The following is a 451,094-nucleotide window of genomic DNA, read 5'->3' on the forward strand; positions in this document are numbered from 1 at the left end:
CGGCGGTACCTCCGGCATCAGCCGGGCAAACAGCGGCCCGAGGACCTTGGCCAGCCATTCGACGATACCGGCCTTCTCGGCAATCTTGAGAAAACCCAGCCACAGGGTCAGGGTACCGAACAGCAGGACCATCACCTCTACCGAGAGCTTGGCCATGGCGAAGATGCTCTCGACCATCGCGGCGAAGATACCGGCATTGCCGCCCACCAGCCATTGGCCCAGGGCGCTGATGGCCGCAATCAGGAAAAAGCCGAGCCAGAGGCCGTTGAGCATCCGTGTGTTCCCCCGTGAAAAAATGCCCGAATGATAGCGCAATCAACCGGCGCGCTGTTGGGGGCGCTTCGCACCCCATCGCCGGCAAGACGGCTCCCAAAGGGATTTGCGAGACCCGTGTGGGAGCCGGCTTGCCGGTGATGGGGCCAGTGTGGGTAACACGACCGCGGTCAGCTTTCAGACAGCAAAAAGCCCCGACAAGTCGGGGCTCTTCGTTTAGCTCAGCGGCTTACTGGTTGACGGTCTTGCCCGCCACCACGGCCTCTTTCTTGCCTTTTTCCAGCACCAGCGACTTGTAGTACGCCTCGCCTTTCTCGGCGTCGTACATGCCCTGCCACTTGGCGATGACCACTGCGGCCAAGGCGTTGCCCACCACGTTCAGCGCGGTACGAGCCATGTCCATGATGCGGTCGACACCGGCGATGAAGGCCAGGCCTTCCAGCGGGATGCCCACGCTGCCCAGGGTGGCCAGCAGTACCACGAACGATACACCCGGCACGCCGGCGATACCCTTGGAGGTGACCATCAGGGTCAGCACCAGCAGCAACTGCTGGCTCCAGGACAGGTCGATGCCATACAGCTGGGCGATGAAGATCGCCGCGATGCTCTGGTACAGGGTCGAGCCGTCAAGGTTGAACGAGTAGCCGGTCGGAACCACGAATGAGCAGATCGACTTCGGCGCACCGTACTTCTCCATTTTCTCGATCACGCGCGGCAGCACGGTCTCGGAGCTGGAGGTGGAGTAGGCGAGGATCAGCTCATCTTTCATGATGCGCATGATCTTGATCACCGAGAAGCCGAACAGGCGAGCCACCAGGCCCAGCACCATGAAGGCGAAGAAGGCGATGGCGAAGTACACCAGCAGCACCAGCTTGGCCAGCGGCAGCAGCGAGCTGAAGCCGAAGTTGGCGACAGTCACGGCGATCAGGGCGAACACACCGATCGGCGCGTAGTTCATGATCATGTGGGTGACCTTGAACATGGTCTCCGACACGCCCTGGAAGGTACGCACCAGCGGCTCGCGCAGATCGGCGTTGAGGCTCGACAAGCCCATGCCGAACATCACCGAGAAGAAGATGATCGGCAGCATCTCGCCACGCATCAGCGCCGCGAAGATATTCGACGGGATCAGGTTGAGCAGGGTCTCGATGAACGCATGCTCATGCTGCACCTCGGCCGCGGTGGCCTGGTACTTGGAGATGTCGACGGTGCCCAGGGTGCTCATGTCGATGCCGGCGCCCGGGTGGAACACGTTGGCCAAGACCAGGCCGACGACGATGGCGATGGTGGTCACCACCTCGAAGTAGATGATGGTCTTCAGGCCGATACTGCCCAGTTTCTTCGCGTCGCCTACCCCGGCGATGCCCACGATCAGCGACGAAATCACGATCGGGACGACGATCATCTTGATCAGGCGAATGAAGATATCGCCGGCTGGCTGGAGGACGTTGCTGATCCACCATGCCTTTTCTGCACTGAAATGATTCAGTAGCGCGCCGACTGCAACGCCCAGCAACAGACCGATGACGATCTGCCAGGCGAGGCTCAGTTTTGCCTTCTTCATGTCATTACCCTTTGTTGTAGTGGTCACGGGCACCTGACGGAAAGTCGCGTTCCAGAGCGCTTCAAAGCTGCTGGGCGGCTGCGTGTTCCGTTCCGGCCCCCTCTGTAAGGACACCGCGAGCGAGCATTTCTGGCGCTCGGGCCAAGGAAAAAGGCGGCAACTATTGCGACGTGGGCAGAGGCAGTCTAATGCCGGAAACGAATACCGTATGCCGAATCGGCATGAGACCAGAAGCCAAAATCGAGCATCGCCAAAGCCTTGATTTTCAACGTTCGGATTTCCGAACAAGGCCAATGCGCCATTTTTCGGCAGATTTGCAGGTATGAAAGAAGGGAGTTTGATGGCGTGTTCGACAATCCGAATGGCTGAAATGCCACACGGGCTGACCTGTCGGACAACTAAAAAAATTTCGATATACGGTAGCGACAAAATGTGTCTGAAGTGAAAAGTCGCTCGTATGGATAGATAAATCCCTACAGGCGCTTCGGAAGCCAGATCGATCACGTCCTCAACTCGACCCGATCGACCTGCAACTTCCGATGCCACCCTCTCCTGACCCGGCCCATGATGGAGGCACTCCCTGTACCCCTAGGCCACTCCGACCCTGCAACAGTCAGAACGGCCCGGCCCCCTGGTCATGCGCCGCCCCTCCTCGGGGCGGCGCATCATAGAAGCTTGAAAGATAAAAAGGTTCAGCTTCTATAGCGTTACAGTGCGCGACCGCTGGTCAGTACCAATTCGGGTCACGCTTGAGCTGCTCCTGCAGCAAAGCTTTCATGCCTTCGTCCGGCTTGCCCAACCAGCGGTAGTCCGCATGGCGGGTCGGCGACTTGTCCGCAGGCAGGCCCTCAGGCACTTCCACGAGCATGCCGTAGGCTTCGTCCTTGTCCCAGCTGAAGGCCACGACCAGGCGCTTGTAGGTGCAGTTGCCCTCGGATTCGCAGAGCGGACCAACCAGATACTGGTCGCCGTCCTCGGTCACCGCCGACATCTGCTGTGCCGAGCTGCCGCTGAGGTTGATCACCCATTCGGGCAAGCGCTCTTCTTTCTTTATCGTCTTCTGCCAGGTCTTCTGGTATTCGGGGTCCGAGCCAAGCAACTGGTTGACCCGGACCTGGCCGTCATTGGCGGCCAGCGCCGACGCACCACTGCCCAGCAGCAGTGCGACGGCCAAGGCTTTCGGGAGCATCCTGCTCATGGTCGTCAACCCCTACCGCGGCCGAAGAAGAAGGAGGCAACGAACAGCACCAGGAAGACGATGAACAGGATCTTCGCGATACCGGTCGCAGCGCCGGCGATACCACCAAAGCCCAGGACTGCGGCGATAATGGCGATGATCAGGAAAGTGATAGCCCAACTCAGCATGATGTTTCTCCTTTTCTTGTACGAAATCGGTTAACAGTGTCAGAACACCCAACGTTGCTGGGGCTCGACACGTTCAAGAACAGCAGGAGCGTTTTCAGCACTAGCCAGTGGCTCTGCAGCCTTGACCAAGGTGCTGGCGTGAGGCGTTGCCCGCAGTTGCGTCAACAGCGCGGTCTGCGCGGCCACTTGATCGGCCAGCCGAGCGGTCTGCCAGCTGTGGTGGAACAAGCCCACCGCCAAGGTCAGGAGCAGAGCCATGCCGAGGAACAGCAGTTGCTGCATAGGTACTACAGCGCTCTGCGTGCGATTGACATTGTGGCGATTCATGCCGGCTCCTCCTGCGAACTTGTTATTCGTGCTTGGAAACATCAGTGCAGCCTGCATGCCAGTCGTAAGCCTACAAAAAAATCCTTTTAAATCAATAACATATGAAATTTAGAAACCTTTACCTGGTGCGTATACTGCACGATACCCGTTATAGGGTCGTGCGATTTGCACGATTAGCCCTCCACCTTGGTAGCGATCTTGAGCAGGTCGGCGTCGACGCCACGTACCCCGACAATTTGCCTCGCGACTTCCACGGCAATCGTTTTCTGCTCACTACTGACCACCTCACCCGACAACCTGACCAGCCCCTCATCACTGGCTACCTTGATGTTCAATCCGTCAAGGTTGCGGCTGAATCGGTAGCTGGCCTGAATCTTGTCGACGATCCAGCTATCGCTGGGCTGCGGTCCTGCTGGCGCATCAAGGGGTTTTTCCCGGGCCTTGGCAAGGGCAGTGCTGTCCAGGCTGACCAGGTTGTTGACCAGATGCACTCCATCGGTTGTGCGCGCCAGCACCCCTGCTAGCTCCTTGGCTTCGGGGCTGTCTACTTTGCCCCGCAGAGTCACCACACCTTCGCGGCTTTCCACCTCAATGAACGCTTTCTCGGTGATTCGGCTCCACAGCAAGCGTGCGCGCACCACCGCGCCGAGGGTGGCGTCTTCCAGGCGCTGGGCGTAGGCGCGCAACTCCAGGGGCCTGTCCACCAGACGGGGATCGATCCGCAGTTGATTGTCGACCCGCTCGATACCTTTGGTGGCCAGAGCCACCTGCTCGGCCAGCGCCTGCTCCACCGGATTCTCAACATCCCCGGAGAGTCTCGCCTGCTGGCCATCCACTTCCACCTTTATAGAAAACGGGTTGAGCATGGGATTGAGGGACAAGGCTGTCTGCAACGCCCCTTCCAGACGAGCATCCTGCACGGGGTCGGCCTGGGCCGGCGCGATCATCGACAGGGCACAGGCAGCAAGTACAACCATTCGAGGGTAGGTGGACATAAGAGAATCTCCTTGCGCATAGCTCAACCAATCAAACTGGCAACCGTCGTGCCAGCCATTTGATGACAATGAACTTCATATTTTTCAGTCACTTAGACATCATTAAGGCATGCGGCTAGCATGCATGGCGCAGAATCAATCAGAATTGACCATGCAACTTGCCCGATTTTTCCGACACTAATTGAGATCAATCCCAAAGGAGCGCAGGAAATGGAATCAGCCCAGGACAACCAAGGCCGCATTCTGCTGGTGGACGATGAGTCCGCCATCCTGCGTACTTTCCGCTACTGCCTTGAGGACGAAGGCTATAGCGTGGCAACCGCCAACAGCGCCGCACAGGCTGAGACTCTGCTGCAACGCCAGGTGTTCGACCTATGCTTCCTCGACCTGCGCCTTGGCGAGGACAATGGCCTGGACGTACTGGCACAGATGCGCATTCAGGCGCCGTGGATGCGGGTGGTCATCGTCACCGCCCATTCCGCCATCGATACCGCGGTTGACGCTATCCAGGCTGGCGCCGCCGATTACCTGGTCAAACCCTGCAGCCCTGACCAACTGCGCCTGGCCACGGCCAAGCAGCTGGAAGTGCGCCAGTTGTCGGCGCGACTGGAGGCACTGGAAGGTGAAGTACGCAAGCCCAAGGACGGGCTGGACTCCCACAGCCCGGCAATGATGGCCGTGCTGGAAACCGCCCGCCAGGTGGCAACCACCGATGCCAACATTCTAATCCTCGGCGAATCCGGTACCGGCAAAGGCGAATTGGCCCGCGCCATCCATGGCTGGAGCAAGCGCGCACGCAAGGCCTGCGTGACCATCAACTGCCCGTCGCTGAATGCTGAGCTGATGGAAAGTGAATTGTTCGGCCACACCCGCGGCGCTTTTACGGGTGCTAGCGAGAGCACCCTGGGACGGGTCAGCCAAGCCGATGGCGGAACGCTGTTCCTCGATGAGATCGGCGATTTTCCTCTCACACTGCAACCGAAGCTGCTGCGTTTCATCCAGGACAAGGAATATGAGCGGGTCGGTGACCCGGTCACGCGCAGGGCGGATGTGCGAATCCTGGCAGCCACCAACCTGAACCTGGACGAAATGGTGCGTGAGAACCGTTTCCGTGAAGACCTGCTGTACAGGCTGAACGTCATCACCTTGCACCTGCCCCCTCTGCGCGAACGCAGCGAAGATATCCTGACCCTGGCCGACCGTTTCCTGGCGCGCTTCGTCAAGGAGTACTCGCGCCCGGCGCGTGGCTTCAGCGAAGAAGCCCGCGCCGCGCTGCTCAACTACCGCTGGCCGGGCAACATCCGTGAACTGCGCAATGTGATCGAGCGCGCCAGCATCATCTGCCCGCAGGAGCGTGTGGAGATCAGCCACCTGGGCATGGCCGAGCAACCCACCGGCAACGCACCCCGTGTCGGCGCGGCGCTGAGCCTGGACGAGTTGGAACGTGCCCATATCGGCGCGGTACTGGCCACCAGCGATACCCTCGACCAAGCCGCCAAGACGCTGGGCATCGACGCCTCCACCCTGTATCGCAAGCGCAAGCAGTACAACCTATGAAATGGCCGATGAAGCTGCGTACGCGACTGTTCCTGAGTATCTCGGCGCTGGTAACCGTGGCCTTGCTGGGGTTGCTGCTCGGGCTGTTCAGCGTGCTGCAGATGGCGGCCCTGCAGCAGCGAGTGGTACAGGACACTACCCAGACCCTGGAACTGGCCCTCAAGCTGCGCCAGAACCTGGGCGAGCAGCTCAACCTCATCCTCGACGAGGACACAGCTCCAAGCAACCTCGTCACACTGCAGGATCAGTTCCAGACACTGCTCAAACAGGGGCTGGAACAAGGTGGCGAGCGTACCGGTTTCAGCAAGGCTGCCAGCAACTACCAGGCATTTGTCCAGGCCTATCGGCAGAGCCCGATGCCCGCTCGCAGCATGGGCGTGGACCAACCCCTCGGCGCTGCTTTCAACCAGGTACGCACCGACCTGCTCGACTCGCACCGCCAGGCTCTGGAACACATTACCCGCAGCGAGGAGACATCGCGCGCGCACGCCTTGCTCATCAGCGGCTTGCTCGGCCTGATGGGCCTTATCGTGCTGGGGCTCGGTTTCATCACCGCGCACAACATCGCGCGCCGCTTTGGCCAGCCGATCGAGGCACTGGCCAAGGCTGCCGATCAGGTCAGCCAAGGCAACTTCGACGTCACCCTGCCGGTGACCCAGGCCACCGAGCTCAATCTGTTGACCCGTCGCTTCGGCCTGATGGCTGACGCTCTGCGCAAGCACCAGGCCACCAATGTCGATGAGCTGCAGGCTGGCCAGCAGCGCCTTCAGGCGGTACTGGACAGCATCGACGATGGCCTGCTGATCATCGACCGTCAAGGGCGCCTGGAGCACCTCAATCCGGTGGCCCAGCGCCAGCTGGGCTGGGACCCAAGCCGCCTGGGCGTGAGCCTGGCCGAAGCCTTGCACCGCCCCGAACTGGAACAACAGCTGCGTCAAGTGCTGCGCGGAGGCAGCCTGGACCGACTGCCTGAAGACCTGAGCCTGGAGGTGGATGAAGAGACCAGGCTGCTGACCTATAGCCTGACCCCGGTCAGCCACCCCGAAGGCCCCATTCTCGGTGCAGTGATGGTGCTGCACGATGTCACCGAACAACGCGCGTTCGAACGGGTACGCAGCGAATTCGTACTGCGTGCTTCCCATGAGCTGCGTACACCCGTCACGGGGATGCACATGGCATTTGGGCTGTTGCGCGAACGTATCAGCTTTCCCCCAGATGCACGGGAGAACGACCTGCTCGAAACCATTGCCGAAGAAATGCAGCGCCTCACTCAATTGATCAACGATCTGCTCAACTTTTCCCGCTATCAAAGCGGTTTGCAGAAACTGGAACTGGCCCCCTGCTCATTGGAGGAACTGTTCGAGCGCGCCCAGGCGCGTTTCATCGAACAAGCCTCGGGCAAGCAGATCGAGATCATCCGCGAGCTGGAGCCACCACTGCCACGCATCCAGGCCGATGTCGCCCAACTCGAGCGCGTGCTGGACAACCTGCTGCACAACGCCATTCGCCACACCGGCTCCGGCGGGCGTATCCGCCTGCATGCAAGGCGGCATGCCGAGCGGGTGATCATCAGCGTCGAGGATAACGGCGAAGGTATCGCTTATGGTCAGCAGGGGCGGATCTTCGAGCCGTTCGTGCAAGTCGGGCGCAAGAAGGGCGGGGCCGGGCTGGGATTGGCGCTGTGCAAAGAGATCGTGCAACTGCATGGCGGGCGGATGGGCGTGTTCTCACGGCCGGGTCAGGGGACACAGTTCTACATGGCACTGCCGGTTTGACCTGTTCACCCTCAACGCGCCCAGCCTCAAGGCTCATCATCGATCCGCCGCCCTGCCACACGCCGCCCACGAGTGATCAACTCGACAAACTGGCGGGCATTCAGCGGATGGGCGAACAGCCAGCCCTGTCCATAGTTAACCCCCTCGCTGTTGAGCAGCTGCGCCTGGTCCTCGCACTCGATCCCCTCGGCGATTACCCGCAGGTGCAGGTCGTGGGCCATGCGAATGATGTGCGGCGCCACGCCGCTGCTGGCGGCGTCATGGCCCAAGGCATCGATGAACGACTTGTCAATTTTCAGGCAGTCCACCGGCAGGGTCTGCAAGTAAGCCAAGCTGCAATAGCCCGTGCCGAAATCATCAATCAGCACTTGGTGTCCGACGGCACGCAGTGCTTGCAGATTGTCTCGCGCCACGACTACATCAATCAGGCCACGCTCGGTCACCTCGAAGGCGATCTGGCTGGGTGCAACACGATGGTGCGCCAGTAAGCGCGCCGCCACCCTTCCGATCCGCGGTGCCATGACATCGCAGGCCGCCAGGTTGACCGAGATATAGAGCTGGCGGTTGGCCCGCAGCAACTGGCCCAGTTGCTCCAGGACCCGTTGCAGAACAAAGTCGGTGATCTGTCGAATCTGGCCGGTATTTTCAGCCAGCGGAATGAACAGCTCCGGGCTGGTCAGGCTGCCGTCCGGGCGGCGCCAGCGCACCAGTGCCTCGGCACCGACGCAGCGACGGCTGTCCAGTTCGAAGATCGGCTGGTACAGCACTTGCAGCTCGCCACGGCGCAGCGCATGCTGCAGCTCAGAGCTCATCGAGCGACGTTGCAGGATCAGTTGCAATACCAGCCAGCCGATGCAGCCGGCCAACACCAGGCTTCCAGGGAACAGCAACCAGAGCAGGCCATTGAGCTTCAATGGCAGGCTCGCCCTCGGCGCGATCAGCACCAACTGGTAGTCCGGGGATTTGGTGGACATGCGATAGACCAGGCGATCAGGCAGCTCGATCAACGATTTGCCCTGGGCGGGCGGCCATTCGGTGGTCGGAGGCCAGGGTTGCGTCGGGCCAAGCACGGGGATGGCACGGGTACCGCGATCGAGCACCACCAGCAAGCTGCCACCGGGCGGCAGGTCGACGACGTCTGTGAGGTGGCCACGGGAGGTGGAGACCACGAAGCGGCCACGGCCCAGCATCAGGGCCGCGAGGTTCTCATTGGGCTCGGTGGTGGTATTGAGCCAGTAGCTGTAGGTCGGCCCTTGGATATCAGGGCTGCGCAAGGGCTCGATGATCCGCTCGTCGCCGCGGTTGGAACAGGCCCGCGTACCTTCCACATAGGACGCTTCGTAGATGAACCGCGACTTCAGCGCCACCTGTTGCAGTTGTGTCAGCATCAATGGATCGCAGCCGCGCAGGGGCTGCGCCTGAAGCTGGTCAACGGCCTCGCGCAACTGGCCGAACACCTGCTCCAGGCGCTCGAGAAAACGCTCGCCCTGGGCATTCATCTGCGCGCTTTCACTTTGTTTCATCTGTTGCAGGGCAACGTTGACGCTGATTGCAAGCAACAGCCCCGCGCTGGCAAGCGCCGCAAGCGCGGCCAACAGCCAGGGACGGTGGAAAAATTGACGCACCGTAGCGAAGAGGGCGGGCATGCGTGGCATCCAGTTGAATACCAAAGGTATAGCAACGGATTTAAAGCTTGGCGCAGCCGCTGGGCGTGTGAATTGGCCCGCTTGCGCGCCAAGCGTCCGAAAAGGTCGGGTCAGCGCTTGCGGTTAAGCACCTGCAACATCGCGGCGGTCTGCGCATCCGGCGTGCCATCGAATAGCCGCGGGCGGAAACGCATCTGGAAGGCCGCGATCACATGCCGGGTAGCTACGTCCAGATCACCGGTCTGGTCGATGGCATAGCCAAACCGCGCCAGCTGCTGCTGGTACCAGCTGATGGTCGGCGGATTGACCTCGAAATAGGCCTGCTGCCGCGCTACAGAAGGCGCATCCGGCCAGACACCCAGGCCGGCCTCGGCCAGACGCTTCCAGGGGAACAACGGGCCCGGGTCGAGCTTGCGCAGCGGGGCGATGTCGCTATGACCGATGATGTGGCGCGGGTCGATGTTGTTGCGCTTGACGATGTCCTTGAGCAAGGCGATCAGCGCTTGCACCTGGGCTTCGCTGTAGGGGTGCCAGACGCGCCCAGTCGGCGTGTCCGTGTAGCCCTCGTTGACGATCTCGATGCCAATGGAGCTTGAATTGAGCCAGGTGCGGCCCTGCCACTGGCTATCCCCGGCGTGCCAGGCGCGGCGGTTTTCGTCCACTAGCTGGTAGACCTTGGCCGGGCCATCTCCGATGAGGTAATGGCTGCTGACCTCGCCATGGGTCAGCAGGGCGAGGGAGCGCTCCAACGACGCGTTGGTGTAGTGCACCACGACGAACTGAATGCGACTGTCCTGATTGGCCGAGGGGTGGCTGCGGTCGATGCGCAGGCCACTGGAACAGCCTGCCAAGGCCAACAGGAGCAGAGCGGTAAAAAGTCTTTTCATTGCGGGGAGCACGTCATTGAGTAGGCGAGACAAGCGCTACAGTATAACGTGCTCTTGCGGCATCGTTGCGTTCAGCGTACGCACAGCACCAGAAATTCCAGCGAGTTGTCAGCGCTGGCGCTTTTCATGTCCACCAACTGGGTCATCACGCTCAGATGCTCGACCAATGGTTTACCGATCACTTTGGCCTGGCCGTGCATCTGCCGGTCGTAGCTGCTGACGTCGATCGACGACACCGAGCAGAAACCTGGAGCCTGATGCACGATACGTGGATTGAGCTTCAGCTTGTACTGGGTGAAGTAGTTGGCCTGCACCTCGCGCTCCACGTGGCTGATCCATTCCGGCCACTGGCGCAGTACCTTGCCGTCTGCTCCCACATGCGCGGTGAAAATCATGTCCTTGCCCGCGGCACTGGCCTGGAAGGCCAGGCCGAGCACGGCCAACATCAACCATCTAGTTACATTCATCCTCAACTCCTTTCACAATCGATCTATCGACGATGCGCTGAAGAGTCAGCGCTGCGAAAAGTGTCGATTGGTCGGGGGGCTGGGGGGGCGTTAACTATCTATGCCTGCTCGACACGATTGCGCCCATCGGCCTTGGCTCGATACAGCGCTTCGTCGGCCCGCTTGAGTACCTGGTCGCTACGCTCGCCGGAGCGGAAAGCGCTGATACCGATGGACGTGGTAATCACCACGCGCTCACCCTTGAAATGGAAGGGGCACGCCTCGATCGCCGCACGCAGCGTCTGCGCTACCTGGACAGCCGCCGGCGGCGAGGTCTGCGGCAGCAGCATGACGAATTCCTCACCACCGAAACGGGCGATGAAGTCGCGCCCGCGCAGGCGCTTACGCAGTTGATCGGCAACGATCTTCAGCACCTTGTCGCCTGCCAGGTGACCATAGCCATCGTTGATGCGCTTGAAATGGTCCAGGTCGAGGATGGCCATGGCCAGGTGGCCACCGTTTTCCTGCCAGTCGAGCACCTCGCGCTCGACCTGTTCACTCCAGGCCGCTCGGTTGGGCAGGCCGGTGAGCGGATCGATCATCGCTTTTTGCCGCTGCTCCTCGAGATGCTCGCGATAGCCCAGGGCCTCCTGCTCCATGCTCGCCACACGCTCGGCCAAGCCTTGCAGGCGGCTGGCCATATCATGCTCGCGGCGATCGCGCTCGTGCTGGTGATCATCCATCGTCACAAGCAGGCCTTCGAGGCGGCTCTCCAAGATATGCTTGAGGCTGTCAACATCAACAGCCCCCTGCACACTGCTCTGCAAGCCATCAACCTGCTCGCGCAGCTGGCTGTCGAGCTCCCGGGCGGCGAAGCTGTTATCGGCGTGGCCGGCGCTGGCTTCGTGAAGGTGGCTCTGGAAGGTTTCCAGGCGCTCGTTGAGTTGCTGCAGGTAGGCCTCGAACTCGTGCTGGCCGCTGTCGGTAATCGCCAACATGAGCACGGCCAGGTCATCCAGTACAGGGATCAGTTCGTACCAGTTCAGCCCCCGGGAAACCCGCTCACGCATTTCCAGAGCCTGTGCCTTATGGCGCTCAGGCAAGCTCAGGTCGTCGAGCAGGCCGATCAGGGTCTGCTCGATATGGGCGGCAACCTGGCTGTAGGGCGGCTCCACCGCATCGGGCAGGGCATAGGGGCCATCATCGCCGGCGTCCAGTTCTGCCACTGTATCCGGCTCAGCCGTTGCGGCTTGCTCCGTCTCGATGACGGTCGATGGCTCGGGTACAGGCTCGGCAACCGGCGGTTCGAGTTCGGGGCGGGGATCGGCAACGACTGACGGCGTGGTTTCAACCAGCGCCGGGCCAGCCAGTTCCACTTGCGCGCCAGCGGGCTCGACGGGCACCGTTTCATTCACGGCCTGTGCCGCCTCGGGCAAGGCTTGAGGCGCAGGTTCCAGGGCGTGCAGCTCGTCGACATCCCCAGGGTGTGGCTCAGCTGCGATGCCTGGGCCTGCAGCGGCCGGCTGCGGCGCAGGCGATGCCGCCTCGACCGCAACGGGTGCGGGCGTCAATTCGCCCATGGGCTCGTCACGGCCCCCGAACAGGCGCTGCAGGAACCCAGGACGGGTTTCATCATCGGGCTTTTGCACGGCGTTGAGGGCGCGCCCCTGCAAACCACTGAGCTCGCCCAGCAAGGGCGGCAACTCCCGGGACTGGCTGACGCCACCGTCGAGCTTTTTCGCCAGTTTTTTCAACGGACGGGCCACATCGCCCGGCAGCGGCAAGGTCTGCAACTGGGTAACCAGCGCGGTCAGCGCCTCGCTGACCTGATTCATGCGGGTTTCGCGGCGCTGCTCGGAGTCGAGCACGGCTTTTTCCAGGCGCGGAATCAACCCAGCGAGGCCGGCGTCCATGTTGTCGCTGCGGATGACCTCGCGCATCTCCTTCATGCACTGGTCAACGGTCTTGTCGCTCCCTTCGGCCGCCAGGGTGCTGCGCACCAGGCCACGACGCAGCAAGTCGAGACGGGCTTCCCAGCGCCGCTCGAGCTTTTCCTGCTGCTCGATGCTCTTGAGGTATTTTTCTTTCCAGCGCTCGGCTTCTTCGGTCATGCCTGGATCCGCAACGGGTAGTGGCATCTAGTCCTGCAATCACTGGATTTCGGCGGAAAAGCCCAACACTTGAGTGCAGGATTCGCCCAGGCAGGACTAACTCAGGACCGGCAGGGTATCCACAGTCAGGGCGTCAGGCAATCGGATCTCGACGGCGACGGGCAGGTGATCGGAAATTGGCTGTGCCAGCACCTCGACGCGCTCCAGTGTAAGACTCGGGCTGAGCAGGATGTGGTCAAGACAGCGTTGGGGGCGCCAGCTGGGAAAAGTGGCCTCGACCTGGGGCGCGATGAGACCTAGATCACGCAAGGGCGAATGATCGAGCAGGTCGTTGGCGTGGGTGTTCATGTCACCCATGAGGATCTGGTGACGATAGCCGCCGATCAGCTCGCGGATGTAGGCCAGCTGCCGGGCGCGCGTCTTGGAGCCGAGCGCCAGGTGCATCATCACCACGATCAGGGCGTCGGCACCTTCGCCGAAACGCACGAGGATCGCCCCTCGCCCAGACGGGCCAGGCAGGGGATGGTCTTCCAGGTGCTGGGGCTTCAGACGGCTGAGCACGCCGTTGCTGTGCTGGGCGAAACGCCCCAGATTGCGGTTGAGCTGCTGGTACCAATAGGGGAAGGCCCCCAGTTGGGCGAGATGCTCCACCTGGTTGACGAAGCCGGAGCGCAGGCTGCCGCCGTCGGCTTCCTGCAAGGCCACCAGGTCGAAGTCGTTGAGCAGGTCACCGATCTTCTGCAGGTTACCGGCGCGCCCGTTGTGCGGCAGCAGGTGTTGCCAACTGCGGGTCACGTAGTGGCGGTAGCGCTCGGTACTGATACCGACCTGGATATTGAAACTGAGCAGCCGCAGGCGACCATCGGCCGGCAGGCCGCTGGCCTGCAGGTGATGTTCGTTGACCTGCGGCTGGTGCAGGCCGACGCTTCGGGTTGAGCGAAAGCGGCCCATGGCATTCGCCGCTTACTTAGCGGCGCGCTCCTTGGCGATCAGCTGGTCGGCGACGTTCAGCACGCCTTCCGGACCACCGGCAGTGCCCAGGTCGAAGCGATACTTGCCGTTGACGACCATGCTCGGAACGCCGGTGATTTCGTACTTCTTGGCCAGTTCCTTGGCCTGGTTGACCTGGCCCTTGATGGCGAAGGAGTTGAAGGTGGCCAGGAACTTGTCCTTGTCCACGCCCTGAGTGGCCAGGAAGTCGGCCATGTCGTTCGGGTCAGTCAGGCGCTTGCGCTGATTCTGGATGGCGTCGAATACCGCGGCGTGAACCTTGTGCTCCACGCCCATGGCTTCGAGGGTCAGGAACATCTGGCCATGGGCATCCCATGGGCCGCCGAACATGGCCGGGATGCGTTTGAAGTTGACGTCCTTCGGCAGTTTTTCAGCCCAGGGGTTTATGACCGGTTCGAAGTGGTAGCAGTGCGGGCAGCCGTACCAGAACAGCTCGACGACTTCGATCTTGCCAGGCACCGACACCTGAACGGGGTTGCTCAGCTCGATATATTCCTTACCAGCGGTTGCAGGCTCCGCAGCCTGTACGGCGGCCATACCGAACACGCTGGCGGCGACCAGCGCGGCGCTGAGAATCAGTTTACGCATGCTTTACTCCTGAGCAGTCTTTGGTCGCCTCGACGCGACCTGTGTAGGACAGGTCGGGAAGGGCTCGAGTTCTGTAGTGTAACGGCTACGGACAGAAAAAAGGGCAGCGTGGGCTGCCCTTTTCATCTTTAGCGCTGAAGCATTAACCGAGTGTTAACGCGTAATTCAGTGCAGGCCCTGGATGTAGCTGGACAGCGCTTCGATGTCCTTGTTGCTGAGCTTGCCGGCGATGGTGCGCATGGTCATGGCGTCGCCGTCGTTGGTGCGGTTGCCTTCGCGGAAGTCGGTCAGCTGCTTGCTGACGTACTGCGCGTGCTGGCCGCTGAGGTGCGGGAACTTCGCCAGGGCGATGCCTGCACCATTGGGGGAGTGACAACCGGTGCAGGCCGGCATGCCTTTCTCCAGGTTGCCGCCGTTGAACAAGGCACGACCATGCTCGACGAGCTTCGGATCGGCGGCACCTACGCTGCCTTTCTGGCTGGCGAAGTAAGCGGCGATGTCGGCCAGGTCCTGGTCGTTGAAATTGGCCAGCATGCCGGTCATCTCAAGCACGGTACGCTTGCCGTCCTTGATGTCGTGCAGCTGCTTGTTCAGGTAGGGCTCACCTTGGCCGGCGAGTTTCGGGAAGTTCGGTGCCAGGCTGTTGCCGTCCGGGTTGTGACAGGCCCCACAGACAGCTGTCTTGGCCTGGCCGGCGGCGGCATCGCCTTTGATGGGTCCTGCAGCAGTTGCCGCACCTGCGACCCCCATGGTCAACAGCAGACTCACGACTAGTTTGTTCATCAGCTAATCCAACACGGCTAAGGGTGAAATGTTATGTATCGGGACTGCCGCTCATCCAAAGGATGACCAAACGGTAGTCCTCGGCACTGCAGTCCATGCACAATCCACGCGGCGGCATAGCCTTGAAACCCTGTGTAACATGCACCACCAGTTGCGCCATGCCTTGCGCCAGTCTTGGCTCCCAGGCCGCCCGGTCACCGCTTCTGGGTGCCTGGGGCAGTTGTCCGGCGTGACAGGCCGCGCACGTGCGGTTGTACAACGCCTCGGGATCCTGTGTAGCCTGTGCGCTGAAAAACGGCAGGAACATACCGACAGCAAGCAGCCATTTCGCCATGCGGAACGACCTGACAGGGTTGGGGGCCGCGCTGCGTTCTGTTGCGCGAGCTATTGTTCGACACCCCATGCTCAATTGCCTTCGCTGGGCGAATGAGCACACAAAAACTGGGGCATTATATACTTCCGCCAGCCAAACGGAAACGACACCGCTTGCCAGGCCTGGTCCTACGCCTCCAGCGCTGGGCAACACCCACATCGGAAATCCCATGCAAGTCAAGAACCCCATCCTCGGCCTCTGCCAGAAAGCCAAATTCGCCCTCAGCGCCGCCAAGGTCGAACAATGCCCCGAAGACCAGGGTTACGAGGTGGCTTTCGCCGGCCGTTCCAACGCCGGTAAATCCAGCGCCCTCAACACCCTGACCCACGCCAGCCTGGCGCGTACCTCGAAGACCCCCGGCCGCACCCAGCTGCTGAATTTCTTCAGTCTGGACGATGAACGGCGTTTGGTCGACCTGCCGGGCTACGGTTATGCAAAAGTGCCGATTCCGCTCAAGCAGCACTGGCAGAAACACCTGGAGGCCTACCTGGGCAGCCGCGAGTGCCTGCGCGGGATCATCCTGATGATGGACACCCGCCATCCGATGACCGACTTCGACAAGATGATGCTCGACTGGGCCAAGGCCAGCGGCATGCCGATGCACATCCTGCTGACCAAGGCCGACAAGCTGACCCACGGCGCGGGCAAGAACACCTTGCTCAAGGTGCAGTCGGAGATTCGCAAGGGCTGGGGCGACACCGCGACCATCCAGCTGTTCTCGGCGCCCAAGCGCCTGGGCCTGGAAGAGGCCTATCGCGTGCTGGCGGACTGGATGGAGCTGGAAGACAAGCCGGCTGTCTGAGGTCGAGTGAGGCTTTCGTGGTAGCGGGCTTGCCCCGCGATGGCCCTGTCGCAGGGCCAACCCGCGCCCACCAGCCCAGGCAGGCATGACGCCGAATTCCGGGCAAAAAAAACCCCGGACTTCGTATGGGGAGGGGGAAGTTCGGGGTCCAAGTCCGGACCGCTAGGGCGGGGTCCAGATATCTGCCAACACTTAACACAACATAGGAGCATCGAAAGGCTTCACCAGCCATTCAGTACCTCTGAGTGGCGGTTCACCGGTTTAGTTCCGAGCCCCTGGAAACTATTTGCGATAGTTTCATGAAACTCTCGATCTAAAGCCCGAGGCCTGCACCGGATCCGCGACACTACGCCGCAGATCCTACACAGCTTTCACACGGCGTTTAGTGAGCTTCGTCCCAATTCGAGCCAACGCCCGCTTCCACCAGCAACGGCACGTCCAGTTGCGCCGCGCCGCTCATGTGGACCCGAATCTCGGCTTTCACCTGTTCGACCAGGTCTTCGCGCACCTCGAGCACCAGTTCGTCGTGCACCTGCAGGATCACCCGCGCATCCAGCCCGCTCTCGGCCAGCCAGTTGTCCACCGCCACCATGGCGCGCTTGATGATGTCCGCCGCAGTGCCCTGCATCGGCGCGTTGATCGCGGTGCGCTCGGCGCCTTTGCGCAAGGCCGGGTTCTTGGCGTTGATGTCCGGCAGGTACAGACGACGCCCGAACAGGGTCTCGACGAAGCCCTTTTCAGCGGCCTGGGCGCGGGTGCGCTCCATATAGGCCAGCACGCCTGGGTAACGGGCGAAATAACGGTCGATGTAGTCCTGCGATTGCTTGCGATCGACGCCGATCTGCTTGGCCAGACCGAAAGCGCTCATGCCATAGATCAGCCCAAAGTTGATCGCCTTGGCGCTGCGGCGCTGGTCGGTGGTGACGTCCTCGAGAGCGACGCCGAATACCTCTGCAGCGGTGGCGCGGTGCACGTCCAGGTCGTTGCGGAAGGCGTGCAGCAGCCCTTCGTCCTTGGCCAGGTGGGCCATGATGCGCAGCTCGATCTGCGAATAGTCCGCCGCCAGCAATTTGTAGCCGGGGCTGGCAACGAAAGCCTGGCGAATGCGCCGGCCCTCGGCGGTGCGGATCGGGATGTTTTGCAGGTTCGGGTCGCTGGACGACAGGCGACCGGTGGCAGCCACCGCTTGCTGGTACGAGGTATGGATGCGGCCGGTACGCGGGTTGATCTGCCCCGGCAGCTTGTCGGTGTAGGTGCTCTTTAGCTTGCTCAGGCTGCGGTACTGCATCAGCACCTTGGGCAGCGGGTAGCCCTGTTCGGCCAGGTCATCCAGGACCGCCTCGGCGGTGGACGGCTGGCCCTTGGCGGTCTTGCTCAGCACCGGCATGCCCAGCTTGTCGTAGAGGATCGCGCCGAGCTGCTTGGGCGAGCCCAGGTTGAATTCCTCGCCAGCCAGCGCATACGCCTCACGCTCCAGCTCGACCAGCTTCGCCCCCAGCTCGCCACTCTGCACGCCGAGCAGACTGGCGTCGACCAGTGCGCCCTGGCGCTCGATCTTCGCCAGCACCGGCACCAGCGGCATCTCGATATCCATCAGCACCGGCAGCACGCTGGGCGTCTGGGCCAGGCGCGCCTGCAGCGCATGGTGCAGACGCAGGGTGATATCGGCATCCTCGGCGGCGTAGGGGCCAGCCTTGTCCAGTGGGATCTGATTGAAGGTCAGCTGCTTGGCGCCCTTGCCGGCGATATCCTCGAAGCCGATGGTGGTGTGGTCCAGGTACTTCTGCGCCAAGCTATCCATGTCGTGACGGGTGGCCGTGGAGTCGAGCACGTAGGACTCGAGCATGGTGTCGTAGGCCACGCCGCGCATGTGGATGGCCGGGCTGCCATTGGCCAGGATGTTGATGTCGTACTTGGCGTTCTGGCCGATCTTGCCCTTGGCCGGATCCTCCAGCAGCGGTTTGAGCGCCAGCAGCACGCGCTCGCGGTCCAGCTGGGCCGGAGCGCCTTCGTAGTCGTGAGTCAGGGGCACATAGGCGGCTTCATGGGGCTCGACGGCGAACGACAGGCCGACGATCTGTGCCTGCTGGGCATCCAGGCCAGTGGTTTCCGTATCGAAGGCGAACAGCGGCGCCTGACGCAGCTTTTCCAGCCAGGCGTCGAAGCGAGCCTGGTCGAGGATGGTTTCGTACTTTGGCTCGACCTTCTCGCCCACAGGAGCCTCGGCGGCAGCGACGCCATCACCGGCCTGGGGAGCGCTGCGCTGGACTTCGGCAACCCAGCTCTTGAACTCCATCTCGGCGTACAGCGCCAGCAGTGCTTCACGGTCCGGCTCGCCGCAGACCAGGGCGTCCACCTCGATATCCAGCTCGACATCGCACTTGATGGTGGCCAGCTCGTAGGAGAGGAAGGCCGCGTCGCGGTGCTCTTCAAGCTTGGCGGCGAGGGTCTTGGCGCCACGAATGGCCAAGCCCGGCACCTTGTCCAGGTTCTGGTACACATCGCTCAGGCCACCACCGATACCGGTCAACAAGCCGACTGCGGTCTTCTCGCCAACGCCCGGCACGCCGGGAATGTTGTCGACCTTGTCGCCCATCAGGGCGAGAAAATCGATGATGTGTTCGGGACCTACGCCAAACTTCTCGTGCACGCCAGCGACGTCGAGCACGCTCCCGGTCATGGTATTGACGAGGGTAACGTGGCCGTCCACCAGCTGGGCCATGTCCTTGTCGCCGGTCGAGATGATCACCGGGCGGCCGGCGGCGGCGCTGCTGCGCGCCAGGGTGCCGATCACGTCGTCGGCCTCCACGCCTTCGACGCACAGCAGCGGGTAGCCCAGGGCGCGGACGCTGGCGTGCAGCGGTTCCACCTGCACCCGCAGGTCGTCGGGCATGCTCGGGCGGTTGGCCTTGTACTCGGCGAACATGGCATCGCGGAAGGTCCCGCCCTTGGCATCGAAGACCACTGCGAACAGGCTGTCCGGATACTGCTTGCGCAGGCTCTTGAGCATGTTCAGCACGCCCTTGACCGCGCCGGTGGGCATGCCTTTGGAGGTGGTCAGCGGCGGCAGCGCGTGAAAGGCGCGGTAGAGGTAGGACGAACCGTCCACCAGGACGAGGGGCGCTTGGCTCATGAGGAGAATCAACCTTTTCGACGGGTCCGGCGCTAGAATAACCGGATCAATGACGACAAAAGGACTAGGTTATCATGCGCACACTCAATCGCCTGTTACTGCTCGGTCTGCTGGCCACCATGCCAGTCGTCACCCAGGCGGCGGACGAAGCCCCATCGGCCGATCCCGATGTAACCATTCGCACGGAAGGCGATAAGACCATCCAGGAGTACCGTCAAAACGGCTTCCTGTATGCGATCAAGATCACGCCGAAGAACGGCAAACCTTATTTCCTGGTACGCGCCGATGGCTCCGAAGGCAATTTCATTCGTTCCGACCAGCCGGATATGCTGATTCCGTCCTGGAAGATCTTCGAGTGGTGAGCTAGTAACGCGTATCGTTCTTATCAACCAGGCACTTCCGGCGGAAGTGCCCGCATGGGCAATTCTTCAACATGTCAGTCTTCACCCCTGTGTCCCGGCCTGAGCTGGAAACCTTTCTGGCGCCATACGAGCTGGGCCGCCTGCTCGACTTCCAGGGCATCGCCGCCGGTACCGAGAACAGCAATTTCTTCGTCAGCCTGGAAAAAGGGGAGTTCGTCCTCACACTGATCGAGCGTGGGCCGGCTGAAGACATGCCGTTCTTCATCGAACTGCTCGACGTGCTGCACGATGCCGACATGCCCGTGCCCTATGCCCTGCGCGACCGCGAAGGGCATGGCCTGCGCGAACTGTGCGGCAAGCCTGCGCTGCTGCAACCGCGACTGTCGGGCAAGCACATCAAGCTGCCGAACAACCAGCACTGTGCCCAGGTCGGCGAGCTGCTGGCGCACATTCACTTGGCCACCCGCGAGCGCATCATCGAGCGCCGCACCGACCGGGGCCTGGACTGGATGCTGGAATCGGGCGCCGAACTGCTGCCGAGCCTGAACCAGGAGCAAACCGCGCTGCTGCAACCGGCGCTGGCGGAAATCACCGCGCACAAGCCGCAGATCCTCGCCCTGCCCAAGGCCAACCTGCACGCCGACCTGTTCCGTGACAACGTGATGTTCGAAGGCACTCACCTGACCGGGCTGATCGACTTCTACAACGCCTGCTCCGGGCCAATGCTGTATGACATCGCCATCACCGTGAACGACTGGTGCCTGGACGAACAGGGGGGTATCGACCTGCCGCGGGCCCAGGCCTTGCTGGGCGCCTACGCGGCACTGCGACCGTTCACCGCCGCTGAAGCGGAGCTGTGGCCGGTGATGCTGCGGGTGGCTTGCGTGCGCTTCTGGCTGTCGCGCCTGATCGCGGCGCAGGCGTTCGCCGGGATGGACGTGATGATCCATGACCCCAGCGAGTTCGAAGTGCGTTTGGCGCAACGCCAGCAGGTGGCGCTGAAGCTGCCGTTCGCGCTCTGATAGACAATCGCGGCATTTGTGGGAGCGGCGATGCCGCGACCCGACTTGCCCCGCGATAGGCAAGTCGGGTCGCGGCATCGCCGCTCCCACCTGGCCCGCCTACAGCCTCAGAGCTGTTCCAGGCACCCGGCCAAATCACCACCGAGCTTCTCCAGCAAGCGCTCATAGCCCTTGTCATCCACCTTGTCGCCGCCACCCAGCGCATCCAACTCGGCCAACCGCACCGGCAACCCGGCCGTCAGCGTCTCGGCCAGGCGCGGCCTCAGCGGCGGCTCGCTGAACACGCAGGTCTTGCCCACCGCCTGCAAGCGCTTGCGCATGGCGGCGACGTGCTGCGCGCCCGGCTGCACCTCGGAGGCCACGCTGAACACGCCGGTGTGCTTCAGGCCATAGGCGGCCTCGAAGTAGTCGAACGCCTCGTGAAACACGAAGTAAGGCTTGCCGGCGATCCCCGCCACACGCTGCTTGATACGCGCATCAAGGGCATCCAGGCGCTCGACGAACTGCTTGAGGTTGGCCTGGTAGCGCGGGGCATTGGCCGGGTCGGCCGCTGCCAGGTCGCCGGCCATCTTCGTCGCGATCACCCGGGCATTCAGCGACGACAGCCACAGGTGTGCATCGAGACTGCCCGGGCGGTGGTCGTGGTCATGGTCGTCGTGGTCTTCCTCATCATGGGAGTGGCTGTCCTCGCCGAAATGACGCAACTGCATGCCCGGCAGCGACTGCACGGCCACGGTCGGCTTGGCGCGGCTCTTCAGCACGCGGGGCAGGAAACCTTCCATGTCCGGGCCGATCCAGTACAGCAGGTCGGCATCGGCGACCTTGCGCACGTCGGAGGGGCGCAGTGCGTAGTTGTGCGGGGAGGCGCCCGGTGGCAGCAGCACATCGGGGCTGCCGACACCGTCCTGAACGGCGGCGGCGATCTGCTGCAGGGGCTTGATGCTGGTCAGCACACGCACGTCGGCGTGCGCCGAAAAAGCGATGAAAGCGACAAAGAGGGCAAGGATTCGGGACACGGTGGATACTCGGGTCGTCAGAAACAGGTAACATAATAACGTCTCCATCCTGAACCGTCGCTGCCCATGTCCATCACGCCGCTGGCCCACCGTCCCCACGATCACTCCCATTGCGTCCACAGTGCGCTGGCCGAGGCCGACGCGCTGTGCAACCGTCAGGGCCTGCGCCTGACCGCCTTGCGCCGCCGCGTGCTGGAGCTGGTGTGGCAGAGCCACAAGCCGCTGGGCGCGTACGATATCCTCGCCGTGCTCAGCGAACAGGACGGCCGCCGCGCTGCGCCACCGACCGTCTATCGCGCCCTGGACTTCCTTCTGGAAAACGGCCTGGTGCACCGCATCGCCTCGCTCAATGCCTTTATCGGCTGCAGCCATCCCGAGCACGCGCACCAGGGACAGTTCCTCATCTGCCGCGAATGTCACGTGGCCATCGAGCTGGAGCAGAACAGCATCAGCGACGCCATCGTCAGCAGCGCCAATGCCGTGGGTTTCGCGGTCGAGACGCAAACCGTCGAAGTGGTCGGCCTGTGCGGCAACTGCCGGGGCAAGGCATGAGCGATGCCCTGATCCGCCTCGAGCAGGTCGGCGTCAGCTTCGCTGGCGAAGCGGTGCTCGACAGCATCGACCTGGCGGTGGCGCCGGGCCAGATCGTTACCCTGATCGGTCCCAACGGCGCCGGCAAGACCACCCTGGTGCGCGCCGTGCTGGGTCTGCTCAAGCCGCATCGCGGCAAGGTGTGGCGCAAGCCCAGGCTGCGCATCGGCTATATGCCGCAGAAGATCCAGGTAGACGCCACATTGCCCTTGTCGGTGCTGCGCTTCCTGCGCCTGGTGCCCGGTGTAGACCGTGCGGCAGCCTTGGCGGCGTTGCAGGAAGTCGGCGCCGAGCAAGTGATCGACAGCCCGATCCAGACCATCTCCGGTGGCGAGATGCAGCGCGTGCTGCTGGCCCGCGCGCTGCTGCGCGAGCCCGAGCTGCTGGTACTCGATGAACCGGTGCAGGGTGTCGATGTGGTTGGCCAGACCGAGCTGTATAACCTGATCACACGCTTGCGCGACCGCCACGGCTGCGGCGTGCTGATGGTCAGCCACGACTTGCACCTGGTCATGAGTGCCACCGACCAGGTGGTCTGCCTCAACCGCCACGTGTGCTGCTCGGGCCACCCGGAGCAGGTCAGCAACGATCCGGCCTTCGTCGAGCTATTCGGCCAGAACGCCCCGAGCCTGGCCATCTACCACCACCATCACGATCACAGCCACGACCTGCACGGTTCGGTGATCGCCCCCGGCGCCCATGTTCACGGAGAGCACTGCAAGCATGGCTGATTTTCTTCTCTACGCCCTGCTTGCCGGTGTATCGCTGGCGCTGGTCGCCGGCCCCCTGGGCTCGTTCGTGGTGTGGCGGCGCATGGCCTATTTCGGCGACACCCTTTCCCATGCCGCGCTGCTCGGCGTGGCCCTGGGCTTCGCCCTGGATGTCAGCCCGGCGCTGGCAGTGACCGTTGGCTGCCTGCTGCTGGCGATCCTGCTGGTGACCCTGCAGCAGCGCCAGCCCCTGGCCTCGGACACCCTGCTCGGCATCCTCGCCCCCAGCACGCTGTCGCTGGGGCTGGTGGTGCTGAGCTTCATGCACGATGTGCGCATCGACCTGATGGCCTACCTGTTCGGCGACCTGTTGGCGATCAGCCCAACCGACCTGGCCTGGATCCTCGGTGGCAGCGCCTTGGTGCTGATGCTGCTGGCGATGTTCTGGCGCCCCTTGTTGGCGGTGACCGTGCACGAGGAACTGGCGATGGTCGAAGGCTTGCCGGTGACCGGCCTGCGCCTGGCGCTGATGCTGCTGATCGCCGTGGTGATTGCGGTGGCTATGAAGATCGTCGGTGTGCTGCTGATCACCTCGCTGCTGATCATCCCGGCCGCCGCGGCACAGCGTCACGCCCGCTCACCGGAGCAAATGGCCCTGGGCGCCAGTCTGCTGGGGGTTGCCGCGGTCTGCGGGGGCCTGGCGCTGTCCTGGTTCAAGGACACCCCGGCCGGGCCTTCGATCGTGGTCTGTGCGGCAGTGCTATTCTTGCTGAGCCTGGCGTTGCCGAAACGCTGAATTTTCAGGGTGCGCGCAGGCGCATCCTGCAACCTTTTCGCAGCTTTCGAGTCTGAGAAGACCTGTTTTCGAGCGTACGCACCTGGGTGTAGACTTGCTCGCTTTTTGCGCAAATAGAGAGTCGCAGGAATGAAGCCGTTCGCCTCACGTTATCTGCTTGTTGCCGCGTTTTCCCTGTTCCTGGCTGCCTGCTCCAGCAAGCCGGCCGAACAGCCGGTGGCGCCTGCCCAGCCCGATGCCTGGCAGCAGCTCGAGCAAAGCATCGCCAGCAACGAGCTGGCCACCGCCGAGGATCAACTGGTCGCCTTGCAGGGCCAGGCGCCGGATGATGCCCGCCTCGAACCGCATCAGCGTCAGCTGGCCGAGGCCTACCTGCGCCGTAGCCAGATCGTCCTGCAGAAGGGCGATGTGAATGCCGCTGCCACGGCATTGGCCCGCGCCCGCGCGCTGATGCCGCAAGCCCCGGCCCTGACCGGCGGCGATGCCGTGGCCCAGGCCCGCAAGGCCGAACTGGAAAAGGCCGAAGCGGCGCTCAAGGCTGCCGAGTCCAAGCCCAAGGCCCGGGTGATCGACCCCACCGCGCCGACCACCGTCGTGGCACTTAAAACCACCGATAGCCGCGCCATGCGTCGCCAACTGGACGATATCGCGGCGGACGTGGTGAGTTATCAGTGCGATGTAGTGTTCCAGGTGCCGCGCACCGAGGATGCGCCTTGGCTCAAGACCCTTCTGCAGAAGCGGGTGCGCAAGCTCGACAGTGGATTCGAGCTGAAGCAGAAGCATGAGATCCAGCGTTCATTGCCGGCGCAGGTGGTGTTGATTCCCCATCAGCAATAAACCTGTCCGGGCCTCATCGCCGACAAGCCGGCTCCCACAGGGAACGCCTACAATCTGTGGGAGCCGGCTTGTCGTGGACGAACCGCGGCGATAGGCTGCAGAGCAGCCCCCGATTAAGCAGGAATAGCTTCGGCAGCCGCCTCCCGCGCCCACACCCGGTGCCCCTCGACTGCCTTGAAGAAGGCCTCGAACGCCTTCTGGTCATCGCCCAGTAGCAGCCCCGCATCCTCCTTGAGCCCCAGCTTGTTCAGCAGCAGCTTGCCTTCACTGGCTACGCCCATGGGCTTGAGATGCTTGTAAGCCTCGAGCAGGAAGTGCTTGGCCACGCCGCTGTTTTCCAGCGCCTCCAGCGAAGCCTTGCCCGCCGGCACCCACACGCCGTCGAACATCACCGACGGCATGCCCTCCATCGACGCATCCACCGGCAGCTGCTTGCCACCGGCAGTCTTGACCGGTGCCGAGGTCGGCCCCAGCAGCATCGGACGCGCACGCTGTGCTTCCAGCGCCTTGACCACCTTGTCGACGCTCGTATCGTCCACGCCGTCAGCCATCAGGATGGCAATCTTGCGTCCACTGATACCGATGTCACCGGGGTGATTCATCTGGCTCAGTGCCTCGGATTGCGCCGGCTTGCTGGCCTTGACCGTAACCGTCCCGGCCTTCGGCGCGGGCAAGCCGAGGTTGGCCGCCACGGCAGCTGCCAGCTTGAGGTCGATATTGGCCAGGATCTCGTTCACCTCCCGCGCCCGGATCGTCTCGCGCTCCACCTTGCCCAGCTCGAAGCTGTAGGCCTTGATGATGTGCTGCTGCTCGGTGGGGCTCATGCTCTGGAAGAAAAGCCGCGCCTGGGAGAAATGATCGCCGAACGACTCGCTGCGCTGGCGGATCTTATGAGCGTCGATGCGCTCTTGATAACTTTCGAAACCGCCATCCTGCGCGGCGGGGGGCGTTTCCTTCGGCCAGCCGCCATCGATCGAGTTGGGCTCGTAGGACGCCCGACCCTTGTCGATGGTCATTCGATGCATCGCATCGCGCTGGCCGCTGTGGTTGGGCGCAACAGGACGGTTGATCGGGATCTCATGGAAGTTCGGCCCACCCAGACGGCTGATCTGGGTATCGGTGTAAGAAAACAGCCGGCCCTGCAATAACGGATCGTTGCTGAAATCGATGCCCGGCACGATATGCCCGGGGCAGAAGGCGATCTGCTCCACCTCGGCAAAGAAGTTGTCTGGGTTGCGGTCGAGGACCATCTTGCCCAGCGGGGTTACCGGCACCAGCTCCTCTGGAATGATCTTGGTCGGGTCGAGCAAGTCGAAGTCGAACTTGTGCTCGTCGGCCTCCGGCACAATCTGCACGCCCAGCTCCCATTCCGGGTAATGACCGGTCTCGATCGCTTCCCACAGGTCGCGGCGGTGGTAGTCGGTGTCCTTGCCGGCAAGCTTCTGGGCTTCGTCCCACAGCACAGAGTGCACGCCCTGGCGCGGCTTCCAGTGGAACTTGACGAAGCTGGCCACGCCTTGGGCATTGATCAACCGGAAGGTATGCACGCCAAAGCCTTCCATCATGCGCAGGCTGCGCGGAATGGCCCGGTCGGACATCGCCCACATGACCATGTGCGCGGATTCCGGCACCAGCGAAACGAAGTCCCAGAAGGTGTCGTGGGCAGAGCCACCGGTGGGCATCTCGTTGTGCGGTTCGGGTTTGACCGCGTGGACGAAGTCGGGGAACTTGATCGCGTCCTGGATGAAGAACACCGGCATGTTGTTGCCGACCAGATCGAAGTTGCCTTCATCGGTGTAGAACTTCACCGCAAAGCCGCGCACGTCGCGCACCGTGTCGCCCGACCCGCGTGGACCCTGCACGGTGGAAAAGCGCACGAACACCGGGGTGATTTTCTCGGGATCTTGCAGGAAACCGGCCTTGGTCAGTTCGGCATGGCAGCCGTAGCTCTGGAAGTAGCCATGGGCGCCGGTCCCGCGGGCATGGACGATGCGCTCGGGTATGCGCTCATGGTCGAAGTGGGTGATCTTCTCGCGCATGATGAAGTCTTCGAGCAGCGAAGGCCCGCGAGCTCCAGCCTTAAGGCTGTTCTGGTTGTCGGCGATCTTCACCCCCTGGTTGGTACGCAACGCCTGGCCGCTGGCGTCACTGCGAAACGCTTCCAAGCTCTGCAGTTTGGCGTTGGTGTTGGCCTTGTCCGGGGTGTCGGTGCCGGCGACCGTGCTCGGCTGCGGCGCCAGGGGCTTCTTGCTGGGCATCTTCGGCTCTCCTCATCAGTCTTCAGGCTGCCCATTCGGGCTAGTTGAAGTAGTGACTGGGCCGCCCTTGAATGCGTTCAATCGGATTGCCGACCATCGCGTTATGCCGATTGGATTGGAGCGTGACGAAATAAATGCTAAGAACACGCAGGGGAAAAGGCTAAAATGCGCGCCCCGGCTAACCGCTGACCCAAATTCCATGCGCCCCACAAGGTTCGCTCAGTGATCGAGTTTCAAAATGTCCACAAGACCTACCGCGTCGCCGGTAGGGATATCCCGGCCCTGAACCCGACCAGCCTGACCATCGAAGATGGCCAGGTGTTCGGCCTGATCGGCCACTCCGGTGCCGGCAAGAGCACCATGCTGCGCCTTATCAACCGCCTCGAGGAGCCGTCCGGCGGCAAGATCGTGGTCGACGGTGAAGACGTCACCGCCTTCGACTCGAACCAGCTGCGGCGCTTCCGCCAGCAGGTCGGCATGATCTTCCAGCACTTCAACCTGCTGGCCTCCAAGACCGTCGCCGACAATGTCGCCCTGCCGCTGGTGCTGGCGGGCGAGCTGTCGCGTGGCGAGATCGACAAGCGCGTCACCGAGCTGCTGGCCCGTGTCGGCCTTTCCGAGCATGCCCGCAAGTACCCGGCGCAACTGTCGGGTGGGCAGAAGCAGCGCGTCGGCATCGCCCGCGCCCTGTCCACCAACCCCAAGATCCTGCTGTGCGACGAGGCCACCAGCGCCCTGGACCCGCAGACCACGGCCTCGGTCCTGCAATTGCTGGCCGAGATCAACCGCGAGCTGAAGCTGACCATCGTGCTGATCACCCACGAGATGGACGTGATTCGCAGGGTCTGCGACCGCGTGGCGGTGATGGATGCCGGGCAGATCGTCGAGCTGGGCCCGGTGGCCGACGTGTTCCTGCACCCGCAGCACGCCACCACCAAGCGTTTCGTCCAGGAAGACGAGCAGGTCGACGAGAACGAACAACGCGACGATTTCGCCCATGTGCCGGGGCGCATCGTGCGCCTGACCTTCCAGGGCTGCGCCACCTACGCGCCGCTGCTGGGCACCGTGGCCCGCGAAACCGGCGTGGACTACAGCATCCTTGCCGGGCGCATCGACCGCATCAAGGACATTCCCTATGGCCAGCTGACCCTTGCCCTGATCGGTGGAGACATGGAGGCGGCATTCGCCCGCTTCACTGCAGCTGACGTACATATGGAGGTACTGCGTTGATGGACATCCTCAGCTATTTCGCCAACGTCGACTGGGTCGAGATCTGGCAGGCGACCAACGACACCATGGTCATGCTGTTCATCTCTCTGGCCTTCATCATCCTGCTGGGCCTGCCACTGGGTGTCGTGCTGTTCCTGTTCAGCCCACGGCAGATGTTCGAGCACAAGAAGGTCTACGCCGTGCTGGCGACCATCGTCAACATCGTGCGTTCGGTGCCGTTCATCATCCTGCTGATCGTGATGATCCCGATCACGGTGCTGATCACCGGCACCTCGCTGGGCGTTGCCGGTGCCATCCCGCCGCTGGTGGTGGGGACCACGCCGTTCTTCGCGCGGCTGGTGGAAACCGCCCTGCGTGAGGTGGACCGCGGCATCATCGAGGCGACCCAGTCGATGGGCGCCACCACCCGCCAGATCATCTTCAAGGCCGTGCTGCCTGAAGCGATGCCGGGCATCATCGCCGCCATCACCGTGACCGCCATCACCTTGGTGTCCTACACCGCCATGGCCGGCGTGGTCGGGGCCGGTGGCCTGGGTGACTTGTCGATCCGTTTCGGCTATCAACGCTTCCAGACCGACGTGATGATCGTCACCGTGGTGCTGCTGGTCATTCTGGTCCAGGTACTGCAAATGATCGGCGACAAGCTAGTCGTGCATTTTTCCCGTAAGTAACCCCAATGGGGTCGGCCCAGCCGACCCGTTCGGGGGCCATCGCGGCCCTCACAAGGAGTGATCAATGAAGAAGCTGCTTGCTGTTGTCGCCGCGGTAGCGGCCTTCTCGGCCCACGCCGAGACCCTGACGGTCGCCGCCACCCCGGTGCCGCACGCCGAAATCCTCAACTTCGTCAAGCCGCAGCTGGCGAAGGAAGGCGTGGAACTGAAGGTCAAGGAGTTCACCGACTACATCCAGCCGAACGTGCAGGTGTCGGAAAAGCGCCTGGACGCCAACTTCTTCCAGCACCAGCCGTACCTGGATGAGTTCAACAAGGCCAAGGGCACTCACTTGGTAAGCGTCGCCGGCGTGCACATCGAGCCGCTGGGTGTGTACTCGACCAAGGTCAAGGAGCTCGACAAACTGCCTTCCGGCGCCGCCGTGGTCATTCCCAACGACGCCACCAACGGCGGCCGCGCCCTGCTGCTGCTGGACAAGGCCGGAGTGATCAAGCTCAAGGACAACACGAACATCCTGTCGACCATCAAGGACATCGCCGAGAACCCGAAGAACCTGAAGTTCCGGGAGCTGGAAGCCGCGACCATCCCGCGTGTGCTGACCCAGGTCGATGCCGCCCTGATCAACACCAACTACGCGCTGGAAGCCAAGCTCAACCCGGAAAAAGACGCCCTGGCCATCGAAGGCAAGGACTCTCCGTACGTGAACATCCTGGTGACCCGCGAGGACAACAAGGACGCGGACGCGGTGAAGAAGCTGGTACAGGCCCTGCACTCGCCTGAGGTGAAGCAGTTCATTACCGAGAAGTACAAGGGCGCTGTGGTTCCTGCGTTCTAAGCTGAAATTCCCAGGGCCGCTTTGCGGCCCATCGCGATACAGGGCCGCTCCCACAGTTGCAGTGCCAGCTCAACCCTAGCACTGCAACTGTGGGAGTGGGCTTGCCCGCGATGCATCTACAAAGGCTGGACTGCGTTTTGTCACCTTATAACTCAGCCTAGTTGTCTGTTCCACCGCGCAACACCGCCAAAGCGTCCAGATAATTGTTGTACGTCAAACCCTGGGCCGGATCTGCGAAAGAACCAGTAACACCGCCCAAAGCCACTGAAGTTCTCCTGAGTTCAACCATAACTGCCTGCGCACGGGCTGGATTCACTTCAATGGGTATTGCCGTTGCCGTCGTGAGCCTCTGCTCCACTGCCGCCTTCATGGACGCTTTGATTGATTCCCTATTGGGACGTGGTGCCGAACTACTTGGTCCGGTTACTGTGTTTGGAGAGCTTGCTCCATGTACTGCGTGTTGTGGCTGTAGAGCGGTATTGGTGTCAGGGAGTGGTAGCTGATCAAAGTGGGCCATCATTCCCTCCAGCACCTGGGAAGGTGACATCCCGCTTTCAGAAATTCGTCTAGCAGTGTTACCCGCTCCTGAATGACGGCCGGGCGAAGAGGATCTGAGCATATGGCCAGTCGGGTCGCTGAAATTCACAGGATCGCCATTGCAGTAGACATAACAATTGATGCCGCCCTCCAAGAAAGGGCTCAGCGAATCTGGTGAATGGAAGCGCATGAATGTCGTGCTGTACAAGCGGTACCCATTTCCGAGCAAGTAGCTTTGTAGCTCGGTGGACCTCAACTGGCCCGTGAAGCCCAGGCGCGATTGCAATACAGTTTCCAGCCCGTAGGGCGTGTAGGCTCCAACACGTCTACCGTTCATATCAGTTTCGCAAAGCGGCGAAGCTTGCTGATTGGTACTAAGCAGCATTGTCAGCGCCTGGAGGCGACGTGTACTGCCCTGCGCCAAAGATCTGGTGTTGCAAACTCGGCTTTTGTCCGTAGATGGCATTTCGGGCACTCCGAACTAATGGTTCGGGCGCTAGCCTGTAAGGGATGAGACATTCGTTCAACTGGTAGAATTACCAGGTCTGATAGCCTGCGTGCTACTTCGGAACTGCTGCGGATGCTCTGCGGCTCTTTCGCAGCTGGCCCAAGGATTGAATGCCAATCGCGGGGCAAGCCCGCTCCCACGCAAGTTATGTCCGGCGTGGGAGCGGGCTTGCCCCGCGACTCATTTCAACGGTCAGTCGCGCTTCACAAGCCCCGGCAACTGCGCCACCAGCTTCTGGTTGTTGAACGGCGCACGGATGAACCCGCGCTGACGCCCGTCAGGCCCGACCACCGCCAGGTTGCCGCTGTGATCCACGGTATACCCCGGCTTGCTGGTATCGGCCGGGATGAACGGGATGCTCAAGGCGTTGGCCAGCTTCTGGGTGTCCTCGATCGACCCCGCCACCCCGACGAAATCCTTGTCGAAATAGCCCAGGTACTGCTTGAGCTGGTTCGGCGTGTCGCGGTTCGGGTCGACGCTCACCAGCACCACCTGCAGACGCTCCAGCGCCTCCTTGGGCAGCTCGCTCTTCACCTGGCGCAACTGGGCCAGGGTGGTCGGGCAGATGTCCGGGCAGTAGGTGTAGCCGAAGAACAGCAATGACCACTTGCCCTTGAGCTGGTCCAGCACCAGCGGCTGGCCGTCCTGGTCGGTCATGGTCACGTCCGGCACGGTACGGCTCTGCGGCAGCAGGATGATGCCGGCATCGATCAGTTCGGTGGGGTTCAACTGACCACGGTCGTTGAGCACCTTGTTGACGGTCAGGCCCATGATCAGCGCGACCAGGGCAACGAGGATGAAGACGGTTTTCTGGGTTCGGGTCATAGGTTCAGCAAAAGGTAGTGGTCTACGAGCAACGCGATGAACAGGGCGAACAGGTAGCCGATAGAGTACTTGAACGTCTTGATCGCCGCGTGCGGCCGGGTGCCACGGTACAACACCCAGGCCCAGTGCAGGAAGCGCAGGCCCAGCACCAGGGCACAGGCCAGGTACAGCGGGCCGCTCATGTGAATGGCGTAGGGCAACAGGCTCACGGCCAGCAATATCAAGGTGTAGAGCAGGATATGCAGGGCCGTGTAACGCTCGCCATGGGTAACGGGTAGCATGGGAATATCAGCTTTTGCGTACTCCTCCTTGCGATGAATCGCAAGGGCCCAGAAGTGCGGCGGTGTCCAGGCGAAGATGATCAGCACCAGCAGCAGGGGCTCGGCGCCCAGGTGCCCGCTGACCGCCACCCAGCCCAGCAATGGCGGTGCTGCCCCGGCCAGGCCGCCGATCACGATGTTCTGCGGCGTGGCTCGCTTGAGAAAGCCGGTGTAGAGCACCGCGTATCCCAGCAGCGAGGCCAGGGTCAGCCAGGCGGTGAGGGGGTTGGTGAACGTTAACAGCAAAACCATCCCTGCCACGGCCAGCAGCAGGGCGAACAGCAGTGCCGGCAAGGGCGCGACCCGGCCCTGGGCCAGCGGGCGCTTGTGGGTGCGGGCCATCAGCGCATCGACGCGGCGATCAACCACGTGGTTGACCGCCGCCGCGGCACCCGCGCACAAGCCAATTCCCAGGTTGCCGAACAGCAGGACGTTCCAGGCCACCCCCGCGCGGGTAGCGAGAAACATCCCCACCAGCGAGGTGATCAGCATCAGCACCACCACCTTCGGCTTGGTCAGTTCCAGATAGTCACGCCACCCGGCGCGCTGGCGTTCCGTGCTCAGAACCGTCGCCACGAATCGTTCCTCATGTGATGAGTGAGTTGCCCCCCGACCACCGGTGTCAGGCGCCAGCCATGGCCCACGCGAACCTTGTCGACCACGCGGATGCGGTAGTTCACCAGCACCATGGTCAGCAGCAGCAGCACACCGCCGGCGTTGTGGGCAACAGCCACGCCCAGCGGCAGGTGGAACAATACATTGCTGATGCCCAGGCTTAACTGCAGCGCCAGCGCCAGCAATACCAGGCGCGCCAGGCCGCTCAGGCCATGGCGGTGCAGCTTCCAGCCGAGCATCGATAGAACCGCCAGCACCAGCATTGCGCCGAGCCGGTGGCTGACATGGATCGCCGTGCGCGCATCGCTGTCCAGTTGCCCGCCCAGGTAATTGGGGCCGACATGCTGGGTCAGGTGGAAGCCGTTGCTGAAGTCCGCCGCCGGCCACCACTGGCCATGGCAGGTGGGCAGGTCGATGCAGGCCACCGCCGCGTAGTTGGCGCTGACCCAACCGCCCAGGGCGATCTGGCCGGTCACCACCAGCAGCGCCAACGCAGCGATCCGTCGCAGGCTCAGCGGCAGTTTCGGCAAGGGCGCAAAGGCCCGGGATAGACGCAGGGATAGCAGGAAAAGCAGGCTCACCGTGGTGAACCCGCCAAGCAGGTGGGCGGTCACCACCTGGGGCCACAGTTTCAGTGTCACGGTCCACATGCCGAACGCCGCCTGGGCCAGCACCACCCCCAGCAGCAACACCGGCAGGCGGTAGGGCTGGCCGTCATGGGCATGCCGGCGTACAGCCTGGAAGGCAAGCAGTGCGATCACCAGCGCCAGGGTGCCAGCGAAATAGCGATGGACCATCTCCGCCCAGCCCTTGGCTTCTTCCACCGGGTGCTCAGGGAAGTGCAGCTCGGCATGGGCCAGTTGGGCATCGGTCTTGGGCACGCTGATGAAGCCGTAGCACCCCGGCCAGTCGGGGCAGCCAAGACCAGCGTGAGTCAGGCGAGTGTAGGCGCCGAGCAGCACGACCAGCAGCGCCAGTAGCGTGGCGAACACAGCAAGGCGGAATCCGGGTCTGGCCATGGCAGCCTCCTAGCCGATGTTGGACAGCTTGAGCAGGTGGCGCAGGTCGTCCAGCACATGCTTGCCCTTGACCTTGGCGTCGTAGCGCAGCACCAGGTTGCCGTGAGGATCGACGATCCACAGTTGCGGGGCAGTGTCGCCGACCTTCTGGATATAGCGCTGGGCATCCAGCGGGTAGCGTTGCAACTGCGGGTACTCGCGGCCCAGCAGCGCCTGGTAGTCGGCGGCCAGCGGCTGGGCCGCCGCCAGGGCATGGCTGGCGCGGCTGGCATCGCGGCCCAGGCCGACCTGGATCTGCCGGGCCAGGTACACCAGTTGCTGGCACTCCTCGACACAGGCGCCCGGAGCGCTGACCAACAGCTGCCAACGCTCGTCCTGGGCATCGATGCCGATATCGGCCCGGCCCTCGCCATTGCCGATCATCACACCGTGATAGCTGCGACCTTCCGGTACCCAGAACTTGAGCTTGTACATGCTGGTGGCAAGTATCATCGGCCCGAGCACGACGAACAGGATCAACAGCAGTTGCAGGCGCCCGCGGGGCTTGCGGCGGTCAGGCACGTCCAGTGGACTCGTGGCGGCGGCCATGGCGGTTCTCCTTGTCGTTGTGATGCCAGCCGAAATACAGGTAGAGCAGGACCAGCGCGCTGGCCAGGGCGAACCACTGCACGGCGTAGCCCTGGTGCTTTTCCGGGCCCATGGCGACCACCGGCCAGTCCAGGCGGTAGGCGGCAGGGCCTGGCTGCAGGCGTAGCTCCTGGGCAAAGCCCTCCCGGCCCAGCTGCTGCCAGAGCCCGGCCGGATCGATCGCAGTCAGCAGTTGCGGCCACTGGCCGTCGGGGTTGTCCGGGTGCAGTTGGAAGGTCTTGCCCGGCGGCACGTAGACTGTGGCGTCCAGCGCCAGCGCCTGGCTCGGCGTGTCGAAGCGGACCGGCACGCGACGGTCGGGCCACGGCAGCCAGCCTCGATTGACCAGCAACCACAGGTCGCTGACCTGGTCGTGGAAGGGCTGCAACAGCTCTACGCCGACCTTGCCGTCGCGCATCTGGTTATCCAGCAGCAGGCTGTGATCGGCGTCGAACCGGCCATACAGGTGCACGGGGTAGAACGCCGGGTCTGGTAGCTGGCGCAACCGGACAGCAGTGACCGGCGCCTCGATCTGGCGCTCGGTGTAGGTGGCCAGCAGGTCACGCTTTTCGTCGGCGCGCCGCAGTTGCCAGCAGCCGAGCGCGATCAACCCCGGTAGCAGCGCAAGCACCACCAGGGTCGGTATCAGGCCTGGGCGAAACGGCTTCACCAGGGCCTCGTGAGGTCGAGCGCTATACTTGTATCCATCACCGCATCCCCCGGAGTTTCGCCATGCTCAAGGCCGCAATTGTCCTGATGCTGCTGGCCACCATCGCCAGCCTGTTCAGTGGCCTGGTGTTCTTGGTCAAGGACGACGACCAGTCGACCCGCCTGCTCAAGGCCCTTACCGTGCGCGTCGCCCTCGCCACCCTGACCATCGCCCTGGTGGCCTGGGGCCTGATCAGTGGGCAACTGGTGTCGCACGCACCTTTCTAAGTGTTCCCTCCGTGGTCAAAGCACATACACGAAGATGAACAGCCCCACCCACACCACATCGACGAAGTGCCAGTACCAGCTCGCCGCCTCGAAGCCGAAGTGCTTGTCCGGCTCGAAGTGCCCGCGCAACACCCGGCAGAACATCACGAACAGGATCAGCGTGCCCAAGGTCACGTGCGCGCCATGGAACCCGGTCAGCATGAAGAACGTCGCGCCGTAGATGCCCGAGCCCAGGGTCAGCCCGAGTTTGTTGTAGGCCTCGTGGTACTCGTAGGCCTGCAGGGCGAGGAACGCCAGCCCCAGCAGGATCGTCAGCCCCAGCCACAGCTTCAGCGTGCCGCGGTGCCCCTTGCGCAGGGCGTGGTGGGCGATGGTCACGGTCACACTGGAGCTCACCAGCAAGATGGTATTGATCAGCGGCAGGTGCCACGGATCTATAACCTCCTTGGGCGGTGGGAACAGTTTCGGGTCCGGTGTGTGCAGCAGCGGCCAGACGAACTCGAAGTTGGGCCAGAGCATGTGCGTCACACCCTTGGCCCCGTCGCCCCCCAGCCACGGCCCGGCCAGCACCCGCACGTAGAACAGCGCGCCGAAGAAGGCCAGGAAGAACATCACCTCGGAGAAGATGAACCAGCTCATGCCCCAGCGGAACGAGCGGTCCATCTGCGCGCTGTAGAGCCCGGCGTGGCTTTCCTTGACCACCGCGCCGAACCAGCCGAACAGCATGTAGGCCAGGAACAGCGCGCCGACGAAGAAGATCAGCGGCCCATGGGACTCCGGGTGGCCGGCCTTGAGGTCGTTGAACCAGGTGCCGAGCCCGAACACGGTGATGAACATGCCGATCGTGGCAATGATCGGCCACTTGCTCTGCGCCGGTACGTAGTAATGCTCGTGGCTTGCCATGATGTATCTCCTTCCCTCAACGGGCGCCCTCGGTCGCGGCGTGGGCGACCGGGGGGTGGCGAGCGGTGATGTCGAACAGGGTGTAGGCCAGGGTCAGGTGTTTCACCGACTCCGGCAGGTCGCGGTCGACGATGAAGCGCACCGGCATCTCGATGCGCTCGCCCGGCTGCAGGACCTGCTGGGTGAAACAGAAGCACTCGGTCTTGTGAAAGTACGCCGCGGCCTCGGCAGGGGTGATGCTGGGGATGGCCTGGGCGCTCATGGGCTGGTTGGTCGGGTTGCGGGCCACGAAGATCATCTGGTTCACCGCCCCCGGGTTGACCTCGATCTGGTCGGCGGTGGAGTGGAACTCCCAGCTCATGTCGCCGGCATTGGTCGACATGAACTGCACCCGCACCGAACGGGTCGGGTCGCTCACCTGGGTGCCCGCGTACTGCCCGCCGGTCTTGCCATTGATACCGAAGGCCTTGCACATCACGTCGTAGATCGGCACCAGGGCAAAGCCGAAGGCGAACATCACCACGGTCAGCATCAGCAGGCGGCTGACCAGGCGTTTGAGCGACAAGCCGTCCATGGGCGGGCTCCTACTTCACTTCCGGCGGCGTCTGGAAGGTGTGGTAAGGCGCAGGTGAAGGGATCGACCACTCCAGCCCCTCGGCGCCGTCCCAAGGTTTGGCCGGTGCCGGCGCGCCACCGCGGATGCACTTGATGACGATGAACAGGAAGAAGATCTGCGTGGCGCCGAACATGAAGGCGCCAATCGACGAGACCATGTTGAAGTCGGCGAACTGCAGGTTGTAGTCGGGGATGCGCCGGGGCATGCCGGCCAGACCGACGAAGTGCATGGGGAAGAAGGCCAGGTTCATGCCGACGAACGACAGCCAGAAGTGCAGCTTGCCCAAGGTCTCGTCGTACATGTGCCCGGTCCATTTCGGCAGCCAGTAGTAGGCCGAGGCAAAGATGCCGAAGATCGCCCCGGGCACCAGCACGTAGTGGAAGTGGGCGACCACGAAGTAGGTGTCGTGGTACTGGAAGTCCGCAGGCGCGATGGCCAGCATCAGCCCGGAGAAGCCGCCGATGGTGAACAGGATGACGAAGGCGATGGCGAACAGCATCGGCGTCTCGAAGGTCAGCGAGCCTTCCCACATGGTGCTGACCCAGTTGAACACCTTCACCCCGGTGGGCACGGCGATCAGCATGGTGGCGTACATGAAGAACAGCTCGCCCACCACCGGGATGCCGACCACGAACATGTGGTGCGCCCAGACGATGAACGACAGGAAGGCGATCGCCCCGGTGGCATAGACCATCGAGGTGTAGCCGAACAGCGGCTTGCGCGAGAACGCCGGGATGATCGAGCTGACCGCGCCGAAGGCTGGCAGGATCATGATGTACACCTCGGGGTGACCGAAGAACCAGAACACATGCTGGAACAACACCGGGTCACCGCCGCCGGCGGCGCTGAAGAAGCTGGTGCCGAAATGGATGTCCATCAGCATCATGGTCACCACACCGGCCAGCACCGGCATCACCGCGATCAGCAGGAACGCGGTGATCAGCCAGGTCCAGACGAACAGCGGCATTTTCATCAAGGTCATGCCGGGGGCGCGCAGGTTGAGGATGGTGGCGATCACGTTGATCGCGCCCATGATCGAGCTGATGCCCATCAGGTGGATGGCGAAAATGAAGAAGGTCACGCTGGCCGGGGCGTAAGTGGTCGACAGCGGGGCATAGAAGGTCCAACCGAAGTTCGGCCCGCCACCGGGGCTGAACAGGGTCGAGACCAGCAGCAGGAACGCCGCTGGCAGCAGCCAGAAGCTGAAGTTGTTCATCCGCGGCAGGGCCATGTCGGGCGCGCCGATCATCAGCGGGATCATCCAGTTGGCCAGGCCGACGAAAGCCGGCATCACCGCACCGAACACCATGATCAGCCCGTGCATGGTGGTCATCTGGTTGAAGAATGCCGGCTCGACGATCTGCAGGCCGGGCTGGAACAGCTCGGCGCGGATCACCATGGCGAACGAGCCGCCAAGCAGGAACATGGTGAAGGCGAACCACAGGTACATCGTGCCGATGTCCTTGTGGTTGGTGGTCAGCACCCAGCGCATCAGGCCCTTGGCCGGGCCGTGGGCATGTTCATGACCGTGGGCGTGGTCGTCGATCACTGCACTCATGTCCTGTCTCCTGCAATCCACTGACTGCCGCGGGTAGCCCGGCTCATTGCGCTTCGGCCTGCTTGAGCGCCAGCACGTCCTTCGGCGTGACCATGTCGCCCTTGTTGTTGCCCCAGGCGTTGCGCTCGTAGGTGACCACCGCGGCGATATCGACTTCCGAAAGCTGCTTGCCGAATGCCGCCATGGCGGTGCCCGGCTTGCCGTGGAAGACGATGCCCAGGTGCGCTTCCTTGGGCCCGGTGGCGATCTTCGAGCCCTTGAGGGCAGGGAACATCGGCGGCAACCCCTGGCCTTCGGCCTGGTGACAGGCCACGCAGGTGGTGTGGTAGACCTTGTCGCCACGCGCCACCAGCTCTTCGAGGGTCCATTCCTTGCTGGTCAGCTCCTTGAGCTTGGCCGCCTCGGCCTTGCGCTCGCCGAGCCAGGTGTCGTAGTCGGCCTTGGATTTCACTTCGACCACCACCGGCATGAAGCCATGGTCCTTGCCGCACAGTTCGGTGCACTGGCCACGGTAGATCCCGGGCTTCTCGACCCGGGTCCAGGCTTCGTTGACGAAGCCGGGGATGGCATCACGCTTGACCGCGAAGGCCGGCACCCACCAGGAATGGATGACGTCGGCAGCGGTCACCAGGAAGCGCACCTTGGCGCCCACCGGCAGCACCAGCGGCTGGTCGACTTCGAGCAGGTAGTGCTCGTCCTTCGGTGAATTGTTGTGGATCTGCTCGGCGGGGGTGGCCAGGTTGCTGAAGAACTCGACGTCCTGGCCCAGGTACTTGTAGTGCCACTTCCACTGGTAGCCGGTGACCTGGATATCGATGTCCGAGTCGCTGGCGTCGTAGATGTCGATCAGGGTCTTGGTGGCCGGGATGGCCATGGCCACGAGGATCAGGAAGGGCACGACGGTCCAGAGGATCTCGACCCAGGTATGCTCGTGGAAGTGCGCGGCCTGCTGCCCGGTGGAACGGCGGTGGACGACCATCGACCAGAACATCGCGCCGAACACCACGATGCCGATGATCACGCAGATCCAGAAGATGGTCATGTGCAGGTCGAACACCGCGTGGGAGACTTCCGTCGCCCCGGGCGCCATGTTCACCGTCCATGCGGCCTGTGCCTGACCAAACAATGACCACAGCAACAGGCCCATCCAGACATGTGGATGTCGCATCATTGCGGGTTCCCCTTATCGTTCTTGTAGTCCCGGAGGCGTGGACGACCTGCTACGACAAAGGGGGGAACGGTGGCCAAGACTGCCTGGCTTCGACGACCGAGCCCCCTGCTTAAGGCAGTCGGGCCTCATCAACGAATCACGTTTCAAGCGGAGTATAGACACCGACGAATGGGGCGCAACGCAGGGACTGAAATGATCTTCACGCAACCAAACGTTTGCGCTGAAAGGCCCATGGATACTGGGCCGGGACACAATAATGGCACATTGATATAGCCAATTTCCTACACGTGCCTCAGAGATATAACAAATGCGTCTTAGCGATTCTCGTAAGCAAGCTAACTTAGTGTCTTCCGTTTGTAACGCCTTGTCCCTGGAGTTGTCATGAACATCGCTGCTGTACGCGAGCAGATCGAAAACGCCCATCAACATGAGAGCCGCACAGGCCAACTGAAAAACCGTCTCGAGAAGCAACTGCCACACCTGCACCCTTCGATTCACCTACCCCAGCAGGACGCCCAGGGTACTTTGGCCCGCTTCGTCGGCGCCTATATCAACGAGGTTCCAGAACTGCTCGAAGCCGCGCACACCGTGGCCCTCGAGGCCGGCATCGAATCGCAGATCAAGCCAGTGCTGAAGATTGCCGAGGCCTATTTCCTGCAGCCACCGAGCGTGATGGCGGGGCAGGTCGGGCTGGACTGCCTGTTGGACGAGGCCTACCTGGCGCATCGCTTGGTCGAGGAAGTCAACGACCTGTATATCCGCCATTTCCAGCAGCCGCTGATTCCGGTGGATACCACGGTCGCCAACCTGATCGCCCACCAGCTGATCGGCGAGACCTTCGCCAACCAGCTGGATGAGGTGGTGCATCACTCGGTGGACGAGATGCTCGATGACGAGAGCTTTGCCGTGGAGTCAGTCGAGCACTATCGCGACAAGCTGTCGAACCCGGAAACCGGAGAGGCCTGGAAACGCTGGCCATGCCTGTCGCGCCAGCTGGGCGTGGAGTTGAGCCAGTCGGCCTGAGTTGACCTGATCCGACCCTATCACGGGGCAAGCCCGCTCTCACGAACTCGATCATGGGAGTGGGCTTGCCCCACGATAGGCCGCTACAGACTTACCCTAAGCGCCAACCCCCGCCGTAGTCCGCAACCTTCCCTCGACCCGCCGCTTCAGACGCCGCTGCTCCAGCACCAGCCGCGAGCCCTTGGCCGCGCCGCTGCGGCCCCAGTCCTCCAGCAGTTCCAGGCAGGAATGGTCGATATAGCTCAGGTTGCCGAGCGGCACGTGCAGCGTGGTTCCCTCCGGCACGGAATCCAGCACCTGGGTCAGCGCCGGCACCTTGAGGAAGGTGGCCGCGCCGCCAAGGCGAAGCTCCATGTGCCCCGGCTCGTCCAGCGCCACCAGGTTGATCTTCAACCGCGCCGCCTTCAGCGCCAGTTTCAGCAGGGTCAGGGCAAAGCCCAGCAGCACGCCGGTCAGCAAGTCGGTAAAGATGATTGCCAGGGCCGTCGCCGCATAGGTGAACATCGGCATCCGCCCGTAGCGGCCCAGGCCGCGGAACGCCTTGAAGTCCACCAGTTTCACGCCGGTGTAGACCAACACCCCGGCCAGGCTGGCCACCGGGATCTGTTGCAGCACACTGCTCAGCGCCACGACGAACGCCAACAACCACAGGCCATGCAGGATCGCCGAGGCGCGAGTCTGCGCACCGGCCTGGACATTGGCCGAACTGCGTACGATCACACCGGTCATCGGCAATGCGCCGAGCACGCCGCAGAGCATGTTGCCGATACCCTGCGCCGACAGCTCTCGGTCGAAATCCGAGCGCTGGCCACTGTGCATGCGATCGACTGCCGCCGCGGACAACAAGGTCTCGGCGCTGGCGATGAAGGCCAGGGCGAAGGCCGCCACCAATAGGGTCGGGTCGGCCAGCTTGAGCAGGTCGTCGGGGCGCAGCCAGTCAATGGCCTCGGACAGGTCCGCAGGTACCTGCACGCGGTTGACCGGCAGAGCCAGCCACAAGCTGACAGCGGTCATTGCCGCCACACCGAGCAAGGCACCGGGAATGAAGCGCAGGCGTTGCGGGCGCCAGCGCTCCCAGCCCCACATGATGGCGATGGTGCCCAGGCCCAACGCGCCGGCCTGCCAACCGGCGCCTGCGCTTTCCAGCGGCAGGGCCGAGGCCAGCGTCGCCGGGAAGCCCAGCAGGTTGTCCACGCCCGATGGCTGGGGCGCCGTGTCGAACATCACGTGCACTTGGGACAGCACGATCAGCACGCCGATCCCGGCAAGCATGCCGTATACCACCGCTGGTGCGGTGACCCGGAACCAGCAGCCCAGGCGCAAGCGCCCGGCCAGCAGTTGCAGCAGGCCGGCCAACAGCAGGATCGGCCCGAGCATGGCCACGCCATGCTGGCGCACCAGCTCGAACACCAGCACCGCCAGGCCCGCCGCCGGGCCGCTCACCTGCAACGGAGAACCGGCGAGGAAGCCCACGACGATGCCACCGATGATCCCGGTGATCAGCCCTTTTGCGGGCGGCATGCCCGAGGCGATGGCGATACCCATGCACAAGGGCAGGGCTACCAGGAAGACCACCACCGAAGCCAGCAACTCACGCGGCATGGCCGCCTTTATCTGTGTCATGTTCACCATGTAGCTCCTTTCTAGATTCACGGCCATTCCGCTGACCGCTAGCACGGGGAAGCCTGAACGACGCGCAGGCGTGGGCCGCCAGCGGGACTGCCGGCACGGCATTCAGGAAGATTCAAGGCAGGCGAAGGCCGCGCCGCACCCATCGGGTGCAGCCGGCAATCAAGGCTTGTTCAGCGTGTTGGGGTCGCTTAGTAGCGGCCTCTCGGTGTGGCAGAAGGGATCGACTCGCCTGCGGTCAGCGGCAGGAAGCGGTCGCTGGCGGCATCGTAGGCTTCGATCTGGCTGGTTTCGATGTCGTAGATCCAGCCATGGATGTGCAACTGGCCGGCCGCCAGGCGCGAGGCGACCGAAGGATGGGTACGCAGGTGGTGCAGCTGGGCGATGACGTTTTCCTTGGTCAGCAGCTGCATGCTTTCGTGCTCGCTGCCGCAGGAGCAGTTGTCTTCGATCACGGTCCGAGCCACTTCGGCATGGCGCAGCCAGGCGGAAACGGTCGGCATCTTGGCCAGCGATTGCGGGTTGAGCACCGCGCGCATGGCACCGCAGTCGGAGTGACCGCAGACGATGATGTGGTGCACGCCCAAGGCCAGCACCGCGTACTCGATGGCGCTCGACACACCGCCGTTCATCTGCCCGTACGGCGGTACGACGTTGCCGACGTTACGGGTGACGAACAGGTCGCCCGGCGAACTTTGGGTGATCAGCTCAGGAACGATACGCGAATCGGCGCAGGTGATGAACATCGCCCGCGGCTTCTGCGCGGTGGCCAGTTTCTTGAACAGCTCTTGCTGCTCGGGGAAGACTTCGGTGTGGAACCGCAGGAAGCCGTCGACGATATGCTTGAGGGCGGCATCGGCGCTTTCGGCGGGTGCGGCCGGGACAACCTTGGATGGGTCCTTGACGGGCATGATTCATCCTCTGGACGGTTTGAAAGTGAATTCCATGTTACCGGGGAAAGATCAGGGTGACGCGGGGATTTAGATGACGCGCACGGGTAAATAATCACAGTCACCGCTGACTCATGACTCACGCTAGCGTAGGAAACTTAACTGAAACTTAATTGCGCAGGCTCTAGAACGGGCGTTCTGGATAGGAGAGGGGAGAACTGGATAATAGCAAAAAAGCATCAGATGCCAAGCTGCATGAGTGAAATTGTTGGGTTGCTTTAGTTGTACTTATAGAGCTCGACTTCCCGATTGAACGAGCCGCTGGCTAGAACAGCGCCATCTGAGCACCGGGAGGACAGAATGCGCTGCAGTCCAGCGCCAACTCCTCACGCCCTTCGAACCCCAGCCGCCTGGCCGCCTTGCGAAAGCGCTGCGCCAGCAAGTCAGCGAACACCCCTTCACCGCGCATCCGCGCACCGAAGCGGCTGTCGTACAGTTCACCGCCCCGGCTCTGACGAATCAGGCTCAGCACATGCGCGGCCCGCTGCGGGTAGTGATCGTGCAGCCACTGCTCGAACAACGGCGCCACCTCCAGCGGCAAGCGCAGCATCATGTACGCCGCGCTCTGCGCGCCGGCCTCCTTCGCCGCCTGCAGCAGGTGCTCCAGTTCGCTGTCATTGATCATCGGGATCATCGGCGAGCACAGCACGCCCACCGGCACACCGGCCTCACGCAGCACGCGAATAGCGCGCAGGCGCGCCTTTGGAGCGGCCGCACGTGGTTCGAGGGTGCGCTTGAGCTCATCGTCCAGGGTGGTGAGGCTGATCATCACCCGCGCCAGGCGCTGGCTGGCCAGCTCGCTCAACAGGTCCAGGTCGCGCAGCACCAGCGAGCCCTTGGTGACAATGGTCACTGGGTGGCGGTAGCGCAGCAGAACTTCGAGCAGGCGCCGGGTCAGCTGTTGTTCGCGCTCGATGGGCTGATAAGGGTCAGTGTTGGACCCCAGGTTGATCGGCGCACAGACGTAGCCAGGCTTGCTCAACTGCTGCTCGAGCACCTCGGCGGCGTTGGTCTTGGCGATCAGCTTGGTTTCGAAGTCCAGGCCGGGGGAGAGGTCCCAGTAGGCGTGGCTGGGACGGGCGTAACAGTAGATGCAGCCATGCTCGCAACCGCGATACGGATTTATGGAGCGGTCGAAGGGCAGGTCAGGGGAGGTATTGCGGGCGATGATGGTCTTCGCCACCTCGATCCGTACCTCGGTGCCCTGGGTTATCGGCACCTCCTGGTACCACCCGTCATCCTCGGCCACCGCACGACTCGGGGCGAAACGGTTGTGCGGGTTGCTGGCGGTGCCGCGGCCGCGGATGGGAGAAGTAGACATGACGACAATCCATTTACTGTATTTTTGTACAGTATAATGAGTCGTCATCGATAGCCAGTACCGTCAGGCAGGCTGATGCCAGTCACGGTAGGCCGCCAGGGAAAGCCCCCGGCCGACGAACGCGTTGAATGAAGCGGAAAGCCCGCGCAAAGCAATCTTGGTCATGAGTTCCCGCCGCATTATCCGCGCGACCTCCCGCTGATCGACACCTTGTTCCTCGAAGCGGGTGAACGCATCGATGGCATGCGCCTGGGCCCATTTGTAGCTGTAGTACCCGGCCTCATAACCTGTCACCAGATAATCGAAAGACTCGACGAAACGCTCCTGCGCGAACGCCGCAGGGAGCCCGACCAGATGGCTGGCCTGGCGCGCCAGGTCTTGCAGGTCGAGACGTGCATCCCTATCGCGATGCGCGATGAAATCGAACCAGGCACGACGCAGCTTCTCGGCCTCGGCCACGCCTCGCAGCCGCCGTCGGCTCGCCAGCCAGCGCCGCAAGGCTTCCAGGGGAACCGGGGCAGTATCCGCCATGAGGGCAGTGACGCCTTGCAGAGCCGGTGCGGACCAGCACCATTGCTCGAACAGGATGCCAACGAACTCACAGCTGTCCGGGCCGAGCATCGCCGGCAAGGTGCGATTGAGGCGACGGTGACGATGGGTCACGAGAATCTGGTGCAGCGCATGGCCGAACTCATGGTGGAGCTTGCACAAATCGCTGTGGCCAAGGTGCGACGTAAACCCATCGGGCCCGTGTGCGAAGGAGCACGACAGCAGTGTGGTTGGCAATGTCATCGCACCGTCGGCATCGACATGGCGCTGACGCATGGGGTAGCAGTACGGCCAGGACACTTTGCCAGGACGCGCGTGAAGGTCGAGGTAGATGTACCCCAGGACGCTACCCTGTTCGCGTACCTCCAGCACTTGCACATCTGCGTGCCAGACCGCGACGGCACGCGGCACCATGCGGATATCGAACAATCGTTCGTGCAGCTCGCGCAAAGCGGTCAGGGCTGTATCGAGTGGGAAGCGATCACGCAGTTGCAGCCCGGCGACAGCATCGTCCCTGAGTTGCCTGGTCAGATAAGCGATATCCGAAGGCTCAAGCGCCCCCATACCCAATTGGTCAGCCCGCTCCTGCAGTTCCTCGAGGTCGGCCTGCAGCCTGGGACGGTTCTCTTCGATCAGACCCTTGATGAATGCTTCGACCTCGCTTGTGGTACGAGCAGCTTTCAGCTCGAGCCCGAACTCGGCAGCGTTGGACAAGCCCAGCAGCTGGGCCCGCTCGTGTCGCAAACGCAACAGCGCTTGCATTACCTGGGCATTGTCGTGGTCAGGGTCCGTCTCCAGTGACCGGGAAGCACGGTAGACCCAGGCACGCAGCGAGCGATCATCAGCCGATTCGAGAATCGCCTCGACGGTCGTTTCCCCCAGGTCGATCAGCCAGCCATCCAGCTCCTCTTCCTGGGCTTTGTCACGCAGGCGCTGCCGTTGGGGTCCGTCAAGGCCACTCAATTGCGATTCATCGGACAACAAACGTGCACCGGCACTTCGGGCGCCGCTGAGATTGTCCATGAACTGCCGTTCGAGCCCGCTTATGGCGGCTTCGGTCGCGCGCAATTGGGCTCGTTCAGCGCCACCCAGTTGAAAGCCACCCAGGCGAAAGTCCCTGAGAATCCTCGACAGCACCACACGTTGCTCAGTGTCGAGTGTCGCCTCGTCGATGCGTTGATAGGCCTGCAACAGCCCCGGATATTCATGCTTAGACCGCTTCCAGCCGCCGAGCAAACCATGGCAGGCACCCACGGCATCGGCCCAATCCTCGCCCTCGTAAGCGAGGGGGACCAGTGAGTGAAAAGTGTCCTCCAGCCGCTGGTCGAGCCGCTCGATTGCCAGGACCAGGTCATTCCATCCAGGAAAATGCGCCTGATCGGCAACGATCCGCTCAAGCGCTACCAGGTTGGCATCATGAATCTGACGAACAGCCGGTTCGAGCTGCTCGGGCCGCAACGACGCGTAATCAAGCAGCCCGCCAGGAAGAAAAACAAATGGATGGGTCATCGTGCATCTCGGTGCGGGTCAAAGGACCTACACCTTAGTGACCCACCCAAGCGGGACAGGCAGCAATATCTACCCTGCCCCCAAAGAGCGTCCCGAGGGCGCCCGAAAGGTCGTTATTCCGAAGGCTTCTTCAGCTTCGGATTGGGGAAGAACTGCACGGTCTGCACCTTGGCCGGCGGCGCTTTCGGCGCCAGGTGATTGACCCGGGTGCCGAGCTCGCTGGGTACCGACAGGCCTTGTTCGTTCAGGGTGTCAGTGAACCCGCAGGCCACGCACTCACGGTGCGGCACGCCGTCCTCGTTCCACATCATCAGCTTGTCCATCTCGCTGCATGCCGGGCATACCGCCCCGGCGATGAAGCGTCGCTTGCTCTTGCTCAAGGCTACCTCACTCATGCCACAGCGTCCTCGGTGAGGCCGCTGTGGCGCAACAATGCATCGATGGAAGGCTCGCGGCCACGGAAGTCGACGAACAGCACCATCGGCTCTCGGGAACCGCCACGGGCCAGGATGGCTTCGCGGAAGGCGCGACCGGTCTCGGCGTTGAGCACACCTTCTTCCTCAAAGCGCGAGAAGGCGTCGGCCGACAGCACTTCGGCCCACTTGTAGCTGTAGTAACCCGCCGCATAACCGCCGGCGAAGATGTGCGCGAAGCTGTTGGGGAAGCGGTTGTAGGCCGGCGGACGCATCACCGAGACCTCGTCACGCACGCCCTCGAGCACCTGCAGCACGCTGCGGCCGTCGCCATGGGTGGCGTGCAGCTCGAAGTCGAACAGCGAGAACTCCAGCTGGCGCACCATCATCATGCCGGACTGGAAGTTCTTCGCCGCGAGCATCTTGTCCAGCAGGTCCTGGGGCAATGCCTCACCGGTCTCGTAGTGGCCGGAGATCAGCGCCAGGCCCTCGGGCTCCCAGCACCAGTTCTCCATGAACTGGCTCGGCAGCTCCACCGCATCCCAGGCCACGCCGTTGATGCCGGACACGCCGGCATGCTCGATACGGGTCAGCAGGTGGTGCAGGCCGTGACCGAACTCGTGGAACAGGGTGGTGACTTCGTCGTGGGTGAGCAGCGCGGGCTTGCCGGGCGTGGCCGGGGTGAAGTTGCACACCAGGTTGGCCACCGGGCTCTGCAGGCTGCCATTGGCGGTGCGGCGATGGTCGCGGGCGCCATCCATCCAGGCACCGCCACGCTTGTTGGCGCGGGCATAGAGGTCGAAGAAGAAACGGCCGACGTGCTGGCCGTTTTCCTTGATCTCGAACAGGCGCACGTCCGGGTGCCAGCTGTCGAAGCCCTTGAGCTCGTTGATCTCGATGCCGTACAGGCGTTGCACGATGACGAACAGGCCGGACAGCACCTTGTCGATCGGGAAGTAGGCGCGCAACGCTTCCTGGGACACGCTGTAGCGCTGCTCGCGCAGCTTCTCGCCGAAGTACCCGGCGTCCCAGCTGGCCAGCTCGGCGGTGCCCTGCTCGGCGGCATAGGCCTTGAGCTGCTCCAGGTCCTGGGCGGCGAATGGCTTGGAACGCTTGGCCAGGTCGCGCAGGAAACTCAGCACCTGGTCGCTGGACTCGGCCATCTTGGTGGCAAGGCTCAGCTCGGCGAAGTTCTTGTAACCCAGCAGCCCGGCCAGCTCCTGGCGCAGGTCGAGGATCTCTTCCATCACCGGGCCGTTGTCGAACTGGCCGGCGTTCGGGCCCTGGTCGGAGGCACGGGTGCAGTAGGCGGCATACACCTCTTCGCGCAGTGCGCGGTCGCTGGCGTAGGTCATCACTGCGTAGTAGCTGGGGAACTCCAGGGTGATCAGCCAGCCGTCCAGGCCCTTGGCCTGCGCTGCGGCGGCCATCTGCGCCTTGGCCGAGTCGGTCAGGCCGGCCAGCGCGGCTTCGTCGGTGACGTGCTTGGTCCAGGCCTGGGTGGCGTCGAGCAGTTGGTTGGAGAAGCGGCTGCCCAGTTCGCTGAGCTTGCTCTGCACCTCGGCGTAGCGCTGCTGCTTGTCGGCCGGCAAGTCGATGCCCGACAGGCGGAAATCGCGCAGGGCGTGGTCGATGATGGTTTTCTGCGCCACGTCGAAGCTGGCGGCTTCAGGGCTGGCGGCCAGGGCTTCATAAGCTTCGAACAGGGCACGGTTCTGGCCCAGTTCGGTGGAATAGGCGCTCAGGGCCGGCAGGCACGACTCGTAGGCCTCGCGCAGTTCCTGGCTGTTGCACACCGCGTTGAGGTGGCTGACCGGGCTCCAGGCGGCGCCCAGGCGGTCGTTGAGTTCGTCCATTGCCAGCACCAGGCCGGCCCAGGTCGGGTTCTTGCCCTGCTTCTCAAGGATCTCGGCGATGGCCTTGCGGTTGTCGGCGAGGATCTGCTCGATCGCCGGCAGCACATGCTCGGCGCGGATCGCCGAGAAGGGCGGCAGATCATGGGACTGCAGCAGCGGGTTGTTCGCACTCACGGTTCGGGTACCTTGGCAGGAGAAACACGGGACCATCTTAATTACAATCGACGCCGACCGCAGCAGGCAGCCTGCCTATCGGCATTGCAGAGGAACACTATCATGGCCATCCGCACGTTTCGGGAACACACGCCGAAAGTGGGACCACGGGCCTTCGTCGACCGTTCGGCGGTGGTCATCGGCGACGTCGAGATCGGCGAGGACAGCTCGATCTGGCCGTTGACCGTAGTACGCGGCGACATGCACCGGATCCGTATTGGCGCGCGTACCAGCGTGCAGGACGGCAGCGTGCTGCACATCACACACGCCGGGCCGTTCAACCCCGATGGCTACCCACTGATCATAGGCGACGAGGTGACCATCGGTCACAAAGTCATGCTGCATGGCTGTACCCTGGGCAATCGCATCCTGGTCGGCATGGGCAGCACCATCATGGACGGCGCCATCGTCGAGGACGAAGTGATCATCGGCGCCGGCAGCCTGGTGCCACCCGGCAAACGCCTGGTCAGCGGCTACCTGTACATGGGCAGCCCGGTGAAACAGGTGCGCCTGCTGAGCGAGCAGGAACACGCGTTCTTCCCCTACAGCGCCGGCAACTACGTCAAGCTCAAGGACCAGCACCTGGCCGAAGGCTACGACCTCCCGGAATGAATCCGACTGCAGAGAACACCATGCACCAGCAGAACATCCTCTTCGACCTCGACGGCACCCTGACCGACCCGCGCCTGGGCATCACCCGCTCGATCCAGTACGCCCTGGCCAAGCTGGGCATCGACGAGCCAGACCTTACCCGCCTTGAGCACTTCATCGGCCCGCCCTTGCTGCAGGCGTTCATGCAGTTCTATGCCTTCGACGAGGCCAAGGCCTGGGACGCGGTGAACTTCTACCGCGAGCGCTTCAAGGTAACCGGGCTGTACGAAAACCTGGTGTTCGACGGCGTGCCCGAGTTGCTGCAAGCGCTCAATGGCCAGGGCCGCACCCTGTACATCGCCACCTCCAAACCTTGGGAGTTCGCCCGTGAAATCGCCCGGCATTTCGCCTTCGACCATCACTTCAAGGTGATCTACGGCAGTGAGCTCGATGGCACGCGGACCAACAAGGTGGAACTGATTCGCCACCTGCTGGACGAGGAGGGGCTGGATCCGACGCAGACCTTGATGATCGGGGATCGCAAGCATGACCTGATCGGTGCGCGCAGCAACGGTTTGCAGGCCGTCGCGGTGGGCTATGGGTTCGGCAGCCGGGAAGAACTCGAGGCCGAGGCGCCGGCGTTCCACTTCGAGACGCTGGCCGAGTTGCACCAGGCATTCGTGCGCTGATCCCGCTTTATCGCGGATCAGGCCCGCACCCACGCGCTGTCGTGGCAGCGGGCTTGCCCCGTGATGAGGCCAGCGCTGCCAACGCCAATTTGCGCTGCTCGATCGGCAATTTTCCAAGCGCTTCCACCCGCTCATAAAACCGCAGCCAATCCCCACCAACCTCTTTGAACAACTGCGAAAAAGCCGGCACCCACTGATCATACAGGCCAAATGGCAACAACTTCGCATTGGTCATCGGCCCGTACATCCAGGCATCGAAACGCCGATCCCCAGCCCAATCCCGATCCCGCACCTCTCGGTATTCGCGCCGCAACCGTTCGAACTCCGCCTGCTTGGCCGCCCGCTTGCCCGCTGCATCCAGCGGCCCGGCATAGATCGCCTGCAGACGCTTGCGGCTGGCGAGCACCAGGCGTATGAAGGCGTCGCGTTGCCCGGCGCCATGCTCCTCGACCGCCGCCAACCCGCGCGCCGCGCGCCATTGCCGGGTGCCTTCCTGCTCGACAAACGACGCGAACGATTCGTTGAACTCGGTATCGTCCTGTACGTAGAAGCGTTGATGCGCCAACTCGTGGAAAATCACCGTGGCCAGGCGCTCCTCGCCCCAGCCGGTCATGGTCGAAAGAATCGGGTCGTCGAACCAGCCCAGGGTGGAGTAGGCCTCCACGCCCCCGACATAGACATCCAGCCCGTCCTGGCGCATCAGCGCCGCCGCTCCGCGGGCGGCACCCTGGCGGTAGTAACCGCGATAGGCCACGCAACCGGCGATGGGGAAACAATGGGTCACCGGCTGCAATGACAGCTCCGGGGTGGCGAACACGTTCCACACCACGTATGGCCGGCCGAGATCGGCATACACCCGATAACTGCCGTTGTCCGGCAACTTCAGTTGCGCGCTGGCGAAGGCCCGGGCTTTTTCGGCGAACAGCAGGCGCTGCCGCAAGGCCGGGTTGGTGGCAGGGTCTGCAATCACCCGATCCAGCGGCTGGCGTGCCCGCAACAGCTGCCATTGCCCCTCGGCCAGCTGACCGTAATAGCCCACGCTGGAGCAACCGCTCAGCAGGACAGCCAGCGTCACGGGAACAAACCGGGTGAAAACGCGGTCGAGAGCCCGACGGCTGCAGCGCATGAAAAGAAAAAGTCCAAACATCGAGGCTGTCTATCTCGCTCGTCGGCCGAATGCGACCAAGACTATCTCGCCAAGGGGAAGCTTTGCCATGCGTACACTGTTTGCGGTCGGCACGCTCGTGCTGTTGTCCGGGTGTTCCACCTTGCCCGACCCGGACCCGAATCAAGCCTGGGTAGACCTGGCACCGGGTGACAACGATTCGCTGCACGCCCTGCAAGTGGATGAACGCGACTGGGCTGACAGCCGCTATTTCGAGGTACAGCCCGGCAACCATGAACTGACCGTGCGCTACCAGTTCGCCGTGACGCCCAGCAACATCGGCCCGGTGGAGCAGCCGCTGTGGCGCGACTGCCAGCTCAACCTCACCTTCAAGGACTTCACCGCCGGCCAGCGCTACCAGATGCAAGCCGGCAGCATCGGCTTCCGGCCGTGGATCAAACTCTACGACCAGCGCCAGAAGCTGATCGGCCAGGGCGAACCGGCAGGCTGCCAGCGCACCTGAACACCGCGAACGGCGCTATGCTTGTAGCCTGTGAACCGCGAGCGGGAGTTTCACCATGCGCCAGCCCATGATGCTGATGGCCCTCAGTGCTTTGGGGGCTTGCGCCAGCCCCTTGCCCCCCGCCGACCCCGGCAAGGCCTGGATCGACATGTACACCATCACCCCCGGTCGCACCCTCATGGCCGACCGCCTGGACGGCAAGCGCCTCGACGACGGCCGCTATTTCCAGGTGACGCCGGGCCGGCATGAACTGGTGGTGCGCTTCGACTACGAGATCTACGCCGGTGGCTTCAGTACCGACCCGACCGAGCGGACCTGCTACCTGACCGTGCGCTACAACGATTTCAAGGCGGGCGAGCGTTACCGCCTGGAGGCCCGGGCTCCGGCGATGCAGCCGCAGGTGTTGCTGTACGACGCCAGCCGCAAGGTGGTGGTGAACGAACCGAGCAACGTCACCTGCATTCCTTGATCGATGGTGGGGCTGCTGTGCAGCCCCGACTGTCGAGCCTTACCGATCATTCTTCTGGTAGATGATCTTCTTCGTGCCGCCATCGCAGCTGCCAACGATCATGTTGGGGTCACTGACCTCGCCATTGGGCACGACCTCCAGCGTGTAGGAGGAAACCTTGTTCGCCTGGATCTTCGCTTCGATCTCGGCCTTCAGTTCCTCGCACGGCTTGGGCGCGGCCAGGGCGGCGGTGGCCAGCAGGGAAGCCAGCACACCAAATGCTACGCGGATCATGGAACGGCTCCTGAGGCAGGGCAGACGAGCTGCCAACGCTGGTTAGACTACAGGAAACCGCCGCCGTTGCGCCGCCTAGGAAAGCAGCGTGGCATCCAGGCTGATAGTTGCGTTCAGCACCTTGGATACCGGGCAGCCGGCCTTGGCCTTGTTGGCGATTTCCTGGAACTGCGCCTCGCTGGCCCCAGGCACGGTGGCCTTGAGGGTCAGGTGAACGGCGGTGATGGCAAAGCCATCAGCCTGCTTGTCCAGGCTCACCTCGGCGTGAGTGTCGATCCGTTCAGGCGTGAATCCCGCCTCGCCCAACATCATCGACAACGCCATGGAGAAGCAGCCGGCATGGGCAGCGCCGATCAGCTCTTCCGGGTTGGTCCCAGGCGTGCCTTCGAAACGGGTGTTGAAGCCGTAGGGCGCTTGCTTGAGCGCGCCGCTTTCAGTGGAGATCTGGCCCTTGCCATCCTTCAGGCCACCTTGCCAGACCGCCGATGCTGTCTTCTTCATGCTGCCTCCTGTCACAGGGTTGGGGTGTCTAAGGTTCTGAGGACCAGGCCCACGCCAAGTTCAGATCAATCTGCAAGAAGGCATTGAATCCAGCGAATATGCCCATACAGAGTCCAGAAGGCCCATGGCCAACCACCTGTAGCGGAGGCTCCAATGACGCACCTGCGAGACCTGAAGATTTCCACCCTCGACCTGGTGCCCGTACGCGCCGACGGCAGCCCGGCGCAATCGCTGCGCAATTCGCTGGACCTGGCGCAACACGTCGAGGGTTTCGGCTACAACCGCTTCTGGGTCGCCGAGCATCACAACATGGACGGTATCGCCAGCTCGGCCACCGCCGTGCTGATCGGTTACCTCGCCGGGGGTACCTCGACCATCCGCATCGGTTCTGGCGGGGTGATGCTGCCCAACCACGCACCGCTGGTAATCGCCGAACAATTCGGCACCCTCGCCAGCCTGTACCCAGGCCGCATCGACCTGGGCCTGGGCCGCGCCCCGGGCTCCGACCAGATGACCGCCCGCGCCTTGCGCCGCGAGCGCTCCGGCAGCGCCGACGACTTTCCGGACGATGTCGAGGAACTGTCACGCTACCTGGGCCCGCGCACCGACGACCAGAAGGTCATCGCCGTACCCGGCCACGACACCGAGGTACCCATGTGGCTGCTCGGCTCCAGCCTGTTCAGCGCCCAGCTCGCCGGCATGCGCGGCATGCCCTACGCCTTCGCTTCGCATTTCGCGCCGCGCTACATGCACGAGGCGATCCGCATCTATCGCGACCATTTCAAACCGTCGACGACGCTGGACAAGCCTTACGTGATGCTGGGCATTCCGATGGTGGTGGCTGAAACCGACGAAAAGGCCGAATACCTGGCCACCTCGGTGTACCAGCGCATCCTCGCGCTGATCCGTGGCCAGAGCCTGATGCAGCGTCCGCCCGTCGAGAGCATGAATGGCCTTTGGCTGCCCCATGAACGTGATGCGGTGAGCAGCTTCCTGGGCCTGGCGATGATCGGCAGCCCGCAGAAGGTGCGGGCGAAGGTCGAGGTGTTGCTGGAGCAGACGGGGGCGGACGAGCTGATCTTTACCAGTGACCTGTATGAGCACGCGGACCGGATCAAGTCCTATGAGCTGATGGCGCAGGCACTCAAGGCCGAGTGAACTCAATCGCGGGGCAAGCCGCTGCGACTTGCCGCGCGATAAGGATTCGATCAGCCGCGGCGGTAGACGATTTCCTTGGTCCCGCCCTCGCAGCTGCCGATTACCTTGCCGGCCGGCTCGCCCTTGTTGACGATCTCCAGCGAGTACCCCTTCACCCCTTTGGCATCGAGCTTCGCCGCAATCTCAGCCTTGAGTTCCTCGCACGGCTTGCCCGCCGCCATCGCACCGCCAGCCAACACCATCAGCCCCACGGCCAGAATCAATTTCTTCATCGATCGCTTTCCTTGTACAGATCAAAGACAAAAAGGGCGCGAAGCACGCGCCCTGCAACCTTGATACCCCAACACGCCGGGCGAGCCTAGCCCAGCTTGGTTTCAGCTGTTGGCGATGCGGAACCCAACCTTCAGCGTCACCTGGAAATGCGCGGCTTTGTTGTCACGGATATGCCCGCGGGTATCGATCACTTCGAACCATTCCAGGTGCTTGATGCTCTTGCCGGCCTCGGCCAGGGCATTGTTGATCGCTTCTTCGATGCTGGTGGGCGAAGACCCGACCAGCTCGATCTTCTTGTAGGTGTGATGATCCGACATGAGCGCTCTCCTTGAGTGGTAGTGGCTTGAGCCTAGCAGCACAGGCCCGGTTTACCTGCGAGCGATCGCCGCAGGGGAAAGTTCGATCGCACTTTCACCCAGCTGCGCAGTCGCAACCTGTACATCCCCCCTCAGCAAGGAGAGTCGACATGGCACGCAATGCGTTGCGCAAAACCTCACTGGAAAGCATGGAAGCCGAGATCGAAAGCCTCCTCAAGACTCTGGAAGGCCTCAAGCACGATGCGTCGGAAGAAACGCAGAAGACCATGAAGACGCTGCGCGGCAACGCCGAAAGCGCCCTCAAGCACTCACGCAGCCTGCTCAGCGATGCCTACGAGGAAGTGAAGACCCGCACCCGCGAAACCGGCGTAGCCACCCGCGACTATGCCCAGGAACACCCTTGGACCACCGCAGGTGTCGCGGTGGGCGCCCTGGGTCTGCTGGCCGCCTACCTGATGTGCCGCCGTAACTAACCCGTCTGTCGCTGCAGCTCCTGGCGCAGCCATTGCGCCAGTTGCTCGGCGCGCCCGTCCGCGCCGCGCCGGGGTACCCACAAGGCCAGTGCCGCATTGGTGGGGGAAAAGCCCCATGGCGCGGCCAACCGCCCGGCCTTCAGGTCGTCCGCCACCAGCGGTTGCGGGGCGATGGCCACACCCAGCCCGGCCACCGCTGCTTCCAACAAGTAGTAGAGATGCTCGAAGGCTTGCCCGTAACTCAGCGCCTCGGGCGCCAACCCATGCTGTCGCGCCCAGGTAGGCCAAGCCTGCGGCCGCGAGGTCGTATGGAGCACGGCAACATGCTGCAAAGCCACGGCTGGCGAGGCTTTCAAACGATCAAAGGCGTCAAAGCGCGGGCTCATCACCGGGCCGATGCGCTCCTCGGCGAGCACGTGTACCTGCATGTCCGCCGGCCACGGTGGCTCTGCGTAGACCAGCAGTGCGTCCAGCCCCGGGCGTCGCGGATCAAGGTCACCTTCGCCCGCTGACAGGTGCAGGCGCAGCTCCGGCAGGTCGGCTTTCAGGCGTCCAAGGCGGGGGATGAACCAACGCGCCAACAAGCTGCCGGAGCAACCGAGCACGAACGGCGCTTCGTCGGCATCGCGGGAAAGCTCGGCGCAGACCCCGCGCAGCCGGTCGAAGGCCTCGAAGCTGGCATCGCGCAGACGCACACCGGCATCTGTGAGTTTGACGCCACGCCCATCCTTGACGAACAAGGCTACCCCCAGATGCTCCTCAAGCACCTTGATCTGCCGGCTGACCGCGCCATGGGTGACATGAAGCGCTTCTGCTGCCTGGCTGACGCTGTTCAGCCGGGCTGTCGCCTCGAACGCCCGCAACGCATTGAGGGGAGGAAGGTCCTGAGCCATCTTACTTGTGAGTTTTCCTGACAGGTTTGCGCAATCTTATCGGTTTTCAGCCGGCCACGTCGTGGTTAGAGTAAAGCCCATCGAATCTCTACTTCGCCTACGGAGCGCCCCATGACCCAGACCCAATACCGCCCCGGCCCCGACGCCAACGGCCTGTTCGGCTCGTTCGGCGGCCGCTACGTGGCCGAAACCCTGATGCCGCTGGTACTTGACCTTGCCCGCGAATACGAAGCTGCCAAGGCCGACCCCAAGTTCCTCGAAGAGCTGGCCTACTTCCAGCGCGACTACATTGGCCGGCCCAACCCGCTGTACTTCGCCGAGCGCCTGACCGAGCACTGCGGCGGCGCCAAGATCTTCTTCAAGCGTGAAGAACTCAACCACACCGGCGCGCACAAGGTGAACAACTGCATCGGCCAGGTGCTGCTGGCCAAGCGCATGGGCAAGAAACGCCTGATCGCCGAGACCGGCGCCGGCATGCACGGCGTGGCCACCGCCACCGTCGCCGCGCGCTTCGGCCTGCCCTGCGTGATCTACATGGGCGCCACCGACATCGAGCGCCAGCAGGCCAACGTGTTCCGCATGAAGTTGCTGGGCGCCGAGATCGTCCCCGTCACCGCTGGCACCGGCACGCTCAAGGACGCCATGAACGAAGCCCTGCGCGACTGGGTGACCAACGTCGATGACACCTTCTACCTGATCGGCACCGTGGCAGGTCCCCACCCGTACCCGGCGATGGTCCGCGACTTCCAGTCGATCATCGGCAAAGAGACCCGCGCCCAGTTGCACGAGAAGGAAGGGCGACTGCCCGACAGCCTGATCGCCTGCGTCGGCGGCGGCTCCAACGCCATGGGCCTGTTCCACGAGTTCCTCGAAGAGCCTAGCGTCAAGATCATCGGCGTCGAGGCCGGCGGCCACGGCGTGCACACCGACAAGCACGCGGCCAGCCTGAACGGCGGCGTACCAGGCGTGCTGCACGGCAACCGCACCTACCTGCTGCAGGACGACGACGGCCAGATCACCGACGCCCACTCGATTTCCGCAGGCCTGGACTACCCCGGCATCGGCCCGGAGCACGCTTACCTGCACGAAGTGAAGCGCGTGGAATACGTCAGCATCACCGACGACGAAGCCCTCGACGCCTTCCACACCAGCTGCCGCCTGGAAGGCATCATCCCGGCGCTGGAAAGCTCCCACGCCCTGGCCGAGGCGATCAAGCGCGCCCCGACCCTGCCCAAGGACCACTTGATGGTGATCTGCCTGTCCGGTCGCGGCGACAAGGACATGCAAACCGTGATGAACCACATGGCCGCCCAGGAGAAACAGGCATGAGCCGTCTCGAACAACGCTTCGCCGATCTCAAGGCCGAAGGCCGCTCGGCACTGGTCACCTTCGTTACCGCTGGCGACCCCGGCTACGATGCCTCGCTAAAAATCCTCAAGGGCCTGCCGGCCGCTGGTGCCGACGTGATCGAGCTGGGCATGCCGTTCACCGACCCGATGGCCGATGGCGTGGCGATCCAGCTCGCCACCCTGCGCGCCCTGGAAGCCGGCCAGACCCTGGCCAAGACCTTGCAGATGGTGCGTGAATTCCGTGTGGATAACCAAAACACCCCGATCGTGCTGATGGGTTACTACAACCCGATCCATCGCTTCGGCGTGGAGCAGTTCGTCGCCGAAGCCAGGGAAGCTGGTGTCGATGGCCTGATCATCGTCGACCTGCCGCCCGAGCATGACGCCGAGCTGGCCACGCCGGCCCAGGCCGCGGGCATCGACTTCATCCGCCTGACCACCCCGACCACCGACGACGCGCGCCTGCCACGCGTGCTGGAGCGCAGTTCCGGATTCGTCTACTACGTCTCGGTGGCCGGTGTGACCGGTGCGGGCTCGGCGACCACCGAGCATGTGACCGAGGCCATTGCGCGCCTGCGTCGGCATACCGACCTGCCGATCAGCGTTGGTTTCGGTATTCGCACGCCGGAGCAGGCTGCGGCTATCGCCCGCCTGGCCGATGGCGTGGTGGTGGGCTCGGCGCTGGTCGACAAGATCGCCCAGGCCAAGGGTGCCGAGCAGGCCGTGACTGATGTGCTGAGCCTGTGCTCGGCGCTGGCCGAAGGTGTGCGCGCGGCACGCAACTAAGCGCGAGGGCTTCGCCCTCGATCGCCGGCAAGCCGGCTCCCACACGACTTGTGGGAGCTTGCCGGCCCAAGCAACTAGCCTTCGAAAATCGACAGGTCCAACGGCCTGATTGCCCCCATCCAGATCGCATGATCGCGGTGATCCGCCAGTTCATCCCCGGTTTCCGGGTGCAGGAACACCACCAGCCCCTTGCGATACAGCGCCAGCCACGGCAGTACCACCCCCACCACCTCCGGCCCGAACGCCAGCTGGCAGCTCCAGTCCGGGTGCGGCCCGACCGGCTTCTGGTGCATGCGACCCATGGTCACGGGAAACAGCCGCGTCGCCTCCTCGCAGAGTTCACGGGCCTGTTGCATGGTCGATGCGTCGTAGTACACGTGGGCGTGATAGCCCTTGATCCTTTGCACGGTGGCTCCTGATTGCAGTAATGCGAACATCTTGAAGTCTACGCCATCTCATTACAGGCGCTCCTGCTCCAGCCAATCCACAAACCGCTCGATCAACGCCCCACGCCGCTTGCGTGGCGGCAGCACCACGTAATACCCCCGCTTCGAGCGCAAACTGCCTTCCAGCGGCCGGCACAGCAGCCCCTGCTCGACCAGCCCATCCACCAGGTGCGCCCAGCCGATCGCCACGCCCTGGCCGGCAATCGCGGCCTGAATCAGCAGGGTGTAGTTGTCGAACCGCAGTTGACCGGACGGAGGAGGGCTGTCCACACCAAGACCACGGAAAACTCCGGCCCAATCGAACCAGCGACTGGCCTGCTCGCCCTTCAGATGCAGCAATGGCAATCTCTGCAAAGCCACGGCTGACAAGGGTTTGCCATGAATCAGCCGAGGGCTGCACACCGGAAAAACTTCCTCATCGAACAGCCAGCGGCTCTCGCCCTGATGGAATCGCCCATCACCGAACAGCACCGCCACATCGATGTCCGGACGCAGCATCGCCTGGCTGCGCTCGCCGGTCACCAGGCTCACGTCCACCTGTGGATAAGCCTCGTGGAAACGCTGCAGGCGTGGCATCAGCCAGAACGCCGCAAAGGCGAAGTCGGTAGCTACCTGCAGCACCTCGCGCTGGCCGCGCCCACTGGCTTGGGCAACGCCATCGTCCATCGCCTGCAAGCCCTGGTGCACCTGCTCGAACAACAGCAACCCCGCCTCGGTCAGCTCGATACCGCGGTAGATCCGGTCGAACAACCGCGTGCCCAGCTGCGCCTCCAGGCGCTTCATCTGCTGGCTGACCGCCGGCTGGGTCGTGCCCAGCTCCACGGCGGCAGCGGTGAAACTGCGCAGGCGGGCGGCGGCCTCGAACACGCGCAAGGTGTCGAGGGGCAGGTCGGCAAGGTGCTCAAACATAAGCTTGGCTAATCCCAGTCATTGCCCGGCATGGGCTTTACCACTGTTATCCGCAGCCGCATGCTGGATTGCAAGCGGTACCCATAACTCTCGACGATGGAAGGCTCCCATGAAGCGACCCAACATCCTGTTCATCATGGCCGATCAGATGGCCGCGCCCTTGCTGCCCATCTACAATCCATCGCCGATCAAGATGCCCCACCTGGCTCGCCTCGCCGAAAAGGCCGTGGTGTTCGACAGTGCCTACTGCAACAGCCCCCTGTGTGCGCCGTCGCGCTTCACCCTGGTCAGCGGTCAGTTACCCAGCCGTATCGGCGCCTACGACAACGCTGCCGATTTCCCCGCCGACGCGCCCACCTACGCCCACTACCTGCGCCGCCTCGGCTACCGCACAGCGCTATCGGGCAAGATGCACTTCTGCGGCCCGGACCAACTGCACGGCTACGAAGAACGCCTGACCAGCGATATCTACCCGGCAGACTACGGCTGGGCGGTGAACTGGGATGAACCGGAGGTGCGCCCGAGCTGGTACCACAACATGTCCTCGGTGTTGCAGGCCGGGCCCTGCGTGCGCACCAACCAGCTGGATTTCGATGAAGAGGTGGTGTTCAAGGCGCGCCAGTACCTCTATGACCATGTGCGCGAGGACGACGGCCGGCCGTTCTGCCTGACCGTCTCCATGACCCACCCCCACGACCCCTACACCATTCCCAAGCACTACTGGGACATGTACGAGGATGTGGATATCCCCCTGCCGCAGGACGAGATCGCTCAGGGCGAGCAGGACCCGCACTCGCAACGGCTGCTCAAGGTCTACGACCTGTGGAACAAGCCACTACCTGTGGACAAGATCCGCGACGCCCGCCGCGCCTATTTCGGTGCCTGCAGCTACATCGACGACAACATCGGCAAGCTCCTGCAGACCCTTGAGGAGTGCGGCCTGGCCGACGACACCCTGATCGTGTTCTCGGGCGATCACGGCGACATGCTTGGCGAGCGCGGACTCTGGTACAAGATGCACTGGTTCGAGATGTCGGCGCGGGTACCGTTGCTGATCCACGCGCCCAAGCGCTTCGGGCCAGCTCGCGTCAGCGCCAGCGTTTCCACCTGCGACCTGTTGCCGACCCTGGTCGAACTGGCCGGCGGCGCTGTGGATAACCACCTGCACCTGGACGGCCGCTCGCTGCTCGGCCACCTGCAAGGGCAGGGCGGGCATGACGAGGTAATAGGCGAGTACATGGCCGAAGGCACGGTCGGCCCGCTGATGATGATCCGCCGTGGCCCCTACAAGTTCGTGTACAGCGAAGACGACCCATGGCTACTCTACGACCTGAGCCGCGACCCGCACGAGCGGGAGAACCTCACCGGCAGCCCGGACCACCAGGCGCTGCTGCAGGCATTTGCCGATGAAGCCAGGCAGCGCTGGGATATCCCGGCCCTGCGCCAGCAGGTGCTGGCCAGCCAACGGCGCCGCCGCCTGGTGGCCGAGGCACTGGCCATCGGCAAGCTGAAAAGCTGGGACCACCAACCGTTGGTGGACGCCAGCCAACAGTACATGCGCAACCATATCGATCTCGACGACCTCGAGCGCAAGGCACGTTATCCACAGCCCGCACCCCTGGATTGAGAAGAGAGGCCGCCATGCAGAAGTTCTCCACCGCCGTGCTCACCCTGGCCCTGAGCCTGGGCGCGGCCCACGCCGCCGACAACGACGCGCAATGCAGCACCGTGAAGATGGCCGACCCCGGCTGGAGCGATATCGCCAGCACCAACGCCGTGGCCCGGCTGCTTCTGGAAAGCCTGGGGTACCAGGTGAAGATCGACAGCCTGGCCGTGCCGATTATCTATGGCGGCCTGAAAGATGGCCGGGTGGATGCTTTCCTCGGCAATTGGATGCCGGCGCAGCAGGGCTTCCATGACAAGTTCATCGCCAATGGCGATGTGCAGCAACTGGCGAAAAACCTGGAAGGCACCGAGTTCACCCTGGCGGTGCCCGATTACGTATGGAACGCGGGCGTGAAAGACTTCGCCGACCTGCACAAGCACGCTGCGCAGTTCGACAAGAAGCTCTACGGCATTGGTTCAGGCGCACCGGCCAACTTGTCGCTGAAAGAGATCATCGACAAGAATGAGTTCGACCTGGGCCAGTGGAAACTGGTCGAGTCCAGCGAGCAGGCGATGCTCGCTCAAGTGGACCGGGCAGTGAAGAAGCAGCAGTTCATCACCTTCCTGGGCTGGACTCCGCATCCGATGAACGTGAAGCTGAAGATGCATTACCTTACGGGCGGGGAGAAATGGTTCGGCAGCAAGGGCGATGTCTACACCCTGACCCGCAAAGGTTATCCACAAGCCTGCCCGAATGCGGCGAAGCTGCTGGGGAACTTGAAGTTCTCGCTGGAGATGGAGAACAGCATCATGGCCGAGGTTGTGGATAAGAAGGTGAGCTTCGATGAGGCGGCCAAGGCTTGGGTGAAAGCGCATCCGCAGTTGTTGGAAGGGTGGTTGGCTGGAGTGACCACCAAAGCCGGTGGTGACGCGCTAGAGGCTATAAAGGCCAAACTATGACTTAACAAGCGACACAACACCTGTAGGAGCGGCTTTAGCCGCGATTACCCGCGCAGTGGGTACCAGACACCGCGTTGCCTGCATCGCGGCTGAAGCCGCTCCTACAGCGATCATGCACCTCAAGGACACCCCATGCCCCGCCTGACCCACCTGCTGCCCTTCCTCACCTGGCTGCCCCGCCAATCGGGCCGCAGCCTGCGCCAGGACCTGCTGGTGGGCCTGAGCGGCGCCATCCTCGCCCTGCCGCAGTCAATTGCCTACGCCCTGATCGCCGGGCTGCCCGCCGAGTACGGCCTGTACGCCGCCATCGTCCCCGTGCTGATCGCCTGTCTGTGGGGCTCGTCCTGGCACCTGATCTGCGGGCCCACGGCCGCCATCTCCATCGTCCTCTACGCCAGCATCAGCCCCCTGGCCGTGGCCGGCAGCGCCGACTATGTAACTCTGGTACTGCTGCTGACCTTCCTTGGCGGCATCTTCCAGCTGCTGCTGGGGCTGTTGCGCTTCGGTGCGCTGGTCAATTTCGTTTCCCACTCGGTGGTGCTGGGCTTCACCCTCGGCGCCGCCATCGTCATCGCCCTTGGGCAGTTACCGAACCTCCTGGGGATGGACCTGCCGAGCCAGGCCACGGCGTTGAAGACTGTGCAGGACCTGGCTGGGCACATGGGCGAAGTTGATCTGTCATCGCTGGCCCTGGGCCTGGCCACGCTGGTGATCGGTATCGCCCTGAAACTGTGGCGCCCGCGCTGGCCAAGCCTGTTGATAAGCCTGCTGCTGGTCAGCCTGATGGCCTGGCTAATGCCCGGCGTGTTCGGCCATGTGCCCAGAGTGGCTGCGTTCACCGGACAGCTCCCGCCCTTCAGCCCGCTGCCTCTGCTGGATGTGGAACTGATGCTGCGCCTGCTGCCCAGCGCTGTAGCGGTGGGCATGCTGGGGCTGGTCACTAGCCTGTCGATTGCCCGCTCGTTGTCGGCACGTTCGGAGCAATTGATCGACCCTGACCAGGAAATCCGCGCACAGGGCCTGTCGAACATCGGCGGCGCGTTTTTCTCCGGCTACCTGTCCGCAGGTTCCTTCACTCGCTCGGGCCTGAGCTACGACGCCGGCGCCCGCTCGCCACTGGCTGGGGTGTTCTCGGCCTTGTGGGTGGCGCTGTTCGCGGTGACCGGCGCCGGGCTGATCGCCCACCTGCCGATCCCGGCGATGGCGGGGAGTATCCTGCTGATCTGCTGGGGGCTGGTGGACCATCGCGGCATTCGCGCGCTGTTCCGGGTCAGCCGCTCGGAGTTCCTGGTGATGGCACTGACGGCGGCGGCGACGTTGCTGCTGGAGTTGCAGACGGCGATTTATGCCGGGGTGCTGGCGTCGCTGTTCTTCTACCTCAAGCGCACCTCGAGGCCACGGGTGCAGCAAAGCCGGGAAGGGGAGGCGGACGTATTGCGGGTGGGTGGGTCGATCTTCTTCGGCGCGGCGCACTACCTGCAGGTGCGTCTTCAGCGCTGCCAGGGGCCACACGTGGTGATCGATGCGCGGCAGGTGAACTTCATCGATTACTCGGGTGTGGATATGTTGCACCGCGAGGCGCGGCGGTTGATGCGCAGTGGCGGGAGCCTGACGTTGCAGCGGGCAAGGCCGCAGGTGGTGGAGGAGTTGCAGAAGCTGGAGGGGGTTGAACTGTGCCCCATTCGCTTTGAGGAATGACTGGGGCTGCTTCGCAGCCCCAAAAATGCAGCCTCAGCCGCGGGCCAACTGCCGGCGCAGCTCATCCAGCACCGGCCCGGTCTCAGGCCGAACCCCGCGCCAGATAAAGAACGCCTCGGCCGCCTGCTCCGCCAGCATCCCCAACCCATCCAGCACCTTGGCCGCGCCCAGCTTGCTTGCCCACTGGCAGAACGGTGTCGGCTCCTTGCCATACATCATGTCGTAGCAAACGGTACGCCCCGCCTCGACCAGGCTGTCGGCAATCGGCGGCAGCTCGCCAGCCAGGCTCGCCGAGGTGGCATTGATGATCACGTCCACCGGCTCCTGCAACCAGGCAAAACCGCTGGCCACCACCGGCCCCAGCTCATCGAACTCACGGGCCAACTGCTCGGCCTTCTCCACCGTGCGGTTGGCGATCACCAGCGACTGCGGCTTGTGCGCCAGGATCGGCTCCAGCACGCCACGCACCGCACCGCCGGCACCAAGGATGAGGATGCGCTTGCCGGCCAGCTCGACCCCGGCGTTGATGGTGAGGTCGCGTACCAGTCCGGCGCCATCGGTGTTGTCGCCTTGCAACGTGCCGTCGGCCAGCTTGCTCAAAGTGTTTACCGCGCCGGCACGCTTGGCACGCGGGGTGAGGCTGTCGCACAGGCGGTAGGCCTCTTCCTTGAACGGCACGGTGACGTTGGCGCCGCAGCCTTGCTTGAAGAAGCCACGGGCGCAGTCGCTGAACTCGTCCAGCGGCGCCAGCAGGGTGGCGTACTCCAGGTCCTCGCCGGTCTGGTCGGCGAACAGACGGTGGATCAGCGGCGATTTGCTGTGGCCGATGGGGTTACCGAAAACGACGTACTGGTCCATGGGTGATCCTCAGGTTTCCACAGGCTTACTGGGCGAGCCAGTCGCGGTCTTGCAGGAAGTATTCGGTCAGGCGCGCTTCTTCGCTGCCTGGTTCGGCTTTCCAATCGTAGCCCCAGCGCACTTGCGGTGGCAGCGACATCAGGATCGATTCGGTGCGGCCACCGGACTGCAGGCCGAACAGGGTGCCACGGTCGTAGACCAGGTTGAACTCCACGTAACGGCCACGGCGGTATTCCTGGAATTCGCGCTGGGCGGGGGTATACGGAGTGTCCTTGCGGCGCTGGACGATCGGCAAGTAGGCCTCGACGTAGGCGTCACCGATGGCGCGGATGAAGGCGAAGCAGGTATCGAAGTCCCACTCGTTCAGGTCGTCGAAGAACAGGCCGCCGATGCCGCGTGGCTCGCCACGGTGCTTGAGGTGGAAGTAGCGGTCGCACCAGGCCTTGTAGCGCGGGTACACGTCGGCGCCGAACGGCGCGCAGGCCTGTTCGGCCACGCGGTGCCAGTGCACGCAGTCTTCTTCATTGCCGTAGTAGGGGGTCAGGTCGAAGCCACCGCCGAACCACCATACTGCTTCTTCACCCTCTTTTTCGGCGATGAAGAACCGCACGTTGGCGTGGGAAGTCGGCACATGCGGGTTGTGCGGATGTATCACCAGCGACACGCCCAGCGCCTCGAACCCACGGCCCGCCAGCTCCGGGCGGTGGGCACTGGCCGACGGCGGCAGGCCGCTGCCGAACACGTGGGAGAAGTTCACGCCGCCTTTCTCGATCACCTTGCCGTCGCCGATCACCCGCGTGCGACCGCCGCCGCCGGCATCGCGCACCCAGGCATCCTCGACGAAGCGGGCGCCGCCGTCTTCGTTCTCGAGGGCAGTGCAGATGCGGTCTTGCAGGTCGAGCAGGTAGGCTTTCACGGCCTCGGTGCGGCTGGTCATCGGGTCACCTGGAAGGAGCGGGGAAAATTCGCCGCGTAGCATACCACCGGCAAACCCCGCGCCGCAGTTGACGGCGATCAAGCAAAGGCGTCCGATAGAAGGCCTTTAAGGTTTGTACGAAAAGTCGCCGAGCGGCGATCAGGCAAGGCGAAAACAGGCGAGGAACGGTCGGAGTCGCGTTCGACTTTGCTGGTTGCAAATGAGCATTCCGAGCCTGTTTTCAACGCAGCATGATCGTCGCGCAGGCACTTTTCGTGCAAACCGAGCGACCCAAAGACAGGAGTGTGTGATGGCCAAGCATATTCAGTTCAGCCAGCATGGCGGCCCGGAAGTGTTGCAGTTGGTAGAGTTCGACCCGGCCCCGCCCGGCCCGCAGCAAGTGCGCGTGCGCAACCATGCGATCGGCCTGAACTTCATCGACACCTATTTCCGTGGCGGGCTGTATGCGCCGCCGTCGCTGCCTTCCGGGCTGGGTACCGAAGCGGCAGGGGTGGTCGAGGCGGTGGGCGAGGGCGTCAGCCGGATCAAGGTCGGCGACCGCGTGGCCTATGCCGGCGGGCCGCTGGGGGCCTACAGCGAGGTGCATACACTGCCGGAGGCTAACCTGGTCAAGCTGCCGGATGCGATCAGCTTCGAGCAGGCGGCGGCGGTGATGCTCAAGGGGCTGACCACGCAGTACCTGCTCAAGCAGACCTATGCCGTGCAGCCGAGGGATTTCGTGCTGTTTCATGCCGCTGCCGGTGGCGTGGGATCGCTGGCTTGCCAGTGGGCCAAGGCGCTGGGGGCGAAGCTGATTGGTACCGTCAGCTCTCCCGAGAAAGCCGAGCGGGCCAAGGCACTCGGGGCCTGGGCGACCATCGACTACAGCCATGAAGATGTGGCCAAGCGTGTGCTGGAGCTGACAGACGGTCAGAAGTGCGCGGTGGTGTATGACGGCGTGGGGGCCGATACCTGGCTGACTTCGCTGGATTGCCTGAGGCCGCGAGGGTTGATGGTGAGTTTCGGCAATGCCTCCGGCGCGGTAAGCGGGGTCAACTTGGGGATCCTGTCGCAGAAGGGGTCGTTGTATGTCACCCGGCCGACGCTGGGGAGCTACGCCAACAATGCCGAGAACACCCAGGCCATGGCCGATGACCTGTTCGCGATGATCGCCAGTGGCAAGCTGGTTGTGGATATCCAACAGCGGTATCCATTGAGTGAGGCGGCCAAGGCGCAGGCGGAGTTGTCGGCGCGGCGGACCGTTGGCTCGACGGTATTGCTGCCTTGAGGGTCAGCCCTGCGTGGTGTTCGCCGCAAGCGTTGCAGCGCCTATGAAATCGAGCGCCGCGCGGGCGGCGCTCGATCTCAAGAGCACTGCAAAACTATCGCCCTGCACTTGCCCGCCAACACGCGATCAACCGCCCTGCCGGGGCCTCCCAGGTGCTGGCGCCGACTCGATGCCATCGAGCATCGCCTCCACCAACCCCTCCGCCATTTCCAGCGAATGCAGACTCGACCAGTACATGCCACGCCCCTCGTCGCGTAGATGGTCAAGGGCCTTGATGCCGGTGTCATAGGCACAGCGCAGGTAGAGCGCGACGTGTACCAGGGCATCATGGGCTTCGATGTTGGGGTTTACGGTGAAGAGCGGTGGGTGACCGGCATCGCAGCGGCCGAAGGGGTGGGTGGTGGTGTTTGGGAGGGGGGGATCGGGGACAATCTTCTTGGTCATGGCAACCTCTACCAGAGTAGGGCTGACACCTCGTCCGTTACCACACGAATGGGTGGCAGCTGTACACGGGGTGGTAAACCGGGGAGGTACCAGACCCGGCAGGCTCGAAAGCCTCCCGCGCACAGCCGCCATAGACGACTCTGATACCTTCCTGTTACCGGGTTACCACACCCGATCGCCAAGTTATTCGGCGACGGTCTGGAGCCTAGAGGCAGGAGTTCCCACTGAGAAGGTAATGGCAGTCGACAATCTGCGTAGGATATTTCTCTGAATAGAAAACTCCAGCTATTTCAATATTTTTCAGAAAAGTCCTGCAAAACAGTCTCGAGAGAACAAACAAGCGAACGCTCTAAGCTACTAACCCCGCCCCCCTGTGTACGCCGATGCTTGAGGGACCAAGACATTAATGATTATTCAATATTTCGAGTTATCGAGTGATAGGCCTGATCAGCCTCACATGCTGGGATTCGAATCCTATTCAGGTATCCAAGAAACGCTAATAGCATTAGAGCCTAACCTCAGCGCAAGTAAATCACTCTACCCTGTATTTCTTACCAAACGCTTTGAGCTTCGGGCCAGTCATGTCTGGAGACTTCATGCAATCGAACGTATTTCCCCGGAGCTACCTTCGCCCGCTATCTTTAAAATCTATCTCTGGCCTCATGATGTAACGCGAGAAGAATTCTTATTCAAAACAATGAGAAAGAATCCCTGTGTAAAAATTCACAAGCTCATTCGACAAGGAACTCTCGTAGAGGTTGATTTTGGCTTTGTGCAGCAGGTAGCACGTGCAAGCTCCGAGGTTAGAAGCAACAAGCGATACATGGACACAGTTCTTTTCGGAGAGATGCATAAGCGACGCCTGGCAGTCGTGACCAAAGTAATATCTAAACATATTGTCCAAGTCGCACCTGTCACGTCTTCCGAGCTCCCCGAAAAAGACAAAAGCAGTTTCATGATAAATCGCAATTTGTTAAGCGAGATGCCAAGGTACAAGCACAGCGAAAAAAACTGCACTGTGCTTTGCAGTATGCTTCAAAGCGTTTCAACACAGCGCGTACTTCCACCAATGAGCATTCATCGCGGAAGTGTCGGCCGAAATCCAAATTACGCCATCGTCCTGAAGGGCTCCGATAAAAGCGCTTTGAAAGAAGCATTGGTGCATGCAGTGGGCTCGGCCAACTACATCCCCGCCCAAGATCTCATGGATCTGAAAAAAGCGTTTTCCGAAGCTGAAACATCAATACTGACTCAGTCGGCTGCACTGAATGCATACAAATCGAAAGTCCGTGATTTCGATACGCTCCAACGCCTAGCACAGCGCTGGGCCGAGAGCATGGGCTTGACTCTGAGCGAGGAGATTGCGTTTCAAGAGGCCTTGGATGCTGAAAATGGACTCTGACCCGCCCTGGAAACAGGAGCCGGTCAAAGCAATCTTTTACAGCGTTTTGCATGAGGCATGCCGTTTATTGACGAGGTGGCCATGCAGGCATAGCATGCAGCCTACATGGCCTGGCGAAGAGAGCAGAACTCTACCCAGGCGACAGGGCTGAAACCCTCTTCTGCATCAAAAAACCGCCAGCATGGCGGTTTTTTTTGGTCGGTCAAAATAGAGAGTCACCCCGGACGCACAACCTCACCGGTCGCCAAATCCCGAATCACACTCGGATTCTTCCTCCCACCCAACGCCCCACCCAGCACCATGTCCAGCTGCTTGTGGAAATACTGCTCCACCCGCAACCGGCTCTTTGCCGCCGGGCGCCCGGCCGGGTTGCAGGACGTGGAAATCAACGGGCCCACCAGCGCGCACAGCTCACGCACCTGTGGGTGATCGCTGACCCGCAATGCCACGCTGTCATGCTGCCCGGTCACCCACTCGGGCAGCAGGTCCTGGTGCGGCACCAGCCAAGTGTTCGGCCCCGGCCAGGTGGCGGCCATGCGGTCGATCCAGTCCTGGGGGAAGTCTTCGAACAGGAAGTCGAACTGGTGGATGCTGTCGGCGACCAGGATCAGGCCTTTATCCACAGGCCGCGACTTGAGCGCCAGCAGGCGATACACCGCGTCCTCGTTCCACGGGTCGCAGCCCAGGCCCCAGACCGCTTCCGTTGGATAGGCGATCACCGCACCCGCCTTCACCTCACGCGCGGCTTGTTGCACACGCCAACTGCTCACCATTTCCGTCTCTCCGCATAAACGCCGTGTGCGCAGTGTACTTAGCCGGAACGGGCAAACCAACGCCCGGCTTCATTGCTGACCCGGCCCTCGAGCTCCAGCTCGGTGAGGCTGGCCAATACCTGGGCCAAAGGCTGACCGCTGCTGTGCGCCAGGCCCTCGCTGGTGTGGGGTGCGGCGTGGAGCAAGGCGAGCAGGGGATGGTCGGCTTTGCCCATAGGCGCGCCCGGCAGGTTCTGCCAACCGCGCAGGCTGTCGAGGATCTGTTCCACGCTTTCCACCAACAGCGCACCGTCGCGAATCAGTTGGTGGCAGCCCTTGGCGCCGGGGTGGTGGATCGAACCCGGAATGGCATACACCTCGCGCCCTTGCTCCGCGGCAAGGCGCGCGGTGATCAATGAGCCGCTGGCGATGCTCGCCTCGACCACCAGCACGCCGAGCGACAGCCCGCTGATGATGCGGTTGCGCCTGGGGAAGTTACCGGCCAGCGGCCCGGCATCCAGCGGGTACTCGGAGACCAGCGCGCTGCCACTGTCGAGCATCGCCCGGGCAAGGTCACGGTGGCGCTGTGGATAAAGTTTTTGCAACCCCGTGCCGAGCACTCCAATGGTCTGCCCTCCGGCTTTCAGCGCGGCCCGATGAGCGGCACCGTCAACGCCCAGCGCCAGCCCGCTGGTGATGGTGAACCCGGCTTGCGCCAGGCAGCGCGAAAACGCAGCCGCAGTATCCAGCGCCGGTGGTGAAGCACGCCTGCTACCCACAATCGCCAGCTGCGGATGCTCCAGCAAAGCGGGGTCACCGGCGACGAACAGCAGGGGTGGCGGGTCGTCGATTTCACTCAGCAATGCGGGGTAGCCAGGCCCGTCCCACATCAGCAAATGCTGGCCAGGGCGCTCTATCCAGGCCATTTCAGCCAATGCGCCGTCGCGCACTTCAGGGCTGCGACGGGCATCGATACTGGCGGCTGGCAACCCCAGCGCACGCCAGGCACTGGCCGGCGCACTGAGTGCCGATGAGGCATTGCCAAAGGCTTCGATCAGGGTAAGAAAGCGGCGCAGGCCGATGTCGGGGAGGCGATGCAGACGCAGCCGCGCCTCCAGTTCGGCAGGCGAGCAAGGCGAAGAACGGAGTGTGCTCATGGGTGATCCTCCTCGATCGACAGGGGGCCATCGGCGTGGCACAGCCTGTGGATAACTTTGTGGGTAATACTTTGAAAAGCTGTCCATTAAATGGCAGCTATCAAGCCCATAAAGACCCTAGCCGAGCTTTCACAGGTGCCTTGTCCACCGTTTCCCTTTATTATGTGTGCTCAGTTTTCAACCGACCGCACAGTGACTGCCTGACCGCCATGGCCATTTTGAACATTCTCGAATTTCCCGATCCGCGCCTGCGTACCATTGCCAAACCGGTAACGGTGTTTGACGACGCGTTGCGCCAGCTGATCGACGACATGTTCGAAACCATGTACGAGGCCCCGGGCATCGGCCTGGCGGCCACCCAGGTCAACGTGCACCAGCAAGTCGTGGTGATGGACCTGAGCGAAGATCGCAGCGAGCCGCGCGTCTTCATCAACCCCAGCGTCGAAGAGCTGACCCACGACATGGGCCAGTACCAGGAAGGCTGCCTGTCGGTGCCGGGCTTCTACGAAAACGTCGACCGCCCACTGCGCGTCCGGGTCAAGGCTCAGGACCGCGACGGCAAGCCGTACGAGCTGGAATGCGAGGGCCTGCTGGCGGTGTGCGTGCAGCACGAGTTCGATCACCTCAACGGCAAGCTGTTCGTCGACTACCTGTCGCAGCTCAAACGTGACCGGATCAAGAAGAAGCTGGAAAAGCAGCACCGCCAGCAAGCCTGATCCCCACCTTCCAGAAGGCTTGCTCCGGCAAGCCTTTTTCTTTTTCAAGAAGCGAGAACTCCATGCGCATCGTCTTCGCAGGCACCCCAGAGTTTGCCGCCGAACACCTCAAGGCTTTGCTCGACAGCCCGTACGAGATCGTGGCCGTCTACACCCAGCCCGACCGCCCGGCCGGGCGTGGCCAGAAGCTCATGCCAAGCGCGGTCAAGGCGCTGGCCGTGGCCCATGACATCCCGGTGTACCAGCCGCAGACCCTGCGCAACGCCGACGCCCAGGCCGAACTCGCCGCACTGAAGCCGGACCTGATGGTGGTGGTCGCCTACGGCCTGATCCTGCCGCAAGCTGTGCTGGATATCCCACGCCTGGGCTGCATCAACAGCCACGCCTCGCTGCTGCCGCGCTGGCGTGGTGCGGCGCCGATCCAGCGCGCCGTTGAAGCCGGTGACGCCGAGAGCGGTGTGACCGTGATGCGCATGGAAGCAGGTCTGGACACCGGCCCGATGCTGCTCAAGGTGGTCACCCCGATCAGCGCCGAGGACACCGGCGGTACCCTGCACGACCGCCTCGCCGCCATGGGCCCGGGCGCCGTGGTGCAGGCCATCGCCGGCTTGGCCGATGGCAGCCTGCAAGGTGAAGTGCAGGACGATGCCCTGGCCACCTACGCCCACAAGCTGAACAAGGACGAAGCGCGCATCGACTGGAGCCGCCCGGCCGTGGAGCTTGAGCGCCTGATCCGCGCCTTCAACCCCTGGCCGGTGTGCCACAGCACCCTGGACGGCGAAAGCGTGAAGGTGCTGGCCGCCAACTTGTCCACAGCCCAGGGCGCCCCCGGCGAAATCCTGTCGGCCAGCAAAGATGGCCTGGTGGTCGCCTGCGGTGACCAGGCCCTGAGCCTGACCCGCCTGCAACTGCCGGGTGGCAAGGCCCTCAACTTCGCCGACCTGTTCAACAGCCGCCGCGAGAAATTCGCCAGTGGCAAGGTGCTCGGCCAATGAATCCACGCCTGGCTGCCGCCCGTGCCTTGGCCGCTGTACTCAGCGGCAAGGCTTCGCTGAACAGCTCGCTGCCAGCGCAACTGGACAAGGTCGATGAGCGCGACCGTGGCCTGACCCAGGACCTGGCCTTCGGCACCGCCCGCTGGCAGCCGCGCCTGGACCTGCTGGCCGCGCAACTGCTGCAGAAGCCGTTCAAGGCTGCCGACGCCGATGTGCAGGCGCTGCTGCTGGTCGGCCTGTATCAACTGTTCTACACCCGCATCCCAGCCCACGCCGCCATCGGCGAAACCGTCGGCTGTGCCGACAAGCTGAAGAAGCCGTGGGCCAAGGCCCTGCTCAATGCCGTGCTGCGCCGCGCCCAGCGCGAAGGCGAGGCACTGCTGGCCGGCATGGAGCGCGATCCGGTAGTGCGCACCGCCCATCCGCGCTGGCTGCAAAAGGCGCTCAAGGCCTTCTGGCCGGAGCAGTGGGAAGCCATCTGCGCCGCCAACAACGCCCACCCGCCGATGATCCTGCGCATCAACCGCCGCCACCACGGCCGCGACGCTTACCTCGCGCTGCTGGCCGAGGCCGGTATCGGCGCCAGCGCCTGCCAGTACAGCCGTGACGGCATCGTCCTGGCCGAGGCTTGCGACGTGCGCGGCCTGCCAGGCTTCGCCGACGGCTGGGTGAGCGTGCAGGACGAAGCCGCGCAGCTGTCCGCCGACCTGCTGGAACTGGCCCCCGGCCAGCGCGTGCTCGACGCCTGCTGCGCCCCGGGCGGCAAGACCTGCCACCTGCTTGAAGCCGAACCGGGCTTGGCGCACATGGTCGCCATCGACCTCGAGGCCAAGCGCCTGACGCGCGTGCGCGAGAACCTCGACCGCCTCAAGCTCGATGCCGAGCTGATCGCCTGCGACGCCCGCGACACCGCCAGCTGGTGGGACGGCAAGCCCTTCCAGCGCATCCTGCTCGACGCCCCCTGCTCGGCCACTGGGGTGATCCGCCGCCACCCGGACATCAAGCTGACCCGCCAGGCCGACGACATCCCGGCCCTGGCCGCGCTGCAAGGCGAGCTGCTCGACGCCCTGTGGCCGACCCTGGAAGTGGGCGGCATGCTGCTGTACGCCACCTGCTCGAGCCTGCCGACCGAGAACACCGAAGTGATCGACGCCTTCCTCGCCCGCACCCCCGGTGCCCGCGAGCTGGACCTGGCCACCGAGGCCGGTCTGCGCCAGCCCCACGGGCGCCAGCTACTGGCCCAGGAAGGCGGCCACGACGGCTTCTACTATGCCAAGCTGATCAAGATCGCCGCCTCGCGGTAAGCACAAGAACGTAGGGAGTAGTGGATGAAGATCATCATCCTCGGCGCAGGGCAGGTGGGCGGCACGCTGGCGGAACACCTGGCCAGCGAAGCCAATGACATCACCGTGGTCGATACCGATGGCGAGCGCCTGCGCGACCTCGGCGACCGCCTCGACATCCGCACCGTGCAAGGCCGCGCCTCGCTGCCGACGGTGTTGCGCCAGGCCGGCGCCGACGATGCCGACATGCTGGTGGCGGTGACCAACAGCGACGAGACCAACATGGTCGCCTGCCAGGTGGCGTACTCGCTGTTCCACACCCCGACCAAGATCGCCCGGGTGCGCGAGTCGGCCTATCTGACTCGCGAAGAACTGTTCGACAACGACCATATTCCGGTGGATGTGCTGATCAGCCCCGAGCAGGTGGTGACCAACTACATCAAGCGCCTGATCGAACACCCCGGCTCCCTGCAGGTGATCGACTTCGCCGAGGGCAAGGCCCAGCTGGTGGCGGTCCGCGCTTACTACGGCGGGCCGCTGGTCGGCCAGCAACTGCGCCAGATCCGCGCCCACATGCCCAACGTCGACACCCGCGTGGCGGCCATCTTCCGGCGCGACCGGCCGATCACCCCACAGGGTGACACGGTGATCGAAGCTGACGACGAGGTGTTCTTCATCGCAGCGAAAAAGGACATCCGCGCGGTGATGGGCGAACTGCGCCGTATCGACGAGAGCAACAAGCGCGTGGTCATCGCCGGTGGCGGGCAGATCGGCGAGCGCCTGGCCGAGGCCATCGAGAGCCGCTACCAGGTGAAGATCATCGAGATGAACCCGGCCCGTTGCCGCCAGCTCTCCGATACCCTGGAAAGCACCGTGGTGCTGCAGGGCAGCGCATCGGACAAGGACCTGATGCTCGAAGAGAACATCGCCGACGCCGACATCTTCCTGGCCCTGACCAACGACGACGAGGCCAACATCATGGCGTCGCTGCTGGCCAAGCGCCTGGGCGCGCGCAAGGTGATGACCATCATCAACAACCCGGCCTATGTCGACTTGGTGCAGGGTGGCGACATCGACATCGCCATCAGCCCGCAATTGGCCACCATCGGTACCCTGCTGGCCCACGTGCGCCGTGGCGATATCGTCAGCGTGCATTCGCTGCGCCGCGGCGCGGCCGAGGCCATCGAAGCCGTGGCCCATGGCGATTCGAAGTCGAGCAAGGTGGTCGGCAAGGCCATCGAGGACATCAACCTGCCGCCAGGCACCACCATCGGCGCAATCATCCGCGAGGACGAAGTGATGATTGCCCACGACGACACGGTGATCGAGTCGGGCGACCATGTGATCCTGTTCGTTGTGGATAAAAAGCATATTCGGGACGTGGAGAAGCTGTTCCACGTGGGCTTGAGTTTCTTCTAGGAGGGAAGGGCATGCGTGAATCGCTGGAGAAGATGCTGGCCAAGGGTGTGGATAACCCGCTGCTGCGCTTTGGCTTGGGCAAGGCCTGGCTGGACGAGGGCAATGGCGCTGAGGCGGCGGTGCACCTGGCCAGCTGCGTGAAGCAGGACCCCAAGTATTCGGCGGCATGGAAGCTGCTGGGCAAGGCGTATCAGCTCAGCGGAGATCTGGCTGGCGCGCGCAAGGCCTGGGAAGAGGGGATCGAGGCGGCGCAGGCCCATGGGGACAAGCAGGCCGAGAAAGAGATGACGGTGTTCCTGAAAAAGTTGAACAAGGTCTGAGAATGCCGGGGCTGCTTTGCAGCCCCCAAAAATCTCAGTACCAGCGCGCCTCACCCGCCGGGCGCTTCTTGAAGCGCTTCATGCTCCACATGTACTGGCTCGGGTACTCGCGCACGTAACGCTCGACCACCTTGCTCATGGCTGCCGCCGATTCATTCACATCGGTGCTGTACATGGCCTCTGGCGCCGCTTCCAGGAATACCTTGAAGCCTGAACCATCCGGCAGGCGCAGCGCATGCAGGAACACCCCGACAGCCTTGCCACCGGCGAGCATGTTCGGGACGAACTTGCTGGTCAGCGCCTGGGTACCCAGGAACGGCACGAACACCCCGGCCGACTCGGCCGGCTCCGGGTCGGCGGGAATCCCCACCTGGCCACCCCGGCGCACTTCCTTGATCACGCTGAGAATGCCTTCCTTGGTCGAAGGCGCCACGCGGTTGCCCATCTGCACCCGCTGCTCACGCAGCAGGTCATCCACCGCCTTCAACTTCGGCGGGCGATAGAAGATGATCGGTTTGCACTGGTTGCAATAGAAGTGGTTGAGCACCTCCCAGTTGCCCAGGTGGCTGGTGATGCCGACCACGCCCTTGCCCGAGGCCAGGGCCTGCTCCAGCACTTCCAGGCCGTGCACTTCCTTGACCAGGTCGAGCGAGCGCTGCGGCGGCCAGATCCAGGCGCAGGCGCTTTCGACGAACGACTTGCCGATGTCCTTGAGCGCGCGACCGACCAATTGCTCACGCTCGGCCGGGTCCATCTCCGGGAAGCATTTGGCCAGGTTGATGCGCACGACATTGCGCGAGCCGTTGGGGATTTTCCACATCAGCCAGCCGATACCGGCGCCGACGCGCTGCACGGCGCCCCAGGGCAGCTTGGCAAACAGGCGCAGCACCCCGACCATCAGGGCGCCCTTGAACTTTTCCACAGGCGAATTCCTTATTTCAGCAAGGCGCGCATTGTACCCCGTCAGCGCACCAGCGCGGCGTAGCGATCGCAGTCGGTGGTGTGGTCCATGACCATGCCGGTGGCCTGCATGAAGGCGTAGCAGATGGTCGGCCCGACGAAAGTGAAGCCAGCCTTCTGCAAGGCCTTGCTCATCGCCTTAGCCTCGTCGGTGACCGCCGGCACGTCGCCACGGCCCTGGAAATGGTTGATCTTCGGCGCGCCGCCGACGAACGACCATAGCCACTCGGCGGGGTTATCCACAGCCAGCCAGGCTTGGGCATTGCGGCGCACGGCCTTGAGCTTGAGGCGGTTGCGGATGATGCCAGCATCCAGCATAAGCTCCTCGATGCGTTCATCGCTGAGCTGCGACAGTTTCAGCGGATCGAAGCCGTCCAGCACCTCGCGATAGCGCTCGCGCTTCTTCAATACCGTGATCCACGACAACCCCGCCTGGAACCCTTCGAGCAAAAGCATCTCGAAGAGCAACGCCGGGTCGCGCTGCGGCGTTCCCCACTCGTGGTCGTGATAGGCCTGATACAACGGATCGTCGGAACACCAAAAGCAGCGTGGCATAAGGCTCCAATAACGTAGAGGGCGAGGCGAATCGGGTATACTCCCGCTCTTTACATCCGCATCCCCAGATACAGGTGAATTTCGTGAGCCAGCCTACGCCAGCCGTGCGTACCTTCCAAGACCTGATCCTCGCCCTGCAGAACTACTGGGCAGCTCAAGGTTGTGTGGTGCTTCAGCCCTACGATATGGAAGTAGGCGCCGGAACTTTCCACACCGCTACCTTCCTGCGTGCCGTGGGCCCGGAGACCTGGAACGCCGCCTATGTGCAGCCCAGCCGTCGCCCAGCCGACGGGCGGTATGGCGAAAACCCCAACCGCCTGCAGCACTACTATCAGTTCCAGGTGGTGCTCAAGCCAAACCCGGCGAACTTCCAGGAGCTGTACCTCGGCTCGCTGAAGGCCATCGGCATCGACCCGCTGGTTCACGACATTCGCTTCGTCGAAGACAACTGGGAATCGCCAACCCTCGGCGCCTGGGGCCTTGGCTGGGAAATCTGGCTGAACGGCATGGAGGTGACTCAGTTCACCTACTTCCAGCAAGTCGGCGGTATCGAGTGCTACCCGGTCACTGGTGAAATCACCTACGGCCTGGAGCGCCTGGCCATGTACATCCAGGGCGTGGACTCGGTCTACGACCTGGTATGGGCCGACGGCCCGTTCGGCAAGGTTACCTATGGCGACGTGTTCCACCAGAACGAGGTGGAGCAGTCGACCTACAACTTCGAGCACGCCAACGTCGAGAAGCTGTTCGAACTGTTCGACTTCTACGAAAGCGAAGCTAACCGTCTGATCAAGCTGGACCTGCCGCTGCCCACCTACGAAATGGTCCTGAAGGCCTCACACACCTTCAACCTGCTGGACGCCCGCCGCGCCATCTCGGTGACCGAGCGCCAGCGCTACATCCTGCGCGTACGTACCCTGGCCCGGGACGTAGCGCAAAGCTATCTGCAAGCTCGCGCACGCCTGGGCTTCCCGATGGCCACCCCTGAACTGCGTGACGAAGTGTTGGCTAAGCTGGAGGCTGCACAATGAGTGCTCAAGATTTCCTGGTTGAACTGGGCACCGAAGAGCTGCCACCCAAGGCCCTCGCCACGCTGGGCGACGCTTTCCTCGCCGGCATCGAGAAAGGCCTGCAGGCCGCCGGCCTGAACTACACCGGCAAGCAGGTCTACGCCGCGCCGCGCCGCCTGGCCGTGCTGATCCGCCAGCTGGATGTGCAGCAGCCAGACCGCAGCATCAACATCGACGGCCCGCCCGTGCAGGCTGCCTTCAAAGACGGCGAACCTACCCAGGCCGCCCTGGGCTTCGCCAAGAAGTGCGGCGTCGAGCTGTCGGACATCGACCAGAGCGGCCCGAAGCTGCGCTTCTCCCAGCACATTCCGGGCAAGGCCACTACCAGCCTGCTGCCAACCATCGTCGAGGATTCGCTCAACGACCTGCCGATCCCCAAGCGCATGCACTGGGGCGCCAGCCGTGAAGAGTTCGTGCGCCCGACCCAGTGGCTGGTGATGTTGCTCGGCGATCAGGTCGTCGACTGCACCATCCTGGCCCAGAAAGCCGGCCGTGAATCCCGTGGCCACCGCTTCCACCACCCGGAAAACGTACTCATCACCACCCCGGCAAACTACGTCGAGGACCTGCGCAAGGCCCACGTGCTGGCTGACTTTGCCGAGCGTCGCGAGCTGATCAGCAAGCGCACCGCAGAGCTGGCCATGCAGCAGGAAGGCACGGCCATCGTGCCGCCGGCGCTGCTGGACGAAGTAACCGCCCTGGTCGAGTGGCCGGTGCCGCTGGTGTGCTCGTTCGAGGAGCGTTTCCTCGAGGTGCCGCAGGAAGCGCTGATCACCACCATGCAGGACAACCAGAAGTACTTCTGCCTGCTGGACAGCGAAGGCAAGCTGCTGCCGCGCTTCATCACCGTGGCCAACGTCGAGAGCCGTGATCCCAAGCAGATCGTGCAGGGCAACGAGAAGGTCGTGCGCCCGCGCCTGACCGACGCCGAGTTCTTCTTCAAGCAGGACAAGAAGCAGCCCCTGGAAAGCTTCAACGAACGCCTGAAGAACGTGGTGTTCCAGGCTCAGCTGGGGACCGTGTTCGAAAAGGCCGAGCGCGTCTCCAAGCTGGCCGCCTTCATTGCCCCGTACATCGGTGGCAGCGCCGCCAATGCTGGTCGTGCCGGTCTGCTGTCGAAGTGCGACCTGGCCTCGGAAATGGTCGGCGAATTCCCTGAAATGCAGGGTATTGCCGGCTACTACTACGCCCTCAACGACGGCGAGCCGCAAGACGTCGCCCTGGCGCTGAACGAGCAGTACATGCCGCGCGGCGCTGGCGCCGAGCTGCCGCAGACCCTCACCGGTGCCGCCGTGGCCATTGCCGACAAGCTAGACACCCTGGTCGGCATCTTCGGCATCGGCATGCTGCCCACCGGCAGCAAGGACCCATACGCCCTGCGCCGTGCTGCCCTGGGCGTGCTGCGTATCCTGATCGAGAAGCAGCTGGATCTGGACCTGAATGTCGCGGTCGAGTTCGCGGTCAAGCAGTTCGGTGCCAACGTCAAGGCCGCCGGCCTGTCCGAGCAGGTGCTGGAGTTCGTCTTCGACCGCCTGCGCGCGCGCTACGAGGATGAAGGCATCGACGTCTCCACCTACCTGGCGGTGCGTGCCCTGAAGCCCGGCTCGGCGCTGGACTTCGACCAACGCGTACAGGCCGTGCAGGCCTTCCGCAAGCTGCCGGAAGCCGACGCGCTGGCTGCAGCGAACAAGCGCGTGTCGAACCTGCTGGGCAAGGCCGAAGGCGCCATCGCCGATCAGGTCGAACCCAAGTACTTCGACAACGCCAACGAGTTCTCCCTGTACTCGGCCATCCAGCAGGCCGACCAGGCTGTGCAACCGATGGCCGCGGCGCGTCAGTACAGCGAAGCCCTGGCCCGTCTGGCCGCCCTGCGTGACCCGGTCGACGCCTTCTTCGAGGCGGTGATGGTCAACGCCGAGGACGCCAAGGTACGCGCCAACCGTTATGCCCTGCTCAGCCGCCTGCGCGGTCTGTTCCTGGGCGTGGCCGATATCTCGCTGCTGGGGTAAGTCGTTGAAACTGCTGATTCTTGATCGAGACGGAGTGATCAACCACGACTCCGACGCCTACATCAAGTCGCTGGAGGAGTGGATCCCCATTCCCGGCTCGATCGAGGCCATCGCGCAGTTGAGCAAGGCGGGCTGGACGGTGGCCGTGGCCACCAACCAGTCCGGCATCGCCCGCGGCTACTACCCGCTGCAAACCCTCGAGGCCATGCATGCGCGCCTGCGCGCGCTGGTGGCCGAGCAGGGCGGCGAGGTCGGCCTGATCGTGCATTGCCCGCACGGCCCGGACGAGGGCTGCGAATGCCGCAAGCCCAAGCCCGGCATGCTGCGGACCATTGCCGAGCATTACCAGGTGTCCCTGGCCGGCGTGTGGTTCGTCGGTGACAGCAAAGGTGACCTGGAGGCGGCCCTGGCCGTCGATGCACAACCCGTGTTGGTAAAAACCGGCAAGGGCGAGAGGACCCTGGAAAAAGGCGTCCCGCAAACTACACTGATTTTCGACGATCTGGCGGCTATCGCCAGAGAACTTATTTAAATGAGTGCGCCAGAAACGGCGCACTTTTCATTAGGCGGGCACGCCCCGCAACGGTACATGCCACTATGTCGATCCTGCAGGCGATCAGAATCTTTCTTTTTTACCTGCTGTTGGGCACCAGTTCACTGCTGTGGTGCTCGCTGAGCTTCTTCGTCGCGCCCTTCCTGCCGTTCCCCAAGCGCTACAAGTTCATCAACGTGTACTGGTGCCGCTGTGCGTTGTTCCTGGCCCGCACGATCCTGCGCATCGACTACAAGATCACCGGTGCCGAGAACGTACCGAAAGTACCTTGCGTGATCCTGTCGAACCACCAGAGCACCTGGGAAACCTTCCTGCTCTCCGCGTATTTCTCGCCGCTTAGCCAGGTGCTCAAGCGCGAACTGCTGTACGTGCCGTTCTTCGGCTGGGCCATGGCCATGCTGCGGCCGATCGCCATCGATCGCAAGAATCCCAAGGAAGCGCTGCGCCAGGTCGCTAGCCAGGGCGACGAGCTGCTCAAGCAAGGCACCTGGGTGCTGATCTTCCCCGAAGGCACCCGCGTGCCTCATGGCCAGATCGGCAAGTTCTCCCGTGGCGGTACCGCCCTGGCGGTCAACGCCGGCCTGCCGGTACTGCCGATTGCCCACAACGCCGGCAAGTTTTGGCCGCGAGAAGGCTGGGGCAAACGCCCGGGCACCATCGAGGTGGTGATCGGTGAACCAATGTATGCCGTGGGCACTGGCCCACGCGCCATCGCCGAGCTGAACGACCGCGCCCAGGCCTGGAACGAAGCGACCCAGCGAGCCATGGGTTCGCTGCCGCCGCTGGCGGAAAACCCGGAGCAGCAGCCAGCCTGACGATCTGTGGATAACTTGTTAGCAAGTTTTGCATGGATGATCGATAAAGCATGCTAAGTGATTGAATTGGCTGTTTATTTCCATGTATGACGTTTTTGCGAAAATCGTGCATAAGTTTTTTCGCGCTATAAAAAAACCGGCTTTTACGCCGGTTTTTTTGCTCGTTTGATGGTGGCATAGCGAGTACGTGTGAGCGGGCTTGCCCCGCGATGGATGGCACAGGCTGCGCCGGTATCGCGGGACAAGCCCGCACGCAGTGTCATCTGTACTGCCTAGACCTTATCGATATCAACGTCCTTGGTCTCTTTCAGGCAGAAGATCCCTACCACCAGGCTCACCCCGGTGATCAGCACCGGATACCACAGCCCATAGAAGATATCCCCGGTATACACCACCAACGCGAACGATACCGTTGGCAGGAAGCCACCGAACCAGCCGTTACCGATATGGTAGGGCAGGGACATCGAGGTATAGCGGATCCGCGTCGGGAACAGCTCGACCATGACCGCCGCCAGTGGCCCGTAAGTCATGGTGGCGATCAGGATCATGGCAACGATCAGCACTACCACCATCACCTGGTTCACATGCGCCGGGTCGGCCTTGGCCGGATAGCCAGCCGCTTCGATGGCGCTGCGCATGGCCGCCTCGTCGAAACCGTTGATGGTCTTGTCACCGATGCTCACCTGCACTTCGCTGCCGGCAGCCTCGACCGAGCTGTAGGGCAGGCCCTGTTTGACCAGGAAGGTCTTTACCTTGTCGCAAGGGCTGTCGAAACGGGCCTTGCCCACCGGGTCGAACTGGAAGGTGCAGCCTTGCGGGTTGGCACTGACGACAATGGGCGCTTCCCGGCTGGCGGCGTCGATCTGCGGGTTGGCGTAATGGCTCAGCGCCTTGAATATCGGGAAGTAGCACACGGTGGCCAGCAACAGCCCAACCATGAGGATTGGCTTGCGCCCGATACGGTCCGACAGCCAACCGAAGAACACGAAGAACGGCGCGCCGATCACCACGCTGATGATCAACAGGGTATTGGCCTGGGCCGGGTCCATCTTGAGCATCTGGGTCATGAAGAACAGCACATAGAACTGTGCGGTGTAGAAGGTCACCGCTTGTCCGGCGTTGATGCTGAACAGCGCGGTCAGGACCACCTTGAGGTTTGGCCAGGAGGTGAACGATTCGCGGATCGGCGACTTGCTGGTCTTGCCCTGGGCTTTCATTTTCACGAATGCCGGCGACTCATGCATGCTCATGCGGATCCAGGTGGAGATCGCCAGCAGGACGATCGACAGCAGGAACGGCAGGCGCCAGCCCCAGGTCTCGAACTCATCGCCACTGATATAGCGACTGGCCAGGACCACGATCAACGACAACAGCAGGCCGAGCGTAGCGGTGGACTGGATGAAGCCGGTATGGAAACCGCGCTTGCCGGACGGAGCGTGTTCGGCCACATAAGTGGCCGCACCGCCGTATTCGCCGCCCAATGCCAGTCCCTGGAGCATGCGCAGTATGACGAGGATAATCGGCGCGGCGATACCGATGCTGGCATAGGTGGGCAGCAGACCGACGGCGAAGGTCGAGAGGCCCATCAGTACGATGGTCACCAGGAAGGTGTACTTGCGCCCGATCATGTCCCCCAGACGGCCGAACACCAAGGCGCCGAACGGGCGCACCAGGAAACCGGCGGCGAAGGCCATCAAGGCGAAGATGAACGCGGTGGTGTCGTTGACCCCTGCAAAGAACTGCTTGCTGATCACCGCCGCCAAGGCGCCATAGAGAAAGAAGTCATACCACTCGAACACTGTCCCGAGGGATGACGCGAAAATGATCTTGCGTTCCTCACGGCGGCTCGGGCTGCTCGCCACCGCACCCTGTTCCTGGATGTAATCCGACATCGTTGCTGTCCTCGGCCCTTGGGGCCACAGTGATTATTCTTGTTGTTCCACTGCCGGCAGCCGCTGACCGCGCTGCCGCTGTTGCACACACCCGGGTCAGGGCGTCGGTATCGCGTTGCTGTCGCTGAGGTTGGTCTGGGTGTTGGCCCCCTTGAGGATAAGTTGTGCCGCCTTTTCGGCAATCATCAACGTGGGTGAACAGGTATTGCCGGAGACTATCTGCGGCATGATCGAGGCATCCGCCACACGCAGGCCCGGAATGCCATGCACGCGCAGCTGGTTATCCACAACATCGAGCACACCACTGCCCATGCGGCAGGTACCCACCGGGTGGAAGATGGTGGTGCCGATCTGGCCGGCGGCCTGGTGCAGGTCTTCTTCGCTCTGCAGGGCAGGGCCTGGCAGGTACTCGCGGGGTTCGAAGGCGGCCAGGGCAGGGGCATGGACGATGCGCCGGGTAAGGCGGATGGCGTCGGCGGCCACGCGCAGGTCCTCGGGGGCGCTGAGGTAGTTGGGGTCTATCAGCGGCGCGGCGTTCATGTCCGCCGAGCGGATATCGATTCGACCTCGACTGGCCGGGCGCAGGTTACATACCGACGCGGTGAAGGCCGGGAACCGGTGCAGCGGCTCGCCGAAGCGCTCCAGCGACAAGGGCTGGACGTGATACTGAAGATTGGCGGTCTCTTGCTCTGGGCTCGAACGGGCGAAGGCGCCCAACTGACTCGGCGCCATGGCCAGTGGTCCACTACGGTCGTAGGCATAGCGCAGGCCCATGCCCAGCTTACCCCACAGGCTGTTGGCCATCTGGTTGAGGGTGCGCGTGTTCTGGATCTGGTAGATCAACCGCAGTTGCAGATGGTCCTGCAGGTTGCCGCCGACGCCAGGCATGTCGTGGCGCACGGCGATGCCCAACCCTTCGAGCAATTTGCGTGGGCCAATCCCCGAGCGCTGCAGGATGCCGGGCGAACCGACCGAACCTGCACAGAGAATAATCTCGCGGCGTGCCGCGAACTCATGCCATGCACCTTGCCAAAGCGCCCTTACAGCCCGGGCGCGGGTGTTGCCGAGCAACACCTGGTCGACCTGCACGCCGGTCAGCACGGTCAGGTTCGGGCGCTTGAGAACGGGCCTGAGAAATGCCTTGGCCGAGTTCCAGCGCACACCGCTGCGCTGGTTGACCTGAAAGTATCCACAGCCGGCGTTGTCGCCTGTATTGAAGTCGTCGGTCCTGGCGATGCCGCTCTGTTCGGCCGCATCGCGAAAGGCATCGAGGATTGGCCAGCTGTAGCGCTGCTGCTCGACTCGCCACTCACCGTCGACGCCATGGCTGTCGCTGGCACCGGCATAGTGGCTCTCGCTGGCCTTGAACAGCGGCAGCACATCCTTCCATGCCCAGCCCTCGTTGCCTTGCTCGGCCCAACGGTCGTAGTCGGCGGCCTGGCCGCGCATGTAGATCATGCCGTTGATGGATGAACAGCCACCCAGCACCTTGCCCCTCGGATAGCCTAGGGCACGCCCGTTCAGCCCGGGCTGGGCCTCGGTCTTCATGCACCAGTCGGTGCGTGGATTGCCGATGCAGTAGAGGTAACCGACGGGGATATGAATCCAGGGATAGTTGTCACGGCCACCCGCCTCGAGCAGCAACACGCGGCAGGATGGATCGGCGGACAAGCGATTGGCCAGCAGGCAACCGGCGGGACCGGCACCCACGACCACGTAGTCGTAGACAGAATCGGCTGATGGCATGTGCAACCTCGCGCCTGATTATTATTCTTGTCCCGATCCATCTTATTGATTAATTTCGCGGAGGAAACACGAGATTTCGCGCAGCCGTTGTGCGTTTTAGCACAGCGACTATCCGACTGTGAGAGCGGGTTCATCCCGCGGTGGCTTCAACAGCCAGCACATCCAAGGACGCCCATGTTCGACTGGAACGATCTGCGTTTTTTCCTCGAGTTGCAGCGCAGCGGCCGCTTGCTCAGCGCCGCCAAGCGCCTCAACACTACCCACAGCACCGTCGCCCGGCATATCGAGAGCATCGAGAAGCACCTGGGCACCGCGCTGTTCGTCCAGCACGCTCAGGGTTACGAGCTCACCCCCTCGGGCCAGGCGCTGCTCAAGCATGCCGAAGCCATGGAGAACGTCGCCTTGCTGGCGCAGGAAGAGATCACCCAGGCCATCACGCCGCTGGGCAAGATCCGCCTTGGCGTGACCGAAGGCATCGGCATCATGTTCTTCACCCCGCGCATGAAAGCGTTGTTCCAGCGCTATCCGGGGCTTGAAGTGGAACTGGTGGCGGTGCCGCGGTTCGTGAGTATCCTCAACCGCGAAGCCGAGATCAGCATCCACCTGGAACGACCCAACGCTGACCTGCTGATCACCCGCAAGCTCACCGACTACCGTCTGGCCCTGTACGCCAGCCAGGAATACCTGAATCAAGCGCCATCGCTCGACACTCGTGAAGATCTGGCCCGGCACAACTGGATCGGTTATGTCGACGACCTGCTGTTCAGCCAGGAACTGCTGTTCCTCAACAGCTTCTGCCGAGCGCCCAACGTGGTGTTCCGCAGCACCAGTGTGATCGCCCAGCAGCACGCCGCCCAGGCCGGGCTCGGTATCGCCGTGCTGCCCAACTACATGGCCCGGCACGATCCGAAGCTGGTACGCGTGCTGCCCGGCGAGACCATCCAGCGCAGCTACTGGATCTGCACTCGCCGCGAGCTGCACAAGTCGGTGCGCCTGCGCGTGGTGTGGGACTACTTGCTGGCGCTGTGCGCCGCCGAGCAGGATGAGTTGCTAGCCGAATAGCGCCTTGCCGGCGAGCAGCACGGCAGCGCCGCAGCCCACTGCGGCGAACAGCTGCTGAAGACGCGGACCGGCAAGCTTGCTAGCCAACGGCCGCGCCAGCAGCAAGCCCAGCACCGCCCCTGCGGCGAATGGTGCGCCGACCCACCAATGCATCACACCCGCCACGCTGGCGCTGACCACACTGCCAGTGGACACCAGGGCGATCACCGCCAGCGAGGTGGCGACGATACTTTGCATATTCAGGTTGGTGTAGCGGTTCAAAGCAGGAATGATCACGAAGCCGCCACCGACGCCCAGCAGGCCAGATAGCAACCCCGACAGCATCCCGGTGAACGCCAGTGCCCTGGCGCAGGGCAGGGTCCAGCGCAAGCGCCCCTGCAGCGGGTTGAGCACGCAGGGCATGATCTCCCGTTCGCCGCAGGGTGACTCGCCACGCAGCTCACGTGCTGCCTTGCGCCATATCCGCAAACAGGCGTACACCAGCACCCCGGCGAAGACCAAGGCCAACGGTGTATTCGGCACACGGTGAGCGAGCATCAAGCCGAACGGCGCACAGGCAATCCCGATCAGCGCGATGAACAGTGCCGCCCGATAACGCACCAGCCCCTGGCGCAGGCCGAGCACCGCACCGACTGCCGCCGCCAACCCCACGGCCAGCAGGCCGATCGGAGCCGCCTCGACCATGCTCAGACCCAAGCCGAACACCAGCAGCGGCACCGCGAGGATGCCGCCACCGGCGCCGGTCAGCGCCAACACCGCACCAATGATCGCACCAAGCCCGGCGCCCAGCAGTTGGTGCTCGATCACTGTTGCGCCTCGACCACCAGAGGTTGCGGCCGGGCCAGCCACTCGCGGCCCTTGAGCATGGCTTTCCAGTACAGCGGCGGCAGGATCTGCGCCTTGAGCAGCCAGGCCAGGCGGGTTGGCTTGCGGCCATCGAGCAGCCAACGCGGGAAGCTCGGTGCCAGCTTGCCGCCGTAGGTGAACTCGGCCAGGACGATCTTGCCCCGCTCCACTGTCAGCGGGCAGGAGCCATAGCCATCGTATTGCGCGAGGGTCGCGAGTCGACCAAGCGCCACCAGCACATTGTTGGCCACCACCGGTGCCTGCTTGCGGGCGGCGGCGGCGGTCTTGGCGTTGGTGGTGTTGGCCACGTCGCCCAAGGCATGGATATTGCCAAACTGGCGATGGCGCAAGGTTTGCGGGTCGACGTCCACCCAACCCGCCGCATCAGCTAGCGGGCTCTGGCGGATGAAATCAGGCGCCACCTGGGGCGGAACCACATGCAGCATATCGAAGGCCTCGACGCGGGTCTCGGTAGTGCCGTCGGGGAGGGTGCGCACAAACGTAGCGCGCTTGTTCGCGCCATCTACTGCCGTCAGGCGATGCTGATAGTTCAGGTCGACGCCGTACTTGTCGATGTAGCTCATCAGCGCCGGTACATAGTCCGGCACGCCGAACAGCACCGCGCCGGCATTGAAGAAGCTGGCCCTCACGTTGCCCAGTTGGCCGCTGCGCAGCCAGTGGTCACATGACAGGTACAGCGCCTTCTGCGGCGCCCCGGCGCACTTGATCGGCATCGGCGGCTGGGTGAAAAGGGCGCGCCCCTGCTTGAGGTTCTGTACCAGTTGCCAGGTATAGGGCGCCAGGTCATAGCGGTAGTTGGAGGTGACGCCGTTGCGCCCGAGGGTCTCACTCAAGCCTTCGATGGCATTCCAATCGAGCTTCAAACCCGGGCAGACCACCAGCTGTTCATAACTGACAGCGCGACCACCCTCGAGCAGCACCAGTTGGCCCTGGGGATCGAAGCCGTCCACCCGCGTCTTGATCCAGCGCACACCGCGCGGCAGGGTGGCGGCCATGGTGTGGGCGGTACTCGACGCCTTGAACACACCGGCACCGACCATGGTCCAGCCTGGCTGGTAGTAGTGCACATCGGCGGGGTCGATCAGGGCAATATCCAGCGAAGGATCACGGGCGATCAGGCTGGAGGCGGTAGCGATACCGGCGGCACCGGCGCCGACGATCACCACCTTGTGGTGGTCGGCACGGGATGAATCGGCAGGGGACAGGGCAGGCATGGCGGTGTTCCTTGGAAATCTCGTTATGGGTAAAGCGTGACTTACAGCTTGTTCAGCGGGATCTTCAGGTAGCTCACACCGTTTTCTTCAGGTTCGGGGAATTGCCCGCTGCGCATGTTGATCTGCACCGAGGGCAAGATCAGCACGGGCATGTCGAGGGTCTTGTCACGGGCTTCGCGCATCTGCACGAAGCTGTCTTCGCTGACCCCTTGATGAATATGGATGTTGTCGGCGCGTTGCTCGGCCACGGTGGTGACGAAGCACAGCTCACGGCCACCAGGCAGATAGTCGTGGCACATGAACAGCCGGGTCTGGTCCGGGAAGGCGAGCAGGCGACGGATCGACTTGTACAGGGTTCTTGCGCTGGCGCCCGGGAAGTCGCAACGAGCCGTGCCATAGTCGGGAGTGAACAAGGTGTCGCCGACGAACACGGCGGTCTCACCAGCATCCTCGATCATATAGCTCATGCACGCCGGGGTATGCCCAGGGGTGTGCAGGGCACGGGCATGCAGGTTGCCAATGCGGAATCCTTCTTCATCTTCGAACAGCACGTCGAACTGACTGCCGTCCCGAGCAAAGCCCGGTTCGGCGTTGAACAGGGAGCCGAAGACTTTCTGTACCTGGGTGATCTGCGCACCGATCGCGATGCTGCCGCCCAGCCGGGATTTGAGGTAGGCCGCCGCGGACAGATGGTCGGCGTGCACATGGGTATCCAGGATCCATTGCACCTTGGCATCCAGCTCCTCGACGCGAGCGATCAGCTTGTCCGCCGAATCGGTACAGGTACGCCCGGACTTGGGGTCGTAATCCAGCACGCTGTCGATCAACGCGCATTGTCGCGTCTCGCCATCCATGACCAGGTAGCTGATGGTCCAGGTCGCCTTGTCGAAAAACTCTTCGACGTGAAGGTTGTTGCCGATGATCATTGCACTCTCCAGTTGTCCCAAGCCTCCTTGAAGGCATAGGCAGTGGGAGGTGCTTTATCAAGATACATGCCAGCCTTTCAGATAGACGCCTTCCCCCTGCAGGAACGGTCTCGTGCCGCGAAGGACGCGCAGCAGCCGTCATTCCAGCAACCCAAAGGTGACAGTTCCTGGCAGTCGACTGTCAGTCGATGGCAGTGTTTGGCAGTCCTTGCTACGCTCGCAAGGTCCTTCCTCTGGTGCTGTCATGCTAGCCGCTTCCCATCCCGCGATCATCGCACTGGTGTCATACCTTGAACACGATGTGCTGCCCAGCATCGTGCTGGACACCGACTACAACATCCTCGCCGCCAACGCCGCCTACCGTCGCCAGTTCGGCAATGAGGAGCACGCGCCAATCGGCGATAAGTGCCATCGGGTTTCCCATCACTATGCCGTTCCCTGCGACCAGGCGGGTGAACACTGCCCGCTGCGCAAGTCGCTGGACAGCAAGGTGCCCGAGCGTGTGCTGCACATCCATCACACTCCACGCGGGCCTGAACATGTGGATGTAGAACTGCGTCCGATCCTCGACGACGAGGGCAGGGTGGTGGCGTTCGTCGAGCGGCTGACCAGTGTCACCCTGGCATCGGCACAACCTCAACAACAGGGTTTGGTTGGCCGGGCTCCGTCCTTCAAGAGCGCCGTTTCCAGTCTGCAGCGTGCCGCCCCCGCGCAGATCCCGGTCTTGCTCCAGGGTGAATCCGGGACGGGCAAGGAGCTGTTCGCCCGGGCGTTGCACCTGGGTAGCCCACGAGCCAATGGCCCCTTGGTGGTGGTGGACTGCACCGGGCTGACCGAGTCGCTATTCGAAAGTGAACTGTTCGGTTATGAGAAGGGCGCCTTCACCGGCGCGATCCAGCGCAAGATCGGCCTGGCAGAAGCGGCTCACGGTGGAACCTTGTTCCTCGACGAGATCGGTGAGGTGCCGCTGGCCATGCAGGTGAAGTTGCTACGCCTGATCGAGTCCGGAAGCTTCCGTCCGGTCGGCAGCACTCGCACGGTCCATTCAGACTTCCGTCTGATCTCGGCAACGCATAAGCCATTGAAAGAGATGGCCGTCGAAGGGACGTTCCGCGAAGACCTGTATTACCGCATCAGCGGATTCCCGATTCGCCTGCCGTCACTACGTGAGCGAGTCGAGGATTTACCGTTACTCTGTGAGAGCCTGCTGCAACGCATGGCCGGCAAGCATGCGCCCAAGGTTACCGCCGAAGCCCTTGAGCGCCTCAACCTGCATACCTTCCCAGGCAACATTCGCGAGCTCAGGAACATCCTGGAACGGGCCCGGCTGTTTGCCGATGATGGTTTCATTCGTCCGGAACATCTGCCCGAAGACATCCATCCACTATCAGATCAGAGTCATTTCGGCCGTCGCGGACGTAATGAAATGGCCGAGCTGGCGCATGCCTTGGAGACCTTCAAAGGATCACGTAATGAGCTGGCAGCACATCTGGGCATGAGTGAGCGGACTCTCTATCGCCGTCTCAAATCACTAGGGCTTTGAGCGTTCCACGTGGAACATTCAACGAGAACACTGCTGAATGGTATTGTTTTGATATCGCCGCTCAAGGAAGATTGCGAGCTTTGCCCTGGGTCACGGAGAGAGTGTTGAAAAAGATCATCGGTTTGACCTTAGTTGCAGCAGGCCTGCATGGCTGCAGCTTCTACGAAAAAACCAACATTCGAAATGAGGCCGAGACGGCCAAGTACGACCCCGCTACCACGGCTCGCATTCGCGCCTTTACGTCTCCTGAGATCACCGGGTCCTATCAGGCCAATGCAACCTGTGAACAGTATCGCCCTCTCCAAACCAAGGAAGGTACACCGCTCACTGTAACGTTCAAAGATCGAACCTCTACCAAGCAGTACATGCTTTGGAGAAGGGTTGATCTGTTAGGTATGGTTGAAGAAGATTACATCAACCGCACCATTGGTGTTCCTGCTTCGACAACGACAGAAGAGCTGAAGAACGACCGGGTAGGTTACAACGAGCATGTGATCCCGGCTGGTACAACCCATCGTCCTGAGCTTGGGTTTCCACGCTGTATCTGATCAGGGCAAGGCCTGGTGTTACCCAAAACCCGTCTACTTGGTACCACAAGCAGGGAAGGACTATGAGGTCAGATACATCACAGTAAAGGAAAGCTTCATGTCCTCTTCTTGCAAAGTCGCAGTCAGCGAGCTGACTGGCAATGGTCCGGTCAAGACGCCCCAGCCTGTGAAAACCGGAGTCTGTGTGCCGGACAAAGGCTACCTGTACAGAACCGTAGGGCCGTGACGTAACAGTCGATCACCATCAGACGGGCAAAAAAAAGCCAATACTTACGTATTGGCTTTTTCTATTGCGTATCGCCTGAGTAATCAGAAGTCCAGGTTGGACACCGACAAGGCGTTGCTTTCGATGAAGTCGCGACGTGGCTCGACCGCATCACCCATAAGGGTGTTGAACAGTTGGTCGGCGGCGATAGCGTCCTCGATGGTTACCTTGAGCATGCGGCGCACGGTCGGGTCCATGGTGGTTTCCCACAGCTGGTCCGGGTTCATCTCACCCAGCCCTTTATATCGCTGGATGGTGTGGCGCTTGGTGCTCTCGTTCATCAGCCAGTCGAGGGCTTCCTTGAACTCGGTGACCGCCTTGCGACGCTCACCGCGCTGAACGTAGGCACCTTCGCCCAACAACGTACCGAGGTTTTCGCCGAGGGCGACGACACTGCGGTAGTCATTGCTACCGAAGAAATCACGGTTGAAGGTGACGTAGCTGGCCAAGCCGTGAGAGGTGGTTTCCACCACCGGCAACCAGATATTACGTTCCTTGTCCTCGTGCAAGGCAGCCTTGTAGGTCAAACCAGAACGCTGGCTGTTGTCCAGGCGCTGCTGGAACGCTTTGAGCCAATCATCCATCTGCGCCTTGTCAGCCAATTGCTCGACAGTAACTTTAGGCAAGTAGATGAAGTTCTCGGTCAGCTCTTCCGGATACAGGCGTGACAGACGCTTCAGCGTTTTCATCACTCCGCGGAACTCGTTTACCAGTGCTTGTAGCTGGACACCAGATACTGCTGGCGCTGCCTCATCCAGGTGCAGGCTGGCATCTTCCAGGGCCGATTGGGTCATGTATTCTTCCATGGCCTCGTCGTCCTTGATGTACTGCTCCTGCTTGCCTTTCTTCACCTTGTACAGTGGTGGCTGGGCGATGTAGATGTAGCCGCGCTCGACCAGCTCCGGCAGCTGACGGAAGAAGAAGGTCAGCAGCAGGGTACGGATGTGCGAACCGTCGACGTCAGCATCGGTCATGATGATGATGTTGTGATAGCGCAACTTGTCGATGTTGTACTCTTCGCGGCCGATGCCACAGCCCAGTGCGGTGATCAACGTGCCGACCTCCTGCGAGGAGATCATCTTGTCGAAGCGTGCTTTCTCGACGTTGAGGATCTTGCCCTTCAGCGGCAAGATAGCCTGGGTGCGACGGTTGCGGCCTTGCTTGGCCGAGCCACCCGCGGAGTCACCCTCCACCAGGTACAGTTCGGAAAGGGCAGGGTCCTTCTCCTGGCAGTCGGCCAGTTTACCTGGCAGGCCAGCGATATCCAGGGCGCCTTTGCGACGAGTCATCTCGCGCGCTTTACGCGCCGCTTCACGGGCACGTGCGGCATCGATCATCTTGCCGACTACGGCCTTGGCTTCGTTGGGGTTCTCCAACAGGAAGTCGGCGAAGTATTTGTTCATCTCCTGTTCCACGGCGGTCTTCACCTCCGAGGAAACCAGCTTGTCCTTGGTCTGCGAGCTGAACTTCGGATCCGGCACCTTGACCGAAATGATCGCAGTCAAGCCTTCACGGGCGTCGTCACCGGTGGTGGCAACCTTGTTCTTTTTCGCCAGGCCTTCCTGCTCGATATAGCTGTTCAGGCTACGGGTAAGCGAGGAACGGAAGCCGACCAGGTGGGTACCACCATCGCGCTGGGGAATGTTGTTGGTGAAGCACAGCAGGTTTTCGTTGAAGCTGTCGTTCCACTGCAGGGCAATCTCAACGCCCACGCCATCTTCACGCTGGACATTGAAGTGGAATACCTGGGAGTTGACCGGAGTCTTGTTGGTATTCAGGTACTCAACAAATGCACGCAGGCCACCCTCGTACTTGAAGAACTCTTCCTTGCCGCTGCGCTCATCCTTCAACAGGATACCGACGCCGGAGTTCAGGAACGACAGCTCGCGGATACGCTTGGCGAGGATGTCCCAGCTGAAGTGGATGTTCTTGAAAGTTTCAGCCGAAGGCTTGAAGTGAATGTGGGTACCGGTGGTTTCGCTGTCACCCACGACCGCCATCGGCGCTTGGGGCACGCCATGGACGTAGGTCTGTTCCCAGATCTTGCCGCTACGACGAACGGTGAGCACTAGCTGTTCCGACAGGGCATTCACAACCGATACACCTACACCGTGCAGACCGCCGGACACCTTGTAGGAGTTATCGTCGAACTTACCGCCGGCGTGCAGCACGGTCATGATGACCTCGGCTGCAGAAACGCCTTCTTCTTTATGCACATCGACCGGAATACCACGGCCGTTGTCACGGACGCTGATAGATTCGTCCGGGTGAATGATGACGGTGATGTCATCGCAATGTCCGGCCAGGGCTTCGTCGATCGAGTTGTCGACCACCTCGAATACCATGTGGTGCAGGCCGCTGCCGTCATCGGTGTCGCCAATGTACATGCCGGGACGTTTGCGTACGGCATCCAGCCCTTTCAGCACTTTGATGCTGGAGGAGTCGTACGTTTGATTTTCGCTCATGCCTTCACTCCCGATGGTCGTGGGTCTGGGTGATACGGCCTTGTTCCACGTGGAACAAGGCAACTGGCGTTTCCGTTTGCCAGCCTTCCCTCAGAAATTCGTGGTCTACACAGGTGATGAACACCTGGCAGTTCAATTCTTCAAGCAAGCGGCACAGGGCGCGGCGATGCTGCTCGTCCAGCTCGGACGGCAAGTCATCCACCAGATAAATACACTGACCGCGACGAACCTGGCTAACCAGGTGCCCCTGTGCAATGCGCAGGGCGCAGACCACCAACTTCTGCTGCCCACGCGAAAGAATGTCGGCCGCATTGTTCGCGCCCAATCGAAGGCGCAGATCAGCACGCTGTGGCCCGGCCTGGGTGTGGCCCATCTGCTGATCACGAAGGAGGGAGGCGGCGAGAACTTCATTGAGTTCCCGGTCCTTGTCCCAGCCTCGGTAATAGCTCAGGGTCAGCCCGTCCAGTTCGACCAGTTCGCTCAGGGTCTGCTCGAAGACAGGCTTCAAGGCCTTGATATAGTTGCGACGGTATTCATCTATCTCCGCACTGGCGAGACATAACTCTCGATCCCAGGCGGCTTGCGAAACGGCGTCCAGTGTACCATGCCGCAGCCATGAGTTCCGCTGCCGCAGGGCCTTCTGCAGGCGCTGCCAGGTAGCCATGAAGCGGGGTTCCACGTGGAACACGCCCCAATCGAGGAACTGCCGACGCACTTTAGGCGCACCTTCGAGCAGCCGGAAACTGTCCGGATTGATCAACTGCAACGGCAGCATCTCTGCCAGTTGCGCGGCGCTGCGCGCGTTCTGTCCATCGATGCGAATGGTGAAATCCCCCTGGCGCTCCCGCGACACACCAAGGTTGCTCATACCGCCCTCAGCCAATTCGACCTGGCCGAACACCGTGCAGGTCGGCTGATCGTACTGGATCACCGGGTTTAACCGGGTGCTGCGGAACGAGCGCGCAAGACCGAGCAGGTGCACAGCTTCGAGCACGCTAGTCTTGCCGCTGCCGTTGGCGCCGTAAAGGATGTTGATGCGAGGGGAGGGTGAGAGGGTCACCGGGTGCAGGTTGCGCACCGCGGTGACCGAGAGACGTCGAAGGGACATGTCGCCTGCTACGGGTTACAGACGCATCGGCATGACAACGTAGGACGAGTCGTCATTGCCGGCTTCCTGCAACAGGGCGCTGCTGTTGGAGTCCGACAGAATCAGGCGCACCTGCTCTGTAGTCATGACACCCAGCACGTCCAGCAGGTAGCTGACGTTGAAACCGATCTCCAACGAGCTGCCGCTGTAGTCAACGCTGATCTCTTCTTCCGCCTCTTCCTGTTCCGGGTTGTTGGCCTGGATCTTCAGCTGACCAGCGGCCAGTTGCAGGCGGATGCCGCGGTATTTCTCGTTGGACAGGATCGCGGTGCGGCTGAACGCTTCGCGCAGTGCCTGACGATCACCGACCACCAGCTTGTCGCCACCTTTAGGCAGAACGCGCTCGTAGTCCGGGAACTTGCCGTCCACCAGCTTGGAGGTGAAAGTGAATTCACCGGTGGTGGCACGGATGTGGTGCTGGCCCAGAACGATGCTGACCATGCCTTCTGGGTCTGTCAGCAGGCGCGCCAGCTCCAGGATACCTTTGCGCGGCACGATGACCTGATGACGATCAGCTTGGTCGATCGGTGCCTGCATGGCACACAGCGCCAGGCGATGGCCATCGGTGGCCACGGCACGCAAGGTGCCGGGGGATACTTCCAGCAGCATGCCGTTGAGGTAGTAGCGCACGTCCTGTTGGGCCATGGCGAAGCTGGTGCGCTCGATCAGGCGGCGCAATTTGCTCTGCTCAAGCTGGCAGGTCAGCGAGCCCGGCCCTTCTTCCACAGTCGGGAAATCATTGGCAGGCAAGGTGGAAAGGGTGAAACGGCTGCGCCCGGCCTTGACCAGCAACTTCTGCTCGTCGACCTTGATGTCGATCAGCACATCGCTGGGTAGGCTTTTGCAGATGTCCATCAGCTTGCGCGCTGGGACGGTGATCTCGCCCGGTTCAGCCGGTTCTTCCAGCTGGACGCGGCCAACCAGTTCGACTTCCAGGTCGGTACCGGTCAACGACAGCTGCTGGCCTTGCACGACCAGCAGGACGTTGGACAGAACCGGCAAGGTCTGGCGGCGCTCGACGACGCCTGCGACCAGTTGCAGAGGTTTCAACAGGGCTTCGCGTTGAATGGTGAAATGCATGGTCTAGTCCCTTGCCTTCAAATAGCTGCGCAGACGACGGTCATCAAGTCGTCAGCGTACGCAGCAGGTTCTTGTAGTCCTCGCGGATATCCGCGTCGGATTCCTTCAATTCGTTGATCTTCCGGCAAGCGTGCAGGACGGTGGTGTGGTCACGGCCGCCAAACATATCGCCAATCTCCGGCAGACTGTGGTTGGTCAACTCTTTCGACAACGCCATCGCCACCTGCCGAGGCCGCGCCACCGAGCGCGAGCGACGCTTGGACAACAGATCCGAGATCTTGATCTTGTAGTACTCGGCCACCGTGCGCTGGATGTTATCCACACTGACCAGTTTGTCCTGTAGGGCCAACAAGTCCTTGAGCGACTCGCGAATCAGCTCGATGGTGATATCGCGGCCCATGAAGTGCGAGTGGGCAATCACTCGTTTCAGTGCACCTTCCAGTTCACGCACGTTGGAGCGAATGCGCTGGGCGATGAAGAAGGCAGCATCGTGTGGTAACTCGACCTTGGCCTGGTCGGCTTTCTTCATCAGGATCGCAACACGAGTTTCCAGCTCTGGCGGCTCGACGGCGACCGTCAGACCCCAACCAAAGCGCGACTTCAGTCGCTCCTCCAGGCCTTCGATTTCCTTCGGGTAGCGGTCACTGGTGAGGATCACCTGCTGGCCGCCTTCAAGCAGGGCATTGAAGGTGTGGAAAAACTCCTCCTGGGAGCGCTCCTTGCGGGCAAAGAACTGAATGTCATCGATCAGAAGCGCGTCGACCGAGCGGTAGAAACGCTTGAACTCATTGATGGCGTTCAACTGCAGCGCCTTGACCATATCGGCCACAAAGCGCTCGGAATGCAGGTAGACCACCTTGGCGTTCGGGTTCTTCTTCAGCAGGTGGTTACCCACAGCGTGCATCAAGTGAGTCTTACCCAGACCTACGCCGCCATAAAGGAAGAGCGGATTGTAGCCATGCTTTGGGTTGTCGGCGACCTGCCAAGCTGCGGCGCGGGCCAGTTGGTTGGATTTACCCTCGACGAAAGTCTCGAAGGTAAAGGTTCGATTCAGGTAACTGGTGTGCTTCAACGCACCTTCGACCTGAACCGTGCGCTGCTCGGTGCGCCCACCGGCCTTCGGCGGCGTGATGGTGTCGCTCATGCTGTCGAAGCTATCACGACTCGATGGCTCCTCGACCTCGGCAACCTCCGCCAGCTCGACCACAGGGGCATTCGTATGCTGGACCGCCGCCACCGGAGGCTGCACTTGGCTCTGTTGAGCAAGGGTCGCGGCAACTGCAGCGCTGACAGGTGCGTTGGGGGCAGCACGCGCCGCGGAGCTGCGACGGCTACCTATCAACAAGGAAAGCGCAGGGGCAATGCCGCTGCCCTGTTCACCCAGCAGTTCGAGCAGGCGGCCAAGGTACTTCTCGTTGACCCAATCAAGCACGAAGCGGTTGGGCGCATAGACGCGCAACTCGTCGCCTTCGGCTTCGACCTGTAGCGGACGGATCCAGGTGTTGAATTGCTGGGCAGGCAGTTCATCGCGCAGAAGCTCCACGCACTGCTGCCAAAGTTCCACTGACACGGATATCCCCTGAGTTGAAAGCCGGATGAGGCAAAACAAACCGCCATTGTACCGGGCAGGCGGTCAGTTATCCACACGTGGTGGCGACCGCGATCACGTTAAAACCGCCAAAAACTGACGCTTACATCACACAAGCGGTGTTGATAAGCTCTGTGGATAACGACACCTGTGGGCTATGCACAACCCCGGGCTGAGCTCTGTGGATAAAAGCCCTGTGGATAAACACCCATTCAGCCCACAGGTTGTCCTCATGGCCCGCACAGACAGAGCACCCTTTACCGACAAGGTTGCGAAGCTCTGTACAGCCTGTAAAACGTGGCCTTGAATGGCTTATCCACAGAAGGTTGTCCAGCTAAGATCTATAAGTTCTTCAAAAAAGCTTTTTATATGCCTCTTTGTTTTTTCTGTTTGCCTGCGTTTTGTCCACACGGGCAAACGGTCATCATTCGAGGGAGATTCGATCTACCCTGATTCGACCTTCCATAAGAATGGCTGGTTGGAAATTGACCTATTGCCTTGCTTTCTCTAGAATCGCCGATCTCTTAAAAAGGGGGCCCTTCCGGCCCGTTGTCGACCAACCCAGGTAACACGCCATGAAACGTACTTTCCAACCAAGCACCATCAAGCGCGCCCGCACCCACGGTTTCCGTGCCCGTATGGCTACCAAGAACGGCCGTGCCGTTCTGTCGCGTCGCCGTGCCAAAGGCCGTAAGCGTCTGGCAATTTGATTTTTCGGCACAGGTGGTGAGTCAGGACTTCAGTCGGGAAAAGCGACTGCTTACAGCCCGGCATTTCAAAGCGGTCTTCGACTCCCCAACCGGCAAGGTTCCAGGGAAAAACCTGCTTATCCTTGCCCGCGAGAACGGCCTCGATCATCCGCGCCTAGGCCTGGTGATCGGCAAGAAGAGCGTCAAGCTCGCCGTTCAACGCAATCGCCTGAAACGCCTGATGCGCGATTCGTTTCGCCTGAACCAGCAGCTGTTGGCTGGCCTGGACATCGTGATCGTCGCGCGCAAGGGGTTGGGCGAAGTGGAAAACCCAGAATTGCACCAACACTTTGGCAAGCTCTGGAAGCGACTGGTCCGCAGTCGGCCCTCTCCAGCGGTCGCCAATTCCGCAGGGGTAGACAGTCACAATGCGTAAACTGGCCCTCGTTCCGATCCAGTTTTACCGTTACGCCATCAGTCCACTGATGGCCAGTCACTGTCGTTTCTATCCCAGCTGTTCCTGTTACGCCTATGAAGCCATTGAAAACCATGGCCTCTTGCGTGGTGGGTGGCTGGCCGTTCGTCGCCTGGGGCGTTGTCATCCGTGGAACGACGGCGGTTTCGATCCCGTTCCACCTGCTCCTTCCTCCCGAACTTCTTCGATAGCCGAGTAATCATGGATATTAAACGCACGATCCTGATCGTCGCCCTGGCAATCGTGTCCTATGTCATGGTCCTCAAGTGGAACCAGGACTACGGCCAGGCTGCCCTGCCGACTCAGAATGCTGCTGCCAGCAATGCTGCCCCGGCCCTGCCGGACACCGTGCCGGCCGGCAACTCCGGTGCAAGTGCCGATGTGCCGAGCGCCAATGCTGAATCCAGCCCAGCCGAACTGGCGCCAGTGGCGCTCAGCAAGGACCTGATCCGGATCAAGACCGACGTCCTGGACCTGGCTATCGACCCGGTCGGTGGTGACATCGTCCAACTGACCCTGCCGAAGTACCCTCGTCGCCAGGATCATCCGGATATTCCGTTCCAGCTGTTCGATAACGGTGGCGAACGTGTGTATCTGGCCCAGAGCGGCCTGACCGGCGCCAACGGCCCGGACGCCCGTTCCACGGGTCGTCCGCTGTACTCCGCAGAGCAGAAGAGCTTCCAGCTGGCCGACGGCCAGGACCAACTGTCGGTCGACCTGAAGTTCAGCGAGAACGGCGTCAACTACATCAAGCGCTTCAGCTTCAAGCGCGGTGAGTATGACCTGACTGTCAGCTACCTGATCGACAACCAGAGCAGCCAGGCCTGGACCGGCAACATGTTTGCCCAGCTCAAGCGTGACGCCAGCTCCGACCCGTCGTCGAGCACCGCCACCGGTACCGCCACCTACCTGGGCGCGGCCCTGTGGACAGCTTCCGAGCCGTACAAGAAAGTGTCGATGAAAGACATCGACAAAGGTAGTTTGAAAGAAAATGTGACCGGCGGCTGGGTCGCCTGGCTGCAGCACTACTTCGTGACCGCCTGGATCCCGACCCACTCGGACAACAACGCCGTCCAGACCCGCAAGGACAGCCAGGGCAACTACATCATCGGCTATACCGGCCCGGCGCTTAACGTCCCTGCCGGCGGCAAGGTCGAAACCAGCGCCATGCTGTATGCCGGCCCGAAGATCCAGTCCAAGCTCAAAGAGTTGTCCCCAGGCCTGGAACTGACCGTCGACTACGGCTTCCTGTGGTTCATCGCCCAGCCGATCTTCTGGCTGCTGCAACATATCCACAGCCTGCTGGGCAACTGGGGCTGGTCGATCATCGTCCTGACCATGTTGATCAAGGGCCTGTTCTTCCCGCTGTCGGCCGCCAGCTACCGCTCGATGGCGCGCATGCGTGCCGTGGCGCCAAAACTGGCCCAGCTGAAGGAACGCTTCGGTGATGATCGCCAGAAGATGTCCCAGGCGATGATGGAGCTGTACAAGAAAGAGAAGATCAACCCGCTGGGCGGCTGCCTGCCGATCCTGGTGCAGATGCCGGTGTTCCTGGCCCTGTACTGGGTACTTCTGGAAAGCGTCGAGATGCGCCAGGCCCCGTGGATGCTGTGGATCACCGACCTGTCGATCAAGGATCCGTTCTTCATCCTGCCGATCATCATGGGCGCCACCATGTTCATCCAGCAGCGCCTGAACCCGACCCCGCCCGATCCGATGCAGGCGAAGGTAATGAAAATGATGCCGATCATCTTCACCTTCTTCTTCCTGTGGTTCCCGGCTGGTCTGGTGCTGTACTGGGTTGTGAACAACTGCCTGTCGATCGGACAGCAGTGGTACATCACTCGCCGTATCGAGGCTGCGACCAAGAACGCAGCCGCTTGACGGGCTGCTACGCTAGCCTGTTAACAAAAACGCCCCCCTGGGGCGTTTTTGCTATCTGTCGTATTCGTTGTAGAGGTTCGAGCATGAACACAGTGCGTGAAACCATTGCCGCCATCGCCACCGCCCAGGGCCGTGGCGGGGTAGGCATCGTCAGATTGTCCGGCCCGCTGGCCCGCCAGGCCGGGCAAGTCATCACCGGGCGCAATACGCTGACCCCGCGGCATGCCCATTACGGCCCGTTCCGCGATGACGATGGCCTGGTGCTGGATGAAGGGATCGCGCTGTTCTTCCCCGGGCCAAACTCGTTCACCGGCGAAGATGTGCTGGAGCTGCAGGGCCATGGCGGTCCGGTAGTCATGGACATGCTGCTGCAACGTTGCCTGCAGCTCGGTTGCCGGCTGGCACGTCCAGGCGAATTCAGCGAGCGAGCGTTCCTCAACGACAAGCTCGACCTGGCCCAGGCCGAGGCAATCGCCGACCTGATCGAAGCCAGCTCCACACAGGCTGCGCGCAATGCCCTGCGTTCCCTGCAAGGGGCATTCTCCAAGCGTGTGCATGGCCTCACCGAAGATCTGATCGCCCTGCGCATCTATGTCGAAGCCGCGATCGACTTCCCAGAGGAAGAGATCGATTTTCTTGCCGATGGCCATGTGCTGCGCATGCTCGATGAAGTACGTGACACGTTATCCACAGTTCAGCGCGAAGCAGGGCAAGGCGCATTGCTTCGCGACGGCATGACCGTGGTTATCGCAGGCCGGCCGAACGCCGGCAAGTCGAGCCTGCTCAACCAGTTGGCCGGGCGTGAAGCGGCAATCGTCACCGATATCGCCGGCACCACCCGGGATATCCTTCGCGAACATATCCACATCGACGGTATGCCCCTGCATGTGGTCGACACCGCAGGCTTGCGCGACACCGATGACCATGTGGAAAAGATCGGTGTGGAACGGGCGCTCAAGGCCATCGGCGAGGCCGACCGTGTGCTCCTGGTAGTCGATTCGACGGCACCGGAAGCCAGTGATCCGTTTGCCTTGTGGCCAGAGTTTCTCGATCAGCGCCCCGACGTGGCCAAGGTCACCCTAATTCGCAACAAGGCGGACCTCAGTGGTGAGGTCGTAGGCCTGGAGCAAAGCGACGATGGGCACGTCACCATCACCCTCAGCGCCCGGGACAACGACATGGGCCTGGATCTGCTGCGTGAGCATCTCAAGGCTTGCATGGGCTATGAACAAACCGCCGAAAGCAGCTTCAGCGCTCGTCGCCGGCACCTGGAGGCGCTACGCCAGGCCAGTGCCCACCTCGAGCATGGCCGTGCGCAGCTGACCCTCGCCGGTGCCGGTGAGCTGCTGGCAGAGGATCTGCGCCAGGCACAGCAAGTGCTGGGTGAAATTACCGGAGCGTTCAGTTCGGATGACCTGCTGGGGCGGATCTTCTCCAGCTTCTGCATTGGCAAGTGATCCCACAGGGTTCGATTCGCAACAAAGCCGCTCTCTGGAGCGGCTTTTTTTTGTCTGCGATTCGTGTGGGTACGGGTCATTGCAAGCAGGCCATCGACCACGGACGACAAGCGCTGCGCAAAATATTTCATCAACAGCGTTCCGAACGCCTGGCTAAGCTCTGTGGAAAACTCGGCCTCAGCTCCGTTGATAACCAGGCTTTTTTTCTGAGGACAAACCTGCCTGTGGGTAACAGCACCATTCATCCACAGGTTAAACAGCGGTATCCAGAGCCCCCAGGCCTACCTGGACACAGGGTTATGATTCTCTGTACACATTGTAATACATAGGCTGTAGAGACTTATGCACAGACAGGTGGGTACCTAAACATAAACATAAAAACAAAGCTTTTTTAAATTTTTCCTCTTTGTTTTCTTTTACCTGCCACTCATCCACAGCCTGGTCAAATTTTGCTCAGAAGGTTTCTTTGGAGGGTGGGAAGTCCCTATACTTGTCCGCTTACCTTCTCTATTCGCAAAAACAGGCACGAGGTGCGTGGTGGATTTCCCTTCCCGTTTTGAAGTGATCGTCATCGGCGGCGGCCATGCCGGTACCGAGGCTGCGCTTGCGTCCGCACGCATGGGTGTGAAAACCCTGCTGCTGACTCATAACGTGGAAACCCTCGGTCACATGAGCTGCAACCCGGCCATCGGTGGCATTGGCAAGAGCCACCTGGTCAAGGAAATCGATGCGCTCGGCGGCGCGATGGCGCTGGCCACCGACAAGAGCGGCATCCAGTTCCGCGTTCTGAACAACCGCAAAGGCCCGGCGGTACGCGCCACCCGTGCACAGGCGGACCGCGCCATCTACAAGGCCGTGGTACGTGAAATCCTGGAAAACCAGCCCAACCTGTGGATATTCCAGCAGTCGTGCGATGACCTGATCGTCGAGCAGGACCAGGTCAAGGGCGTGGTCACCCAAATGGGCCTGCGGTTCTTCGCCGACTCCGTGGTACTGACCAGCGGGACTTTCCTCGGTGGACTTATCCACATCGGTTTGCAGAACTATTCAGGTGGCCGCGCCGGCGATCCGCCCGCCAATGCCCTGGCCAACCGCATGCGTGAAATGCCGCTGCGTGTCGGCCGGTTGAAAACCGGTACCCCGCCGCGCATCGATGGCCGTTCGGTGGACTTCTCGGTGATGACCGAGCAACCGGGCGATACGCCGATCCCGGTAATGTCGTTCATGGGCAATGCCGACATGCATCCGCGCCAGGTGAGCTGCTGGATTACCCACACCAACGCCCGCACCCACGAGATCATTGCCTCGAACCTCGACCGTTCGCCGATGTATTCGGGGGTGATCGAAGGCATCGGCCCGCGTTATTGCCCGTCGATCGAGGACAAGATCCACCGCTTCGCCGACAAGGAAAGCCACCAGGTGTTCATCGAGCCGGAAGGCCTGACCACCCATGAGCTGTATCCCAACGGCATTTCCACATCGTTGCCGTTCGACGTGCAGCTTGAGATCGTCCGCTCGATCCGCGGCATGGAGAACGCGCACATCGTGCGCCCGGGCTATGCCATCGAGTACGACTACTTCGATCCGCGCGACCTGAAGTACAGCCTCGAGACCAAGGTCATCGGCGGCCTGTTCTTCGCAGGCCAGATCAACGGCACCACCGGCTACGAAGAAGCCGGTGCCCAAGGCCTGCTGGCCGGGACCAACGCGGCTCTGCGCGCCCAGGGCCGTGAAAGCTGGTGCCCGCGCCGCGACGAGGCGTACATCGGCGTGCTGGTCGACGACCTGATCACCCTCGGCACCCAAGAGCCGTACCGCATGTTCACTTCGCGAGCCGAGTACCGGCTGATCCTGCGCGAAGACAACGCCGACCTGCGCCTGACCGAGAAAGGCCGCGAACTCGGCTTGATCGACGATGAGCGCTGGGCGGCGTTCAGCGCCAAGCGCGAAGGCATCGAGCGTGAAGAGCAGCGCCTGAAGAGCACATGGGTGCGCCCGAACACGCCGCAAGGCCAGGCCATTGTGGATAAGTTCGGCACGCCATTGGCGCATGAGTACAGCCTGCTCAACCTGCTTGCCCGCCCTGAAATCGACTACGCTGGCCTGATCGAGGCAACCGGCGGCGAGAATATCGATCCACAGGTCGCCGAACAGGTCGAGATCAGGACCAAGTACGCCGGCTACATCGACCGCCAGCAGGAAGAAATTGCCCGCCTGCGCGCCAGTGAAGACACACGTCTGCCTGTGGATATCGACTACACGACCATTTCCGGGCTGTCCAAGGAGATCCAGGGCAAGCTCGGCGACACCCGGCCAGAGACCCTGGGCCAGGCTTCGCGTATTCCCGGCGTCACCCCGGCGGCGATTTCCCTGTTGCTGATTCACTTGAAAAAACGCGGCGCAGGCCGCGAATTGGAGCAAAGCGCTTGAGTTCCCCGGTCACCCCGCAACATGCCGAAGAGTTGTCCACAGGTGCGCGCCAGCTTGGTGTCGAGCTGACCGCGCAGCAGCACGAACTGCTGCTGGGCTACCTGGCCCTGTTGATCAAATGGAACAAGGCCTACAACCTGACCGCCGTGCGCGACCCCGACGAGATGGTCTCGCGTCACTTGCTCGACAGCCTCAGCGTCATGCCGTTTATCCACAACGACACCCAGCGTTGGCTGGATGTCGGCAGCGGCGGCGGCATGCCGGGCATTCCGCTGGCCATCCTGCACCCGCACAAGCAGGTGACGGTGCTCGACAGCAACGGCAAGAAGACGCGCTTCCTCACCCAGGTGAAGATGGAGCTGAAACTGGACAACCTCAGGGTTATCCACAGCCGGGTGGAAGAGGTCCAGCCCGAGCAGCCGTTCTGCGGGATCGTCTCCCGGGCCTTCAGCAGCATGGAGAATTTCACCAACTGGACCCGCCACCTGGGTGACAGCCGCACGCAATGGCTTGCAATGAAGGGGCTGCATCCTGCCGATGAACTGGTAGCATTGCCCGCAGACTTCACAGTGGAAAGCGAGCAGGCCCTGACCGTTCCAGGTTGCCAGGGCCAGCGCCATCTGCTGATACTGCGCCGCAAGGCATGACTGGGAACACGAGCAACAATGGCTAAGGTATTCGCAATCGCGAACCAGAAGGGTGGTGTGGGCAAGACCACCACCTGCATCAATCTCGCCGCATCGCTGGCCGCGACCAAGCGTCGCGTGCTGCTGATCGACCTCGATCCACAGGGCAACGCGACCATGGGCAGCGGTGTGGATAAGCACGAGCTCGAGCATTCGGTGTACGACCTGCTGATCGGGGAATGCGACCTGGCCCAGGCCATGCACTACTCCGAGCACGGTGGTTACCAGCTGTTGCCGGCCAACCGCGACCTGACCGCCGCCGAAGTGGTCCTGCTGGAAATGCAGATGAAGGAGAGCCGCCTGCGCAACGCGTTGGCGCCGATCCGCGAGAACTACGACTACATCCTCATCGACTGCCCGCCGTCGCTGTCGATGCTGACGCTCAATGCGCTGGTCGCCTCCGATGGCGTGATCATCCCCATGCAGTGCGAGTACTACGCGCTGGAAGGGTTGAGCGACCTTGTGGATAACATCAAGCGCATCGCCGCCCGGTTGAATCCGGAGCTGAAGATCGAAGGCCTGTTGCGGACCATGTACGACCCGCGCCTGAGCCTGAACAACGATGTTTCGGCGCAGCTCAAGGAACACTTTGGCGAGCAGCTGTACGATACGGTGATCCCGCGCAACATCCGCCTGGCGGAGGCGCCGAGCTTCGGCATGCCGGCACTGGCCTACGACAAGCAATCCCGTGGCGCGCTGGCCTACCTGGCGTTGGCCGGGGAACTGGTTCGTCGTCAACGCCGTCCATCACGCATTGCACAAACAACTTAAGGAATCCGCATGGCCATCAAGAAACGCGGTCTCGGACGTGGGTTGGATGCACTGCTCAGTGGTCCTTCCGTCAGCGCGCTCGAAGCGCAGGCTGTCAAGATCGACCAGAAGGAACTGCAACACCTGCCGGTCGAGCTGATCCAGCGCGGCAAGTACCAGCCGCGTCGCGACATGGATCCCGAGGCGCTGGAAGAACTGGCGCACTCGATCCGCACCCATGGCGTCATGCAGCCGATCGTGGTTCGCCCGATCGGTGACAACCGCTACGAGATCATCGCCGGTGAGCGCCGCTGGCGCGCCACCCAGCAGGCTGGCCTGGATACCGTTCCGGCCATGGTCCGCGAAGTACCCGACGAAGCCGCCATTGCCATGGCGCTGATCGAGAACATCCAGCGCGAGGACCTCAACCCGCTGGAAGAGGCGCTCGCCCTGCAGCGTCTGCAGCAGGAGTTCGAACTGACCCAGCAGCAGGTGGCTGATGCCGTCGGCAAGTCGCGGGTCACCGTGGCCAACCTGTTGCGCCTGATCTCGCTGCCCGAGGCGATCAAGACCATGCTCGCCCATGGCGACCTGGAGATGGGCCACGCCCGCGCCTTGCTCGGCCTCGAGGAAGATCGACAGGAAGAAGGGGCGCGTCATGTTGTCGCACGCGGCCTCACCGTGCGCCAGACCGAGGCACTGGTGCGTCAGTGGCTCAGTGGCAAACCTGAGCCGGTCGAGGCGAGCAAACCTGATCCGGATATCACGCGTCTTGAACAGCGTCTGGCAGAGCGCCTGGGCTCGGCGGTACAAATTCGCCATGGCAACAAGGGCAAAGGCCAGTTGGTTATTCGCTACAACTCCCTTGACGAGTTGCAAGGCGTGCTTGCTCACATCCGCTGAAACAATTCCTGTTGTAGCGCGCAGTCGGAAATCACTACCCAAGAGTTGAATAGGGGTTAATCCACCCCTATACTCTGCGCGCATTTTGTCGGCACAAATTATGCCAAGTCATTGTTGACGAGGCGGTCGACTTTCGAGGAGCAGTTGTGATGGAAATCCGCACGCCAAACCGCCTGCCTTTCCATCGCTGGGCGGTTTTTCCGGTACTGCTGGCTCAATTTGTCGTACTGCTGCTGGCAACGCTGGTGTTGTGGCAGTGGAAAGGGGTGGTCAGTGGATATTCAGGCCTTTGCGGAGGTTTGATTGCCTGGCTGCCCAATGTGTATTTCGCCTGGAAGGCTTTTCGCTTCAGCGGAGCCCGGGCGGCGCAGGCCATCGTCAAGTCGTTTTACGCGGGCGAGGCAGGCAAGATGATTTTGACGGCAGTGCTGTTTGCACTGACCTTCGCAGGAGTGAAGCCATTGGCGCCGTTGGCAGTATTCGGCGTCTTCGTGCTGACCCTTTTGGTCAGCTGGTTCGCGCCCCTGCTGATGAATAAAAGACTTTCGAGACCTTAGGGCGTTTGAGGCAACCATGGCAGCAGAAACCGCTTCGGGCTATATCCAGCACCACTTGCAGAACCTGACCTACGGTCAACTACCAGACGGCAGCTGGGGCTTGGCCCATTCGGCTGCAGAAGCCAAGGCAATGGGCTTCTGGGCGTTCCACCTGGACACCCTGGGCTGGTCCGTTGCGCTGGGTCTGATCTTCCTGTTCATCTTCCGCATGGCGGCTAAAAAGGCCACTTCCGGCCAGCCTGGCGCCTTGCAGAACTTCGTAGAAGTGCTGGTGGACTTCGTCCACGGCAGCGTGAAGGATTCCTTCCACGGCCGCAGCCCGGTGATCGCCCCGCTGGCGCTGACCATCTTCGTCTGGGTATTCCTGATGAACGCCATCGACCTGGTACCGGTCGACTGGATTCCTCAACTGGCCATCCTGATCTCCGGTGATCCGCACATTCCGTTCCGCGCGGTGTCGACCACCGACCCGAACGCCACCCTGGGCATGGCCCTGAGCGTGTTCGCGCTGATCATCTTCTACAGCATCAAGGTCAAGGGCATCGGCGGCTTCATCGGCGAGCTCACCCTGCACCCGTTCGGCAGCAAGAACATCTTCGTGCAGATCCTGCTGATCCCGGTGAACTTCCTGCTCGAGTTCGTCACCCTGATCGCCAAGCCGATCTCGCTGGCGCTGCGTCTGTTCGGCAACATGTACGCCGGCGAGCTGGTGTTCATCCTGATCGCGGTGATGTTCGGCGCCGGCATCCTCTGGCTCAGCGGCCTGGGTGTGGTGCTGCAGTGGGCGTGGGCTGTGTTCCACATCCTGATCATCACCCTGCAAGCTTTCATCTTCATGATGCTGACCATCGTCTACCTGTCGATGGCTCACGAAGATAACCATTAAGACCGCCTGGCGTGTCTGATAGCCTTCCCCGCCGGTTTGGGGGGAGGGCTTAAAAAGTCCGCAAGGGCATGCTGTACCAAACGATTTGTTTTACCGCTTCAAACTAAAAACCTAACCAATACGACGTAAAAGTCGGGAGGAAAGATGGAAACTGTAGTTGGTCTGACCGCTATCGCTGTTGCTCTGCTGATCGGCCTGGGTGCTCTGGGTACCGCCATTGGTTTCGGCCTGCTGGGCGGCAAGTTCCTGGAAGGCGCTGCTCGCCAGCCAGAAATGGTTCCGATGCTGCAGGTCAAAATGTTCATCGTTGCCGGTCTGCTCGACGCCGTAACCATGATCGGTGTTGGTATCGCTCTGTTCTTCACCTTCGCGAACCCCTTCGTTGGTCAGATCGCCGGCTAATCACTCGTTCCTACGAGTTGATTGGTGTGATGGACAAAGACCGAGCGAGGTGTTGGCGTGAACATTAATGCAACCCTGATTGGCCAATCCGTTGCTTTTCTGATTTTTGTACTCTTCTGCATGAAGTACGTATGGCCTCCGGTCATCACTGCCCTGCAAGAGCGCCAAAAGAAGATTGCCGACGGTTTGGACGCTGCCAACCGCGCAGCTCGCGACCTGGAGCTGGCCCAAGAGAAAGCGGGTCAGCAACTGCGTGAAGCGAAGGCACAGGCAGCCGAAATCATTGAGCAAAGCAAGAAACGCGCTGCTCAGCTTGTCGAGGAAGCCCGTGAACAGGCTCGCGTCGAAGCTGACCGTGTGAAGGCTCAGGCTCAAGCCGAGATCGAACAGGAACTGAACAGCGTCAAAGACGCCCTGCGTGCCCAAGTGGGTGCCCTGGCTGTTGGCGGTGCTGAAAAGATCCTTGGCGCCACAATCGATCAAAACGCGCATGCGGAGCTGGTTAACAAACTGGCCGCTGAAATTTAAGCGAGGGCGATCATGGCAGAACTGACCACGTTGGCCCGACCTTACGCTAAGGCTGCCTTCGAGCATGCCCAGGCCCATCAGCAACTGGCCAATTGGTCAGCCATGCTCGGCCTGGCTGCTGCGGTGTCGCAAGACGACACCATGCAGCGCCTGCTCAAGGCCCCGCAACTGACTAGCGCAGAAAAGGCCGCCGCATTCATTGAAGTGTGCGGTGACAAGTTTGACGCCAAGGCACAGAATTTCATTCATGTTGCCGCGGAAAACGAACGTCTCCTGCTTCTGCCGGAGATTTCGACTCTGTTCGACCTGTACAAGGCCGAGCAAGAGAAGTCCGTGGACGTGGAAGTCACCAGTGCTTTTGCGTTGAACCAAGAACAGCAAGACAAACTCGCCAAGGTTCTCAGTGCACGGTTAGGCCAGGAAGTGCGCCTGCACGCGTCGGAGGATGCCAGCCTGATCGGCGGCGTCGTCATCCGCGCTGGCGACCTGGTAATCGACGGTTCGGTTCGCGGGAAAATCGCGAAACTGGCCGAAGCCTTGAAATCTTGAGTTTGAAGGGGCAGCAGAGCAATGCAGCAACTCAATCCTTCCGAAATTAGTGAAATCATCAAGGGCCGCATCGACAACCTCGATGTCGGCTCCCAAGCCCGTAACGAAGGTACCGTCGTTTCGGTTTCCGACGGCATCGTGCGGATCCACGGTCTGGCCGACGTCATGTACGGCGAAATGATCGAGTTCCCTGGCAGCGTATTCGGCATGGCCCTGAACCTGGAGCAAGACTCCGTAGGTGCAGTGATCCTGGGGGCCTATGACACCCTCGCCGAAGGCATGAGCGCCAAGTGCACCGGCCGCATCCTGGAAGTTCCGGTTGGTAAGGAACTGCTGGGTCGCGTCGTCGACGCACTGGGTAACCCGATCGACGGCAAAGGTCCTCTGGGCAACACCCAGACCGACGCGGTCGAGAAAGTAGCTCCAGGCGTGATCTGGCGTAAGTCGGTAGACCAGCCTGTACAGACTGGCTACAAGTCCGTCGACGCCATGATCCCTGTCGGCCGTGGCCAGCGTGAGCTGATCATCGGTGACCGTCAGATCGGCAAGACCGCCATGGCCATCGACGCCATCATCAACCAGAAAGACTCCGGTATTTTCTGTGTTTATGTTGCAGTCGGCCAGAAGCGTTCCACCGTTGCCAACATCGTTCGCAAGCTGGAAGAAGCCGGCGCCCTGGCCAACACCATCGTGGTCGTTGCCAGTGCTTCGGAATCCGCCGCACTGCAGTTCCTGGCGCCTTACGCCGGCTGCACCATGGGCGAGTTCTTCCGTGACCGCGGTGAAGACGCCCTGATCGTTTACGATGACCTGTCCAAGCAGGCCGTTGCCTACCGTCAGATCTCCCTGCTGCTGCGCCGTCCACCAGGACGTGAAGCGTACCCAGGCGACGTGTTCTATCTCCACTCCCGTCTGCTGGAGCGTGCATCGCGCGTTTCCGAAGAGTACGTCGAGAAGTTCACCAACGGTGCCGTAACTGGCAAGACTGGCTCGCTGACCGCTCTGCCGATCATCGAAACCCAGGCTGGCGACGTTTCCGCGTTCGTTCCGACCAACGTGATCTCGATCACCGACGGTCAGATCTTCCTGGAATCGGCCATGTTCAACGCAGGCATCCGTCCTGCCGTTAACGCCGGTGTGTCGGTATCCCGTGTTGGTGGTGCCGCCCAGACCAAGATCATCAAGAAGCTGTCCGGTGGTATCCGTACCGCCCTGGCCCAGTACCGTGAACTGGCGGCCTTCGCCCAGTTCGCTTCGGATCTGGACGAGGCTACCCGCAAGCAGCTGGAGCATGGTCAGCGCGTTACCGAGCTGATGAAGCAGAAGCAGTACGCGCCAATGTCGATTGCCGACATGGCCCTGTCGCTGTACGCCGCTGAGCGTGGTTTCCTGACCGACGTAGAAGTCTCCAAGGTTGGCAGCTTCGAGCAAGCTCTGATTGCCTACTTCAACCGTGATCACGCCGAACTGATGGCCAAGATCAACGTGAAGGGTGACTTCAACGACGAAATCGACGCTGGCATGAAAGCCGGTATCGAGAAGTTCAAGGCCACCCAGACCTGGTAAGCCGCAGCGGGGGCTCCGGCCCCCGCTTGCTAACCTGATAGGTGATACATGGCAGGCGCAAAAGAGATTCGCAGTAAGATTGCGAGCATCAAAAGCACGCAAAAAATTACCAGCGCCATGGAGAAAGTGGCGGTCAGCAAGATGCGCAAGGCACAAATGCGCATGGCTGCTAGCCGTCCTTACGCGGAGCGTATCCGCCAGGTGATCGGTCATCTGGCCAACGCCAACCCGGAATACCGCCACCCGTTCATGATCGAGCGCCCTGTAAAGCGCGCTGGTTATATCGTGGTGAGCAGTGACCGTGGTCTGTGCGGTGGCTTGAACACCAACCTGTTCAAGGCCCTGGTCAAGGACATGGGCGAAAACCGCGAACAGGGCGTTGAAATCGACCTGTGCGTGATCGGCAGCAAGGGTGCGACTTTCTTCCGCATCTTTGGCGGCAACGTCGTAGCCGCGATCAGCCACCTGGGCGAAGAGCCATCGATCAACGATCTGATCGGCTCCGTCAAAGTGATGCTGGACGCCTACCTCGACGGCCGTATCGATCGCCTCTCGGTGGTTTCGAACAAGTTCATCAACACCATGACCCAAAAACCGACGGTCGAGCAATTGGTACCGTTGGTGGCAACCCCGGATCAGGAACTCAAGCACCACTGGGACTACCTGTACGAACCCGACGCAAAAGAGCTGCTGGACGGCTTGATGGTGCGTTACGTGGAGTCGCAGGTGTACCAGGCGGTGGTCGAGAACAACGCTGCTGAACAAGCGGCCCGGATGATCGCCATGAAGAACGCCACAGACAACGCCGGTGATTTGATCAAAGAGCTTCAGTTGATCTACAACAAGGCGCGTCAGGCTGCGATCACCCAGGAGATCTCGGAAATCGTCGGCGGCGCTGCCGCGGTTTAACGGTTCAAAAATTCAGAGGATCCAGCTATGAGTAGCGGACGTATCGTTCAAATCATCGGCGCCGTCATCGACGTGGAATTCCCACGTGACGCCGTGCCGAGTGTTTACAACGCGCTGAAAGTACAAGGCGCGGAAACCACCCTGGAAGTTCAGCAGCAGCTGGGCGACGGCGTGGTTCGTACCATTGCGATGGGCTCGACCGAAGGTCTGAAGCGCGGTCTGGATGTCGTCGACACCAAGGCTGCCATCTCGGTACCTGTTGGCAAGGCAACCCTGGGCCGTATCATGGACGTCCTGGGCAACCCGATCGACGAAGCCGGCCCGATCGGCGAAGAAGAGCGTCGCGGTATCCACCAGCCAGCGCCTTCGTTCGCTGACCAGGCAGGCGGCAACGACCTGCTGGAAACCGGCATCAAGGTTATCGACCTGGTCTGCCCGTTCGCCAAGGGTGGTAAGGTTGGTCTGTTCGGTGGTGCCGGCGTCGGCAAGACCGTCAACATGATGGAACTGATCCGTAACATCGCCATGGAACACAGCGGTTACTCCGTGTTCGCTGGTGTGGGTGAGCGTACTCGTGAGGGTAACGACTTCTACCACGAGATGAAGGACTCCAACGTTCTCGACAAGGTAGCGCTGGTCTACGGTCAGATGAACGAGCCACCAGGAAACCGTCTGCGCGTAGCGCTGACCGGCCTGACCATGGCTGAGAAGTTCCGTGACGAAGGTAACGACGTTCTGCTGTTCGTCGACAACATCTATCGTTACACCCTGGCCGGTACCGAAGTATCCGCACTGCTGGGCCGTATGCCTTCGGCAGTAGGTTACCAGCCGACCCTGGCCGAAGAGATGGGCGTTCTGCAAGAGCGTATCACTTCGACCAAGGAAGGTTCGATCACCTCCGTCCAGGCCGTATACGTACCTGCGGACGACCTGACCGACCCGTCGCCAGCGACCACCTTCGCCCACTTGGACGCCACCGTCGTTCTGTCCCGTGACATCGCTTCCCTGGGTATCTACCCAGCGGTCGATCCACTGGACTCGACTTCGCGCCAGCTGGACCCGAACGTGATCGGCACCGAGCACTACGACACCGCACGTGGCGTTCAGTATGTTCTGCAGCGCTACAAAGAGCTGAAGGACATCATCGCGATCCTGGGTATGGACGAACTGTCCGAAGCCGACAAGCAACTGGTTGCCCGCGCTCGTAAGATCCAGCGCTTCCTGTCGCAGCCGTTCTTCGTGGCCGAAGTCTTCACCGGCTCGCCAGGCAAGTACGTTTCGCTCAAGGACACCATCGCTGGCTTCAGCGGCATCCTCAAAGGTGACTACGACCACCTGCCAGAACAAGCGTTCTACATGGTCGGCAGCATCGACGAAGCGATCGAGAAAGCCAAGAAACTGTAATCCCGGCGCCCCGCAAGGGGCGCTAATCAGGTTGAGGCAAGCAGATGGCTATGACAGTCCATTGCGATATCGTCAGCGCGGAAGGAGAGATCTTCTCCGGCCTGGTCGAGATGGTAGTAGCGCACGGAAACCTGGGCGATCTGGGTATCGCTCCAGGCCACGCGCCGCTGATCACCAATCTCAAGCCTGGTCCGATCACGCTGACCAAGCAAGGTGGTGATCGTGAGGTGTTCTACATCTCCGGTGGCTTCCTCGAAGTGCAGCCGAACATGGTCAAGGTTCTTGCCGACACCGTGCAGCGCGCTGCCGACCTGGACGAAGCTCAGGCTCAGGAAGCCCTCAAGGCTGCTGAGAACGCGCTGAACGCGAAAAGCTCGGACTTCGACTACGGTGCTGCTGCCGCACGTCTGGCCGAAGCTGCAGCTCAGCTGCGTACCGTCCAGCAATTGCGCAAGGGCAAGTAACCTGGCCTTGGCCGGTCACTTCCAATGCGATTGAGTTAAAGGGTAGCCTCGGCTACCCTTTTTCTTTTCTGAATTTCCCCTTTGGTCACGTCCCTGACCGCCCAGTATTGGTAGCCAGTCAATGTCCCTCGATATCGTCATTCTCGCCGCAGGCCAAGGCACCCGCATGCGCTCCGCGCTGCCCAAGGTGCTGCATCCGGTTGCCGGCAACTCCATGCTCGGCCACGTTATCCACAGCGCCCGCCAGTTGCAGCCCCAGGGTATTCACGTGGTTATCGGCCACGGCGCGGAGCTGGTGCGCGAACGCCTGGCGGCCGACGATCTGAACTTCGTCATGCAGGACAAGCAACTGGGCACCGGCCATGCCGTGGCCCAGGCGTTGCCGGCGATTACCGCCGACACCGTGCTGGTGCTTTACGGCGATGTGCCGTTGATCGAGGTCGAGACCCTGCAGCGCTTGCTGGCCAAGGTCAGCGAACAACAGTTGGGACTGCTGACCGTAACCTTGCAAGATCCGACCGGCTACGGTCGCATTGTGCGTGACGCCGCGGGCAAGGTGACCGCGATCGTCGAGCACAAGGACGCCAGCGAAGCGCAAAAGGCGATCAAGGAAGGCAACACCGGTATCCTCGCCATGCCGGCCGCACGCTTGGCCGACTGGATGGGCCGTCTGTCCAACAACAATGCCCAGGGCGAGTACTACCTCACCGACGTGATCGCCATGGCCGTGGACGATGGCCTGGTGGTCGCCACCGAACAGCCCCACGACCCGATGGAAGTGCAGGGCGCCAACGATCGCCGCCAGCTGTCGGAACTCGAGCGTCACTACCAGCTGCTCGAAGGCCGTCGCCTGATGGCCCAGGGCGTCACCCTGCGCGATCCGGCGCGCTTCGATGTCCGTGGTGAAGTGACCGTCGGCCGCGATGTGCTGATCGACATCAACGTCATTCTCGAAGGCCGGGTAGTCATCGAGGACGACGTGCAGATCGGCCCGAACTGTGTGATCAAGGACAGCACCCTGCGCAAGGGCGTGGTCATCAAGGCCAACAGTCATATCGAAGGCGCGGTGATGGGTGAGGGCAGCGATGCCGGCCCGTTCGCCCGCTTGCGTCCAGGCAGCGTGCTGGAGGCCAAGGCGCATGTGGGTAACTTCGTCGAGCTGAAGAACGCCCACCTGGGCGAGGGCGCCAAGGCCGGCCACCTGACCTACCTGGGCGACGCCGAGATCGGCGCCCGCAGCAACATCGGCGCAGGCACCATCACCTGCAACTATGACGGTGCCAACAAGTTCCGCACGGTGATGGGTGAGGACGTGTTCATTGGCTCCAACAACTCCCTGGTTGCCCCTGTGGAAATCCAGGCCGGAGCCACTACCGCAGCGGGCTCGACCATTACCCAGATGGTTGAAGTGGGACAGTTGGGCGTTGCGCGTGCACGCCAGCGCAATATCGAAGGCTGGAAACGGCCGGAGAAGATCAAGAAGAGCTGAGTTATCCACAGCGCTTTTTGCACAGGGCCGGCTTATGTGAATAAGTCGGCCTTTTTGTTTGCCGGTTGATGCCCGACTTGACGAATCGATTGACTTAGGTTTTGATTGCAACACTTATCTTTCGAATCGAAACTTAAATCCACATGTCGAAACGAAATACCCCTCAACGGCGCCACAATATCCTGGCCTTGCTCAATGAGCAGGGCGAGGTCAGTGTCGACGCCTTGGCCAAGCGTTTCGAAACCTCCGAAGTGACCATCCGCAAGGATCTGCATGCCCTGGAGGCCAACGGCCTGCTGCTGCGCCGCTACGGCGGTGCGGTGACCATGCCCCAGGAGCTGCTGGGCGACACGGTCCAGCCGGTGTCCCTCTACAAGCAGGCCATTGCCCGTGCTGCGGTAGAACGCATCCGCGAACACGCGCGCATCATCATCGACAGCGGCAGCACCACGGCGGCGATGATCCCGCAGCTCGGGCGCCAGCCAGGCCTGGTGGTGATGACCAACTCGCTCAATGTGGCCCGGGCTATCAGCGAACAAGAGCATGAACCCGTGCTGCTGATGACCGGTGGTACCTGGGACCCGCACTCGGAGTCCTTCCAGGGCCAGGTGGCCGAGCAGGTACTACGCTCATACGACTTCGACCAGCTGTTCATCGGTGCCGACGGCATCGACCTGGAACGTGGCACAACGACCTTCAACGAACTGCTGGGATTGAGCCGGGTCATGGCCGAAGTGGCCCGCGAGGTGATCGTCATGGTCGAGTCGGACAAGGTCGGCCGCAAGATCCCCAACCTCGAGCTGCCCTGGGGCAGCGTGAATACCCTGATTACTGATGATCGCCTGCCCGCCGAGGCACGCGACCGGATTCAAGCCCGCGGCATCACCCTTATCTGCGCCGCTATCAGCTAGGAGCAACATCTTATGTGTGGAATCGTCGGTGCCGTTGCTGAGCGCAATATCACAGCCATTCTCATCGAAGGCCTCAAGCGTCTGGAGTACCGTGGTTATGACAGCGCCGGCTTGGCCGTCCTGACCCAGCAAGGCGCGCTCGAGCGTCGCCGCCGCATCGGCAAGGTCAGCGAACTGGAAGGCGCGGTTGCCGCCGACCCGCTGGCTGGCCAACTGGGTATCGCCCACACCCGTTGGGCCACCCATGGCGCGCCTACCGTGCACAATGCCCACCCGCACTTCTCTGGCCATGAAGTGGCGGTGGTGCACAACGGCATCATCGAGAATCACGAGGAACTGCGCGAAGAGCTCAAGGGCCTGGGCTACACCTTTGTCTCGCAGACCGACACCGAGGTGATCGTGCACCTCATCCACCATCTGCTCAAGACCATCCCCGACCTCACCGATGCGCTCAAGGCCGCGGTAAAGCGCCTGCATGGCGCCTATGGCTTGGCCGTGATCAGCGCCAGCCAGCCTGACCGGCTGGTGGCTGCCCGCAGTGGCAGCCCCCTGGTGATCGGCCTGGGCCTCGGTGAAAACTTCCTGGCCTCGGATCAACTGGCCCTGCGCCAGGTCACCGACCGTTTCATGTACCTGGAAGAGGGCGATATCGCCGAGATTCGTCGCACTCAGGTGCAGATCTGGGACCAGGCCGGTCAGCCGGTCCAGCGTGAGACGGTGCAGTATCACGAAGGTGCGGAAGCCGCCGAGAAGGGCAACTACCGCCACTTCATGCTCAAGGAGATCCACGAGCAACCCGGCGTGGTGCAGCGTACGCTGGAAGGTCGCCTGGGCAATGACCATGTGATGGTGCAGGCCTTCGGTCCCCAGGCCGCCGAGCTGTTCGGCAAAGTGCGCAATGTGCAGATCGTCGCTTGCGGTACCAGCTACCACGCCGGCATGGTCGCCCGTTACTGGCTCGAAAGCCTCGCCGGCATCCCTTGCCAGGTGGAAGTCGCCAGTGAGTTCCGCTATCGCAAGGTGGTGGTGCAGCCGGACACCCTGTTCGTCTCCATCTCGCAATCCGGCGAGACCGCCGACACCCTGGCGGCCCTGCGCTATGCCAAGGAATTGGGCTTCCTCGGCAGCCTGGCCATCTGCAACAAGGGCATCAGCTCGCTGGTGCGTGAATCCGACTTGACCCTGCTGACCCTGGCCGGGCCGGAGATCGGCGTCGCCTCGACCAAGGCCTTCACCACCCAGCTGGTCTCGCTGATGCTGCTGACCCTGGCCCTCGGCCAGGTGCGCGGTACCCTCGAGGCCGGTGTCGAAGCCGAGCTGGTGGACGAGCTGCGCCGCCTGCCGGCACGCCTGAGCGAAGCGCTGGCGATGGATGGCGTGGTCGAGAAGATCGCCGAGCTGTTCGCCGACAAGCACCACACCCTGTTCCTTGGCCGCGGTGCCCAGTACCCGGTGGCCATGGAAGGCGCGCTCAAGCTCAAGGAAATCTCCTATATCCACGCCGAAGCCTACCCGGCCGGTGAGCTCAAGCATGGTCCTCTGGCGTTGGTGGACAACGATATGCCCGTGGTGACCGTGGCTCCTAACAACGAGCTGCTGGAAAAGCTCAAGTCGAACCTGCAGGAAGTTCGCGCCCGTGGTGGTGAGCTGGTGGTCTTTGCCGACGAGCAGGCCGGCATGAGCAATGGCGAAGGCACCCATGTGATCAACGTCCCGCACATCAACGATGCGCTGGCACCGATCCTCTACACCATCCCGCTGCAACTGCTGTCGTACTACGTCGCCGTGCTCAAGGGCACCGACGTCGACCAGCCGCGCAACCTGGCCAAGTCGGTGACGGTGGAGTAACGCTACTGCTGTTGAAAAGGGAGGTGTTTTTGAATAATAAAGGTTGTCACAAAACAATAAAGGTTGTCACAACGTAATAAAGGTTGTCACAAGGCAGGCTCTGACCGCACATCGGGCCGGAGCCAGGCCTTGAAGATTCGGGTGACAATCCTCTACTCACCGCTGTGACTGTTGTCCTGGCTTAGCCCGCTCTCTGGGGTGTCCCCCTGTGCACGACACCTGTCCTCGTCCCGGTCGAGCGGGTCGCCCAATTTTGAGCGACTCGAACAATGGCATCCATGCCCATAGCTCCGGTCAAGGCTGCACATCGCAAGCTGATGACCCAGGCAAAAATAGATAAGAAAATTCAATCGGGTCGTGGATGTGGAGTCAGAGACTCCTATAAGCCATGGATCAAAGTGTGGGAGATCAAATCAAAGGGTGTCTCTCACATGATCGCGGGAGTTAAAATTCACCGCACACACCATCTGCTGTCCAATGCAGAGCGAGATTACTTAACTGTACTTGAGCACGATGCCTCGATCATCGATATCCGAGAGCAGTATCCTCTGCTGACACAGGCTGAGACCCAAGCAATTGCCTCAAGTATTAACTGTCGCCACCCTGTATATCCTGGTACGCAAATACCTGTCGTTATGACGACGGACTTTCTCGTTACCTTCTTGGATTCCTCTGGCGAAACTAGGCTAGCTGCTCGATCAGTGAAATATCGAAAAGAGTTTGAGCAGGCTGATCTTCATGCGCGTAATCGAATAGCAGAAAAGCTAGCCATCGAAGAAAAATACTGGGCAATGAGGGGGGTGGACTGGAAGCTGGTCCTGCATGAAAACCTCTCGAAGATAAAATTAGCGAACCTCAAGATTCTCAGGACATACGCCAGTATTCATCCCTCGTTACCGACGGAGAAGAACATCGGCAATTTGCTTGGATACATCGAGGGGGCAAAGACGGATCAAATACCGTTAAAAATTCTTTTGGATAAAGCGTCTCGTGACCTTTACATTGAATATATGGGTGTAAAGCGCCTCTTCCATCACCTGCTATGGAACGGTCGTTTAGAGTCAGATCTTACCTCGAAAGTAATAAGCCTGTCGCAGCCGTTGCACGTATGGCCGAACCAAAGGTCAGCGGCTTTGTCTCTGCCAAACGAGGTTTCCCATCATGCTTGATCTTAAAATCAACAGCATTGTCACTCCTGGCGAAGAACCTAGCCTACTAAAAAAAGCGGTTCGGATCTTAGGCATAGATAATGATTCTGTCATTGTGATTGAGCTGAGTACAAATCCCAGCAAGCCGTGGCAGATCGAGCGGTCCGTCTTGATTGACGATATTGACGCAGGGCGCGCAATCTTAAGTCGAGAAATGGTGCCCTTACATCTGCTCAGAAGCGACGATGAAATTAGTGAAAATGAAAAATCGAGCCGAAATCGAAACTGGAGCCTTATTAGAGGTTTAGTAGAAGATCGCTCCGCCTTGGAAATTCTTGGACCGGGTTTTGGGAAGCTGGTTGCAAGGCATGCCCTAGAGGCAGGAGTAGAGCGTAAACAGATATACCGGCTTCTATACCGCTACTGGAGCATGGGGCAGACACCTAACGCCTTTCTTTGGAACACTAGCGCTTGCGGTGGACGGGGAAAGAAAAAGGATCGATCCTCAGGCATTATCCCCGGTAGGCCACGTAAGTATCGTGGTGTCGTTGTCAATGATGGTGGTGCCATCACGCTGGAACAGCGCCATCTCTCTCATATCCGTTTGGCTTACGGGCGGGTTGCTAGCGGCAAATGCGGCACCCTTAAAGATGCACACAAGTGGATGTTAAACAAATTTTATAGAGAGACTCTGCCGGACGGATCGAAAGGGAATATTGTACGGGGGAGTTACCCGACTACTACCCAGCTTAGATATCACGGTAAATTGTTTTTCGATGATCTCTATAAACTGAAGGTGCGTGGCGGTTCTATCCGATACAACAAAGATCATCGTGCTATCGTTGGGTCAGCATCCCATGGCCTGATGGGGGCTACCCAGCGATATGAGATAGACTCTACTATCGCTGATGTCTATTTAGTGCATCGGGTTAACAGGCTATGGCTCATTGGGCGCCCTATACTTTATGTGGTCGTCGATACCTTTACTAGAATGATTGTAGGGATTCACGTGGGCCTTGAGGGTCCCAGTTGGAATGGGGCTCGACACGCGATATACAATGCTTGCACCCCAAAAGTCGATTTTTGCAAGCGATACAATGTTGAAATAGATGAGGCTGACTGGCCGTGCTCGCACTTGCCAGCAGAAATTGTTGCTGACCGGGCTGAGCTTCTAAGTGAGGCTGGGGCAACGCTGTCGCAAAGCTTGGGACTAGCGGTGCAAATTTTGCCTCCCTTCAGGCCTGATTGGAAAGGGATCATCGAAAGCCGCTTCCGTCTGATCAATGAACACTTGGACTTGAAATTTGTTCCAGGCGGAGTAGATGCTCGTAAAATGGAGCGTGGTGATAGGGACTACCAACTCGATGCGATTTTGGATATCGACGAGTTCACAGAAATGGTTATTGTAGGGGTCTTGGCGCACAATAAGAGCCTACGCATACCACACCTATTAAGCCGCGAGATGATTGCTGACGGTATAGAAGCGACGCCTATGGCGGTTTGGAATTGGTCGAAGGCTAATAGTCCTATCAATTCCAAAGTGGTATCTCCGGCTGAGTTGAAAATTGCTTTATTGCCCTCTCAAGAGTGTCGTATCAGTCGAGGCGGTATTGTTTTCCAAGGCGTACAATATACATGTCAAACAGCCTTGCGTGAGGAGTGGTTGGAGCGCTCGCACAACCTGCGGACGAAGTATGTTCGAGTATTCTACGATCCTAACTCTATTGAAAATTGTTGGATCAAGTCCGAAGCAGGTTTTGAGGCTTTAACTATTGTACCGCAGCAACGGCAGAAATATGGTGGACTACGCATGGAGGAGGTTCTAGATATGGTCCATGTCTTGAACCAAGTTTCGCCGGATGCCCGTTATGACAGTGACAATACTGCGGCGCTGGTAAGGGGGCGGCAAGAGGAAATCCTTGACCGGGCCAAAGCCAAACGTGCCGCACAGGGTGACCCGAAATCGAATGCAGATTTCAAGCGGGACAAACGTGCCAAGCGTGCTACCGAAGCTCAGACCGAGCGCGATTCCCATACCGCTGATCTGAATCAGCTACGCGTTGTGGATAACACGCCTCTTGCGGGAGAAAATTCTAGGCCAGTCACCGGCAGGCCCAGTTCCACAAGAAGCGCAGCGTTTCTGAAACTGGTAGTCAGCGAGGGTAGCGAGATAGAGACATGAACGATTTGACCTTCTCCCCCGCAGAATACATTCCTACAGGCATGCCTCAATATGATGGCAACCCGCTGATTGAATGCTTGCCTAGAATTCTTTCGGATGTTGATGTGGTCAGGCGCGTTGGGAATCTTCCGCCGAAGCCCGACGAGGCCGAACGAGCGTTGCCACCGAAGCTTCGCGGCCATGGGATCAACCGGCTGAAAGATGTTGTGGTTCCATTCGAAATCCATCTGCGCCTCGAAGACCTATTCAGCCAGCTGATCCGCTACGGATATTCGGGCCGCAATCCGCTGTTGGCCTCATCTGTTAGGCATCGGTTGCCTTCCTCGGCAGCGGCCAAGCGCCATGGATTCATGTCCACCGCTGAGACGATGACCCTCATTGGCCTGAGTGGTATGGGCAAGACCACAGCGCTCAATTCCATAGCAAGGCTTTATCCGCAGGTGATCAGTCACAGCAGATATAAAGACGCGATTCTCATCGAAACCCAGGTTGTGTGGCTAAAGATTGAGTGCCCTCACGACGGCTCGTTGCGCGGTTTTTGCGCAGCATTCTTCTCAGCGCTGGACGCTGCGTTAGGCGTCGAAAAATACTCTCGCAGGGGCGGTGCCGCCAACAGCATCAGCGTAATGCTTCAGCACATCAGTCAGCTGTGCAAAACCTTTTTCATCGGTGCTTTGATAATTGATGAAATGCAGCATCTTTGCTCGTCACGTGGGGGGCAGGATCGGGAAAAGTTGCTGAATTTCTTCGTAACTTTATCCAATGATGCTGGCGTTCCGCTTGTCTATGTTGGGACCAACGCAATGCTCCCGCTGTTTTCTGGTGTGTTGCGTAATGCCCGAAGAGCGGCGGGAATTGGGCCAATCGCCTTTGACCGTTTCAGTGAAGACGATCCGTTTTGGCATCACTTGGTGTCCCAACTCTGGGCCTATGACTGGACGGAATCTTGCGCTCCCCTGACGAGTGACCTCCTGTCCAAGATCTATGATCTCACCCAGGGCAATACAGATTTCCTAGCGAAACTGCTTATGCTTGCGCAGCGTCATGTTATTTGGGAAGGAATCGACGCCATTACGCCAGCCGTGCTTCAGCAGGTGTATGACAATCAAATGAGGCTTTTGCACAAGCCCATCGAGGCCCTTCGAAGCGGTGATCCTCTTCAGATTGCTGATTTCGAGGACATGATGCCTACAAAAGACCAAATCGCTCAGATGATGAGCTACGACTTGGCTCGCCGGGCGGACAGGGCTCATCTTTCGCTACTTACACAGCCCGCGATAACACCTTCAACTCTAGCAAAGGACAAATCGGTGCCGAAGGCTCCGAGTCGTACGGTCGTACCGGTTGCTGACGGCGCGTTAACTAACGTGCATTTTTCGAAGGACGAAGACCTTCAGGCTCAGCTCGAACAGCGCGGCTGGGTGGATAGGGATTCTTCCTGGTAATTTGACGCAGGGGAGCTCAGGGCAGTGGCTAACCTTCTGTTCTTTCCCCAGCCGTTTCCGGATGAGTCGCTCTATAGCTTGGCCGTGCGCTATCACAAGCTAGCGGCGAATCAGGGATATCGAGTGACCAGCCAAGAGCTCTTTGACAGCTACTCGCGTACCTGCGGTTCCATCCTGCCGTGCTGCTTAGGGGCTTTGTCTGAACGTCTCAGAGGCGCCTTCTCCATTGGAGAGCTGATCGAGCGCTTCACGCTTTTACCGCTTTTTCTGCCTTTTTTGGATGAAGAGAAGGGCCGCTATGCTGCCGTTCTAATGGGAGGTAATCGAGGTACAGGCCTCAAGATGGCATTGGGCATTACAGCATCGCGTTTCCTCCAACACGCCTCGTTTAGGTATTGCGAGAGCTGCGTCAGAGAGGACATTCTGGCGTGCGGCTCAGCTTATTGGCATCGTATTCACCAAGCTTCGGGCACTTGCATTTGTCCACGCCACAGCGAAGTACTACAGGCGATAAGATTCCCCGAAGGGTCAGATTGGCGTTGTATGTCGCTTCCGGGGGAATTTGCTGGAACGCCGGTTATGGACTGTGGTGACCACAGCGGAGCCGTTGCCATTGCCCGCATGCAGCTATGGGGGCTAGACCATCCCGATGAGATGAAAACGATTCTGGCTGGAAATTTGCTCAGGAACCGTTTGGATGAGATGGGTTTTATCAAGTCTGGACGAATTAGAGAGCAGATGCTGAGAGATTTTTTAACCAGGCGACTTCGGTGCAGTCCTAGCGCCGCCGAATTTGAAGAGATGGTTCGATCCGCTGCCTGGGTCTTTCAGATAATGCGGCGACAAGGTCGAACCGTGCAGCCCTTCAAGTTCTATTTCCTCTGCTGGCTCCTTGATCTGGAGCTGGAGCACCTGAAGACCTACCGTCTAGAGGCCGATAATCGCGCTGGTGTTGTTGTCCGGCCTGATGAACCGAATAACCTCATCCCTGACGATGACCTTCACGTCCGGCGGATAGCTTTTGCAAAAAGTACCAATCTCAAATGTCATGACAAGCCGGGTTATCAGTGGTTGTACCGCCACGACAGGGAATGGTTGGCCTGTTATGTTGCTGCGAACCGCTACCACAGAGACCGAAGAATTTTGATCGATTGGCAATCCAGGGACTCGGCCCTTGCGTTGGAGCTCGCTAAAGCGAAGACGATCATTCTTTCTGTAGAGGGAAAGCCTCAGCAGGTCACCCGCGCTGCTCTATGTAGGCGTGTCGTAAACGCTCATGCTTTCCTCAAGATGCCGGACCACTTTCCGATGAGCACTAGGTTGATGGCGGGTTTACTTGAGTCTACTCATGACCACCAGCTACGTAAAATCCGGTGGGCAATTCGAGAATACTCGCTGACTGAAAACTGTGCGATGAGTGTTCTATACCGTTATGCAGGAATAAGAATATCTCGCGTGTCCGAAGATGAAGTCTTTACGCAGATACGTGACGATATGGATTAGTTTTCATGGCTTCGTGCAAAAGTTTAGTGTATGCGACTCTTTTCTTTTCTCGCAGCAGCTCTTGCTCATTTTTATTATTTAGCAAGTTGAAATACTTTTCAGCGGTGTGGCATCCCAGAAACACATAGATAGGATATTTGTCGCTGGTAGAGATACTGGCATGGGTGAGTCTCGAAATTATTCCCATTTCTTCGTTGATCAGTTTGGAAATATTCAGCTGGGTTTTTTCGAACGCGCTCATTCGATTTATCATGAGGCTTGCATATGCGACAAAGTCTGCCATTCCATCCTTGATCATCGGGCCGCGATAGTCCAAAAGGTCTGCGACAAATTTGGCATACATATGACGGTTTGATCCGAATTCTCGCTTTTGACGTCTTGACCATGTGTTAAGCTTGCTGCACTTGGCTAGGTGATTAATTTCGTGCTTTCTCATTGGTATTGAGCAGGTCGGGCACGTCTCGATTAGAGCGCAGGCATGAGTACTGCACACCTGTACGGAACCCAATACGTGTCTGCGATGAATATACGGGCTTCCGCAATTATCCAAGTCTTCGCGAACACAATCTGGACAAACCTTTTCCCAAGTTTTCGGTGTGACGATTGCGGTCGCTCGATGTCGCCCGAGGGCAGCTATCATAGGATACAAAGTGTGATTGCTTAAGGCTAGGTCCGAAATCTTGTGCTCGTCTAGCAGCTTTGGGTAATAGAATTCTTGATGCGGCCGCCACTCTGTTTGCAATCTCCCCAAAGTCTTATTAATTCCGAACCCGATACGAGGTTTCGCTTTTATATAGAAATCTTCAGTTTTCAACGATTTAATGCCTAGGAGCTCATTGCCACGCTTAAGCGCAGATGCGATATATTCTCCAGGTAATGGTGTGAAAATTTTCATACAATGATGTTCTGGAAGACGAGTGGTATGGCATTTTAGTTAGAAGACACCGGCACTGCATACACATTAGTGATCGTTTTGGGCTAAGGTGTGAAGGTTAAAGGGCGTCGGGCGTGCTTGGGAATCAAAATCGATCTAGTCTGGCAGCCAACGCACAAGAGGAGGTCGATGCAATGAATCCTACAAGCACGCCCCCACCTGTTGAATCGCAGGCTTTTGCACCAACGTTCCACTTGATTCATACCGACCCTGATGAGTTGAGCCAGCTGGAACTCCTGCGTCTTGTCCAAACAGGATTTTTTTTCAGCGACGTGAAATGCATGGTCGAGTCCTCAAGCCTATTCAAGGCTCGTAACCTTGTCAGGCGAATCACAGGAAGATCGACCAGAAGCGTTCACCGTCTGAGCCATTCCGTTCAGGCCCATCGCCTGGATGCCCAGCAGAGCGCGGTGGCGTTTCAATATGCGAAAGGACTGGAGCTTGCGTCGAAGGTATTTGGCTCTCAGATGCTCGCGGAGCAGTGGCTTTGTCGGCCGTGCGGCCGTTTGATGGGGTTTGTACCCTTCGAGATGCTCGACACGTCGCTCGGATTCAGCGTGGTAGCGGACTATCTTGAGCGCCTTCGCCTGGGTGTCTATCAGTAGTGTGCCTGATGGGGAATTGGTATGCCGTGAAGACGCAACGCTACCTCCCTATGCAAGCCGGACTTACAACCTTGTAATCCCCGTATCACTCAATTGACAGCGACAAAATCCTAATCTTCAGTCACGTCTATTGGAGTGATTGAAATGAAAGTCATCAAAAGTATCGCGGCCATCCTGGCCATAGTGGCCTCCTCAACCGCGCTCGCCGAAGGAGGATCCGACCGTCTATACGGGAAGATGATTCAGGCCAATGAGCAAGCTATGCGAGCTTATGCAGCCGCCAATGATAAGAAGCCACCGGAGGTGATCCATTATCGCTACGGGATGCGGCTCGACGTGGCGAGAGTAATCAGCATGACATCGACCAAGGCGAGCTGTGACGTGATGCCAGCACAGATGAACTACGAGGATTCCAATGGAGACCTGAAAATCCTTGAGTACCGGACCGCTGGTATCGGTTGCCGGGGCCAGAACTGAGCACGGATCAAGCGGGCAGGATGCACGCTGATAAAGCCGGATTGAAGCGTCGATTCCGGCGATTGATCGCCTGGTTACCGGCTTTCATGACTGGTGGAGTACGATGAGGATTGGTAGCTCAGGCAGGAGAGCCCAATGACTGAATCAGCGAGCACCACGGTTAAGTGCCTTGATCCCGGCGACGGCTCCGGCGATGTGATTGTGGAATTACCCGACGACATTCTGCGCGAGCTCGGAGTCACGACGGGCGACAGGCTCTCCATCGAGCTCATCAACGGCGATATCGTGCTCAAGCCTGTGCGCGAGCGCCGTGAATCTGATTAGCTGCCCTTTGCAAGCACTCTGTCTCGTCATGTTGAGCTGATGAAGCCTTTCCAGCGGGGGTACAGAGGACGGCGTCAGCCTACCGCCGTCCTCATCGTCGGTGCGTTATTTGGCTGGATAGTTGGCGACTACTAGGTCCTCGCCGCTTTTGGTTAACCCAATGACTTGGTAGGCATGGCTTACGCCATCAACCTCCATGCCTGGAGATCCAGCTGGCATTCCTGGTACGGCGATCCCGACCAGATCGTTCCGCCCCCTGAGTTCTCGAACCTGTTCAGCTGGCACGTGGCCTTCAACAAACCTTCCGTCGATCACAGCTGTGTGGCAGGACGCTAACCGTGGCGCTACGCCCAGCTTCTGTTTCACTGCACTCATGTCCGTCTCAACATGGTCGGTCACTTTGAAACCATTGGCTTCCAGGTGCGCGATCCATTTCTTGCAGCAACCGCAGTTCGCGTCTCGGTGAACGTCGATGGACAAAGGCTCGGCAGCGTAGGACGCTGAGGTCACCAGCAGCCCAGCTATAGCGGCTAGACGAACGAGTATCCGGTTAGTTGGCATGAGTGTGCTCCTTACCGTCTTTGTGAACATGCGTCTTTGGCGACGATTTCGGATGGGCATCCGAATGGGCTTCGGCCGCATTGTGGTCACCATGATGATCTGCCGCTTGGGCGGCGCCTGCGGGTGCAGCTCCATGGTCGTGAGCTGCCTGGGCATGATCGTCGTCTGCCGCTTCGTCGTGATCACCATGCTCGGCTTGACCGCTCCCGCCGTGCTGGCCCTCATGGTTATGCATATCGCTTTCACCGCCGCCGTGCTGGTGGCCACCGCTCGTGGCCACCAAAGCTTTGTACTGTTCGGGATTCATTTGGGGAAGTTGATCCAGGAACGCGACGATTCCCCAGATGTACTCGTCACCCATGCTCTTGCCCCAAGCGGGCATGCCGGTGGCTTTGATGCCGTGCTTGATTGTCCAGAATGCGGCAGCCGGATCGTCTCCGACACCCACCTTGGTGAGGTCAGGTGGCGACGGGTATAGCGCTTGGCTAAGTTCTGTCTTCCCAACGCCAGGGGCGAGGTGGCATCCAATGCACATGGCGTTGTAGTTGCCTGCGCCTGCCTTGATCAACGCAGCGTCCTTCAGGTCAGGCACTTCAATGTCTCGCGCTCGAACCTCAATCGAACGGTCGCGAGCCATCGCGAGAAACGAATGGACAGCCGGGAAGTGAGGATCATCGGCGCCGACATTCACCAAGCCGAAATACGCCGTGCCCAGTACCGCAGCACTTCCGACAGCACCGGCCACAAGCAGCGTTGTAATTGTTCTTTTCATGTTGGAATTCTCAGAACCACATCCTGATACCGGCAACGAAGCGTGCCTCATTAACGTCTCCACCCTCGTCTCGGATGAAGTCAGCGGTGTTGCCGTAGGAGCGGCTCCAGGTAACGCCTATGTACGGGGCAAACTGGCGGACAATTTCATACCGTAGACGCAGCCCGACTTCGGTATTGGCCAGACCCGAGCCAACACCGCGCTCAGGATCGTTCTTGCCATAGAAGTTCGCCTCAGCCGTGGGCTGCAAAATCAAGCGATTGGTCAGCAGGATGTCGTATTCGCCTTCAAGACGCGCAGCAGTCTGGCCGTTTTCGCCGATGAACGCCGTAGCTTCGGCCTCGAAGTCATACAAGGCCATGCCCTGAATACCAAAGGCTGCCCAGGTCTGCGGTGATTCCGGTTTGAAATCCTGACGGACCCCGGCGACCACGTCCCACCAAGGACTGACCGAGCGCCCGTATAGCAGTTGCAGCTCAGCGTCTTCGGTTACCCCGTTGGTGCGCTCGCCTTCCGAGCGAACCCAGAGTCGATTGATGTCGCCACCTACCCAGCCAGATGCATCCCAAGCCAGGGTGCTGCCCTCATCGGCGTCCTGGTATTCGAGCTGGTCCAACAGGAAGAAGCTGTTGATTCCGCTGTCGTGCACCTGGTGGCCACCCAAAGGGGGGAAGGCTGCCTCGCGATCGGCATCAGTGAGCACTGGAATCGGCGTGCGGCTCGTTGTGGTCGGAGAAGTCGCTGAACCATGATTCATCTGGGAATGGTCCATCCCCTTCATCGAACCGTGATCCATGCCTTTCATGTTCCCATGGCCCATTTTGCTGTGGTCCATCTTGCTATGGTCCATCGGGCTGGATTTGCTCTGGCTTTGAGCATGCCCCATCTGGCTGTGATCAACAGGGGCAGGCTGTTTCTGCTGTTTGCTCATCCCCATCTTGCTGTGATCCATCGCCGGCATCGATTCGGACGGAGCAGCATCCATTTGCATGGAACCGTGCCCCATTTTCGAATGATCCATGCCCGATTGATCCATTTCTTCAGCGGCGAAGCTGGGCGTTACGCCCAGCATGCCGATTGAAACAGTCAGGGCCAGCAGCGAAGGCCGCCCAAAGCTATTGGCCATCTTTCCCTGCCTTAGCTTTGTCGCTGCCGTGCGATTCCATCATTTTGTCGTGGTCCATGCCTTCCATCGAGCCATGATCCATCCCCTTCATCGAGCCGTGGTCCATACCTTCCATGGAACCATGATCCATGCCTTCATGGTTCATCCCCTGGCCCTGCTTGTCCTGCGAGCCTTTGGCTTTACCGGCCTCGGTGGATTTCTGGGAATGCTGATCGTGGTTGTCGCTAGACCACGACGACGGGGCATAAACAGCCAACATGCCGACCATCGCAGCAGAGAGGAAAAAGGCGCTTCGTTTCATTGGTTTGCTCATCTCAAATCTCCAGTTCATTCGTCCACACGGACTTCTCGGAACATGCCCATTTCCATGTGGAACAGTAGGTGACAGTGATAGGCCCAACGTCCCAAGGCATCTGCGGTGACGCGATAGCTTCGTTTTGAGCCAGGTGGCATGTCGATGGTGTGCTTGCGAACCATGAAGTCGCCGTTCTCGTCCTCCAGATCACTCCACATACCGTGGAGATGGATGGGGTGAGTCATCATGGTGTCGTTGACCAAGGTGATGCGAAGACGCTCGCCATATTTCAACCGCAGCGGTCCAGCGTCGGAGAATTTGATACCGTCGAACGACCATGCGAACTTCTCCATGTGGCCGGTAAGGTGCAGTTCGATTGTGCGTCCAGGCTCTCGACCATCGGGATCGATGAAGGTGCTCCGCAAATCGGCGTAGGTCAGCACTCGGCGCCCGTTGTTGCGCAGGCCAATTCCCGGATCGTTCAGCTTCGGGGTCGGCGACATGGTCTGCATATCGACCAACGGGTTGTTGGTCTCGGAAGTCGGATGGCTCTGCATTGCACCGCTCATGCCGGCCATGCCTTCATGACCCATCCCAGCCATCTTGCTGTGATCCATGCCGGCCATGTTGCCGTGATCCATTCCAGCCATCTTGCCTTGGTCCATGCCGGCCATGCTGCTATGGTCCATTCCAGCCATCTTGCTGTGGTCCATGCCGGCCATGTTGCCGTGATCCATTCCAGCCTTCTTGCCTTGGTCCATGCCAGCCATGCTGCCGTGATCCATTCCGCCCATGCTGCCGTGGTCCATGCCCATATCGCTCATGGCGATGATCGGGCGCGGATCTACCTCCGGCACGGGCGCTTGCAAGCCTTCACGAACCGCCAGAGTGCCTCGGGAATACCCGGTACGGTCCATGGATTGCGCGAAGATCGTATAGGCCTGCTCGTTTTCAGGTTCGACGATGACATCGTAGGTTTCCGCAACGGCGATCCGGAACTCATCGACCGATACGGGTTTGACGTACTGGCCGTCGGCAGCCACAACCGTCATCTTGAGCCCAGGAATCCGGACATCGAAATAGGTCATGGCCGAGCCGTTGATAAAGCGCAGGCGGATCTTCTCGCCGGGCTTGAAGATACCCGTCCAGTTGCCGTTCGGAGCCTGGCCGTTCATGAGGTAGGTGTAGGTATACCCGCTCACGTCAGCGAGGTCGGTGGGGCTCATCTTCATTTCAGCCCACATCTTCCGATCCGCTACAGCGGCCGACCAGCCTTTCTCGCTCACATCGTCAACGAAGTCGCTAACTGTGCGCTTGTGGAAGTTGTAGTAGTCAGATTGCTTCTTGAGTTTGGAGAGCACTCGCGCCGGGTCTTCATCCGTCCAATCGCTGAGCATGACGACGTAATCACGGTCATACACAAACGGCTCCGGATCCTTGGCATCGATCACCAACGCCCCATAGACCCCGGACTGTTCCTGGAGGCCTGAGTGGCTGTGATACCAGTAAGTGCCGTTCTGGTGGACCTTGAATTTGTATTCGTACATGCCATCTGGAGCGATGCCGTGGAAGCTCAAGCCCGGCACACCGTCCATGTTGGCGGGCAGGATGATGCCGTGCCAGTGAATGGAGGTGTCCTGTTTCAGCCGGTTGCGTACGCGTAGCGTCACGGTGTCGCCTTCGCGCCATCGCAGGATCGGCCCTGGCACGGAGCCGTTGATGGCCATGGCCGTGCGAGCTGCACCCGTGATATTGACGGGGAGTTCGCCGATATACAGATCGAAGTCAGTGCCGCTGAGCACGTTCGGTTGGCCAGGGCTGGTCACGGCCCAGACCGGCGCGCGCCACATGCCGAGCCCACCCAGAAGTCCGGTAGCGGCCAGGCCTTTGACGAAAGATCGTCTCGTGGTTTTGCTTTGCATGCCGTTGCGTCCAGTCAGGTAGATCGCTGATATCCAGGCTGCTCGATGGCGCAGCCCTTGGGTTCATTGGAGCTCTCACCAGTCTCGTAGACTTTCGCCACTACGCGAGGCTGATGAGAGGCCGTAGTCTGAAACTGCCATAGTTCAGATTCCGGGATGATTACTTTTCTGTAAGCTAGGATCAGCAGCTTTCGTGGCCCGCGTGCTTGCTGGACTGGGCGGCGAATGGCGCCTGCTCTTTCTTCTCCTGCGCAACCTGGGAGGCCTGCATGGAGCTTTGGAGAGCCGCTTCCATCCGTGCAAAGGTCCGGTCCGCGCCGCCCTCTGCCAGGGCGATGCCTGCCATGCCGAAGGTAACGACCATCACAATTGCTTTGACCATGTTCATCTGGAGATCCTCAGTGGGTTCTGCGCCTCATGGCGTCAGGTACAGGGTCAAGTTAGCCTCGCGGTGCTGTCAGAAAACTGATCTCGACATTACTTTTCAGTCAGCTTCTGGTTGGGCGTCTTTTTTCCTGCACACTGGAGATGCACCCCGCGTGGATGAGAGCAGATGAAATTACTCGTAGCCGAAGATGAGCCGAAAACCGGTGTCTACCTCCAGCAAGGCCTAACAGAAGCTGGCTTCACCGTTGACAGGGTGATGACAGGCACTGACGCCCTGCAACAGGCGCAGAGCGAAGCGTATGACTTGCTGATCCTCGACGTGATGATGCCGGGGCTCGATGGCTGGGAGGTCCTGCGCAAGATCCGTGCAGCGGGTAAGGATGTACCGGTCCTTTTCTTGACGGCCCGTGATGGCGTAGACGATCGCGTGAAAGGTTTGGAGCTGGGCGCTGATGATTACCTGGTGAAGCCCTTTGCGTTCTCGGAGCTGCTGGCTCGGGTTCGCACGTTGCTGCGCAGAGGCAACGGTGGTTCTGCTCAAACCACCATGAAGATGGCAGACCTTGAGGTAGACCTGCTCAAGCGTCGAGCTACGCGAAACGGCAAGCGGATCGACCTTACTGCCAAGGAGTTTTCCCTGTTGGAGTTGCTCATGCGCCGACGCGGCGAGGTGCTCCCAAAGTCGCTGATCGCTTCTCAGGTTTGGGACATGAATTTCGACAGTGACACCAACGTGATCGAGGTCGCGATTCGCCGACTGCGGGCCAAGATTGATGACGACTTCGCGCCAAAGCTCATCCATACCGCCCGAGGCATGGGCTACATGATGGATGTGCCGGAGTGATGCGCCCGCAATCATCGCTCGTCAAGCGACTGACCCTGATGTTCATGTTCGCGGTGACTGCTGTCCTGGTGGTTGCCGGCGTCGCTTTCTACGGACTCAGCCAGCACCATTTCCGGATGCTGGATGAGCAGGCGCTTTCTGAAAAGCTGGCGTCAACGCGTCATATCCTTTCCATCTCAGCAGCGCGAGGCGGGCTCGACGATCAGGAGCAGCAGCTGCGGGCATTGCTCGGCGCACATCAGGATCTGTCAGCGAAAATCACCAAGGCTGACGGTACGGTCCTTTTTTCAGACCCCAAAGCCTCCCAAATTCCTCAGCGGTTCGAGCAGGCGCATCGGGGTGCGGTCTGGGAATGGCAGGATGAAGCGCAGAACTTCCGCGGCATTACCGCCCAGCTGACCATAGTAGGCGAGCCTGAACCGGTGACGGCCGTGCTGATGCTCGATGTCACCACTCACGCCCATTTCTTTGTCACCCTGCAATGGTGGTTCGGCATCGGCCTGCTTATCAGCGCGATTGTGAGCGCAGGTTTGGGTTGGGTCGTGGCCAAGAGTGGGCTTCGGCCTGTCGGGCAAATCACCAAAGTGGCCACCGGGATGTCGGCTAGATCGCTCCGCGAGCGCATTCCCCTGGAGCCCGTACCGCTTGAGCTTCAGGAGCTCATCCTGTCTTTCAACGGGATGCTGGGACGATTGGAAGATGCATTCGTTCGGTTGTCCAACTTCTCTGCCGATATCGCTCATGAGTTGAGAACGCCAGTCAGCAACCTTCTGACCCATACCGAAGTGGTGCTCACCAAGAAGCGTGACTTGGATGCCTATGAGGAAAACCTCTATTCGAACCTGGAAGACCTCAAGCGCATGTCGCGCATGATCGACGACATGCTGTTCCTCGCCAAGGCGGATAACGGTCTGATCGTCCCTGAGCAGATTGATGTGGAGCTCTCCGACCTCGTATCCAAGCTGTTCGAGTACTACCAGTTCCTGGCTGAGGATCAAGGCATCCAGCTGACCCTGCACGGGCAGGGTAAGGTTCGTGGCGATCGCCTGATGATTGACCGAGCGCTTTCCAACCTTCTATCCAACGCGTTGCGCTACACGCCGGAAGGCAACGAGATATCAGTGCAGATCGAGCAGACGCCTGAAAGCGTGACGCTTTCCGTGCGTAACAGCGGGGTAACCATCGATCCCCAGCACATTGGCAAGATCTTCGACCGATTCTATCGAGCCGATCCAGCCAGGCGCGAAGGCGGCCCAAGCAATGCAGGCCTGGGGCTGTCGATAACCCGCTCTATCATCGAGGCTCATAGCGGACGAATCTGGTGTACATCAGCGGAGGGTGTCACAACATTCTTCATCAGTCTCCCAGCCTCCAAGCGGTTGGTTAGTGCAGCCCCAACCCCTTAATGCTGAACTCATCCCGGTAACCTATACTCGCCCATCATGAATCGGTTCATTCGACTGCTCACCATCCTGATGCTTATCGTGGCGCTTCCGCTTAACGGGATGGCGGGCATCGATTCGGCGACTGAACCCTGCCCAATGCAGGCGATGGGCATGGAAATGATGGCGGGCATGGACCATGACTGCTGCCAGGACCAAGACCAGGGTAAGACTGGCGACCATGCCAAATCCTGCAAGGTCGGCCAGGAGTGCAGGACTGCCAGTACCGTACAGCTCAGCTTCCTGACGCCTGGGCTGACTTTCGCCAAGCCACGACCTGCCGATACCTACGCGGTAGGCATAGCGACAGGCTCTCCCCCCGATCCATGGCGGCCTCCCCGCGTCTGATTCCCTCTTAATTTCACACCGTCGTTCCGCCTAGCAGCGGGGCGATGGCACGCGCCTGGGCGCTGATCTTTCGAGGAATCATTTTCATGACTCCCCAACGTTTTCAGGGACGGATAACCACGGCCGTCCTTTCCATACTGCTGCCGGCTGTCTCGGTACAGGCTGCAACGCTGTCGCTGGATGAGGCGCTGCAACTGGCTGAACGCAACGCTCCCTCTCTACAGGCCCGCCAGGAGCAGGCATCAGCTGCGCGCAGCGCAGTCATTCCAGCGGGCGAACTACCCGATCCGCGCCTGAATCTCGGGGTACAGAACCTGCCGATTGAAGGCACCGACCGCTGGAGCATGAACAGAGACTTCATGACCATGCAGGTGGTTGGCCTGTCCCAAGAAGTACCGAACCGGGACAAACGCAAAGCTCGCATAGAGACAGCGCAGGCCACGGTCGAGCGAGCCGATGCCGAGGCGATTTTCGAACGCTTGAAGGTAAGGGCGGCAACCGCACAGGCTTGGGTTACTGCGTACACCGTGCAGCGAAAGCTTGAACAGTTCGACGCCTTCTACAAAGAAAACCAGCTGCTGGCTTCCACGGTGCGGGCCCGCCTGGCCGGAGGCGCAGGCTCCAGCGCCGATACGCTGGCTCCCAAGCAAGAAGCCGCGCAGTTGGACGAGCAGAAAGACGTTCTGTTGAGTCAGTCAGCTCAGGCGCGAGCCGCGCTGAAGCGCTGGATTGGGCAGGACGCCGAAGTGGGCGCGCCGACCTTCCCTGTCTGGCGTGTAGACGCAGCTGAATACTTGCACTCCGTCCATGCCCATCCGGAGCTCAATACCTACAACGCCATGACACGCGAGGCTCAAGCCGAGGTACATCAGGCTCAAGCGGAGAAGAAATCGGATTGGTCCTGGGGGGTGGATTATCAGCGCCGTGGTCCGGAATTCAGCAACATGGTCAGCCTGCAAGTCAGTTTCCAGTTGCCGTTGTTCACCAGCTCACGGCAAGACCCGATGATTGCGGCACGACGCGCACAAGTTCGACAACTGGAGGATGAGCAGGACGCTGCCCTGCGCGAGCATCAAGCCCAGCTTGAAACAGACCTTGCCGAGTACCACCGCTTGCAACGGGCAGTGCGGCGTAGTCGCGAAACACTTTTGCCCCTGGCCGAGGACCGGGTACGCCTCGCTCTGGCGGACTACCGCGCCGGTAAGTCGCCGTTGAGTGAAGTGCTGTCGGCACGCCGGCAGCGTGTGGAAGCACTGCTACAGGATGTGGACCTGCAAGGACAGTTGGCGGCAACAGCAGCGCGTCTGCATTTCGTTTATGGAGAGGTGCGGGCATGAGGAATAGGTCGATTGGTTTGCTCGTGGCTGCTGCCCTCGCTATTGGGATAGGCGCGGGCTTCTGGCTAGGTGGAAGAGGTGCGTATTCCCCATCGCAGCCAGTGGGTGAGCAAAAAGCGCTGTACTGGTATGACCCGATGTATCCCCAGCAGCACTTCCCGGCGCCCGGAAAATCGCCGTTCATGGACATGCCGCTCGTGCCCAAGTATTCGGATGACACGGCTGGCGAGGAGCAGCCTGCGGTTCAGGTCTCGGCTGGGCTCCAGCAAAACCTTGGGATTCGATTGGCAACGGTGACGGCTGGCCGGCTAGAACGGACCCTGAGTGTGAGCGGCGTTCTGACGTTCGACGAACGCGACTTCAGCGTATTGCAGGCCCGGACTGGCGGCTACGTCGAGCGCGTCTATGGTCGAGCGACGGGGGACATCGTTGCCAAAGGCGCTCCACTAGCCGATGTGCTGACCCCGGAGTGGGCGGGTTTGCAGGAGGAATACCTGGCGCTGCGGCATTCCGGCGACGCGCAGCTGACGGCGGCGGCACGACAGCGGCTCGTGCTCGCCGGCATGCCGGCCGACTTGATCAACCGGGTCGCGAGCACTGGGAAGGTGCAGCTCTCTGTCACCCTCTCCGCACCCACTGCCGGTGTAATCCAAGCTCTCGATTTGCGAGCCGGCATGACGCTGACGCCGGGGGCCACCTTGGCGAGGATCAATGGAGTGGCCAACGTCTGGCTGGAAGCGGCTGTGCCGGAAGCCCAGGCTCAAGGTCTTCGCGAAGGCCAGCCTGTGCAGGCGCAATTGCCAGCGTTCCCAGGCGATCCCGTACCGGGCAAGTTGACCGCGTTGCTCGCCGATGCCGATTTGCAGAGCCGCACGTTGCGCCTGCGTATCGAGTTGCCCAACCGAGATGGGCGGCTTCGTCCTGGGATGACCGCTCAAGTGGCTCTCCATCCCGGCGAGCCTACCGAGCAAAGCCTCTTGGTGCCTGCCGAGGCGGTCATTCGCACCGGCAAGCGAGATCTGGTGATGCTGGCTGAAGACGGTGGTCGCTTCCGGCCGGTGGAAGTCGTGTTGGGCCAGGAGAGCAGAGGGAAAGTTGCGGTGTTGCAGGGCCTTGAGGCAGGACAGCGCATCGTCGCGTCCGGGCAATTCCTGTTGGACTCCGACGCTAATTTAAAAGGCATCGAGGCGGCGACGGCGCAGGATAGTCAGCCTAAAGCGGGGCCAGCCCTGCATGAAGCGAATGGCCGTGTCGTGCAGATAGACGGAGCCCAGCTCACCGTTGCCCACGGTCCTTTCATCACCCTGGACATGCCCGGGATGACCATGACCTTTCCTGTGGCTGATCAGTCTCTCCTTGATGGCCTCAAGGTCGGTGCGCAGATTCGCTTTGGCATACGCGAACGCGACGAGGGCATGGTAGTTGAGCAGATCAACGTGGTGGAGGGCCAACCATGATTGCCAAACTGATCCGCTGGTCGGTAGGCAACCGTGTGCTGGTGCTCCTCGCCACGCTGTTTCTGGTGGCATGGGGCTTCGTCTCGATGCGTAGCCTGCCAATCGACGCCTTACCCGACCTGTCGGACGTGCAGGTGATCATCCGCACGCCCTACCCAGGCCAGGCTCCCCAGATCGTTGAGAACCAGGTGACCTATCCGCTGACCACCACCATGCTCTCGGTTCCGGGAGCCAAAACAGTACGTGGTTTCTCCGCCTTCGGTGACAGCTTCGTCTACGTGCTGTTCGAGGACGGCACCGATCTGTATTGGGCGCGCTCTCGGGTGCTTGAGTACCTGAGTCAGGCGCAATCGCGATTACCTGCGGCAGCCAAGCCGGTACTGGGCCCGGACGCCACCGGAGTGGGCTGGATTTATCAGTACGCGCTGGTCGATCGCAACGGCGGCCATGACCTGTCGCAACTGCGCAGCCTGCAGGACTGGTTCCTGCGCTATGAGCTCAAGACCCTGCCGGACGTCGCTGAGGTGGCCACCATTGGCGGTATGGTCAAGCAGTACCAAGTCGTCCTCGATCCGCTGCGTATGGCCAGCCTCGGTATCACCCAGGCTGAGGTGGTGGAGGCTATAGGCAAGGCCAACCAGGAGACCGGTGGCGGTGTACTGGAGCAAGGCGAAGCGGAATTCATGGTACGTGCGGCCGGCTACCTGCGATCGCTGGATGACTTCAGAGCGATACCCCTGCGACTGGCTACCAAGGGCGTGCCGGTGACATTAGGCGACGTCGCTACGGTGCAGATAGGTCCGGAAGCCCGCAGAGGCATAGGCGAACTGGACGGCCTCGGCGAAGCCGTAGGAGGTGTGGTGATCCTGCGCAGCGGGAAGAATGCTCGTGAGGCCATCGCGCACGTCAAGGCTAAGCTCGAAACCCTGAAGAAAGCCCTGCCAGCAGGGGTGGAACTTGTCACCGTCTACGACCGCAGCCAGTTGATCGACCGTGCCGTGGAGAACCTCAGTCACAAGCTGATCGAGGAGTTCGTGGTAGTGGCGTTGGTATGCGCAGCCTTTCTCTGGCACCTGCGCTCGTCATTGGTGGCTATCGTTTCGCTGCCCGTGGGAATCCTGATAGCGCTGATCGTCATGCGTCATCAGGGCATCAACGCCAACATCATGTCCCTTGGCGGAATCGCTATTGCCATCGGTGCAATGGTGGACGCTGCCGTGGTCATGATCGAGAACGCCCACAAACGTGTTGAGGCCTGGCATATCCGGCATCCTGGTCAACCTTTGCGGGGAGAAGCGCATTGGAAGGTAATGACGGAGGCGGCCGTCGAGGTAGGACCGGCACTGTTCTTCAGTCTGATGATCATCACGCTATCGTTCATCCCGGTGTTCACGCTGCAAGCTCAGGAGGGTCGCCTCTTTGCACCCCTGGCCTTTACCAAGACCTACGCGATGGCAGCGGCGGCTGCGCTATCGGTGACCCTGATACCGGTGCTGATGGGGTACTGGATTAGAGGGCCACTACCTGCGGAACAGCGCAACCCGCTCAACCGGGGCCTCATCCGGCTGTACCGTCCAGCATTGGAGGTCGTCCTGCGCCGGCCTCTGGTTACCCTCGCTGGAGCATTGCTCATCCTGCTCAGCAGTCTGTGGCCCTTGAATCATCTTGGGGGCGAGTTCCTTCCTCCGCTCGATGAAGGTGATCTGCTCTACATGCCTTCAGCCTTGCCTGGACTCTCGGCACAGAAAGCTTCAGAGCTGTTGCAGCGAACGGATCGTCTGATTCGAACCGTTCCCGAAGTGGCCAGTGTCTTTGGTAAAGCTGGCCGCGCCGAGTCAGCTACCGACCCGGCACCGCTGGAAATGTTCGAGACCACCGTTCGGCTCAAGCCCAAGAGTGAGTGGCGTCCTGGAATGACCACGGAGAGGCTCATCGAGGAGCTTGATCGCACTGTGCGTGTGCCTGGGCTGACCAACATCTGGATCCCGCCAATCCGCAACCGCATCGATATGCTGGCCACCGGCATCAAGAGCCCAATCGGCGTAAAGGTTGCCGGAAGCGACTTGGACCAGATAGACCGGGCTACGCTCGCTGTGGAGCGGGCAGCGAAGAAGGTGCCTGGAGTGACTTCGGCGCTGGCGGAGCGTTTGACTGGCGGTCGCTACATTGATCTGGATATCGACCGCCATGCCGCAGCCCGTTACGGTCTGAACATTACCGACGTACAGGCCATCGTGGCCGGCGCCATTGGTGGCGAAACCATTGGGGAAACGGTTGAAGGCTTGGCTCGTTATCCCATCAGCTTACGCTATCCACGCGAATGGCGTGATTCGGTGGAAGCGCTGCGTCAACTGCCGATCTACACCTCGCAGGGTGGCCAGCTGACGCTCGGCAGCGTGGCCCGCATACGTATTGCTGATGGCCCGCCAATGTTGAAGAGCGAGAATGCTCGCCCCTCGGGCTGGGTGTACATCGATGTGCGCGGCCGGGACCTTTCGTCTGTTGTCGCAGACCTACGTCAGGCGATCGACAGCGAGGTAAAGCTCGATCCAGGCATGAGCTTGAGCTACTCCGGGCAGTTCGAATACCTGGAGCGGGCGAACGCCCGTCTGGCCTGGGTGGTGCCGGCGACGCTGGCCATCATCTTCGTGCTGCTCTATCTGACTTTTGGCCGCCTCGGTGAGGCGCTGCTCATCATGGGCACGTTACCGTTCGCGCTAACCGGAGGCGTTTGGCTGCTGTACCTGCTGGGCTACAACCTGTCGGTGGCCACAGGCGTTGGCTTCATTGCCCTGGCAGGCGTAGCGGCGGAGTTCGGAGTGATCATGCTCATCTACCTGAATAACGCTTGGGCTGAGCGTCAGGCCAACGGCGAAACCACACGAGAAGCGCTGCTCGACGCAATCCGTGAGGGCGCGGTGCAACGCATCAGGCCCAAGGCAATGACTGTGGCGGTCATCGTTGCAGGCCTGCTGCCCATCCTCTGGAGCAGCGGTACCGGCAGCGAGGTCATGAGCCGCATCGCGGTGCCCATGGTGGGCGGCATGCTCACCGCCCCCTTGCTTTCCCTTTTTGTAATCCCTGCGGCGTACTGGCTGATCCGTCGCCGCGAACTTGCTGTAACTACCCCCAACCTCTCAGGAAAAATCCAATGAAAAAGCTAATTGTTATCGCAGGCCTGGTCACAGCTTTCGCCGCCAGCGTGCAAGCCCAGGACATGAACGGTATGGACATGAAGAAAATGCCAGCTTCCGCCGAGGGTGGCCAAGGCAGCCAGGCGGCACCCACTGCGCATGCTGAGGGGACAATAAAGGCGCTGGATCCTCAAAGCGGGAAAATCACCTTGGCGCACGGCCCGGTAGCAGAGCTCAAATGGCCGGCGATGACCATGGGATTCCAAGCTGAGCCTGCGCATTTGAAGGGCTTGAACGTAGGAGACAAGGTGAAATTTGGGTTCCGTATGGAAGGAAGCACCGCGAGAATCGTGAGCGTCCAGAAACAGTGATTATCCAGCCTTAAATGATCGGGCAGGCCTTCACACGAGATAATTCGGACAAGCTTACACAAATGTAATCAATCTTCAGGACCCCGTCAGGTCGAACGCTACATACCGTCATGAGACGGTACGTTGGCATCACATCCACCCGATACCGGAGATATGACCATGAACAGTCGCTTTGAAGAATGTATCTCGGAATGCCTGCGCTGTGCGCTGGCCTGTGAAGGCTGCGCGTCAGCCTGCCTGCAAGAACAGGACGTAAAAATGATGGTTGACTGCATCAAGCTGGACAGGGATTGCGCAGATATGTGCAAGCTTGCCGCTACCTTGATGGCACGAGAAAGCGTGCTCGCCAAAAAACTTTGTGCCCTATGCGCCAAAATTTGCCGAGCCTGCGGAGAGGAGTGCGGTAAGCATCAGGCAGACCACTGTCAGCAGTGCGCACAGGCCTGCATGACCTGCGCAGAATCCTGCGAAGCAATGGCTGCGTAAGCGAATCTCGCCTAACCTCCGCCTGCTTTCCACGCGCCTCATAAAGGATTTGGGTACGTCGATAACCGTCGTGCCTAGGGGCGACGGGTAGATCGCTGATGGGGAAGTGCCCTGGCAGAGCCTAGCTTGGGCTAGCCAACCAAAGGCGCTGGTTTACAGATCTGGTAGCAAAGAAGCCCGCCTGGGCGGCGGGCTATCAGATGTCTCCAAGGGGAGGCTGTAGGCCAACAAGTCTCGGAGCAAGCACTTGCAGGATACGCCTCTTGGCTCACGCCCACCAGCCAGCTTCGGCCGGAGCGAATGGTTCTACGTTGAGGGCATTGGAAGCGGCTTATGTAGGCCTGTCAATTGGCAGGGCAATCCGCAAAGACAAAGCAGGCCGATTATCCCCAGGCGGTATACCCCCAGGCAGAGTCAAAGGCAAAGCGAGGGGTGAAATCTAGCGGGTACCCCCATTTGAGGGCAGAATCACCAGCTTCGCCTACGTTGCACTGGGTTGAGGGGGCTGTTTGAAACTGCTACCTAGCGCGACAGCGACCATCGCCGCCATGAGCAAGTGCATCACAGGTGCGCCTTGAGTACTCAGCACAAAGGCCATAGCAAACGGCCCCGCGGCCTGCACCAGGAGCATTGGGCGAGCCAATGCTCCCATGCGTGCGCGATACCCTTGGGGCCAAACAGCACCAGAGGCAAGATGCCTCTTGCAATAGTGAGAATCCCGATGCCGGCGCGATACAGCGCTGCTGTAGGGAATGCCAGCGAAGGCACGCCAGGAATGAATAAGCAGATGCCGATGAAGCTCACCAACACGCCGGCACGGGCCGACCAGGTTGGGTGAAGATGCCGAGCAAGCGAGAACTCCAATACTCTGGCCACCACCTGGGCCGGCCCAATGACCATCCCCACGGCCAACACCGTGACCGTTGGAAGGCCAAGTTCCTTGAGCGAGGTGAGAAGATGCACAGAGAGGGTGGCCATGACGAAGGCAATGACCGTCAGCAGCCCCGCAACGAGCCAGAAAAGCCGGTGGCCGCCATCATCGTTGAGCGGCGACTGAGCTTCCTGCTTGGTGCTGTAGTCGGGAGGTTAACCTCATCGCCGGCACACGGTATCAGAGGTAAGCCTGGTGGCTGTTGAAGACAATGTCAGCTGAGCGTGCGTCAGCTCTGGCATAAGCTTGGCCTTCCGTTACCTGTTGATAATCTATGCTATACCTCATGTCCAGCACACCTCATACGTTTAGTGAGGAAACGCGCGCTAAGGGTCAAAAACAGTATGGCTCGACTTACATGCATGATCACTGGCTCTATTTTCATGACTAAGTAGCGGGCGATCAACGCTTCTCAAGCACATAGCCCACACCTCGAAGCGTATGGATCAGCTTCGTCTCGAAAGGGTCATCGATCTTGGCTCTAAGTCTTCGAATCGACACTTCTACAACGTTTGTATCGCAGTCGAAGTTCATGTCCCAGACCTGTGAGATGATCTGTGTGCGGCTGAGCACCACGCCGGTGTTGCGCATTAGGTAGTGCAGAAGTGCAAACTCTTTCGTCGTCAGATCAATACGCTGGCCGTCCCTGAAGGCCCTGTGACGGCTCTGGTCTAGCTCCAGGTCAGCGACACGAATAATCTCCACAGATGCAGGGTGTTCAGACCTGCGCATTAACGCGCGAACCCGGGCTAGCAGTTCTGGGAACTCAAATGGTTTGATCAGGTAGTCATCTGCACCGTTCTCCAGACCCCGGACCTTATCTGCCAAACGACTTCTCGCCGTGAGCATCATGATGCGTGAGGGGCAATTCTTACGCCTCAAAAGCTCAAGTACCTGCCACCCATCCATTTCTGGCAGATTGATATCAAGAATAATCAACTCGTATTCGTGTTGCTTGGCTAGGAATAGCCCATCTGACCCGGTATGCACGCAATCGACGACATAACCGCATTCTGTAAGGCCTTGACGCACATATTCCGCAGTTTTTACTTCGTCCTCAATTACCAGAATTCGCATGGGATTTTGTCTCGATATCACTGAGAAATTAACCGCGCACGCGCGCCGGAATTATTGAAAAGAATGGTAAATCAAAATGAGCGGGGCGGGGCCTAAATAACGGATTTGTAATTTCCAGGTAATATGATTGATAGTCTGGAGGTATATCTTTTCGCGGTTTGGGTTTGACAGGTGCAGGGCCTCTCTCCAATAGGTAATTTGACCTTATTAAGTATGGGGTTGTTTTCTTCTTTGTGTTGACTTTGTTCCGTTCAGATGACGGCGAAGTTACTCATGTCGAGGAAACTGGTCATTGGTGCAGCCATGAGTTTCACCGGCATGCAATGCGTACACTCGAACGGTTGATTGAATTTTAGGTAAAAAAAGGCGCCCAAAGGGCGCCAAATATCCACCTTTTACCAAAGGAGCACTTAAGCCACTCAAGGTGAATTCGTAATGCACATTTTTCTGAAGAGACCAGTTTACGAATAAACTGATCCCCTTAGAGAATCACAGAATCGAAAGCGGGTACTCAATGATCACACGAGTTTCATCCAGATCCGATTCGAATGCAGTGGCACGCGTGGTGGCCTGGCGCAACCGGAAGGACAGGTCTTTTGCTGGACCGGTTTGCACGACATATTTAACCTCTACGTCACGTTCCCAACGTTTCTGATTGGTGAGCGGATCACCGTTGGCGTCGGTGCGCATGTAGAACTGGTTGGCGTTCGAGTAGTCTGCGCCCGAGCCTCTGGCGTAGCGGGTCATGAACGTCAGACCAGGAATGCCGTAGCTGGTGAAGTTCAGGTCGTAGCGCAGCATCCAGGAACGCTCTTTCGGCGAGTTGAAGTCGCTGTACTGGATAGAGTTGTCGACGAAAATCGAGTCTGACTGACGTAGGTAGTCGAAATCATCGTCGCCGTTGTTGCGTTGGTGCGACAGGGCCAGGGTGTGAGCGCCGTAACGGACACCGACCTTGGCACTCCAGATATCGTTGTCAAACTCGCCTAGGCGCTGCTTCCCTTCATCCACGGCTTTGTAATAGTTGAAGCCGCCAATCAGCGCAAGGTCGTCGTTCAGTGGATAGGCGAAGCTGGTGCCAGCGTAGTACTGGTTCCAGACTTCTTTCAACTGACTGGCGTATACGCTCAGGGTCCAGTTATCGTTGATCGCGTAATCACCGCCACCGTAGCCTACCCAAGGCGAGTTAACCGGGCCACCGTAGAAAGTTGCGAAGTTATCATTCAGATTGCTGGAGACCGGCTGGCTCATCGCATGCAGTCGGCCACCCTGCAGGGTGAGGCCCTGGATGCTGGTGTTCTCAACGGTCACACCGCGGAAGCTTTCAGGCAACAGGCGCGAGTCGCCTGATGCAACAACTGGCGTCGACGGGAAAACATCACCAACTTTCACGACCGTATCAAACAAGCGAACTTTAGCCGCCCCGCCAACCTTGGTGTATTCGTCGCGAGCTTCGCCTTTGTTATCAACAGGCATCACGTCGAATGAACTACGACCGCCGTTGCGCCCGTCACCAGTATCGAGCTTAAGCCCGATCATGGCAAAGGCGTCAACACCAACGCCGACCGTCCCTTGGGTAAAACCAGAGTTGAATTTGGTGATGATCCCGTGCGCCCAGGCCTCGGAGTAGCCATTGGTGTTGCCCTTGCCGCTGTTGTAAGTGGGGGCCGAGCTGTCGCGGTTATCACGATTGAAATAGAAGTTGCGGTTGAGCACTGTAAGGCTGCTACCTTCGATGAAACCTTCGGGCTTATCTTCAGCTTGAGCAGTAACTGCATAGCTTCCAGACAGCGCCGAAACTGCCGCCAAATACAGTGGTACTTTGATTTTCATCCGATGCTCCTTTGATTTACGGCAGTTTTTATTATGTTTTCCGGCGCGGGTGTCGTTATAAGCTCTGAGCCGGCGGCGCGCCTCGCGTAGCGCCGAGCTCATATTTGCAGGCGGAAGATAACGGGATGGTGATAGGATAATTACAATTTCGTCATCTGGTCGTTATTTTGGTCATTGACGCCGCATGCTAGCCATCTCTCGCGTTCGCAATGAAATTCGATGGTTCGACTGTGTCATCAGCGTTTTCGGGCATTACAAGCTTTTCTTACGAAATTGTAATTTTCTAGCCACCCCTCTGATAGCTAGCGCTCTTTAGAGTGCCATCACCTAATCCAGTGGGGCTTGGCAGCTATTTCGGCGTTCTGGCCAAGCTAACGAAGTTTGTGCACGAGGACCAACAAAGTGCTCCGGTATAACCGCAATGTCTTATCCAAGACCTACATCTCACCGTGGAAAATTGCCGCTCTCTATGCGGTGATTTCCGGGTTGCTGGCACCCACTGCATTTGCCCAAAGCATCAGCTTGCCCCAAGCGCTGTCGACGGCAATGGATGCCAACCCAGACCTCGCGGCGGCACGTCAGGAAATTGGCATCGCGGACGGTGCGCGCAAGCAAGCCGGGCTGATTCCAAATCCCGAAATCTCGTATGAGATGGAGGACACACGGCGTAACACCAGCACAACTACCGTTACGCTAAGTCAGACCTTGGAGCTCGGTGGTAAGCGGGGAGCCCGCGTAGATGTCGCCACATACGGCCAGAGTGTTGCACAACTGGAACTGGACCGACGCGTGAATGGTCTGCGTGCAGACGTCGTGCAGGCGTTTTACGCTGCATTACGAGCCCAAACCGGACTCGACCTCGCTAAACAATCCCTTGAACTTACTGAGCGCGGCCTTCGCATTGTCGATGGTCGAGTTCGCGCAGGTAAATCTTCACCTGTGGAGGCTACCCGCGCCCAGGTTCAACTGGCTGAAGCCCGGTTGCAGGTCCGTCGCGCCGAAACGGAAAAAGCGAACGCTTACCAGCAACTCGCCCAAGTCACGGGGAGTTCTGTGACCATATTCGATCGCCTTGAATCACCAACCTTGTCTCCTGGCTTGCCGCCGCGCACTGAAGAGTTGCTGGCAAAGCTCGATCAGACTCCGGAAATGCGCCAGGCAGTGGTGCAGATTGATAAGAGCGATGCCTGGCTTGGCGCAGAAAAAGCTCAGCGTATTCCAAACCTCACGGTAAGCGTGGGTAGCCAGTACGACCGCTCGGTGCGCGAGCGAGTCAATGTCGTTGGTCTGTCCATGCCTTTGCCGCTGTTTGATCGTAACCAAGGCAACATTCTTTCCGCTTCTCGACGTGCCGATCAGGCCCGCGACCTGCGTAACGCTGTCGAGTTGAGACTGCGCGCCCAAACCCAAACCGCGCTGAACCAGTGGTCCACCGCCATGCAAGAAGTTGAGTCCTACGACAAGACCATTCTGCCCTCAGCCCAGCAGGCCGTGGATACCGCAACCCGCGGATTCGAGATGGGGAAATTCGGCTTTATCGAAGTACTGGACGCCCAGCGCACCTTGATCCTTGCTCGTGGCCAGTATCTCGACTCGCTGGCAGCGGCGACCAATGCGCGTGCGCAAGTAGAAAGGGTTTATGGCGAAGTCGGCTCGACCGCCGGCGCGCGCTGAACGGGCCATACATTTTTCTCGGCAGTCGGCGTTTAAACATGCCGGTGCCTACGATCAGCAGGAGTAGCAATGGAAAACAAACGCAAGATCGCCCTCGCGGTGGCCGCTGTGGCAATCCTTGGATTTGGCGGCCTCGCCTGGAACAGCAGTTCCGATCAACAAGCGGCGACTAACGCAGAACATGGTACTGACGATGGTCATGGCCATGAAAAGAAGGCCGGATCAGCTAAAAAAGAGAAAAGTGATGCGGAGCATGGTGAAGAGGGGCACGGTGAAGAAGGTCATGGCGAAGAGGGCCACAGTGAAGAGCGGGGTGAGGAAGAGGGCAAGCTGACCCTCAGTGCTGAACAGATCAAAGCAGCGGGCGTGACTCTGGAATCGGCTGCGCCTCGTGATCTGGGAACCGTCGTGAGCTTCCCGGGTGAGATTCGTTTTGACGAGGACCGCACTGCGCACGTTGTTCCTCGCGTTCCAGGCGTTGTCGAAACAGTCCAGGCGAATTTGGGTGAGTCCGTCAAGAAGGGCCAAGTCCTTGCAGTGATTGCCAGCCAACAGATCTCTGACCTACGCAGCGAGCAACAGGCTGCACAGCGTCGTGTCGAACTGGCGCGAGTGACCTTCGATCGAGAGAAGCAGCTCTGGCAGGACAAGATTTCTGCGGAGCAGGACTACCTCCAGGCTCGCCAGGCGCTGCAGGAAGCGGAGATCTCGTTAGCCAACGCCAAACAGAAGGTCGGCGCGATCGGCGCCTCGGTGAACTCTGTCGGTGGTAACCGCTACGAACTCAGGGCTCCCTTTGACGCCGTAGTGGTGGAGAAGCACTTGACCGTCGGTGAAGTCGTCAGCGAGGCGACTAACGCCTTCATTCTGTCCGACCTCAACCAAGTCTGGGCCACTTTCGCTGTACCGCCTACCGATTTGGCCAAGGTCACTACCGGCCGCGCCGTGAAGGTTTCCTCACCTGACATGAATGTGGAGGTCGAGGGCAAGGTGGGTTATGTCGGCAGCCTGTTGGGCGAGCAAAATCGAGCAGCGACCGTCCGCGTTACCTTGACCAATCCCAACGGGGCCTGGCGCCCTGGTCTTTTCGTCAACATCGCAGTCACTTCCCAGACTGCTCGCGTGGCGGTGGCTGTCCCGGAACACGCCGTGCAGACCGTTGATGACAAACCTTCGGTCTTCGTACGCACCGCCGAGGGCTTCGACACCCGCCCAGTAAAGCTGGGCCGCCGCGACAGTGGGTACGTGGAAATCACGGACGGTATCGAAGCGGGCGCTCACGTGGCTACCAATGGCAGCTTCACACTCAAGTCTGAGCTCGGCAAAGCCTCTGCCGAGCACAGCCACTGATGCGAACTGACAGGATGATTTCTCATGTTTGAACGTATCATCAGATTTGCCATTGAACAGCGGATCGTTGTGATGATCGCTGTCCTGATCATGGCCGGTATCGGCATCTACAGCTACCAGAAACTGCCGATCGATGCCGTTCCTGACATCACCAACGTCCAGGTGCAGATCAATACTGCAGCGCCTGGCTATTCCCCATTGGAAACTGAGCAGCGGATCACGTTTCCAGTTGAAACAGCCATGGCTGGTCTTCCAGGCCTTCAGCAGACCCGTTCCCTGTCTCGCTCTGGCCTGTCTCAGGTCACCGTGATCTTCAAGGATGGCACCGACATTTTCTTTGCCCGCCAGCTGATTAACGAGCGGCTGCAGGTTGCGAAGGAACAGCTGCCAGAGGGTGTAGAAGCTGTCATGGGGCCGGTATCCACCGGGCTCGGGGAGATCTTCCTGTGGACCGTAGAAGCCGAAGATGGCGCGGTCAAAGAAGACGGTACGCCCTACACGCCCACCGACCTGCGGGTGATCCAGGACTGGATCATCAAGCCTCAGCTGCGCAACGTACCCGGCGTTGCAGAGATCAACACCATCGGTGGCTTTGCCAAACAGTTCCTTGTTGCGCCGGATCCGAAGCGCCTGGCTACCTACAAGCTGACCCTGAATGATTTGGTCGCAGCGTTGGAAAGCAACAACGCCAACGTCGGCGCCGGTTACATCGAGCGTAATGGCGAGCAGCTGCTCATCCGTGCACCTGGCCAAGTCCGCGATATCGAAGACATCGCCAGCATCGTAATCACCAGTGTGGATGGTGCACCGATTCGCATCAGCAATGTTGCCGACGTCAGCATCGGTAAAGAGCTCCGTACGGGTGCTGCTACCGAGAATGGCCGCGAGGTCGTGCTCGGTACCGTGTTTATGCTTATCGGTGAGAACAGCCGTACTGTGTCCCAAGCTGTCGCCGCGAAGCTCGCGGATATCAACCGTACCCTGCCAAAGGGCGTGGTTGCCGTCACCGTTTACGACCGTACCAACTTGGTTGAAAAAGCCATTGCGACGGTGAAGAAGAACCTGGTGGAAGGCGCGATCCTGGTTATCGCCATCCTCTTCCTGTTCCTCGGCAACATCCGTGCTGCGCTGATTACCGCGATGGTCATCCCACTCTCCATGCTGTTCACCTTCACTGGCATGTTCAACAACAAGGTCAGTGCCAACCTGATGAGTCTGGGAGCACTCGACTTCGGCATCATCGTAGACGGGGCCGTGGTTATCGTGGAGAACGCGATCCGTCGATTGGCCCATGCGCAGCACAAACATGGCCGTATGCTCACCAAAACCGAACGCTTCCATGAGGTCTTTGCCGCTGCCCGCGAAGCGCGTCGGCCACTGATCTTCGGGCAGCTGATCATTATGGTGGTGTACCTGCCCATCTTCGCTCTCACCGGCGTGGAGGGCAAAATGTTCCACCCCATGGCATTCACCGTTGTGATGGCGCTATTGGGTGCAATGATCCTCTCCGTTACCTTCGTGCCTGCGGCGATCGCCATGTTCGTCACGGGCAAGGTCAAGGAGGAAGAGGGCGTTGTTATGCGCACTGCGCGGCTACGTTATGAGCCTGTGCTGCAGTGGGTGCTTGGGCATCGGAATATCGCTTTCTCCGCAGCAGTAGCACTGGTCGTTCTCAGCGGTGTACTTGCCAGTCGCATGGGAAGCGAGTTCATCCCAAGTCTCAGTGAGGGGGACTTCGCTCTTCAAGCCTTGCGCGTACCGGGAACTAGCCTCAGCCAGTCGGTGGATATGCAGGAGCGTTTGGAAAAAGCAGTCATCGAGCAGGTACCGGAAGTTGAGCGTATGTTCGGCCGAACCGGTACGGCTGAAATCGCCTCTGACCCAATGCCGCCAAATATCTCCGACGCCTACGTCATGCTCAAACCAAAGGACCAATGGGCCGATCCCGACAAGTCGCGAGAGGAACTCATTGCCGAGGTTCAGAAGGCGGCAGCCAGTGTCCCGGGCAGCAACTATGAACTCTCCCAGCCTATCCAGCTCCGTTTCAACGAACTGATCTCCGGGGTGCGCAGCGATGTTGCGGTGAAGGTTTATGGTGACGACATGGACGTGCTCAACAGCACGGCCAATAAGATCGCCGCAGCGCTCAAAGCGGTACCAGGCTCCTCGGAGGTCAAGGTTGAGCAGACCACAGGTCTGCCGGTGCTGACCATTAACATCGACCGGGAAAAAGCAGCACGCTATGGCCTGAGCATTGGGGACGTGCAGAATTCGATCGCGATTGCTGTGGGTGGTCGTAAAGCGGGAACGTTGTACGAGGGTGATCGCCGATTCGACATGGTGGTGCGCCTGCCTGAGGCCATACGTACCGACGTCGCGGGTATGTCTAGCTTGTTGATTCCTGTGCCTGCCAATGCGGCTCAGGGCGCCAATCAGATCGGTTTCATTCCACTTTCGCAGGTCGCTAAGCTGGACTTGCAGTTGGGCCCGAACCAGATCAGCCGCGAGAACGGTAAGCGCTTGGTTATTGTAAGCGCCAACGTTCGGGGCCGTGACCTTGGGTCGTTCGTTGATGAGGCGGCATCTACCCTGTCAACGAAGGTGGAAATCCCAGCAGGTTACTGGACCAGTTGGGGCGGCCAGTTCGAGCAGTTGCAGTCTGCAGCCAAGCGCCTGCAGATTGTGGTTCCAGTAGCCTTGCTGCTGGTAATGACCTTGCTGTTCTTGATGTTCAACAACCTGAAGGACGGCATGCTGGTCTTCACCGGTATTCCATTCGCTCTCACTGGCGGGGTCGTGGCCCTTTGGCTGCGTGATATCCCGCTCTCGATCTCGGCAGGGGTAGGCTTCATCGCTCTCTCCGGCGTCGCGGTACTGAACGGCCTGGTGATGATTGCCTTCATTCGCGGGTTGCGAGAAGAGGGACGAACGCTCAGGCAGGCCGTTGACGAAGGAGCTCTGACCCGACTGCGACCTGTGCTGATGACTGCGCTGGTGGCTTCCCTGGGCTTCATTCCGATGGCCTTGGCCACCGGTACAGGTGCCGAGGTTCAACGGCCGCTGGCAACGGTGGTGATTGGCGGGATTCTGTCCTCCACCGCGTTGACCTTGCTGGTACTGCCTGCTCTGTATCATTGGGCACACCGAAAAGATGAAGATGGCGATGAGGCCGAAGTGGTTAGCTGATAGCCACTGATAAAGAAGCCCACAACCCGTGCTGTGGGCTTTTTTATATGAAGCTGATGCACTTACCTTTCAAAATTGTAAGTTTCTCGTCATGCCGGTGATGCCTGTGCGTTGCTAAAGTTACGCCGAGATGATTTGAATTTGAGAGGTTCCTATGAAAAAGCTAATTTTTGCTGCTGCACTTGTTATGTTTTCGATGGCTTCGCAGGCTTATACTTACTCTGAAAGCAAGCAGCTGCAATACATCAAGGAGCATCAGACTGCTGTAGCGAACTATGCCGAGAGAAATGGCAAACCGATGCCGGAGATCCAGGACTACAATTACGGCATGAAGATCGATGTTGCGAAATTCGTGCGTCAGTCCCAAGACCCGCGTACCTGCCAAGTTTACCCGCGATTGATGACCTTCGAGGACTCTCAGGGTACGCTTAAGACGGTTCGCTACTCCATGTACTCGCAATGCATCAACAACAAGTAGTAATTGCTGTGAGTAGAACACTTAGAGAATTCATAAATGCCAGGCAGTGCCTGGCATTTTTTATTGAGCTCGATGAACGTCATTTAGGCTAGATGCCTTAATGACTGCCCCTGGGTTAGCTGTGAAATAAATCTCAGCTACACAACAGTAATGTCTTCCAACTGCACAGGGCAGTTTATAGTCTTGCCCCCCAGAAGGGACGAGTTATGAAAAGTTCGCTTGAACGCCCAGATGACCAAGCAGGGCATGAAGGGCTGAGCCATGAGTACGACGGCATCTTTGGCATGAACACCGAGCTGGTTTTCGCGCTGATCTGTGGTGCCCTGCTCGGAGCCGGAGCGCTCGCAGGAATACTAGGGCTGATCGACAGGCTGCCGCTGGTTCTGTACGTGTCTCGGCGTTGCTCCTGTCCGGTCGGATCAATGAGGTTGGCCGAAGGATCACCAGGGCGCCGCCGCGAGCGTTGATACTGCCAATCATCGGCGTCGACATCATCTATGCCGGGGTGTTGATGCAGAGGTCTCAGAACCAGCGAGATGTCGTTCAGGCCTGGTTGAATGTGCTCCATCGGCCCCTCTGATCTACCCTGGTCGCCGCTCGTATTCCTCGGAGTTCTACAGCAGCGGGAAGTCCGAAAACATCCAGTACCCAGCAAAGTGGCCTCGTGACAGCTCTTTCTACCTGTCCCGGCGCTTACACGACAGCAATGCTGAGCTGCCTGCCAACCTGGGCTGTGTCGAGATCACCGAAGCGAACGCCAGTCAGCTGTTGCTGTGCCGTTGGAAAGACGCCAAGCAAGGTACCGAAGGTCTGGTCGGAGAAAGTAATGCGGAAACGCCTCGTACAAACGAAGGTAAAATTCCAGACACAAAAAAACCAGGTTTTACCCTGGCTTTTTTGTCGATTGCTCTCGTCATTTGAAGTCCTATTTAACCGCCGTTTAGTTATCGGCTTGTTCCTTACCATCCTTGCTTTCTTTCTTTTGCTCTTGAGCGACTTGTTTTTTGTTCTGGTCCGAAGAGTCATCGTTCCATAGGCGAGCCTGTTCATTTCGGAAGTTTTCCTGGAACTGTTTCGCTCGCTCGTAACCACCTTCAGCGTAAGCGGTACCCATGAGACCAAGCAGCAGGCTGCCAATAGCGATAGATTTGACAAATTTCATTGTGTGCCTCGGTTCTTACTAGGCCTGCCTGACTGACGGCCTTTGTTGGTTTGTAGTTTAGGAACGCGAAGCTAACGACAAGGTGAGTCAATAATTACAATTCCGTAATTTGGGCGGCTGGCGGGATGCGCCAAATCTGCAAATCTGGAAGGATCATGTCTATCTCGCTTGTGCCGAGGGTGACTTCAAACTGCTTCTTAAATTACATATTTGACATCTAACAAAATAAATCAGTGCGGCGTTACCGGCCGCCCTAGGAGATAGCCATGAATGACATAGAGTCTTGGGCTGTTGCCATCGGTGACTTCCGTCGAAGCACTGAAAAACTCACAGTTCAGCTCGATGAGCTGGCCTCCCAGACCAGGGCCTGCAACGCCGTTCTGGAAAAGTCGAACGAGCTGGTGGAGGAGGTTGACCTTGTCAGTCGGCAGATTCAGGAGGAGGTACGAAAGGCTGAGAAAGCCTGGTCCAATGCCGAAGAGGTCGCCATACGCGCTGCGGCAGAGGCATATTCCGCTGCCGCTCGTGGAGTCGAGACCGCCATCCAACCGCTGATTTCGGAGCTCACTGCCGCGACAAAATCAGCGAATGCCTCGATCCTGGAGCTAAAGCAAGCACCGGTGCTGGCTAAGCGCTATGTCATGGTGGTGGCGACAGCATTCTTTATCCTGGCACTGCTCTGTGTGTACTCGACCATGCAATTCATTGAGGCCGCCGGCAGTGTGAGCGCCCAGGAAAAAGTGAATGCCCAATACTTCTCCCACCTGTGGAGAAACGCCAACCCAGAAGAGCAAAAGATCATAAAGTCGGTAATTCTGCGGTCACCTATGGACCCTGTGGTGCTTAGGCACTGAGGCATTGCATAGACAAAAGGCCCGTCGATTGACGGGCCTTTTCAAGTGGGCGCGCTTCAAGCAGCGGTCTTTGCCGGCTGCTTTAGCTGGGCTTCGGGAAAGTGAAGGTGGAACCAGGTGAAATTTTCCTCGGTCACTTCCACGCTCGCCGAGCCTTGATGCAGGCTCATGATCGACTGCACGATGGCAAGGCCAAGACCGGTCCCCCCTTCGCTTCGTGCTCGGCTCTTATCTACGCGGTAGAACCGTTCAAACAAATGCGCATGGTGTTCCTTGGCGATCCCGCGGCCCGGGTTGCCGACGCTCAAGGTCGTGCCGCTACCACCGCGTTGCACTTTCACGTAGACCGTGCGACCGCGAGGGCAGTAGCGAATCGCATTTGACACCAGATTCGAGACGGCTCGTTGAATCATCAGGCGGTTACCGCGCACCACGTCATCACTGCCAGAGATCTGCAGCTGGATCTCGCCATCCTCTGCCGAAATGCTGAAGAGATCACACACCCGCTGAACTTCATCGACCAGGGACACAGGTTCGAACTTCACCATGGATGCTGGATGACTGACCTGAGCGAGGAACAGCATGTCGGAAACCATGCGGCTCATGCGGTCCAGCTCTTCTGTGCACGACTCCAGCACTTCCCTGTACTCGGGAAGCGATCGCTCTCTGGTCAGTGCAACTTGGGCTTTACCTATCAGGTTGGATAGCGGCGCTCGCAGTTCGTGAGCAAGATCGTCAGAAAACTGCGAGAGCTGCTGAACCCCGTCATCCAGGCGAGCCAGCATGATGTTGATACCGTCGGCGAGCTCTTTGAGTTCTGCTGGCATTCCATTAGTCGGCAGACGATGGTCGAGGCTCTCGGTGGAGATCTTCGAGGCGACTTTCAGGAACTTGGTCAGAGGCAGCAGACCTCTGCGTACGGTCCACCAGCCGATTGCGAGGATCAGCGCGATGATGAGCGGGGAAATCATCAGGGCCCAGGTGAGCAATGCATCAAGCAGCGCTTCATTGGACGACTGGTCCATAGTCATGTACACGCTGACTTCGGTTCCGTCGCCCAAATTCATGGTGCGAGAAGCTGTCAGCAAGGGGCGGTCCTGGGTGTCGCGCCACTCATGTTCCTTCGGCTGTGCGGATGGTTGAAACTTGTGCACCTCCACGTTGACCTGCTTCGAGCCTATCGAGAGCAGGGGCATCTCACTCTGCGCCGACTCAAAAATGCTGACGTACAGGTTGTTGTGGCCCATCACCAGATCCACAAGCTGATGTGCGTCAGCGTTGACTCCTGAGATGTCGGAAATCATGGACAGGTTGTGAGCCATGCCTGCCATCTTCACTTCCAGGTCACTGCGGGCATTTCGCTCCAGCGCCTGGCCCACCATCAGATACCCGAAAGTGGCGAATAGAAGCAGCAACGCTGCGCTCATCAACCCCACTTTTAATCCCAGCTTTGCAGCCAGGCTGAATGGCCTCATGCGCGTTCCTCAAAAACGTACCCTACGCCACGAAGCGTGTGAATGAGCTTGGTTTCAAACGGGTCATCGATCTTCGAGCGAAGGCGCCGGATAGCGACATCGATGACGTTGGTATCGCAGTCAAAATTCATGTCCCAGACCAACGAAATGATCTGGGAACGAGTCAACGCTTCGCCCGTCCTGCTCATAAGCAGGTGCAGGAGCGAAAATTCCTTGGTGGTAAGGTCGATGCGTGTGCCAGCGCGGAAAACCCGATGGCGCACTGAGTCGAGTTCCAAGTCGGCAATTTTCAGCGAACTCTTCTCGACTAATTCATCACCACGCCGCTGCAGCGAACGGATTCGAGCGAGCAGCTCCGGGAATTCGAAGGGTTTGACAAGGTAATCGTCGGCTCCGCCATCCAAGCCTTTGAGCTTGTCGTTGATGCGACCACGAGCGGTCAGCATGATGATGCGGACCCGGCTGGTTTTCCTGATGGTTTCCAAAAGGTCCCAACCGTCGATGCCAGGAAGGTTTACGTCCAGCAGAACCAACGAATAGACGTTAGTATTGAACAAGTGCAGGGCGTCAACACCATTGTGCACGATATCTACGACATACCCGCTTTCGGATAGGCCCTGCTGAAGATATTCGGCAGTTTTAATTTCGTCTTCCACAACTAGCACGCGCATAACTTATCTCAAGGTGTGAGGAAGGAATTGGCCTAATCCGCCAAGACTGTGGTTGCAGGCAGTTTGAAGGTTCGGCTGAGTGCATGGCATCTGGTAGTCGCTACCTCTGTCCATACGCCGGGGTCACCTGAGGACGCTTGAATCTTAACGCGAAGACGCTGGCCGCGGCGAAATCCTACAAATTTGTAATGTAGCCGCAAGATTGCTGACAGTCATGACGGCTTTCCCTACTGAGCTTAGCGGATTCTGTGGCTTGCAGCGGTTTGCAGTCCTCACGCCTGACAGGCGGATTCGGCCGAGAGGAGTGGTGTTTCTGCCAAGCTGCTCAGCTTTTGTGGCGTTTACTCCTTCAAGCTCAAGCTACGAGTGGTAGCAAGCCACCGATCGTTCTCCCCATAAATAACGGGCTTAAACCGGCGAGCATGCTTGGCTTTTCATCTTACTCAGGCAAGGATAATTACTTTACAATCTATTACATGTCCAAATTGTAATTTCACAATCATCTTGTCGTTAGCCGCTTTTGCTAGTTTAAGTGCAGCACACAGGCAGCGCTGCTTTGGGTCAGTCTCATCTGAAGCAGCATGGCGGGAGTAACGAAACCCTGCTCACGCCAATGCATTCACCTTGGAACCATACGCTCCTTTGGTAAGGTGAATTTTAGCGCCCCGCCATGGGCGCTTTTTTATAAATGGACTTCTCATGAAAACAACTATATCGGCTATTGCTGCGTTCATGCTTTTCTCTGCACTGTCGACAAATGCCCATAGCAGCGTTCTGATCAACGACGATCTTGAGCAGTCTGCCAGGAAGGCTACGGAACGCTATGCACAGAGCGTGAAGAAACCCATGCCCGAGCTTGAAGACTACGCATACGGTATGGATTTGGACGTTGGCAAGTTGGTGTACGTCTCGCCTAGCGTGCGGTACTGCGGGAATGTGAGAAGCATGATGACTTACGAGGATTCCAAGGGCGAACTGCACATGGTTCGCTACCTCGTGAAAGGTGAGTGCATCAACAGCCGGTAAGCGGTGGCTGAGTGCTTTCCTCTACACCCGACTCAAAGCAACTCGATGCCCAATCGCCTTAGAAGTAGGGCAAAGCCTCCGAAGCTCGCCATGGTGATGAGGATGCTGGAGATAAGTGTTGACCAGAATCCCAACTTGGGCAGCAGTGCCGGAAACGCGATAAACATCGGCAGCGTTGGAATCACATACCAGAACGTGTACCAGGCATGATTGGAAATCTTCTCCATGCTCTGGTTTTCCAAGTAGAGCCAGATGAGCGTCAAGACGGTGACCAATGGCAGGGCGGCAACCAAGCCGCCCAGCTTGTCACTGCGCTTTGCCAGCTCAGACACGAGAATTACTATCGCGGCAGTGACCAGGTACTTCGTAATGATCCAAGTCATCGCTGAACCTACTTGAGCTAGTGGAATGGATCTTCCGGGATCATTCACCAGGCACTCATGAAGTGCTTCTGCTGTCGCCAATCCATCCTTGCCTAATCCTCGACAACACCACCCCCGACGTTGAAGGCGGTGTGTTGATCAGGTGTCTATCGGCCGATCAATGCGACGGCGAAGGGACGTTCTCGTGGAAAGCTGCGCGCTCGATCTGAATAGTGCAGTGATGGATTTCGAACGCGTCGCTGACTGCATCCACGACGGCCGCTAGCACAGCATCTCCATCTGCTGCGTCTCGGACGACCACGTGCGACGTCATCACGTTGCTTCCGCTGCTGACAGCCCAAACGTGTAAGTCATGTACATCCGTGACGCCTTCGACCTTGAGGATCGTGGCCTCGATTGCCGCCACGTTGAGTCCCCGGGGTACACCTTCCATAAGAATCCCCAAGCTCTCTCGAAGCAATTGCCACGTCCGCGGCAATACCCAAAGGCCGATCGCTACGGCAACAACCGTGTCGACCCAGATCCAGCCGGTAAAGCGGATAATGAGGGCGGCGATGATCACGCCCAACGATCCGAGCATGTCGCTCCAGACTTCGAGGTAGGCGCCTTTGACGTTGAGGCTCTCGTTGCTGGCAGATGCCAGCAGTCGCATTGAAATCAGGTTGATGATCAGGCCGGCAATTGCAATCCACATCATCGCCCCGGTGGCGATCTCCGCCGGCATGAAGAAGCGCTGGTAGGCCTCGTACAAGATGTACATCGCCACCAGGAAGAGCAGCACGGCGTTGAACGTGGAGGCTAGGATCTCCAACCGCGCATAGCCAAAGGTTCTTTTCTGATCCGCCGGCCGCTTGGCGATCTGAAGCGCAATCAACGAAATTGCCAAAGCGGCGGTGTCGGTGAACATGTGAGACGCATCCGACAGCAACGCCAGGCTGCCGGTAATCCATGCGCCGATCACTTCAGCGATCATGAAGCTACCGGTCAGGATCAATGCCATGACTAGTTTCTTCTGATGCCCCTCACGAACCGCGGCACTGCCATGATCATGATTCGATCCCACGTATTTCTCCTTGCACAGGGTAGTGGTCGCGTTGGATTTCCAGAGTGGTCAGGCGCTAAGGGGTTGCCTGGCCGCACTGGCTGCAGAATTTTGCTCCTGCTGTCAGGGACGAGCCGCAGGCCGTGCAACCACTCGATAGTGGTGTTCCGCAGTTTAGACAAAAGCGTGCGGACGGGGCGTTTGCGGTCCGGCAGTGCCTGCAAGTCTGCAGATCTTTGATTGGGGCTTGAGCTATTGCGCGACCATCCTCAATCACCCGGTCATTACCGTCGCAGGATTGCTGCTGCTCGAAGCGACCATGCCGGTCATGTCGATCACTCCCGTGCCCACTACCGTGATGCTTGCCACCGCCGTGGTTTCCACGGCCGTGGTGGCCACCCAATAAATTTTTGAGAAAACTCATGGTGTTCGTCCCTCATCGATAGGTGACATCAGCACGAGCAAAAGGTGAAAGAAGTGTTCTGCTCGCTAGAATGACTTTTAAGTTAAAGTAAAAGTTCAAAGTTAGCGTACGACAAAACGAAGCTGGTTTGTTTATGAAATTTAATTTAATTCACCGGGCGGCATTGACTGCTCAAAAAGTCGGACTTATCCGATTTTTTATCATAGCCTGAGCATTTACAATCGAAAAAGTCATTATCGCGATTCTGTCAGCATTGTAATCGCGAAGTCATCATGACGTTATCGTGTGGCGGAAATAATGCGCCTAGCGAGAACTAATTTCTCATTTAATCCTATGCCTCACACATCCTAAGCGTCCTCAGGCTAAGGGGATCAAGGTCTCTGGCGCTCTGTACGCCCTGATTCGCTCTGTGTCTGTCGATGGCTTGCCATTTAGCTCCCGACTATTCATAACCAGCGCCATGGATGAGCAGCTCTCTAGAGTTCGATAATGACACCTTCTAAATCCATTATTCACAACCTGTTAAGTAAATGGATCCATGCTATTCGCAATGTTAGACAGGAAGGCATTAGCACCAATTCTCTCGTCGCGCTAGTAACTTTATGGTTGTTGCTATTCGCGAACGCTGAGCTTTGGCGTGTGCTCTGGCGCCTGGCATTCAACACTAATGAAGTTAACTGGTTGCTCGCCGCCAGCCTGCCAGTCGTAGTGTTCGTTTGGGTGTTCACCGTACTTAGCTTGCTGTCATGGTCAAGACTCGCAAAACCTCTGCTGTGCCTGGTGCTGATCAGCGCGTCGTTCGCCAGCTACTTCATGAGTACTTACGGTATCGTCATTGATTACACGATGTTCACCAACGTCGTGGAGACCGACGTCGGTGAGGTGTCCGAGCTACTGAACTGGAAGCTTGGCCTCTGGGTGGCAATGGTAGGGGTATTGCCCGTCTACCTGATCTGTCTGGTGCCCCTGCGGCGCAAGCCCTGGACCAAAGCGTTGGGTAGCAGACTCATCGTCCTGTCGCTCACACTGGTAACCCTTGCTGGTGTCGTGCTGAGCCAGTACCAGTCTTATGCCTCCCTCCTACGCAACAATCGAGAGATCCGGCTCATTCTGGTTCCCACCAATTTGTTTGCTGCCGGTCATGGTTACCTGAAACGCAAGCTGGCCACACCGAAAGCACTGACCTCCATCGGTACCGACGCCCTGGTGACCAGGCAGGGAGCGGCTCGCAAACCCAAGCTGCTGGTACTGGCAGTGGGGGAGACCGCACGTTCCGCCAACTTCTCCCTTAATGGTTACTCCCGCAATACGAATCCAGAGCTGGAAAAGCGCAATGTCATCAGCTTCTCGAATGTGAGCTCGTGCGGCACCGCCACCGCGGTTTCGCTGCCATGCATGTTCTTGGACGTCGGTAGGGATAAGTACAAGGATGGCTTGGCCAAGAGTCGAGAAGGGCTGCTCGATGTGCTTCAGCGCGCAGGCATCAGTGTCATGTGGACTGATAACAATTCGGGCTGCAAAGGGGTCTGTGATCGGGTGCCAAACCACAAGGCTACCCAACACGCAGATGCTCAGCTGTGCAGCAGCGACGAGTGCAAGGACGGTGTATTGCTCTCGGAGATGGAGGACTTCATCAAGCGTCAGGAAGGCGATGCAGTCCTGGTGCTCCACTACAAAGGTAGTCACGGCCCGGCTTACTACAAGCGCTACCCTCCGCAGTTCAAGAAATTCGGGCCGGTCTGCGAGACCAATGAGCTCGACAAATGTAAGCAGCAGGAGGTGATCAATGCCTACGACAATTCGATCCTCTACACCGACTACGTCACGGCTGGCCTGATCGATATTCTGGCCGCGAACAACAAATTCGACACTGCGCTGATGTACGTTTCGGACCACGGGGAGTCACTGGGAGAGGCTGGTCTTTACCTGCATGGGCTGCCCTATGCGATGGCACCAGATGAGCAAACCAAGGTGCCATTGGTGCTCTGGATGTCTGACGCTTTCGCGAAAAGCGAACGCCTTAATGTGGGCTGCTTGAAAGTACAGGCAAGCTCGCCACTGAGCCACGACAACCTGTTCCACACCGTACTCGGGATGATGAGCGTCCAGACATCCTCGTATAGCTCAGCTCTGGATTTTACGGCCCCTTGCAAGACTTTGACCGGAAGCACCTACTCAGGCCTCTAATACGGACTGAACGCGTGAGGTCGACAGCGCTTCCACATCGAGCTGCTTTGACAGCAGCCAGAAGCTCGACTAACTACATAGCAGTACTCAACAACCCAAGCGGAAAAGGAAATTTGCATGAGCATCAAGCCAGGCCCTAAACGCACCAACGAAGATGGCACTCCGGACAAGAGGCAGCGGGTCACGCCTGAGAAGCAGAAGGATCACCCAGACCTGAAACCCCACAAGCATAAAAAGGGGGAGTAGGGCAGAAAAGCAGCTCTTCGGAGCTGCTTTTTTATCTGCATACCGATAACCCATCCGCGTAAACGATCAACCACAATCAATCTGCTGGTCAATGTTGATGACCGCGTTCTTCAGCCATAACGTTGTGAGTAACAACTAATTGGAAATGCCATGTCGGACAAGCACAGCGACGATCTTAGCCGGGATGCTGAAGATCTCCACGAGGCACTTGCCCAGCTCTTGCGCGTTTACCAATTCAGGGATCGCGACCGCATATGCTGCCACGACGTATCGGTAACTCAGTGCTACGCGGTTGAAGCTTTGGTGAAGCAGGGATCACTCCGTCTCCAGGTCCTGGCCGAGCAGATGTTCTTGGACAAGAGCACAGCCAGCCGTGTCGTCGATATCTTGGAGCGAAAGGGGTATGTCGCCCGAGTAGAAGATCCAGAAGATCGTCGGGCGGTCCAGGTGCAAGCTACCGAAGCCGGCGTCGACCTCTACGAACGCATTCGTGCCAGCCTGATCGCCGAAGAGAAGGCAATGATCAAGCTGCCTGCCGCCAGACGTACGTCAAGGGGCCCTGACGCTGCTACGCCAATTGACTCGTGCTGCCCAACTACGTTGTGGCTTGACGACCGAATGCTACCCAGCCCAGCGGCAAGAAAAGTGAAGCCTCTTTAACCAAGTCGTTCCATCTCCCCAAAGGAAGCCAGATGCACATTCGCCTCGCTGAAACCGGTGATGTTCAGGCCATTGCCGAGATCTACAACCAGGGGATCGAAGACCGCAGCTGTACGTTCGAGACCCAGCCGCGTACTGCCACTGATATAGAGCCCTGGGTTGCCGATATGTCTCGCTATCCAGTGCTGGTCGTCGAGCTCGACGGGGCGGTAGTGGCATGGGCAAACCTGAGCAGTTACCGCGCGCGTTCCTGCTACGTCGGCATCGCCGACTTCTCGATCTATCTTCACCGTGACGTCCGCAGACGGGGCATCGGCAAGGCGCTGCTCAAGGCATTGCTCAGCGAGGCTGAGGCACGTGGTTTCTGGAAGGTCCTTTCCCGCATTTTCACCTTCAACGAGGCGAGCCTCGCGCTCTGCCAGTCCTGCGGCTTCAGGACGATTGGCGTCTATGAGAAGCACGCTTGCCTTGAAGGCCGCTGGCTGGATTGCGCGATCGTTGAACGGGTGTTTCCGTCGAACCAACCCGTTCTAGATGACGGAGCAGTTGAGGCATGAGATAGCCCGCGTCAGTCCCTACACCCCTGAGGGTTGCCGAGGCGAAGTTCCTTTGCTTGGGCAGCCCGACGAAGTACAGGCCGGGCACCTGATCTGCCACGCCGTCTTGCTGCAGGACACGACCTTGCCGGTCGGCGACTGGAAGCTGTGGCAGAAACGCCAGGTTCGGCCGGAAACCGGTGGCGAAGATCAGCGCATCGGTCTGGTGGATGGTTCCATCCGGCCAGACGACGCCGTCAGGCAACACCTGCTGGAACATCGCTTTGCGCTGGAGCCGCCCGGTATCCAAGGCCTTCCGGTACTTGCCGGTATCCAGCACAGGCGTGCTCTGGTCACTCAACCAGCGCGTGTGCTCCAACCGGGTGAATTTCAACCAAGTGTGAAAATCGAGTCCCAGGATCCGCTGGGGGAATAAGCGGATCTTCTCGCGGGTCGCCAGCACCACCTGCGCAACGTTGGCAAGCTCGTAGGCAATTTGTACCGCCGAGTTCGCCGCGCCGACTACAACGACACGCTGGCCAGCAAAGGCCTCAGGCGTTCGATACGCCGAGCTGTGCAGACAGGTACCTGAAAAGCTTTTCAGGCCAGGAACGTCAGGCATGTACGGACGGCTGAATCCTCCTGATGCAGCTACCACCGCACGAGCTGCGAAGGTCGATCCATTGGCAGCGCGAACCTCGAATGTCTTGTCCTTTTGTACGACCGCCACCACTCCGGTACCGCCCTGGAAAGGCAGCTGAAACTCGGCGGCGTATTTCTCCAGATACTGCACCACTTCGTCTCGCAGCGGGTAGCCCTTGGGATTGCCAGGAAACGCCCGCCCCGGCAGCGCGGAGTACTCCGCTGGTGAGAACAACTGCAAGCTTTCGTAGTAGTTACGCCAGTTCCCGCCAGGGGATGTCTGCTCATCCAAGATGAGGTAATCCAAGCCGTGCTGCTGTAAATGCCAGGCAATCGCCAAACCTGCTTGCCCACCACCGATGACGACCACATCCAGAACGCGACCCAATTCATTCATATGTGCGCACTCATGCATATTTAAAGGCAAAAAAAGGCCGGACTACGGACAGCAGATCGATACCAGACCTTTGGTTCGCAGGAGCAGGCCCTCCAGTCGCTCGACGATCGCTCCACCATTCACTTCATAGAACACCTGCCTGCCCACCTTGGTGGCCTTCACGATCTGGGCGTCATGCAATACCTGCAGGTGCCTGGAGATCACCGAGCGCTCCTGTGGCAGCTCTTTGGCGATTTCGCCGACATCAGCCCGGCCGAGCAAAAGCACGCGCTTGAAAACCGCGACCCTGGAAGGCTCGCAAAGCGCTTTGAAGAAGGCCTCGTCCAGCGACTCGATGGCGGCGTCGATGGCTTGAGCACGGAGATTTTGGTTGATCGTCATGCGGTCAATATATGTGCATAAACGTGCACATGTAAAGCCACCCATCATCGAGGGCTTGCGATATATTCGAAAAAACGTATATTCGAAAAACCATATACTCGCAGGATACCAAGTGATGACTGGCAAGATCCGCGTCCTGTTTGTTTGCACCGCAAACGCAGCTCGCTCCCAGCTCGCCGAAGCTTTGCTCCGGCACTCAGACCCTGCTCACTTCGAAGCTTTCAGCGCAGGTACTAAGCCTGGCCAAGTCGATCCGCGCACCTATGACGCCCTCGAGTATCTCGATATCGATACCAAGGCTCTACGCAGCAAGTCCATCGATGAGTTCGCAGGGGAACGGTTCGACTACGTGATTACCCTGTGCGACAAGGCAGCCCATGAGTGCCTTACGTTGCCTGCCTTCGGCGAGGTACTGGCGTGGAACTTCGAAGACCCTGTCACCAGTGACCAACACGATGCCTTCCGACACACGCTTCACGAGATTCATGAGCGCATCAAGATGTTCGTCCTGGTGAAAACCAAACACTGAGAATTGCTATGACTGACTCGCTGACCCCCACCAAGGTTTTCAAATGCCTCGCCGACGAGAACCGCATTCGGATGATGCTGCTGATCGCTCGCGAGGAAGAACTCTGCGTCTGTGAACTGACCTGCGCGCTGGAAGAAAGCCAGCCCAAGGTTTCCCGCCACCTGGCGCAACTGCGCACCTGTGACCTGCTGGAAGACCGCCGTCAGGGCCAGTGGGTTTATTACCGGCTGCATCCATCGCTTCCTGCCTGGGTACGTGAGGTCCTGGCGACGACGCTGGAAGCCAACCGCGAATGGCTAAGTACTAGCACCAAACGACTGGACACCATGGGTGACCGCCCTCAACGCGTCGCCTCCTGCTGCTGATCATTGCCGAGAAAAACCGATGAAAGTTCTGTTCCTCTGCACCGCAAATAGCTGCCGCAGCATCCTCTCCGAGGCTGTTTTCAATCATCTGGCCCCGGCCGGCATGAAGGCCTACAGCGCCGGCAGCCAGCCAAAGGGGGAGGTGCACCCGCTGTCCATCACCGCGCTGCAGCGTGCCGGTATCTCCACCGAGGGCCTCAGCAGCAAGTCCAGTGACGCGCATGCGGAGCTGGCACCGGACTTTGTCATCACCGTCTGCGACAAGGCCGCTGGCGAAGCCTGCCCCGTGTTCTTCGGACCAGCAGTGAAAGCCCACTGGGGACTTTCTGACCCTTCGGATTTGCACGTTAGTGCCGCAGAGTTGGACGCGGCATTCGACAACACACTTGAGCAGATCAAGCGACGCCTCAAGGCATTCATCGCACTGCCTTTCGACCAAATGGATGCCGCCCAGCTCAAGGTCGAGCTGGCCCGCATCGGAACGCTCTGACGTTTAGGGAGATCCACTATGAGCAAAAGCCGACTTTCATTCCTAGACCGCTACCTGACGGTCTGGATCTTTCTGGCCATGGGCCTGGGCATTGGTCTGGGCAGCCTGTTCCAGGGATTGCCTGCGTGGCTGAATAGCCTGTCGGTAGGCTCGACAAACATCCCCATCGCCATTGGCCTCATCGTCATGATGTACCCACCTCTGGCGAAGGTGAAATACGAGGAGTTGCCGCAAGTCTTCAAGGACAAGCGCATCCTTGCTCTGTCGCTGATCCAGAACTGGGTGATCGGCCCGGTCCTGATGTTCGGGCTAGCCGTTGTCTTCCTTTCCGACAAGCCTGAGTACATGACCGGCCTGATCCTCATCGGCCTGGCACGCTGCATCGCCATGGTGCTGGTGTGGAACCAGATCGCCGGTGGCAACAACCAGTACGTGGCCGGTCTGGTCGCCTTCAACAGCATTTTCCAGATCTTGTTCTTCAGCGTGTACGCCTGGATCTTCCTGGGCCTGTTGCCGCCGCTGTTTGGCCTTGAAGGTAGCGTCATTGAGACCAGCTTCCTCGATATCGCCCAATCGGCGCTGATTTATCTGGGCATCCCGTTCCTGGCTGGTTTCCTGACCCGCAAGATCCTGATCAGCAGCAAGGGCGAGACCTGGTACCAGGAGCGCTTCATCCCGAAGATCAGCCCGCTGACCCTCGTGGCACTGCTGCTGACCATCGTCGCCATGTTCAGCCTGAAAGGCGACATGGTGCTGCAACTGCCGCTGGATGTGCTGCGCATCGCTATCCCGCTGACCATCTACTTTGTGGTGATGTTCTTCATCAGCTTCTGGATGGGCAAGCTGCTGGAAGCTGACTACCCACGTACCACTGCGCTGGCGTTCACCGCAGCGAGCAACAACTTTGAACTGGCCATTGCTGTGGCCATCGCCACCTTCGGTCTTGCCTCGCCGGTCGCGTTTGCCACCGTCATCGGGCCCTTGGTGGAAGTGCCGGTACTGATCTCCCTGGTGGGCGTGGCCTTGTGGCTCAAGCGCCGCTGGTTCGATCAGCCATCTGGCGCCTTGTCTCAGGAGTAAATCATGACCGAACACCACATCCCCAATATCGACAACGATCTGGTCGACCTGCCGACAGCAGACAAGTTGGCAGTCGAGCAAAAGTCCACCCACAAGCCTCGCATTCTGCTGCTGTACGGATCGACCCGCGAACGCTCGTTCAGCCGCCTGCTGACGGAAGAAGCGGCACGCCTGCTAGAGCACTTCGGTGCCGAGACGCGGATCTTCAATCCGACCGGGCTGCCACTGGCGGATGACGTGCCCGATGACCACCCCATGGTCAAGGAGCTGCGCGATCTGGTGCTGTGGTCCGAAGGCATGGTCTGGTGCTCGCCGGAACGCCACGGTGCAATGACCGGCGTGTTCAAGTCGCAGATCGACTGGATTCCACTGAGCATGGGCGCCGTGCGCCCCACGCAAGGCAAAACCCTCGCGGTGATGCAGGTCTGCGGCGGCTCGCAGTCGTTCAACGTGGTCAACCAGCTGCGCGTCCTCGGCCGCTGGATGCGCATGTTCACCATCCCTAACCAGTCGTCCGTGCCGAAGGCCTACCTGGAATTTGACGAGGCGGGTCGTATGAAACCCTCCTCGTACTACGACCGTGTCGTCGACGTAATGGAGGAGCTGGTGAAGTTCACCCTGCTGCTTCGTGATCGCTCCGACTACCTGGTCGATCGCTACTCCGAACGTAAAGAGTCTGCTGAAGAACTATCCAAGCGTGTCAATCAACGATCCATTTGAGGCTTTGTGAGCATGCAATTGCACCCGTATTCCGTGTTGGCTAATTCCGAACTGGTCGGCCAGCTGATTTTCACTCCGTGCCCAGGTACCAAGGAGACATCGGTATCTCAGGCTCTGGCAACGTTGCACGATGCCGGCGCGAGCGCGCTGGTAACCCTGATGCCGAGTGAAGAACTGCTGCAGAACGAGATCGATCTGCTTCCCGAGGAGTGCCAACTGCTGGGCCTCGAATGGTTCCACCTGCCGGTCGAGGACGACGAAGCGCCCGGTGAGCCGTTTGCGGCCGCCTGGGAGGCTCACCGGGAACGCCTGAAAGAGCTGGTGATGACCGGTAAGACGATCGCCATTCACTGCAAGGGCGGCTCTGGCCGCACCGGCCTGTTTGCCGCCCGCCTGATGATCGAGTGCGGCATCCCTGTGCAGGAAGCTGTTTCCCAGGTCCAGGCCCTGCGTCCACGTGCGATCCAGAACCCTGCGCACGTTGGGTATATCAACCAGTTCAGCGACACGCTCTGACCTTTCGCTAATCGCGATTCGAGAACAAGAACATGGCTATCAAAGTAGGTATCAATGGGTTTGGCCGTATTGGTCGCTTGGCGCTTCGCGCATCCTGGGACTGGCCGGAATTCGAGTTTGTGCAGATCAATGACCCGGCCGGTGACGCCGAGACCCATGCCCATCTGATCAACTTCGATTCGATCCACGGACGCTGGCACCGTGAAGCCCGCGCAGAGGGTGACGCGGTAGTGATCGAGGGCAAGCGCATCAAGGTCACCGCCAACAAGACCATCGCTGACACCGACTGGTCGGGCTGCGACCTGGTCATCGAGGCCAGCGGCAAGATGAAGTCGGTAGCCGTGCTCCAGGCCTACCTGGATCAGGGCGTCAAACGTGTGGTTGTCTGCGCTCCAGTGAAGGAGAAAGGCGCACTGAACGTGGTGATGGGCGTCAACCAGCACCTGTTCGACCCGGCGCAGCATCGTATCGTCACCGCCGCTTCCTGCACCACTAACTGCCTGGCTCCGGTGGTCAAGGTGATTCACGAGAATTTGGGCATCCGCCACGGCTCGATCACCACCATTCACGACCTCACCAATACCCAGAGCATCCTCGATACACCGCACAAGGACCTGCGTCGTGCCCGTGCCTCAGGCATGAGCCTGATCCCGACCACCACAGGCTCGGCCACCGCAATCGCCGAGATCTTCCCCGAGCTGCGCGGCAAGCTGAACGGTCATGCCGTGCGTGTACCGCTGGCCAACGCCTCGCTGACCGACTGCGTGTTCGAAGTAGAACGTGAGACGACGACTGAAGAGGTCAACGCGCTGCTGAAAGCCGCTGCCGAAGGGCCGCTGAAGGACATCCTGGGCTACGAAGCGCGCCCCTTGGTGTCCATCGACTACCGCACCGATCCGCGTTCCTCGATCATCGATGCGCTGTCCACCCTTGTAGTCAACGGTACCCAGGTGAAGATCTACGCCTGGTACGACAACGAGTGGGGCTACGCCAACCGTGCCTCGGAACTGGCACGCTTGGTCGGCGCAGCGGAGTAAACGGCGATCATGAAGGCGTTGTCAGCCCTGTCTGCGGAAGTGCGTCAGTACCTGCTGGTTACCGGCAATTACTGGGCCTTCACCCTCACCGACGGCGCATTGCGCATGTTGGTGGTACTGCACTTCCATTCGCTGGGCTACACGCCGCTGCAGATTGCGGCGCTGTTCCTGTTCTACGAAGTGTTCGGCGTGATCACCAACCTCGTGGGCGGCTACCTCGGCGCCCGCCTGGGGTTAAACCGCACGATGAACATCGGCCTTGGAATGCAGGTGGTTGCCCTGCTGATGCTCACGGTACCGGCAGCCTCGCTGACGGTGCCGTGGGTGATGGCCGCCCAGGCGCTCTCCGGCATCGCCAAGGACCTGAACAAGATGAGCGCCAAGAGCTCCATCAAGCTCCTGGTGCCGGACAGCCAGCAAGGCACCCTCTACAAATGGGTGGCCATCCTGACGGGCTCGAAAAACGCGCTCAAAGGCGTGGGCTTCTTCCTAGGGGGAGCACTGCTTGCGCTGCTCGGTTTTACCCAGGCGGTATTGGCCATGGCGGCGGTGCTGGCCCTGATCTGGATCGGCAGTCTGATCCTGCTGAAAAAGGACTTGGGCAAGGCCAAGGCCAAGCCGAAGTTCCGCGACATGCTGTCCAAGAGCCGGGCCATCAACATCCTCTCCGCCGCACGGCTGTTTTTGTTTGGTGCCCGGGACGTCTGGTTCGTCGTAGCTTTGCCGGTGTACCTGAGCTCTGCGTTTGGCTGGGATTTCTGGCTGGTCGGGGGCTTCTTGGCCACGTGGGTAATCGGCTATGGCATTGTCCAGTCGTTTGCCCCCCATATCACCGGCAAGAAGCGTGGTCATGTACCCGACGGCCGAGCAGCCTTCATCTGGGCAATCGGCCTGGCCGGGCTACCTGCGCTCATCGCCGTGGGCCTGTCGGCAGGCTGGTCGGCAAAGGTAGTCTTGCTAAGTGGGTTGATGCTGTTCGGTGTGCTGTTCGCCGTGAACTCATCGCTGCACAGCTACCTGATCGTCAGCTATGCCAAGGAAGATGGCGTCTCCCTGGATGTAGGCTTCTACTACATGTCCAACGCCCTCGGTCGTTTGGTCGGCACGCTGCTGTCAGGTTGGGTGTTTCAGGCCTATGGGTTGGAGGCTTGCTTGTGGGTTTCCAGCGTCTTCGTATTGGCTGCCGCACTCATCTCGATCGCATTGCCCAAGCACAGTGAAATGGCACAGCAAGCACACTGATCAGTGAGGAAAATGCGGGGGCCATCAGGCCTCCGCTTTCACCACAAACTGCTCAATTTCAGCTGCAGTACTGCGGGCTGTGCGGGTCACCCCGATCAAGGTTGCTGATGCAGAGCCTGTCCACTCGCCGTAGCCCACCAGCCAGAGTCTGGGCTCACTCACAGATCGGGTCCCTTCGACTTCTACACGTCCTTGCTCAGTAACAACACCAAGGTTCGCGAGGTGTCCCAAGGCGGGTTTGAACCCGGTGCACCAGATCACTGCATCCACTGCGATTTCCGAGCCGTCTGCCCAGACCACACCGTCAGGGGTGAAACGAACGAAGGGTCTCACCGCGTGCAGGACGTCTCGATCACGCGCCTCCACCACAGGCGGGACCATTACCACGTCGCCCAACCCGCCGACCGGCTGCTCAATGACACGCCCCTCCACCTGCGCTTTCCAGCGCTCTGTGGCCCGCTCGAACAGCACTCGGCCATCTACATCATCAGGTAGGAAAACTGGATCGGTAGGGGTTACCCAGGTCGCATCCGCTACTTTGGAAACCTCTGCGAGAATCTGAGCGCCGGAGTTGCCGCCGCCGACGACCAGCACGCGCTTGCCAGAGAAGGCCTGCGGTTCAACGTAGTGAGCCGAATGCAGCTGCTGGCCACGGAACAGCTCAGCGCCGGGGTAGGCAGGTATGTTCGGATTGCTCCAAGTGCCTGTGGCACTGACCACAGCTTTGGCATCCCAATGGCCAGACTCTGAATGGACACGTAACGCGCCGGCTACGCGCTCGACTGAGATGACACGTACCGGCCGTTCAATCGGAAACTGATAGCGCGCCTCATACTGGGTGAGGTAGTCGATGACATGTTCGCGAGACGGATAGCCATCCTGAGCAGGCGGCATCATCCAACCGGGAATGGAGCTCCAGGTAGCTGGCGAGAACAGCCGCAGGGAATCCCAGCCGTGTCGCCAAGCCCCGGCGGCGCCCTGCTCGGCATCGAGGATGATGAACGAGAGATCTGTCCGGCGCAGGAAGTACGCCGTTGCCAGGGCGGCTTGTCCTCCGCCAATGATGACTACATCCCACAAGCGCTCTGCATGGGCTTTCATTTCACTCCTTCCGGACCATGGTCAGGCCCCATTTTCTCAGGTGCTGCGGTAAGTGACTTAATGTAGGTCGTCTGAAGCCAGAGTCTGACAAAGAGCTGGACGTACTAGCAGGGGAGTATGTACTGCTTGTCGCCCGAGCAACATGTCATGCTGACCGAACGCCTGGCCACCGATACCTTTCTGCGAATAGCCGTGGATGGCTTTCTCCGGCCTATCTCCAATTGATATGCGTATGCTCTCCAGAAGCGAGGAACTCTATACTCAAACTAGTAGTCAAAATGCCATTACAGCGCGCTGTGGTGCGTCAGGTAACAGTCATCTCTTGAAGGGAGGCTGGTTGAGGCCTAGCGCGTCAACGTATGGTGCTCACTCAGTCATGGTCGTCATTGGCACCTCAGTGCTGCTTGCCACTGCTAGCCCAAGAGCCAAAAACATGAAATCGGAACACGAAATGCTCGGACTCCTCCTGATCGTCGAGGACGAGCCAATTCTGCGATCAATGATTGTTGAGGTACTGCAGGATTCGGGCTTTCTACTTCTCGCCGTAGCTACAGCAGACGAAGGTTTGGAGATACTCAAACTAACACCAGTGACCATGCTCATTACTGATGTAGAAACGCCCGGACAACTGAATGGCTGGGAACTTGCTCAGATCGCTAGCCAGCAGGATCCCAAAACCTCGATAGTCATTTCTAGCGGATGCGTCAGACATGAAACGGACCTCATACCCGAAGGCGCTCAGTTCCTCGCGAAGCCATGGTCAATTGACCTACTCCTGAGCCTAGTGACCGAACACCGGCAGCTCCTCTTGCAAAAATCAACCTCGGGAGAGGATGGGAACTCATAGCCGCATTCCCATAGGCCAACCACGCCAACCATGCCAACGTGTCGAGCGAAGGCAAAACGGCTAGAGAGACTCCTGGACATCATCTTGAAGTGCCCGTTGCCAAGGTACCGGTGAGGTGCATACACAATATCAAAGCCTTGACGGCTCCACCTCAAGCACGGTCATAAAAAAAGCCCCACATCATCCTGCGTCATCTCTTGTGATAGTGATACTTCGAGGCACTAAGCGTCATTGATTCGTCTCGATGAGTCATATTGATGCTTTTCAATCTTGGGACTAATACTAAGGTATCTGCCTGGAGAGACACGCGCCATGCAAAAGAGATTCGTTATCGTTCCGGCTGCGCCGATCGACAAAGAATGCTTCCAATCTGGTTCTCGATACTATGCCGCTACCGTATCAGGCGGATTCGACATTTACGACAATCAGGAAAAATTACGATTGAAGCCAAGCTACTCCACGAGGTCGCTCGCAGAAGCCACCTGTGAGGAGTTGAACGGGGAATGCGGCAATCCAGACGAACTTTTTCCATTCTTGCGGGTGGACTGCTCTCCCAATGAATAGTGATGTGGGCTGGCGACTGTGGGCGCTCACAACATAGTCTGACACAAGCAGACAGGAGTCCGATCTTGTTCATTACGGAGTACGATATTCGGTGAAGCCACCCTCGAGCCGACCTCTATGAGTCAGCCATTACGTATGACAGTGAAATGCTAGGACCCTGGGGACGGCTAAGGAGATTTCATCGTCGAGCTACCTCCGGAAGTACTGAGGGAGCTTGGTGTCACAGTTGGTGACCAGAGCATCGAACTCATCGCTGGCGTGATTGTCCTGAAGCCAGTCTATATAGCTACTCCTGAGTAGCTGCTGGCTCTTGCTGACTGATTTCACTGAGTGAGGTCTGGGCACGAACCTCTATCATTTCGATCAGCTCCAAATGCTTGGGGAACTCACGCTTCAGCCAATCGCTGGGCCGTGCTCTGTCCGTCACCGCAAGCACAGAGCATTACGTTCATCTCCGTCTCATCACCCGCCATTGCTGCAGGTACAAATATAGTACCGCTGTCACTGACGCCAAACGACCGGCGCCACTCGGGAAAGCGCTTGCCGTCTGGGTTGGAAACCGCGAACCAATTGATCTTGTTCATTTGTCATTCTCGAATGGAATCAGAGTGGAGTACGGAAGCTCTTCGTCTTCGACCGCAGCAAACACCTGATCCAGCACTGCAGTTGGGGCATCAAAAGCTCCAAGGATCACGTATAGCTCGCACATGAGGTTAGTCTTGGCCTGCCGGTCAAAACCAGCATCACCGCCTACCGTTTCAGCCGAGTCGAATGCCTGGCTTACTGACGTTTCTGCGATCAAGTAGCGAGCACCGCAGTCACACAGCAACGGGTGGTTTGAGCGAGGGGCAGTGCTCGCAGGAGCGGAGGAGAGAGGCCTCACCGGCTCCTGCGACAGTTTTAATTCTCTAAATCCAACGATGCAAGAGCGCCCACACGCCACACGGGTTACCCATCCCAAAAAGATACCATCATTAATTTTTTCGGGGGTTTTGCACGGTACATTCCTGCGATTTTTCTGTGGCTGAACCTTTGCTGTGACAACCTTTATTGTTGTGACAACCTTTATTAAACGAAAAACCCCGAGAATTTTTGAAAAGCTATGCTTTGTGACAACCTTTATTTTCTCTTCCCCAGGATCAATCTCCCCGCTAGGCCGCGAATTTCAAGAGGTTTTGGGACAAAGTTTATTAATCAGCAACAGGAGGGCGCCGCACGGGCGCCCTCCCTTTATGCTGTCTTCCTTCCTCTCAAAGCCTCCCCCGCAACCTGTCCGAGCAGGTAAAAACGCATATTGGATATGCAGCGCTGACGCATCGCGCAATCTAGAAACGTCATATCCTTCTGCTGCTCGATGAAGCCGTGCCTTGCGGCCTGGCGATGCAGCAACACACTGGTCGACCCAGGATGGGCGATCCGACAACAAGAACAAGAGAAGTCATCGACATGGATGTGAGATGTGATCAGCTCAAGACGCTGACGGGCACGCTGTGCCTGGCGTTTGCCACCGGCCTGCCGCTGTCGGCTGCGGCGGCCTATCAGGACACTGGCCGCCTGGGCGACCCTGCCAGCTGGCGCTCGGTCGAATACCAGCAGGACTGGGGCCTGGAGCGCATGCAGGCGAGCCAGGCCTATGCCGCCGGGTTCACCGGTGCCGGGGTCAGCATCGGCGCCCTGGACTCGGGATTCGATCCCGCCCATCCCGAAGCCAGCCCCGGGCGTTTCCACGCGGTCACCGCCACCGGCCAGTACCTCGACGGTACTCCGTTCAGTGTGTCCGGGGTGCTCAATGGCGCCAACGACAGCCATGGTACCCATGTCACCGGCACCATGGGCGCGGCCCGTGATGGCGTGGGCATGCACGGCGTGGCCTTCAATGCCCAGGTATACGTGGGCAACACCAACAAGAATGACAAGTTCCTGTTTGGCACCGATCCCGATCCGCGGTATTTCAAGGCGGTCTACGACGCCCTGGTGGATGCCGGGGCGAGGGCGATCAACAACAGTTGGGGCAGCCAGCCCAAGGATGTCAGCTACCAGACCCTCGGCGACCTGCGCACGGCCTACGCCCAGCATTTCCAGCAGGCCACCTGGCTCGATGCCGCTGGCGATGTGGCGCGTCGGGGTGTGATCAATGTGTTCAGCGCCGGCAACAGCGGCTATGCCAATGCCAGCGTGCGCTCGGCGCTGCCGTACTTCCAGCCGGAACTGGAAGGCCACTGGCTGGCGGTATCGGGCCTGGACAAGAACAACCAGCAGAAATACAACCAGTGCGGCATCGCCAAATACTGGTGCCTGGCGACCCCCGGGGCGGCAATCACCAGTACCGTGCCCGGTGGCGGCTATGCCACCTACAACGGCACCTCAATGGCCGCGCCCCATGCCACCGGGGCCCTGGCCCTGGTCATGGAGCGTTATCCCTATCTGAACAACCAGCAGGCCTTGCAAGTGCTGCTGACCACTTCGCGCCAGCTCGATGGCTCGCCGACCCAGGCGCCCAGCGAGCGGGTGGGCTGGGGCGTTCCGGACCTGGGCCGGGCCTTGCATGGCCCAGGGCAGTTGTTGGGGGAGTTCAACGTCAACCTGGAGCGTGGGCAGGGCGATAGCTGGAGCAACGGCATTTCCGACCAGGCACTGGTGCAGCGTCAGGCCGAGGACGTCGCGGAACGGCAGGCCTGGCAGCAGACCCTCAAGGATCGCGGCTGGGAGCATGGGCTGGCAGCGGGCGCCAGCCAGCAGGATCGCAGTGATTATGCCCTGGGCATGGCGCGTGACGCGGCAGCCGCGCAGCGGGTTTACCAGGGCAGCCTGGTCAAGTCCGGGGCCGGTTGGCTGGTGCTGTCGGGTGACAGCAGCTACCGCGGCCCGACCCGCGTCGATGGCGGGTTGCTGGCGGTCAACGGCAGCCTGCAATCAGCGGTGACGGTCAATGCTGGCGGTACAGTGGGCGGCAATGGCCGGGTCGGTGCCCTGATTGCCAACGCTGGGGGCGTGGTGGCCCCGGGTAACTCCATCGGTACCTTGAATGTCGCCGGTAACCTGGACTTGCAGCCGGGTTCGACCTATCAGGTGGAGCTGTCGCCCACGGCCAGTGATCGACTCGTGGTGGATGGTCAGGCCAGCGTCGCTGGCGCCAATCTCGATCTGGTGCCCCAGGCTCGGCCGAACCTGCTGGCCGGTGGCCCGGTCACCAGCCTGGTGGGGCGCCAGTTCGACATCCTGCAGGCGGCAGGCGGCGTCGATGGGCGCTTCGCCCAGGTTCAACCCGGCTACTTGTTCCTTGGGACCGTGCTCGACTATTCGGCCAACGGTGTGCAGTTGGACGTGACGCGCAGCGCCGCAACGTTCGACAGCGTCGCGGCCACGCCCAACCAGCTCGCCAGCGGCGCCGCCGTGGAGCGCCTGGGGCCGGGCAATCCGGTGTATGAAAGCCTGCTGCTCTCGACCTCGGCGGACCAGGTCCGGGACGGCCTGCGCCAGCTAGCCGGGGAGATCTATCCGGCGCTGGACTCGATGCTGCTCAGCCAGGGCTCGGTGTTGCGTGATGCCTTGGGCGATCGTGTGCAAGGCGCCGCACTGCCAGCCAATGCGCCTGGCACGACGGCGCCCGAGACCGGCTCGACCCAGCTCTGGCTCAAAGGCCTGGGCAGTTGGGGGCGCATCGAGGGCGTGCAGGGCAGTGAGTCCTATACCAGCTCCTTGGGCGGCATGCTGCTGGGCCTGGACCGGGACTTCGACGAGCAGACCCGCGCCGGTCTGGCTGCCGGCTACAGCGACAGCTCCCTGGGCATGGGCGGCAGCCACTCCCGGGCCACGGTCGACAGCTATCACTTGGGCGCCTATGTCCGTCACGACGTCGACCAGCTGCGCTTGAGCCTGGGCGGCAGCTACAGCTGGCACTGCGCCGAAGTTCGTCGCGACCTGGCCTATGCCGAGGTGTCCGGCCGCCAGCGCGCGCGGATCGATGCCCGCAGCCAGCAGCTGTTTGCCGAGGCGGCCTATCGCCTGGCGTTGCCGGCGGTGCAGTTGGAGCCGTTCGCCAACCTGACCTACCAGCACCTGGACCGTGATGGCTTCCATGAGAAGGGCGATGCCGCAGCGTTGCAGGCGGGCGACGAGCAGCGTGATGCCTGGTTAAGCACCTTGGGCCTGCGTGGGCGCCAGCAATGGCAAGTGGGCCCGCAGCAGGACCTGCAATTGGCGGCAAGCCTGGGCTGGCAGCACCGGCTGAGCGGAACCCAGGACCGCGAGCACCTGGCCTTTGCCGACAGTGACCTGCCGTTCCGGGTGGAGACGGCGCCAGCCCTGCGCGATGCCGCGCTGGTCGGGCTCCAGGCACGGGTGGGCCTGACCCGCGACCTGGACCTGAGCCTGGACTACCAGGGGCGTCTGGCCAGTCGTGAACAACAGCATGGCGCGGGGCTCAACCTGCAATGGCGTTTCTGAGGCGTCATGGCGCCAGTTGTTGCAATACGGAGTTCGACCAACGCGGTATTCAATCCATACAACTAAGGAAGGTCGTAGTGAAGCGAGTCAGACAGGATGACAGCGCACTTGGGCAGGGCTGGGCCCTGGCGCCGCTGGGGCGGGTATTGATGGGCTGGGCGGCGTTGATGGGCACGGCCCAGGCCGCGCCCTATGTGGAGAGTGGCCGCCTCGGCGACGCCAGCAGCTGGCGGAGCAGCGAATTCAAGGCCGATTGGGGGCTGGGGGCGATCCACGCCGACAGCGCCTATGCCGCCGGCTACAGCGGCAAGGGGGTGAAGCTGGGGATCTTCGACCAGCCGGTGTACGCCGCGCACCCTGAGTTCGCCGGCAAGGACAAGATCGTGACCCTGGTCACCAGTGGCATTCGCCAGTACACCGACCCCTATATTCCGGTGAAAGCCGGCGATGCCTTCCGCTACGACGGCAGCCCGTCGGTAGGTTCGGATGGCAAGCTCGGCTCCCATGGCACCCACGTCGGGGGGATCGCCGCCGGCAACCGTGACGGCGTGGAGATGCATGGCGTGGCCTTCAATGCGCAGATCATCAGCGCCGACAACGGCGACCCCGGCCCCGAGGATGGCATCGTCCTGGGCAACGATGGCGCGGTGTACAAGGCCGGCTGGGACAGCCTGGTGGCCAGCGGCGCGCGGATCATCAACAACAGCTGGGGCATCGGCATCACCGACCGCTTCGCCAAGGGCGGGCGCAATCCGGACTTCCCGCATTTCACCGTGAACGATGCCCGGGCGCAGTTCGCGCAAATCCAGCCGCTGCTGGGCACCTTGCCCGGTGGCGCCTATGACGGGGCCATCGCCGCCGCCCGCAGCGGGGTCCTGACGATCTTTGCCGCCGGCAACGACTACAACCTGAACAACCCCGATGCGATTGCCGGGCTGGGCTATTTCGTACCGGAGATCGCCCCCAACTGGATGACCGTGGCGGCGTTGCAGCAGAACCCCGACACCAGCAGCGCCAACCCGTACGTGATCAGCACGTTCTCTTCGCGCTGCGGCTATACCGCAAGCTTCTGCGTATCGGCCCCCGGCACCCGCATCTACAGCGCGGTGATTGGCGGTACCAGCCTGGAGGACCTGACCCAGGGTTACGCCAACAAGAACGGTACCTCCATGGCCGCGCCCCATGCCGCTGGCGCAGCGGCGGTGCTGATGGAGCGTTTCCCCTACATGAGCGGCGCGCAGATCGCCAGCGTGCTGCGCACCACTGCCACCGACATGGGCGCGCCCGGCATCGATTCCTTGTATGGCTGGGGCATGATCAACCTGGACAAGGGTATCCGCGGCCCCGGCATGCTGGTTACCGAGCAGGACATTCCCGAGGAGTTGCGGATCGCCGGCGGCTACGGCCCGAGCCAGTTCGTCGCTGATCTGCCGGGTGTCGGCGCCCTGGTGGATGCTGGCAGGCCCACGGAAAGGCGCTGCAACGATCTGAGCTGTGTGCTGGATCTGTGGAGCAACGATATTTCCGGGCATGGCGGCCTGACCAAGCAGGGCATCGGCACCCTGGTGCTCAGCGGGAACAACACTTACGCCGGTCCGACGCTGGTCAACCAGGGGCGGCTGGCGGTCAATGGTTCGCTGCAATCGACCGTGACGGTCAACGACGGCGGCGTGCTGGGCGGCAATGGCCGGATCGGCGCGCTGGTGGTCAACCGCGGCGGCGTGGTGGCGCCCGGCAACTCCATTGGCACCTTGCGCGTCAGTAATGACGTGACCTTCCAGCCTGGCTCGACCTATGCGGTGGAGGTAGACAGCACTGGCAGCGACCGTCTGGTCAGCGATGGCCAGATAGCCGTGGGCGGTGCGAACCTGGCCCTGGACCTGCAGAACCCTGGCGTTTCGCTGCAGTCCCAGCAAGCCACCAGCCTGGTGGGGCGGCAGTTCGACATCCTGGATGCCGCAGGTGGCGTGCAAGGCAGTTTTGCCCAAGTGCAGTCCAACGCGTTGTTCCTCGGTGGTGGCTTGGCGTATACCGGCAGTGGGGTACGGCTGGCGGTGCAGCGTAATGCCACCTCGTTCGCCAGTGTCGGCCTGACCGCCAACCAGCGTTCGGTGGCCGCGGCGGCCGATCGGCTCGGCGCGGGCAACCCGGTCTACGAGAGCCTGCTGTTGTCGGCCGATGCCGCCAGCGCCCAGCAGGCATTCGATCAGCTGTCCGGCGAAATCCACCCGGCGGTGGGTAACTTGCTGCTCAACGACAGCCGCCAGTTGCGCGACGCCGTAGGCGAGCGTACCCGGCTGCAGGGTGTGGAAGGCCAGGACAACGGCCTGTGGGTCAAGGCCCTCGGCGCCTGGGGCAAGGCCGACGGTGATTCCGGACATGCGCGCTATAGCAGTTCGATTGGCGGCATGCTGCTGGGGATCGATGGGCAGATGAGCGAGGACACCCGTGTCGGCGTCTTTACCGGCTATAGCGACAGTTCGCTGAGCATGGGCGATGGCCGTCACTCCTCGGCCAGCGTCGACAGCTACCACCTGGGCGCCTATGCCGGCAAGGAACTGGAGCAGCTGCGCCTGAGCGTGGGCGCCAGCCACAGTTGGCACCGTACCGAGACCAAGCGCGAACTGCAGTACAACGAGGTCAGCGATCGCCAGAAGAGCAAGCGCGATGCCCAGAGCACCCAGGTGTTCGGCGAGGCGGCCTGGAAGGTCGAACTGCCGAGCGTGGCGCTGGAGCCGTTCGCCAATCTGGCCTACGTGCATATAGCCAGCGACAGCTTCAGGGAGCATGGCGGCGCTGCCGCGCTCAAGGGGGGCCAGGATAACCGCGATGCCTGGCTCTCGACCTTGGGCATGCGCGCCGGCAAGCAGCTGCAGTTGTCCAGCGGCCAGGCGGTCGAGCTTGCCGCCACTCTGGGCTGGCAGCACAACCTGAGCTCCACCGGGGCCGACCAGCACCTGGCGTTCGCGGGCCAGGGCGATACCTACAAGGTTCAGGCGCTGTCACTGGACCGTGATGCGGCGGTGGTCGGTGCACGGGTGGGGATTGCCCTGAGCCGCGAGGCCCGGGTCAACCTGGACTACAACGGACTGCTGGGTAGCCGCGACAAGAGCCACGGGGTCGGCCTGACCCTGGATTGGGCATTCTGACACTAAGGTCTCAGTGCTTTGTAGTCAAAAGGCCCCTGCATTCGCGGGGGCTTTTAAGTTCTGCAGGTAAGCATTTTCGGAGCAATGTGAAATCCGTAGCAGTTCGTCGTTGTCGGACGTTTCTACAACCAGCGTCTGGCATGGATCAATGTTTTCTCTCCGGGTTTGCCCTAACGTCCCCCGACCCATCAGTCATCAAGGACGACAGGAAATGCAGACGCTGCAACGAAAGCACGATATCCAGCCATTGGAAGGCAATGAAATGACCCTCCTGGTCAATGGGTTGCCCGCAGTCGCCAGTGCCGGCGAGACTGTACTCAGCGTGCTCAACGCCGTTGGCCTGCGCCAGCTGGCGCGTAACGATCATGGCCAGCTCAGCGGTGCCTACTGCGGCATGGGCGTCTGCCATTGCTGCCTGGTGCAGATCGACGGTCGTCCCAAGCGTCGCGCCTGCCAGACCATCGTCAAACCGGGCATGCACATCGAGACCGAGGTCAACCGCGTGCACGAGGAGGCCCATCCATGAGCCTTCGTCCTGTGATCGTCGGTGGCGGCTCGGCCGGCATGGGCGCGGCCATCGAGCTGGCCGAACATGGCGTGGATTGCCTACTGTTCGACGAAGCCTCGCGCCCCGGTGGCGTGGTCTATCGTGGCCCGTTGCGCGCCGGCGTCGACCTGGGCTACCTGGGCCCGCGCTACACCAAGGCCCTGACCAAGCTGCACGAAGATTTCGCCGCCTGCGCCGAGCGCATCGACCTGCGTCTGAACCATCGCGTGGTGGGCGGTGACGACCAGCGGCTGATGGTCCTCGATGGCGACGAGCGCCTGCACGAGATCGACTATTCCCATCTGCTGCTGGCCGCCGGTTGCCATGAACGCAACGTGCCGTTCCCTGGTTGGACCTTGCCGGGCGTGATCCTGCTCGGTGGTTTGCAACTGCAGATCAAGAGCGGTGTGGTCAAGCCACTGGGCAGTACCCTGATTGCGGGTACCGGGCCTTTGCTGCCACTGGTCGCCTGCCAACTGCACGCCGCCGGTGCCAAGGTCGCGGGGGTGTACGAGGCCTGCTCGTTCAACCGCATCGCCAAGGAAAGCCTGGCGCTGATGAACAAGCCGCAGCTGTTCCTCGACGGCCTGAGCATGCTCGCCTACATGAAGCTCAACGGCATCCCCATGCATTACGGCTGGGGCGTGGTGGGCGCCACGGGGGAGGGCGAACTGCAGGAAGTCGAGGTCGCACCCTATACCCAGGACTGGCAACCGGACATGAGCCGTGTCCAGCGCGAGCAGGTGCGCACCCTGGCAGTGGGCTATGGCTTCATCCCGCGTACCCAGCTCAGCCAGCAACTGGGCCTGGCCCATGGTTTCAGCGAGGACGGCTACCTGCGCGCCGAATGCAACGTGTGGCAGCAAAGCAGCCAGCCGAACATTCACCTGGCGGGCGACATGGCCGGGATCCGCGGTGGCGAGGCGGCCATGCTGACCGGGCGCATTGCCGCGGTTTCGATGCTCCAGCAGATGGGCAAGCTCGATGCCGAGCAGGCGATCGAGCGCCGTGAGCGCTACCTGGGCAAGCTGGCTGCGATCAAGCGCTTCCGTTCCGGGGTTGAGCGCTACACCGCCCGTGGCGCCGCACAGGTCGCACTGCCACAGGCCGACACGGTGATCTGCCGTTGCGAACACGTGACTCGCGAGCAGATCGATCTGGCCCTGGAGCAGGGTGTGCAAGACATGGCCAGCCTGAAGATGCGCACCCGGGTGAGCATGGGCGACTGCCAGGGGCGCATGTGCGTCGGTTACTGCAGCGACCGTCTGCGCAGCGCCACCGGGCGCAAGGACGTGGGTTGGCTGCGCCCGCGCTTCCCGGTGGACCCGATCCCGTTTTCCGCATTCGAACAACTCGGCACGGAGGCCTGAACATGAAAAAGCACTACGACATCATCATCGCCGGTGGTGGAGTGATCGGCGCGTCCTGCGCCTACCAGCTGTCCAAGCGCAGCAACCTGAAGATCGCCTTGATCGACTGCAAGCGCCCGGGCAATGCCACCCGCGCCTCGGCCGGCGGCCTGTGGGCCATCGGCGAATCGGTGGGGCTGGGTTGCGGGGTGATCTTCTTTCGCATGATGTCCTCGCGCAGCAAGCGCGAGGCCAATGGCGCGGCGGTGGTGGTCGATTCGAGCACACCGCACATCCTGCCGGAATGCTTCTTCGACTTCGCCTTGCAGTCCAACGCGATTTATCCACAGCTGCACCAGGAACTGATCGAACGCCACGGCATGGACTTCAAGTTCGAGCGCACCGGGCTCAAGTACATCATCCAGGATGAAGAAGACCAGTTATACGCCGAGCACATCGTCAAGCAGATCCCGCACTTGGCCGACCAAGTTCGTTGGCTCGACCGCGACGCGCTGCGCGCTTCGGAACCGGCGGTAACGCTCAAGGCCAATGGCGCGCTGGAGTTTCTCTGCGATCACCAGGTCAGTCCGTTTCGCCTGGGCGATGCGTTCATGGAGGCGGCGCGGCAGAACGGCGTCGACCTGTACCCGAACGTCAACATCACCGGCGTGCTGCATGAAGGCTCACGGATCAAGGGCGTGCGCACCGCCGAAGCCGGTGAGTTCCATTGCGGCACATTGATCAATGCCGCTGGCGCCTGGGCGGCGGAACTGAGCGAGTGGGCCACCGGGGAGAGCATTCCGGTCAAGCCGGTGAAAGGCCAGATCGTGCTGACCGAGCGTCTGCCCAAGCTGCTCGATGGCTGCATCACCACCAGCGATTGCTACATGGCACAGAAAGACAACGGCGAGATCCTGATCGGCAGTACCACCGAGGAGAAGGGCTTTGATGTCAGCAATACCTTCCCGGAGATCAACGGCTTGGTACAGGGGGCGATCCGCTGCGTGCCACAGCTGGCGCAGGTGAACCTCAAGCGCACCTGGGCCGGCCTGCGGCCTGGGTCACCGGATGAGCTGCCGATTCTCGGGCCTGTGGATAATGTCCCGGGGTATTTCAACGCCTGTGGACATTTCCGTACCGGGATTCTGACCTCGGCGATTACCGGCGTGCTGCTGGACAAGGTTGTCCACAATGAGGCGCTGCCGCTGGATATCACGCCATTCCTGGCGTCGCGCTTCCACAGCGCTGGGGATAAACAGCGGGCCCATGGCTAAGTGGGCTTTGCCCTGCGATTGCGTTGGCAGGCATGACGCAATCGCGGGGCAAGTCCGCTCCCACGGGCGGTGCTGAAAGGTCCGGTCAGATCTGCATCGCCATCCCTTGCACATTCATCGCCGCCTGGCGCAGGGCCTCGGAGCGGGTCGGGTGCGGGTGGCAGGTGAGGGCGATGTCCTCGGCCGAGGCCGAGAACTCCATTGCCACGCAGAACTCGCCGATCATCTCGCTCACGCTTGGGCCGACCAGGTGCACGCCCAGCACCTCATCGGTCTCGGCATCGGCGATGACTTTGGCGAAGCCTTCGGTCTCATGGTTGATCTTGGCGCGGCTGTTGGCGGTGAAGGGGAACTTGCCGACCTTGTAGGCACGGCCTTCGGCCTTGAGCTGCTCTTCGGTCTTGCCGACGCTGGCCAGTTCCGGGCGGGTATAGATGACGCCCGGGATGAGGTTGTAGTTGACCTCGTGGGCCTTGCCGGCGATGCGCTCGATGCACGACACCGCTTCGTCTTCGGCCTTGTGCGCCAGCATCGGGCCGGAGGTGACGTCGCCGATCACCCAGATGCCTGGCACCGTGCTGCGGTGATGGTCGTTGGCGAGCATGCCGCGCTTGTCGGTTTGCAGCCCTGCGCTTTCCAGGTTCAGGCCTTGGGTATAAGGACGGCGGCCGATGGCTACCAGCACGTAGTCGGCCTGCAGGGTTTCGGCGGTACCACCGGCGGCGGGTTCCAGGGTCAGTGTGACGCCGTCGGCCGCGGCCGTGGCCTGGGTCACCTTGCTGCCCAGCTTGAAGGTCATGCCTTGCTTGGCCAGGGCTTTCTGCAGGGTCTTGGCGGTTTCTTCGTCGGTGCCAGGGCAGATGCGGTCCAGGTATTCGATCACCGTCACTTCGGCACCCAGGCGACGCCATACCGAACCCAGCTCCAGGCCGATCACCCCGGCGCCGATGACGATCAGATGCTTGGGCACCTGGGGCAGCGACAGGGCACCGGTGGAGTCGATGATGCGCTGGTTGTCGATGGTCACGCCGGGCAGCGGCGTGGGCTCCGAGCCGGTGGCAATGACGATGTCCTTGGCCTGCAGGGTGGTTTCACTGCCGTCCTCGGCCTTGACGATCACCTTGCCAACCCCGTCCAGGCGGCCCCAGCCCTTGACCCAGTCGACCTTGTTCTTGCGGAACAGGTATTCGATGCCCTTGGTCAGGCCAGTCACGCTTTCATCTTTCTGCTTCATCATCTGGCCCAGGTTGAGGGTCGGCTTGACCTCGATCCCCAGGTGGGCGAACTCATCGCCACTGGCTGCCTCATACAACTCGGAAGCGTGCAGCAATGCCTTGGAAGGCATGCAACCGACGTTCAGGCAGGTGCCGCCCAAGGTCGAGCGACCCTCGACACAGGCCACGCTCAGGCCCAGCTGGCCCGCACGGATCGCGGCGTTGTAGCCGCCGGGGCCGCCGCCAATGATCACCACGTCATAGGATTTCATGGGTTTCGTTACTCCGAGAGTGTGAGGAAGCGAAGAGGGCACAAGGTTAATCTGAGCGAGCAGGATTGTATACAATCTGCCATATAGGCTGCGCCAGATAGTTCTAGACCATGGTCGTGATTACCGGAAACTTCGTACGAATGAACTACCCTGATGCGGTGACGTCCGACACATTAAGGCGTGGCGTCCCGTATCAACGAAAGGGAGGGTCATGAATGCTTGCGCAACTTCCACCTGCGTTGCAGAGCTTGCACTTACCTTTGCGCGTCAAGCTGTGGGACGGCAACCAGTTCGATCTGGGGCCGAGCCCGCAAGTCACCATCGTGGTCAAGGAACCCCAGCTCATTACCCAGCTCACCCATCCCAACCTCAATGAGTTGGGATCGGCCTTCGTCGAGGGCAAGCTGGAGCTGGAAGGCGATATCGGCGAAGTCATCCGGGTTTGCGACGAACTCAGCGATGCCTTGCTGCAGGATGAAGATGAGGTATTGCCGGCACGCACTGCCCATGACAAGACCACCGATGCCGAAGCCATTTCCTATCACTACGACCTGTCCAACGAGTTCTACCAACTGTGGCTCGACCGGGACATGGTCTATTCCTGTGCTTATTTCAAGGAGCCGGACAACACCCTGGCCCAGGCTCAGCAGGACAAGTTCGATCACCTGTGCCGCAAACTACGCCTGCAGGCTGGCGATTACCTGCTGGATGTCGGTTGTGGCTGGGGCGGGCTGGCGCGCTTTGCCGCCCGTGAGTATGGCGCCAAGGTGTTTGGCATCACCCTGAGCAAGGAACAGCTGAAGCTGGGCCGCCAGCGGGTCAAGGAGGAGGGCCTGGCTGACAAGGTCGACCTGCAGATCCTCGACTACCGCGACCTGCCCCAGGATGGTCGCTTCGATAAGGTGGTCAGCGTCGGCATGTTCGAGCATGTCGGCCACGCCAACCTCGAGCTGTACTGCCAACGGCTGTTCGGTGCCGTGCGCGAGGGTGGCCTGGTGATGAACCATGGCATCACGGCCAAGCATGTCGATGGCCGCCCCGTCGGCCGCGGCGCGGGCGACTTCATCGATCGTTATGTATTCCCCCATGGCGAGCTGCCGCATATCTCGATGATCACTGCACGGATTTGCGAAGCGGGCCTGGAGGTGGTCGACATCGAGAGCCTGCGCCTGCACTACGCCAAGACCCTCAACCACTGGAGCGAGAACCTCGAGAACCAGCTGCAACGCGCCGCCGCGCTGGTGCCGGAGAAGACCTTGCGTATCTGGCGCCTGTACCTGGCCGGTTGCGCCTACGCCTTCACCAAGGGCTGGATCAACCTCCATCAGATTCTCGCAGTGAAGCCTTACGCCGACGGTCACCACGACCTGCCATGGACCCGTGAGGACCTGTATCGCTGACCTCTACAGCGGCGTGCTCGTCCGGCACGCCGCTGCGCGCTACAGGATCGGTGAAATCAGGCGCGCGATGCGCATACCCAGCTGTTGCAGACGATGGGTGTCGCGGCTGTCTTCAGCGGTGATCTCCCTGGCCTGCTCGAAATCATTCACCAGCATGAGCTCGACCTGATCGGCAAAGGCACGATCCACAGTGAGCAAGGTGATCTCGAAATTCAGCCGGAACGAACGATTGTCGAGGTTGGCGCTGCCGATGGCGCTGACCTCGTCATCCACCAGCACGACTTTCTGGTGCAGGAACCCCGGTTGATAGCGGAACATGCGCACCCCGGCGCGCACCGCTTCGAAGGCGAACAGGCTGGAGGCGGCGTAGACGATGCGGTGGTCGGGGCGCGAGGGAATCAGGATGCGTACATCGACGCCCCTCAGTACCGCCAGGCGCAGGGCGGCGAAGATGGCTTCGTCGGGAATGAAGTAGGGGCTGGTGATCCATACCCGGCTGCTCGCCGAGTGAATCGCTTCGAGAAAGAACAGCGCGCAGGTTTCCTGGGGATCGGCCGGGCCGCTGGCCAGCGCCTGGCACAACACGCCATCCTCGGGGTAGGCATCAGGCAGGATCAGCGGCGGGAGCTGGCGCGTGGCCCAGTACCAGTCCTCGGCGAAGGACTCCTGCAGGCAGGCCAGCACCGGGCCGCTTATCTGTACGTGGGTATCGCGCCAGGGCGAGAGCTTGGGGTGTGCACCGAGGTATTCGTCTCCCACGTTGTGGCCACCGAGAAAACCTTGCAGACCATCAACCACCACGATCTTGCGATGATTGCGGAAGTTGACCTGAAAGCGGTTGAACCAGCCGCGGCGCGTGGCGAAGGCCTCAATCTGCACTCCACCGTCACGCAGTACCTGGCTGTAGCTGGCCGGCAGCGCATGGCTGCCGACGCGGTCGTAAAGCACGAAAATTCGGACACCTTCGGCGGCCTTGCGCAGCAATAGCTGCTGCAGTTCCTTGCCCAGGGCATCGTCATGGATGATGAAGAACTGCACCAGGACGGTGTCCCGCGCCATGCGGATGGCCGAGAAGATCGCCTCGAATGTGGCAGCGCCGTCGACCAGCAGTTTCACTTCGTTGTTGGCCAGGCATGGCATGCGCCCGAGCTTGGGCATGGCGCGCAGGGCGGCATAGCTGTCCGACTCGCGGGCGGTCAGCGCTTCCTCCACCCATGGGCGCCAGTTCAGGTTGGCCATGGCCACATGCATTTCCTGGTTGGCCTGGCGCCGCGCCTGGATGTACGCATAGAAGGAGCGGGCGCCGAACACCAGGTAGGGGATGAGCGTGAGGTAGGGGATGAACAGCAGCGACATGGCCCAGGCGATCGCACCTTGGGCGGTGCGCACGGTGAACACCGCATGCAGCGCGGCGGCCAGGCCGAGCAGGTGAATCAGACCGAGCACGTAACCGAAAAAGTAGGGGCTGTGGTAATCCATACGCATCCTGCTTGCCGAGAGTACTGCTGCTAACAGACCACGTTCGAGGGGACCACTGCAACCCACAGGCGAATTCGACGTCTAAAGGCTCAGTCCGGCCGGAGCCGGTATTTCGAGGAGCTTTCATCCATGAAGATTCGTCTGCCATTGCTCGCCCTGGCACTGGGGTTGGGCAGCCCGCTGGTCCACGCGCAGATGTTGCAACCCGGCTTGTGGGAGCTGACCACCAGCAATATGCAGGTCGATGGCAAGCCGTTGCCAGACATGGAGTTCATGCTCGGCCAGTTGAAGAACCTGCCGCCTGAGCAACGGGCGATGATGGAAGGTGCCCTGGCCAAGCAGGGCATCACCGTGGGCGGCAAGGGTGTGCGCTCGTGCCTGACCGCCGAGCAGGTCAAGACCAACGACATCCCCCTGCAGGACCCGCAATCGGGCTGCACGCAGAAGATCACCGAGCGCAATGGCAATGTCTGGAAGTTCCAGTTCAACTGCCCGAAAGCCCAGGGTACCGGCCAGGCCACCTTCCTCAGCGACCGTGAGTTCCTGACCAAGGTCAACGGCACGTTCAATGCCTCCGGTGTCCAGCAACAGGGAAGCATGGATACCCGGGCGGTCTGGCTGGGCAACGACTGTGGAACAGTGAAGCCACGCAGTTGAAGTAGCGCTCACCACCGATGTTGAGTCACCGCAACCGCGTCGTGGGCATGCAGGCTCTCTGCATGCTCCACGCGTACGCTGAACCCCAACACCTCTTCAATCTGCATCAATGCCAGGTGCAGGCGCCGGGCAGCATCCTCGCAGAACATCAGGTTCTGTCCATTGGCCAGGGCAAAAGCCTGCTCGTCGGCGCGCTTCACTGCGGTCTGCACTGCGGTGCCCAGCGCGGCTTCCGCCGCGTCGATCAGCCCTGTCAGGTTCAGCGCTTCCCCTGCAAGGCGTACCTGAAGCCTGGCCATGCTCCGTTGGCTATGGGGCGTGGCGACGATCCCGTCACTACTGCCCAGCCATTGGCGAATGCCGCAGCGGTCCAATGGCCGGTGGGCGAAGTCCCTGTCGAACTGCTCCTGGATCAACTGCCTTGCTAGTGCTGCCGAGCATGGGCATGTCGACGAGTACGGCACATTCACTGATAGTTCCACGTGGAACATTTCATCTTCAAGCTTGGCATCCACGGTTACCGGGTAGCGCTTCCAGCCAGCCAACGGACTGATCAGTGCCGACCGTTTGAGCAGATGATCAAAGGTCAGGCGCAGATAAGCATTGTTGGACAGGCCGGTGTGGCTAAGCAGAAATGACCGCAGTATATGGCGTAGAAGCGGGGGTGACAGGGGTTGTTGCTCCAGCGCCTCCAATGCCAGGTACAGCCGGGACATGTGGATGCCGCGTGAGGCGCCATCGTCGAGGCTCACTCCGGCATCGGCAAATGCGGTGACGGTGCGCCCGTCGAGTTGCAGCGCAACGGCGATACCATTCATGCCCACCCAGTCCAGCGGCAGTGCCTGTTGGTTGCTTTGGGCGGCGACATCGGGAAGGGATAGGCTGGTCATGGAAGGGATCCTGAACGGTTAAAGTCACTGGCAACCGCCGATGAGGCTGCAATGCAGGTTGAAGCGTTGGCCGCTGGAGCTGGAAACACGATTCAGCGTGGTCCAGCCAATACGCCGGCTGTAGCCGACCCAAGCCTCGCCGTCGCTGGCCAGGCCGGTAAAGAACGTCAATGCGCCGTGGCGGCTGTTGGTTTGCGCCCAAAGCCGCTTGCTCGCAACTTCATACCCGCGCAAGTAAAAGGTGCTGCCCTCGGTTCGCACGCTGTAGTAGTTGCCCTTGCTGTCCTGGCAGGCCAGCAAGGTTGCGCTGCGGGTGCACCGTGCAAGGTCGGTAGTGGGCATGGCAAAGAGCTGCTCTGGATGAACGAGCAGCAGCAGGGCGATGACGCCAGGTAGTTTCATGACGCTCTCCAGACAACCGTTCGGCGATACGGCTTGGCGAAATTGTATTGTTATAATATAACATTGTGCAATGCATCGTTTCGAATGCGCCTGCCCGATGAGGTTCGTCATGCCCAACCGTCTTCCTGTCACCGTGCTGTCCGGCTTCCTGGGTGCCGGCAAGAGCACGTTGCTCAACCATGTCCTGCGTAACCGCGACAATTTGCGCGTGGCCGTGATCGTCAACGACATGAGTGAAATCAACATCGATGCCAGTGAGGTGCAACGCAATGTCAGCCTCAACCGCGCTGAGGAAAAGCTGGTTGAGATGAGCAACGGCTGCATCTGCTGCACACTGCGCGAGGACCTGCTGGAGGAGGTGGCCCGGTTGGCGGGCGAGGGTCGCTTCGATTACCTGCTGATCGAGTCCACGGGTATATCCGAGCCGCTTCCGGTCGCCGAGACGTTCACCTTTCGCGATGAGCAGGGCCGCAGTCTCTCCGACATGGCACGCCTCGACACCATGGTCACCGTTGTCGATGGGCTGAACTTCCTTCGCGATTATCAGGCAGCCGAAAGCCTGGCCAGTCGGGGTGAGACCTTGGGCGAAGGTGACGAACGTTCGATCAGTGACTTGCTGATCGAGCAGGTTGAGTTCGCCGATGTGTTGCTGCTGAGCAAGATCGACCTGATCAGCCAGCATGAGCGCGAAGAATTGACCGCCATCCTGCGCAGCCTCAATGCGCGGGCGCAGATCGTGCCGATGGTGATGGGCCAGGTGCCTTTGGCGCGCATCCTCGATACCGGCCTGTTCGATTTCGACCAGGCCGCGCAGGCGCCGGGCTGGCTGCAGGAGCTGCGTGGCGAACATGTGCCGGAAACCGAGGAGTATGGTATTGCCGCGACCACCTGGCAGGCGCGCCGGCCATTCCATCCGCAGCGTTTCTTCGACTTTATCCACAAGCCTTGGAGCAACGGCCGCTTGCTGCGCTCCAAAGGGTTCTTCTGGCTGGCTAGCAAGTTCCAGGAGGCCGGTAGCTGGTCGCAGGCCGGCGGCATGATGCGCCATGGCCTGGCTGGTCGTTGGTGGCGTTTCGTGCCGCGCGAACAATGGCCGCAGGATGAAGAGAACACCGCGGCGATCCTCAAGCAGTGGTCCGCGGAAGCGGGCGACTGCCGACAGGAACTGGTGTTCATCGGGCAGAACATCGACTTTGTTCGGTTATCCACAGAGCTGGAAGCCTGCCTGCTCGATGATGAGGAAATGGAGTTGGGGCCGATGGGCTGGCTGCGCCTGCCGGACCCCTTTGGTGAGTGGCATGAGGACGCTGCGGCATGACTGTGGATATCCGCCAGGTCTTCGGTGAGTCACCCCAGGTGATGACGGAGATTCTCCAGGATGGGGTCAACCTCGCGGTCTGGCAGCGCCGCCTGCCGGCCCAGGTCGAGGACTTCGCCAACCTGGTGCTGAGCCTGGGCCAGCCATTGGCCGATGAGCGCGTGATCGAGGTGGATGAACGCCAGCCGCCAGCGTTGCCCGGGCTGCTCAGAGAAACCGCCGATCTGCATGGCTACGATGGCTTCGTCGCCGATGTGGCCTGGCTGGTGGCGGCCTATACCTGCCTGCTGGGCGCTCGGCGCCTAGGGGTGCGGCTGCGGGTGCTTGAGGGGGCGATGTGCCCGCGCATGCATGTGGATCATGTGCCATTGCGCCTGCTCAGTACCTACGCCGGCGCAGGTAGCGAATGGCTGCCAGAGGGTGCCATCGACCGTACCCGGTTGCAGCTGGCGCCGCCGCCTGTGGATAACGTCCGGCGATTGGTGGCGGGAGAGGTAGCCCTGCTCAAGGGTGAGAAGTGGCTGGGGAACGAGGGTGCGGGCTTGGTCCACCGGTCCCCGCAGACACCCGCCGGGGAGCGTCGCTTGCTGTTGAGCCTGGACTGGTTGGCATGAATTGCCGGACGCCCCGGTATAGACTGCCATCAAGCCCTTGCGATACCGAGCCATGTTGCAGAACATCCCCACCCATGTGATCGCCGGCCCGCTAGGCGCCGGCAAGACCAGCCTGATCCGTCACTTGCTGGAGCAACGACCAACTGGTGAGCGTTGGGCCGTGCTGGTCAACGAATTTGGCCAGATCGGCCTGGATGCCGCCTTGCTCAGCCGTGATGAGGCCGGCATCGCCATCGCAGAGGTGGCGGGAGGCTGTCTGTGCTGCGTCAATGGCGCACCGTTCCAGGTGGGGCTCGGCCGCCTGCTGCGCAAGGCGCGCCCGGATCGCCTGTTCATCGAACCGTCCGGCCTCGGTCACCCACTCGAATTGCTGGAGCAACTGGGGCGGGCGCCTTGGACCGGTGTCCTGTCGGTCCAGCCACTGTTGATGGTGCTGGATGCCGCGGCCCTTTCCCGGGGCACTGGCTTGCCAGAGGCACAGAACATGGCATTGGCGAAGGCGGGGTTGCTGCTGTTCAACAAGGCGAGCTCCATGGATGCTGCCACCCGCCTGTTGATAACTGCATCATTGCCTGAAGTCCCGGCGTTGTGGACGGATCATGGCGCGCTAGCCCTCGCTGAGTTGCCTGTATCGCCCGCGGCGCCAGCAGCGGGCTCACTCGACCTTTCCAGTTTGCCTGTGGATAACGGCCCCGTCCCACGGCCCACCTTGTGGGTGGATCCGCGGCAACCGATCTGTCAGTCCCGGCTGGCGGACGAGGGCTGGAGCGTAGGTTGGCGCTGGCATCCGGGCCAGTTCTTCGATGAAATGGCGCTACGTGGCGTTCTTGAGCAATGGTCGTGGTGCCGGGCGAAAGGGGTTATCCACACCGCGGCGGGGTGGCAGTCGTTCAATGGCCTGGAACGTGGGGCGCTGGAATGGCGCCCCAGCGAATGGCGCAGGGACTCGCGCATCGAGCTGATCTTCGATCAGCCACAACCAGTGCAGGTGCTCCAGGCGGCCATCGCCAGCTGTTACGTTGCTGGCTGATCAATTGCGCCAGCGGTTATGTTCCTGGCGCCATTGCTGCATTTCGATGACGTTGTCGGTGCGTGGCGGGGTCTTGATCTCGAACGGGTAGGGTGCAAGTTCGATCTGCATGGTGTGGGCGCCGAACTGGGTGACAGTGCCGGGGTGACGTTGTTCGCCGGTAACGGTGAACTCGAAATTGTAGATGCGCGCCAGGCGCTTTCGGCCATTGGCGTCGCGCACGAAAGCGATGCGCTTGAGCGCCACGGCGTCGTCGAGCAGTTCCAGGTCGAGCTTGGCACAATGCTGCTTGACCCGAGCCAGGGCCTTCTCGCGAAGCCCGTGGTTGTGCCACAGCCAGGCGCCTGCGGTCGCCACCAGCATCAGGACGAAAAGGTTTTCCAGGGTCAGCATTTGCGTAAGCTCCAGACAGGTCGATCCAGCTTAACTGCGTCTCTGGCCTGTCGTACAGATGGCAATCAGGTTCATACTGCGGGCCGCACATTTCTTCACATAGTTTCGGAAGCGCCCTGCATGAAACGTACACCGCACCTGCTCGCCATTCAGTCCCACGTGGTCTTTGGACACGCCGGCAACAGCGCCGCGGTGTTTCCCATGCAGCGGGTCGGGGTCAACGTCTGGCCACTCAACACGGTGCAGTTCTCCAACCACACTCAGTATGGCCAGTGGGCGGGGGAAGTGCTTGCGCCAGCGCAAATTCCCGCGTTGGTGGAAGGCATTTCCAATATCGGCGAATTGGGCCACTGCGATGCGGTGCTGTCGGGTTACCTGGGCAGTGCCGAGCAGGGGTGGGCGATCCTGGCTGGCGTCGAGCGGATCAAGGCGGTCAATCCCAGGGCTTTGTACCTGTGCGACCCGGTCATGGGCCATGCCGAGAAAGGTTGCATCGTGCCGGCCGAGGTAAGTGAATTCCTGCTCGAGCAGGCCGTGGCCAAGGCCGATATCCTGTGCCCCAACCAGCTTGAGCTGGACAGTTTCTGTGGCCGCCGCGCGCAGTCGCTGGAGGATTGCGTGGGCATGGCGCGCGGGTTGTTGGAGCGTGGGCCGCAGGTAGTGCTGGTCAAGCACCTGAATTATCCACAGCGCGCGGACGATGCCTTCGAGATGCTCCTGGTGACCCGCGAAGCCAGCTGGCACCTGCGTCGGCCACTGCTGGCGTTCCCGCGTCAGCCGGTAGGGGTGGGCGACCTGACGTCAGGGTTGTTCCTCGCCCGGGTGCTGCTTGGCGATAACTGGCTGCAAGCCTTCGAGTTCACCGCCGCTGCCGTGCATGAGGTGCTGCTGGAAACCCAGGCCTGCGCCAGCTATGAACTGCAGCTGGTGCGGGCCCAGGATCGCATCGCCCACCCACGGGTGCGCTTCGAGGCGCAGCGCCTGAACGGCTAGATCGAATCGGTCTTCAGGTTCTGATAGCGCTGCTCTAGCTCCTGGCGGATCTGTCGGCGCTGCTGACCCTGCAGGAAGCGGCGCTTCTCTTCGCTGCTCTGCGGCTGGCGTGGTGGTACCTTCACCGGGCGCCGGTCATCGTCGACAGCCACCATGGTGAAGAAGCAGCTGTTGGAGTGGCGTACAGAGCGCTCGCGGATATTCTCCGTGACAACCTTGATGCCCACCTCCATCGAGGTGTTGCCGGTGTAGTTGACCGACGCCAGGAAGGTCACCAGTTCGCCGACGTGCACCGGCTCGCGGAAGATCACCTGGTCCACCGACAGGGTCACCACATAGGTACCGGCATAGCGGCTGGCGCAGGCATAGGCGACTTCGTCGAGGTACTTGAGCAGGGTGCCGCCGTGTACGTTGCCAGAGAAGTTGGCCATGTCCGGTGTCATCAGGACGGTCATGGTCAGCTGGGCGTTTCCAGGTTCCATAGAGAGCTCACGGTGAATTTGCACGGTATCGGGGCGGGTATCTGCAGACACTTCTGTTTCCCCTCTTTGAGGTTTCCCATCCTGGTACGGGACGTCGGCTGACGCTCCATCGTCACGCCAATATTGCCATCGGCGGTGTCGAATCTGCCGATCTGTTTCTGCATATTGCATTGGCAATTTGCGGCAAGGCGCGATGTTAACCTGACGACGCCCATGCAACGTGGGCTTTCGCGTCAATCACAACAGTATGTGCCTGCTCCGCGCCCAGGGTCTTCCCAGCAGAGGAGCGGTTCGCCCCCAGCATCGAAAACAAGGAGTAACACGCCATGCATGCCATCAGCTTCATCCAGGATCTGGCGGTGATCATGCTGGTTGCCGGGGTGGTCACCATTCTCTTTCATCGCCTCAAGCAGCCCGTGGTGCTGGGCTACATCGTCGCCGGCTTCATCATCGGGCCGCACACGCCGCCGTTCGGGCTGATCCACGACGAAGACACCATCAAGACCCTGGCTGAACTGGGAGTGATCTTCCTGATGTTCTGCCTGGGCCTGGAGTTCAGCCTGCGCAAGCTGTTCAAGGTCGGTGCCACGGCGTTCATCGCCGCCTTCCTGGAAATCGTCCTGATGATCTGGATCGGTTTCGAGATAGGTCGCTGGTTCGGCTGGAACACCATGGATTCGCTTTTCCTCGGGGCGATCCTGGCGATTTCTTCGACCACCATCATCGTCAAGGCGCTCAACGACCTGAAGATGAAGAACGAGCGCTTTGCCCAACTGATCTTCGGCGTGCTGATCGTCGAGGATATTCTCGGCATCGGTATCATCGCGCTGCTGTCGGGCATCGCCGTCAGCGGTACGGTGAGCTCCGGCGAGGTGTTCTCGACCGTGGGCAAGTTGTCGCTGTTCATGATCGTCGCGCTGGTCATCGGCATCTTGCTGGTGCCGCGGCTGCTGGCCTATGTGGCCAAGTTCGAAAGCAACGAAATGCTGCTGATTACCGTGCTGGGCCTGTGTTTCGGCTTCTGCCTGCTGGTGGTCAAGCTCGAGTACAGCATGGTGCTGGGTGCCTTCCTGATCGGCGCAATCATGGCCGAGTCGCGCGAGCTGCTGAAGATCGAGCGCCTGATCGAGCCGGTGCGCGACTTGTTCAGTGCCATCTTCTTCGTGGCCATCGGCCTGATGATCGACCCGTCGATCCTGCTCGAATACGCTTGGCCGATCGTGGTCATCACCCTGGCGGTGGTGTTGGGCAAGATGCTTTCCTGCGGCATGGGGGCGTTCATTGCCGGCAATGATGGACGCACTTCGCTGCGTGTGGGGATGGGGCTTTCGCAGATCGGCGAATTCTCCTTCATCATCGCTGCCCTGGGCATGACCCTGCAGGTCACCAGCGACTTCCTCTACCCGGTCGCGGTGGCGGTATCGGCCATCACCACCCTGCTCACGCCCTACCTGATCCGCGCTGCCGACCCGTTGTCGATCAAGCTGGGCAATGTGGTACCCAGCCGCCTGGCGCGGGTGCTTTCGCTGTACGGCGAGTGGTTGCGCAGCATCCAGCCCCAGGGCGAGGGGGCCATGCTGGCGGCGATGATCCGGCGCATCCTGTTGCAGGTCGGGGTCAACCTGGCGCTGGTGATCGCGATCTTCTTCAGTGGCGGCTATTTCGCCGGGCGTATCGGCGTCTGGCTCAGCGAATGGGTGACGGACGCCGGTCAGCAGAAGGCGCTGATCTGGGGCGCGGCGCTGCTGCTGTCGTTGCCGTTCCTGATTGCCGCGTACCGCAAGCTCAAGGCACTGTCGATGTTGCTGGCAGAGATGGGCGTCAAGCCGGAGATGGCGGGGCGACATACCCAGCGCGTAAGACGGGTGATCGCCGAGGTGATTCCGCTGCTGTCACTGCTGGTGATCTTCCTGCTACTGTCAGCCTTGTCGGCGAGCATTCTGCCCACCAGCGAACTGCTGCTGATCATCGCGGTAGTGGCGGCGGTAGTGGTGGCACTGCTGTGGCGCTGGCTGATCCGTGTGCATACGCGAATGCAGGTGGCGTTGCTGGAGACGCTGGAGAACAGCCGCGATCATTCGCACTGAGGGAGCGGTTAACGCTTTCTGCGCAAGATTTCACCGTCGTCCGAGGGGATGGAGCGGTAGCAGTGTCGCCAGGCGCAGAGAGCCTGGCGATTCTACGAGTGATTGGTAGCTATAAGCCATCACTTTGTGCGGGTATTTCTCATTCAGCTTTCCAGCCAGACATCCCGCGCCCAGTGCCAGACCGATTCCCAGCTTTCCTCGGTGACGATTTCCTCTTCACCGGACCACAGCACCACGGTGCCGTCCTCTTCGACGCAGTAGAAATCGTCTCCGTCCTGGCAGATCGGTATGAGGTCGCGGGGCACGCCGGCGTCCCAGGCATTGGCCGCCACCTCCGGCAGGTAGGTGTGGGATTGCGGGTCGGTCACGGTGACCGGCTCGAGGCTGCCGTACACCACGTCACTGACGGTCAGCAGGTATTCCTTGAACACGAAGGGGATGTTGATGAACAGCTCTTCCTCGATCTCGACCAGCTGATCCTCGTCCGGCAGTTCCAGCGGCACCGGTACCGGCTCGTTGGCTTCACGGAGTTGTTCGATCACTTCTTCCACGGTTCACATCCTCTGACCTTATGACAACGCTGCGCGTTATACCCTAGTAGGCCGCTCTGGCAAAAGCAAAAACCCCGGGACAGGCCCGGGGTTTTTTCTGCAACGTGCGACGGTTAACCGTTTTGGCGGATACCGGCCAGCAGCCAAGGCTGGTTTTCGCCCTGGGCGCGAACCATGTGCCAGCTTTCGCTGAACACTTCGCCCTGGTCGAAGCGCGAAGTCTTCGACACGCCACGGAAGGTAAGGGTGGCGTCGGTCTGGTCGGCGCGGTCGTCTACGCCGTCCAGTTGCACATCGAGGTCGTCGATGTAGGTGGACTGGAAGCCTTCACCTTGTTCCGCGCGCTCACGCTTGAGGAACTCGAGCATCTGCGGGGTGACGAACTCGGCGATCTTGTCCATCTCGTTGGCGTCCCAGTGCTGCTGCAGCGACTGGAAGTGCGAACGTGCGGCGGCCAGGAAGCTGGCTTCGTTGAACCAGGCCGGGGCGTTTATCGCAGGCGCGGCAACCGGTGCGGCGGAACCGCCGAAGATCGACTGCGGGGCGGCCTGCGGCTGGGCTTCGCGCTGGTACGGGGCATGGCCGGCTGCAGCGTGTTGCGGCTGCTGCTGGCGGCGGCGCGCGGCGATGAAGCGGAAGACCAGGAAGGCGATCAGGCCCATGATCAGGAAATCGAGGATCTGCATGCCATCGAAGCCATCGCCCATGAACATGGAGGCCAGCAGGCCACCGGCGGCGAGGCCGGCCAGCGGGCCCAGCCAGCGCGAGGCGCCGCTGGCGGCAGCGGGTGCGCGGCCTGGCGCGGTCGGGGCGGCGGCAGGGGTGGTCGGGGTAGCCTGGCGGGTTTGGTGGATAGGCGCGGAGCCCGAGCTCTTGCCGCCACCGAAGCGCTTGGCGTTGGCGTCGAGGCTCAGCGTCAGGCCGACGCAGAGCGCCAGAGCGATGCTAAGAAAACGTTGCATAAGTTGGGGGTTCCCGTTTGTGTGGATTGCACGCGCGTCATGGTGCACATGAACCAGCAGACATAGCCAGCGACAACATGTTTCGAGCTTTTGCCTGATAGTCGGGAATGCAGACGGGCGTTGTCTGAAAGGTCATCGCGGGGCAAGCCCCGCGATTGGGTTCAGATGGCTTCCAGCTTGGCGTAACCAAGCATCAGCCATTTGCTGCCTTCGGAGAAGTTCACCTGCACCCGCGCCTGGGCACCGGAGCCCTCGAAGTTGAGGATCACGCCTTCGCCGAACACCGCATGCTGCACCCGCTGGCCAAGGCTGAAGGCGGTCTGCGGGATGCTGGCGTTGGCGAACAGGCTGCTCGCGGGCGTCTTCGCGCCGCCGAACGGGCGGCTGACGGTGTTCGATAGGCGCACTTCCTGCACCAGCCCGGCCGGAATCTCGCGGACGAAACGCGACACCTTGTTGTAGGTTTCGCTGCCGTACAGGCGACGGGTCTCGGCGTAGGTCATGACCAGCTGGCGCATCGCCCGGGTGATGCCCACGTAGGCCAGGCGCCTTTCTTCTTCGAGGCGGCCGGGTTCTTCGAGGCTCATCTTGTGCGGGAACAGGCCTTCCTCCATGCCCACCAGGAACACGTAGGGGAACTCCAGGCCCTTGGCGCTGTGCAGGGTCATCAGCTGGATGCTGTCCTCGTGCTCGTCGGCCTGGGTGTCGCCGGCCTCCAGCGAGGCATGGCCGAGGAACGCCGACAGTGGCGACAGGTCGGCGTCGTCGTCGCTGGTCTCGAAGTTGCGGGCCGCGCTGACCAGTTCCTCAAGGTTTTCCACCCGGGCCTGGCCTTTCTCGCCCTTTTCTTCCTGGTGGTAGATGATCAGGCCGGACTGTTCGATGACGGTCTGGGTCATCAGGTGCAGCGGCATGTCCAGCACCTTGGCGGCGAGGTTCTCGAGCAGCTCGATGAAGGCGCCCAGCGCACTGGCGGCGCGGCCCTTGAGGGCCTTGGCGGCCAGCAGCTGGCACATGGCGTCCCACATCGACAGCTGGCTGTGACGGGCGTGTTCGCGGATGGCCTCGACGGTCTTCTCGCCGATGCCGCGTGGCGGCACGTTGATCACCCGCTCCAGCGCCGCGTCGTTGCCGCGGCCTTCGAGCAGGCGCAGGTAGGCCATGGCGTTCTTGATCTCGGCGCGTTCGAAGAAGCGCTGGCCGCCATAGATGCGGTAGGGGATGCGTTCGCGCAGCAGGGCCTCTTCCAGCACCCGCGACTGGGCGTTGGAACGGTAGAGGATGGCGATCTCGTCGCGAGCGTTGCCCTGCTTGATGAGACTTTCGATGGTCTCGACCACGTAGCGCGCTTCGTCGTGCTCGTTGTACGCGGCGTAGAGCGTGAGCGGTTCGCCCTCGCCCATGTCGGTCCACAGTTCCTTGCCCAGGCGTCCGCTGTTGTTGGCGATCAGCGCGTTGGCGGCCTTGAGGATGCCGCCGGTGGAACGGTAGTTCTGCTCCAGGCGAATCAACTCGGCGTCGGGGAAGTCGGCGGTGTACTGGTGGATGTTCTCTATCTTGGCGCCGCGCCAGCCGTAGATCGACTGGTCGTCGTCACCCACCGCCATCAGGCTGTCGCCACCGGAGGCGAGCAGGCGCAGCCAGGCGTACTGCACGGCGTTGGTGTCCTGGAACTCGTCCACCAGCAGGTGGCGGAAGCGGCGCTGGTAATGCTTGAGCAGGTCCGGGTGGTCGCGCCACAGGTCGAGGGCGCGCAGCAGCAGCTCGGAGAAGTCGATGACCCCGGCGCGGTCGCAAGCCTGTTCATAGGCGACATAGATGTCGCGCATGGTGGCCAGGAACAGGTCGCCGCTGGCCTGGATATGCCGTGGGCGCAGGCCCTCGTCCTTCTGGCCGTTGATGAACCACTGGACCTGGCGTGCCGGCCATTTCTGCTCGTCCAGGCCCATTTCGCGGATCACCCGCTTGACCAGGCGTTGCTGGTCGTCGCTGTCGAGGATCTGGAAGTTCTGCGCCAGCCCTGCCTCCTGCCAGTGCGCCCGCAACAGGCGGTGGGCCAGGCCGTGGAAAGTGCCGACCCACATGCCGGCCGGGTTGATGCCCAGCAGTTGCTCGATACGCTGGCGCATTTCCGCCGCGGCCTTGTTGGTGAAGGTCACCGACAGGATCGAGTGCGGCGAGGCCTGCTCGACCTGGATCAGCCAGGCGATACGGTGCACCAGCACGCGGGTCTTGCCCGAGCCGGCGCCGGCCAGCACCAGTTGGCGCCCGACGGAGGCCGCCACGGCCTGGCGCTGGGCGTCGTTGAGGGAGTTCAGCAGGAGGGAGAGGTCGTCATTATGCATGCGGGCATTCTATGGCCGCGCGCAGGCAGGGGCAAACGCCCGCGCTGCAAATCACCGCACAGGCCATCTACCGTTCATCGGCGCTGCTGGCAGCGCCGCGTGGTTGAGCGGTCAGACCTGGACGGACGAGACATTTTCCAAATCATGACGTAGAGCAGTTTGGTCTGACGCGACGCTTGTGTATTCTCCCTGCACATTTGTGGTCAGCCATAACAAGAACTCAAAAGAATCCAGCCATATGACCCAGGATTGCATGGCGATCGGAGCATCGCCGGAGACGACACGGAGCGTTCGCAGGCAATTCGCCACCCAGCTGTCGATCGAGCGGACTCGCCTGCTGTACCAGGGCTCTCTGCTGCCCACCCTGTTCATGCTGCTCAACGGCCTGCTCAGCGCCTGGCTGCTGTGGAGCCCTGGGCGCTATCTGCTGGTTGGTGTGTGGATGGCCTGGCTGCTGGCACTGGTGGTGCTGCGGGTGATCCAGGTGGCGGCCTTCGAATCGGCGACACCGGTTCGCCAGGCCAAGCCAGCCTGGCGGAGGATGTTCCTGCTCGGTTCGGCGTTCAGCGGCCTGACCTTGGCCAGTGCGGTGATCGCCCTGGCGCCGGCGGACAACTTCGTGCAGCAGGCCTGGGTATTCGGCCTGCTCGGGGCAGCGGCGTTGTCGGCCAGTGTCGCCTACGCGGTCAGCCTGCCGGCGTTTCTCAGCTTCGCGGTGCCGTGCCTGCTGCCGCCGATCGCGTTTCTCTTCGTCTATGACGCCGGGCACCAGCGTGGCTGGGGCTGGCTGGGGCTGATCCTGCTGGTAGCGCTGATGGTGGTGGCCTGGCAGGTCAATCGCCTGATCGAGCGTGGCTTGCTGCGCCGCTTCCAGAACCAGGCGCTGATCGAGCATCTGCAGTGCGCCCAGCGCCACAGCGAGGGCCTGAACCGCAAGCTCAGCGCCGAAATCGCCCAGCGCCGTCAGGCCGAGGACGACCTGCGCCAGGCCCATGCCGGCCTTGAACAGCGCGTGGCCGAACGTAGCCATGAGCTGGACCAGGCCAACCAGGCCCTGAGCAAGAGCGAGCAGCGCCTGGCCCTGGCCCTGCAGGCCAGCGAGCTGGGGCTGTGGGACTGGAACCTGGAGACCGACGAAGTCCATCACACACAACTGCATGCCCTGTTCGGCCTCGATGCCGACCAGGTGCGTTCGGTACGCGCCGACCTCAAGCCGCGGCTGCACCCCGATGATTTGCCGGTGCTGCGGCGCACGCTGGTCGAACATCTCAAGGGGCGCACCGAGGACTACCGGGTCGAGTACCGGGTGCGTCACGCCCAAGGCCACTGGTGCTGGATCGAGGACCGTGGGCGGGCGGTGGAATCCGATGCCCAGGGCAAGGTCCTGCGCATGCTGGGCACCCGCCGTGACATCACCGCACAGAAGGAGCAGGAGGAGCAGCAGCGGCTCGCCGCGACGGTGTTCGAGGCAGCCAGCGAGGGGATCGCCATTCTCGATGCCGACTTCCAGCTGCTGGCGGTCAACCAGGCTTTCTGCGATGTCACCGGCTACGGCCGGGCCGAGTTGATCGCCCGCAACGCCCTGGAGCTACCCTGCAGCCGCGACGCCCGGCGCCACAGCCAGGCCATCGACCAGGCGCTGGACCAGCAGGGGCGCTGGCAGGGTGAGTTGGTCGAGGCGCGCAAGAGCGGCGAGCTCTATCCCCAATGGTTGCAGCTCAACAGCGTGAGCGATGTGCGGGGGCGTATCGTCAATATCGTCGGCTTCTTCACCGACCTGTCGGCGCGCCGCGAATCCGAGGAGCGCCTGCGCTATCTGGCGCACTACGATGACCTCACCGGCCTTGCCAACCGTGCGCTGTTCCGCCTGCGTCTGCACGAGGCGGCGCAACGCATGCGTCTGAATGGCCGCAGCCTGGCGCTGCTGCATGTTGACCTGGACCGCTTCAAGCTGCTCAACGAGAGCCTGGGTCATGAGCTGGCCGACCAGTTGCTGAAGAAGATGGCCCAGCGCCTGGCCAACGCGGTGCCCGAAGCCGATACCGTGGCGCGCCTATCCGGCGACGAGTTCGCGGTGCTGTTCGACGGCTATACCAACTTATCCAGCCTGGTGCGCGTCACTACCCGGTTGCTGGACAAACTGCGAGTGCCCCAGCGTGTGGGCGGGCACGAGGTGGTGATCAGCGCCTCGGTGGGTATCAGCCTGCTGTCCGATGCCAGCCTGGACCTCAATGCCCTGGTAAGCCAGGCCGACATGGCCAAGCAGCATGCCAAGCATCTGGGCGGCGACAGCTTCCAGTTCTATACCGAGAGCCTGCGTGCCAGCACCCTTGAGCGCCTGCAGCTGGAGAATCAGTTGCGCAAGGCCATAGACGAAGGCCAGCTGCTGGTCTACTACCAGCCCAAGCTGTGCCTGCGCACCGGTCAGTTGCACGCGGCCGAGGCCTTGGTACGCTGGCAGCACCCGCAATGGGGCATGGTGCCACCCAGCGAGTTCATTGGCCTGGCGGAGGAAACCGGATTGATCGCGCCCATGGGCGAGTTCGTGCTGCGCCAGGCCTGTTGGCAAGCCTGCGAGTGGTTGCGCCAGGGCCTGGAGGTGCGTGTTTCGGTCAACCTGTCGGTGTACCAGTTGCGCCAGGGCAAGCTGGTCAGCCTGGTGCGCCAGGTCCTGCAGGAGTCCGGCCTGGCGCCGCACCTGCTGGAGCTGGAACTGACCGAAAGCCAGTTGCTGGACAGTGTCGAGCACATCATCGCCACCTTCGAGCAGCTACACGCGCTGGGGGTTAAGCTGGCCATCGACGATTTCGGCACTGGCTACTCGTCACTGAGCTACCTCAAGCGCTTCCCGGTCGACTACGTAAAGATCGACCAGGCGTTCATCCGCGGGCTGCTTGAAGGCACGCAAGATGCGGCCATTACCCGGGCGATCATCGCCATGGCGCAGAGCCTGCAATTGAAGGTGGTGGCCGAAGGGGTGGAAACCCGTGAACAGTTGCAGTTCCTGCGCGAGCACGGCTGTGACGAGGTGCAGGGCTACCTGATCAGCCGGCCGGTCGATGCCGCGTCGTTCAAAGCGCTGCTAGGGCTTTCGACCGCCGACCTGTTGGGCTAGGCGTGCCAGGCCTGGCCCTGGCGCGCCAACAGGCTGTTGGCCTGTTCCGGGCCATTGCTGCCGGCGGGGTAAGGGCGCGGCGCCTGGAAGTGCTCCTCCCAGCCCTGCAGGATCGGGTCGATCCAGGCCCACGCGGCCTCGACCTCGTCGCGGCGCATGAACAGCGTCGAATCGCCTTCGAGTACATCCAGCAACAGCCGTTCGTAGGCCTCCCAGCGGCGGGTCTGGGCGAAGGCCTGGGCCAGGTTGAGGTCCAGCTCGACCGGCGCCAGGCGCATGCCTTTGCCCGGGCTCTTGGTCATCATGCGCAAGCTGATGTGCTCATCCGGTTGTAGCTGGATCAGCAGCTGGTTGACCTGGCCGCCGCTGAACAGCTCGTGCGGCACGGGCTTGAACTGGATGACGATCTGCGACGAGCGCCGCGCCATGCGCTTGCCGGTACGCAGGTAGAACGGCACGCCGGCCCAGCGCCAGTTGTCGATGTGCGCCTGGACCGCGACGAAGGTTTCGGTGTCGCTGTCGTTGTCCACGTCCTTCTCGAAATAGTAGGCCGGCACTTCCTGGCCGCCGATCTTGCCGGCGCCGTATTGGCCGCGCACGGTCTTGTCCTGGACGTCCTGGCCGGTGATGGGCTTGAGGGCGCGGAGGATCTTCACCTTCTCGTCGCGTACCGCTTCGGCCTCGAACTGCGAGGGGGGCTCCATGGCCACCAGGCAGAGCAGTTGCAGCAGGTGGTTCTGCAGCATGTCGCGGGTAGCGCCGGCACGGTCGTAGTAGGCGCCGCGGTTTTCCACGCCGAGGGTTTCACAGACGCTGATCTGCACATGGTCGACCTGGCCGTTGCGCCATACCGGCTCGAGCAAGGCGTTGGCAAAGCGCAGGGCCATGAGGTTCTGCACGGTTTCCTTGCCCAGGTAGTGGTCGATGCGAAAGACCTGGGACTCGTCGAACACCGCGCCGATCGCTTCGTTGATCGCGGTGGCCGACTCAAGCGAGTGGCCGATGGGCTTTTCCAGCACGATGCGCGCTTCGCTGTCGGCCAGGCCGGCGATGCGCAGGTGAGTGGCGATCGGCACGAACAGCTTGGGCGCGGTGGCCAGGTAGAAGATCCGCGTCAGGCCGCCGGGCTCACCCAGGTAGCGGGCCAGGCGGCCGAAGTCAGCGCTCTGCGCCGCGTCCATGGGGAAGTAGTCGAGCCGCGCCGAAAAGCGCTGCCAGACGTCTTCGTCGAAGTCCTGGCGGGCGACCTGCGCCCGGCAATGGCGCTCGGCAAGCTTGACGTAGTCGTTGCGCGGCAGGTTGCGTCGGGCCAGGGCGATAATCCGCACGGCGGTGTGCAGGCGGGATTCGCGATACAGGTGGTAGAGCGCCGGGAGCAGTTTGTGCAGGGCCAGGTCGCCCGTGCCGCCGAAGACCAGGATGTCGCAAGGAATCGTCAAACCACCACTCTCCACGTTCGATTAGCTGGGCGGGTTGGCAAGCATGTAGTATAACTACAAGAAAGCTACATCCCGGCACGCCGATCATAACCGAGTCCAGCCCGTGAATCTGTTGCAACATATCGACCAATCGCGGCACCTGCTGCGCAAATCGGAACTCAAAGTGGCCGACCATGTGCTGCTCGATCCGGCTGCCGTCATGCACAGCTCCATGGCCGATCTGGCGCACAGCGTGGGTATCAGCGAACCGACCATCGTGCGCTTCTGCCGGGCGATCGGTTGCTCGGGCTTCCAGGATCTCAAGCTCAAGCTGGCGCAAAGCCTGGCTGCCGGTGCCAGCTTCGGTCAATTTGCCATCCATGAAGACGACTCGGTCGCCGACTACAGCCTGAAAATCTTCGACACCACCCTGCATACCTTGATGGAAGTACGCGAGCACCTCGACCCGCAAGCCTTGCAGCAGGCGGTGACGGCCATGGCCCAGGCCCAGCGCGTGGAGTTCTATGGTTTTGGCGCCTCGGGCGCGGTCGCGGCGGATGCGCAGCACAAGTTCTTCCGCCTGCTGCTCAGCGCGGCGGCCTATTCCGATCCGCACATGCAGGCAATGTCGGCTGTCACGCTCAAGCCGGGCGATGTGGCGGTGTGCATTTCCCAGTCGGGTCGCTCGAAGGACCTGCTGATCACCGCCAACCTGGTGCGCGAGAGCGGTGCCAACCTGATCACCCTGTGCCCGAGCCAGACACCGCTGGCCGAGCTGTCGACGGTCAACCTGGCCATCGACGTACATGAGGACACCGAAATCTACACGCCGCTGACCTCGCGCATCGCCCACTTAGTTGTGATCGACGTGCTGGCCATGGGCGTGGCAATGGCCCGCGGGCCGAGCCTGGTCAACCACCTCAAGAGCGTGAAGCGCAGCTTGCGCAGCCTGCGCCTGTCGCCCAAGTCGATCAAGGCGACCGACGACTGATTCAAGGCTGTGCTCGCATGGGGGCGGGCTGGCCCGCGCCCATGCAGGTTTCATCATTTCGTCACCAATCCACCGCCAAACCGTAAACCACTGAGGCCAGTCTGAAACTCCCCGCATCCTTTCTGGGAGACAGGCAATGGCACGTGATCACGACGGTGTGTACCAACCCAACGCCAAGGCTCGCAAGCAGCAGGAAAAGGATCAGCGCCGCATGGAGTACCGCCGCGCGATCGAATGCTACTGCGACCAACGCCAGTTGCTGCGCGAACTGGCCGACTACCCCGACCTGCAGGACCTCACGGTGTGGCAGGTATCGGCGGCAACTTCCCCGAGAAACGCTCAACAAGCCCGCTGATCATTGCACGTTCGCTGCGGATGAACGCTTGAAACGCCAGGGCCACCGGCGATTGCCGCTTGCTCCGGGACTGCACCAGGCACCAGCTGCGGTACAACGGCAGTTCTTCCACCGGCAACTCCCTGAGCATGCCGGTGGCCAGTTCCATGTTGACCGCATGACGGGTCAGCAGGGCGATGCCCAGCCCGGCCACCACGCATTCGCGCTGGGCATCGGTGGAGGCCACCTCGAGGGTCTGGGTGAAATGCACGCGCTTGTCCTTGAAAAACTCCTCGCAGGCCTTGCGGGTGCCAGAACCCTGTTCACGGACCAGCAAGGTGTGCGGTTCGAGATCCTGCAGGCGCAGGCTGTCCGGCTTGCACAACGGGTGTTGCGGCGGTGCCACGGCGATGATCGGGTTGTTCAGGAAGGGCAGGAACTCGAGGCCCATGTCCTGGGGCACCATGGACATGATGACCAGGTCGTCGCGGTTGTCCGACAGGCGCCTGATCGCCTGGGCACGGTTGACCACCGTCAAGGTGAGGTTGACCTCCGGGTGGCGCTGCTTGAAGGCGGCGAACAGGTGTGGCACGAAGTACTTGGCGCTGGATTCGATCGCCAGTTTCAGCTGCCCCTGCAGTGAGCCCTGCATGTCCGACAGCTGCATATCGAGGTTTTCCAGGCGCCCGAAGATATCCCGGCTGGCGCGTTGCAGCGCTTCGGCGGCCTCGGTCAGGTAGAGCTTCTTGCCGACATACTCGAACAGCGGCTGGCCAACCAGCTCCTCGAGCTGGCGGATCTGTAGACTAACGGCGGGTTGCGTCAGCGCCATCTCTTCGGCCGCCCGGCTGTAGGAGCGCAAATCACACACTTCGTTGAAGACCTGCAGCTGACGTAAAGTCATACGCATCAATGACTTGCGCATTTTTTGCGGTGCTCCGGCAAAACCTTGTTACCCAACTATAAGCTTTTGCTTATGCTGCCTCTAACAAATATTGATTTTTGTTTATCGACCTTCAGCGCTAGGGTGGATATGCGACTGGCCAGCGACGTTTGGTCACGCGCCGACCGGTAGAACCGGATCGTCTGTTCCTACGGCTTTGGGAAGACTCCAGTGATAACAAAAATCCTGATCGCCAACCGGGGTGAGATTGCAGTACGGATCGTGCGTGCCTGCGCCGAGATGGGCATTCGCTCCGTGGCGATCTACTCCGACGCCGACCGCCACGCCTTGCACGTCAAGCGCGCCGACGAGGCCTACAGCATCGGTGCCGAGCCCCTGGCCGGCTACCTGAACCCGCGCAAGCTGGTGAACCTTGCTGTCGAGACCGGCTGCGATGCCTTGCATCCCGGCTACGGTTTCCTGTCGGAAAACGCCGAACTGGCGGAGATCTGCGCTGAACGCGGGATCAAGTTCATCGGCCCGGCTGCCGACGTCATTCGCCGCATGGGTGACAAGACCGAAGCGCGCCGCACCATGATCGCGGCCGGCGTGCCGGTCACCCCCGGCACCGAAGGCAACGTCGCCGATATTCATGAAGCCCTGCAGGAAGGCGACCGCATCGGTTACCCGGTGATGCTCAAGGCCACCTCCGGTGGCGGCGGGCGCGGCATTCGCCGCTGCAACAGCCGCGAGGAACTGGAACAGAACTTCCCCCGGGTAATTTCCGAGGCCACCAAGGCCTTCGGCTCGGCGGAAGTGTTCCTGGAAAAGTGCATCGTCAACCCCAAGCATATCGAGGCGCAGATTCTCGGTGACAGCTTCGGCAACGTGGTGCACCTGTTCGAGCGCGACTGCTCGATCCAGCGCCGCAACCAGAAACTCATCGAGATCGCCCCGAGCCCGCAGTTGACCCCTGAGCAGCGTGCCTACATCGGCGACCTGGCCGTGCGCGCGGCCAAGGCGGTGGACTACGAGAATGCCGGTACCGTGGAGTTCCTGCTCGCCGATGGCGAGGTGTACTTCATGGAGATGAACACCCGGGTGCAGGTGGAACACACCATCACCGAGGAAATCACCGGCATCGACATCGTTCGCGAGCAGATCCGCATCGCCTCCGGCCTGCCGCTGTCGATCAAGCAGGAAGACATTCAGCACCGCGGCTTTGCCTTGCAGTTTCGCATCAACGCCGAAGACCCGAAGAACAACTTCCTGCCCAGCTTCGGCAAGATCACCCGCTACTACGCCCCGGGCGGCCCGGGTGTGCGTACCGACACGGCGATCTACACGGGCTACACCATTCCCCCGTTCTACGACTCCATGTGCCTGAAACTGGTGGTCTGGGCGTTGACCTGGGAAGAAGCCATGGACCGCGGCCTGCGGGCCCTGGACGACATGCGCCTGCAGGGGGTCAAGACCACTGCCGCGTACTACCAGGAAATCCTGCGCAACCCGGAATTCCGTAGCGGCCAGTTCAACACCAGCTTCGTCGAAAGCCACCCTGAACTGACCAACTACTCGATCAAGCGCAAACCCGAAGAGCTGGCCCTGGCCATCGCCGCCGCCATCGCCGCCCACGCAGGCCTGTGAGGAACCGAATAATGTCCAAGAAAATCTTTGTTACCGACACGATCCTGCGCGACGCTCACCAGTCCCTGCTGGCCACCCGCATGCGCACCGAAGACATGCTGCCGATCTGCGACAAGCTCGACAAGGTCGGCTACTGGTCGCTGGAAGTCTGGGGCGGCGCCACCTTCGACGCCTGCGTGCGCTTCCTCAAGGAAGACCCGTGGGAGCGCCTGCGCAAGCTGCGTGCCGCGCTGCCCAACACCCGCCTGCAGATGCTCCTGCGCGGGCAGAACCTGCTGGGCTACCGCCATTACAGCGACGATGTGGTCAAGGCCTTCGTGGCCAAGGCCGCGGTCAACGGCATCGACGTGTTCCGCATCTTCGACGCCATGAACGATGTGCGTAACCTGCGCGTGGCCATCGAGGCGGTGAAAGCCGCCGGCAAGCACGCCCAGGGCACCATCGCCTACACCACCAGCCCGGTGCATACCGTCGATGCCTTCGTTCAGCAGGCCAAGCAGATGGAATCCATGGGTTGCGACTCGGTGGCGATCAAGGACATGGCTGGCCTGTTGACCCCGTTCGCCACCGGCGAGTTGGTCAAGGCACTGAAAGCCGAGCAGTCATTGCCGGTGTTCATCCACTCCCACGACACTGCCGGCCTGGCCGCGATGTGTCAGCTCAAGGCCGTCGAGAACGGCGTCGACCATATCGACACCGCGATCTCCAGCTTCGCCTGGGGTACCAGCCACCCGGGCACCGAGTCGATGGTCGCCGCGCTAAAGGGCAGCGAGTTCGACACCGGCCTGGACCTCGAGCTGCTGCAGGAGATCGGCCTGTACTTCTACGCCGTGCGCAAGAAGTACCACCAGTTCGAAAGCGAGTTCACCGCCGTGGATACCCGCGTGCAGGTCAACCAGGTACCGGGCGGGATGATTTCCAACCTGGCCAACCAGCTCAAGGAGCAGGGCGCGCTCAACCGCATGAACGAAGTGCTGGCGGAGATCCCGCGGGTGCGCGAAGACTTGGGATTCCCGCCGCTGGTGACCCCGACCTCGCAGATCGTCGGCACCCAGGCGTTCTTCAACGTGCTGGCCGGCGAGCGCTACAAGACCATCACCAATGAAGTGAAACTGTACCTGCAAGGCGGCTACGGCAAAGCCCCCGGTGTGGTCAACGAGCAGCTGCGGCGCCAGGCGATCGGCAGCGAGGACGTGATCGACGTGCGCCCGGCCGACCTGCTCAAGCCGGAGATGGCCAAGCTGCGCGCCGACATCGGCAGCCTCGCGCACTCCGAGGAGGACGTGCTGACCTTCGCCATGTTCCCCGACATCGGCCGCAAGTTCCTCGAGGAGCGTGAAGCCGGCACCCTCAAGCCAGAAGCCTTGCTGCCGATTCCGGAAGCTGGCGCGGTGGGGGCGGTGGGCGGTGAAGGCGTGCCGACCGAGTTCGTCATCGATGTCCACGGTGAAACCTACCGCGTCGATATCACCGGTGTCGGCGTGAAGGCCGAAGGCAAGCGCCACTTCTACCTGTCCATCGACGGCATGCCGGAAGAAGTGGTGTTCGAGCCGCTCAACGAATTCGTCGGCGGTGGCGGCAGCAAGCGCAAGCAGGCCAGCGCGCCGGGCCACGTCAGCACCAGCATGCCGGGCAACATCGTCGATGTGCTGGTCAAGGAAGGCGACGTGGTCAAGGCCGGCCAGGCGGTGCTGATCACCGAGGCGATGAAGATGGAGACCGAAGTCCAGGCAGCGATCGCCGGCAAGGTCGTGGCCATTCACGTGGCCAAGGGCGACCGGGTGACCCCGGGCGAAATCCTGATCGAGATCGAAGGCTGACAGAAGCCTTCATCTACAAGCTGTTAACCTCTGGGGAGCGGATGCTCCCCTTTTTTTGTCTGGATAAATCAGCCCACGCGGCACGCTTCCAGCGTGCGGACTTGTCCCTCAGGCTGCTGGTTTTCCTCACTCAACCAACGCTCGAACCCCGCCGCCACGGTCGGCCATTCGGTATCGGTAATCGAATACCACGTTGTATCGCGATTACGGTCCTTGACCACCATGTGGTTGCGGAACACGCCCTCGAACACAAAACCGAACCGTTCGGCCGCGCGCTTGGAGCGGGCATTGGCGTCGTTGCACTTCCATTCCAGCCGGCGATTGCCCAGCTCGAAGCCCAGTTTGCTCAAAAGGTAAACCGCCTCGGTGCCCTTGGGTGTGCGTTGCATGGCGGCGCCGAAGGCGATGTGGCCAATCTCGAAGCGGCCGTGTTCGGGGACGATCGACATGTAGCTGAGGATGCCCTGAACCTGGCCGTTGGCGCGGTCGATCACACTGTAGAACAGCGGGTCGCGGCTGGCGGCGTTGCCTTCCAGCCAGCGGTCGAAGCTGGCGCGCCCAGCAAACGGGCCGTAGGGCAGATAGTCCCATAGCGCTGGGTCCGAGCCCGGACCTTGCAGTACTTCCCAAAGGTCGTTGCCATGGCGCGCCGGGTCAAGCTTCTCCAGGCTGATGAAACGGCCTTCGATGGGCTCGGCCTTGGGCGTACCGGCGGGTTTCCAGTTCAATGCGTCGTTCATGGGCGGCCTACAGTGCTTTGCGGAATTGGATGAAGCCCGGTCGCTCGGCGACCTGCTCGTACAAGCTGATGGCGGTGGCGTTGGTCTCGTGGGTCAGCCAGTGCACCTTGATGCAGCCGGCGGCCTTGGCCGTGGCGTAGACATGCTCGATGAACTGCCGACCGATGCCCAGGCCACGCACTTCACTGTCCACGTAGAGGTCCTGCAGGTAGCAGGAGTTCTCGATGCTCCAGTTGGAACGATGGTAGATGAAGTTGACCATCCCCACCGCCTTGCCATCGACCCAGGCCAACGCCGAGTGGGTGGGCTCGTTCGCATCGAGCAGGCGTTGCCAGGTGCTGGTGTTGACTGCGTCGGGCAGTTCGGCCTGGTAGAAGCGCAGGTAGGCCTGCCACAAGGGTAGCCAGGCGGCGTGGTCGTTGGCGCCCACCGGGCGCAGGGTGATGCTGGTCATGGGCTTTTCCTTCAGAGGTCGCGCATGTGCGCGGCGAGTTGGTTATCCACAGGGTCGGCGCTGGCGGCCAGGCCTGCGCGGACCCCGGCGATGTCTTGCGCCGAACGGTTCTGACTGAGCTTGCGTGCGCCCTGCAGGCGGGCGATCGGCAGGCGGATACCGATGATGGCGCGGAGCATGCCGTCAAGGTAGTCAGCCGGAGCATCGGCGACGCTCCACGGTGCTGCGCGGCCTTGCTCATGGCGGTCGGTCAGGCGGCTGACGATGTCCAGCAATTGCGTCGGTGCGTGGATCACCTCCACCGGGCCCCAGGCATGCACCGCCATGTAGTTCCAGGTGGGCACCACCTTGGGGTTGTCCGTCTTGCTCGGGTAGTAGCCAGGGCTGACATAGGCGTCGGCGCCGGGGAATACCAGCAAGGCTTCAGCGCCTTGTGCCAGGTCTTGCCACTGCTGGTTGGCCCTGGCGAGGTGGCCGTAGACCGTGCCGAATTCGCCCTCGCCGGTGGTGACCAGCACGGGCAGATGGGTGGCCAGCAGCCCGTGCTCACCGTGGCTGACCAGCGTTGCCAGGCGGGTGTGCAGCATGTGCTGGTGCAGGCGGGCAAGGTCATGTTCCTGATGCGGTTTGCTGTTGTACATGCCGGTGTTCCTTGTGCTGTGGCTTCATGCTAGGCAGGCTATTGGCTCTGTGTAAGAGCCATTCGTGACTGTTTTGATAGGTCCAATACCATGAGCGAACGTACCCACGCGTTGCCTTTCGATCCGGCAGGGATCGTCCTGGATCGCCATCGCGGGCTTAGCCAGCAGCTTTACCAGGCCTTGCGCGCGCGCGTGCTGGATGGGCGCCTGGAAGGCGGCACTCGGCTGCCGGCCACCCGTGACCTTGCGGCGGTGCTCGCGTTGTCGCGCAACAGCGTGGTGCGTGCCTATGACCAGTTGTATGCCGAGGGCTTTATAGAAAGCCGGGTAGGCGATGGCACCTATGTAAGCCGCCTGGGAAAACTATCCACACAACTGTCCACAGGGTTATCCCTGGTGTTATCAACAGACTTATCCACATTTGAGGCGTCTGATACTGAGGATTTATCCAGTTTTGCGCTGTGCAGCGAGCCGTTGTTGCGTCTGAAAAAGCACCATCTGCCGCCGCCAAAAGGCGATGCGCCGAGGGCTTTCAGGGTTGGCCTGCCAGCCTTCGACCTGTTTCCTTTCGAGGTCTGGGCCAAGCTGCAAGCGGGTTTCTGGCGAAATCCCGACCCGGCGCTGCTCGGCTATGGCGACCCGGCAGGGGAGCTGCCGTTGCGTGATTTGATTGCCACCTATCTGCGTCGATCGCGAGGGCTTTCCTGCAGTGCTGAACAAATTGTGATCACCAGTGGTGCGCAGCAGGCGATCAGCCTTTGTGCACAGTTGCTGTTGCAGCCTGGTGACGGGGTGGCTGTGGAAAACCCGGGCTACCGCGCTGCCGGGCACGCCTTCGCCCTGGCGGGGGCAAGGGTCAGCGGCGTGCCGGTAGACGAAGAGGGCATGGACTGTGCGCGCCTGGCCGAGCTGCCGGATTGCCGGCTGGCTTACGTGACCCCGGCTCACCAGTACCCCACCGGTGTGACCATGAGCCTGGCCCGGCGCCTGGCGTTGCTGGCCTGGGCCGAGCGCCAGGACGGTTGGGTCGTCGAGGACGATTACGATGGTGAGTACCGCTACAGCGGTGCGCCTTTGGCACCGCTGGCGGCACTGGATCGGCAGGGCCGGGTGCTGTACGTCGGAACGTTCGGCAAGATCGCATTTCCGGCTTTGCGGCTGGGTTACCTGGTGCTGCCCGGACGCCTGGTGCGGGCATTCAGCCAGGCCAAGGCGCTGGCGGTGCGTCACTCGGAAGTCGGCACGCAATGTGTCATGGCGCAGTTCATGGCCCAAGGGCATTTCCAGCGGCATATCCGCCGTATGCGCCGGGCGGCGCTGGCCCGCAGGAATGTGCTGAAGGCCGGTTGGCCCGTGGATGTACCGGGGCTGGGGGCAATGCCAGACGTCGCAGCAGGGCTGCATGTGAAGGTGGCTGTGGATAACTTGGCGCGGGAGCAGGAGTTGGTGGCGCGGGCGGAGGCGGTGGGGGTGGAGGTCACTCCGCTGAGCAGCTACTGGCTGGAGGACAGCGCGGAACCTGCGGATACGAGGGCAGGGCTGGTACTGGGATTCGCGGCAGTGCCAGAAGGGGAGATTGCGCAGGCTTTGATGCGCCTGCGCAAGGCCTGGCGAGATTGAATGGGGCCGCTCTGCAGCCCCAAAAACATCAGGTCCCCGACTTGATCTTGGTCCAGGCCCGCGTCCGCGCCCGCTCGGCATCCCGTGGCAACGGCTTGAGCGTGTACAACTTGGCCATTGCCTCCGCCGTCGGGTACAGGTTTGGATTGTTGCGGATCGCCGGGCTGACCTTGTCGGTCGCATCCTTGTTCGGATTCGGGTAGCCGACGAAGTCGCTGATCGGTGCGATCACTTCTGGTCGCAACAGGTAGTTGATGAATGTGTGGGCATCTTCCGGGTTGGCGGCGTTCTTGGGGATCGCCAGCATGTCGAACCAGATCGGCGCGCCTTCCTTCGGCAGACGCATGTCCACCACCACGCCGTTCTTCGCTTCACGAGCCCGATTCGCGGCCTGGGAGAAGCTGCCCGAGTAGCCCACCGCCACACAGATATCACCATTGGCGATATCGGCCATGTACTTGGACGAGTGGAAGTAGGTTACATGCGGGCGGATCTTCAGCAGCAGGTCCTGGGCTTTCTGATAGTCGGCCGGCTTGCCGCTGTTGGGGTCCAGGCCCAGGTACGACAGCGCCAGCGGCAGGATCTCCGACGGCGAATCAAGCAGCGCCACGCCACACTGCTTGAGCTTGGCGATGTTCTCTTCCTTGAAGATCAGGTCCCAGCTGGCCACCGGTGCGTCGTCGCCGAGCACCGCCTTGACCTTGGCCGGGTTGAAGCCGATCAGCACCGTGCCGTACATGTAAGGCACGGCAAACTTGTTGCCGGGGTCATTGGCCTCGATCAGCTTCATCAGTGCCGGGTCAAGGTGTTGCCAGTTGGGCAGCTTCGCCCGATCGAGGGGCTGGAACACGCCGGCTTCTATCTGCTTGGCGAGGAACACGTTGGACGGCACCACCACGTCATAGCCGGAGTTGCCGGTGAGCAGCTTGGCTTCCAGTGCTTCATTGGTGTCGAAGATGTCGTAGATCAGCTTGACCCCGCTGTCCTTCTGGAAGTCGACCAGGGTTTGCGGGGTGATGTAGTCGAACCAGTTGTATACCCGCAGGGTACGCTGTTCGGCGTGTGCCTGCAGTGCGCCAGCGAACAGGCCGGCGGCGACGAGCGGGGCGAGCAGACGTTTGAGTCGGGTCATGTTCACGCTCCTGGCTGGGCCTGCTGGAAGCCTTCCAGCACATTGACCGCGTTGATGCCGATTTCCTCCACAGCGTAGCCGCCCTCCATCACGAACAAGGTCGGCTTGCCCAGCTGGGCGATGCGCTTGCCCATCGCCAGGTAGTCGGGACTGTCGAGCTTGAACTGGGAGATGGGGTCGTCCTTGAAGGTATCCACGCCAAGGGAGATCACCAGCACATCGGCATCGAAGGTGGCGATGCGCTGGCAGGCGTCTTCGAGGGCTGCGCTCCAGGCTGCCCAGTCGCTGCCGGCAGGCAGCGGGTAGTTGATGTTGCAGCCTTCGCCGGCACCTTCGCCGATCTCGTCGGCGTAGCCGAGGAAGAACGGGAACTCGTCCTGCGGGTCGCCGTGGATCGAGGCGAAGAACACGTCGTTGCGGGTGTAGAAAATGTCCTGCGTACCGTTGCCGTGGTGATAGTCGACGTCGAGGATGGCTACCTTGCGCCGGCCGTGGTCGATGAAGGCCTGGGCGGCAATGGCTGCGTTGTTGAGGTAGCAGTAACCCCCCATCACTTCGCCTGCGGCGTGGTGCCCTGGTGGCCGGCACAGGGCGAATGCGGCATGGGCGCCTTGCTGGATCGCGGCCTGGGCGGTCAGGGCGACCTGGGCGGCGCTGTAGGCGGCCTGCCAGGTGCCGGCGGTGATCGGTGCGCCGGCGTCGAAGCTGTAATAACCGAGCTCGCCGTGCAGGCCGCTGGGTTTGACCTGGCGCAGGGTGCGCGCCGGCCAGGTGAACGGCAGCAGGTCACCTTCCTGGCCAAGCGCGGCCCAACGGGCCCAGGCGCCTTCGAAGAAATCCAGGTAGTCGGCGCTGTGGATGCGCTGCAGCGGCGCGCGGCCAAAGTCGGCGGGGCCTTGCACGGGCCCGAGGTTGCGCTGCTTGACGCGCTCCAGGACGTGGTCGGCGCGCGACGGCATTTCGAAACAGGGCATCAGCTTGCCGTCGATGAGCTCGCAGCGGCCATGGTGCAGGCGGTGGTCATCGGAATAGATCGTCAGCACGTTGTTGTTCTCCGTATTCACTGGCGTGGAGCCATTTTTACGGACTGCCCGGTACTGGAGAACGTCGCAAACGGCCAAAAGGGGATCGATGTGGCCAAGCCGTCCGTAACCGGTCAACCGCGAAAATGGCTTGGCGCCACGCCGCTCCAGCGCTGGAAGGCATGTCGGAAGCTCGCGGTCTCGCTGAACCCCAATGTTTCGGCAATGCGGTAGATCGGCATCTGGTCCTCGGCCAGCAACTGCTTGGCCCGCTCGAAGCGCAGCTCGTCGAGGAGCTGTTGATAACTGCTGCCCAGCGCCTGCAAATGCCGGCGCAGTGTGCGCGACGAGCAGTTCATCTGCCGTGCCAAGCCTTCCAGCCCAGGCGCGGCATCCAGTTGTCGCAGCAGCAGCTGGCGGATCCGCCCCAGCCAAGCTTGGCGGCCGGTGAACTCCAGGTTGAGGCGCCGGCAGCGTTCGCCCATGGCCTTGTGGGTGATCGGGTCGGCCAGGGGCAGGGGCATGTCCAGCCAGTGTCGTTCGAAAGCGAAGGCATTGTCGCTGGCGCCGAAGCCGAGTGGGCACTGGAATGCAGGGTCATAGAGCGCGTGGTAGCCCGGGCGCGGGTGTTCGAAACGCGCCGCCAGCAACGGTAGTTGGCGGCCGAGCAGGTCATCGCAGATCACTTTCAGCGACAGCAGGCAGAATTCGGCATTGAAGGCGGCCAGCCCAGGCGCGTCGTAATGGTCGCTGGCGCTGAGCCACACGCGCTGGCCATCGTCCACCAGGCGCAGCTGAAAGACTGTTCCCAGCAGTGCCGGAAAGGTCAGCGCCAGGCGCAGGGCGTCACCCAAAGTGGCACTTGAGAGCAGGGCGTAACCGAGCATGCCGTAGCACGACACGTGCATGCGCCGGCCGAGTTCCAGGCCGATGTCCTGGCGCCGGGCCACGGCGTTGGCGCAGACCTGCAGTTCCTGCTGGGTGGTGATGCGCGCATCGGCGTGGCCCAGGTCTGCGGGACCTATGCCGCTGCCGGCGAGCATGTGCTGCGCGTCCACGCCGTCTTCCTGGAACACCTGGAGGATCAGCGAAACGGCGTTGAGGGTGGTGAGGTGGCTGTGCAGCATGCTCGGCATCCCGTTGAGCTGGGGAGCATTACCGAGCAAGTTGTGTGCCGGGTACGCGGCGTGGCGTGGGAGCAGGCTTGCCCCGCGATGGCGTAGTTGAGGCCCGCATCAATATCGCGAGGCAAGCCCGCTCCCACGGCCGCTCCCCTATCAACAGCATTTCGCAGGCATAAAAAAAGGGCCCGTAGCATGCGCTCGGGCCCTTGAAAGGTTGAGAGGTGTCTAGTCCCTCGACCTGGTGAGACTGTTTGCAGCGGTCTGGGTTACGCCTTCAGCGGAACCAGACGGGGAGCGATCATGTTTTCCGGACGCAGGATGTCGTTGAGCATCTCTTCGTCCAGCAGCTTCTCTTCGCGCACCAGTTCCAGCACGCCGCGGCCGGTTTCCAGGGCGACGCGGGCGATACGGGTGGCGTTTTCGTAGCCGATGTATGGGTTCAGGGCGGTGACCAGGCCGATCGAGTGCTCGACCAGTTCACGGCAGCGCTGTTCGTTGGCGGTGATGCCGACGATGCAGTGCTCGCGCAGCATGTCCATGGCGCGTTGCAGCAGGCGGATCGAGTCGAAGATCTTGTAGGCGATCAGCGGTTCCATCACGTTCAGCTGCAGCTGGCCACCTTCGGCGGCGACGGTCAGGGCCAGGTCGTTGCCCATGATGGCGAACGCGACTTGGTTGACGGCTTCCGGGATAACCGGGTTGACCTTGCCTGGCATGATCGAGCTGCCTGGCTGGCGCGCCGGCAGGTTGATCTCGTTGATGCCGGTGCGTGGGCCGCTGGACAGCAGGCGCAGGTCGTTGCAGATCTTCGACAGCTTGACCGCGGTGCGCTTGAGCATGCCGGAGAACAGCACGAAGGCGCCCATGTCGGAGGTGGCTTCGATCAGGTCGGCAGCCGGCACCAGCGGCTGGCCGCTGATGATCGCCAGGCGCTGGACGGCCAGCATCTGGTAGCCCGGGTCGGCATTGATGCCGGTACCGATGGCGGTGCCGCCCAGGTTGATTTCGGTCAGCAGTTCCGGAGCCAGCGAGCGCAGGCGCTGCAGGTCTTCGGTCATGGTGGTGGCGAAGGCGCGGAATTCCTGGCCCAGGGTCATCGGCACGGCGTCTTGCAGCTGGGTACGGCCCATCTTCAGAACGTGGTCGAACTCTTTACCTTTGGCAGCGAAGGCCTGGATCAGGCTGTCGAGGCTAGCCAGCAGGGCGTCGTGGCCCAGCAGCAGACCCAGACGAATCGCGGTCGGGTAGGCGTCGTTGGTCGACTGCGCCATGTTCACATCGTTGTTCGGGTGCAGGTACTGGTACTCACCCTTCTGGTGACCCATGGCCTCCAGCGCGATGTTGGCGATGACTTCGTTGGCGTTCATGTTGGTGGAAGTACCAGCACCGCCTTGAATCATGTCCACCACGAACTGCTCGTGATAGTCGCCTTTGATCAGTCGTGCGCAGGCTGCGCTGATCGCGGCGTGCTTGGCATCGCTCAGGTGCCCCAGCTCACGGTTGGCGTCAGCAGCTGCCTGCTTGACCATCGCCAGGCCGACTACCAGTTTCGGGTAGTGCGACAGCGGAACACCGGAGAGGTGGAAGTTGTTGGCAGCGCGCAGAGTCTGGATGCCGTAGTAGGCATCGGCAGGGACTTCAAGGGTACCAAGCAGATCTTTTTCGACGCGGAACGATGCAGCGGAGGACATGATGGATATCATCTCGATTTTGACCCGGCACCTGCCGGAATGGCGCCAATGCTAGGGCTGCCCAGATTTTGCGGCCAATGCTGTTGCACGCTAACCTATGCGCAAACGGCATACGGTTTGATGTGACGCCGATTGACAATCGAGCGTGTTCCATTTTGGTGCACGCAGTGCGGAGTAGTCGATGAACCTCGAAAGCAAATGGCTGGAGGACTTCAGTGCCCTGGCCTCGACCCGCAGTTTCTCGCAAGCGGCCGAGCGCCGGTTCGTTACCCAGCCAGCGTTTAGCCGACGCATACGCAGCTTGGAAGCGGCGCTTGGGTTGACCTTGGTGAATCGTTCCCGCACACCCATCGAACTGACCGAGGCCGGGCAGCTGTTTCTCGTCACTGCACGCACCGTTGTCGACCAGTTGAGCGAAGTTCTCCGCCATTTACATCACCTCGAAGGCGGTCAGGGCGAAGTGATCCAGGTCTCGGCCGCGCACTCCTTGGCATCGGGCTTTTTCCCCCGCTGGGTGGCGCAATTGCGCAACGATGGCCTTAACATCGCCACGCGCCTGGTCGCCACCAACGTCGGTGATGCGGTGCATGCATTACGCGAAGGCGGCTGCGACCTGATGCTGGCCTTCTATGACCCGGACGCGGCGCTGCAGATGGACGCCGAGATCTTCCCGTCGCTGCACATGGGCAATACCGAAATGCTTCCGGTGTGTGCCGTGGGCCCCGACGGCAAGCCGCTGTTCGACCTGGAGGGGGAGGCCAGCGTGCCCTTGCTGGCCTACAGCGCCGGCGCCTTCCTCGGTCGGTCGGTCAACCTGCTGCTGCGCCAGCGCAACCTGCGCTATACCACTGTCTATGAGACGGCCATGGCCGACAGTCTCAAGAGCATGGCGCTCGAAGGCATGGGCATCGCCTGGGTCCCGAAGCTGTCGATGCGCGGCGAACTGGAGCGTGGCGAGCTGGCGATCTGCGGTGGCAGCCAGTGGCATGTGCCACTGGAAATCCGCCTGTATCGCTGCGCCTTGGTGCGCAAGGCCAACGTGCGCTTGCTGTGGCGCAAGCTGGAGGGCGGTTCAGTTGACCCAAAAGTCAGCCAAACCCCCGAAAAATAAGGCCGACAGTTGGTCGCCGGGGGTGCCGTGACCGCGCAACGTTACGCTATACTGCGCGGCCCCTCGACCGGATAGATTCCGGTCATGATCAGCAAACAAGCCACGCCGGTCGTCCCGCGTGGCTTGTTGTTTTTTGACGCGCCTGCGGGCGCACAAGCGAAGAGGCTCGACGATGAGTGCACTGGTTGGCGTGATCATGGGCTCCAAGTCCGATTGGTCCACCCTTAGCCACACCGCCGATATGCTGGAAAAACTCGGCATTCCCTACGAAGTGAAGGTGGTTTCCGCCCACCGCACCCCGGACCTGCTGTTCCAGTACGCCGATGAGGCCGAAGGCCGCGGCATCGAAGTGATCATCGCCGGCGCCGGCGGCGCCGCCCACCTGCCGGGCATGTGCGCCGCCAAGACCCATCTGCCGGTGCTCGGTGTGCCGGTGCAATCGTCGATGCTCTCGGGTGTTGATTCGCTGCTGTCGATCGTACAGATGCCTGCTGGCGTCCCGGTCGCCACCCTGGCCATCGGCAAGGCCGGCGCGATCAACGCAGCCTTGTTGTCGGCGAGCATCCTCGGGGCCAAGCACCCGCAGTTCCACGCGGCGCTCAAGCAGTTCCGCACCGAGCAGACCGACACCGTGCTGGATAATCCAGACCCGCGTCAGGCTTGAGGCTGAAACCCATGAAGATCGGTGTAATCGGTGGTGGCCAACTGGGCCGCATGCTGGCCTTGGCGGGCACCCCGCTGGGCATGAACTTCGCTTTCCTCGACCCGGCACCAGACGCCTGCGCCGCGCCGCTGGGCGAGCACCTGCGTGCCGACTACGGTGACCAGGACCATCTGCGCCAGCTGGCCGACGAAGTCGACCTGGTGACCTTCGAGTTCGAAAGTGTGCCGGCCGAGACCGTGGCCTTTCTCTCGCAGTTCGTCCCGGTCTATCCGAGCGCCGAGGCCCTGCGCATCGCCCGTGATCGCCTGTTCGAGAAGAGCATGTTCCGCGATCTGGGGATTCCCACCCCGGCCTTTGCCGACATCCTCTCGCAGGCGGACCTCGATGCCGCGGTGGCAAGCATTGGCCTGCCGGCCGTGCTCAAGACCCGCACCCTGGGTTACGACGGCAAGGGCCAGAAGGTCCTGCGCAAGCCCGAAGACGTGGTCGACACTTTTGCCGAACTGGGCAGCGTGCCGTGCCTGCTGGAAGGCTTCGTGCCGTTCACCGGGGAAGTGTCGCTGGTGGCCGTGCGCGCCCGCGACGGTGAAACCCGCTTCTACCCGCTGGTGCACAACACCCATGACAGCGGCATCCTGCGCCTGTCGGTGGCCAGCGAGGCGCACCCGTTGCAGGCCCTGGCCGAAGACTACGTTGGCCGCGTGCTGCAGAAACTCGACTACGTGGGCGTCATGGCCTTCGAGTTCTTCGAAGTGGACGGTGGCCTGAAGGCCAACGAAATCGCCCCGCGTGTGCACAACTCCGGGCACTGGACCATCGAAGGCAGTGAGTGCAGCCAGTTCGAGAACCACCTGCGCGCCGTGGCCGGCCTGCCGCTGGGCTCGACCGCCAAGGTCGGCGAAAGCGCCATGCTCAACTTCATCGGCGAAGTGCCAGCAGTGGAGAAAGTCGTCGCCATCGATGACTGCCACCTGCACCACTACGGCAAGGCATTCAAGGTCGGGCGCAAGGTTGGCCACGCCACCCTGCGCTGCCAGGACATGGCCACCTTGAAGGCCAAGATTGCCGAAGTAGAGGCGTTGATCGCCGGCTGATCGAACTTCTGCCGGGCATTGCCGCTCTGAGATGGCAACATGCCGAAGCGCTGACTAGGCTTTGGCATGTCTCATGTTCATCACAGAGGGATTGCCATGGGCATCATTGGAACCATCTTCATCGGCCTGATCGTCGGCCTGCTGGCGCGTTTCCTGAAACCGGGTGACGACAGCATGGGCTGGATCATGACCATTCTCCTCGGCATCGCCGGTTCCCTGGCCGCCACCTACGGCGGACAAGCCCTGGGCATCTACCAGGCCGGGCAGGCCGCGGGCTTCTTCGGGGCCCTGGTCGGCGCGATCATCCTGCTGGTGATCTACGGCTTCATCAAGAAACGCTGAATTCCCGCTAGAATGCCCGGCAATTCATCCTGAGTTGCCGAGCATTTCCATGCGTGCGTTATCCCTCATTCCCCTGTTGCTGGCCAGCGCCCTGGCCCATGCCGAACTGCCCGAGACCGACTGGCTGGAACTGATGCCCAAGTCGGACCAGAAGGCGCTCGAGCAGATGCCCGAGATCGATCACAACTCCCCGGAAGCCCTGGGCACCTTCACCGCCAAGGGTGGGCTGAAGCAGAGCAAGGGCCTGCCGGCAGTGATGTACTCGACCAAGACCGTGGCCGCCATGAACGGCAGGCAGATCCGCCTGGGTGGTTATCCGGTGCCGCTGGAGAGCGATGCCAAAGGCAACAGCACGCTGTTTTTCCTGGTGCCTTACCCAGGGGCGTGCATCCATGTACCGCCGCCGCCACCGAACCAGCTGGTGCTGGTGCGGTATCCGAAAGGGCTGAAGATCGACGACATCTACACGCCGCTGTGGGTGACCGGCACCTTGAAGGTGGAGGCGGTCAGCAATGACTTGGCGGATGCGGCCTATGCACTGGAGGCGGGGCAGGTGAGGGTGGTGGAGGATGCGGACCTCTGAGCCTGGCAGAGCGTATCGCGGGGCAAGTCGGGCCGCCCCGCGATAGCGATTTCAGAGCGCTTCGCTACCGATTGCCACGCTCATCGCATGAGTCGCCCCTGGCTTGAGCACCACCACGTCATCCATCACATTCGCCGTCTCGATGCACAGCATGCGCTGCCAGCCATCGTCGGCCATGTCCGGCAGGTCGCGGGCGCGGTCGGTCCAGGGGTTCCAGATCACCGCGGTGCTTGAGCCGCCAGCAGTAAGGGTGGTGCGTCGGTTCCAGTGCGGATCGACAATCGCCAGTCGATCGGGCGCGTTCAGGTAGATGCGATCAGTCTCGCCCGCGAAACCCAGGTTGCCCTGCTGTTTGCGCTGTTCCCAATTGGCCAGTGTTTCGATGTAGGCCAGCCCGTCCACGCCTTCCACTTGCACCTGGCGCACATCGCTCACGGCGAAGTAGCTGTGCAGCGCCTGGCTCAGGGTGACATCGGTATTGCCGAGGTTGTAGCTGGTGAGGGTGAGCTTCAGCTGGTCACCCAGCTCTACCAGGAGCTTGAGCTGGACCTCATGAGGCCAACCCGGCAGGTCACCCTGGGCTTCGGGCAATTCGAACTCGACCTGCAGGTGGTCGCCGTGTTCCTCGGCGCGCAACAACTGCCAGTCACGGCCACGCACCAGGCCGTGGGCGGGCGGCTGCTCGCCCTTGAACATGGCTTTGACCGTATCGGGATTGCGCTCGAAGATACCGAACCACGGCCAGCACACGGGAGCGCCGGCACGCACCGACTTGCCCTGGCGGAAGATGGCCTGGTCGCTCAGCCACAGCAGCGGAGGCTCGCCCAGGCGCTGATAGCTCAGAACCTGGGCGCCCTGCTGGGCAATCAGTAGTTCGGCATGATCGCTGGTGATGCGCCAGCAGTTGAGTTCGCCGTGCAGCTCGGTCTCGACCGTGAAGTTAGCCATTGCGTTCGTCTCATTGATTGTCTGTCAGGCCGTTGGACCCGGTGACGTGCAATGAGTTTACCGCTGGCCAGGCTCAGCGACGAGGTACGGAGCGGGTGCGACCACTGCCATCGATGGCGACGAACACGAACACCGCCTCGGTAACCTTGCGCCATTCGCTGGACAGCGGGTCGTCGCTCCATACCTCGACCATCATCTGGATCGAGCTGCGGCCGATTTCCAGGGTCTGGGTATAGAAGGACAACTGCGCGCCCACGGCCACCGGGACCAGGAACGCCATGCGATCGATGGCTACCGTGGCCACTCGGCCTCCGGCGACGCGGCTGGCCATGGCGGTGCCGGCCAGGTCCATCTGGGCGACCAGCCAGCCGCCGAAGATATCGCCGAAACCATTGGTTTCGCGCGGCAGCGCGGTGATCTGCAAGGCCAGGTCGCCTTGCGGGATAGGATCTTCTTGTTCGAGCTCAATCATGCCGTGGGGCCTCTGACCCGTGACGCTTCGTTGGTGGCGCAATAACGGACGCCGTAAAAACGATTCAGCAGCACGCATACTACGCTGATTTCGCTTCAGGGGGCGGCCTCAGGGAAACTCTGCGAAACAGTCTGACAACGATGACCGACGTTTTCGCACAACATCCCTCAGGATAAGCAACCTTTTCCTACGAGCGGGCAGTATATATACCTGCACAGCCAGCGACGACCGCGCATTCATGAATATCTGTATGGATTTTGTACCGCTATGAGCGCAGCTCGGCAATTTGCTATCTTCGCCGACTATTCAATCCAGAAGCCGCATGCCAAGCGGTCCGCAGACCTACAAGAGAAAGAACAGCGATGACCTCCGTGCAGAGCAGTATCGAGCAGCCGTCCCGGCCGTTGTCCCGCAGTGACTACAAGACCCTCTCGCTGTCCGCCCTGGGCGGTGCCCTGGAGTTCTACGACTTCATCATCTTCGTGTTCTTCGCCACTGTGGTGGGCAAGCTGTTCTTCCCGGCCGACATGCCCGAATGGCTGCGCCTGATGCAGACCTTCGGCATCTTCGCCGCCGGCTACCTCGCCCGGCCATTGGGTGGCATCGTCATGGCCCACTTCGGCGACCTGCTCGGACGCAAGAAGATGTTCACCCTGAGCATTTTCATGATGGCCGTGCCGACCCTGGTGATGGGGCTGCTGCCCACCTATGCGCAGATTGGCCTGTGGGCGCCGATCCTGCTGCTGTTGATGCGGGTTATCCAGGGCGCGGCCATCGGTGGCGAGGTGCCGGGGGCCTGGGTGTTCGTCTCCGAGCACGTGCCGGCGCGCAACACCGGCTATGCTTGCGGCACCCTGACCGCCGGCCTGACCTCGGGCATTCTGCTTGGCTCGCTGGTGGCGACGCTGATCAACACGATCTACAGCCCCGAGGAAGTGGCGGACTACGCCTGGCGTATTCCATTCCTGCTCGGTGGGGTGTTCGGCTTCTTCGCGGTCTACCTGCGCCGCTGGCTGCATGAGACCCCTGTGTTCGCCGAAATGCAGGCACGCAAGGCCCTGGCCGAGGAGCTGCCACTGCGCGCGGTGCTGCGTGATCATCGCGGCGCGATCATCCTCTCGATGCTGCTCACCTGGCTGCTGTCGGCCGGCATCGTGGTGATCATCCTCATGACCCCGGCATTGCTGCAGAGCCTCTACCACGTCAGCCCCACCGACTCGCTCAAGGCCAATAGCCTGGCTATCGTGCTGCTCAGCCTGGGCTGCGTCGGCGCTGGCAGCCTGGCCGACCGTTTCGGTGCCGGGCGAGTGTTCATCGTCGGCAGCCTGATGCTGCTGGCGTCGTCCTGGGCCTTCTACCACAGCCTGCCGACCCGCCCGGACCTGCTGTTCCCGCTCTATGCGCTGACTGGCTTGTGCGTGGGTATCGTCGGCGCCGTGCCTTACGTGATGGTCAAGGCGTTCCCGCCTGTCGTGCGCTTCAGCGGCCTGTCGTTCTCCTACAACCTCGCCTACGCGATCTTCGGTGGCCTGACGCCGATGGTGGTGACCGCGCTGCTCAAGTTCAGTCCGATGGCACCCGCCTATTACGTGGCGTGCCTGTGCGCCGTTGGTCTGCTGGTGGGCATCTATCTGCTCGCGCGCAAACGCTGAAACCCGCTCTAAGTCCCCTCCGCAACATCCTGTAAAGGCCATCCCGGTTACCGGTGATGGCCTTTCATCCAATTGTCACATTCGAGTCATAGAGTGTTCATGCGGCCTGCAGATACTTGGGCCCGTTCCATCTCACAACCCACGATATTCCTGCTAGGAGCAAGGCATGAAACTGAAGCGTTTGATGGCGGCCCTGACCTTTGCCGCCGCTGGCGTCGCTGCCGCCAATGCGGTCGCCGCTGTCGATCCTGCAATCCCGACCTACACCAAGACCACCGGTGTTTCGGGCAACCTCTCCAGCGTCGGTTCCGACACCCTCGCGAACCTGATGACCCTGTGGGCCGAGGCCTACAAGAAGGAATATCCGAACGTAAACATTCAGATCCAGGCCGCCGGTTCCTCGACCGCGCCACCCGCCCTGACCGAAGGCACCGCCAACCTGGGCCCGATGAGCCGCAAGATGAAGGACGTCGAGCTGCAGGCGTTCGAGCAGAAGTATGGCTACAAGCCGACTGCCATTCCGGTTGCCGTTGACGCCCTGGCCGTGTTCGTTCACAAGGACAACCCGATCAAAGGCCTGACCATGGCCCAGGTCGACGCCATCTTCTCCTCCACCCGTCTGTGCGGTGGCAAAGCCGACGTCAAGACCTGGGGTGACCTGGGCGTGACCGGCGACCTGGCCAACAAGCCAGTTCAGCTGTTCGGCCGTAACTCGGTATCCGGCACCTACGGCTACTTCAAGGAAGAAGCCCTGTGCAAAGGCGACTTCAAGCCTAACGTCAACGAACAACCTGGCTCGGCTTCGGTCGTGCAGTCGATCAGCTCGTCGCTGAACGGCATCGGCTACTCGGGCATCGGCTACAAGACCGCCAGCGTCAAGACCGTGGCCCTGGCCAAGAAAGAAGGCGGCGCGTTCGTCGAAGACAACGAAGCCAACGCCCTGAACGGTACCTACCCGCTGTCGCGCTTCCTCTACGTCTACGTCAACAAGGCCCCGAACAAGCCTCTGGCCCCGCTGGAAGCCGAGTTCGTCAAGCTGGTGCTGTCGCAGGCCGGCCAACAAGTTGTCGTGAAGGACGGCTACATCCCGCTGCCAGCCAAGGTGGTCGACAAGACCCTGGCCGACCTGGGTCTGTCCCACGCGGGTAACGTTGCAAAGAAGTAAATAACTGAGGATGAGGCCGGTGCCAAAGAATGCCGGCCTCCTCCACGAATTCCTTAGTCCGAAGCCAGGGCTCCTGAGCGGCGGGCTTTTTTGCGTCACTGCACTGTCATGTTTTTGTCATACGGGACCGCTAGGGTGTGCGCATGAATGATCTGGCCAACTCCACAATGACCCAAAATTCTCCTCCCGTGCGCATTGACTTCAATACGCCCGAGTTGCAACGCAAGCGCCGCCTGCGCGCCCTCAAGGATCGCCTGACCCGCTGGTACGTCCTGGTGGGCGGGCTCGCCGTGCTGGCGGCGATCACGCTGATCTTCTTCTACCTGGCCTATGTGGTGCTGCCGTTGTTCCAAGGCGCCACGCTTACCAGCAAGAAGGCGCTGGAGCCGACCTGGCTGCAGCAGGACGCCGGTAAACCGCTGCTGATCGCCCTCGAGGAACAGAACCTCGTGGGCATGCGTGTATCCGACAAGGGCCAGGCCCTGTTCTTCGACACCAAGACCGGCAACGAACTGAAGCGCGTCGACCTGCCGCTGCCGGCCGGCGCCCAGGTCAGCTCGATCAGCACCGACCAGCCGGGCAGCCCGCTGGTGGTGGTGGGCCTGTCCAACGGCCAGGCACTGGTGTTCCACCACACCTACAAGATCACCTATCCGGACAACAAGAAGACCATCGAGGCGGGCATCGACTTCCCCTATGGTCAGGACCTGTTCACCCTGGATGACCAAGGCCGCGCGCTGGAGCATGTGAGCGTCAACGTCAACGGCGACACCTTGTTGCTGGCCGGTTCCACCGGTGCGCACCTGCAGGTGATCGAACTGTCGCGCACCGAGAACATGATGACCGACGAGGTCACTGTCGAGCAGAACCGTATCGAACTGCCGCAGATGACCGAGGTGGTGAAGAACATCTTCATCGACCCGCGCCAGCAGTGGCTGTACGTGGTCAACGGTCGCGCCACCGCCGACGTGTTCAGCCTGCGCGACAAGAGCCTCAACGGCCGCTACAAGCTGCTCGAGGACGGCAACGCCGAGATCACCGCGACCGCCCAGCTGGTCGGTGGCATCTCGCTGATCTTCGGTGATTCCAAGGGTGGCCTGAGCCAGTGGTTCATGGCCCGCGACCCCGATGGCGAGTCGCGCTTCAAGTTGATCCGCAGCTTCCAGCTGGGCAAGGCCCCGGTGGTGCAGATCGACGCCGAGGAGCGCCGCAAGGGCTTCATCGCCCTGGACAGCGAAGGCAAGCTCGGCGTGTTCCACAGCACCGCGCACCGCACCCTGCTGGTCGAGCCGGTCGCCGAAGGCGCGGGCATCCTCGCCCTGTCGCCGCGCGCCAACCGCATCATCATCGAGCAAGGCAACAAGCTGCTGCCGCTGAGCCTGAAGAACCCGCACCCGGAAGTCTCGTTCAGCGCGCTGTGGGGCAAGGTCTGGTACGAGAACTACGACGAGCCCAAGTACGTCTGGCAGTCGACCGCCTCGAACACCGACTTCGAACCCAAGCTGAGCCTGTCGCCGCTGACCTTCGGTACGCTCAAGGCCGCGTTCTACGCGATGATCCTGGCTGCCCCGCTGGCCATCGCCGCCGCCATCTACACCGCCTACTTCATGGCTCCGGGCATGCGCCGCAAGGTCAAGCCGGTGATCGAGTTGATGGAAGCGATGCCGACGGTGATCCTCGGCTTCTTCGCCGGCCTGTTCCTCGCGCCGTACCTCGAAGGCCACCTGCCGGGCGTGTTCAGCCTGTTCCTGATCATGCCGATCGGTATCCTGCTTGCCGGCTACAGCTGGAGCCGCCTGCCGGAGTCGATCCGCCTGCGCATCCCCGATGGCTGGGAAGCGGCGATCCTGATCCCGGTGATCCTGGTCATTGGCTGGTTTGCCCTGTACATGAGTCCGTTCCTCGAGAGCTGGTTCTTCGCGGGCGACATGCGCCTGTGGATCACCAACGATCTGGGGATCACCTATGACCAGCGCAACGCCCTGGTAGTGGGTATCGCCATGGGCTTCGCGGTCATCCCGAACATCTACTCCATTGCCGAGGACGCCGTGTTCAGCGTGCCGCGCAGCCTGACCCTGGGCTCGCTGGCGCTGGGCGCGACGCCATGGCAGACCCTGACCCGCGTGGTCATCCTCACCGCCAGCCCGGGCATCTTCTCGGCGCTGATGATCGGCATGGGCCGTGCGGTGGGTGAGACCATGATCGTGCTGATGGCCACCGGCAACACCCCGGTGATGGAGCTGAACCTGTTCGAGGGCATGCGCACCCTGGCCGCCAACGTGGCCGTGGAAATGCCCGAATCGGAAGTCGGCGGCAGCCACTATCGTGTGCTGTTCCTCGCCGCCCTCGTGCTGCTGTTGTTCACCTTCGTGATGAACACCCTGGCCGAGCTGATTCGCCAGCGCCTGCGCAAGAAATACTCGTCGCTTTGATAGAAAGGTAGAGATCCGTGAAAAAGGATTCCCTCAAAGGCTGGTTCAAGAGCGGCGCCCCCGGCGTCTGGATCAGTGGCGGCGCGGTGGCCATGGCGGTCATCATGACCGTCGGCCTGCTGGCCGTGATCGCCGTGCGCGGCCTGGGCCACTTCTGGCCGGCCGACCTGGTCCAGGCCACCTACAAGGTGCCCGGCCAGGCTGACCACATCGTCATCGGTGAAGTGGTGCAGAAGGAAGAAGTGCCCCGCGAACGCCTCAAGGGTGCCGGCCTACCGGTGCCCGACCAGGGCCCGGAGTTCATGACCCGCGAGCTGATCAAGGTGGGTAACCGCGACCTCAACGGCAGCGACTTCACCTGGGTGGTCGGCGAGTGGCTGGTCGACCAGCAGAAACCTGCCGACCTGATTGCCCTGGAGCGCCGCGAATGGGGCAACTTCTACGGCTATCTGGTCAGCGTCAAGGAAGAAGGCCGCGTGGTCGCCCAAGGGCCGGAAGCCTGGAACGAGCTGCAGGCCCGCCTCAAGCGCGCCAGCCAACTCAACGACCAGCTTGTGAAGCTCGAGAAGAAGGACATCGGTGCCATCAACCATGGCCTGGAGCGCCTGCGCCTGCACAGCCGCAAGCTGGAACTGGACGGCAAGCTCGACGCCGCCGCCCAGGCCGACATGGACGCCGAGCGCGCCGAGCTGAACAACCGCTACAAGGCCATCGAAGAGCGCCTCAACGGCCTGCATCAGGAGTTCGCCCGCGACAGCCTGGTAGCCCGCGACGGCAACGGCCGCGAAGTGGAGATCAACCTGAGCAAGGTGGTCCACGCCATTCAGCCGAACGCCATGTCGGGCTTTACCAAGATGGGCGCCTACTTCGCCAAGGTGTGGGAGTTCCTCAGCGACGACCCGCGTGAGGCCAACACCGAAGGCGGTATCTTCCCGGCCATCTTCGGCACCGTGATGATGACCCTGATCATGGCGGTGATCGTCACCCCGTTCGGCGTACTGGCTGCCGTCTACTTGCGTGAATACGCCAGGCAGGGCCCGGTGACCCGGCTGATCCGCATCGCCGTGAACAACCTCGCCGGCGTCCCGGCGATCGTCTACGGCGTGTTTGGCCTGGGCTTCTTCGTCTACGTGCTGGGCGGCTCGATCGACCGGCTGTTCTTCCCCGAGTCGCTGCCGGCACCTACGCTGGGTACGCCGGGCCTGTTGTGGGCTTCGCTGACCCTGGCGCTGCTGGCCGTGCCGGTGGTGATCGTGGCCACCGAGGAAGGTCTGGCGCGTATTCCGCGCACTGTACGCGAAGGCTCGCTGGCGCTGGGCGCGACCAAGGCCGAGACGCTGTGGAAGATCGTCCTGCCGATGGCCAGCCCGGCCATGATGACCGGCATGATCCTCGCCGTGGCCCGCGCCGCCGGCGAAGTGGCCCCGCTGATGCTGGTGGGTGTGGTGAAGCTGGCGCCATCGCTGCCGGTTGACGGCAACTACCCGTACCTGCACCTGGACCAGAAGATCATGCACCTGGGCTTCCACATCTACGACGTCGGCTTCCAGAGCCCCAACGTCGAGGCCGCGCGGCCGCTGGTGTACGCCACCGCGCTGCTGCTGGTGCTGGTGATCGCCACCCTCAACCTCTCGGCGGTGTGGATCCGTAACCACCTGCGCGAGAAGTACAAGGCCCTGGACCACTGATCCCGATTGCAAGCGTGCCGCCCGGATGCCGGGCGGCCCTTTGAAACGAATTGATAGCGTATGGAGTTGACCATGCAGCATGAATCCCACGCCCACGGCATCGACATGTCGGCCCTGGGCCGCGACAAGCAGAGCCTGCGCCTGGCTGAAGAGACCGTGGCCATCGAAGTACCCGGCCTGTCCCTGTTCTACGGCGACAAGCAAGCACTGTTCGACGTCAGCATGAACATCCCCAAGCAGCGCGTGACCGCCTTCATCGGCCCGTCCGGCTGCGGCAAGTCCACGCTGCTGCGCACCTTCAACCGCATGAACGACCTGGTCGACGGCTGCCGTGTCGAAGGCGCCATCAACCTGTACGGCAACAACATCTACCGCAAGGGCGAGGACGTGGCCGAGCTGCGTCGCCGCGTGGGCATGGTGTTCCAGAAGCCCAACCCGTTCCCCAAGACCATCTACGAGAACGTGGTCTACGGCCTGCGTATCCAGGGCATCAACAAGAAGCGCGTGCTCGACGAGGCCGTCGAGTGGGCGCTGAAGGGCGCGGCCCTGTGGGATGAGGTCAAGGACCGCCTGCACGAGTCGGCGCTGGGCCTGTCCGGTGGCCAGCAGCAGCGTCTGGTGATCGCCCGTACCATTGCCGTTGAGCCGGAAGTGCTGTTGCTCGACGAGCCGTGCTCGGCACTGGACCCGATCTCGACGCTGAAGGTCGAAGAGCTGATCTACGAACTGAAATCCAAGTACACCATCGTCATCGTGACCCACAACATGCAGCAGGCGGCCCGTGTTTCGGACTACACCGCCTTCATGTACATGGGCAAACTGGTCGAATTCGGTGATACCGACACCCTGTTCACCAACCCGGCGAAGAAGCAGACCGAAGACTACATCACCGGTCGCTACGGCTAAGACCGGCAAGGTAGGAACGCCAGGGAACGACACGAACGACTTGAAGCCTGCAGCTGCTTCGCGGAGCCAAACGATGATCAACAAAGAAAGCCTTACCCACCACATCTCCCAGCAGTTCAACGCCGAGCTCGAGGAGGTGCGCAGCCACCTGCTGGCCATGGGCGGGCTGGTGGAGAAACAGGTGAACGACGCCGTCACCGCGCTGATCGAGGCCGACTCGGGCCTTGCCCAGCAAGTGCGCGAGGTCGACGAACAGATCAACCAGATGGAGCGCAACATCGACGAGGAGTGCGTGCGCATCCTCGCCCGTCGCCAACCGGCGGCCTCCGACCTGCGCCTGATCATCAGCATCTCCAAGTCGGTGATCGACCTGGAGCGCATCGGTGACGAATCGACCAAGATCGCCCGCCGTGCCATCCAGCTGTGCGAGGAAGGCGAGTCGCCGCGTGGTTATGTCGAGGTGCGCCATATCGGCGACCAGGTGCGCAACATGGTCCGCGACGCGCTGGACGCCTTCGCCCGCTTCGACGCCGACCTGGCGCTGTCGGTGGCCCAGTACGACAAGACCATCGACCGCGAGTACAAGACGGCGCTGCGCGAGCTGGTCACCTACATGATGGAAGATCCGCGCTCGATCTCCCGCGTGTTGAGCGTGATCTGGGCCCTGCGTTCGCTGGAGCGCATCGGCGATCACGCACGCAACATCTCCGAGCTGGTGATCTACCTGGTGCGTGGTACCGACGTGCGCCACATGGGCCTCAAGCGCATGAAGGCCGAGGTGCAGGGCGAAGCGTTCGATGAGGGCGAAATCGCTAATGTTCCGGCTGAACCGGACGATAAATAGGATTGCTCCCGAGCATGAACGCCCGGCAACCGCCGGGCGTTTTCGTTTGCGGTCGAGCACCAGCAGGCACCCGCGAACCGTGTGAGAAGTCCCGGCGTGACCAGTGGTTTGGCAAATGGCCATCAGTCGGCGGTATGCTAGCCGGGATCAAGAGGAGTATCGATGAGTAAAGTGAATGTGCTGGTCGTGGATGATGCCCCGTTCATCCGCGACCTGGTAAGGAAGTGCCTGCGCAATGCCTTCCCCGGCATGGTGATCGAGGACGCGGTCAACGGTCGCAAGGCCATGGCCATGCTGAGCAAGGAACGTTTCGACCTGGTCCTGTGCGACTGGGAAATGCCGGAGATGTCCGGCCTCGAACTGCTGACCTGGTGCCGTCAGCAGGAAGAGATGAAGACCATGCAGTTCATCATGGTGACCAGCCGTGGCGACAAGGAGAACGTGATCCAGGCCATCCAGGCCGGCGTTTCCGACTTCGTCGGCAAGCCGTTCACCAACGAGCAGCTGCTGACCAAGGTGAAGAAGTCGCTGACCAAGATCGGCAAGCTCGACAGCCTGATGTCCAGCGCGCCGGCGCGGGTCAACTCGGCGTTTGCCAACGATTCGCTCAGTGCCCTGACCGGTGGTCGTCCGGACGCGGCCAAGGTAACCGCGCCCGCCGCTGCGCCAGTGGCAGCGGCGGCCAAGCCTCTGATCAACGCCCCCACGCCGAAGACTGCCGCTGCGGCGGCCCAGACTGGTCGTGGCCAAGGCCAACTGCGCCTGTCCAGTGGCACCCAGCCGTGCATGATCAAGGCCTTGAGCCTTAAGGAAGCCCTGCTGGTGGTGCGCCGCGGCACTAACCTGCCACAGGTGCTCGAAGGCGCGGTGCTGGACCTGGAGCAAGGTGAGAACGCCGAAACGGCGCGTCTGAACGGCTACCTGCACGCCATTGCGGCGCTGGAGCCCAAGCCTGAGAGCGACTGGCTGCAGCTGACCTTCAAGTTCGTCGACCAGGATGCGCAGAAACTCGACTACCTGTCGCGACTGATCGCCCGCGGCACGGCGCAGAAGCACTTCACGCCTGGCGCCTGATGGCCACTTGAGCACCGCGTCGCAGCGGATGTAGTGGGAGCGGGCTTGCCCCCTCCCACGTTACACCTCCAGCATCCCGACCAACTGTCATATCCCTCTCAAATCCGGCTGCTAGGCTTCGACAGAACACCACTGTCAAAAAGCCACCATCATGCCGCCCTCCAGACTGCTGCTGTTCTGTGCCTTGCTCACGGCCTCGGCGTCGAGCCTGGGCATGACCATCTACAAGACCACTGATACCTATGGCGTGGTTTCCTATTCCGACCGACCCCGCGTTGGCGCCAAGGTTTTCGTGTTCCGCGAACCCATGGTCGAGCGCCTGGACGGCCAGGTGCGGCTGAAGACCGAGGATTTCGCCGGTGGCGTGCGTTTTGTCGCGCGCAACGAGCTGTTCGTGCCGATGGAAGTTGAACTGCGTGTGGAGCGCCTGGCCAATGCCCAGGGCGGTAACGCCCCGCGCATCGTCCGGCGCCTGGTGCCGCCACGCTCGAACCTGATCCTCAGCGTGGTACAGGCTCGCCAAGGGGCTCGCCTCAAGTACGACACCAAGTTCCGCTACGCCATGGGCGACCCGGGCCAGCGCCCGCAGGGCTACCGTTATCCGTTCCCCTGGAAGGGCGGGCCGTTCCGCCTGAGCCAGGGCCCCAACGGCCGTTTCAGCCACTTCGGGCCCAAGGGCCGCTACGCCATGGATATCGCCATGCCCGAAGGCACGCCGATCATCGCGGCACGCGGTGGGGTGGTGGTGAAGATCGAGAACAACCAGAGCGGGCGGGGCAACAATCCGGCGGGCAATTTCGTCAGGATCCTGCACCCGGACGGCACCATGGGCGTTTACCTGCACCTGATGCGCGGTTCGGTGGTGGTGGGCGAGGGGCAGCGGGTTGCACAGGGGCAGCCATTGGCCAAATCGGGCAACACCGGCAACAGCAGCGGGCCGCACCTGCATTTCGTGGTGCAGCGCAATGTGGGGCTGGCGCTTGAGTCGATCCCGTATCAGTTCGACCGGCCAATCGGTGGTTTGCCGGACTTTACCGCAGGGAATCCATGACGCATTGCGGAGCAAGCCCGCACCCACGGATGTAGGCGCGGGCTCTCGGGTCAATCGAGCTTGAGCACCTTGGCCAGCACGATCTTCGGCCCTTTCATCTTCTTGATGATGATGCGCAGGCCTTCGACCTCCAGCACTTCCTCTTCCTCAGGGACGCGCTTGAGGGTCTCGTAGATCAGCCCGGCGAGGGTTTCAGCCTCGATGTGGTCCAGGTCGATACCCAGCAAACGCTCGACCTTGAACAGCGGCGTATCGCCGCGCACCAGCAGTTTGCCCGGCTGGTAGGCGAGGATGCCGCGCTCGGTCTTGCGGTGCTCGTCCTGGATATCGCCCACCAGCACTTCCAGCACGTCTTCCATGGTCAGGTAGCCGATCACCTTGCCGTCGGCTTCCTCGACCAGCACGAAGTGCGCGCCGCCCTTGCGGAACTGCTCCAGCAACTGGGCCAGTGGCATGTGCCGGGACACCCGCTCCAGCGGGCGGGCGAGGTCTGCAAGGTCGATGGTTTGCGGCAAGTGGTCGAGCTCTGCGAGCTCCAGCAGCAGGTCCTTGATGTGCAGCAGGCCGGTGAATTCTTCGCGCTCGGCGTCATACACCGGGTAGCGGCTGAACTTGTGACGGCGCAGCAGGGCGAGGATTTCCTTCAGCGGCGCATGGGCATCGATGCTGACCATGTCCTCGCGGGAGTTGGCCCAGTCGACCACCTCCAGCTCGCCCATCTCCACGGCCGAGGCCAGCACGCGCATACCCTGGTCGCTTGGGTCCTGGCCACGGCTGGAGTGCAGGATCAGCTTGAGCTCCTCGCGGCTGTAGTGATGCTCGTGGTGCGGCCCGGGCTCGCCTTGACCGGCGATGCGCAGGATAGTGTTGGCGCTGGCGTTGAGCAGGTAGATCGCCGGATACATCGCCCAGTAGAACAGGTACAGCGGCACGGCGGTCCACAGCGACAGCAGCTCTGGCTTACGGATCGCCCAGGACTTGGGTGCCAGCTCGCCGACAACGATGTGCAGGTAGGAGATCACGAAGAAGGCGACGAAGAACGAGATCGCCTTGACCAGCTCCGGGCTGTCCACGCCGACATAGGCTAGCAACGGCTCGAGCAGGTGGGCGAACGCTGGCTCGCCGACCCAGCCCAGGCCCAGGGAGGCGAGGGTGATGCCCAGTTGGCACGCCGAGAGATAGGCGTCGAGCTGGTTGTGCACCTTGCGCAGGATGCTGCCACGCCAGCCATGCAGCTCGGCGATGGACTCGACGCGGGTGGAGCGCAGCTTGACCATGGCGAACTCGGCGGCCACGAAGAAGCCGTTGAGCAGCACCAGGAACAAGGCGAAAAGGATCATGCCGAAATCGGCGAACAACGAGGTGAGGCTGATACCAGGGGAAGGGTCCATGATGGGGTTTTTACGGGGTCCGTCTTTGAAAGGGAGAAAAAAAGTGCCAGCGATGGCTGGCACGGGGGATCCAATGTAGCGGCTGGCGCCGCAAAAGCAAAGGGGACGCTGACCGCATCGCGGGGCAAGCCCGCTCCCATGCCAGCAGAGGCAAGCGTGGGAGCGGGCTTGCCCCGCGCGGGGTCATCCTCGATTTGTGACCAACTGCGCCGGCGCAAAGTGGCAGGTAAAGGTACTGCCATGCCCCGGCACGCTGCTGATTTCCAGGCGTGCGCGATGGCGCATCAGCACGTGCTTGACGATCGCCAGGCCCAGCCCGGTGCCGCCGGTGTTGGAGGCGCGGCTGGAGTCGACGCGGTAGAAGCGTTCGGTCAGGCGTGGCAGGTGCTTGGCCTCGATACCGACCCCCGAGTCCTGCACGCTGAGGTGCGCGCCCTGGTCGTCGGCCCACCAGCGAATGCGAATGGTGCCCTCATCCTGGGTGTACTTGACCGCGTTGAACACCAGGTTAGAGAACGCGCTGCGCAGCTCCGACTCGCTGCCCTTGAGGCGTATGCCAGGCGTTGCTTCCAGGCTGATCCGCTGGTTGCGCGGGCCGGACAGGGCCTGGGCGTCGTTCTTGATGGCGGTGAGCAGGGTGTCGACCAGCACCGGCTGGTTGTCCGAGGGATAATCGGTGGCTTCGAGCTTGGCCAACAGCAACAGGTCGTTGAGCAGCGTCTGCATGCGTGAGCCTTGCGCGCTCATCTGCTGCAAGGCACGGCTCCAGCGCGGGTTCACGTCCTCGACGTTGTCCAGCAGCGTCTCCAGGTAGCCGGTGATCACCGTCAGCGGCGTGCGCAGTTCGTGGGAGACGTTGGCGACGAAGTCCTTGCGCATCTGTTCCAGCTGGTGGATGCGGGTCACGTCGCGCACCAGCATCAGATGTTCGTTGTTGCCGTAGCGGGTAAGGTGCAGTTGCACGCGCAGGCGGTCGTTGATCGGCGACGGGATCTCCAGCGGTTCGGCGTAGTTCTCCGACTCGAAGTACTCCTTGAAGCGCGGGTGGCGCACCAGGTTGGTCACCGGCTGGCCGCCGTCCTGCGGGGTCTTGAAGCCCAGCAGGGTCTCGGCGGCGCGGTTCCACCACTCCAGGTTGCCGTCGCTGTCGAGCATGATCACCGCATCGCGCAGCGCGGCGGTGGACTCCTGGACCCGGTCGATCACTGCCTGCAGGCGGCCACGCACGCGCTGGTCGCGGCGCTGCAGGTGATAGATGCTGTCGAACACTTCGCCCCACAGGCCGTAGCCATCGGGTGGCGCCTCATCGGGTTGATGATTGCGCAGCCAGTCGTGCAGGCGCAGCAACTGCTTCAGTGTCCAGCCCAGGTAGAAGGCCAGGCCGATGGCCAGGCTCCAGCCATAGTACCCGCTGACCAGCCCGCCGATCAGGCAGACGGTGATCAGCAGGAGCATGTGGCGAATCAGGGTCGCGTGCCAGTTCTGGTTCAATTGACAGTCCTTGTACAGCGGGCGCTTGGGCTTCGATCAGCTTTTGGTCGAGAAGCGATAGCCAGTGCCGCGGACGGTTTGTACCAGATTTTCGTAGGCTTCACCCAGTGCCTTGCGCAGGCGGCGGATGTGCACGTCGACGGTGCGCTCCTCGACATAGACGTTGCCGCCCCAGACCTGGTCGAGCAACTGGCCGCGGGTGTAGGCGCGCTCCTGGTGAGTCATGAAGAACTGCAGCAGGCGGTACTCGGTGGGGCCCATCTCGGCCGGCTTGCCGTCGATGGTCACGCGGTGGCTGATCGGGTCTAGCAGCAGGCCGCCGACTTCGATCGGCGCTTCGCTGTCGCTTGGGCCGGTGCGGCGCAGCACGGCCTTGAGGCGCGCCACCAGTTCACGGGGCGAGAACGGCTTGGTGATGTAGTCGTCGGCGCCGACTTCCAGGCCCTGGATCTTGTTGTCCTCTTCACCCTTGGCGGTGAGCATGATGATCGGGATGTCGCCGGTCAGCTCGTCGCGCTTGAGGCGGCGGGCCAGTTCGATGCCGGAGGTGCCCGGCAGCATCCAGTCGAGCAGGATCAGGTCCGGCTTGCGGTCGACGATGATGGCGTGGGCCTGTTGCGAGTTCTCGGCCTCGAGGCAGTCATAGCCGGCCATTTCCAATGCAACGGCGATCATCTCGCGGATAGGCGCTTCGTCGTCGACGATCAGAATGTTTCTGCCAACCATGCTCAATTACCTCTCCCAGGAACGATGTCTTGGCCCGCATTAGATAACGGAATTATTGCAGCTGTGTGACAGGGCGTGGGCGGTTCTGGCGACATTGCGTGACTGGACTAGGCTAAAAGTGGCCGCGAACATTCAATCCACCCCTGAACAATGGTGATTCCAATGACACGACATACGCTGAGCTGGATGGCCCTTTGCGCTGCGCTGGCAGTGCCGGGGGTGGCGTCGGCTCATCACGCCATGGAGAAGGATGGCATGTGGGTCGACCACGATGGCATGACGCTGTACACCTTTGACAAGGACGCTGGTGGCAAGTCCATGTGCAATGGCGAGTGCGCCAAGAACTGGCCGCCGTTGATGGTGAAGAAGGACGACGAGGCGCCGAAGGACAAGTGGACTCACGTCACCCGCGACGATGGCTCGATGCAGTGGGCCTATGACGGCAAGCCGCTGTACACCTTCGTCAAGGACAAGAAGGCCGGGGATACCACCGGTGATGGCATGAAGGATGTCTGGCACGTCGCCAAGCCTTGATGCACCTGGCGTGGGAGCGCCGCACCGCCGCTCCCACCATTGGCCTGCGCAATGTCAGCGCAGCGCGTAGTCCAGCACCACACCAATGAAGATCAACAACCCCGCCCAGTGGTTGTGCAGGAACGCCTTGAAGCACGACTCGCGGTCCAGCTTGCGCGTCGACCAGAACTCCCAGGCGAAGCATATCGCCGCCGCCAGCAGCCCCAGGTGGAACCAGCCGCCCAGCTCGAAGCGGTTGCCCGCCAGGAGCAGGCAGCCCAGCGACAGCAGCTGCAGGCTCAGGATGATCACCCGGTCGGCCTCGCCGAAGAGGATGGCGGTGGATTTCACGCCGATCTTCAGGTCGTCGTCACGGTCGACCATGGCGTAGTAGGTGTCATACCCCACCGTCCACAGCAGGTTGGCGATGTACAGCAGCCAGGCGCTGGCCGGCAGCTCGCCACCCGCGGCGGTGAAAGCCATCGGGATACCCCAGGAATACGCCGCGCCCAGCACCACCTGCGGGTAGTAGGTGTAGCGCTTCATGAACGGGTAGCAGAAGGCCAGGGCGACCGCGCCGAACGACAGCCAAACCGTGGTGGCGTTGGTGCACAGCACCAGCAGGAAGCTCACTCCCACCAGCAGGGCGAACAGCACCAGCGCTTCGCGGGGCTTCACCCGGCCGCTGGCCAGTGGCCGGTCGGCGGTGCGCTTGACGTGGCCGTCCACCTTGCGGTCGGCGAAATCGTTGATGCAGCAGCCGGCGGCACGCATCAGCACCACGCCGAGGCCGAAGATCAGAACGTTGGCCAGGGTCGGCGAGCCGTTGCCGGCAATCCACACCGCCGACAGCGTCGGCCACAGCAGCAGGTAGATGCCGATGGGGCGGTCCATGCGGCTCAGCTGGACAAAGTCCCAGGCGCGCGGGTGCAGGCGGTTGAGAGACTTGAGCAGTTGCATGTACATCAGCGGTTTTCCTCCGTGGCCGCGTGCCACAGGGCGGGCAGGAACACCTCGGCCACCAGCAGGTCGAGGCCGGCGCGTTCGAAGCGCGAGCGCCTTCCCCACAGCCCGGAGCTGGTGACCTCTACGGGCAGCCAGTCCTGTGGATAACTGCACACTTCGATAGGGTGGCGGACGAACGCCTGGTCGCAGAACAGTAGCTCGCCCAGCGAGCGGCTGCCCAGGGTCTCCAGGTCGAGCCCCCCGCGCTCCAGCGCTGTGCGGCTGGCGACGCTGCGGGCGAATACCCACGGCTGGCCATGGCCGCGCAGGTAGACCTCGCGCACCCAGCCCTGCGCGCCAGGCCGCAGGCCCAACGCGGCGCATTCATCGTCACGTAGTGGCTGCCAGCCCTCGAACAAAGGGGTGACGCTGAAGTGGTCATGGGAAAGACCGGTCAGGCGACGGGTCAGGGAGCCTTCGTCGAACAACCAGTCCAGGGTCGGCTGGTCGGGCAGGGGCGCCAGTTGCGGATACGCCAGCCACGCGACAGCGGCTGCTTGCGGGGTTTCGTACGGCACGTCGGTATGCTTGATACAGGCCAGAGAGGCGGCGAGCTTAGCATGATTGCCGTCCTGGCTTGCATACTGCCAGCAGGCCCAGTACAAAAGCCGACCAGAGATTGCACGGTGGTCACTTGCAGGCGCGGGCGTGCCCCACGACCCGGTCACCAGTTGCAACGCACCAATGAGCCTGACCGAGGAACAGCATCCGATGAAGAAGTGGCAATGTATTGTCTGTGGCTTGATCTACGACGAAGCCGATGGTTGGCCGGACGACGGCATCGCCCCCGGCACCCGCTGGGAAGACGTGCCGGAAGACTGGCTGTGCCCTGATTGTGGCGTAGGCAAGAGTGACTTCGAAATGATCGCCATTGGCTGATCGCAACCCTGGCTTGAACAAGGAACGCACGACATGACGTCCCCCGTGGTGATCATTGGTACCGGCCTTGCCGGTTACAACCTGGCGCGAGAGTTTCGCAAGCTGGACGGCGACACGCCGCTGCTGCTGATCACCGCCGACGACGGTCGCTCCTATTCCAAGCCGATGCTGTCCACCGGCTTTGCCAAGCAGAAGGACGCCGACGGCCTGTGCATGGCCGAACCGGGCGCCATGGCCGAGCAGCTCAAGGCCGAGATCCGCACCCATACCCGCATCAGCGGTATCGACCCCGGCCACAAGCGCCTGTGGATCGGCGAGGAAGCGGTGGAATACCGCGACCTGGTACTGGCCTGGGGTGCGCAGACTGTGCAGGTGCCCGTGGAAGGCGATGCGGGCGAGCTGGTCTTCCCGATCAACGACCTTGAGGACTACGCACGATTTCGTGTCGCCGCCGCAGGCAAGCAACGGGTGCTGATCCTCGGCGCCGGCCTGATCGGCTGCGAATTCGCCAACGACCTCACCTTGGGCGGCCTGCAGTGCGAGGTCGTGGCGCCGTGCGAACAGGTCATGCCGACCTTGCTGCACCCGGCGGCGGCCGCTGCCGTGCAGGCAGGCCTTGAAGGGTTGGGCGTGCGTTTCCATCTCGGCCCGGTGCTGACCCGCCTGCAACGTTTTGGGGAGGCTGTGGAGGCGCACTTGTCCGACGGCAGCGTCATCCCTTGCGACCTGGTGGTGTCTGCGATCGGCCTGCGGCCGCGCACCGACCTGGCGGCGGCAGCGGGCCTGCAGGTCAACCGCGGGGTGGTGGTGGATCGCCAGCTGCGCACCTCTCACGCCAACATCTTCGCCCTGGGCGACTGCGCCGAGGTCGATGGTATCAACCTGCTTTACGTCATGCCCTTGATGACCTGCGCCCGCGCCCTGGCCCAGACCTTGGCCGGCAACCCGACCGCAGTGGCCTATGGCCCGATGCCGGTCACCGTGAAGACGCCGGCCTGCCCGCTGGTGGTGTCCCCGGTGCCGGCAGGCTACGAGGGCACTTGGGTGGTGGAAGGCAGCGGTGGCGACCTGAAAGTGCTCTGCCATGGCTCCGATGGCCAACTGCTGGGCTACGCCCTGACCGGCGGCGCGGTCATGGAGAAACTGGCGTTGAATCGCCAGTTGCCACCCTTGATGGCGTAAATGGCGGGCGTTCTGTCGTAATTATCCTGTTCTTGCCACGACAATGGCCGCCCAGATACTGGCGCGGCCCCGGTCGGCGTGCCATCCTCACTGGCGTCTACCGCAGCCTAGAGCCTGCGGTGCCTTGAACGCTGCTTCCTTCGGCAGCACGGCATAACAACAAGAAATCCCGTCAAAGAGGCTTCACTATGCGTAAACCAGAACTCGCCGCCGTCATCGCCGAAAAGGCCGACCTGACCAAGGAAAAGGCCAATATTGTCCTGAACGCGATTCTCGACAGCATCACCGGCGCACTCGACAAGGACACCGTCACCCTGGTCGGCTTCGGCACCTTCGAAAAACGCCACCGCGGCGCTCGCACCGGCAAGAACCCGCAGACCGGCGAGCCGGTTAAGATCAAGGCCAGCAACACTGTCGCCTTCAAACCGGGCAAGGGCCTGCGTGACAGCGTCAACGCACCGGCCAAGCCTGCCAAGAAAAAGTGATCGACAAGCCATCGAGACGGGCGCCTTAAGGCGCCCGTTGTGTTTCTGGTAAGCAAATGCGGCGAACTTGCATAAACAGGGCGATAAACGGATAAACTGCGCGACTCAGTCATTTTTCACTCGAGGCGCGTTGATGAAGTTTCGTTTTCTTCTCTGGGCCATGGGCTTGCTGATGGCCAAGGCCAGCCGCAACAACCCGGCGTTCCAGCAGCAGCTGCAGGACAAGGACCTGGTCTTCCAGATGCAGACGCTCGACGGCAAGGTTGCCCGGCACTTCATCGTCAAGGACCTGCGCATCAGCAGCAAGGGCGGCCTGCACCCGCAGCCGGCGTTCGCCATTGCCTTCAAGGATGCCGCGTACGGCTTTGCCACGCTGCAAGCCGGTAACAAGCAGCTGGCTTTCATGCAGGGGATTCAGGAGAAGAACATCCAGATCAAGGGCAATCCGGCGCTGGTGATCTGGTTTCAGGGCTTGATGAAGTACCTGAAACCGAAGAAGAAAGCGTAGTAGCGGCTTTAGCCGCGATGCAGGCACCGCGGTTTCTGGCACCCGCTTCGCGGGTGATCGCGGCTGAAGCCGCTCCTACGGGGCGGCCTTAATGCGAATGCGGCGGGTGGAACTGCGACGCCAGCTCGCGTAGCAATGCCTCGGCCTCCAGCACCTTGTTCACCACCTCTTCCGCCTTGTCCCGGGTCAGCCCCAGGCGCTCGAGCAGGGCATCCGGGATCTCGTCCTTCGGCCCCGAGCCAATCCCCCGGGCGCGCAGCAGGCGCGTCGCCAGGCACACCAGGTTGGGGAACGCCGCATAATCGCCGTCGTACGCCGGATCGTGCTGGAAGCGCAGGGCTGTGGACAGTTCATCGGGCATGTCCCATAGCTTCATCAGCCAGGCACCGATCTGTTCACGGCTGATCCCCAGCAAGTGCTGCTCCACATAGCTGTGGCACAGGTGTGGGTTGACCTCCAGATGACGGCAGATCAGCGAGAAATGCGGGGGGAAGACGTGGGCCAGCAGCAGGTAGCCGAAGTTGTGCAGCAGCCCGGCCAGGTAGGTCAGGCCTGCTTCCGGGCGTTCGGCGCGCGGCATGGCACGGGTCAGGCCCTCGATCACGGCAGCGGTATAGATCGACTGCTGCCAGTACGGCGTGGCCTGTTGCGGGTGGTCCTTGGGCAGGCTCAGGGTCTTGCCCAGGGCCAGGCCCAAGGCCAGGTTGATCACCAGGTCGAAGCCCAGTACCCGCACGATGGCGTCTTCCACCGAGCGGATCTTGCCGGGTGACGCGTAGTAGGGCGATGCCGCCCAGCTGACGACTTGCGCAGCCAAGGCCGGGTCGGTTTCGACCACGCCGGTGATGTCATCGATGCTGGCATTGGGGTCGACACGCAGCTTGATGATCTTCTGCGCGGTGTCGGCCAGCGGCGGAATCTCGATGGTCTGCTCCAGGCGCTGCTGGATGCGCCGGGCGGTGAAGGCCTGGACTGCGCGAATGACTTCCTTGGGAGGACCGTCCAACTGATCGAAACTGAGGCGAATATCGCTGATCGGCTGGCCGAAGGTGCTGGCACTGGCCTTGACCAGCATCTTCTTGAAAGCCGTCCGGCCGATTTCCAGGAGCAGCCCGGCTTCACCGGACTGGATCAGCAGGGTTTCGTTGTCGAGCAGGCTCTTTTCGTACTGGCACGGCGAGCTGGTCAGCGCGGGAATGGCGGGCAGGGTCTTGAGGTGATGCTTGTCGAGCATCTGCTTCAAGCGCTCCAGCGGCACGGCCTTGAGCTTGCGTCCGGTCAGTTCCTCGAGGCGCTTGAGGTCCAGCAACTGGCTTTGCGGGAACAGCACCATCAAGGCACCGATCTCGTCATCGAGCAGCACGGCCTGTACGCGCGAGTTGGCCGGCAGCCCCGGGTGCTCGGGCACCTCGCGGAAGCTGACGCCGAGCTTGTCGAGCAACAGCCGGATGACAGACGGTGCGTGTAGGGTTGCGGTATCCAGGGCAACTTCAGTCATGGCCTGTATCCAATCATTTCTGTAAACGCGAAGTATAACCAGCCTGGCCGCCAAGCTGGATCCATAATGGGACGGGCGTCACACCTGGCCATATTGTTGGCCGTGGCGCAACCAGCGGTCGAGTAGCGGGCTGACGTGGCCCGGCCAGTGCGCCAACAGGGCCTGGGCAGCGTCACGTACGGCCGGCAACAAGTCGGCGTCGCGCATCAGGTCGGCGACCTTGAACTGTAGGAGGCCGGTCTGGCGAGTCCCGAGCATCTCGCCGGGGCCGCGCAACTCCAGGTCCTTCTCAGCGATGACGAATCCGTCGTTGGTTTCCCGCATGATGCCCAGCCGCTCTCGACCGATCTGCGACAGCGGTGGATGATAGAGCAGCACGCAGTGGCTCACCGCGCTGCCCCTACCGACTCGGCCGCGCAACTGGTGCAGTTGGGCCAGGCCCAGGCGCTCGGGGTTCTCGATGATCATCAGGCTGGCATTGGGCACGTCGACGCCGACCTCGATCACTGTGGTAGCGACCAGCAGTTGCAGCTCGCCGGCCTTGAACTCAGCCATCACCGCCGCTTTTTCCGCAGGCTTCATGCGTCCGTGGATCAGCCCAACGCGCAGCTCGCCCAGGGCGCTGCCCAGCTCTTCGAAGGTGCTTTCGGCGGCCTGGCAGGTCAGCTCCTCGGATTCTTCGATCAGGGTGCACACCCAGTAGGCCTGGCGGCCTTCGGCACAGGCGGCGCGAACCCGCTCGACCACCTCGAAACGACGGCTGTCGGCGACCAGCACGGTATTCACCGGTGTACGACCGGGCGGCAATTCGTCGAGGACCGAGGTGTCCAGGTCGGCGTAGGCGCTCATGGCCAGGGTGCGTGGGATCGGGGTGGCGGTCATGATCAACTGGTGCGGGCATAGCTGGCCCATGACGCCTTTCTTGCGCAGGGCCAGGCGCTGCTGCACGCCGAAGCGGTGTTGTTCGTCGATGATCGCCAGGGCCAGGTGCTTGAATTGCACCTCGTCCTGGAACAGCGCATGGGTACCGACCACCATCGGCGCGCCATTGGCGATCTGTTCCAAGGCGCTGGCGCGGGCCTTGCCCTTCAGCTTGCCGGCCAGCCAGGCGACTTCGATACCCAACGGCTCCAGCCAGCGTTTGAAGGTGATGAAATGCTGCTCGGCGAGAATCTCGGTGGGGGCCATCAGCGCCACCTGGTATCCGGCCTCCAGGGCCTGCAGCGCCGCTAGCGCGGCGACCACGGTCTTGCCGGCCCCCACGTCACCCTGTACCAGGCGCATCATTGGTTCGGGTTGGCTGAGGTCGTAGGCGATTTCGTTGCCGACGCGCTGCTGGGCACCGGTCGGGTTGAAGCCGAGGTTGGCCAGGTACTGGGCCGGCAGGCGGGTGGCCTTGGGCAGCACCGGCGCACGCAGGCTGCGCTGGCTTTCCCGCAGGCGCTGCTGGGAGAGCTGATGGGTCAGCAGTTCCTCGAAGGCCAGGCGGTGCTGCGCCCAGTGATGGCCCTCGGCAAGCTCGTCCAGATCGGCATCGGCCGGCGGGTTGTGCAGGTAGCGAATGGCATCGCTCAATGGCGCCAGCTTGTAGTCGCGGGCCAGTTGCTCAGGCAGCCAGTCGGGCAGGCTGCGCGGGCCGAGCATGCCAAGGCTCTGCTGGCACAACAGGCGCAGGCGTTGCTGGGTGAGGCCTTCGGTGGTCGGGTAAATCGGCGTCAGCGTCTGTTCGACCGGCGGTGGTGCCTCATCACCGTTCAGCGCCCGGTATTCCGGGTGGTAGATTTCCAGCCCCGAGGCGCCGGGACGCGCTTCACCATAGCAACGCAGATGTGTGCCACGCTTGAGGCCCTCCTTTTGCGCATTGCTGAAATGGTAGAAGCGCAGGCTCAGCGTGCCGCTGCCGTCACCTAGGCGCACCACCAGGCTGCGGCGCTTGCCCATGGTCACGTCAGCTCCGCTGACCACGCCTTCGATCACCGCGTCCTGGCCCGGCCGCAGTTGGCCGATAGGTACCACGCGGGTGCGGTCCTGGTAGCGCAACGGCAGGTGGAACAGCAGATCCTGCAGGTTCTCCAGACCGACCTTGGCGAGTTTCTCTGCCATGGCTTCACCAACACCCTTGAGCGTGGTGACCGGGACGTTCGACAGCTCGGTCATGGGCTCAGGCCGGTTGGTCCACGGTTGGCTTGGCCACCGAGCAGAGGCGGATCGAGTCGGCGAGGATCTCGATGGCCTTCGGCCGCGGGAAGCTGGCGCGCCAGGCGATGGCCACGGTGCGGAACGGCGCGGGCGCGGTCAGCGGGCGAACTTCGATGACGCCCGGCGCGTAATGATGGCTGTGCACTGCCGATAGCGGCAGGATCGACACGCCCAGGCCAGAAGCGACCATGTGGCGGATGGTTTCCAGCGAGCTGGATTCGACCGTGGTGTGCTTGGAGGCTTCGCTGCCCTTGTTCAGGGTCGGGCAGGCTTCAAGCACCTGATCGCGGAAACAGTGACCCTCGCCCAACAGCAGCAGGCTCTTGTCGTTGAGCATGGCGGTGTCGATGGTGTCCTTGGCGGTCCAGGGGTGGTCGGCCGGCATCAGCGCGCAGAACGGTTCGTCGTACAGCGGCAGGGTCAGCACGTCGGCCTCGTTGAACGGCAGGGCGATGATCACCGCGTCCAGTTCGCCATTGCGCAGCTTCTCGCGCAGTACATGGGTGAAGTTCTCTTCGATGTACAGCGGCATCTGCGGCGCCACGCGGTGCAGTTGCGGGATCAGATGCGGGAAGAGATAGGGGCCGACGGTATAGATGGCCCCGACCTTGAGCGGTGCTGTCAGCTGGTTCTTGCCGGCTTGGGCCAGTTCGCGGATGCCCTGGGCCTGTTCCAGCACCTTCTGCGCCTGGGCGACGATGCTCTCCCCGACCGGCGTGAGGCGCACCGCGCTCTTGCTGCGCTCGAAGATCAGCACGCCGAGTTCGTCCTCGAGCTTCTTCACGCCCACCGAAAGGGTCGGTTGGCTGACGTGGCAACGCTCGGCCGCGTGGCCAAAGTGCTGCTCTTGCGCGAGGGTGACGATGTAGCGAAGTTCGGTGAGGGTCATAACGTGCGTCCATGAAGTTGCGGCCCCAGCATAGCGGCTGCAATCGATAGACGCACGTTATCAGACTTGCCGTTTTGTGACAGAAACAAAAACGTCAGCGTCGGTCCAGTGAGTAGACGAACGGCGCAACCACTTCGATCGTGCCATTGTTCAGCAGCTCCGCCGGAGGCTTGGGTACCGTGCCGGCACGGCGGATCATCTCCAGCGTGGCCCGGTCCAGCGCCGCGCTACCCGAACCACCGGCCAGCGTGTACGACACTACCTTGCCTTCGGCGTCGACCACGAAGCGCAGGCGGTTGATGCCCTGCAACCCACGGCGGCGAGCGTCCTCGGGGTACTTCTTGTACTTGGCCAGGTGGCGCAACAGATCACTCTGCCAGCTCGGCAGGGCATTGCTGTTGGACGCGATGCTTGGCTGCGGCGCCGCCGACTTCTGCGGTGGCGTGTTGCTGGGCGGTGTATCCGCCACATCGTCCTTGGCCGGCGGTTCGTCCTTTGGCGGCTCCAGTTTTTTCTCAGGCTTGGGCGGCTGTGGCTTGGCCTTGGGCTTGGGCGGCTTGGGGATGGCGATCTTCGGCTTCGGCGCCTCTGCCAGCTTGGGCAGCGGTGGTTCCTCGATCGGCGTCGGCGGTTTCGGGGCGGCCTTGGGCGGAGGCGGTGGCGCGGGCTCTGGCAGTGGGGCCAGCTCGACCATCATCGCTGCCGGCGGCAACTCGAGGGCCTGGGGCACCGACCAGTTGAGCGTCAGCAGCACGGCGACCGCGTGCACACCCAGCACGATCGCCAGGCTGCCACCGTAGCGCGCCAGGTTTGAGCGCGTTTTCGTCATTTCTTGGCTGCCGTCTCGAGTCCGACCAGGCCGACCTTGAGGTAACCGGCGGCACGCATGGTGTTCATCACTTCCATCAGGTCGCCGTAGTCGACGCCCTTGTCAGCCTGGAAGAAGATGGTGGTTTCCTTGTCGCCCTTGGTCTTGGCGTCGAGCATGGCGCCAAGCTGGTCGCGCTGGGCCACCTCGTCGTCGCCGAGGTAGAGCTTCTTGTCGGCCTTGACGCTGACGAACACCGGCTTCTCGGGCCTCGGCGCCGGCTTGGCGGTCGAGGCGGGCAGGTCGACCTTGATGTCGACAGTGGCCAAGGGCGCCGCGACCATGAAGATGATCAGCAGCACCAGCATCACGTCGATGAACGGCGTGACGTTGATTTCGTGGTTCTCGGCGAGGTCGTCGCCACCTTCGTTGAGATGCAGGCCCATGGTTTACCCCACTTTCACCATGTGCGGGGCGACGCGTTCGCCACCCTGGTGGTCCAGATCACGGCTGACCAGCAGCAGTACCTGGGCGGAGGCATCGGACACCTGTGCCTTGTAGCCGGCGATAGAGCGGGCGAAGACGTTGTAGATGACCACGGCCGGAATTGCGGCAACCAGGCCCAGGGCGGTGGCCAGCAGGGCCTCGGCGATGCCAGGGGCGACCACGGCGAGGTTGGTGGTCTGGGTCTTGGCGATGCCGATGAAGCTGTTCATGATGCCCCACACGGTACCGAACAGACCGACGAACGGGGCGGTGGAGCCGATGGTGGCCAGCACGCCGGTGCCGCTGCTCATGGTGCGACCGCTGGCGGCCACCAGGCGCTCCAGGCGGAAGCTGACGCGTTCCTTGATGCCTTCCTTCTCGCGAGCGTTGGCCGACAGGCGCATCTCTTCGAGGGCGTCATGCACCAGGGTGTGGGCCAGGGTGCCTTCCTTGTTAGACACCTCGCTGGCCTCTTTCAGGCTCACCGAGCGTTTCAGGGCAGCGATCTCGCCACGCAGGCGGCGCTTGGCGCCCATCAGCTCGAAGCCTTTGGCGATCCAGATGGTCCAGGTGATGATCGAGGCGATGGCCAGGCCGATCATCACGGCCTTCACCACCACGTCGGCGTTCTTGTACATGCCCCATGGGGACAGGTCGTGGGCCATGCCCAGCGAGGTGTCTTCGACCATCGCCTGCACGTTCTCGTCTGCCGGTGCCTGGCCATCCACTGGGGCGCTGGTGTCGGCAGGCGCGTCGGTTGGCGCAGCTACCGGTGCCTGGCCTTCGGCGGCAGGCGCGGCCGTGGCGCTGGCGGCTGCCGGTGCGGCGGCAGTGGCGGCGGGCTCATCGGCCATGGCCACGGGGGCCAGTACCAGGCTGAACATCAGCGCGGCAATGGCGCGCCAGGCGCGCGACGGGGTTGGCGAAGCGGAAGATTGAGTACGTGTCATGCTGGCCGGACCTGATGAAGAGAAATGGGTTGAGTTCTTCAAGGCCTCGAAGCAGGCCGAGAACAGACAGGGCCGCCATTATTGCAAGTAATTCTTGTTAACAAAAGAATGGAGAGCGCTTTTTTTAACCTTTGTCTAGCCGCCGATCGCTAAATCCGGTTAGCGTGAACCTTTGGATTTGGAGTTTCATGATGTCGGACCTGAGAGCGTTGATCGTCGGCTGCGGCGATGTGGGAGGCCGTCTGGCCCGACAGTTGCTCGCCCATGGGTGGCAGGTCGATGGCCTGCGCCGGTCGGTGCGGGACCTGCCCGAAGGGGTGCGGCCCGTTGCCGCTGACCTGTCGAACCCGCGCCTGCCGGAAGCGTGGCCCGCACGCGCGCCGGACTACCTGGTGTACTGCGTGGCGGCCAGCCAGCATGACGAAGCGGGCTACCAGGCCGCCTATGTCGATGGTTTGCGCCATGTGCTCGATTGGTTGAAAACCAAGGGTCAGCGGCCGCGTCGCCTGCTGTTCGTTTCCAGCAGCAGTGTCTATGCACAACAGGATGGTGAGTGGATCGACGAGAGCGCAGCCACCGCACCCGAGGGGTATTCGGGCAAGGTGATGCTCGAAGCGGAGCGCCTGGCGTTGGGCAGTGGCATTCCCGCGAGCATCGTGCGCCTGACCGGGATCTATGGGCCTGGACGTGAGTGGCTGCTGAGCCAGGTACGTCGAGGCTACCGAGTGGCCGAGGAGCCGCCGTTGTACGGCAACCGCATTCACGCCGAGGATGCCGCTGGTTTGCTGGCGCACCTGCTGCAGGCCGATGCCCGGGGTGTGGCGTTGGACGATTGCTACATCGGTGTCGATGACGATCCGGCGCCGCTGGCCGAGGTGGTGGGCTGGCTGCGCGAGTACCTGGGGGTCACCGAGTGGTCGGACGAGCAGCGGGTGCGGCGTACCGGCAGCAAGCGCTGCAGCAATGCGCGGGCTCGGGCACTGGGCTGGGCGCCGCAGTATCCGAGCTATAAAGAAGGCTATGCGGCCATTCTGCAAGGGCGTGGTTGAGAGATCTGGCTCTATCGCGGGGCCAGTCGGGCCGCCGCGATGATGGCTAATCCTTTTCCAGCACCCACTGCCGGGCGCCGGCAGTCAGTTGCGGCATTTCGTCCGGCTGGGCGCGGTTCACCGCCTGGAAGATCTCCAGGGTGTCGCCGTCGCGCTTGAAGATCCACGGCGCGCCACGCTGGTTGCGCTCCAGCCACAGGCTGTCGTTGCCATCGCCCATGGTCGCGCAGTCACCCGCCAGGCACAGGGCAAAGCGGTCCGGGCCGGGCAGGCCGGTGACATTGCCGGTATCGCTGAAGCGTACTAACCCGCCCTTGCCCTGACCCTCGACGATCTTCCAGTCACCGCCCAGGTATTGCTGGTACAGCGCCTTCTCGAAACTGCCGCCCAGCGCAGCGCCTTCTGGCGCCTTGCTGCGCATGAACGTCTGCTGATGGCCGGAGGGGTCGATAGTCACCAGTTCGTCGCCATTGAGCTTGAGTTGTTCGGTCAGGTCGCCTTCGAAGTTGACCTGCCAGTCCTTCTCGTTGGCGCTCAGACGCCCGTCGGCGGCCTCGAAGCCATTGCTGAAGCTGGCCTGCTGGTTCTTGACGTCGATCTTCCACTCGAACACCGGACCCTTCGCGTCCAGGGCCTGGCGCAGGCTGGTGCCTTTGCTGGCGGCGTCGATGGCGGCCTGGTTGATCCAGGTGCCGTTGAAATCTTCAGGCTTGTGGCTGGCGCAGCCGCCCAGGAGCAGGGCTGCCAGCGTGAGAGGCAATGCGTGGCGCATGGTGAAAACCTTGAGGCAGGAGGGGGGGTGACGGGCCTTGACCCGTCACCGGGGTATTACTCGAGAACCAGGATGGCGTCCATCTCGACCTGGGCGCCCTTGGGCAGGGCAGCCACGCCGATGGCGGCGCGGGCCGGGTAGGGCTGCTCGAAGTAGCGGCCCATGATCTCGTTGACCTTGGCGAAGTGGCTCAGGTCGGTGAGGAAGATGTTCAGCTTGACGATGTCCTTGAACGAACCGCCAGCGGCTTCGGCCACCGACTTCAGGTTCTCGAACACCTGGACGGTCTGGGCTTCGAAGCCCTCGACCAGTTCCATGGTTTTCGGGTCGAGCGGGATCTGCCCCGACATGTACACGGTGTTGCCGGCCTTGATCGCTTGCGAGTAAGTGCCGATGGCGGCTGGTGCCTTGTCGCTGGTGATGACGGTCTTGCTCATGATGACTCCTTGCGGTTGGCGGACTACGCACGCATCCGGGTGATGCGGACCACGCCGGTCAAGGTGCGCAGCTTCTTGATCACACGGGCCAGGTGCACGCGGTCGTGCACGCTGACCACCAGTTGGACCACGCTGATACGGCCGTCGCGTTCGTCCATGCTGATTTTCTCGATGTTGCCGTCGGCGGCGTTGACGCTGCTGGCCAGCAGGGCGATCAGGCCGCGCTGGTGCTCCAGCTCGACGCGCAGCTCGACGTTGAACTCGCCGGTGATGTCCTTGGCCCAGGAGAGCTGCAGGCACTTCTCAGGGTTATGCCGGACTTCACTGATGTTGCGGCAGTCTTCCAGGTGCACGACCATGCCCTTGCCGGCCGACAGGTGGCCGACGATCGGGTCGCCCGGGATCGGCGTGCAGCACTTGGCGTAGCTGAGCACCAGGCCCTCGGTGCCGCGGATCGCCAGCGGGCCTTCCGGGGCCGGCAGCTGTTCGCCTTCGGCAGACAGCAGGCGGCGGGCGACCACGTAGGCCATGCGGTTGCCCAGGCCAATGTCTTCGAGCAGGTCTTCGACCAGCTCCAGGCGGTACTCGGTGAGGATCGCCTGGATGCGCTCCTGCGGGATCATCTCAAGGGTGCTGTCGAAGCCGGTCAGCACCTTGTTCAGCAGGCGCTCGCCAAGACTGATGGACTCGGAGCGGCGCTGCTGCTTGAGGGCGTGGCGGATATGCGTGCGCGCTTTGCCGGTGACCACGAAGTTGAGCCAGGCCGGGTTCGGCCGGGCCCCCGGTGCGCTGACAATCTCGACGGTGGAGCCGCTCTGCAGTGGCTCGGACAGCGGTGCCAGGCGGCGGTTGATGCGGCAGGCGATGCAGCTGTTGCCGACGTCGGTGTGTACCGCGTAGGCGAAGTCGACGGCGGTGGAGCCCTTGGGCAGCTCCATGATCCGGCCTTTCGGGGTGAAGACGTAGACCTCGTCCGGGAACAGGTCGATCTTCACGCTCTCGATGAATTCCAGCGAGTTGCCGGCGCGCTGCTGCAGCTCGAGAATGCCCTTGACCCACTGGCGGGCGCGGGCATGGCTGCCTTTTGGCTGCTCTTCCTCGTTGGACTTGTACAGCCAGTGCGCGGCGATACCGTTGTTGGCCATCTCTTCCATTTCGCGGGTGCGGATCTGGATTTCGATGGGTACGCCGTGCATGCCGAACAGCGTGGTGTGCAACGACTGGTAGCCGTTGGCCTTGGGGATCGCGATGTAGTCCTTGAAGCGGCCCGGCAGCGGCTTGTACAGGTTGTGCACGGCACCGAGCACGCGGTAGCAGGTGTCGACCTTGTCGACGATGATGCGGAAGGCGTACACGTCCATGATCTCGGTGAAGGCGCGGCGCTTGCCGCGCATCTTCTTGTAGATGCCATAGAGGTGTTTCTGTCGGCCGCTGACCTCGCCTTCGATGCCGTCGGCGGCCAGGCAGTTGGCCAGCGAGGTCTCGATCTTGGCGACGATCTCCTTGCGGTTGCCGCGCGCGGCCTTCACTGCCCGGTGGATCAGCGACGAACGCATCGGGTGCATGGCCTTGAAGCCGAGGTCCTCGAACTCCACGCGCACGGTGTGCATGCCCAGACGATTGGCGATGGGGGCGTAGATCTCGAGGGTTTCCTTGGCGATGCGCCGGCGTTTTTCGCCGGAGAGCACTTCCAGGGTGCGCATGTTGTGCAGGCGGTCGGCCAGCTTGACCAGGATCACGCGGATATCGCGGGCCATGGCCATGGCCATCTTCTGGAAGTTCTCGGCCTGCGCCTCGGCCTTGGTCTCGAAGTTCATCTGGGTCAGCTTGCTGACCCCGTCGACCAGCTCGGCGACGGTCTCGCCGAATTGCTGGCTCAAGGCTTCCTTGGCGATGCCGGTGTCTTCGATCACATCGTGCAGCATGGCGGCCATCAGGCTCTGATGGTCCATGTGCATGTCGGCAAGGATGCTGGCCACTGCCAGCGGATGGGTCACGTAGGGCTCGCCGCTGCGGCGGCGCTGGCCATCGTGGGCCTGCTCGGCGTAGAAGTAGGCCCGGCGAACCAGATTGACCTGTTCGGGGCCCAGATAGGTCGACAGCCGTTCGGCGAGGGCTTCTATACCCGGCATGGTTTCACCTCTTGCAGTAGAAGAGGGCCTTGCGCCGCACGGTGTCGACTGGGCATCAATTAGACGGCCTCGTTGTTCTCGTCCTCGAACGCGGCGAATACCGGATCCTCGGTGACGATCTCTTCGGCGGCGATGAACTCTGGCGTGACGATGCCTTCGGCGATTTCACGCAGGGCGACGACGGTCGGCTTGTCGTTTTCCCACGCAACGCGGGGCTCTTTGCCGCCGGTAGCCAGCTGGCGGGCGCGCTTGGTCGAGAGCATGACCAGCTCAAAGCGGTTATCCACGTGTTCCAGGCAGTCTTCAACAGTTACGCGGGCCATGGTCTTCCTCAGTAGCAAATGCGGTTAGGCGTGCAGCCCAGAATGGGCAGGCGGACTAGATAGTTTAAAAAATCACCAGCCAATAGGGAAGGGCTGTTTTGTCGGGTGTACCTGTGTCGCCTGTATCGCGGGGCAAGCCCGCTCCCATGCATGTGTTCCCGAGTCGGGCAACGTGGGAGCGGGCTTGCCCAGCGATAGGGCCGATCCAGACAACTGGAGCCAACCGCCGATGCCCGACAATAGCGTGCTGTCCCTTGCCGGCACAACCGCCCTTGACGCGTTAACGCAACATCGCGTCGCGCAGGCGCGGGGTCAGCTCCTCGAACAGCGTCTGCACCGAGCGCAGGGCACGGCAATCGGGCCGCGTCAGCAGCCATAACTGGGTGTCGCAGCCGGGCAGCGGGCCGCTCAGTGCCTCGACGCCGGGCAGGTCGTGGACCATGTAGTCGGGCAGTGCCGCCACGCCCAGGCCGGTGGTCACCAGTTGGGCGATGGTCGACATGCCGCTGCACTGGTAGCGCGGGATCAGGCCGGGATGATGCTGGTTACGCCAGACCACGGTGGCGTGGTCCTGCATGGAATCGTCGGGGGCGATCCAGGGCACGCTCAGGGGGGCCTCCTGCAGCCGCTCGCGCAGCGCCGGCTGGCCGCAGACCACATAGGAGGTCGACCCCAGGCAGCGCCCGACAAGGTGCTCCGGCGGCGTGTTGGTCAGGCGCAGGGCGATGTCGGCATCGCGGCGGCTGAGGTTGGCGAAGGTGTTGGAGGTACCCATCTCCAGCGACAACGCCGGATAGTTGGGCATGAACTCGGCCAGCGCCGGCAGCAGCAGGCTGTGCAGCACGGCCTCGGTGCAGGTCAGGCGCACGGTGCCGCTGACCACCTGTTCGCCGCTGGTCAGGGCGATGCGCGCCGCGTCCAGGGCCTGCTCGGCGCGCTCGGCCTGCTCGGCCAGGGCCTGGGCGGTGTCGGTGGGCAGGTAGCCTTTACGGCTCTTGACGAACAAGGCGGTGCCCAGCGCCGACTCCAGCCGGCGGATCGAGCGGAACACCGTCGAAACGTCGACCTTGAGCAGTTCGGCTGCCTTGGCCAGCGAGCGGCCGCGCTCCAGTGCCAGGACCAGGGAAAGGTCCGCATGGTTGATCTGATATTGCATCGGTGCACGCTCTGCTTGCCAAAATGCCAATGTCTGTTGCGTTTTGGCCATTTTATAGTGGAACGGCCCCCGGGAATCAATGCAGCCGGTCGGCAACCAGCCCCCAACGATGGGCCAGTGAAAAGAACAACAGCAGCACCATCGTCGCCCTCCAAGGCGTCATCCGCAGTTCCCACATCGCCGCTCCGAATCAAAGGATGTACAGCCATGACGTCGGTCTCCCCGTGCGCCAGTTCTTCCCGCGAGATGAATGAATTCCTGGATGCCCATCCGGATACCCAGTACGTCGACCTGCTGATCTCCGACATGAACGGCGTGGTGCGCGGCAAGCGCATCGAGCGCGCCAGCCTGCACAAGGTGTACGAGAAGGGCATCAACCTGCCGGCATCGCTGTTTGCCCTGGATATCAACGGCTCGACCGTCGAAAGCACCGGGCTGGGCCTGGATATCGGTGACGCCGACCGCATCTGTCTGCCGATTCCTGGCACGCTGTGCGACGAACCCTGGCAGAAACGCCCCACCGCCCAGCTGCTGATGACCATGCATGAGCTGGACGGCGCGCCGTTCTTTGCCGACCCGCGGGAAGTGCTGCGCCAGGTGGTGAGCAAGTTCGACGACTTGGGCCTGGATATCTGCGCCGCGTTCGAGCTGGAGTTCTACCTGATCGACCAGGACAACCTCAACGGTCGCCCGCAGCCGCCGCGCTCGCCGATTTCGGGCAAGCGCCCGCAGTCGACCCAGGTGTACCTGATCGACGATCTCGATGAGTACGCCGACTGCCTTCAGGACATGCTCGAAGCCGCCAAGGAGCAGGGCCTTCCGGCTGATGCCATCGTCAAGGAAAGCGCCCCGGCGCAATTCGAGGTGAACCTGCACCACGTCGCCGACCCGCTGAAGGCCTGTGACTACGCGATCCTGCTCAAGCGCCTGATCAAGAACGTCGCCTACGACCATGAGATGGATTCCACCTTCATGGCCAAGCCCTATCCGGGCCAGGCCGGCAACGGCCTGCACGTGCACATTTCGTTGCTGGACAAGAAAACCGGCAAGAACATCTTCGCCAATGAGGATCCGCTGCAAAGCGACACCCTGCGCCATGCCGTCGGCGGTGTGCTGGAAACCATGCCGGCATCGATGGCGTTCCTCTGCCCGAACATCAACTCGTACCGTCGCTTCGGTGCCCAGTTCTACGTGCCCAACGCGCCGAGCTGGGGCCTGGACAACCGCACCGTGGCCGTCCGCGTGCCGACCGACAGCAGCGAGAACGTGCGCATCGAACACCGCGTGGCTGGCGCCGACGCCAACCCGTATCTGATGCTTGCGGCGATCCTCGCCGGCATTCACCACGGCCTGACCAACAAGATCGAGCCGGACGCGCCGATCGAAGGCAACTCGTACGAGCAGTTGGAGCAGAGCCTGCCGAACAACCTGCGCGATGCCCTGCGCGCGCTGGATGACAGTGAAGTCCTCAACCAATACATCAGCCCGGACTACATCGACATTTTCGTGGCCTGCAAGGAGAGCGAGCTGGCCGAGTTCGAAGTGTCGATCTCCGACCTCGAGTACAACTGGTACCTGCACACGGTGTAAGCCCATGAGCGCAATTGCGGTCCCCTTGATCGGTGTCAGCGCCTGCCGCCAGCAGGTGGGGAAGAACTCGTCGCACACGGTGGGCGACAAGTATGTCGAGGCCGCGGGCTTTGCCGGGCTGCCGCTGATCCTGCCGGCCCGTGACGGCGGCAGCGACACGCAGGCGCTGCTGGCCAGGCTCGATGGCATTCTTTTTACCGGTTCGCCTTCAAATGTCGAGCCGCATCATTACAATGGCGCGCCCAGCGCGGAAGGCACCCGGCACGATCTTGCACGTGACCGCCTGACCTTGCCGCTGCTGCAGGCGGCCATCGCCGCGGGTGTGCCGGTGCTCTGCATCTGCCGTGGATTCCAGGAACTGAACGTGGCCCTCGGTGGCAGCCTGCACCAACGGGTGCAGGAATTGCCCGGCTACCTGGACCACCGCGAACCTGAGGACGCACCCCTGGAGGTGCAATACGGCCCTCGTCACCCCGTCGGCATACAGCCGGGTGGGATGTTCGAGCGCCTGGGCCTGGCTGCGCGGTTCGAGGTCAACTCGCTGCACAGCCAGGGTATCGACCGCCTGGCCCCGGGCCTGCGCGTCGAGGCACGGGCCCCGGATGGCCTTATTGAAGCGGTGTCGATGCCTGATGCGCCGGGCTTTGTACTCGGCGTGCAGTGGCACCCTGAATGGCGTTTCGCCGAAAACCCGGTTTCGCTGCGCCTGTTCGAGGCGTTCCGCGAGGCCTGCATTGCCCATGCTGCACGGGAGGGTGTGCGCCAGAAGACCCTCTGACGTCACCCGGTAGTCTCGGATGACCCACCCCGGCAGTGAGCTTTCAATGAGTGGAAGCGGGCCCTCTACGGGGGCCTGTGAAAACAATTCCAATAGTTACGGCAAATACTCATGAGCGATTACACAGAAGCCGGCCGCCCACCCGACGTGGCGGCCGACTCGGGCAACACCCAGCGCAGCAAGGGCCTGGCCAAGGGCCGCCTCGGCCTGCTGGCCAGCGTCGTGCTGGGCATTTCCACCATTGCACCGGTCTATACTCTGACTGGCGCGCTCGGCCCGACCGTGCGTGAAGTCGGCGCCCACTTGCCGGCGGTGTTCATCGTCGGCTTCCTGCCGATGCTGCTGGTCGCCCTGGGCTACCGCGAGCTGAACTCGGCGGAGCCCGACAGCGGCACGTCCTTCACTTGGTCGGCCCGGGCCTTCGGCCCGATGATCGGCTGGATTGGCGGCTGGGGGCTGGTGGTGGCCACCACCATCGTGCTGTCCAACCTGGCAGGCGTGGCGGTGGACTTCTTCTACTTGTTCCTGGCGCAGATCACCGGCAACCAGGAGCTGGCCGCGCTGGCGGACAACCTGTTGATCAACGTCACCACCTGTTGCGTGTTCATCGCCCTGGCAGTGTGGATCTGCTGTCGCGGCATGGCCACCACCATGACGGTGCAGTACGGCCTGGTGGCCTTGCAGTTGCTGGTCCTTATCGGCTTCGCCTTTGCCGCGTTCGGCGAGACCACCGCGCCGCCGCCGCTGGCGTTCGACCTGGCCTGGTTCAACCCGTTCGGTGTCGAGTCGTTCTCGGCCTTTGCCGCCGGTCTGTCGCTGTCGATCTTCATTTTCTGGGGCTGGGACGTGTGCCTGACCGTCAGCGAAGAGTCGATCGGCAGCGACGAAGTGCCGGGCAAGGCGGCGACCTGGACCGTGCTGCTGATCCTCGGCCTGTACCTGCTCACCGCCATCGCCACCCTCCAGTTTGCCGGGATCAGCGAGCATGGCTTGGGCCTGAACAATCCGCGCATCCAGGAGAACGTGTTCGCCCACCTGGCCGGGCCGGTCATGGGCCCGCTGGCGATTCTGATGTCCATCGCGGTGCTGGCCAGCACCGCCGCCTCGCTGCAATCGACCTTCGTCTCGCCAGCGCGCACCCTGCTCGCCATGGGTTACTACGGCGCTGTGCCGCAACGCTTCGCCACGGTGTGCCCGCGTTCGCAGACGCCGCGCTACGCGACGATCTGTGCCGGTATTGCCGCGGGCCTGTTCTACGTGACCATGCGTACCCTCAGCGAGAACGTGCTGGCCGATACCATCACCGCCCTGGGCATGATGATCTGCTTCTACTACTCGCTGACGGCCTTCGCCTGCGTGTGGTACTTCCGCCGCAGCCTGTTCGACAGCGTGCGCCACTTCTTCATGCGCGGCGTGTGCCCGCTGGTGGGTGGCCTGATCCTGTCGGTGATCTTCCTGCGCACGGCGATCGACAGCGCCTCGCCAGACTTCGGCAGCGGCTCGCATGTGGGTGGGCTGGGGCTGGTATTCGTGATCGCGGCGATCATCTCGGCGCTGGGTATCGTGCTGATGCTGCTGTCGCGGCTGCGTGCGCCAGCGTACTTCCTGGGGGCTACCCTGCGTCAGCAGGCGACGTTGCAGTTGCAGGAATAAACCAGTCGGAATCCTCGCGGGGCAATCCCGCCGCCACGCCAAACTCGTGGCGGCGGGATTGCCCCGCGATGCTTTTTCAGCCGACCAGTTGTTTCAGCAGTGCTCCATGGCGCTGTTGCTGTTTTTTCAGCAGCAGACGGTTCGATGCGAACACTGCCTTCATTTCTTCCAGTGCCACTGCGAAGTCATCGTTGATGATGACGTACTCATATTCGTCGTAGTGCACCATCTCGCTGACCGCTTCCTTCATGCGTCCGGCGATGATTTCCTCGCTGTCCTGGCCACGGCCGTCCAGGCGTTGGCGCAGGGCCTTCTGGCTTGGCGGCAGGATGAAGATCGAACGCGCCTCGGGCATCAGCTTGCGCACCTGCTGGGCACCTTGCCAGTCGATCTCCAGGATCAGGTCGTAGCCCTGGTCGAGGGTTTCCTGCAGGGCGCTGCGCGAAGTGCCGTAGAAGTTGCCGAACACTTCGGCGTGCTCGAGGAAATCGCCCTGGGCGATCAGTGCCTTGAACTCTTCGTGGACCACGAAGTGATAGTTGACCCCGTGTTCCTCGCCCGGGCGCATGGCACGGGTTGTGTGGGAGACCGAGACGCGGACGCGCTCGTCGTCCTTGATCAGGGCAGTGACCAGGCTGGTCTTGCCGGCGCCGGACGGGGCCGAGACGATGTAGAGGGTGCCGCTGCTGTGGTTCATGGTAGGGGTGGCCTTACTCGATGTTCTGTACTTGTTCACGCATCTGTTCGATCAGCACCTTCAGGTTGACTGCCGCCTGCGTGCTGCGTGGGTCGAATGCCTTGGAGCCAAGGGTGTTGGCTTCGCGGTTGAGCTCCTGCATCAGGAAGTCCAGGCGCCGGCCAGCGGCGCCGCCCGACTTGAGCACACGGCGCACTTCGGTGACGTGGGTGCTGAGGCGGTCCAGCTCTTCGGCGACGTCGCTCTTCTGCGCCAGCAGGACCATTTCCTGCTCCAGGCGCTGCGGGTCGAGCTCGGCCTTCATATCGCCGAAGCGATCGAGGACCTTCTGCCGTTGCGCGGCCAGCATCTGCGGCACCAGGGTGCGCAGGGTGGCGACTTCGCCGGCCATGCTGTCCAGGCGCTCGTTAATCAGCCGGGCCAGTTCGGCGCCTTCGCGTTGGCGGCCGGCCTTGAGTTCGGTCAGGGCTTCGTCGAACAGTGCGATGGCTTCGGCATTGAGCGCTTGCGGATCGGTGGCGTCGGCCACCAGCACGCCCGGCCAGGCCAGTACTTCCAGCGGGTTGAGCGGTGCCGGTTGCTTGATCAGGCTGGCGACGGTTTCGGCGGCGGCCACCAGTTGCGCGGCACGTTCGCGATCGACCTGCAGTGGCTTGCCGGTGCTGTCCTCGCTAAGGCGCAGGGTGCACTCGACCTTGCCGCGCGAGAGGCCTTGGCGCAGGCCTTCGCGTACGGCGCCCTCGAGGTCGCGCAGGGCCTCGGGCAGGCGCAGGTGGGGTTCGAGATAGCGGTGGTTGACCGAGCGCAGCTCCCAGACCAGGGTGCCTTGGCTGCCGGCGCGCTCGACACGAGCAAAAGCGGTCATGCTATGCACCATGGGGAGTACCTCGCGTATTCAGGTGGACGGGGAGCCTGTCGGCTGCAAGGCGCAGGATTGTAGCGCAGTGCGGCGCGGGCGCCCAATCCAGCCATGCTAACGGTCGCCCCTAAACCTGTCGGAAAACACGACAGGCTGCGCGAGCGCGACGACAGGCGTGCCTTCGTCGGGTGTCGGGCTCTATAATGCTCGGCAGATTCAAAGTCCCCGTACAGGTATTCCAGATGAAACGTCCAAGTGGTCGCGCCGCCGATCAGCTCCGCTCGATCCGCATTACTCGCAACTACACCAAGCACGCCGAAGGATCGGTTCTGGTCGAGTTCGGTGACACCAAGGTCATCTGCACGGTCAGCGTCGAGAACGGTGTTCCCCGCTTCCTCAAAGGCCAGGGCCAAGGTTGGCTGACCGCCGAGTACGGCATGCTGCCGCGCTCCACCGGCGAGCGTAACCAACGCGAGGCCAGCCGTGGCAAGCAAGGCGGCCGCACCCTCGAGATCCAGCGCCTGATTGGCCGCTCCCTGCGCGCCGCGCTGGACATGAGCAAGCTCGGCGACATCACCCTGTACGTCGACTGCGACGTGATCCAGGCCGACGGCGGCACCCGCACTGCCTCGATCACCGGCGCCATGGTCGCTCTGTGCGACGCCCTGGCGGTGATCAAGAAACGTGGCGGTCTCAAGGGTGGCAACCCGCTCAAGCACATGATCGCTGCGGTATCGGTGGGCATGTACCAGGGCGAGGCCGTGCTCGACCTCGACTACCTCGAGGACTCCGCCGCCGAGACCGACCTGAACGTGGTCATGACCAGCGCCGGTGGTTTCATCGAGGTGCAGGGCACCGCCGAGGGCGCGCCGTTCCAGCCTGACGACTTCAACGCCATGCTGGCGCTGGCGCAGAAAGGCATGGACGAAATCTTCGAACTGCAGAAGGCGGCGCTGGCCGACTGAGCAGACACCAGGGAGGTGCGGGATATGAACGACTCGGATCTGCCGATCACCCCGCCCAGCGCCGATGTCCGGCAATGGGCGATGTTCTGCCATCTCTCGGCATTATTGGGGCTGGTGCTGCCCCTTGGGCATTTGCTGGGCCCGTTGGTGCTGTGGCACCTCAAGCGCGAGCAGGACCCGTTCATCGATGCCCAGGGCAAGGAGGCGCTGAACTTCCAGATCAGCGTGACCATCGCCGGTTTCGTCTGCTTCCTGCTGATGTTCGTGTTCATCGGCATCCTGCTGTTCGCCGTGCTGATGGTGGCGGTGCTGATCCTGATCATCCTGGCAGCGGTCAAGACCAATGAAGGGCAGCCATATCGCTATCCCTTCATCTGGCGGCCGATCAGATAGACACAAAAAAGCCGACCTGATGGTCGGCTTTTTTGTGCGTGCCATCCTCAGATGGTCAGCGTCCAGTCATAGTCCACGATCAGCGGCGCGTGCTGGGAGAAGCGCGGCTGGCGCGGCAGGCGAGCGTTGCGCACGAAGCGGCGCAGGCCTGGGGTAAGGATCTGGTAGTCGAACCGGTAACCCAGGTTGAGCATCTCGGCCTGCTCGTTGTCCGGCCACCAGCTGTACTGGTCGCCTTCACGGCTGACTTCGCGCAGGGCATCGACATAGCCCATGTCGCCGACGATGGCGTCCATCCAGGCGCGCTCGGGCGGCAGGAAGCCCGGCGACTGCTGGCTGTCACGCCAGTTCTTGATGTCTAGCTTCTGCTGCGCCACGTAGAACGAACCGCAGTAAATGTACTCGCGACGCTTGCGGCGCTGCTTGTCCAGGTACTTGGCGAAGTCGTCCATCAACTTGAATTTCTGGTTCAAGTCCTCGTCGCCGTTCATGCCCGAAGGCAGCAACAGGCTGGCAATACTGACTTTGTCGAAATCTGCTTGCAGATAACGCCCGTAGCGGTCGGCTGTCTCGAAGCCCAGGCCGGTGATGACTGCCTTGGGCTGCATGCGCGAGTAAAGTGCCACGCCACCTTGGGTGGGCACCTCCGCGTCGCAGGCGTAAAGGAAATAGCCATCGAGCTGGAAAGCTGGGTCGTCGAGTTCAAAGGCCGAGGCGCGGGTATCCTGAAGGCAGATGACGTCGGCATTCTGGGCTTGCAACCAGCTGAGCAATCCACGCTCGGCCGCAGCCTGAATGCCATTTACGTTCACACTGATGATCCGCATAAATGGCCCCAAAAATCTCGTGCGTGTATGATACCCGAGCTCAACACATTTAGCTAAATCCGTGGTGTCCGGGACCTTTCATGCAGCCGTATCAGCGCGACTTCATCCGTTTTGCCATCGATCGCGGCGTTCTGCGCTTCGGTGAGTTCACCCTGAAATCGGGGCGTACCAGCCCGTACTTCTTCAATGCCGGTCTGTTCAACACCGGGTCCGCCCTGGCGCAGCTGGGGCGTTGCTACGCGGCGGCCATCGTCGACAGCAAGATCTCCTTCGACGTGCTGTTCGGCCCGGCGTACAAGGGCATTCCGCTGGCAGCCACCACGGCGGTGGCGTTGGCTGACCAGCACCAGCTCGACGTGCCATGGTGCTTCAACCGCAAGGAAGCCAAGGACCACGGCGAGGGCGGCAACCTGGTCGGCGCCCCGCTGGCCGGCGACGTGCTGATCATCGACGACGTGATCACCGCCGGCACTGCCATCCGCGAAGTGATGCAGATCATCAACGCCCAGCAGGCCAAGGCTGCTGGCGTGCTGATCGCGCTGAACCGCGAAGAGCGCGGCAATGGCGAGCTGTCGGCGATCCAGGAGGTCGAGCGCGACTTCGGTATCCCGGTCGTGAGCATCGTCTCGCTGACCCAGGTACTGGAATTCCTGGCTGACGATCCGCAGCTCAAGCAACACCTGCCGGCGGTCGAAGCCTACCGCGCCCAGTACGGTATCTGACGCGCACACGGCAACGGAAAAGGCGACCCTGAGGTCGCCTTTTTCATGCCGGTGTTTCAACGGCCGTTGGGGTAGGGGTCCTGCACGGCGTCGCCGACACCAGTCAGGATCTTCCAGGCCCGCTTCGGGTGGGAGATGGTGTCGAAATCGGGGCAAGGCGGTAGTGACTTCTTACCCTGATTGGAGTACTCGTAGCCGCAGTCGGCACACTCGTAGCTACCTGCGGAAACATCGCTGCCGTAGGGAACCTCGTCTTTTTTCATCGCTGGATCTCCTGTGTGTGGGAAGTCTCCATGCTAATCAGCCGATGAAAGCAGATGTTGTAGTACCCGTCCGACACTGCTGTGGGGCTGTTCTGGGCAGTGCTCGTTTTATCGCGCTACAAGCCCGTACCCTCCATCTGCGTGGGGGGCGGGCTTGCATAGCAGTGGGCTGGTTGAATCAGCGTGGCTTGCGGTTGCTGATCAGCGTGCCCACGCCGCTGTCGGTGAAAATCTCCAGCAGCACGGCATTCGGCACGCGGCCGTCGATGATGTGCGAGCTGTTCACGCCGCCCTGGACGGCATCCAGCGCGCACTTGATCTTCGGCAGCATGCCACCGTAGATGGTGCCGTCGGCGATCAACTCGTTGACCTGCTCGGTGCTCAGCCCGGTGAGGACCTCGCCCTGCTTGTCCATCAGGCCGGCGATGTTGGTCAGCAGCATCAGCTTCTCGGCCTTCAGCGCCTCGGCCACCTTGCCGGCTACCAGGTCGGCGTTGATGTTGTACGACTCGCCGTTGGCACCCACGCCGATCGGCGCGATCACCGGAATGAAGTCACCCTTGACCAGCATGTTCAGCAGGTCGGTGTTGACGCTGACGACCTCGCCGACATGGCCGATGTCGATGATTTCCGGGGTGGTCATTTCCGGGGTCTGGCGGGTGACGGTGAGCTTCTTGGCGCGGATCAGCTCAGCATCCTTGCCGGTCAGGCCGATGGCGCTGCCGCCGTGGCGGTTGATCAGGTTGACGATGTCCTTGTTCACCTGGCCGCCCAGGACCATCTCCACCACGTCCATGGTCGCCGCGTCGGTGACGCGCATGCCATCGATGAAGTGGCTGTCGATCGACAGGCGCTTGAGCAGGTCGCCGATCTGCGGGCCGCCACCGTGAACCACCACCGGGTTGATGCCTACAGCCTTCATCAGCACGATGTCACGGGCGAAGCCGGTCTTGAGCTCCTCACTCTCCATCGCGTTGCCGCCGTACTTGATCACCAGGGTCTTGCCGACGAAGCGGCGGATGTAAGGCAGTGCTTCGGACAAAACCTCGGCTACATGGGAAGCGGCATCGCGATCGAGGGTCATGCAGGGCTCCAGGTAAGGAACGGATAGTCGTCAGAACGGCAGTTGCAGGCCTGGTTGGACCCGCAGCAACTGCGTGCGGAATACAGCCTTGATTCGGTCGAGTTCTGCGGCGCTGTCGGCCTCGAAGCGCAGCACCAGCACCGGTGTGGTGTTGGAGGCGCGAACCAGGCCCCAGCCGTGGGGATAGTCGACCCGCACACCGTCGATGGTGGTCAGGCTGGCTTCGCCCCAGTCGGCGTCGCGTTGCAGTGCATCAATGATGCTGAATTTACCCTCGTCGGTCACATCAATGTTGATTTCCGGCGTGGAAATATCATTTGGGAACGCGGCGAACAGGCGTTCGGCGTTCTGCCCGGCCTTGCTGAGGATCTCCAGCAGGCGCGCGGCGCTGTAGATGCCGTCGTCAAAACCGTACCAGCGTTCCTTGATGAAGATGTGCCCGCTCATCTCGCCAGCCAGCAGCGAGCCGGTCTGTTTCATCTTCTTCTTGATCAGCGAGTGGCCGGTCTTCCACATCAAGGCACGGCCACCGTGCTGTTCGATCAGCGGTGTCAGGCGGCGCGTGCATTTGACGTCGAAGATGATCTCGGCGCCCGGGTTACGCGATAGAACGTCCTGGGCGAACAGCATCAGCAGGCGGTCGGGGTAGACGATGCTGCCAGTGTTGGTCACCACACCCACGCGGTCACCGTCGCCGTCGAAGGCCAGGCCGATATCGGCGCCGGTCTCTTTCACCTTGGCGATCAGGTCTTCCAGGTTCTCGGGCTTGCCCGGATCCGGGTGGTGGTTGGGGAAGTTGCCGTCGACTTCGCAGAACAGCGGGATGACGTCGCAGCCCAGCGCTTCGATCAGTTGCGGAGCGACCACGCCGGCGGCGCCGTTGCCGCAGTCGACCACCACCTTCAGGCGCTTGGCCAGTTTCACGTCGGCGACGATCTGCTGGAAGTAGCGATCAAGGATCTCGACCTTTTCCACGCGGCCTTCGCCGCGGGACAGGTCGTTGCTCTTCAAACGCGTCAGCAAGGCCTGGATTTGCTCGTTGGCGAGAGTGTCGCCGGCGATGACGATCTTGAAACCGTTGTAGTCCGACGGGTTGTGGCTGCCGGTGAGCATCACCCCCGACTTGCCAGCCAGCACGTTGGCGGCGTAGTACAGCGCTGGGGTCGGCACCAGGCCGACATCGCTGACCTGGCAACCGGCGTCGGCCAGGCCTTTGATCAGTTGCTCGACCAGCATCGGGCCGGACAGGCGGCCGTCACGGCCGACCGAGATCTGTGGCTCGCCCTGGGCGAGGGTCTGGGCGCCGATGGCGCGACCGATCCAGTAGGCGGTCTCGGCATGCAGGGTCTTGCCGACCACGCCGCGGATGTCATAGGCGCGGAAGATGCTGTCGGGCAGTGCGGGGACCAGCTGGGCCATGTCGTTCATCTCTGGGGACTCCAAGTATTCAAAGGCTTCTGGGCAGGCACAAACTGAACGCTTGGACGGTGGTTTCGCCGCAGAGTTCGCCATCCATGGCCCAACGGTCTGTCGTTGGCTCAGCGGGTGCCCGAATGGCCGAAGCCGCCGGCGCCACGCTGGGTTTCGTCGAACTGCTCGACGATATCGAAGTGCGCCTGCATCACCGGCACCAGGATCAGTTGCGCAATGCGCTCGCCGACGGTGATGGTGAACGGCGTGTTACCACGGTTCCAGCAGGACACCATCAGCTCGCCCTGGTAGTCGGAGTCGATCAGGCCAACCAGGTTGCCCAGCACGATGCCGTGCTTATGGCCCAGGCCCGAGCGCGGCAGGATCATGGCCGCCAGGCCCGGGTCGCCGATGTACACCGACAGGCCGGTGGGGATCAGCAGGGTCTGGCCCGGTTCGAGGACGGTGTCCTCCTTGAGCAGGGCACGCAGGTCCAGCCCGGCGGAACCGGGGGTGGCGTACTGCGGCAGGGGGAATTCGGTGCCTAGGCGTGGGTCGAGGATCTTGGCTTGAAGAGCGTGCATGTAACTTATTGAACCTGGTTGAGCCGTTCGGCGATGAAGGCGACCAACTGGCGGGCAATCTTGCCTTTGCTGGTCTGCGCGAAAAGGGTTTGATGCTGCTGCCGGTCTATCACGGTCAGGGCATTTTCCTCGCTGTTGAAGCCGATGCTGGGGTTGGCCACATCATTGGCGACGATCAGGTCGAGGTTCTTGTCCTTGAGCTTGCGCGTGGCGTAGTCGAGCAGGTGCTCGGTCTCGGCGGCGAAGCCGACGCTGAACGGGCGGTCGGCGCGACCGGCAATGGTCGCAAGGATATCGGGATTGCGCACCATCTGCAGCAGCATGCCGTCGCCGGTGGTGGGATCCTTCTTAAGCTTCTGAGGGGCGACGACCTCCGGGCGGTAGTCCGCGACCGCAGCCGAGGCGATAAACAGGTCGCACGGCATGGCTGCTTCGCAGGCCGCGAGCATGTCCCGCGCGCTGACCACGTCGATGCGACTGACCCGGTCGGGGGTCTGCAGGTGCACAGGACCGGTGACGAGGGTAACCCGAGCTCCGGCTTCGGCGGCGGCCTCGGCCAGGGCGAAGCCCATCTTCCCTGAACTATGGTTGGTGATGTAGCGCACCGGGTCGATGTTCTCTTGGGTGGGGCCGGCGGTGATCAGCACGTGCTTGCCGGTCAGGGCCTGGCGCTTGAAGCTTTCGGCGGCGCACCACGCCAGGTCGGTGGCTTCGAGCATGCGACCCAGGCCCACGTCGCCACAGGCCTGGCTGCCGGAAGCCGGGCCGAATACCTGGATGCCGCGGCTCTTGAGCAGCTCGAGGTTGGCCTGGGTCGCCGGGTCGCGCCACATGGCCTGGTTCATCGCCGGGGCGACGGCAACGGTGGCGTCGGTGGCCAGCACCAGGGTGGTCAGCAGGTCGTCGGCCATGCCCTGGGCCATGCGCGCCATCAGGTCGGCGGTGGCCGGGGCGATCAGCACCAGGTCGGCCCATTTGGCCAGCTCGATATGGCCCATGGCCGCTTCGGCCGCGGGGTCGAGCAGGTCCATGTGCACCGGGTGGCCGGACAGCGCCTGCAGCGTGAGCGGGGTGATGAACTCGGCGCCACCACGGGTCATGACCACGCGCACCTGCGCGCCGTGTTCCAGGAGTCGGCGAATCAGCTCGGCGCTCTTGTAGGCGGCGATGCCGCCACCCACGCCGAGAACGATGCGCTTGCGATACAACCGCTGCATAGGCCTTGCCTTATTCCAGTGAAAGCGGGTGGCGACGACAGCTGCCTGCGGCAGATCGTCGCATTTTCGAAGCGAACTAGATTAACACAGCGCCCAAAGGGGCCGTAGTGGCAGGCGAGGAGGGGAAATGAACATCAGGGAGTGGCCGGCTGAAGAACGGCCGAGGGAGAAGTTGTTGCAGCGTGGCGCGGGGATCCTGTCGGATGCGGAATTGCTGGCGGTTCTGCTGGGGTCTGGGGTTGCCGGGCGCAATGTGCTCGACCTGGCGCGTGGGTTGCTGGCAAAGTTCGGCGGGCTGCGCCAGTTCCTCGAGGCGGATCGGGCCATGGTGCTGCGCGAGCCTGGCCTGGGGCCGGTGCGGTATGCGCAGTTGCAGGCATTGCTGGAAATAGGCAGGCGCTACCTGGACGAGCACATCGAGCGTGCGTCGGTTCTGGAGAGCCCGGCCTCGGTGAGGCGCTATCTCAAGTCCATGCTGCGGCACGAGTCCAGCGAGGTGTTCGGCTGCCTGTTCCTGGACACCAAACATCGGCCGCTGGCGTTCGAGATACTGTTCCGTGGCACCATAGACCGCGCGAGTATCTACCCCCGCGAGGTCGTTCGGCGCTCATTGCTGCACAACGCGGCGGCCCTGATCCTTTGCCATAACCATCCGTCGGGCATATGCGAGCCGAGTCAGGATGACGTGCACTTGACGCTGATGCTCAAGCGCTCGCTGGCGCTGATCGATGTGCGGGTGATGGACCATGTCATCGTGGGTGATGGCGAGCCTTTGTCGATGGTCGAGCATGGATGGCTGGCCGGTTAGGCAGCGCGGGGCAAGCCCGCTGTCACAATGACTGTGGGCTTGCCTCGTGATTGGGCGTCAGCGGTTGACTGAGACCTTGCTGAAATCCTGCCGCCCGAACGGGCTCACCTGGTAACCCTGTACGTCCTGGCGCAGCAACGCTGCCGCAGTCGGATGCGCCAGCGGCAGCCACAGCGCCTGCTGCTGGATCAGCGTCTGAGCCTGCTGGTACAGGCGGCTGCGCACGCTCTGGTCGTTGGTGGTGCGGCCGGCGTTGATCAGCTGGTCCAGGCGGTTGTCGCAGAAACGCGCGAAGTTGGTCCCGGACTTGACCGCGGCGCAGGCAAACTGCGGGCTGAGGAAGTTGTCCGGGTCGCCGTTGTCTCCGGCCCAGCCCATGAACAGCAGGTCGTGCTCGCCGGCCTTGGCGCGGCGGATCAGCTCGCCCCACTCGATGGTGCGGATCTCGGCCTTGATGCCGATTTTCGCAAGGTCGGCCTGCAGCATCTGTGCGCCCAGGCTGGGGTTGGGGTTGAGCAGGCTGCCCGACGGGCGGGTCCAGATGGTGGTCTCGAAACCCTTGCCCAGGCCGGCCTTGGCCAGCAATGCCTTGGCTTTCTTGTGATCGAGTGTGTAGCCGGGCAGGTCCTTGGCATAGCTCCAGGTATTCGGCGGATAAGGACCGTTGGCGGCAGTGGCGGTATCTTCGAACACGGCCTTGAGGTAGGCCGGCTTGTCGAAGGCCAGGTTGATGGCCTGGCGCACTTCAGGCTTGTCCAGTGGCGGGTGCTGGCTGTTGATGGCGACGAAGGCGGTCATGAATGCCGGGGTGGTGGCGACCTTGAGGTTGCCGTCCTTGCCGGCCTCGGCGATGTCCAGCGGCTTGGGCGACAGGGCCACCTGGCATTCGCCGCGCCTGATCTTTTGCAGGCGGACGTTGGCGTCCGGGGTGATGGCGTAGATCAGCGGGTCGACCGACGGCTTGCCGGCGAAATAGTCAGGGTTGGCGCGGTAGCGCACCACGGCGTCTTTCTGGAAACGCTGGAAGACGAACGGGCCGGTGCCCACTGGCTGGTTGTTGAGTTTCTCGGGGGTGCCGGCCTTGAGCAGCTTGTCGGCATATTCGGCGGAGTAGATCGAGGCAAAACCCATGCTCAGGGTGGCCAGGAAAGTGGCGTCGGCGTGGGTCAGGGTGAAGCGCACGGTGTGCGGCTCGGGTGCGTCGATGGCCTTGATCAAGCTGCCCAGTTGCAGAGATTGGGCATGCGGGTAGCCGCCCGGGGCGGTCTTGTGCCAGGGGTGGGCCGGATAAAGCATGCGTTGGAAGCTGAACAGGACGTCGTCGGCGTTCAGTTCGCGGGTCGGCTTGAAGTAAGCGGTGGTGTGAAACTTCACGTCCGGGCGCAGCTTGAAGTCGTAGACCAGGCCGTCAGGCGACACCGTCCAGCTTTGCGCCAGGCTTGGCACCACCTTGCCCTCGGCGGCATCGAACTCGACCAGGCGGTTCATCAGCACGTCGGCCGAGGCGTTGGTAGTGGTCAGCGAGTTGTACTGCACCACGTCGAAGCCTTCGGGGCTGGCTTCGGTGCACACCGACAGCGCTGCGGCCTGGGCAAGGCCCGTGGCGCACAGGGTGGTGAACAGGAGGGAAAGGGCGGCGGCACGCATGGTGACTCCTTGGCTGGTCGGTGGCCCATCTGCCGGTGCAGTCTGGAAATTGAGGAAATGTCCTACCCTAGTGCGGGCATGGGCAAATGACCACACCCTTTCGCATTAATTCGGCGACGGGCGGTCGACAGCTTGCCGCCCCAGTCGTTATGCTGCCCAGGCGCGCTCGGCCCGACCGGAACTCTCATATTCTGTTGTTGTGGCGGAGTCTTTCTGGTATAAAGCAGCGCTCTTTTCTAGGGGCTCGGTCTGTCGCGTAAGCGCACCCGGCCGATAAGACCCCCGGGAACACGGCGCCTTGGCGCCATTGACTGAGAGATTAAGCGGCCAACCCATGCCGGGTTGGGCATGTGGTTTTAGAGGGCTGAGGCATGTCGAGAGTCTGTCAAGTTACCGGTAAGGGTCCGGTAACTGGGAACAATATTTCCCACGCAAACAACAAAACCCGTCGTCGTTTCCTGCCGAACCTGCAGCACCACCGTTTCTGGGTTGAGTCCGAGAAGCGCTTCGTGCGTCTGCGCGTTTCCGCCAAAGGCATGCGTATCATCGACAAGCGCGGCATCGATGCCGTTCTGGTCGACATCCGTCGCGCTGGCGCCAAGGTTTAAAGGAGAACATCATGCGTGAATTGATCCGTCTGGTTTCGAGTGCCGGTACCGGCCACTTCTACACCACCGACAAGAACAAGCGCACCACTCCGGACAAGATCGAGATCAAGAAGTACGATCCGGTCGTCCGCAAGCACGTGGTGTACAAGGAAGCCAAGATCAAGTAATTGATCGGCAACCTGAAAAACCCGCAACCGCAAGGTGGCGGGTTTTTTTATGTCTCCAGCAAAGTCATCGCGGGGCCTGCATGAAGCCGGGCCCCGCGATTGGGTTCATTTCTGCTCGAACATCACATAGATCTTGCGGCACGGCTCCAGCACTTCCCAGGTGCCCTTGAAGCCTGCGGGGATCACAAAGCGATCGCCGGCACGCAAGGTCTTGGCGCCGCCGTCCTGGTCGCGCAGCACCGACACACCCTGGACGATCTCGCAGTACTCGTGCTCGGTGTAGTTCACCGTCCACTGGCCCACCTCGCCTTCCCAGACGCCCGCAGCGAACTGCCCGCACGGGCTGGTGTAGTGGTTGTAGACAGCCTGGTCAGGCTCGCCCTTGAGGATTTTCTCCGCTGCCGGACGGTAGCGTTCGGCTTCGGTCAGAACTTGGGCAAAGTCGACGATGCTGGTGATACTCATGGTGGTTACCCTGTCGTTGTTTAATAAAATGAACATCAGTAGGCATTTGAGCCGTTGGTGTCAAATATATTGATAGTTTCCCCGCCCTGGTTTAGGGTGGCAGGTGCCCGTGTGCGTCGTCACCCGGCCAGAATTTCTGACAGCGCCCGTGAGTCCTCAGTGCGGCGTTGCACCTTAACAAGAGAGGAGTTTCCTATGACCACCCTGACTCGTGCGGACTGGGAACAGCGTGCCCAGCAACTGAAGATCGAAGGCCGCGCCTTCATCAACGGCGAATACACCGATGCCGCATCCGGTGAAACCTTCGACTGCCTGAGCCCGGTGGACGGACGCTTCCTGGCCAAGGTCGCCAGCTGCGACCTGGCCGACGCCAACCGCGCTGTCGACAACGCCCGCGCCGTGTTCGAATCCGGCGCTTGGTCGCGCCTGGCCCCGGCCAAGCGCAAGGCCAAGCTGATCCGCTTCGCCGACTTGCTGCGCAAGAACGTCGAGGAACTGGCCCTGCTCGAAACCCTCGACATGGGCAAGCCGATCGGTGACTCCTCCACCATCGACATTCCGGGCGCGGCGCAGGCCATCCACTGGACTGCCGAAGCCATCGACAAAGTCTACGACGAAGTCGCCCCGACCCCGCACGACCAACTGGGCCTGGTGACCCGCGAGCCCGTGGGTGTGGTCGGTGCCATCGTGCCGTGGAACTTCCCGCTGCTGATGGCGTGCTGGAAGCTGGGCCCAGCCCTGGCCACCGGCAACTCCATCGTGCTCAAACCGTCCGAAAAATCGCCGCTGACCGCAATCCGCATCGCCCAGCTGGCCATCGAGGCCGGTATTCCGGCTGGCGTGCTGAACGTGCTGCCAGGCTACGGACACACCGTGGGCAAGGCCCTGGCCCTGCACATGGACGTCGACACCCTGGTGTTCACCGGTTCGACCAAGATCGCCAAGCAGCTGATGGTCTATGCCGGTGAGTCGAACATGAAGCGCGTGTGGCTGGAAGCCGGTGGCAAGAGCCCGAACATCGTCTTCGCCGACGCCCCTGACCTGCAGGCCGCCGCTGAGGCCGCCGCCAGCGCCATCGCTTTCAACCAGGGCGAAGTCTGCACCGCAGGTTCGCGCCTGTTGGTCGAGCGCTCGATCAAGGACAAGTTCCTGCCCATGGTGGTCGAGGCCCTCAAGGCCTGGAAACCGGGCAACCCGCTGGACCCGGCAACCACCGTCGGTGCCCTGGTCGACACCCAGCAGATGAACACCGTGCTGTCCTACATCGAGGCCGGTCACCAGGATGGCGCCAAGCTGCTGGCTGGTGGCAAGCGCATCCTCGAAGAGACCGGTGGCACCTACGTCGAGCCGACTATCTTCGACGGCGTGACCAATGCGATGAAGATCGCCAAGGAAGAGATCTTCGGCCCGGTACTGTCGGTGATCACCTTCGACACCGCCGAAGAGGCCGTGGCCATCGCCAACGACACGCCATACGGCCTGGCGGCGGGCATCTGGACCTCGGACATTTCCAAGGCGCACAAGACCGCCCGCGCCGTGCGCGCCGGCAGTGTCTGGGTCAACCAGTACGACGGTGGCGACATGACCGCGCCGTTCGGTGGCTTCAAGCAGTCGGGCAACGGCCGTGACAAGTCGCTGCACGCGCTGGATAAGTACACCGAGCTGAAGGCGACCTGGATCAAGCTGTAATCGGGTAGCGCCTTTTTTCGCGGGGCAAGCCCGCTCCCACATGAGTAGTGGGAGCGGGCTTGCCCCGCGATGCTTTTTGCCAGAATTCTTACCCGGAGGCCGCTATGCGTTGGGGAACCTACTTTGCCGTCCTGGCGTCGGTGCTCAGTGTCGGGCTTGCGCTCGGCGTGAGTATGCCGCTGGTGTCCCTGCGCCTGGAGGGTTGGGGCTACGGTGGATTCGCCATCGGCGTGATGGCGGCGATGCCGGCCCTAGGTGTGCTGGTCGGTGCCAGCCTGGCCAGCCGCCTTGCCGGTTGGGTCGGCGTACCCATGGCCATGCGTCTGTGCCTGTGGGGTGGGGCGCTGTCGATCAGCCTGGTGGCGCTGCTGCCCAGTTATGCCCTGTGGCTGGTACTGCGCTTGATGATCGGTATGTCGCTGACGGTGGTGTTCATCCTTGGTGAGAGCTGGATCAACCAGTTGGTGGTCGAACAGTGGCGTGGCCGGTTGGTAGCGCTGTATGGCAGCAGCTATGCACTTAGCCAGTTGGCCGGCCCGTTGGTTCTAGGTTTTCTGGGCTCTGACGATGATTTCGGCTTCTGGGCGGCGAGCGGCTTGTTGCTGGTTGCACCGCTGATTCTGCTGGGGCGCGGCGGTGCACCGACCACTGAGGCGTGCAGCGTGACCTTCGCCGATCTGTTCGGCTTTTGTCGGCGTCTGCCGGTGATCGCCTGGGCGATCGCGCTGTTTGCGGCATTCGAGGCGATGATCCTGACGCTACTGCCGGTCTACTGCCTGCAGCAAGGGTTCACCACGGAGGTGGCGTTGTTCATGGTCAGCACTGTGGTGGTGGGTGATGCGGTGCTGCAATTACCGATTGGCGCCTTGGCCGATCGCATGTCACGGCGAACGCTGTTCAGCGGCTGTGCACTGACCTTGCTGGTCTCAAGCCTGGTGATTCCAGTGCTGCTGCATAACCCGGCGATCTGGCCGCTGTGGGTCCTGTTCGGTGCCAGCGCGGGCGGCTTGTTCACATTGTCACTGGTGCTGATCGGCGAGCGCTATCGGGATGACGAACTGGTGCGGGCCAATGCTCACGTGGCGCAGCTGTGGGGTATCGGTTGCCTGCTCGGGCCGTTGCTGGCCGGGGCGGGGAGCCAGTGGATCAGCGGGCACGCGTTGCCGTTGCTGATGGCAGCGGGAGCGGCGGGGTTGGTGCTGCTGACACGGCGCAAAGATGCATTTGAACCTGCGGCGGCGTGATTACTGACTGGGGCTGCTACACAGCCCCTCGCCGTCAAGCTTACACACATCTGTAGCGCACCATCTCGATCCGATGCAGCGGGCCCACAACGGGCCCTAGCCGGCTTCATCAGACATCATCCGAGGCGAACAACCGCTCCAGCTCCACCCGCGCCTCCTTGGCCGTCTGCATCACCTTGGCCCGGTCGTCGCGTACCTGCCCCTGGGCCTCCAGGACCTGCTCATCATGCTCGGTGAACCGGGCGATGCGGTCTGTCGCCTGCGCTTCGGTGAGCCCCAGCCCGATCAACGCGCGCCGGCTCATCTCCAGGCTGGAATAGAACGTCTCGCGAATCGGGTCGGCACCCACGTCAATCAGCTTGTGCACGTGCTGGCGGTTGCGTGCCCGGGCGATCACTTTCAGGTGCGGATACAGGCGCTTGGCCCGCTCCGCGGTGTGAATGGCCACCTCGGGATCATCAATGGTGATGATGAAATACTCCGCCTCGCCAACCTTGGCCGCGTGCAGCACTTCGGGGCGCAGCGGGTCGCCATAGAACACTGGCACCTGTTCGAACATGCGAGTCATTTCGATGGCGTCGACCGAGGTCTCCAAGGCAATGAACGGGATCTTCTGCGCCCGCAGGATGCGCGCGACGATCTGGCCCATGCGGCCCATGCCGGCGATCACCACGCGCGGGGTGCCCGCGTCGATGGCCTTGTACTGCTCGGGCACCTCGCGGGCCGCCTGCGGGCGCTTCAGGGCGCGGGCGCAGCCGAGCATCAGCAGTGGCGTTAGCGCCATCGACAGGGTGATGGTCATCAACAGCAGGTCGTAGGTCTGGGTGTCGAGCAGGCCCTGGTCCTTGCCCAGCTTGAACACCACGAAGGCGAACTCGCCGCCGGCGGCCAGTACCATGCCCAGGCGCAGGGCGCTGGCGCTGTTCAGGCCACCGGCCAGGCGGCCGACGCCTATCAGCAACGCCAGCTTCACGCCGATCAACAACAGGGTCAGGCCCAGCAACACCAGCGGCATTTCCAGCAGCAGGCGCAGGTTGGCGCCCATGCCGACGCTGATGAAGAACAGGCCCAGCAGCAGGCCTTTGAACGGCTCGATCTGCGACTCCAGCTCATGGCGGTATTCGGAGTCGGCCAGCAGCAGGCCGGCGAGGAAGGCGCCCAGAGCCATGGACACGCCGGCTTCCTCCATCAGCCAAGCGGTGCCGATTACCACCAGAAGCGCGGTGGCTGTGGAGACTTCCGGCAAACCGGTGCGGGCGACGATACGGAACAACGGACGCAGCAGATAGCGGCCGCCGACGATGACGATGGCGATGCTGGCGAACACCTTCAGGCCATGTTCGATGCTGTCGCCGTGGCTGGTGTCGGGGCCGCTGGCGGCCAGCAGCGGCACCAGGGCGATCAACGGGATTGCGGCAATGTCCTGGAACAGCAGGATGGCGAAGGCCAGCCGACCGTGGGGCGCATTGAGCTGCTTGCTCTCGGCCAGGCTCTGCAGGCCCAGTGCGGTGGATGACAGCGCCAAACCCAGGCCGAGCACGATGGCCGCCGGCAGGCTCTGGCTGAAGCCGAACAGGGCGATGGCGCCAAGTACCGCGCCGGTCAGCACGACCTGAGCGGTGCCGACGCCGAACACCGATTTGCGCATCAGCCACAAGCGTCGTGGTGAAAGCTCCAGGCCGATGATGAACAGCAGCAACACCACACCCAGCTCGGAGATGTGCGCGACGCTCTCGGTGTCACGGATCAGTCCCAGGGCCTGCGGGCCGATGGCCACGCCGGCCAACAGGTAGCCGAGCACGGCGCCCAGTTGCAGGCGCTTGGCCAGTGGCACGGCGACCACGGCGGCGAGGAGGAAAATGACGGCGGTTTGTAGAAGGCTGCCTTCGTGTGGCATCGCTCGGACTCCTTGAACTGCATGCGGCAGCGCTTGATGCAACAGCTTATGCCATCGATGAAAGAGGCGGGCATTTTCGGCGGACAAGGGATACAGGACAATCCTGGGGTTACAGGAAGCAGCGTTCTGAATGTCGGACCTTTGCTGAATCAGTCGCGGGACAAGCGCGCCCACAGGTGTGATGTCTGCGTGGGAGCGGGCTTGCCCCGCGGAGGCGATCGACCCGTTATTGCAGATGGGTTTTCAAGGCCTGTGCCGCCTGGTCCATGGCACTGCGCACACTAGGCACGCTGCTCAGTACATTGAGCAGGCCATAGTCATGGATCATGCCGTTGTATCGCACGGCGGTCACCGGCACTCCGGCGGCGTCCAGTTTCCGGGCATAGGCTTCGCCTTCGTCGCGCAGCACGTCCATTTCGGCGGTTTGCACCAGGGCCGGCGGCAGGCCCTTCAATTGCTCCACGCTGGCGCGCAGCGGCGAGGCGTGGATGTCGTCGCGCTGGCGCGGGTCGGTGATATAGCTGTTCCAGAACCACTGCATCATGTTGCGGGTCAGGAAGTGTCCTTCGGCGAACTGGTTGTAGGACGCATTGTTGAAGTTGGCGTCGGTCACCGGCCACAGCAGTGCCTGGAAGCGCAGCTTCGGCGTGCCGGCCTCCTTGGCCTTCAGTGCCACCACCGCGGCCATGTTGCCGCCGACGCTGTTGCCGGCAACCGCCAGGCGGCTACCGTCCACGCCGATCTCCTTGCCATGCTCGGCAACCCAGCGGGTGGCCGCGTAAGCCTGGTTGATCGCGGTGGGGAACTTCGCTTCGGGGGACGGCGTATAGTCGACATACACTGCCGCAGCACCGGAGCCCACCACAAGGTCACGGATCAGGCGTTCGTGGGTAGGGTAGTCACCCAGCACCCAACCGCCACCGTGGAAGAACATGAATACCGGCAATTCGCCCTTGGCCCCTGCGGGCCGAACCACACGGATCTCCAGTGGCTGGCCACCGGCCTGGATGGTCCGGCGTTCGACGCGTATCTCCGACACATTGACCTTTACGCCGGCTTGGGCTCCGCTGAGCACCGCACGGGCATCCTTGGGCGCCAGGGTCTCCAGCGGCTTGCCGCCACCGGCGGCCAGGGCGTCGAGGAAACCCTGGGTGGTGTGTTCGACACCGGGGCTGCCGGCGGCGAAGGCGCTGTTCACGGCAAGGGCCAGCAGGCCGGCGGTCAGGGTGTGGGACAGTTTCATGTTCTAGCTCCTTTGGTGGGCGAGCCGCGGCTCAGTTCTGATTGGCAAGGACGGTGGGTTGCACGTAACTCACGGCGCGCAGCTGGCCGCTGCTGTCGCGGTAGGTCAAGGTGGCGGTGCTGGTCTGACCTTGGGTGCTGGTGGGGGCATCGACGCTGACGACCTTGGCGATGTCCAGGTCCATGCCATAGTGGTACGAGGTGGCTTCGCTGGCGAAGCTGCTGACGCTGGTGCCGAGGGCCAGGGTGGTGACGGTGACGGCGAAGGCTTTGCGAAGGGTCATGATCGTTCTCCGGGTTCTGCTGAGTGGGGTTGGCGACTGCTTACTGCTTGAGGTGATATTGCGCGCAAATATTTAGTGCGCAAAATATATTTCCGCTATGAGATCGATTGACTGGGTCTGTCGAAGGAGCTCAGCCATGATGCAGCGGGTGATTGCGCGGAAGCCGCCGTAATAGATCAGGCGCTGGGCCGGTACTGCAGCGCCTCCGCCAGGTGCGACCTGGCAATGGATTGCGCGCACTCCAGGTCCGCCAGGGTGCGGGCCACCTTCAACAGCCGGTGTGCTGCCCGTAACGACAGCGTCAGCCGTTCGCAGGCCTGCTCCAGCCAGGCCTGGTCGACCGGCTCCAGCGGGCAATGCCGGCGCAGCCCCTTGAGATCGAGGAAGGCATTGGCGCAGCCCTGCCGGCGCTGTTGCAGCTCCCGTGCCTCGGCCACCCGCTGGCCAACACTGGCGCTGGTCTCCCCGCTGGGCTGGTGGGTCAGCACGGTACTTTCCCGGGCCACTGTCAGGTGCAGGTCGATGCGGTCGAGCAGGGGGCCGGACAACTTGTTGCGGTAGCGCTGGATCTGCTCGCTGCTGCACCGGCAACGGCCGGTCGGGTCACCCAGATAGCCGCAAGGACACGGGTTCATGGCTGCCACCAGTTGAAAGCGCGCCGGGAAGCGTACCCGGTCCTTGGCCCGAGCTACCACGATCTCGCCAGACTCCAGCGGCTCGCGCAGCACCTCCAGCACACGTCGTTCAAATTCGGGCAGCTCATCGAGGAACAGCACGCCATGGTGCGCCAGGGTGATCTCGCCGGGTTGCGGTCGGCTGCCACCACCCACCAGCGCCGGGCCGGAGGCCGAGTGGTGGGGATGGCGAAACGGCCGCTGTGGCCAGCAATCGAGCGGTGCTTGGCCACTGACCGAGCGGATCGCCGCCACCTCCAGCGCCTCGCGCTCGTCCAGCGGCGGCAGCAGCCCGGGCAGGCGGCTGGCGAGCAGGGTCTTGCCGGTGCCCGGCGGGCCGGAGAGCAGCAGGTTGTGGGCACCAGCTGCGGCGACCAACAGCGCCCGCTTGGCAGCGATCTGGCCTTGAACTTCGCTGAGGTCCGGGTAGGGGCGTTGCTCCAGTAACAGGCCTTTCGCCACGTAGGGTGACATTGCCGGTTGAGCATTCAGGTGGGCTGCCAGTTCTCGCAGACTCCCCACCGCGTACACCACCAGGCCGTTGGCCAGGCTGGCTTCCTCGGCATTCTCCCTGGGTACTACCAGCGCCCGACCCGCGTCTCGCGCCGCCAATGCCGCAGGCAGTACACCCTGCACCGGGCGCAGCGTACCCGACAGCGCCAGTTCCCCCAGGCATTCAATGCCGTCGAGGGCGGCAACCGGTACCTGGCCATTGGCGGCCAGGATACCCAGCGCGATGGCCAAGTCGTAGCGGCCACCGTCCTTGGGCAGGTCGGCTGGGGCGAGGCTCTGGGTGATGCGCCGTGCCGGATAGTCCAGGCCAGAGTTGACGATGGCGCTGCGGACTCGATCCTTGCTCTCCTTGACCGCGGTTTCTGGCAGACCGACCAGCGTGAGCGTGGGCAGGCCGTTGGCCAGGTGGGTTTCGACGCTGACAGCCGGAGCCTGCACCCCGACCTGGGCGCGGCTGTGGACGAGGGCGAGGGACATTGACACTCCGTGTTTGCAGGTGATGGCCGCGTCCTGCGGCCTGGCAAAGCTTAGTGGTGCTCTTGTGCAAGTGGACGAGAAGAGTGCGTCGAATTTTGTCCGGCCTGCCCCCCAAGTCTGTGGGCGCCCGTCGTGCGTGGCTGCCTGGCGCAGATCACCGGAATCCCCGAACCCCGCGCCCGCGCCAGCAACTCCTCGGTATCATCACCGCCCGGCAGCGCCAGCACCAGGTCGGGCCGACTGTCGCGCAACATAAAGAGGTTGCGCAGGCGCTCGGCCAACTTGCCGTGGAGTTGCCAATTGGGCGGGTAGCGCACTATGTCGGCGCCCTGTTCGCGGGCCCAGCCTTCGATTTCGCCGCCCAGATGCTGGCTGCCGCCGTGGATCAGCACCTGGATTGGTTGCTGGCGCTGGAGGGCGTCCAGCGCCTGGCGGCAGCGTTGGTTGTCGGCGTAGTTGCGCCCCGCGCAGATCAGTACGCGCATGCCCACCCCCTCAGAACCACTGGCCGAAGCGGCGGATGTACAGGGTCTTCATGCCCTGGGCCACCAGGCAGTAGCCGAGCAGGGTAGCGGCCAGCCATGGGAAGTATTCCCACGGCAGCGGCACCAGCCCGACCATCGCCCCCAGTGGCGAGAACGGGATGTAGATGCCCAGGCACATCACCAGGCCGGTGGCCAGGATCACCGGCAGCGCCGCGGTACTCTGGAAGAACGGCACCTTGCGCGTGCGCAGCATGTGCACCACCAAGGTCTGCGACAGCAACCCCTCGATGAACCAGCCGGACTGGAACAACGCCTGCATTTCCACGCTGTTGGCGGCGAACACGTACCACATCAGGGCAAAGGTGGTGATGTCGAAAATCGACGAGGTTGGGCCGATCCACAGCATGAAGCGACCGATGTTGCGCGCATCCCACTTGCGTGGCTCGGCCAGGAATTCCTTGTCCATGCGATCCCACGGCAGCGACAGTTGGGAAAAGTCGTACATCAGGTTCTGCAGCAGCAGGTGGATCGCCAGCATTGGCATGAACGGGATGAACGCGCTGGCCACCAGCACCGAGAACACGTTGCCGAAGTTCGAACTGGCGGTCATGCACAGGTACTTCATGATGTTGCCGAAGGTTTCGCGGCCCTTGAGCACGCCTTCCTCCAGCACCAGCAGGCTCTTTTCCAGGAGGATGATGTCGGCCGATTCCCTGGCGATGTCGGTGCCGCTGTCCACTGAGATGCCCACGTCGGCATCGCGCAACGCCGGGGCGTCGTTGATGCCGTCACCGAGGAAGCCCACGGTGTGGCCATTGGCTTGCAGTGCCTTGAGTACCCGCGACTTCTGCAGCGGAGTGAGCTTGGCGAACACCGTGCGCTCTTCGACCAGGGCCTTGAGCTGGGTGTCGTCCAGGCGTTCGATGTCCTGACCGAGCAGTGGTTGGCCGGGCTCCAGGCCCACTTCGCGGCAGACCTTGCAGGTGACCACAGGGTTGTCGCCGGTCAGCACCTTCACCTTCACGCCCATTTCACGCAGGGCGGCGATGGCCGGGCCGGCGGTTTCCTTGGGCGGGTCGAGGAAGGTCAGAAAACCACGGATCACCAGCTCGCGTTCGTCATCGGTGTGGTACTGAGGCTTGCCGTCGGCAGCTGGGATGTCCCGGGTGCCGACCAGCAGCACGCGGAAACCCTCCTGGTTGTAGCTGCTGGCGGTGGCCAGCAGTTGCTGGCGTCGCCCGGCATCCAGAGTGACCCGCTGGCCGCCTTCTTCCACATGGGTGGCGATAGCCAGCATTTCCTCGACGGCGCCCTTGCTCACCAGCAGGTGATCGCCCAGGGCATCCTTGACGATCACCGACAGGCGACGGCGGATGAAGTCGAAGGGCAGTTCGTCGACCTTGGCGTAGGCATAGGGCGGTTGGAAGCCCTGGTTTTCGCCGGCAAAGCGCAGCACGGCCTGGTCCATCAGGTTTTTCACGCCGCTCTGGTGGTGGCTGTTGAGCCAGGCCAGCTCCAACAGCCGCGCGTCCTTGTGGCCGCTGGGGTCGACGTGGTGTTCGAGGATGATGCGGTCCTGGGTCAAGGTACCGGTCTTGTCGGTGCACAGGACATCCATCGACCCGAAGTTCTGGATGGCGTTCAGGCGCTTGACTACCACCTTGCGCCGGGCCATGGCCACGGCGCCTTTGGCCAGGTTGGCGCTGACGATCATCGGCAGCATCTCCGGGGTCAGGCCCACCGCAACGGCCAGGGCGAACAGGAAGGCATCGCTCCAGTCACCCTTGACCACGCCGTTGAGCATGAACACCACCGGCACCATCACCAGCATGAAGCGGATCAACAGGCGACTGACGCTGTTCACGCCACGGTCGAAGGCGGTCTGGCTGCGCGAGCCGACGATGGCCTTGGCCAGCGAACCGAAGTAGGTGCGCTTGCCGGTGGCCACCACCACCGCGCGGGCGCGGCCGCTCACCACGTTGGTGCCCATGAAGCCGATGTTGGGCAGGTCGAGCAGGCCGCTTTCATCGCTGGCGCTGCCTCCGGCGGACTTCTGCGCGACGTTGCCGAGGGTGTCGTACTTCTCCACCGGCAGCGCCTCGCCGGTCAGTACCGCCTGGCTGATGAACAGGTCGCGGGACTCGATCAGGCGGATATCGGCGGGGATCATGTCGCCGGCCGCCAATTGCACGATATCGCCGGCCACCAGCTCGTTCATCGGCACTTCGCGCAGGTGCGCCGGCTGGTCGTGGCGCTCGCGGCGCAGCACGGTGGCGGTGGTGCGGACCATGGCCTTGAGGGCGTCAGCGGCCTTGCCCGAACGGTACTCCTGCCAGAAGCGCAGCAGGCTGCTGAGGCTGACCATGGCCATGATGATGATGACCTTGGTCAGGTCCGCTTCTTCCATGTCGCCTGCGCGTACCGGCAGCCAGTAGTCGGTGACGAAGCTGATGCCGGCGAGGGTGAGCAGCACGTAGATGAAGGGGTTGTGCAAGGCCTTGAGCAATTGCACCAGGGCCGGTTGCGGCTTGTCATGGGCGACTTGGTTGGCGCCGTCGCGCTGCAGGCGCTTGGCGGCTTCGTGCTCGGTCAGGCCCAGTTCGCTGGCATCGAGGTTGGCCAGGGTCACGGCCAGGCCGTTGCGTGCCTCGCGGGCGGCGCGCATGGACAGGCGGGTGTCTTCGCCGGCTTTGCTGCGGGTGTTGCGGTCTTTTACGGTCATTTGGCTGTGCTCCTGCCGCAGGAGGCGGCACGACACACAGTTGACTCACGGTGGGGAAGGTGAGTGAACGTGTCCCGTGTCGCAATGATTCAAACAATGAAAAACGTGGTTTTTCCGACGTTTACGTGTTCGCTGGCGAATGCCGGAAATAAGATCGGCAGCGAACTTTCTACTGGCTGATTCCATGGTCGGTTAATTCCATTTGTTAAGTGGCGGGCAATAGAAATCCAATGAACTTTAATTACTTAAAGTTCGGAAGTTTCTGACGATTTAAATGGCGTCAGTTCAGCGAACGGACAGCATCGCGCGCGTCACTGCAGGCGGTAACGGGCGCGCTATCGACTGGGCGGTTTCAGGGGTGAGGACAAGCCCCAGCCGCGAACAGTACGGTACGGGGCCTTGTGCGCAAAGGCGCGCAGGCGAGGGGTAGCTATATCGAGGTTCATGAGCTTGCCTCCGACCGGGCGGGCACCCGGGGCGGCAAGCTACGGCGGAGCATCAGGCTCTGGCGCGGCTTGCCCGACCTAGGGGCGGGCCCGGAGTTCCGGTTCAAGTGCCTGGCGGCCAACGGCTGCCAGACAGCGACTAGATACTGTGTCCATTGAATTCTTCGTGAGTTGAAATAAAGGCCCGCTTTTCGGGGCGGGTGAACTTTATGCAAAGCATAGCGGGGAAGTCAACCGGGAAGACGTAACTTAAACAAGTTTCATCTGCTGAGAGGGGAATTAATCCAGTGTGCCGCGCGATTAGCATCGCGAGGTAATCCCGCTTCTACCTGGGCAAGGTAGAAGGGGCATTCGATCAGGGCTTGGCGCCCAGGATGATGTGCGAGGCCTTGATCAGCGCGGTGGCCTTCACACCCGGCTTCAGGCCAAGTTCCTGCACCGCTTCACGGGTGACGATGGCATACACCTCGGTGCCGCCGGACAGCTTCAGCACCACCTCGGCATTCACCGCGCCGTCGCCGACCCGCAGCACTTCGCCTTCGAGGCTGTTGCGCGCCGACAGCCTGTAGCCAGCGGCATCGGTCATCAGCACCACCCACGGTGCCTTGACCAGCGCCACGGCCTGCTTGCCGACGTTGATGTTGAGGTTGTGCAGGCTGGCCATGGTGACCACCGCCACCAGTTTCTCGCCGCCGCCGAGGGTCAGCTCGACCTCGGCATTCACCGCGCCAGGCTGGACGGCGCTGACGGTACCTTCGAATACATTGCGGGCACTGACTTTCATGGCAAACACTCCGTGTATCGATCGTTATTCCTTGGGGGACGGCGCCATCCTGGCTTCCAGCTCGGCGAATTGCTGCTCGAGGGCTTCGAGGCGCGCGCGGGTGCGGGCCAGTACCACCATCTGGCTGTCGAACTCCTCGCGGCTGACCAGGTCGAGCTTGCTGAAGGCACCCTGCATCAGCACCTTGAACTGGCTTTCCAGTTCGGCGCGGGGCGCGGCGGTGTCGCCGCTGAACAGGCGCGAGGCCTGGTCGCTCAGGGCATCGAGGAAGGCTTTGGGCGCGAGCATGTCTGGTATCCGCTGATCACTGAAAGGGCAGCAGTGTAGCACGGGGCTTTTGCCCGCTTGCCCTGCACGCTTTTCGCGCAGGGCGGCCAAAAGTCGCGCACCGATTTTGTGCACTTTGTCGCTGCTGGCAACTGGCCAATCCCTACCGATTCGCGCAACTCCCTGTTTTCCCGATCGTTGTTCGAACTGGCAAGGTTTCTGCAAAGACCCGAGGGAGCCATGCACTGATGCAGTCCCTTGTGACCAGGCAGTGCGCAGGCGGAGCCGCAAGGTCCTTCGTCACAGGCGGATCGTGTGTCGGCGGGGAGAATGGAGCCGACGACGCGTTACAAAGCCAGGCGCTGCGCTTAGACTTGAGACGGGTTTGTTTTCCTGGGGCAAGTCCATCAAATCGGGAGAGAGTTTCATGAAGCTAGTCACTGCCATCATCAAGCCGTTCAAGCTGGACGACGTGCGCGAGTCGCTGTCGGAAATCGGCGTGCAGGGCATCACCGTGACCGAGGTCAAAGGTTTCGGCCGGCAGAAGGGTCACACCGAGCTGTATCGCGGTGCTGAATACGTGGTCGATTTCCTGCCCAAGGTGAAGATCGATGTCGCCATCGACGACAAGGACCTCGATCGGGTAATTGAAGCCATCACCAAGGCAGCTAACACCGGCAAGATCGGCGACGGCAAGATCTTCGTGGTCAATCTGGAGCAGGCGATCCGCATCCGTACCGGCGAAACCGATACCGACGCGATCTAAGCGCCAAGCAAAGCCTCACCAAACCCAACGCCCCAGGAGAAAACAACATGACTCTGCGTAAGATCGCAGGGCTAGGAGCCCTATTGTCCCTCGTAATGCCAGGGCTGGCCCTGGCAGAGGAAACTGCCGCCCCCGTGCTGAACTCCGGCGACACCGCCTGGATGCTCACCTCGACGGCACTGGTCCTGTTCATGACTATTCCGGGCCTGGCGCTGTTCTACGGCGGCATGGTGCGTTCGAAGAACGTGCTGTCGGTGATGATGCAGTGCTTCGCCATCACCGGCCTGATCAGCATCCTCTGGGTCATCTATGGCTACAGCCTGGCTTTCGATACCACCGGTATGGAAAAGGGCGTGCTCAACTTCAATTCCTTCATCGGCGGCTTCTCCAAGGCCTTCCTCAGCGGCGTCACGCCGTCGGGCCTGACCTCGGCCACCGCGTTGTTCCCTGAGGCCGTGTTCATCACCTTCCAGATGACTTTCGCCATCATCACACCGGCACTGATCGTCGGAGCATTCGCAGAACGCATGAAGTTCTCGGCGATGCTGATCTTCATGGGCGTCTGGTTCACCTTGGTCTATGCGCCGATCGCGCACATGGTCTGGAGCGGTGACGGTGCGCTGATGTGGGACTGGGGCGTGCTGGACTTCGCCGGCGGCACCGTGGTGCACATCAACGCCGGTATCGCCGGCCTGGTCTGCTGCCTGGTGCTGGGCAAGCGCAAGGGCTACCCGACCACGCCGATGGCCCCGCACAACCTGGGCTACACCCTGATGGGCGCGGCCATGCTGTGGATCGGCTGGTTCGGCTTCAACGCCGGTTCCGCCGCCGCGGCCAACGGCACTGCCGGGATGGCCATGCTGGTGACCCAGATCGCCACCGCCGCCGCCGCCCTGGGCTGGATGTTCGCCGAGTGGATCTTCCACGGCAAGCCAAGCGCACTGGGCATCGCCTCGGGCGTGGTCGCCGGCCTGGTCGCCATCACCCCGGCCGCGGGTACCGTCGGCCCGATGGGCGCCCTGGTGATCGGCCTGGTGTCTGGCGTGGTCTGCTACTTCTGCGCCACCAGCCTCAAGCGCAAGCTGGGCTATGACGACTCCCTCGACGCCTTCGGCGTGCACGGTATCGGCGGGATCATCGGCGCCCTGCTCACCGGTGTGTTCGCGGCGCCTGCCCTGGGCGGCTTCGGTGCGGTAACCGACATCGCCGCGCAGTTCTGGATCCAGGCCAAGGGTGTGATCTTCACCGTGGTCTACACCGCCATCGTCACCTACGTGATCCTCAAGGTCCTGGACCTGGTCATGGGGCTGCGGGTCAGCGAAGAAGAAGAGTCGGTCGGCCTCGACCTGGCTCAGCACAACGAGCGCGGCTACAACCTGTAACCGCCACGCTGGAAAACTTGCCCGGTTCGCCGGGCATTTTTTTGCCTGTAGTTTGCCGATTCGCGCCGGGCAAACGGTTTCTCTGTCCTGATCGCGACGTAGGTAGAAAACTTACAAGTCATTGGGCGTTTCTGGTGCTTTGCTTTTTCTGCGAGCGCGCTAGAATGCGCGCCGAAGGGGCCGGACGAGTAGTCCACACACTTCGCTACCCTTTGCTAGGCTTGCCAATAGCCTGTGGCCAGCAAGGGTTCAAAAAATTTTGTCGGGCCTTGCCAGGAGCAAGGCCTGCAGGGTGCCAGGCCCCCCATGAGGGGGTGGACACCCAGGGCAGTGGCCAATCCACGGCCAGTTGAATTTTCACTGGTGGCTGCCGGTCTACGGCTGCACCGGTCTATAACTAACCTGCTTTTCGCAAGTCATGAGGTAGAACATGAGCGACGACGATCTGGAAAATGATGACCTCGAAGTAGGCGACGAAGACGAGGCTGATGATGGCCTGGAAGCTGCGGCCGACGATGGCGCGGAAGATGCCGGCGATGACGACAGCAGCCCGGCACCCGCTGCCAAGGGCAAGTCCAAGGCGGCTGTCTCGGTAGACGAGATGCCGAGCATGGAAGCCAAGCAGAAAGAGCGCGACGCGCTGGCCAAGGCGATGGAAGAGTTCCTTTCGCGCGGCGGCAAGGTGCAGGAAGTGGAGGCCAACGTGGTCGCCGATCCGCCCAAGAAGCCGGACAACAAGTACGGCAGCCGCCCTATCTGAGTGGCTGAACGCAAAGAAGCCCGCCGTCGCTGCGGGCTTTTTTGTGGGCGCCGTCTGTAAGTCAGCGCCAGCGCGACAGCACGTCGGGCAACTGCGACAGCCGCTGAATCTCCGCATCCGGCGCCTGTTCGCCGCTCCAGGGCTTGTGCTGCGGGTTGAACCACACCGCCCGCAGCCCGGCGCGCTGGGCGCCGGCGATGTCATCGCCCGGATGGTCGCCGACGTGCACCGCCGCCCCTGCGTCCACCTCGCCGCGCTTCAGCGCTTCGAGGAACGGTGCCGGGTCCGGCTTGCCGATACCCAGGTCCTCGGCGCACAGGGCGAAGCGGAAGTAGTCCGCCAGGCCGAGCCTGCGCACGTCGGCATTGCCGTTGGTGACCACGCCGAGGGTGTAGTGATGGCGCAGGATCTCCAGCACCGGCTGCACCTCTGGGAACACCTCCACTTGGTGCCGCGCATGCAGGAACACCTCGAAACCTTCGTTGGCCAGTTCCTGGGCGTGTTTCTCGCTGTAGCCGACCTCTTCCAGGGCATGGAACAGCACCCGCCGGCGCAGGGCGCTTATGCGGTGCTTGAGGCCCGGCTCGGCCTGTACCAGGCGCTCGCGGATGGCGAACAGGTGCTCGACCGGCACGCTACCGAGAATCGGCGCGTTGGCTTCGAGCCAGTCGCGCAGGACGACTTCGGCGCTGGCGATGACCGGTGCGGTATCCCAGAGGGTGTCGTCCAGGTCGAAGGTGATCAGCTTGATGCTCATGAGTCCGTGTCCTTGCTGCGTTTGGCCCGAGGGTGGGCGCTGTCGTACACCGCGGCCAGGTGCTGGAAGTCCAGGTGGGTGTAGATCTGCGTGGTGCTGATGTCGGCGTGGCCGAGCATCTCCTGCACCGCACGCAGGTCCTGGGACGATTCCAGCAGGTGGCTGGCGAAGGAATGCCGAAGCATGTGCGGGTGCAGGTGCTGGCCGAGCTCGCGCTCGCCTGCGGCCTTGACTCGCAGCTGGATGGCCCGGGGGCCGAGGCGCTTGCCCTGGCGGCTGATGAACACCGCAGAGTCTCGCGGGCCGGCGATGCCGCGCAGCTTGAGCCACGCCTGCATCGCCTCGCCGGCCTTGCGCCCGACCGGCAACACGCGGCTCTTGCCGCCCTTGCCTTGCACCTGGACCAGCCCTGCGGCCAGGTCCAGGTGTTCGAGGTCGAGCCCGGTCAGCTCCGACAGGCGCAGGCCGGACGAGTAGAACAGTTCAAGGATCGCCTGGTCACGGCGGGCAATGAATTCGTCGTCGACGCCGCCATCGAGCAACTGCAGGGCGCGGTCGGTGTCCAGCACCTTGGGCAGTCGCCGCTCACCCTTGGGTGGCGCCAGGCCATTGGCCGGGTCGTGCTGGCAATGGCCTTCGCGGTTGAGGTAGCGGTACAGCCCGCGCACCGCCGAGAGCAGGCGCGCCAGGCTGCGCGAGGACTGGCCGTGATGGTGCTGGCGGGCAACGAGCTGACGCAGTTGCTGGACCTGCAGGGCCGCCCAGCCGGTGATGCCCTGGGCGTTACAGAATTCGATGACCTTCTCGAGGTCACGGCGGTAGGCCAGCAGGGTGTGCTCGGATACCTGGCGCTCATTGCGCAGGTGTGCGCAATAAGCCTCCAGCTGGCGTTCCATCAGCGCACCGAGCGCAGTGTCTGGGTGAAGCGCGGCACCACACGGCCGAGCACTTCGGCGATGTAGCTGAGGAACAGGGTGCCGACGCTGCTTTTGTAGTGCTGCGGGTCGCGGCTGCCGATTGCCAGCACGCCATGCAGGCCCTGGTACTCCAGGGTGGCCACGGCGCTGGAGCCGACTTCCTTGTGCTGATCGTTGCCGAACAGGAACGCCAGCTCGTGCTCGCGCAGGCTGCCGCTGATGGTCTTGCCGCCGCCGATCAGGCCGCCGATGGCCTGTTGCGCCTCGGCCCCGGAAACCCAGCGTCCCACGGGCGCCGCGTTCTCGCCGAACAGGATCAGGCTGACGAAGGGTACCTGGAACTCCTGGCGCAGGCTGTCCTCGACCGCCATCACCACCTCTTCCAGGGTGCTGGCGTCGAGCAGGTCGAGGATCAGCCGGCGGGTCTTGTCAAACAGCCGGTCGTTGTCGCGCGCCACGTCCATCAGCTGGGAAAGGCGATGGCGCATCTCGATGTTGCGGTCGCGCAGCAGCTTGAGCTGGCGCTCCACCAGCGACACGCTGTCGCCGCGCTGGTGAGGAATGCGCTGTTCGACCAGCAGCTCGTCATGCTCGGCGAAGAAGGTCGGGTGGGCGCGCAGATAGGCGACCACCGCTCCGGCATCGAGCTCACTGGCTGGCGAGGGTGCAACTTTGGGCTGGTCGGTCATGGCGGATACTCGCTTAGAGACGAACTTGTCCTTCGAACACACGAACGGCGGGGCCGGTCATCAGCACCGGTTTGCCGGGGCCGGCCCACTCGATGCTCAGGCGCCCGCCCGGCAGGTCGATGGTTACCGGTGAGTCCATCCAGCCTTGGCTGATCGCCGCCACGGCGGCGGCGCAGGCGCCTGTGCCGCATGCCTGGGTCTCGCCCGCGCCACGCTCCCATACGCGCAGGTTGGCGCGGTGGCGGTCGACTACCTGGATGAAGCCGGCATTGACCCGCTGCGGGAAGCGCGGGTGATGCTCGATCTTCGGGCCCAGCTCATGGACCGGCGCGCTGCGCACATCGTCCACGCGCAGCACCGAATGCGGGTTGCCCATGGACACCGCGGCGATCTGGTGCACCTGTCCGTCGATTTCGAGTGCATAGCTGGTCGCCTGCTCATCGGCGATGAACGGGACCTCGGCCGGCGTGAAGCGCGGTGGGCCCATGTCGACGCAGATCTGCCCGTCGTTGCGCACATCGAGGACGATGATGCCGCCCTTGGTCTCGACGCGAATGCGCTTCTTCGCGGTCAGGCGCTTGTCCAGGACGAAACGGGCGAAGCAGCGCGCGCCGTTGCCGCACTGTTCGACCTCGGAGCCGTCGGCGTTGAAGATACGGTAGCGGAAGTCGACATCCGGGTTGTTCGGCGCCTCGACGATCAGCAGCTGGTCGAAGCCGATGCCGGTGTTGCGGTCACCCCATTGCTTGGCGTGCTTGGGTTGGATGTGTGCGTGCTGGCTGACCAGGTCGAGGACCATGAAGTCGTTGCCCAGCCCGTGCATCTTGGTAAAACGCAGCAGCATGGGTTCACTCCGGCAGCAGGCTTTCGCCGGCGAACAGTTCGGTGACGGTCTCGCGGCGACGCACTTCGAAGGCCTGGTCGCCATCGACCAGCACTTCGGCGCAGCGGCCACGGGTGTTGTAGTTGGAGCTCATGACGAAACCATAGGCGCCCGCGGAGCGCACGGCCAGCAGGTCGCCCTCGGTCAGGTCCAGCACGCGGTCCTTGCCCAGGAAGTCGCCGGTCTCGCAGATAGGGCCGACCAGATCGTAGGCCCGGCCTTGACCTTCGCGGGGCTTGACCGCGCTGACGTCCATCCAGGCCTGGTAAAGGGCCGGGCGGATCAGGTCGTTCATGGCCGCGTCGATGATGGCGAAGTCTTTGTGCTCGGTGTGCTTGAGGTATTCCACGCGGGTCAGCAGCACGCCGCCATTGGCGACGATGTAGCGGCCCGGCTCGAACACCAGGGCCAGGTCGCGGCTGCCGACGCGCTCGCGGATGGCCTTGATGTAGTCGGCCAGCTCCGGGGGCTGCTCGTCGCGATAGCGCACGCCGACACCGCCACCCAGGTCGAGGTGACGCAGGTGGATGCCGCACTCGGCCAGGCGGTCGACCAACACCAGCAGGCGGTCGAGGGCATCGAGGAACGGCTCGACGGTGGTCAGCTGCGAGCCGATATGGCAGTCGACGCCGACCACGTCGAGGTTCGGCAACTGCGCGGCGCGCACGTAGATGGCCTCGGCGTCGGCTATGGCGATGCCGAACTTGTTTTCCTTGAGGCCCGTGGAGATGTACGGGTGGGTGCCGGCGTCGACGTCCGGGTTCACGCGTAGCGACACCGGCGCGACCTTGCCCATCTCGGCGGCCACCATTTGCAGGCGCTCGAGCTCGTCGGTGGACTCGACGTTGAAGCAGTACACCCCCACTTCCAGGGCGCGGCGCATGTCTTCACGGGTCTTGCCGACCCCGGAGAACACCACGCGATCGGCGCGGCCGCCGGCGGCCAGCACGCGTTCCAGTTCACCGCCGGAGACGATGTCGAAGCCCGCGCCCAGGCGCGCCAGCAGGTTCAGCACGCCCAGGTTGGAGTTGGCCTTGACCGCGAAGCAGACCAGGTGATCCACCCCGTGCAAGGCATCGGTGTAGCTGCGGTACTGCGCCTCGATATGGGCACGCGAGTACACGTAGGTGGGCGTTCCGAAGCGTTCGGCGATCGCCGACAGGGCCACCCCTTCCGCGAACAGCTCGCCGCCGCGGTAGTTGAATGCATCCATGGGATTTCCTTACTGCGCGGGCGACTCTTCAGGCTGCTCTTGCTGCTGCTCCAGCACTGGCTGAGGCTGGACAGGCTTGGCATGCTGGTGCGACTTGCGCGGGCCTTTGCCGTCCTTGCCGTCTTCCGGCAGGTACAGGGGGCCTTTCTGACCGCAGGCCGAAACCAGGCAAGCAACCGCGACCACTGCCGCGAGGGAGGAAATCAGGCGTTTCATGGGTGAAATCCTTGGAAATATGCAGTATTGCGGCCGAGTATACCGAGCGACCACCTGATTGCCTATGCAAGGGGTGCCCCCGCTCGGCGGGCGTAGGCGACCGAAGGACATGCGGCTTTTTCTTGCAGCTATTAGCTTGTAGCTTGAAGCTTTCGCCCTTATCGTGCCCGGCTTGCGTGTGTACAGCCATTTTTCGAGGTCCCTGCAATGAGTTTGAGCGAAGCGCGTTTCCACGACCTGGTCGACGCGACCCAACAGGCCCTGGAAGACCTGTTCGATGAAAGCGGCATGGACCTGGACATGGAAAATTCCGCCGGCGTCCTGACCATCAAGTTCGACAATGGCAGCCAGCTGATCTTCAGCCGCCAGGAGCCGCTGCGCCAACTGTGGCTGGCGGACAAGTCCGGTGGTTTCCACTTCGACTATGACCAAGAGAGCGGCAAGTGGGTGTGTGAGAAGAGCGAAGAGCTGCTCGGCGAGATGCTCGAGCGCATCGTCTGGGAGCGGGCCGGCGAGAAGCTGGACTTCGACGAGATTTGAAATGAGCGAACAGCCCAGGCCCCCCAAGCCGCTCTACAGCAATGTAAGTCCGGCGGTGCCGTCACCTTGTATCAGCATATGTCGGCTGGATGAGCGCAAGGTGTGCACCGGTTGCCACCGCCACGTCGAGCATATCCGCGAGTGGCGTGCGGCCGATGACGAGCGGCGCCGGCAGATCTGCCGCGAGGCGCTGGCCCTGAAAGCGGGGGGCCAGGCATAGCCACAACGGCGGTGTGGGCTTGAGTATTTGCCCCGCTGTGGTAGTGTCAGGGTCTGCGTCGGTGACGCCAAGCATTTCACAAACCCCGCCCTTGGGCGGGGTTTTGCTTTATCTGCCTTTAGTAAATTGCCTGTTCAAAGGAGTCTGACTGGATCATGAGCACCAAGCCTTCCCTCATCCTCACCCGACTGGACGTGCAGCGTCTCGAGCGCCTGCTCGACAGCCTCGATGAAAGCACCCCGGGTATGCTCGCCCTGCAGGACGAGCTGGACCGCGCCGAGAAAGTGGTGGGTCACGAGGAAGTCCCGGCCGGCGTGGTGACCATGAACTCTCGCGTGCACTGCCGCGAGATCGCCAGTGGCAAGGATTACCACCTGACCCTGGTGTATCCGAAGGACGCGGGTCCTGAAGGCAACGTCTCGATCCTTGCGCCGATCGGCTGCGCATTGCTGGGCCTGTCGGTGGGTGACCAGATCGACTGGCCGGCGCCGGGCGGCAAGACGCTCAAGCTCGAGCTGCTGGCAGTCGAGTACCAGCCGGAAGCGGCAGGGGACTTCGATCTCTGAGTTGATCAGGGCTCCAGCCGCGCCTGCAGCTGTTGCAGCCCATCGTTGAGTGCCTGTTCCAGTTCGCGTTTGTAGCGTAGGCAGAGGCTGGTGGACCCTTGCTCGTCCTCCAGCAGTTCGGACAGGTCGAGGTCGGTGATGTAGCAGCGGTAACTGCCGCTGCCGCGACGCTGGCGCAGGATCTGTCGCGCGACCACGGCATACAGCTGGTCGCCATGCTCCAGTTCGGAAAACTCCTGCTGGTCGCAGTAAAGGGTGACGTGCACCTCATCGCCCGTGCCGGCCTGGAGGATCGCCTGGACCTCGAAACAGGCCTGGTTCTGGCTGTCCGCGGGTGCCGGCCTGGGTTCCAGGCTGCGCGCCTTGCCTGGACCGGATGGCAGCAACTGGTAGTAGAGGATGTCCAGCGATGCTTGTTGCAGGCTGTCCAAGGGCAGCAGGGCATCGCGGCGCATTACCATCGCTTGCAGGAAGCGCTGCAATGGCAGCAGCAGGTGCGGCTCGTCCTGTTGCGGCAGCCGCTGCTGCCAGAGCGCGTTGTGCTCGTCGAGCACGTACAGGTCGGCCCAGCCTTCGAGCAGACGGTAGAACACCTGGATGCAGCCGGGTTGGCCCTGGGCCAGGACCAGTGGCAGGTCGTGGTCCTGCAGGGCGTGGGTGTCCAGGTGCAATGGGCTGTAGCTGCTGCGCTCCTCGCCGAGCGCCGCCAGCACGGCGTCGTGGTCGGCTAGGCTGGCCAAGGTGACCTGCCCGGGCTGCAAGTCGAGGATGTGGGTGTGCTGGGCCACCTGTAGCAAATAACGGTGATTCAGGCCTTGGTCGAGCAGCAGTTGCACGGTGTCGAAAATCTCCTCGACCCGCTGGCTGATGGCTTGGGCGCGGTTGTGGCAATAGCAGCGCACCCGCACCCGCGGGCGATGGCTGCGCTGGCCCAGGCTGTTAAGGAAGTCGCGCAGGCAGCGCACCAGCGCATGCTCGCCGTCGTAGCGCTGGACCAGCACCTCGTTCCAGCTGTTGAGGGTGATCTGGTCGAGGGTCAGTACCAGGTTCTCGCGCACCCCGGCGTAGCTGAGCGAGTCGGTGCGCTCGGTGGTCATCAGGATGTTCAGGTCGCGGTGATGGCGCAGCGGGTCGACGCCGACATTCACCAGCAGCAGGATCTCGTCGGCCACGCTCGGCTGCAGCAGGCGCACCTCGCTGACTGTCTCCAGAGGCAGGGGGATGCTCTGCTGCAGGCTGCCGATAAGGTTGAACAGCTCGAACTCGCTCAGGTCGCTGGCGCCCGGGTGCAAGGCCAGGCGCGTACTGCTGTCGATCACGCCATTGCGGTGGGCCCAGGTGAGCAGTTCGAGCAGTTCGCGGCAGCGCTTGATCGGGCTGAAGTGCTCCCACTCGTGTACGCCCAGATTGCCGTTGTACAGCCCCCAGTGGTGTGTGCCCGGTTCCTTGCGGTTGGGTGATTGCACCAAGGTGAGGGTGTCCTCGGCCAGGTCCGGAGCGATGCCCGGGTTGATCACCTCGATCTTGCCGGCACGGCGCTCGAAGGCGGCGTAGAGGCGGCGGCCAAGCACATTGAGGTCACGCTGGTCGGCCCGGCTGTTGGCGTTCTGCTGGCGGGCAAACTGGGTCAGGAAGCGATAGCTGTGGTTCAGCTCGGCCACCAGTTCGCGGCGCTCGACGGCCACCTGGCGTACTTTCCACTGGCTGCGGCTGTCGAGCAGCGCCAGTTGGCGTTCGTCCCAGCCCCATTCCTCGGTCAGGCGCCCCAACAATTGGCGCTGCCAGCCCCCGCTGCGGCTGCGACCCAGGTCGCCGAGTTTCTTGTTCACCTTCAGATACAGGCTGCGCCGTACCAGCTCCAGGCGTGCCGGCTCGCCACGCAGGAGCAGGTAACGCTCGATACGGCGGTAGACCATCACATAGGGGTCGAGCTCATCCAGGTCCAGCTGGTTGGCGAACACGGCCTGCTTGTAGTCCAGGCTCAGGCAGCGCACCTGCGGGTGTTCGCTGGCGTAGGCCTCGGTGAGCAGCAGCTTGAGCAGCGACTTGTAGGGTGAGTCGATGCCCTTGAACAGCTGCCACAGCCCGGCGCCGACGAACTCGCCCGACGGGATATGCGCCAGGTGGCCGAGGTCGAGGTCGTCCTGGGCACGGATGAAGCGCTTGGACAGCAGGGTCTGGGTGTAGTCGCGGTAGTTGTGCTCCTGGTAGACCGGCACCAGCCACCACAGTGGCGTGCGCCCGGCCAGCCAGATGGCGGTGCGGTAGAACTCGTCGAGCAGCAGGTAATGCTGGGTGGTGCCGCAGTCGTCGGAGCTGAGCTGGCTGTCACGCTCGCCCTGGACGAAGCCCCGGGGTTCGATCAGGAAGAAGTGTGCTTCGGCGCCCTGGCTGGCCGCCCAGGTTTCGAGCAACTGGCACTTGCGTCGCAGGTCGGCCACGGCCTGCTCGTCCAGGTCCGGTGCATGGCACACCCACAGGTCCATGTCGCTCTGCTCGGCCTGGGCCAGCGTGCCGAGGCTGCCCATCAGGAACAGGCCGTGGATCGGCTGCGGCGGCTTGCCGTGGCGTGGCTTGTAGGTGAACGAGCGGGTCAGGCGCTGGGCTTCGGCGAGCAGCTCGTCGTCGGGCTCGAAACCGGAGACCCCTGCGGGGGTGGTGCCGGAAACATAGCCTGGCAGCAGCGGATGATTGACGTGGAAGAACAGCGGCAGCAGCGTGAGGACCTGCTGCTGGCGTGTGGATAACCCTTCCATCGCCCGTGCCAGGCGGCCCTGGTTGATCTTCAGGAAGCGCGCGCGCAGCTTGGCCAGCTCCTTGCGGTCGATGCCTTGTTCCAGGTCGGGGCGGATTTCGTGGGGGTGGTTCATTGCGCGCTCAGGCAGGCCGGGGGAAGCACTGGCGAGTTTAGCCTGAGTGGCGCGGTCGGATAAGGGGTTGCTGGCTTTTTGACGTCAGATTTGCAACGCCTGTGCAAGCCATCGATGGTTAAGCCCGCTCCTGCAGGTCTGCCGAGTTGCAGGAGCGGGAGCAGGGGTTCAGGCCGGCTGGGCGGATTTTGATTTGAGGATGGTCAGCAAAAGCCGGACGCTTTCAGCGGCATCGATACCGAGGCTGGTCAGGTAACCACCATCGGGTTGGTCGGTGAGCCCTTTGTCATGCAGGCGCTTGGCGGCGGCGACCAGGGCGGGGGAGGCGTCGCTGCTGACCTTGATGCCTTCCTGGTGGTTGTCCAGGTTGAACTGGGAAAGGACTTCCAGTTCGGCGATCAGTTCTGGGGTAAAAGGCATGGGCAACTCCTGACTTCGAGACAAGGATGGAAGTCAGGAGTGTAGTCAGGCTTATTCGATGCCGCCTTGATCCGCCTCAGGTGGCAGCTCCGGCAGGGCGCGCAGGGCGGTTTCGTACCACTCGGTATCGAACGGGCGATCTTCGTCGAGCATGGCGTCGATCTCGATGGCCAGCACGTGGGCCATGAGGTTGAGGATGTCTTCACGCTCGTAGCCGACCAGGGTCAGCTTGTTGAAGGTGGCCTTGGCGGCTGGCGGCTCGCCGCTTTCGATCTGGTTCTCGATCGCCTGGGTCAGGGTGGCCTCGGCGAAGTCTTCTTCATCATTGTTGTCGATGTCTTGGGGTTCGCTCATGGCGGTGCTCCTGTGGTGAGGCACACAGTGTGCCACGCTTGCGCTGGCAATGCCCGGCCATCAGCGCCGGGCATGGCACTGGCCAAGGGTGGGCAAGGGAGCTATAACAGCCGGGCCAACCCCATACGGCCTTGGAGGCTGTCTCAATGCTCAAGCTTCATGGATTCGCGGTCAGCAACTACTACAACATGGTCAAGCTGGCCTTGCTGGAGAAAGGCGTGCCCTTCGAAGAGGTGCCGTTCTTCGGCGGCCAGTTGCCTCAAGCCCTGGCCATCAGCCCCCGTGGCAAGGTGCCAGTGCTGCAGACCGAGCACGGTTTCATCAGCGAGACCGGGGTCATCCTCGACTACATCGAGCAGACCCAGCCGGGCAAGGCGCTGCTGCCGGCCGATGCCTTCGGGCAGGCCAAGGTGCGCGAGCTGCTGCGGGAAATCGAGCTGTATATCGAGTTGCCGGCGCGTACCTGCTATGCCGAGGCGTTTTTCGGCGCGGCGGTGGAGCCGCTGATCAAGGAGCGGGCGCGGGCCGACCTGCTGGCGGGTTTTGCCACTCTCAAGCGCAATGGCAAGTTTGCGCCTTATGCGGCCGGTGAGCAGCTGACCATCGCCGACCTGATGTTCTGTTTCTCGGTCGACCTGGCCTGTGCGGTGGGCAAGAAGGTGCTGAGCATCGACTTCCTGGCGGATTTCCCGGAAGCGAAGGCGCTGTTGCAGTTGTTGGGTGAGAACCCGCACATGGCGCGGATCGTGGCGGACAAGGATGCGGCGATGCCGGCGTTCCTCGAAATGGTCAAAAGCGGCAAGCGCTAAGGCCGGAAACGATCACGGGGCAAGGCCGCTCCCACGTCTCCTTGCACAGGCGGCGTGGGAGCGGCCTTGCCCCGCGATTGATCTGGCAGAAGCGCTTAGCGCGAAGCCAGCAAGGCCTTGCCGCGCACCACGGCCGCGCGCACCTGCGCCGGCGCGGTGCCGCCGATATGGTTGCGGGCGTTGACCGAACCTTCCAGGGTCAGCACGGCAAACACGTCCTGCTCGATCTGGTCGCTGAACTGGCGCAGCTCTTCCAGGCTCATCTCGGCCAGGTCCTTGCCAGTGTCGACGCCATGTTTCACCGCGTGGCCGACGATTTCGTGGCAGTCACGGAACGGCAGGCCGCGGCGCACCAGGTAGTCGGCGAGGTCCGTGGCGGTGGAGAAGCCGCGCAGGGCCGCCTCGCGCATGATCGCGTGCTTGGGCTTGATCGCCGGGATCATGTCGGCGAAGGCGCGCAGCGAGTCGCGCAGGGTGTCGGCGGCGTCGAACAGCGGCTCTTTATCCTCCTGGTTGTCCTTGTTGTAGGCCAGCGGCTGGCCTTTCATCAGGGTCAGCAGGCCGGTAAGGGCGCCGAACACGCGGCCGCTCTTGCCACGCACCAGCTCCGGTACGTCGGGGTTCTTCTTCTGCGGCATGATCGAGCTGCCGGTGCAGAAGCGATCAGGCAAGTCGATGAACTGGAATTGCGCGCTGGTCCACAGCACCAGCTCTTCGGAGAAGCGCGACAGGTGCATCATGGCGATGCTGGCGGCGGCACAGAATTCGATGGCGAAGTCGCGGTCCGAGACGCCGTCCAGCGAGTTACCGGCCACGGCCTCGAAGCCCAGCAGCTTGCAGGTCAGCTCGCGGTCGATCGGGTAGGTGGTGCCGGCCAGCGCGGCGCTGCCCAGGGGCATGCGGTTGGCGCGCTTGCGGCAGTCGACCAGGCGCTCGTAGTCGCGGCTGAGCATTTCGAACCAGGCCAGCAGGTGGTGGCCGAAGGTCACCGGCTGTGCGGTCTGCAGGTGGGTGAAGCCGGGCATGATGGTCTCGGCTTCACGCTCGGCCTGTTCCAGCAGGCCCTTTTGCAGGCGGGTGATCTCGGCCAGGATCAGGTCGATCTCGTCACGCAGCCACAGGCGGATGTCGGTGGCCACCTGGTCGTTGCGGCTGCGACCGGTGTGGAGCTTCTTGCCGGTGATGCCGATGCGATCGGTCAGGCGCGCCTCGATGTTCATGTGCACGTCTTCCAGGTCGACGCGCCAATCGAAGGTGCCGGCCTCGATCTCACCCTGGATGGTCTTCAGGCCATCGATGATGGTGTCGCGCTCGGCGTCGCTGAGTACGCCGACCTGCGCCAGCATGGTGGCGTGGGCGATCGAACCCATGATGTCGTGACGGTAAAGGCGCTTGTCGAAATCGACCGAGGCGGTGAAGCGGGCGACGAAGGCGTCGACGGGCTCACTGAAGCGGCCGCCCCAGGACTGATTGGTCTTGTCGGTGCTCATGGATTCACTCGTTGAAGGCGTGAACGGAAAAGTGGCGCCGATCATAGCAGGGTTGCGTCCGCCGCCGCAGGGCGCTGGTCGTGAGAATCACCCGGTAACCTGGGGGTGCGGCATATTCAACGATTGAACGGCAGCGTTCCACGGAGCGTCTACAGTTGGACAAAGGGCTGGCGGCAAATCTGCCAGGCCAGTGAATCTTTGGCCTTCGCACCGGTCTGTAGCGTGACCGCGTTTCGGTCGCCCACATTTGTCTACGCTATACCCGTGCGAGACTCACTCAGGAATCCAGCGCAATTATGAATGTCCTGATCGTTGATGATGAACCCCAGGCGCGCGAGCGCTTGAGCCGGCTGCTTGGCGAGCTGGAGGGTTACACCGTGATGGAGCCCAGCGCCACCAACGGCGAGGAGGCCCTGACCCTGATCGAAAGCCTCAAGCCAGACGTGGTGGTGCTGGACATCGGCATGCCTGGCCTTGATGGCCTGCAGGTCGCGGCCCGCCTGTGCGAGCGCGAATCGCCGCCTGCGGTGGTGTTTTGCACCGGCGACGACGAATACGGCAGCGAAGCGTTCAAGGACAGCACCTTGAGCCATGTCGAGAAGCCCATCCAACTCCCGGCGTTGCGTGACGCGCTGCGCCGGGCCGAAAAGCCCAACCGCGCGCAACTGGCCGCGCTGACTCGCCCAGCGGGTGACGCCGGCGGCGGGCCGCGCAGCCACATCAGTGCCCGTACCCGCAAGGGCATCGAGCTGATCCCGATTCCGCAGGTCATTTATTTCATCGCAGATCACAAATACGTGACCTTGCGCCACGAGGCAGGCGAAGTGCTGCTCGACGAGCCGCTCAAGGCCTTGGAAGACGAGTTCGGCGAGCGTTTCGTGCGTATTCACCGCAACGCGCTGGTTGCCCGTGAGCGCATCGAACGGCTGCAGCGCACGCCGCTGGGGCATTTCCAGCTCTATCTGAAGGGGCTCGAGGGCGATGCCCTGACCGTCAGCCGGCGGCATGTGGCCGGGGTGCGCAAGATGATGCAGTCCTTGCACTGAAACCCTTTGATTGCGTGGGAGCGGCGATGCGGCGACCCGACTTGCCCCGCGATGAGGTGTAATGCCCGCCATCGCGATCGCGGATCAAGCCCGCTCCCGCGTGGCGCTTTGCTGATCTGAATCTGCGGGCACGCCCGGAGGAGCTGTTATCATCGGCGGCATTTCTCTGGTTCGGGGCGTTTCATGTCCACTCGCGAAATCCGCATTGCCACCCGTAAAAGTGCCTTGGCCCTGTGGCAGGCCGAATATGTCAAAGCCTGCCTGGAACAGGCGCACCCAGGCCTCGTCGTGACCCTGGTGCCCATGGTCAGCCGTGGCGACAAGCTGCTCGACGCGCCGCTGGCGAAGATCGGCGGCAAGGGCCTGTTCGTCAAGGAGCTGGAAACCGCGCTGCTCGACAACGAAGCCGACATCGCCGTGCATTCGATGAAAGACGTGCCCATGGACTTCCCTGAAGGCCTGGGCCTGTACTGCATCTGTGAACGTGAAGACCCGCGCGATGCCTTTGTTTCCAACACCTTCGCAAATCTCGAAGCCCTGCCGGCCGGCAGTGTCGTCGGCACTTCGAGCCTGCGTCGCCAGGCGCAATTGCTGGCGCGTCGGCCCGACCTTCAGATCCGCTTCCTGCGCGGCAACGTCAATACCCGCCTGGCCAAGCTCGATGCCGGCGAATACGACGCCATCATCCTTGCCGCTGCCGGCCTGATCCGCCTCGGCTTCGAGGACCGCATTTCCGCCTCCATCAGTGTCGATGACAGCCTGCCGGCTGGTGGCCAGGGTGCGGTGGGGATCGAATGCCGTAGCGCCGATACCGAGATTCATGCCCTGCTGGCGCCGCTGCACCATGCCGACACCGCTGACCGGGTGGTGGCCGAGCGTTCCCTGAACAAGCGCCTCAATGGTGGCTGCCAGGTGCCGATCGCCTGCTATGCGGTGCTTGAAGGCGAACAGCTGTGGCTGCGTGGCCTGGTTGGCCAGCCCTCCGGTGGCACCTTGCTGGTGGCCGAAGCCCGCGCTGCGCGCGTGGATGCCGAGGCCCTGGGCGTACAGGTCGCCGAAGACCTGTTGGGGCAGGGCGCCGAGGCGATCCTCAAGGAAGTCTACGGCGAGGCCGGCCACCCGTGAGCCCCTGGCGCCTGCTGCTGACCCGCCCTGAAGAGGACTGTGCGGCACTGGCGCAGACGCTGGCCGACGCGGGTATTGCCAGTGCCAGCCTGCCGTTGCTGGTTATCGAGGCACTCGCGCCGGAGCCGTTGCAGATGCAGCACCTGCGGACGATCGCCGAGGTTCAGGCCATCATCGTGGTCAGCAAGCCGGCGGCCCGCCTGCTGCTGGACCAGCTCGCCCAGGCGGGAGTGACGCCGCCTTGCGCAGGTTGGTTCACAGTAGGTGAGGCGACGGCGCGAATTCTTCAGGAGCATGGGCTGCAAGTGGTCTTTCCAGAGGCCGGTGACGACAGCGAGGCCTTGCTCGGGCTGCCCGCCTTGCGCGAGGCTATTGCCGCGTCAGCGAGGCCTCGCGTACTGATCGTGCGCGGCCTCGGAGGTCGTGAACTGTTGGCAGAGCGTCTTGCCGAGCAAGGTGCTAGTGTCGATTATCTGGAATTGTATCGCCGCTGCCTGCCCGACTACCCTACCGGAACCCTCGCTCGAAGCATCGATGGGGAACGCCTCAATGGCCTGGTGGTCAGCAGTGGGCAGGGTCTTGAACACTTGCATCGACTGGCGGGTGCGGACTGGCCGCGGTTTTCTCGATTGCCGTTGTTCGTGCCCAGCCCACGGGTAGCCGAACAAGCCCGTGCACTCGGGGCGCTGGATATTGTGGATTGTCGTGGCGCGAGCGCCACGGCCTTGCTGGCAGCCGTGCAGCGTACCGCTGCGCCTGCCCCTTAAGGCGCTAAGCTAGAAAGCGATGCGCCACCATGCAAAGGATGGATACGTGAGCGAAACTGTCTTGTCCAACACCGAACAACCCTCGGCGCTCGAAGCGCCGGAACCTACCACCGCCAAGCCCGCCCGACGCTCCGGCAACGGCTTGGCGCTGCTGGCGCTGCTGCTGGGCGCCGCTGGCGTCGCGGTCGGCGGCTGGGGCGTCTGGCAGGTTCGCCAACTGCAAGGCAGCGAGCAGGGGCAGGGCGAACACCTGCAAGCCCTGAATCAGCGTGCCGATGCACTGCAGCAGCGGGAGCAGCAGCTCAGCGCCCAACTGGCCAGCCTGCCAGCAGCCAGTGAACTGGAGGACCGTCGTCGCCTTGTGGCGCAACTGCAGGGCGACCAGCAACGCCTGAGCCAGCGCCTGGAGACGGTACTGGGCGAAAGCCGCAAGGAGTGGCGTCTGGCCGAGGCTGAGCACTTGCTGCGGCTGGCGACCTTGCGCCTCTCTGCATTGCAGGACATTACCAGCGCCAAGGCGTTGGTCGAGGGCGCCGATGAGATTCTTCGTGAGCAGAGCGACCCAGGCGCTTTCGCTGCCCGCGAGCAGTTGGCACGCAGCCTGGCGACGCTGTCCAGTACCCAGCAGCCGGACCGTACCGGTCTGTTCCTCAAGCTTGCCGCGCAGCGCGAGCTGGTCCAGCAGCTCAGCGCCCAGTCGCCGGAGTTCGACAGCCAGGCCGATGCCATGGGCGCTCTGACGGCCGATGGCGACGGCGCCAGCCGCTGGTCGCAATGGTGGGCGGAGATCTCCAAGTATTTCCAGATCGAGTTCAATGCCGACGATAACGTCCGGCCATTGCTGTCCGGCCAGTCGCTCAACCAGCTGCGGCTGGCCTTGAGCCTGACCATCGAGCAGGCCCAATGGGCAGCTCTCAATGGCGAAGCCAAGGTCTACACCCAGGCTTTGGACGATGCGCGCAGCGTGTTGCTGGCCAACTTCAACCCGGACAACCCGCAGAGCAAGGCGATGCTCGACAGTCTCAATCAACTGGCCGAACAGCCGGTGTCGGTGGTCACCCCTGACCTGAGCGAAAGCCTGGCAGCGGTGCAGGCCTACATCCAGCGCCGCCACCTGCCAGTCGACGAGGGGGCCAAGCCATGAAGCGCGTCTACCTGCTGGCAGTGCTGGCGATCGTCATCGCCGCGGCGCTGGGTATCGCGATTGCCAAGCACAGCGGCTACGTGCTGATTGCCTACGGTAGCTTCCGCTACCAGTCGGGGCTGTGGGCGGCGATTGGCGCGCTGGTCGGGATTGTTCTCTCGCTGCTGCTGGTGCGTTACCTCGTCGGGCTTGTGCTGACGTCCTCCGGGGTGGTCAACCCTTGGTCACGGCGCAACCGTAACCGTCGCAAACGCATCGCTGTCGAGCAGGGGCAACTGGACCTGGCCGAGGGACGCTGGGCGAGTGCTCAGCGCCATCTGCAGCGTGCCGCAGAATCCGATCGCCAGCCATTGCTCTACTACCTCGGCGCCGCTCGCGCGGCCAATGAGTTGGGCAAGGTGGAGGAGCGTGATCAATTGCTCGAACGGGCCCTGGAACGCCAGCCCCAGGCTGAGCTAGCCGTTGCACTGACACATGCCCAGTTGCAAATGGACCGTGGCGAGAATGAAGGCGCGCTGGAGGCCCTGCAGGCTATGCAGGAGCGCCACCCGCACAATGCGCAGGTGCTGCGCCTGCTGCATCGCCTGCACCTGGAGCGTGGGGACTGGTCGGCGCTGATTCGGCTGTTGCCGGATTTGCGCAAGCACAAGGTGCTGCCGGCCAACGAGCTCGCCGGTCTGGAGCAGCGTGCGTGGGGCCAGAACCTGGGCTTGGCGAGCACTCGGGGCGAGGATCCGCAGACTGCTCGCCAAGCGCTCGAGCGTGCCTGGCAGCAGTTGACCAACGCCCAACGTCAGGAGCCGCAACTGGTTTCGGCCTATGCCGAGCAGTTGCGCCAGGTTGGTGCACAGGGTGAGGCCGAGCAGGTATTGCGCAGCGCGCTCAAGCGCGGCTATGAAAGCCATCTGGCACGTTTGTATGGGCTGGTGCGCGGTGATGATCCCGCCCGCCAGCTGCAAACGGCCGAAGGTTGGCTGAAGGAGCATCCTCAGGACCCGAGTCTGTTGCTTACCTTGGGCCGGCTGAGCCTGCAGAATCGTCTGTGGGGCAAGGCCCGGGATTACCTGGAGAGCAGTCTGCGCATGGAGCGTAATCCAGAGGCTTGCGCTGAGCTGGCGCGGCTGTTGGCCGGGCTGGGCGAGACCGAGCGCAGCAACCAGTTGTTCCAGGAGGGCTTGGGGCTGCTGGATGAACGTTTGCTGGCATTGCCGTTGCCGGAAGGGGTTCGGGCCTGAAGGCAGGCCTGGATTCGTTCCGTGCAGAATACCTTGGCCTTGTGGGTTGTGCCTGGCAGCGGCGCTCGCTGACAGGCTCGCTCCCGGCGTGAGATGTGCAACTGGAAGGCGCTGATTTTTCCTTCGTTCGCGTCAGAACATTCCCACTTTCTGTGAAAATGATTCCCTATCCATTCAGCGACTTGTCTGTGCTGTAGCGACTTGATACAAAGCGCTCCTTTCCTCTACCGTTTCAAACCACATCTCCTCTTTTCGGATCACCTTCGCCCATGTCGCTGGCCTGCCTGCGCAGCTTTTTCTTTCCCGCCTTCCTGGCCGCCGTCTCTGTGCTGGTGGCGTCGTTTCGCCTCGAGAACTTGGTCGGCCTCGACCCTTGCGCGCTGTGCTTCAGCCAGCGGCTGATGCTGGGGCTCTATGCACTGGTCTGCCTGGCTGCAGTCGTCCACGCCAGGCATCAGCGCGTGCATGCGTGGCTGGCCTTGGGGTTCTCGGTTGCTGGCGCTTTGCTGGCCAGCCGACATGTCTGGTTACAGGCCGAACCGTTGCCGGTCAGTGGTTGCCATCTGCCGCTGGCGCATCTGATGGAACGCCCTTGGGCCGAGATATTGCGAACGTTCCTGATGGGTACCCCGGAATGTGTGTCAGTCAACTGGAGCTTTCTCGACCTGACCTTACCTGAATGGAGCCTGCTGGCGTTTCTGTTACTTGCCGCGCAACCGCTGTCGTGGCTAGTGGTGTATCGATTGCGCCGCGGCACGTTGGCTTGATCCAGCGCAACGAGCCGGGGATTGCGCGACCAGCGGTGGCTGGCGGAGGGATTAAACGCTTGTATGAACTTTGTCTGCTGCGTACCTTGATGGGCAGGTCGCGCGGGAATAATCTCCCAGCACGCATACCGAAAATACAACTGCTCGATGCCGTTTGCTGATGTCACCTTTGTGCCACGGTGTTGTGTCGCGAGGTGCAGCGGCATCTACCCAGAAGGGAAGAGATCGCCATGCTCGATAGTTGCCAGAACGCCCAGGAACGCTGGGGCGGTGTTCACAAGCTGATCGATCGGTGGCTGGAGGAGCGCCAGGAGTTGGTGCAAGCCTTCCGCGCCCTGCGCGATGCCAAGCCGGCGTTTGCCGACAAAGACAAGAACCGCGATTTCTGCGCGGTGCTGGTTGACTATGTCTCGGCCTGGCACTTCGAAGTCAGCGAGCAATTGGTCAGTGAAGCCAAGGCATTTGGTGATACCGGTGCCTTGGAGCTGGCAAAGCAGATCAACCCACGCATTGATGACAGCACCCAGATCGCCCTGGCTTTCAATGATCATTGCGAGAAAGGTGAGTGCAGGGATACCGAGCGCTTTGCCGAGAAACTGGCCAAACTCGGCGGCCTGTTGCACGAGCGTTTCGAGCTGGAGGATTGCCTGATCGAGGTGTTGCACAACGCCCACAAGCAAGAAGACGCGGTGCAGGCCTGATTCAGTCAGCCACGTCCAGCAGTTCGATCTCGAATACCAGTGGGGTATAGGGTGCGATCAGGTCACCCGCACCGTCGGCGCCGTAGGCTTGCGCCGACGGGATCACCAGGCGCCATTTTGCTCCCGCTTTCATCCGTGGCAGCGCCACCTGCCAGCCCTCGATCACCGAGTCCAGCTTGAACCACTGCGGTTGAAGGTTCTGGTCGAACACCGTGCCATCCGGAAGCTTGCCCACATACCGTACTTGAACGCGGCCATTGGCCTTGGGCTGCGCACCGCTGCCGCTGGCCAGTTCGCTGTAGAGAATACCCTCGGGCAACTCACGTACTCCGGTCTTGGCCCGCTCACCCGCGATAAAGCGTTTTTCGGCCTCCACCAGCTTGTCCACCTGGGCTTGCTCGGCGGCGGCGTTGGCTTGGGTTTCGTGCTGTTCAAGGATGGCCTGCATGCGTGACTTGGCAATCCGTGGCGGCTCGCCCTGGTAGGCCTGGCGCAGCCCTTCGACCAGGGCGTCGAGCTGCAGGCCGGGTACTTCCTGACGCAGCCGTTCACCGAGGCTGGCGCCCAGGCTGTAGGCCAGGTCGCTGTCGTTGGCGGGGGCGGCCTCGGCATTGGCCAGGGAGAGCGGCGATACCAGGCACAGGCCGAGAATCAGATAACGAGGCATGGAGGTCTCCTGCGGCAATGAGCGCGAAGTATGCCAGCGTTGTTGGCCAGGGATGTGTAAATATCGGCACTGCACTAATGGGCAACTACACTTGTTTCCAGCTGCAAGACAACAACTTTGCCCAGGCATGCAACGCGGCGCTACCGAGACGGTCAACATGCCCTAGCGGCGGTAGCAGCAGAAGCATAGTATGAGCCGCACTCTCGTCAGCCAGGAGGTAAACCATGTCGGCCAAAAAGAAGCCAGTAAGTACGCCGTTGCACCTGCTCCAGCAACTTTCGGGCAGCCTGCTCGAACATTTGGAAGATGCCTGCTCCCAAGCGCTGGCGGATGCCGAGAAACTGTTGGCCAAGTTGGAAAAACAACGTGGCAAGGCCCAGGAAAAACTCCACAATGCTCGTCTGAAGTTGCAGGATGCCGCCAAGGCCGGTAAAGCCAAGGCACAAGGCAAGGCTCAAAAAGCTGCTGGCGAACTTGAAGACTTGCTCGATTCTCTCAAGGATCGCCAGACTCAGACCCGCACTTATATCCAGCAACTCAAGCGTGATGCCCAGGAAAGCCTGAAGCTGGCACAGGGCGTCGGCAAGGTGCGCGAGGCGGCCGCCAAGGCTCTGGACTCGCGTACGACGGCACCGAAAGCCGCGGCCAAGCCTGCTGCTACCAAAGCGCCGGCGAAGGCTGCCGCCGCGAGACCTGCCGCCAAGCCTGCGGCCAAACCTGCTACTGCCAAGGCACCTGCGAAGGCTGCCGCCGCGAGACCTGCCGCCAAGCCCGCAGCCAAACCGGTTGCCGCCAAGGCACCTGCGAAGACCACCACTTCGAAACCTGCCGCCAAGCCCGCAGCCAAACCGGTTGCCGCCAAGGCACCTGCGAAGGCCGCCACTTCGAAACCTGCCGTCAAGCCCGCAGCCAAACCGGCCGCCGCCAAGGCACCTGCGAAGACTGCCGCCGCGAATCCTGCCGCCAAGCCCACGGCCAAATCGGCTGCCGCCAAGGCACCTGCGAAGACTGCCGCCGCAAAACCTGCCACCAAGCCTGCGGCCAAACCGGCTGCTGCCAAGGCACCTGCGAAGACCGCCGCCACCAAGGCCCCGGCCAAGCCAGCAGCAACCAGGTCTGCGGTGAAACCGGCAGCCAAGCCAGCCGCGAAACCGGCGCCTGTCAAAGCGCCAGCCAAACCGGCCGAAAGCAAGCCAGCCACTCCGGCCGCCAACGCCACCCCGGCGCCTGCGGCCAGCGCGACTACGCCTGCGACCACCGGCACTGCGCCTCAGTCGCCGACTTCGGCGTCCTGAAGCTCACGGGCCGCGGCGCGCAGCTGATTTAGCGCGTCGTGGTTCCTGGCCAGGCCTGGCACCAGCCAGGCCAGCCAATCCGGCGTCGCGCTCGCTTGCGCCGGCCACCCACGCGCCAACGCTTCCAGGCGTTCCAGCAAGGTGCGTTCAGCCTGCAGTTCCAGCGCTTTCACCTGCTCACGCATCACGCTCAGTTGTGGGTCGGCGAGCGCGTGTTCGCGCCATTGCCGGCGCAGGGAGCGTAGCGGCGCCACGACGTCGCGCTGCCAGGGCCGGGCCAGCGCCTGCAGGGTGGCAATCCGTTGTTCGTCAGGGGCTATGCCGCGGGCCTGCAGCCAAGTCCCGCAGAGCAGCAGGCAGACATCGCCGCCCAGTTCCTGGAGGGCCAGACAGGCCGCCTCGACACCCGGCCGGGCATAGAGGGCCAGGGCATGATTCCACAGGTCGGTGTGCATGGTTTCACTCGCGCCAGTGATCGGGGAAGCTGGTAGACTCCGCGACCATCATGATCAGACTATCGAACCTCACTTTACAGCGTGGTCCCCAGCGCCTGCTAGAAGGCGCCGAGATGACCCTGCACACCGGCCACAAGGCCGGCCTGATCGGTGCCAACGGTGCCGGCAAATCCAGCCTGTTCGCCTTGCTGCGCGGCGAGCTGTCGCCCGATGCCGGTGACTGCCAGCTGCCCGGCGACTGGCGCATCGCTCATATGCGCCAAGAGGTCGATACCCTCGACCGTATCGCCGTGGACTATGTCCTCGATGGCGACGTGCGCCTGCGCAAGGTCCAGGCTGAACTGGCCGCCGCCGAACTGGCCCACGATGGCACTGCCCTGGCGCGCCTACACAGTGAACTAGACAGCGCCGACGGCTACACCGCCGACGCCCGCGCGCGCAAGTTGCTGGCCGGCCTCGGCTTCAGCAACGAGCAGATGGACCGCCGCGTCGGCGATTTCTCAGGTGGCTGGCGGATGCGCCTGAACCTGGCCCAGGCCCTGATGTGCCCGTCCGACCTGCTGCTGCTCGACGAGCCCACCAACCACCTGGATCTCGACGCCATCCTCTGGCTGGAGGACTGGCTCAAGGGCTACCCGGGCACGCTGCTGTTGATCTCCCACGACCGCGACTTCCTCGATGCCGTGGTCGACCATGTGCTGCACGTCGAACAGCGCAAGCTCAATCTCTACAAGGGCGGCTACAGCGCCTTCGAGCGCACCCGCGCCGAACGCCTGGCGCAACAGCAGCAGGCCTACGAGAAGCAGCAGGCGCAGCGCGCGCACATGGAAAAGTACATCGCCCGCTTCAAGGCCCAGGCCACCAAGGCCCGTCAGGCGCAGAGCCGGATCAAGGCCCTGGAACGCATGGAGGAGTTGTCGGCGGCCCACGTCGACTCGCCTTTCGACTTCGTCTTCCGTGAGTCGGAGAAGATCTCCAGCCCCCTGCTCGATCTGTCCGAAGGCCGCCTGGGCTATGGCGACAAGGCCATCCTCGAGAAGGTCAAGCTGCAGCTGGCGCCGGGTGCGCGCATCGGCCTGCTCGGCCCCAACGGTGCGGGCAAGTCGACCCTGATCAAGAACCTCGCCGGTGAGCTGCAGCCATTGTCCGGGCGCCTGGTGCGTGGCGAAAACCTCGCCGTCGGCTACTTCGCCCAGCATCAGCTCGACTCGCTGGACGACAAGGCCAGCCCGTTGCTGCACCTGCAACGTATCGCACCGGGCGAGCGTGAGCAGACCCTGCGCGACTTCCTTGGTGGCTTCGACTTCCACGGCAATCGTGTCGACGAGCCGGTGGTCAACTTCTCTGGTGGCGAGAAGGCCCGCCTGGCCCTGGCGCTGATCGCCTGGGAGCGGCCGAACCTGCTGCTGCTCGACGAACCGACCAACCACCTGGACCTCGAGATGCGCCTGGCGCTGACCATGGCGCTGCAGGAGTTCGCGGGTGCCGTGGTGGTGGTCTCCCACGACCGTCACTTGCTCAAGAGCACCACCAACGACTTCCTGCTGGTGGCCGACGGCAAGGTCGACACCTTCGATGGCGACCTGGACGACTACAGCCGCTGGCTGGTCGAGTTCCGCCAGCGCAACACGCCGGTGAGCAGCACGCCGGCCAACCCGGACAAGACCGACAAGAAAGCCCAGCGCCAGGCGGCCGCGGCCCTGCGCCAGCAGTTGGCGCCGCACAAGAAGGCGGCCGACAAGCTGGAGGCCGAGCTCAACCAGGTGCACAAGGACCTGGCCGAGGTCGAGACCGCCCTGGGCGACGGTGGCGTGTACGAGGCCGCGCGCAAGGATGAACTGCGCGACCTGCTGGCCCGCCAGACCAAGCTCAAGCAACGCGAAGGCGAGCTTGAAGAGGCCTGGATGGAGGCCCTTGAGACCCTCGAAAGCATGCAGGCCGAACTCGAGGCGCTGTCCTGATGGAGGAGCTGCGCTCGCTGTTGCCGGGGCAGTGGATGGACTCGATGTGGCTGGGGTTGCAGATTCTGCTGATCCTGATCGCCGCGTTCATCCTGCAGCGCATGGTCGCTCGCGGGTTGAGAAGCCTGGGCGAACGCTACCCGTTGCCGCACGAGCTGATGGTGCCGGTGCGCGGCGCCTTGCGCTGGCTGATCATGGGCAGCGCGCTGCTGTTCGTGCTCGAGCGCCTGGGCGTATCGGCCACGGTGCTGTGGACCGCGCTGTCGGGCTTCGTCGCGGTGGCGGCGGTGGCGTTCTTCGCTATCTGGAGCGTGCTGTCCAACCTGCTGTGCGCGGTGCTGATCTTCACCGTCGGGCCGTTTCGCATCGGCGATGTGGTCGAGCTGGTCGACACCCTCGACAAACCGGGAGTGAAGGGCCGGGTGATCGCCATCAACCTGCTGTACACCACGCTGATGGAAACGCCGGAAGCGGGTGGCGCGCTGGTGCAGGTGCCCAACAGCCAGTTCTTCCAGAAAGCCGTGCGCCGTTGGCGTGGTGCCGAGGCCACCACTGCGGTCAAGCCGGAATCGATCGAAACCGACTGAAGCCGCAGAATTTACTGGTTATTTTTTCGCCAGAACCGTAGCTTAACGCTTTGTAACAAATGTTCGAGCGAGGTGTGCGATGTCGATGGAAACGTGGTTGGCCTTCTTTGCCGCGTGCTGGGTGATCAGCCTGTCGCCGGGTGCCGGGGCGATCGCCTCGATGTCCAGCGGGCTGCAGTACGGTTTCTGGCGTGGTTACTGGAACGCCCTGGGGCTGCAACTGGGCCTGATCGTGCAGATCGCCGTCATCGCCGCCGGTGTCGGCGCCATCCTCGCCGCTTCTGCGACGGCCTTCCAGGTCATCAAATGGTTCGGTGTAGCCTACCTGGTCTACCTCGCCTACAAGCAATGGCAAGCCTTGCCGATGGACATGAGCGACGAGTCTGGCGTGCGGCCTATCGGCAAGCCGCTGAGCCTGATGTTCCGAGGCTTCCTGGTCAACGTCAGCAACCCCAAGGCGCTGGTATTCATGCTCGCGGTGCTGCCGCAGTTCCTCAACCCGCACGAGGCGTTGCTGCCCCAGTATGTGGCGATCACCGTGACCATGATCAGCGTCGACCTGCTGGTGATGGCGGGTTACACCGGCCTGGCTTCGCGGGTGCTGCGTCTGTTGCGCACGCCGAAGCAGCAGAAGCGCCTGAACCGTACCTTTGCCGGACTGTTCATTGGCGCGGCGACATTCCTCGCCACCCTGCGTCGCGCGCCCATCTGAGTTCGTCATCGCGGCGCCAGCCCGCTCCTACGGTTCAGTGGGAGCAGCCTGGCCCCGCGAATGGGTTCAGCGCTGACGATCCACCAGCCCCTTGAGCAAGTCCACCGGCAGTGGAAACACGATGGTTGAGCTCTTGTCCCCGGCAATCGATCCCAGTGTCTGCATGTAGCGCAGTTGCATCGCCCCCGGCTCCTTGCCCAGCATCTGCGCCGCCTGCATGAGTTTCTCCGACGCCTGCAGCTCGCCTTCGGCATGGATCACCTTGGCCCGGCGTTCTCGTTCGGCTTCGGCCTGACGGGCGATGGCACGGACCATCGATTCGTTCAGGTCGACGTGCTTGATCTCGACGTTGGCCACCTTGATGCCCCAGGCATCGGTCTGCGCGTCCAGCACTTCGCGGATATCCGAATTCAACTGTTCGCGCTCGGCCAGCAGTTCGTCCAGCTCGTGCTTGCCGAGCACCGCCCGCAGTGTCGTCTGGGCCAACTGGCTGGTGGCGGCGAGGAAGTCCTCGACCTGGATGATCGCCTTCTGTGGGTCGAGCACGCGAAAGTACAGCACGGCGTTGACCTTGACCGAGACGTTGTCGCGGGTGATCACGTCCTGGGGTGGCACATCGAGCACCACGGTGCGCAGGTCGACGCGCACCATCTGCTGGATCCCCGGAATCAGGATGATCAGGCCCGGGCCCTTGACCTGCCAGAAGCGCCCGAGCTGGAACACCACACCGCGTTCGTACTCGCGCAGGATGCGCAGCGCCGACAGCAGCAGTATGGCCAGCAGCACCAGCACGGCGCTGAAACCGAATTGCATCAACATCGTCTACTCTCCTTGCGCCGTGGGCGCAGTGGCGCTGACCTCCAGGGTCACGCCATGACGGGCCGTCACCCGCACGTGCTGGCCAGGTTGCAGCGGTGTCGCACACTGCACCTGCCACTGTTCGCCCTGGGCCTGTACCGAGCCGCAGAACGGGTTGTCGGTGCGCACCTGCGTCACCGTGACCAGGCTGCCCACCAGTCCGGCATCGCCGCTGACGAGGGCGCGCCGGCGCGCTTTCAGCGCCATGCCCAGCACGCCGCCGAGCAACAGCGCCGAGAGCACAGCCAGGCTGATGATCAGCGCCAGCGGAATGCCGAAGCCGGGGGCATCGGTGTCCATCAGGATCACCGCACCGACGACGAAGGCGACGATACCGCCGAAGCCGACCACGCCGAAGCTAGGCAGGAACGCCTCGGCGACCATGAACGCCACCCCGAGCAGGATCAACGCCACCCCGGCATGGCTCACCGGCAGCAGTTGCAGGGCATACAGCGCCAGCAGCAGGCAGATGCCGCCGACCACGCCGCCGACCCCGGAGCCAGGATTCATGAATTCGAACAGCAGGCCGTACACGCCGATCATGATCAGGATCAGCGCCACGCTGGGGTTGGTGATCACTGCGAGCAGGCGGGTGCGCCAGTCCGGCAGGTGTTCGGTCACACTGGCCTCATGGGTGCGCAGTTGCACGGTCTGGCCTGCGACGAGCAGTGACTTGCCATCGAGCTGTCGCAGCAGGTCGGGGAGGTCGTTGGCGATCAGGTCGATTACCTGCAAGCGCTGCGCTTCGCTGGCCGACAGGCTGACGGCCTCGCGCACGGCCTTCTCCGCCCAGTCGGCGTTGCGCCCGCGCAGTTGGGCCAGGCCACGGATGTAGGCCGCAGCATCATTGACCTGTTTGCGTGCCAATGCGCCTTCTTCGCTGTTCGTGGCGGGTTGTTCAGCTTTGCCGGGGACGCCGATCTGCACTGGCGTCGCGGCGCCGAGGTTGGTCCCCGGGGCCATGGCCGCGATATGGCTGGCGTAGAGGATGTAAGTGCCGGCGCTGGCTGCCCTGGCGCCACCCGGGGCGACGTAGGTGGCCACCGGCACGGGGCTGGCGAGAATGGCCTTGATGATTTGGCGCATGGCGCTGTCCAGCCCGCCGGGAGTATCGAGGCGGATCACCACCAGTTGCGCGCCTTGTGCCTGCCCCTGGTCCAGCCCACGCAGCAGATAGTCGGCGCTGGCCGGGCCGATGGCATCATCGACGCTCAACAGCCATACATTTGCGCCAGGCGCGCTTTGGCCACTCGGCACGAAGCCGAGGACCAACAGCAACAGCAGCATGCGCCAGCGCTGGGCGATCACCTGTCGTCACCTCATGCGGACCCGTCCTTGAAGTTTAGCCTTGGCTGTCGAGCCACGACCTAAACTTGTGGATGGGGGCAAAACCGGAGGTGCATCATGCGTATGGCCAAGACCCTTCAGCAGCGCCTGGACCAGGCCAACTGCGACTACGACATCATTCCCCATCCCCATTCGGCCACCAGCCTGGAGTCGGCGCGCACGGCCGGCGTACCCGCCGAGCGGGTCGCCAAGTCAGTGATGCTCGATGACCGCCATGGCAACTTCATCATGGCCGTGCTGCCGGCCAACCGGCATCTGGACATGACCGAGGTGCGCATGACCGGCGCCTGGCAGCTGACGCGCGAGAGCAACTTGCCGAGCCTGTTCGGCGATTGCGAGCGCGGCGCCATCCCGGCCCTGGGCGACGCCTACAACATTCCCATGCTGCTCGACCGGAGTCTTACCCGCCAGGGCGATGTCTACCTCGAGGCAGGTGACCACGATCATCTGATCCACATGAGCATGGAGCAATACTTGAAGCTGGTGCCGCACGCCGAAGTGCGCGAATTGAGCTGATGCTCGCAACCAACGCCGGGTTGGCGTCGTGGACGACCCGCCCGGCCCGAGGAGGAATCATGGAAGCACCGAACCATCCATTCGCCGACCTGTTCAAGCAACTGGGGCTGGCGGACGATGCCACCAGCATCGACCAGTTCATCACCACTCATTCGCCGTTGAAGAACGAGATCAAGCTGGTGGACGCACCGTTCTGGACCGAGGCGCAAAGAACCTTTTTGAAGGAAAGCATCATAGAGGACGCCGATTGGGCGGTACCCTTCGACCAACTCAACGAAGCACTGCGTCGCCCCCGCAAATAAAGCGCCGAGCGGCACCTGATGGGTGATCGGGCCGTTGCTATGCTCAGGTAAAACAAGAGGGGATGGCGCAATGAAAGATCCCTACGCACCAGGATTCTGGTGCACCGTGACGATCCTGGGCACCCTGACCGCCGGCTACTTCTACGGTATCCGGCACACCCACCAGATGAACCAGGCCGTGCAGTTTCTCTATGCCGCCGCCGCCGTTACCGCGGCGGTGGCGCTCTGCGGCCTGGCCTGGATCGCCTGGCAGCATTTGCACCTGAACAAGCGTGAGGTGGCCCAGGGGCGAACGTTGCTGACCATCTGGAACACCAAGGTTGCCCTGCGCCGGGTCGAGACGGTGTTCGACCGCTACTTCTGGGGCAGCTACTGGCACTCCGGGCGCACCTTCGAGGAGGTAATGGGCGAGCTCAAGGGCACACCGTTGGAGCAAAGCCTCGACGCCCTCAAGCGCCAGTGCCGGGAGCTAGACCGCGAGGTGCACGACCACCACCATCACTGGCTGGCCAATGCCCGCGACCTGTCCAGCGTGGCCACGGCGATGGCCCGCGAGCGCTACCAGTTGGACCTGTGCGATGCTCCGGTGCGCGATGGCGGCAATACCGCCGTGCTCAATCGCGATCTGGAAGTGCTGGTGTACACCTGGTCGGCGCGCCTGCGCAGCTTCGACCATCAACTGGACGAGTTGGAGCGCGCTTACCACTAGGCGGGATCATTCGCCGCGGATGTATTGCTCGAGCTGCAGGATCAGGTTGGCCTGCTCGGCGATGGTTTCCTTCACCAGGTCGCCAATCGACAACAGCCCCAGCAGCTTGCCGTTATCCACTACGGGCAGGTGGCGCAGATGGCGGTTGGTCATCAGGTTCATGCAGTACTCGAGGTTCTGCTTGGGCTCAACGGTGACTACCGGCGAACTCATGATTTCCCGTACCGGCGTGGCAGCCGATGAGCGCCCCTTGAGCACCAGTTTGCGGGCATAGTCGCGTTCGCTGACGATGCCTACGACCTGGTCGTTTTCCATCACCGGTAATGCACCGACGTTCTTCTCCGCCAGCAGCTTCAAGGCATCCAGCACCGAGTCATCAGGGCTGATGGTGTAGACGGTCTGATGCTGGGACTTGGCTTTGAGGATTTGTTCGACGTTCTTCATACGGGCCTCGGTGGGTGAAAAAGCGCGGTGTCGGAGTAAATAAAGCATCCGGCACGGCGCTCTGCACGGCAATGCAGGAAACGGCATCGAGGTGATTGAAAAACGTCATCGTGGCAAGAGGCCGCAATGCGGCCCCGGGTGAATCATCAAAGCTTCGGCATCTGCCCGATCCGCGCCACCATCTCGCTGACGATCTGCAGGTCGAGCATGAATTGCTCCACGGTCTTGAACTCGTTGTCGTTGTGCCCGGTGTACTTCACATCCGGCATGGCCAGGCCGAACTGCACGCCATTGGGCAGGTCGTGCACCGAGGTGGCGCCGGCGGAGGTGCCGTACTCGTGCTTCATGCCCAGGTTCTCGCTGGCCACGGCCAGCAGGGCCTTGACCCACTCGCCCTCGGGGTTGCGGTACATCGGCTCGTCCATGCTGTAGTCGAAGGCCACCTTGGTCTGGCTCTTGGCAACCCAGCTGTCGAGCTTGCCGGAGATCTCACCTTTGAGGGTGTCGAGCGACTTGCCTTTGGGAATGCGCAGGTTCACCGCCAGCTTCAGCGCCTTGTCATCCAGGCCGACGAAGGTCAACGAGGTGGTCAGCGGGCCCATGAAGTCGTCCTTGAAGCCCACGCCAAGCTTGTTGCCCAGGTAGCCCAGGCCCCAGTTGTCGGCGGCGTAGCGGGCGGCGTCGGTGATGTGGTTGTGCTTGAGCGGCACGTCCTTGCCCAGGCCATTGAGGAAGTCGAGCATGCGCGCCACCGGGTTGACCCCGGACTCGGGCTCGGAGGAGTGCGCCGATACGCCGGTCACGGTCAGCAGCACCTGCTTGCCGTCGACCTTGGCGTCGATGCTGAAGTCGCCACCATGGCGCTTGACGTAGGCCGCGCCGGCTTTTTCCAGGGCCTTGGCCAGTTCGGCCGGCTTGTCGCCGGTCAATGTCGCCACCGAGCTACCGGGGATCTGGTTGGTGGCCAGGCCGCCGGTGAGGTTGATCACCTCGGCGCCTTTGCCATCACCGGCACGCTTGGCGAAGGTAGCCATGACGGTGCCATAGCCTTTCTCGGCGATCACTACCGGGTAGCCGCCGTCCAGCGCCAGGTTGTAGTCAGGGGTGGCGTTGCGTTCGAAGTAGTAGGGGATGGCATCACCGGTGGTTTCCTCGGTGGTGTCCACCAGCAGCTTGAACTGGCGCGCCAGCGGCAGCTTTTCGTCCTTGGCTACTTTCAGCGCGTAGAGCGCGACGACGATGCCGTTCTTGTCGTCCTCGGTGCCGCGGCCATACATGCGATCGCCCACCAGGGTGACCTTGAACGGGTCGAGCTTGGTGCCGTCCTTGAGCTTCCAGTTTTCCGGGGTGACCGGCACCACGTCGGCATGGGCGTGGATACCGATGACTTCCTTGCCTTCGCCCAACGTGATCTCGTAGACGCGGTTGTCGATATTGCGGAACTGCAGGCCGAAGCCCTCGGCCAGGGCCTTGATCTTGTCGGCGATCTTGAGGAACTCCGGGTTCTCGTGCTGCGGCACACCTTCTTTGCGCACGGTCGGGATCTCTACCAGCTCGCGCAGGGTCTCCTTTGCGGCCTTGCCGTACTTGATGCGGGTGTACAGGCCCAGCAGGCGGTTGATCTCGTCCTGCTGCTCGGCAGCCAGGGGCTTGCCGGCCAGGTACAGCTTGAGGGTGTCGTCCAGCTTGTCGGCCTTGGCCAGGTCGCTGCCGGCCAGCTTGCCGAGGAACTGCTTGAAGTCGGCCGGGTCGCTGCCGTCGTAGGCCTTGATGATGGCGGCGGACTGCTGCTGGGAGAGGTTGGCCTGGGCCGGGATCGAGAACATGGCCACGCTGGCCAGCAGGAGCGATGCGGCGGATAGCTTGGTAAATGGCATGGGTGTGCGCATTCCTTTGCAAGGGGTGGAGGGCGACCGTTTACGCAAACGGAAGATGCCCACGCTATCACCAATGACTACCGGCGCGGGAGAGGTGGCAATGTGCATTTCTGCACAAACGTGCAAGCTTTCATCTACGGCGCGGCCTGCAGCTTTATGACAAAAATGCGTATCATTAGCGTTTTTTGTAATAACCCGTTTTACGAGAGAAGGATCCTCATGTTCACGTCTTACCTTGCACCCCTGGCCGGGGTGCTGGCCTTCACCCTTGCCTGCATCACGCCCGCCCAGGCACGGGACGATGGCACTGACCACTCTGTCACCCTGGAAAAGGTCGTGCAGACCTTCACCGTGCAGACCGACGGCAGCTTCCAGGTAGCGGTCGAGTCGGTCTCGCGCATCAACGAAGAGCGGGCCATCCAGGCCAAGGCGCAGGAGCCGCTGAGCTATAACCGCTCGTACGAAACCCTGGAGGTCGACGAAGCCTTCACCCAGAAGCCTGATGGGCGCAAGGTGATGGTCGATGCCTCGCAGATCAAGGAGCAGCAGGAGCAGGCGTCCACCTACGCGCCGATGTTCCAGGACTCTCGGGTCAAGGTGGTGATCTTCCCGGAAGTGGCCGTCGGCGATCGCCTGGTGCTGCGCTACAAGCGCCATCGCAGCACTGCGCTGTTCCCCGGCCACTTCGAGGACCTCACCGGCCCGGACTTCCACCCCGTGGGGCAATTCTCGCTGATCTACGACCTGCCGGCGGATCTGCCGCTGTACGCTGATGCTCGTGGCTTCAAGGCGTCCACGCCCAAGGCCGGCAAGGGCCGCAAGGTCTACCGCTGGGACTTCGTACCCGCCGACAGGGGCAGGATCGAGGCGAGCGCCGTGTCCTACCTGGACTACGGCCAGTACCTCGCGGTGTCGACCTTCAAGGATTACGCAGGGCTTGCCGCCAGCTACCAGGCGCGCGCCGGCGTGGAAGTGACACCAGCCATCGCCGCACTATCCGAGCAGTTGACGGCTAACCTGCCCGATGCCCGGGCCAAGGCGCTCAAGCTCAGCGACTGGGTGCGTGAGAACATCCGCTACGTGGCGGTCTATGTCGGTGCCGGCGGGGTGGTCCCGCATTCGGCGCAGAGCGTGCTGGACAACCGCTATGGCGACTGCAAGGACCATGTCGCCCTGCTCGAGGCATTGCTCAAGGCCGCAGCCATCGAAAGCTCGCCTGCCCTGGTCAACCTCGGCAACGCCTACCACCTGCCCAAGGTGCCGACCTTGGGCGTGCTCAACCATGTGCTGACCTACGTACCGAGCCTGGACCTGTACCTGGACTCGACCGACCCGTCGGTGGCCGCCGGCTACCTGCCGCTGATGGACCTGGACAAGACGACGTTGCTGACCGTCTCGGGCGCGTTTGGCAAGACCCCGGCCTACCAGTTCGGCAAGCAGGTCGGTGAGATGCTGTTCAAGGTCAAGGGCACGGGCGCCGCGGACTTCACCGGCGCTTCGACGATCGAGGGTTGGTCCAGCGAGGTCAACCGCTATGGCGCCAACTCGATGAGGCCGGCCGACCTCGACCGCATGGTCGAGCAGGTGCTCAATGCCTACGGGCAGCGGGGCAGCGGCAAGATCCTGATCCAGCCATCGGTGGCGCCGGAGCACTTCCACAGCCAGGTCGAAGGTCATACCGAGAACCTGGTGAACCTGCCAGGGCCAGTGGGGCTTCCGGCACTGAGCAGCCTGGTCGGCGGTATCTCGCAAATGGTCTATGGCTTTGCCGCCGAAAACGAACGCACCCAAGGCTTCGTCTGCATTTCCAACGAAGCGGTGGAGAAGGCACGCTTCGAGTTCCCTGCCGAAGTTACTGTCCTGGCGACGCCCAAGGCCGTTGCCGTGAAGGAAGGTAGCTTCGACTACAGTGCCCGTTACACTCGCGATGGCAACGCCGTGGTGGTCGAGCGGCGCATGCAGTTCAAGCATCCGAAGGCGGTGTGCACGCCTGAAGAGTTCAAGACGATGAAGCCGGTAATTGAAACCATGGTCAGGGACCTGCAAGGCCAGATCATCGTGCAGGGCTGAGGCCCGGAAACGCAAAAGCCCCGCCAGAGTGATCTGAGCGGGGCTTTGCTTTTACCGTCACCGTGCAAACACCTGGGTGGCGGTTGATGTCATGGCGCACTCGGCGGGATTCGAACCCACGACCCCTGCCTTCGGAGGGCAGTACTCTATCCAGCTGAGCTACGAGTGCAACGGGGCGCATGATACCCATCTGATTCGGTGGCGTCCATGGCCTTGATCTATGGAGTGTTTTCCCAAGGGACAGCGGGCGCCCGTCATAGCGCGATCAGCTCCGGTCGCAGCCCCTCCACTCGTTGGCCTGTCGGCTTGAGATACCCATCATCCCCGGTGATCTGCTGCAGGACCTTTTCCCGCAACCCATGTAACCCCACGCCGGTGCGCTGGCGCGGGTGCGTTAGATCAATCGGCACTACGGCCTTGATCCGCCCGGGACGAGGTTCCAGCACCACCACGCGGTCGGCCAGGTAGGTCGCCTCCTCGGCATCGTGGGTGACCAGCAGGATGGTAATCCCCGAGCGTTCGCGAATCGCCAGCAGTTCATTCTGCAGCTGTTGGCGGTTCAAAGCGTCGAGGGCGCCGAAGGGTTCGTCCAGCAGCAGAATGCGCGGGCTGGCCACCAGCCCCCGGGCGATGGCCACGCGCTGGGCCATGCCGCCGGATAGTTGGTGCGGATAGGCCGATTCGAAACCGACTAGCCCCACCAGTTGCACGTACTCGTGAATCCGCCGGGCACGCTCGCCTTGAGTGAGTGTCTCGTTGACCAGGCCCAGGCCGATGTTCTGCGCCACTGTCAGCCAGGGAAACAGGCGGTGCTCCTGGAACACGATGCCGCGTTCAGCGCCGATGCCGTTGACTGGCTGGCCATCGACGCGGATCTGGCCGCTGTAGTCGTTGTCCAGGCCCACCAGCAGGCGCAGCAGGGTGGATTTGCCGCAGCCCGACGAACCGACGATGGCGATGAATTCGCCCTGTTCGATCGACAGGTCAAAGTCGCGAATGGCTTCGAACGGCTGGCCGTCGACGCTGAAGGTCTTGCCGACTTTCTCGAAGCTGACCAGCGGCGGTGTGGCATCAGCTTGGTTGGCCGCGTGCAGGGCCGGGGTGATGAAGGAATTCATGCGGATCTCCAGCGCGTGGCGCGCGATTCGAGGCGTTGGCCGAGGTGGCCGAGCAGGGCGCCGACCAGGCCGATCAGGACCATGGCGGCCATCACCTGGTCCATGCGGAACAATTGCTGGGCGCCGATCATCAGGCTGGCGATGCCGCCGTCCGAAGGCATGAAGTACTCGGCGCCGATGGTGCCGAGCCAGGCGTAGATCAGCGCCAGGCGCAGCCCGGCGAAGATCGCCGGCGAGGCGCCGGGCAACACCAGCAGACGCAGCCGGTGCGGCAGGTCCAGGCGCAGGGCCTGCGCCGCCTCGCCCAGCTGTGGCGGGAGGCTGGCGATGCCGCGTTGGGTGGCGATCAGCAGCGGGAAGAACGCCGCCAGCGCGACGAACACCAGCTTGGCGCCTTCACCCAGGCCGAACCAGGCAGTCAGCAGCGGCACCCAGGCGAACAGCGCCACCTGGCGCAACGCCGACAGGCTTGGGCCGAGCAGGCGCTCGGCGTTGGCTGACAGGCCCAGCAGCAGGCCCAGGGCGAACCCCGCGCCACCGCCGATCAACAGACCGGCCAGGGTGCGTTGCAGGCTCAGGCGCAGTGCCTCGGGTAACGAACCGTCGAGCAGGCCTGCGTACAGGCTGCGCAGCACATCCAGCGGAGAGGAGAGGATGTTGGCATCGACCCAGCCAAGGCTGTTGGCGGCCTGCCACAGCAGCAACAGCCCCGCAGGCAGCAGCAGGCTTTGCCAGCCGCGTGGCACCTGGCCGCGCAACTGCTCGCCAGTGGCCGGCTGCGGCCAGTGCAACAGGCTGCGTTCCAGGCGCGAGAAGCCGCGATCCATCAGTGCGCCGACCAGGCCGATCAGCAGAATGCAGAGGAACACCAGGTCGAGCATGAACAACTGCCGCCCCCAGACCATCAGGTAGCCGATGCCTTCGCTGGAGGCCAGCAGTTCCACAGCCAGCAGCGAGGTCCAGCCAGTGGCCAGGGCCAGTCGCACACCGGCGAGAAATGCCGGCAGCGCGGCGGGCAGCAACAGGCGCAGGAACAGCAGGTGAGGAGGCAGGCGCAGGACGGCGGCGGCCTCGCGCAGCTTGGGTTGGGCGTCGCGCACGCCGACCAGGGTGTGCAGCGTGACCGGCACCACCACCGCCTTGACCAGCACCACCAGCTTGAGTAGCTCGCCGATGCCGAAGAACAGCATGAACAGCGGGATCCAGGCCAAGGTCGGGATTTGCGCCAGGGCGACGAAGGTGGGCAGCACCAGAGTCTGCGCCCGTCGCGATCCGCCCAGCCAGGTGCCCAACAGCAAGCCGCTGGCGATCCCTGCCAGCAGCCCCCAGATCAGGCGTTGCAGACTTATCCACAGGTGGCCCCAGAGTTCGCCGGAGCCGAACTCCAGCGCACTCTGCCAGACCAGCGCGGGGGCGGGCAGGATCTGTTCGCTCATCCAGTGCTCACGGCTGGCGACGACCCACAAGGCCGCCACCGCCAATGGCACGATCCACGGCAGGTAGAAGCGGCCTTGCGTCGCGAAAGGGCTGCGTAGCGGCACCCACAGGCGCCGCAGACTTGCGCTCAAGACTTCGCTCATCGGGGCATCTCCCAAACCGTTCCTTGTTTATTCGTTTATGGAATTAAAAATTCACATAAATTGCATTCAAGAGATAAGAGCATGCGGCCGGTGCATGCGAAAGCCCCGTCCCGTTGCGTTTTCCTCATATTTTCCATGCGTTTCCTGCAAGCCCGTCGCAGGCCCGCATGGCGCCTGGGTTATGTCTTATGGTTACTAAAAAATGAAGTTTTGATCTTTGTAGGTTCTAACCGGACCTGCCTAGCTTCTGGCCCATAGCGCCGGCCATCGCCGGTGGCAGCCTGCCAAGGAGCCTTGCCATGAGAACCACCTTCCGCCACCTGCTCAGCCCGTTGCTCGCCGCCTTGTTGAGTGCCGTGCCCGTGGCAGCGCATGCCGCCCAGCCGGATGTGATCCGTATCGCCGTGCCCGACCTCAGCGCCGGCAGCAAGCCCAGCGCCGGCGGCGTGGTGGACGTGCTGCGCGACCAGCAATTGCTGGAGAAAGAGTTTGCCAAGGACGGCATCCGCATCGACTGGCGCTTCTTCAAGGGCGCAGGCCCCGTGGTCAACGAAGCCCTGGCCAACGGCCAGGCGGACTTCGCCTACCTGGGCGACCTGGCCGCGATCATCGGCAAGGCCAGCGGCCTCGACACCCGCGTGTTGTCGGCTGGGGTGCGTGGCGTGAAGAGCTACCTCGGCGTGGTGCCGGGCTCGGGCATCCATAGCCTGCAGGATCTCAAGGGCAAGCGCGTGGCAGTGTTCCGCGGCACCGCCAACCAGCTGTCGTTCGCCAGTGCCCTGGCCAGCCAGGGGCTGTCCGAGCGTGAACTGAAAGTGATCAACCTCGACTTCAACGCCGCCAATGCCGCCCTGGCCGCCAAGCAGATCGACGCCACCTGGGGCCTGTCCAACCTGCTGTCGCTGCGCGAGCGGGGCTTGGTCGAGTTGCCGGTCAACTCACGCAACCTGCAAGGGGCCGGCAGTACTCAAGCGGTGTTGCTCGGCACCGGCGCGTTCATTCGCCAGCACCCTGACCTGGTGCAGCGCCTGGTCAATGCCCAGGAGCAGGCGGCGAAGTGGCTGCGCGACGAGCGTAACCGCGAGGCCTATGTGGACCTCGTGGCCAATACCGCCAACTGGCCGAAGTCGATCCTGCGCGACGACCTGGCCGAGGAAAACCTTGCCGAATACTTCGACCCACGCCTGGACGCTGGCTTCGTCGGCCTGCTGCAACAGGGCGTCGACCTGGCTGCCAAGGAGCGCCTGATCCGCCGTGGCTTCCAGGTATCCGACTGGGTCGAACCACGCTTCATCGATCACGCCCTGCAACAGGACCAGGCCGTCCAGGCCGCCCGCTGACCCGACAACAACCCTGAGGAGCACGACCATGAGCAACGCCGCACTGGCCACCGCGCCGCAAACCCTCGAACTCGATATCCACCCCGTTGCCGGGCGCATTGGCGCCGAGATTCGCGGCATCAAGCTGTCCGCCGACCTTGATCCGGCCACTATCGACGCCATCCAAGCGGCGCTGGTGCAGCACAAGGTGATTTTCTTCCGCAGCCAGGACCACCTCGATGACATCGGCCAGGAGGCCTTCGCCCAACTGCTGGGTGAGCCAATCGCCCACCCCACGGTGCCTGTGGTCGACGGCACCAGCTACCTGCTCCAGTTCGATGGCGCCGAGGGGCAGCGGGCCAACTCCTGGCACACCGACGTGACCTTCGTCGATGCCTACCCCAAGGCCTCGATCCTGCGCAGCGTGGTGGCCCCGGCCTCCGGTGGCGACACGGTGTGGGCCAACACCGCTGCGGCCTACCAGGAACTGCCCGAACCGCTGCGTGCCCTGGCCGACCAGCTGTGGGCGGTGCACAGCAACGAGTACGACTACGCCAGCGTGAAACCGGATGTCGATCCTGCCAAGCTGGAGCGCTACCGCAAGGTGTTCACTTCGACGGTGTACGAGACCGAGCACCCGGTGGTGCGCGTGCATCCGGTCAGTGGCGAGCGCGTGCTGCAACTGGGGCATTTCGTCAAACGCATCAAGGGCTATTCGCTGGCCGACTCACAGCATCTGCTCGCGGTACTGCAGGGGCATGTGACACGCCTGGAAAACACCGTGCGCTGGCGCTGGCAGGCCGGGGACGTGGCGATCTGGGACAACCGCGCAACGCAGCACTATGCGGTGGATGACTACGGTACGCAGCCGCGCATCGTGCGCCGCGTTACCCTGGCTGGCGAGGTGCCGGTGGGGGTGGATGGGCAACTGAGCCGGACCACACGCAAGGGCTGAGATCGCTGGGGCCGCAAAGCGGCCCCTGTTCGCTACAACTCGGCGTCACAGGCCACTAACTGCCTCACCAATCCCTGCGCCAGCGCCGACAAGCCATACCCCACCCGGCTCACCACCCCATAGCGGGTGTAGAACGCCTCCTCCTGTTCCGGCACCAGGTCTGCCAGCTTGAGCGCCACCAGCCCTTCATACGGCCGCAGGTTTGCGCTGCAGGCAATGCCGATGGTGTCCGAGTGCAGCACCACATTGAGCAGCGCATAGCCATGCTCGCATTCCACGCTGGGCAGGAAGTCCTGCCGCCCACTGAGGTCGCTGAGGATCTTGCGGATGTTCGGCGGGCGGAAGGTGGTCGCCAGCGGATAGTCGAACAGGTCCTGCGCCCGCACTTCGCCACGCTCGGTCAGCGGATGCCCGGCGCGGCAGCAGAAATGCCAGCGTTGTGGGGTGAGCTTGTGCACCTGGTAATCCGGGTCGGCTTCGAACTGGCGGGTGTCGGCGACGAAGAACTCGATCTCCTCGGCGATCAGCCGGCGGTTCAAGGCCTGCCAATTGTCCACCTGGAAGCAGGTGCGCGCTGCCGGGTACTCGGCGACGAAGCGTGCAACCGCCCGCGGCACCAGCCCGCCGGCGGGCGCCGGCCCCGAGCCAAAGCGCACCACGCCGGTGGTGGCGCCGTTGAACTGGTTGATCTCGTTGACCAGGTTGTGCGCCCCATGCACCAGGCGCCGCGAATGCTCCAGCACCAGCAGGCCCTGGCGGGTCGGCGCCAGTTCCTTGCTGGCGCGGTCGACCAGGCGGCAGCCGACGTTGTGCTCCAGCGTCTGGATGCTGCGGCTGAAAGCCGATTGCGAAAGGTTCACCGCAGCCGCCGCGGCGACGAAGCTGCGGTGCTCGACAAGGGCGATGAAGTGGCGGAGCTGGCGCAGGTCGATATGCATTTTCTACATGGAAACTTTCGGTGGAATGCAATTGCTGGGAAGGGTTGGGAACCTTATAAAGGGAGTCTCTTATTCCACAAAATATGAATTACAAATATTTATATCTCTTAAAAGAATATAAGCCAGCCTGACCGCGATTCGGTTCCGCCAACGGAAATGCTCGCCTGGGCCCTTGCCTCAAGGAGCATCTGCATGTCCCGACTTTCCCGTTGGCCCGCGCGCGCCTCGTTGTTCGCCCTGCAACCCCTGGCGGCTGGAGTGCTGCTGGCCGCTTCCGGCAGCAGCTTCGCCGATGAGCGCAACGCCGCCCCAGCCGTGACGCAGGAAGCCCAGCTCGGCACCGTCACCGTCAATGCCCGGCGACGCGAAGAAACCGCGCAGAGCGTGCCCACGCCGATCAGCGTGCTGGGCAGCGAAACCCTCGAGACCCAGCGCATCTACCGCGTGCAGGATTTGCAGCAACTGGTGCCGAGCACCAACGTCGCCTATGTGCACGCCCGCCAATCGAGCATCTCCATTCGCGGCCTGGGCAACAACCCGGCCAGCGATGGCCTGGAAGGCAGCGTCGGGATCTACCTCGACAACGTCTACCTCGGCCGCCCGGGCATGGCGGTGTTCGACCTGCTCGATGTCGAGCAGCTGGAAGTGCTGCGCGGCCCGCAGGGGACGTTGTTCGGCAAGAACACCACTGCCGGGGTGCTCAACATCACCACGCGCAAGCCGACCTTCCACCAGGAGGGCAGCGTGCAGTCATCGCTGGGCGAGGATGGCTACTGGCAGACCCAGGGCAGTTTCTCCGGCCCTTTGACCGACACCCTCGCCGGGCGCATCAGCGCTTATCACACCGAGGACGACGGCTATGTGAAGAACGTCTACAACGGCCACGATCTCAACGGCGGCAAGCGCCAGGGCTTTCGCACCCAGTTGCTGTTCAAGCCCAGCGAAACCTTCAATCTGCGCTGGATCGGCGAATACAACGAAGAAAACTCCGACAACGGCATCCTCAGCCTGTACAGCACCGGGCCGACCATCAATGGCGTGAACCGTTACGAGAGCCTGGCCGCCCAGGCCGGCGCGACCCTGGTGTCGGGCAAGGATCGCAAGGTCAACTTCGACGCCGACCAGATGGTCAAGGTGTTCCAGGGCGGTACTTCGGTGGAAGCCAACTGGACCCTGCCCAACGACTTCACCCTCACCTCGATCACCGCCTACCGCTGGTGGGACTTCACGCCGCGCAACGACGACGGCCTCAACGTGCCGGTGTTCCACAGCGCCGGTGTTTCGGTCCGTGACAAGCAGTACTCCCAGGAAATCCGCCTGGCTTCGCCCACCGGCGGCTTCTTCGACTATGTACTCGGGGCCTACTACTTCAAGCAGGACCTGGACAACAAATCGTTCACCTACAACGGACCGCAAGCCGACATCTGGAACCTGACCCCGGCTGGCGCCCTGGCCAACGTCACCACAATCGGCAACGGCCACATCGATACCGACAGCTACGCGTTGTTCGCCCAGGGCACCTGGCACCTGACCGAGCGCCTGGATTTCACCGCTGGCGTGCGGGGTACCTACGAAGAGAAAAGCGCCTGGGTGACCCGCGACGCGCCGTCCGGCGGCGCTGCCGTTACCGGTGCGGCGGCCGCGGCTCGCCAGGGCCGGGTGGGGGCCTATGATTCGGGTGACCTCAACCAGTACAGCTTCGCCCCTTCCGGGCTGCTCAGCCTGAGCTACCGCTTCAGCGACGCGGTGCTGGGCTATGCCAGCCTGTCCCACGGCGAGAAGTCCGGTGGCGTCAACCTCACCGTCGGCGCCGCACCAAGGCTGGGCACAGACTCGCTGCTGGTGGGTACCGAACGCGCCAACAACGCCGAACTCGGCATCAAGAGCACGCTGCTGGACAACCGCCTGCAGCTCAACACCAACCTGTTCTGGACCGAAGTGCACGGCTACCAGGCCAACGTCTATGACGAGGCCAACCGCGTGCAGTACCTGGCCAACGCCGGCAGCGTGCGCTCGCGGGGCCTGGAGTTCGAAGCCACGGCCCTGCCGGTCCGCGGGCTGACCGTGAATTTCAATGGCTCGTGGAACGACGTGCGCTACACCGAGTACGACGACGCACCGTGCCCGCCGGAGGTGAGCCTGGCCAATGCCGCCGCCACTTGCGACCTGTCCGGCCACCAGGTGGTCGGCGCCTCCAAGTACATCGCCAACCTCAACGGCCAGTACAAGTGGCAGCTGACCGAGCGAATCGAGCCCTACGTGACCGCCAGCTACGCCTTCCGCTCCAGGGCCGTCGGCACCATCGACGACTCCGACTACGGCCAGATCCCCAGCTACGCCATCGTCAACCTGTCCACCGGCGTGCGCCTGGACCAGGGCGACGGCGTGCTCGACCTGTCGCTGTGGGTGAAGAACGCCGGCGACAAGACCTACTTCACCAGCCTGTGGAACTCCGCCAACGGCGGCTATGCCGGCGTGCTGGGCACGCCGCGCACCGTGGGCGCCACCGCCCGTTACGACTTCTGAGCACAAGGAGCTTTGCCATGAACGCCAAGACCCAACCCCACGACCTGCCTGAAGGCGCCTGCCTCACCGCCAAGGTGCCCGACCGCGACGAAGCCCTGCTCGGCGACGTGGTGGTCAATCCATACCGTCTGGCGCCGTTGACCGCGATCATCCGTGATGGCGGGCGCACCCTGAGCGCCGCCCATGTGCGGGTGCTGGGACGCGGCGAGCGCGGTATCGATATTGTCTACGACGTGTCCGACCGCTCGCTGTGGACCTACGGCGGCATTCCGGTGTTCGGCCTGTACCCCGATCACGTCAACCAGATCGAGGTGAGCTACAAGCTCGATGGCGAACGCATCCGCGAGCGTTACGAAATCTACGCCCCGGCAGTGCGCCTGCCGGTGGTGGCGAAGCAGACGGCGGCGCTGCCCGAGGTCGAACCGGTCAAGGTCGCGCCTGGCTTCGAGCAGCGGCTGTACCTGTTCAATCATCTGCTGGCCGAGATCCCAGGCGGGCGTGCCTTCAAGTGGAACGGCCTGGGCGGCGCTGCCGAGTGGGACTCGGTGGGCAACAACTGGATCGCCGACAGCAACGGCGATGTGCGCTGGTACCTCGATATCGAGCAGATCCACGATTCCAACCATCGCGACGGCCTGGGCGGGACCATGGGCTTCCACCAGACCCGCGACGGCAAGCTGATCTGGGGCCAGGGCCAGACCTATTCCAAATACGACCTGCTTGGCCGGCGTATCTGGCAGCGCAACCTGCCGGACAAGTTCGCCGACTTCTCCCACGAGATCCGCGAGACGCCCAACGGCACCTACCTGTTGCGGGTCGGCACCAGCGACTACCGCCGCCCTGACGGCAAGCGCGTGCGTTCGATCCGCGACCATATCATCGAGGTCAACGAGGCCGGTGACGTGCTGGACTTCTGGGACCTGAACCAGATCCTCGACCCGTATCGCGGCGAGCTGCTGGGAACCCTGGGCAAGGCGGCGATCCAACTGCCGGACGGCGTGCAGAAACAGGACGAGCGCCTGGCCAACGAGCTGGCCGAGGGCGACCTGCCGTTCGGCGATACGCCGGGGGTAGGTACCGGACGCAACTGGGCCCACGTCAACGCCATCGACTACGACGCCGATGACGACAGCATCATCGTTTCAGCACGACACCAGGGCGTGGTAAAGATCGGTCGCGACAAGCAGGTGAAGTGGATTCTTGCCGCGGCCCAGGGCTGGCCGGCGCGCCTGCAGGACAAGGTGCTCAAACCCGTGGGCGAGGGCTTCGAGTGGTCCTGGACCCAGCACACCGCCTGGCTGACCGGGCGCGCCACGCTGACCGTGTTCGACAACGGCTGGGGCCGGGACTTCGGCCCGACCAAGCTGGCGGGCAACTACAGCCGGGCGGTGGAGTACAAGATCGACGAGGCCAAGGGCACGGTCGAGCAGATCTGGCAGTACGGCAAGGAGCGTGGTGACGAGTGGTACAGCCCGATCACCTCGGTGGTGGCGTATCGGCCCGATACCGACACCCAGTTCATCTATTCGGCGTCGGTGAACTTCCTCACGCCCCAGAAGCTGACGACCAGCGTGCTCAATGAAGTGCGTCGCGGCACCCAGGAGGTGACCGTGGAGCTGAAAGTGCACAGTCGCCAGCCGGGCAGCGTGGGCTACCGGGCGCTGGTGATCGACCTCGACAAGGCGTTCTGATGAACTAACCTCCCAAGGCCCTATCGCGGGGCAAGTCGCATCGGCGCACCGATACGACTTGCCCCGCGATGCATTTCCACTGATCTGAATTCCGACCACTCGTTCTTTTTTTCGAACAGCCTATTGTCCAACCCCCCAGCGCCCGCTTAGCATTCCGTTTGAGATTTCAAACGCTCGGCACCCAGGCGTCGAACACCCTGGTGCACGAATTCCTGACGGCCGCCCTCGCATCGAGGGCGCCTTTTCAACAATCAAAATTCGCAGTAAAGGGAAGCCGACATGCAGCTCAAAGACGCTCAGTTGTTCCGCCAGCAGGCCTTCATCAACGGTGAATGGCTGGATGCGGACAGCGGTCAGACCATCAAGGTGACCAACCCGGCCACCGGTGAAGTCATCGGCAGCGTGCCGAAGATGGGCGCCGCCGAGACCCGCCGCGCCATCGAGGCCGCCGACAAGGCGCTGCCGGCCTGGCGCGCACTGACCGCCAAGGAGCGTGCCGGCAAGCTGCGCCGCTGGTTCGAGCTGATGATCGAGCACCAGGACGACCTGGCTCGTCTGATGACCACCGAGCAGGGCAAGCCGCTGGCCGAAGCCAAGGGCGAGATCGCCTATGCCGCCTCGTTCATCGAGTGGTTCGCCGAAGAAGCCAAGCGCGTCTACGGTGATGTCATCCCTGGCCACCAGCCGGACAAGCGCCTGATCGTCATCAAGCAGCCGATCGGTGTCACCGCCGCCATCACCCCGTGGAACTTCCCGGCCGCGATGATCACCCGTAAAGCCGGCCCGGCCCTGGCCGCCGGTTGCACCATGGTGCTCAAGCCCGCTTCGCAGACCCCATACTCCGCCCTGGCCCTGGTCGAGCTGGCCACCCGTGCCGGCATCCCGGCTGGCGTGCTGAGCGTCATTACCGGCAGCGCCGGCGAAGTCGGCTCCGAGCTGACCGGCAACTCCCTGGTGCGCAAGCTATCGTTCACCGGCTCGACCGAAATCGGTCGCCAGCTGATGGAAGAGTGCGCCAAGGACATCAAGAAAGTTTCCCTGGAGCTGGGCGGCAACGCGCCGTTCATCGTGTTCGACGACGCCGACCTGGACAAGGCGGTCGAGGGCGCGATCATCTCCAAGTACCGCAACAACGGCCAGACCTGCGTCTGCGCCAACCGTATCTACGTGCAGGACGGTGTCTACGACGCCTTCGCCGAGAAGCTCAAAGCCGCCGTGGCCAAGCTGAAGATCGGTAACGGCCTGGAAGAAGGCACCACCACTGGCCCGCTGATCGACGGCAAGGCTGTCGCCAAGGTCCAGGAACACATCGAGGACGCCGTATCCAAAGGCGCCAAGGTGCTGTCCGGTGGCAAGCTCATCGAAGGCAACTTCTTCGAACCGACCATCCTGGTCGATGTGCCGAAAACCGCCGCCGTCGCCAAGGAAGAAACCTTCGGCCCGCTGGCGCCGCTGTTCCGCTTCAAGGACGAGGCCGAAGTCATCGCCATGTCCAACGACACCGAGTTCGGCCTGGCCTCGTACTTCTACGCCCGTGACATGAGCCGCGTGTTCCGCGTTGCCGAGGCCCTGGAATACGGCATGGTCGGCATCAACACCGGCCTGATCTCCAACGAAGTCGCGCCGTTCGGTGGCATCAAGGCCTCGGGCCTGGGCCGCGAAGGTTCCAAATACGGTATCGAGGACTACCTCGAGATCAAATACCTGTGCATCAGCGTCTGATCACTAGGTAAGCGGTTTTACCTCTGCCAGCGGGGCGCGAGAGCGACGTCTCGCTGGCCTTTTTGACATAGCGGTACCCGGTGGCCAGGGCATGCGTGACAGTCGATCAACGAATACTGTGCACGCCTGCGTCCAGCCACCCCCGAATAAAAGCGCCGCAGAACCGGCGCAATTGAGGGCACTATGAGCAAGACCAACGAATCCCTGATGCAACGTCGTGTCGCCGCCGTCCCACGTGGCGTTGGCCAGATCCACCCGATCTTCGTCGATACTGCGAAGAACTCGACGGTGATCGACGTTGAAGGCCGCGAACTGATCGACTTCGCCGGCGGCATCGCCGTACTGAACACCGGCCACCTGCACCCGAAAGTGGTCGCGGCCGTGCAAGAGCAGCTGACCAAGGTCAGCCACACCTGCTTCCAGGTGCTGGCCTACGAGCCTTACGTCGAGCTGTGCGAGAAGATCAACAAGCTGGTACCAGGCAACTTCGACAAGAAGACCCTGCTGGTCACCACCGGCTCCGAAGCCGTTGAAAACGCCGTGAAGATCGCCCGTGCCGCCACCGGCCGTGCCGGCGTGATCGCCTTCACCGGCGGCTACCACGGTCGTACCATGATGACCCTGGGCCTGACCGGCAAGGTCGTGCCGTACTCCGCCGGCATGGGCCTGATGCCAGGCGGCATCTTCCGCGCCCTGTTCCCGAGCGAGCTGCACGGTGTCAGCGTTGACGACGCCATCGCTTCGGTCGAGCGCATCTTCAAGAACGACGCCGAGCCGCGTGATATCGCCGCGATCATCCTCGAGCCGGTACAAGGCGAAGGCGGCTTCCTGCCTGCGCCGAAAGAACTGATGCAGCGCCTGCGCGCTCTGTGCGACCAGCACGGCATACTGCTGATCGCTGACGAAGTGCAGACCGGCGCTGGCCGTACCGGCACCTTCTTCGCCATGGAGCAGATGGGCGTCGCGCCTGACCTGACCACCTTCGCCAAGTCCATCGCCGGCGGCTTCCCGCTGGCCGGTGTGTGCGGCAAGGCCGAGTACATGGACGCCATCGCCCCTGGCGGCCTGGGCGGCACCTACGCCGGTTCGCCGATCGCTTGCGCCGCAGCCCTGGCGGTGATCGAAGTGTTCGAGGAAGAGAAGCTGCTGGATCGCAGCAAGGCCGTTGGCGAGCGCCTGACCGCCGGCCTGCGTGAAATCCAGAAGAAACACTCGATCATTGGCGATGTCCGTGGTCTGGGCTCGATGATTGCCGTGGAAGTCTTCGAGAAAGGCACCCACACCCCGAACGCTGCCGCCGTTGCCCAGGTGGTCGCCAAGGCGCGTGACAAAGGCCTGATCCTGCTGTCCTGCGGCACCTACGGTAACGTCCTGCGTATCCTGGTACCGCTGACCGCCGAAGATGCCCTGCTGGACAAAGGCCTGGCCATCATCGAAGAGTGCTTCGCCGAACTGGCCTGAAGTATGTGACGCGTTTCAGAAAAAAAAACCCGCCTCGGCGGGTTTTTTTGTGCCGTTCGTAGGCATCAGGCGCTAAGGTTGTACGAGGAATCCGTGGAAGCTGCGATGGATCGCGCGTCATTTTCTGGAGACTCGCTCATGAGCGCTGCCGACCCCCTGCCCCCTTGCGTGCTGATTGCCGAGGGTGACCCCTGGGTACGCGACATGCTTAGCGAAATGCTGCTCAGCGTGCGCTGCGATGCGCGCTTGCAGGTTTGCGCAGATGGCTCGCAGGCGCTGAGCGCGCTGGCGAGCAAGCCTGACCTGATCATTGCCGCCCGCGAACTCGCCGGCCTCGATGGCCTCGACCTGCTGCGCAAGGTGCGCGCCAAGGGCGACAGGCCTGGATTGCCATTTATCCTCATGAGCGATCGCACTGATAGCGCCAGCGTGCGCGAGGCCGTGCCACTGCAGCCCACGGCATACCTCAGCAAACCGCTCGACCTGGACAACCTGCGCAAGCGCCTGGAAAACCTGCTGCTGGAGGTGGGCGAGCAGATTGCCTGCCCGGTGCCGCCGCTGCAGCCCGGCGTGCAATTGCCGGCCTACCTCGAGCAACGCCGCGCCAGCGCCGATGGCGGCCCGCTGTTCGCCGATGTGCAGGTGGCGATCAAGCGTGCCCTCAACCCCCATGGCCTCAACCTCAAGGTGCTCGAGGAAGAGGTACGCAACGACCCGCAGATCACCGGCGTGCTGATCGCTGCCGCCAACAGCGCCGCCCTGCACCGCGAAGCGCCGGTGCAGACCTTGCTGCAGGCGCTGAACAAGCTTGGCAGCACCCAGAGCATGAACCTGATCCTCGGGCTCACGCTCAAGCGCAGCGCGAGGTTGAGTGACCCCTTGTTGGCGCGGCATGCCGCGCACTACTGGAACCTTTCGCTGCATGCCGCCGACTACGCACGCACCCTGGCGCGTATGCTCGAAGTGGACGAAGGACGCTGTTACTGCGCGGGTTTGTTGCATTGCCTGGGCGACCTGGCGGTACTGCGCACCTTGCAGGAGTGGCGACTGGCCGGTGGCGAGCTGGACGAGGACCAGGTGGAGCTGTCGCTCAACGAGTTCGGCGCACCGTTCGGTTCGGCCCTGCGCACCCGCTGGCGCTTGCCGCTCGACCTGCGCGAGCTGATCGCCGCGGTGTATCAGCTGGGTGGCGGTGTCTATTCCCGGGAGATCCTGGCGATGAACCTGGCCGGGCAACTGTCGCGACTCAGGCCCAGCGAGGGGCTGGAGAAGATCGCCAGCAGCAAGACGGCGCGGTTGCTCAAGCTGGGGTTGCCGGAGTTGTCGCGGCTGCGCAAGGTGGATCAGGAAGCGCTGGCGCGGGAGGAGGCTGAGCGTCTGGTGGCGGAAACTGCCGAAAGCGGACCGGAGGTCGCTCCCATTGCCCCGGCTAGCGGAGGCGATGGCGAGGAAAAGCCGCTCTGAGAGGGCAGGAAACCCAGCATCTTCCAGGTTTCACAGGCAGGGATCATCCGCGAACGATCTGATTCTTGCCCTGGCGCTTGGCTCGGTACATCGCCGCATCGGCGCGGGCGAACAGGCTGTCCAGAGTCTCGTCTTCGTCTGTCAATCCGGTCAGCCCTTGGCTGATGGTCACGCCATAGGTCTGGTCGTCATGGCTGAAACTCAATCGCTGGATTTCCCGCTGCAGCCGCTCGGCAATCTGTTCGGCCACCTGAGCGGTGCAGCCGGGGAACACGGCGGCGAATTCCTCTCCCCCTATGCGCCCGAACTGATCGCCCCGGCGTAGCACGGCCTTGCCGCTGTCGGCGATGCGCTGTAGCACGTGGTCGCCTTCCTGATGACCATAGCTGTCGTTGATGTGCTTGAAATCATCGATGTCCAGCAGCAGGAAGGCCATCGGCGTGCCGTCCGCGCGGGCGCTGTCGAAGGCCTGCTGGGCGCACTCGAAGAAATGCCTGCGGTTGCTGCTCTGGGTGAGCACGTCGGTGGTGGCCAGCCGCTGCAACTCACCTTCGAGCTGCTTCTTCTCGGTGATGTCCTCGGCTATGCCGACGATGATCACCCGCTGGTCGCCCTCGCGCTGCTGGTTGATATAGCACTTGTCGCTAAGCCAGCGCACCTCGCCGGCGGCGTTGAGGATGCGGTACTCGCGGTCCTCGACGGTGCCCTTGACCAGCACCTGGGCCAGGCTGCGCTCGGCGTACTCCAGGTCATCCGGGTAGATGGCGTCGCGCCATTCGTTGTAGTCGGCCAGCACCAGGCTGGCCGGGCGACCGAAGATGCGTTCGTAGGCGGGGCTGACGTAGAGCACCTGGCGGGTTTCCCAGTCGAAGGCCCAGAGGACGGCGTTGACACTGTCGAGCAGCGAGCTGTACAGCTGCTCGCGCTCGCTTAGACGGGCCACTTCGCCTTGAGCGTGCAACAGGGCGAGCAGGGTTTGAGCAGCTTCGGGGCGCGGGGTGCCGGTAGAGGTGGGTGGGAGATCTTTGGCCATGAGCACGGAACGGTTCTCGACGATGGGCGTGCGGCCACGGTCCGGCCCGCCACGCGGGCGATATGCCGGATTTGAGTCGATTGCAGGGGGGTAAGTTCCGGTCGGCACGCCCCATTGCGGGGCATGCCGATCAACGGTGCTCAGGCGCCGTTGGGGCGCAGCGAGTAGGTCTTGAGCTGGGCGGCGAAGTCACGCAGCGACTGGATGCCACTGGCCTCGGCCTCGTGTACCCAATCCTTCATGGCGGCGAGCATGTCGTGGCCGTTGGCGCTGGTGCGCGCCCAGATCTGCTGCAGCGCCAGGCGCTTTTCGTAGATGGTCTTGAGTGCCTGGCTGTGGGCCAGCAGCGACTCGATGCGTACGTGGTGGCGATCCTGCAGCAGGCTGGTTTCCCGCGAGAGCAGGCGCTTGGCACGGCGGAAGCGGCGGCGTACCGAAGTATCGACCTTGTCCAGCTCCTGCTTGACCAGTGGCCCGATCACCAGCTTGCGGTACTGGGCCATGATCTGGAAGCGGTTGTTGAGGATGGCCATGGCAGTGTCCATGTCCAGCGATGCCTTGCCCTCCACTCGGTGGGCAATGGGCGCCACGCGTTGCACCTTGGCCAGGCGCAGCATGCTCAGCAGGCGGATCCACATCCAGCCCATGTCGAATTCCCAGCGGCGGACCGAGAGCTTCGCCGAGTTGGGATAGGTGTGGTGGTTATTGTGCAGCTCCTCGCCGCCAATGATGATGCCCCACGGCACCAGGTTGGTGGCGGCGTCGCGGCATTCGAAGTTGCGATAGCCCACGGCATGGCCCAGGCCGTTGACCACGCCGGCGGCCCAGAACGGGATCCACATCATCTGGATCGCCCAGATGGTGATGCCGATGGTGCCGAACAGCAGCAGGTCGATGACTGCCATCAGCGCGATGCCGCCGAGCTTGTAGCGGGTGTAGAGGTTGCGCTCGATCCAGTCGTCCGGGCAGTTCTTGCCATATATGCGCAGCGTCTCCTCGTTGCGCGCTTCTTCCCGGTACAGCTCGGCGCCCTTGCGCAGCACGGTGCCCAGGCCCTTGTGTACAGGGCTGTGCGGGTCGTCGGGGGTTTCGCACTTGGCGTGGTGCTTGCGGTGGATGGCGGTCCACTCGCGGGTGTTCTGCGCCGTGGTGAGCCACAGCCAGAAACGGAAGAAATGCTTGAGGCCCGCGTTCAGCTCCAGGGCGCGGTGGGCCGAGTAGCGGTGCAGGTAGATGGTGACGCTGACGATGGTCACATGGGTCATCAGCAAGGTGACGGCGACCAGTTGCCAGGCCGACAGGTCGAGCAGACCGTAATACCACATAACGGGAAATACCCTCGGAAAACAGGCGGAACAACGCAGGCATTATCCTTTGATGGGGAAATAAAACCAGTCGCGCTTTTGGATAGGAAGTCACAGGGTGTTTCAGCCCCTATAATGCCCCTTCTTTTACCATGGGCTCATCCACCCGACATGTCTGTTTCCGTTCGCGACGCCTTGCGCATGGCCGGGCTTTACGTGTTGCTTTCGATTCTCTGGCTGGCGCTGTCCGAGCTGGTCCTGCACGGCATGACCGAGGACCCGCTGGCCCTGGCCGTGGGGCGGCAGATCAATGTCGTGCTCTGGGTCTTGCTCAGTGCCGCGCTGATCTTCGTTTCCCGCGCGCGCCTGCTCGATTTCATCGGCATCGGCGCCCGCCTGCGCAGCGAGGACCGCGAACGCCTGCGCATGGCCGCGGCGGTGTTCGACAGCACCCTGGAAGGGGTGCTGGTGACCGATCGCAACGGCCTGATCGTGCACGTCAACCGGGCGTTCATGCGTATCACCGGCTACCAGCAGGAAGAAGTCATCGGTCAGCGTCCGAGCAAGTTCAAGTCCGGGCGGCATGGCGCGCCGTTCTACCAGCAGATCTATGCCGCGCTGGCGGAGCAGGGCGAATGGAGCGGAGAAATCTGGAACCGCCGTAAAAGCGGGGAGATCTACCCGCAATGGCAGACGATCTGTGCCATTCGTGACGACAGTGGTGAACTCAGCCATTACGTCGCGGTGTTCAGCGACATCAGCGTGATCAAGCACACCGAGCAAGAGCTGGCCTACCTTGTCCATCACGACCCGCTGACCGGCCTGCCCAACCGCCTGCTGTTCAATGATCGCGCCATGCAGGCGATGGCCGCGGCGCAGGCCAACAAGCGTGGCTGCGCCTTGCTGCTGCTCGACCTCGACCACTTCCAGAGCATCAACGATGGCCTCGGCCACACCATTGGCGACCAACTGCTCAAGCTGGTTGGCGAACGCCTGCGCGAGGTGCTGGGCAACGGCGTGACCCTGGCGCGCCTGGGGGGCGACGAGTTCGGCGTGCTGGCCGAGAGCTGCCAGCAGGTCGGCCAGGCCGGCAAGTTGGCGCAATCGATCATCGAACGCTTGAAAGAACCGTTCTGCTTCGAGGGTAACCGCCTGTTCATCAGTGCCAGCATCGGCATCAGCCTGTTCCCCAACGATGCCCTGAGCGCCGAGCAACTGCTGCGCAACGCCGATTCGGCGCTGTTCAAGGCCAAGAGCAATGGCCGCGCCTGCTACGCGCTTTACACCGAGGAGCTTACCGCCCATGCCCAGCAGCGGGTCGAGACCGCCGGTGAATTGCGCCGGGCGCTCGAGCAGCAGGAACTGCGGGTGTTCTTCCAGCCGGTGCACGACCTGTTCACCGCGCGGATGATCGGCGTCGAGGCGCTGGTGCGCTGGCAACACCCTGTGCGTGGCCTGGTTCCTCCCGGGGAGTTCATTCCCATCGCCGAGCGTACCGGGATGATTGCCGAAATCGACGCCTGGGTGTTGTGCCAGGCGTGCCGGCAGATGATGCGGTGGCAGGCCGAAGGGCGGCAGCTGGCGTTCGTGGCGGTGAATATCTCCAGTCGCCTGTTCAGCCAGCGTGACCTGTACCGACAGGTGGCCAATGCGCTGCACGATACCGGGCTGGATCCGTCGCTGCTCGAGCTCGAAGTGACAGAGAGCGCGGTGATGGAAGACCCCGAGGTCGCCCTGGAACAGCTGCATCGACTGCGCGAGCTGGGCGTGACCTTGGCCATCGACGATTTCGGCACGGGTTACTCGTCATTGCTGCGACTCAAGCGCATGCCCGTGCAGAAGCTGAAGATCGACCAAGGTTTCGTCGCGGGTTTGCCCCATGACGAAGATGACATCGCCATCGTGCGGGTGATCATCGCACTGGCGCGGAGCATGGGCATGCAGGTGCACGCCGAAGGCGTCGAGCAGGCTGAGCAGGCGCGGTTCCTGCTGGAGCAGCAATGCCAGCTGGGGCAGGGGTACTGGTTCGGGCGGCCGGTGCCGGCGGCGGAGCTGCACTGGGGCTGACAGCATCGCGGGGCAAGCCCCGCGATAGGCTCAACGCTTGTTCAAACCTTTGGCCAAACGGTCCCCGCCCAGCTGGATCACCGCCACCAGCGCCACCAGCATCACGATCACGGTCAGCATGATCTGGCTGTCGAAGCGCTGGTAGCCGTAGCGATAGGCGATATCCCCCAGGCCTCCGGCACCGATCGCCCCGGCCATGGCCGAAGAGTTGATCAGCGTCACCAGGGTGATGGTGAAGCCGCCGACGATCCCCGGCAGCGCCTCGGGCAGCAGCACGTGCCAGACGATGTGCCAGCGTCGGCAGCCCATGGCCTGTGCCGCTTCGATCAGGCCGTGGTCCACCTCGCGCAGGCTGACCTCGGCGATGCGCGCGAAGAACGGCGTGGCGGCGATGGTCAGCGGCACCACGGCGGCCCACACGCCATAGGTGGTGCCGACCACCAGGCGGGTGAAGGGGATCAGCGCGACCATCAGGATCAGGAACGGGATCGAGCGGAACAGGTTGACGATGGCGCCCAGCACCCGGTTCAGCGCGGCGGCCTCGAAGATTCCGCCCTTGTCGCTGGTGACCAGCAGCACTGCCATCGGTACCCCGACGACCAGCGCGACCAGCGAGGACACGCCGACCATCAGCAGGGTGTCGAGCAAGCCTTGCAGCAGGCGATCAATCCACATGGCCAAGTACCTCCACATCCACGGCCCAGCGGCGGGCGCGTTCGAGCAACTGGTGGGTGTCCAGCGGCGAGCCGCGCACGGCCAGGATCAGTTGCCCCAAGGCATGCTCGCCGATGGTCTCGACGCCGCCCTGGAGCAGCCGCACGCGTCCGCCCAGATCGCTGAACAGGGCGCTCAGTTCCGGCTCGCCCACCAGGTCGAGCTTGAGCACCACGGCCGCGTCGCGGCTGACCGGCTGGGCACGCAGGCTGGCTTGCAAGGCGGCCGGCAGCTTGGTCTGCAGCGGTGCGAGCAGGGTGCGGGTGACGTCGTGGCGCGGTGTGCCGAACACTTGCCAGACCTCGCCCTGTTCGACGATTTCGCCCCGTTCGAGCACCACCACGCGCTGGCAGATATCGCGGATCACCGCCATCTCGTGGGTGATCAGCACCACGGTCAGGCCCAGGCGTTGGTTGATGTCGCGCAGCAGCTCGAGGATCGAGGCAGTGGTTTCCGGGTCCAGCGCGGAGGTGGCTTCGTCGCACAGCAGGATCTCGGGGTCATGCACCAGCGCCCGGGCGATGCCGATGCGCTGCTTCTGCCCGCCCGACAGTTGCGCGGGGTAGACATGGTGCTTTTCCGCCAGGCCGACGAGTTCCAGCAGCTCGCGGACCTTGCGCTGGCGTTCGGCCTTGGCCACGCCGGCCACCTTCAACGGCAGCTCGACGTTCTCCCACACGGTCTTGGCCGACATCAGGTTGAAGTGCTGGAAGATCATGCCGATGCGCCGGCGCAAGGCGACCAGATGGTCCTCGTCGAACGGCGCGATATCCACCTGGTCGATCAGCACCCGGCCCTGGCTGGGCTGTTCCAGGCGGTTGATGGTGCGCAGCAGCGAAGACTTGCCGGCACCGCTGCGGCCGATGATGCCGAATATTTCGCCGCGGCGGATGTTCAGGTCGATGCCCTGCAACGCCGGCTGGACCTGGCCCGGATAGGTCTTGCCCAGGCCGATGAAGCGGATGTGCGCCTGGTTCACTTCAGGGCGCAGGGCCGTTTCCTCGGCCTTGAACGGTTCGGCGGGCGGGATGGGCGCCCTCAGGGCGCTGGCCTGGGCCATGTCAGCCTTCCCAGCCGGCCTGGTAGAGCTTGCCGTGGGCCTTGTCGAGGGCGGCGCGTACGACCGGCGAGTGTTGGTAGATATCGACGAACTTGGCCAGGCGCGGGTCGTTTTTCTCCTGTGGGCGGATAACGAACTGGATCACGTACTCCTTGTTCTCCAGGCCGTCGAACAGCAGCGCCGAGGTGGCGTCAAAGGTGTTGGCCAGGCGGATGTACGCCGGGTAGCCCTGCACCAGGTCGGCGTCGTCATAGGCGCGCACCAGCTGCACCGCTTCTACCTGGAGAATTTTGATCTTCTTCGGGTTGGCGATGATGTCGTCCTCGGTGGCCTTGTAACCCACGCCCTGCTTGAGGGTGATCAGGCCGGCCTTGGCCAGCAGTTGCAGGCCACGGCCGCTGTTGATCGGGTCGTTGGCGATGGCCACGCTGGCGCCTACGGGCAGCTCGGCAAAGATTTTGTACTTTTTCGAATACAGCCCAACGTTGTTGATGATCCCCGGTGCATAGGGGACCAGGTTGAAACCGGCGGCGGCCTTGGCGTTTTCCAGGAAGGGGATGTGCTGGAAGTAGTTCACGTCGATGTCGCCGCTGTTGAGGCTGACATTCGGCGCGATCCAGTCGCTGAATTCGATCAGCTTCACTTCCAGACCTTGTTTTTGGGCTTCTGCCACCGCGGCTTCCAACGGGATGGCGAAGGCGGCGGTGGTGCCAATCTTCAGTGGCTCCGCGGCGAAGGCGGCGGCGGACAGGCCGAGACCCAGGGCAATGGCCGCGACGGGCCGGAACAGTTTTTCAAGCATGGTGCAGGGCTCCAGTCGGGGCAGGGGTGGGGGTGTTGCGGTAGGAGGATCCGGGATGGTCGGCGGGCAAGTGCGGATGGTCGCTGGCGAACAGCTTCTCGCGCAGGGTGCCTTCGGCGTAGCCAGTCTTGTAGCGGCCACGGCGTTGCAGTTCGGGTACTACCAGGTCGATGAAGGCCTCGAAGCTTTCCGGGGTGACGGTGCGGGTCAGGTTGAAGCCGTCCAGGCCGGTGTCGTCGAGCCAGCCGATCAGTTGCTCGGCCACCTGCCCGGGGTCGCCGACCAGGGTCACGTAGCGGCCGCCCAAGGCGTGCTGCTCCAGCAGGCGGCGGCGGGTCCAGGCGCTGTCCTGCAATTGGCGGGTGGCGGACTGGATGGCATTGCCCTTGGCGAAACCGATGGGTTCGTCCAGTTCGTAGCGTGAGAAATCGATACCGGTGGAGCTGGCGAAATGCGCAACACCTGCCTCGGCGCTGGCGTAATGCAGGTACTCGGCGTGCAGGGCGTGGGCTTGGTCTTCAGTTGCGGCAACGATCACGGTGATGCCCATGAATACCTTGACCGCCTGCGGGTCGCGACCAGCGGCTTGCGCAGCTGCGCGCACCTTGTCGACCTGGGCGCGGGTGGCTGCCTTTTCCTGGCCGCTGATGAACACGCACTCGGCATGGTTGCCGGCAAAGGCCAAACCGCGCGCCGAACTGCCGGCCTGGAACAGTACCGGTGTGCGCTGCGGCGAAGGCTCGCACAGGTGATAGCCTTCGACCTTGTAGAACTCGCCATGGTGCTCGACCTTGCGCACCCTGTCCGGTCGCGCATACACGCGCTGCGCGCGGTCGGCGACCACGGCATCGTCGGCCCAACTGCCTTCGAGCAGCTTGTACAGCACCTGCAGGTACTCGTCGGCCTGGTCGTAGCGGCGATCGTGCTCGGGTTGCTGTTCCAGCCCCATGGCCCGGGCTGCACTGTCGAGGTAGCCGGTGACGATGTTCCAGCCGACCCGGCCGTTGCTCAGGTGATCGAGAGTGGAGAGGCGCCGGGCGAACAGGTAAGGCGCTTCATAGGTCAGGTTGGCGGTGAGGCCAAAGCCCAGATGCCTGGTAACAGCGGCCATGGCCGAGACCAGCAGCAGCGGGTCGTTGACCGGCAGCTGGATCGACTCCTTCAGCGTCACGTCCAGCGACTGGCCATAGACATCGTAGGTGCCGATGATATCGGCGATGAACAGCCCGTCGAACAGCCCCCGCTCCAGCAGGCGGGCGAGGTCGGTCCAGTAGTCGAGGGTCTTGTACTGGGTCGAAGTGTCCCGCGGGTGGGTCCACAAACCGTGGTTGATGTGCCCGATGCAGTTCATGTTGAAGGCATTGAGCAGGATCTGCTTGGCCATCAGATGGTCCCTCGGCGCGGCGGTTTCTCGTCGTTGAGGTAGTAATTGCCGATGGCGTGGTACTTCCAGCGCACCGGGTCGTGCAGGGTGTGCACCCGGGCGTTGCGCCAGTGGCGGTCGAGGTTGTGCTCGGCCAGGGTGGCCTGGCTGCCGGCCAGCTCGAACAGGGTGGTGCCGGCGGCCAGGGAGATCTCGGTGCTGATTGCCCGGGCCTCGGCGACGGCAATCGAGGCGGCGGCCAGGGTCTCGGCGTTGCTGTCGGCCTGGGCGATGTCGAGGATTTCACCCGCGCGTTCGAGCAGGGCCTCGGTGGCATGCAGGCGGATTGCCAGATTACCGAAGCTCTTCAAGGTGAGCGGGTCGTCGCTGGCCTTGTCGAGGCCGGAGTCGATCCAGGGTCGGCTGCGGGTACGCACGAAGTGCAGGGCGTCCTCGTAGGCGGCGCGGGCGATACCGGTGTCGATCGCAGCATGGAGGATCTGCGCCAGCGGGCCGACCGTGGTCGGGCGCTCGAAGGCGCTCTGGAACGGCACCACGTCTTCGGCGCGGACCGGCACATGGTTGAACACTACCGAGCCGCTGCCGGTGGTGCGCTGGCCAAAGCCACTCCAGTCATCAATCACCTCGATGCCCTGGCTGTCGGCGGGCACGAAGGCCAGGTGCGATACGCCCTGCTCGTCGATCACCAGGGTCGGGATGCGCTGGGCGTAGATCGCGCCGGTGCAGTAGAACTTGCGGCCATCGATGCGGTAATGGTCGCCGTCGCGGCTCAGGCGGGTGGTGCGCTCGTGGGCGTTCTTCGTGCCGAGCTCGGCCAGCGCGTTGCCGAAGCGCCGGCCAGCGAGGACTTCGGCGTAGAGGCGTTGCTGTTGTTCGGGGCCGCCGTTCACCCGCAGCACTTCCAGGGCGTAGAAGTGGTTCTGCGGGATCTGCCCGAGCGAGGCGTCGGCCTGGGCGATGCGGGCGATGACCTTGGCCAGGGTGGCGCTGGACACGCCGGCGCCGCCAAAGGCCTTGGGCACGCTGATGCCCCACAGGCCGGACTGCACGAAACGTTCGAGTTCGGCATGGGGCAGACGGCGCTCGCGGTCGCGCAGGGCGCTGTCTTCGCGCAGGTAGTGGGCGAGTTCGTCGGCGACGGCCAGGGCCTGGGCGTCGGTGGTTATGATGGATGCAGTCATTGTGCTCTCCAGGTCCCATCGCGGAGCACGCCCGCCCTCACGCGAACGCATGGGAGCGGGCTTGCCCCGGGACGGGCCGATATCAGATCCAGGAATGGCGGGCAGGCAGGGTGCCGTTGAGGTGGTAGGCGCCGACGGCGTGGTACTTCCAGCGCACCGGGTCGTGCAGGGTGTGGACCCGGGCGTTGCGCCAGTGCCGGTCGAGGTTGAACTCGGCCAGGCTGGCGCGGCTGCCGGCCAGCTCGAACAGTTTCTCGCTGGCCTGCAGCGAGATCTCGGTGGTGAGCACCTTGGCTTCGGCCACGGCAATCGAGGCACGGGCCGCGGCGGCGGCATCGATCACGCCGGCGTTCACTTCGTCGAGCACCCTGGCGGCCTTGCGCAGCAGGGCCTCGGCGGCGTGCAGTTCGAGCTTCAGGCGGCCGATATCGGCGATCACATAGGGATCGTCGCTGTTGCGTTCGACCTTGGCCTCGATCCAGGGCCGGGACTTCTCCCGCACGAACTGGATCGTGTCCTCGATGGCCGCTTCGGCGATGCCGGCGTCGATGGCCGCCTGGATCAGCTGCGAGGCGGCGCCCTGGATGCTGGGCTCTTCACGCAGGCGCCAGTTGTCCAGCACCAGGTCGGCGTCCACCGGCACCTGGTCGAGCAGCACGGTGCCGCTGGCGGTGGTGCGCTGGCCGAAGCCGGACCAGTCATCGACGATGCGCAGCCCCGGGCTGCCGCGACGGACAAAGGCCAGGCGTTGCCGGCCGTCATCGTCCAGGGCTTTTACCGCTACCCAGTGGGCGTACAGGGCACCGGTGGAATAGAACTTCTCGCCACTGATGCGATAGCCGTCGCCCTCGCGGGTAATGCGCGCCTTGAGTGTCAGGGTGTCCTTGGTCCCGCGCTCGGGGCCGGCATTGCCGAAGCGCCAGCCGTCGAGCACGGCGCGGAAGATCGCTTCCTGCTGCGCCTGGGTGGCGGTAAGGCGCACCAGTTGCAGGATGCCGAACTGGTTCTGCGGAATCTGCCCCAGCGCCGGGTCGGCGGCACTGATCAGGCGGAACACTTCGGCGATGGTTTGGAACGACACCTCGGGACCGCCGAAGGCCTTGGGCACGCTGATGCTGCCCAGGCCGCTGCGGGTGAACTGTTCGATCTCGGCCCATGGCAGCTTGCGCTGCTGGTCACGTTTGGCGGCCTGCTGGCGGGCCACCTCGGCCAGTTCGCGGGCGGCCTGCAGGGCCTCTTCGTCGTTGCGCAGCACCTTGGCCGGCAGCAGCAGCGGCGAGCTGTCGTGATCGCTGTGGAATCGGGTAGTTGGTTGGCTGGACATCAGTACCGCTCCTTGGCTGCACTCAATGCCCTGGCGTTATGCACTGGGGTGATTGTGATCCTGACCATTCCTAACCTCACAAAGTTGAAAGCGTCGCCTCAGCTGATGGCGACAGACGTTTGCTGGTCCGGTGGTCCGGTCGATATACCCTATTCGTTTAGAAAAAGTTTATGAACTACCATTTAGGAATATGAATAGAAGAACTGTGGGGTCGGCCCTATCACCGTAAGCCAGTGACAGGGCAGAAAGGTCAGCGCTGAACCGTTACCACCAGCTTGCCCGCTGCCTGGCGTTGCGCCAGACGTTCGATCGCGGTGCCGCCCTCGGCCAGCGCGTAGGTCTGCGATACCAGCGGTTTCAGCTTGCCCTCGGCATGCCAGGCGAACAGTTGGCGGAAGTTGGCGGCGTTGTCCTCCGGCTGGCGCTGGGCAAAGGCGCCCCAGAACACCCCGACCACCGCCGCGCCCTTGAGCAGCGCCAGGTTCACCGGCAACTGCGGGATCGTCCCACTGGCGAACCCCACCACCAGCAACCGGCCGTTCCACGCCAGCCCCCGTACAGCCTGGTCGAACAACTCGCCACCGACCGGATCGTAGATCACATCCACGCCCTGGCCGCCGGTCAGGCGCTTGATCTCGTCCTTGAGGCTGGCCTGGCTGTAGTCGACCAGCTCGTCGGCCCCGGCCGCCTTGGCGATCGCCAGCTTCTCGGCACTGCTGGCCGCCGCAATCACCCGTGCCCCGAGGGCCTTGCCGATTTCCACCGCTGCCAGGCCGACGCCACCTGAGGCACCGAGCACCAGCAGGGTTTCACCGGCCTTGAGTTGGCCGCGTTGGGTGAGGGCGTGCATCGAGGTGCCGTAGGTCATGCCGAACGCGGCGGCAGTGGTGAAGTCCATGCCCGCCGGGATCGGCAGCACGTTGTAGAACGGCACCGCCACTTGCTCGGCGAAAGCGCCCCAGCCGGTCAGGGCCATGACCCGGTCGCCGACCTTGAACGCACCGGCCTTCTCGCCGACCGCGGCCACCACGCCGGCAGCTTCCGCCCCCGGCGAGAACGGCAACGGTGGCTTGAACTGGTACTTGCCCTCGATGATCAGGGTGTCGGGGAAGTTGACCCCTGCGGCGTGCACGTCGAGGAGTATCTCGTTCTTCTTTGGCACGGGGCTGGCGACCTCTTCCAGGACCAGGTCCCGCGCCGGGCCCAGGGCTTTGCACAACAAGGCTTTCATCAGGGCTATTCCTTTGCGTGTGGTGGCCGATAAGTGTAGGAGGGCCACCCCTAGGGTCAACGAGCATGGTCGGCCCTGATGAGCTGGCATAAGCCCGGGCTTGGGTTTGGCCGGCGCGCTGGGTAAGCTGGCGGCAACTGTATTGAGGAGCGAATTCGTGAAAGCGTGGATCTTGATGGTGCTGGCCCTGATGCTGCCGGTGGTGGCCATGGCCGAGGAAAAGGAAGGCGAGCCCAAGGTCGCCTATATCAACCTCAGCCCGCCCTTCGTTGGCAACTACGCCCTCGACGGCGGCCCCAAGCTGCGCGTGTACAAGGCCGACGTCGCCCTGCGCGTGACCGGGGATGCCGCCGCCACGGCGGTCAAGCACCACGAACCGCTGATCCGCAACCAGCTGGTGGCGCTGTTCACCCAGCAGGGCGTGGACAACATGAGCAACGTCGAAGCCAAGGAAAAGCTGCGCCAGGAAGCCTTGAAACAGGTGCAGCAGGTGATGGAGTCCGAAGAGGGCAAGCCGATCGTCGAGGACCTGCTGTTCAACAACCTGATCGTGCAGTGATCAGGCGGCGAGGCTGCGGCGAAAGCGCGCCAGGGCCACGCCGAAGAACACCAGGCCGATCGCGGCCAGCGCCGCGACGTCCGGCCACACCACGCTCAGCCCGGCGTCGCGGAACAGGATCGCCGCGCCGAGGCTGACGAAGTGGGTCGAGGGCGAGCCCTGCATGACCCACTGCAGCCACTGCGGCATGCTGTCCAGCGGTGTGCTGCCCCCCGACAGCAGCAGCATCGGGATGATCACCGGGATCGCCAGCAGGCCGAACTGCGGTGTCGAGCGCGCCAGGGTGGCGAGGAAGATGCCCAGTGCCGTGCTGGCGAACAGGTACAGCGCAGTCACCCCCAGGAACAACCCCATCGAGCCCGCCAGCGGCACGCCCAGGGCGCCCTTGACCACCACTTCCAGCGATATCCAGGTACAGGCCACCACCACCAGGGCGTTGCTGGCGATTTTCGCCAGCATGATTTCCAGTGCCGTCAGCGGCAGCACCAGCAGGTGGTCGAGGGTGCCGTGCTCGCGTTCGCGCAGCAATGCGGTACCGGTTAGGATGATGGCCAGGATGGTGATGTTGTTGACGATCTGGATCACCGCCAGGAACCAGCCGCCTTCGAGGTTGGGGTTGAACAGCGCCTTGGGATTGAGCAGTGCCGGGCTGCTGGTGCTGCGGCCTGCGTATTCGAGCAGCTCGCGTTCGAAGATCCGCCCGATGTAGCCCGCGCCCATGAAGGCCTGGCTCATGGCCGTGGCATCGACGTTGACCTGCAGCTCCGGTGAGCGCCCGGCCAGCAGGTCGGCCTGGAAATTTACCGGTACGTTGATCACGAAGGTGTACTGGCCGCTGTCCATGGCCTGGTCCAGGCGATCGGCCGGCAGTGCCACGGCGGGCTGGAATTCGGGCGGTTGCAGCGACTCGGCGAGCTTGCGCGAGATGGCGCCGTGGTCTTCGTCGACCACTGCGACACTGGCGTTGTGCACGCCTATTACCGAACCTGCGGCAGGCATGTAGATCGCCACGCTGAACGCGTACAGCAGGAACAGCAGCAACACGCTGTCATGGCGCAGGCTGGTGAGTTCCTTCAGGCCCAGGCGCAAGGTGTGGGAGAGCCGGCTCATTTCAGGCCTCCTGCTTTTTCAGCATGATCAGGCTCAGCCCGGTGAAGGCGGCGAAGAAGCCCAGCAGCGCCAGGCACTGCGGCCACAGCTCGTGCAGGCCCAGGGCCTTGGTGAAGGTGCCGACGGCGATGTCGAGGAAGTAGCCGGCAGGGAACAGCTGGCCCATCAGCGCCGCCGCGCCCTCCAGCGACGAGCGCGGCACGATCAGCCCGGAGAACTGGATGGTCGGCAGGCTGGTGATGATCAGGGTGCCGAGGATCGCGGCGATCTGCGTGCGGGTGAAGGCCGAGATCAACAGGCCCAGGCTGGTGGTCGCCAGCAGGTAGGCCAGGCCGCCGCAGGCCAGGGCCAGCGGGCTGCCCTTGAGCGGCACGCCGAACAGCCAGCGGTTCATCGCCACCAGCAGCGCCAGGTTGACCAGGCTCACCGCGAGGTACGGCGCCTGCTTGCCGAGCAGGAACTCCAGGCGGGTCAGGGGCGTTGCGTAGAAGTTGGTGATCGAGCCCAGCTCCTTTTCCCGCACGATGCCCAGCGCGGTGAGCATGGCCGGGATGAAGGCCAGGATCAGTGCCATGACGCCGGGGCCGATGGCGTTCACGCTGACCACGTCCTGGTTGTAGCGAAAGCGCGTTTCCAGGCGCACCGGCTGCTGGCGCGAGACTGGGTTCGGGCCGAGGGCCGCGAGCTGTTCAAGGTTGGCCTGGTGCACGGCCTCGACATAGTTGCGGCTGGTCTCGGCGCGAAACGGCATGCCACCGTCAAGCCAGGCCGCAACCACCGGCTGGCGCCCTGCATGCAGGTCGCGGCCAAAGCCCGGCGGGATCTCCAGGGCCAGCTTGATCTCCGAGCGCTGCAAGCGCTGGTGCAGCTGGCGGGCATCGCGGATCGGCGGCCGCTCGGCGAAATAGCGCGAGCCACGGAAGGCCTCCAGGTAGGCGCGGCTCTGCGGGCTCTGGTCCTGGTCATAGACGGCGAAGGCGAGGTCTTCCACATCCAGCGAGATGCCATAGCCGAAGATCACCATCATGAACAATGCCCCTGCCAGGGCGAAGGCCAGGCGCACCTTGTCGCGCAGCAGCTCTTTGCCTTCGCGGCTGGCTACGGCCAGCAGGCGGCGCAGACTGAAGGCCTGGCGCAGAGCGGGCGCTGGGGCAGCGGCCTGCTCCAGCGTGGCGTCGGCTTGGGCCTGGTTGGGCGCGTCCTGGGCCTGTTCGAGGCAACGCACGAAGGCGTCTTCCAGGGTGTCGCCGCCGAACTGGATTTGCAGGGCATGCGGTGTGTCGCAGGCCAGCACCCGGCCGGCGTGCATCAGCGAGATACGGTCGCAGCGCAGGGCTTCGTTCATGAAGTGGGTGGACAGGAAGATGGTCACGCCCTGCTCGCGGGACAACTCCACCAGCAGCCGCCAGAAGTCGTCGCGGGCCGCCGGATCGACGCCCGAGGTTGGTTCGTCGAGGATCAGCACTTCCGGGCGGTGCAGCACCGCCACGGCCAGCGACAGGCGTTGGCGCAGGCCCAGGGGCAGGGCGCCGGAAGGCTGGTCGGCGATGGCGCCAAGGTCGAAGCGCTCGATGAGTTCGGCGATGCGCGGTGCGCTGTCGGCCTTGGCCAGGTCGAACAGGCGAGCATGCAGCTCGAGGTTCTGCCGGGCGCTCAGCTCGCCGTACAGGGAATAACTCTGGGACATGAAGCCGACCCGCTTGCGCGTGGCCAGGTCGCCGGCATCCACCGGGCGGCCAAGCAGGCTGGCGCTGCCTTCGCTGGCCGGCATCAGCCCGGTGAGCACCTTCATGGTGGTGGTCTTGCCGCAGCCGTTGGAACCGAGGAAGCCGAAAATTTCGCCGCGACCGATGGCGAAGCTGACCTTGTTCACCGCGGTGAAGTCGCCGAAGCGCAAGGTCAGGTCGTGGGCCTCGATGGCGATCGGCCCATCATCGACCTGGCGTGGCGGAATCCGCAGCGGCTCGGGTTGCTCGCGGCCGGCCCCTTGAAAGTGGGTGAAGGCATCGTCGAGCTTGCCACTGGGCGTGGTCGCAGCCAGCTCACGGCTCAGGCCTGCAGCCAGCAGGCGACCGGCATCAAGCATCAGGCAGTGCTCGAACTGCTCGGCTTCCTCCATGTAGGCGGTGGCCACCAGCAGGGTCAGTTGCGGGCGCTGGGCGCGCACCTGCTCGACCAGTTCCCAGAAGCGCCGCCGTGACAGCGGGTCGACGCCGGTGGTCGGCTCGTCGAGGATCAGCAGGTCCGGCTCGTGGATCAGCGCGCAGCACAACCCCAGCTTCTGCTTCATGCCGCCCGAAAGCTTGCCGGCCGGGCGCTCGCCGAAACGTTCGAGGTCGGTGGCGCGCAGCAGGCTGGCCATGCGTTGCTCGCATTCGGCGCGGCCGAGGCCGAACAGGGTGGCAAAGAAGCGGATGTTCTCGCGGATCGACAGCTCCGGGTACAGGTTGTTGCCCAGGCCCTGGGGCATGAACGCGACCTTGGGGTACAGCGCGGTGCGGTGGCGGCGTTGGCGGATCGAGCCGCCGAGCACCTGCAACTCACCCTGTTGCAGGCGCTTGACTCCGGCAATCAGCCCGAGCAGGGTCGACTTGCCGGCGCCATCCGGGCCGATCAGGCCGCAGCGGGTGCCGGCCGGCAGGCTGAACGCGAGAGGGTGCAGGGCCTGCAGATCGCCATAGCAGTGGCTGACGTCGTCGGCCTGCAGCGCTGTCGCCGCGTTCATTGCAGGTTGGCCGGCCAGCCCACGTCGGCGGTGCGCACGTACCCGGCGCCGGGCATGCCCGGCTTGGCCTGGGGCACGGCGCTCGGCTCGGTCAGGCGCAGCTTGACCCGGAACACCAGCTTTTGCCGTTCGTCACGGGTCTCGACCTGTTTCGGGGTGAACTGCGCCTTGGCCGCGACAAACGCGATCTTCGCCGGCAGGGCCTGCTCGGGCAGGGCGTCGAGCACGATCCGCGCCTGGTCGCCCACGGTCAGCCGGCCGGTGGTGGCGGCGGGCAGGTAGAGATTCATGTACTGGTCGCTGGGGTCGATCAGCATCAGCACCCGGCCACCGGCACCGAGCACCTCGCCAGGCTCGGCCAGGCGCAGCTGGATGATGCCGTCGATGGGGGCACGCAGGCTGCTGTCGTCGATTTCGCTGGTGAGCTGGGCGACCTGGGCTTCGGCCGCGCCGATGGCGGCCTTGATCGCCGCCAGCTGGGCGCGGGCGGCGACCACGGCAGAGGTGGCGGTGTCATAGCGGGCCTGCTGCTGGTCGAGCAGTTGCTGGCTGGCGAACTTGCGCTGGTAGATTTCGCGCACCCGCTTGAGCTCCTGGCTGGCCAGCAGCAGTTCGCTCTGGCGCAGTTGCACGCTGGCCTGGGCGGCGGCGTAGTTCTCGCGGGCGCGCAGCACTTCGGCCTCGGCCTGGCTGCGCTGGGCCTCCATCGTGCGGGTATCGATGCGCGCGAGCAGTTGGCCGCGGGTGACCTTGTCGCCTTCATCGACCAGCACCTCGGCCAGGCGCCCGGGGACCTTGCTGGCGATCTGCACTTCGGTGGATTCGAGGCGCCCGTTACCCATGCTCAGGCCTTCGGGCAGGCGGTCGTGAAGGGACTTCCAGTAACCCAGCCCGCCGGCCGCCAATAGCAGCAACACCAAGGCGGAGGCGAAGATTCTGGGGGCTTTTCGATTCATCGGTCTGCATCCTGCGGCTTGCACGCCTTATCCTGGCGCGACGCGCATCCTGGCGCGTTGATATTGGTCAAACCCCTGACAATAGACGCACAATCAGCTCAGCGCGAGGATCGCCGCCCATTGTTCTGCGGTCACCGGCATCACCGACAGGCGGCTGCCCTTTTGCACCAGTGGCAGTTCCTCCAGTGCCGCCTGCTGCTTGAGCAGGCCCAGGCCGAGTACCTGGCGGAAGGTCTGCACATGCTCGACATCCACCGCGCTCCACGGGTTCTTCTCGGCGCTGGCCTTGGCATCGTGGTAGTGGCTTTGCGGGTCGAGGGCGGTCGGGTCCGGGTAGGCCGCGGCGCTGATCCGGGCAATGCCGGCGATCCCTGGTTGCGGGCAGCTGGAGTGGTAGAAGAAGAACTCGTCGCCTATGCTCATGGCCCGCAGGAAATTGCGCGCCTGGTAGTTGCGTACCCCGTCCCAACGGGCACTGCCCAGGCGTGCCAAGGCTTCGATGGAGAGCTCGTCGGGCTCGGATTTCATCAGCCAGTAGGCCATGGATGCTGCTCCTGAAAGAGTTTGAAATAACTCGTTGCATGAAACCGACAGTCGGTTGGCGTCAACGTTTGCCTAGCGACTCATGTTGTCGGAAAATGCGCCGATTTTAAGCTATACGCTCCGGCAGCCATCAAGAAAGCCGCCGAGCCTGGACAGTTGTTCTTGGGGGGCAATCAATGAAACAACGTAAACCGGACCTGCTCTGGATCCTGGCCTTCATCTTCGGCCTGGGCGTGGTCACCACCGGTTACGCGCAAGGTTTGTGGGAGCGCAAGCTCGATGCCGCCTATCAGCAGGCGCCCGTCGATCCGGCGCAGCAACAGCACCGCTGATCGCGGGTTCACTTCGCTGCCAAGTACCAACCACGGTCTGACACCGTGCCTTGCAACGGTACATCCCAGCTTGCCTGGTTGAGCCGCTCCACCTTCTGGCATTCATGCGCCAGCCCCAGCAGCAATGGTTTTTTCCAGGCCTTGCGCCGGCTCTGATAGGCCAGGCTGCGGTCATAGAAGCCCCCGCCCATGCCCAGGCGCCCCCCCATCTCATCGAAACCGACCAGCGGCAGCAGGATCAGGTCCAGCGCCCAGATCGGCCTTTGGCGTTTGCGCTCGACTACAGGTTCGGCGATGCCGAAGCGGTTGGGTCGCAGCTTTTCCCCTGGCTCGAAACGCTGGAACACCATGCGTGTGGCGGGCCAGGCGTGCAACACAGGCAGGTAGACGTGCTTGCCGCGCCTGTGCGCCTCGCGCAGCAGCAGGCGCGGGTCGATCTCGCCATCATTGGGCAGGTACAGGGCGATATGCCGGGCGCGGCGGAACAGTGGATGCTGCGCCAACTGGCGATAGAGGCCTTCGGCGGCCTGGCGTTGCTGGGCGGGTGTGAGGGCGCGGCGGGCATTGCGCAGGAGGCGGCGAAGCTGGGGGCGGGTAAGCGGCGCGGTGTCGGTCATGGCACGGGCGATCCCTGAAGAAACGAAAAGCCCGCCGTGGAAGGCGGGCAGTTCTGAAAGCAGGCTCCCCGACAAGACCGCTATCGGTGTAGCCCTTGAACCCGAAAGTTCAAGGTGGAGATTGCAGGGGGCGTTAAGGCTTTCCGTCGGGCGGACATGCACACCTGCCCCAGCGTGCAACCCCCGTGGTTGTGCGTATCGGCTCAGGGACATAACCGACTGGCGCATCCCCCAGGGAGTGGCGCCAGTATACCAATCTCAGTCGCTTTTGCTAACCGGATCGTCGGAGAGGGCCTGGTCGACCCGTTCCAGCAGGTCACGCACCTGTTCGCGGGTGGTGCCGCCGCTGGCCACTTCGGGGCGTTCCTGGCGGTGCAGCAGCTCGTGGGTGATGTTCAGCGCGGCCATCACCGCGATACGGTCGGCGCCGATCACCTTGCCGCTGCTGCGGATCTCGCGCATCTTGCCATCCAGGTAGCGGGCGGCACCGACCAGGTTGTTGCGCTCCTCGGGCGGGCAGATGATCGAGTATTCCTTGTCGAGGATCTGGACGGTGACGCTATTGCTTGAACTCATGAGTCTTGCTCCAGGGCCTTGAGGCGCAGGATCATCGATTCGATCTTGCGTTTGGCGATCTCGTTCTTTTCGATCAGGTGGGCGCGCTCCTCGCGCCAGGATCGTTCCTGAGCTACTAAGAGTGCGTTTTGCCGCTTTAGTTGCTCGACCCGTTGGATCAGCAACTCGAACCGGCTCATCAGCGCTTGCAGGTCGTTCTCTTGCATGGATTGCACTCGATTCCTTGACTCGCCTGGCGATCATGCCTGCCCCAAGGGCGCGACGGCCAGTGCCGATGGTCTTGGCGCGCCTGCCGGTGCTAGGATACAAGGTCTCCATTCTAGTCATTGCGCCGTCTGGCGCCTAGCTGCCCATGCCCAATACCCAATCGCCCTACATTGCCTTCGCCATGTTGCTTTCGAGCAATGGCCACCCAGTCACCCCCGCCGAGCTGCACGGTCTGCTGATCGGCCGCAGCTGCGCCGGCGCCGGTTTCGATGCCGATGCCTGGCTGGCCGACGCCGCCCAACTGCTCGAGACCGAGCCCGGTGACACTGTCCGCAACGCCCTGGTCGGCCTGCAAGAGATGGTCAAGGCCGAGCTGACCGGCGACGACGTCGCCATCGTCCTGCTGCTGCCTTCCGATGATGCCGCACTCAGCGACCGCGCCACCGCGCTGGGCCAGTGGTGCCAGGGCTTCATCACCGGTTTCGGCCTGAACGCCGGTGGCAAGGACTTGTCCACCGATGCCAAGGAAGTGCTCCAGGACCTGGTGGCCATTTCGCAGGTCCAGGAAGCGCTGGAAGAATCCGAGGACGGCGAAAGCGACTACATGGAAGTCATGGAGTACCTGCGCGTCGCCCCGCTGCTGCTGTACACCGAGCTGGCCAAGCCCGAAGCGCCCGCGCCAAAGCCATCGCTGCACTGATCTGATCGGGGTCGTTTGCCCATGAGCCACATACCCAAGGCGGAGTACGCCCGTCGGCGCAAGGCGCTGATGGCGCAGATGGTCCCCAACAGCATCGCCATCCTGCCCGCCGCCGCAGTTGCCATCCGCAATCGCGACGTCGAGCATGTCTATCGTCAGGACAGCGATTTCCAGTACCTGAGCGGTTTCCCCGAGCCGGAGGCTGTGATCGCGCTGATCCCGGGCCGCGAGCATGGCGAGTACGTGCTGTTCTGCCGCGAGCGCAATCCCGAGCGCGAGCAGTGGGATGGCCTGCGGGCCGGCCAGGAAGGCGCGGTGCGTGATTTCGGCGCCGACGACGCCTTCCCCATCAGTGATATCGACGAGATCCTGCCGGGCCTGATCGAGGGCCGCGAGCGGGTCTACAGCAACATGGGCGGCAATGCCGAATTCGACCGCCGGCTGATGGAGTGGATCAATGTGATTCGCTCCAAGGCCCGCCTGGGCGCTCAGCCGCCGAACGAGTTCGTTGCCCTGGATCATCTGCTGCACGACATGCGCCTGTATAAATCGGCGGCGGAAGTGAAGGTCATGCGCGAGGCCGCGGCGATCTCCGCCCGTGCCCATGTGCGCGCCATGCAGGCCTGCCGCGCTGGGCTGTACGAGTACAGCCTGGAAGCCGAGCTGGACTACGAGTTCCGCAAGGGCGGGGCGAAGATGCCGGCCTACGGCTCGATCGTCGCCGCCGGGCGCAATGGCTGCATCCTGCACTACCAGCAGAATGATGCGCCGCTCAAGGACGGTGACCTGGTGCTGATCGACGCCGGTTGCGAGATCGACTGCTACGCCAGCGACATCACCCGCACCTTCCCGGTCAGTGGGCGCTTCTCGCCCGAGCAGAAAGCCATCTACGAGCTGGTGCTCGCGGCCCAAGCCGCGGCGTTCGCCGAGATCGCCCCGGGCAAGCACTGGAACCATGCCCACGAGGCGACCGTGCGGGTGATCACCGAAGGGCTGGTGGCGCTGGGCCTGCTCAAGGGCGAGGTACAGGCGCTGATCGACAGCGAGGCCTACCGTGCCTTCTACATGCACCGCGCCGGGCACTGGCTGGGCATGGACGTGCACGATGTGGGCGAATACAAGGTCGGTGGCCAGTGGCGCGTGCTCGAGCCGGGCATGGCGTTGACGGTCGAACCGGGCATCTATATCGCGCCCGACAACCAGGCCGTGGCGAAGAAATGGCGCGGCATCGGCGTAAGGATCGAGGACGACGTGGTGGTAACCAGACAAGGCTGTGAAATCCTCACTTCGGGTGTGCCACGCACGGTCGCCGAGATCGAGGCGCTGATGCACGAAGCGCGTAAGGACGCCGCATGAACCGGGTCAACCTGGCGATCATCGGTGGCGGCCTGGTGGGCGCCAGCCTGGCCCTCACGCTGCAGGCCGCAGCTAAGGCGCGTGGCTGGACGATCCTGCTGATCGAGCCGTTTGCACCGGGCGACAGCTTCCAGCCCAGCTACGACGCGCGTTCTTCGGCGCTGTCCTACGGCACCCGGCAGATCTATGAGCGGCTGGGGCTGTGGCAGGCCATCAGCCGCCGCGCCGAGCCGATCCGGCAGATCCAGGTGTCCGACCGTGGCCGCTTCGGCGCCGCGCGCCTGGATGCGCTGGAGGAAGGCGTGCCGGCGCTCGGCTATGTGGTGGAGAACGCCTGGCTCGGCCAGTGCCTGTGGCAGGCCATCGACAACGAGGTGGTCAGCTGGCGCTGCCCAGCGCAAGTGCAGGCGATGCAGGCCATCGCCGGTGGCTATCGGTTGCAGCTGGACGACGACACCGTGTTGGAGTGCGACCTGGCGGTGCTGGCCGATGGTGGCCGTTCGGGCCTGCGCGAGCAGTTGGGCATCCATGTGCGCCACACGCCGTATGACCAGAGCGCGCTGATCGCCAACATCACCCCAGGCGAGGCCCATGCCGGGCAGGCGTTCGAGCGCTTCACCGAGCAAGGGCCGATGGCCCTGCTGCCGCTGGCAGACAACCGCTGCGCGCTGGTCTGGACCCGCCAGGGCATGGATGCCAAGCGCCTGGCCGAGCTCGACGAGCGCAGCTTCCTGCGCGAACTGCAGGAAGCATTCGGCTACCGCCTCGGCGCCCTGCGCCAGGTCGGTGCCCGTCATCTCTATCCACTGTCGCTGGTGGAGGCCGAGGAGCAGGTGCGCCCGCACCTGGTGGTGCTGGGCAATGCTGCCCACAGCCTGCACCCGATCGCAGGCCAAGGCTTCAACCTGTCGCTGCGCGATGTGCAGTCGCTGGCGGACGCCTTGCTGGCCGGCCCGGCGCTGCCGGGCGATCTGCCCACGCTACAGGGCTATCACCAGCGCCAGCGCCTCGACCAGGCCTTGACCATCGGCTTCTCCGATCAGGTCACCCGTGTGTTCGGCAGCAGCCAGCCGCTGCTGGCGGCCGGGCGCAACCTCGGCCTGCTCGGGTTGGACTTGCTGCCGCCGGCGAAAAGCTGGTTCGCCCGCCAGGCCATGGGCCTCGGTACTCGCCCCGATCCGCGGGGCCGCCCATGAGCGCTGCGCGCCGGCTCGCACGGCGAGCGCGGATGCTGCGCTGGTTGCTGAACTTCTACCCGCCCTACCTGGGCGCCGGCATCCACATCCAGGAAATCAGCCCGGACATGCGCAGCGTCAAGGTGCGCATGAAGCTGACGCGGTGGAATCGCAACTACGTCGGCACCCAGTTCGGTGGCAGCCTGTACGCGATGGTCGACCCGTTCTACATGCTGCTGCTGATCGAGCAGCTGGGGCGCGAGTACATCGTCTGGGACAAGGCCGCTTCCATCGATTTCATCTCGCCGGGCAAGGGCCCGGTGTATGCCGAATTCCACGTCGACGACGCGCTGCTGGACGAGATCCGCCAGCAGACCGCCAGCGGCAAGAAGTACCTGCCGCGGTTGCAGGTGGAGATCCGCGATGGCGCCGGCGAGCTGGTGGCGCGGGTCGACAAAACTTTATACGTGCGGCTCAAGCCGCAAGCGAGGCAGGCGTAAGGCATGGAAATGCGCGCAGATCTGTTGATTGTCGGTGCCGGCATGGTCGGCAGCGCCCTGGCCCTGGCCTTGCGCCACAGTGGCCTGGAGGTGCTTCTGCTCGACGGTGGGCCGTTGTCGGTCAAGCCGTTTGACGGCGAGGCGCCTTTCGAACCAAGGGTCAGTGCCCTGTCGGCGGCCAGCCAGCGCATTCTCGAGCGCCTGGGGGCCTGGGAGGGCATCGCCCGGCGCCGTGTCTCGCCGTACTCGGACATGCACGTGTGGGATGGCAGCGGCACCGGCGAGATTCATTTTTCCGCGGCCAGCGTGCATGCCGAGGTGCTGGGGCATATCGTCGAGAACCGTGTGGTCCAGGACGGCCTGCTGGAGCGCCTGCACGACAGCGATGTCGGGCTGCTGGCCAATGCCCGCCTGGAACAGTTGCGCCGCTCCGGTGACGAATGGTTGGTGACCTTGGCCGATGGTCGCAAGCTGCGCGCGCCGCTGGTGGTCGCCGCTGACGGCGCCAATTCGGCTGTACGTCGCCTGGCCGGTTGCCAGACCCGTGAATGGGATTACCTGCATCACGCCATCGTCACCAGTGTGCGTTGCAGTGAGGCGCACCGCGCCACGGCCTGGCAACGCTTCACCGACGAAGGCCCGCTGGCCTTCCTGCCGCTGTCGCGTGATGGCCGCCAGGACTGGTGCTCGATCGTCTGGTCGACCACGCCGGAGCAGGCCGAGCAGGCCATGGCGCTGGACGATACGGCGTTCCGCAAGGCGCTTGAGCGTGCCTTCGAAGGCCGTCTGGGTGACGTGCTCGAGGCTGATCCGCGGGTCTGCGTGCCGCTGCGCCAGCGCCACGCCAAGCGTTATGTCGATGAAGGGTTGGCGCTGATCGGCGATGCCGCCCACACCATCCATCCGCTGGCGGGGCAGGGGGTCAACCTGGGCTTCCTCGATGCCGCCGTGCTGGCCGAAGAGCTGGTACGTGCCAGCGAGCGCGGCGAGCGCCTGGCCGATGTGAAGGTGCTGAGCCGCTTCGAACGGCGGCGCATGCCGCACAACCTGGCGCTGATGGCGGCGATGGAGGGCTTCGAGCGGTTGTTCCAGGCCAACCCGTTGCCGCTGCGCTGGTTGCGCAATAGTGGGTTGAAGTTGGTGGAGCAGATGCCGGAGGCCAAGGCGCTGTTCGTGCGCCAGGCATTGGGGTTGTCCGGGGACCTGCCGGATTTGGCCAAGGCCTGAAGGTTGCTGGGGCTGCGCAGCAGCCCCTTGCAACATCCGGTAACGGCTAAGCAGATGAGTAGGAAAATGGGATTCACTACCATTTGCACCTCTCAACCCAGCGAGGAGTACCCCCCGATGTTGCCCCGCAAGCCCCTACTGGCCGCCCTGGCCCTCACTTTGTTCGGCGGCACCGCCCAGGCGGCGGAAGAAGTGGTGGTGTACTCCTCGCGCATCGACGAGCTGATCAAGCCGGTGTTCGACGCCTATACCGCCAAGACTGGCGTCAAGATCAAGTTCATCACCGACAAGGAAGCGCCCTTGATGCAGCGCATCAAGGCCGAGGGCGAGAACGGCGTGGCCGACCTGCTGCTCACCGTCGATGCCGGCAACCTCTGGCAAGCCGAGCAGATGGGCATCCTGCAACCGATCAAGGCGGCCACCATCGACCAGAACATTCCGCCGCAGTACCGCGCCTCGTCCCACGACTGGACTGGCCTGAGCCTGCGCGCACGGACCATCGCCTACTCCACCGACCGGGTCAAACCCACCGAGCTGACCACCTACGAGGCCCTGGCCGACAAGCACTGGGAAGGCCGCCTGTGCCTGCGCACGGCGAAGAAGGTCTACAACCAGTCGCTGACCGCCACCCTGATCGAGAAACACGGCGAGGCCGAGACCGAGAAACTGATCAAGGGCTGGGTCAACAACCTCTCCACCGACGTGTTCTCCGACGACACCGCAGTGCTTCAGGCCATTGCCGCCGGCCAGTGCGACGTGGGCATCGTCAACACCTATTACTACGGGCGCCTGCACAAGGAAAAGCCTGATCTGCCGGTGAGGCTGTTCTGGCCCAACCAGGGTGACCGCGGTGTGCACGTCAACCTGTCGGGCATCGGCCTGACCAAGCATGCGCCGCATCCCGAAGCGGCAAAGAAACTGGTGGAGTGGATGACCGGCGAAGAGGCGCAGAAGCTGTTTGCCGACATCAACCAGGAGTTCCCGGCCAACCCGAAGGTGAAGCCATCGGCGGAAGTGGCGGCCTGGGGTAGCTTCAAGGCCGACAGCATTCCGGTGGAAGTCGCAGGCAAGCGCCAGGCCGAAGCCATTCGCTTGATGGATCGGGCTGGCTGGAACTGAGTACCGCCTTATCCTTGAGAACCGATCGCGGGGCAAGCCCGCTCCCACGAACCATGCGGACGTGGGAGCTGGCTTGCCCCGCGATGCTATCGCACAGCCATCGAGATTTTCGATTTGCCCCATTATCCCCAACGCCGCTGGTACCTGCCGGTCTTCCTGGTCGCCGCCCTGGTCTTGCTGCCGCTCAGTGTCTTGCTGTTGTCATGGCAGTCGGTCGACACCCAGATCTGGTCGCACCTGCTCGACACCCAGATGAGCCGCCTGCTGGGCAATACCCTGACCCTGGTGCTGGGCGTGGGTATCGGCGTGAGCGTGCTGGGGGTTAGCCTGGCGTGGCTCACCAGCCTCTGCGAATTCCCTGGCCGGCGTTGGCTGGATTGGGCGCTGATGCTGCCGTTCGCCATCCCGGCCTATGTGCTGGCTTTCGTCTTCGTCGGCCTGCTCGATTTTGCAGGCCCCGTGCAGACCGCGCTGCGCGAGGTGTTCGGGCCCATGCGCCTGCCCAGGGTGCGCTCCACCGGTGGTGTGATCACGGTATTGGTGCTGGTGTTCTACCCCTACGTCTACCTGCTGGCGCGCACGGCCTTCCTGGCCCAGGGCAAGGGCTTGATGGAGGCGTCGCGGGTGTTGGGGCTGTCACCGCTGCAGGCCTTCTGGCGGGTGGCCTTGCCCATGGCGCGGCCGGCCATCGGCGCCGGCATCGCCCTGGCACTGATGGAGACCCTGGCCGATTTCGGCGCGGTGGCAGTATTCAATTTCGACACCTTTACCACAGCCATCTACAAGACCTGGTACGGCTTCTTCAGCCTCTCCAGCGCGGCGCAACTCGCCAGCCTGCTGCTGCTGGCGGTGATGCTGGTGCTGTATGGCGAGCGCCGGGCCCGAGGCGCCAGCCGCAGTGGCAACGAACGCCCGAGGGCGCAGGCGCTTTATCACTTGCGGGGGATCAAGGCGTTGGCTGCCAGTGGCTGGTGCCTGCTGGTGTTCGCCTGTGCCTTCGTCATTCCGATGCTGCAGTTGCTGGCGTGGTTCTGGCAGCGCGGGCGGCACGACCTCGACGAGCGCTATCTAGGCCTGGTCATGCACACCCTGTACCTGGGGGCCATGGCGGCGCTGATCACGGTCAGCGTGGCCATGCTTCTGGCGTTCGCCAGGCGGCAGGCCCCGACTGCCGGTATCCGCGCCGGGGTTGGATTGGCCAACTTGGGTTACGCCTTGCCCGGCTCGGTGCTGGCCGTGTCGATCATGCTGGCGTTCAGCTACCTGGACAACCAGCTGGTAGTGCCGCTGTCCCAGTGGTTGGGCGGGGTGGGCAAGCCGTTGTTGCTGGGAAGCTTATCGGCATTGTTGCTCGCCTATCTGGTGCGGTTCATCGCCGTGGCCTATGGTCCGCTGGAGAGCAGCCTGGAGCGGATCCGCCCATCGCTTCCGGAAGCGTCGCGCAGCCTCGGGGTCGCTGGCCCAGGATTGTTTTTCAAGGTGTATCTGCCGTTGCTGGTGCCCGGCGCCCTCAGTGCCGCCCTGCTGGTGTTCGTCGATGTACTCAAGGAGATGCCGGCGACTTTGCTGATGCGCCCGTTCGGCTGGGATACCCTGGCCGTGCGCGTGTTCGAGATGACCAGCGAGGGCGAATGGGCGCGTGCTTCGCTGCCAGCGTTGACCCTGGTACTGGTCGGCCTGCTGCCGGTGATCGGGCTGATCCGCCGCTCGGCCCATCGTCCGGGGCATCCGCGCTGAGGGTGTCACGCAGCGCCCTTGCGGCTACAATGCGCGGCATTCGCAGCGACGGGTCTACAAGAACAGGTGATGACAGAACATCGCCGACCGCCGCTGCCTCGCCACGCCCGGAAGGAGAAACCCATGGGACAGCGTACGCCTCTGTATGACCTGCACCTGGCGCTCGGCGCCAAGACGGTCGATTTCGGCGGATGGGACATGCCCCTGCACTACGGCTCGCAAGTCGAGGAGCACCACCAGGTGCGCAGTGACTGCGGGGTGTTCGATGTTTCCCACATGACGGTCATCGATATCGATGGCTGCGCCGCCACGCCCTGGCTGCAACACCTGCTGGCCAACGACGTGACGCGCCTGGAAAGCCCCGGCAAGGCCCTCTACAGCCCGCTGCTCAATGCCGAGGGCGGGGTAATTGACGATCTCATTGCCTACCGCACCGAAGACGGTTATCGCCTGGTGGCCAATGCCGCCACCCGCGACAAGGTGCTGGCCTGGCTGCAGGCCCGCAGCGAAGGCTTCAAGGTGAATTTCAAGGCACGGCCTGAACTGGCCATTCTCGCCATCCAGGGGCCGCATGCCCGAGAAAAGGTCGCTGCCCTGCTCAGCGCCTCGCGGGCCGCGCTGATCCGCGAGCTGCGCCCCTTCGAAGGCCTCGCCGACGGTGACTGGTTCATCGCCCGCACCGGCTATACCGGGGAAGACGGGCTGGAAATCATTCTTCCGGGCGAACAGGCCCCGGCGTTCTACAACGACCTGGTCGGCGCCGGTATCGCCCCGAGCGGCCTGGGCGCCCGCGATACGCTGCGCCTGGAAGCCGGCATGAACCTGTATGGCCAGGATATCGATGAAGCCCATACTCCTTTGACCTCCAACCTGGGCTGGAGCGTCGCTTGGGAGCCGGTCGGGCGCGAATTTATCGGCCGCAGTGGCTTGCTCGCTGAAATCGAACAGGGCGTGAAGGAAAAACTGGTCGGTCTGGTGCTCGAGGAGCGTGGCGTATTGCGCGCGCATCAGGTGGTCCGTGTATCCGGGATTGGCGAAGGGGAGATCACCAGTGGTAGTTTCTCGCCTACGCTGAGCAAATCCATTGCCCTGGCCCGCGTGCCCATGGCCACCGGTGACCGGGCCGAGGTGGAAATCCGCGGCAAGTGGTACCCGGTGCGAGTGGTAAAGCCGACCTTCGTGCGCCATGGCAAGATCCTGATCTGAACATTAACGGCGGGCCGTCCGCTGACCCATTACGAGGAATACAAGACAATGAGCCAAATCCCCGCCGACCTGCGTTTTGCCGAAAGCCACGAGTGGGCTCGCCTGGAAGCCGATGGCACGGTGACCGTGGGTATCAGTGATCATGCCCAGGAAGCGCTGGGTGACGTGGTGTTCGTCGAGCTGGCCGAAGTCGGCAAGGTGTTCGCCGCAGGCGACGCCGCTGGCGTGGTCGAGTCGGTCAAGGCCGCCTCGGATATCTATGCGCCGGTGGGTGGTGAAGTCATCGCGGTCAACGAAGAACTGGCCGACAGCCCGGAGCTGCTCAACGAAGAACCTTACGAATCGTGGATCTTCAAGCTGAAGCCGAGCGACAAGTCCGAGCTGGACAAGCTGCTGGATGCAGCAGGCTATACAGCGCTGATCGGCGAGTAACAGGGCCGCCCTTATCGCGGGGCAAGCCCGCTCCCACGGAGTATTCCTTGTGGGAGTGGGCTTGCCCCGCGATAAGGGCCGCACGGCAAACGCAATAATCCCCGCACATTCGGCAATCCTTCCTAGACTTGTAAGTCTCCATGAGAGCTGGTCCAGGAAGAGATCGTCGCCATGTCCCAGTCGCCATCGCTGAGCCAACTGCAAGAGTCCAACCCTTTCCTGCGTCGCCACCTGGGGCCCGATGCCCAGGAGCAGCAGGCCATGCTCGACGCCCTCGGCGTCGCCAGCCGCAGTGAACTGATCGAGCAGACGGTGCCGCCGGGCATCCGCTTCAATCGCCCACTCGACCTGCCGCCGGCCCTCGATGAGCAGGCCGCACTGGCCAAACTCGCGGGCTACGCTGCGCAGAACCAGCTGTGGACCAGCCTGATCGGCATGGGCTACCACGCCACCATCACCCCCACGGTCATCCTGCGCAACGTGCTGGAGAACCCTGGCTGGTACACCGCCTACACGCCCTACCAACCGGAGATCGCCCAAGGCCGGCTGGAGGCGCTGCTGAACTTCCAGCAAATGGTCATCGACCTTGCCGGCCTGCCCCTGGCCAATGCCTCGCTGCTAGACGAGGCCACCGCCGCGGCCGAGGCGATGGCCCTGGCCAAGCGCGTGGCGCGCAGCAAGAGCAACGCCTTCTTCGCCGACGAGCACTGCCACCCGCAAACCCTGTCGGTGCTCAAGACCCGCGCCGAGGGGTTCGGCTTCGAGCTGATCGTCGATTCGGTGGATAACCTGGGCCGGCACCAAGTGTTCGGCGCGCTGTTGCAATACCCCGATACCCACGGCGAGGTGCGCGACCTGCGCCCGCTGATCGACCAGCTGCATGGCCAGCAGGCCCTGGCCTGCGTCGCCGCCGACATCCTCAGCCTGGTGGTGCTGACGCCGCCCGGCGAACTGGGTGCCGACGTGGTGCTCGGCTCGACCCAGCGCTTTGGCGTGCCCATGGGCTATGGCGGGCCGCACGCGGCCTACTTCGCCTGCCGCGACGACTACAAGCGCGCCATGCCCGGGCGCATCATCGGCGTATCACGTGATGCCCGTGGCAACACCGCGCTGCGCATGGCCCTGCAGACCCGCGAGCAGCACATTCGTCGCGAGAAGGCCAACTCCAACATCTGCACGGCCCAGGTGCTGCTGGCCAACATCGCCGGCTTCTACGCCGTCTATCATGGCCCCGAGGGCTTGCAGCGCATCGCCCAGCGCGTGCATCGGCTGACGTTCATCCTCGCCGCCGGCCTCGAAGCCAAAGGCATCAAGCGCCTCAACCAGCATTTCTTCGACACCCTGACGCTGGACGTCGGCGGCACCCAGGCGGCGATCATCGAAAGCGCCGAGGACGCCCGCGTCAACCTGCGCATTCTCGGTCGCGGGCACCTGGGGCTGAGCCTGGACGAGACCTGCGACGAAGCCACGGTGCTGAAGCTGTTCGATATCTTTCTTGGCGTCGACCACGGCCTGGACATTGCCGCCCTCGACCAGCAGGCCCTGCCCGAAGGCATCCCCGGCGCGCTGGTGCGGCGCACACCGATCCTGCAGCACCCGGTGTTCAACCTGCACCACAGCGAGACCGAGATGCTGCGCTATCTCAAGCAGCTGGAGAACAAGGACCTGGCACTCAACCAGTCGATGATCCCGCTGGGCTCGTGCACCATGAAGCTCAATGCCACCAGCGAGATGATCCCCATCACCTGGCCTGAATTCGCCCAGCCGCATCCGTTCGCCCCGGCGGCGCAGGTGCAAGGATACAAGGCGATGATCGATGAGCTCGAAGCCTGGTTGTGTGCCATCACCGGCTTCGATGCGATCTGCATGCAGCCCAACTCGGGCGCCCAGGGCGAGTACGCCGGGCTGATGGCGATCACTCGTTATCACCAGAGCCGCCACCAGGCCGGGCGCACGATCTGCCTGATCCCGTCCTCGGCCCATGGCACCAACCCGGCGTCGGCGCAGATGGCCGGCATGGAAGTGGTGATCGTCGAGTGCGACGAGGATGGCAACGTTGACCTCGATGATCTCAAGGCCAAGGCGCGCCATGCCGGCGAGCGGCTGTCATGCCTGATGGTGACCTACCCGTCTACCCATGGGGTGTACGAAGAGGGCATCCGCGAGATCTGCGAGGTGGTGCACCAGCTTGGCGGGCAGGTTTACATGGACGGCGCCAACCTCAATGCCCAGGTGGGGCTGACGCGGCCGGCGGACATCGGTGCCGATGTCTCGCACATGAACCTGCACAAGACCTTCTGCATCCCCCATGGCGGCGGTGGCCCGGGCATGGGGCCCATTGGCATCCGGGCACACCTCAAGCCGTTCGTGGCCAGCCACCCGGTGGTGCCGGTGCCGGGGCTGGACCCGAACAACAGCGCGGTGAGCGCGGCGCCGTGGGGCAGCGCCAGCATCCTGCCGATCAGCTGGATGTACATCGCCATGATGGGGCCGCAGCTGGCCGATGCCAGCGAGGTGGCGATCCTGTCCGCCAACTACCTGGCCAGCCAGCTGCGCGATGCCTTCCCGGTGTTGTATCGCGGGCGCAACCAGCGCGTGGCCCATGAATGCATCTTCGATCTGCGCCCGCTCAAGGCGTTGACCGGCATTACCGAGGAGGACGTGGCCAAGCGCCTGATGGACTATGGCTTCCATGCCCCGACCATGTCGTTCCCGGTACCGGGCACGTTGATGGTCGAGCCCACCGAGAGCGAGTCGAAGGCCGAGCTGGACCGTTTCGTCGAAGCGATGCTGGCGATCAGGGCGGAGATTGCCGAAGTCGAGGAAGGCAACTGGCCGGCCGAGGACAACCCGCTCAGGCACGCGCCGCATACCCTGGCCGATGTACTGGCGCCGTGGAGCCGGCCATACAGTCTCGAGCAGGGCATCGCCCCCAGCGCTCACGCCCGCCAGCACAAGTACTGGCCGGCGGTGAACCGGGTCGACAATGTGTATGGGGACAGGAATCTGTTCTGCGCGTGCGTGCCGGTGGAGGCGTATCGTTGAGCTAGCGATCCACCTCCACTGCAGGAATGGACTTACTCGGCCACGGCGTTCTTGGCCAGGATCGCGTTGGCCAGTTCCATGTCACTGGCCTGCACGCCCGGATTGTCCGCGCGCACCTGGCGGATCGCTGCTTCCAGGAACGGCCCGCGAATGGCGCCCTCACTGGCAACGAAGCTGCCGGCGTCGTCCTGGGCGGCGACGATCAGCTTGTGGTCCTTGAAGGTCAGGTAGGTCGAGGCGGTGGTCGCACCGGAGGAGATGATATTGCGCCAGAACGTGTCGGCCATGGCGGAGCCAAGGGGCAGCGAGAACAGGACGGTGGCTGCGATGGCTGTTTTGAGACGCATGATGAATCACCTCGGTGTATGAGGGCGGTTGAGATGCCGATTTGATCGTTGCCCATGGCCCCAAGTTCCCGGCTACAAAGGAGATTTCTTGGTTATCCACAGACCCGCAGGACCTCTTCGGTACAGGTTCTGCCCTGGGCGACCCGCTCCCCACCGTGCCGTCGAAGGTCACGCAGCCCGTCTACCTTGGCCTGTTGCCGCAGGGCTGCGAGGTCGCTGGCGGGGGTGATCCGTTCGCGCAACGCGGTGCTGACCTGGAGCAGTTCGAACAGCCCGGTACGCCCATGGAAACCCGTGCCCCTGCATTGCCGGCAGGCCTGGCGATCCTGCGGGCGAAGCTCCAGACATGCGCGACATAGCGTGCGCACCAGGCGCTGGGCCATGACCCCGAGCAGAGTCGCCCTGATCAAGTAGTCGGCGACACCCAGCTCCAGCAGGCGGGTGATCGCGCCGCAGGCGTCCTGGGTATGCAGGGTCGACAACACCAGATGCCCGGTGAGGGCCGCCTGCACGGCCACCTGGGCGGTTTCCCGGTCGCGGATTTCGCCGATCATGATGATGTCCGGGTCCTGGCGTAGCAGGGCGCGGGCACCGCTGGCGAAGTCCAGCTCCAGGCTGGGTTGGACCTGCAACTGGTTGATCATCGGTTCAAGGCGCTCGATCGGGTCCTCGATGCTGCACAGGTTGACCTGGGGGCTGGCCAGGTGCCGGAGGCTGGCGTACAGGGTGCTGGTCTTGCCCGAGCCGGTCGGCCCCGTCACCAGCAGGATGCCCTGACGTTGTTGCAGCAAGGCCAGCCACTGCTCCAGCAACGCGCCCTCCAGGCCCAGGGTTTCGAGGCTGTCGTGCAATTGTTGAGGGTCGGACAGGCGCAGCACCAGCTTCTCGCCGAACGGGGTGGGCAGGGTGGACAGGCGCAGCTCCACCTCGGCGCCGCTGGGCAGGCGGGTTTTCAGGCGGCCGTCCTGTGGCCGGCGCTTCTCGGCGACGTTCATGCGGCCCAGGTGCTTCAGCCGGCTGACCATTGCCAGGGTGACGCTGGCCGGGAAGGCATACACCGCGTGCAGCAGGCCATCGATGCGCAGGCGCAGATGGCCTTGTTCACGGCGGGGCTCCAGGTGGATATCGCTGGCGCGCTGCTCAATGGCGTACTGCAGCATCCAGTCGACGATGTGCACGATATGGGCATCGTCCGCGCTGGCCTGGGTTTGCCTGGCACCTAGTTCGAGCAGTTGCTCCAGCTCGCCGAGGCGGGGCAACTGGCCAAGGCCTGCGCCGCGCACGGAGTGGGCCAGGCCCAGGAAGGTCGGGCGCAGCTGGCGCAGCTGTCGCGGACTGGCCAGCACCCGGCGCACTGCCTTGCCCAGGCTGCGGCTCAGGTCTGCCTCCCATTCGCGTTGATAAGGCTGGGCGCTGGCCACCGTGACACTGTGTTCATCCACGGCCACGGCGAGGATGCCATGGCGCTGGGCGAAGGCGGCGGACATCAGCCCGGCCACGCGCACCAGGTCGACCTGCAAGGGGTCGATTGCCAGAAATGGCTGGCCAACCCGGTCTGCCAACCAACGGCACAGGGCATCCAGCCCCAGCGGGTGGCCGATGGCGGCGATCAGCTCCAGGGGATGTTCGCCAGGGTGGGCCTTGGCGCGCTCGAGAGCCGCGAGCGCGGCTTCGGGGGCGATCCGCTGCTCCGCCAGCAAGGCGTCCAGCAGGCGATTGAGGTCGAGATCAAGGTGGTCGTTGGCGAGCATGCAAGCGTCCTTGCCGGGCTTCAGAGGCTTGGGCAAGGCTAGTCGTGCAGGACGCACGGCGTCGGTGCAAAGGGTTTCCGGACATTGCCTGCCGGTTTCAACGGCGGGCGACCTCCGCAAGCTGTGGCAGGTTCGCCAGGCACACTTCGCTAACGCAGACCAGGTTGCGCAGTTTCTGCGCGATGACTTCGGCTCGGTGCCAGCTCAGGCCGCCGACGCCGATCGCCACGTCCAGCAGATCGTCGCACTGGCTCACGTTGACGCTGTGCGGGGTGAGGAACTGCAGGGCGAACAGGTTGAGCACGCGACACAGGCTGTCCGGTTCGGCGTCGGCCTGCAGGCGGTAGTGCACAGTGCAGTGGACAGTGTTGGCGGCCCAGGCGTCGAGGCGGGGCAAGTTGAGGGGCCGTTCGAGTGCGTTCATGCTGGGTCTCCGCGAAAGTGGAGAAATTCTTGCACGTCAGACGGGGCATTTTTTCGCTATGATTCGCCAATATCGCGCTAATTCGAATTTTTTAATTCGCAAAAATGCAAATTGGAGAATTAATAATGCTTGGCGAATTGGACGCTTATGACCGGCGCATTCTTGAACTGCTGCAAGACGACGCCTCGCTGTCCAGCGCGCAGATCGCCGAGCGTGTGGGCCTGTCGCAGTCACCTTGCTGGCGGCGCATTCAGCGCCTGAGAGAGGAGGGGGTGATTCGCGGCCAGGTGACGCTGCTGGACCGCAAGAAGGTAGGGCTGAACACGCAGATCTTCGCCGAAGTGAAGCTCAACGCCCATGGCCGTTCGAACTTCGCCGAGTTCACCGAGGCGATCCGCGGTTTTCCCGAAGTGCTGGAATGTTATGTGCTGATGGGGGCGGTGGACTTCCTGCTGCGTATCGTCACCTCGGATATCGAGGCTTACGAGCGGTTCTTCTTCGAAAAGCTGTCGAACGTGCCGGGTATTCAGGAAGTCAACTCGATCGTGGCGTTGTCGGAGATCAAGTCGACCACGAGCCTGCCGCTGAGGCCCTGAAGAGCCAATCGCGGGCAAGCCCGCTCCCACGAGTGCAGGAGCGGGCGGCCACTCAGGCCTTGAGCAGGTGCTTCCAGGCGCGGTTCTGCTCGATGGCGCGAGCCTGCTCGATGCGGGCTTCGAGCAGTTCGCCCTTGTCTTCCTCCAGTAGCGGCAGTTCAGCCAGCTCGTGCAGCTTGTTCAGCTCGCCGTAGAGGCGGTCCTGCTGTGGCAGGTCGAGCACTTGGCGGGCGTGGTGCAGCCAGGTCTGCACGGTCTCGATGCGCGGCAGTTGCTCGGCCAGGTCCTCTGGACGCTGCACATACAGCGGCAGCTTCAGGGCGCGGGCTTCCTCGCCCAGCAAGTGCTGCAGCCAGCTGGCCAGCTGCGCCTTGCCCTGGCGCTCGCCACGGCCCTTGCGCTCGACGGTCCAGGCGCGGGCGGTCAGCCAGCGTGCGGTCTCCAGGGAGAACTGGCCCCAGCGCGGATCTTCCAGCTCTTCGGCGAACTGCTCGGGGGCGGCGCGACGGATGTCCTCGTCGTCATTGCCGGCCAATACCAGCGGGCGCCAGTCTTCCAGCAACGCATCGAGGCTGGCGCGCAGGGCGCGGGTGGTCGGGCGCGGTGCCGCCTGGCCGAGGCTGGCGGTTAGGGCGCGCAGTTCGGCCAGACAGCGAACCCAGTCCTGCAGCAGGCGCCAGTGGCCATTGTGGCGATACTGCTCGGCCAGGCGCTGGCTGCTGCCCAGCAGTTGCCAGGCCAGGGCGGCGTAGGCGTCGTCCATCGGCATCTCGGCGTGCAGCTCGGTCACCGGCAGGCCCAGCTCGTAGCTGTCCGGATCGAGCAGGCGGTAGCCGCGCTCGGCCTTGCTGATGTCGCAAGGCATCAGGGCGAGGCTGGCAGACAGCTCGGCGGCCAGTTCCAGCAGCGCCTCTGGGGCACCTTCACGCAGTTCCAGTTCCAGCTCGCAAATTTCTTCCTTGCGCTTGCCGGCGATCACGAAGCCCTGGTCGATGGCCGCTTCGATCACTACCTTGGCCTTGCCGCGGCCCCAGGCGATCTCGGCGTACTCGCGGGTGAAATCGGTGGTGAACAGCGGTTTGATGGCCTTCTTGTCCAGCCCGGCCAGTTGCTCGGGCCAGCAGGTGCCATCGAGTTTCTTCAGGTCGAGCTTGACCTTGTCCAGGTGCCATTCGAACTCGTTGCGCTCGGACAGGCCGGCCACGCTCTGGCCGCGGCATTTGAGGGTCTGGATGATGACCTCGCCGTCGCGGCGCAGGCGCAGGGCGACACGGGCGGCGGACAGGTCGCGCTCCGGGGTGTCGAAGTACTGGTTGAGCAGTTCGCGGGTCTGCCAGCCGGACTTGTTGCGCTTTTTCAGCAGCGGGTGCTCGCGCAGGGCGGCAAGGGTCTCGCGACTGGCGCGGAGTTTGAGTTCGGTTTCTGTGTGCATCGCGGGCTCGGAAGGAGGGGCATCGTGATTGGGCAGTCTACAGCACTTGCGGCTTGAATCCTTGCTTGTGGGCGCGCGCTTGCCTTGCGGGTCTTTTGCATTGTTATGATGCCCCTCACGCCTCCGAGGAATCCGCGCATGCCGTTGCCATCGCTGAAAGACCAGTTTGCCGCCCTGATCGCCGCACCTTCGGTCAGTTGCACACAGGCTGCGCTGGACCAGTCCAACCGAGCCGTCATCGACCTGCTGGCCGGCTGGTTGGGTGACCTGGGTTTCACCTGCGAGATCCAACAGGTCAGCCCTGGCAAGTTCAACCTGCTGGCCAGCCGCGGCACCGGCCCGGGCGGGCTGGTGCTGGCCGGGCACAGCGACACGGTGCCCTTCGACCCGCAACTGTGGAGCAGCGACCCGCTCAGGCTCACCGAAGTCGATGGCCGTTGGGTCGGCCTGGGCAGTTGCGACATGAAGGGCTTCTTCGCCCTCGTCATCGAGGCGGTGATCCCGCTGCTCGAGCACGATTTCAAGCAGCCTCTGCTGATCCTCGCCACCTGCGACGAAGAAAGCTCGATGTCCGGGGCCCGGGCCCTGGCCGAGGCCGGCCAGCCCCTCGGGCGGGCGGCGGTGATCGGCGAGCCCACCGGGCTCAAGCCGATCCGCATGCACAAGGGCATCCTCATGGACCGCATCGACATTCTCGGGCGCAGTGGCCATTCGTCGGATCCGAACCTGGGCCGCAGCGCCCTGGAGGCCATGCATGCGGTGATGGGTGAGCTGATGGCGCTGCGCCGCAGCTGGCAGGAGCAGTACCGCAACCCCCAGTTCACGGTGCCTGCCCCGACCCTGAACTTCGGCTGCATACATGGCGGCGACAACCCCAACCGCATCTGTGGTCAATGCGCCCTGGAGTTCGACCTGCGCCCGTTGCCAGGCATGGATGTGGAGCAGCTGCGCGCAGCGATCCGCGGCAAGCTCACCCCGCTGGCCGAACGTCATGAAGTGCGTATCGACTATGCGCCGCTGTTCCCGGAAGTGCCCCCGTTCGAGCAGGCTGCCGACAGCGAGCTGGTGCGCCTGGCCGAGCGCCTGACCGGCCATCGCGCCGAAGCAGTGGCCTTTGGTACCGAAGCGCCTTATCTTCAGCAGCTCGGTTGCCAGACCATCGTGCTGGGGCCCGGGGACATCGCCTGTGCCCATCAGCCCGGCGAGTACCTTGAAATGTCACGTATCGAGCCTACCGTGCGTCTATTGCGTGACCTGATCCGGCACTATTGCCTGAACCATTGAGCTTTCCTGAGCAGAGGAGACCGCGCGTGACCGCAAGCCTGTTCCGACGATGACTTTCGAACGTTGTGCGCCTTTTCGTTCTCCGTTCACTTATCCACAGGCCTTGTCATGCCCGATTACGTCAACTGGTTGCGCCATGCTTCTCCCTACATCAACGCCCACCGCGATTGCACTTTCGTGGTCATGCTCCCCGGTGATGGCGTCGAGCACCCGAACTTCGGCAACATCGTCCACGACCTGGTGCTGCTGCACAGCCTGGGCGTGCGCCTGGTGCTGGTCCACGGTTCACGTCCGCAGATCGAGAGTCGCCTCGCCGCACGCGGCCTGACCCCGCACTATCACCATGGCATGCGCATCACCGATGCGGCCACGCTGGACTGCGTGATCGACGCTGTCGGCGCCCTGCGCCTGGCCATTGAAGCGCGCCTGTCGATGGACATGGCGGCCTCGCCCATGCAGGGCTCGCGCCTGCGGGTGGCCTCCGGCAACCTGGTCACGGCACGGCCAATCGGGGTGCTTGAAGGGGTCGACTATCACCATACCGGAGAAGTGCGCCGCGTCGACCGCAAGGGCATCAATCGCCTGCTCGATGAACGTTCCATCGTGTTGCTGTCGCCGCTGGGCTATTCGCCGACCGGCGAGATCTTCAACCTCGCCTGCGAGGATGTGGCCACCCGCGCCGCCATCGAGCTGGGCGCCGACAAGTTGCTGCTGTTCGGGGCCGAGCCGGGTCTGCTGGACGAGCGTGGGCAATTGGTGCGCGAGCTGCGCCCGCAGCATATCGCGCCGCACCTGCAGCGGCTGGGCAGTGACTACCAGGCCGAGCTGCTGGATGCCGCCGCCGAGGCCTGCAAGGGCGGTGTGGCACGCAGTCATATAGTCAGTTATGCCGAGGACGGCGCGCTGCTGACCGAGCTGTTCACCCGTGGGGGCGGTGGCACGCTGGTGTCCCAGGAGCAGTTCGAGGTGGTGCGCGAGGCGACCATCGAGGATGTCGGCGGCCTGCTGGAGCTGATCAGCCCGCTGGAAGAGCAGGGCATCCTGGTGCGCCGTTCACGGGAGGTGCTGGAGCGGGAGATCGAACAGTTCAGCGTGGTCGAGCGCGAGGGCATGATCATCGCCTGCGCGGCGCTTTACCCGATTGCCGATTCCGAGGCGGGGGAGCTGGCGTGCCTGGCGGTAAACCCGGAGTACCGGCATGGCGGGCGTGGTGACGAACTGCTCGAGCGCATCGAGGAGCGGGCGCGCACGCTGGGGCTCAATACCTTGTTCGTGCTGACGACCCGGACCGCACACTGGTTCCGTGAGCGCGGCTTCTCGCCCAGTGGCGTGGAAAGGCTGCCGGCGGCGCGGGCTTCGCTGTACAACTACCAGCGTAATTCGAAGATCTTCGAGAAACCGCTCTGATGCCGAGGCAATGAAAAACGCCGCCCTTGTGGGCGGCGTTTTCGTTTACACGGTGTGCAAGTACCAGTTGTACTCGAGGTCGGAGATCGAGTGCTCGAACTCCTCCAGCTCGCTTTCCTTGCACGCGACGAAGATGTCGATGTACTTCGGATCGATGTACTTGTTGAGGATCTCGCTGTCGTCCAGCTCGCGCAGTGCATCGCGCAGGTTGTTCGGCAGGCTCTGCTCCAGCTGCTCGTACGAGTTGCCTTCGATCGGCTCGCCCGGTTCGACCTTGTTGGTCAGGCCATGGTGCACGCCGGCCAGTACCGCAGCCATCATCAGGTACGGGTTGGCGTCGGCGCCGGCCACGCGGTGCTCGATGCGCACGGCATCCGGCGAGCCGGTCGGCACGCGCAGCGCCACGGTACGGTTGTCCAGGCCCCAGCTCGGTGCGTTCGGCACATAGAACTGCGCGCCGAAACGGCGGTACGAGTTGACGTTCGGGCAAAGGAACGCCATCGAGGCGGGCAGGGTCTCGAGCACACCGCCGACAGCGTGACGTAGCGCGGCGTTCTGCTCGGGATCCTCGCTGGTGAAGATGTTGTTGCCATCTTTGTCCAGCACGGAAATGTGTACATGCAGGCCGTTGCCTGCCTGGCCCGGGTAGGGCTTGGCCATGAAGGTGGTGTCCATTTCATGGTCGTAGGCGATGTTCTTGATCAGGCGCTTGAGCAGCACCGCATAGTCACAGGCCTTGAGCGGGTCGGCGACGTGGTGCAGGTTGACTTCGAACTGCGCCGGGGCGCTTTCCTTGACGATGGCGTCGGCAGGAATGCCTTGCTCCTTCGCACCTTCGAGGATGTCCTGCAGGCAGTCGGCGTATTCGTCGAGGTCGTCGATCAGGTACACCTGGGTCGACTGCGGGCGCTTGCCGGAAATCGGCGAGCGTGGCGGCTGCGGGCGGCCGTTCACGTTCTCCTGGTCGATCAGGTAGAACTCCAGCTCGAACGCGGCGCAGATGGTCAGGCCCAGGTCGGTGAACTTGCTCACCACCTGGCGCAGTACTTCACGGGGGTCTGCGAAGAACGGCTCGCCTTCGATCTCGTGCATGGTCATCAGCAGCTGCGCGGTCGGGCGCTTCTGCCAAGGCTCGTTGCAGAGAGTGTCGGGGATCGGGTAGCAGATACGGTCGGCATCGCCGATGTCCAGGCCCAGGCCTGTGCTTTCGACGGTTGAACCGTTGATATCCAGGGCGAAGAGGGAGGCCGGCAGGTTGATGCCTTTCTCGTAAACCTTGTGGAGGCTGGTGCGCTCTATGCGCTTGCCGCGCACCACACCATTCATATCTGCAATCAGAAGGTCAACGTAGAGAACCTCAGGATGTTCCTTAAGGAACGCGTTCGCTTCGTTAAGCTGAACGGCACGCGGGGGTACCGACATGATGCAACACCTTTGTTGTTAAAAATATCAATCAAGGGGGGCTTGCAACCCCAGTCAATCGGAAAGACCAGGTTAAGTCAAGCCAGCACCCTGATGCCCTTAAATGGCACATCTACGGCAGATTTGCTGCATCTCGGGGCGTGCCATTATCCGCTATTTTCGACTTGAAGGGTTATCCCGAGCGGGGCGTGTTTTATTTTTTACGGGGGAGTTGTGTAAAAAAATGAACGAGGCTAAGCTCGGCATCAACCCAGAACACAATAATACGAGGGTCACATGGTCCGCCTGTCGAGACCTGCCAGCGCCGCATGCACGGTGCGTTCAGGTACATCTCCCGGTTGCCGTCCGGTCACTGCACGCCTGCTTCGAAGGTGCGCCGCGCTGGCCGCAATAATTGACGGTTCGCTTGAAAAAGCCATGCCTCGTAACGCTTTAGCGCAACACCTCCTTTCCTTCTGCCCTTCGTTTTCTATCCGGACGCGCGCCCATGGCGTGTATCCATTGTCGTCCTGCGCGAGGGTTTTTGCTTTAGCCATGCACAGCATCCAGAATCAAGGCGCGGGCCTGTCCTGGCCCCTCGGCGCGCTGCGCGCCGACTTTGTCCGACGCTTGGCGTCAGTGGCCGCCGGTTGCCGCCAACCGCGCCACATTACCTCCTGAGGTATTTATGAGTAACAACCTCGACCAGCTCACCGATTGGTTGAAAGAGCACAAGATCACCGAAGTGGAATGCCTGATCAGCGACCTGACCGGTATCACCCGCGGCAAGATCTCGCCCACCAACAAATTCATCGCCGAAAAGGGCATGCGCCTGCCCGAGAGCGTGCTGCTGCAGACCGTGACCGGCGATTACGTCGACGATGACATCTATTACGAACTGCTCGACCCGGCCGATATCGACATGATCTGCCGCCCCGACGAGAACGCGGTGTTTCTCGTGCCATGGGCCATCGAGCCGACCGCCCAGGTGATCCACGACACCTACGACAAGAAGGGCAACCCGGTCGAGCTGTCGCCGCGCAACGTGCTGAAGAAGGTCCTTAAACTCTACGCAGACAAAGGCTGGCAGCCTATCGTCGCCCCCGAGATGGAGTTCTACCTGACCAAGCGTAGCGAAGACCCGGACTTTCCGCTGCAGCCGCCGGTGGGCCGTTCCGGCCGCCCGGAAACCGGCCGACAGTCGTTCTCCATCGAGGCGGCCAACGAATTCGACCCACTGTTCGAGGACGTCTACGACTGGTGCGAGCTGCAGCAGCTGGACCTCGACACGCTGATCCACGAGGACGGCACCGCGCAGATGGAAATCAACTTCCGTCATGGCGACGCCCTGCACCTGGCCGACCAGATCCTGGTGTTCAAACGCACCATGCGCGAGGCGGCGCTCAAGCACAACGTGGCCGCCACCTTCATGGCCAAGCCGATGACCGGCGAGCCGGGCAGCGCCATGCACCTGCACCAGAGCGTGGTAGATGCCGTCACCGGCAAGAACATCTTCTCCAACGCCGACGGCAGCATGAGCGAGTTGTTCCTCAATCACATCGGCGGCCTGCAGAAGTTCATCCCCGAGGCGCTGCCGCTGTTCGCCCCCAACGTCAACTCGTTCCGCCGCTTCCTGCCGGACACCTCCGCGCCGGTGAACGTCGAGTGGGGCGAAGAGAACCGCACCGTCGGCTTGCGCGTACCGGATGCCGGGCCGCAGAACCGCCGGGTCGAGAACCGCCTGCCGGGCGCCGACGCCAACCCGTACCTGGCCATCGCCGCCAGCCTGCTGTGCGGCTATATCGGCATGGTCGAAGGCATCGAGGCCAGCGCGCCAGTCCAGGGCCGCGGCTACGAGCGCCGAAACCTGCGCCTGCCGCTGACCATCGAGGACGCCCTCGAGCGCATGGAAATCAGCCGTGCGCTGGAGCAGTACCTGGGCAAGAAATTCATCACCGGCTACGTCGCCACCAAGCGCGCCGAGCACGAGAACTTCAAGCGCGTCATCAGCTCCTGGGAGCGAGAGTTCCTGCTGTTTGCTGTGTGATCAACCCTGAGGCCGCCAGGGCGCGGCCACCGGACCATGGAGAAGCACATGAGCGTCAACAACCCGCAAACCCGTGAATGGCAAACCCTGAGCGGCGAGCACCACCTTGCACCTTTCAGCGACTACAAACAGCTGAAGGAAAAGGGGCCGCGCATCATCACCAAGGCGCAGGGTGTGCATTTGTGGGACAGCGAGGGGCACAAGATCCTCGACGGCATGGCCGGCCTGTGGTGCGTGGCGGTCGGCTATGGCCGTGAAGAGCTGGTACGGGCGGCGGAGCAGCAGATGCGCGAGCTGCCGTACTACAACCTGTTCTTCCAGACGGCCCACCCGCCGGCGCTGGAGCTGGCCAAGGCGATCACCGACGTGGCGCCTGCCGGCATGACCCATGTGTTCTTCACCGGCTCCGGCTCCGAGGGCAACGACACCGTGCTACGCATGGTCCGCCACTACTGGGCGCTCAAGGGCAAGCCGGGCAAGCAGACGATCATCGGTCGCATCAACGGTTACCACGGTTCCACCGTCGCCGGTGCGAGCCTGGGCGGCATGAGCGGCATGCACGAGCAGGGCGGCCTGCCGATCCCGGGCATCGTGCATATCCCGCAGCCGTACTGGTTCGGCGAGGGTGGCGACATGACCCCGGATGAGTTCGGCGTATGGGCCGCCGAGCAGCTGGAGAAGAAAATTCTCGAAGTCGGCGAGGACAATGTCGCCGCCTTCATCGCCGAGCCGATCCAGGGCGCCGGCGGGGTGATCATTCCGCCAGACACCTACTGGCCGAAGATCAAGGAAATCCTCGCCAAGTACGACATCCTCTTCGTTGCCGACGAAGTGATCTGCGGTTTCGGCCGCACTGGCGAGTGGTTCGGCTCCGACTACTACGGCCTTGAACCCGACCTGATGACCATCGCCAAGGGCCTGACTTCCGGTTACATCCCCATGGGTGGTGTGATCGTGCGTGACACTGTGGCCAAGGTGATCAGCGAAGGCGGCGATTTCAACCATGGCTTCACCTACTCCGGCCACCCTGTGGCGGCAGCGGTGGGCCTGGAAAACCTGCGCATCCTGCGTGACGAGCAGATCGTCGAGAAGGCCCGCGATGAAGTGGCACCCTACTTGCAAAAACGACTGCGTGAGCTGCAGGACCACCCACTGGTGGGCGAGGTGCGCGGCCTGGGCCTGCTCGGCGCGATCGAGCTGGTCAAGGACAAGGCCACCCGCAGCCGTTACGAGGGCAAGGGCGTGGGCATGGTCTGCCGCAACTTCTGCTTCGACAACGGCCTGATCATGCGCGCCGTCGGCGACACCATGATCATCGCGCCGCCGCTGGTGATCAGCCGCGAAGAAGTGGACGAGCTGGTGGAAAAGGCGCGCAAGTGCCTGGATTTGACGTACGAAGCGATTAAATGACGGTCTGCTAGGCTGGCGAGGTGACATTAAGTCCGTTACAGGCGCTGCTTTTGTTGAAACAGCGCCTTGTAACTTGCCAGACTAACGGCTGTTTCAGTCGCCCAGCGCGTGACCCGTGGGACCTGGCTGCTGAACAGATGGCTTGATAATAAATTCTGGAGCATTACGCATGAAGAAATTGGGCAAGACGCTGCTGGCCGCCGCCCTTATGGGTGCCATGGCCACCGCTGTTCAGGCTGACGACAAGGTGCTGCACGTCTACAACTGGTCGGACTATATCGCCCCGGACACCGTGGCCAACTTCGAGAAAGAGACCGGCATCAAGGTCGTCTACGACGTCTTCGACAGCAACGAGACTCTTGAAGCCAAGCTGCTGGCGGGCAAGTCGGGTTACGACATCGTCGTGCCGTCCAACAACTTCCTGGCCAAGCAGATCAAGGCCGGCGTCTATCAGGAGCTGGACCGCTCCAAGCTGCCGAGCTGGAAAAACCTCGACCCGGCCCTGCTCAAGGCGGTCGGCGATGCCAGCGACCCGGGCAACAAGTACGCCTTCCCCTACATGTGGGGCTCCATCGGCATCGGCTACAACCCGGAGAAGGTCAAGGCCGCGCTGGGCGTCGACAAGATCGACTCGTGGGACGTGGTGTTCAAGCCAGAGAACATCGCCAAGCTCAAGAGCTGCGGCGTGAGCTTCCTCGATGCGCCGACAGAGATGATCCCGGCCGCGCTGCACTACCTGGGCAAACCGAGCGACAGCACCAAGAAAGAAGACCTGAAGGCGGCCGAGGACCTGTTCCTGAAAATCCGCCCTTCGATCACCTACTTCCACTCTTCCAAGTACATCTCGGACCTGGCCAACGGCAACATCTGCGTGGCCGTGGGTTACTCGGGTGACCTGGAGCAGTCCAAGGCCCGTGCCCACGAGGCCGGCGACAAGGTCAAGCTGAGCTATGTCATTCCGAAGGAAGGTGCTGGCACCTTCTATGACATGGTCGCCATCCCGAAAGATGCCGAGAACGTCGACGCCGCCTACAAGTTCATGGAATACCTGCTGCAGCCGAAAGTGATGGCCGGTATTACCAACGCCGTGCGTTTCCCGAACGGTAACAAGGCAGCCACCGAGTTCGTCGACAAGGACATTACCAGCGATGCGGCGATCTACCCTTCCGAGGAAGTGAAAGCGCAGCTCTACGCGATCAAGGCGCCCGAGAAGACCGCCCAGCGCGAGATCACCCGCAGCTGGACCAAGATCAAGTCGGGCAAGTAAGCCCGATGCGGCAACCTCTGGGCCGGGCTTTTCCGGCCCAGAGGCCAGTAACGGCAAATAAGTTTGCGGCATCCACGCCGTGAAGGTAAGTTGCGCGCCGGTTTTGCGTGTGCGGCCGAGGTTTACTGCCCGCAAAGGCACTGATTGTGAGGACCACCCACTTGTCTATTTCTTTTTTTCGCCAGGCCTTGATGGCCGGAGCGGGTCTGACGCTGGCTTGCAGCGTCCAAGCGGCGCCCACGGTGCACATCTACAACTGGTCCGACTATGTCGGCCCCACCACGCTCGCCGATTTCCAGAAGGAAACCGGGATCGAGCCCAAATACGATGTCTTCGACAGCAACGAGACGCTGGAAGGCAAGCTGCTGGCCGGGCGCACCGGCTATGACGTGGTCGTGCCGTCCAACCATTTCCTCGGCAAGCAGATCAAGGCGGGCGCGTTCCAGAAGCTCGACCGCGACCTGCTGCCCAATTATGCGAACCTCGACCCGGCGCTGATGAAGCGCCTGGAGAAGAACGACCCGGGCAACCAGTACGCCGTCCCCTACCTGTGGGGCACCAATGGCATTGGCTACAACGTCGAGAAGGTCAAGGCGGCGCTGGGCACCGACAAGATCGATTCCTGGGCGGTGCTGTTCGAGCCCGACAACATGAAGAAGCTCAGCAAGTGCGGCGTGGCCTTCCTCGACTCCGCCGATGAGATGCTGCCGGCGGTGCTCAACTACATGGGCCGCGACCCCAACAGCAGCAACCCCAAGGACTACGCCGATGCGGAGAAGAAACTGCTGGCCGTGCGTCCCTACGTGACTTACTTCCATTCTTCGAAATACGTCACCGATCTCGCCAACGGCGACATCTGCGTGGCCGCCGGCTTCTCCGGCGACGTGTTCCAGGCCAAGGCCCGCGCTGAAGAGGCGAAGAAGGGCGTGAAGCTGGCCTACGCCATCCCCAAGGAAGGCGGCAACCTCTGGTTCGATGTGCTGGCGATTCCCAAGGACGCCAGCAACGTCAAGGAGGCCCATGCCTTCATCAACTATTTGCTGAAACCTGAGGTTATCGCCCAGGTCAGTGATTACGTCGGTTACGCCAACCCGAACCCCAAGGCTGGCGACCTGATGGACCAGGCCGTGAGGACTGACGCCGCGGTTTACCCACCGCAGGAAGTGCTGGACAAGATGTTCGTCAACGCCGAGTTGCCACCCAAGGTGCAACGTTTGATGACCCGCAGCTGGACCAAGGTCAAGTCGGGCAAGTAACAATCCAGGCCCGCCAGCGCAGCGGCGGGCACACAAATCTTGTTGGGAGTTTCACTCATGGCAGTTGCCTCCGGTGCCTATAAGAAAGCCCTCGAGGGTGGCCAGCAACCCAAGCAGGTGCTGGTCAAGATCGACCGGGTCACGAAAAAGTTCGACGAAACGGTAGCCGTGGACGATGTGTCCCTGGAAATCCGCAAGGGCGAGATTTTCGCCCTGCTGGGCGGCTCCGGTTCCGGCAAGTCCACCTTGCTGCGCATGCTGGCCGGTTTCGAGCGTCCGACCGAAGGGCGGATCTTCCTCGATGGCGTCGACATCACCGACATGCCGCCCTACGAGCGGCCGATCAACATGATGTTCCAGTCCTACGCGCTGTTCCCGCACATGACCGTGGCGCAGAACATCGCCTTCGGCCTGCAGCAGGACAAGATGCCCAAGGCCGAGATCGAGGCCCGCGTGGCCGAGATGCTCAAGCTGGTGCACATGACCCAGTACGCCAAGCGCAAGCCGCACCAGCTGTCCGGTGGCCAGCGCCAGCGCGTGGCCCTGGCCCGATCGCTGGCCAAGCGTCCCAAGCTGCTGCTGCTCGACGAGCCGATGGGCGCGCTGGACAAGAAACTGCGCTCGCAGATGCAACTGGAGCTGGTGGAGATCATCGAGCGCGTGGGCGTGACCTGCGTGATGGTGACCCACGACCAGGAAGAGGCCATGACCATGGCCCAGCGCATCGCCATCATGCACCTGGGTTGGATCGCCCAGATCGGCAGCCCTATCGACGTCTACGAGACCCCGACCAGCCGCCTGGTCTGCGAGTTCATCGGCAACGTCAACCTGTTCGAGGGAGAGGTGGTCGACGACGCCGAAGGCCACGCGATCATTGCCAGCCCGGAACTGGAGCGCAAGATCTACGTCGGCCACGGTGTCACCACCTCGGTCGAGGACAAGCACATCACCTACGCCTTGCGCCCCGAGAAGCTGCTGGTCACCACCGAGCAGCCGACCTGCGAGCACAATTGGTCGCGCGGCAAGGTCCACGACATCGCCTACCTCGGCGGCCACTCGGTGTTCTACGTCGAGCTGCCCAGCGGCAAGATCGTCCAGTCGTTCGTCGCCAACGCCGAGCGCCAGGGCACCCGCCCGACCTGGGACGACGAAGTCTACGTGTGGTGGGAAGACGACAGCGGCGTGGTGCTGCGGTCATGAAAATCCGCAAGCTCAAGCGAGCGTTCCAGCGCCTTGTCCCGGAGGGGCGGCACCTGGTGATCGGCGTGCCGTTCATCTGGCTGTTCCTGTTCTTCATGCTGCCGTTCTTCATCGTCCTGAAGATCAGCTTTGCCGAAGCCGATGTGGCCATCCCGCCGTACACCGAGATCTACACCTACCTGGAAGGCAAGGTCCAGCTGGTGCTGAACCTGGCCAACTATGGCCTGCTGACCGAGGACGAGCTGTACATCGCGGCCTACCTCGGCTCGCTCAAGGTGGCCTTCTTCAGCACCTTGCTCTGCCTGCTGATCGGCTACCCGATGGCCTACGCCATCTCCAAGGCCAGGAAAGAGTCGCAGACCGTCCTGCTGCTGCTGATCATGATGCCGACCTGGACTGCGATCCTGATCCGCGTCTACGCCTGGATGGGCATCCTCAGCAACAACGGCCTGCTCAACAGCTTCCTGCTGTGGCTGGGGCTGATCGACCAACCGCTGCAGATCCTCAACACTAACCTGGCGGTGTATATCGGCGTGGTCTATTCGTACCTGCCGTTCATGATCCTGCCGTTGTACGCCAACCTGGTGAAGCACGACGAGAGCCTGCTGGAAGCTGCATCGGACCTCGGTTCGAGCACCTTCAACAGCTTCTGGAAGATCACCGTGCCGCTGTCGAAAAACGGCATCATCGCCGGCTGCATGCTGGTTTTCATCCCGGTGGTGGGCGAATTCGTGATTCCTGAACTGCTCGGCGGCCCGGAAACCCTGATGATCGGTAAAGTGCTGTGGCAAGAGTTCTTCAACAACCGTGACTGGCCGGTGGCATCCGCGCTGGCGGTAGTGATGCTGGCGATCCTGATCGTACCGATCCTGCTGTTCAACCGCAGCCAGGCCAAAGAGATGGAGGGCCGCGCATGAAACGCTTCAGTTTCTCCAAGCTGATGCTGGTGCTCGGCTTGCTGTTCATCTACCTGCCGATGCTGATCCTGGTGATCTACTCGTTCAACGCCTCCAAGCTGGTGACGGTATGGGGCGGCTGGTCGGTGAAGTGGTACGTCGGCCTGCTCGACAACACCCAGCTGATGGGTTCGGTGATGCGCTCGCTGGAGATCGCCTGCTACACGGCAGTGGCCGCGGTGGCGCTGGGTACCCTGGCGGCCTTCGTGCTGACCCGGGTCACCCGCTTCAAGGGCCGCACGCTGTTCGGTGGCCTGGTCACCGCGCCGTTGGTGATGCCCGAGGTGATCACCGGTCTGTCGCTGTTGCTGCTGTTCGTGGCCATGGCGCAGATGATCGGCTGGCCGCAGGAGCGTGGCATCGTCACCATCTGGATCGCCCACACCACATTCTGCGCCGCCTATGTGGCGGTGGTGGTGTCGGCACGCCTGCGCGAACTGGACCTGTCCATCGAGGAGGCGGCCATGGACCTGGGGGCCAAGCCGTGGAAGGTGTTCTTCCTGATCACCATCCCGATGATCGCGCCGTCGCTGGCAGCGGGCGGCATGATGTCCTTCGCCCTGTCGCTGGATGACCTGGTGCTGGCTAGCTTCGTCTCCGGCCCAGGCTCGACCACCCTGCCGATGGAAGTGTTCTCGGCCGTGCGCCTGGGCGTGAAGCCGGAGATCAACGCCGTGGCCAGCCTGATCCTGCTGTCGGTGTCGCTGGTGACTTTCATGGTCTGGTACTTCAGCCGCCAGGCCGAGGAGCGTCGTCGTCGGGCGATCCAGCAGGCCATCGAGGAGGGCGCCGCGGCGAACGTCTCGCAGCCGCAGGTACGTCGTCCGGCCCAGGCCGCCGCGCAGGCCTGAGCCCTCGCATCGCGGGGCAAGGCGCATCGCCGGTGTGCCGATGCGCCTTGCCCCGCGGTCTTTTCAGCCTTGGTCCGGCCAGTTCCAGGCCGGTTCATCCAGCATCCCCTGCCCGACGATACCGGTCTGCCCCAAGGTCTTCTCCAGGTGGATCGAGTTACACTCGGCATCCTCCTCCAGGGCCGCCACCAGCCGCGGCGCGTGCGACACCACCCAGACCTGACATTCTCGCGCCGCGCGGCGGATCAGGCGTGCCAGTGCCGGCAACAAGTCCGGATGCAGGCTGGTCTCCGGCTCGTTGAGCACCATCATGCTCGGTGGGCGCGGCGTGAGCAGGGCAGCCACCAGCAACAGGTAGCGCAAGGTCCCGTCGGACAGCTCGGCAGCGCTCAGCGGCCGCAACAGCCCGGCCTGGTGCAAGCGCAGGCCGAACAGGCCGCCGGGCTGGGCGTCGACCGCAAGCCGGGCGCCGGGAAAGGCGTCAGCCACTGCATCCTGCAGGGCCTGCAGGTCGCCGATCTCGTCGATGGTCTGCAGGGCGGCGGCGAGGTCGCGGCCATCGTGATGCAGCACCGGCGTGCGCGTTCCCAGCCGCGATTGTCGGGCGGGCGCTTCGGCATCGGTACGGAAATGGTCGTAGAAGCGCCAGCTGCGGATCTGCTCGCGCAGATGCGGCACCTCGGGGGAGCCCTGGAGACTGCCGACCTGGTCGAACAGGCTGTCGAACTCGGTCATGTGCTGGTGCAGCACCTGCCATTGGCGCCCATCGCGGGCCCTGACCATCCCCGCGTTGCGCTGCACCAGCTGGCTGGCGGGTCGGCACAGGGGGCCGGCCCAGATCGTCTCCTGCTTGATCTGCGGGTCCAGGGCGAACTTCGACCGGCTGGGTTCGGGCAGGCCGAGGCTGATCGCGTAGCCGAAGTCTTCGCCAGCAAAGCCCATCTTCAGCCGCCGGGCTTGCTGGCGTGGCCCGCCTTCCACTGGCACCTCGCCATTGAGCATGCGCCGGGTGAGCTTCTCGGGGCCGGCCCAGAAGGTCGATTCCAGCCCGCCCTCGGCAGCCAGCGCGTTGACCACGCCGCCGCGCGCGGTCTCTGCCAGCAGGCGCAAGGCCTTGTACAGGTTGGACTTGCCACTGCCATTGGCTCCGGTAATCACGTTCAGCCGCCCCAGCGGCAGCACCAGCTGGTTGATCGAGCGGTAGTTGGCAATGGCCAGGGTGGTGAGCATAGGCGGCATCCTTGAGCGGTCGGACGGCAGTATCGCCGATACCGCCTCGCTTTGTTGAACCCTGGCCAATGCCGTTTGTCGATCACTGATCTACGCTTTCAAACGCATCCCTTTTACCTGAGAGAAGCAAGGAGCCTGCATGACGCTAGAGCGTGCGCCGCTGGTCGTTTGCCTGGGGTTGCTTTCCCTGCTATCAGGCTGTGGCAAGGAGGAGGTTGGTCAGGTGCTGCCCCGGGTCGCGGTGCAACAGGTGCAGCCCACCGATTTTGCCGCCCGGGTCACCCTGACCGGTGACGTGCAGGCGCGGGTGCAGACGGATTTGTCGTTCCGCGTGGGCGGCAAGATCATCGCCCGCAGCGTCGATGTCGGTGACCATGTCAAGGCCAACCAGGTACTGGCGCGTCTTGACCCCAAAGACCTGCAGAACAACGTGGATTCGGCGAAGGCCGAGGTGTTCGCCGAACAGGCCCGGGTCGCCCAGACCAGCGCCGCGTTCGCGCGTCAGCAGAAGCTTCTGCCCAAGGGCTACACCAGCCAAAGCGAGTACGACTCCGCCGAGGCCGCGCTGCGTAGTAGCCAGAGCGCGCTCAAGGCCGCTCAGGCGCAATTGGCCAACGCCAACGAGCAATTGGGCTACACGGCATTGGTTGCCGAAGCCGACGGCGTTATCACTGCGCGTCAGGCCGAGGTCGGCCAGGTGGTACAGGCGACCATGCCGATCTTCAGCCTGGCCGTCGATGGCGACCGTGACGCGGTGTTCAATGTCTACGAATCGCTGCTGGTGGCGCCCAGCAGCGAGAGGGACTTGACGGTAAGCATGATCGACAGCCCCACCATCACCGCCCAGGGACATGTGCGCGAGATCACCCCGACGGTCTCGGCCCAGAGTGGCACGGTGCAGGTCAAGGTGGCCCTGCGCGATGTGCCCAAGGGCATGGCCCTGGGCGCGCCGGTGACCGTTTCGGCCAGTGCACACGGCAAACCGAGCGTCGAGCTGCCCTGGTCTGCCCTGACCAAGGCGCTGAGCGAGCCCGCCGTGTGGGTGGTTAGCGAGGGTGACAAGGCGCAACTGCGCAAGGTCCAGGTGGCGCGCTACCTGACCGGCAAAGTGGTGATCAGCGAGGGTCTCGAGGCCGGTGAGGTGGTGGTGGTCAGTGGTGGCCAGCTGCTGAACCCAGGTATTCAGGTCGAAAAGGTCGACGCCAAAAGCGGGGGAGTCGCGCCATGAGGCCGTTGCTGCCGATATTGTTTGCCTGTGCGTTGCTGGCTGCCTGTGGCAACGAGGACGTCCAGCCCGAACCCGTGCGCCCGGTGCTGTCGACCGTGGTCGAGCCCCAGGTGCAAGCGCAGCTTGGGCGTTTTGCCGGCAACATCCAGGCACGTTTCGAGAGCACCTTGGGTTTCCGCGTGTCTGGCCGCATCGCTCGGCGCTGGCTGGATGTCGGGGCCCAGGTCAAGCCGGGCGACACCCTGGCGACCCTCGATCCGACCGACCAGCAGAACCAGCTGCGTGCCGCCGAAGGCGACCTTGCGCGGGTCCAGGCCCAGTGGATCAATGCCCAGGCCGATGCCCGCCGCCAGCAACAGTTGTATGACCGCGGGGTCGGCGCCCAAGCCCAGCTCGACATTGCCCAGACCAACCTGAAGACCACTGGCGCGTCACTGGAGCAGGCGCGCTCGGCGGTCAGCCAGGCCCGCGACCAGCTCGGCTACAGTACCCTGCGTACCGACCATGCCGCGGTGATCACGGCCTGGCAGGCCGAGGCCGGGCAGACCGTCAGCGCCGGCCAGGCCGTGGTCACACTGGCGCGCCCGGATGTGAAGGAAGCGGTGATCGACCTGCCGATCGCTTTGGCCGAACAACTGCGTCACGACCTCACCTTCACCGTCGCCTCGCAGCTCGACCCTAGCATCAACACCACCGCCACCTTGCGCGAGCTGGAGCCCCAGGCCGATGCCACCACCCGTACCCGCCGCGCCCGCCTGACCCTGGCCAGCACCCCGGACGCCTTCCACTTGGGGACTGCGATCAGCGTCACCTTGACCTCGGCGGTGACGCCGCGCAGCGAGTTGCCACGCTCCGCGCTGCTCGAACGCGATGGCAAAACCCAGGTGTGGGTAGTCGACCCGCAGGGCAAGACCGTGGCCACCCGTGACGTCACCCTGGCGGAGCGTGGTCCTGACAGCATCATCCTGTCCTCCGGTGTACAACCCGGCGAACGCGTCGTCACCGCCGGCGTCAACAGCCTCAAGCCTGGCCAGAAGGTCATATTCGACGAGGACGCACGATGAAAGGAAGCTTCAACCTCTCCGAATGGGCGCTCAAGCACCAGTCTTTCGTCTGGTACCTGATGTTCGTCGGGCTGCTGATGGGGGTGTTTTCCTACTTCAACCTGGGCCGGGAAGAGGATCCGTCCTTCACCATCAAGACCATGGTGATCCAGACACGTTGGCCGGGGGCGACCCAGGCCGAGACACTGAACCAGATCACCGATCGGATCGAGAAGAAACTTGAGGAGCTCGATTCGCTCGACTATGTGAAAAGCTATACCCGTCCCGGCGAATCCACGGTTTACGTGTATCTGCGCGATACCACCAAGGCCAGGGACATTCCAGCTATCTGGTACCAGGTGCGCAAGAAGATCCAGGACATCCGTGGCCAGTTTCCCCAGGGTGTGCAGGGGCCGGGCTTCAATGACGAGTTCGGCGATGTGTTCGGCTCGATCTATGCCTTCACCTCCGATGGCCTGACCTTGCGCCAGCTGCGCGACTATGTGGAGCTGGCCCGCGCCGAGGTGCGCGAGGTGCACAACATCGGCAAGATCGAGCTGATCGGCACCCAGGACGAAGTGCTCTACCTGAATTTCTCCACCCGCAAGCTGGCGGCCCTGGGCATCGACCAGCGGCAAGTCATGGAGGCGCTGAAATCGCAGAACGCGGTGACCCCTGCGGGGGTGATCGAAGCCGGCCCCGAGCGCATCTCGGTGCGCACCACAGGCCAGTTCGCCTCGGAGAAGGACCTGGAGACGGTCAACCTGCGCATCAACGACCGCTTCTTCCGCCTGGCCGATATCGCCGACATCGAGCGCGGCTACGTCGACCCGCCGTCACCGATCTTCCGCTACAACGGCCAGCCGGCCATCGGCCTGGCCATCGGCATGAAGGCCGGCGGCAACATCGAGGTGTTCGGCGCTGCACTGAAGAAGAAGATGGATAGCATCGTCAGCGAACTGCCGGTCGGGGTCGGCGTACACACCGTGTCCGACCAGGCGGTGGTGGTCAAGCAGGCGGTTGGCGGCTTCACCAGTGCCTTGTTCGAAGCCGTGGTGATCGTGCTGGTGGTGAGTTTCGTCAGCCTGGGCGTGCGTGCCGGGCTGGTGGTGGCCTGCTCGATTCCGCTGGTGCTGGCCATGGTGTTCGTGTTCATGGAGTACAGCGACATCACCATGCAGCGGATTTCGCTGGGTGCGCTGATCATTGCCCTGGGCCTGCTGGTGGATGACGCGATGATCACCGTGGAGGTGATGGTCACGCGCCTGGAAATGGGTGAGACGAAAGAGCAGGCGGCGACCTTCGCCTACACCTCGACGGCCTTCCCCATGCTGACCGGAACCCTGGTGACCGTGGCCGGTTTCGTGCCGATCGGCCTCAATGCCAGCTCGGCCGGTGAATACACCTATACCTTGTTCGCGGTGATCGCCGTGGCGCTGCTGGTGTCGTGGGTGGTGGCGGTGTTCTTCGCCCCGGTGCTGGGCGTGCATATCCTCAGCAGCGAAAAGCTCAAGCCCCACGAGGCCGAACCTGGGCGGGTGGGCCGGGCGTTCGAGCATGGCCTGCTGTGGTGCATGCGCCACCGCTGGGTGACAGTGATCGGCACCATCGTGCTGTTCGCACTGTCGGTGGTGGGCATGCGCTTCGTACAGAACCAGTTCTTCCCATCCTCGGACCGCCCGGAGATCCTGGTCGATCTCGACCTGCCGCAGAACGCCTCGATCGAGGAAACGCGCAAGGTGGTGGATCGCCTGGAGGCGAAGATCAAGGACGACCCCGACCTGGTGCGCTGGAGCACTTACATCGGCCAGGGGGCGATTCGCTTCTACCTGCCCCTCGACCAGCAATTGCAGAACCCCTATTACGCCCAGCTGGTGATCGTCAGCAAGGGCTTCGAAGAGCGCCAGGGCATGATCGAGCGCCTGCAGAAACTGCTGCGCGAAGACTTCGTAGGCATCGGCAGCAACGTGCAGTCGCTGGAGATGGGCCCGCCGGTGGGCCGGCCGATCCAGTACCGGGTCAGCGGCAAGGACATCGACCAGGTGCGCCGCTATGCCATCGAACTGGCCACGGTGCTCGACAGCAACGAGCATATCGGCGACATGATGTACGACTGGAACGAGCCCGGTAAGGTGCTGCGCATCGAGATCGCCCAGGACAAGGCGCGTCAACTGGGGCTTTCGTCCGAAGACGTGGCCAATGTAATGAACAGCATCGTCAGCGGCGTGCCGGTCACCCAGGTCAACGACAACATCTACCTGGTCGACGTCATTGCCCGGGCCGAGGACAGCGAGCGGGGCTCCCCCGACACCCTGCAGAACCTGCAGATCGTCAGCCCCAGTGGTGTGTCCATCCCTCTGCTGGCGTTCGCCACCGTGCGTTACGAGCTGGAGCAGCCATTGGTGTGGCGGCGCGACCGCAAGCCGACCATCACCATCAAGGCCTCGGTGGTCGGCGATATCCAGCCGACCAACCTGGTGGCGCAACTCAAGCCGAAGATCGACGAATTCGCCGGCAAGCTGCCGCCCGGCTACGGCGTGGCCACCGGCGGTACGGTGGAGGAGAGCGGCAAGGCCCAGGGGCCGATCGCCGATGTCATTCCGTTGATGCTGTTCCTCATGGCGACCTTCCTGATGATCCAGCTGCACAGCGTGCAGAAGCTGTTCCTGGTGGTCAGCGTCGCGCCGCTGGGGCTGATCGGCGTGGTCCTGGCCCTGGTGCCCACGGGCACGCCCATGGGCTTCGTGGCGATCCTCGGCATCCTCGCCCTGGCCGGGATCATCATCCGTAACTCGGTGATCCTGGTGACCCAGATCGACGAATTCGAAGAGCAGGGCTACACCCCCTGGGACGCGGTGGTGGAAGCGACCAACCACCGCCGCCGGCCGATCCTGCTGACGGCGGCGGCGGCAAGCCTGGGCATGATCCCGATTGCCCGGGAAGTGTTCTGGGGGCCGATGGCCTACGCCATGATCGGCGGCATCATCAGTGCAACGCTGCTGACGCTGTTGTTCCTGCCGGCGCTGTACGTGGCCTGGTACAAGATCCGCGAGCCGGAAAAGACTTCCTGAGAACCACGCGCACCCTGTGGGAGCCGGCTTGCCAGCTCCCACAGGGCTCAGTGTTCGCGCTAATGGTTATATAAACATTCTTAAACAGTATTTTTAAGAATATCCGCGCCTCACTAGTATTGCCCTCAAGCCAGGCGCAAATCCCCTTCAAAACCTCTGCCCGGCTCCCTTACTCACAGGAGAACGAGCATGAGTGCATCTCTGCGCAGCATCGACGGTCAGGACGAAGCCACCATTCTGCGTGAAATCCAGAGTGCCCTGCGCGACCTGCGCTTTGGCGCGGTGGAGATCACCGTGCACAACGCCCAGGTGGTGCAGATTGAACGCAAGGAGAAGTTCCGCCTGCAGCAGCCCGGCAACAAGACCGGCTGACACCGCACCCCTTCAAAACTAGAAAAATGCCAATCGGGAGCTTCACCATGTCCATCCGCCGTTATGCGCTTGCCGCCCTGGCCAGTGCCGTTTTTGCCGGTTCCGCGATCGCCAAGGACTACGAATTGCTGAACGTGTCCTATGACCCGACCCGCGAGCTGTACCAGCAGTACAACGCCGAGTTCATCAAGCATTGGCAAGCCGCCAACCCCGGCGACAAGGTGAAGATCCAGCAGTCCCACGGCGGTTCGGGCAAGCAGGGCCGCGCGGTCATCGACGGCCTGCGCGCCGACGTGGTGACCCTGGCCCTGGCCGGCGACATCGACGAGATCGCCAAGCTCGGCAAGACCCTGCCGGAGGACTGGCAGAAGCGCCTGCCGGACGCCAGCACGCCGTACACCTCGACCATCGTGTTCCTGGTACGCAAGGGCAACCCGAAAGGCATCAAGGACTGGGGCGACCTGATCAAGAAAGACGTCTCGGTGATCACGCCCAATCCAAAGACCTCCGGCGGCGCCCGCTGGAACTTCCTCGCCGCCTGGGCCTACGGCCTGAAGACCGGCGGCAGTGAAGACAAGGCCAAGGCCTACGTGCAGGAGCTGTTCAAGCACGTGCCGGTGCTCGATACCGGCGCGCGTGGCTCGACCATCACCTTCGTCAACAACGGCCAGGGCGATGTGCTGCTGGCGTGGGAAAACGAAGCCTTCCTGGCGCTGAAGGAAGACGGTGGCAGCGACAAGTTCGAGATCGTCGTCCCATCGCTGTCGATCCTGGCCGAGCCACCGGTGGCGGTGGTCGACAAGAACGCCGAGAAGAAGGGCAACGAGAAGATCGCCGAGGAATACCTCAAGCATCTGTACAGCCCGGCTGGCCAGAAGATCGCTGCACAAAACTTCTACCGTCCGCGTGACGCGAAGGTCGCCGCCGAATTCGGCAAGCAGTTCCCGAAACTGGACCTGGTGACCATCGACAAGGACTTCGGTGGCTGGAAGACTGCGCAGCCGAAGTTCTTCAACGATGGCGGTGTGTTCGACCAGATTTATCAGGCACAGTGATCGGCAATGAACAAGCGGGGCTGCGCAGCAGCCCCACAAACAAAACCCTTCAGTAGCCTGCACCGGCCCGGGATGACTCCCGGGCTTCGTGCGTTCAACCAGGGACCTTTATGTCACGTCGCATTTCCCCCGTCATACCCGGCTTCGGGCTGACGCTGGGCTACACCTTGGTGTACCTCAGCCTGATCGTGCTGATACCGCTGGCGGCCATGTTCATCCATGCCTCGCAGCTCACCTGGGAGCAGTTCTGGAACATCGTCAGCGCGCCGCGGGTCATCGCCGCGCTGAAGCTGAGTTTCGGCACCGCCCTGTTCGCCGCCATCATCAACGGCGTGATCGGCACCCTGCTGGCCTGGGTGCTGGTGCGCTACACCTTCCCCGGGCGCAAGGTCATCGACGCGATGATCGACCTGCCGTTCGCCCTGCCCACCGCCGTGGCCGGCATTGCCTTGACCGCCTTGTACGCCCCTGCGGGCTGGGTTGGTCAGTTCGCCACGGATCTTGGTTTCAAGATCGCCTACACCCCACTGGGCATCACCCTGGCGCTGACGTTCGTCACCCTGCCGTTCGTGGTGCGCACGGTGCAGCCAGTGCTGGCTGACATCCCGCGTGAGGTGGAAGAGGCTGCCGCCTGCCTGGGCGCGAAGCCTTTGCAGGTGTTCCGCCATGTACTGGCTCCGGCGTTGCTGCCAGCGTGGCTGACCGGCTTCGCCCTGGCTTTTGCCCGTGGCGTTGGCGAGTACGGTTCGGTGATCTTCATCGCCGGCAACATGCCGATGAAGACCGAGATCCTGCCGTTGCTGATCATGGTCAAGCTCGACCAGTACGACTACACCGGCGCCACTGCCATCGGCGTGTTGATGCTGGTGGTTTCCTTCATCCTGCTGCTGCTGATCAACTTGCTGCAGCGGCGCATCGAAACCCCTTGAAGGAGGCCCGCTAATGTCTTCATCAACCCTTGGCGCGACCGCCGCCGCCAACGCCGCCCGGCGTGGCAGTGCCACTTCGCGCCGCGTGCTGATCACCCTGGCCTGGATCGTCTTTGCGCTGTTCCTGGCGCTGCCGCTGGTGATCGTGGTGTCCCAAGCCCTGAAAAACGGCTTCGGCACCTTCTTCGAGGCGATCTTCGAGGCCGATGCCTTGTCTGCGCTCAAGCTCACCCTGCTGGCGGTGGCCATTTCGGTGCCGCTGAACCTGCTGTTCGGGGTCAGTGCCGCCTGGTGCGTGAGCAAGTACAGCTTCCGTGGCAAAAGTATCCTGGTGACCCTGATCGACCTGCCGTTCTCGGTGTCACCGGTGATCGCCGGCCTGGTCTACGTGCTGATGTTCGGCGCCCAGGGCCTGTTCGGCCCGTGGCTGCAGGACCACGATATCCAGATCGTCTTCGCCCTGCCGGGCATCGTCCTGGCGACCATCTTCGTCACCGTGCCGTTCGTCGCCCGTGAACTGATCCCGCTGATGCAGGAGCAGGGCACCCAGGAAGAGGAGGCCGCGCGCCTGCTCGGGGCCAACGGCTGGCAGATGTTCTGGCACGTCACGCTGCCGAACATCAAATGGGGCCTGATCTACGGCGTGGTGCTGTGCACCGCACGGGCCATGGGCGAGTTCGGCGCGGTATCGGTGGTCTCCGGGCATATCCGTGGCGTCACCAACACCTTGCCGCTGCACGTGGAGATCCTCTACAACGAGTACAACCATGTCGCGGCCTTCAGCGTGGCCAGCCTGCTGCTGATCCTGGCGCTCTTCATCCTGCTGCTCAAGCAGTGGAGCGAGAACCGTATTAACCGCCTGCGCCATAGCGCCGCGGAGGAATGATTCATGTCGATCGAAGTTCGTAACGTCAGCAAGCGCTTCAACAGCTTCCAGGCCCTGGACAACATCAACCTGGACATCCACAGCGGCGAGCTGGTTGCCCTGCTGGGCCCGTCGGGCTGCGGCAAGACCACCCTGCTGCGCATCATCGCCGGCCTGGAAACCCCGGATGACGGCAGCATCGTGTTCCATGGTGAGGACGTGTCCGGGCACGACGTGCGTGATCGCAACGTCGGCTTCGTGTTCCAGCACTACGCGCTGTTCCGCCATATGAGCGTGTTCGACAACGTCGCCTTCGGCCTGCGCATGAAACCCAAGGGCGAGCGCCCGAGCGAGAGCAAGATCGCCGAGAAGGTCCACGAGCTGCTGAACATGGTCCAGCTCGACTGGTTGTCCGATCGCTACCCCGAGCAGCTGTCCGGTGGCCAGCGCCAGCGTATCGCCCTGGCCCGTGCCCTGGCGGTGGAGCCCAAGGTATTGCTGCTCGACGAGCCGTTCGGGGCGCTGGATGCCAAGGTGCGCAAGGAACTGCGCCGCTGGTTGGCGCGGCTGCACGAAGACATCAACCTGACCTCGGTATTCGTTACCCACGACCAGGAAGAGGCCATGGAAGTCGCCGACCGCATCGTGGTGATGAACAAGGGCGTAATCGAGCAGATCGGTTCGCCGGGCGAGGTGTACGAGAAACCGGCCAACGATTTTGTCTACCACTTCCTGGGTGACTCCAACCGCCTGGCGCTGAGCGAAGGCCACCATGTACTGTTCCGCCCGCACGAGGTGTCGTTGTCGCGCCATGAGACCGAAGGCCACCATGCCGCCGAGGTCCGCGATATCCGCCCGTTGGGCGCCACCACCCGGGTCACCTTGAAGGTGGAAGGGCAGAGCGAGTTGATCGAGGCCGAGGTGGTCAAGGATCATGACAGCCTGACCGGGTTGGCGCGGGGGGAGACGTTGTTCTTCCGGCCGAAGGTGTGGCAGAAGGTGGCGGATATCTGAACTACTGGATGTGAATGAAGAACCCGGGCCTGGTCCCGGGTTTTTTGTTACCTGGCGGACGCAATCGCGGGGCAGTTGCCCACATGCCATTCGAGCATTTTTTTCATGCCTTCCAGGCATGTCGAACACCCGACCCGGCTAGAGGTCGCTGGTGCCAAGGCTTGCAGCGGACCGGACAAAATCGATAGCAAAAAAAGCTATAACAATAAATTTAAACATTCCTTCATGGCCTAAGCCCCTGCCGTCGATGATTCAGCCACACACCTGAATCAACACCCCAGGAGTTTCTAGCAATGGGTAATGTCCAGTCGGCCGTCAGGGCCTTTGAGCAGCCTTGGCACCCGGCATCGGGCGACCTGGTCGAGCTCGGACGCACGCTACGCCTGCCGCTTGGCCAGTTACGCCTGCAACGCACGCCACTGAGCGGCCTCAAACGACGCGACAAGCTGGCGTTGGTGCTGCTGGTGCTGGCCCTGCACGGTGCCGTCGCCTACTGGATCAACCAGGCACCGACCCCGGCGTTGCCCATCGTTCCGCCGCAGATTCCGCCCATGACCATCGAGTTCGCCGCGCCCGCGCCGCCGGTCGTCGAGCTGCCGCCGCCAGCCCCGGCAGCGCCTGTGGTCGAACCGCCACCGCCGGTGATCGACGAGTTGGCTGCCAAGCCAAAGCCCAAGCCGAAAGTCTTGCCCAAACCTGTGGCCAAGCCACAGCCAAAACCGCAGCCGAAACCGAAACCGGTCGAGGCGCCGCCACCCACGCCGACGCCCGTGGCCGCGCCGGCTCCGCCTGCGCCACCCGCCCCGGCCCCGGTGACGCCAGCCTCGGCCAACGCCGCCTACCTCAAGAACCCGGCGCCGGAATATCCGCAGATGGCCCAGCGCCGTGGCTGGGAGGGCACCGTGCTGCTGCGCGTCGAGGTGCTGCCCAGTGGCAAGCCAGGGCAGATCCAGATCCAGAAAAGCAGTGGTCGCGACGCTCTGGACGCCGCCGCGCTAGCCGCGGTGAAACGCTGGAGCTTCGTCCCGGCCAAGCAGGGCGAGGTGGCCCAGGTGGGTTGGGTCAGCGTACCGATCGATTTCAAGCTTCGTTAACTTGCGAGCGCACACAGGAAGGACTTCATCATGAGCTTGTTGGCATCTCCCCTCGAATCCGTTGAAGGCGCGGTCATCTGGCTGCTGGTCGGCTTCTCCGTCGCCACCTGGGCGTTGGCCCTGGTCAAGGTCGTGCAGTTCGTGCGCCTGAAGAACCAGGACAAGCGCTTCCACCAGCAGTTCTGGGCCGCGTCCAGCCTCGACTCTGCCGCGGAGCCGGCCCACGATCTGCCAGGCCCGGCTGCCCGTGTCGCCCAGGCGGGATTCGCGGCGATCGCGGTTGGCGAGCCTGGTCACGCTAACGATTTGAGCCAGGCCATCAACCACCAGGACCGCCTGGAGCGCGCCCTGCGCCAGCAGATCGTTCGCGAGCGTCGTTCGCTGGAAACCGGCCTGGCGGTGGTGGCCAGTATCGGCAGCACTTCACCCTTCATCGGCCTGTTCGGCACGGTGTGGGGCATCATGGAAGCGCTCAAGGGCATCAGCGCGGCGGGCTCGGCGAGTTTGGAGACCGTGGCGGGGCCGATCGGTGCCGCACTGGTGGCCACCGGCGTGGGTATCGCCGTCGCGGTGCCGGCGGTGCTGGTCTACAACTACTTCCTCCGTCGCCTCAAGCTGACCGCCGCCGACCTCGACGACTTCGCCCACGACTTCTACAGCCTGGCGCAGAAGAGTGCCTTCCGCGTGCTGGTGCATCCGGCGGTGCAGCGCCAGCACACCGGCTTCACCCAACCTGTGAAGGAGGCGTCCTGACATGGCCTTCTCGACCCAGGACAGCGATGAAGTGTTGAGTGAAATCAACGTCACGCCGTTGGTGGACGTCATGCTGGTGCTGTTGGTGGTGTTCATCGTCACCGCGCCGTTGCTGACCAACGCCATCCCTATCAACCTGCCCAAGACCGAGGCCGTGGCACCGGTGGAGCAGAAGGACCCGCTGGTAGTGAGCATCGACGGCAGCGGCAAGCTGTTCATCAACAAGGACGAGATCCAGCCCGACCTGCTGGAGACCAACCTCAAGGCTGCCAAGGACAAGGACGCCGAGCTGCGTGTGCAGTTGCAGGCCGACGATGGTGTGAACTACGGCGAGGTCGCCCGGGCGATGGCGGCGATCGAGCGTGCCGGGATCAGCAAGCTGGCGGTGATCACCGCGCGCTGACCGGCGATACCTTCTTCAGGCAAGTGCTTAGGGGCCATTTTCCTTGGCAGGGGATGGCCCTTTTTTTATGCGCGAAGCCAAGCCTCCTCCATATAAGTTTTTTGGTTATTAATAAATAGCTTCTTATTCCTTTACGAATATATCCCCCTCCCTATACTTGCACCCAAGCACGCAAACTTCCGGAGGCGTCCCCATGCGCAATGAGTCGATTCGTTACCTGATTGTGCCGGGCTGGCAAGGATCGCCAGACAACCATTGGCAAAGTCACTGGCAGCGCAGCCTGCCCAACAGCGCACGGGTCGAGCAGAGCGACTGGCTCACGCCACAACGACGCGATTGGGTACAGGCGCTGGAACAAGAGATTGCCGCCGAGCGCTCGCCGGTGATTCTCATCGCCCACAGCCTCGGCTGCATCACAGTCGCGCATTGGGCCGCCCAGGCCAGCCCTGATTTGCAGCAAAGGGTGCGCGGCGCGCTGCTGGTGGCACCGGCGGATGTCGAGCGGCCGAACTGCGCGCCAGCCCTGCGCAATTTTGCGCCGATTCCCCTGCAGGCCCTGCCGTTCCCCAGCCAGGTGGTCAGCTCCGACAACGACCCGGCGGTGAGCGTGCCGCGCGCGTTGTACCTGGCGCAGGCCTGGGGCGCCGAAGCCGGGCTGCTGGCCAACGCCGGGCATATCAACGTCAAGTCCGGGCACCAGCGCTGGGAGCAAGGCTTTGCCTATCTCTACCGGCTGCAGGCCCGTGTCGACCAGCGCGCCCTGCGCCGCGCCTGATCCACAGGTTTTCATCGACTGAGCTGAGTCCCTCGACCGCTTGCGGCCGGGGCGGGAGTATTCCATGACATTTCACACACCATTCGGTCAGCCGCTGCTGACCTTCCCCGAGCTGGACAAGAGCCCGCTGAGCATCCGCGCCAAGGCGCTGGTGTTCGTCGACCCGCGCTCCCAGGCGCTGCGCCAGGCCCTGGAACGGCTGGCGCCACAACCGTTGCCGGTGCTGATCCGCGGCGAGACCGGCACCGGCAAGGAGCTGCTGGCCCGGCAGATTCATCGCGCCAGTGATCGGGGCGGGTTGTTCGTGTCGGTCAACTGCGCGGCCATCAGCCCGACCTATGCCGATGCCGAGCTGTTCGGCTATAGCGCGGGTAGCCAGGGTGGTACTGCCAGCAGTCGCGCCGGATGGTTCGGCTCGGCCAATGGCGGCACCTTGTATCTGGACGAGATCGCCGACCTGCCCCTGGCGATCCAGGGCAAGCTGCTGGCCGCCCTGGAGAATCGTGAGGTGATCCGGGTCGGCGCCACGCAGCCGCAGGCGGTCGATGTGCGGCTGGTGGCCGCTTCCAGCATCGACCTGGCGCTGGCAGTGCGCGCGGGGCGTTTCAACGAGCGGCTCTACCATTACCTGCACGAAGGCGAGCTGGAGTTGCCGGCGCTGCGTGATCGGGTCGGCGATATCCTGCCGTTGGCCGAGTACTTCGTGGGGATCTACAGCGTGCGCCTGGATCGGCCGGTTCCCCTGATCAGCGAGGCGGCACAACAGGCGCTCGAAGCGCATGCCTGGCCGGGCAATACCCGCGAGCTGGAGAACGTCATTCACTTCGCCCTGCTGGTCAGCGATGGCGATGAAATCCTCCCTGAGCACCTCGACCTGCCGGCCACCCGCCCACTGGCCAACCTGGCGCGACAGCTGGAACAGCTACGCCGTGGCGGCGAAGCGCAGACCCTCGCTGAACTGCGTGGGCTGCTGGGCGAAGCCCTGGCGCGACTGGGTGAAACCGCGCCTTAGAGCCGCGCGGTGTCGCTCATGACCAAAGGTCATGATGGCGATTTGTTTTTGGAATAAGCAGCTAAGTAAAAGATATTGTTACGGAATAAAAATAATCGGTATTGTCCGGTTCACGCCCACCCGAACGGATGGGCACCCGACTCGCCATCTGCGATGGCCCAGCTATAGAACAAGGATCACCATGAAAAAGACCCTGCTGACCACCGCCCTGGCCGCCGCCCTGTCGTTCGCGGGCCTCGCCAACGCCGCTGAAAAACTGGTGGTCGCCGCCACGCCTGTGCCGCACGCGGAAATCCTCGAACTGATCAAGCCGACCCTGGCCAAGGAAGGCGTGGACCTGGAGATCAAGGTCTTCACCGACTACGTCCAGCCCAACGTGCAGGTCGACCAGAAGCGCCTGGACGCCAACTACTTTCAGACCCTGCCGTACCTGAAGAACTTCAACGAAGGCAAGGGCACCCACCTGGAGACCGTGATCGGCGTGCACGTCGAACCGTTTGGTGGCTACTCGAAGAAGGTCAAGAGCCTGGCCGAGCTGAAGGACGGCGCGACCGTGGCCATCCCCAACGAAGGCAGCAACAGTGGCCGTGCCCTGCTGCTGCTGCAGAAGGCTGGGCTGATTACCCTGAAGGATCCGAAGAACGCCCTGGCCACGCCGAAGGACATCGCCGAGAACCCGAAGAAGCTCAAGTTCAAGGAGCTTGAATCGGCCATGCTCCCGCGTGTGCTGGATCAGGTCGACCTGGACATGATCAACACCAACTATGCGCTTGAAGCCGGCCTGAACCCGGCCAAGGACGCCCTGGTGATCGAAGGCAGCGATTCGCCATACGTGAACTTCCTGGTTGCCCGCCCGGACAACAAGGACAGCGCGGCCATCCAGAAGCTGGCCAAGGCGCTGACCAGCCCGGAAGTGAAGGCATTCATCGAGAAGAAATACAGCGGTGCGGTACTGCCGGCGTTCTGATACGCGACCTGGTACGAAAAACGCCGACGCATTTTGCGTCGGCGTTTTTGTTTGGGCTGGCTTGAAGAGGGGGCAGCCAGTAGTGGCGCTTCAGCGCTGACTGGCCAGGGCCCGGCGCAGCGCCAGGAGCCACAGCAGTTGTTCGTTCGAAGCAGGCAAGCAGGGGCTGTTCATCGTTGTCTTCCTTGTTGAATGTGATGGGCCGTGCAAGTCACAGTTTGAAATCCCTTGGAGGGGAAAATTCTCGGAAAGATCCGCGTTTGGTGAAGGAAATTTCAGAGCGTCACGGGGTGGTGATATAGATATGCGATAAAGATATTTATAAAAATATTTTTATGCCTTTAGAGTCTATGAATCGTGCTTACCGGCACAGCGCCACTATTCGTGAAACGACGCCGAGCAACCCTCGTGCCGACCCTGGACCTTCCCATGCCGTACCTTCGTGACCCCGTGCCGAGGCCCTTTCCATGAGCTTCGACACCGCTTTCATGCTTAGCACACTGCCGGCCTTCTTCAAGGCCGTTGGCGTGACCTTGCAAGTCGGGGCGATCGCAATCGCCACCTCATTGCTGGTGGCGCTGCTCAACGCGACGATCCTGGTATTGCGAACGCCCTACCTGTGGCGCCTGGTCAAGGGCTACGTGGAGCTGGCCCGCAACACTCCGTTGCTGATCCAACTGTTCTTCGTCTACTTCGCCTTGCCGAGCCTGGGGGTGAAGGTATCCGGCTTCGCTGCCGCGATCATCACCCTGACGTTCATGGGCGGTGCCTACCTCACCGAGGTACTGCGCGCCGGGGTCGAGGCCGTGCCGCGGGCGCAACTGGAGTCCGGGCGCTCCATCGGCCTTTCCGAGGGCCAGCTGCTGCGACATGTGATCCTGCCCCAGGCCGGCATCCTCAGCCTGCCGGCACTGTTCGCCAATTTCGTCTTCCTGCTCAAGGAAACCACCGTGGTTTCGGCGGTGGCGGTGCCGGAGATTCTCTACACCACCAAGAACTACATCGCCCTGTACTACAAGACCTACGAAATGCTCGCCGTGCTGACCCTGCTCTGCGTGCTGATCTTCCTGCCGCTGTCGCTGCTGCTGCGCTACCTGGAACGGAGGCTGCAACATGGCCAGTTCGGGCATTGAGCTGCTGTTGGTTTCGCTGCCGCAACTGGCCATGGGCGCCGGGCAGACCCTGGCGATCTCGGCCCTGGGCATCCTGTTCGCCACCTTGGGCGGCGTGCTCTACGGCGTGCTGGCGACACTCGGTAGCCGTTGGCTAAATATCCTGCTGCAGGTGTACCTGGAGCTGTTCCGGGCGATTCCGGTGCTGGTCTGGCTGTACCTGGTGTTCTTCGGCTTGCCGATCTTCTTCGGTCTGAGCATCCCCAGCTTTTGGTGCGCGGTGCTGGTGCTGGGCCTGTGGGGCGCCAGCGAGGTCGGCGAGGTGGTGCGCGGTGCCTTGCAGTCGCTGCCACGCGGTCAGCGCGAGGCGGGGTTGTCTATCGGCCTGGGCGGCTGGCAGCTGTATGCCTATGTGCTGCTGCCCCAGGCGCTCAAGCGCATGACCCCGCCGACCATCAATATCTACACGCGGATCATCAAGACCAGCTCGCTGGCGGTGCTGATCGGTGTGGTCGAAGTGATCAAGGCGGGGCAGCAGATCATCGAACGCACCTACGAGTCGGTGCTGATCTACGGCGCGCTGTTCCTGTTCTTCTTTCTTGTCTGCTATCCGCTGTCAGCCGCCTCCCGCGTGCTGGAGCGGCGCTGGGCCCACGCATGAATCCATTGATCGAATTCCAAGGCTTCAACAAGTTCTTCGGCCAGCACCAGGTGCTCAAGGATGTCGACCTCGCGGTCCAGGCCGGCGAGGTGGTGGTGATCCTCGGCCCCAGCGGCTGCGGCAAGAGCACCCTGCTGCGCTGCCTCAACGGCCTGGAAGAGGCCCAGGGCGGCAGCCTGCGCCTCGACGGCCAGGAGTTGCTCGGCCCCGACACCGACTGGCGCCAGGTGCGCCAACGGGTCGGCATGGTGTTCCAGAGCTACCACCTGTTCGGCCACATGAGCGTGATCGACAACCTGCTGCTGGGGCCGCTGAAGGTGCAGAAGCGCGAACGCCACGAGGCCCAGGCCCAGGCCGAGGCTTTGCTGGCCCGGGTAGGGCTGCTGGACAAGCGTGACGCGTTCCCGCGCCAGCTCTCCGGTGGTCAGCAGCAACGCATCGCCATTGTCCGTTCGTTATGCATGAACCCACAGGTGATGCTCTTCGATGAGGTCACCGCCGCCCTCGACCCGGAGATGGTCAAGGAGGTGCTGCAGGTGATCCAGGGTCTGGCCCGCGAAGGCATGACCCTGCTCATCGTCACTCACGAAATGGCCTTCGCCCGCGCGGTGGCCGACCGCATCGTGTTCATGGAGGCCGGCAGGATCCTTGAACAGAACCACCCTGAGCGCTTCTTCACTCAACCGCAGACCGCACGCGCGCAGCAGTTCCTGGAGAAATTCTCGTTCGTCGAAAGCCTGCCCAAGACACTGTCTAAGCCATTGCACAAGGAACTGTCATGAAGACTGCCCCGTTCGCCAAACTGCTCGCGCCATTGTTGGGCCTGGCCCTGCTGGCCGGCTGCAACAAATCCGAAGATCCGGCCAAGCCCGCCGCCGCCTCGCCGCCCAGCAGCTACCTGGAAACCATCAAGGCCCGCGACAAACTGATCGTCGGCGTGTTCACCGACAAGCCACCGTTCGGCTTCGTCGATGAAAGCGGCCGCTACGTGGGCTTCGACACCGACATCGGCCGGCGCTTCGCCAAGGACCTGCTGGGCGACGAGAACAAGGTCGAGTTCGTCGCCGTCGAGCCTGCCAGCCGCATCCCGTTCCTGCAGAGCGACAAGGTCGACCTGATTCTCGCCAACATGACCGTCACCCCGGAACGCAAGGAGGCCGTGGACTTCACCAACCCCAACCTGCGCGTGGCGGTGCAGGCCATCGTCGCCGACGGCAGTCCGGTGCAGAAGCTCGACGACCTGGCCGACAAGACCATCATCGTCACCACCGGCACCACCGCCGACATCTGGCTGACCAAGACCCACCCGGACTGGAAACTGCTCAAGTTCGAGAAGAACACCGAGTCGCTGGCCGCGTTGGCCAACGGTCGGGGTGATGCCTATGCCCAGGACAACCTGATCCTGTTCAGCTGGGCCAAGCAGAACCCGGGCTACCGCGTGCTGCCACAGCTGCTGGGTGATGAAGCACCGATCGCCCCGGCGGTGAAGAAGGGCAATACCGAGTTGCGCGATTGGGTGAACACCGAACTGGCCAAGCTCGGCGAGGAGAAGTTCTTGCTCAAGCTGTACGACCAGTACGTGCGCAAGGAACTGAGCGACGATACCAAGCCTGAGAGCGTGATCGTCGAGGGCGGCAAGTGGCAGGGTTGATTATCTGAACGGGGCCGCACAGCGGCCCCCTCCGGTCTCAGCAATTGCGCGGTAACCAGTTCAACAGGAAATCATTCACCACCTGCGGATTCTCCAGGCTGGAGATATGCCCGGCGAATGGAATCTGTGCCGCCAGGCATCCAATCAACTGCGCCATCTCGGCGGACTCCGCCGGTGGCCTTGGGATGTCCTGGTCGCCACAGAGCACGATGGTCCGCTCTCCCGGCAGTTCACCGAGTCGCGCCAGCAGGTCTGGCCGGCCGAAGATCACCCGGCCCATCGGGTCGAGGCTGTCGCGGATGGTTTCGGCGCTGCTTGCCTTGAGGTCCGCACGGAAGGACTCGCGCACCTCGGGCACCGTCTGGCCACCGGCATGGAAGAAGATCGGCACCACGACGTCCAGCAACGGGTCGATGAAGGCTCCCGCTTTGCTTGCCGCATCCAGCAAACCGAAATACTTCAGCCGCGTCGCCTCGGGCTCGGCCCCCAGGTAGGTGTCCATCAGCACCAGGCGGTCGACTCGTTCAGGGTGGTCGACGGCCAACTGCGCGCCCCACATGCCGCCAACCGACAGCCCGACCAGGTGGCACTTCTGGATATCCAGGGCATCGAGCAACGCCAGGTGCTGGCGAGCCAGGGCGGCCATGTCGACGGTACTGGCGGGCGGGGCTGTGGAATCGCCGTGCCCCCACAGCTCAGGCACGATGACCCGGAAGTGCCGTGACAGGGCGTCGATCTGCGGTTGCCACATGGCGGACGACCACAGGTAGCTGTGGCCCAGCAGCACTGGGAAGCCATGGCCCTGGTCGACATAGCTCATGCGTGCTCCGTCGATCTCGATGAAGTGTTTCTGCATTGCGTGACCTCATGGATTGCGAGAGGGCCGCTGTGCGGCCCCGGTTTCTATCTGGGCATCAGCCGCAGCGTGCTTTGCGCCGGAATCACCCCCATCCGCGCCTTGTGATAGCGCCCCTCGATGTAGTCCTCGGCCTGGTCGCCATAGTGCCGGTCGAACGGCACGCCACTCTGTCCGACCGGGTTGATGGTCAGCGCGGCGCCGGCGTCGGCGAAGTCGATCAGGCGGCGGGTGGATGGCCCGTAGGTGACCGGCCAGGGCGCCGGTCCGATTTTCGCCGACAGGTTGTTCGGCACCTCATGGGTCCCGGGCGCGGCGTAGGGCCCGACATTGAACAACAGGTTCAGCGGCTTCTTCACGCCCAGCGGATGGTTATGGGTGAGGGTATGGGCCTTGCCCCACTGCCAGCTGGCCGGATCCTTGCCGAAGGTCTCGCGCAGGTGCTTGAGGCTGCGCTGCCAGGCCAGGCGCACGATGGCGTTGCGATCGGTGTGTTCGTTGCTACCGCGCAGATTCCACCACGGTGATTGAGGGTCGCCAGCCAGGCGAGGCAGCGCGGCGTCGATGGCACGGGTACTGATCAGCACCGGGAACCAGGTGTCGCCCAGCTCGTCGTGCAGGGCGGCGAACGCCAGCTCGTAGAGGAACTGGTTGAACAGCGTGGCGCTGGTGGAGTCCAGCGGGTAGTCGCCGCGCCAGGCCGCCAGCTGCTCGACCAGTTCTTTCTCTTCGTCGCCCTGGGCGACGTTGCGCAAGGTGCCGAGCAGCGGTGCCAGGGTACGCGGGCCATAGTCGGTGCTGGTGTCCAGCTGCAAGGCCTGGCTGTTCTGGGTGTCCCACTTGATGTCCGGGTCGCGTAACAGGCGATCGAGCTGGCGTCCTCGGTCGGCCAGGTTGTAGTAGCCGGGCACGGGCAGTGCGCCCGGTGGTTGGTAATTGGCCGAGACGATATAGCCGTTGGCCGGGTTCTCCTGCTGTGGATTGGCACTGAACGGGTAGAACCCCGGCTTGGCGGCCTGGCCGCTGCCCCCGTCGAGGATGAACGCCGGGTTGACGCCATCCGGGCGGATCGGCAGGCGCGCCGCCGCCCACCAGCCGATGTCGCCACGGGCATTGGCCCATACGAGGTTCAACCCTGGCGCCTGGATCTTGCTTGCCGCCTCGCGCATCTTGTCCAGGGTGTCGGCGCGGTTGATCTGGTAGAAGCCCTCGAGTATCGGGTTCTCGGTTTCCAGGAAGGCCCACCACATGGCGATGGGCGTCGGGCCGGCGGTGTCGCCGAGCACGCTATTGACGATCGGACCGTGGGGTGAGCGGCGCAAGGTGATGCTGGCCGGCTGCGCATCCTTGACCGCGATCTGCTGCTCGGTCTTTTCCAGCGACTGCCAGCGGCCATCGACCATCACCTGCTCGGGGTTCTGCGGATTGGTCCGCTCCGCGATCAGGTCGACGTCGTCGTTCTGGAACATGGTCAGGCTCCAGCCGAAGTCGCGGTTGTGGCCGAGCAGGGCGAACGGGTTGAGCGCCTGGAAGTAGCCATACAGGTTGAAGCCTGGCGCCGACAACTCGGCTTCGTACCAGATCGCCGGCACCGCGAAGCTGATGTGCGGGTCACCCGCCAGCAGTGGCCGGCCGCTGCGGGTATGGCTGCCGGCCACGGCCCAGGCGTTGCTGCCCTCGAACTGCGGAATACCCGCATCGCCCAGGGCCTCGTGGCTGAGCCGCGCCAACTGCTCCAGGCTGCGCCAGTCGGCGGCGGCCAGCGGCGTGGCCACGGCGCCGTCGGGCTGCCAGTCGAGGTCGAAGATCTTCAGGTACTCGGGGCCGAGCTGATCGCGAATGTAGGTCAGCGCCGGGTCGGTGCGGAACGCGGCGGCGAAACTGTAGGCGAGGTAGCCGGCAATGCTCAGGGTGTCCTCGGCGGTGAAGGGGCGCGGCGTGATGCCGAGCAGGTCGAACTCCATCGGCTTGGGGTGGCTGGCCTGCCACTGGTTGATGCCGTCCAGGTAGGCCTGCAGCGCCTGCCAGGCCGGTGACTGGCGGTCCTGGCGCTGCACCATCAAGGCCGCCTGGTCGCGAATGCGCAGGCTGCGGAACAGGGTATCGGTGGGCAGCAACTTCTCGCCCAGCACCTCGGCCAGCTCGCCGCGCGCCAGGCGGCGCATGATCTCCATCTGGAACAGACGGTCCTGTGCTTGCACGTAGCCGAGGGCGCGGTACAGGTCCTGCTCGTTCTGCGCCTGCAGGTGCGGCACGCCACGGGCATCGAAGCGCACGCTGACCGGCGCCTGCAAGCCGTTGATGGCCGCTTCGCCATCTCGCTGGGGCTGCTTGCCCTGCACGTACCAGTAACCGCCGCCCGCGGCGGCCACGGCGATCACCACCGCCAGCAAGGTCAGGCTGCGCTTCATCGAGACTCCTTGTGCACTCGAGCGAAAGAATGTGGTCCGATCATCGGCGGATTCGCGAACTGAGCATAGCCCCCCGAAAGGAGTTTCCATGTCCCTGAGCGAAAAACAGAAAATGCTGGCAGGCCAGCTCTACCATGCCGGCTGCCCCGAGCTGCAAGCCGAGCAGGCGGCCAACCGGCAGTGGTTGCACCGCTACAACGGCAGCGTCGAGCAACCCAACGAAGCGCGTCATGATTTGTTGAAGGCGCATTTCGCCAGCGTGGGCGAAGGCGTGGTGATCCGGCCGCCGTTCCACTGTGACTACGGCTACAACATCAGCGTGGGCGCCAACACCTTCATGAACTTCAACTGCGTGATCCTCGACGTGCTGCCGGTGCGCATCGGCGCCGACTGCCAGATCGCCCCGGCGGTGCAGATCTACACCGCCGACCACCCGCTGGACCCGGCGCTGCGCCGCAGTGGCCTGGAAAGCGGGCGCCCGGTGATCATCGGCGACAACGTCTGGATTGGCGGCGGGGCGATCATCCTGCCTGGGGTGACCATCGGTGATAACGTCGTGGTCGGCGCCGGCAGCGTGGTGACCCGGGATGTGCCGGCGGGAGCGGTGGTGGTGGGTAATCCGGCGCGGGTGCGTCAATCGATCCAGGGGCAATAGCAGCCGACCGCCAGGGTATTCGAGGCCTGCACCCGACGCCCTTGTGCCAAGGCCTTGAGGATCGGCTCGATGAAACTGTTGCTCGAGTTGCATACCGCGCCTTCGCTGTAGGGGCCGAAGTAGGCGAGGTTGCCGTCGTGGTCCCAGATCGCCACGGCGGGGCTGGCGGGCAGGTGCTCGCTGCCGGGCAGGCTGGCCAGGGGCTTGAGTGTTCCCAGGTTGGCCGGCAGTTGGCCGTGGCTGCCAGGCTTTTGCACGACATGGAAGCTGACCCCGAGCGGTGCGAAGTGCTCGACCAGTTCGCCCAGGTGTTGCTGGTTGCCGACATTGCATGGGCAGGCCGGGTCCCAGAAATGCACCACGCGGATCGGGCCCGGGCCGGCCAGTTCGGCTGGGAGGCGCAGTTGGCTGCCGTCGAAGAAGGTGGCCTGGTTGTCGAACGGACGCAGGTAACGGGACTGGAAGCTGTCGTAGGCCCACCAGGCGGTGGCAGCGCAGAGCAGCAGTGCAAGGAATATCAGAAGTCGCTTCGCCATAGGGGCCCGGTCGCGGTACCTGCAGGAGCGGGCTTGTCCCGCGATGGCTGCGGTGAAGCCAGCATCGCTATCGCGGGGCAAGCCCGCTCCCACGAGGTCGCGTGTTTCGTTGAGAAAGGCAGCAAGCTTGCCATGACGCGGCCCAGAGCTGAATATCGCAGATCAATACTTGCTTCACTCTGGATGTACCGATGCCCGCCAGTTTCCACCCCGACCTGCTGCGCGCCAGCCTGTCGCCCCTTGCCGATCGCCACCTGCTATCCACCCAGGGCCAGGCCTACCAGGGCTTCTACGGCCTGGGTCTGTCCGCGCACAGTTGGCTGGGTGGCTTCCAGGTGGCGGGCTTCGACCTGGTCGGCCAGGTCTGGCTGCCCGAGCGGCCACAGGCGACGTTGTTCCTGCTGCATGGCTACTACGATCACATGGGCTTGTACCGCCACGTGATCGAATGGGCCCTGGGGCGCGGCTACGCCGTGATCGGCTGCGACCTGCCGGGGCATGGCCTGTCCAGTGGCGAGCGGGCCAGCATCGATGATTTCGGCATCTACCAGCAGGTGCTCGAGGCCCTGTTCGAACAGGCCCGCTTGCTCGACCTGCCACGGCCCTGGCATCTCTGTGGCCAAAGCACCGGTGGGGCGATCGTGGTCGACCACCTGTTGCATCAGGGTGAAAGCAGCCCTGTCGACGGCGAGGTGATCTTGTTGGCCCCCCTAGTGCGCCCGCGTGCCTGGGGCTGGTCGAAGCTGAGCTACCGGGTGCTGCGCCACTTCGTCAACGGCATCGAGCGGCGCTTCAGCGAGAACACCAATGACCCGGCCTTCCTGCCCTTCCTCGAAGCCGACCCGCTACAACCACGGCGTCTGCCGACCGCCTGGGTCGGTGCGTTGATGAAGTGGGTCCGGCGCATCGAAGCCGCGCCCAGGAGTACGCGGCGGCCGCTGATCGTGCAGGGCGAGGCGGACGGTACGGTGGATTGGCCGTACAACCTCAAGGTGCTCAAGGCCAAGTTTGCCGAGCCGCAGATCCTCATGCTGCCCGAGGCGCGGCATCACCTGGCCAACGAGCTGCCCGGCATCCGCCAGCGCTACTTCGAGTTCATCGGCCAGCGCCTGGGCTGACTCACTTCAGGTTGGCGGCGTTCTGGCCCACGGCCAGGGCGGCGCGAATCGCGGCCACCGCGGCCTTGTAGTAGGCCTGGCCGTCCGTCGATTCGGCGAAGGTGGCGAACTGCTCGAGCTCGGCGTCCGACAGGTCGCGATAGACGTACAACAACGTGTTGTTCAGGTCCTCGCCCACCTGGTTCATCAACCGCTGGCGCTGGCCATCGAGCAGGTTCTGGGCCTGGCCGCCGCCGAACAGGCCGGGCAACATCGAGCTCAGGCTGTCGGCCGCCACGCCGGCGATCGCCAGGCTGACCTCGGCGCCGGCCTCGCGGGCGGGCAGGGCCTGGGCCAGGTGGCCGACGATCAGCACGCGGTTGTCGCTGGCCTGGATTTTCGGCAAGCCCTTGGCGTGCTTGGCCAGTTGATCCTTGCGCGTGGCAAGCAGTTCGGCGGCCACGACCTTGCGCCCCAGCGGTGACTGGAAGAAGGCCAGGGCTGGCGAGGGGTTGGGCAGGTTGGCGCGCAGTTGTGCCTGGGCCCGTTGGTCCATGGCCTGGGCCTGGAACCGTTGGTTGCTGTTGTTGACCAGCGCCTGGTAGACGGCAGGCGGCAGGCTATTGCGGTAGCGCTGCTGGGCGGCGCTCACGGCATCGTTGAAATGGGCGCGCTGGTCGGGCCAGCCGGCGACCTTGTACAGCTGATCGAGGGTGTCTGCCCAGACAGGCATGGTGCAGATCATCAGCAGAAGCAGGGAAAACAGACGGCGCATTCAGGACTCCTGTCGGCAGGCCGCTATTGTCCTTGGCGTGGCGGGGCTTTGTCGAGTCGCCAGCGGCGCTTCCTGACCAAGTGGCGCTGTGCGAGCGATGGCCGAATGGCTATGATGCGCCATGCACATACCTTCCGAACATCCGCTGCTGTCGACCATCGTCGATGACCTGGCCACCCGTGGTTGGTCGCAGCAACCCCTCTTCCTGCCCGACGAACTGTCGCGCGCGCTGGCGGCCGAATGCCGTCGTCGTTACGCCGAGGGTGAGCTGAACCCCGCCGGCATCGGCCGTGGCGCCGCGCAGGAGATCCGCGAGGCGATCCGTGGCGACCAGATCCAGTGGATCGACCCCGGTGAATCGGAGGTCTGCGACCGCTACCTGGGGGCGATGGACAGCCTGCGCCAGGCCATCAACCAGGGATTGTTCCTGGGGCTGGAGGACTTCGAGTGCCACTTTGCCCTCTATCCGCCGGGCGCCTTCTACAAGCGCCATCTCGACCGCTTCCGCGACGATGACCGGCGCATGGTGTCGGCCGTGCTGTACCTCAACGAGGGTTGGCAGCCGAAGGACGGTGGACAATTGCGCATGTTCCTGAAGGGCGATGTCGAGCACGACGTGGCGCCATTGGCCGGCAGCCTGGTGGTGTTCCTGTCGGGTGAGGTCCCGCATGAGGTACTGCCGGCAGGGCGTGAACGCCTGTCGTTGACCGGTTGGTTCCGGCGCCGTGGCAATGAGCCGTTCTGAGCTGCCGAAGGTACTGGTCAGCGCCTGCCTGCTGGGCCAGCCGGTGCGCTATGACGGGCGTGCCAGTGGCCATCCCGATGTATTGCAGCGTTGGCAGGCTGAAGGCAGGGTGGTGCCACTGTGCCCGGAGGTTGCCGGTGGCTTGCCGACACCGCGACCGCCCGCTGAGATACCCGGTGGGCAGGGCGGGGCGGTGCTGGACGGGCAGGCACAGGTGCTGACGGTGACCGGCGACGATGTCAGCGACGCCTTTCTCGCCGGGGCCCGCCTGGCGCTGGAACTGGTGCGCCGGCATGGCATCCGTGTGGCGGTGCTCAAGTCGGGCAGCCCCTCGTGTGGCAATCTGCAGACCTATGACGGCAGTTTCAGCGGTGTGAAGGTGGCGGGTGAGGGCGTGACCACGGCCTTGTTGCGGCGCGAAGGGGTGCAGGTGTTCAGCGAGCTGGAGCTGGAAGAGGCGCAGCGAGCGTTGAGCCAGATCTGATCGCGGGGCAAGCCCGCTGCCCCGCGATGCGGTGTTACTGTCCGGCGCTCGCCTGCTTGGAACCCTTGAGCCATTTGCTTTCCAGGTCAGCCAGGCGGCCGTCGTCCTTGATCCGTTGCAGGGCATTGTTCAGAGCCGTCTCGAAGGCTGGATTGTCCTTCAGGTACGGAATCACCAGATTCTGGCTGGCCAGGGTCCGAATGGTGTCGAGTTGGTCGCTAGGTTCGACGTCTTGCTTGTTGAAGGCCATGTCGAACTTGCCGCTCTCCACCCCGGGCAGCACCTCTTCGGCTGCGGTCTCGACGAACTCGGCCCGCACATCCAGCTCCTTGGCCAGGGCCTGGCCCAACTCGATCTCGAAACCGGTCAGGTGTTCGTCTTCCTTGAACGCATAAGGTGGTGAATCGCTCAGCACGGCAATGCGCAGTTCGCCACGGTCGTTGATTTCGTCGATCAGTTCGGCCTGGGCCAGTGGGCTGAACAATACCGCCAACAGAATGCCAATGGTCAAACGCATGAGTGCCCCTTTCTTGTTCGGCAGGTGAATGTCATTCGCCGAGGCTTTCTTTTCTGCCGCGGTCGAACGCAGCCTATGACCGTGTAGCCGCGTTAATGTTTACGCCGGCCTGAAATATTTCTGCCGTTGTTTTTGAACCTCTGCCTGGTTGGTTGGACTATGGTGAAGTACCGCTGTGCTTCGTTTAAGTGATAGCGGTCAATTGAAGTGAATCACAGGAGAAGTGAATGAAAAGCCTATTTTCGCGTGCTGCCGTTGCCGGTCTGCTGATGGGGGCGTCGGTGTTCGCCAGTGCTGCGGATGCGCTGAAGAGCCAGCAGCCACCGCAGGGCGCCAAGGTCTTCATCGTTTCCCCCGCCGACGGGGCCACGGTCGACAAGACCTTCACCGTCAAGTTCGGTATCGAGGGCATGGGCCTCAAGCCAGCGGGTGACCAGACCCCGCACACTGGGCATCACCACCTGCTGGTGGATGTGGACAAGGCCCCGGTCGCCGACATGCCGCTGCCGACCAGCCTGATGCCGGAGAACAACGCCCCCCTGCCGGCCGGCCCGCAAGTACTGCACTTCGGCAAGGCGCAGACCGAGGCGACCATCACCCTCACCCCAGGCAAGCACACCCTGCAACTTGTGCTGGGCGACAAGTATCACGTGCCGTTCAAACCGAGCGTCGAGTCGCAGAAGATCACCGTCAACGTCAAGTGATGCTGAACCTGTAGGTGCGACTTCAATCGCGAACTAGATACCGCGGTGCTTGGCACCCGCTTTCGCGGGTGATCGCGGCTGAAGCCGCTCCTACAAGATCGCAACAACGAAAAAGGGAGGCCACCAGGGCCTCCCTTCTTCATGCAGCCGGCAAACTCAGAACAGTACGCGCGAGCGAATAGTGCCCTTCACATGCTGCAGTTTTTCCTGGGCCAGATCGGAGTACTCGGCATCGACGTCGATGACTACGTAACCCACTTTTTCGTCGGTCTGCAGGAACTGACCGGAGATGTTGATACCGTTCTCGGCGAACACCTTGTTGATCTCGCTGAGCACGCCCGGGATGTTTTCGTGGATGTGCAGCAGGCGGTGCTTGCCCGGGTGGGCCGGCAGCGCGACCTCCGGGAAGTTGACCGACGACACCGAGGTCCCGTTGTCGCTGTACTTGACCAGCTTCTCGGCAACTTCCAGGCCGATGTTAGCCTGGGCTTCGGCGGTGGAACCACCGATGTGCGGAGTCAGGATCACGTTGTCCAGGCCGCGCAGCGGGCTCTCGAACTCTTCGTCGTTGGAGCGTGGCTCGACCGGGAACACGTCGATGGCGGCGCCGATCAGGTGCTTGTCCTTGATCGCGGCGGCCAGGTGGTCCAACTCGACCACGGTGCCACGGGCGGCGTTGATCAGGATCGCGCCTTTCTTCATCGCACGGATTTCCTTCTCGCCGATCATCCACTGGGTGGACGGCAGCTCAGGAACGTGCAGCGAGACGATGTCAGCCAGGCCCAGCAGTTCGTTCAGGCTGGTGACCTGGGTGGCGTTGCCCAGCGGCAGCTTGGTCAGCGGGTCGTAGAAGTAGACCTGCATGCCCAGGCCCTCGGCCAGCACCGACAGCTGGGTACCGATCGAGCCGTAGCCGACGATGCCCAGTTTCTTGCCGCGGATCTCGAAGGAGTTGGCCGCGCTCTTGATCCAGCCACCGCGGTGGCAGGAGGCGTTCTTCTCGGGGATGCCGCGCAGCAACAGGATGGCTTCGGCCAGCACCAGTTCGGCCACCGAACGGGTGTTGGAGTACGGTGCGTTGAACACCGCGATGCCGCGGTTGCGGGCCGCGCTCAGGTCGACCTGGTTGGTGCCGATGCAGAAACAGCCGACCGCAACCAGTTTCTTCGCACAGTCGAAGACCTCTTCGGTCAGCTGGGTGCGCGAGCGGATGCCGATGAAGTGGGCATCGGCGATCTTTTCCTTCAGCTCTGCATCCGGCAGCGAGCCAGTGAGGTACTCGATGTTGCTGTACCCGGCAGCCTTGAGGATATCCACCGCATTCTGGTGGACGCCTTCAAGAAGAAGGAACCTGATCTTGCTCTTGTCGAGAGAAGTCTTGCTCATCTGCGTAAACCTGTATCCCGGAGAAAAATGGCGAGGGGGGTGAAGCGGCGCGGCGTCGGCCTTAGCACGAACAGCGGGAGGGCTATGCTAGCATACGCGACACAATCTGAGCCCATCCCGACAGGTGAAGCGTGCTCAGGGTGACTATGAATAAGTCGAGAGTTCCAGCGATGACCCAGTCCGTGGTAATTGATGAACTGATGACCCTGGTCGACCCTGGCAAGGTCCTCACCGACCCAGCCTCGCTCGATGCCTACGGCAAGGACTGGACCAAGCACTACCCGCCAGCGCCCAGCGCGATCGTCTTCCCTAAAACCATCGAGCAAGTCCAGGCCATCGTGCGCTGGGCCAACCGGCACAAGGTCGCCTTGGTGCCATCGGGCGGGCGTACAGGGTTGTCGGGCGCTGCCGTGGCCGCCCATGGCGAGGTGGTGGTCGCCTTCGACTACATGAACCAGATCCTCGCCTTCAATGAGTTCGATAGAACCGTCGTGTGCCAGCCGGGCGTGGTAACCCGGCAGCTTCAGCAGTTCGCCGAGGATCAGGGGCTGTACTATCCGGTGGACTTCGCCTCTTCCGGTTCCAGCCAGGTCGGCGGCAATATCGGCACCAATGCCGGCGGGATCAAGGTGATTCGCTACGGCATGACCCGCAACTGGGTGGCCGGGCTGAAGGTGGTCACCGGCAAGGGCGAGCTGCTCGAGCTGAACAAGGACCTGATCAAGAACGCCACCGGCTACGACCTGCGCCAACTGTTCATCGGCGCCGAAGGCACCCTGGGGTTCGTGGTGGAGGCGACCATGCGCCTGGACCGTGCGCCGCGCAACCTTACGGCGATGGTGCTGGGCACGCCTGACTTCGACGCGATCATGCCAGTGCTGCACGCCTTCCAGGGCAAGCTCGACCTCACCGCCTTCGAGTTCTTTTCCGACAAGGGCCTGGCCAAGATCCTCGCCCGGGGTGATGTGCCCGCGCCATTCGAAACCGACTGCCCGTTCTATGCCCTGCTGGAGTTCGAAGCCAGCACCGATGAGGTGGCCAACGAAGCCCTGGCCACCTTCGAGCACTGCGTCGAGCAGGGCTGGGTGCTGGACGGGGTGATGAGCCAGAGCGACACCCAGCTGAAGAACCTGTGGAAGCTGCGCGAGTACCTGTCCGAGACCATCTCCCACTGGACACCGTACAAGAACGACATCTCTGTCACCGTCTCGAAAGTGCCGGCGTTCCTGCGCGACATCGACGCCATCGTCGGCGAGCATTATCCCGACTACGAGGTGGTCTGGTACGGCCATATCGGCGACGGCAACCTGCACCTGAACATCCTCAAGCCCGACCATATGAGCAAGGATGACTTCTTCGCCTCCTGCGCCAAGGTCAACAAGTGGGTGTTCGAGATCGTCGAGCGTTACAACGGCTCGATCTCCGCCGAGCACGGCGTGGGCATGACCAAACGCGATTACCTGGGCTACAGCCGCTCACCGGAAGAAATCGCCTGCATGAAGGCGATCAAGGCGGTGTTCGACCCGAACGGCATCATGAATCCGGGTAAGATCTTCGCTCCCGAATAAAAAGCAGTGTTCACAGGAGTCGGCCATGAGTTACCAGCACCAGTACGTAGACGGCACGCGCATCCACTTCCCGCTGGGCAAGGTGGTGTGCATCGGCCGCAACTACGCCGAGCATGCCAAGGAACTGGACAACCCCATCCCCAGCGAGCCGCTGCTGTTCATCAAGCCCGGCAGTTGCGTGGTGCCCCTGGAAGGTGGTTTCAAGATTCCGACCGAGCGTGGCTCGGTGCACTACGAGGCGGAAATCGCGGTGTTGCTGGGCAAGCCGTTGTCGACCAAGCCGACCGAGGAAGAGGTGCTCGACGCCATTTCCGGCTATGCCCCGGCTTTGGACCTCACCCTGCGTGACCTGCAGAGCAAGCTGAAGGAAAAGGGCCTGCCGTGGGAGCTGTGCAAAAGCTTCGATGGTGCTTGCGTGCTGCCGCCGTTCGTCTCGGCAGGGGCTTTCGAGGACGTGAAGGACATCGGCATACGCCTGACCATCAACGGCGAGGTGCGCCAGGACGGCAACAGCGCGATGATGCTCAACCCCATCGTCCCGATGATCCAGCATATGGCCGCGTGTTTCTCGTTGCAGGCGGGTGATGTAATCCTCACCGGCACCCCGGCGGGCGTGGGGCCGTTCGAGGTTGGTGACGAGCTGGTGCTGGAGCTTCCAGGTGTCAGCCGGTTCGAGAGCCGGGTGCTCTGACCCACAGGTTCGCGCCTTTCCTACAAAAAGTGCAGAGACGTTTACCGTTTTTTCACACCCTTTGCGGATAATGCGCGAACCTACGCCTACCCTCAGGACCCTTGCATGCCCTTTCCTTCCCGCGCCTCCGTGTCCCCCAAGCGCCCGTTCTACCGGCGCTGGCCGTTCGGCCTGGCAGCAGCAGCGGTTATCGGCTATGGCGTCATCTCGGCCATGCACTGGGACGACCGCGGCCTGCTGTGGATAAAGGAAGGTTTCGAAAGCCAGGCTGAACGCCAGGAAAGCATCTGGCTGCCCAGCTACGTGGTCGACATCGATGCCAAGCCGTTGCCTGGTATGGAGCGTGACGAGGCGTCGGACCTGGCGTTCAACCCGCACACCCGGTCGTTGTTCGCAGTCATGGGAAAGCACCCGTTCCTGGTCGAGCTCACCCTCGATGGCGATGTGCTGCGCAAGATCCCCCTGGTGGGCTGGTCCAATCCGGAAGGCGTGGCGATACTCGAGGATGGCCAGATCGCCATCGTCGACGAGCGCAACCATGACCTGACGCTGGTCAAGGTGGATGCCGCCACCACCTCGCTGAACCGTGCCGACTACCAGTCCCATGACCTGGGTGAAGCGGATGAGGGCAACAAGGGCTTTGAAGCCATTGCCTGGGACCTGATGCGCCAGCGCCTGGTCATCGGCGCCGAGCGTCCGCCCAAAATGTTCACTTGGGGCACTGATGGCCGTAGCCCGCTGAAGGGCGAGAAGCAGCCGCTGGCCAGCGACGAACTGGACCTGCGCAACTTGTCCGCGCTGGGTATCGACCCGCGCACGGGGCATCTGCTGGCATTGTCGGCAGACTCCAACATGCTGCTCGAGCTTGACGAAAAAGGTGAGCAGGTCAGCTTCATGACCCTGCTGGGCGGGTTCAATGGCCTGGCTGACACCATTACCCGGGCCGAGGGAGTGGCAATGGACGACCAGGGCAACCTGTACATGGTCAGCGAGCCGAATCTGTTCTATCGCTTCAAAAAGAACTGACCGATCAGACATTTCTGATGGTGGCATTAAGCTTTGCTTCAGTTGATAGTGGTTAGCTACGCGCTCCTATTGCCGAGTCCGCCCGCATGCGCCGCCACGTTCGCCTGATCTTCGTCTTCTTCGTGTTTGTCTGCCTGCTCGTGCTGGGGGCTGCCGGGCATGAGTTCCGCTTGTTCGAGCGGGGCTGGTTCAACCTCAAGGCTTGGTGGCAGCCGGCCGAGCAGAGCATCGGCCTGGATCGTTACCAGGTGGTGCTTGAGGCCAGGCCTGTCGAGGGCCTGGACGACGACATCTCGGCGTTGACCTATGATCCCGACCGCAAGAGCCTGTTCACCGTCACCAACGCCCGGTCGGAGCTGATCGAGTTGTCGCTGGATGGCCGTATCCTGCGCCGTGTTCCGCTGACCGGCTTCGGTGACCCCGAGGCGGTGGAGTATGTCGGGCCCAACAGCTATGTGATCACCGATGAGCGTCAGCAGCGGCTGATTCGTGTGCGCCTGGACGATGACACCCTGTTTCTCGATGCCGCCGACGCAGAGCAGTTGTCCCTGGGCATAGGCCTGAATGGCAACAAGGGGTTCGAGGGGCTGGCCTACGACTCGGCAGGCAAGCGCCTGTTCGTGGCCAAGGAACGGGACCCGATGATGATCTACGAGGTGCACGGCTTTCCCCACGACAATCCCGACAAACCCTATGCCGTGCATGTGGTGCAGGATCGCAAGCGTGACCGGCGGTTGTTCGTGAGGGATCTATCGAGCCTGCAGTTCGACGAACGCAGCGGGCATCTGCTGGCGCTGTCCGACGAGTCGCGGCTGGTGCTGGAGCTTGATGTGAAGGGGCGGCCGCTGAGTACCTTGTCATTGCGCAAGGGGTTCCAGGGGTTGAAGCAGACCGTGCCACAGGCTGAGGGGATTGCGATGGATGACGCCGGGACCATCTACCTAGTCAGTGAGCCGAACCTGTTCTATGTGTTCAAGCAGCCTTGATGGGTTGAGAATGGCACTGGCTTCGCCGGTGCTCGCTTGCAAGCCAGCTCCCACAAGGCAGCGCGGACCCTGTGGGAGCTGGCTTGCCAGCGATTCGAGGGCGCAGCTCTCGCTGGCGATTACTCGGCCTTCAGGCTCTTCACGCCTTCAGCGGTACCCAACAACAGCACATCCGCCGGTCGCGCCGCGAACAGACCATTGGTAACCACGCCGACGATGGCGTTGATCTGGCTTTCCAGCTCCACCGGGTTGGTGATCTGCAGGTTGTGCACGTCGAGGATGACATTGCCGTTGTCGGTCACCACGCCTTCGCGGTAGACCGGGTCGCCGCCCAGCTTGACCAGCTGGCGCGCCACGTGGCTGCGAGCCATCGGAATGACCTCGACCGGCAGCGGGAAGGCACCCAGCACCGGCACCAGCTTGCTGGCGTCGGCGATGCAGATGAAGGTCTTGGCCACTGCGGCGACGATCTTTTCGCGGGTCAGGGCCGCGCCGCCGCCCTTGATCAGGTTGAGGTGGGCATCGCTCTCGTCGGCGCCGTCCACGTAGAACTCCAGCTCGCTGACGCTGTTCAGCTCGTAGACCGGAATGCCATGGCCCTTCAGGCGCTGCGCAGTGGCTTCGGAGCTGGCGACGGCGCCGTCGAAAGCGGTCTTGTGCTGGGCCAGGGCGTCGATGAAGAAGTTGGCGGTCGAGCCTGTGCCGACGCCGACGACGCTTTTTTCATCCAGCTTTGGCAGGATGAGGTCGACGGCGGCCTGGGCGACGGCCTGTTTGAGTTGGTCCTGGGTCATGCGGGCTCCGGGAGGGGCAGGGCGGATATCGAAAGTTGCCTAGTATAACGGCTCCGGCGGCTTTGCTGTGGTCGCCCGACGTGGCGCTGCGGTAGACTCCCAGCCCTTGTCCCGCGGCCCAGTGATGCTTTCCGATGCTCGAACAGTACGTCAAGAAGATCCTCACCTCGCGCGTCTACGACGTTGCTGTCGAAACCCCGCTGCACCCTGCCGGGCAACTGAGCAAGCGCCTGGGCAACACGGTGCTGCTCAAGCGCGAGGACCTGCAGCCGGTGTTCTCGTTCAAGATCCGCGGGGCCTACAACAAGCTGGCGCAACTGAGCGCCGAGGAGCTGGCCCGTGGCGTGGTCACCGCCTCGGCCGGCAACCATGCCCAGGGCCTGGCACTGGCGGCGCGGGAGCTGGGTATCAAGGCGACCATCGTCATGCCCAAGACCACCCCGGAGATCAAGATCGAAGGCGTGCGCTCGCGTGGTGGCAAGGTGTTGTTGCATGGCGACAGCTTCCCCGAGGCGCTGGCCTACTCGCTGAAGCTGGTGGAGGAGAAAGGTTTCGTCTACATCCACCCCTACGACGACCCACACACCATCGCCGGGCAAGGCACGGTGGCCATGGAGATTCTGCGCCAGCACCCGGGCCAGCTGGACGCGATCTTCGTGCCGGTCGGCGGCGGCGGTCTGATCGCCGGTATCGCCGCCTACGTGAAATACCTGCGCCCGGAGATCAAGGTCATCGGCGTCGAACCGGACGATTCCAATTGCCTGCAAGCTGCCATGGTCGCCGGTGAGCGCGTGGTGCTGCCGCAGGTCGGGCTTTTCGCCGACGGCGTGGCGGTGGCGCAGATCGGCCAGCACACCTTCGATATCTGCCGCCACCACGTGGACGAGGTCATTACCGTCAGCACTGACGAGATCTGTGCCGCAATCAAGGATATCTACGACGATACCCGCTCGATCACCGAACCTGCCGGTGCCCTCGGTGTTGCCGGGATCAAGAAGTACGTCGAGCTCAAGGGTGTGGCCGGGCAGACCCTGGTGGCCATCGACTCGGGCGCCAACGTCAACTTCGACCGCCTGCGGCATGTGGCCGAGCGCGCCGAGCTGGGCGAGAAGCGCGAAGCGATCATCGCCGTGACCATTCCCGAGCGCCCAGGCAGCTTCAAGGCCTTCTGCGAGGCCATCGGCAAGCGCCAGATCACCGAATTCAACTACCGCAAGCACACCTCCGACGAGGCGCACATCTTCGTCGGCGTACAGACTCACCCGGAAACCGACCCGCGTGCGGCATTGGTACAGCAGCTGACGGAGCAAGGTTTCCCCGTCACCGACCTGACCGACAACGAACTGGCCAAGCTGCATATCCGTCACATGGTGGGTGGCCACTCGGCCGGGGCCAGCGATGAGATGGTGCTGCGTTTCGAGTTCCCGGAGCGGCCCGGTGCCCTGTTCAACTTCCTCAACAAGCTGGGCGGGCGTTGGAACATCTCGATGTTCCACTACCGCAACCACGGCGCCGCCGACGGGCGCGTGGTCGCGGGCCTGCAGGTGCCGGAGGAAGAGCGTCACCTGGTGCCGGCAGCCTTGGCCAAGATCGGCTATCCATACTGGGACGAGACCGAGAACCCGGCTTACCGGCTATTCTTGGGCTGAACACGCTTCACCTCGCGGGGGCGGGCCTGCCCCGCGATGAGGCCGAAAGCGAAAAAGCCTGCTGAAGGATGATTTTCACATGGAACACCTGACCACCCTCAAGACCCTGCACATCCTCGCCACGGCCCTGTTGCTGCTTGGCGCCCTGGGCCTGGCGGGCTGGACCTGGCATGCCCGGCGCAAGGGCGACACCGAGGCCTACGGCAAGTTGTTGCGCCGGCCGCTGGTGTTCGTCTGGCTGCTGATGGGGCTGTGCCTGCTGAGCATGCCGTTCACCGGCTGGTGGCTGGTGCACCTGGTCGGCTGGCCGCTGGGGCAGATCTGGGTGTTGGCCTCCAGCGTCATCTATACCCTTGGCGCGTTCGCCGTGTGGTGGCTGGTGGCGCGCCTGAACCGGCTGCGCAAGGCCGAAGCCGTAGGCTTGAAGTTCACCCTGGCGCTGGCAGTGTTCAGCGGTGTGTGCTTCCTGTCCATCGCCGGCCTGATGGGCGCCAAGCCGGTCTGATGACACTCGTCAGCCTGCTCCCATTGGCAAACTCTGGGAGCGGGCTGGCCCCGCGAGAGGCTGACGCAGTCGCGTCACCTTGCCTTCACGCAAACCCGGTATACCAGTGCCACGCCCGGTGTGGCGACGCTCGCTCAATACGCAGTCTTCACCTCGCCGCAGATAAGCTTGGCGGGCGCGTTGCTGCGCGCTCAGGCTTTGTGGAACAATGCGGCGACATGCGTTTGCGAGGTTGCTGCCGTGATCGACCCGGATGGTTTTCGCCCCAATGTCGGGATCATTCTCACGAATGATGCCGGGCAGGTGCTATGGGCTCGGCGGATCAACCAGGATGCCTGGCAGTTTCCCCAGGGTGGCATCAACCCTGATGAAACGCCGGAAGATGCCCTGTACCGCGAGCTGAACGAAGAAGTGGGCCTGGAACGCCAGGATGTGGAAATACTTGCCTGCACCCGTGGCTGGTTGCGTTATCGTTTACCCCAGCGCCTGGTGCGCACCCACAGCCAGCCGCTGTGTATCGGCCAGAAACAGAAGTGGTTCCTGTTGCGCCTGGTGAGCAACGAGCAACGGGTGCGCATGGACCTGACCGGCAAGCCGGAATTCGATGGCTGGCGCTGGGTCAGCTACTGGTATCCGCTGGGCCAGGTGGTGACATTCAAGCGCGAGGTGTACCGCCGCGCACTGAAAGAGCTAGCCCCGCGCCTGCTGACGCGCGACTGACGACGGAGTCCGACCCCGAGCCATGCTCAATACGCTGCGCAAGATCGTCCAGGAAGTGAACTCCGCCAAAGATCTCAAGACGGCGTTGGGTATCATTGTCTTGCGCGTAAAGGAGGCGATGGGCAGCCAGGTCTGCTCCGTCTATCTGCTTGACCCGGACACCAACCGCTTCGTGCTGATGGCCACCGAGGGCCTGAACAAGCGTTCCATCGGCAAGGTCAGCATGGCTCCTAATGAAGGCCTGGTCGGCCTGGTGGGTACCCGCGAGGAGCCACTGAACCTCGAGAACGCGGCCGACCACCCCCGTTACCGCTACTTCGCTGAAACCGGCGAAGAGAAATTCGCTTCCTTCCTCGGCGCACCGATCATTCACCACCGCCGTGTGGTGGGTGTCTTGGTCATCCAGCAAAAAGAGCGCCGCCAGTTCGACGAAGGCGAAGAGGCTTTCCTGGTCACCATGAGCGCGCAGCTCGCCGGGGTTATCGCCCACGCCGAGGCGACGGGTTCGATCCGTGGCCTGGGCCGTCAGGGCAAGGGCATCCAGGAAGCCCGTTTCGTCGGGGTGCCGGGTTCTCCGGGCGCCGCAGTCGGTCGATCGGTGGTGATGTTGCCGCCCGCCGACCTGGAGGTGGTGCCGGATCGCACTGTCGAGGACATCGACAACGAACTCAAGCTGTTCAACAATGCCCTGGAGGGCGTGCGCGAGGACATGCGCAAGCTGTCGGCCAAGCTTGCCACCCAGTTGCGTCCCGAAGAGCGTGCGCTGTTCGACGTGTACCTGATGATGCTCGAGGACGCCGCCCTTGGTGGCGAGGTGGTCGAGGTCATCAAGACCGGCCAGTGGGCCCAGGGCGCCTTGCGCCAAGTGGTCGGCGAACACGTCAATCGCTTCGAGCTGATGGATGACGACTACCTGCGCGAGCGGGCATCGGACGTCAAGGACCTGGGCCGGCGCCTGCTCGCGTACCTGCAGGAGGCCCGTTCGCAGTCACTGGTCTACCAGGACAACACCATTCTGGTCAGTGAAGAACTGACCCCCGCCATGCTCGGCGAGGTGCCGGAGGGCAAGCTGGTGGGCTTGGTGTCGGTACTCGGCTCGGGTAACTCCCACGTGGCGATCCTGGCCCGGGCCATGGGTATCCCCACGGTCATGGGGGTGGTCGACCTGCCTTACTCGAAGGCCGATGGCATCGAGATGATCGTCGACGGCTACAAGGGCGAAGTCTTCACCAACCCCGGCGAAGTGCTGCGCAAGCAATACAGCGACGTGGTCGAGGAAGAGCGCCAGCTGGCCAAGGGGCTCGATGCCCTGCGCGAACTGCCGTGCATCACCCCGGACGGCCACCGCATGCCGCTGTGGGTCAACACCGGCCTGCTCGCCGATGTGGCCCGCGCCCAGCAGCGCGGCGCCGAGGGCGTGGGTCTGTACCGCACGGAAGTGCCGTTCATGATCAACCAGCGCTTCCCCAGCGAAAAGGAGCAGCTGGCGATTTACCGCGAGCAGCTGCAGGCGTTCCATCCGCTGCCGGTGACCATGCGCAGCCTCGACATCGGTGGCGACAAGTCGCTGTCGTATTTCCCGATCAAGGAAGAGAACCCGTTCCTCGGCTGGCGCGGCATCCGTGTGACTCTCGACCACCCGGAAATCTTCCTGGTGCAGACCCGCGCCATGCTCAAGGCCAGCGAGGGCCTGAACAACCTGCGCATCCTGCTGCCGATGATTTCCGGCATCCATGAGCTTGAAGAAGCCCAGCACCTGATCCACCGCGCCTGGGGCGAAGTGCGTGACGAAGGCACCGATGTGCCGATGCCGCCGGTAGGGGTGATGGTGGAGATCCCCGCCGCGGTGTACCAGACCCGCGAACTGGCGCGGCAGGTCGATTTCCTTTCGGTCGGCTCCAACGACCTCACCCAGTACCTGCTGGCCGTGGACCGCAACAACCCACGGGTCGCCGATCTGTACGACTATCTGCACCCGGCGGTGCTGCAGGCCCTGCAGACGGTGGTCAGCGTGGCCCACGAGGAAGGCAAGCCCGTCAGTATCTGCGGCGAGATGGCCGGTGATCCGGCTGCGGCGATCCTGCTGATGGCCATGGGCTTCGACAGCCTGTCGATGAACGCCACCAACCTGCCGAAGGTGAAGTGGATGCTGCGCCAGATCAACCTGGGCAAGGCCAGGGAGCTGCTGGCCGACGCCATGAGCCATGACAACCCGCAGGTTATCCACAGCTCGTTGCAGCTGGCGCTGAAGAATCTCGGGCTGGCGCGGATGATCGGGCCGAACAAGACCCTCTGATCGCCTGTACCGACCTCATCGCGGGCTCCGAAGCAAAGCTGTTGTTGCGAGCCCGTGGGAGCGGGCTTGCCCCGCGATGAGGTCTATCAGATCTCCAGGCTAACCTCGCCCAGATGCCTACCAAACGGCCCGAAACTGCGTTCGATCATGCGCCGCCGGCCTTGGTCATCGACAATCAGCACCGTACTCGCTCGCGTCCCATAGTTCTGGCTGGCGATGAACACGCTCGACAGCAGCCGCTCGGTGGCCAGCCCCACGCCGGTCTCGGGCAGTTCGCCGGCCGGTGCGGGCTGTGCATCGCCCAGCAGCGTCAGTAGCTGCTGTGGGTCAGCGTTCTCGAGCAATCCCTCAAGCCCGCTGCGAGCCTTCAGCAGCTTCGGCCACGGCGTATCCAGTCCGGCATTCGACAGCCCGTACACCCCCGGTTCAAGCAGGCGTGGTGCCGGCTCGCGGGCATGCAGGTAGCCCAATCGCTCGCCATCGCCGACCAGCAGGTTGAACCCCGAGTACTGGTCACTGCGGCTGGCCACCTGGTCCAGATAGGCCTCGACCCCCAGTTCGCCCTGCAGATAGGCCGCCACCAGTTCACCGCGGGACCGTGGCCCCAACGGCTGGCGTGGATCACGGATATTGGTCAGCGCCGCAAAGCGCCCGTTCGGCCCGACACCCAGCCAGGTGCCACCGGCTTCCAGGTCACGCCCGGCGTGCACGCCCGGGGCGTCCTCCCAATTGCCCAGGGCCTGGGTCGGCCGCGCGTAGAACTCATCACGGTTGGCCGCGACGATCAGTGGTCGGGCTGTCCCCGGCCGCCAGGCGAATACGATCAGGCACATAGGTTGTCCCCTGTGTTTTCGGCCACTCTACCCGCGCCGCCGGCCGCTATCCATCATCTGACACAGAGTTCACTAGAGCGCCGGGCGTGGCTTCCGTTACCATGCCGGATTGTTTTCCACTGGGGCCACGAATGGAATTCGCTCTCTATCTGCTGTTGGGCGCCTGCGCCGGCGTGCTGGCCGGGCTGTTCGGCGTCGGTGGCGGCATCATCATCGTGCCGGTGCTGGTGTTCAGCTTCACCTTGCAGGGCTTCGACCCTTCGGTGCTGACTCACCTGGCGGTCGGTACTTCGCTGGCAACCATCGTCTTCACCTCGATCAACGCCGTGCGCGAGCACCAGCGCAAGGGCGCGGTGCAATGGCCGATCTTCGCCTGGATGACCGTGGGCATCCTGCTCGGCGCGCTGGTCGGGGCCAAGACCGCCTCGCTGATACAGGGCCCGATGCTGCAGAAGATCATCGGTGTGTTCGCCTTGGTGATCGCCGCGCAGATGGCCCTGGACCTCAAGCCCAAGGCCAGCCGCGGCATTCCTGGTAAGCCCGGATTGACCGCCGCCGGCGGTGTGATCGGCTGGGCCTCGGCCATTTTCGGGATCGGCGGCGGATCACTGACCGTACCGTTCCTCACCTGGCGCAGCCTGCCCATGCAGCAGGCCGTGGCGACTTCGTCGGCCTGTGGCCTGCCGATTGCCTTGGCCAGTGCCTTGGGCTTCATGTGGCTGGGTTGGCACGAGGAACACCTGCCGGCCCACAGCCTGGGCTACGTCTATCTTCCGGCGCTGGTCGGCATCGCCGCCACCAGCATGTTCTTCGCCCGCTACGGCGCGCGTCTGGCGCACAAGCTGTCGCCGCGCGTGCTCAAGCGTCTGTTCGCCGCGCTGCTGTTCTGCGTCGGACTCAGCTTCCTTATCTGAACCTAGAGGAAAGACAATGCTGCCTTACCCGCAGATCGACCCGGTGGCCGTGGCCCTCGGTCCACTGAAAATCCACTGGTACGGCCTGATGTACCTGATCGGCATCGGCGGCGCCTGGCTGCTGGCCTCGCGCCGGTTGAACCGCTTCGACCCGACCTGGAGCCGCGAGAAGCTTTCCGACCTGGTGTTCTGGCTGTCGATGGGCGTGATCGTCGGCGGGCGCCTGGGTTACGTGCTGTTCTACGACCTGCACCAGTACCTGGCCAACCCGACGCTGATCTTCGAGGTGTGGAAGGGCGGCATGTCGTTCCACGGTGGCTTCATCGGCGTGATGCTCGCCGCCTTGTGGTTCGGCAAACGCAACAATAAGTCGTTCTTCGAGCTGATGGACTTCGTCGCGCCGCTGGTGCCGATCGGCCTTGGCGCTGGGCGTATCGGCAACTTCATCAACGCCGAACTGTGGGGCAAGGCCACCGACGTGCCGTGGGCAATGATCTTCCCGCCGTTCAGTGACCCTGCGCAATTGCCGCGTCACCCGTCGCAGCTGTACCAGTTCGCCCTCGAAGGTGTGGCATTATTCGTCATCCTTTGGCTGTACTCGCGCAAGCCGCGCCCGACCATGGCCGTTTCCGGCATGTTCGCGCTGTTCTATGGCATCTTCCGCTTCATCGTGGAGTTCGTGCGCGTACCCGACGCACAGCTCGGCTACATCGCCTTTGGCTGGTTGACCATGGGTCAGTTGCTCTGCGTACCGATGATTCTCGGCGGCATCTTCCTGATCTGGTGGGCCTACAACCGTAAACCGTCGGCCAAGGCCACCGTCTGATTTCCACGGCAGGGGCGCTCCCCTGCCGTTCTTGTTACAGGTAAGCCATGAAACAGTATCTAGACCTGGTCCGTGACGTCATAGACAACGGCACGCTGCAGGAAAACCGCACCGGTATCCGCACCATCAGCCTGCCCGGTGCCATGCTCAAGTTCGACCTGCAGAAGGGCTTTCCGGCCATCACCACGCGCAAACTGGCGTTCAAGTCGGCGATTGGCGAGATGGTCGGCTTCCTGCGCGGCGTGAAGAACGCCGGCGAGTTCCGCGAGCTGGGCTGCAAGGTCTGGGACCAGAACGCCAACGAAAACGCCCAGTGGCTGGCCAACCCGTTCCGCCAGGGGCATGACGACCTCGGCGAAATCTACGGCGTGCAATGGCGCCAGTGGCCCGGCTACAAGCGTATCCCGCTGAGCAACCCGGCCGCCATCGAGATGGCCGAGAAGGCCGGTTTCCGCCGTATCGCCCAGGACGAGGAGGACGGCCAGGCGTTCGTCATCCTCTACAAGGCCATCGACCAGGTGCGCCAGTGCCTGGACACCATCGCCAACGACCCGGGCAGCCGGCGTATCCTGTTCCACGGCTGGAACTGCGCCCAGCTCGACGAGATGGCCCTGCCACCGTGCCATTTGCTGTACCAGTTCCACCCGAATGTCGAAACTCGGGAAATCTCCCTGACCCTCTACATCCGCTCCAACGACCTGGGCCTGGGCACGCCGTTCAACCTCACCGAAGGTGCCGCGCTGCTGTCGCTGTTCGGCCGCCTGACGGGCTACACCCCGCGCTGGTTCACCTACTTCATCGGCGATGCCCATGTGTACGAAAACCACCTGGATATGCTGGGCGAGCAGATGAAGCGTGAACCGCTGGCGGCACCGAAGCTGGTGATCAGCGACCGCGTGCCGGCGTTTGCCGAGACCGGCAAGTACGAGCCGGAGTGGCTGGAGAAGATCGAACCGAGCGACTTCTGGCTGGAAGGCTACGAGCACCATGCGCCGATGACGGCGCCGATGGCGGTCTGACTCAAGGAAGTGGGGGGGCCGCAAAGCGGCCCCAAGTCTCTAATGCCCGTGGCTGCGCCCCACATGGGAATGCTCGATCTCCGGCACCGACACCGCCCCATTCGTCTCCAACTGCTGCAAGATCGCGCACTCCGCCCCCTGCGCATTGCACTGCTGCCGCAGTTCCACCAGCTGCGCCTGCAGTGCCACCAGCCCATCGATCCTCGCCTGCACATGCTCGATATGCTCGTCGATCAGCGCGTTGACGCTGCCGCATGAGCCATCGGGGCTGTCGCGCAGGTTCAACAGGCTACGGATCTCGTCCAGGGTCATGTCCAAGGTGCGGCAGTTGCGGATGAAGGTCAGGCGCTCGACGTGGGCCTGGGTGTAGAGCCGGTAGTTTCCATCGCTGCGGGCAGGTTCCGGCAGCAGCTGTTCGCGCTCGTAGTAGCGGATGGTCTCCACGGCGCAGTCGGTGGCCTTGGCCAGTTCTCCGATCTTCATGGCAAATCTCCTGCAAAGGGCTTGACCCTATAGTGGCTACAGGGTGTTCACTTGGCAACAACCCACTCTGTGGATCTCTACAGAGGCCAGCGCTCAGTTAAGGATGATTCCATGAACCAGCCTGTCAGCCCCGACCACAAGCATGATCACGCCCATGACCTCGATCATGGCCACGCGCCCCACGCCCACGGCTGCTGCGCCAGCAAGGCCGCCCCGGCCCTGGTGCAACTGACCGAAAAGGCCAGTGGCCAGGCGCAGCTCAGCCGCTTCCGCATCGAGGCCATGGACTGCCCTACCGAGCAGACCCTGATCCAGGACAAGCTAGGCAAGCTGGCCGGCATCGAGCAACTGGAATTCAACCTGATCAATCGTGTGCTCGGCGTGCGCCATACGCTCGAGGGCACCTTCGAGATCGAGCGGGCCATCGATAGCCTGGGCATGAAGGCCGAACCCTTGGCCGCCGAGGATGATGGCGCCGCCAGCGCGCCCCAGGCCAGCAAGACACGCTGGTGGCCGCTGGCGCTGTCCGGTGTTGCGGCGATCGCCGCCGAAATCGTGCACTTCTCCGGCAAGGCACCGGAGTGGGTGGTCGCCGGGCTGGCCCTGGCGGCCATCCTCGGCTGCGGCCTCGGTACCTACAAGAAGGGCTGGATTGCCCTGAAAAACCGCAACCTCAATATCAATGCGCTGATGAGTATCGCCGTGACCGGCGCGGTGCTGATCGGCCAGTGGCCGGAAGCGGCCATGGTCATGGTGCTGTTCACCGTTGCCGAACTGATCGAAGCCCGTTCCCTGGACCGCGCGCGCAATGCCATCGGCGGGTTGATGCAGCTGGCCCCGGACATGGCCACCGTGCAACAGGCTGATGGCCAGTGGCGCGAGGTAGAGGTGCGCGAGGTGGCAATCGGCGCACGGGTGCGGGTGCGCCCAGGCGAGCGCATCGGCCTGGACGGCGAGGTGGTCAGTGGCCAGTCCAGTGTCGACCAGGCGCCGATCACCGGGGAAAGCCTGCCGGTCGAGAAGTCGGTCGGCGACAAGCTGTTCGCCGGCACCATCAACCAGGCCGGCGCGATGGAGTACCGCGTCACGGCCGCCGCCGGTCAATCGACCCTGGCCCGCATCATCAAGGCCGTCGAAGAAGCCCAGGGCGCCCGTGCGCCGACCCAGCGCTTCGTCGATCAGTTCTCGCGCATCTACACCCCGGTAGTGTTCGCGGTAGCGCTCGCCGTGGCGCTCATCCCGCCACTGTTCATGGCCGGTGCCTGGTTCGACTGGATCTACCGTGCCCTGGTGCTGTTGGTGGTGGCCTGCCCGTGCGCGCTGGTGATCTCCACCCCGGTGACCATCGTCAGCGGCCTGGCCGCGGCGGCACGCAAAGGCATCCTGATCAAGGGCGGTGTGTACCTGGAGGGCGGGCGCAAGCTGGACTTCCTGGCCCTGGACAAGACCGGCACCATTACCCACGGCAAGCCGGTGCAGACCGACAGCAAGGTGCTCGACCCACTGTTCGAAGGGCGCGCCCAGGCGCTGGCCGCGAGCCTGGCCGCCCGTTCCGACCACCCGGTGTCGGGTGCCATCGCCCTGTTCGCCAGGGGCCAGGATCTGGTTCTGAGCGAAGTCACCGAGTTCGCCGCCCTGGCCGGTCGCGGTGTGCGCGGTGATATCGAGGGCCAGACCTACCACCTGGGCAACCATCGCCTGGTGGAAGAGCTCGGCCTGTGCTCCCCGGAGCTGGAAGCGCAACTGGATGTGCTGGAGCGCCAGGGCAAGACCGTGGTGCTGCTGCTCGACCGCTCCGGCCCGTTGGCGTTGTTCGCCGTGGCCGACACGGTCAAGGACAGCAGCCGCCAGGCCATCGCCGAGCTGCACGAGCTGGGTATCAAGACGGTCATGTTGACCGGCGACAATCCCCACACCGCCCAGGCCATTGCGGCCCAGGTGGGGATCGACCGTGCCGAGGGCAACCTGCTGCCCGCGGACAAGCTCGCCAGCATCGAGAACCTGTACGCCCAGGGGCATCGTGTCGGCATGGTCGGCGATGGCATCAACGACGCGCCGGCCCTGGCCCGCGCCGAGATCGGCTTTGCCATGGCCGCCGCCGGTACCGACACCGCCATCGAGACCGCCGATGTGGCGCTGATGGACGACGACTTGCGCAAGATCCCGGCCTTCGTCAGGCTGTCGCGCCAAAGCGCGGCGATCCTCACCCAGAACATCGTGTTGGCCCTGGGGATCAAGGCAATCTTCCTGGCTATCACCTTCGCCGGCATGGCCACCATGTGGATGGCGGTATTCGCCGACATGGGCGTGAGCCTGCTGGTGGTGTTCAACGGTCTGCGCCTGTTGCGCAAATAACGCCTGTGGCGTGAAAAAGAGGTTCTGCCAATGCTGAGCGCCGAGCTCAAAGCCTTCTACATGGTGGCCCGCCTGGGCAGCATCACCCTGGCGGCGAAGAAGCTCGGGCTCAGCCAGCCCACGGTGACCACGCAGATCCGCAACCTCGAGGGCCAGTACAACGTCGAGTTGTTCTACCGCGGCGGCCGGCGCCTGGTGTTGAGCGAGGAGGGCGTGCGCCTGCTGCCGATGGTCAAGGCGCTGCTGCAACAGGAAGCCGAAATCGAGTTCGAGTTGCGCAACAGCGGCCAGGCTCAGGGCAGCCTGCGCATCGCCGCTACCGCGCCGTACTACATCCTCGACCTGGTGAAGATCTTCCGCGAGCGCCTGCCACAAGTGGAGGTGGCGGTGGAGATCGGTAACTCGCAGCAGGTGCTGCAAATGCTCGAGGACTACCGGGTGGATATCGCCGCCTCGTCACAATTGCTCGAAGACGCACGCCTGGTACGCCGGGTGCTGGGCACCGACCCGTTGGTACTGGCGGTGCACCGCAATCATCCCTTGGCCCAACGCCAGGCGGTGTCGATCGAGGTGGTGGCCGGGCATTGCCTGCTGATGCGCGAAAAGGGCTCGACCACCCGCAAGCTCACCGAGCAGATGATGCAGGACGCCGGGGTTAAAGCCGGGGCGCTCTTGGAGATAGGCAGCCGCGAGTCGATCCGCGAGGCGGTGCTGCGCAACATTGGCATCAGCATCATTGCCCGACATGAGGTGCCGCATAACCCCGAGCTGCGGGTGCTGGCGCTGGACGACGCACCGGTGATGCACGAGTACCTGTACTGCCTGAAGGAGCGGCGCCAGGCGCGGTTGCCGGCGGCGTTCCTGGGGGTGGCGCAGGAGGTGGTGGGTTCGCAATTCTGACAGTTCTCTACTGGTTGCACCGGCCTCATCGCCGGCAAGCCGGCCCCCACAGGGTTGGCGCCGACTTGCTTTTGTGGGAGCTGGCTTGCCAGCGATAGGGCCCTCAAGGCCACTACAAAATCTGCCTATACCACTATCGCCGGCTTTTGCCCCAACGCCACGGAACCTTCGCACAGCCTGCCTAGCATGGCCCACATCGCTTCGATGAGGACCTGCCATGAACCACGTCACCCCGGGCGCACAGATGAAAGTGCGCGGCATCCACAAACGCTTTGGCGCTTTCACCGCGCTCAACAACGTGTCCCTCGACATCGCCGCTGGCGAGCTGGTGTGTCTGCTCGGTCCCTCGGGCTGCGGCAAGACCACGCTGCTGCGTTGCATCGCCGGCCTCGAGCGCCAGGACCGCGGCACGCTGTACATCGGCGACCGCGATATCTCCGAGCTGCCGCCCCAGGCCCGTGACTACGGCATCCTGTTCCAGTCCTACGCACTGTTCCCCAACCTCACCGTTGAAGCCAACATTGCCTATGGCCTGACCGGCGGCAACCGCGAGGCCTCGCGCCAGCGGGTGAGCGAGATGCTCGAGCTGGTGGGCCTGGCCGGCAGTGAGAAGAAATACCCCGGCCAGCTCTCCGGCGGCCAGCAGCAGCGCGTGGCCCTGGCCCGCGCCTTGGCGCCGTCGCCCTCGCTGCTGCTGCTCGACGAACCCATGTCGGCCCTCGACGCCCGTGTTCGCGAGCACCTGTGCACTGAACTGCGCCAGCTGCAACGCCAGTTGGGCATCACCACGCTGATGGTCACCCACAACCAGGACGAAGCCATGCTGATGGCCGACCGCATCGCCGTGATGAACAACGGCCAGGTCGAGCAGTACGCCAGGCCCCAGGAAATCTACGACCAGCCGGCGACACCCTTCGTCGCTGAGTTCGTCGGCCAGGGCAACTGGCTGCCGTTCCAGCGCAGCAGCAATAGCCACGCCCAGGTCGGCGGCATGCACATGCGCCTGGCCGACAACGCCAGCACCGTCAGCAGCGGCCGACTGTTCTGCCGGCCCGAGGCGATCACCGTCAACCCGGTGGTGCACGAGGAGAACCTGTTCCCGGCCAAGGTTCGGGAAGTCACCTTCCTCGGCAATCGCTGCCGCATGAGCTTCGAGCTCGAAGCCCTGCCGGGCCATGCGCTGCTCGCGGAGCTGGCGCCCGAAGCCATGCCGCGCCTGGGTTCGCAGGATATCTGGGTGGCCCTGCCGCCGCAGAGCCTGCAGGTGTTCGCCTGAGATGGCCGCGCCCATGACCCTGCCGCTCACTCACGGCAACGACAGGCCACGCAACGGCGTCGCCCTGGGGCATCGACTGTTCGTCGTCGGTGGCAAGAGCCTGTTGCTGAGCCTGCTGGTGCTGGCGGTGCTGCTGCCGTTGCTGGCGATCTTCTGGCGTGGCTTCAGCGCTGAAGCCGGGCAGGGCGGGGGGCTGCTGGCCGCCCGCGAACTGTTTGCCAGCGCGAACTTCCACTGGCTGCTCGGCAACAGTCTGTCGGTAGCCCTCACCGTTGCCGCCATCGTTGTGCCGCTGGCCTACCTGTTCGCCTATGCCCTGCAACGCACGTTGATCCCGGCCAAGGGGCTGTGGCGTGGCATTTCGCTGCTGCCGTTGCTGGCGCCGTCGATGCTGCCGGCGATCGCGCTGGTCTATCTGTTCGGTAACCAGGGCCTGCTGCGCGGGCTGCTCAGCGACAACATCTACGGCTTCTGGGGCATCGTGCTTGGCGAGGCCATCTACACCTTCCCCCATGCGTTGATGATCCTGCTCTCGGCGCTGTCACTGGCCGATGCACGACTGTTCGATGCCGCTTCGAGCATGGGTGCCGGACCTGCCCGGGCATTCTTCAGCATCACCTGGCCGGCCACGCGCCAGGCGGTGTTCGCGGCGTTCTGCCTGGTGTTCACCCTTACCATCACCGACTTCGGCGTGCCGGTAGTGGTCGGTGGTGATTACCAGGTGCTGGCGCTGGAAGCCTACAAGGCGGTGGTCGGCCAGCAGCAGTTCGGCCGTGGTGCGCTGATCGGCATGGTGCTGCTGGTGCCGGCGCTGCTCAGTTTTGCCGTGGATGCCTGGCTGCGCCGCCGCCAGGGCGAGGCCATGAGCGGCCGCGCCCAGGTGTTCGAGCCGAAGCCTTCGAAGCTGCGTGATGGCTGCTACCTGGCCATCGTGTTGCTTGTCTGCGCGGCGCTGCTGGCGGTGATAGGCATGGCGGTGTACTCGTCGCTGGTCAAGTTCTGGCCGTACAACCTGTCGCTGTCGCTCAAGCACTACATGTTCGAAGACACCGCTGGTGGCGGCTGGCTGGCCTATCGCAACAGCGTGACCATGGCCATCGGCACCGCGCTGATCGGCAGCGTGGTGATCTTCACCGGTGCCTACCTCATGGAGAAGACCCAAGGCCAGCGCCTGCTCAATCAACTGCTGCGCCTGCTCAGCTTCATCCCCATGGCGGTGCCTGGCCTGGTGCTGGGCCTGGGCTACGTGTTCTTCTTCAACCTCAACGGCAACCCGTTGCACGTGTTCTACGGCAGCATGGCGCTGCTGGTGGTGTGCACCATCTCCCACTACCTGACCACCGCGCAGATGACCGCCACCACCGCCCTGCGCCAGCTCGACGGTGAGTTCGAAGCCGCCGCGCTGTCACTCAAGGCGCCGCTATACAAGCACTTCGTGCGGGTCACCGTGCCGATCTGCCTGCCGACGCTGCTGGACATCATCCGCTACCTGTTCGTCTCGGCGATGACCACGGTGTCGGCGGCGATCTTCCTCTACAGCCCCGACACCATCCTCGCCGCCGTTGCCGTGCTGAACATGGATGACGCCGGCAACGTTGGCGGCGCCGCTGCCATGTCGACCCTGATCCTCTTGACCAGCGCCGCCGCCTCCCTGCTGTTGGCCGGCGCTTCGCGCGGCCTGCTACGCCGCTCCCAGGCCTGGCGCCAACGCGCCCCCGGCTATTGACCTACTGCCCACACCGATAGGAACCGCATCATGTTCAAGCCCCTTGCACTTGCCGCTGCCGTATCCGCCGTGTTCAGCCTGCAGGCTTCGGCCGCCACCCAGCTGACTGTCTACACCGCCCTGGAGGCCGAGCAGCTCAAGAGCTACAAGCAGGCCTTCGAGAAGGCCAACCCGGACATCGAGATCAAATGGGTGCGCGACTCCACCGGCATCATCACCGCCAAGCTGCTGGCTGAAAAAGAGCGCCCACAGGCTGACGCCGTGTGGGGGCTGGCGGCCTCCAGCCTGGCCATCCTCGACCAGAACGGCATGCTCGAAGCCTATGCGCCGAAGGACCTGGGCAAGATCTCGCCCAACTACCGCGACGCCGCCAATCCGCCGGCCTGGGTAGGCATGGACGTGTGGGCCGCGACGATCTGCTTCAATACCGTCGAGGCCGAGAAGCAGGGCCTGAGCAAGCCGGTGAGCTGGCAGGATCTGACCAAGCCTGAGTACAAGGGCAAGATCGTCATGCCCAACCCGGCCTCGTCCGGTACGGGCTTCCTCGATGTGAGCGCCTGGCTGCAGACCTACGGCGAGCCTCAGGGCTGGGCCTACATGGACGCACTGCACCAGAACATCGGCCAGTACGTACATTCCGGCTCCAAGCCATGCAAGCTGGCGGCAGCAGGTGAATTCCCGATCGGCATCTCGTTCGAGTACCCGGCCGTGCAGCTCAAGCGCCAGGGCGCACCCCTGGACATCGTCCTGCCCAAGGAGGGGCTGGGCTGGGAGATCGAGGCCACGGCGCTGATCAAGGGCTCGCCGAAAGCCGATGCCGCCAAGCGCCTGGCCGACTTCTCCGCCAGCCCTGCCGCCATGGAGCTGTACAAGGAGAACTTCGCGGTGCTCGCCGCCCCCGGCATCGCCAAGCCGCAGACCGAACTGCCGGCCGACTATGAGCAGCGCCTGATCAAGAACGACTTCGCCTGGGCCTCGAAGAACCGCGACCAGATTCTCGCCGAGTGGCGCAAACGCTACGACGGCAAGTCGGAGAAAGTCGCCCAGCAGTAAGGCCCTCATCGCGGGGCAAGCCGGCTTCTATACTCAAGCTGCCCCGCGATGGCGTCAGACCAGGCAACGCAGGAGCCCACGCAATGCCAACTTCTTCCCGGATCATCGACGACACCTTCGCCTTGTACGAGCGTCATGGCAGCGCCGACTATATCGGCGAGGCCATCACCCAGATCGAGCACATGTCCCAGGCAGCCCAGCTCGCCATGGCCGAAGGCTACGACGACGAAGTGATTCTGGCCGCCTTCTTCCATGACATCGGCCACCTGTGCGAGGGCGAGGACATGGGCGGTTATGGCGTTGTCAGTCATGAGCGCATCGGTGCCGAGTATTTGCGCCGGTGTGGTTTCAGCGAGCGGCTGGCCAGGCTGGTGCAGTATCACGTCGAGGCCAAGCGCTACCTGACCTTGCGCCAGCCCGGATACTACGATCGTTTGAGCGAAGCCAGCCGACGCACCTTGGCGTACCAGGGTGGGATGATGAACGATGCCGAAGCTGATGCGTTCGAGGCCGACCCGTTGTTCAGGGTCAGCCTGCGCCTGCGCGAGTGGGACGAGATGGCCAAGCGGGTAGGGGTGCCGGTGATGGATCTGCAAGTGTTGAAGGCAAAGGCATTGGCCGTGCTCTGAACTATCTGGCGACTCTCCCTGCTGCAAGATCCCGCATCACTTCTCCCGGTGCTTGCTCCGTTCCTCTCCCCATACTTCTCCTCCTGGCAGCCGCTTGTCGTAATGGTGGGTATGGTGTTGATAATTGTCTGTTGGTGGTTATACTAACCACCAATCGGCCGGCCCAAGGAATGGGTGAATGAACAGCCGTGAAATGATTGCTGTGATCGAGGCGGATGGCTGGTATCTGGTGCGCTCCAAAGGCAGCCACCATCATTTCAAGCATCCTGAAAAAGCCGGGCTGGTCACCATCCCGCATCCCAGGAAAGACCTGCTGCCCGCGACTGCGGCCAGCATCCTGCGCCAGGCACGCATCTGCTACGCCAGCTGACGAGGAGACTCATCACCATGTTGTTCCCTATCGCGATCCTCCCCGGTGACGACCAGCACGCCTGGGGCGTGGAAGTCCCGGATATCCCTGGCTGCTTTTCGGCGGGCGAAGACCTCGACAACGCCATCGCCATGGCGCGTGAAGCGATCGAAGGCCACCTCGAACTCCTGGCCCAGGACCAGCAGGAAATCCCCAGGGCCAGCAAGGTCGGCGTGCATGCGGCCAACCCCGCCTATGCCGGCTGCACCTGGGCACTGATCGATATCGACATCACCCGCTACCTGGGCAAGGCCGAGAAGCTCAACATCACCTTGCCGGCGTACCTGCTCACCCGCATCGACAGCTACGTACAGAACCACCCGGAGCACAAGAGCCGTTCGGGCTTCCTGGCCGAGGCGGCGCTGAGGATCCTGCAGGGTGATGGCAAATGATCAGGCGATATTGCCCCTGGGCAATCGTACGCTGACCCGCAACCCGCCCCCTTGGCGGTTCCTCAGCTGCAGTTCGCCGCCATGGCTGGCAACGATGCGCTGGGCGATGCTCAGCCCCAGCCCATAGCCGCCAGAGGCCTGGTTGCGTGAGTCCTCGCCGCGCACGAAAGGCTCGGTGACAGTCGCCAGCAAGCCCGGGTCGATGCCCGGGCCGCGATCGTCGATGTGGATGTACCCATCGGTTGGCGTGCTTTCCAGCACCACCGCGACTTCCCTGGCATAGCGCAGGGCATTGACCAACAGGTTTTGCAGGCACCGTTGCAGTAGCAGGGCATCTACCTGGGCCTGGCCCACCTGGCCATGGATCGATAATGGCTCTTCGGCGTTGGCCAAATCCGCGCATTGGCGTGCCACCAGGCGGTCGAGGTCGACCGTTTGCAGGTTCTGCTGCTCGCCCGCCCGCAGGTAGTCGAGCACCTGGCCGATCATGCCGTCCATCTGTGCGATGTTCTGGCGCAGGCGCTCCTTGTGTTCGCTGTCCTCCAGCCGTTCCAGGCGCAGGCGCATGCGCGTCAACGGCGTACGCAGGTCGTGGGACACGGCGGCGAGGAAGTAGGCCTTGTCGTTGACCATGCGGATCAGCCGTTGCTGCATGGCATTGAAGGCCTGGGCGGCGTGCCGCACTTCCTCGGGGCCGTCCAGCGGCAACGGCGCCTGTTCCAGATTGCCACCCAGGCCACGGGCGGCATCGGCCAGGCGGCGCAGCGGGCGCAGGCACAAGCGTACCGCCACCAGGCACACCACCAGCACGGCGGCGATGCGCAGGGCATAGACCCGCAGCAGGTAGTCGCTGATCAGCACCCATGCCGACTCGCCGCTCCAGCCCTGCAACTCCTGGCCATCGATGACCAGCCAGTGGCCATCGGCGAGGGGCACGGCAAACTCGATATGCGCCTGGGCGGTGCGCAAGCCGAACAGGCTGCGCCAGACGATGGGCTGGCCCAGTTCGTCGGTGAGCCGGACCTTGAGCAACCTCGGCCGCACATCGCCCCCCAATTCGTAGGCCAGTGCCTGATGCAGCAACAGCTCGATGCGCCGCCAGCCGCGCCGTTGGTCATGCTCACCCTCGGGCGGCGCTTCGGCGCAACGCAGCTGGTAGTGCTTCGGTACCTGGCGTGCCGTGCCATGGCAGTCGGCCTGGGCGATCAGGGGCGCGCTGCGCGCCGCGATCAACCGCACCGGCGCTTCCAGCACCTGGGCGAAGCGTACGTCGAACCAGATGCTGCTGGACATCAACTGGATCACCAGGGTGCCGCTGATCATGATCAGCAGCAGTTGGCCGAACAGCGTGCGCGGCCACAGCCGGCGAAGCAGTCGCACCTCAGGCGCCCAACGCTTCGCGGGCCAGGCTCAGCAGATAGCCTTCGTTGCGGATGGTGAGGATCTGCACGCCTTGGCCTGGCGCCCGGCGCAGTTGTTGGCGCAGGCGGCTGATGCACATGTCCACCGAGCGGTCGTCGGGCAGATGGTCGCGGCCGAACGCGCTGCGTGTCAGGTGGTCCCTCGAGACCACGCGGTTGTTGGCGTCCAGCAGTTCACGCAGCACACGGTAGTCGGAGCGTGGCAGGTTGAAGGCTTGGCCGTCAGGGTGAACGAGCAACCGTTTGACGTGATCGAGACGAAAACCCGCAAACAATTGTGGCTCGCTATCCGAAGTATCGGGCTCTACCTCCAGACGATGGGGGCGGCGCAACACAGCCTTGATCCGGGCGACCAGCTCGCGCGGCTCGAAGGGTTTGGCCAGGTAATCGTCGGCGCCTACTTCCAGGCCGATGATGCGGTCCAGAGTGCTGCCCCTGGCCGACAGCATCACCACCGCCAAGCCCGGCTGCGCCTGTAACTGCCGGCACAGGCTCAGGCCGTCCTCGCCGGGCAGCATCAGGTCGAGTACCACCAGGTCGACCTTGTGCCGGGTCAATTGCGCGTGCATCTGCTTTCCATCGACAGCAGCGAGAACCTGATAGCCGGCGTCCGTCAGGTAATCGCAGAGAAGTTCGCGAATCTCGTCGTCATCATCGACGACCAGCAAGGTGGTATTCATGGCTGTGGGTACCTGTGGAAAGAGGAACTGCGCTGCTCGTTACGTTCGATTACATCCCCATACAAGCCATCCATGGAGCCTAAGGGGTAGATGCCTAGAATCGTAACAAAAAATCATCTGCGAATACGAAGCCTTCCCAAATGGTATGCAAGAGCATCATGACTGACACAACCCCCTTGGTCCGAGGCGGCAGTCGCCTCTCCCCGCTTGCCTTCTGCGTGGCCCTCGGGCTTAGCGGCACAGCCTTCGCTGACGGCCCGGTGCTGGAACTGGGCGCCACCAACATCGACAGCAGTGCGTTGCCGCTGGCCGACGATAGCGGCCAGATCGGCTACACCGTGCAGAACACACGCAGCTCCACGGGCTTGCAGCTGACACCCCGGCAGACGCCACAGTCGGTCACCAGCATTACCCGCCAGCAAATGGAAGACCGTGATATCCACACCCTCGAGCAGGCCCTGGACACCACGCCGGGCGTGAGCATGAGCAAGATGGAAGTGGGCGGGCGCACCGACTTCCGCGCCCGTGGCTACTCGATCAGCAACTGGAAGATCGACGGCTTGCAGTTCCCCGGCGGTTCGGACTTCAGCGGTGGCGGCAACGCGCTGAACATGGACCTGTACGAACGCATCGACATCGTCCGTGGCGCCAACGGCCTGCTCGGTGGCACCGGTGACCCTTCGGCTACCGTCAACCTGATCCGCAAGGCGCCGACCCGGACCTTCGGCGGCAGCGCCTACGCCACCTATGGCAGCTGGGACAAGCGCCGCCTGGGTGCTGACCTGAACCTGCCGCTGTCCGAGGACGGCCGCCTGCGTTCGCGTCTGGTCATGACCCAGCAGGACGCCGGCTCGTTCCGCGACAACCAGTCCGAACGCTCCCGCGCGGCCCTGGCCAACTTCGAATTCGACCTGGACGATGCCACCACCCTGGGTGCCGGCTACCAGTACGAGTACAGCAAAGTGGTCGGCGGCGGCTGGGGCGCCAACATCCCGATCTGGTACGGCGATGGCAGCAAGACCGACCTGCCGCGCAGCACCAACGTGGTACCCAGCTGGAGCTTTGGCGAATACATCACCCGCACCGCCTTCGGCTCGCTGGCGCACCGTTTCGACAACGACTGGAGCCTGGACCTGAAGGTTGCCCAGAGCAGCGGCGAGGCGCTCAACCACCGTGGCCTGGCCAAGGTCAACTCGTCCGGCCGTGGCGTCTATGGCGGCTACTGGAACCAGGACGGCAGCGGCGCGGTGCTCAACGGCCTGCACAGCTCCACCGACACCACCCAGCAATCGGCGCAGATCGACCTGTCCGGCCCATTCCAACTGTTCGGGCGCACCCATCAGGCGATGGTCGGCTACAACGACAGCCGCACCGTGGCCTGGTCACCGCAGTACACTTGCAGCATGGTCGGCGGCGGCAAGGCAGTGAACAGTGGGGTGGGTTGCCAGTTCCGGGCGAACAATGGCCTGGGGCTGGGCAACTGGCTAGACGGCGTGGACGACGACTACGCCATGCTGGCCTCAAAAACCGGCCTGCACAGCAAGACTACCACCCGTCTTCAGGGCATGTATGCCGCCACCCGCCTTAGCGTCACCGACCCCCTGTCGCTCATCCTCGGTGTGCGCAGCACCGACTATTCGGCTACTACCGTCAGCGTCAACGGTGCGCGCAGCAACCAGCAGAACAACGGCATCGTCACCCCTTACCTGGGCGCGGTGTACGACCTCGACGACAACTACTCGCTGTACGCCAGCTACACCGACATCTTCAACCCGCAGACCGAAGAGAGCGCCAGCGGCACCAAGGTCGAGCCGATCCGTGGCCAGAGCTACGAAACCGGGATCAAGGGTGAATGGTTCGATGGTCGCCTGAACGCGTCCGCGGCCTACTTCCGCACCAGGCAGGAGAACAAGGCGGTGATGGACGGCGACCTGCTGACGCCGACCGGCGCCACTGCCTACAAGGCCGGTTCCGGCCAGGAAACCGACGGTATCGACCTGGAAGTCGCCGGCGCCCTGACCCCGAACTGGAACGTCTATGCCGGCTACACCTACCTGCACTTCCGCCGCCTGGACAGCGACGGGCGCAGCGACCCCTCGCACCTGTTCAAGGCCTCGACCACTTATCGCCTGTCCGGCCCGCTGGATCGCCTGACCCTGGGCGCTGGCGTGACCGCGCAAAGCAACATCCGCGCGGTGTCCACCCCCGCCGGGCAGCCGAGCAACGGAGTTAGCCGCAGCGCCAGCGACGTAAACTGGTCGGGCTATGCGATCTGGAACGCCATGGCCAAGTACCAGCTGACCGACGACACCAGCGTCAGCCTCAACGCCAACAACCTGTTCGACAAGCACTACTACACCCGTTACGGGTTCTATGCCGGGGCAATCTATGGCGACCCGCGCAACCTGGCGGTGACCGTGAGCACGGCGTTCTAGAAGAGCTTTTGACACCGCTACTGCTGGTTGATTTTTGATCATGTTCCTTATACGTTACATTCATCTAAATTTGTCACGTATAAAGAACATGGATCACTCATTGATCGTCGAGCGCCTGGGCGCGCAGGTTCGCACGCGAAGGCTTAACCGGGGATTGACCCAGCAGGCGCTCGCAACCTTGGCCGGTATCACCCGGCAAAAGATCATTGCCATGGAGAAAGGTAGCCTCTCAGTGGCCATCGGTGCATATGCACGTGCATTGGCGGCGCTCGGCTGCGAACTGCAGGTCATAGCGGCGGTGATGCCGACGCTTGACGAAATCGAGGGGATGTTCGAATGACGCCGCTGATAGTCGCGACACCCGAGGGTGACAGTGAGCATTGCTGACCAGTGCAGGCGACTACCTCTTCCGCTATGGCCCGCACACCGTTGCTGATGCGGCGATCAGCCTGTTGATGCCGGTCCGAACCGAGGAATACAGGTATCGCGAGCTGCATCCGGTGTTCCAGATGAACTTGCCCGAAGGGTATGTGCTCGAGCAATTGCGCAACCGCCTGGCGAAGATCGTTCAGGTCGACCCCATGCTTCTCCTAGCGTTGTCCGGCAGCAGTTCGCCGATCGGGCGTGTGCATGTCAGTTCGCAGGTAGTGGACACATTGCTGCGGCGGCAGACGTTTCCGGGAGAAAAGCTGGCGAACATTCTTTCATGGGATGGGGGAGAGGATATCTTCGCCGATCTGGTGGATCGCTACATTCTGCGCGCAGGCATCTCTGGTGTGCAGCCGAAGGTCCTGGTTCCTGAGCAATTGGACCCGTTGTCACAGCGCTTTACCTCGAAAACAGCCGAGCTGATCATCAAGAGCGGGCGCGACGAGTTCCCGGGCTTGGCGATCAACGAATTCCTGTGCATGTCGGTTGCGCAAACCTCTGGCCTGCCAGTGCCTCAATTCTTCTTGTCCGATAACGGCAAGCTGTTCGTCATGCGCCGCTTCGATCGTGACGAGCAGAACAATCCACTTGGTTTCGAAGACATGGCTGCCTTGATGGGGCTTGGCGCCGAACAGAAGTACAGCAAGAGCTACGCTGCCATTGCCAAGGCGATCCGCCTGTTCTGCGCGCCTGAGCATCTTCGGCTATCGCTGCGGCAACTGTTCGAGATGGTTGCGCTCAGCTGTATCGTCGGAAATGGTGATGCCCATCTGAAAAATTTCGGGTTGTTGTACACCGATCCTCTTCGAGGCGATGCGCGCCTGGCTCCGGCGTACGACATCGTCAATACCACGGCTTACATACCGGAAGACGTGCTGGCGCTTTCGCTATCCGGCAACAAATCCTTGTTTGCGTCGCGGCAAGGCTTGCTGGACTTTGCACCGCTTTGCGACGTGAGCAACCCGGCTGAAGTCATTCGCAATCAGCTTGAAGCATTGGAGCGAACACTGGCCAGGGAGTCCGCGCTTTGCGATCAGGCACCCAAGGTGGTTGCCGCCATCAAGGCGAGCGCGGCGCCGTTCATTCAGACTTTTGGTTGAGCGGCATTTCCTGTCCGGGCGCGGCATGCGAAGTGGCTATGGTCGCATCCAGATGATCATCGAGCTGTTCCCAATCCTCGCCGAACAACTCCACCGGATGCATGGTCCGGTCCGCGCCATTGCCGCAGGCCAGCGCCTTGGCTGGGCAGTACAGGTCGCAGCCCCAGCAGATCCGTTCGGGATGGCTGGGGTTCGTGGGAAATCGCTTGGCCATGGTCTCCCTCCATGAAGTGGATGCCTGCGCTCAGGCTATGCCGCGCATGGCCAAGGGGCTTGATCCGGATCAATACCGCTAGCGGATCGGCCCGGGTGCCTGCACCTGCTTCATCAGGTCGTCATTCCACTGCCCCTCCACCTGCACATGCGCGGCGGCGCCGAGCATCACCGCCTCGATCAGGTTGTGGTTGAGGTAGGTGTACAGGCCGGGCTGGCGGAAGGTGTACAACGCCGCCCCCGCCGCGCCGCCGGGGATGAACCAAGTCTCCAGGTTGCGCTGCGGCGGGTTGGCGAACTTGCCCGAGGCCCAGACGTAGTCGCCGTGGCCACCGATCAGGTGCGGGCGGGTATCACGGTTGGCCTGGGAATGAACGATCAGCACGGTCTCGCCCACCTTGGCGGTGAGCGCCTGCTTGCCGGTCAGGGCGCCGACGCTGCCGTTGAACACCACATGGCTGGGCACCAGCCCTTTCATCAGCTGGCTCATATCACCGAAGCTGGCCATGGGGTTGGCGTAGCGCTTGTACTTGCCGTCCTTGTCGCGGGGGATGTAGTAGTCCTGCTCGCCGATATACCAGGCCTTGTCGTACTGCAACGGGCGGCCCTCGGGGTCTTTCAGGCCGTCACGGGGCAGCACCATGATCGCGCCGTTCATGCCACACACTACGTGCCAGGGAATCATCGCCCCGCCCGGCGCGCAGTGATACACGAACACCCCGGCACGGTCGGCCTTGAAGCGCAGCACCACCTGCTCGCCCGGCTTCACATGGGTCAACTCACCGCCGCCGAGGGCGCCGGTGGAGGCGTGGAAGTCGATGTTGTGCATCATGCTGTTGCTGGCCGGGTTGACCAGCGTGAGCTCCACGTAGTCGCCCTCGTGCACCACCATCAGCGGGCCGGGCACCGAGCCGTTGAAGGTCATCGCGTGGATGTAGGCGCCGGTGCTGTCGACAGCCAGTTCCTTCTCCTCGATGACCATGCGGAACTCGACAATGCGCGGCTTGCCGGGAGCGCGCTGGCTGTGGGGGTGCACCTGTGGCGGTGCCACCAGTTCGACACTTACCCGCTCCAGTTTCGCCAGGTCAGGCACCGGGCCGGCGGCGGGCGAAGCGGTCGCGGCCTGGGCCAGGCCACTGCCTAGCGCCGAGGCTCCGACGCCCAGCAACACAGTGCCGGCCAGCATGCCACGCCGGGTCAGGGACACGCCTTCTTGCTCGTTCATGGGACTTCTCCTTAAGTCGACGAAAGTCGTCGGGCACAGGAATAGCCGCTTTGAAATTAGGGTTTATTGAGCGAAAACAAGAAGTAGAGAGGGTGGACAATGTGTCGCAGGCGCGGAAACGAACAAGCCCCGGCATTCGTCGAGGGTTTTGAGGCGACAGCACTTGCGACTCCCGGCCTACGCTTGTGGACAATATTCGTCAAGCAGCGGGATATCAGGGATTTAGCGCCTGTGGATAAAACTACCCCCCGGTGGACATCAATGGTTTTCCACATACGTAAGCTGTGCCAGCAGTTTTTTTCTTGGGTATGGTCACGGGGCGGCTTTGCAGCCCCGTTTGAAAGGACCCGCGCGGAGGAGCATCACGCGGTCCTGTGGGTAACTTCACAGCGAATTGAGGTGGTGCGGCGGGCTACTCGGTCCTCTTGCCACTGCGAAGGCGCGTGACGTTCTTCCCCGCCTGCTTGGCAAACTCCTGCGGCGTCACATGGTTGTCGCGGTTCGCCTTCAGAAACCGGCTCCACCAGGTCATGATCATCCGGCGCTCTTCGAGGAACTCGTCCCATTGGGTACAGGCGGCGCGCTCGTTGTTGCGCTTCTTGTGGCTCAACTGCCGTTCAATAGCCGTTTCTGACCATAGCTCGGACGCCATGGCGGCAGATGTCCGCCTTGGTGTTACAGCCCATTGCTCCGAGCAACGCGATTGCCGCCCACCATCTCCTGCGACGCCTCAGGCCAGCTCAAGCCGTGCAGGTGAATGAAACACCCTATTTCAAGCTGATATCCCGAAACACTTCTACCCCCGCCCAGAGCAATCGACTGCGCTAAATTCCACGTTCTCCGGCATGCATGCCGTCCACGATGCCAGCATTTCGTTTGTAGGTAGACCGTTGAGAAAGTTTGCGTTTGTGAGTGCCGCTGCTGAGCGTGAGTACAAGGATCTTCCGCAGGATGTTCAGGACGATTTCGGCAAAGACCTGCGTCGTATTCAGTATGGCCAGGACCCTGAGCGGCCGATCAAGGCGCTGACGGAGTCGGTGGGGGGCGGGCGCGATAGAGCTCATCATCAACGGCAGCCCTGCATTCCGCTGCGTGTATGTGGCCAAATTTGCGGACATGGTCGTTGTGTTGCATTCGTTCGTGAAAACGACTAACAGGTCCGACCGGCATGCGAGGCAGGTCGCTGAAGATCGCATGAAGGAGTTCAAGCAAGAGCTGCGGAAGATGGGGTACAGGGTTTAGCTGCCGGGCGTTTGAGTGATCACGATCTGCGCAGGCGAATCGGCATCGTTCGAAGGGAGGGTCAGGCTCGTTCTAAAGCCGAGCTTGTCGAGCATGTCCATCATGGCGTCCAGCGTGAACTTCTCGATCTTGCCATTGGCCAGCTCGGATACCCGGGACTGTGTCACGTTCAGCCTGGCCGCGGCTTCGTGCTGTTTGAGGCCCATTTTTTTGATGCAATGCGTGATGAAGATAGACAGGTCCATCTTCAAGGCCATTTTGCTGGCCGTCTCTGCATCGTGGGTGGCGTGGAAAGGGCTTTCGTGGAATTGAAGCGCCATGGGGTTGCCTCAGCAGGAATATCTAAAATTTAAGATAAAATCGTAGCTGGGCTCGTTTGGCAAGTCAAAGCGTTTGTGTTTGGAGGCGTGTCTTGCTGGGTGGAGAGGGGGGTGTTGTCAGAGATTGCCGGGGCCGCTGTGCGGCCCATCGTAGGCAAGCCCGCTCATTGATCGGGTTGGCTTTGAGGGATTTTTTTCGGCTGAGGGACAGCGGAAACGAAAAAGCCCCGACATTTGTCGAGGCTTTTGAGGATGGTGCGGCACCAGACGAACGGTTGTTGGTTGTGAGGCCCCGATTTTGGCGCGACTGGAATTTGGTGGATTTTTCGACGTACCTCAAAGGGTATCTATAAAAAAATCAGCTAGTTATGGCTTTCTGTGGAATCGAATCGGGAAAATTAGAAAACCTTTACACGTTCGAGTTTTCTAGTGGCGATGAAGCGCATGGATCGTTCCTCATCAAGCATCTGAATTTTTAATTCTGATCAGCCCGAGTGCTTCTGCTCAGAAGCTGAACAGAAGCAACGGCGCTGTTGAAGTGGTCGTCAATATCCGCTGAAAGACTTTTGCTGAGTCATAGTTTCACGGAATTGAATTATTTCATCAGTTGGGAGCTTCACCGCTATCTTCTAGGCCCTTAAGAGCCACCTTGCTCTCTACATCAAGGTAAGAATCAAGATATTCGTGAGAAATAAGCGAGGCATCCTTACCTACAATTCGAACAGCTTGGCCGTTATTGTCTTTTCGGCGATGGCTGAATGCGAATAGAGTTGTATAACGAGTAGGTGAAACACCTTGGAAGTTTTCGAACAAGACTTTTCCGCTGGATGATTCATCTATGGAAATCGCATCTGAGTGCAATTTCATGGCTAGGCTTTTTTCGTATGGTTCAATATAAACAACGCGGGATATCCCGGACGCAATGATATGCCGAGCGCAATTGTGGCAGGGATAGGTCGTTGTATACATGACGGAGCCGAGGGTGGAGCTTTTTCCGCTTCGAGCGATATTCAGGATCGCTTCCATCTCTGCGTGGATAGCGCGAGAATATTCGATGATTGACCCTAGTGCGGTGATTTCCAGGATTTGTTTGGCCAACCGTGATGCATCCACTGATGAAAGGAGAGCCTTCTTTTCTTCAGTGTCAGTGGTGACTGGGATGAGAGCATGCAGAGCTTCATCTTTTTCTGGCCTGCTACGGACGGGGCTATTTTCGCTACTTTTTGCCTTAGAGAGTATAGCAACAATATCCTTGGCTAGACGTTGCTTTGTGTCATCGTTGTAGCATTTTTTACCGTGCACTACACAACGCTGGTCATTTTCAGAGTCTTCGTTATAGAGGCCGCCTCCACCAGCGGGAACATCGTTCCAGCCTACAGATATGACATCGCCTGCAGCATTGGCAATTGCTGCACCGACTTGCCGGCTTAAACAAGCTGACTTTAAGGAGGCAGCGTAAGCCGCATACATACCTGCTTCGTCACGAGTAGGCGTAATACCATTTTCGCCATGGACTAGTCCAACAAACCGTTTGCACGGTTTGGTTATGTTGCCAGAGCTTTTCAAGCTATGTTTAACAAAGAAATCTGATCTGTGAATGGTTTTTTCAAGCTGTTGCCCGTGAGTTACATTATCTTTCCGGTCGCGCTCGACTAGGTTTTGCGCCTCGACAGGGATCAATCCTTCCGATTGCAAATATTCCAAGCGAGCGTTCTGAGGGCTCATCACACCTACGAGGAAGAAAGCATTGCGGTAGGTAAGGCGGAATAGCTCAACTTCAGCCGGATGTTTAAGTTGGTCGACAATATACACAGCACGAGGTGGGACCGCATCGCCACTCGCGTTCATTTTCACTTGGCGATTGGCTGAGATGAACTTAATGGCTTGTGTTGCTAAAGTGTCATCTGTGAACTTGTCACGAATAGCATTGCCAAGATCTTGGAGTGCTGTGTAGCGGGAAAAGAAATCCAGAGATTCGATTGAATCTATATCCGGACCAATCCTTGAGAGATCATCGTGCTTTGCAGCGAGCTCTTTGATAAGGCTGCTTACTTTGACAATAGTCACTTCGTAGGAAAAGGCGCCAAATTGGTCCTTAAGCTCAGAAACAACATCTTGCAGATTACACCCGACGGCGCCGCATACGCCAATAACTAGCTCATTGGTACGGCGAGACTTAATTTTTTCTTTTAAGTCTTTATCTGTGTCGATGTTGTTGGTTTTTGCTGTGCCAGATTTAACAATACTTTGAACGGTCCCTGTTGCCATTTGTTTACGCTACCACTCAAGTTTCTTTGCGCGCTCGGCAATCTGAGCTATCGCATGTTGGTATTCTTTTTGCTTTTTTCGCTCAGCAAATGCATCCGAAAAGATTACAGAGCTACGCGGCTCATCACTGCGAACGCCCTTCGCGACCGGCGTTACAACGCGTTCTTCAGTTCTCATCGGCGATAATCCTTAGTAAAAATGCTCACCCGCTTACAACTCTAGCGTAAGGGTAGACCATGCAGGCAAAATTGGTTGGTATCCCTCTGTACTCTAGCTTGGCGTATCCCGGTAGGCTAGCGCACCGAGGCGCTAGCCTACTGGGATACGCCAAGCTGTCAAGAAGCATGTGAGCGATTTAGGGCGTGCAAGGTACCATAGATGAATGTCAGATCACGTCCGCCTGACGGATGGTTGCCTCCAAATAGGCCTGCACCATCGAATACACCCATCACGACTGTTTGTAATTGTCACGAATCAGCTTCCTTTGAGGCTAAGCCATCAAAACCCTCCCCACGTCATCCCGCCAAGAATGCTGAGTGTTATCAGGGATCAAGGCCCCTGCGACCTGTGGGGAATGTCCTCTACGCGGGACTGGCGGCTCCTTACGACCGGGAGCAAGGGCATCTCATGATCTGGCCTCCTGAACACCGGTACCGGTGGGCGGGTGGAGGCAGCGCTGGCTGACGAGACCTGCGCCTGAAGATCCTGAGCCATGTGCAAGCAGCAATGCGATGACCGGGGCATGCCTGACTGTCAGTCAGGTGCAGTCCATTCCCTGGTCTGCGGCACCATCATCTACATCGCTGTTGCTGGTGACATCGGCGTTTGTCACGCCGATTGTCACGAGTGAGGTTGCCGCAAAGCCAAATGCGATCAAGGCTGCAGCAGTGTTAGACGCGCCCGTCTCTTTCCACAGAAAGAGACGGGCACAGGTTGGCGCAATAATCGGCCAAGCGGATAGGTTGCTGCAGGGCAGCTGGGTACGGTGTATTGGCGCACGAGCGCCGTATGTGTAAGAGCATCCATCACATGGGTAGTGACCGGGCGAGCTGCCGGATGCGAATCGCCCTTGGGGAGAACCACCGCGGGAGCGGCGTGACCTTTAAGGCTCGGGTCACTTGGGGTGCTGTCAACGACAGCGTTTGCAACAACAGTTCTACGCCTGTGGATAATTTTGGTCAACGCCCCACTCCTCGTGGCCTCTGGGGCTGTGTATGAAATTATCCACCGGTGGAAATTAGTGGTATCCAAAGGATTTGTGTCGGCTTTTAGCTTTGCAAAGCGAGGTCCATCCAAACAGGGCGGCTTTGCAGCCCTGTTTGGATGGACCCGAATTAAAGAGTGGCCAACGGTGTTCTGGAGGGTTCACCGACGATTGAATGCGCCACGCCCACCTGGCAAGGGGGTGATGTTGTCGCCAGCTGGATGGGCGAACTCATGTGGAGTGACATGCCCCGATCTGTTGGCA

General features: G+C 62.6%; 427 protein-coding genes, 1 tRNA gene, 1 other RNA gene and 7 pseudogenes (2 of these 436 cut by a window edge). 242 read left to right on the forward strand and 194 right to left on the reverse strand.

Annotation, left to right across the window (positions count from 1 at the left end):
• The 6 genes from BMY03_RS08200 to BMY03_RS08225 form a co-directional block, all read right to left on the reverse strand.
• Positions 1-273, reverse strand: partial view of a nucleoside recognition domain-containing protein gene (locus BMY03_RS08200; RefSeq protein WP_046853634.1) — the 5' portion only. The gene continues 957 nt to the left of window position 1, outside the view; the window shows 273 of its 1,230 coding nt (coding positions 1-273); the start codon lies at positions 271-273; its stop codon lies off the left edge, out of view.
• 229 nt (positions 274-502) lie between these two features.
• Positions 503-1,837 (reverse strand): glutamate/aspartate:proton symporter GltP, encoded by a 1,335-nt coding sequence (gltP, locus tag BMY03_RS08205; RefSeq protein WP_023629390.1) that lies wholly within the window; start codon positions 1,835-1,837, stop codon positions 503-505.
• A gap of 727 nt (positions 1,838-2,564) precedes the next feature.
• Positions 2,565-3,035, reverse strand: a complete 471-nt coding sequence (locus tag BMY03_RS08210; RefSeq protein ID WP_031314662.1) for an inhibitor of vertebrate lysozyme family protein — start codon at positions 3,033-3,035, stop codon at positions 2,565-2,567.
• Positions 3,036-3,040: 5 nt separating this feature from the next.
• A complete protein-coding gene (locus BMY03_RS08215; protein ID WP_008092060.1) occupies positions 3,041-3,202 on the reverse strand; it encodes a DUF1328 domain-containing protein in 162 nt (53 codons plus the stop codon).
• Positions 3,203-3,241: 39 nt separating this feature from the next.
• Positions 3,242-3,529, reverse strand: a complete 288-nt coding sequence (locus tag BMY03_RS08220) for a hypothetical protein (protein WP_023629392.1) — start codon at positions 3,527-3,529, stop codon at positions 3,242-3,244.
• A gap of 173 nt (positions 3,530-3,702) precedes the next feature.
• Positions 3,703-4,524, reverse strand: a complete 822-nt coding sequence (locus BMY03_RS08225; RefSeq protein ID WP_023629393.1) for a BON domain-containing protein — start codon at positions 4,522-4,524, stop codon at positions 3,703-3,705.
• Positions 4,525-4,734: 210 nt separating this feature from the next.
• Between BMY03_RS08225 and algB the strand changes: the two genes are divergently transcribed.
• Together algB and BMY03_RS08235 are read left to right on the forward strand one after the other, a co-directional pair.
• Complete coding sequence (gene algB / locus BMY03_RS08230) at positions 4,735-6,081, forward strand: sigma-54-dependent response regulator transcription factor AlgB (protein ID WP_023629394.1); 1,347 nt, start codon at positions 4,735-4,737, stop codon at positions 6,079-6,081.
• Positions 6,078-7,856 (forward strand): KinB sensor domain-containing domain, encoded by a 1,779-nt coding sequence (locus BMY03_RS08235; RefSeq protein WP_023629395.1) that lies wholly within the window; start codon positions 6,078-6,080, stop codon positions 7,854-7,856. Before algB ends, BMY03_RS08235 begins: the two co-directional genes overlap by 4 nt.
• Positions 7,857-7,882: 26 nt before the next feature.
• Here BMY03_RS08235 and BMY03_RS08240 read toward each other — a convergent pair whose 3' ends face one another.
• The 8 genes from BMY03_RS08240 to BMY03_RS08275 form a co-directional block, all read right to left on the reverse strand.
• Complete coding sequence (locus BMY03_RS08240; protein WP_031314663.1) at positions 7,883-9,502, reverse strand: EAL domain-containing protein; 1,620 nt, start codon at positions 9,500-9,502, stop codon at positions 7,883-7,885.
• 110 nt (positions 9,503-9,612) lie between these two features.
• Positions 9,613-10,389, reverse strand: a complete 777-nt coding sequence (locus BMY03_RS08245) for an N-acetylmuramoyl-L-alanine amidase (RefSeq protein WP_201754954.1) — start codon at positions 10,387-10,389, stop codon at positions 9,613-9,615.
• Positions 10,390-10,460: 71 nt separating this feature from the next.
• Entirely contained in the window at positions 10,461-10,856 is a 396-nt protein-coding gene (locus tag BMY03_RS08250; RefSeq protein ID WP_143067535.1) for a hypothetical protein, read from the reverse strand.
• A 98-nt stretch (positions 10,857-10,954) separates the two neighbouring features.
• Positions 10,955-12,946: a GGDEF domain-containing protein gene (locus BMY03_RS08255; RefSeq protein WP_094010790.1), complete on the reverse strand. Its 1,992-nt coding sequence runs from the start codon at positions 12,944-12,946 to the stop codon at positions 10,955-10,957.
• Positions 12,947-13,042: 96 nt separating this feature from the next.
• Entirely contained in the window at positions 13,043-13,897 is an 855-nt protein-coding gene (locus BMY03_RS08260; protein WP_023629399.1) for an endonuclease/exonuclease/phosphatase family protein, read from the reverse strand.
• A gap of 12 nt (positions 13,898-13,909) precedes the next feature.
• On the reverse strand, positions 13,910-14,545 hold the full coding sequence (dsbA, locus tag BMY03_RS08265; protein WP_023629400.1) for a thiol:disulfide interchange protein DsbA: 636 nt from the start codon (positions 14,543-14,545) through the stop codon (positions 13,910-13,912).
• Between the two features lie 165 nt (positions 14,546-14,710).
• On the reverse strand, positions 14,711-15,328 hold the full coding sequence (locus BMY03_RS08270) for a c-type cytochrome (RefSeq protein ID WP_023629401.1): 618 nt from the start codon (positions 15,326-15,328) through the stop codon (positions 14,711-14,713).
• Positions 15,329-15,359: 31 nt separating this feature from the next.
• Positions 15,360-15,662 carry a c-type cytochrome gene (locus BMY03_RS08275; protein WP_031314666.1) on the reverse strand — a complete coding sequence of 101 codons (303 nt, stop codon included), beginning with the start codon at positions 15,660-15,662 and terminating at the stop codon, positions 15,360-15,362.
• Positions 15,663-15,870: 208 nt separating this feature from the next.
• Here BMY03_RS08275 and yihA point away from each other — a divergent pair, with 208 nt between their 5' ends.
• Positions 15,871-16,503 carry a ribosome biogenesis GTP-binding protein YihA/YsxC gene (yihA, locus tag BMY03_RS08280; protein WP_023629403.1) on the forward strand — a complete coding sequence of 211 codons (633 nt, stop codon included), beginning with the start codon at positions 15,871-15,873 and terminating at the stop codon, positions 16,501-16,503.
• A 382-nt stretch (positions 16,504-16,885) separates the two neighbouring features.
• Here the strand turns inward: yihA and polA are convergent, their stop codons facing one another.
• Positions 16,886-19,636: a DNA polymerase I gene (gene polA / locus BMY03_RS08285; protein ID WP_094010791.1), complete on the reverse strand. Its 2,751-nt coding sequence runs from the start codon at positions 19,634-19,636 to the stop codon at positions 16,886-16,888.
• 74 nt (positions 19,637-19,710) lie between these two features.
• Here polA and BMY03_RS08290 point away from each other — a divergent pair, with 74 nt between their 5' ends.
• Together BMY03_RS08290 and BMY03_RS08295 are read left to right on the forward strand one after the other, a co-directional pair.
• Positions 19,711-19,998, forward strand: a complete 288-nt coding sequence (locus BMY03_RS08290; RefSeq protein ID WP_023629405.1) for a DUF2782 domain-containing protein — start codon at positions 19,711-19,713, stop codon at positions 19,996-19,998.
• Positions 19,999-20,069: 71 nt separating this feature from the next.
• Positions 20,070-21,020: a homoserine kinase gene (locus BMY03_RS08295; RefSeq protein ID WP_023629406.1), complete on the forward strand. Its 951-nt coding sequence runs from the start codon at positions 20,070-20,072 to the stop codon at positions 21,018-21,020.
• Between the two features lie 107 nt (positions 21,021-21,127).
• Here BMY03_RS08295 and BMY03_RS08300 read toward each other — a convergent pair whose 3' ends face one another.
• On the reverse strand, positions 21,128-22,084 hold the full coding sequence (locus BMY03_RS08300; protein WP_094010792.1) for a zinc ABC transporter substrate-binding protein: 957 nt from the start codon (positions 22,082-22,084) through the stop codon (positions 21,128-21,130).
• 18 nt (positions 22,085-22,102) lie between these two features.
• Here BMY03_RS08300 and zur point away from each other — a divergent pair, with 18 nt between their 5' ends.
• From zur to BMY03_RS08320, 4 genes are all read left to right on the forward strand, one after another.
• Entirely contained in the window at positions 22,103-22,588 is a 486-nt protein-coding gene (gene zur, locus BMY03_RS08305; RefSeq protein ID WP_046853615.1) for a zinc uptake transcriptional repressor Zur, read from the forward strand.
• The gene (gene znuC / locus BMY03_RS08310) at positions 22,585-23,358 is read left to right on the forward strand and encodes a zinc ABC transporter ATP-binding protein ZnuC (RefSeq protein ID WP_023633007.1); all 774 of its coding nucleotides are present in this window, start codon (positions 22,585-22,587) and stop codon (positions 23,356-23,358) included. The genes zur and znuC overlap by 4 nt, the downstream gene beginning before the upstream one ends.
• Positions 23,351-24,133: a zinc ABC transporter permease subunit ZnuB gene (gene znuB, locus BMY03_RS08315; RefSeq protein WP_094010793.1), complete on the forward strand. Its 783-nt coding sequence runs from the start codon at positions 23,351-23,353 to the stop codon at positions 24,131-24,133. The genes znuC and znuB overlap by 8 nt, the downstream gene beginning before the upstream one ends.
• Positions 24,134-24,262: 129 nt before the next feature.
• On the forward strand, positions 24,263-24,970 hold the full coding sequence (locus BMY03_RS08320; RefSeq protein WP_094010794.1) for a PA5502 family lipoprotein: 708 nt from the start codon (positions 24,263-24,265) through the stop codon (positions 24,968-24,970).
• Positions 24,971-25,083: 113 nt separating this feature from the next.
• On the opposite strand, the gene katE is transcribed toward BMY03_RS08320, so the two are convergent.
• On the reverse strand, positions 25,084-27,228 hold the full coding sequence (gene katE / locus BMY03_RS08325; protein WP_094010795.1) for a catalase HPII: 2,145 nt from the start codon (positions 27,226-27,228) through the stop codon (positions 25,084-25,086).
• A gap of 222 nt (positions 27,229-27,450) precedes the next feature.
• Here katE and BMY03_RS08330 point away from each other — a divergent pair, with 222 nt between their 5' ends.
• The 3 genes from BMY03_RS08330 to BMY03_RS08340 all read left to right on the forward strand — a co-directional run bounded on the left by BMY03_RS08330 (position 27,451) and on the right by BMY03_RS08340 (position 29,964).
• Positions 27,451-28,458, forward strand: coding sequence for a methionine ABC transporter ATP-binding protein (locus BMY03_RS08330; protein WP_094010796.1), 1,008 nt, complete (start codon positions 27,451-27,453; stop codon positions 28,456-28,458).
• Positions 28,458-29,129, forward strand: a complete 672-nt coding sequence (locus BMY03_RS08335) for a methionine ABC transporter permease (protein WP_023632566.1) — start codon at positions 28,458-28,460, stop codon at positions 29,127-29,129. Before BMY03_RS08330 ends, BMY03_RS08335 begins: the two co-directional genes overlap by 1 nt.
• A gap of 64 nt (positions 29,130-29,193) precedes the next feature.
• On the forward strand, positions 29,194-29,964 hold the full coding sequence (locus tag BMY03_RS08340) for a MetQ/NlpA family ABC transporter substrate-binding protein (RefSeq protein WP_023632565.1): 771 nt from the start codon (positions 29,194-29,196) through the stop codon (positions 29,962-29,964).
• A 157-nt stretch (positions 29,965-30,121) separates the two neighbouring features.
• On the opposite strand, the gene BMY03_RS26960 is transcribed toward BMY03_RS08340, so the two are convergent.
• From BMY03_RS26960 to BMY03_RS08370, 6 genes are all read right to left on the reverse strand, one after another.
• Positions 30,122-30,886: an RHS repeat-associated core domain-containing protein gene (locus tag BMY03_RS26960; protein ID WP_371041514.1), complete on the reverse strand. Its 765-nt coding sequence runs from the start codon at positions 30,884-30,886 to the stop codon at positions 30,122-30,124.
• A 315-nt stretch (positions 30,887-31,201) separates the two neighbouring features.
• Positions 31,202-31,834: an SCO family protein gene (locus tag BMY03_RS08350; RefSeq protein ID WP_094010798.1), complete on the reverse strand. Its 633-nt coding sequence runs from the start codon at positions 31,832-31,834 to the stop codon at positions 31,202-31,204.
• Entirely contained in the window at positions 31,831-32,730 is a 900-nt protein-coding gene (gene cyoE, locus BMY03_RS08355; protein ID WP_094010799.1) for a heme o synthase, read from the reverse strand. The genes BMY03_RS08350 and cyoE overlap by 4 nt, the downstream gene beginning before the upstream one ends.
• Positions 32,715-33,788, reverse strand: a complete 1,074-nt coding sequence (locus tag BMY03_RS08360) for a COX15/CtaA family protein (RefSeq protein ID WP_094010800.1) — start codon at positions 33,786-33,788, stop codon at positions 32,715-32,717. Before BMY03_RS08360 ends, cyoE begins: the two co-directional genes overlap by 16 nt.
• Positions 33,789-33,797: 9 nt before the next feature.
• Positions 33,798-34,376: a hypothetical protein gene (locus BMY03_RS08365; RefSeq protein ID WP_046853607.1), complete on the reverse strand. Its 579-nt coding sequence runs from the start codon at positions 34,374-34,376 to the stop codon at positions 33,798-33,800.
• Positions 34,342-35,085, reverse strand: coding sequence for an SURF1 family protein (locus tag BMY03_RS08370; protein ID WP_094010801.1), 744 nt, complete (start codon positions 35,083-35,085; stop codon positions 34,342-34,344). Before BMY03_RS08370 ends, BMY03_RS08365 begins: the two co-directional genes overlap by 35 nt.
• Positions 35,086-35,147: 62 nt before the next feature.
• On the opposite strand from BMY03_RS08370, the gene BMY03_RS08375 reads away from it, so the two are divergent.
• The gene (locus tag BMY03_RS08375; protein WP_023628968.1) at positions 35,148-35,351 is read left to right on the forward strand and encodes a twin transmembrane helix small protein; all 204 of its coding nucleotides are present in this window, start codon (positions 35,148-35,150) and stop codon (positions 35,349-35,351) included.
• Between the two features lie 15 nt (positions 35,352-35,366).
• Here the strand turns inward: BMY03_RS08375 and BMY03_RS08380 are convergent, their stop codons facing one another.
• The 4 genes from BMY03_RS08380 to coxB are packed head-to-tail and all read right to left on the reverse strand — an operon-like array spanning position 35,367 to position 39,599.
• Entirely contained in the window at positions 35,367-36,254 is an 888-nt protein-coding gene (locus tag BMY03_RS08380; protein WP_031314487.1) for a cytochrome c oxidase subunit 3, read from the reverse strand.
• Between the two features lie 16 nt (positions 36,255-36,270).
• The gene (locus BMY03_RS08385) at positions 36,271-36,828 is read right to left on the reverse strand and encodes a cytochrome c oxidase assembly protein (RefSeq protein ID WP_038707108.1); all 558 of its coding nucleotides are present in this window, start codon (positions 36,826-36,828) and stop codon (positions 36,271-36,273) included.
• Positions 36,829-36,838: 10 nt separating this feature from the next.
• Positions 36,839-38,428 carry a cytochrome c oxidase subunit I gene (gene ctaD / locus BMY03_RS08390; RefSeq protein ID WP_023628965.1) on the reverse strand — a complete coding sequence of 530 codons (1,590 nt, stop codon included), beginning with the start codon at positions 38,426-38,428 and terminating at the stop codon, positions 36,839-36,841.
• 43 nt (positions 38,429-38,471) lie between these two features.
• On the reverse strand, positions 38,472-39,599 hold the full coding sequence (coxB, locus tag BMY03_RS08395; protein ID WP_023628964.1) for a cytochrome c oxidase subunit II: 1,128 nt from the start codon (positions 39,597-39,599) through the stop codon (positions 38,472-38,474).
• Positions 39,600-39,980: 381 nt separating this feature from the next.
• Here coxB and BMY03_RS08400 point away from each other — a divergent pair, with 381 nt between their 5' ends.
• On the forward strand, positions 39,981-40,622 hold the full coding sequence (locus BMY03_RS08400) for a hypothetical protein (protein WP_023628963.1): 642 nt from the start codon (positions 39,981-39,983) through the stop codon (positions 40,620-40,622).
• Between the two features lie 96 nt (positions 40,623-40,718).
• Here BMY03_RS08400 and BMY03_RS08405 read toward each other — a convergent pair whose 3' ends face one another.
• The 6 genes from BMY03_RS08405 to prlC form a co-directional block, all read right to left on the reverse strand.
• Positions 40,719-42,254: a SulP family inorganic anion transporter gene (locus BMY03_RS08405; protein WP_023628962.1), complete on the reverse strand. Its 1,536-nt coding sequence runs from the start codon at positions 42,252-42,254 to the stop codon at positions 40,719-40,721.
• A gap of 188 nt (positions 42,255-42,442) precedes the next feature.
• Complete coding sequence (locus BMY03_RS08410) at positions 42,443-43,162, reverse strand: carbonic anhydrase (RefSeq protein ID WP_023628961.1); 720 nt, start codon at positions 43,160-43,162, stop codon at positions 42,443-42,445.
• A 304-nt stretch (positions 43,163-43,466) separates the two neighbouring features.
• Positions 43,467-44,522 (reverse strand): PA0069 family radical SAM protein, encoded by a 1,056-nt coding sequence (locus BMY03_RS08415; protein WP_371041513.1) that lies wholly within the window; start codon positions 44,520-44,522, stop codon positions 43,467-43,469.
• A 63-nt stretch (positions 44,523-44,585) separates the two neighbouring features.
• Positions 44,586-46,580, reverse strand: coding sequence for a M3 family metallopeptidase (locus tag BMY03_RS08420; RefSeq protein ID WP_094010803.1), 1,995 nt, complete (start codon positions 46,578-46,580; stop codon positions 44,586-44,588).
• A gap of 113 nt (positions 46,581-46,693) precedes the next feature.
• Positions 46,694-46,975 carry a YheV family putative zinc ribbon protein gene (locus BMY03_RS08425; RefSeq protein WP_023628738.1) on the reverse strand — a complete coding sequence of 94 codons (282 nt, stop codon included), beginning with the start codon at positions 46,973-46,975 and terminating at the stop codon, positions 46,694-46,696.
• Positions 46,972-49,023 (reverse strand): oligopeptidase A, encoded by a 2,052-nt coding sequence (prlC, locus tag BMY03_RS08430; RefSeq protein WP_038707103.1) that lies wholly within the window; start codon positions 49,021-49,023, stop codon positions 46,972-46,974. Before prlC ends, BMY03_RS08425 begins: the two co-directional genes overlap by 4 nt.
• A gap of 102 nt (positions 49,024-49,125) precedes the next feature.
• On the opposite strand from prlC, the gene BMY03_RS08435 reads away from it, so the two are divergent.
• Positions 49,126-49,674, forward strand: coding sequence for a gamma carbonic anhydrase family protein (locus BMY03_RS08435; protein WP_023628737.1), 549 nt, complete (start codon positions 49,126-49,128; stop codon positions 49,672-49,674).
• 20 nt (positions 49,675-49,694) lie between these two features.
• Positions 49,695-50,342, forward strand: coding sequence for an HAD family hydrolase (locus BMY03_RS08440; RefSeq protein WP_094011055.1), 648 nt, complete (start codon positions 49,695-49,697; stop codon positions 50,340-50,342).
• Between the two features lie 7 nt (positions 50,343-50,349).
• Here BMY03_RS08440 and BMY03_RS08445 read toward each other — a convergent pair whose 3' ends face one another.
• Complete coding sequence (locus BMY03_RS08445; RefSeq protein ID WP_094010804.1) at positions 50,350-51,468, reverse strand: aminopeptidase; 1,119 nt, start codon at positions 51,466-51,468, stop codon at positions 50,350-50,352.
• Between the two features lie 88 nt (positions 51,469-51,556).
• On the opposite strand from BMY03_RS08445, the gene BMY03_RS08450 reads away from it, so the two are divergent.
• Positions 51,557-51,970, forward strand: a complete 414-nt coding sequence (locus BMY03_RS08450) for a PA0061/PA0062 family lipoprotein (protein WP_094010805.1) — start codon at positions 51,557-51,559, stop codon at positions 51,968-51,970.
• Between the two features lie 55 nt (positions 51,971-52,025).
• Positions 52,026-52,439, forward strand: coding sequence for a PA0061/PA0062 family lipoprotein (locus BMY03_RS08455; protein ID WP_023628733.1), 414 nt, complete (start codon positions 52,026-52,028; stop codon positions 52,437-52,439).
• A 39-nt stretch (positions 52,440-52,478) separates the two neighbouring features.
• Here BMY03_RS08455 and BMY03_RS08460 read toward each other — a convergent pair whose 3' ends face one another.
• Positions 52,479-52,712 carry a DUF1161 domain-containing protein gene (locus tag BMY03_RS08460; RefSeq protein WP_023628732.1) on the reverse strand — a complete coding sequence of 78 codons (234 nt, stop codon included), beginning with the start codon at positions 52,710-52,712 and terminating at the stop codon, positions 52,479-52,481.
• A 75-nt stretch (positions 52,713-52,787) separates the two neighbouring features.
• The gene (locus BMY03_RS08465; RefSeq protein WP_028688713.1) at positions 52,788-53,213 is read right to left on the reverse strand and encodes an OsmC family protein; all 426 of its coding nucleotides are present in this window, start codon (positions 53,211-53,213) and stop codon (positions 52,788-52,790) included.
• Positions 53,214-53,366: 153 nt separating this feature from the next.
• On the opposite strand from BMY03_RS08465, the gene BMY03_RS08470 reads away from it, so the two are divergent.
• Entirely contained in the window at positions 53,367-54,371 is a 1,005-nt protein-coding gene (locus tag BMY03_RS08470) for an LLM class flavin-dependent oxidoreductase (protein WP_038707101.1), read from the forward strand.
• Between the two features lie 50 nt (positions 54,372-54,421).
• Here the strand turns inward: BMY03_RS08470 and BMY03_RS08475 are convergent, their stop codons facing one another.
• Both BMY03_RS08475 and BMY03_RS08480 read right to left on the reverse strand, forming a co-directional pair.
• Positions 54,422-54,643 (reverse strand): DUF1161 domain-containing protein, encoded by a 222-nt coding sequence (locus tag BMY03_RS08475; RefSeq protein ID WP_023632600.1) that lies wholly within the window; start codon positions 54,641-54,643, stop codon positions 54,422-54,424.
• A 102-nt stretch (positions 54,644-54,745) separates the two neighbouring features.
• Positions 54,746-54,961 carry a dodecin gene (locus BMY03_RS08480; protein WP_023632599.1) on the reverse strand — a complete coding sequence of 72 codons (216 nt, stop codon included), beginning with the start codon at positions 54,959-54,961 and terminating at the stop codon, positions 54,746-54,748.
• Positions 54,962-55,110: 149 nt separating this feature from the next.
• Between BMY03_RS08480 and BMY03_RS08485 the strand changes: the two genes are divergently transcribed.
• Positions 55,111-55,434 (forward strand): ElaB/YgaM/YqjD family protein, encoded by a 324-nt coding sequence (locus BMY03_RS08485; RefSeq protein ID WP_023632598.1) that lies wholly within the window; start codon positions 55,111-55,113, stop codon positions 55,432-55,434.
• Here the strand turns inward: BMY03_RS08485 and BMY03_RS08490 are convergent.
• Complete coding sequence (locus BMY03_RS08490) at positions 55,431-56,327, reverse strand: LysR family transcriptional regulator (protein ID WP_094010806.1); 897 nt, start codon at positions 56,325-56,327, stop codon at positions 55,431-55,433. The genes BMY03_RS08485 and BMY03_RS08490 overlap by 4 nt on opposite strands.
• Before the next feature lie 111 nt (positions 56,328-56,438).
• Between BMY03_RS08490 and trpB the strand changes: the two genes are divergently transcribed.
• Together trpB and trpA are read left to right on the forward strand one after the other, a co-directional pair.
• The gene (gene trpB, locus BMY03_RS08495; protein ID WP_023631191.1) at positions 56,439-57,656 is read left to right on the forward strand and encodes a tryptophan synthase subunit beta; all 1,218 of its coding nucleotides are present in this window, start codon (positions 56,439-56,441) and stop codon (positions 57,654-57,656) included.
• Complete coding sequence (gene trpA / locus BMY03_RS08500) at positions 57,653-58,462, forward strand: tryptophan synthase subunit alpha (protein ID WP_094010807.1); 810 nt, start codon at positions 57,653-57,655, stop codon at positions 58,460-58,462. The genes trpB and trpA overlap by 4 nt, the downstream gene beginning before the upstream one ends.
• Before the next feature lie 74 nt (positions 58,463-58,536).
• Here trpA and BMY03_RS08505 read toward each other — a convergent pair whose 3' ends face one another.
• Together BMY03_RS08505 and BMY03_RS08510 are read right to left on the reverse strand one after the other, a co-directional pair.
• Entirely contained in the window at positions 58,537-58,869 is a 333-nt protein-coding gene (locus tag BMY03_RS08505; protein ID WP_023631190.1) for a DOPA 4,5-dioxygenase family protein, read from the reverse strand.
• 51 nt (positions 58,870-58,920) lie between these two features.
• The gene (locus tag BMY03_RS08510; RefSeq protein WP_023631189.1) at positions 58,921-59,817 is read right to left on the reverse strand and encodes a choline sulfate utilization transcriptional regulator; all 897 of its coding nucleotides are present in this window, start codon (positions 59,815-59,817) and stop codon (positions 58,921-58,923) included.
• A 109-nt stretch (positions 59,818-59,926) separates the two neighbouring features.
• On the opposite strand from BMY03_RS08510, the gene betC reads away from it, so the two are divergent.
• The 3 genes from betC to BMY03_RS08525 all read left to right on the forward strand — a co-directional run bounded on the left by betC (position 59,927) and on the right by BMY03_RS08525 (position 64,080).
• The gene (gene betC / locus BMY03_RS08515; protein ID WP_038707098.1) at positions 59,927-61,444 is read left to right on the forward strand and encodes a choline-sulfatase; all 1,518 of its coding nucleotides are present in this window, start codon (positions 59,927-59,929) and stop codon (positions 61,442-61,444) included.
• A 14-nt stretch (positions 61,445-61,458) separates the two neighbouring features.
• Entirely contained in the window at positions 61,459-62,382 is a 924-nt protein-coding gene (gene choX / locus BMY03_RS08520) for a choline ABC transporter substrate-binding protein (RefSeq protein WP_094010808.1), read from the forward strand.
• Positions 62,383-62,514: 132 nt separating this feature from the next.
• Entirely contained in the window at positions 62,515-64,080 is a 1,566-nt protein-coding gene (locus tag BMY03_RS08525; protein WP_094010809.1) for a SulP family inorganic anion transporter, read from the forward strand.
• A 33-nt stretch (positions 64,081-64,113) separates the two neighbouring features.
• On the opposite strand, the gene aroE is transcribed toward BMY03_RS08525, so the two are convergent.
• The gene (aroE, locus tag BMY03_RS08530) at positions 64,114-64,938 is read right to left on the reverse strand and encodes a shikimate dehydrogenase (protein ID WP_094010810.1); all 825 of its coding nucleotides are present in this window, start codon (positions 64,936-64,938) and stop codon (positions 64,114-64,116) included.
• A 25-nt stretch (positions 64,939-64,963) separates the two neighbouring features.
• Positions 64,964-65,875 carry an oxygen-dependent coproporphyrinogen oxidase gene (hemF, locus tag BMY03_RS08535; RefSeq protein WP_094010811.1) on the reverse strand — a complete coding sequence of 304 codons (912 nt, stop codon included), beginning with the start codon at positions 65,873-65,875 and terminating at the stop codon, positions 64,964-64,966.
• 289 nt (positions 65,876-66,164) lie between these two features.
• On the opposite strand from hemF, the gene BMY03_RS08540 reads away from it, so the two are divergent.
• Positions 66,165-67,142, forward strand: a complete 978-nt coding sequence (locus BMY03_RS08540; RefSeq protein ID WP_094010812.1) for an NADPH:quinone reductase — start codon at positions 66,165-66,167, stop codon at positions 67,140-67,142.
• Positions 67,143-67,268: 126 nt separating this feature from the next.
• Here the strand turns inward: BMY03_RS08540 and BMY03_RS08545 are convergent, their stop codons facing one another.
• Entirely contained in the window at positions 67,269-67,586 is a 318-nt protein-coding gene (locus BMY03_RS08545) for a hypothetical protein (RefSeq protein WP_094010813.1), read from the reverse strand.
• 406 nt (positions 67,587-67,992) lie between these two features.
• Here BMY03_RS08545 and BMY03_RS26095 point away from each other — a divergent pair, with 406 nt between their 5' ends.
• Positions 67,993-68,988 (forward strand): type II toxin-antitoxin system PemK/MazF family toxin, encoded by a 996-nt coding sequence (locus tag BMY03_RS26095; RefSeq protein ID WP_143067536.1) that lies wholly within the window; start codon positions 67,993-67,995, stop codon positions 68,986-68,988.
• A gap of 215 nt (positions 68,989-69,203) precedes the next feature.
• Here BMY03_RS26095 and tsaC read toward each other — a convergent pair whose 3' ends face one another.
• Together tsaC and dprA are read right to left on the reverse strand one after the other, a co-directional pair.
• On the reverse strand, positions 69,204-69,761 hold the full coding sequence (gene tsaC / locus BMY03_RS08555; RefSeq protein ID WP_094010815.1) for an L-threonylcarbamoyladenylate synthase type 1 TsaC: 558 nt from the start codon (positions 69,759-69,761) through the stop codon (positions 69,204-69,206).
• Positions 69,762-69,799: 38 nt separating this feature from the next.
• The gene (gene dprA / locus BMY03_RS08560; protein WP_094010816.1) at positions 69,800-70,897 is read right to left on the reverse strand and encodes a DNA-processing protein DprA; all 1,098 of its coding nucleotides are present in this window, start codon (positions 70,895-70,897) and stop codon (positions 69,800-69,802) included.
• Between the two features lie 209 nt (positions 70,898-71,106).
• Here dprA and def point away from each other — a divergent pair, with 209 nt between their 5' ends.
• From def to BMY03_RS08585, 5 genes are all read left to right on the forward strand, one after another.
• The gene (gene def, locus BMY03_RS08565; protein WP_038707094.1) at positions 71,107-71,613 is read left to right on the forward strand and encodes a peptide deformylase; all 507 of its coding nucleotides are present in this window, start codon (positions 71,107-71,109) and stop codon (positions 71,611-71,613) included.
• Between the two features lie 62 nt (positions 71,614-71,675).
• Positions 71,676-72,608: a methionyl-tRNA formyltransferase gene (gene fmt / locus BMY03_RS08570; RefSeq protein ID WP_038707093.1), complete on the forward strand. Its 933-nt coding sequence runs from the start codon at positions 71,676-71,678 to the stop codon at positions 72,606-72,608.
• Positions 72,605-73,912 (forward strand): 16S rRNA (cytosine(967)-C(5))-methyltransferase RsmB, encoded by a 1,308-nt coding sequence (rsmB, locus tag BMY03_RS08575; RefSeq protein WP_094010817.1) that lies wholly within the window; start codon positions 72,605-72,607, stop codon positions 73,910-73,912. The genes fmt and rsmB overlap by 4 nt, the downstream gene beginning before the upstream one ends.
• A 24-nt stretch (positions 73,913-73,936) precedes the next feature.
• Positions 73,937-75,310 (forward strand): Trk system potassium transporter TrkA, encoded by a 1,374-nt coding sequence (trkA, locus tag BMY03_RS08580; RefSeq protein WP_023629849.1) that lies wholly within the window; start codon positions 73,937-73,939, stop codon positions 75,308-75,310.
• A gap of 11 nt (positions 75,311-75,321) precedes the next feature.
• Complete coding sequence (locus BMY03_RS08585; RefSeq protein ID WP_023629850.1) at positions 75,322-75,630, forward strand: tetratricopeptide repeat protein; 309 nt, start codon at positions 75,322-75,324, stop codon at positions 75,628-75,630.
• 34 nt (positions 75,631-75,664) lie between these two features.
• Here BMY03_RS08585 and BMY03_RS08590 read toward each other — a convergent pair whose 3' ends face one another.
• Positions 75,665-76,552, reverse strand: a complete 888-nt coding sequence (locus BMY03_RS08590) for a lysophospholipid acyltransferase (RefSeq protein ID WP_023629851.1) — start codon at positions 76,550-76,552, stop codon at positions 75,665-75,667.
• A 41-nt stretch (positions 76,553-76,593) separates the two neighbouring features.
• A complete protein-coding gene (locus tag BMY03_RS08595) occupies positions 76,594-77,145 on the reverse strand; it encodes a DNA-3-methyladenine glycosylase I (RefSeq protein ID WP_038707091.1) in 552 nt (183 codons plus the stop codon).
• An 83-nt stretch (positions 77,146-77,228) separates the two neighbouring features.
• Here BMY03_RS08595 and glyQ point away from each other — a divergent pair, with 83 nt between their 5' ends.
• The 4 genes from glyQ (at position 77,229) to BMY03_RS08615 (ending at position 81,592) form a co-directional block, all read left to right on the forward strand.
• Entirely contained in the window at positions 77,229-78,176 is a 948-nt protein-coding gene (gene glyQ, locus BMY03_RS08600) for a glycine--tRNA ligase subunit alpha (RefSeq protein ID WP_023629852.1), read from the forward strand.
• Entirely contained in the window at positions 78,173-80,224 is a 2,052-nt protein-coding gene (glyS, locus tag BMY03_RS08605; protein WP_094010818.1) for a glycine--tRNA ligase subunit beta, read from the forward strand. The genes glyQ and glyS overlap by 4 nt, the downstream gene beginning before the upstream one ends.
• Before the next feature lie 4 nt (positions 80,225-80,228).
• The gene (gmhB, locus tag BMY03_RS08610; RefSeq protein WP_038707089.1) at positions 80,229-80,756 is read left to right on the forward strand and encodes a D-glycero-beta-D-manno-heptose 1,7-bisphosphate 7-phosphatase; all 528 of its coding nucleotides are present in this window, start codon (positions 80,229-80,231) and stop codon (positions 80,754-80,756) included.
• A gap of 65 nt (positions 80,757-80,821) precedes the next feature.
• Positions 80,822-81,592 (forward strand): lysophospholipid acyltransferase family protein, encoded by a 771-nt coding sequence (locus BMY03_RS08615; RefSeq protein ID WP_094010819.1) that lies wholly within the window; start codon positions 80,822-80,824, stop codon positions 81,590-81,592.
• Between the two features lie 272 nt (positions 81,593-81,864).
• Here BMY03_RS08615 and BMY03_RS08620 read toward each other — a convergent pair whose 3' ends face one another.
• Entirely contained in the window at positions 81,865-83,484 is a 1,620-nt protein-coding gene (locus BMY03_RS08620; protein WP_094010820.1) for an MFS transporter, read from the reverse strand.
• 96 nt (positions 83,485-83,580) lie between these two features.
• Entirely contained in the window at positions 83,581-85,230 is a 1,650-nt protein-coding gene (locus BMY03_RS08625; protein WP_094010821.1) for a GMC family oxidoreductase, read from the reverse strand.
• Between the two features lie 174 nt (positions 85,231-85,404).
• On the opposite strand from BMY03_RS08625, the gene BMY03_RS08630 reads away from it, so the two are divergent.
• Positions 85,405-86,292, forward strand: a complete 888-nt coding sequence (locus BMY03_RS08630; protein ID WP_094010822.1) for a LysR family transcriptional regulator — start codon at positions 85,405-85,407, stop codon at positions 86,290-86,292.
• Here BMY03_RS08630 and BMY03_RS08635 read toward each other — a convergent pair.
• The 3 genes from BMY03_RS08635 to BMY03_RS08645 are packed head-to-tail and all read right to left on the reverse strand — an operon-like array spanning position 86,281 to position 89,299.
• A complete protein-coding gene (locus BMY03_RS08635) occupies positions 86,281-87,099 on the reverse strand; it encodes a sulfite exporter TauE/SafE family protein (RefSeq protein ID WP_094010823.1) in 819 nt (272 codons plus the stop codon). The genes BMY03_RS08630 and BMY03_RS08635 overlap by 12 nt on opposite strands.
• Positions 87,096-88,373 (reverse strand): NAD(P)/FAD-dependent oxidoreductase, encoded by a 1,278-nt coding sequence (locus BMY03_RS08640; RefSeq protein WP_094010824.1) that lies wholly within the window; start codon positions 88,371-88,373, stop codon positions 87,096-87,098. Before BMY03_RS08640 ends, BMY03_RS08635 begins: the two co-directional genes overlap by 4 nt.
• A gap of 41 nt (positions 88,374-88,414) precedes the next feature.
• The gene (locus tag BMY03_RS08645; RefSeq protein WP_023629230.1) at positions 88,415-89,299 is read right to left on the reverse strand and encodes an MBL fold metallo-hydrolase; all 885 of its coding nucleotides are present in this window, start codon (positions 89,297-89,299) and stop codon (positions 88,415-88,417) included.
• A 244-nt stretch (positions 89,300-89,543) separates the two neighbouring features.
• Here BMY03_RS08645 and BMY03_RS08650 point away from each other — a divergent pair, with 244 nt between their 5' ends.
• Both BMY03_RS08650 and BMY03_RS08655 read left to right on the forward strand, forming a co-directional pair.
• The gene (locus tag BMY03_RS08650; RefSeq protein WP_023629231.1) at positions 89,544-90,842 is read left to right on the forward strand and encodes a sigma-54 interaction domain-containing protein; all 1,299 of its coding nucleotides are present in this window, start codon (positions 89,544-89,546) and stop codon (positions 90,840-90,842) included.
• Positions 90,843-90,946: 104 nt separating this feature from the next.
• A complete protein-coding gene (locus BMY03_RS08655; protein ID WP_143067537.1) occupies positions 90,947-91,390 on the forward strand; it encodes a hypothetical protein in 444 nt (147 codons plus the stop codon).
• Between the two features lie 309 nt (positions 91,391-91,699).
• On the opposite strand, the gene gyrB is transcribed toward BMY03_RS08655, so the two are convergent.
• From gyrB to dnaA, 4 genes are read right to left on the reverse strand one after another with little or no spacing between them, the layout of a single operon-like run.
• Positions 91,700-94,120: a DNA topoisomerase (ATP-hydrolyzing) subunit B gene (gyrB, locus tag BMY03_RS08660; RefSeq protein WP_023628552.1), complete on the reverse strand. Its 2,421-nt coding sequence runs from the start codon at positions 94,118-94,120 to the stop codon at positions 91,700-91,702.
• Positions 94,121-94,124: 4 nt separating this feature from the next.
• Entirely contained in the window at positions 94,125-95,228 is a 1,104-nt protein-coding gene (gene recF / locus BMY03_RS08665) for a DNA replication/repair protein RecF (RefSeq protein WP_094010826.1), read from the reverse strand.
• A gap of 15 nt (positions 95,229-95,243) precedes the next feature.
• A complete protein-coding gene (gene dnaN, locus BMY03_RS08670) occupies positions 95,244-96,347 on the reverse strand; it encodes a DNA polymerase III subunit beta (RefSeq protein WP_038707084.1) in 1,104 nt (367 codons plus the stop codon).
• 43 nt (positions 96,348-96,390) lie between these two features.
• Positions 96,391-97,917 carry a chromosomal replication initiator protein DnaA gene (gene dnaA, locus BMY03_RS08675; RefSeq protein WP_023628553.1) on the reverse strand — a complete coding sequence of 509 codons (1,527 nt, stop codon included), beginning with the start codon at positions 97,915-97,917 and terminating at the stop codon, positions 96,391-96,393.
• A gap of 593 nt (positions 97,918-98,510) precedes the next feature.
• Between dnaA and rpmH the strand changes: the two genes are divergently transcribed.
• The 25 genes from rpmH to BMY03_RS08800 all read left to right on the forward strand — a co-directional run bounded on the left by rpmH (position 98,511) and on the right by BMY03_RS08800 (position 125,000).
• Positions 98,511-98,645, forward strand: coding sequence for a 50S ribosomal protein L34 (rpmH, locus tag BMY03_RS08680; RefSeq protein WP_003253163.1), 135 nt, complete (start codon positions 98,511-98,513; stop codon positions 98,643-98,645).
• Positions 98,646-98,658: 13 nt separating this feature from the next.
• Positions 98,659-99,060, forward strand: coding sequence for a ribonuclease P protein component (gene rnpA / locus BMY03_RS08685; RefSeq protein WP_094010827.1), 402 nt, complete (start codon positions 98,659-98,661; stop codon positions 99,058-99,060).
• Complete coding sequence (gene yidD, locus BMY03_RS08690) at positions 99,053-99,298, forward strand: membrane protein insertion efficiency factor YidD (protein ID WP_011536514.1); 246 nt, start codon at positions 99,053-99,055, stop codon at positions 99,296-99,298. Before rnpA ends, yidD begins: the two co-directional genes overlap by 8 nt.
• A gap of 2 nt (positions 99,299-99,300) precedes the next feature.
• The gene (yidC, locus tag BMY03_RS08695; RefSeq protein ID WP_094010828.1) at positions 99,301-100,983 is read left to right on the forward strand and encodes a membrane protein insertase YidC; all 1,683 of its coding nucleotides are present in this window, start codon (positions 99,301-99,303) and stop codon (positions 100,981-100,983) included.
• An 83-nt stretch (positions 100,984-101,066) separates the two neighbouring features.
• A complete protein-coding gene (gene mnmE / locus BMY03_RS08700; protein WP_094010829.1) occupies positions 101,067-102,440 on the forward strand; it encodes a tRNA uridine-5-carboxymethylaminomethyl(34) synthesis GTPase MnmE in 1,374 nt (457 codons plus the stop codon).
• A gap of 537 nt (positions 102,441-102,977) precedes the next feature.
• Positions 102,978-104,870, forward strand: a complete 1,893-nt coding sequence (mnmG, locus tag BMY03_RS08705; RefSeq protein WP_094010830.1) for a tRNA uridine-5-carboxymethylaminomethyl(34) synthesis enzyme MnmG — start codon at positions 102,978-102,980, stop codon at positions 104,868-104,870.
• A complete protein-coding gene (gene rsmG / locus BMY03_RS08710; protein ID WP_023628557.1) occupies positions 104,867-105,517 on the forward strand; it encodes a 16S rRNA (guanine(527)-N(7))-methyltransferase RsmG in 651 nt (216 codons plus the stop codon). The genes mnmG and rsmG overlap by 4 nt, the downstream gene beginning before the upstream one ends.
• An 18-nt stretch (positions 105,518-105,535) precedes the next feature.
• Positions 105,536-106,327 carry a ParA family protein gene (locus tag BMY03_RS08715; RefSeq protein ID WP_023628558.1) on the forward strand — a complete coding sequence of 264 codons (792 nt, stop codon included), beginning with the start codon at positions 105,536-105,538 and terminating at the stop codon, positions 106,325-106,327.
• Between the two features lie 9 nt (positions 106,328-106,336).
• Positions 106,337-107,209 carry a ParB/RepB/Spo0J family partition protein gene (locus tag BMY03_RS08720; RefSeq protein WP_023628559.1) on the forward strand — a complete coding sequence of 291 codons (873 nt, stop codon included), beginning with the start codon at positions 106,337-106,339 and terminating at the stop codon, positions 107,207-107,209.
• A 149-nt stretch (positions 107,210-107,358) separates the two neighbouring features.
• Positions 107,359-107,766 (forward strand): F0F1 ATP synthase subunit I, encoded by a 408-nt coding sequence (locus BMY03_RS08725; protein WP_011536507.1) that lies wholly within the window; start codon positions 107,359-107,361, stop codon positions 107,764-107,766.
• 16 nt (positions 107,767-107,782) lie between these two features.
• Entirely contained in the window at positions 107,783-108,652 is an 870-nt protein-coding gene (atpB, locus tag BMY03_RS08730; protein ID WP_023628560.1) for a F0F1 ATP synthase subunit A, read from the forward strand.
• Between the two features lie 144 nt (positions 108,653-108,796).
• Entirely contained in the window at positions 108,797-109,054 is a 258-nt protein-coding gene (atpE, locus tag BMY03_RS08735) for a F0F1 ATP synthase subunit C (RefSeq protein ID WP_003097235.1), read from the forward strand.
• 57 nt (positions 109,055-109,111) lie between these two features.
• Entirely contained in the window at positions 109,112-109,582 is a 471-nt protein-coding gene (locus tag BMY03_RS08740) for a F0F1 ATP synthase subunit B (protein WP_023383136.1), read from the forward strand.
• 12 nt (positions 109,583-109,594) lie between these two features.
• On the forward strand, positions 109,595-110,131 hold the full coding sequence (locus BMY03_RS08745) for a F0F1 ATP synthase subunit delta (protein WP_023628561.1): 537 nt from the start codon (positions 109,595-109,597) through the stop codon (positions 110,129-110,131).
• Positions 110,132-110,152: 21 nt separating this feature from the next.
• A complete protein-coding gene (gene atpA / locus BMY03_RS08750; protein ID WP_038707082.1) occupies positions 110,153-111,697 on the forward strand; it encodes a F0F1 ATP synthase subunit alpha in 1,545 nt (514 codons plus the stop codon).
• A 48-nt stretch (positions 111,698-111,745) separates the two neighbouring features.
• The gene (atpG, locus tag BMY03_RS08755) at positions 111,746-112,606 is read left to right on the forward strand and encodes a F0F1 ATP synthase subunit gamma (protein WP_023628562.1); all 861 of its coding nucleotides are present in this window, start codon (positions 111,746-111,748) and stop codon (positions 112,604-112,606) included.
• A gap of 27 nt (positions 112,607-112,633) precedes the next feature.
• Positions 112,634-114,010 carry a F0F1 ATP synthase subunit beta gene (atpD, locus tag BMY03_RS08760; protein ID WP_023628563.1) on the forward strand — a complete coding sequence of 459 codons (1,377 nt, stop codon included), beginning with the start codon at positions 112,634-112,636 and terminating at the stop codon, positions 114,008-114,010.
• A gap of 44 nt (positions 114,011-114,054) precedes the next feature.
• A complete protein-coding gene (locus tag BMY03_RS08765) occupies positions 114,055-114,474 on the forward strand; it encodes a F0F1 ATP synthase subunit epsilon (protein ID WP_011536500.1) in 420 nt (139 codons plus the stop codon).
• A 121-nt stretch (positions 114,475-114,595) separates the two neighbouring features.
• Positions 114,596-115,963, forward strand: coding sequence for a bifunctional UDP-N-acetylglucosamine diphosphorylase/glucosamine-1-phosphate N-acetyltransferase GlmU (glmU, locus tag BMY03_RS08770; RefSeq protein ID WP_094010831.1), 1,368 nt, complete (start codon positions 114,596-114,598; stop codon positions 115,961-115,963).
• Positions 115,964-116,106: 143 nt separating this feature from the next.
• Positions 116,107-116,874 (forward strand): DeoR/GlpR family DNA-binding transcription regulator, encoded by a 768-nt coding sequence (locus BMY03_RS08775; protein ID WP_046857650.1) that lies wholly within the window; start codon positions 116,107-116,109, stop codon positions 116,872-116,874.
• 12 nt (positions 116,875-116,886) lie between these two features.
• Entirely contained in the window at positions 116,887-118,722 is a 1,836-nt protein-coding gene (gene glmS, locus BMY03_RS08780) for a glutamine--fructose-6-phosphate transaminase (isomerizing) (RefSeq protein ID WP_094010832.1), read from the forward strand.
• 269 nt (positions 118,723-118,991) lie between these two features.
• Positions 118,992-119,891, forward strand: a complete 900-nt coding sequence (locus BMY03_RS08785) for a TnsA endonuclease N-terminal domain-containing protein (RefSeq protein ID WP_244891305.1) — start codon at positions 118,992-118,994, stop codon at positions 119,889-119,891.
• Positions 119,884-122,052 carry a Mu transposase C-terminal domain-containing protein gene (locus tag BMY03_RS08790; protein WP_094010833.1) on the forward strand — a complete coding sequence of 723 codons (2,169 nt, stop codon included), beginning with the start codon at positions 119,884-119,886 and terminating at the stop codon, positions 122,050-122,052. Before BMY03_RS08785 ends, BMY03_RS08790 begins: the two co-directional genes overlap by 8 nt.
• Positions 122,049-123,497: an ATP-binding protein gene (locus BMY03_RS08795; protein WP_094010834.1), complete on the forward strand. Its 1,449-nt coding sequence runs from the start codon at positions 122,049-122,051 to the stop codon at positions 123,495-123,497. The genes BMY03_RS08790 and BMY03_RS08795 overlap by 4 nt, the downstream gene beginning before the upstream one ends.
• Before the next feature lie 24 nt (positions 123,498-123,521).
• Positions 123,522-125,000, forward strand: coding sequence for a TnsD family Tn7-like transposition protein (locus tag BMY03_RS08800; protein WP_094010835.1), 1,479 nt, complete (start codon positions 123,522-123,524; stop codon positions 124,998-125,000).
• Here BMY03_RS08800 and BMY03_RS08805 read toward each other — a convergent pair.
• Complete coding sequence (locus BMY03_RS08805; protein WP_094010836.1) at positions 124,972-125,895, reverse strand: TniQ family protein; 924 nt, start codon at positions 125,893-125,895, stop codon at positions 124,972-124,974. The genes BMY03_RS08800 and BMY03_RS08805 overlap by 29 nt on opposite strands.
• Positions 125,896-126,068: 173 nt before the next feature.
• Here BMY03_RS08805 and BMY03_RS08810 point away from each other — a divergent pair, with 173 nt between their 5' ends.
• The 3 genes from BMY03_RS08810 (at position 126,069) to BMY03_RS08820 (ending at position 127,340) form a co-directional block, all read left to right on the forward strand.
• Complete coding sequence (locus tag BMY03_RS08810; RefSeq protein ID WP_177182896.1) at positions 126,069-126,539, forward strand: antitoxin Xre/MbcA/ParS toxin-binding domain-containing protein; 471 nt, start codon at positions 126,069-126,071, stop codon at positions 126,537-126,539.
• A gap of 144 nt (positions 126,540-126,683) precedes the next feature.
• Positions 126,684-127,016: a DUF2790 domain-containing protein gene (locus tag BMY03_RS08815; RefSeq protein ID WP_094010837.1), complete on the forward strand. Its 333-nt coding sequence runs from the start codon at positions 126,684-126,686 to the stop codon at positions 127,014-127,016.
• Between the two features lie 135 nt (positions 127,017-127,151).
• Entirely contained in the window at positions 127,152-127,340 is a 189-nt protein-coding gene (locus BMY03_RS08820) for an AbrB/MazE/SpoVT family DNA-binding domain-containing protein (RefSeq protein ID WP_094010838.1), read from the forward strand.
• A 105-nt stretch (positions 127,341-127,445) separates the two neighbouring features.
• Here the strand turns inward: BMY03_RS08820 and BMY03_RS08825 are convergent, their stop codons facing one another.
• From BMY03_RS08825 to BMY03_RS08850, 6 genes are all read right to left on the reverse strand, one after another.
• Positions 127,446-127,901: a DUF411 domain-containing protein gene (locus BMY03_RS08825; protein WP_094010839.1), complete on the reverse strand. Its 456-nt coding sequence runs from the start codon at positions 127,899-127,901 to the stop codon at positions 127,446-127,448.
• Positions 127,891-128,673, reverse strand: a complete 783-nt coding sequence (locus BMY03_RS08830) for a c-type cytochrome (RefSeq protein WP_094010840.1) — start codon at positions 128,671-128,673, stop codon at positions 127,891-127,893. Before BMY03_RS08830 ends, BMY03_RS08825 begins: the two co-directional genes overlap by 11 nt.
• A gap of 10 nt (positions 128,674-128,683) precedes the next feature.
• The gene (locus BMY03_RS08835; protein WP_094010841.1) at positions 128,684-129,799 is read right to left on the reverse strand and encodes a copper resistance protein B; all 1,116 of its coding nucleotides are present in this window, start codon (positions 129,797-129,799) and stop codon (positions 128,684-128,686) included.
• On the reverse strand, positions 129,789-130,112 hold the full coding sequence (locus BMY03_RS08840) for a hypothetical protein (RefSeq protein ID WP_081951427.1): 324 nt from the start codon (positions 130,110-130,112) through the stop codon (positions 129,789-129,791). Before BMY03_RS08840 ends, BMY03_RS08835 begins: the two co-directional genes overlap by 11 nt.
• Positions 130,113-130,126: 14 nt before the next feature.
• Entirely contained in the window at positions 130,127-132,016 is a 1,890-nt protein-coding gene (locus tag BMY03_RS08845) for a copper resistance system multicopper oxidase (protein WP_094010842.1), read from the reverse strand.
• A 181-nt stretch (positions 132,017-132,197) separates the two neighbouring features.
• Complete coding sequence (locus BMY03_RS08850; protein WP_094010843.1) at positions 132,198-132,404, reverse strand: co-regulatory protein PtrA N-terminal domain-containing protein; 207 nt, start codon at positions 132,402-132,404, stop codon at positions 132,198-132,200.
• A gap of 165 nt (positions 132,405-132,569) precedes the next feature.
• Between BMY03_RS08850 and BMY03_RS08855 the strand changes: the two genes are divergently transcribed.
• From BMY03_RS08855 to BMY03_RS08890, 7 genes are all read left to right on the forward strand, one after another.
• The gene (locus BMY03_RS08855; RefSeq protein WP_019470283.1) at positions 132,570-133,247 is read left to right on the forward strand and encodes a heavy metal response regulator transcription factor; all 678 of its coding nucleotides are present in this window, start codon (positions 132,570-132,572) and stop codon (positions 133,245-133,247) included.
• On the forward strand, positions 133,247-134,653 hold the full coding sequence (locus BMY03_RS08860) for a heavy metal sensor histidine kinase (RefSeq protein ID WP_094010844.1): 1,407 nt from the start codon (positions 133,247-133,249) through the stop codon (positions 134,651-134,653). The genes BMY03_RS08855 and BMY03_RS08860 overlap by 1 nt, the downstream gene beginning before the upstream one ends.
• Positions 134,654-135,123: 470 nt before the next feature.
• The gene (locus BMY03_RS08870; protein WP_094010846.1) at positions 135,124-136,374 is read left to right on the forward strand and encodes a TolC family protein; all 1,251 of its coding nucleotides are present in this window, start codon (positions 135,124-135,126) and stop codon (positions 136,372-136,374) included.
• On the forward strand, positions 136,371-137,831 hold the full coding sequence (locus BMY03_RS08875) for an efflux RND transporter periplasmic adaptor subunit (protein WP_094010847.1): 1,461 nt from the start codon (positions 136,371-136,373) through the stop codon (positions 137,829-137,831). Before BMY03_RS08870 ends, BMY03_RS08875 begins: the two co-directional genes overlap by 4 nt.
• Positions 137,828-140,986, forward strand: coding sequence for an efflux RND transporter permease subunit (locus tag BMY03_RS08880; protein ID WP_094010848.1), 3,159 nt, complete (start codon positions 137,828-137,830; stop codon positions 140,984-140,986). Before BMY03_RS08875 ends, BMY03_RS08880 begins: the two co-directional genes overlap by 4 nt.
• Positions 140,983-141,336, forward strand: a complete 354-nt coding sequence (locus tag BMY03_RS08885; RefSeq protein ID WP_094010849.1) for a copper-binding protein — start codon at positions 140,983-140,985, stop codon at positions 141,334-141,336. The genes BMY03_RS08880 and BMY03_RS08885 overlap by 4 nt, the downstream gene beginning before the upstream one ends.
• 159 nt (positions 141,337-141,495) lie before the next feature.
• Positions 141,496-141,822, forward strand: a complete 327-nt coding sequence (locus BMY03_RS08890; protein WP_371928162.1) for a four-helix bundle copper-binding protein — start codon at positions 141,496-141,498, stop codon at positions 141,820-141,822.
• Between the two features lie 582 nt (positions 141,823-142,404).
• On the opposite strand, the gene BMY03_RS26475 is transcribed toward BMY03_RS08890, so the two are convergent.
• From BMY03_RS26475 to BMY03_RS08905, 3 genes are all read right to left on the reverse strand, one after another.
• A complete protein-coding gene (locus BMY03_RS26475) occupies positions 142,405-142,800 on the reverse strand; it encodes a hypothetical protein (RefSeq protein WP_230384856.1) in 396 nt (131 codons plus the stop codon).
• Between the two features lie 355 nt (positions 142,801-143,155).
• On the reverse strand, positions 143,156-143,830 hold the full coding sequence (locus tag BMY03_RS08900) for a heavy metal response regulator transcription factor (protein WP_013974882.1): 675 nt from the start codon (positions 143,828-143,830) through the stop codon (positions 143,156-143,158).
• A 489-nt stretch (positions 143,831-144,319) separates the two neighbouring features.
• Entirely contained in the window at positions 144,320-145,663 is a 1,344-nt protein-coding gene (locus BMY03_RS08905) for an OprD family porin (protein ID WP_094010851.1), read from the reverse strand.
• A gap of 402 nt (positions 145,664-146,065) precedes the next feature.
• Here BMY03_RS08905 and BMY03_RS08910 point away from each other — a divergent pair, with 402 nt between their 5' ends.
• From BMY03_RS08910 to BMY03_RS26800, 5 genes and pseudogenes are all read left to right on the forward strand, one after another.
• Complete coding sequence (locus BMY03_RS08910) at positions 146,066-147,337, forward strand: TolC family protein (protein ID WP_094010852.1); 1,272 nt, start codon at positions 146,066-146,068, stop codon at positions 147,335-147,337.
• A 69-nt stretch (positions 147,338-147,406) separates the two neighbouring features.
• On the forward strand, positions 147,407-148,687 hold the full coding sequence (locus tag BMY03_RS08915; RefSeq protein WP_094010853.1) for an efflux RND transporter periplasmic adaptor subunit: 1,281 nt from the start codon (positions 147,407-147,409) through the stop codon (positions 148,685-148,687).
• 24 nt (positions 148,688-148,711) lie between these two features.
• Positions 148,712-151,873: a CusA/CzcA family heavy metal efflux RND transporter gene (locus BMY03_RS08920; protein ID WP_094010854.1), complete on the forward strand. Its 3,162-nt coding sequence runs from the start codon at positions 148,712-148,714 to the stop codon at positions 151,871-151,873.
• A 154-nt stretch (positions 151,874-152,027) separates the two neighbouring features.
• A complete protein-coding gene (locus tag BMY03_RS08925; protein ID WP_094010855.1) occupies positions 152,028-152,351 on the forward strand; it encodes a DUF2790 domain-containing protein in 324 nt (107 codons plus the stop codon).
• A 206-nt stretch (positions 152,352-152,557) separates the two neighbouring features.
• Positions 152,558-152,746 (forward strand): annotated as a pseudogene (locus tag BMY03_RS26800) (hypothetical protein); the annotation flags it as partial.
• A gap of 545 nt (positions 152,747-153,291) precedes the next feature.
• Here BMY03_RS26800 and BMY03_RS08940 read toward each other — a convergent pair.
• A complete protein-coding gene (locus tag BMY03_RS08940; protein WP_094010856.1) occupies positions 153,292-153,513 on the reverse strand; it encodes a hypothetical protein in 222 nt (73 codons plus the stop codon).
• 266 nt (positions 153,514-153,779) lie between these two features.
• On the opposite strand from BMY03_RS08940, the gene BMY03_RS08945 reads away from it, so the two are divergent.
• Positions 153,780-154,367 carry a hypothetical protein gene (locus BMY03_RS08945; RefSeq protein WP_094010857.1) on the forward strand — a complete coding sequence of 196 codons (588 nt, stop codon included), beginning with the start codon at positions 153,780-153,782 and terminating at the stop codon, positions 154,365-154,367.
• A gap of 56 nt (positions 154,368-154,423) precedes the next feature.
• Here the strand turns inward: BMY03_RS08945 and BMY03_RS08950 are convergent, their stop codons facing one another.
• Complete coding sequence (locus BMY03_RS08950; protein WP_094010858.1) at positions 154,424-155,842, reverse strand: heavy metal sensor histidine kinase; 1,419 nt, start codon at positions 155,840-155,842, stop codon at positions 154,424-154,426.
• On the reverse strand, positions 155,839-156,513 hold the full coding sequence (locus BMY03_RS08955; protein ID WP_094010859.1) for a heavy metal response regulator transcription factor: 675 nt from the start codon (positions 156,511-156,513) through the stop codon (positions 155,839-155,841). Before BMY03_RS08955 ends, BMY03_RS08950 begins: the two co-directional genes overlap by 4 nt.
• Positions 156,514-157,212: 699 nt before the next feature.
• Between BMY03_RS08955 and BMY03_RS08960 the strand changes: the two genes are divergently transcribed.
• Positions 157,213-157,539, forward strand: a complete 327-nt coding sequence (locus tag BMY03_RS08960; RefSeq protein ID WP_094010860.1) for a DUF2790 domain-containing protein — start codon at positions 157,213-157,215, stop codon at positions 157,537-157,539.
• 32 nt (positions 157,540-157,571) lie between these two features.
• Here the strand turns inward: BMY03_RS08960 and BMY03_RS08965 are convergent, their stop codons facing one another.
• The 3 genes from BMY03_RS08965 to BMY03_RS26610 form a co-directional block, all read right to left on the reverse strand.
• Positions 157,572-157,922, reverse strand: a complete 351-nt coding sequence (locus BMY03_RS08965) for a DUF3147 family protein (RefSeq protein ID WP_094010861.1) — start codon at positions 157,920-157,922, stop codon at positions 157,572-157,574.
• Between the two features lie 157 nt (positions 157,923-158,079).
• Positions 158,080-158,985, reverse strand: a complete 906-nt coding sequence (locus BMY03_RS08970; RefSeq protein WP_094010862.1) for a cation diffusion facilitator family transporter — start codon at positions 158,983-158,985, stop codon at positions 158,080-158,082.
• 55 nt (positions 158,986-159,040) lie between these two features.
• Positions 159,041-159,241: a zinc ribbon domain-containing protein gene (locus BMY03_RS26610; protein ID WP_244891309.1), complete on the reverse strand. Its 201-nt coding sequence runs from the start codon at positions 159,239-159,241 to the stop codon at positions 159,041-159,043.
• Between BMY03_RS26610 and BMY03_RS26615 the strand changes: the two genes are divergently transcribed.
• The 5 genes and pseudogenes from BMY03_RS26615 (at position 159,179) to BMY03_RS08990 (ending at position 163,038) form a co-directional block, all read left to right on the forward strand.
• Complete coding sequence (locus BMY03_RS26615) at positions 159,179-159,370, forward strand: hypothetical protein (protein WP_244891312.1); 192 nt, start codon at positions 159,179-159,181, stop codon at positions 159,368-159,370. The two genes, BMY03_RS26610 and BMY03_RS26615, sit on opposite strands and share 63 nt — an antisense overlap.
• A gap of 507 nt (positions 159,371-159,877) precedes the next feature.
• On the forward strand, positions 159,878-161,575 hold the full coding sequence (locus BMY03_RS08980; protein ID WP_094010864.1) for a phosphoethanolamine transferase: 1,698 nt from the start codon (positions 159,878-159,880) through the stop codon (positions 161,573-161,575).
• A 117-nt stretch (positions 161,576-161,692) separates the two neighbouring features.
• Positions 161,693-161,821 carry a hypothetical protein gene (locus tag BMY03_RS26750; RefSeq protein WP_003253468.1) on the forward strand — a complete coding sequence of 43 codons (129 nt, stop codon included), beginning with the start codon at positions 161,693-161,695 and terminating at the stop codon, positions 161,819-161,821.
• A 150-nt stretch (positions 161,822-161,971) separates the two neighbouring features.
• Positions 161,972-162,470 (forward strand): annotated as a pseudogene (locus BMY03_RS08985) (MarR family winged helix-turn-helix transcriptional regulator).
• A gap of 43 nt (positions 162,471-162,513) precedes the next feature.
• Positions 162,514-163,038: an arsinothricin resistance N-acetyltransferase ArsN1 family A gene (locus BMY03_RS08990; protein ID WP_143067538.1), complete on the forward strand. Its 525-nt coding sequence runs from the start codon at positions 162,514-162,516 to the stop codon at positions 163,036-163,038.
• Here the strand turns inward: BMY03_RS08990 and BMY03_RS08995 are convergent.
• Positions 163,013-164,056: pseudogene (locus BMY03_RS08995) on the reverse strand (FAD-dependent oxidoreductase); the annotation flags it as partial. The gene BMY03_RS08990 and the pseudogene BMY03_RS08995 sit on opposite strands and share 26 nt — an antisense overlap.
• Positions 164,057-164,098: 42 nt before the next feature.
• On the reverse strand, positions 164,099-164,437 hold the full coding sequence (locus tag BMY03_RS09000; RefSeq protein WP_094010866.1) for an ArsR/SmtB family transcription factor: 339 nt from the start codon (positions 164,435-164,437) through the stop codon (positions 164,099-164,101).
• 115 nt (positions 164,438-164,552) lie between these two features.
• Between BMY03_RS09000 and BMY03_RS09005 the strand changes: the two genes are divergently transcribed.
• Genes BMY03_RS09005 through arsJ form a run of 8 tightly spaced genes read left to right on the forward strand, consistent with a single transcriptional unit; the run spans position 164,553 to position 170,416 of the window.
• On the forward strand, positions 164,553-164,966 hold the full coding sequence (locus BMY03_RS09005; protein WP_094010867.1) for an arsenate reductase ArsC: 414 nt from the start codon (positions 164,553-164,555) through the stop codon (positions 164,964-164,966).
• A gap of 8 nt (positions 164,967-164,974) precedes the next feature.
• Complete coding sequence (locus tag BMY03_RS09010; RefSeq protein ID WP_051096013.1) at positions 164,975-165,331, forward strand: metalloregulator ArsR/SmtB family transcription factor; 357 nt, start codon at positions 164,975-164,977, stop codon at positions 165,329-165,331.
• Between the two features lie 19 nt (positions 165,332-165,350).
• The gene (locus tag BMY03_RS09015) at positions 165,351-165,821 is read left to right on the forward strand and encodes an arsenate reductase ArsC (RefSeq protein ID WP_094010868.1); all 471 of its coding nucleotides are present in this window, start codon (positions 165,351-165,353) and stop codon (positions 165,819-165,821) included.
• Between the two features lie 18 nt (positions 165,822-165,839).
• Positions 165,840-166,901 (forward strand): ACR3 family arsenite efflux transporter, encoded by a 1,062-nt coding sequence (gene arsB, locus BMY03_RS09020; RefSeq protein WP_094010869.1) that lies wholly within the window; start codon positions 165,840-165,842, stop codon positions 166,899-166,901.
• A 3-nt stretch (positions 166,902-166,904) separates the two neighbouring features.
• Positions 166,905-167,621, forward strand: coding sequence for an arsenical resistance protein ArsH (arsH, locus tag BMY03_RS09025; RefSeq protein ID WP_051096016.1), 717 nt, complete (start codon positions 166,905-166,907; stop codon positions 167,619-167,621).
• A 12-nt stretch (positions 167,622-167,633) separates the two neighbouring features.
• Entirely contained in the window at positions 167,634-168,137 is a 504-nt protein-coding gene (locus BMY03_RS09030; RefSeq protein WP_094010870.1) for a phosphatase domain-containing putative toxin, read from the forward strand.
• Positions 168,138-168,169: 32 nt separating this feature from the next.
• On the forward strand, positions 168,170-169,174 hold the full coding sequence (locus BMY03_RS09035) for an ArsJ-associated glyceraldehyde-3-phosphate dehydrogenase (RefSeq protein WP_094010871.1): 1,005 nt from the start codon (positions 168,170-168,172) through the stop codon (positions 169,172-169,174).
• Positions 169,175-169,183: 9 nt separating this feature from the next.
• Entirely contained in the window at positions 169,184-170,416 is a 1,233-nt protein-coding gene (arsJ, locus tag BMY03_RS09040) for an organoarsenical effux MFS transporter ArsJ (protein ID WP_094010872.1), read from the forward strand.
• 24 nt (positions 170,417-170,440) lie between these two features.
• Here the strand turns inward: arsJ and BMY03_RS09045 are convergent, their stop codons facing one another.
• A complete protein-coding gene (locus BMY03_RS09045) occupies positions 170,441-171,517 on the reverse strand; it encodes an ArsO family NAD(P)H-dependent flavin-containing monooxygenase (RefSeq protein ID WP_094010873.1) in 1,077 nt (358 codons plus the stop codon).
• A gap of 433 nt (positions 171,518-171,950) precedes the next feature.
• Here BMY03_RS09045 and BMY03_RS26330 point away from each other — a divergent pair, with 433 nt between their 5' ends.
• On the forward strand, positions 171,951-172,364 hold the full coding sequence (locus BMY03_RS26330; RefSeq protein ID WP_177182897.1) for a response regulator: 414 nt from the start codon (positions 171,951-171,953) through the stop codon (positions 172,362-172,364).
• A gap of 312 nt (positions 172,365-172,676) precedes the next feature.
• Positions 172,677-172,928 (forward strand): hypothetical protein, encoded by a 252-nt coding sequence (locus tag BMY03_RS26620; protein WP_094010875.1) that lies wholly within the window; start codon positions 172,677-172,679, stop codon positions 172,926-172,928.
• Between the two features lie 386 nt (positions 172,929-173,314).
• Here the strand turns inward: BMY03_RS26620 and BMY03_RS09060 are convergent, their stop codons facing one another.
• The gene (locus BMY03_RS09060) at positions 173,315-173,512 is read right to left on the reverse strand and encodes a hypothetical protein (RefSeq protein ID WP_244891306.1); all 198 of its coding nucleotides are present in this window, start codon (positions 173,510-173,512) and stop codon (positions 173,315-173,317) included.
• The gene (locus BMY03_RS09065) at positions 173,509-173,730 is read right to left on the reverse strand and encodes a hypothetical protein (RefSeq protein ID WP_177182898.1); all 222 of its coding nucleotides are present in this window, start codon (positions 173,728-173,730) and stop codon (positions 173,509-173,511) included. The genes BMY03_RS09060 and BMY03_RS09065 overlap by 4 nt, the downstream gene beginning before the upstream one ends.
• Before the next feature lie 644 nt (positions 173,731-174,374).
• Here BMY03_RS09065 and eprS point away from each other — a divergent pair.
• The 5 genes from eprS (at position 174,375) to hcnC (ending at position 183,693) form a co-directional block, all read left to right on the forward strand.
• On the forward strand, positions 174,375-177,374 hold the full coding sequence (gene eprS / locus BMY03_RS09070; protein ID WP_094010876.1) for an autotransporter serine peptidase EprS: 3,000 nt from the start codon (positions 174,375-174,377) through the stop codon (positions 177,372-177,374).
• A gap of 149 nt (positions 177,375-177,523) precedes the next feature.
• Positions 177,524-180,523, forward strand: coding sequence for an autotransporter serine protease (locus BMY03_RS09075; protein ID WP_201754897.1), 3,000 nt, complete (start codon positions 177,524-177,526; stop codon positions 180,521-180,523).
• Between the two features lie 211 nt (positions 180,524-180,734).
• The gene (gene hcnA / locus BMY03_RS09080) at positions 180,735-181,049 is read left to right on the forward strand and encodes a cyanide-forming glycine dehydrogenase subunit HcnA (RefSeq protein ID WP_023629670.1); all 315 of its coding nucleotides are present in this window, start codon (positions 180,735-180,737) and stop codon (positions 181,047-181,049) included.
• Positions 181,046-182,440, forward strand: a complete 1,395-nt coding sequence (hcnB, locus tag BMY03_RS09085; RefSeq protein WP_046857637.1) for a cyanide-forming glycine dehydrogenase subunit HcnB — start codon at positions 181,046-181,048, stop codon at positions 182,438-182,440. Before hcnA ends, hcnB begins: the two co-directional genes overlap by 4 nt.
• A 2-nt stretch (positions 182,441-182,442) precedes the next feature.
• On the forward strand, positions 182,443-183,693 hold the full coding sequence (gene hcnC / locus BMY03_RS09090) for a cyanide-forming glycine dehydrogenase subunit HcnC (RefSeq protein WP_094010878.1): 1,251 nt from the start codon (positions 182,443-182,445) through the stop codon (positions 183,691-183,693).
• Between the two features lie 85 nt (positions 183,694-183,778).
• On the opposite strand, the gene lpdA is transcribed toward hcnC, so the two are convergent.
• The gene (gene lpdA / locus BMY03_RS09095) at positions 183,779-185,179 is read right to left on the reverse strand and encodes a dihydrolipoyl dehydrogenase (protein ID WP_094010879.1); all 1,401 of its coding nucleotides are present in this window, start codon (positions 185,177-185,179) and stop codon (positions 183,779-183,781) included.
• Positions 185,180-185,394: 215 nt separating this feature from the next.
• On the opposite strand from lpdA, the gene cfaB reads away from it, so the two are divergent.
• Positions 185,395-186,579 carry a C17 cyclopropane fatty acid synthase CfaB gene (gene cfaB / locus BMY03_RS09100; protein ID WP_094010880.1) on the forward strand — a complete coding sequence of 395 codons (1,185 nt, stop codon included), beginning with the start codon at positions 185,395-185,397 and terminating at the stop codon, positions 186,577-186,579.
• Positions 186,580-186,618: 39 nt separating this feature from the next.
• Here cfaB and cls read toward each other — a convergent pair whose 3' ends face one another.
• Positions 186,619-188,058 (reverse strand): cardiolipin synthase, encoded by a 1,440-nt coding sequence (gene cls / locus BMY03_RS09105; RefSeq protein WP_038707076.1) that lies wholly within the window; start codon positions 188,056-188,058, stop codon positions 186,619-186,621.
• Positions 188,059-188,187: 129 nt separating this feature from the next.
• Here cls and BMY03_RS09110 point away from each other — a divergent pair, with 129 nt between their 5' ends.
• The gene (locus BMY03_RS09110) at positions 188,188-188,715 is read left to right on the forward strand and encodes a DUF3617 domain-containing protein (RefSeq protein WP_023629675.1); all 528 of its coding nucleotides are present in this window, start codon (positions 188,188-188,190) and stop codon (positions 188,713-188,715) included.
• Positions 188,716-188,723: 8 nt separating this feature from the next.
• On the opposite strand, the gene folE2 is transcribed toward BMY03_RS09110, so the two are convergent.
• Positions 188,724-189,605 carry a GTP cyclohydrolase FolE2 gene (gene folE2 / locus BMY03_RS09115; RefSeq protein WP_094010881.1) on the reverse strand — a complete coding sequence of 294 codons (882 nt, stop codon included), beginning with the start codon at positions 189,603-189,605 and terminating at the stop codon, positions 188,724-188,726.
• Positions 189,606-189,629: 24 nt separating this feature from the next.
• Positions 189,630-190,007 (reverse strand): hypothetical protein, encoded by a 378-nt coding sequence (locus BMY03_RS09120; protein WP_023629677.1) that lies wholly within the window; start codon positions 190,005-190,007, stop codon positions 189,630-189,632.
• 109 nt (positions 190,008-190,116) lie between these two features.
• Here BMY03_RS09120 and zigA point away from each other — a divergent pair, with 109 nt between their 5' ends.
• The 3 genes from zigA to BMY03_RS09135 are packed head-to-tail and all read left to right on the forward strand — an operon-like array spanning position 190,117 to position 192,969.
• Positions 190,117-191,325 carry a zinc metallochaperone GTPase ZigA gene (gene zigA / locus BMY03_RS09125; RefSeq protein ID WP_023629678.1) on the forward strand — a complete coding sequence of 403 codons (1,209 nt, stop codon included), beginning with the start codon at positions 190,117-190,119 and terminating at the stop codon, positions 191,323-191,325.
• Positions 191,322-191,939: a DUF1826 domain-containing protein gene (locus BMY03_RS09130; protein ID WP_094010882.1), complete on the forward strand. Its 618-nt coding sequence runs from the start codon at positions 191,322-191,324 to the stop codon at positions 191,937-191,939. The genes zigA and BMY03_RS09130 overlap by 4 nt, the downstream gene beginning before the upstream one ends.
• A gap of 52 nt (positions 191,940-191,991) precedes the next feature.
• Positions 191,992-192,969, forward strand: a complete 978-nt coding sequence (locus BMY03_RS09135) for a CobW family GTP-binding protein (protein ID WP_094010883.1) — start codon at positions 191,992-191,994, stop codon at positions 192,967-192,969.
• On the opposite strand, the gene BMY03_RS09140 is transcribed toward BMY03_RS09135, so the two are convergent.
• Positions 192,970-193,362, reverse strand: a complete 393-nt coding sequence (locus tag BMY03_RS09140) for a DUF3301 domain-containing protein (RefSeq protein ID WP_023629680.1) — start codon at positions 193,360-193,362, stop codon at positions 192,970-192,972. It abuts the gene before it with no gap.
• A 120-nt stretch (positions 193,363-193,482) separates the two neighbouring features.
• Here BMY03_RS09140 and pdxY point away from each other — a divergent pair, with 120 nt between their 5' ends.
• Positions 193,483-194,355, forward strand: coding sequence for a pyridoxal kinase PdxY (gene pdxY / locus BMY03_RS09145; RefSeq protein ID WP_094010884.1), 873 nt, complete (start codon positions 193,483-193,485; stop codon positions 194,353-194,355).
• On the opposite strand, the gene BMY03_RS09150 is transcribed toward pdxY, so the two are convergent.
• Positions 194,352-194,837, reverse strand: a complete 486-nt coding sequence (locus BMY03_RS09150) for an acyl-CoA thioesterase (RefSeq protein ID WP_023629682.1) — start codon at positions 194,835-194,837, stop codon at positions 194,352-194,354. The two genes, pdxY and BMY03_RS09150, sit on opposite strands and share 4 nt — an antisense overlap.
• Positions 194,838-195,163: 326 nt before the next feature.
• Here BMY03_RS09150 and BMY03_RS09155 point away from each other — a divergent pair, with 326 nt between their 5' ends.
• Positions 195,164-196,924, forward strand: coding sequence for a cation:proton antiporter (locus BMY03_RS09155; RefSeq protein ID WP_023629683.1), 1,761 nt, complete (start codon positions 195,164-195,166; stop codon positions 196,922-196,924).
• Between the two features lie 143 nt (positions 196,925-197,067).
• Here BMY03_RS09155 and BMY03_RS09160 read toward each other — a convergent pair whose 3' ends face one another.
• The 3 genes from BMY03_RS09160 to uvrD all read right to left on the reverse strand — a co-directional run bounded on the left by BMY03_RS09160 (position 197,068) and on the right by uvrD (position 200,782).
• Complete coding sequence (locus BMY03_RS09160) at positions 197,068-197,475, reverse strand: SMI1/KNR4 family protein (protein ID WP_023629684.1); 408 nt, start codon at positions 197,473-197,475, stop codon at positions 197,068-197,070.
• Positions 197,476-197,588: 113 nt separating this feature from the next.
• Positions 197,589-198,437 carry a Tim44 domain-containing protein gene (locus BMY03_RS09165; protein ID WP_038707074.1) on the reverse strand — a complete coding sequence of 283 codons (849 nt, stop codon included), beginning with the start codon at positions 198,435-198,437 and terminating at the stop codon, positions 197,589-197,591.
• Positions 198,438-198,598: 161 nt separating this feature from the next.
• Complete coding sequence (gene uvrD, locus BMY03_RS09170; RefSeq protein WP_038707073.1) at positions 198,599-200,782, reverse strand: DNA helicase II; 2,184 nt, start codon at positions 200,780-200,782, stop codon at positions 198,599-198,601.
• A 253-nt stretch (positions 200,783-201,035) separates the two neighbouring features.
• Here uvrD and BMY03_RS09175 point away from each other — a divergent pair, with 253 nt between their 5' ends.
• Positions 201,036-203,897 (forward strand): EAL domain-containing protein, encoded by a 2,862-nt coding sequence (locus BMY03_RS09175; protein ID WP_094011058.1) that lies wholly within the window; start codon positions 201,036-201,038, stop codon positions 203,895-203,897.
• Here the strand turns inward: BMY03_RS09175 and zwf are convergent.
• Positions 203,894-205,336: a glucose-6-phosphate dehydrogenase gene (zwf, locus tag BMY03_RS09180; RefSeq protein WP_094010885.1), complete on the reverse strand. Its 1,443-nt coding sequence runs from the start codon at positions 205,334-205,336 to the stop codon at positions 203,894-203,896. The genes BMY03_RS09175 and zwf overlap by 4 nt on opposite strands.
• Before the next feature lie 103 nt (positions 205,337-205,439).
• On the opposite strand from zwf, the gene hexR reads away from it, so the two are divergent.
• Positions 205,440-206,306 (forward strand): transcriptional regulator HexR, encoded by an 867-nt coding sequence (gene hexR, locus BMY03_RS09185; protein ID WP_023630201.1) that lies wholly within the window; start codon positions 205,440-205,442, stop codon positions 206,304-206,306.
• A 136-nt stretch (positions 206,307-206,442) separates the two neighbouring features.
• Entirely contained in the window at positions 206,443-206,661 is a 219-nt protein-coding gene (locus BMY03_RS09190) for a PA3496 family putative envelope integrity protein (RefSeq protein ID WP_081941302.1), read from the forward strand.
• Here BMY03_RS09190 and BMY03_RS09195 read toward each other — a convergent pair.
• On the reverse strand, positions 206,603-207,550 hold the full coding sequence (locus tag BMY03_RS09195; RefSeq protein WP_167335941.1) for a LysR family transcriptional regulator: 948 nt from the start codon (positions 207,548-207,550) through the stop codon (positions 206,603-206,605). The genes BMY03_RS09190 and BMY03_RS09195 overlap by 59 nt on opposite strands.
• Positions 207,551-207,754: 204 nt before the next feature.
• Between BMY03_RS09195 and BMY03_RS09200 the strand changes: the two genes are divergently transcribed.
• On the forward strand, positions 207,755-209,170 hold the full coding sequence (locus BMY03_RS09200; RefSeq protein ID WP_023630199.1) for an acetyl-CoA carboxylase biotin carboxylase subunit: 1,416 nt from the start codon (positions 207,755-207,757) through the stop codon (positions 209,168-209,170).
• 11 nt (positions 209,171-209,181) lie between these two features.
• On the forward strand, positions 209,182-210,990 hold the full coding sequence (oadA, locus tag BMY03_RS09205) for a sodium-extruding oxaloacetate decarboxylase subunit alpha (RefSeq protein WP_023630198.1): 1,809 nt from the start codon (positions 209,182-209,184) through the stop codon (positions 210,988-210,990).
• Positions 210,991-211,058: 68 nt separating this feature from the next.
• Here oadA and BMY03_RS09210 read toward each other — a convergent pair whose 3' ends face one another.
• Genes BMY03_RS09210 through BMY03_RS09220 form a run of 3 tightly spaced genes read right to left on the reverse strand, consistent with a single transcriptional unit; the run spans position 211,059 to position 212,825 of the window.
• Positions 211,059-211,730, reverse strand: a complete 672-nt coding sequence (locus BMY03_RS09210; RefSeq protein ID WP_094010886.1) for a GNAT family N-acetyltransferase — start codon at positions 211,728-211,730, stop codon at positions 211,059-211,061.
• Positions 211,731-211,737: 7 nt separating this feature from the next.
• Positions 211,738-212,184: a GNAT family N-acetyltransferase gene (locus tag BMY03_RS09215; protein ID WP_094010887.1), complete on the reverse strand. Its 447-nt coding sequence runs from the start codon at positions 212,182-212,184 to the stop codon at positions 211,738-211,740.
• An 11-nt stretch (positions 212,185-212,195) separates the two neighbouring features.
• Complete coding sequence (locus BMY03_RS09220; protein WP_094010888.1) at positions 212,196-212,825, reverse strand: FMN-binding negative transcriptional regulator; 630 nt, start codon at positions 212,823-212,825, stop codon at positions 212,196-212,198.
• A gap of 90 nt (positions 212,826-212,915) precedes the next feature.
• On the opposite strand from BMY03_RS09220, the gene pdxR reads away from it, so the two are divergent.
• Positions 212,916-214,445, forward strand: a complete 1,530-nt coding sequence (pdxR, locus tag BMY03_RS09225) for a MocR-like pyridoxine biosynthesis transcription factor PdxR (RefSeq protein WP_094010889.1) — start codon at positions 212,916-212,918, stop codon at positions 214,443-214,445.
• Positions 214,446-214,473: 28 nt separating this feature from the next.
• Here the strand turns inward: pdxR and BMY03_RS09230 are convergent, their stop codons facing one another.
• The 4 genes from BMY03_RS09230 to aspA all read right to left on the reverse strand — a co-directional run bounded on the left by BMY03_RS09230 (position 214,474) and on the right by aspA (position 219,414).
• The gene (locus tag BMY03_RS09230; RefSeq protein WP_094010890.1) at positions 214,474-215,577 is read right to left on the reverse strand and encodes an extracellular solute-binding protein; all 1,104 of its coding nucleotides are present in this window, start codon (positions 215,575-215,577) and stop codon (positions 214,474-214,476) included.
• A gap of 2 nt (positions 215,578-215,579) precedes the next feature.
• Positions 215,580-216,620, reverse strand: a complete 1,041-nt coding sequence (locus BMY03_RS09235; protein ID WP_038707625.1) for a histone deacetylase family protein — start codon at positions 216,618-216,620, stop codon at positions 215,580-215,582.
• 113 nt (positions 216,621-216,733) lie between these two features.
• A complete protein-coding gene (locus tag BMY03_RS09240) occupies positions 216,734-217,726 on the reverse strand; it encodes an AraC family transcriptional regulator (RefSeq protein WP_023629862.1) in 993 nt (330 codons plus the stop codon).
• Between the two features lie 263 nt (positions 217,727-217,989).
• Positions 217,990-219,414 (reverse strand): aspartate ammonia-lyase, encoded by a 1,425-nt coding sequence (aspA, locus tag BMY03_RS09245; protein ID WP_031314847.1) that lies wholly within the window; start codon positions 219,412-219,414, stop codon positions 217,990-217,992.
• Positions 219,415-219,595: 181 nt separating this feature from the next.
• Between aspA and BMY03_RS09250 the strand changes: the two genes are divergently transcribed.
• From BMY03_RS09250 to BMY03_RS09270, 5 genes are all read left to right on the forward strand, one after another.
• Positions 219,596-220,525, forward strand: coding sequence for a LysR substrate-binding domain-containing protein (locus BMY03_RS09250; protein WP_023629864.1), 930 nt, complete (start codon positions 219,596-219,598; stop codon positions 220,523-220,525).
• A gap of 172 nt (positions 220,526-220,697) precedes the next feature.
• Positions 220,698-221,189: a 5-(carboxyamino)imidazole ribonucleotide mutase gene (gene purE, locus BMY03_RS09255; RefSeq protein WP_031314848.1), complete on the forward strand. Its 492-nt coding sequence runs from the start codon at positions 220,698-220,700 to the stop codon at positions 221,187-221,189.
• Positions 221,190-221,200: 11 nt separating this feature from the next.
• Positions 221,201-222,283 carry a 5-(carboxyamino)imidazole ribonucleotide synthase gene (locus BMY03_RS09260; protein ID WP_023629865.1) on the forward strand — a complete coding sequence of 361 codons (1,083 nt, stop codon included), beginning with the start codon at positions 221,201-221,203 and terminating at the stop codon, positions 222,281-222,283.
• Positions 222,284-222,379: 96 nt separating this feature from the next.
• On the forward strand, positions 222,380-222,625 hold the full coding sequence (locus BMY03_RS09265; RefSeq protein ID WP_023629866.1) for a GlsB/YeaQ/YmgE family stress response membrane protein: 246 nt from the start codon (positions 222,380-222,382) through the stop codon (positions 222,623-222,625).
• Between the two features lie 49 nt (positions 222,626-222,674).
• The gene (locus BMY03_RS09270) at positions 222,675-223,208 is read left to right on the forward strand and encodes a DUF3299 domain-containing protein (RefSeq protein ID WP_023629867.1); all 534 of its coding nucleotides are present in this window, start codon (positions 222,675-222,677) and stop codon (positions 223,206-223,208) included.
• A gap of 51 nt (positions 223,209-223,259) precedes the next feature.
• Here the strand turns inward: BMY03_RS09270 and BMY03_RS09275 are convergent, their stop codons facing one another.
• Positions 223,260-224,156 carry a D-hexose-6-phosphate mutarotase gene (locus BMY03_RS09275; RefSeq protein WP_094010892.1) on the reverse strand — a complete coding sequence of 299 codons (897 nt, stop codon included), beginning with the start codon at positions 224,154-224,156 and terminating at the stop codon, positions 223,260-223,262.
• A gap of 73 nt (positions 224,157-224,229) precedes the next feature.
• A complete protein-coding gene (locus tag BMY03_RS09280) occupies positions 224,230-224,628 on the reverse strand; it encodes an acyl-CoA thioesterase (protein WP_003253317.1) in 399 nt (132 codons plus the stop codon).
• 362 nt (positions 224,629-224,990) lie between these two features.
• Between BMY03_RS09280 and BMY03_RS09285 the strand changes: the two genes are divergently transcribed.
• The 8 genes from BMY03_RS09285 (at position 224,991) to BMY03_RS09320 (ending at position 235,440) form a co-directional block, all read left to right on the forward strand.
• Entirely contained in the window at positions 224,991-226,280 is a 1,290-nt protein-coding gene (locus tag BMY03_RS09285; RefSeq protein WP_023629869.1) for an MFS transporter, read from the forward strand.
• Between the two features lie 166 nt (positions 226,281-226,446).
• Positions 226,447-227,445 (forward strand): phosphate ABC transporter substrate-binding protein PstS, encoded by a 999-nt coding sequence (locus BMY03_RS09290; protein WP_023629870.1) that lies wholly within the window; start codon positions 226,447-226,449, stop codon positions 227,443-227,445.
• Between the two features lie 143 nt (positions 227,446-227,588).
• Positions 227,589-229,877: an ABC transporter permease subunit gene (locus BMY03_RS09295; RefSeq protein WP_094010893.1), complete on the forward strand. Its 2,289-nt coding sequence runs from the start codon at positions 227,589-227,591 to the stop codon at positions 229,875-229,877.
• 17 nt (positions 229,878-229,894) lie between these two features.
• Positions 229,895-231,565 (forward strand): phosphate ABC transporter permease PstA, encoded by a 1,671-nt coding sequence (gene pstA / locus BMY03_RS09300; RefSeq protein ID WP_038707069.1) that lies wholly within the window; start codon positions 229,895-229,897, stop codon positions 231,563-231,565.
• Between the two features lie 72 nt (positions 231,566-231,637).
• Positions 231,638-232,471: a phosphate ABC transporter ATP-binding protein PstB gene (gene pstB / locus BMY03_RS09305; RefSeq protein ID WP_031315066.1), complete on the forward strand. Its 834-nt coding sequence runs from the start codon at positions 231,638-231,640 to the stop codon at positions 232,469-232,471.
• A gap of 73 nt (positions 232,472-232,544) precedes the next feature.
• Positions 232,545-233,315 (forward strand): phosphate signaling complex protein PhoU, encoded by a 771-nt coding sequence (phoU, locus tag BMY03_RS09310; RefSeq protein WP_023630537.1) that lies wholly within the window; start codon positions 232,545-232,547, stop codon positions 233,313-233,315.
• Between the two features lie 162 nt (positions 233,316-233,477).
• Positions 233,478-234,389 carry a response regulator gene (locus BMY03_RS09315; RefSeq protein ID WP_038707068.1) on the forward strand — a complete coding sequence of 304 codons (912 nt, stop codon included), beginning with the start codon at positions 233,478-233,480 and terminating at the stop codon, positions 234,387-234,389.
• Between the two features lie 151 nt (positions 234,390-234,540).
• Positions 234,541-235,440: a peptidoglycan DD-metalloendopeptidase family protein gene (locus BMY03_RS09320; protein ID WP_094010894.1), complete on the forward strand. Its 900-nt coding sequence runs from the start codon at positions 234,541-234,543 to the stop codon at positions 235,438-235,440.
• 50 nt (positions 235,441-235,490) lie between these two features.
• Here BMY03_RS09320 and BMY03_RS09325 read toward each other — a convergent pair whose 3' ends face one another.
• The 3 genes from BMY03_RS09325 to phoB all read right to left on the reverse strand — a co-directional run bounded on the left by BMY03_RS09325 (position 235,491) and on the right by phoB (position 239,048).
• A complete protein-coding gene (locus BMY03_RS09325; protein WP_023630539.1) occupies positions 235,491-236,831 on the reverse strand; it encodes a hemolysin family protein in 1,341 nt (446 codons plus the stop codon).
• A gap of 183 nt (positions 236,832-237,014) precedes the next feature.
• Complete coding sequence (phoR, locus tag BMY03_RS09330) at positions 237,015-238,286, reverse strand: phosphate regulon sensor histidine kinase PhoR (RefSeq protein WP_232887958.1); 1,272 nt, start codon at positions 238,284-238,286, stop codon at positions 237,015-237,017.
• Between the two features lie 72 nt (positions 238,287-238,358).
• On the reverse strand, positions 238,359-239,048 hold the full coding sequence (gene phoB / locus BMY03_RS09335; protein ID WP_003253341.1) for a phosphate regulon transcriptional regulator PhoB: 690 nt from the start codon (positions 239,046-239,048) through the stop codon (positions 238,359-238,361).
• 162 nt (positions 239,049-239,210) lie between these two features.
• Here phoB and BMY03_RS09340 point away from each other — a divergent pair, with 162 nt between their 5' ends.
• A complete protein-coding gene (locus tag BMY03_RS09340; protein ID WP_023631403.1) occupies positions 239,211-239,582 on the forward strand; it encodes a COG4315 family predicted lipoprotein in 372 nt (123 codons plus the stop codon).
• A 54-nt stretch (positions 239,583-239,636) separates the two neighbouring features.
• Here the strand turns inward: BMY03_RS09340 and ubiA are convergent, their stop codons facing one another.
• Both ubiA and BMY03_RS09350 read right to left on the reverse strand, forming a co-directional pair.
• Complete coding sequence (ubiA, locus tag BMY03_RS09345) at positions 239,637-240,527, reverse strand: 4-hydroxybenzoate octaprenyltransferase (protein ID WP_038707067.1); 891 nt, start codon at positions 240,525-240,527, stop codon at positions 239,637-239,639.
• Entirely contained in the window at positions 240,527-241,084 is a 558-nt protein-coding gene (locus BMY03_RS09350) for a chorismate--pyruvate lyase family protein (RefSeq protein WP_031315457.1), read from the reverse strand. Before BMY03_RS09350 ends, ubiA begins: the two co-directional genes overlap by 1 nt.
• Positions 241,085-241,277: 193 nt before the next feature.
• Between BMY03_RS09350 and BMY03_RS09355 the strand changes: the two genes are divergently transcribed.
• The 4 genes from BMY03_RS09355 (at position 241,278) to BMY03_RS09370 (ending at position 243,620) form a co-directional block, all read left to right on the forward strand.
• A complete protein-coding gene (locus BMY03_RS09355) occupies positions 241,278-241,445 on the forward strand; it encodes a rubredoxin (protein ID WP_023532601.1) in 168 nt (55 codons plus the stop codon).
• A gap of 33 nt (positions 241,446-241,478) precedes the next feature.
• Positions 241,479-242,627, forward strand: a complete 1,149-nt coding sequence (locus BMY03_RS09360; protein WP_038707066.1) for an NAD(P)/FAD-dependent oxidoreductase — start codon at positions 241,479-241,481, stop codon at positions 242,625-242,627.
• Positions 242,628-242,815: 188 nt separating this feature from the next.
• A complete protein-coding gene (locus BMY03_RS09365) occupies positions 242,816-243,112 on the forward strand; it encodes an HU family DNA-binding protein (protein WP_023631266.1) in 297 nt (98 codons plus the stop codon).
• A 133-nt stretch (positions 243,113-243,245) separates the two neighbouring features.
• Positions 243,246-243,620 (forward strand): hypothetical protein, encoded by a 375-nt coding sequence (locus BMY03_RS09370; RefSeq protein ID WP_050707542.1) that lies wholly within the window; start codon positions 243,246-243,248, stop codon positions 243,618-243,620.
• A gap of 88 nt (positions 243,621-243,708) precedes the next feature.
• Here the strand turns inward: BMY03_RS09370 and BMY03_RS09375 are convergent, their stop codons facing one another.
• The 6 genes from BMY03_RS09375 to exbB all read right to left on the reverse strand — a co-directional run bounded on the left by BMY03_RS09375 (position 243,709) and on the right by exbB (position 250,450).
• On the reverse strand, positions 243,709-245,118 hold the full coding sequence (locus BMY03_RS09375) for an aminoacyl-tRNA deacylase and HDOD domain-containing protein (protein ID WP_094010896.1): 1,410 nt from the start codon (positions 245,116-245,118) through the stop codon (positions 243,709-243,711).
• Positions 245,119-245,196: 78 nt separating this feature from the next.
• On the reverse strand, positions 245,197-247,275 hold the full coding sequence (recG, locus tag BMY03_RS09380; RefSeq protein ID WP_094010897.1) for an ATP-dependent DNA helicase RecG: 2,079 nt from the start codon (positions 247,273-247,275) through the stop codon (positions 245,197-245,199).
• Positions 247,276-247,279: 4 nt separating this feature from the next.
• Entirely contained in the window at positions 247,280-248,206 is a 927-nt protein-coding gene (locus tag BMY03_RS09385) for a hydrogen peroxide-inducible genes activator (RefSeq protein WP_038707064.1), read from the reverse strand.
• Between the two features lie 94 nt (positions 248,207-248,300).
• Entirely contained in the window at positions 248,301-249,035 is a 735-nt protein-coding gene (locus BMY03_RS09390) for an energy transducer TonB (RefSeq protein WP_023632734.1), read from the reverse strand.
• The gene (gene exbD / locus BMY03_RS09395; RefSeq protein ID WP_023632733.1) at positions 249,032-249,460 is read right to left on the reverse strand and encodes a TonB system transport protein ExbD; all 429 of its coding nucleotides are present in this window, start codon (positions 249,458-249,460) and stop codon (positions 249,032-249,034) included. The genes BMY03_RS09390 and exbD overlap by 4 nt, the downstream gene beginning before the upstream one ends.
• A 3-nt stretch (positions 249,461-249,463) precedes the next feature.
• Complete coding sequence (gene exbB, locus BMY03_RS09400) at positions 249,464-250,450, reverse strand: tonB-system energizer ExbB (RefSeq protein WP_094010898.1); 987 nt, start codon at positions 250,448-250,450, stop codon at positions 249,464-249,466.
• A 191-nt stretch (positions 250,451-250,641) separates the two neighbouring features.
• Here exbB and BMY03_RS09405 point away from each other — a divergent pair, with 191 nt between their 5' ends.
• Positions 250,642-251,499, forward strand: coding sequence for an SDR family oxidoreductase (locus tag BMY03_RS09405; RefSeq protein ID WP_038707063.1), 858 nt, complete (start codon positions 250,642-250,644; stop codon positions 251,497-251,499).
• Positions 251,500-251,545: 46 nt separating this feature from the next.
• On the opposite strand, the gene BMY03_RS09410 is transcribed toward BMY03_RS09405, so the two are convergent.
• The 5 genes from BMY03_RS09410 to BMY03_RS09430 form a co-directional block, all read right to left on the reverse strand.
• Positions 251,546-252,271: a hypothetical protein gene (locus BMY03_RS09410; RefSeq protein ID WP_094010899.1), complete on the reverse strand. Its 726-nt coding sequence runs from the start codon at positions 252,269-252,271 to the stop codon at positions 251,546-251,548.
• Positions 252,272-252,327: 56 nt separating this feature from the next.
• Positions 252,328-252,708: a RidA family protein gene (locus BMY03_RS09415; protein ID WP_028689951.1), complete on the reverse strand. Its 381-nt coding sequence runs from the start codon at positions 252,706-252,708 to the stop codon at positions 252,328-252,330.
• Between the two features lie 23 nt (positions 252,709-252,731).
• The gene (gene spoT / locus BMY03_RS09420) at positions 252,732-254,840 is read right to left on the reverse strand and encodes a bifunctional GTP diphosphokinase/guanosine-3',5'-bis pyrophosphate 3'-pyrophosphohydrolase (protein ID WP_094010900.1); all 2,109 of its coding nucleotides are present in this window, start codon (positions 254,838-254,840) and stop codon (positions 252,732-252,734) included.
• Between the two features lie 59 nt (positions 254,841-254,899).
• The gene (gene rpoZ, locus BMY03_RS09425; RefSeq protein WP_008091595.1) at positions 254,900-255,163 is read right to left on the reverse strand and encodes a DNA-directed RNA polymerase subunit omega; all 264 of its coding nucleotides are present in this window, start codon (positions 255,161-255,163) and stop codon (positions 254,900-254,902) included.
• A gap of 280 nt (positions 255,164-255,443) precedes the next feature.
• Entirely contained in the window at positions 255,444-256,319 is an 876-nt protein-coding gene (locus tag BMY03_RS09430) for a LysR family transcriptional regulator (protein ID WP_038707061.1), read from the reverse strand.
• Between the two features lie 207 nt (positions 256,320-256,526).
• Between BMY03_RS09430 and BMY03_RS09435 the strand changes: the two genes are divergently transcribed.
• From BMY03_RS09435 to BMY03_RS09445, 3 genes are all read left to right on the forward strand, one after another.
• Positions 256,527-257,909, forward strand: a complete 1,383-nt coding sequence (locus BMY03_RS09435) for a glutamine synthetase family protein (protein ID WP_094010901.1) — start codon at positions 256,527-256,529, stop codon at positions 257,907-257,909.
• 4 nt (positions 257,910-257,913) lie between these two features.
• Positions 257,914-258,687, forward strand: a complete 774-nt coding sequence (locus BMY03_RS09440; RefSeq protein ID WP_023631274.1) for a gamma-glutamyl-gamma-aminobutyrate hydrolase family protein — start codon at positions 257,914-257,916, stop codon at positions 258,685-258,687.
• A gap of 111 nt (positions 258,688-258,798) precedes the next feature.
• Positions 258,799-260,340 (forward strand): APC family permease, encoded by a 1,542-nt coding sequence (locus tag BMY03_RS09445; protein ID WP_023631275.1) that lies wholly within the window; start codon positions 258,799-258,801, stop codon positions 260,338-260,340.
• A 76-nt stretch (positions 260,341-260,416) separates the two neighbouring features.
• Here BMY03_RS09445 and gmk read toward each other — a convergent pair whose 3' ends face one another.
• Together gmk and BMY03_RS09455 are read right to left on the reverse strand one after the other, a co-directional pair.
• On the reverse strand, positions 260,417-261,037 hold the full coding sequence (gene gmk / locus BMY03_RS09450) for a guanylate kinase (RefSeq protein WP_094010902.1): 621 nt from the start codon (positions 261,035-261,037) through the stop codon (positions 260,417-260,419).
• A gap of 13 nt (positions 261,038-261,050) precedes the next feature.
• A complete protein-coding gene (locus BMY03_RS09455) occupies positions 261,051-261,914 on the reverse strand; it encodes a YicC/YloC family endoribonuclease (protein WP_038707059.1) in 864 nt (287 codons plus the stop codon).
• Positions 261,915-262,138: 224 nt separating this feature from the next.
• On the opposite strand from BMY03_RS09455, the gene rph reads away from it, so the two are divergent.
• Positions 262,139-262,861, forward strand: a complete 723-nt coding sequence (gene rph / locus BMY03_RS09460; protein ID WP_038707058.1) for a ribonuclease PH — start codon at positions 262,139-262,141, stop codon at positions 262,859-262,861.
• Positions 262,862-262,885: 24 nt separating this feature from the next.
• Complete coding sequence (locus tag BMY03_RS09465) at positions 262,886-263,254, forward strand: DUF4870 domain-containing protein (protein WP_023629897.1); 369 nt, start codon at positions 262,886-262,888, stop codon at positions 263,252-263,254.
• A 47-nt stretch (positions 263,255-263,301) separates the two neighbouring features.
• On the opposite strand, the gene BMY03_RS09470 is transcribed toward BMY03_RS09465, so the two are convergent.
• Complete coding sequence (locus tag BMY03_RS09470; protein ID WP_023629898.1) at positions 263,302-264,081, reverse strand: exodeoxyribonuclease III; 780 nt, start codon at positions 264,079-264,081, stop codon at positions 263,302-263,304.
• An 80-nt stretch (positions 264,082-264,161) separates the two neighbouring features.
• On the opposite strand from BMY03_RS09470, the gene pyrE reads away from it, so the two are divergent.
• Positions 264,162-264,803: an orotate phosphoribosyltransferase gene (gene pyrE / locus BMY03_RS09475; RefSeq protein WP_023629899.1), complete on the forward strand. Its 642-nt coding sequence runs from the start codon at positions 264,162-264,164 to the stop codon at positions 264,801-264,803.
• A 56-nt stretch (positions 264,804-264,859) separates the two neighbouring features.
• Here pyrE and BMY03_RS09480 read toward each other — a convergent pair whose 3' ends face one another.
• The 5 genes and pseudogenes from BMY03_RS09480 to coaBC form a co-directional block, all read right to left on the reverse strand.
• Complete coding sequence (locus tag BMY03_RS09480) at positions 264,860-265,066, reverse strand: hypothetical protein (protein WP_023629900.1); 207 nt, start codon at positions 265,064-265,066, stop codon at positions 264,860-264,862.
• 178 nt (positions 265,067-265,244) lie between these two features.
• Positions 265,245-266,150 (reverse strand): acetylglutamate kinase, encoded by a 906-nt coding sequence (argB, locus tag BMY03_RS09485; RefSeq protein ID WP_023629901.1) that lies wholly within the window; start codon positions 266,148-266,150, stop codon positions 265,245-265,247.
• A 30-nt stretch (positions 266,151-266,180) separates the two neighbouring features.
• Positions 266,181-267,554 (reverse strand): annotated as a pseudogene (locus BMY03_RS09490) (phosphomannomutase/phosphoglucomutase); the annotation flags it as partial.
• Positions 267,555-267,688: 134 nt separating this feature from the next.
• Positions 267,689-268,144, reverse strand: coding sequence for a dUTP diphosphatase (gene dut / locus BMY03_RS09495; RefSeq protein ID WP_094010903.1), 456 nt, complete (start codon positions 268,142-268,144; stop codon positions 267,689-267,691).
• 5 nt (positions 268,145-268,149) lie between these two features.
• Positions 268,150-269,361 (reverse strand): bifunctional phosphopantothenoylcysteine decarboxylase/phosphopantothenate--cysteine ligase CoaBC, encoded by a 1,212-nt coding sequence (gene coaBC, locus BMY03_RS09500; protein ID WP_094010904.1) that lies wholly within the window; start codon positions 269,359-269,361, stop codon positions 268,150-268,152.
• Positions 269,362-269,488: 127 nt separating this feature from the next.
• Between coaBC and radC the strand changes: the two genes are divergently transcribed.
• Entirely contained in the window at positions 269,489-270,169 is a 681-nt protein-coding gene (radC, locus tag BMY03_RS09505) for a RadC family protein (RefSeq protein ID WP_023629973.1), read from the forward strand.
• Positions 270,170-270,226: 57 nt separating this feature from the next.
• Here the strand turns inward: radC and BMY03_RS09510 are convergent, their stop codons facing one another.
• Complete coding sequence (locus BMY03_RS09510) at positions 270,227-271,816, reverse strand: ABC transporter substrate-binding protein (protein WP_038707056.1); 1,590 nt, start codon at positions 271,814-271,816, stop codon at positions 270,227-270,229.
• 371 nt (positions 271,817-272,187) lie between these two features.
• On the opposite strand from BMY03_RS09510, the gene rpmB reads away from it, so the two are divergent.
• Together rpmB and rpmG are read left to right on the forward strand one after the other, a co-directional pair.
• Complete coding sequence (gene rpmB, locus BMY03_RS09515) at positions 272,188-272,424, forward strand: 50S ribosomal protein L28 (RefSeq protein WP_023629974.1); 237 nt, start codon at positions 272,188-272,190, stop codon at positions 272,422-272,424.
• Positions 272,425-272,435: 11 nt separating this feature from the next.
• Complete coding sequence (rpmG, locus tag BMY03_RS09520; protein WP_003253507.1) at positions 272,436-272,591, forward strand: 50S ribosomal protein L33; 156 nt, start codon at positions 272,436-272,438, stop codon at positions 272,589-272,591.
• Between the two features lie 105 nt (positions 272,592-272,696).
• Here rpmG and BMY03_RS09525 read toward each other — a convergent pair whose 3' ends face one another.
• Positions 272,697-273,056 (reverse strand): cupin domain-containing protein, encoded by a 360-nt coding sequence (locus BMY03_RS09525; RefSeq protein WP_094010905.1) that lies wholly within the window; start codon positions 273,054-273,056, stop codon positions 272,697-272,699.
• 195 nt (positions 273,057-273,251) lie between these two features.
• On the opposite strand from BMY03_RS09525, the gene BMY03_RS09530 reads away from it, so the two are divergent.
• Both BMY03_RS09530 and BMY03_RS09535 read left to right on the forward strand, forming a co-directional pair.
• Positions 273,252-274,745 (forward strand): aldehyde dehydrogenase, encoded by a 1,494-nt coding sequence (locus tag BMY03_RS09530; RefSeq protein ID WP_023629975.1) that lies wholly within the window; start codon positions 273,252-273,254, stop codon positions 274,743-274,745.
• Positions 274,746-274,849: 104 nt separating this feature from the next.
• Positions 274,850-275,989, forward strand: a complete 1,140-nt coding sequence (locus BMY03_RS09535; protein WP_023629976.1) for an MFS transporter — start codon at positions 274,850-274,852, stop codon at positions 275,987-275,989.
• Between the two features lie 109 nt (positions 275,990-276,098).
• Here the strand turns inward: BMY03_RS09535 and BMY03_RS09540 are convergent, their stop codons facing one another.
• The 8 genes from BMY03_RS09540 to BMY03_RS09575 all read right to left on the reverse strand — a co-directional run bounded on the left by BMY03_RS09540 (position 276,099) and on the right by BMY03_RS09575 (position 285,801).
• Positions 276,099-277,886 carry a monovalent cation:proton antiporter-2 (CPA2) family protein gene (locus BMY03_RS09540; protein ID WP_094010906.1) on the reverse strand — a complete coding sequence of 596 codons (1,788 nt, stop codon included), beginning with the start codon at positions 277,884-277,886 and terminating at the stop codon, positions 276,099-276,101.
• A gap of 226 nt (positions 277,887-278,112) precedes the next feature.
• Positions 278,113-279,129, reverse strand: a complete 1,017-nt coding sequence (locus BMY03_RS09545) for an alpha/beta hydrolase (RefSeq protein WP_094010907.1) — start codon at positions 279,127-279,129, stop codon at positions 278,113-278,115.
• 31 nt (positions 279,130-279,160) lie between these two features.
• A complete protein-coding gene (locus tag BMY03_RS09550; protein ID WP_094010908.1) occupies positions 279,161-279,412 on the reverse strand; it encodes a DUF2790 domain-containing protein in 252 nt (83 codons plus the stop codon).
• A 176-nt stretch (positions 279,413-279,588) separates the two neighbouring features.
• The gene (locus BMY03_RS09555; RefSeq protein WP_094010909.1) at positions 279,589-281,076 is read right to left on the reverse strand and encodes a YifB family Mg chelatase-like AAA ATPase; all 1,488 of its coding nucleotides are present in this window, start codon (positions 281,074-281,076) and stop codon (positions 279,589-279,591) included.
• 50 nt (positions 281,077-281,126) lie between these two features.
• Entirely contained in the window at positions 281,127-281,561 is a 435-nt protein-coding gene (locus BMY03_RS09560; RefSeq protein WP_081941301.1) for a DUF2493 domain-containing protein, read from the reverse strand.
• A 10-nt stretch (positions 281,562-281,571) separates the two neighbouring features.
• Entirely contained in the window at positions 281,572-284,283 is a 2,712-nt protein-coding gene (gene mgtA / locus BMY03_RS09565; protein ID WP_094010910.1) for a magnesium-translocating P-type ATPase, read from the reverse strand.
• Positions 284,284-285,084: 801 nt separating this feature from the next.
• Positions 285,085-285,513, reverse strand: coding sequence for a TOBE domain-containing protein (locus BMY03_RS09570; RefSeq protein WP_031316465.1), 429 nt, complete (start codon positions 285,511-285,513; stop codon positions 285,085-285,087).
• 24 nt (positions 285,514-285,537) lie between these two features.
• Positions 285,538-285,801, reverse strand: coding sequence for an accessory factor UbiK family protein (locus tag BMY03_RS09575; protein WP_094010911.1), 264 nt, complete (start codon positions 285,799-285,801; stop codon positions 285,538-285,540).
• A 406-nt stretch (positions 285,802-286,207) separates the two neighbouring features.
• Here BMY03_RS09575 and glnK point away from each other — a divergent pair, with 406 nt between their 5' ends.
• The 3 genes from glnK (at position 286,208) to sutA (ending at position 288,688) form a co-directional block, all read left to right on the forward strand.
• Positions 286,208-286,546 (forward strand): P-II family nitrogen regulator, encoded by a 339-nt coding sequence (glnK, locus tag BMY03_RS09580; protein WP_002555808.1) that lies wholly within the window; start codon positions 286,208-286,210, stop codon positions 286,544-286,546.
• Positions 286,547-286,593: 47 nt separating this feature from the next.
• Positions 286,594-287,928: an ammonium transporter gene (locus tag BMY03_RS09585; RefSeq protein ID WP_038707050.1), complete on the forward strand. Its 1,335-nt coding sequence runs from the start codon at positions 286,594-286,596 to the stop codon at positions 287,926-287,928.
• A 430-nt stretch (positions 287,929-288,358) separates the two neighbouring features.
• Positions 288,359-288,688, forward strand: a complete 330-nt coding sequence (sutA, locus tag BMY03_RS09590; protein ID WP_023632536.1) for a transcriptional regulator SutA — start codon at positions 288,359-288,361, stop codon at positions 288,686-288,688.
• Positions 288,689-288,749: 61 nt separating this feature from the next.
• Here sutA and BMY03_RS09595 read toward each other — a convergent pair whose 3' ends face one another.
• The 6 genes from BMY03_RS09595 to lptM are packed head-to-tail and all read right to left on the reverse strand — an operon-like array spanning position 288,750 to position 293,363.
• Positions 288,750-289,445, reverse strand: coding sequence for an HAD family hydrolase (locus BMY03_RS09595; protein ID WP_038707049.1), 696 nt, complete (start codon positions 289,443-289,445; stop codon positions 288,750-288,752).
• A complete protein-coding gene (gene xerC, locus BMY03_RS09600; protein WP_094010912.1) occupies positions 289,442-290,341 on the reverse strand; it encodes a tyrosine recombinase XerC in 900 nt (299 codons plus the stop codon). The genes BMY03_RS09595 and xerC overlap by 4 nt, the downstream gene beginning before the upstream one ends.
• Positions 290,341-291,051, reverse strand: coding sequence for a DUF484 family protein (locus tag BMY03_RS09605; RefSeq protein ID WP_023632259.1), 711 nt, complete (start codon positions 291,049-291,051; stop codon positions 290,341-290,343). Before BMY03_RS09605 ends, xerC begins: the two co-directional genes overlap by 1 nt.
• Before the next feature lie 13 nt (positions 291,052-291,064).
• Positions 291,065-291,895: a diaminopimelate epimerase gene (gene dapF, locus BMY03_RS09610; protein WP_094010913.1), complete on the reverse strand. Its 831-nt coding sequence runs from the start codon at positions 291,893-291,895 to the stop codon at positions 291,065-291,067.
• A 4-nt stretch (positions 291,896-291,899) separates the two neighbouring features.
• Positions 291,900-293,147 carry a diaminopimelate decarboxylase gene (gene lysA / locus BMY03_RS09615; protein WP_094010914.1) on the reverse strand — a complete coding sequence of 416 codons (1,248 nt, stop codon included), beginning with the start codon at positions 293,145-293,147 and terminating at the stop codon, positions 291,900-291,902.
• Between the two features lie 9 nt (positions 293,148-293,156).
• A complete protein-coding gene (gene lptM, locus BMY03_RS09620) occupies positions 293,157-293,363 on the reverse strand; it encodes an LPS translocon maturation chaperone LptM (RefSeq protein ID WP_052752569.1) in 207 nt (68 codons plus the stop codon).
• A 207-nt stretch (positions 293,364-293,570) separates the two neighbouring features.
• Between lptM and cyaY the strand changes: the two genes are divergently transcribed.
• The 3 genes from cyaY to rnk all read left to right on the forward strand — a co-directional run bounded on the left by cyaY (position 293,571) and on the right by rnk (position 294,689).
• Positions 293,571-293,903 (forward strand): iron donor protein CyaY, encoded by a 333-nt coding sequence (gene cyaY / locus BMY03_RS09625; RefSeq protein ID WP_023630903.1) that lies wholly within the window; start codon positions 293,571-293,573, stop codon positions 293,901-293,903.
• Position 293,904: 1 nt separating this feature from the next.
• Positions 293,905-294,123: a DUF1289 domain-containing protein gene (locus BMY03_RS09630; protein WP_081941300.1), complete on the forward strand. Its 219-nt coding sequence runs from the start codon at positions 293,905-293,907 to the stop codon at positions 294,121-294,123.
• 155 nt (positions 294,124-294,278) lie between these two features.
• Positions 294,279-294,689 carry a nucleoside diphosphate kinase regulator gene (gene rnk / locus BMY03_RS09635; protein WP_023630905.1) on the forward strand — a complete coding sequence of 137 codons (411 nt, stop codon included), beginning with the start codon at positions 294,279-294,281 and terminating at the stop codon, positions 294,687-294,689.
• Between the two features lie 5 nt (positions 294,690-294,694).
• Here the strand turns inward: rnk and BMY03_RS09640 are convergent, their stop codons facing one another.
• The 3 genes from BMY03_RS09640 to BMY03_RS09650 form a co-directional block, all read right to left on the reverse strand.
• On the reverse strand, positions 294,695-297,559 hold the full coding sequence (locus BMY03_RS09640; RefSeq protein WP_094010915.1) for a class I adenylate cyclase: 2,865 nt from the start codon (positions 297,557-297,559) through the stop codon (positions 294,695-294,697).
• Positions 297,560-297,727: 168 nt separating this feature from the next.
• Entirely contained in the window at positions 297,728-297,979 is a 252-nt protein-coding gene (locus BMY03_RS09645) for a TIGR02647 family protein (protein ID WP_023630906.1), read from the reverse strand.
• Between the two features lie 51 nt (positions 297,980-298,030).
• Positions 298,031-298,333, reverse strand: a complete 303-nt coding sequence (locus tag BMY03_RS09650) for a hypothetical protein (RefSeq protein WP_023630907.1) — start codon at positions 298,331-298,333, stop codon at positions 298,031-298,033.
• A 146-nt stretch (positions 298,334-298,479) separates the two neighbouring features.
• Here BMY03_RS09650 and BMY03_RS09655 point away from each other — a divergent pair, with 146 nt between their 5' ends.
• The gene (locus BMY03_RS09655) at positions 298,480-299,142 is read left to right on the forward strand and encodes a glutathione S-transferase (RefSeq protein ID WP_023630908.1); all 663 of its coding nucleotides are present in this window, start codon (positions 298,480-298,482) and stop codon (positions 299,140-299,142) included.
• Positions 299,143-299,237: 95 nt separating this feature from the next.
• On the opposite strand, the gene argH is transcribed toward BMY03_RS09655, so the two are convergent.
• Positions 299,238-300,632, reverse strand: a complete 1,395-nt coding sequence (gene argH / locus BMY03_RS09660) for an argininosuccinate lyase (protein WP_094010916.1) — start codon at positions 300,630-300,632, stop codon at positions 299,238-299,240.
• Between the two features lie 296 nt (positions 300,633-300,928).
• On the opposite strand from argH, the gene BMY03_RS09665 reads away from it, so the two are divergent.
• The 7 genes from BMY03_RS09665 (at position 300,929) to rsd (ending at position 307,417) form a co-directional block, all read left to right on the forward strand.
• On the forward strand, positions 300,929-301,678 hold the full coding sequence (locus tag BMY03_RS09665; protein ID WP_023630910.1) for a LytR/AlgR family response regulator transcription factor: 750 nt from the start codon (positions 300,929-300,931) through the stop codon (positions 301,676-301,678).
• Between the two features lie 183 nt (positions 301,679-301,861).
• Complete coding sequence (hemC, locus tag BMY03_RS09670; protein WP_094010917.1) at positions 301,862-302,803, forward strand: hydroxymethylbilane synthase; 942 nt, start codon at positions 301,862-301,864, stop codon at positions 302,801-302,803.
• Positions 302,800-303,570 carry a uroporphyrinogen-III synthase gene (locus BMY03_RS09675; protein WP_094010918.1) on the forward strand — a complete coding sequence of 257 codons (771 nt, stop codon included), beginning with the start codon at positions 302,800-302,802 and terminating at the stop codon, positions 303,568-303,570. The genes hemC and BMY03_RS09675 overlap by 4 nt, the downstream gene beginning before the upstream one ends.
• A gap of 46 nt (positions 303,571-303,616) precedes the next feature.
• On the forward strand, positions 303,617-304,714 hold the full coding sequence (locus BMY03_RS09680; RefSeq protein WP_038707044.1) for a uroporphyrinogen-III C-methyltransferase: 1,098 nt from the start codon (positions 303,617-303,619) through the stop codon (positions 304,712-304,714).
• Complete coding sequence (locus tag BMY03_RS09685) at positions 304,711-305,949, forward strand: heme biosynthesis protein HemY (RefSeq protein ID WP_023629194.1); 1,239 nt, start codon at positions 304,711-304,713, stop codon at positions 305,947-305,949. Before BMY03_RS09680 ends, BMY03_RS09685 begins: the two co-directional genes overlap by 4 nt.
• A gap of 269 nt (positions 305,950-306,218) precedes the next feature.
• Positions 306,219-306,716 carry a disulfide bond formation protein B gene (locus BMY03_RS09690; protein WP_094010919.1) on the forward strand — a complete coding sequence of 166 codons (498 nt, stop codon included), beginning with the start codon at positions 306,219-306,221 and terminating at the stop codon, positions 306,714-306,716.
• A gap of 230 nt (positions 306,717-306,946) precedes the next feature.
• Positions 306,947-307,417, forward strand: coding sequence for a sigma D regulator (gene rsd / locus BMY03_RS09695; RefSeq protein WP_094010920.1), 471 nt, complete (start codon positions 306,947-306,949; stop codon positions 307,415-307,417).
• A gap of 1 nt (position 307,418) precedes the next feature.
• On the opposite strand, the gene BMY03_RS09700 is transcribed toward rsd, so the two are convergent.
• Positions 307,419-308,084, reverse strand: a complete 666-nt coding sequence (locus tag BMY03_RS09700) for an FKBP-type peptidyl-prolyl cis-trans isomerase (protein ID WP_094010921.1) — start codon at positions 308,082-308,084, stop codon at positions 307,419-307,421.
• A 224-nt stretch (positions 308,085-308,308) separates the two neighbouring features.
• On the opposite strand from BMY03_RS09700, the gene BMY03_RS09705 reads away from it, so the two are divergent.
• Entirely contained in the window at positions 308,309-309,379 is a 1,071-nt protein-coding gene (locus BMY03_RS09705; RefSeq protein ID WP_094010922.1) for an AlgP family protein, read from the forward strand.
• Here the strand turns inward: BMY03_RS09705 and BMY03_RS09710 are convergent.
• The gene (locus BMY03_RS09710; RefSeq protein WP_094010923.1) at positions 309,355-309,834 is read right to left on the reverse strand and encodes a TIGR02444 family protein; all 480 of its coding nucleotides are present in this window, start codon (positions 309,832-309,834) and stop codon (positions 309,355-309,357) included. The genes BMY03_RS09705 and BMY03_RS09710 overlap by 25 nt on opposite strands.
• A gap of 50 nt (positions 309,835-309,884) precedes the next feature.
• Here BMY03_RS09710 and BMY03_RS09715 point away from each other — a divergent pair, with 50 nt between their 5' ends.
• From BMY03_RS09715 to BMY03_RS09725, 3 genes are all read left to right on the forward strand, one after another.
• Positions 309,885-311,795, forward strand: coding sequence for an ATP-binding cassette domain-containing protein (locus tag BMY03_RS09715; RefSeq protein ID WP_094010924.1), 1,911 nt, complete (start codon positions 309,885-309,887; stop codon positions 311,793-311,795).
• A complete protein-coding gene (locus tag BMY03_RS09720; protein WP_023630588.1) occupies positions 311,795-312,382 on the forward strand; it encodes a mechanosensitive ion channel family protein in 588 nt (195 codons plus the stop codon). Before BMY03_RS09715 ends, BMY03_RS09720 begins: the two co-directional genes overlap by 1 nt.
• 79 nt (positions 312,383-312,461) lie before the next feature.
• Positions 312,462-313,094, forward strand: coding sequence for a LysE family transporter (locus BMY03_RS09725; protein WP_023630587.1), 633 nt, complete (start codon positions 312,462-312,464; stop codon positions 313,092-313,094).
• 66 nt (positions 313,095-313,160) lie between these two features.
• Here the strand turns inward: BMY03_RS09725 and BMY03_RS09730 are convergent, their stop codons facing one another.
• Together BMY03_RS09730 and BMY03_RS09735 are read right to left on the reverse strand one after the other, a co-directional pair.
• Positions 313,161-313,913 carry a slipin family protein gene (locus BMY03_RS09730; protein WP_094010925.1) on the reverse strand — a complete coding sequence of 251 codons (753 nt, stop codon included), beginning with the start codon at positions 313,911-313,913 and terminating at the stop codon, positions 313,161-313,163.
• 3 nt (positions 313,914-313,916) lie between these two features.
• Positions 313,917-315,260 carry an NfeD family protein gene (locus BMY03_RS09735; RefSeq protein ID WP_094010926.1) on the reverse strand — a complete coding sequence of 448 codons (1,344 nt, stop codon included), beginning with the start codon at positions 315,258-315,260 and terminating at the stop codon, positions 313,917-313,919.
• Between the two features lie 96 nt (positions 315,261-315,356).
• On the opposite strand from BMY03_RS09735, the gene BMY03_RS09740 reads away from it, so the two are divergent.
• The 3 genes from BMY03_RS09740 to BMY03_RS09750 all read left to right on the forward strand — a co-directional run bounded on the left by BMY03_RS09740 (position 315,357) and on the right by BMY03_RS09750 (position 316,826).
• Positions 315,357-315,815 carry an aminoacyl-tRNA deacylase gene (locus BMY03_RS09740; protein WP_023629227.1) on the forward strand — a complete coding sequence of 153 codons (459 nt, stop codon included), beginning with the start codon at positions 315,357-315,359 and terminating at the stop codon, positions 315,813-315,815.
• Between the two features lie 59 nt (positions 315,816-315,874).
• Positions 315,875-316,117 (forward strand): DUF2789 domain-containing protein, encoded by a 243-nt coding sequence (locus BMY03_RS09745; RefSeq protein WP_023629226.1) that lies wholly within the window; start codon positions 315,875-315,877, stop codon positions 316,115-316,117.
• Between the two features lie 70 nt (positions 316,118-316,187).
• On the forward strand, positions 316,188-316,826 hold the full coding sequence (locus BMY03_RS09750) for a hypothetical protein (protein ID WP_023629225.1): 639 nt from the start codon (positions 316,188-316,190) through the stop codon (positions 316,824-316,826).
• Positions 316,827-316,832: 6 nt separating this feature from the next.
• Here BMY03_RS09750 and BMY03_RS09755 read toward each other — a convergent pair whose 3' ends face one another.
• Both BMY03_RS09755 and BMY03_RS09760 read right to left on the reverse strand, forming a co-directional pair.
• Complete coding sequence (locus BMY03_RS09755; protein ID WP_023629224.1) at positions 316,833-317,270, reverse strand: CBS domain-containing protein; 438 nt, start codon at positions 317,268-317,270, stop codon at positions 316,833-316,835.
• Between the two features lie 146 nt (positions 317,271-317,416).
• A complete protein-coding gene (locus BMY03_RS09760) occupies positions 317,417-319,147 on the reverse strand; it encodes a dipeptidase (RefSeq protein ID WP_094010927.1) in 1,731 nt (576 codons plus the stop codon).
• 219 nt (positions 319,148-319,366) lie between these two features.
• Here BMY03_RS09760 and BMY03_RS09765 point away from each other — a divergent pair, with 219 nt between their 5' ends.
• Positions 319,367-321,217: a DUF3857 domain-containing transglutaminase family protein gene (locus tag BMY03_RS09765; RefSeq protein ID WP_094010928.1), complete on the forward strand. Its 1,851-nt coding sequence runs from the start codon at positions 319,367-319,369 to the stop codon at positions 321,215-321,217.
• A gap of 92 nt (positions 321,218-321,309) precedes the next feature.
• On the opposite strand, the gene BMY03_RS09770 is transcribed toward BMY03_RS09765, so the two are convergent.
• The 3 genes from BMY03_RS09770 to BMY03_RS09780 all read right to left on the reverse strand — a co-directional run bounded on the left by BMY03_RS09770 (position 321,310) and on the right by BMY03_RS09780 (position 323,915).
• Positions 321,310-321,386 (reverse strand) — tRNA-Arg (locus tag BMY03_RS09770).
• Between the two features lie 85 nt (positions 321,387-321,471).
• Positions 321,472-322,335 (reverse strand): ABC transporter ATP-binding protein, encoded by an 864-nt coding sequence (locus tag BMY03_RS09775; RefSeq protein ID WP_094010929.1) that lies wholly within the window; start codon positions 322,333-322,335, stop codon positions 321,472-321,474.
• Positions 322,332-323,915: an ABC transporter permease gene (locus tag BMY03_RS09780; protein WP_244891307.1), complete on the reverse strand. Its 1,584-nt coding sequence runs from the start codon at positions 323,913-323,915 to the stop codon at positions 322,332-322,334. The genes BMY03_RS09775 and BMY03_RS09780 overlap by 4 nt, the downstream gene beginning before the upstream one ends.
• A 299-nt stretch (positions 323,916-324,214) precedes the next feature.
• Between BMY03_RS09780 and BMY03_RS09785 the strand changes: the two genes are divergently transcribed.
• A complete protein-coding gene (locus BMY03_RS09785; protein ID WP_094010930.1) occupies positions 324,215-325,255 on the forward strand; it encodes an ABC transporter substrate-binding protein in 1,041 nt (346 codons plus the stop codon).
• A 28-nt stretch (positions 325,256-325,283) separates the two neighbouring features.
• Positions 325,284-326,189, forward strand: a complete 906-nt coding sequence (locus BMY03_RS09790) for a TauD/TfdA dioxygenase family protein (protein ID WP_094010931.1) — start codon at positions 325,284-325,286, stop codon at positions 326,187-326,189.
• 32 nt (positions 326,190-326,221) lie between these two features.
• Here BMY03_RS09790 and BMY03_RS09795 read toward each other — a convergent pair whose 3' ends face one another.
• Positions 326,222-327,127: a LysR family transcriptional regulator gene (locus BMY03_RS09795; RefSeq protein ID WP_094010932.1), complete on the reverse strand. Its 906-nt coding sequence runs from the start codon at positions 327,125-327,127 to the stop codon at positions 326,222-326,224.
• Positions 327,128-327,319: 192 nt separating this feature from the next.
• Here BMY03_RS09795 and BMY03_RS09800 point away from each other — a divergent pair, with 192 nt between their 5' ends.
• The 5 genes from BMY03_RS09800 to BMY03_RS09820 all read left to right on the forward strand — a co-directional run bounded on the left by BMY03_RS09800 (position 327,320) and on the right by BMY03_RS09820 (position 335,991).
• Entirely contained in the window at positions 327,320-329,653 is a 2,334-nt protein-coding gene (locus BMY03_RS09800) for a TonB-dependent receptor (protein WP_094010933.1), read from the forward strand.
• A gap of 17 nt (positions 329,654-329,670) precedes the next feature.
• A complete protein-coding gene (locus BMY03_RS09805) occupies positions 329,671-331,344 on the forward strand; it encodes an aryl-sulfate sulfotransferase (RefSeq protein WP_094010934.1) in 1,674 nt (557 codons plus the stop codon).
• Between the two features lie 279 nt (positions 331,345-331,623).
• Positions 331,624-333,066 carry an NADP-dependent succinate-semialdehyde dehydrogenase gene (gene gabD / locus BMY03_RS09810; RefSeq protein WP_023632033.1) on the forward strand — a complete coding sequence of 481 codons (1,443 nt, stop codon included), beginning with the start codon at positions 331,624-331,626 and terminating at the stop codon, positions 333,064-333,066.
• 183 nt (positions 333,067-333,249) lie between these two features.
• On the forward strand, positions 333,250-334,527 hold the full coding sequence (gene gabT / locus BMY03_RS09815; protein WP_094010935.1) for a 4-aminobutyrate--2-oxoglutarate transaminase: 1,278 nt from the start codon (positions 333,250-333,252) through the stop codon (positions 334,525-334,527).
• Between the two features lie 138 nt (positions 334,528-334,665).
• Positions 334,666-335,991: a response regulator gene (locus BMY03_RS09820; protein ID WP_232887953.1), complete on the forward strand. Its 1,326-nt coding sequence runs from the start codon at positions 334,666-334,668 to the stop codon at positions 335,989-335,991.
• Positions 335,992-336,034: 43 nt separating this feature from the next.
• Here BMY03_RS09820 and BMY03_RS09825 read toward each other — a convergent pair whose 3' ends face one another.
• Together BMY03_RS09825 and desA are read right to left on the reverse strand one after the other, a co-directional pair.
• Entirely contained in the window at positions 336,035-337,024 is a 990-nt protein-coding gene (locus BMY03_RS09825) for a GGDEF domain-containing protein (protein ID WP_023632116.1), read from the reverse strand.
• Positions 337,025-337,164: 140 nt separating this feature from the next.
• Positions 337,165-338,349 carry a delta-9 fatty acid desaturase DesA gene (desA, locus tag BMY03_RS09830; RefSeq protein ID WP_023632117.1) on the reverse strand — a complete coding sequence of 395 codons (1,185 nt, stop codon included), beginning with the start codon at positions 338,347-338,349 and terminating at the stop codon, positions 337,165-337,167.
• Positions 338,350-338,499: 150 nt separating this feature from the next.
• On the opposite strand from desA, the gene dibA reads away from it, so the two are divergent.
• A complete protein-coding gene (gene dibA / locus BMY03_RS09835) occupies positions 338,500-340,395 on the forward strand; it encodes a phosphodiesterase DibA (protein WP_031316111.1) in 1,896 nt (631 codons plus the stop codon).
• A gap of 30 nt (positions 340,396-340,425) precedes the next feature.
• Here the strand turns inward: dibA and BMY03_RS09840 are convergent, their stop codons facing one another.
• The 7 genes from BMY03_RS09840 to BMY03_RS09870 all read right to left on the reverse strand — a co-directional run bounded on the left by BMY03_RS09840 (position 340,426) and on the right by BMY03_RS09870 (position 348,091).
• Positions 340,426-341,070, reverse strand: a complete 645-nt coding sequence (locus tag BMY03_RS09840) for a methionine ABC transporter permease (protein WP_023632119.1) — start codon at positions 341,068-341,070, stop codon at positions 340,426-340,428.
• The gene (locus tag BMY03_RS09845; RefSeq protein ID WP_094010936.1) at positions 341,060-342,169 is read right to left on the reverse strand and encodes a methionine ABC transporter ATP-binding protein; all 1,110 of its coding nucleotides are present in this window, start codon (positions 342,167-342,169) and stop codon (positions 341,060-341,062) included. Before BMY03_RS09845 ends, BMY03_RS09840 begins: the two co-directional genes overlap by 11 nt.
• 1 nt (position 342,170) lies before the next feature.
• Positions 342,171-342,971 carry a MetQ/NlpA family ABC transporter substrate-binding protein gene (locus tag BMY03_RS09850; RefSeq protein ID WP_094010937.1) on the reverse strand — a complete coding sequence of 267 codons (801 nt, stop codon included), beginning with the start codon at positions 342,969-342,971 and terminating at the stop codon, positions 342,171-342,173.
• Complete coding sequence (locus tag BMY03_RS09855) at positions 342,964-344,355, reverse strand: LLM class flavin-dependent oxidoreductase (RefSeq protein ID WP_023631951.1); 1,392 nt, start codon at positions 344,353-344,355, stop codon at positions 342,964-342,966. Before BMY03_RS09855 ends, BMY03_RS09850 begins: the two co-directional genes overlap by 8 nt.
• Positions 344,355-345,536: an SfnB family sulfur acquisition oxidoreductase gene (locus BMY03_RS09860; RefSeq protein ID WP_094010938.1), complete on the reverse strand. Its 1,182-nt coding sequence runs from the start codon at positions 345,534-345,536 to the stop codon at positions 344,355-344,357. Before BMY03_RS09860 ends, BMY03_RS09855 begins: the two co-directional genes overlap by 1 nt.
• A gap of 82 nt (positions 345,537-345,618) precedes the next feature.
• A complete protein-coding gene (locus tag BMY03_RS09865) occupies positions 345,619-346,860 on the reverse strand; it encodes an SfnB family sulfur acquisition oxidoreductase (protein WP_094010939.1) in 1,242 nt (413 codons plus the stop codon).
• A 250-nt stretch (positions 346,861-347,110) separates the two neighbouring features.
• Entirely contained in the window at positions 347,111-348,091 is a 981-nt protein-coding gene (locus BMY03_RS09870) for an NADPH:quinone oxidoreductase family protein (protein ID WP_038707029.1), read from the reverse strand.
• A gap of 157 nt (positions 348,092-348,248) precedes the next feature.
• Here BMY03_RS09870 and BMY03_RS09875 point away from each other — a divergent pair, with 157 nt between their 5' ends.
• The gene (locus BMY03_RS09875) at positions 348,249-348,650 is read left to right on the forward strand and encodes a flagellar basal body-associated protein FliL (RefSeq protein ID WP_094010940.1); all 402 of its coding nucleotides are present in this window, start codon (positions 348,249-348,251) and stop codon (positions 348,648-348,650) included.
• Here the strand turns inward: BMY03_RS09875 and BMY03_RS09880 are convergent, their stop codons facing one another.
• The 4 genes from BMY03_RS09880 to BMY03_RS09895 all read right to left on the reverse strand — a co-directional run bounded on the left by BMY03_RS09880 (position 348,651) and on the right by BMY03_RS09895 (position 353,984).
• On the reverse strand, positions 348,651-349,760 hold the full coding sequence (locus tag BMY03_RS09880) for an ABC transporter permease (RefSeq protein ID WP_038707028.1): 1,110 nt from the start codon (positions 349,758-349,760) through the stop codon (positions 348,651-348,653).
• A gap of 1 nt (position 349,761) precedes the next feature.
• Entirely contained in the window at positions 349,762-352,485 is a 2,724-nt protein-coding gene (rbbA, locus tag BMY03_RS09885; protein WP_094010941.1) for a ribosome-associated ATPase/putative transporter RbbA, read from the reverse strand.
• A complete protein-coding gene (locus BMY03_RS09890) occupies positions 352,482-353,441 on the reverse strand; it encodes an HlyD family secretion protein (protein WP_046853721.1) in 960 nt (319 codons plus the stop codon). The genes rbbA and BMY03_RS09890 overlap by 4 nt, the downstream gene beginning before the upstream one ends.
• Positions 353,442-353,534: 93 nt before the next feature.
• Positions 353,535-353,984 carry an EVE domain-containing protein gene (locus BMY03_RS09895; protein ID WP_023631740.1) on the reverse strand — a complete coding sequence of 150 codons (450 nt, stop codon included), beginning with the start codon at positions 353,982-353,984 and terminating at the stop codon, positions 353,535-353,537.
• A gap of 176 nt (positions 353,985-354,160) precedes the next feature.
• On the opposite strand from BMY03_RS09895, the gene BMY03_RS26335 reads away from it, so the two are divergent.
• Positions 354,161-354,316, forward strand: a complete 156-nt coding sequence (locus BMY03_RS26335) for a hypothetical protein (protein WP_011536298.1) — start codon at positions 354,161-354,163, stop codon at positions 354,314-354,316.
• An 8-nt stretch (positions 354,317-354,324) separates the two neighbouring features.
• On the opposite strand, the gene BMY03_RS09900 is transcribed toward BMY03_RS26335, so the two are convergent.
• The 4 genes from BMY03_RS09900 to BMY03_RS09915 form a co-directional block, all read right to left on the reverse strand.
• A complete protein-coding gene (locus BMY03_RS09900; RefSeq protein ID WP_094010942.1) occupies positions 354,325-354,933 on the reverse strand; it encodes a 5-formyltetrahydrofolate cyclo-ligase in 609 nt (202 codons plus the stop codon).
• A 61-nt stretch (positions 354,934-354,994) separates the two neighbouring features.
• Positions 354,995-355,174, reverse strand: a non-coding RNA gene (ssrS, locus tag BMY03_RS09905) — 6S RNA.
• A 17-nt stretch (positions 355,175-355,191) separates the two neighbouring features.
• A complete protein-coding gene (locus BMY03_RS09910) occupies positions 355,192-355,509 on the reverse strand; it encodes a cell division protein ZapA (protein WP_023631617.1) in 318 nt (105 codons plus the stop codon).
• Positions 355,506-355,715, reverse strand: a complete 210-nt coding sequence (locus tag BMY03_RS09915; RefSeq protein ID WP_094010943.1) for a TIGR02449 family protein — start codon at positions 355,713-355,715, stop codon at positions 355,506-355,508. Before BMY03_RS09915 ends, BMY03_RS09910 begins: the two co-directional genes overlap by 4 nt.
• 146 nt (positions 355,716-355,861) lie before the next feature.
• On the opposite strand from BMY03_RS09915, the gene BMY03_RS09920 reads away from it, so the two are divergent.
• From BMY03_RS09920 to gcvP, 10 genes are all read left to right on the forward strand, one after another.
• Positions 355,862-356,416 (forward strand): YecA/YgfB family protein, encoded by a 555-nt coding sequence (locus BMY03_RS09920; RefSeq protein ID WP_038707024.1) that lies wholly within the window; start codon positions 355,862-355,864, stop codon positions 356,414-356,416.
• 21 nt (positions 356,417-356,437) lie between these two features.
• Entirely contained in the window at positions 356,438-357,772 is a 1,335-nt protein-coding gene (gene pepP / locus BMY03_RS09925; protein ID WP_023632086.1) for a Xaa-Pro aminopeptidase, read from the forward strand.
• Positions 357,769-358,968 carry a 2-octaprenyl-6-methoxyphenyl hydroxylase gene (gene ubiH / locus BMY03_RS09930; RefSeq protein WP_094010944.1) on the forward strand — a complete coding sequence of 400 codons (1,200 nt, stop codon included), beginning with the start codon at positions 357,769-357,771 and terminating at the stop codon, positions 358,966-358,968. The genes pepP and ubiH overlap by 4 nt, the downstream gene beginning before the upstream one ends.
• On the forward strand, positions 358,965-359,447 hold the full coding sequence (locus tag BMY03_RS09935) for a DUF4442 domain-containing protein (protein WP_023633020.1): 483 nt from the start codon (positions 358,965-358,967) through the stop codon (positions 359,445-359,447). The genes ubiH and BMY03_RS09935 overlap by 4 nt, the downstream gene beginning before the upstream one ends.
• Before the next feature lie 9 nt (positions 359,448-359,456).
• Positions 359,457-360,674: a 2-octaprenyl-3-methyl-6-methoxy-1,4-benzoquinol hydroxylase gene (locus tag BMY03_RS09940; RefSeq protein ID WP_177182900.1), complete on the forward strand. Its 1,218-nt coding sequence runs from the start codon at positions 359,457-359,459 to the stop codon at positions 360,672-360,674.
• 117 nt (positions 360,675-360,791) lie between these two features.
• Positions 360,792-361,793, forward strand: a complete 1,002-nt coding sequence (locus BMY03_RS09945) for an extracellular solute-binding protein (RefSeq protein WP_094010946.1) — start codon at positions 360,792-360,794, stop codon at positions 361,791-361,793.
• Between the two features lie 114 nt (positions 361,794-361,907).
• Positions 361,908-363,530 (forward strand): ABC transporter permease, encoded by a 1,623-nt coding sequence (locus BMY03_RS09950; RefSeq protein ID WP_094010947.1) that lies wholly within the window; start codon positions 361,908-361,910, stop codon positions 363,528-363,530.
• Between the two features lie 123 nt (positions 363,531-363,653).
• The gene (gene gcvT, locus BMY03_RS09955; protein WP_038707020.1) at positions 363,654-364,736 is read left to right on the forward strand and encodes a glycine cleavage system aminomethyltransferase GcvT; all 1,083 of its coding nucleotides are present in this window, start codon (positions 363,654-363,656) and stop codon (positions 364,734-364,736) included.
• A 48-nt stretch (positions 364,737-364,784) separates the two neighbouring features.
• Positions 364,785-365,168, forward strand: coding sequence for a glycine cleavage system protein GcvH (gcvH, locus tag BMY03_RS09960; protein ID WP_094010948.1), 384 nt, complete (start codon positions 364,785-364,787; stop codon positions 365,166-365,168).
• 171 nt (positions 365,169-365,339) lie between these two features.
• Positions 365,340-368,213 carry an aminomethyl-transferring glycine dehydrogenase gene (gene gcvP, locus BMY03_RS09965; protein WP_094010949.1) on the forward strand — a complete coding sequence of 958 codons (2,874 nt, stop codon included), beginning with the start codon at positions 365,340-365,342 and terminating at the stop codon, positions 368,211-368,213.
• 32 nt (positions 368,214-368,245) lie between these two features.
• Here the strand turns inward: gcvP and BMY03_RS09970 are convergent, their stop codons facing one another.
• The 3 genes from BMY03_RS09970 to BMY03_RS09980 all read right to left on the reverse strand — a co-directional run bounded on the left by BMY03_RS09970 (position 368,246) and on the right by BMY03_RS09980 (position 370,735).
• Positions 368,246-368,560 carry a DUF2388 domain-containing protein gene (locus BMY03_RS09970; protein WP_023631628.1) on the reverse strand — a complete coding sequence of 105 codons (315 nt, stop codon included), beginning with the start codon at positions 368,558-368,560 and terminating at the stop codon, positions 368,246-368,248.
• Positions 368,561-368,652: 92 nt separating this feature from the next.
• Positions 368,653-370,311: a GspE/PulE family protein gene (locus BMY03_RS09975; protein WP_094010950.1), complete on the reverse strand. Its 1,659-nt coding sequence runs from the start codon at positions 370,309-370,311 to the stop codon at positions 368,653-368,655.
• A gap of 97 nt (positions 370,312-370,408) precedes the next feature.
• Positions 370,409-370,735, reverse strand: coding sequence for a hypothetical protein (locus BMY03_RS09980; RefSeq protein ID WP_094010951.1), 327 nt, complete (start codon positions 370,733-370,735; stop codon positions 370,409-370,411).
• A 125-nt stretch (positions 370,736-370,860) separates the two neighbouring features.
• Between BMY03_RS09980 and BMY03_RS09985 the strand changes: the two genes are divergently transcribed.
• Positions 370,861-371,331, forward strand: a complete 471-nt coding sequence (locus tag BMY03_RS09985) for an Lrp/AsnC family transcriptional regulator (protein WP_023631494.1) — start codon at positions 370,861-370,863, stop codon at positions 371,329-371,331.
• 52 nt (positions 371,332-371,383) lie between these two features.
• Here the strand turns inward: BMY03_RS09985 and BMY03_RS09990 are convergent, their stop codons facing one another.
• A complete protein-coding gene (locus tag BMY03_RS09990; protein WP_038707017.1) occupies positions 371,384-372,763 on the reverse strand; it encodes a CYTH domain-containing protein in 1,380 nt (459 codons plus the stop codon).
• A gap of 138 nt (positions 372,764-372,901) precedes the next feature.
• Between BMY03_RS09990 and argE the strand changes: the two genes are divergently transcribed.
• The gene (argE, locus tag BMY03_RS09995; protein ID WP_023631495.1) at positions 372,902-374,047 is read left to right on the forward strand and encodes an acetylornithine deacetylase; all 1,146 of its coding nucleotides are present in this window, start codon (positions 372,902-372,904) and stop codon (positions 374,045-374,047) included.
• Positions 374,048-374,155: 108 nt separating this feature from the next.
• Entirely contained in the window at positions 374,156-375,454 is a 1,299-nt protein-coding gene (gene argA, locus BMY03_RS10000; protein ID WP_038707016.1) for an amino-acid N-acetyltransferase, read from the forward strand.
• A gap of 45 nt (positions 375,455-375,499) precedes the next feature.
• On the opposite strand, the gene BMY03_RS10005 is transcribed toward argA, so the two are convergent.
• Both BMY03_RS10005 and BMY03_RS26110 read right to left on the reverse strand, forming a co-directional pair.
• Complete coding sequence (locus BMY03_RS10005; RefSeq protein ID WP_038707015.1) at positions 375,500-376,876, reverse strand: glutamine synthetase family protein; 1,377 nt, start codon at positions 376,874-376,876, stop codon at positions 375,500-375,502.
• A gap of 272 nt (positions 376,877-377,148) precedes the next feature.
• A complete protein-coding gene (locus BMY03_RS26110) occupies positions 377,149-377,412 on the reverse strand; it encodes a hypothetical protein (RefSeq protein ID WP_143067539.1) in 264 nt (87 codons plus the stop codon).
• Positions 377,413-377,543: 131 nt separating this feature from the next.
• Here BMY03_RS26110 and BMY03_RS10015 point away from each other — a divergent pair, with 131 nt between their 5' ends.
• The 7 genes from BMY03_RS10015 to BMY03_RS10045 all read left to right on the forward strand — a co-directional run bounded on the left by BMY03_RS10015 (position 377,544) and on the right by BMY03_RS10045 (position 385,842).
• On the forward strand, positions 377,544-378,902 hold the full coding sequence (locus tag BMY03_RS10015) for a glutamine synthetase family protein (RefSeq protein WP_038707014.1): 1,359 nt from the start codon (positions 377,544-377,546) through the stop codon (positions 378,900-378,902).
• A 48-nt stretch (positions 378,903-378,950) separates the two neighbouring features.
• Positions 378,951-380,312 (forward strand): aspartate aminotransferase family protein, encoded by a 1,362-nt coding sequence (locus BMY03_RS10020; protein WP_094010952.1) that lies wholly within the window; start codon positions 378,951-378,953, stop codon positions 380,310-380,312.
• Positions 380,313-380,481: 169 nt separating this feature from the next.
• Positions 380,482-381,579, forward strand: coding sequence for a polyamine ABC transporter substrate-binding protein (locus BMY03_RS10025; RefSeq protein ID WP_094010953.1), 1,098 nt, complete (start codon positions 380,482-380,484; stop codon positions 381,577-381,579).
• 161 nt (positions 381,580-381,740) lie between these two features.
• On the forward strand, positions 381,741-382,835 hold the full coding sequence (locus tag BMY03_RS10030; protein ID WP_094010954.1) for a polyamine ABC transporter substrate-binding protein: 1,095 nt from the start codon (positions 381,741-381,743) through the stop codon (positions 382,833-382,835).
• A 57-nt stretch (positions 382,836-382,892) separates the two neighbouring features.
• Positions 382,893-384,035, forward strand: a complete 1,143-nt coding sequence (gene potA, locus BMY03_RS10035; RefSeq protein WP_023630468.1) for a polyamine ABC transporter ATP-binding protein — start codon at positions 382,893-382,895, stop codon at positions 384,033-384,035.
• Positions 384,032-384,952 carry an ABC transporter permease subunit gene (locus BMY03_RS10040; protein WP_023630467.1) on the forward strand — a complete coding sequence of 307 codons (921 nt, stop codon included), beginning with the start codon at positions 384,032-384,034 and terminating at the stop codon, positions 384,950-384,952. Before potA ends, BMY03_RS10040 begins: the two co-directional genes overlap by 4 nt.
• Positions 384,949-385,842 carry an ABC transporter permease subunit gene (locus BMY03_RS10045; RefSeq protein ID WP_038707013.1) on the forward strand — a complete coding sequence of 298 codons (894 nt, stop codon included), beginning with the start codon at positions 384,949-384,951 and terminating at the stop codon, positions 385,840-385,842. Before BMY03_RS10040 ends, BMY03_RS10045 begins: the two co-directional genes overlap by 4 nt.
• Before the next feature lie 63 nt (positions 385,843-385,905).
• Here the strand turns inward: BMY03_RS10045 and BMY03_RS10050 are convergent, their stop codons facing one another.
• Positions 385,906-387,072: an AAA family ATPase gene (locus BMY03_RS10050; protein WP_094010955.1), complete on the reverse strand. Its 1,167-nt coding sequence runs from the start codon at positions 387,070-387,072 to the stop codon at positions 385,906-385,908.
• 139 nt (positions 387,073-387,211) lie between these two features.
• On the opposite strand from BMY03_RS10050, the gene BMY03_RS10055 reads away from it, so the two are divergent.
• The 18 genes from BMY03_RS10055 (at position 387,212) to BMY03_RS10140 (ending at position 405,077) form a co-directional block, all read left to right on the forward strand.
• A complete protein-coding gene (locus tag BMY03_RS10055) occupies positions 387,212-388,300 on the forward strand; it encodes an efflux RND transporter periplasmic adaptor subunit (protein WP_094010956.1) in 1,089 nt (362 codons plus the stop codon).
• A complete protein-coding gene (locus tag BMY03_RS10060; RefSeq protein WP_094010957.1) occupies positions 388,297-389,364 on the forward strand; it encodes an efflux RND transporter periplasmic adaptor subunit in 1,068 nt (355 codons plus the stop codon). The genes BMY03_RS10055 and BMY03_RS10060 overlap by 4 nt, the downstream gene beginning before the upstream one ends.
• A complete protein-coding gene (locus BMY03_RS10065; RefSeq protein WP_094010958.1) occupies positions 389,361-392,414 on the forward strand; it encodes an efflux RND transporter permease subunit in 3,054 nt (1,017 codons plus the stop codon). The genes BMY03_RS10060 and BMY03_RS10065 overlap by 4 nt, the downstream gene beginning before the upstream one ends.
• 189 nt (positions 392,415-392,603) lie before the next feature.
• Positions 392,604-392,786: a sulfur starvation response protein OscA gene (gene oscA, locus BMY03_RS10070; protein WP_003258557.1), complete on the forward strand. Its 183-nt coding sequence runs from the start codon at positions 392,604-392,606 to the stop codon at positions 392,784-392,786.
• A gap of 47 nt (positions 392,787-392,833) precedes the next feature.
• On the forward strand, positions 392,834-393,841 hold the full coding sequence (locus tag BMY03_RS10075; RefSeq protein WP_031314766.1) for a sulfate ABC transporter substrate-binding protein: 1,008 nt from the start codon (positions 392,834-392,836) through the stop codon (positions 393,839-393,841).
• 110 nt (positions 393,842-393,951) lie between these two features.
• The gene (cysT, locus tag BMY03_RS10080; protein WP_023629656.1) at positions 393,952-394,770 is read left to right on the forward strand and encodes a sulfate ABC transporter permease subunit CysT; all 819 of its coding nucleotides are present in this window, start codon (positions 393,952-393,954) and stop codon (positions 394,768-394,770) included.
• Positions 394,771-394,783: 13 nt separating this feature from the next.
• Positions 394,784-395,656, forward strand: a complete 873-nt coding sequence (gene cysW / locus BMY03_RS10085; RefSeq protein ID WP_046853746.1) for a sulfate ABC transporter permease subunit CysW — start codon at positions 394,784-394,786, stop codon at positions 395,654-395,656.
• 3 nt (positions 395,657-395,659) lie between these two features.
• On the forward strand, positions 395,660-396,649 hold the full coding sequence (locus BMY03_RS10090) for a sulfate/molybdate ABC transporter ATP-binding protein (protein ID WP_008093195.1): 990 nt from the start codon (positions 395,660-395,662) through the stop codon (positions 396,647-396,649).
• A 293-nt stretch (positions 396,650-396,942) separates the two neighbouring features.
• Positions 396,943-397,743 carry an energy transducer TonB gene (locus BMY03_RS10095; RefSeq protein ID WP_094010959.1) on the forward strand — a complete coding sequence of 267 codons (801 nt, stop codon included), beginning with the start codon at positions 396,943-396,945 and terminating at the stop codon, positions 397,741-397,743.
• A 30-nt stretch (positions 397,744-397,773) separates the two neighbouring features.
• Positions 397,774-398,496, forward strand: a complete 723-nt coding sequence (locus BMY03_RS10100; RefSeq protein WP_038707008.1) for a MotA/TolQ/ExbB proton channel family protein — start codon at positions 397,774-397,776, stop codon at positions 398,494-398,496.
• Between the two features lies 1 nt (position 398,497).
• A complete protein-coding gene (locus BMY03_RS10105; protein ID WP_028688526.1) occupies positions 398,498-398,899 on the forward strand; it encodes an ExbD/TolR family protein in 402 nt (133 codons plus the stop codon).
• A gap of 193 nt (positions 398,900-399,092) precedes the next feature.
• Complete coding sequence (locus BMY03_RS10110) at positions 399,093-399,674, forward strand: alpha/beta hydrolase (protein WP_038707007.1); 582 nt, start codon at positions 399,093-399,095, stop codon at positions 399,672-399,674.
• 64 nt (positions 399,675-399,738) lie between these two features.
• Positions 399,739-400,686 (forward strand): sigma 54-interacting transcriptional regulator, encoded by a 948-nt coding sequence (locus BMY03_RS10115; RefSeq protein WP_094010960.1) that lies wholly within the window; start codon positions 399,739-399,741, stop codon positions 400,684-400,686.
• Between the two features lie 181 nt (positions 400,687-400,867).
• A complete protein-coding gene (locus BMY03_RS10120) occupies positions 400,868-401,653 on the forward strand; it encodes a MetQ/NlpA family ABC transporter substrate-binding protein (RefSeq protein WP_094010961.1) in 786 nt (261 codons plus the stop codon).
• Positions 401,654-402,120: 467 nt separating this feature from the next.
• Positions 402,121-402,786: an amino acid ABC transporter permease gene (locus BMY03_RS10125; protein WP_023630800.1), complete on the forward strand. Its 666-nt coding sequence runs from the start codon at positions 402,121-402,123 to the stop codon at positions 402,784-402,786.
• Positions 402,767-403,426, forward strand: coding sequence for an amino acid ABC transporter permease (locus BMY03_RS10130; RefSeq protein WP_094010962.1), 660 nt, complete (start codon positions 402,767-402,769; stop codon positions 403,424-403,426). The genes BMY03_RS10125 and BMY03_RS10130 overlap by 20 nt, the downstream gene beginning before the upstream one ends.
• Positions 403,423-404,208 (forward strand): amino acid ABC transporter ATP-binding protein, encoded by a 786-nt coding sequence (locus BMY03_RS10135; RefSeq protein WP_094010963.1) that lies wholly within the window; start codon positions 403,423-403,425, stop codon positions 404,206-404,208. The genes BMY03_RS10130 and BMY03_RS10135 overlap by 4 nt, the downstream gene beginning before the upstream one ends.
• Positions 404,205-405,077 (forward strand): transporter substrate-binding domain-containing protein, encoded by an 873-nt coding sequence (locus BMY03_RS10140; protein WP_023631065.1) that lies wholly within the window; start codon positions 404,205-404,207, stop codon positions 405,075-405,077. The genes BMY03_RS10135 and BMY03_RS10140 overlap by 4 nt, the downstream gene beginning before the upstream one ends.
• Before the next feature lie 37 nt (positions 405,078-405,114).
• Here BMY03_RS10140 and BMY03_RS10145 read toward each other — a convergent pair whose 3' ends face one another.
• Both BMY03_RS10145 and BMY03_RS10150 read right to left on the reverse strand, forming a co-directional pair.
• On the reverse strand, positions 405,115-405,933 hold the full coding sequence (locus BMY03_RS10145) for an alpha/beta fold hydrolase (RefSeq protein WP_094010964.1): 819 nt from the start codon (positions 405,931-405,933) through the stop codon (positions 405,115-405,117).
• 47 nt (positions 405,934-405,980) lie between these two features.
• Entirely contained in the window at positions 405,981-408,344 is a 2,364-nt protein-coding gene (locus tag BMY03_RS10150; RefSeq protein ID WP_094010965.1) for a penicillin acylase family protein, read from the reverse strand.
• Positions 408,345-408,432: 88 nt separating this feature from the next.
• On the opposite strand from BMY03_RS10150, the gene BMY03_RS10155 reads away from it, so the two are divergent.
• A complete protein-coding gene (locus BMY03_RS10155) occupies positions 408,433-408,999 on the forward strand; it encodes a sugar O-acetyltransferase (RefSeq protein WP_038707003.1) in 567 nt (188 codons plus the stop codon).
• Here the strand turns inward: BMY03_RS10155 and BMY03_RS10160 are convergent.
• Entirely contained in the window at positions 408,978-409,535 is a 558-nt protein-coding gene (locus tag BMY03_RS10160) for a DUF6436 domain-containing protein (RefSeq protein WP_094010966.1), read from the reverse strand. The two genes, BMY03_RS10155 and BMY03_RS10160, sit on opposite strands and share 22 nt — an antisense overlap.
• Before the next feature lie 191 nt (positions 409,536-409,726).
• On the opposite strand from BMY03_RS10160, the gene bipL reads away from it, so the two are divergent.
• Positions 409,727-410,653, forward strand: coding sequence for a phospholipase BipL (gene bipL, locus BMY03_RS10165; RefSeq protein ID WP_094010967.1), 927 nt, complete (start codon positions 409,727-409,729; stop codon positions 410,651-410,653).
• 1 nt (position 410,654) lies between these two features.
• Here the strand turns inward: bipL and BMY03_RS10170 are convergent, their stop codons facing one another.
• On the reverse strand, positions 410,655-411,407 hold the full coding sequence (locus BMY03_RS10170) for a DUF2059 domain-containing protein (protein ID WP_038707001.1): 753 nt from the start codon (positions 411,405-411,407) through the stop codon (positions 410,655-410,657).
• A 121-nt stretch (positions 411,408-411,528) separates the two neighbouring features.
• On the opposite strand from BMY03_RS10170, the gene BMY03_RS10175 reads away from it, so the two are divergent.
• Positions 411,529-412,152, forward strand: coding sequence for a 2OG-Fe(II) oxygenase (locus tag BMY03_RS10175; RefSeq protein WP_094010968.1), 624 nt, complete (start codon positions 411,529-411,531; stop codon positions 412,150-412,152).
• Positions 412,139-412,636 (forward strand): 2-thiouracil desulfurase family protein, encoded by a 498-nt coding sequence (locus BMY03_RS10180; RefSeq protein WP_094010969.1) that lies wholly within the window; start codon positions 412,139-412,141, stop codon positions 412,634-412,636. The genes BMY03_RS10175 and BMY03_RS10180 overlap by 14 nt, the downstream gene beginning before the upstream one ends.
• Positions 412,637-412,670: 34 nt before the next feature.
• Here BMY03_RS10180 and BMY03_RS10185 read toward each other — a convergent pair whose 3' ends face one another.
• Positions 412,671-413,153, reverse strand: coding sequence for a transporter substrate-binding domain-containing protein (locus tag BMY03_RS10185; protein ID WP_023632416.1), 483 nt, complete (start codon positions 413,151-413,153; stop codon positions 412,671-412,673).
• Positions 413,154-413,380: 227 nt separating this feature from the next.
• On the opposite strand from BMY03_RS10185, the gene BMY03_RS10190 reads away from it, so the two are divergent.
• The gene (locus tag BMY03_RS10190) at positions 413,381-413,857 is read left to right on the forward strand and encodes a DUF4399 domain-containing protein (RefSeq protein WP_094010970.1); all 477 of its coding nucleotides are present in this window, start codon (positions 413,381-413,383) and stop codon (positions 413,855-413,857) included.
• Positions 413,858-414,013: 156 nt separating this feature from the next.
• On the opposite strand, the gene serA is transcribed toward BMY03_RS10190, so the two are convergent.
• The gene (serA, locus tag BMY03_RS10195; protein WP_023629826.1) at positions 414,014-415,243 is read right to left on the reverse strand and encodes a phosphoglycerate dehydrogenase; all 1,230 of its coding nucleotides are present in this window, start codon (positions 415,241-415,243) and stop codon (positions 414,014-414,016) included.
• Between the two features lie 170 nt (positions 415,244-415,413).
• Between serA and BMY03_RS10200 the strand changes: the two genes are divergently transcribed.
• The 4 genes from BMY03_RS10200 to BMY03_RS10215 all read left to right on the forward strand — a co-directional run bounded on the left by BMY03_RS10200 (position 415,414) and on the right by BMY03_RS10215 (position 419,514).
• Positions 415,414-416,811, forward strand: coding sequence for an FAD-binding oxidoreductase (locus tag BMY03_RS10200; RefSeq protein WP_094010971.1), 1,398 nt, complete (start codon positions 415,414-415,416; stop codon positions 416,809-416,811).
• A gap of 25 nt (positions 416,812-416,836) precedes the next feature.
• Positions 416,837-417,502 carry a fumarylacetoacetate hydrolase family protein gene (locus tag BMY03_RS10205; RefSeq protein ID WP_046853765.1) on the forward strand — a complete coding sequence of 222 codons (666 nt, stop codon included), beginning with the start codon at positions 416,837-416,839 and terminating at the stop codon, positions 417,500-417,502.
• A gap of 105 nt (positions 417,503-417,607) precedes the next feature.
• Entirely contained in the window at positions 417,608-418,528 is a 921-nt protein-coding gene (locus BMY03_RS10210; protein WP_094010972.1) for an SdiA-regulated domain-containing protein, read from the forward strand.
• Positions 418,529-418,614: 86 nt separating this feature from the next.
• Positions 418,615-419,514: an SdiA-regulated domain-containing protein gene (locus BMY03_RS10215; RefSeq protein ID WP_094010973.1), complete on the forward strand. Its 900-nt coding sequence runs from the start codon at positions 418,615-418,617 to the stop codon at positions 419,512-419,514.
• Between the two features lie 119 nt (positions 419,515-419,633).
• Here BMY03_RS10215 and rpiA read toward each other — a convergent pair whose 3' ends face one another.
• The gene (gene rpiA / locus BMY03_RS10220) at positions 419,634-420,308 is read right to left on the reverse strand and encodes a ribose-5-phosphate isomerase RpiA (RefSeq protein WP_038707000.1); all 675 of its coding nucleotides are present in this window, start codon (positions 420,306-420,308) and stop codon (positions 419,634-419,636) included.
• Positions 420,309-420,442: 134 nt separating this feature from the next.
• On the opposite strand from rpiA, the gene ilvA reads away from it, so the two are divergent.
• The 4 genes from ilvA (at position 420,443) to ptsP (ending at position 425,478) form a co-directional block, all read left to right on the forward strand.
• The gene (ilvA, locus tag BMY03_RS10225) at positions 420,443-421,957 is read left to right on the forward strand and encodes a threonine ammonia-lyase, biosynthetic (RefSeq protein WP_094010974.1); all 1,515 of its coding nucleotides are present in this window, start codon (positions 420,443-420,445) and stop codon (positions 421,955-421,957) included.
• A 79-nt stretch (positions 421,958-422,036) separates the two neighbouring features.
• Positions 422,037-422,462: a DUF2269 family protein gene (locus tag BMY03_RS10230; RefSeq protein ID WP_094010975.1), complete on the forward strand. Its 426-nt coding sequence runs from the start codon at positions 422,037-422,039 to the stop codon at positions 422,460-422,462.
• A 240-nt stretch (positions 422,463-422,702) separates the two neighbouring features.
• On the forward strand, positions 422,703-423,182 hold the full coding sequence (locus tag BMY03_RS10235) for an RNA pyrophosphohydrolase (RefSeq protein ID WP_028688498.1): 480 nt from the start codon (positions 422,703-422,705) through the stop codon (positions 423,180-423,182).
• A 22-nt stretch (positions 423,183-423,204) separates the two neighbouring features.
• Positions 423,205-425,478 (forward strand): phosphoenolpyruvate--protein phosphotransferase, encoded by a 2,274-nt coding sequence (gene ptsP / locus BMY03_RS10240; protein WP_038706997.1) that lies wholly within the window; start codon positions 423,205-423,207, stop codon positions 425,476-425,478.
• 86 nt (positions 425,479-425,564) lie between these two features.
• Here ptsP and BMY03_RS10245 read toward each other — a convergent pair whose 3' ends face one another.
• Positions 425,565-426,311: an NRDE family protein gene (locus BMY03_RS10245; protein ID WP_094010976.1), complete on the reverse strand. Its 747-nt coding sequence runs from the start codon at positions 426,309-426,311 to the stop codon at positions 425,565-425,567.
• Positions 426,312-426,442: 131 nt separating this feature from the next.
• On the opposite strand from BMY03_RS10245, the gene BMY03_RS10250 reads away from it, so the two are divergent.
• The 3 genes from BMY03_RS10250 to BMY03_RS10260 are packed head-to-tail and all read left to right on the forward strand — an operon-like array spanning position 426,443 to position 429,070.
• A complete protein-coding gene (locus tag BMY03_RS10250) occupies positions 426,443-427,225 on the forward strand; it encodes a sulfite exporter TauE/SafE family protein (RefSeq protein ID WP_028688501.1) in 783 nt (260 codons plus the stop codon).
• A gap of 16 nt (positions 427,226-427,241) precedes the next feature.
• Positions 427,242-428,051, forward strand: coding sequence for a prolipoprotein diacylglyceryl transferase (gene lgt / locus BMY03_RS10255; RefSeq protein WP_023630701.1), 810 nt, complete (start codon positions 427,242-427,244; stop codon positions 428,049-428,051).
• A gap of 47 nt (positions 428,052-428,098) precedes the next feature.
• A complete protein-coding gene (locus BMY03_RS10260) occupies positions 428,099-429,070 on the forward strand; it encodes a thymidylate synthase (RefSeq protein WP_023630700.1) in 972 nt (323 codons plus the stop codon).
• 39 nt (positions 429,071-429,109) lie between these two features.
• Here the strand turns inward: BMY03_RS10260 and cadR are convergent, their stop codons facing one another.
• Positions 429,110-429,553, reverse strand: a complete 444-nt coding sequence (gene cadR, locus BMY03_RS10265) for a cadmium resistance transcriptional regulator CadR (RefSeq protein WP_023630699.1) — start codon at positions 429,551-429,553, stop codon at positions 429,110-429,112.
• Positions 429,554-429,664: 111 nt separating this feature from the next.
• Here cadR and BMY03_RS10270 point away from each other — a divergent pair, with 111 nt between their 5' ends.
• The 8 genes from BMY03_RS10270 (at position 429,665) to BMY03_RS10305 (ending at position 438,293) form a co-directional block, all read left to right on the forward strand.
• Positions 429,665-431,908: a heavy metal translocating P-type ATPase gene (locus BMY03_RS10270; RefSeq protein WP_094010977.1), complete on the forward strand. Its 2,244-nt coding sequence runs from the start codon at positions 429,665-429,667 to the stop codon at positions 431,906-431,908.
• A gap of 30 nt (positions 431,909-431,938) precedes the next feature.
• Positions 431,939-432,808 (forward strand): LysR family transcriptional regulator, encoded by an 870-nt coding sequence (locus BMY03_RS10275; protein WP_094010978.1) that lies wholly within the window; start codon positions 431,939-431,941, stop codon positions 432,806-432,808.
• Between the two features lie 217 nt (positions 432,809-433,025).
• A complete protein-coding gene (locus BMY03_RS10280) occupies positions 433,026-434,084 on the forward strand; it encodes a putative 2-aminoethylphosphonate ABC transporter ATP-binding protein (RefSeq protein ID WP_094010979.1) in 1,059 nt (352 codons plus the stop codon).
• Between the two features lies 1 nt (position 434,085).
• Positions 434,086-435,810 (forward strand): putative 2-aminoethylphosphonate ABC transporter permease subunit, encoded by a 1,725-nt coding sequence (locus tag BMY03_RS10285; RefSeq protein WP_094010980.1) that lies wholly within the window; start codon positions 434,086-434,088, stop codon positions 435,808-435,810.
• Positions 435,811-435,840: 30 nt separating this feature from the next.
• Positions 435,841-436,863, forward strand: coding sequence for a putative 2-aminoethylphosphonate ABC transporter substrate-binding protein (locus tag BMY03_RS10290; RefSeq protein ID WP_094010981.1), 1,023 nt, complete (start codon positions 435,841-435,843; stop codon positions 436,861-436,863).
• A gap of 83 nt (positions 436,864-436,946) precedes the next feature.
• Entirely contained in the window at positions 436,947-437,492 is a 546-nt protein-coding gene (locus BMY03_RS10295; RefSeq protein WP_094010982.1) for a phosphonate degradation HD-domain oxygenase, read from the forward strand.
• A 178-nt stretch (positions 437,493-437,670) separates the two neighbouring features.
• Positions 437,671-437,862, forward strand: coding sequence for a type II toxin-antitoxin system HicA family toxin (locus BMY03_RS10300; protein WP_023630583.1), 192 nt, complete (start codon positions 437,671-437,673; stop codon positions 437,860-437,862).
• A 17-nt stretch (positions 437,863-437,879) separates the two neighbouring features.
• Positions 437,880-438,293 carry a type II toxin-antitoxin system HicB family antitoxin gene (locus BMY03_RS10305; RefSeq protein ID WP_094010983.1) on the forward strand — a complete coding sequence of 138 codons (414 nt, stop codon included), beginning with the start codon at positions 437,880-437,882 and terminating at the stop codon, positions 438,291-438,293.
• On the opposite strand, the gene BMY03_RS10310 is transcribed toward BMY03_RS10305, so the two are convergent.
• Both BMY03_RS10310 and BMY03_RS10315 read right to left on the reverse strand, forming a co-directional pair.
• Positions 438,294-439,673, reverse strand: coding sequence for an ATP-binding protein (locus BMY03_RS10310; protein ID WP_038706992.1), 1,380 nt, complete (start codon positions 439,671-439,673; stop codon positions 438,294-438,296).
• 1 nt (position 439,674) lies between these two features.
• Positions 439,675-440,394, reverse strand: coding sequence for a response regulator (locus tag BMY03_RS10315; protein ID WP_023629985.1), 720 nt, complete (start codon positions 440,392-440,394; stop codon positions 439,675-439,677).
• Between the two features lie 140 nt (positions 440,395-440,534).
• Here BMY03_RS10315 and BMY03_RS10320 point away from each other — a divergent pair, with 140 nt between their 5' ends.
• The 3 genes and pseudogenes from BMY03_RS10320 to BMY03_RS10330 all read left to right on the forward strand — a co-directional run bounded on the left by BMY03_RS10320 (position 440,535) and on the right by BMY03_RS10330 (position 444,358).
• Positions 440,535-442,829 carry a TonB-dependent siderophore receptor gene (locus BMY03_RS10320; protein ID WP_094010984.1) on the forward strand — a complete coding sequence of 765 codons (2,295 nt, stop codon included), beginning with the start codon at positions 440,535-440,537 and terminating at the stop codon, positions 442,827-442,829.
• Between the two features lie 88 nt (positions 442,830-442,917).
• Complete coding sequence (locus BMY03_RS10325) at positions 442,918-443,169, forward strand: helix-turn-helix domain-containing protein (RefSeq protein ID WP_094010985.1); 252 nt, start codon at positions 442,918-442,920, stop codon at positions 443,167-443,169.
• Positions 443,166-444,358: pseudogene (locus BMY03_RS10330) on the forward strand (type II toxin-antitoxin system HipA family toxin). Before BMY03_RS10325 ends, BMY03_RS10330 begins: the two are co-directional and overlap by 4 nt.
• On the opposite strand, the gene BMY03_RS10335 reads toward BMY03_RS10330, so the two are convergent.
• The 3 genes and pseudogenes from BMY03_RS10335 to BMY03_RS10345 all read right to left on the reverse strand — a co-directional run.
• On the reverse strand, positions 444,339-444,572 hold the full coding sequence (locus BMY03_RS10335; RefSeq protein ID WP_094010986.1) for a DUF3079 domain-containing protein: 234 nt from the start codon (positions 444,570-444,572) through the stop codon (positions 444,339-444,341). The pseudogene BMY03_RS10330 and the gene BMY03_RS10335 overlap by 20 nt on opposite strands.
• Positions 444,573-444,650: 78 nt before the next feature.
• The gene (nirK, locus tag BMY03_RS10340) at positions 444,651-445,796 is read right to left on the reverse strand and encodes a copper-containing nitrite reductase (protein WP_094010987.1); all 1,146 of its coding nucleotides are present in this window, start codon (positions 445,794-445,796) and stop codon (positions 444,651-444,653) included.
• 412 nt (positions 445,797-446,208) lie between these two features.
• Positions 446,209-446,497, reverse strand: a pseudogene (locus tag BMY03_RS10345) (tyrosine-type recombinase/integrase); the annotation flags it as partial.
• 189 nt (positions 446,498-446,686) lie between these two features.
• Here BMY03_RS10345 and BMY03_RS26965 point away from each other — a divergent pair.
• Positions 446,687-447,038, forward strand: a pseudogene (locus tag BMY03_RS26965) (type II toxin-antitoxin system RelE/ParE family toxin).
• On the opposite strand, the gene BMY03_RS10360 reads toward BMY03_RS26965, so the two are convergent.
• The 4 genes from BMY03_RS10360 to BMY03_RS10375 all read right to left on the reverse strand — a co-directional run.
• Positions 447,035-447,358, reverse strand: coding sequence for a helix-turn-helix domain-containing protein (locus BMY03_RS10360; protein WP_046853787.1), 324 nt, complete (start codon positions 447,356-447,358; stop codon positions 447,035-447,037). The pseudogene BMY03_RS26965 and the gene BMY03_RS10360 overlap by 4 nt on opposite strands.
• 603 nt (positions 447,359-447,961) lie before the next feature.
• On the reverse strand, positions 447,962-449,626 hold the full coding sequence (locus BMY03_RS10365; protein ID WP_094010990.1) for an anti-phage dCTP deaminase: 1,665 nt from the start codon (positions 449,624-449,626) through the stop codon (positions 447,962-447,964).
• 9 nt (positions 449,627-449,635) lie between these two features.
• Positions 449,636-449,803 (reverse strand): hypothetical protein, encoded by a 168-nt coding sequence (locus tag BMY03_RS26340; protein ID WP_174141966.1) that lies wholly within the window; start codon positions 449,801-449,803, stop codon positions 449,636-449,638.
• Between the two features lie 1,188 nt (positions 449,804-450,991).
• Positions 450,992-451,094, reverse strand: partial view of a tyrosine-type recombinase/integrase gene (locus BMY03_RS10375; protein WP_094010991.1) — the 3' end only. 1,226 nt of this gene lie beyond the right edge of the window; the window shows 103 of its 1,329 coding nt (coding positions 1,227-1,329); its start codon lies off the right edge, out of view; its stop codon occupies positions 450,992-450,994.

Origin of the sequence: Pseudomonas soli, from assembly GCF_900110655.1 — a bacterium.
GTDB lineage: Bacteria > Pseudomonadota > Gammaproteobacteria > Pseudomonadales > Pseudomonadaceae > Aquipseudomonas > Aquipseudomonas soli.

Bases quoted from the DNA above. Each gene is read 5' to 3' on its own strand.
- BMY03_RS08955 (WP_094010859.1), bottom strand. From the start codon at position 156,513: ATGCGCGTGCTAGTTGTGGAAGACGAAATTAAAACTGCCGAATATCTT.
- BMY03_RS09155 (WP_023629683.1), top strand. From the start codon at position 195,164: ATGCATGCCATCAGCTTCATCCAGGATCTGGCGGTGATCATGCTGGTT.
- BMY03_RS08445 (WP_094010804.1), bottom strand. From the start codon at position 51,468: ATGCGCTGCAGCCGTCGGGCTCTCGACCGCGTTTTCACCCGGTTTGTT.
- aspA (WP_031314847.1), bottom strand. From the start codon at position 219,414: ATGTCCTCCGCTGCATCGTTCCGCGTCGAAAAAGATCTGCTTGGTACC.
- sutA (WP_023632536.1), top strand. From the start codon at position 288,359: ATGAGCGACGACGATCTGGAAAATGATGACCTCGAAGTAGGCGACGAA.
- exbD (WP_023632733.1), bottom strand. From the start codon at position 249,460: ATGGGCCTGCATCTCAACGAAGGTGGCGACGACCTCGCCGAGAACCAC.
- gabD (WP_023632033.1), top strand. From the start codon at position 331,624: ATGCAGCTCAAAGACGCTCAGTTGTTCCGCCAGCAGGCCTTCATCAAC.
- glyS (WP_094010818.1), top strand. From the start codon at position 78,173: ATGAGTGCTCAAGATTTCCTGGTTGAACTGGGCACCGAAGAGCTGCCA.
- BMY03_RS08255 (WP_094010790.1), bottom strand. From the start codon at position 12,946: ATGACCGAAGAAGCCGAGCGCTGGAAAGAAAAATACCTCAAGAGCATC.
- BMY03_RS08435 (WP_023628737.1), top strand. From the start codon at position 49,126: ATGGCCATCCGCACGTTTCGGGAACACACGCCGAAAGTGGGACCACGG.
- BMY03_RS08880 (WP_094010848.1), top strand. From the start codon at position 137,828: ATGATTGCCAAACTGATCCGCTGGTCGGTAGGCAACCGTGTGCTGGTG.
- uvrD (WP_038707073.1), bottom strand. From the start codon at position 200,782: ATGCATAATGACGACCTCTCCCTCCTGCTGAACTCCCTCAACGACGCC.
- rpoZ (WP_008091595.1), bottom strand. From the start codon at position 255,163: ATGGCCCGCGTAACTGTTGAAGACTGCCTGGAACACGTGGATAACCGC.
- BMY03_RS10045 (WP_038707013.1), top strand. From the start codon at position 384,949: ATGAAACGCTTCAGTTTCTCCAAGCTGATGCTGGTGCTCGGCTTGCTG.
- BMY03_RS08765 (WP_011536500.1), top strand. From the start codon at position 114,055: ATGGCTATGACAGTCCATTGCGATATCGTCAGCGCGGAAGGAGAGATC.
- BMY03_RS10300 (WP_023630583.1), top strand. From the start codon at position 437,671: ATGAACAGCCGTGAAATGATTGCTGTGATCGAGGCGGATGGCTGGTAT.
- BMY03_RS08470 (WP_038707101.1), top strand. From the start codon at position 53,367: ATGACGCACCTGCGAGACCTGAAGATTTCCACCCTCGACCTGGTGCCC.
- coaBC (WP_094010904.1), bottom strand. From the start codon at position 269,361: ATGCAGCGGTTGTATCGCAAGCGCATCGTTCTCGGCGTGGGTGGCGGC.
- BMY03_RS09120 (WP_023629677.1), bottom strand. From the start codon at position 190,007: ATGAAACTACCTGGCGTCATCGCCCTGCTGCTGCTCGTTCATCCAGAG.
- trkA (WP_023629849.1), top strand. From the start codon at position 73,937: ATGAAGATCATCATCCTCGGCGCAGGGCAGGTGGGCGGCACGCTGGCG.
- BMY03_RS08965 (WP_094010861.1), bottom strand. From the start codon at position 157,922: ATGACTTGGATCATTACGAAGTACCTGGTCACTGCCGCGATAGTAATT.
- exbB (WP_094010898.1), bottom strand. From the start codon at position 250,450: ATGACACGTACTCAATCTTCCGCTTCGCCAACCCCGTCGCGCGCCTGG.
- yidD (WP_011536514.1), top strand. From the start codon at position 99,053: ATGCGTAAACTGGCCCTCGTTCCGATCCAGTTTTACCGTTACGCCATC.
- phoR (WP_232887958.1), bottom strand. From the start codon at position 238,286: ATGCTCCTGCTGATCACCGTCTGCCTGATCGGCGGGCTGGTCAGCGGG.
- BMY03_RS09275 (WP_094010892.1), bottom strand. From the start codon at position 224,156: ATGGCTAACTTCACGGTCGAGACCGAGCTGCACGGCGAACTCAACTGC.
- spoT (WP_094010900.1), bottom strand. From the start codon at position 254,840: ATGCCGGGTATAGAAGCCCTCGCCGAACGGCTGTCGACCTATCTGGGC.
- BMY03_RS10360 (WP_046853787.1), bottom strand. From the start codon at position 447,358: ATGGCGCTTCAATTCCACGAAAGCCCTTTCCACGCCACCCACGATGCA.
- rpmG (WP_003253507.1), top strand. From the start codon at position 272,436: ATGCGTGAATTGATCCGTCTGGTTTCGAGTGCCGGTACCGGCCACTTC.
- BMY03_RS09745 (WP_023629226.1), top strand. From the start codon at position 315,875: ATGGAAGCACCGAACCATCCATTCGCCGACCTGTTCAAGCAACTGGGG.
- cyaY (WP_023630903.1), top strand. From the start codon at position 293,571: ATGAGTTTGAGCGAAGCGCGTTTCCACGACCTGGTCGACGCGACCCAA.
- pstB (WP_031315066.1), top strand. From the start codon at position 231,638: ATGCAGCATGAATCCCACGCCCACGGCATCGACATGTCGGCCCTGGGC.
- gltP (WP_023629390.1), bottom strand. From the start codon at position 1,837: ATGAAGAAGGCAAAACTGAGCCTCGCCTGGCAGATCGTCATCGGTCTG.
- BMY03_RS09320 (WP_094010894.1), top strand. From the start codon at position 234,541: ATGCCGCCCTCCAGACTGCTGCTGTTCTGTGCCTTGCTCACGGCCTCG.
- BMY03_RS09820 (WP_232887953.1), top strand. From the start codon at position 334,666: ATGAGCGCTGCCGACCCCCTGCCCCCTTGCGTGCTGATTGCCGAGGGT.
- BMY03_RS10120 (WP_094010961.1), top strand. From the start codon at position 400,868: ATGAAAAAGACCCTGCTGACCACCGCCCTGGCCGCCGCCCTGTCGTTC.
- BMY03_RS09060 (WP_244891306.1), bottom strand. From the start codon at position 173,512: ATGAACAAGATCAATTGGTTCGCGGTTTCCAACCCAGACGGCAAGCGC.
- BMY03_RS09455 (WP_038707059.1), bottom strand. From the start codon at position 261,914: ATGGTGCATAGCATGACCGCTTTTGCTCGTGTCGAGCGCGCCGGCAGC.
- recF (WP_094010826.1), bottom strand. From the start codon at position 95,228: ATGTCCCTTCGACGTCTCTCGGTCACCGCGGTGCGCAACCTGCACCCG.
- BMY03_RS08290 (WP_023629405.1), top strand. From the start codon at position 19,711: ATGCGCACACTCAATCGCCTGTTACTGCTCGGTCTGCTGGCCACCATG.
- BMY03_RS08460 (WP_023628732.1), bottom strand. From the start codon at position 52,712: ATGATCCGCGTAGCATTTGGTGTGCTGGCTTCCCTGCTGGCCACCGCC.
- BMY03_RS08405 (WP_023628962.1), bottom strand. From the start codon at position 42,254: ATGGTGAACATGACACAGATAAAGGCGGCCATGCCGCGTGAGTTGCTG.
- desA (WP_023632117.1), bottom strand. From the start codon at position 338,349: ATGTGGTATTACGGTCTGCTCGACCTGTCGGCCTGGCAACTGGTCGCC.
- BMY03_RS09980 (WP_094010951.1), bottom strand. From the start codon at position 370,735: ATGAACGCACTCGAACGGCCCCTCAACTTGCCCCGCCTCGACGCCTGG.
- BMY03_RS10335 (WP_094010986.1), bottom strand. From the start codon at position 444,572: ATGGCCAAGCGATTTCCCACGAACCCCAGCCATCCCGAACGGATCTGC.
- BMY03_RS08440 (WP_094011055.1), top strand. From the start codon at position 49,695: ATGCACCAGCAGAACATCCTCTTCGACCTCGACGGCACCCTGACCGAC.
- BMY03_RS09760 (WP_094010927.1), bottom strand. From the start codon at position 319,147: ATGCCATTTACCAAGCTATCCGCCGCATCGCTCCTGCTGGCCAGCGTG.
- BMY03_RS08450 (WP_094010805.1), top strand. From the start codon at position 51,557: ATGCGTACACTGTTTGCGGTCGGCACGCTCGTGCTGTTGTCCGGGTGT.
- BMY03_RS09390 (WP_023632734.1), bottom strand. From the start codon at position 249,035: ATGACGAAAACGCGCTCAAACCTGGCGCGCTACGGTGGCAGCCTGGCG.
- potA (WP_023630468.1), top strand. From the start codon at position 382,893: ATGGCAGTTGCCTCCGGTGCCTATAAGAAAGCCCTCGAGGGTGGCCAG.
- BMY03_RS09405 (WP_038707063.1), top strand. From the start codon at position 250,642: ATGTCGGACCTGAGAGCGTTGATCGTCGGCTGCGGCGATGTGGGAGGC.
- BMY03_RS09480 (WP_023629900.1), bottom strand. From the start codon at position 265,066: ATGAAAAAAGACGAGGTTCCCTACGGCAGCGATGTTTCCGCAGGTAGC.
- BMY03_RS08805 (WP_094010836.1), bottom strand. From the start codon at position 125,895: ATGAAAATTTTCACACCATTACCTGGAGAATATATCGCATCTGCGCTT.
- BMY03_RS09645 (WP_023630906.1), bottom strand. From the start codon at position 297,979: ATGCCTTTTACCCCAGAACTGATCGCCGAACTGGAAGTCCTTTCCCAG.
- BMY03_RS08650 (WP_023629231.1), top strand. From the start codon at position 89,544: ATGCTAGCCGCTTCCCATCCCGCGATCATCGCACTGGTGTCATACCTT.
- BMY03_RS09360 (WP_038707066.1), top strand. From the start codon at position 241,479: ATGACGTCCCCCGTGGTGATCATTGGTACCGGCCTTGCCGGTTACAAC.
- BMY03_RS09685 (WP_023629194.1), top strand. From the start codon at position 304,711: ATGAAGCGCGTCTACCTGCTGGCAGTGCTGGCGATCGTCATCGCCGCG.
- BMY03_RS09560 (WP_081941301.1), bottom strand. From the start codon at position 281,561: ATGCGCGTACTGATCTGCGCGGGGCGCAACTACGCCGACAACCAACGC.
- BMY03_RS08385 (WP_038707108.1), bottom strand. From the start codon at position 36,828: ATGGACGGCTTGTCGCTCAAACGCCTGGTCAGCCGCCTGCTGATGCTG.
- BMY03_RS08335 (WP_023632566.1), top strand. From the start codon at position 28,458: ATGGACATCCTCAGCTATTTCGCCAACGTCGACTGGGTCGAGATCTGG.
- BMY03_RS08915 (WP_094010853.1), top strand. From the start codon at position 147,407: ATGGAAAACAAACGCAAGATCGCCCTCGCGGTGGCCGCTGTGGCAATC.
- trpA (WP_094010807.1), top strand. From the start codon at position 57,653: ATGAGCCGTCTCGAACAACGCTTCGCCGATCTCAAGGCCGAAGGCCGC.
- dapF (WP_094010913.1), bottom strand. From the start codon at position 291,895: ATGCTGCTGCGTTTTACCAAGATGCACGGGCTGGGCAACGACTTCATG.
- atpA (WP_038707082.1), top strand. From the start codon at position 110,153: ATGCAGCAACTCAATCCTTCCGAAATTAGTGAAATCATCAAGGGCCGC.
- BMY03_RS09775 (WP_094010929.1), bottom strand. From the start codon at position 322,335: ATGAATTCCTTCATCACCCCGGCCCTGCACGCGGCCAACCAAGCTGAT.
- BMY03_RS09470 (WP_023629898.1), bottom strand. From the start codon at position 264,081: ATGCGGATCATCAGTGTGAACGTAAATGGCATTCAGGCTGCGGCCGAG.
- pepP (WP_023632086.1), top strand. From the start codon at position 356,438: ATGAGCCACATACCCAAGGCGGAGTACGCCCGTCGGCGCAAGGCGCTG.
- BMY03_RS08945 (WP_094010857.1), top strand. From the start codon at position 153,780: ATGAATGACATAGAGTCTTGGGCTGTTGCCATCGGTGACTTCCGTCGA.
- BMY03_RS08620 (WP_094010820.1), bottom strand. From the start codon at position 83,484: ATGTCGGATTACATCCAGGAACAGGGTGCGGTGGCGAGCAGCCCGAGC.
- BMY03_RS09340 (WP_023631403.1), top strand. From the start codon at position 239,211: ATGACACGACATACGCTGAGCTGGATGGCCCTTTGCGCTGCGCTGGCA.
- rsd (WP_094010920.1), top strand. From the start codon at position 306,947: ATGCTCGATAGTTGCCAGAACGCCCAGGAACGCTGGGGCGGTGTTCAC.
- dsbA (WP_023629400.1), bottom strand. From the start codon at position 14,545: ATGCGTAAACTGATTCTCAGCGCCGCGCTGGTCGCCGCCAGCGTGTTC.
- BMY03_RS09385 (WP_038707064.1), bottom strand. From the start codon at position 248,206: ATGACCCTCACCGAACTTCGCTACATCGTCACCCTCGCGCAAGAGCAG.
- BMY03_RS10320 (WP_094010984.1), top strand. From the start codon at position 440,535: ATGGTATGCAAGAGCATCATGACTGACACAACCCCCTTGGTCCGAGGC.
- BMY03_RS10040 (WP_023630467.1), top strand. From the start codon at position 384,032: ATGAAAATCCGCAAGCTCAAGCGAGCGTTCCAGCGCCTTGTCCCGGAG.
- BMY03_RS09220 (WP_094010888.1), bottom strand. From the start codon at position 212,825: ATGTACAACAGCAAACCGCATCAGGAACATGACCTTGCCCGCCTGCAC.
- gcvP (WP_094010949.1), top strand. From the start codon at position 365,340: ATGTCCCAGTCGCCATCGCTGAGCCAACTGCAAGAGTCCAACCCTTTC.
- BMY03_RS10050 (WP_094010955.1), bottom strand. From the start codon at position 387,072: ATGCTCACCACCCTGGCCATTGCCAACTACCGCTCGATCAACCAGCTG.
- BMY03_RS09555 (WP_094010909.1), bottom strand. From the start codon at position 281,076: ATGTCCCTCGCCCTCGTCCACAGCCGCGCCCAGGTCGGGGTGCAGGCT.
- BMY03_RS09855 (WP_023631951.1), bottom strand. From the start codon at position 344,355: ATGGCCAAGCAGATCCTGCTCAATGCCTTCAACATGAACTGCATCGGG.
- arsH (WP_051096016.1), top strand. From the start codon at position 166,905: ATGACCGAACACCACATCCCCAATATCGACAACGATCTGGTCGACCTG.
- BMY03_RS08455 (WP_023628733.1), top strand. From the start codon at position 52,026: ATGCGCCAGCCCATGATGCTGATGGCCCTCAGTGCTTTGGGGGCTTGC.
- argE (WP_023631495.1), top strand. From the start codon at position 372,902: ATGCCGTTGCCATCGCTGAAAGACCAGTTTGCCGCCCTGATCGCCGCA.
- dut (WP_094010903.1), bottom strand. From the start codon at position 268,144: ATGCACGCTCTTCAAGCCAAGATCCTCGACCCACGCCTAGGCACCGAA.
- ptsP (WP_038706997.1), top strand. From the start codon at position 423,205: ATGCTCAATACGCTGCGCAAGATCGTCCAGGAAGTGAACTCCGCCAAA.
- BMY03_RS08210 (WP_031314662.1), bottom strand. From the start codon at position 3,035: ATGAGCAGGATGCTCCCGAAAGCCTTGGCCGTCGCACTGCTGCTGGGC.
- atpB (WP_023628560.1), top strand. From the start codon at position 107,783: ATGGCAGCAGAAACCGCTTCGGGCTATATCCAGCACCACTTGCAGAAC.
- BMY03_RS10260 (WP_023630700.1), top strand. From the start codon at position 428,099: ATGAAACAGTATCTAGACCTGGTCCGTGACGTCATAGACAACGGCACG.
- BMY03_RS08365 (WP_046853607.1), bottom strand. From the start codon at position 34,376: ATGGCCGCCGCCACGAGTCCACTGGACGTGCCTGACCGCCGCAAGCCC.
- BMY03_RS09750 (WP_023629225.1), top strand. From the start codon at position 316,188: ATGAAAGATCCCTACGCACCAGGATTCTGGTGCACCGTGACGATCCTG.
- BMY03_RS08275 (WP_031314666.1), bottom strand. From the start codon at position 15,662: ATGGCGAAATGGCTGCTTGCTGTCGGTATGTTCCTGCCGTTTTTCAGC.
- BMY03_RS10365 (WP_094010990.1), bottom strand. From the start codon at position 449,626: ATGGCAACAGGGACCGTTCAAAGTATTGTTAAATCTGGCACAGCAAAA.
- BMY03_RS26095 (WP_143067536.1), top strand. From the start codon at position 67,993: ATGATTATTCAATATTTCGAGTTATCGAGTGATAGGCCTGATCAGCCT.
- gabT (WP_094010935.1), top strand. From the start codon at position 333,250: ATGAGCAAGACCAACGAATCCCTGATGCAACGTCGTGTCGCCGCCGTC.
- BMY03_RS08860 (WP_094010844.1), top strand. From the start codon at position 133,247: ATGCGCCCGCAATCATCGCTCGTCAAGCGACTGACCCTGATGTTCATG.
- znuB (WP_094010793.1), top strand. From the start codon at position 23,351: ATGGCTGATTTTCTTCTCTACGCCCTGCTTGCCGGTGTATCGCTGGCG.
- BMY03_RS10005 (WP_038707015.1), bottom strand. From the start codon at position 376,876: ATGTCGGTACCCCCGCGTGCCGTTCAGCTTAACGAAGCGAACGCGTTC.
- argB (WP_023629901.1), bottom strand. From the start codon at position 266,150: ATGACCCTCGATCGCGATGCCGCTTCCCATGTAGCCGAGGTTTTGTCC.
- BMY03_RS09945 (WP_094010946.1), top strand. From the start codon at position 360,792: ATGTTGCCCCGCAAGCCCCTACTGGCCGCCCTGGCCCTCACTTTGTTC.
- BMY03_RS09585 (WP_038707050.1), top strand. From the start codon at position 286,594: ATGACTCTGCGTAAGATCGCAGGGCTAGGAGCCCTATTGTCCCTCGTA.
- BMY03_RS08485 (WP_023632598.1), top strand. From the start codon at position 55,111: ATGGCACGCAATGCGTTGCGCAAAACCTCACTGGAAAGCATGGAAGCC.
- lptM (WP_052752569.1), bottom strand. From the start codon at position 293,363: ATGAAACGCCTGATTTCCTCCCTCGCGGCAGTGGTCGCGGTTGCTTGC.
- BMY03_RS10180 (WP_094010969.1), top strand. From the start codon at position 412,139: ATGAGCCGTTCTGAGCTGCCGAAGGTACTGGTCAGCGCCTGCCTGCTG.
- BMY03_RS09825 (WP_023632116.1), bottom strand. From the start codon at position 337,024: ATGGCCAAAGATCTCCCACCCACCTCTACCGGCACCCCGCGCCCCGAA.
- BMY03_RS09910 (WP_023631617.1), bottom strand. From the start codon at position 355,509: ATGAGTTCAAGCAATAGCGTCACCGTCCAGATCCTCGACAAGGAATAC.
- BMY03_RS09285 (WP_023629869.1), top strand. From the start codon at position 224,991: ATGACCTCCGTGCAGAGCAGTATCGAGCAGCCGTCCCGGCCGTTGTCC.
- BMY03_RS09035 (WP_094010871.1), top strand. From the start codon at position 168,170: ATGGCTATCAAAGTAGGTATCAATGGGTTTGGCCGTATTGGTCGCTTG.
- BMY03_RS09790 (WP_094010931.1), top strand. From the start codon at position 325,284: ATGAGCAACGCCGCACTGGCCACCGCGCCGCAAACCCTCGAACTCGAT.
- bipL (WP_094010967.1), top strand. From the start codon at position 409,727: ATGCCCGCCAGTTTCCACCCCGACCTGCTGCGCGCCAGCCTGTCGCCC.
- BMY03_RS09655 (WP_023630908.1), top strand. From the start codon at position 298,480: ATGCTCAAGCTTCATGGATTCGCGGTCAGCAACTACTACAACATGGTC.
- BMY03_RS09605 (WP_023632259.1), bottom strand. From the start codon at position 291,051: ATGACCGACCAGCCCAAAGTTGCACCCTCGCCAGCCAGTGAGCTCGAT.
- BMY03_RS10060 (WP_094010957.1), top strand. From the start codon at position 388,297: ATGAGGCCGTTGCTGCCGATATTGTTTGCCTGTGCGTTGCTGGCTGCC.
- BMY03_RS08815 (WP_094010837.1), top strand. From the start codon at position 126,684: ATGAAAGTCATCAAAAGTATCGCGGCCATCCTGGCCATAGTGGCCTCC.
- cfaB (WP_094010880.1), top strand. From the start codon at position 185,395: ATGCTTGCGCAACTTCCACCTGCGTTGCAGAGCTTGCACTTACCTTTG.
- mgtA (WP_094010910.1), bottom strand. From the start codon at position 284,283: ATGACCGTAAAAGACCGCAACACCCGCAGCAAAGCCGGCGAAGACACC.
- BMY03_RS09130 (WP_094010882.1), top strand. From the start codon at position 191,322: ATGACTGTGGATATCCGCCAGGTCTTCGGTGAGTCACCCCAGGTGATG.
- argH (WP_094010916.1), bottom strand. From the start codon at position 300,632: ATGAGCACCGACAAGACCAATCAGTCCTGGGGCGGCCGCTTCAGTGAG.
- coxB (WP_023628964.1), bottom strand. From the start codon at position 39,599: ATGATGCGACATCCACATGTCTGGATGGGCCTGTTGCTGTGGTCATTG.
- BMY03_RS10325 (WP_094010985.1), top strand. From the start codon at position 442,918: ATGGATCACTCATTGATCGTCGAGCGCCTGGGCGCGCAGGTTCGCACG.
- BMY03_RS09730 (WP_094010925.1), bottom strand. From the start codon at position 313,913: ATGTTGATGCAATTCGGTTTCAGCGCCGTGCTGGTGCTGCTGGCCATA.
- BMY03_RS09845 (WP_094010936.1), bottom strand. From the start codon at position 342,169: ATGGCCCAGGCCAGCGCCCTGAGGGCGCCCATCCCGCCCGCCGAACCG.
- BMY03_RS09780 (WP_244891307.1), bottom strand. From the start codon at position 323,915: ATGAGCGAAGTCTTGAGCGCAAGTCTGCGGCGCCTGTGGGTGCCGCTA.
- BMY03_RS09880 (WP_038707028.1), bottom strand. From the start codon at position 349,760: ATGAGCCGGCTCTCCCACACCTTGCGCCTGGGCCTGAAGGAACTCACC.
- ilvA (WP_094010974.1), top strand. From the start codon at position 420,443: ATGCTCGAACAGTACGTCAAGAAGATCCTCACCTCGCGCGTCTACGAC.
- BMY03_RS09970 (WP_023631628.1), bottom strand. From the start codon at position 368,560: ATGCGTCTCAAAACAGCCATCGCAGCCACCGTCCTGTTCTCGCTGCCC.
- folE2 (WP_094010881.1), bottom strand. From the start codon at position 189,605: ATGACCAGCCTATCCCTTCCCGATGTCGCCGCCCAAAGCAACCAACAG.
- cadR (WP_023630699.1), bottom strand. From the start codon at position 429,553: ATGAAGATCGGAGAACTGGCCAAGGCCACCGACTGCGCCGTGGAGACC.
- BMY03_RS10055 (WP_094010956.1), top strand. From the start codon at position 387,212: ATGACGCTAGAGCGTGCGCCGCTGGTCGTTTGCCTGGGGTTGCTTTCC.
- BMY03_RS26475 (WP_230384856.1), bottom strand. From the start codon at position 142,800: ATGGCCACCCTCTCTGTGCATCTTCTCACCTCGCTCAAGGAACTTGGC.
- yihA (WP_023629403.1), top strand. From the start codon at position 15,871: ATGCAAGTCAAGAACCCCATCCTCGGCCTCTGCCAGAAAGCCAAATTC.
- BMY03_RS08300 (WP_094010792.1), bottom strand. From the start codon at position 22,084: ATGGAGACGTTATTATGTTACCTGTTTCTGACGACCCGAGTATCCACC.
- BMY03_RS09110 (WP_023629675.1), top strand. From the start codon at position 188,188: ATGAAGATTCGTCTGCCATTGCTCGCCCTGGCACTGGGGTTGGGCAGC.
- BMY03_RS09860 (WP_094010938.1), bottom strand. From the start codon at position 345,536: ATGACTGCATCCATCATAACCACCGACGCCCAGGCCCTGGCCGTCGCC.
- BMY03_RS10315 (WP_023629985.1), bottom strand. From the start codon at position 440,394: ATGAATACCACCTTGCTGGTCGTCGATGATGACGACGAGATTCGCGAA.
- BMY03_RS09030 (WP_094010870.1), top strand. From the start codon at position 167,634: ATGCAATTGCACCCGTATTCCGTGTTGGCTAATTCCGAACTGGTCGGC.
- BMY03_RS26330 (WP_177182897.1), top strand. From the start codon at position 171,951: ATGAAATCGGAACACGAAATGCTCGGACTCCTCCTGATCGTCGAGGAC.
- BMY03_RS09850 (WP_094010937.1), bottom strand. From the start codon at position 342,971: ATGCTTGAAAAACTGTTCCGGCCCGTCGCGGCCATTGCCCTGGGTCTC.
- BMY03_RS08360 (WP_094010800.1), bottom strand. From the start codon at position 33,788: ATGGCCAGACCCGGATTCCGCCTTGCTGTGTTCGCCACGCTACTGGCG.
- BMY03_RS09355 (WP_023532601.1), top strand. From the start codon at position 241,278: ATGAAGAAGTGGCAATGTATTGTCTGTGGCTTGATCTACGACGAAGCC.
- BMY03_RS09535 (WP_023629976.1), top strand. From the start codon at position 274,850: ATGCGTTGGGGAACCTACTTTGCCGTCCTGGCGTCGGTGCTCAGTGTC.
- BMY03_RS08725 (WP_011536507.1), top strand. From the start codon at position 107,359: ATGGAAATCCGCACGCCAAACCGCCTGCCTTTCCATCGCTGGGCGGTT.
- BMY03_RS09325 (WP_023630539.1), bottom strand. From the start codon at position 236,831: ATGGACCCTTCCCCTGGTATCAGCCTCACCTCGTTGTTCGCCGATTTC.
- BMY03_RS09990 (WP_038707017.1), bottom strand. From the start codon at position 372,763: ATGCACACAGAAACCGAACTCAAACTCCGCGCCAGTCGCGAGACCCTT.
- BMY03_RS09210 (WP_094010886.1), bottom strand. From the start codon at position 211,730: ATGAACGACGCATTGAACTGGAAACCCGCCGGTACGCCCAAGGCCGAG.
- BMY03_RS09270 (WP_023629867.1), top strand. From the start codon at position 222,675: ATGCGTGCGTTATCCCTCATTCCCCTGTTGCTGGCCAGCGCCCTGGCC.
- BMY03_RS09900 (WP_094010942.1), bottom strand. From the start codon at position 354,933: ATGACCGACACCGCGCCGCTTACCCGCCCCCAGCTTCGCCGCCTCCTG.
- BMY03_RS09700 (WP_094010921.1), bottom strand. From the start codon at position 308,084: ATGCCTCGTTATCTGATTCTCGGCCTGTGCCTGGTATCGCCGCTCTCC.
- rsmB (WP_094010817.1), top strand. From the start codon at position 72,605: ATGAATCCACGCCTGGCTGCCGCCCGTGCCTTGGCCGCTGTACTCAGC.
- BMY03_RS09690 (WP_094010919.1), top strand. From the start codon at position 306,219: ATGTCGCTGGCCTGCCTGCGCAGCTTTTTCTTTCCCGCCTTCCTGGCC.
- BMY03_RS08475 (WP_023632600.1), bottom strand. From the start codon at position 54,643: ATGAAGAAATTGATTCTGGCCGTGGGGCTGATGGTGTTGGCTGGCGGT.
- glmS (WP_094010832.1), top strand. From the start codon at position 116,887: ATGTGTGGAATCGTCGGTGCCGTTGCTGAGCGCAATATCACAGCCATT.
- BMY03_RS10290 (WP_094010981.1), top strand. From the start codon at position 435,841: ATGTTCAAGCCCCTTGCACTTGCCGCTGCCGTATCCGCCGTGTTCAGC.
- BMY03_RS09375 (WP_094010896.1), bottom strand. From the start codon at position 245,118: ATGACTGAAGTTGCCCTGGATACCGCAACCCTACACGCACCGTCTGTC.
- BMY03_RS10295 (WP_094010982.1), top strand. From the start codon at position 436,947: ATGCCAACTTCTTCCCGGATCATCGACGACACCTTCGCCTTGTACGAG.
- glmU (WP_094010831.1), top strand. From the start codon at position 114,596: ATGTCCCTCGATATCGTCATTCTCGCCGCAGGCCAAGGCACCCGCATG.
- BMY03_RS08420 (WP_094010803.1), bottom strand. From the start codon at position 46,580: ATGACCCATCCATTTGTTTTTCTTCCTGGCGGGCTGCTTGATTACGCG.
- BMY03_RS10020 (WP_094010952.1), top strand. From the start codon at position 378,951: ATGAGCGTCAACAACCCGCAAACCCGTGAATGGCAAACCCTGAGCGGC.
- BMY03_RS10115 (WP_094010960.1), top strand. From the start codon at position 399,739: ATGACATTTCACACACCATTCGGTCAGCCGCTGCTGACCTTCCCCGAG.
- BMY03_RS09665 (WP_023630910.1), top strand. From the start codon at position 300,929: ATGAATGTCCTGATCGTTGATGATGAACCCCAGGCGCGCGAGCGCTTG.
- BMY03_RS10250 (WP_028688501.1), top strand. From the start codon at position 426,443: ATGGAATTCGCTCTCTATCTGCTGTTGGGCGCCTGCGCCGGCGTGCTG.
- BMY03_RS08820 (WP_094010838.1), top strand. From the start codon at position 127,152: ATGACTGAATCAGCGAGCACCACGGTTAAGTGCCTTGATCCCGGCGAC.
- BMY03_RS09545 (WP_094010907.1), bottom strand. From the start codon at position 279,129: ATGAAACTGTCCCACACCCTGACCGCCGGCCTGCTGGCCCTTGCCGTG.
- BMY03_RS09985 (WP_023631494.1), top strand. From the start codon at position 370,861: ATGCTTGGCGAATTGGACGCTTATGACCGGCGCATTCTTGAACTGCTG.
- BMY03_RS08340 (WP_023632565.1), top strand. From the start codon at position 29,194: ATGAAGAAGCTGCTTGCTGTTGTCGCCGCGGTAGCGGCCTTCTCGGCC.
- BMY03_RS09710 (WP_094010923.1), bottom strand. From the start codon at position 309,834: ATGCACACCGACCTGTGGAATCATGCCCTGGCCCTCTATGCCCGGCCG.
- BMY03_RS09265 (WP_023629866.1), top strand. From the start codon at position 222,380: ATGGGCATCATTGGAACCATCTTCATCGGCCTGATCGTCGGCCTGCTG.
- BMY03_RS09915 (WP_094010943.1), bottom strand. From the start codon at position 355,715: ATGCAAGAGAACGACCTGCAAGCGCTGATGAGCCGGTTCGAGTTGCTG.
- gcvT (WP_038707020.1), top strand. From the start codon at position 363,654: ATGGGACAGCGTACGCCTCTGTATGACCTGCACCTGGCGCTCGGCGCC.
- znuC (WP_023633007.1), top strand. From the start codon at position 22,585: ATGAGCGATGCCCTGATCCGCCTCGAGCAGGTCGGCGTCAGCTTCGCT.
- BMY03_RS08890 (WP_371928162.1), top strand. From the start codon at position 141,496: ATGAACAGTCGCTTTGAAGAATGTATCTCGGAATGCCTGCGCTGTGCG.
- BMY03_RS26335 (WP_011536298.1), top strand. From the start codon at position 354,161: ATGAAACAACGTAAACCGGACCTGCTCTGGATCCTGGCCTTCATCTTC.
- algB (WP_023629394.1), top strand. From the start codon at position 4,735: ATGGAATCAGCCCAGGACAACCAAGGCCGCATTCTGCTGGTGGACGAT.
- BMY03_RS08215 (WP_008092060.1), bottom strand. From the start codon at position 3,202: ATGCTGAGTTGGGCTATCACTTTCCTGATCATCGCCATTATCGCCGCA.
- BMY03_RS08775 (WP_046857650.1), top strand. From the start codon at position 116,107: ATGTCGAAACGAAATACCCCTCAACGGCGCCACAATATCCTGGCCTTG.
- BMY03_RS08785 (WP_244891305.1), top strand. From the start codon at position 118,992: ATGGCATCCATGCCCATAGCTCCGGTCAAGGCTGCACATCGCAAGCTG.
- choX (WP_094010808.1), top strand. From the start codon at position 61,459: ATGCAGAAGTTCTCCACCGCCGTGCTCACCCTGGCCCTGAGCCTGGGC.
- BMY03_RS09935 (WP_023633020.1), top strand. From the start codon at position 358,965: ATGAGCGCTGCGCGCCGGCTCGCACGGCGAGCGCGGATGCTGCGCTGG.
- trpB (WP_023631191.1), top strand. From the start codon at position 56,439: ATGACCCAGACCCAATACCGCCCCGGCCCCGACGCCAACGGCCTGTTC.
- BMY03_RS08490 (WP_094010806.1), bottom strand. From the start codon at position 56,327: ATGGCTCAGGACCTTCCTCCCCTCAATGCGTTGCGGGCGTTCGAGGCG.
- rph (WP_038707058.1), top strand. From the start codon at position 262,139: ATGAAACGTCCAAGTGGTCGCGCCGCCGATCAGCTCCGCTCGATCCGC.
- BMY03_RS09890 (WP_046853721.1), bottom strand. From the start codon at position 353,441: ATGAATCGAAAAGCCCCCAGAATCTTCGCCTCCGCCTTGGTGTTGCTG.
- BMY03_RS09075 (WP_201754897.1), top strand. From the start codon at position 177,524: ATGGGCTGGGCGGCGTTGATGGGCACGGCCCAGGCCGCGCCCTATGTG.
- BMY03_RS08525 (WP_094010809.1), top strand. From the start codon at position 62,515: ATGCCCCGCCTGACCCACCTGCTGCCCTTCCTCACCTGGCTGCCCCGC.
- BMY03_RS10105 (WP_028688526.1), top strand. From the start codon at position 398,498: ATGGCCTTCTCGACCCAGGACAGCGATGAAGTGTTGAGTGAAATCAAC.
- BMY03_RS09190 (WP_081941302.1), top strand. From the start codon at position 206,443: ATGGCACGTGATCACGACGGTGTGTACCAACCCAACGCCAAGGCTCGC.
- BMY03_RS26960 (WP_371041514.1), bottom strand. From the start codon at position 30,886: ATGCTGCTTAGTACCAATCAGCAAGCTTCGCCGCTTTGCGAAACTGAT.
- hcnA (WP_023629670.1), top strand. From the start codon at position 180,735: ATGCAGACGCTGCAACGAAAGCACGATATCCAGCCATTGGAAGGCAAT.
- purE (WP_031314848.1), top strand. From the start codon at position 220,698: ATGAGTGCACTGGTTGGCGTGATCATGGGCTCCAAGTCCGATTGGTCC.
- atpE (WP_003097235.1), top strand. From the start codon at position 108,797: ATGGAAACTGTAGTTGGTCTGACCGCTATCGCTGTTGCTCTGCTGATC.
- BMY03_RS10160 (WP_094010966.1), bottom strand. From the start codon at position 409,535: ATGGCGAAGCGACTTCTGATATTCCTTGCACTGCTGCTCTGCGCTGCC.
- dibA (WP_031316111.1), top strand. From the start codon at position 338,500: ATGTCTGTTTCCGTTCGCGACGCCTTGCGCATGGCCGGGCTTTACGTG.
- gmk (WP_094010902.1), bottom strand. From the start codon at position 261,037: ATGAACCACAGCAGCGGCACCCTCTACATCGTCTCGGCCCCGTCCGGC.
- BMY03_RS09165 (WP_038707074.1), bottom strand. From the start codon at position 198,437: ATGCAACGTTTTCTTAGCATCGCTCTGGCGCTCTGCGTCGGCCTGACG.
- mnmE (WP_094010829.1), top strand. From the start codon at position 101,067: ATGAACACAGTGCGTGAAACCATTGCCGCCATCGCCACCGCCCAGGGC.
- BMY03_RS08250 (WP_143067535.1), bottom strand. From the start codon at position 10,856: ATGAATGTAACTAGATGGTTGATGTTGGCCGTGCTCGGCCTGGCCTTC.
- BMY03_RS09650 (WP_023630907.1), bottom strand. From the start codon at position 298,333: ATGAGCGAACCCCAAGACATCGACAACAATGATGAAGAAGACTTCGCC.
- BMY03_RS09975 (WP_094010950.1), bottom strand. From the start codon at position 370,311: ATGCTCGCCAACGACCACCTTGATCTCGACCTCAATCGCCTGCTGGAC.
- BMY03_RS08900 (WP_013974882.1), bottom strand. From the start codon at position 143,830: ATGCGAATTCTGGTAATTGAGGACGAAGTAAAAACTGCGGAATATGTG.
- BMY03_RS10145 (WP_094010964.1), bottom strand. From the start codon at position 405,933: ATGCAGAAACACTTCATCGAGATCGACGGAGCACGCATGAGCTATGTC.
- BMY03_RS09525 (WP_094010905.1), bottom strand. From the start codon at position 273,056: ATGAGTATCACCAGCATCGTCGACTTTGCCCAAGTTCTGACCGAAGCC.
- BMY03_RS08295 (WP_023629406.1), top strand. From the start codon at position 20,070: ATGTCAGTCTTCACCCCTGTGTCCCGGCCTGAGCTGGAAACCTTTCTG.
- hcnB (WP_046857637.1), top strand. From the start codon at position 181,046: ATGAGCCTTCGTCCTGTGATCGTCGGTGGCGGCTCGGCCGGCATGGGC.
- BMY03_RS08225 (WP_023629393.1), bottom strand. From the start codon at position 4,524: ATGTCCACCTACCCTCGAATGGTTGTACTTGCTGCCTGTGCCCTGTCG.
- BMY03_RS08585 (WP_023629850.1), top strand. From the start codon at position 75,322: ATGCGTGAATCGCTGGAGAAGATGCTGGCCAAGGGTGTGGATAACCCG.
- BMY03_RS09510 (WP_038707056.1), bottom strand. From the start codon at position 271,816: ATGCGTGCCGCCGCCCTTTCCCTCCTGTTCACCACCCTGTGCGCCACG.
- gcvH (WP_094010948.1), top strand. From the start codon at position 364,785: ATGAGCCAAATCCCCGCCGACCTGCGTTTTGCCGAAAGCCACGAGTGG.
- BMY03_RS10245 (WP_094010976.1), bottom strand. From the start codon at position 426,311: ATGTGCCTGATCGTATTCGCCTGGCGGCCGGGGACAGCCCGACCACTG.
- BMY03_RS10090 (WP_008093195.1), top strand. From the start codon at position 395,660: ATGTCGATCGAAGTTCGTAACGTCAGCAAGCGCTTCAACAGCTTCCAG.
- BMY03_RS08640 (WP_094010824.1), bottom strand. From the start codon at position 88,373: ATGCCTGCCCTGTCCCCTGCCGATTCATCCCGTGCCGACCACCACAAG.
- BMY03_RS09290 (WP_023629870.1), top strand. From the start codon at position 226,447: ATGAAACTGAAGCGTTTGATGGCGGCCCTGACCTTTGCCGCCGCTGGC.
- BMY03_RS08545 (WP_094010813.1), bottom strand. From the start codon at position 67,586: ATGACCAAGAAGATTGTCCCCGATCCCCCCCTCCCAAACACCACCACC.
- BMY03_RS09250 (WP_023629864.1), top strand. From the start codon at position 219,596: ATGAACCTCGAAAGCAAATGGCTGGAGGACTTCAGTGCCCTGGCCTCG.
- phoB (WP_003253341.1), bottom strand. From the start codon at position 239,048: ATGGTTGGCAGAAACATTCTGATCGTCGACGACGAAGCGCCTATCCGC.
- BMY03_RS08850 (WP_094010843.1), bottom strand. From the start codon at position 132,404: ATGAACATGGTCAAAGCAATTGTGATGGTCGTTACCTTCGGCATGGCA.
- BMY03_RS08790 (WP_094010833.1), top strand. From the start codon at position 119,884: ATGCTTGATCTTAAAATCAACAGCATTGTCACTCCTGGCGAAGAACCT.
- BMY03_RS08835 (WP_094010841.1), bottom strand. From the start codon at position 129,799: ATGGCCAATAGCTTTGGGCGGCCTTCGCTGCTGGCCCTGACTGTTTCA.
- BMY03_RS08795 (WP_094010834.1), top strand. From the start codon at position 122,049: ATGAACGATTTGACCTTCTCCCCCGCAGAATACATTCCTACAGGCATG.
- BMY03_RS08350 (WP_094010798.1), bottom strand. From the start codon at position 31,834: ATGACCCGAACCCAGAAAACCGTCTTCATCCTCGTTGCCCTGGTCGCG.
- zigA (WP_023629678.1), top strand. From the start codon at position 190,117: ATGCCCAACCGTCTTCCTGTCACCGTGCTGTCCGGCTTCCTGGGTGCC.
- BMY03_RS08410 (WP_023628961.1), bottom strand. From the start codon at position 43,162: ATGCCCGTCAAGGACCCATCCAAGGTTGTCCCGGCCGCACCCGCCGAA.
- BMY03_RS09940 (WP_177182900.1), top strand. From the start codon at position 359,457: ATGCGCGCAGATCTGTTGATTGTCGGTGCCGGCATGGTCGGCAGCGCC.
- xerC (WP_094010912.1), bottom strand. From the start codon at position 290,341: ATGGAACGCCAGCTGGAGGCTTATTGCGCACACCTGCGCAATGAGCGC.
- BMY03_RS08220 (WP_023629392.1), bottom strand. From the start codon at position 3,529: ATGAATCGCCACAATGTCAATCGCACGCAGAGCGCTGTAGTACCTATG.
- yidC (WP_094010828.1), top strand. From the start codon at position 99,301: ATGGATATTAAACGCACGATCCTGATCGTCGCCCTGGCAATCGTGTCC.
- dnaN (WP_038707084.1), bottom strand. From the start codon at position 96,347: ATGCATTTCACCATTCAACGCGAAGCCCTGTTGAAACCTCTGCAACTG.
- BMY03_RS09295 (WP_094010893.1), top strand. From the start codon at position 227,589: ATGAATGATCTGGCCAACTCCACAATGACCCAAAATTCTCCTCCCGTG.
- BMY03_RS09575 (WP_094010911.1), bottom strand. From the start codon at position 285,801: ATGCTCGCGCCCAAAGCCTTCCTCGATGCCCTGAGCGACCAGGCCTCG.
- BMY03_RS10270 (WP_094010977.1), top strand. From the start codon at position 429,665: ATGAACCAGCCTGTCAGCCCCGACCACAAGCATGATCACGCCCATGAC.
- BMY03_RS09805 (WP_094010934.1), top strand. From the start codon at position 329,671: ATGAACGCCAAGACCCAACCCCACGACCTGCCTGAAGGCGCCTGCCTC.
- BMY03_RS09570 (WP_031316465.1), bottom strand. From the start codon at position 285,513: ATGAAAGTCAGTGCCCGCAATGTATTCGAAGGTACCGTCAGCGCCGTC.
- BMY03_RS09715 (WP_094010924.1), top strand. From the start codon at position 309,885: ATGATCAGACTATCGAACCTCACTTTACAGCGTGGTCCCCAGCGCCTG.
- BMY03_RS10275 (WP_094010978.1), top strand. From the start codon at position 431,939: ATGCTGAGCGCCGAGCTCAAAGCCTTCTACATGGTGGCCCGCCTGGGC.
- BMY03_RS26750 (WP_003253468.1), top strand. From the start codon at position 161,693: ATGAGCATCAAGCCAGGCCCTAAACGCACCAACGAAGATGGCACTCCG.
- BMY03_RS10155 (WP_038707003.1), top strand. From the start codon at position 408,433: ATGTCCCTGAGCGAAAAACAGAAAATGCTGGCAGGCCAGCTCTACCAT.
- BMY03_RS09045 (WP_094010873.1), bottom strand. From the start codon at position 171,517: ATGAAAGCCCATGCAGAGCGCTTGTGGGATGTAGTCATCATTGGCGGA.
- lgt (WP_023630701.1), top strand. From the start codon at position 427,242: ATGCTGCCTTACCCGCAGATCGACCCGGTGGCCGTGGCCCTCGGTCCA.
- BMY03_RS10305 (WP_094010983.1), top strand. From the start codon at position 437,880: ATGTTGTTCCCTATCGCGATCCTCCCCGGTGACGACCAGCACGCCTGG.
- BMY03_RS10185 (WP_023632416.1), bottom strand. From the start codon at position 413,153: ATGCGTTTGACCATTGGCATTCTGTTGGCGGTATTGTTCAGCCCACTG.
- BMY03_RS10230 (WP_094010975.1), top strand. From the start codon at position 422,037: ATGGAACACCTGACCACCCTCAAGACCCTGCACATCCTCGCCACGGCC.
- BMY03_RS09015 (WP_094010868.1), top strand. From the start codon at position 165,351: ATGAAAGTTCTGTTCCTCTGCACCGCAAATAGCTGCCGCAGCATCCTC.
- BMY03_RS08260 (WP_023629399.1), bottom strand. From the start codon at position 13,897: ATGGGCCGCTTTCGCTCAACCCGAAGCGTCGGCCTGCACCAGCCGCAG.
- lpdA (WP_094010879.1), bottom strand. From the start codon at position 185,179: ATGAAATCCTATGACGTGGTGATCATTGGCGGCGGCCCCGGCGGCTAC.
- BMY03_RS09315 (WP_038707068.1), top strand. From the start codon at position 233,478: ATGAGTAAAGTGAATGTGCTGGTCGTGGATGATGCCCCGTTCATCCGC.
- katE (WP_094010795.1), bottom strand. From the start codon at position 27,228: ATGCCCAGCAAGAAGCCCCTGGCGCCGCAGCCGAGCACGGTCGCCGGC.
- BMY03_RS09705 (WP_094010922.1), top strand. From the start codon at position 308,309: ATGTCGGCCAAAAAGAAGCCAGTAAGTACGCCGTTGCACCTGCTCCAG.
- BMY03_RS08645 (WP_023629230.1), bottom strand. From the start codon at position 89,299: ATGATCATCGGCAACAACCTTCACGTCGAAGAGTTTTTCGACAAGGCG.
- BMY03_RS09260 (WP_023629865.1), top strand. From the start codon at position 221,201: ATGAAGATCGGTGTAATCGGTGGTGGCCAACTGGGCCGCATGCTGGCC.
- BMY03_RS10205 (WP_046853765.1), top strand. From the start codon at position 416,837: ATGAGTTACCAGCACCAGTACGTAGACGGCACGCGCATCCACTTCCCG.
- atpG (WP_023628562.1), top strand. From the start codon at position 111,746: ATGGCAGGCGCAAAAGAGATTCGCAGTAAGATTGCGAGCATCAAAAGC.
- BMY03_RS08245 (WP_201754954.1), bottom strand. From the start codon at position 10,389: ATGAAAAGACTTTTTACCGCTCTGCTCCTGTTGGCCTTGGCAGGCTGT.
- BMY03_RS10285 (WP_094010980.1), top strand. From the start codon at position 434,086: ATGGCCGCGCCCATGACCCTGCCGCTCACTCACGGCAACGACAGGCCA.
- BMY03_RS08510 (WP_023631189.1), bottom strand. From the start codon at position 59,817: ATGTTTGAGCACCTTGCCGACCTGCCCCTCGACACCTTGCGCGTGTTC.
- BMY03_RS09795 (WP_094010932.1), bottom strand. From the start codon at position 327,127: ATGCATATCGACCTGCGCCAGCTCCGCCACTTCATCGCCCTTGTCGAG.
- BMY03_RS08960 (WP_094010860.1), top strand. From the start codon at position 157,213: ATGAAAACAACTATATCGGCTATTGCTGCGTTCATGCTTTTCTCTGCA.
- BMY03_RS09640 (WP_094010915.1), bottom strand. From the start codon at position 297,559: ATGAACCACCCCCACGAAATCCGCCCCGACCTGGAACAAGGCATCGAC.
- arsJ (WP_094010872.1), top strand. From the start codon at position 169,184: ATGAAGGCGTTGTCAGCCCTGTCTGCGGAAGTGCGTCAGTACCTGCTG.
- BMY03_RS09445 (WP_023631275.1), top strand. From the start codon at position 258,799: ATGAGCGATTACACAGAAGCCGGCCGCCCACCCGACGTGGCGGCCGAC.
- serA (WP_023629826.1), bottom strand. From the start codon at position 415,243: ATGAGCAAGACTTCTCTCGACAAGAGCAAGATCAGGTTCCTTCTTCTT.
- hemF (WP_094010811.1), bottom strand. From the start codon at position 65,875: ATGACCAGCCGCACCGAGGCCGTGAAAGCCTACCTGCTCGACCTGCAA.
- BMY03_RS08400 (WP_023628963.1), top strand. From the start codon at position 39,981: ATGAACATCGCTGCTGTACGCGAGCAGATCGAAAACGCCCATCAACAT.
- BMY03_RS08715 (WP_023628558.1), top strand. From the start codon at position 105,536: ATGGCTAAGGTATTCGCAATCGCGAACCAGAAGGGTGGTGTGGGCAAG.
- BMY03_RS09465 (WP_023629897.1), top strand. From the start codon at position 262,886: ATGAACGACTCGGATCTGCCGATCACCCCGCCCAGCGCCGATGTCCGG.
- oscA (WP_003258557.1), top strand. From the start codon at position 392,604: ATGAGTGCATCTCTGCGCAGCATCGACGGTCAGGACGAAGCCACCATT.
- BMY03_RS10125 (WP_023630800.1), top strand. From the start codon at position 402,121: ATGAGCTTCGACACCGCTTTCATGCTTAGCACACTGCCGGCCTTCTTC.
- BMY03_RS08845 (WP_094010842.1), bottom strand. From the start codon at position 132,016: ATGCAAAGCAAAACCACGAGACGATCTTTCGTCAAAGGCCTGGCCGCT.
- recG (WP_094010897.1), bottom strand. From the start codon at position 247,275: ATGACCGAGCTGTCGAACGTCCCGGTCACCACGCTCAAGGGTGTTGGT.
- rbbA (WP_094010941.1), bottom strand. From the start codon at position 352,485: ATGAACGCGGCGACAGCGCTGCAGGCCGACGACGTCAGCCACTGCTAT.
- BMY03_RS08630 (WP_094010822.1), top strand. From the start codon at position 85,405: ATGTTCGACTGGAACGATCTGCGTTTTTTCCTCGAGTTGCAGCGCAGC.
- BMY03_RS08615 (WP_094010819.1), top strand. From the start codon at position 80,822: ATGTCGATCCTGCAGGCGATCAGAATCTTTCTTTTTTACCTGCTGTTG.
- rpiA (WP_038707000.1), bottom strand. From the start codon at position 420,308: ATGACCCAGGACCAACTCAAACAGGCCGTCGCCCAGGCCGCCGTCGAC.
- cysW (WP_046853746.1), top strand. From the start codon at position 394,784: ATGTCTTCATCAACCCTTGGCGCGACCGCCGCCGCCAACGCCGCCCGG.
- BMY03_RS09435 (WP_094010901.1), top strand. From the start codon at position 256,527: ATGACGTCGGTCTCCCCGTGCGCCAGTTCTTCCCGCGAGATGAATGAA.
- BMY03_RS09785 (WP_094010930.1), top strand. From the start codon at position 324,215: ATGAGAACCACCTTCCGCCACCTGCTCAGCCCGTTGCTCGCCGCCTTG.
- BMY03_RS08240 (WP_031314663.1), bottom strand. From the start codon at position 9,502: ATGCCCGCCCTCTTCGCTACGGTGCGTCAATTTTTCCACCGTCCCTGG.
- aroE (WP_094010810.1), bottom strand. From the start codon at position 64,938: ATGGACCAGTACGTCGTTTTCGGTAACCCCATCGGCCACAGCAAATCG.
- BMY03_RS09230 (WP_094010890.1), bottom strand. From the start codon at position 215,577: ATGACCCGACTCAAACGTCTGCTCGCCCCGCTCGTCGCCGCCGGCCTG.
- BMY03_RS09755 (WP_023629224.1), bottom strand. From the start codon at position 317,270: ATGAAGAACGTCGAACAAATCCTCAAAGCCAAGTCCCAGCATCAGACC.
- lysA (WP_094010914.1), bottom strand. From the start codon at position 293,147: ATGGATGCATTCAACTACCGCGGCGGCGAGCTGTTCGCGGAAGGGGTG.
- rnk (WP_023630905.1), top strand. From the start codon at position 294,279: ATGAGCACCAAGCCTTCCCTCATCCTCACCCGACTGGACGTGCAGCGT.
- BMY03_RS08830 (WP_094010840.1), bottom strand. From the start codon at position 128,673: ATGAAAAGAACAATTACAACGCTGCTTGTGGCCGGTGCTGTCGGAAGT.
- BMY03_RS08270 (WP_023629401.1), bottom strand. From the start codon at position 15,328: ATGAACAAACTAGTCGTGAGTCTGCTGTTGACCATGGGGGTCGCAGGT.
- BMY03_RS10015 (WP_038707014.1), top strand. From the start codon at position 377,544: ATGAGTAACAACCTCGACCAGCTCACCGATTGGTTGAAAGAGCACAAG.
- BMY03_RS09410 (WP_094010899.1), bottom strand. From the start codon at position 252,271: ATGCGCCACGCATTGCCTCTCACGCTGGCAGCCCTGCTCCTGGGCGGC.
- BMY03_RS08425 (WP_023628738.1), bottom strand. From the start codon at position 46,975: ATGAGTGAGGTAGCCTTGAGCAAGAGCAAGCGACGCTTCATCGCCGGG.
- ctaD (WP_023628965.1), bottom strand. From the start codon at position 38,428: ATGAGTGCAGTGATCGACGACCACGCCCACGGTCATGAACATGCCCAC.
- BMY03_RS08720 (WP_023628559.1), top strand. From the start codon at position 106,337: ATGGCCATCAAGAAACGCGGTCTCGGACGTGGGTTGGATGCACTGCTC.
- BMY03_RS08235 (WP_023629395.1), top strand. From the start codon at position 6,078: ATGAAATGGCCGATGAAGCTGCGTACGCGACTGTTCCTGAGTATCTCG.
- BMY03_RS10170 (WP_038707001.1), bottom strand. From the start codon at position 411,407: ATGCGCCGTCTGTTTTCCCTGCTTCTGCTGATGATCTGCACCATGCCT.
- BMY03_RS10150 (WP_094010965.1), bottom strand. From the start codon at position 408,344: ATGAAGCGCAGCCTGACCTTGCTGGCGGTGGTGATCGCCGTGGCCGCC.
- gyrB (WP_023628552.1), bottom strand. From the start codon at position 94,120: ATGAGCGAAAATCAAACGTACGACTCCTCCAGCATCAAAGTGCTGAAA.
- BMY03_RS09365 (WP_023631266.1), top strand. From the start codon at position 242,816: ATGCGTAAACCAGAACTCGCCGCCGTCATCGCCGAAAAGGCCGACCTG.
- BMY03_RS08540 (WP_094010812.1), top strand. From the start codon at position 66,165: ATGGCCAAGCATATTCAGTTCAGCCAGCATGGCGGCCCGGAAGTGTTG.
- radC (WP_023629973.1), top strand. From the start codon at position 269,489: ATGAACATCAGGGAGTGGCCGGCTGAAGAACGGCCGAGGGAGAAGTTG.
- BMY03_RS09765 (WP_094010928.1), top strand. From the start codon at position 319,367: ATGTTCACGTCTTACCTTGCACCCCTGGCCGGGGTGCTGGCCTTCACC.
- BMY03_RS10215 (WP_094010973.1), top strand. From the start codon at position 418,615: ATGCGCCGCCACGTTCGCCTGATCTTCGTCTTCTTCGTGTTTGTCTGC.
- BMY03_RS26620 (WP_094010875.1), top strand. From the start codon at position 172,677: ATGCAAAAGAGATTCGTTATCGTTCCGGCTGCGCCGATCGACAAAGAA.
- BMY03_RS08745 (WP_023628561.1), top strand. From the start codon at position 109,595: ATGGCAGAACTGACCACGTTGGCCCGACCTTACGCTAAGGCTGCCTTC.
- BMY03_RS09865 (WP_094010939.1), bottom strand. From the start codon at position 346,860: ATGTCCAGCCAACCAACTACCCGATTCCACAGCGATCACGACAGCTCG.
- tsaC (WP_094010815.1), bottom strand. From the start codon at position 69,761: ATGGTGAGCAGTTGGCGTGTGCAACAAGCCGCGCGTGAGGTGAAGGCG.
- BMY03_RS08990 (WP_143067538.1), top strand. From the start codon at position 162,514: ATGCACATTCGCCTCGCTGAAACCGGTGATGTTCAGGCCATTGCCGAG.
- zur (WP_046853615.1), top strand. From the start codon at position 22,103: ATGTCCATCACGCCGCTGGCCCACCGTCCCCACGATCACTCCCATTGC.
- ubiA (WP_038707067.1), bottom strand. From the start codon at position 240,527: ATGTACATGCAACTGCTCAAGTCTCTCAACCGCCTGCACCCGCGCGCC.
- dprA (WP_094010816.1), bottom strand. From the start codon at position 70,897: ATGAGCACACTCCGTTCTTCGCCTTGCTCGCCTGCCGAACTGGAGGCG.
- BMY03_RS08840 (WP_081951427.1), bottom strand. From the start codon at position 130,112: ATGAGCAAACCAATGAAACGAAGCGCCTTTTTCCTCTCTGCTGCGATG.
- BMY03_RS10075 (WP_031314766.1), top strand. From the start codon at position 392,834: ATGTCCATCCGCCGTTATGCGCTTGCCGCCCTGGCCAGTGCCGTTTTT.
- glnK (WP_002555808.1), top strand. From the start codon at position 286,208: ATGAAGCTAGTCACTGCCATCATCAAGCCGTTCAAGCTGGACGACGTG.
- BMY03_RS08870 (WP_094010846.1), top strand. From the start codon at position 135,124: ATGACTCCCCAACGTTTTCAGGGACGGATAACCACGGCCGTCCTTTCC.
- BMY03_RS09870 (WP_038707029.1), bottom strand. From the start codon at position 348,091: ATGAAAGCCTTGTTGTGCAAAGCCCTGGGCCCGGCGCGGGACCTGGTC.
- BMY03_RS09430 (WP_038707061.1), bottom strand. From the start codon at position 256,319: ATGCAATATCAGATCAACCATGCGGACCTTTCCCTGGTCCTGGCACTG.
- BMY03_RS09800 (WP_094010933.1), top strand. From the start codon at position 327,320: ATGTCCCGACTTTCCCGTTGGCCCGCGCGCGCCTCGTTGTTCGCCCTG.
- BMY03_RS09135 (WP_094010883.1), top strand. From the start codon at position 191,992: ATGTTGCAGAACATCCCCACCCATGTGATCGCCGGCCCGCTAGGCGCC.
- oadA (WP_023630198.1), top strand. From the start codon at position 209,182: ATGTCCAAGAAAATCTTTGTTACCGACACGATCCTGCGCGACGCTCAC.
- BMY03_RS08980 (WP_094010864.1), top strand. From the start codon at position 159,878: ATGACACCTTCTAAATCCATTATTCACAACCTGTTAAGTAAATGGATC.
- BMY03_RS08375 (WP_023628968.1), top strand. From the start codon at position 35,148: ATGCTCAAGGCCGCAATTGTCCTGATGCTGCTGGCCACCATCGCCAGC.
- BMY03_RS09280 (WP_003253317.1), bottom strand. From the start codon at position 224,628: ATGATTGAGCTCGAACAAGAAGATCCTATCCCGCAAGGCGACCTGGCC.
- BMY03_RS08415 (WP_371041513.1), bottom strand. From the start codon at position 44,522: ATGTCTACTTCTCCCATCCGCGGCCGCGGCACCGCCAGCAACCCGCAC.
- BMY03_RS09440 (WP_023631274.1), top strand. From the start codon at position 257,914: ATGAGCGCAATTGCGGTCCCCTTGATCGGTGTCAGCGCCTGCCGCCAG.
- arsB (WP_094010869.1), top strand. From the start codon at position 165,840: ATGAGCAAAAGCCGACTTTCATTCCTAGACCGCTACCTGACGGTCTGG.
- pdxR (WP_094010889.1), top strand. From the start codon at position 212,916: ATGAGCGAACGTACCCACGCGTTGCCTTTCGATCCGGCAGGGATCGTC.
- BMY03_RS08920 (WP_094010854.1), top strand. From the start codon at position 148,712: ATGTTTGAACGTATCATCAGATTTGCCATTGAACAGCGGATCGTTGTG.
- BMY03_RS08905 (WP_094010851.1), bottom strand. From the start codon at position 145,663: ATGAAAATCAAAGTACCACTGTATTTGGCGGCAGTTTCGGCGCTGTCT.
- BMY03_RS10025 (WP_094010953.1), top strand. From the start codon at position 380,482: ATGAAGAAATTGGGCAAGACGCTGCTGGCCGCCGCCCTTATGGGTGCC.
- atpD (WP_023628563.1), top strand. From the start codon at position 112,634: ATGAGTAGCGGACGTATCGTTCAAATCATCGGCGCCGTCATCGACGTG.
- argA (WP_038707016.1), top strand. From the start codon at position 374,156: ATGCCCGATTACGTCAACTGGTTGCGCCATGCTTCTCCCTACATCAAC.
- BMY03_RS10065 (WP_094010958.1), top strand. From the start codon at position 389,361: ATGAAAGGAAGCTTCAACCTCTCCGAATGGGCGCTCAAGCACCAGTCT.
- BMY03_RS10175 (WP_094010968.1), top strand. From the start codon at position 411,529: ATGCACATACCTTCCGAACATCCGCTGCTGTCGACCATCGTCGATGAC.
- BMY03_RS08875 (WP_094010847.1), top strand. From the start codon at position 136,371: ATGAGGAATAGGTCGATTGGTTTGCTCGTGGCTGCTGCCCTCGCTATT.
- BMY03_RS09740 (WP_023629227.1), top strand. From the start codon at position 315,357: ATGCGTATGGCCAAGACCCTTCAGCAGCGCCTGGACCAGGCCAACTGC.
- BMY03_RS08925 (WP_094010855.1), top strand. From the start codon at position 152,028: ATGAAAAAGCTAATTTTTGCTGCTGCACTTGTTATGTTTTCGATGGCT.
- BMY03_RS08465 (WP_028688713.1), bottom strand. From the start codon at position 53,213: ATGAAGAAGACAGCATCGGCGGTCTGGCAAGGTGGCCTGAAGGATGGC.
- fmt (WP_038707093.1), top strand. From the start codon at position 71,676: ATGCGCATCGTCTTCGCAGGCACCCCAGAGTTTGCCGCCGAACACCTC.
- BMY03_RS08940 (WP_094010856.1), bottom strand. From the start codon at position 153,513: ATGAAATTTGTCAAATCTATCGCTATTGGCAGCCTGCTGCTTGGTCTC.
- BMY03_RS09840 (WP_023632119.1), bottom strand. From the start codon at position 341,070: ATGTGGATTGATCGCCTGCTGCAAGGCTTGCTCGACACCCTGCTGATG.
- BMY03_RS09000 (WP_094010866.1), bottom strand. From the start codon at position 164,437: ATGACGATCAACCAAAATCTCCGTGCTCAAGCCATCGACGCCGCCATC.
- BMY03_RS10095 (WP_094010959.1), top strand. From the start codon at position 396,943: ATGGGTAATGTCCAGTCGGCCGTCAGGGCCTTTGAGCAGCCTTGGCAC.
- pdxY (WP_094010884.1), top strand. From the start codon at position 193,483: ATGAAACGTACACCGCACCTGCTCGCCATTCAGTCCCACGTGGTCTTT.
- BMY03_RS09240 (WP_023629862.1), bottom strand. From the start codon at position 217,726: ATGCTGCACAGCCACCTCACCACCCTCAACGCCGTTTCGCTGATCCTC.
- BMY03_RS10130 (WP_094010962.1), top strand. From the start codon at position 402,767: ATGGCCAGTTCGGGCATTGAGCTGCTGTTGGTTTCGCTGCCGCAACTG.
- BMY03_RS08855 (WP_019470283.1), top strand. From the start codon at position 132,570: ATGAAATTACTCGTAGCCGAAGATGAGCCGAAAACCGGTGTCTACCTC.
- BMY03_RS09895 (WP_023631740.1), bottom strand. From the start codon at position 353,984: ATGGCCTACTGGCTGATGAAATCCGAGCCCGACGAGCTCTCCATCGAA.
- rpmH (WP_003253163.1), top strand. From the start codon at position 98,511: ATGAAACGTACTTTCCAACCAAGCACCATCAAGCGCGCCCGCACCCAC.
- BMY03_RS10100 (WP_038707008.1), top strand. From the start codon at position 397,774: ATGAGCTTGTTGGCATCTCCCCTCGAATCCGTTGAAGGCGCGGTCATC.
- BMY03_RS09540 (WP_094010906.1), bottom strand. From the start codon at position 277,886: ATGCCACACGAAGGCAGCCTTCTACAAACCGCCGTCATTTTCCTCCTC.
- nirK (WP_094010987.1), bottom strand. From the start codon at position 445,796: ATGAACGAGCAAGAAGGCGTGTCCCTGACCCGGCGTGGCATGCTGGCC.
- cysT (WP_023629656.1), top strand. From the start codon at position 393,952: ATGTCACGTCGCATTTCCCCCGTCATACCCGGCTTCGGGCTGACGCTG.
- rpmB (WP_023629974.1), top strand. From the start codon at position 272,188: ATGTCGAGAGTCTGTCAAGTTACCGGTAAGGGTCCGGTAACTGGGAAC.
- BMY03_RS09630 (WP_081941300.1), top strand. From the start codon at position 293,905: ATGAGCGAACAGCCCAGGCCCCCCAAGCCGCTCTACAGCAATGTAAGT.
- hcnC (WP_094010878.1), top strand. From the start codon at position 182,443: ATGAAAAAGCACTACGACATCATCATCGCCGGTGGTGGAGTGATCGGC.
- BMY03_RS09920 (WP_038707024.1), top strand. From the start codon at position 355,862: ATGCCCAATACCCAATCGCCCTACATTGCCTTCGCCATGTTGCTTTCG.
- polA (WP_094010791.1), bottom strand. From the start codon at position 19,636: ATGAGCCAAGCGCCCCTCGTCCTGGTGGACGGTTCGTCCTACCTCTAC.
- BMY03_RS08950 (WP_094010858.1), bottom strand. From the start codon at position 155,842: ATGAGGCCATTCAGCCTGGCTGCAAAGCTGGGATTAAAAGTGGGGTTG.
- BMY03_RS09175 (WP_094011058.1), top strand. From the start codon at position 201,036: ATGGCGATCGGAGCATCGCCGGAGACGACACGGAGCGTTCGCAGGCAA.
- BMY03_RS08380 (WP_031314487.1), bottom strand. From the start codon at position 36,254: ATGGCAAGCCACGAGCATTACTACGTACCGGCGCAGAGCAAGTGGCCG.
- eprS (WP_094010876.1), top strand. From the start codon at position 174,375: ATGGATGTGAGATGTGATCAGCTCAAGACGCTGACGGGCACGCTGTGC.
- BMY03_RS09595 (WP_038707049.1), bottom strand. From the start codon at position 289,445: ATGAGCATCAAGCTGATCACCTTCGACCTGGACGACACCCTCTGGGAT.
- BMY03_RS10135 (WP_094010963.1), top strand. From the start codon at position 403,423: ATGAATCCATTGATCGAATTCCAAGGCTTCAACAAGTTCTTCGGCCAG.
- phoU (WP_023630537.1), top strand. From the start codon at position 232,545: ATGATCAACAAAGAAAGCCTTACCCACCACATCTCCCAGCAGTTCAAC.
- BMY03_RS09010 (WP_051096013.1), top strand. From the start codon at position 164,975: ATGACTGACTCGCTGACCCCCACCAAGGTTTTCAAATGCCTCGCCGAC.
- hemC (WP_094010917.1), top strand. From the start codon at position 301,862: ATGTCCACTCGCGAAATCCGCATTGCCACCCGTAAAAGTGCCTTGGCC.
- BMY03_RS09370 (WP_050707542.1), top strand. From the start codon at position 243,246: ATGAAGTTTCGTTTTCTTCTCTGGGCCATGGGCTTGCTGATGGCCAAG.
- BMY03_RS08625 (WP_094010821.1), bottom strand. From the start codon at position 85,230: ATGCCATCAGCCGATTCTGTCTACGACTACGTGGTCGTGGGTGCCGGT.
- BMY03_RS09550 (WP_094010908.1), bottom strand. From the start codon at position 279,412: ATGACCCTTCGCAAAGCCTTCGCCGTCACCGTCACCACCCTGGCCCTC.
- BMY03_RS08885 (WP_094010849.1), top strand. From the start codon at position 140,983: ATGAAAAAGCTAATTGTTATCGCAGGCCTGGTCACAGCTTTCGCCGCC.
- BMY03_RS10140 (WP_023631065.1), top strand. From the start codon at position 404,205: ATGAAGACTGCCCCGTTCGCCAAACTGCTCGCGCCATTGTTGGGCCTG.
- BMY03_RS09720 (WP_023630588.1), top strand. From the start codon at position 311,795: ATGGAGGAGCTGCGCTCGCTGTTGCCGGGGCAGTGGATGGACTCGATG.
- BMY03_RS08825 (WP_094010839.1), bottom strand. From the start codon at position 127,901: ATGCCAACTAACCGGATACTCGTTCGTCTAGCCGCTATAGCTGGGCTG.
- BMY03_RS10110 (WP_038707007.1), top strand. From the start codon at position 399,093: ATGCGCAATGAGTCGATTCGTTACCTGATTGTGCCGGGCTGGCAAGGA.
- BMY03_RS08480 (WP_023632599.1), bottom strand. From the start codon at position 54,961: ATGTCGGATCATCACACCTACAAGAAGATCGAGCTGGTCGGGTCTTCG.
- BMY03_RS09140 (WP_023629680.1), bottom strand. From the start codon at position 193,362: ATGCTGACCCTGGAAAACCTTTTCGTCCTGATGCTGGTGGCGACCGCA.
- BMY03_RS09415 (WP_028689951.1), bottom strand. From the start codon at position 252,708: ATGAGCAAGACCGTCATCACCAGCGACAAGGCACCAGCCGCCATCGGC.
- cls (WP_038707076.1), bottom strand. From the start codon at position 188,058: ATGGATTACCACAGCCCCTACTTTTTCGGTTACGTGCTCGGTCTGATT.
- def (WP_038707094.1), top strand. From the start codon at position 71,107: ATGGCCATTTTGAACATTCTCGAATTTCCCGATCCGCGCCTGCGTACC.
- pyrE (WP_023629899.1), top strand. From the start codon at position 264,162: ATGCAGCCGTATCAGCGCGACTTCATCCGTTTTGCCATCGATCGCGGC.
- BMY03_RS10280 (WP_094010979.1), top strand. From the start codon at position 433,026: ATGAACCACGTCACCCCGGGCGCACAGATGAAAGTGCGCGGCATCCAC.
- BMY03_RS09215 (WP_094010887.1), bottom strand. From the start codon at position 212,184: ATGACCAGCATCACCCTGCGCCCGGTGGGCGCCAACGACCACGCCGCC.
- BMY03_RS08595 (WP_038707091.1), bottom strand. From the start codon at position 77,145: ATGCCACGCTGCTTTTGGTGTTCCGACGATCCGTTGTATCAGGCCTAT.
- BMY03_RS26110 (WP_143067539.1), bottom strand. From the start codon at position 377,412: ATGGCTAAAGCAAAAACCCTCGCGCAGGACGACAATGGATACACGCCA.
- BMY03_RS09530 (WP_023629975.1), top strand. From the start codon at position 273,252: ATGACCACCCTGACTCGTGCGGACTGGGAACAGCGTGCCCAGCAACTG.
- BMY03_RS08320 (WP_094010794.1), top strand. From the start codon at position 24,263: ATGAAGCCGTTCGCCTCACGTTATCTGCTTGTTGCCGCGTTTTCCCTG.
- BMY03_RS10210 (WP_094010972.1), top strand. From the start codon at position 417,608: ATGCCCTTTCCTTCCCGCGCCTCCGTGTCCCCCAAGCGCCCGTTCTAC.
- BMY03_RS26340 (WP_174141966.1), bottom strand. From the start codon at position 449,803: ATGAGAACTGAAGAACGCGTTGTAACGCCGGTCGCGAAGGGCGTTCGC.
- betC (WP_038707098.1), top strand. From the start codon at position 59,927: ATGAAGCGACCCAACATCCTGTTCATCATGGCCGATCAGATGGCCGCG.
- BMY03_RS09150 (WP_023629682.1), bottom strand. From the start codon at position 194,837: ATGGAACCTGGAAACGCCCAGCTGACCATGACCGTCCTGATGACACCG.
- BMY03_RS09005 (WP_094010867.1), top strand. From the start codon at position 164,553: ATGACTGGCAAGATCCGCGTCCTGTTTGTTTGCACCGCAAACGCAGCT.
- BMY03_RS10200 (WP_094010971.1), top strand. From the start codon at position 415,414: ATGACCCAGTCCGTGGTAATTGATGAACTGATGACCCTGGTCGACCCT.
- BMY03_RS10190 (WP_094010970.1), top strand. From the start codon at position 413,381: ATGAAAAGCCTATTTTCGCGTGCTGCCGTTGCCGGTCTGCTGATGGGG.
- BMY03_RS09195 (WP_167335941.1), bottom strand. From the start codon at position 207,550: ATGCGTATGACTTTACGTCAGCTGCAGGTCTTCAACGAAGTGTGTGAT.
- BMY03_RS08810 (WP_177182896.1), top strand. From the start codon at position 126,069: ATGAATCCTACAAGCACGCCCCCACCTGTTGAATCGCAGGCTTTTGCA.
- ubiH (WP_094010944.1), top strand. From the start codon at position 357,769: ATGAACCGGGTCAACCTGGCGATCATCGGTGGCGGCCTGGTGGGCGCC.
- BMY03_RS09725 (WP_023630587.1), top strand. From the start codon at position 312,462: ATGTCGATGGAAACGTGGTTGGCCTTCTTTGCCGCGTGCTGGGTGATC.